The 461,373-nt window shown below is 70.7% G+C and carries 419 protein-coding genes, 6 tRNA genes and 2 riboswitches (1 of these 427 running past the window's edge); of the genes, 201 read left to right on the forward strand and 224 right to left on the reverse strand.

Annotated elements, in window-relative coordinates; translation table 11 throughout:
- Together LL946_RS16115 and LL946_RS16120 are read left to right on the forward strand one after the other, a co-directional pair.
- Positions 1–19, forward strand: the 3' end of a protein-coding gene (locus LL946_RS16115) for a hypothetical protein (protein ID WP_404382423.1). The gene continues 359 nt to the left of window position 1, outside the view; the window shows 19 of its 378 coding nt (coding positions 360–378); its start codon lies beyond the left edge, outside the window; the stop codon is at positions 17–19.
- Positions 20–213: 194 nt separating this feature from the next.
- Positions 214–1,239 carry a UDP-glucuronic acid decarboxylase family protein gene (locus LL946_RS16120; protein WP_404382425.1) on the forward strand — a complete coding sequence of 342 codons (1,026 nt, stop codon included), beginning with the start codon at positions 214–216 and terminating at the stop codon, positions 1,237–1,239.
- Here LL946_RS16120 and LL946_RS16125 read toward each other — a convergent pair.
- Both LL946_RS16125 and LL946_RS16130 read right to left on the reverse strand, forming a co-directional pair.
- Positions 1,185–1,955: a class I SAM-dependent methyltransferase gene (locus LL946_RS16125; protein ID WP_404382427.1), complete on the reverse strand. Its 771-nt coding sequence runs from the start codon at positions 1,953–1,955 to the stop codon at positions 1,185–1,187. The two genes, LL946_RS16120 and LL946_RS16125, sit on opposite strands and share 55 nt — an antisense overlap.
- 28 nt (positions 1,956–1,983) lie before the next feature.
- Positions 1,984–3,258, reverse strand: a complete 1,275-nt coding sequence (locus LL946_RS16130) for a lipopolysaccharide biosynthesis protein (RefSeq protein WP_404382429.1) — start codon at positions 3,256–3,258, stop codon at positions 1,984–1,986.
- Positions 3,259–3,378: 120 nt separating this feature from the next.
- On the opposite strand from LL946_RS16130, the gene LL946_RS16135 reads away from it, so the two are divergent.
- The 6 genes from LL946_RS16135 to LL946_RS16160 are packed head-to-tail and all read left to right on the forward strand — an operon-like array spanning position 3,379 to position 12,199.
- Entirely contained in the window at positions 3,379–4,224 is an 846-nt protein-coding gene (locus LL946_RS16135; protein WP_404382431.1) for a class I SAM-dependent methyltransferase, read from the forward strand.
- 38 nt (positions 4,225–4,262) lie between these two features.
- Complete coding sequence (locus LL946_RS16140) at positions 4,263–8,345, forward strand: alpha-(1->3)-arabinofuranosyltransferase family protein (RefSeq protein ID WP_404382433.1); 4,083 nt, start codon at positions 4,263–4,265, stop codon at positions 8,343–8,345.
- On the forward strand, positions 8,342–9,505 hold the full coding sequence (locus LL946_RS16145) for a glycosyltransferase family 4 protein (protein WP_404382435.1): 1,164 nt from the start codon (positions 8,342–8,344) through the stop codon (positions 9,503–9,505). Before LL946_RS16140 ends, LL946_RS16145 begins: the two co-directional genes overlap by 4 nt.
- Positions 9,502–10,317, forward strand: a complete 816-nt coding sequence (locus LL946_RS16150) for a glycosyltransferase family 2 protein (protein WP_404382437.1) — start codon at positions 9,502–9,504, stop codon at positions 10,315–10,317. Before LL946_RS16145 ends, LL946_RS16150 begins: the two co-directional genes overlap by 4 nt.
- Positions 10,314–12,056, forward strand: coding sequence for a hypothetical protein (locus tag LL946_RS16155; protein WP_404382439.1), 1,743 nt, complete (start codon positions 10,314–10,316; stop codon positions 12,054–12,056). Before LL946_RS16150 ends, LL946_RS16155 begins: the two co-directional genes overlap by 4 nt.
- On the forward strand, positions 12,053–12,199 hold the full coding sequence (locus tag LL946_RS16160; protein ID WP_404382441.1) for a DUF2613 family protein: 147 nt from the start codon (positions 12,053–12,055) through the stop codon (positions 12,197–12,199). Before LL946_RS16155 ends, LL946_RS16160 begins: the two co-directional genes overlap by 4 nt.
- Positions 12,200–12,295: 96 nt before the next feature.
- Here LL946_RS16160 and LL946_RS16165 read toward each other — a convergent pair whose 3' ends face one another.
- Positions 12,296–13,399 (reverse strand): glycosyltransferase family 4 protein, encoded by a 1,104-nt coding sequence (locus tag LL946_RS16165; protein WP_404382443.1) that lies wholly within the window; start codon positions 13,397–13,399, stop codon positions 12,296–12,298.
- A 150-nt stretch (positions 13,400–13,549) separates the two neighbouring features.
- On the opposite strand from LL946_RS16165, the gene LL946_RS16170 reads away from it, so the two are divergent.
- Positions 13,550–14,215, forward strand: coding sequence for a class I SAM-dependent methyltransferase (locus LL946_RS16170; protein WP_404382445.1), 666 nt, complete (start codon positions 13,550–13,552; stop codon positions 14,213–14,215).
- The gene (locus tag LL946_RS16175; RefSeq protein ID WP_404382447.1) at positions 14,212–18,201 is read left to right on the forward strand and encodes an alpha-(1->3)-arabinofuranosyltransferase family protein; all 3,990 of its coding nucleotides are present in this window, start codon (positions 14,212–14,214) and stop codon (positions 18,199–18,201) included. Before LL946_RS16170 ends, LL946_RS16175 begins: the two co-directional genes overlap by 4 nt.
- Here the strand turns inward: LL946_RS16175 and LL946_RS16180 are convergent.
- Positions 18,106–19,293, reverse strand: coding sequence for an acyltransferase family protein (locus LL946_RS16180; protein ID WP_404382449.1), 1,188 nt, complete (start codon positions 19,291–19,293; stop codon positions 18,106–18,108). The two genes, LL946_RS16175 and LL946_RS16180, sit on opposite strands and share 96 nt — an antisense overlap.
- Positions 19,294–19,397: 104 nt before the next feature.
- Between LL946_RS16180 and LL946_RS16185 the strand changes: the two genes are divergently transcribed.
- Positions 19,398–20,405 (forward strand): DUF3068 domain-containing protein, encoded by a 1,008-nt coding sequence (locus LL946_RS16185; protein ID WP_404382451.1) that lies wholly within the window; start codon positions 19,398–19,400, stop codon positions 20,403–20,405.
- 66 nt (positions 20,406–20,471) lie between these two features.
- On the opposite strand, the gene LL946_RS16190 is transcribed toward LL946_RS16185, so the two are convergent.
- On the reverse strand, positions 20,472–21,284 hold the full coding sequence (locus tag LL946_RS16190) for a class I SAM-dependent methyltransferase (protein WP_404382453.1): 813 nt from the start codon (positions 21,282–21,284) through the stop codon (positions 20,472–20,474).
- Positions 21,285–21,432: 148 nt separating this feature from the next.
- Between LL946_RS16190 and rpsA the strand changes: the two genes are divergently transcribed.
- The 5 genes from rpsA to coaE all read left to right on the forward strand — a co-directional run bounded on the left by rpsA (position 21,433) and on the right by coaE (position 27,102).
- A complete protein-coding gene (gene rpsA / locus LL946_RS16195) occupies positions 21,433–22,941 on the forward strand; it encodes a 30S ribosomal protein S1 (RefSeq protein WP_404382455.1) in 1,509 nt (502 codons plus the stop codon).
- A gap of 113 nt (positions 22,942–23,054) precedes the next feature.
- Positions 23,055–23,516: a PPOX class F420-dependent oxidoreductase gene (locus LL946_RS16200; RefSeq protein ID WP_404382457.1), complete on the forward strand. Its 462-nt coding sequence runs from the start codon at positions 23,055–23,057 to the stop codon at positions 23,514–23,516.
- Positions 23,517–23,646: 130 nt separating this feature from the next.
- Positions 23,647–24,099 carry a hypothetical protein gene (locus LL946_RS16205; protein WP_404382459.1) on the forward strand — a complete coding sequence of 151 codons (453 nt, stop codon included), beginning with the start codon at positions 23,647–23,649 and terminating at the stop codon, positions 24,097–24,099.
- Positions 24,096–25,898, forward strand: a complete 1,803-nt coding sequence (locus tag LL946_RS16210; RefSeq protein WP_404382461.1) for a DUF5671 domain-containing protein — start codon at positions 24,096–24,098, stop codon at positions 25,896–25,898. The genes LL946_RS16205 and LL946_RS16210 overlap by 4 nt, the downstream gene beginning before the upstream one ends.
- Positions 25,899–25,917: 19 nt before the next feature.
- Positions 25,918–27,102 carry a dephospho-CoA kinase gene (gene coaE, locus LL946_RS16215; RefSeq protein ID WP_404382463.1) on the forward strand — a complete coding sequence of 395 codons (1,185 nt, stop codon included), beginning with the start codon at positions 25,918–25,920 and terminating at the stop codon, positions 27,100–27,102.
- On the opposite strand, the gene LL946_RS16220 is transcribed toward coaE, so the two are convergent.
- The gene (locus LL946_RS16220; protein ID WP_404382465.1) at positions 27,087–28,133 is read right to left on the reverse strand and encodes a Gfo/Idh/MocA family protein; all 1,047 of its coding nucleotides are present in this window, start codon (positions 28,131–28,133) and stop codon (positions 27,087–27,089) included. The two genes, coaE and LL946_RS16220, sit on opposite strands and share 16 nt — an antisense overlap.
- A gap of 44 nt (positions 28,134–28,177) precedes the next feature.
- Here LL946_RS16220 and uvrB point away from each other — a divergent pair, with 44 nt between their 5' ends.
- Together uvrB and LL946_RS16230 are read left to right on the forward strand one after the other, a co-directional pair.
- Positions 28,178–30,292 carry an excinuclease ABC subunit UvrB gene (gene uvrB / locus LL946_RS16225; protein ID WP_404382467.1) on the forward strand — a complete coding sequence of 705 codons (2,115 nt, stop codon included), beginning with the start codon at positions 28,178–28,180 and terminating at the stop codon, positions 30,290–30,292.
- Between the two features lie 28 nt (positions 30,293–30,320).
- The gene (locus LL946_RS16230) at positions 30,321–30,677 is read left to right on the forward strand and encodes an MmcQ/YjbR family DNA-binding protein (protein WP_404382469.1); all 357 of its coding nucleotides are present in this window, start codon (positions 30,321–30,323) and stop codon (positions 30,675–30,677) included.
- Here the strand turns inward: LL946_RS16230 and LL946_RS16235 are convergent.
- Complete coding sequence (locus LL946_RS16235) at positions 30,641–31,468, reverse strand: alpha/beta hydrolase family protein (RefSeq protein WP_404382471.1); 828 nt, start codon at positions 31,466–31,468, stop codon at positions 30,641–30,643. The two genes, LL946_RS16230 and LL946_RS16235, sit on opposite strands and share 37 nt — an antisense overlap.
- Before the next feature lie 302 nt (positions 31,469–31,770).
- On the opposite strand from LL946_RS16235, the gene LL946_RS16240 reads away from it, so the two are divergent.
- Positions 31,771–32,754, forward strand: coding sequence for a TerC family protein (locus tag LL946_RS16240; protein WP_404382473.1), 984 nt, complete (start codon positions 31,771–31,773; stop codon positions 32,752–32,754).
- Positions 32,755–32,787: 33 nt separating this feature from the next.
- Here LL946_RS16240 and LL946_RS16245 read toward each other — a convergent pair whose 3' ends face one another.
- From LL946_RS16245 to LL946_RS16265, 5 genes are read right to left on the reverse strand one after another with little or no spacing between them, the layout of a single operon-like run.
- Complete coding sequence (locus tag LL946_RS16245; RefSeq protein ID WP_404382475.1) at positions 32,788–33,660, reverse strand: EamA family transporter; 873 nt, start codon at positions 33,658–33,660, stop codon at positions 32,788–32,790.
- A gap of 36 nt (positions 33,661–33,696) precedes the next feature.
- Complete coding sequence (locus tag LL946_RS16250; protein ID WP_404382477.1) at positions 33,697–34,056, reverse strand: HNH endonuclease; 360 nt, start codon at positions 34,054–34,056, stop codon at positions 33,697–33,699.
- A 21-nt stretch (positions 34,057–34,077) separates the two neighbouring features.
- Positions 34,078–34,743, reverse strand: coding sequence for an MBL fold metallo-hydrolase (locus LL946_RS16255; RefSeq protein ID WP_404382479.1), 666 nt, complete (start codon positions 34,741–34,743; stop codon positions 34,078–34,080).
- 2 nt (positions 34,744–34,745) lie between these two features.
- Positions 34,746–35,435: a maleylpyruvate isomerase family mycothiol-dependent enzyme gene (locus LL946_RS16260; protein WP_404382481.1), complete on the reverse strand. Its 690-nt coding sequence runs from the start codon at positions 35,433–35,435 to the stop codon at positions 34,746–34,748.
- A gap of 5 nt (positions 35,436–35,440) precedes the next feature.
- Positions 35,441–36,592: a hypothetical protein gene (locus tag LL946_RS16265; protein ID WP_404382483.1), complete on the reverse strand. Its 1,152-nt coding sequence runs from the start codon at positions 36,590–36,592 to the stop codon at positions 35,441–35,443.
- 73 nt (positions 36,593–36,665) lie between these two features.
- On the opposite strand from LL946_RS16265, the gene uvrA reads away from it, so the two are divergent.
- Positions 36,666–39,866 carry an excinuclease ABC subunit UvrA gene (gene uvrA, locus LL946_RS16270; RefSeq protein WP_404382485.1) on the forward strand — a complete coding sequence of 1,067 codons (3,201 nt, stop codon included), beginning with the start codon at positions 36,666–36,668 and terminating at the stop codon, positions 39,864–39,866.
- 146 nt (positions 39,867–40,012) lie between these two features.
- Here the strand turns inward: uvrA and LL946_RS16275 are convergent, their stop codons facing one another.
- From LL946_RS16275 to LL946_RS16295, 5 genes are all read right to left on the reverse strand, one after another.
- On the reverse strand, positions 40,013–40,726 hold the full coding sequence (locus tag LL946_RS16275; RefSeq protein WP_404382487.1) for an ABC transporter ATP-binding protein: 714 nt from the start codon (positions 40,724–40,726) through the stop codon (positions 40,013–40,015).
- On the reverse strand, positions 40,723–41,592 hold the full coding sequence (locus LL946_RS16280; protein ID WP_404382489.1) for an ABC transporter ATP-binding protein: 870 nt from the start codon (positions 41,590–41,592) through the stop codon (positions 40,723–40,725). Before LL946_RS16280 ends, LL946_RS16275 begins: the two co-directional genes overlap by 4 nt.
- Positions 41,589–43,367 (reverse strand): branched-chain amino acid ABC transporter permease, encoded by a 1,779-nt coding sequence (locus LL946_RS16285; protein ID WP_404382491.1) that lies wholly within the window; start codon positions 43,365–43,367, stop codon positions 41,589–41,591. The genes LL946_RS16280 and LL946_RS16285 overlap by 4 nt, the downstream gene beginning before the upstream one ends.
- Positions 43,364–44,287, reverse strand: a complete 924-nt coding sequence (locus LL946_RS16290) for a branched-chain amino acid ABC transporter permease (protein ID WP_404382493.1) — start codon at positions 44,285–44,287, stop codon at positions 43,364–43,366. Before LL946_RS16290 ends, LL946_RS16285 begins: the two co-directional genes overlap by 4 nt.
- A 110-nt stretch (positions 44,288–44,397) precedes the next feature.
- Positions 44,398–45,597 carry a branched-chain amino acid ABC transporter substrate-binding protein gene (locus LL946_RS16295; RefSeq protein WP_404382495.1) on the reverse strand — a complete coding sequence of 400 codons (1,200 nt, stop codon included), beginning with the start codon at positions 45,595–45,597 and terminating at the stop codon, positions 44,398–44,400.
- Positions 45,598–45,816: 219 nt separating this feature from the next.
- Here LL946_RS16295 and LL946_RS16300 point away from each other — a divergent pair, with 219 nt between their 5' ends.
- The 11 genes from LL946_RS16300 to LL946_RS16350 all read left to right on the forward strand — a co-directional run bounded on the left by LL946_RS16300 (position 45,817) and on the right by LL946_RS16350 (position 56,288).
- Positions 45,817–46,296: a Rieske (2Fe-2S) protein gene (locus LL946_RS16300; RefSeq protein ID WP_404382497.1), complete on the forward strand. Its 480-nt coding sequence runs from the start codon at positions 45,817–45,819 to the stop codon at positions 46,294–46,296.
- Positions 46,297–46,357: 61 nt separating this feature from the next.
- Positions 46,358–48,325, forward strand: a complete 1,968-nt coding sequence (uvrC, locus tag LL946_RS16305) for an excinuclease ABC subunit UvrC (RefSeq protein WP_404382499.1) — start codon at positions 46,358–46,360, stop codon at positions 48,323–48,325.
- Complete coding sequence (gene rapZ / locus LL946_RS16310) at positions 48,318–49,208, forward strand: RNase adapter RapZ (RefSeq protein WP_404382501.1); 891 nt, start codon at positions 48,318–48,320, stop codon at positions 49,206–49,208. Before uvrC ends, rapZ begins: the two co-directional genes overlap by 8 nt.
- A complete protein-coding gene (gene yvcK / locus LL946_RS16315) occupies positions 49,205–50,161 on the forward strand; it encodes a uridine diphosphate-N-acetylglucosamine-binding protein YvcK (RefSeq protein ID WP_404382503.1) in 957 nt (318 codons plus the stop codon). The genes rapZ and yvcK overlap by 4 nt, the downstream gene beginning before the upstream one ends.
- 20 nt (positions 50,162–50,181) lie before the next feature.
- Positions 50,182–51,162, forward strand: a complete 981-nt coding sequence (whiA, locus tag LL946_RS16320; protein WP_404382505.1) for a DNA-binding protein WhiA — start codon at positions 50,182–50,184, stop codon at positions 51,160–51,162.
- Positions 51,163–51,376: 214 nt separating this feature from the next.
- Positions 51,377–52,273 carry a DUF559 domain-containing protein gene (locus tag LL946_RS16325; RefSeq protein ID WP_404382507.1) on the forward strand — a complete coding sequence of 299 codons (897 nt, stop codon included), beginning with the start codon at positions 51,377–51,379 and terminating at the stop codon, positions 52,271–52,273.
- 250 nt (positions 52,274–52,523) lie between these two features.
- Positions 52,524–53,528, forward strand: a complete 1,005-nt coding sequence (gene gap / locus LL946_RS16330) for a type I glyceraldehyde-3-phosphate dehydrogenase (protein WP_404382509.1) — start codon at positions 52,524–52,526, stop codon at positions 53,526–53,528.
- Positions 53,529–53,541: 13 nt separating this feature from the next.
- Entirely contained in the window at positions 53,542–54,744 is a 1,203-nt protein-coding gene (locus LL946_RS16335; RefSeq protein WP_404382511.1) for a phosphoglycerate kinase, read from the forward strand.
- Between the two features lie 10 nt (positions 54,745–54,754).
- On the forward strand, positions 54,755–55,564 hold the full coding sequence (tpiA, locus tag LL946_RS16340; RefSeq protein ID WP_404382513.1) for a triose-phosphate isomerase: 810 nt from the start codon (positions 54,755–54,757) through the stop codon (positions 55,562–55,564).
- Between the two features lie 64 nt (positions 55,565–55,628).
- Positions 55,629–55,874: a preprotein translocase subunit SecG gene (gene secG, locus LL946_RS16345; RefSeq protein WP_404382515.1), complete on the forward strand. Its 246-nt coding sequence runs from the start codon at positions 55,629–55,631 to the stop codon at positions 55,872–55,874.
- Positions 55,875–55,934: 60 nt separating this feature from the next.
- The gene (locus tag LL946_RS16350) at positions 55,935–56,288 is read left to right on the forward strand and encodes an RNA polymerase-binding protein RbpA (protein ID WP_404382517.1); all 354 of its coding nucleotides are present in this window, start codon (positions 55,935–55,937) and stop codon (positions 56,286–56,288) included.
- 87 nt (positions 56,289–56,375) lie between these two features.
- Here LL946_RS16350 and pgl read toward each other — a convergent pair whose 3' ends face one another.
- Genes pgl through tkt form a run of 6 tightly spaced genes read right to left on the reverse strand, consistent with a single transcriptional unit; the run spans position 56,376 to position 64,974 of the window.
- Entirely contained in the window at positions 56,376–57,128 is a 753-nt protein-coding gene (pgl, locus tag LL946_RS16355) for a 6-phosphogluconolactonase (protein WP_404382519.1), read from the reverse strand.
- An 11-nt stretch (positions 57,129–57,139) separates the two neighbouring features.
- Entirely contained in the window at positions 57,140–58,285 is a 1,146-nt protein-coding gene (locus LL946_RS16360; protein ID WP_404382521.1) for a glucose-6-phosphate dehydrogenase assembly protein OpcA, read from the reverse strand.
- Positions 58,282–59,826, reverse strand: a complete 1,545-nt coding sequence (gene zwf, locus LL946_RS16365; RefSeq protein WP_404382523.1) for a glucose-6-phosphate dehydrogenase — start codon at positions 59,824–59,826, stop codon at positions 58,282–58,284. Before zwf ends, LL946_RS16360 begins: the two co-directional genes overlap by 4 nt.
- Positions 59,826–61,538 (reverse strand): glucose-6-phosphate isomerase, encoded by a 1,713-nt coding sequence (locus tag LL946_RS16370; protein WP_404382525.1) that lies wholly within the window; start codon positions 61,536–61,538, stop codon positions 59,826–59,828. The genes zwf and LL946_RS16370 overlap by 1 nt, the downstream gene beginning before the upstream one ends.
- Positions 61,535–62,659: a transaldolase gene (tal, locus tag LL946_RS16375; RefSeq protein WP_404382527.1), complete on the reverse strand. Its 1,125-nt coding sequence runs from the start codon at positions 62,657–62,659 to the stop codon at positions 61,535–61,537. Before tal ends, LL946_RS16370 begins: the two co-directional genes overlap by 4 nt.
- A 5-nt stretch (positions 62,660–62,664) precedes the next feature.
- Positions 62,665–64,974 carry a transketolase gene (gene tkt, locus LL946_RS16380; protein WP_404382529.1) on the reverse strand — a complete coding sequence of 770 codons (2,310 nt, stop codon included), beginning with the start codon at positions 64,972–64,974 and terminating at the stop codon, positions 62,665–62,667.
- Positions 64,975–65,134: 160 nt separating this feature from the next.
- On the opposite strand from tkt, the gene LL946_RS16385 reads away from it, so the two are divergent.
- Both LL946_RS16385 and LL946_RS16390 read left to right on the forward strand, forming a co-directional pair.
- On the forward strand, positions 65,135–66,079 hold the full coding sequence (locus LL946_RS16385) for a heme o synthase (protein WP_404382531.1): 945 nt from the start codon (positions 65,135–65,137) through the stop codon (positions 66,077–66,079).
- A gap of 150 nt (positions 66,080–66,229) precedes the next feature.
- The gene (locus LL946_RS16390) at positions 66,230–67,942 is read left to right on the forward strand and encodes an MFS transporter (protein ID WP_404382533.1); all 1,713 of its coding nucleotides are present in this window, start codon (positions 66,230–66,232) and stop codon (positions 67,940–67,942) included.
- A gap of 4 nt (positions 67,943–67,946) precedes the next feature.
- Here the strand turns inward: LL946_RS16390 and LL946_RS16395 are convergent, their stop codons facing one another.
- The 3 genes from LL946_RS16395 to LL946_RS16405 are packed head-to-tail and all read right to left on the reverse strand — an operon-like array spanning position 67,947 to position 70,801.
- Entirely contained in the window at positions 67,947–69,269 is a 1,323-nt protein-coding gene (locus LL946_RS16395) for an MFS transporter (RefSeq protein ID WP_404382535.1), read from the reverse strand.
- Positions 69,266–69,877 (reverse strand): ArsR/SmtB family transcription factor, encoded by a 612-nt coding sequence (locus tag LL946_RS16400; protein WP_404382537.1) that lies wholly within the window; start codon positions 69,875–69,877, stop codon positions 69,266–69,268. Before LL946_RS16400 ends, LL946_RS16395 begins: the two co-directional genes overlap by 4 nt.
- Before the next feature lie 36 nt (positions 69,878–69,913).
- A complete protein-coding gene (locus LL946_RS16405; protein ID WP_404382539.1) occupies positions 69,914–70,801 on the reverse strand; it encodes a heme A synthase in 888 nt (295 codons plus the stop codon).
- A gap of 307 nt (positions 70,802–71,108) precedes the next feature.
- Between LL946_RS16405 and LL946_RS16410 the strand changes: the two genes are divergently transcribed.
- Both LL946_RS16410 and LL946_RS16415 read left to right on the forward strand, forming a co-directional pair.
- Positions 71,109–73,178 (forward strand): M4 family metallopeptidase, encoded by a 2,070-nt coding sequence (locus LL946_RS16410; protein WP_404382541.1) that lies wholly within the window; start codon positions 71,109–71,111, stop codon positions 73,176–73,178.
- 67 nt (positions 73,179–73,245) lie between these two features.
- On the forward strand, positions 73,246–74,721 hold the full coding sequence (locus LL946_RS16415) for a M20/M25/M40 family metallo-hydrolase (RefSeq protein WP_404382543.1): 1,476 nt from the start codon (positions 73,246–73,248) through the stop codon (positions 74,719–74,721).
- A gap of 65 nt (positions 74,722–74,786) precedes the next feature.
- Here the strand turns inward: LL946_RS16415 and LL946_RS16420 are convergent, their stop codons facing one another.
- Both LL946_RS16420 and LL946_RS16425 read right to left on the reverse strand, forming a co-directional pair.
- The gene (locus LL946_RS16420) at positions 74,787–75,584 is read right to left on the reverse strand and encodes an ABC transporter permease (RefSeq protein ID WP_404382545.1); all 798 of its coding nucleotides are present in this window, start codon (positions 75,582–75,584) and stop codon (positions 74,787–74,789) included.
- The gene (locus LL946_RS16425; protein ID WP_404382547.1) at positions 75,581–76,294 is read right to left on the reverse strand and encodes an ABC transporter ATP-binding protein; all 714 of its coding nucleotides are present in this window, start codon (positions 76,292–76,294) and stop codon (positions 75,581–75,583) included. The genes LL946_RS16420 and LL946_RS16425 overlap by 4 nt, the downstream gene beginning before the upstream one ends.
- Positions 76,295–76,327: 33 nt before the next feature.
- On the opposite strand from LL946_RS16425, the gene LL946_RS16430 reads away from it, so the two are divergent.
- The 15 genes from LL946_RS16430 (at position 76,328) to LL946_RS16500 (ending at position 89,900) form a co-directional block, all read left to right on the forward strand.
- Entirely contained in the window at positions 76,328–77,005 is a 678-nt protein-coding gene (locus tag LL946_RS16430; RefSeq protein ID WP_404382549.1) for a phosphatidylserine decarboxylase, read from the forward strand.
- The gene (gene pssA, locus LL946_RS16435) at positions 77,002–77,901 is read left to right on the forward strand and encodes a CDP-diacylglycerol--serine O-phosphatidyltransferase (RefSeq protein ID WP_404382551.1); all 900 of its coding nucleotides are present in this window, start codon (positions 77,002–77,004) and stop codon (positions 77,899–77,901) included. Before LL946_RS16430 ends, pssA begins: the two co-directional genes overlap by 4 nt.
- A 99-nt stretch (positions 77,902–78,000) precedes the next feature.
- Positions 78,001–80,946, forward strand: a complete 2,946-nt coding sequence (locus tag LL946_RS16440; protein WP_404382553.1) for an AAA family ATPase — start codon at positions 78,001–78,003, stop codon at positions 80,944–80,946.
- A 116-nt stretch (positions 80,947–81,062) separates the two neighbouring features.
- Complete coding sequence (locus LL946_RS16445) at positions 81,063–81,302, forward strand: hypothetical protein (protein ID WP_404382555.1); 240 nt, start codon at positions 81,063–81,065, stop codon at positions 81,300–81,302.
- Positions 81,303–81,795: 493 nt separating this feature from the next.
- Positions 81,796–82,323 carry a hypothetical protein gene (locus tag LL946_RS16450; protein WP_404382557.1) on the forward strand — a complete coding sequence of 176 codons (528 nt, stop codon included), beginning with the start codon at positions 81,796–81,798 and terminating at the stop codon, positions 82,321–82,323.
- 92 nt (positions 82,324–82,415) lie between these two features.
- On the forward strand, positions 82,416–83,150 hold the full coding sequence (locus LL946_RS16455; protein WP_404382559.1) for a helix-turn-helix transcriptional regulator: 735 nt from the start codon (positions 82,416–82,418) through the stop codon (positions 83,148–83,150).
- On the forward strand, positions 83,147–84,565 hold the full coding sequence (gene sufB, locus LL946_RS16460) for a Fe-S cluster assembly protein SufB (RefSeq protein WP_404382561.1): 1,419 nt from the start codon (positions 83,147–83,149) through the stop codon (positions 84,563–84,565). Before LL946_RS16455 ends, sufB begins: the two co-directional genes overlap by 4 nt.
- Before the next feature lie 5 nt (positions 84,566–84,570).
- Positions 84,571–85,737, forward strand: a complete 1,167-nt coding sequence (gene sufD, locus LL946_RS16465) for a Fe-S cluster assembly protein SufD (protein WP_404386935.1) — start codon at positions 84,571–84,573, stop codon at positions 85,735–85,737.
- Positions 85,734–86,084 carry a non-heme iron oxygenase ferredoxin subunit gene (locus LL946_RS16470; RefSeq protein WP_404382563.1) on the forward strand — a complete coding sequence of 117 codons (351 nt, stop codon included), beginning with the start codon at positions 85,734–85,736 and terminating at the stop codon, positions 86,082–86,084. Before sufD ends, LL946_RS16470 begins: the two co-directional genes overlap by 4 nt.
- Positions 86,085–86,087: 3 nt before the next feature.
- A complete protein-coding gene (gene sufC, locus LL946_RS16475; protein WP_404382565.1) occupies positions 86,088–86,858 on the forward strand; it encodes a Fe-S cluster assembly ATPase SufC in 771 nt (256 codons plus the stop codon).
- Between the two features lie 14 nt (positions 86,859–86,872).
- Positions 86,873–88,159, forward strand: a complete 1,287-nt coding sequence (locus LL946_RS16480) for a cysteine desulfurase (protein WP_404382567.1) — start codon at positions 86,873–86,875, stop codon at positions 88,157–88,159.
- Positions 88,159–88,647: a Fe-S cluster assembly sulfur transfer protein SufU gene (sufU, locus tag LL946_RS16485; protein ID WP_404382569.1), complete on the forward strand. Its 489-nt coding sequence runs from the start codon at positions 88,159–88,161 to the stop codon at positions 88,645–88,647. The genes LL946_RS16480 and sufU overlap by 1 nt, the downstream gene beginning before the upstream one ends.
- A complete protein-coding gene (locus LL946_RS16490) occupies positions 88,644–88,970 on the forward strand; it encodes a metal-sulfur cluster assembly factor (RefSeq protein WP_147065607.1) in 327 nt (108 codons plus the stop codon). Before sufU ends, LL946_RS16490 begins: the two co-directional genes overlap by 4 nt.
- Positions 88,971–88,989: 19 nt before the next feature.
- Positions 88,990–89,514, forward strand: coding sequence for an acVLRF1 family peptidyl-tRNA hydrolase (locus LL946_RS16495; RefSeq protein WP_404382571.1), 525 nt, complete (start codon positions 88,990–88,992; stop codon positions 89,512–89,514).
- A 29-nt stretch (positions 89,515–89,543) separates the two neighbouring features.
- Positions 89,544–89,900: a hypothetical protein gene (locus LL946_RS16500; protein ID WP_404382573.1), complete on the forward strand. Its 357-nt coding sequence runs from the start codon at positions 89,544–89,546 to the stop codon at positions 89,898–89,900.
- 32 nt (positions 89,901–89,932) lie between these two features.
- Here the strand turns inward: LL946_RS16500 and LL946_RS16505 are convergent, their stop codons facing one another.
- Entirely contained in the window at positions 89,933–90,610 is a 678-nt protein-coding gene (locus LL946_RS16505) for a hypothetical protein (protein WP_404382575.1), read from the reverse strand.
- A gap of 145 nt (positions 90,611–90,755) precedes the next feature.
- Here LL946_RS16505 and LL946_RS16510 point away from each other — a divergent pair, with 145 nt between their 5' ends.
- The gene (locus LL946_RS16510; protein WP_404382577.1) at positions 90,756–91,916 is read left to right on the forward strand and encodes a sensor histidine kinase; all 1,161 of its coding nucleotides are present in this window, start codon (positions 90,756–90,758) and stop codon (positions 91,914–91,916) included.
- A 51-nt stretch (positions 91,917–91,967) separates the two neighbouring features.
- Positions 91,968–92,627, forward strand: a complete 660-nt coding sequence (locus tag LL946_RS16515; RefSeq protein ID WP_404382579.1) for a response regulator — start codon at positions 91,968–91,970, stop codon at positions 92,625–92,627.
- Positions 92,628–92,646: 19 nt separating this feature from the next.
- Here the strand turns inward: LL946_RS16515 and LL946_RS16520 are convergent, their stop codons facing one another.
- Positions 92,647–93,072 carry a cupin domain-containing protein gene (locus tag LL946_RS16520; protein ID WP_404382581.1) on the reverse strand — a complete coding sequence of 142 codons (426 nt, stop codon included), beginning with the start codon at positions 93,070–93,072 and terminating at the stop codon, positions 92,647–92,649.
- 4 nt (positions 93,073–93,076) lie between these two features.
- The gene (locus LL946_RS16525) at positions 93,077–93,982 is read right to left on the reverse strand and encodes a neutral zinc metallopeptidase (RefSeq protein ID WP_404382583.1); all 906 of its coding nucleotides are present in this window, start codon (positions 93,980–93,982) and stop codon (positions 93,077–93,079) included.
- A 121-nt stretch (positions 93,983–94,103) separates the two neighbouring features.
- On the opposite strand from LL946_RS16525, the gene LL946_RS16530 reads away from it, so the two are divergent.
- The gene (locus tag LL946_RS16530) at positions 94,104–95,702 is read left to right on the forward strand and encodes an ABC-F family ATP-binding cassette domain-containing protein (RefSeq protein ID WP_404382585.1); all 1,599 of its coding nucleotides are present in this window, start codon (positions 94,104–94,106) and stop codon (positions 95,700–95,702) included.
- A 113-nt stretch (positions 95,703–95,815) separates the two neighbouring features.
- Entirely contained in the window at positions 95,816–97,702 is a 1,887-nt protein-coding gene (locus tag LL946_RS16535) for an ABC transporter ATP-binding protein (RefSeq protein WP_404382587.1), read from the forward strand.
- Positions 97,703–98,129: 427 nt separating this feature from the next.
- Here the strand turns inward: LL946_RS16535 and LL946_RS16540 are convergent, their stop codons facing one another.
- The gene (locus LL946_RS16540) at positions 98,130–98,675 is read right to left on the reverse strand and encodes a hypothetical protein (RefSeq protein ID WP_404382589.1); all 546 of its coding nucleotides are present in this window, start codon (positions 98,673–98,675) and stop codon (positions 98,130–98,132) included.
- Between LL946_RS16540 and LL946_RS16545 the strand changes: the two genes are divergently transcribed.
- Together LL946_RS16545 and LL946_RS16550 are read left to right on the forward strand one after the other, a co-directional pair.
- A complete protein-coding gene (locus tag LL946_RS16545; RefSeq protein WP_404382591.1) occupies positions 98,668–98,841 on the forward strand; it encodes a hypothetical protein in 174 nt (57 codons plus the stop codon). The two genes, LL946_RS16540 and LL946_RS16545, sit on opposite strands and share 8 nt — an antisense overlap.
- Positions 98,841–99,578 (forward strand): class F sortase, encoded by a 738-nt coding sequence (locus LL946_RS16550; protein WP_404382593.1) that lies wholly within the window; start codon positions 98,841–98,843, stop codon positions 99,576–99,578. Before LL946_RS16545 ends, LL946_RS16550 begins: the two co-directional genes overlap by 1 nt.
- 26 nt (positions 99,579–99,604) lie before the next feature.
- Here the strand turns inward: LL946_RS16550 and LL946_RS16555 are convergent, their stop codons facing one another.
- Positions 99,605–100,390, reverse strand: a complete 786-nt coding sequence (locus tag LL946_RS16555) for an SURF1 family protein (RefSeq protein ID WP_404382595.1) — start codon at positions 100,388–100,390, stop codon at positions 99,605–99,607.
- A 32-nt stretch (positions 100,391–100,422) separates the two neighbouring features.
- Between LL946_RS16555 and moaA the strand changes: the two genes are divergently transcribed.
- Complete coding sequence (gene moaA, locus LL946_RS16560) at positions 100,423–101,433, forward strand: GTP 3',8-cyclase MoaA (protein ID WP_404382597.1); 1,011 nt, start codon at positions 100,423–100,425, stop codon at positions 101,431–101,433.
- A 14-nt stretch (positions 101,434–101,447) separates the two neighbouring features.
- Here moaA and LL946_RS16565 read toward each other — a convergent pair whose 3' ends face one another.
- The gene (locus tag LL946_RS16565; protein ID WP_404382599.1) at positions 101,448–101,648 is read right to left on the reverse strand and encodes a hypothetical protein; all 201 of its coding nucleotides are present in this window, start codon (positions 101,646–101,648) and stop codon (positions 101,448–101,450) included.
- The gene (locus LL946_RS16570; RefSeq protein ID WP_404382601.1) at positions 101,645–101,941 is read right to left on the reverse strand and encodes a DUF3099 domain-containing protein; all 297 of its coding nucleotides are present in this window, start codon (positions 101,939–101,941) and stop codon (positions 101,645–101,647) included. Before LL946_RS16570 ends, LL946_RS16565 begins: the two co-directional genes overlap by 4 nt.
- A gap of 109 nt (positions 101,942–102,050) precedes the next feature.
- Here LL946_RS16570 and fabG point away from each other — a divergent pair, with 109 nt between their 5' ends.
- Genes fabG through LL946_RS16585 form a run of 3 tightly spaced genes read left to right on the forward strand, consistent with a single transcriptional unit; the run spans position 102,051 to position 105,793 of the window.
- Positions 102,051–102,764 (forward strand): 3-oxoacyl-ACP reductase FabG, encoded by a 714-nt coding sequence (gene fabG, locus LL946_RS16575; protein ID WP_404382603.1) that lies wholly within the window; start codon positions 102,051–102,053, stop codon positions 102,762–102,764.
- A 38-nt stretch (positions 102,765–102,802) separates the two neighbouring features.
- Positions 102,803–103,561, forward strand: a complete 759-nt coding sequence (gene fabI / locus LL946_RS16580) for an enoyl-ACP reductase FabI (RefSeq protein WP_404382605.1) — start codon at positions 102,803–102,805, stop codon at positions 103,559–103,561.
- A gap of 27 nt (positions 103,562–103,588) precedes the next feature.
- Positions 103,589–105,793, forward strand: coding sequence for a tetratricopeptide repeat protein (locus tag LL946_RS16585; RefSeq protein ID WP_404382607.1), 2,205 nt, complete (start codon positions 103,589–103,591; stop codon positions 105,791–105,793).
- 36 nt (positions 105,794–105,829) lie between these two features.
- Here LL946_RS16585 and cphA read toward each other — a convergent pair whose 3' ends face one another.
- The 5 genes from cphA to glgC are packed head-to-tail and all read right to left on the reverse strand — an operon-like array spanning position 105,830 to position 112,955.
- Positions 105,830–108,724 (reverse strand): cyanophycin synthetase, encoded by a 2,895-nt coding sequence (gene cphA, locus LL946_RS16590; protein WP_404382609.1) that lies wholly within the window; start codon positions 108,722–108,724, stop codon positions 105,830–105,832.
- A gap of 37 nt (positions 108,725–108,761) precedes the next feature.
- A complete protein-coding gene (locus LL946_RS16595; protein ID WP_404382611.1) occupies positions 108,762–109,616 on the reverse strand; it encodes a cyanophycinase in 855 nt (284 codons plus the stop codon).
- A gap of 19 nt (positions 109,617–109,635) precedes the next feature.
- Positions 109,636–110,880, reverse strand: a complete 1,245-nt coding sequence (serB, locus tag LL946_RS16600) for a phosphoserine phosphatase SerB (RefSeq protein ID WP_404382613.1) — start codon at positions 110,878–110,880, stop codon at positions 109,636–109,638.
- A 9-nt stretch (positions 110,881–110,889) separates the two neighbouring features.
- Entirely contained in the window at positions 110,890–111,705 is an 816-nt protein-coding gene (locus LL946_RS16605) for an LLM class F420-dependent oxidoreductase (RefSeq protein ID WP_404382615.1), read from the reverse strand.
- A complete protein-coding gene (gene glgC / locus LL946_RS16610) occupies positions 111,702–112,955 on the reverse strand; it encodes a glucose-1-phosphate adenylyltransferase (RefSeq protein WP_404382617.1) in 1,254 nt (417 codons plus the stop codon). The genes LL946_RS16605 and glgC overlap by 4 nt, the downstream gene beginning before the upstream one ends.
- 77 nt (positions 112,956–113,032) lie before the next feature.
- Between glgC and glgA the strand changes: the two genes are divergently transcribed.
- Positions 113,033–114,223 (forward strand): glycogen synthase, encoded by a 1,191-nt coding sequence (gene glgA / locus LL946_RS16615; protein ID WP_404382619.1) that lies wholly within the window; start codon positions 113,033–113,035, stop codon positions 114,221–114,223.
- On the opposite strand, the gene LL946_RS16620 is transcribed toward glgA, so the two are convergent.
- The gene (locus LL946_RS16620; RefSeq protein ID WP_404382621.1) at positions 114,202–114,966 is read right to left on the reverse strand and encodes a hypothetical protein; all 765 of its coding nucleotides are present in this window, start codon (positions 114,964–114,966) and stop codon (positions 114,202–114,204) included. The genes glgA and LL946_RS16620 overlap by 22 nt on opposite strands.
- A gap of 42 nt (positions 114,967–115,008) precedes the next feature.
- Between LL946_RS16620 and LL946_RS16625 the strand changes: the two genes are divergently transcribed.
- The 6 genes from LL946_RS16625 (at position 115,009) to LL946_RS16650 (ending at position 119,806) form a co-directional block, all read left to right on the forward strand.
- On the forward strand, positions 115,009–115,791 hold the full coding sequence (locus tag LL946_RS16625) for an ABC transporter ATP-binding protein (RefSeq protein WP_404382623.1): 783 nt from the start codon (positions 115,009–115,011) through the stop codon (positions 115,789–115,791).
- A 73-nt stretch (positions 115,792–115,864) separates the two neighbouring features.
- The gene (locus LL946_RS16630; protein ID WP_404382625.1) at positions 115,865–116,317 is read left to right on the forward strand and encodes an NfeD family protein; all 453 of its coding nucleotides are present in this window, start codon (positions 115,865–115,867) and stop codon (positions 116,315–116,317) included.
- 15 nt (positions 116,318–116,332) lie between these two features.
- Positions 116,333–117,478, forward strand: coding sequence for an SPFH domain-containing protein (locus tag LL946_RS16635; RefSeq protein ID WP_404382627.1), 1,146 nt, complete (start codon positions 116,333–116,335; stop codon positions 117,476–117,478).
- Between the two features lies 1 nt (position 117,479).
- Positions 117,480–118,268, forward strand: coding sequence for a sulfite exporter TauE/SafE family protein (locus LL946_RS16640; RefSeq protein ID WP_404382629.1), 789 nt, complete (start codon positions 117,480–117,482; stop codon positions 118,266–118,268).
- A complete protein-coding gene (locus LL946_RS16645) occupies positions 118,265–118,987 on the forward strand; it encodes a TSUP family transporter (protein ID WP_404382631.1) in 723 nt (240 codons plus the stop codon). Before LL946_RS16640 ends, LL946_RS16645 begins: the two co-directional genes overlap by 4 nt.
- A 9-nt stretch (positions 118,988–118,996) precedes the next feature.
- On the forward strand, positions 118,997–119,806 hold the full coding sequence (locus tag LL946_RS16650) for a TrmH family RNA methyltransferase (protein ID WP_404382633.1): 810 nt from the start codon (positions 118,997–118,999) through the stop codon (positions 119,804–119,806).
- A gap of 300 nt (positions 119,807–120,106) precedes the next feature.
- On the opposite strand, the gene LL946_RS16655 is transcribed toward LL946_RS16650, so the two are convergent.
- The 7 genes from LL946_RS16655 to LL946_RS16685 form a co-directional block, all read right to left on the reverse strand.
- On the reverse strand, positions 120,107–121,516 hold the full coding sequence (locus tag LL946_RS16655; protein ID WP_404382635.1) for a glycosyltransferase: 1,410 nt from the start codon (positions 121,514–121,516) through the stop codon (positions 120,107–120,109).
- Positions 121,513–122,565, reverse strand: coding sequence for a HEAT repeat domain-containing protein (locus LL946_RS16660; RefSeq protein ID WP_404382637.1), 1,053 nt, complete (start codon positions 122,563–122,565; stop codon positions 121,513–121,515). Before LL946_RS16660 ends, LL946_RS16655 begins: the two co-directional genes overlap by 4 nt.
- A gap of 10 nt (positions 122,566–122,575) precedes the next feature.
- Positions 122,576–124,600 (reverse strand): response regulator, encoded by a 2,025-nt coding sequence (locus LL946_RS16665; RefSeq protein WP_404382639.1) that lies wholly within the window; start codon positions 124,598–124,600, stop codon positions 122,576–122,578.
- Positions 124,597–124,974, reverse strand: coding sequence for a response regulator (locus tag LL946_RS16670; RefSeq protein WP_404382641.1), 378 nt, complete (start codon positions 124,972–124,974; stop codon positions 124,597–124,599). The genes LL946_RS16665 and LL946_RS16670 overlap by 4 nt, the downstream gene beginning before the upstream one ends.
- Positions 124,971–128,036, reverse strand: coding sequence for a response regulator (locus tag LL946_RS16675; RefSeq protein ID WP_404382643.1), 3,066 nt, complete (start codon positions 128,034–128,036; stop codon positions 124,971–124,973). The genes LL946_RS16670 and LL946_RS16675 overlap by 4 nt, the downstream gene beginning before the upstream one ends.
- A gap of 369 nt (positions 128,037–128,405) precedes the next feature.
- The gene (locus LL946_RS16680; RefSeq protein WP_404382645.1) at positions 128,406–128,786 is read right to left on the reverse strand and encodes a DUF3037 domain-containing protein; all 381 of its coding nucleotides are present in this window, start codon (positions 128,784–128,786) and stop codon (positions 128,406–128,408) included.
- Positions 128,783–129,547 carry a HipA family kinase gene (locus LL946_RS16685; RefSeq protein WP_404382647.1) on the reverse strand — a complete coding sequence of 255 codons (765 nt, stop codon included), beginning with the start codon at positions 129,545–129,547 and terminating at the stop codon, positions 128,783–128,785. The genes LL946_RS16680 and LL946_RS16685 overlap by 4 nt, the downstream gene beginning before the upstream one ends.
- A gap of 56 nt (positions 129,548–129,603) precedes the next feature.
- Here LL946_RS16685 and LL946_RS16690 point away from each other — a divergent pair, with 56 nt between their 5' ends.
- Both LL946_RS16690 and LL946_RS16695 read left to right on the forward strand, forming a co-directional pair.
- A complete protein-coding gene (locus tag LL946_RS16690) occupies positions 129,604–131,121 on the forward strand; it encodes a serine/threonine-protein kinase (RefSeq protein WP_404382649.1) in 1,518 nt (505 codons plus the stop codon).
- A gap of 30 nt (positions 131,122–131,151) precedes the next feature.
- Positions 131,152–132,066 (forward strand): bile acid:sodium symporter family protein, encoded by a 915-nt coding sequence (locus LL946_RS16695; protein WP_404382651.1) that lies wholly within the window; start codon positions 131,152–131,154, stop codon positions 132,064–132,066.
- Here the strand turns inward: LL946_RS16695 and LL946_RS16700 are convergent.
- Entirely contained in the window at positions 132,019–132,831 is an 813-nt protein-coding gene (locus tag LL946_RS16700) for a lysyl oxidase family protein (RefSeq protein WP_404382653.1), read from the reverse strand. The genes LL946_RS16695 and LL946_RS16700 overlap by 48 nt on opposite strands.
- Positions 132,832–132,996: 165 nt before the next feature.
- Positions 132,997–133,081, reverse strand: a tRNA-Leu gene (locus LL946_RS16705).
- 103 nt (positions 133,082–133,184) lie between these two features.
- Between LL946_RS16705 and LL946_RS16710 the strand changes: the two genes are divergently transcribed.
- Positions 133,185–134,513, forward strand: a complete 1,329-nt coding sequence (locus LL946_RS16710) for a M20/M25/M40 family metallo-hydrolase (protein ID WP_404382655.1) — start codon at positions 133,185–133,187, stop codon at positions 134,511–134,513.
- A 30-nt stretch (positions 134,514–134,543) separates the two neighbouring features.
- On the opposite strand, the gene LL946_RS16715 is transcribed toward LL946_RS16710, so the two are convergent.
- Entirely contained in the window at positions 134,544–134,729 is a 186-nt protein-coding gene (locus tag LL946_RS16715) for a DUF5703 family protein (protein WP_147065665.1), read from the reverse strand.
- Between the two features lie 39 nt (positions 134,730–134,768).
- Between LL946_RS16715 and LL946_RS16720 the strand changes: the two genes are divergently transcribed.
- The 3 genes from LL946_RS16720 (at position 134,769) to LL946_RS16730 (ending at position 137,146) form a co-directional block, all read left to right on the forward strand.
- Complete coding sequence (locus LL946_RS16720) at positions 134,769–135,122, forward strand: hypothetical protein (RefSeq protein WP_404382657.1); 354 nt, start codon at positions 134,769–134,771, stop codon at positions 135,120–135,122.
- A 75-nt stretch (positions 135,123–135,197) separates the two neighbouring features.
- A complete protein-coding gene (locus LL946_RS16725) occupies positions 135,198–136,271 on the forward strand; it encodes an LLM class F420-dependent oxidoreductase (protein WP_404382659.1) in 1,074 nt (357 codons plus the stop codon).
- Positions 136,268–137,146 carry an undecaprenyl-diphosphate phosphatase gene (locus LL946_RS16730; RefSeq protein WP_404382661.1) on the forward strand — a complete coding sequence of 293 codons (879 nt, stop codon included), beginning with the start codon at positions 136,268–136,270 and terminating at the stop codon, positions 137,144–137,146. The genes LL946_RS16725 and LL946_RS16730 overlap by 4 nt, the downstream gene beginning before the upstream one ends.
- A 12-nt stretch (positions 137,147–137,158) precedes the next feature.
- On the opposite strand, the gene LL946_RS16735 is transcribed toward LL946_RS16730, so the two are convergent.
- Positions 137,159–138,142 carry a magnesium and cobalt transport protein CorA gene (locus tag LL946_RS16735; RefSeq protein WP_404382663.1) on the reverse strand — a complete coding sequence of 328 codons (984 nt, stop codon included), beginning with the start codon at positions 138,140–138,142 and terminating at the stop codon, positions 137,159–137,161.
- A gap of 29 nt (positions 138,143–138,171) precedes the next feature.
- On the opposite strand from LL946_RS16735, the gene LL946_RS16740 reads away from it, so the two are divergent.
- From LL946_RS16740 to mshC, 8 genes are read left to right on the forward strand one after another with little or no spacing between them, the layout of a single operon-like run.
- Positions 138,172–138,864 carry an MSMEG_4193 family putative phosphomutase gene (locus LL946_RS16740; RefSeq protein ID WP_404382665.1) on the forward strand — a complete coding sequence of 231 codons (693 nt, stop codon included), beginning with the start codon at positions 138,172–138,174 and terminating at the stop codon, positions 138,862–138,864.
- Between the two features lie 40 nt (positions 138,865–138,904).
- A complete protein-coding gene (locus LL946_RS16745) occupies positions 138,905–139,597 on the forward strand; it encodes an energy-coupling factor ABC transporter permease (protein WP_404382667.1) in 693 nt (230 codons plus the stop codon).
- Complete coding sequence (locus LL946_RS16750) at positions 139,594–139,923, forward strand: PDGLE domain-containing protein (protein WP_404382669.1); 330 nt, start codon at positions 139,594–139,596, stop codon at positions 139,921–139,923. The genes LL946_RS16745 and LL946_RS16750 overlap by 4 nt, the downstream gene beginning before the upstream one ends.
- Position 139,924: 1 nt before the next feature.
- Positions 139,925–140,686: a cobalt ECF transporter T component CbiQ gene (gene cbiQ / locus LL946_RS16755; protein ID WP_404382671.1), complete on the forward strand. Its 762-nt coding sequence runs from the start codon at positions 139,925–139,927 to the stop codon at positions 140,684–140,686.
- Positions 140,683–141,414, forward strand: coding sequence for an energy-coupling factor ABC transporter ATP-binding protein (locus tag LL946_RS16760; protein ID WP_404382673.1), 732 nt, complete (start codon positions 140,683–140,685; stop codon positions 141,412–141,414). The genes cbiQ and LL946_RS16760 overlap by 4 nt, the downstream gene beginning before the upstream one ends.
- A 9-nt stretch (positions 141,415–141,423) precedes the next feature.
- Positions 141,424–141,933: a DUF3090 domain-containing protein gene (locus tag LL946_RS16765; protein WP_404382675.1), complete on the forward strand. Its 510-nt coding sequence runs from the start codon at positions 141,424–141,426 to the stop codon at positions 141,931–141,933.
- A gap of 3 nt (positions 141,934–141,936) precedes the next feature.
- Complete coding sequence (locus LL946_RS16770; protein WP_404382677.1) at positions 141,937–142,728, forward strand: SCO1664 family protein; 792 nt, start codon at positions 141,937–141,939, stop codon at positions 142,726–142,728.
- A gap of 22 nt (positions 142,729–142,750) precedes the next feature.
- Entirely contained in the window at positions 142,751–143,995 is a 1,245-nt protein-coding gene (mshC, locus tag LL946_RS16775) for a cysteine--1-D-myo-inosityl 2-amino-2-deoxy-alpha-D-glucopyranoside ligase (protein ID WP_404382679.1), read from the forward strand.
- Positions 143,996–144,037: 42 nt separating this feature from the next.
- On the opposite strand, the gene LL946_RS16780 is transcribed toward mshC, so the two are convergent.
- Positions 144,038–144,883, reverse strand: a complete 846-nt coding sequence (locus LL946_RS16780; RefSeq protein WP_404382681.1) for a PAC2 family protein — start codon at positions 144,881–144,883, stop codon at positions 144,038–144,040.
- Between the two features lie 48 nt (positions 144,884–144,931).
- Here LL946_RS16780 and LL946_RS16785 point away from each other — a divergent pair, with 48 nt between their 5' ends.
- Positions 144,932–145,639 carry an HAD family hydrolase gene (locus LL946_RS16785; RefSeq protein ID WP_404382683.1) on the forward strand — a complete coding sequence of 236 codons (708 nt, stop codon included), beginning with the start codon at positions 144,932–144,934 and terminating at the stop codon, positions 145,637–145,639.
- Here LL946_RS16785 and LL946_RS16790 read toward each other — a convergent pair.
- Both LL946_RS16790 and LL946_RS16795 read right to left on the reverse strand, forming a co-directional pair.
- Positions 145,568–146,413: a RecB family exonuclease gene (locus tag LL946_RS16790; RefSeq protein ID WP_404382685.1), complete on the reverse strand. Its 846-nt coding sequence runs from the start codon at positions 146,411–146,413 to the stop codon at positions 145,568–145,570. The genes LL946_RS16785 and LL946_RS16790 overlap by 72 nt on opposite strands.
- Before the next feature lie 213 nt (positions 146,414–146,626).
- Positions 146,627–147,898 (reverse strand): MFS transporter, encoded by a 1,272-nt coding sequence (locus LL946_RS16795; protein WP_404382687.1) that lies wholly within the window; start codon positions 147,896–147,898, stop codon positions 146,627–146,629.
- Between the two features lie 140 nt (positions 147,899–148,038).
- Here LL946_RS16795 and LL946_RS16800 point away from each other — a divergent pair, with 140 nt between their 5' ends.
- Positions 148,039–148,548, forward strand: a complete 510-nt coding sequence (locus LL946_RS16800) for a MarR family winged helix-turn-helix transcriptional regulator (protein ID WP_404382689.1) — start codon at positions 148,039–148,041, stop codon at positions 148,546–148,548.
- A 36-nt stretch (positions 148,549–148,584) separates the two neighbouring features.
- Here LL946_RS16800 and metH read toward each other — a convergent pair whose 3' ends face one another.
- The gene (gene metH / locus LL946_RS16805) at positions 148,585–152,316 is read right to left on the reverse strand and encodes a methionine synthase (protein WP_404386937.1); all 3,732 of its coding nucleotides are present in this window, start codon (positions 152,314–152,316) and stop codon (positions 148,585–148,587) included.
- Positions 152,317–152,450: 134 nt separating this feature from the next.
- Here metH and LL946_RS16810 point away from each other — a divergent pair, with 134 nt between their 5' ends.
- Genes LL946_RS16810 through arc form a run of 3 tightly spaced genes read left to right on the forward strand, consistent with a single transcriptional unit; the run spans position 152,451 to position 156,271 of the window.
- The gene (locus tag LL946_RS16810) at positions 152,451–153,551 is read left to right on the forward strand and encodes a site-2 protease family protein (protein WP_404382691.1); all 1,101 of its coding nucleotides are present in this window, start codon (positions 152,451–152,453) and stop codon (positions 153,549–153,551) included.
- Between the two features lie 11 nt (positions 153,552–153,562).
- Positions 153,563–154,573, forward strand: coding sequence for a tRNA (adenine-N1)-methyltransferase (locus LL946_RS16815; protein WP_404382693.1), 1,011 nt, complete (start codon positions 153,563–153,565; stop codon positions 154,571–154,573).
- Positions 154,574–154,606: 33 nt separating this feature from the next.
- Complete coding sequence (gene arc / locus LL946_RS16820) at positions 154,607–156,271, forward strand: proteasome ATPase (RefSeq protein WP_404382695.1); 1,665 nt, start codon at positions 154,607–154,609, stop codon at positions 156,269–156,271.
- Positions 156,272–156,377: 106 nt separating this feature from the next.
- Here arc and LL946_RS16825 read toward each other — a convergent pair whose 3' ends face one another.
- From LL946_RS16825 to LL946_RS16840, 4 genes are all read right to left on the reverse strand, one after another.
- Positions 156,378–157,151, reverse strand: a complete 774-nt coding sequence (locus tag LL946_RS16825) for a hypothetical protein (protein WP_404382697.1) — start codon at positions 157,149–157,151, stop codon at positions 156,378–156,380.
- Positions 157,152–157,640: 489 nt separating this feature from the next.
- On the reverse strand, positions 157,641–158,000 hold the full coding sequence (locus tag LL946_RS16830) for a DUF3054 domain-containing protein (protein ID WP_404382699.1): 360 nt from the start codon (positions 157,998–158,000) through the stop codon (positions 157,641–157,643).
- Entirely contained in the window at positions 157,993–158,982 is a 990-nt protein-coding gene (locus LL946_RS16835; protein ID WP_404382701.1) for a ribose-phosphate diphosphokinase, read from the reverse strand. The genes LL946_RS16830 and LL946_RS16835 overlap by 8 nt, the downstream gene beginning before the upstream one ends.
- Before the next feature lie 21 nt (positions 158,983–159,003).
- Positions 159,004–159,972, reverse strand: a complete 969-nt coding sequence (locus LL946_RS16840; protein WP_404382703.1) for an alpha/beta hydrolase — start codon at positions 159,970–159,972, stop codon at positions 159,004–159,006.
- Positions 159,973–160,041: 69 nt separating this feature from the next.
- Here LL946_RS16840 and dop point away from each other — a divergent pair, with 69 nt between their 5' ends.
- The 4 genes from dop to prcA are packed head-to-tail and all read left to right on the forward strand — an operon-like array spanning position 160,042 to position 163,457.
- Complete coding sequence (gene dop / locus LL946_RS16845) at positions 160,042–161,568, forward strand: depupylase/deamidase Dop (RefSeq protein WP_404382705.1); 1,527 nt, start codon at positions 160,042–160,044, stop codon at positions 161,566–161,568.
- Positions 161,569–161,620: 52 nt separating this feature from the next.
- The gene (locus tag LL946_RS16850; RefSeq protein WP_404382707.1) at positions 161,621–161,812 is read left to right on the forward strand and encodes a ubiquitin-like protein Pup; all 192 of its coding nucleotides are present in this window, start codon (positions 161,621–161,623) and stop codon (positions 161,810–161,812) included.
- Entirely contained in the window at positions 161,809–162,651 is an 843-nt protein-coding gene (gene prcB, locus LL946_RS16855; RefSeq protein ID WP_404382709.1) for a proteasome subunit beta, read from the forward strand. Before LL946_RS16850 ends, prcB begins: the two co-directional genes overlap by 4 nt.
- Entirely contained in the window at positions 162,648–163,457 is an 810-nt protein-coding gene (gene prcA / locus LL946_RS16860; protein WP_404382711.1) for a proteasome subunit alpha, read from the forward strand. Before prcB ends, prcA begins: the two co-directional genes overlap by 4 nt.
- Before the next feature lie 94 nt (positions 163,458–163,551).
- On the opposite strand, the gene LL946_RS16865 is transcribed toward prcA, so the two are convergent.
- Together LL946_RS16865 and LL946_RS16870 are read right to left on the reverse strand one after the other, a co-directional pair.
- Positions 163,552–164,244 (reverse strand): dienelactone hydrolase family protein, encoded by a 693-nt coding sequence (locus tag LL946_RS16865; RefSeq protein ID WP_404382713.1) that lies wholly within the window; start codon positions 164,242–164,244, stop codon positions 163,552–163,554.
- Between the two features lie 92 nt (positions 164,245–164,336).
- Positions 164,337–164,972: a peroxiredoxin gene (locus LL946_RS16870; protein WP_404382715.1), complete on the reverse strand. Its 636-nt coding sequence runs from the start codon at positions 164,970–164,972 to the stop codon at positions 164,337–164,339.
- 147 nt (positions 164,973–165,119) lie between these two features.
- On the opposite strand from LL946_RS16870, the gene pafA reads away from it, so the two are divergent.
- Genes pafA through LL946_RS16885 form a run of 3 tightly spaced genes read left to right on the forward strand, consistent with a single transcriptional unit; the run spans position 165,120 to position 167,919 of the window.
- Positions 165,120–166,481 carry a Pup--protein ligase gene (pafA, locus tag LL946_RS16875; protein ID WP_404382717.1) on the forward strand — a complete coding sequence of 454 codons (1,362 nt, stop codon included), beginning with the start codon at positions 165,120–165,122 and terminating at the stop codon, positions 166,479–166,481.
- Between the two features lie 59 nt (positions 166,482–166,540).
- Positions 166,541–167,488, forward strand: a complete 948-nt coding sequence (locus tag LL946_RS16880; protein ID WP_404382719.1) for an FKBP-type peptidyl-prolyl cis-trans isomerase — start codon at positions 166,541–166,543, stop codon at positions 167,486–167,488.
- Positions 167,489–167,532: 44 nt separating this feature from the next.
- On the forward strand, positions 167,533–167,919 hold the full coding sequence (locus LL946_RS16885) for an FKBP-type peptidyl-prolyl cis-trans isomerase (RefSeq protein ID WP_404382721.1): 387 nt from the start codon (positions 167,533–167,535) through the stop codon (positions 167,917–167,919).
- Here LL946_RS16885 and LL946_RS16890 read toward each other — a convergent pair.
- Positions 167,906–169,009, reverse strand: a complete 1,104-nt coding sequence (locus LL946_RS16890; RefSeq protein WP_404382723.1) for a DUF3866 family protein — start codon at positions 169,007–169,009, stop codon at positions 167,906–167,908. The genes LL946_RS16885 and LL946_RS16890 overlap by 14 nt on opposite strands.
- 32 nt (positions 169,010–169,041) lie before the next feature.
- Here LL946_RS16890 and LL946_RS16895 point away from each other — a divergent pair, with 32 nt between their 5' ends.
- The 6 genes from LL946_RS16895 to LL946_RS16920 all read left to right on the forward strand — a co-directional run bounded on the left by LL946_RS16895 (position 169,042) and on the right by LL946_RS16920 (position 175,959).
- Positions 169,042–170,031 (forward strand): helix-turn-helix transcriptional regulator, encoded by a 990-nt coding sequence (locus tag LL946_RS16895; RefSeq protein ID WP_404382725.1) that lies wholly within the window; start codon positions 169,042–169,044, stop codon positions 170,029–170,031.
- The gene (locus LL946_RS16900; RefSeq protein WP_404382727.1) at positions 170,031–170,999 is read left to right on the forward strand and encodes a helix-turn-helix transcriptional regulator; all 969 of its coding nucleotides are present in this window, start codon (positions 170,031–170,033) and stop codon (positions 170,997–170,999) included. The genes LL946_RS16895 and LL946_RS16900 overlap by 1 nt, the downstream gene beginning before the upstream one ends.
- A 30-nt stretch (positions 171,000–171,029) precedes the next feature.
- Positions 171,030–171,332 (forward strand): Sec-independent protein translocase subunit TatA, encoded by a 303-nt coding sequence (tatA, locus tag LL946_RS16905; protein WP_404382729.1) that lies wholly within the window; start codon positions 171,030–171,032, stop codon positions 171,330–171,332.
- Between the two features lie 83 nt (positions 171,333–171,415).
- Entirely contained in the window at positions 171,416–172,189 is a 774-nt protein-coding gene (gene tatC / locus LL946_RS16910; RefSeq protein ID WP_404382731.1) for a twin-arginine translocase subunit TatC, read from the forward strand.
- Between the two features lie 8 nt (positions 172,190–172,197).
- On the forward strand, positions 172,198–173,082 hold the full coding sequence (locus LL946_RS16915; RefSeq protein WP_404386939.1) for a diacylglycerol/lipid kinase family protein: 885 nt from the start codon (positions 172,198–172,200) through the stop codon (positions 173,080–173,082).
- A 9-nt stretch (positions 173,083–173,091) separates the two neighbouring features.
- Positions 173,092–175,959: a DEAD/DEAH box helicase gene (locus LL946_RS16920; protein ID WP_404382733.1), complete on the forward strand. Its 2,868-nt coding sequence runs from the start codon at positions 173,092–173,094 to the stop codon at positions 175,957–175,959.
- Between the two features lie 13 nt (positions 175,960–175,972).
- Here LL946_RS16920 and LL946_RS16925 read toward each other — a convergent pair whose 3' ends face one another.
- Both LL946_RS16925 and LL946_RS16930 read right to left on the reverse strand, forming a co-directional pair.
- A complete protein-coding gene (locus tag LL946_RS16925; protein WP_404382735.1) occupies positions 175,973–176,965 on the reverse strand; it encodes a 5'-3' exonuclease H3TH domain-containing protein in 993 nt (330 codons plus the stop codon).
- Between the two features lie 41 nt (positions 176,966–177,006).
- A complete protein-coding gene (locus tag LL946_RS16930; RefSeq protein ID WP_404382737.1) occupies positions 177,007–177,372 on the reverse strand; it encodes a hypothetical protein in 366 nt (121 codons plus the stop codon).
- Positions 177,373–177,409: 37 nt separating this feature from the next.
- On the opposite strand from LL946_RS16930, the gene LL946_RS16935 reads away from it, so the two are divergent.
- Together LL946_RS16935 and LL946_RS16940 are read left to right on the forward strand one after the other, a co-directional pair.
- Entirely contained in the window at positions 177,410–177,832 is a 423-nt protein-coding gene (locus LL946_RS16935) for an Lrp/AsnC family transcriptional regulator (RefSeq protein ID WP_404382739.1), read from the forward strand.
- A gap of 65 nt (positions 177,833–177,897) precedes the next feature.
- Positions 177,898–178,317, forward strand: coding sequence for a hypothetical protein (locus tag LL946_RS16940; RefSeq protein WP_404382741.1), 420 nt, complete (start codon positions 177,898–177,900; stop codon positions 178,315–178,317).
- On the opposite strand, the gene map is transcribed toward LL946_RS16940, so the two are convergent.
- From map to LL946_RS16960, 4 genes are all read right to left on the reverse strand, one after another.
- On the reverse strand, positions 178,314–179,093 hold the full coding sequence (map, locus tag LL946_RS16945; RefSeq protein ID WP_404382743.1) for a type I methionyl aminopeptidase: 780 nt from the start codon (positions 179,091–179,093) through the stop codon (positions 178,314–178,316). The two genes, LL946_RS16940 and map, sit on opposite strands and share 4 nt — an antisense overlap.
- A 12-nt stretch (positions 179,094–179,105) precedes the next feature.
- Complete coding sequence (ybaK, locus tag LL946_RS16950; RefSeq protein WP_404382745.1) at positions 179,106–179,609, reverse strand: Cys-tRNA(Pro) deacylase; 504 nt, start codon at positions 179,607–179,609, stop codon at positions 179,106–179,108.
- A gap of 21 nt (positions 179,610–179,630) precedes the next feature.
- Positions 179,631–180,890: an MFS transporter gene (locus LL946_RS16955; protein ID WP_404382747.1), complete on the reverse strand. Its 1,260-nt coding sequence runs from the start codon at positions 180,888–180,890 to the stop codon at positions 179,631–179,633.
- 130 nt (positions 180,891–181,020) lie between these two features.
- Entirely contained in the window at positions 181,021–182,475 is a 1,455-nt protein-coding gene (locus LL946_RS16960) for a KamA family radical SAM protein (RefSeq protein ID WP_404382749.1), read from the reverse strand.
- Between the two features lie 86 nt (positions 182,476–182,561).
- On the opposite strand from LL946_RS16960, the gene LL946_RS16965 reads away from it, so the two are divergent.
- Genes LL946_RS16965 through LL946_RS16975 form a run of 3 tightly spaced genes read left to right on the forward strand, consistent with a single transcriptional unit; the run spans position 182,562 to position 186,939 of the window.
- A complete protein-coding gene (locus tag LL946_RS16965) occupies positions 182,562–183,659 on the forward strand; it encodes an L-erythro-3,5-diaminohexanoate dehydrogenase (RefSeq protein ID WP_404382751.1) in 1,098 nt (365 codons plus the stop codon).
- 17 nt (positions 183,660–183,676) lie between these two features.
- A complete protein-coding gene (gene pta / locus LL946_RS16970) occupies positions 183,677–185,734 on the forward strand; it encodes a phosphate acetyltransferase (RefSeq protein ID WP_404382753.1) in 2,058 nt (685 codons plus the stop codon).
- Positions 185,734–186,939 (forward strand): acetate/propionate family kinase, encoded by a 1,206-nt coding sequence (locus LL946_RS16975; protein WP_404382755.1) that lies wholly within the window; start codon positions 185,734–185,736, stop codon positions 186,937–186,939. Before pta ends, LL946_RS16975 begins: the two co-directional genes overlap by 1 nt.
- Here LL946_RS16975 and LL946_RS16980 read toward each other — a convergent pair.
- On the reverse strand, positions 186,924–187,706 hold the full coding sequence (locus LL946_RS16980; RefSeq protein WP_404382757.1) for a class I SAM-dependent DNA methyltransferase: 783 nt from the start codon (positions 187,704–187,706) through the stop codon (positions 186,924–186,926). The two genes, LL946_RS16975 and LL946_RS16980, sit on opposite strands and share 16 nt — an antisense overlap.
- A gap of 131 nt (positions 187,707–187,837) precedes the next feature.
- On the opposite strand from LL946_RS16980, the gene LL946_RS16985 reads away from it, so the two are divergent.
- The 6 genes from LL946_RS16985 to LL946_RS17010 are packed head-to-tail and all read left to right on the forward strand — an operon-like array spanning position 187,838 to position 193,498.
- The gene (locus LL946_RS16985; protein ID WP_404382759.1) at positions 187,838–189,427 is read left to right on the forward strand and encodes a lysine 5,6-aminomutase subunit alpha; all 1,590 of its coding nucleotides are present in this window, start codon (positions 187,838–187,840) and stop codon (positions 189,425–189,427) included.
- The gene (locus LL946_RS16990; RefSeq protein ID WP_404382761.1) at positions 189,424–190,221 is read left to right on the forward strand and encodes an OAM dimerization domain-containing protein; all 798 of its coding nucleotides are present in this window, start codon (positions 189,424–189,426) and stop codon (positions 190,219–190,221) included. Before LL946_RS16985 ends, LL946_RS16990 begins: the two co-directional genes overlap by 4 nt.
- Complete coding sequence (locus LL946_RS16995; RefSeq protein ID WP_404382763.1) at positions 190,218–190,613, forward strand: hotdog domain-containing protein; 396 nt, start codon at positions 190,218–190,220, stop codon at positions 190,611–190,613. Before LL946_RS16990 ends, LL946_RS16995 begins: the two co-directional genes overlap by 4 nt.
- 23 nt (positions 190,614–190,636) lie before the next feature.
- Positions 190,637–192,229: an apolipoprotein N-acyltransferase gene (gene lnt, locus LL946_RS17000; protein ID WP_404382765.1), complete on the forward strand. Its 1,593-nt coding sequence runs from the start codon at positions 190,637–190,639 to the stop codon at positions 192,227–192,229.
- Positions 192,222–192,995 carry a polyprenol monophosphomannose synthase gene (locus LL946_RS17005; RefSeq protein ID WP_404382767.1) on the forward strand — a complete coding sequence of 258 codons (774 nt, stop codon included), beginning with the start codon at positions 192,222–192,224 and terminating at the stop codon, positions 192,993–192,995. The genes lnt and LL946_RS17005 overlap by 8 nt, the downstream gene beginning before the upstream one ends.
- Positions 192,992–193,498 (forward strand): FxsA family protein, encoded by a 507-nt coding sequence (locus tag LL946_RS17010; RefSeq protein WP_404382769.1) that lies wholly within the window; start codon positions 192,992–192,994, stop codon positions 193,496–193,498. The genes LL946_RS17005 and LL946_RS17010 overlap by 4 nt, the downstream gene beginning before the upstream one ends.
- 121 nt (positions 193,499–193,619) lie before the next feature.
- Here LL946_RS17010 and LL946_RS17015 read toward each other — a convergent pair whose 3' ends face one another.
- The 4 genes from LL946_RS17015 to LL946_RS17030 form a co-directional block, all read right to left on the reverse strand.
- Positions 193,620–193,982 (reverse strand): RNA polymerase-binding protein RbpA, encoded by a 363-nt coding sequence (locus tag LL946_RS17015; RefSeq protein ID WP_404382771.1) that lies wholly within the window; start codon positions 193,980–193,982, stop codon positions 193,620–193,622.
- A 188-nt stretch (positions 193,983–194,170) separates the two neighbouring features.
- On the reverse strand, positions 194,171–195,556 hold the full coding sequence (locus LL946_RS17020) for an MFS transporter (protein WP_404382773.1): 1,386 nt from the start codon (positions 195,554–195,556) through the stop codon (positions 194,171–194,173).
- Positions 195,557–195,647: 91 nt separating this feature from the next.
- Positions 195,648–197,135: a D-alanyl-D-alanine carboxypeptidase family protein gene (locus LL946_RS17025; RefSeq protein WP_404382775.1), complete on the reverse strand. Its 1,488-nt coding sequence runs from the start codon at positions 197,133–197,135 to the stop codon at positions 195,648–195,650.
- A 99-nt stretch (positions 197,136–197,234) separates the two neighbouring features.
- Complete coding sequence (locus tag LL946_RS17030; RefSeq protein ID WP_404382777.1) at positions 197,235–197,978, reverse strand: SGNH/GDSL hydrolase family protein; 744 nt, start codon at positions 197,976–197,978, stop codon at positions 197,235–197,237.
- 163 nt (positions 197,979–198,141) lie between these two features.
- Here LL946_RS17030 and LL946_RS17035 point away from each other — a divergent pair, with 163 nt between their 5' ends.
- Together LL946_RS17035 and LL946_RS17040 are read left to right on the forward strand one after the other, a co-directional pair.
- Positions 198,142–201,420: a GH92 family glycosyl hydrolase gene (locus LL946_RS17035; protein WP_404382779.1), complete on the forward strand. Its 3,279-nt coding sequence runs from the start codon at positions 198,142–198,144 to the stop codon at positions 201,418–201,420.
- Between the two features lie 288 nt (positions 201,421–201,708).
- Positions 201,709–202,080 (forward strand): single-stranded DNA-binding protein, encoded by a 372-nt coding sequence (locus LL946_RS17040; protein ID WP_404382781.1) that lies wholly within the window; start codon positions 201,709–201,711, stop codon positions 202,078–202,080.
- Here LL946_RS17040 and LL946_RS17045 read toward each other — a convergent pair.
- Both LL946_RS17045 and LL946_RS17050 read right to left on the reverse strand, forming a co-directional pair.
- Positions 202,070–202,312 (reverse strand): DMT family transporter, encoded by a 243-nt coding sequence (locus LL946_RS17045; RefSeq protein WP_404382783.1) that lies wholly within the window; start codon positions 202,310–202,312, stop codon positions 202,070–202,072. The genes LL946_RS17040 and LL946_RS17045 overlap by 11 nt on opposite strands.
- Positions 202,313–202,325: 13 nt before the next feature.
- A riboswitch (guanidine-III (ykkC-III) riboswitch) is annotated at positions 202,326–202,392 on the reverse strand.
- Positions 202,393–202,452: 60 nt separating this feature from the next.
- Positions 202,453–202,899 carry a GNAT family N-acetyltransferase gene (locus LL946_RS17050; RefSeq protein ID WP_404382785.1) on the reverse strand — a complete coding sequence of 149 codons (447 nt, stop codon included), beginning with the start codon at positions 202,897–202,899 and terminating at the stop codon, positions 202,453–202,455.
- An 82-nt stretch (positions 202,900–202,981) separates the two neighbouring features.
- Between LL946_RS17050 and LL946_RS17055 the strand changes: the two genes are divergently transcribed.
- Complete coding sequence (locus LL946_RS17055) at positions 202,982–203,425, forward strand: helix-turn-helix transcriptional regulator (RefSeq protein ID WP_404382787.1); 444 nt, start codon at positions 202,982–202,984, stop codon at positions 203,423–203,425.
- Positions 203,426–203,435: 10 nt separating this feature from the next.
- Positions 203,436–203,843, forward strand: a complete 408-nt coding sequence (locus LL946_RS17060) for a VOC family protein (RefSeq protein ID WP_404382789.1) — start codon at positions 203,436–203,438, stop codon at positions 203,841–203,843.
- A gap of 70 nt (positions 203,844–203,913) precedes the next feature.
- On the opposite strand, the gene LL946_RS17065 is transcribed toward LL946_RS17060, so the two are convergent.
- Positions 203,914–204,651 carry a VOC family protein gene (locus tag LL946_RS17065; RefSeq protein ID WP_404382791.1) on the reverse strand — a complete coding sequence of 246 codons (738 nt, stop codon included), beginning with the start codon at positions 204,649–204,651 and terminating at the stop codon, positions 203,914–203,916.
- A gap of 105 nt (positions 204,652–204,756) precedes the next feature.
- Here LL946_RS17065 and LL946_RS17070 point away from each other — a divergent pair, with 105 nt between their 5' ends.
- Complete coding sequence (locus tag LL946_RS17070; protein ID WP_404382793.1) at positions 204,757–205,074, forward strand: putative immunity protein; 318 nt, start codon at positions 204,757–204,759, stop codon at positions 205,072–205,074.
- Positions 205,075–205,172: 98 nt separating this feature from the next.
- Here the strand turns inward: LL946_RS17070 and LL946_RS17075 are convergent, their stop codons facing one another.
- On the reverse strand, positions 205,173–205,904 hold the full coding sequence (locus tag LL946_RS17075; protein ID WP_404382795.1) for a VOC family protein: 732 nt from the start codon (positions 205,902–205,904) through the stop codon (positions 205,173–205,175).
- A gap of 48 nt (positions 205,905–205,952) precedes the next feature.
- On the opposite strand from LL946_RS17075, the gene LL946_RS17080 reads away from it, so the two are divergent.
- From LL946_RS17080 to LL946_RS17090, 3 genes are all read left to right on the forward strand, one after another.
- Positions 205,953–206,762: a DUF72 domain-containing protein gene (locus LL946_RS17080; protein ID WP_404382797.1), complete on the forward strand. Its 810-nt coding sequence runs from the start codon at positions 205,953–205,955 to the stop codon at positions 206,760–206,762.
- Positions 206,763–207,021: 259 nt separating this feature from the next.
- Positions 207,022–207,591 carry a GNAT family N-acetyltransferase gene (locus LL946_RS17085; protein WP_404382799.1) on the forward strand — a complete coding sequence of 190 codons (570 nt, stop codon included), beginning with the start codon at positions 207,022–207,024 and terminating at the stop codon, positions 207,589–207,591.
- A 3-nt stretch (positions 207,592–207,594) separates the two neighbouring features.
- Entirely contained in the window at positions 207,595–208,122 is a 528-nt protein-coding gene (locus LL946_RS17090; protein WP_404382801.1) for a nitroreductase family deazaflavin-dependent oxidoreductase, read from the forward strand.
- A gap of 28 nt (positions 208,123–208,150) precedes the next feature.
- On the opposite strand, the gene LL946_RS17095 is transcribed toward LL946_RS17090, so the two are convergent.
- Positions 208,151–208,447 (reverse strand): DUF1905 domain-containing protein, encoded by a 297-nt coding sequence (locus LL946_RS17095; RefSeq protein WP_404382803.1) that lies wholly within the window; start codon positions 208,445–208,447, stop codon positions 208,151–208,153.
- Positions 208,448–208,601: 154 nt separating this feature from the next.
- Here LL946_RS17095 and LL946_RS17100 point away from each other — a divergent pair, with 154 nt between their 5' ends.
- Positions 208,602–209,414, forward strand: coding sequence for a M57 family metalloprotease (locus tag LL946_RS17100; protein ID WP_404382805.1), 813 nt, complete (start codon positions 208,602–208,604; stop codon positions 209,412–209,414).
- Between the two features lie 83 nt (positions 209,415–209,497).
- Here LL946_RS17100 and LL946_RS17105 read toward each other — a convergent pair whose 3' ends face one another.
- From LL946_RS17105 to LL946_RS17120, 4 genes are read right to left on the reverse strand one after another with little or no spacing between them, the layout of a single operon-like run.
- Positions 209,498–210,319: a GNAT family N-acetyltransferase gene (locus LL946_RS17105; RefSeq protein WP_404382807.1), complete on the reverse strand. Its 822-nt coding sequence runs from the start codon at positions 210,317–210,319 to the stop codon at positions 209,498–209,500.
- On the reverse strand, positions 210,316–210,939 hold the full coding sequence (locus LL946_RS17110) for an L-threonylcarbamoyladenylate synthase (RefSeq protein ID WP_404382809.1): 624 nt from the start codon (positions 210,937–210,939) through the stop codon (positions 210,316–210,318). The genes LL946_RS17105 and LL946_RS17110 overlap by 4 nt, the downstream gene beginning before the upstream one ends.
- A gap of 3 nt (positions 210,940–210,942) precedes the next feature.
- Positions 210,943–211,407: an OsmC family protein gene (locus tag LL946_RS17115; protein ID WP_404382811.1), complete on the reverse strand. Its 465-nt coding sequence runs from the start codon at positions 211,405–211,407 to the stop codon at positions 210,943–210,945.
- Positions 211,404–211,949 carry a DUF1697 domain-containing protein gene (locus LL946_RS17120; RefSeq protein ID WP_404382813.1) on the reverse strand — a complete coding sequence of 182 codons (546 nt, stop codon included), beginning with the start codon at positions 211,947–211,949 and terminating at the stop codon, positions 211,404–211,406. Before LL946_RS17120 ends, LL946_RS17115 begins: the two co-directional genes overlap by 4 nt.
- 26 nt (positions 211,950–211,975) lie before the next feature.
- Between LL946_RS17120 and LL946_RS17125 the strand changes: the two genes are divergently transcribed.
- Complete coding sequence (locus tag LL946_RS17125; protein WP_404382815.1) at positions 211,976–212,581, forward strand: histidine phosphatase family protein; 606 nt, start codon at positions 211,976–211,978, stop codon at positions 212,579–212,581.
- Between the two features lie 24 nt (positions 212,582–212,605).
- Here LL946_RS17125 and LL946_RS17130 read toward each other — a convergent pair whose 3' ends face one another.
- Complete coding sequence (locus LL946_RS17130; RefSeq protein WP_404382816.1) at positions 212,606–214,087, reverse strand: glutamate-cysteine ligase family protein; 1,482 nt, start codon at positions 214,085–214,087, stop codon at positions 212,606–212,608.
- A gap of 141 nt (positions 214,088–214,228) precedes the next feature.
- On the opposite strand from LL946_RS17130, the gene LL946_RS17135 reads away from it, so the two are divergent.
- Together LL946_RS17135 and LL946_RS17140 are read left to right on the forward strand one after the other, a co-directional pair.
- Positions 214,229–215,407: an exonuclease SbcCD subunit D gene (locus LL946_RS17135; RefSeq protein WP_404382818.1), complete on the forward strand. Its 1,179-nt coding sequence runs from the start codon at positions 214,229–214,231 to the stop codon at positions 215,405–215,407.
- A complete protein-coding gene (locus LL946_RS17140) occupies positions 215,404–218,580 on the forward strand; it encodes an AAA family ATPase (RefSeq protein ID WP_404382820.1) in 3,177 nt (1,058 codons plus the stop codon). The genes LL946_RS17135 and LL946_RS17140 overlap by 4 nt, the downstream gene beginning before the upstream one ends.
- Positions 218,581–218,688: 108 nt before the next feature.
- Here LL946_RS17140 and gcvP read toward each other — a convergent pair whose 3' ends face one another.
- From gcvP to LL946_RS17190, 10 genes are all read right to left on the reverse strand, one after another.
- A complete protein-coding gene (gene gcvP / locus LL946_RS17145; RefSeq protein ID WP_404382822.1) occupies positions 218,689–221,577 on the reverse strand; it encodes an aminomethyl-transferring glycine dehydrogenase in 2,889 nt (962 codons plus the stop codon).
- Positions 221,578–221,651: 74 nt separating this feature from the next.
- Positions 221,652–221,748, reverse strand: a riboswitch (glycine riboswitch).
- Between the two features lie 71 nt (positions 221,749–221,819).
- On the reverse strand, positions 221,820–222,395 hold the full coding sequence (locus tag LL946_RS17150; protein WP_404382824.1) for a MerR family transcriptional regulator: 576 nt from the start codon (positions 222,393–222,395) through the stop codon (positions 221,820–221,822).
- A 147-nt stretch (positions 222,396–222,542) separates the two neighbouring features.
- Entirely contained in the window at positions 222,543–223,043 is a 501-nt protein-coding gene (locus tag LL946_RS17155) for a bifunctional nuclease family protein (RefSeq protein ID WP_404382826.1), read from the reverse strand.
- Positions 223,044–223,060: 17 nt separating this feature from the next.
- Positions 223,061–223,762, reverse strand: coding sequence for a MerR family transcriptional regulator (locus LL946_RS17160; protein ID WP_404382828.1), 702 nt, complete (start codon positions 223,760–223,762; stop codon positions 223,061–223,063).
- Positions 223,743–224,246, reverse strand: coding sequence for an FHA domain-containing protein (locus LL946_RS17165; protein ID WP_404382830.1), 504 nt, complete (start codon positions 224,244–224,246; stop codon positions 223,743–223,745). The genes LL946_RS17160 and LL946_RS17165 overlap by 20 nt, the downstream gene beginning before the upstream one ends.
- A gap of 96 nt (positions 224,247–224,342) precedes the next feature.
- Complete coding sequence (gene gcvH / locus LL946_RS17170) at positions 224,343–224,732, reverse strand: glycine cleavage system protein GcvH (RefSeq protein WP_404382832.1); 390 nt, start codon at positions 224,730–224,732, stop codon at positions 224,343–224,345.
- A 22-nt stretch (positions 224,733–224,754) separates the two neighbouring features.
- Complete coding sequence (locus LL946_RS17175) at positions 224,755–226,023, reverse strand: DUF881 domain-containing protein (RefSeq protein WP_404382834.1); 1,269 nt, start codon at positions 226,021–226,023, stop codon at positions 224,755–224,757.
- 10 nt (positions 226,024–226,033) lie between these two features.
- Positions 226,034–226,366, reverse strand: a complete 333-nt coding sequence (locus LL946_RS17180; RefSeq protein WP_404382836.1) for a small basic family protein — start codon at positions 226,364–226,366, stop codon at positions 226,034–226,036.
- The gene (locus tag LL946_RS17185) at positions 226,363–227,274 is read right to left on the reverse strand and encodes a DUF881 domain-containing protein (RefSeq protein WP_404382838.1); all 912 of its coding nucleotides are present in this window, start codon (positions 227,272–227,274) and stop codon (positions 226,363–226,365) included. The genes LL946_RS17180 and LL946_RS17185 overlap by 4 nt, the downstream gene beginning before the upstream one ends.
- Complete coding sequence (locus LL946_RS17190; RefSeq protein ID WP_404382840.1) at positions 227,271–227,873, reverse strand: CDP-alcohol phosphatidyltransferase family protein; 603 nt, start codon at positions 227,871–227,873, stop codon at positions 227,271–227,273. Before LL946_RS17190 ends, LL946_RS17185 begins: the two co-directional genes overlap by 4 nt.
- 36 nt (positions 227,874–227,909) lie before the next feature.
- Between LL946_RS17190 and LL946_RS17195 the strand changes: the two genes are divergently transcribed.
- From LL946_RS17195 to LL946_RS17205, 3 genes are all read left to right on the forward strand, one after another.
- Positions 227,910–229,073, forward strand: a complete 1,164-nt coding sequence (locus LL946_RS17195) for a MalY/PatB family protein (protein WP_404382842.1) — start codon at positions 227,910–227,912, stop codon at positions 229,071–229,073.
- The gene (locus tag LL946_RS17200) at positions 229,070–230,692 is read left to right on the forward strand and encodes a phospholipase D family protein (RefSeq protein ID WP_404382844.1); all 1,623 of its coding nucleotides are present in this window, start codon (positions 229,070–229,072) and stop codon (positions 230,690–230,692) included. Before LL946_RS17195 ends, LL946_RS17200 begins: the two co-directional genes overlap by 4 nt.
- A 91-nt stretch (positions 230,693–230,783) precedes the next feature.
- Positions 230,784–230,857, forward strand: a tRNA-Pro gene (locus tag LL946_RS17205).
- A 173-nt stretch (positions 230,858–231,030) separates the two neighbouring features.
- Here the strand turns inward: LL946_RS17205 and der are convergent.
- The 10 genes from der to ald form a co-directional block, all read right to left on the reverse strand.
- A complete protein-coding gene (gene der / locus LL946_RS17210) occupies positions 231,031–232,521 on the reverse strand; it encodes a ribosome biogenesis GTPase Der (protein ID WP_404382846.1) in 1,491 nt (496 codons plus the stop codon).
- Between the two features lie 76 nt (positions 232,522–232,597).
- Positions 232,598–233,287 carry a lysophospholipid acyltransferase family protein gene (locus LL946_RS17215; protein WP_404382848.1) on the reverse strand — a complete coding sequence of 230 codons (690 nt, stop codon included), beginning with the start codon at positions 233,285–233,287 and terminating at the stop codon, positions 232,598–232,600.
- Positions 233,288–233,357: 70 nt separating this feature from the next.
- Positions 233,358–234,065: a (d)CMP kinase gene (gene cmk, locus LL946_RS17220; RefSeq protein WP_404382850.1), complete on the reverse strand. Its 708-nt coding sequence runs from the start codon at positions 234,063–234,065 to the stop codon at positions 233,358–233,360.
- 57 nt (positions 234,066–234,122) lie between these two features.
- Entirely contained in the window at positions 234,123–235,217 is a 1,095-nt protein-coding gene (locus LL946_RS17225; protein WP_404382852.1) for a prephenate dehydrogenase, read from the reverse strand.
- Positions 235,214–236,137, reverse strand: coding sequence for a pseudouridine synthase (locus LL946_RS17230; RefSeq protein WP_404382854.1), 924 nt, complete (start codon positions 236,135–236,137; stop codon positions 235,214–235,216). The genes LL946_RS17225 and LL946_RS17230 overlap by 4 nt, the downstream gene beginning before the upstream one ends.
- Complete coding sequence (gene scpB / locus LL946_RS17235; RefSeq protein WP_404382856.1) at positions 236,134–236,790, reverse strand: SMC-Scp complex subunit ScpB; 657 nt, start codon at positions 236,788–236,790, stop codon at positions 236,134–236,136. The genes LL946_RS17230 and scpB overlap by 4 nt, the downstream gene beginning before the upstream one ends.
- The gene (locus LL946_RS17240; RefSeq protein ID WP_404382858.1) at positions 236,783–237,697 is read right to left on the reverse strand and encodes a segregation and condensation protein A; all 915 of its coding nucleotides are present in this window, start codon (positions 237,695–237,697) and stop codon (positions 236,783–236,785) included. Before LL946_RS17240 ends, scpB begins: the two co-directional genes overlap by 8 nt.
- A gap of 4 nt (positions 237,698–237,701) precedes the next feature.
- The gene (locus LL946_RS17245; RefSeq protein WP_404382860.1) at positions 237,702–238,634 is read right to left on the reverse strand and encodes a ParA family protein; all 933 of its coding nucleotides are present in this window, start codon (positions 238,632–238,634) and stop codon (positions 237,702–237,704) included.
- Positions 238,635–238,726: 92 nt separating this feature from the next.
- Entirely contained in the window at positions 238,727–239,677 is a 951-nt protein-coding gene (xerD, locus tag LL946_RS17250; RefSeq protein ID WP_404382862.1) for a site-specific tyrosine recombinase XerD, read from the reverse strand.
- A gap of 97 nt (positions 239,678–239,774) precedes the next feature.
- Positions 239,775–240,890 carry an alanine dehydrogenase gene (ald, locus tag LL946_RS17255; RefSeq protein ID WP_404382864.1) on the reverse strand — a complete coding sequence of 372 codons (1,116 nt, stop codon included), beginning with the start codon at positions 240,888–240,890 and terminating at the stop codon, positions 239,775–239,777.
- Between the two features lie 56 nt (positions 240,891–240,946).
- Between ald and LL946_RS17260 the strand changes: the two genes are divergently transcribed.
- Complete coding sequence (locus LL946_RS17260; RefSeq protein ID WP_404382866.1) at positions 240,947–241,558, forward strand: hypothetical protein; 612 nt, start codon at positions 240,947–240,949, stop codon at positions 241,556–241,558.
- On the opposite strand, the gene hisS is transcribed toward LL946_RS17260, so the two are convergent.
- Together hisS and LL946_RS17270 are read right to left on the reverse strand one after the other, a co-directional pair.
- Positions 241,521–242,882 carry a histidine--tRNA ligase gene (gene hisS / locus LL946_RS17265; RefSeq protein WP_404382868.1) on the reverse strand — a complete coding sequence of 454 codons (1,362 nt, stop codon included), beginning with the start codon at positions 242,880–242,882 and terminating at the stop codon, positions 241,521–241,523. The two genes, LL946_RS17260 and hisS, sit on opposite strands and share 38 nt — an antisense overlap.
- The gene (locus LL946_RS17270; protein ID WP_404382870.1) at positions 242,879–243,580 is read right to left on the reverse strand and encodes an MBL fold metallo-hydrolase; all 702 of its coding nucleotides are present in this window, start codon (positions 243,578–243,580) and stop codon (positions 242,879–242,881) included. Before LL946_RS17270 ends, hisS begins: the two co-directional genes overlap by 4 nt.
- A gap of 57 nt (positions 243,581–243,637) precedes the next feature.
- Here LL946_RS17270 and LL946_RS17275 point away from each other — a divergent pair, with 57 nt between their 5' ends.
- Together LL946_RS17275 and LL946_RS17280 are read left to right on the forward strand one after the other, a co-directional pair.
- Positions 243,638–244,426, forward strand: a complete 789-nt coding sequence (locus tag LL946_RS17275; RefSeq protein ID WP_404382872.1) for a peptidylprolyl isomerase — start codon at positions 243,638–243,640, stop codon at positions 244,424–244,426.
- 2 nt (positions 244,427–244,428) lie between these two features.
- On the forward strand, positions 244,429–246,375 hold the full coding sequence (locus LL946_RS17280) for a DUF349 domain-containing protein (protein ID WP_404382874.1): 1,947 nt from the start codon (positions 244,429–244,431) through the stop codon (positions 246,373–246,375).
- Positions 246,376–246,589: 214 nt separating this feature from the next.
- Here the strand turns inward: LL946_RS17280 and LL946_RS17285 are convergent, their stop codons facing one another.
- The 10 genes from LL946_RS17285 to pdxT all read right to left on the reverse strand — a co-directional run bounded on the left by LL946_RS17285 (position 246,590) and on the right by pdxT (position 257,047).
- Positions 246,590–248,884 (reverse strand): RelA/SpoT family protein, encoded by a 2,295-nt coding sequence (locus LL946_RS17285; RefSeq protein WP_404382876.1) that lies wholly within the window; start codon positions 248,882–248,884, stop codon positions 246,590–246,592.
- 9 nt (positions 248,885–248,893) lie between these two features.
- A complete protein-coding gene (locus tag LL946_RS17290) occupies positions 248,894–249,454 on the reverse strand; it encodes an adenine phosphoribosyltransferase (RefSeq protein ID WP_404382878.1) in 561 nt (186 codons plus the stop codon).
- 6 nt (positions 249,455–249,460) lie between these two features.
- Positions 249,461–250,657, reverse strand: coding sequence for a protein translocase subunit SecF (gene secF, locus LL946_RS17295; RefSeq protein ID WP_404382880.1), 1,197 nt, complete (start codon positions 250,655–250,657; stop codon positions 249,461–249,463).
- Positions 250,654–252,462 carry a protein translocase subunit SecD gene (secD, locus tag LL946_RS17300; RefSeq protein WP_404382882.1) on the reverse strand — a complete coding sequence of 603 codons (1,809 nt, stop codon included), beginning with the start codon at positions 252,460–252,462 and terminating at the stop codon, positions 250,654–250,656. The genes secF and secD overlap by 4 nt, the downstream gene beginning before the upstream one ends.
- A 1-nt stretch (position 252,463) precedes the next feature.
- Positions 252,464–252,793, reverse strand: coding sequence for a preprotein translocase subunit YajC (gene yajC, locus LL946_RS17305; protein ID WP_404382884.1), 330 nt, complete (start codon positions 252,791–252,793; stop codon positions 252,464–252,466).
- 337 nt (positions 252,794–253,130) lie between these two features.
- Positions 253,131–254,318: a Holliday junction branch migration DNA helicase RuvB gene (gene ruvB / locus LL946_RS17310; protein ID WP_404382886.1), complete on the reverse strand. Its 1,188-nt coding sequence runs from the start codon at positions 254,316–254,318 to the stop codon at positions 253,131–253,133.
- 11 nt (positions 254,319–254,329) lie between these two features.
- Complete coding sequence (gene ruvA / locus LL946_RS17315; protein WP_404382888.1) at positions 254,330–254,932, reverse strand: Holliday junction branch migration protein RuvA; 603 nt, start codon at positions 254,930–254,932, stop codon at positions 254,330–254,332.
- On the reverse strand, positions 254,929–255,441 hold the full coding sequence (ruvC, locus tag LL946_RS17320; RefSeq protein WP_404382890.1) for a crossover junction endodeoxyribonuclease RuvC: 513 nt from the start codon (positions 255,439–255,441) through the stop codon (positions 254,929–254,931). The genes ruvA and ruvC overlap by 4 nt, the downstream gene beginning before the upstream one ends.
- A gap of 85 nt (positions 255,442–255,526) precedes the next feature.
- Positions 255,527–256,297, reverse strand: coding sequence for a YebC/PmpR family DNA-binding transcriptional regulator (locus LL946_RS17325; protein WP_404382891.1), 771 nt, complete (start codon positions 256,295–256,297; stop codon positions 255,527–255,529).
- 147 nt (positions 256,298–256,444) lie between these two features.
- Complete coding sequence (gene pdxT, locus LL946_RS17330) at positions 256,445–257,047, reverse strand: pyridoxal 5'-phosphate synthase glutaminase subunit PdxT (protein ID WP_404382893.1); 603 nt, start codon at positions 257,045–257,047, stop codon at positions 256,445–256,447.
- A gap of 215 nt (positions 257,048–257,262) precedes the next feature.
- Here pdxT and LL946_RS17335 point away from each other — a divergent pair, with 215 nt between their 5' ends.
- Positions 257,263–257,826 (forward strand): GNAT family N-acetyltransferase, encoded by a 564-nt coding sequence (locus LL946_RS17335; protein ID WP_404382895.1) that lies wholly within the window; start codon positions 257,263–257,265, stop codon positions 257,824–257,826.
- On the opposite strand, the gene LL946_RS17340 is transcribed toward LL946_RS17335, so the two are convergent.
- Complete coding sequence (locus tag LL946_RS17340) at positions 257,805–258,860, reverse strand: class I SAM-dependent methyltransferase (protein WP_404382897.1); 1,056 nt, start codon at positions 258,858–258,860, stop codon at positions 257,805–257,807. The genes LL946_RS17335 and LL946_RS17340 overlap by 22 nt on opposite strands.
- 95 nt (positions 258,861–258,955) lie before the next feature.
- Entirely contained in the window at positions 258,956–260,626 is a 1,671-nt protein-coding gene (locus tag LL946_RS17345) for a LuxR C-terminal-related transcriptional regulator (RefSeq protein WP_404382899.1), read from the reverse strand.
- Between the two features lie 69 nt (positions 260,627–260,695).
- Between LL946_RS17345 and LL946_RS17350 the strand changes: the two genes are divergently transcribed.
- Positions 260,696–261,940 (forward strand): kynureninase, encoded by a 1,245-nt coding sequence (locus LL946_RS17350; protein WP_404382901.1) that lies wholly within the window; start codon positions 260,696–260,698, stop codon positions 261,938–261,940.
- Between the two features lie 64 nt (positions 261,941–262,004).
- Positions 262,005–262,826, forward strand: coding sequence for a formate dehydrogenase accessory sulfurtransferase FdhD (fdhD, locus tag LL946_RS17355; protein WP_404382903.1), 822 nt, complete (start codon positions 262,005–262,007; stop codon positions 262,824–262,826).
- Positions 262,827–262,994: 168 nt separating this feature from the next.
- Here the strand turns inward: fdhD and LL946_RS17360 are convergent, their stop codons facing one another.
- From LL946_RS17360 to thrS, 9 genes are read right to left on the reverse strand one after another with little or no spacing between them, the layout of a single operon-like run.
- Entirely contained in the window at positions 262,995–263,564 is a 570-nt protein-coding gene (locus LL946_RS17360) for a hypothetical protein (RefSeq protein WP_404382905.1), read from the reverse strand.
- 3 nt (positions 263,565–263,567) lie between these two features.
- Positions 263,568–264,500, reverse strand: a complete 933-nt coding sequence (pdxS, locus tag LL946_RS17365) for a pyridoxal 5'-phosphate synthase lyase subunit PdxS (RefSeq protein WP_404382907.1) — start codon at positions 264,498–264,500, stop codon at positions 263,568–263,570.
- A 21-nt stretch (positions 264,501–264,521) separates the two neighbouring features.
- Positions 264,522–265,115, reverse strand: a complete 594-nt coding sequence (locus LL946_RS17370; RefSeq protein ID WP_404382908.1) for a hypothetical protein — start codon at positions 265,113–265,115, stop codon at positions 264,522–264,524.
- Positions 265,115–266,305, reverse strand: coding sequence for a glycosyltransferase family 4 protein (locus LL946_RS17375; RefSeq protein WP_404382910.1), 1,191 nt, complete (start codon positions 266,303–266,305; stop codon positions 265,115–265,117). Before LL946_RS17375 ends, LL946_RS17370 begins: the two co-directional genes overlap by 1 nt.
- The gene (locus LL946_RS17380; protein ID WP_404382912.1) at positions 266,302–267,252 is read right to left on the reverse strand and encodes a phosphatidylinositol mannoside acyltransferase; all 951 of its coding nucleotides are present in this window, start codon (positions 267,250–267,252) and stop codon (positions 266,302–266,304) included. The genes LL946_RS17375 and LL946_RS17380 overlap by 4 nt, the downstream gene beginning before the upstream one ends.
- Positions 267,249–267,890, reverse strand: coding sequence for a phosphatidylinositol phosphate synthase (pgsA, locus tag LL946_RS17385; RefSeq protein ID WP_404382914.1), 642 nt, complete (start codon positions 267,888–267,890; stop codon positions 267,249–267,251). Before pgsA ends, LL946_RS17380 begins: the two co-directional genes overlap by 4 nt.
- A gap of 26 nt (positions 267,891–267,916) precedes the next feature.
- The gene (locus tag LL946_RS17390) at positions 267,917–268,483 is read right to left on the reverse strand and encodes an HIT family protein (RefSeq protein ID WP_404382916.1); all 567 of its coding nucleotides are present in this window, start codon (positions 268,481–268,483) and stop codon (positions 267,917–267,919) included.
- 9 nt (positions 268,484–268,492) lie between these two features.
- Positions 268,493–268,966: a GNAT family N-acetyltransferase gene (locus LL946_RS17395; RefSeq protein WP_404382918.1), complete on the reverse strand. Its 474-nt coding sequence runs from the start codon at positions 268,964–268,966 to the stop codon at positions 268,493–268,495.
- A gap of 18 nt (positions 268,967–268,984) precedes the next feature.
- The gene (thrS, locus tag LL946_RS17400) at positions 268,985–270,970 is read right to left on the reverse strand and encodes a threonine--tRNA ligase (RefSeq protein WP_404382920.1); all 1,986 of its coding nucleotides are present in this window, start codon (positions 270,968–270,970) and stop codon (positions 268,985–268,987) included.
- A 171-nt stretch (positions 270,971–271,141) separates the two neighbouring features.
- Here thrS and LL946_RS17405 point away from each other — a divergent pair, with 171 nt between their 5' ends.
- The 5 genes from LL946_RS17405 (at position 271,142) to LL946_RS17425 (ending at position 277,839) form a co-directional block, all read left to right on the forward strand.
- Entirely contained in the window at positions 271,142–271,471 is a 330-nt protein-coding gene (locus tag LL946_RS17405) for a putative quinol monooxygenase (protein WP_404382922.1), read from the forward strand.
- A gap of 91 nt (positions 271,472–271,562) precedes the next feature.
- Positions 271,563–274,058: a cation-translocating P-type ATPase gene (locus LL946_RS17410; protein ID WP_404382924.1), complete on the forward strand. Its 2,496-nt coding sequence runs from the start codon at positions 271,563–271,565 to the stop codon at positions 274,056–274,058.
- Positions 274,059–274,128: 70 nt separating this feature from the next.
- Positions 274,129–274,881, forward strand: a complete 753-nt coding sequence (locus tag LL946_RS17415; protein ID WP_404382926.1) for an N-acetyltransferase — start codon at positions 274,129–274,131, stop codon at positions 274,879–274,881.
- Positions 274,882–274,948: 67 nt separating this feature from the next.
- A complete protein-coding gene (locus LL946_RS17420) occupies positions 274,949–277,189 on the forward strand; it encodes a sensor histidine kinase (protein ID WP_404382928.1) in 2,241 nt (746 codons plus the stop codon).
- Positions 277,186–277,839 (forward strand): response regulator, encoded by a 654-nt coding sequence (locus LL946_RS17425; protein WP_404382930.1) that lies wholly within the window; start codon positions 277,186–277,188, stop codon positions 277,837–277,839. The genes LL946_RS17420 and LL946_RS17425 overlap by 4 nt, the downstream gene beginning before the upstream one ends.
- A 161-nt stretch (positions 277,840–278,000) precedes the next feature.
- Here LL946_RS17425 and LL946_RS17430 read toward each other — a convergent pair whose 3' ends face one another.
- From LL946_RS17430 to LL946_RS17440, 3 genes are read right to left on the reverse strand one after another with little or no spacing between them, the layout of a single operon-like run.
- Positions 278,001–278,756: an ABC transporter permease gene (locus LL946_RS17430; protein WP_404382932.1), complete on the reverse strand. Its 756-nt coding sequence runs from the start codon at positions 278,754–278,756 to the stop codon at positions 278,001–278,003.
- Positions 278,753–279,679, reverse strand: coding sequence for an ABC transporter ATP-binding protein (locus LL946_RS17435; protein ID WP_404382934.1), 927 nt, complete (start codon positions 279,677–279,679; stop codon positions 278,753–278,755). The genes LL946_RS17430 and LL946_RS17435 overlap by 4 nt, the downstream gene beginning before the upstream one ends.
- Positions 279,676–280,335 carry a hypothetical protein gene (locus LL946_RS17440; RefSeq protein ID WP_404382936.1) on the reverse strand — a complete coding sequence of 220 codons (660 nt, stop codon included), beginning with the start codon at positions 280,333–280,335 and terminating at the stop codon, positions 279,676–279,678. The genes LL946_RS17435 and LL946_RS17440 overlap by 4 nt, the downstream gene beginning before the upstream one ends.
- 265 nt (positions 280,336–280,600) lie before the next feature.
- Between LL946_RS17440 and LL946_RS17445 the strand changes: the two genes are divergently transcribed.
- From LL946_RS17445 to LL946_RS17455, 3 genes are read left to right on the forward strand one after another with little or no spacing between them, the layout of a single operon-like run.
- Entirely contained in the window at positions 280,601–281,086 is a 486-nt protein-coding gene (locus tag LL946_RS17445) for a hypothetical protein (RefSeq protein WP_404382938.1), read from the forward strand.
- A gap of 19 nt (positions 281,087–281,105) precedes the next feature.
- The gene (locus LL946_RS17450) at positions 281,106–282,662 is read left to right on the forward strand and encodes a multicopper oxidase family protein (RefSeq protein ID WP_404382940.1); all 1,557 of its coding nucleotides are present in this window, start codon (positions 281,106–281,108) and stop codon (positions 282,660–282,662) included.
- Positions 282,663–282,709: 47 nt separating this feature from the next.
- A complete protein-coding gene (locus LL946_RS17455) occupies positions 282,710–284,599 on the forward strand; it encodes a prolyl oligopeptidase family serine peptidase (RefSeq protein WP_404382942.1) in 1,890 nt (629 codons plus the stop codon).
- Positions 284,600–284,769: 170 nt separating this feature from the next.
- Here the strand turns inward: LL946_RS17455 and LL946_RS17460 are convergent, their stop codons facing one another.
- From LL946_RS17460 to LL946_RS17470, 3 genes are read right to left on the reverse strand one after another with little or no spacing between them, the layout of a single operon-like run.
- Positions 284,770–285,627 (reverse strand): MaoC/PaaZ C-terminal domain-containing protein, encoded by an 858-nt coding sequence (locus LL946_RS17460; protein WP_404382944.1) that lies wholly within the window; start codon positions 285,625–285,627, stop codon positions 284,770–284,772.
- The gene (locus LL946_RS17465; protein WP_404382946.1) at positions 285,627–286,964 is read right to left on the reverse strand and encodes a 3-oxoacyl-ACP reductase; all 1,338 of its coding nucleotides are present in this window, start codon (positions 286,962–286,964) and stop codon (positions 285,627–285,629) included. Before LL946_RS17465 ends, LL946_RS17460 begins: the two co-directional genes overlap by 1 nt.
- A 3-nt stretch (positions 286,965–286,967) precedes the next feature.
- Positions 286,968–288,257, reverse strand: coding sequence for an acetyl-CoA C-acetyltransferase (locus LL946_RS17470; RefSeq protein ID WP_404382948.1), 1,290 nt, complete (start codon positions 288,255–288,257; stop codon positions 286,968–286,970).
- A 111-nt stretch (positions 288,258–288,368) separates the two neighbouring features.
- On the opposite strand from LL946_RS17470, the gene LL946_RS17475 reads away from it, so the two are divergent.
- The 3 genes from LL946_RS17475 to LL946_RS17485 are packed head-to-tail and all read left to right on the forward strand — an operon-like array spanning position 288,369 to position 291,747.
- Positions 288,369–289,130, forward strand: a complete 762-nt coding sequence (locus LL946_RS17475; RefSeq protein WP_404382950.1) for a TetR family transcriptional regulator — start codon at positions 288,369–288,371, stop codon at positions 289,128–289,130.
- Positions 289,131–289,132: 2 nt separating this feature from the next.
- Complete coding sequence (locus LL946_RS17480) at positions 289,133–291,073, forward strand: acyl-CoA dehydrogenase (protein ID WP_404382952.1); 1,941 nt, start codon at positions 289,133–289,135, stop codon at positions 291,071–291,073.
- A 26-nt stretch (positions 291,074–291,099) separates the two neighbouring features.
- On the forward strand, positions 291,100–291,747 hold the full coding sequence (locus LL946_RS17485; RefSeq protein ID WP_404382954.1) for a class I SAM-dependent methyltransferase: 648 nt from the start codon (positions 291,100–291,102) through the stop codon (positions 291,745–291,747).
- Here LL946_RS17485 and LL946_RS17490 read toward each other — a convergent pair.
- The 4 genes from LL946_RS17490 to LL946_RS17505 form a co-directional block, all read right to left on the reverse strand.
- Complete coding sequence (locus LL946_RS17490; RefSeq protein ID WP_404382956.1) at positions 291,726–292,847, reverse strand: NAD(P)/FAD-dependent oxidoreductase; 1,122 nt, start codon at positions 292,845–292,847, stop codon at positions 291,726–291,728. The genes LL946_RS17485 and LL946_RS17490 overlap by 22 nt on opposite strands.
- A 55-nt stretch (positions 292,848–292,902) precedes the next feature.
- The gene (locus LL946_RS17495) at positions 292,903–294,186 is read right to left on the reverse strand and encodes a class I SAM-dependent methyltransferase (protein ID WP_404382958.1); all 1,284 of its coding nucleotides are present in this window, start codon (positions 294,184–294,186) and stop codon (positions 292,903–292,905) included.
- Positions 294,183–295,559, reverse strand: coding sequence for an FAD-binding oxidoreductase (locus LL946_RS17500; RefSeq protein WP_404382960.1), 1,377 nt, complete (start codon positions 295,557–295,559; stop codon positions 294,183–294,185). Before LL946_RS17500 ends, LL946_RS17495 begins: the two co-directional genes overlap by 4 nt.
- A gap of 155 nt (positions 295,560–295,714) precedes the next feature.
- Positions 295,715–295,972 (reverse strand): Ada metal-binding domain-containing protein, encoded by a 258-nt coding sequence (locus LL946_RS17505; protein WP_404382962.1) that lies wholly within the window; start codon positions 295,970–295,972, stop codon positions 295,715–295,717.
- A gap of 146 nt (positions 295,973–296,118) precedes the next feature.
- On the opposite strand from LL946_RS17505, the gene LL946_RS17510 reads away from it, so the two are divergent.
- Both LL946_RS17510 and LL946_RS17515 read left to right on the forward strand, forming a co-directional pair.
- The gene (locus tag LL946_RS17510) at positions 296,119–296,493 is read left to right on the forward strand and encodes a hypothetical protein (RefSeq protein ID WP_404382964.1); all 375 of its coding nucleotides are present in this window, start codon (positions 296,119–296,121) and stop codon (positions 296,491–296,493) included.
- Positions 296,459–298,234: a caspase domain-containing protein gene (locus LL946_RS17515; protein ID WP_404382966.1), complete on the forward strand. Its 1,776-nt coding sequence runs from the start codon at positions 296,459–296,461 to the stop codon at positions 298,232–298,234. The genes LL946_RS17510 and LL946_RS17515 overlap by 35 nt, the downstream gene beginning before the upstream one ends.
- Before the next feature lie 21 nt (positions 298,235–298,255).
- On the opposite strand, the gene LL946_RS17520 is transcribed toward LL946_RS17515, so the two are convergent.
- From LL946_RS17520 to LL946_RS17535, 4 genes are all read right to left on the reverse strand, one after another.
- A tRNA-Val gene (locus tag LL946_RS17520) sits at positions 298,256–298,329 on the reverse strand.
- A gap of 189 nt (positions 298,330–298,518) precedes the next feature.
- Complete coding sequence (locus tag LL946_RS17525) at positions 298,519–299,019, reverse strand: TIGR02611 family protein (protein ID WP_404382968.1); 501 nt, start codon at positions 299,017–299,019, stop codon at positions 298,519–298,521.
- On the reverse strand, positions 299,016–299,864 hold the full coding sequence (locus tag LL946_RS17530) for an aminotransferase class IV (protein ID WP_404382970.1): 849 nt from the start codon (positions 299,862–299,864) through the stop codon (positions 299,016–299,018). The genes LL946_RS17525 and LL946_RS17530 overlap by 4 nt, the downstream gene beginning before the upstream one ends.
- A 52-nt stretch (positions 299,865–299,916) precedes the next feature.
- On the reverse strand, positions 299,917–300,954 hold the full coding sequence (locus LL946_RS17535; RefSeq protein ID WP_404382972.1) for a chorismate-binding protein: 1,038 nt from the start codon (positions 300,952–300,954) through the stop codon (positions 299,917–299,919).
- Between the two features lie 44 nt (positions 300,955–300,998).
- Between LL946_RS17535 and LL946_RS17540 the strand changes: the two genes are divergently transcribed.
- Positions 300,999–302,033 (forward strand): fatty acid--CoA ligase family protein, encoded by a 1,035-nt coding sequence (locus tag LL946_RS17540; protein WP_404382974.1) that lies wholly within the window; start codon positions 300,999–301,001, stop codon positions 302,031–302,033.
- A complete protein-coding gene (locus tag LL946_RS17545) occupies positions 302,030–303,166 on the forward strand; it encodes a thiolase family protein (RefSeq protein WP_404382976.1) in 1,137 nt (378 codons plus the stop codon). The genes LL946_RS17540 and LL946_RS17545 overlap by 4 nt, the downstream gene beginning before the upstream one ends.
- Positions 303,167–303,173: 7 nt before the next feature.
- Here LL946_RS17545 and LL946_RS17550 read toward each other — a convergent pair whose 3' ends face one another.
- A complete protein-coding gene (locus tag LL946_RS17550; protein ID WP_404382978.1) occupies positions 303,174–303,281 on the reverse strand; it encodes a LuxR C-terminal-related transcriptional regulator in 108 nt (35 codons plus the stop codon).
- Between the two features lie 304 nt (positions 303,282–303,585).
- Here LL946_RS17550 and LL946_RS17555 point away from each other — a divergent pair, with 304 nt between their 5' ends.
- The 4 genes from LL946_RS17555 to LL946_RS17570 all read left to right on the forward strand — a co-directional run bounded on the left by LL946_RS17555 (position 303,586) and on the right by LL946_RS17570 (position 306,519).
- Complete coding sequence (locus LL946_RS17555) at positions 303,586–304,098, forward strand: DUF6328 family protein (protein ID WP_404382980.1); 513 nt, start codon at positions 303,586–303,588, stop codon at positions 304,096–304,098.
- Between the two features lie 66 nt (positions 304,099–304,164).
- Positions 304,165–304,614 (forward strand): pyridoxamine 5'-phosphate oxidase family protein, encoded by a 450-nt coding sequence (locus tag LL946_RS17560; RefSeq protein WP_404382982.1) that lies wholly within the window; start codon positions 304,165–304,167, stop codon positions 304,612–304,614.
- Complete coding sequence (locus LL946_RS17565) at positions 304,611–305,897, forward strand: acetyl-CoA hydrolase/transferase family protein (RefSeq protein WP_404382984.1); 1,287 nt, start codon at positions 304,611–304,613, stop codon at positions 305,895–305,897. The genes LL946_RS17560 and LL946_RS17565 overlap by 4 nt, the downstream gene beginning before the upstream one ends.
- 40 nt (positions 305,898–305,937) lie before the next feature.
- Complete coding sequence (locus LL946_RS17570; protein WP_404382986.1) at positions 305,938–306,519, forward strand: HPP family protein; 582 nt, start codon at positions 305,938–305,940, stop codon at positions 306,517–306,519.
- A gap of 141 nt (positions 306,520–306,660) precedes the next feature.
- On the opposite strand, the gene LL946_RS17575 is transcribed toward LL946_RS17570, so the two are convergent.
- From LL946_RS17575 to LL946_RS17595, 5 genes are all read right to left on the reverse strand, one after another.
- The gene (locus LL946_RS17575; RefSeq protein ID WP_404382988.1) at positions 306,661–307,089 is read right to left on the reverse strand and encodes a pyridoxamine 5'-phosphate oxidase family protein; all 429 of its coding nucleotides are present in this window, start codon (positions 307,087–307,089) and stop codon (positions 306,661–306,663) included.
- Positions 307,089–307,976 carry a universal stress protein gene (locus LL946_RS17580; protein WP_404382990.1) on the reverse strand — a complete coding sequence of 296 codons (888 nt, stop codon included), beginning with the start codon at positions 307,974–307,976 and terminating at the stop codon, positions 307,089–307,091. Before LL946_RS17580 ends, LL946_RS17575 begins: the two co-directional genes overlap by 1 nt.
- 130 nt (positions 307,977–308,106) lie before the next feature.
- On the reverse strand, positions 308,107–308,748 hold the full coding sequence (locus LL946_RS17585) for a response regulator (protein ID WP_404382992.1): 642 nt from the start codon (positions 308,746–308,748) through the stop codon (positions 308,107–308,109).
- A 65-nt stretch (positions 308,749–308,813) separates the two neighbouring features.
- Entirely contained in the window at positions 308,814–309,767 is a 954-nt protein-coding gene (locus tag LL946_RS17590) for a universal stress protein (RefSeq protein ID WP_404382994.1), read from the reverse strand.
- 40 nt (positions 309,768–309,807) lie between these two features.
- The gene (locus LL946_RS17595; RefSeq protein WP_404382996.1) at positions 309,808–311,583 is read right to left on the reverse strand and encodes a GAF domain-containing protein; all 1,776 of its coding nucleotides are present in this window, start codon (positions 311,581–311,583) and stop codon (positions 309,808–309,810) included.
- A gap of 204 nt (positions 311,584–311,787) precedes the next feature.
- Between LL946_RS17595 and LL946_RS17600 the strand changes: the two genes are divergently transcribed.
- Positions 311,788–312,828, forward strand: a complete 1,041-nt coding sequence (locus LL946_RS17600; RefSeq protein WP_404382998.1) for a zinc-dependent alcohol dehydrogenase family protein — start codon at positions 311,788–311,790, stop codon at positions 312,826–312,828.
- A gap of 46 nt (positions 312,829–312,874) precedes the next feature.
- Positions 312,875–313,852: a magnesium transporter gene (locus LL946_RS17605; RefSeq protein ID WP_404383000.1), complete on the forward strand. Its 978-nt coding sequence runs from the start codon at positions 312,875–312,877 to the stop codon at positions 313,850–313,852.
- Here LL946_RS17605 and LL946_RS17610 read toward each other — a convergent pair.
- The 3 genes from LL946_RS17610 to LL946_RS17620 are packed head-to-tail and all read right to left on the reverse strand — an operon-like array spanning position 313,845 to position 317,916.
- Complete coding sequence (locus LL946_RS17610) at positions 313,845–314,465, reverse strand: hypothetical protein (protein WP_404383002.1); 621 nt, start codon at positions 314,463–314,465, stop codon at positions 313,845–313,847. The genes LL946_RS17605 and LL946_RS17610 overlap by 8 nt on opposite strands.
- Positions 314,462–316,204 (reverse strand): SulP family inorganic anion transporter, encoded by a 1,743-nt coding sequence (locus LL946_RS17615; protein WP_404383004.1) that lies wholly within the window; start codon positions 316,202–316,204, stop codon positions 314,462–314,464. Before LL946_RS17615 ends, LL946_RS17610 begins: the two co-directional genes overlap by 4 nt.
- Positions 316,205–316,209: 5 nt before the next feature.
- Positions 316,210–317,916 carry a formate--tetrahydrofolate ligase gene (locus LL946_RS17620; RefSeq protein ID WP_404383006.1) on the reverse strand — a complete coding sequence of 569 codons (1,707 nt, stop codon included), beginning with the start codon at positions 317,914–317,916 and terminating at the stop codon, positions 316,210–316,212.
- A gap of 116 nt (positions 317,917–318,032) precedes the next feature.
- Between LL946_RS17620 and LL946_RS17625 the strand changes: the two genes are divergently transcribed.
- The 4 genes from LL946_RS17625 to LL946_RS17640 all read left to right on the forward strand — a co-directional run bounded on the left by LL946_RS17625 (position 318,033) and on the right by LL946_RS17640 (position 321,325).
- On the forward strand, positions 318,033–318,470 hold the full coding sequence (locus tag LL946_RS17625) for a hypothetical protein (protein ID WP_404383008.1): 438 nt from the start codon (positions 318,033–318,035) through the stop codon (positions 318,468–318,470).
- Positions 318,471–318,548: 78 nt separating this feature from the next.
- Positions 318,549–319,034, forward strand: coding sequence for a hypothetical protein (locus LL946_RS17630; protein ID WP_404383010.1), 486 nt, complete (start codon positions 318,549–318,551; stop codon positions 319,032–319,034).
- Positions 319,035–319,177: 143 nt separating this feature from the next.
- Positions 319,178–320,830 carry a M28 family metallopeptidase gene (locus LL946_RS17635; RefSeq protein ID WP_404383012.1) on the forward strand — a complete coding sequence of 551 codons (1,653 nt, stop codon included), beginning with the start codon at positions 319,178–319,180 and terminating at the stop codon, positions 320,828–320,830.
- Positions 320,831–321,034: 204 nt separating this feature from the next.
- The gene (locus tag LL946_RS17640) at positions 321,035–321,325 is read left to right on the forward strand and encodes a hypothetical protein (protein ID WP_404383014.1); all 291 of its coding nucleotides are present in this window, start codon (positions 321,035–321,037) and stop codon (positions 321,323–321,325) included.
- A gap of 25 nt (positions 321,326–321,350) precedes the next feature.
- Here LL946_RS17640 and LL946_RS17645 read toward each other — a convergent pair whose 3' ends face one another.
- From LL946_RS17645 to LL946_RS17700, 12 genes are all read right to left on the reverse strand, one after another.
- Positions 321,351–322,211, reverse strand: coding sequence for a fumarylacetoacetate hydrolase family protein (locus LL946_RS17645; RefSeq protein WP_404383016.1), 861 nt, complete (start codon positions 322,209–322,211; stop codon positions 321,351–321,353).
- A gap of 57 nt (positions 322,212–322,268) precedes the next feature.
- The gene (locus LL946_RS17650) at positions 322,269–322,943 is read right to left on the reverse strand and encodes an SDR family NAD(P)-dependent oxidoreductase (RefSeq protein WP_404383018.1); all 675 of its coding nucleotides are present in this window, start codon (positions 322,941–322,943) and stop codon (positions 322,269–322,271) included.
- On the reverse strand, positions 322,940–323,725 hold the full coding sequence (locus LL946_RS17655) for an SDR family NAD(P)-dependent oxidoreductase (protein ID WP_404383020.1): 786 nt from the start codon (positions 323,723–323,725) through the stop codon (positions 322,940–322,942). Before LL946_RS17655 ends, LL946_RS17650 begins: the two co-directional genes overlap by 4 nt.
- A gap of 7 nt (positions 323,726–323,732) precedes the next feature.
- Entirely contained in the window at positions 323,733–324,461 is a 729-nt protein-coding gene (locus LL946_RS17660; RefSeq protein ID WP_404383022.1) for a GntR family transcriptional regulator, read from the reverse strand.
- Positions 324,462–324,540: 79 nt separating this feature from the next.
- The gene (locus LL946_RS17665) at positions 324,541–325,461 is read right to left on the reverse strand and encodes a dihydrodipicolinate synthase family protein (protein ID WP_404383024.1); all 921 of its coding nucleotides are present in this window, start codon (positions 325,459–325,461) and stop codon (positions 324,541–324,543) included.
- Positions 325,452–326,201 carry a sulfite exporter TauE/SafE family protein gene (locus LL946_RS17670; protein ID WP_404383026.1) on the reverse strand — a complete coding sequence of 250 codons (750 nt, stop codon included), beginning with the start codon at positions 326,199–326,201 and terminating at the stop codon, positions 325,452–325,454. The genes LL946_RS17665 and LL946_RS17670 overlap by 10 nt, the downstream gene beginning before the upstream one ends.
- Positions 326,198–327,043 (reverse strand): carbohydrate ABC transporter permease, encoded by an 846-nt coding sequence (locus tag LL946_RS17675; RefSeq protein ID WP_404383028.1) that lies wholly within the window; start codon positions 327,041–327,043, stop codon positions 326,198–326,200. Before LL946_RS17675 ends, LL946_RS17670 begins: the two co-directional genes overlap by 4 nt.
- Positions 327,040–327,936, reverse strand: a complete 897-nt coding sequence (locus LL946_RS17680) for a carbohydrate ABC transporter permease (RefSeq protein WP_404383030.1) — start codon at positions 327,934–327,936, stop codon at positions 327,040–327,042. The genes LL946_RS17675 and LL946_RS17680 overlap by 4 nt, the downstream gene beginning before the upstream one ends.
- 77 nt (positions 327,937–328,013) lie before the next feature.
- Positions 328,014–329,369 carry an ABC transporter substrate-binding protein gene (locus tag LL946_RS17685; RefSeq protein ID WP_404383032.1) on the reverse strand — a complete coding sequence of 452 codons (1,356 nt, stop codon included), beginning with the start codon at positions 329,367–329,369 and terminating at the stop codon, positions 328,014–328,016.
- 67 nt (positions 329,370–329,436) lie between these two features.
- A complete protein-coding gene (locus LL946_RS17690) occupies positions 329,437–329,907 on the reverse strand; it encodes a nuclear transport factor 2 family protein (RefSeq protein WP_404383034.1) in 471 nt (156 codons plus the stop codon).
- A 7-nt stretch (positions 329,908–329,914) separates the two neighbouring features.
- Positions 329,915–330,781, reverse strand: coding sequence for an SMP-30/gluconolactonase/LRE family protein (locus LL946_RS17695; RefSeq protein ID WP_404383036.1), 867 nt, complete (start codon positions 330,779–330,781; stop codon positions 329,915–329,917).
- Complete coding sequence (locus LL946_RS17700) at positions 330,778–331,956, reverse strand: mandelate racemase/muconate lactonizing enzyme family protein (RefSeq protein WP_404383038.1); 1,179 nt, start codon at positions 331,954–331,956, stop codon at positions 330,778–330,780. Before LL946_RS17700 ends, LL946_RS17695 begins: the two co-directional genes overlap by 4 nt.
- 113 nt (positions 331,957–332,069) lie before the next feature.
- On the opposite strand from LL946_RS17700, the gene LL946_RS17705 reads away from it, so the two are divergent.
- Positions 332,070–334,163 carry a hypothetical protein gene (locus tag LL946_RS17705; protein ID WP_404383040.1) on the forward strand — a complete coding sequence of 698 codons (2,094 nt, stop codon included), beginning with the start codon at positions 332,070–332,072 and terminating at the stop codon, positions 334,161–334,163.
- Between the two features lie 5 nt (positions 334,164–334,168).
- On the opposite strand, the gene LL946_RS17710 is transcribed toward LL946_RS17705, so the two are convergent.
- Entirely contained in the window at positions 334,169–335,767 is a 1,599-nt protein-coding gene (locus LL946_RS17710) for an alkaline phosphatase D family protein (protein WP_404383042.1), read from the reverse strand.
- Between the two features lie 143 nt (positions 335,768–335,910).
- Here LL946_RS17710 and LL946_RS17715 point away from each other — a divergent pair, with 143 nt between their 5' ends.
- Genes LL946_RS17715 through LL946_RS17725 form a run of 3 tightly spaced genes read left to right on the forward strand, consistent with a single transcriptional unit; the run spans position 335,911 to position 338,052 of the window.
- Positions 335,911–337,176, forward strand: a complete 1,266-nt coding sequence (locus LL946_RS17715; RefSeq protein ID WP_404383044.1) for an NAD(P)/FAD-dependent oxidoreductase — start codon at positions 335,911–335,913, stop codon at positions 337,174–337,176.
- A gap of 5 nt (positions 337,177–337,181) precedes the next feature.
- Positions 337,182–337,496, forward strand: a complete 315-nt coding sequence (locus LL946_RS17720) for a TusE/DsrC/DsvC family sulfur relay protein (RefSeq protein ID WP_404383046.1) — start codon at positions 337,182–337,184, stop codon at positions 337,494–337,496.
- A 40-nt stretch (positions 337,497–337,536) separates the two neighbouring features.
- Positions 337,537–338,052 (forward strand): DsrE/DsrF/DrsH-like family protein, encoded by a 516-nt coding sequence (locus tag LL946_RS17725; protein ID WP_404383048.1) that lies wholly within the window; start codon positions 337,537–337,539, stop codon positions 338,050–338,052.
- Positions 338,053–338,103: 51 nt separating this feature from the next.
- Here LL946_RS17725 and ppk2 read toward each other — a convergent pair whose 3' ends face one another.
- The 7 genes from ppk2 to LL946_RS17760 form a co-directional block, all read right to left on the reverse strand.
- A complete protein-coding gene (gene ppk2, locus LL946_RS17730) occupies positions 338,104–338,916 on the reverse strand; it encodes a polyphosphate kinase 2 (RefSeq protein WP_404383050.1) in 813 nt (270 codons plus the stop codon).
- A 71-nt stretch (positions 338,917–338,987) separates the two neighbouring features.
- Entirely contained in the window at positions 338,988–339,449 is a 462-nt protein-coding gene (locus LL946_RS17735; protein ID WP_404383052.1) for an SRPBCC family protein, read from the reverse strand.
- A 21-nt stretch (positions 339,450–339,470) separates the two neighbouring features.
- The gene (locus tag LL946_RS17740; protein WP_404383054.1) at positions 339,471–339,782 is read right to left on the reverse strand and encodes a 2TM domain-containing protein; all 312 of its coding nucleotides are present in this window, start codon (positions 339,780–339,782) and stop codon (positions 339,471–339,473) included.
- Positions 339,783–339,917: 135 nt separating this feature from the next.
- A tRNA-Val gene (locus tag LL946_RS17745) sits at positions 339,918–339,992 on the reverse strand.
- A gap of 17 nt (positions 339,993–340,009) precedes the next feature.
- A tRNA-Cys gene (locus tag LL946_RS17750) sits at positions 340,010–340,080 on the reverse strand.
- Between the two features lie 23 nt (positions 340,081–340,103).
- Positions 340,104–340,176, reverse strand: a tRNA-Gly gene (locus tag LL946_RS17755).
- 80 nt (positions 340,177–340,256) lie between these two features.
- On the reverse strand, positions 340,257–341,387 hold the full coding sequence (locus tag LL946_RS17760) for a YihY/virulence factor BrkB family protein (protein WP_404383056.1): 1,131 nt from the start codon (positions 341,385–341,387) through the stop codon (positions 340,257–340,259).
- A 117-nt stretch (positions 341,388–341,504) separates the two neighbouring features.
- On the opposite strand from LL946_RS17760, the gene LL946_RS17765 reads away from it, so the two are divergent.
- A complete protein-coding gene (locus LL946_RS17765) occupies positions 341,505–343,148 on the forward strand; it encodes an acyl-CoA dehydrogenase family protein (RefSeq protein ID WP_404383058.1) in 1,644 nt (547 codons plus the stop codon).
- 13 nt (positions 343,149–343,161) lie between these two features.
- Here the strand turns inward: LL946_RS17765 and LL946_RS17770 are convergent, their stop codons facing one another.
- The gene (locus LL946_RS17770) at positions 343,162–344,061 is read right to left on the reverse strand and encodes a polyphosphate kinase 2 family protein (RefSeq protein ID WP_404383060.1); all 900 of its coding nucleotides are present in this window, start codon (positions 344,059–344,061) and stop codon (positions 343,162–343,164) included.
- 52 nt (positions 344,062–344,113) lie between these two features.
- On the opposite strand from LL946_RS17770, the gene LL946_RS17775 reads away from it, so the two are divergent.
- On the forward strand, positions 344,114–344,791 hold the full coding sequence (locus LL946_RS17775; protein ID WP_404383062.1) for a dihydrofolate reductase family protein: 678 nt from the start codon (positions 344,114–344,116) through the stop codon (positions 344,789–344,791).
- Positions 344,792–344,938: 147 nt separating this feature from the next.
- Here LL946_RS17775 and LL946_RS17780 read toward each other — a convergent pair whose 3' ends face one another.
- The 4 genes from LL946_RS17780 to LL946_RS17795 all read right to left on the reverse strand — a co-directional run bounded on the left by LL946_RS17780 (position 344,939) and on the right by LL946_RS17795 (position 350,871).
- Positions 344,939–345,934, reverse strand: coding sequence for an LLM class flavin-dependent oxidoreductase (locus tag LL946_RS17780; protein WP_404383064.1), 996 nt, complete (start codon positions 345,932–345,934; stop codon positions 344,939–344,941).
- Complete coding sequence (locus tag LL946_RS17785) at positions 345,931–347,349, reverse strand: dicarboxylate/amino acid:cation symporter (protein ID WP_404383066.1); 1,419 nt, start codon at positions 347,347–347,349, stop codon at positions 345,931–345,933. The genes LL946_RS17780 and LL946_RS17785 overlap by 4 nt, the downstream gene beginning before the upstream one ends.
- Positions 347,350–347,567: 218 nt before the next feature.
- Positions 347,568–348,737, reverse strand: coding sequence for an alpha/beta hydrolase family protein (locus LL946_RS17790; protein WP_404383068.1), 1,170 nt, complete (start codon positions 348,735–348,737; stop codon positions 347,568–347,570).
- Entirely contained in the window at positions 348,730–350,871 is a 2,142-nt protein-coding gene (locus LL946_RS17795; protein WP_404383070.1) for an ATP-dependent DNA ligase, read from the reverse strand. Before LL946_RS17795 ends, LL946_RS17790 begins: the two co-directional genes overlap by 8 nt.
- A 202-nt stretch (positions 350,872–351,073) precedes the next feature.
- Here LL946_RS17795 and LL946_RS17800 point away from each other — a divergent pair, with 202 nt between their 5' ends.
- Both LL946_RS17800 and msrB read left to right on the forward strand, forming a co-directional pair.
- Positions 351,074–353,479 (forward strand): ExeM/NucH family extracellular endonuclease, encoded by a 2,406-nt coding sequence (locus LL946_RS17800; RefSeq protein WP_404383072.1) that lies wholly within the window; start codon positions 351,074–351,076, stop codon positions 353,477–353,479.
- Between the two features lie 72 nt (positions 353,480–353,551).
- Positions 353,552–353,986 (forward strand): peptide-methionine (R)-S-oxide reductase MsrB, encoded by a 435-nt coding sequence (gene msrB, locus LL946_RS17805; RefSeq protein ID WP_404383074.1) that lies wholly within the window; start codon positions 353,552–353,554, stop codon positions 353,984–353,986.
- 99 nt (positions 353,987–354,085) lie between these two features.
- On the opposite strand, the gene LL946_RS17810 is transcribed toward msrB, so the two are convergent.
- The 3 genes from LL946_RS17810 to hemG form a co-directional block, all read right to left on the reverse strand.
- A complete protein-coding gene (locus LL946_RS17810) occupies positions 354,086–354,997 on the reverse strand; it encodes a type IV toxin-antitoxin system AbiEi family antitoxin domain-containing protein (RefSeq protein WP_404383076.1) in 912 nt (303 codons plus the stop codon).
- A gap of 210 nt (positions 354,998–355,207) precedes the next feature.
- The gene (gene hemQ / locus LL946_RS17815; RefSeq protein WP_404383078.1) at positions 355,208–355,936 is read right to left on the reverse strand and encodes a hydrogen peroxide-dependent heme synthase; all 729 of its coding nucleotides are present in this window, start codon (positions 355,934–355,936) and stop codon (positions 355,208–355,210) included.
- A 4-nt stretch (positions 355,937–355,940) separates the two neighbouring features.
- Entirely contained in the window at positions 355,941–357,368 is a 1,428-nt protein-coding gene (gene hemG, locus LL946_RS17820; RefSeq protein WP_404383080.1) for a protoporphyrinogen oxidase, read from the reverse strand.
- Between the two features lie 130 nt (positions 357,369–357,498).
- On the opposite strand from hemG, the gene LL946_RS17825 reads away from it, so the two are divergent.
- Entirely contained in the window at positions 357,499–358,467 is a 969-nt protein-coding gene (locus LL946_RS17825) for a DUF4349 domain-containing protein (RefSeq protein ID WP_404383082.1), read from the forward strand.
- On the opposite strand, the gene hemE is transcribed toward LL946_RS17825, so the two are convergent.
- Positions 358,456–359,484, reverse strand: a complete 1,029-nt coding sequence (gene hemE, locus LL946_RS17830; RefSeq protein ID WP_404383084.1) for a uroporphyrinogen decarboxylase — start codon at positions 359,482–359,484, stop codon at positions 358,456–358,458. The two genes, LL946_RS17825 and hemE, sit on opposite strands and share 12 nt — an antisense overlap.
- Before the next feature lie 58 nt (positions 359,485–359,542).
- Positions 359,543–360,376, reverse strand: a complete 834-nt coding sequence (locus LL946_RS17835) for a DMT family transporter (protein WP_404383086.1) — start codon at positions 360,374–360,376, stop codon at positions 359,543–359,545.
- Between the two features lie 70 nt (positions 360,377–360,446).
- Here LL946_RS17835 and LL946_RS17840 point away from each other — a divergent pair, with 70 nt between their 5' ends.
- The 6 genes from LL946_RS17840 to LL946_RS17865 all read left to right on the forward strand — a co-directional run bounded on the left by LL946_RS17840 (position 360,447) and on the right by LL946_RS17865 (position 368,755).
- Positions 360,447–361,031 carry a DUF3000 domain-containing protein gene (locus LL946_RS17840; protein WP_404383088.1) on the forward strand — a complete coding sequence of 195 codons (585 nt, stop codon included), beginning with the start codon at positions 360,447–360,449 and terminating at the stop codon, positions 361,029–361,031.
- Position 361,032: 1 nt separating this feature from the next.
- Positions 361,033–362,337, forward strand: a complete 1,305-nt coding sequence (locus tag LL946_RS17845; protein WP_404383090.1) for an HRDC domain-containing protein — start codon at positions 361,033–361,035, stop codon at positions 362,335–362,337.
- 234 nt (positions 362,338–362,571) lie between these two features.
- Positions 362,572–363,795, forward strand: coding sequence for a thiolase family protein (locus tag LL946_RS17850; RefSeq protein WP_404383092.1), 1,224 nt, complete (start codon positions 362,572–362,574; stop codon positions 363,793–363,795).
- Between the two features lies 1 nt (position 363,796).
- Positions 363,797–365,980 carry a 3-hydroxyacyl-CoA dehydrogenase NAD-binding domain-containing protein gene (locus LL946_RS17855; RefSeq protein ID WP_404383094.1) on the forward strand — a complete coding sequence of 728 codons (2,184 nt, stop codon included), beginning with the start codon at positions 363,797–363,799 and terminating at the stop codon, positions 365,978–365,980.
- A gap of 109 nt (positions 365,981–366,089) precedes the next feature.
- Entirely contained in the window at positions 366,090–367,625 is a 1,536-nt protein-coding gene (locus tag LL946_RS17860) for a helix-turn-helix domain-containing protein (protein ID WP_404383096.1), read from the forward strand.
- A 2-nt stretch (positions 367,626–367,627) separates the two neighbouring features.
- Positions 367,628–368,755, forward strand: coding sequence for a class I SAM-dependent methyltransferase (locus tag LL946_RS17865; protein ID WP_404383098.1), 1,128 nt, complete (start codon positions 367,628–367,630; stop codon positions 368,753–368,755).
- A 193-nt stretch (positions 368,756–368,948) separates the two neighbouring features.
- On the opposite strand, the gene LL946_RS17870 is transcribed toward LL946_RS17865, so the two are convergent.
- The 6 genes from LL946_RS17870 to LL946_RS17895 all read right to left on the reverse strand — a co-directional run bounded on the left by LL946_RS17870 (position 368,949) and on the right by LL946_RS17895 (position 374,489).
- On the reverse strand, positions 368,949–369,698 hold the full coding sequence (locus tag LL946_RS17870; protein WP_404383100.1) for a 3-hydroxybutyrate dehydrogenase: 750 nt from the start codon (positions 369,696–369,698) through the stop codon (positions 368,949–368,951).
- The gene (locus LL946_RS17875) at positions 369,691–370,725 is read right to left on the reverse strand and encodes a branched-chain amino acid ABC transporter permease (protein WP_404383102.1); all 1,035 of its coding nucleotides are present in this window, start codon (positions 370,723–370,725) and stop codon (positions 369,691–369,693) included. The genes LL946_RS17870 and LL946_RS17875 overlap by 8 nt, the downstream gene beginning before the upstream one ends.
- Entirely contained in the window at positions 370,722–371,591 is an 870-nt protein-coding gene (locus tag LL946_RS17880) for a branched-chain amino acid ABC transporter permease (protein ID WP_404383104.1), read from the reverse strand. The genes LL946_RS17875 and LL946_RS17880 overlap by 4 nt, the downstream gene beginning before the upstream one ends.
- Positions 371,592–371,635: 44 nt before the next feature.
- The gene (locus LL946_RS17885) at positions 371,636–372,886 is read right to left on the reverse strand and encodes an ABC transporter substrate-binding protein (RefSeq protein WP_404383106.1); all 1,251 of its coding nucleotides are present in this window, start codon (positions 372,884–372,886) and stop codon (positions 371,636–371,638) included.
- A 135-nt stretch (positions 372,887–373,021) separates the two neighbouring features.
- Positions 373,022–373,747: an ABC transporter ATP-binding protein gene (locus LL946_RS17890; RefSeq protein ID WP_404383108.1), complete on the reverse strand. Its 726-nt coding sequence runs from the start codon at positions 373,745–373,747 to the stop codon at positions 373,022–373,024.
- A complete protein-coding gene (locus tag LL946_RS17895) occupies positions 373,740–374,489 on the reverse strand; it encodes an ABC transporter ATP-binding protein (RefSeq protein WP_404386941.1) in 750 nt (249 codons plus the stop codon). Before LL946_RS17895 ends, LL946_RS17890 begins: the two co-directional genes overlap by 8 nt.
- 229 nt (positions 374,490–374,718) lie before the next feature.
- On the opposite strand from LL946_RS17895, the gene LL946_RS17900 reads away from it, so the two are divergent.
- The gene (locus LL946_RS17900; RefSeq protein ID WP_404383110.1) at positions 374,719–376,584 is read left to right on the forward strand and encodes a helix-turn-helix domain-containing protein; all 1,866 of its coding nucleotides are present in this window, start codon (positions 374,719–374,721) and stop codon (positions 376,582–376,584) included.
- A gap of 37 nt (positions 376,585–376,621) precedes the next feature.
- Positions 376,622–377,623: a hypothetical protein gene (locus LL946_RS17905; protein WP_404383112.1), complete on the forward strand. Its 1,002-nt coding sequence runs from the start codon at positions 376,622–376,624 to the stop codon at positions 377,621–377,623.
- Position 377,624: 1 nt separating this feature from the next.
- Here LL946_RS17905 and LL946_RS17910 read toward each other — a convergent pair whose 3' ends face one another.
- Positions 377,625–378,554, reverse strand: a complete 930-nt coding sequence (locus tag LL946_RS17910) for an alpha/beta fold hydrolase (protein WP_404383114.1) — start codon at positions 378,552–378,554, stop codon at positions 377,625–377,627.
- Between the two features lie 440 nt (positions 378,555–378,994).
- Here LL946_RS17910 and LL946_RS17915 point away from each other — a divergent pair, with 440 nt between their 5' ends.
- Positions 378,995–388,411: an RHS repeat-associated core domain-containing protein gene (locus tag LL946_RS17915; protein ID WP_404383116.1), complete on the forward strand. Its 9,417-nt coding sequence runs from the start codon at positions 378,995–378,997 to the stop codon at positions 388,409–388,411.
- Positions 388,412–388,481: 70 nt separating this feature from the next.
- Here LL946_RS17915 and LL946_RS17920 read toward each other — a convergent pair whose 3' ends face one another.
- The 3 genes from LL946_RS17920 to LL946_RS17930 all read right to left on the reverse strand — a co-directional run bounded on the left by LL946_RS17920 (position 388,482) and on the right by LL946_RS17930 (position 391,653).
- The gene (locus LL946_RS17920) at positions 388,482–389,120 is read right to left on the reverse strand and encodes a class I SAM-dependent methyltransferase (protein WP_404383118.1); all 639 of its coding nucleotides are present in this window, start codon (positions 389,118–389,120) and stop codon (positions 388,482–388,484) included.
- Positions 389,121–389,193: 73 nt separating this feature from the next.
- Positions 389,194–391,071, reverse strand: coding sequence for a 1-deoxy-D-xylulose-5-phosphate synthase (gene dxs, locus LL946_RS17925; RefSeq protein ID WP_404383120.1), 1,878 nt, complete (start codon positions 391,069–391,071; stop codon positions 389,194–389,196).
- A 150-nt stretch (positions 391,072–391,221) separates the two neighbouring features.
- Positions 391,222–391,653, reverse strand: a complete 432-nt coding sequence (locus LL946_RS17930; RefSeq protein WP_404383122.1) for a hypothetical protein — start codon at positions 391,651–391,653, stop codon at positions 391,222–391,224.
- A 127-nt stretch (positions 391,654–391,780) separates the two neighbouring features.
- Here LL946_RS17930 and LL946_RS17935 point away from each other — a divergent pair, with 127 nt between their 5' ends.
- The 9 genes from LL946_RS17935 to LL946_RS17975 all read left to right on the forward strand — a co-directional run bounded on the left by LL946_RS17935 (position 391,781) and on the right by LL946_RS17975 (position 402,161).
- Positions 391,781–393,484, forward strand: a complete 1,704-nt coding sequence (locus LL946_RS17935) for a nitrite/sulfite reductase (protein ID WP_404383124.1) — start codon at positions 391,781–391,783, stop codon at positions 393,482–393,484.
- Positions 393,481–394,197 carry a phosphoadenylyl-sulfate reductase gene (locus tag LL946_RS17940; protein ID WP_404383126.1) on the forward strand — a complete coding sequence of 239 codons (717 nt, stop codon included), beginning with the start codon at positions 393,481–393,483 and terminating at the stop codon, positions 394,195–394,197. Before LL946_RS17935 ends, LL946_RS17940 begins: the two co-directional genes overlap by 4 nt.
- The gene (gene cysD / locus LL946_RS17945; RefSeq protein WP_404383128.1) at positions 394,194–395,135 is read left to right on the forward strand and encodes a sulfate adenylyltransferase subunit CysD; all 942 of its coding nucleotides are present in this window, start codon (positions 394,194–394,196) and stop codon (positions 395,133–395,135) included. The genes LL946_RS17940 and cysD overlap by 4 nt, the downstream gene beginning before the upstream one ends.
- Before the next feature lie 74 nt (positions 395,136–395,209).
- Positions 395,210–396,526, forward strand: coding sequence for a sulfate adenylyltransferase subunit 1 (locus LL946_RS17950; RefSeq protein WP_404383130.1), 1,317 nt, complete (start codon positions 395,210–395,212; stop codon positions 396,524–396,526).
- Positions 396,514–397,728, forward strand: a complete 1,215-nt coding sequence (cobA, locus tag LL946_RS17955; RefSeq protein ID WP_404383132.1) for a uroporphyrinogen-III C-methyltransferase — start codon at positions 396,514–396,516, stop codon at positions 397,726–397,728. Before LL946_RS17950 ends, cobA begins: the two co-directional genes overlap by 13 nt.
- Before the next feature lie 87 nt (positions 397,729–397,815).
- Entirely contained in the window at positions 397,816–399,108 is a 1,293-nt protein-coding gene (locus LL946_RS17960; protein ID WP_404383134.1) for an ABC transporter substrate-binding protein, read from the forward strand.
- Complete coding sequence (locus LL946_RS17965; RefSeq protein ID WP_404383136.1) at positions 399,105–400,082, forward strand: carbohydrate ABC transporter permease; 978 nt, start codon at positions 399,105–399,107, stop codon at positions 400,080–400,082. The genes LL946_RS17960 and LL946_RS17965 overlap by 4 nt, the downstream gene beginning before the upstream one ends.
- Before the next feature lies 1 nt (position 400,083).
- Positions 400,084–400,917, forward strand: coding sequence for a carbohydrate ABC transporter permease (locus LL946_RS17970; RefSeq protein WP_404383138.1), 834 nt, complete (start codon positions 400,084–400,086; stop codon positions 400,915–400,917).
- 32 nt (positions 400,918–400,949) lie between these two features.
- A complete protein-coding gene (locus tag LL946_RS17975; protein ID WP_404383140.1) occupies positions 400,950–402,161 on the forward strand; it encodes an ABC transporter ATP-binding protein in 1,212 nt (403 codons plus the stop codon).
- A 45-nt stretch (positions 402,162–402,206) separates the two neighbouring features.
- Here the strand turns inward: LL946_RS17975 and LL946_RS17980 are convergent, their stop codons facing one another.
- From LL946_RS17980 to LL946_RS17990, 3 genes are read right to left on the reverse strand one after another with little or no spacing between them, the layout of a single operon-like run.
- Positions 402,207–403,055, reverse strand: coding sequence for a chromosome partitioning protein ParB (locus tag LL946_RS17980; protein WP_404383142.1), 849 nt, complete (start codon positions 403,053–403,055; stop codon positions 402,207–402,209).
- A 2-nt stretch (positions 403,056–403,057) separates the two neighbouring features.
- Positions 403,058–403,726 (reverse strand): metallophosphoesterase, encoded by a 669-nt coding sequence (locus LL946_RS17985; RefSeq protein ID WP_404383144.1) that lies wholly within the window; start codon positions 403,724–403,726, stop codon positions 403,058–403,060.
- A gap of 35 nt (positions 403,727–403,761) precedes the next feature.
- On the reverse strand, positions 403,762–405,822 hold the full coding sequence (locus LL946_RS17990) for a glycogen debranching N-terminal domain-containing protein (protein WP_404383146.1): 2,061 nt from the start codon (positions 405,820–405,822) through the stop codon (positions 403,762–403,764).
- A gap of 165 nt (positions 405,823–405,987) precedes the next feature.
- On the opposite strand from LL946_RS17990, the gene LL946_RS17995 reads away from it, so the two are divergent.
- From LL946_RS17995 to LL946_RS18010, 4 genes are all read left to right on the forward strand, one after another.
- The gene (locus LL946_RS17995) at positions 405,988–407,016 is read left to right on the forward strand and encodes a LacI family DNA-binding transcriptional regulator (RefSeq protein WP_404383148.1); all 1,029 of its coding nucleotides are present in this window, start codon (positions 405,988–405,990) and stop codon (positions 407,014–407,016) included.
- An 82-nt stretch (positions 407,017–407,098) separates the two neighbouring features.
- Positions 407,099–408,352 (forward strand): extracellular solute-binding protein, encoded by a 1,254-nt coding sequence (locus LL946_RS18000; RefSeq protein ID WP_404383150.1) that lies wholly within the window; start codon positions 407,099–407,101, stop codon positions 408,350–408,352.
- Between the two features lie 2 nt (positions 408,353–408,354).
- Entirely contained in the window at positions 408,355–409,482 is a 1,128-nt protein-coding gene (locus tag LL946_RS18005; protein WP_404383152.1) for a carbohydrate ABC transporter permease, read from the forward strand.
- 8 nt (positions 409,483–409,490) lie between these two features.
- Positions 409,491–410,333, forward strand: a complete 843-nt coding sequence (locus LL946_RS18010; protein ID WP_404383154.1) for a carbohydrate ABC transporter permease — start codon at positions 409,491–409,493, stop codon at positions 410,331–410,333.
- A 191-nt stretch (positions 410,334–410,524) separates the two neighbouring features.
- On the opposite strand, the gene LL946_RS18015 is transcribed toward LL946_RS18010, so the two are convergent.
- The 9 genes from LL946_RS18015 to LL946_RS18055 form a co-directional block, all read right to left on the reverse strand.
- Positions 410,525–411,835, reverse strand: a complete 1,311-nt coding sequence (locus tag LL946_RS18015; protein ID WP_404383156.1) for a chaplin family protein — start codon at positions 411,833–411,835, stop codon at positions 410,525–410,527.
- A gap of 84 nt (positions 411,836–411,919) precedes the next feature.
- Complete coding sequence (locus LL946_RS18020) at positions 411,920–412,855, reverse strand: hypothetical protein (protein WP_404383158.1); 936 nt, start codon at positions 412,853–412,855, stop codon at positions 411,920–411,922.
- A 199-nt stretch (positions 412,856–413,054) separates the two neighbouring features.
- On the reverse strand, positions 413,055–415,853 hold the full coding sequence (gene acnA, locus LL946_RS18025) for an aconitate hydratase AcnA (protein WP_404383160.1): 2,799 nt from the start codon (positions 415,851–415,853) through the stop codon (positions 413,055–413,057).
- Positions 415,854–416,037: 184 nt separating this feature from the next.
- Positions 416,038–416,967 (reverse strand): S1C family serine protease, encoded by a 930-nt coding sequence (locus tag LL946_RS18030; RefSeq protein ID WP_404383162.1) that lies wholly within the window; start codon positions 416,965–416,967, stop codon positions 416,038–416,040.
- 31 nt (positions 416,968–416,998) lie between these two features.
- Positions 416,999–417,946 carry a VWA domain-containing protein gene (locus tag LL946_RS18035; RefSeq protein ID WP_404383164.1) on the reverse strand — a complete coding sequence of 316 codons (948 nt, stop codon included), beginning with the start codon at positions 417,944–417,946 and terminating at the stop codon, positions 416,999–417,001.
- Entirely contained in the window at positions 417,946–418,893 is a 948-nt protein-coding gene (locus LL946_RS18040) for a DUF58 domain-containing protein (RefSeq protein WP_404383166.1), read from the reverse strand. The genes LL946_RS18035 and LL946_RS18040 overlap by 1 nt, the downstream gene beginning before the upstream one ends.
- Positions 418,886–419,920, reverse strand: a complete 1,035-nt coding sequence (locus tag LL946_RS18045; RefSeq protein ID WP_404383168.1) for an AAA family ATPase — start codon at positions 419,918–419,920, stop codon at positions 418,886–418,888. The genes LL946_RS18040 and LL946_RS18045 overlap by 8 nt, the downstream gene beginning before the upstream one ends.
- Before the next feature lie 135 nt (positions 419,921–420,055).
- Entirely contained in the window at positions 420,056–421,357 is a 1,302-nt protein-coding gene (locus tag LL946_RS18050) for a class I SAM-dependent RNA methyltransferase (protein WP_404383170.1), read from the reverse strand.
- On the reverse strand, positions 421,354–423,363 hold the full coding sequence (locus LL946_RS18055) for an APC family permease (RefSeq protein WP_404383172.1): 2,010 nt from the start codon (positions 423,361–423,363) through the stop codon (positions 421,354–421,356). The genes LL946_RS18050 and LL946_RS18055 overlap by 4 nt, the downstream gene beginning before the upstream one ends.
- Positions 423,364–423,427: 64 nt before the next feature.
- Here LL946_RS18055 and LL946_RS18060 point away from each other — a divergent pair, with 64 nt between their 5' ends.
- A complete protein-coding gene (locus LL946_RS18060; protein ID WP_404383174.1) occupies positions 423,428–424,090 on the forward strand; it encodes a potassium channel family protein in 663 nt (220 codons plus the stop codon).
- A 23-nt stretch (positions 424,091–424,113) separates the two neighbouring features.
- On the forward strand, positions 424,114–424,800 hold the full coding sequence (locus LL946_RS18065) for a potassium channel family protein (protein ID WP_404383176.1): 687 nt from the start codon (positions 424,114–424,116) through the stop codon (positions 424,798–424,800).
- A 50-nt stretch (positions 424,801–424,850) separates the two neighbouring features.
- Here LL946_RS18065 and LL946_RS18070 read toward each other — a convergent pair whose 3' ends face one another.
- From LL946_RS18070 to LL946_RS18100, 7 genes are all read right to left on the reverse strand, one after another.
- The gene (locus LL946_RS18070; RefSeq protein ID WP_404383178.1) at positions 424,851–425,561 is read right to left on the reverse strand and encodes a DUF3159 domain-containing protein; all 711 of its coding nucleotides are present in this window, start codon (positions 425,559–425,561) and stop codon (positions 424,851–424,853) included.
- On the reverse strand, positions 425,558–425,926 hold the full coding sequence (locus LL946_RS18075) for an OB-fold nucleic acid binding domain-containing protein (protein WP_404383180.1): 369 nt from the start codon (positions 425,924–425,926) through the stop codon (positions 425,558–425,560). The genes LL946_RS18070 and LL946_RS18075 overlap by 4 nt, the downstream gene beginning before the upstream one ends.
- On the reverse strand, positions 425,926–426,705 hold the full coding sequence (locus LL946_RS18080) for a DUF3710 domain-containing protein (protein WP_404383182.1): 780 nt from the start codon (positions 426,703–426,705) through the stop codon (positions 425,926–425,928). Before LL946_RS18080 ends, LL946_RS18075 begins: the two co-directional genes overlap by 1 nt.
- Positions 426,702–427,196, reverse strand: a complete 495-nt coding sequence (gene dut, locus LL946_RS18085) for a dUTP diphosphatase (RefSeq protein ID WP_404383184.1) — start codon at positions 427,194–427,196, stop codon at positions 426,702–426,704. Before dut ends, LL946_RS18080 begins: the two co-directional genes overlap by 4 nt.
- 53 nt (positions 427,197–427,249) lie before the next feature.
- Positions 427,250–427,549, reverse strand: a complete 300-nt coding sequence (locus LL946_RS18090; RefSeq protein ID WP_404383186.1) for a DUF4193 domain-containing protein — start codon at positions 427,547–427,549, stop codon at positions 427,250–427,252.
- Positions 427,550–427,705: 156 nt separating this feature from the next.
- A complete protein-coding gene (locus LL946_RS18095; RefSeq protein WP_404383188.1) occupies positions 427,706–428,554 on the reverse strand; it encodes an inositol monophosphatase family protein in 849 nt (282 codons plus the stop codon).
- A 1-nt stretch (position 428,555) separates the two neighbouring features.
- On the reverse strand, positions 428,556–429,674 hold the full coding sequence (locus LL946_RS18100; RefSeq protein ID WP_404383190.1) for a ferrochelatase: 1,119 nt from the start codon (positions 429,672–429,674) through the stop codon (positions 428,556–428,558).
- Positions 429,675–429,789: 115 nt separating this feature from the next.
- Between LL946_RS18100 and sepH the strand changes: the two genes are divergently transcribed.
- A complete protein-coding gene (gene sepH / locus LL946_RS18105) occupies positions 429,790–430,950 on the forward strand; it encodes a septation protein SepH (protein ID WP_404383192.1) in 1,161 nt (386 codons plus the stop codon).
- A 405-nt stretch (positions 430,951–431,355) separates the two neighbouring features.
- Here the strand turns inward: sepH and LL946_RS18110 are convergent, their stop codons facing one another.
- Genes LL946_RS18110 through LL946_RS18125 form a run of 4 tightly spaced genes read right to left on the reverse strand, consistent with a single transcriptional unit; the run spans position 431,356 to position 436,563 of the window.
- On the reverse strand, positions 431,356–432,033 hold the full coding sequence (locus tag LL946_RS18110; protein WP_404383194.1) for a thymidine kinase: 678 nt from the start codon (positions 432,031–432,033) through the stop codon (positions 431,356–431,358).
- 11 nt (positions 432,034–432,044) lie between these two features.
- Positions 432,045–433,241, reverse strand: a complete 1,197-nt coding sequence (locus LL946_RS18115; RefSeq protein ID WP_404383196.1) for an alkaline phosphatase family protein — start codon at positions 433,239–433,241, stop codon at positions 432,045–432,047.
- Complete coding sequence (locus tag LL946_RS18120; protein WP_404383198.1) at positions 433,238–433,861, reverse strand: DUF5998 family protein; 624 nt, start codon at positions 433,859–433,861, stop codon at positions 433,238–433,240. The genes LL946_RS18115 and LL946_RS18120 overlap by 4 nt, the downstream gene beginning before the upstream one ends.
- Positions 433,862–433,899: 38 nt before the next feature.
- Positions 433,900–436,563, reverse strand: coding sequence for a GNAT family N-acetyltransferase (locus LL946_RS18125; protein WP_404383200.1), 2,664 nt, complete (start codon positions 436,561–436,563; stop codon positions 433,900–433,902).
- A 31-nt stretch (positions 436,564–436,594) separates the two neighbouring features.
- On the opposite strand from LL946_RS18125, the gene LL946_RS18130 reads away from it, so the two are divergent.
- The 6 genes from LL946_RS18130 (at position 436,595) to LL946_RS18155 (ending at position 444,453) form a co-directional block, all read left to right on the forward strand.
- The gene (locus tag LL946_RS18130; RefSeq protein ID WP_404383202.1) at positions 436,595–437,236 is read left to right on the forward strand and encodes a nitroreductase family protein; all 642 of its coding nucleotides are present in this window, start codon (positions 436,595–436,597) and stop codon (positions 437,234–437,236) included.
- Positions 437,237–437,305: 69 nt separating this feature from the next.
- Positions 437,306–439,744 (forward strand): DNA topoisomerase (ATP-hydrolyzing) subunit A, encoded by a 2,439-nt coding sequence (locus tag LL946_RS18135; protein ID WP_404386943.1) that lies wholly within the window; start codon positions 437,306–437,308, stop codon positions 439,742–439,744.
- Positions 439,745–439,958: 214 nt separating this feature from the next.
- The gene (locus LL946_RS18140) at positions 439,959–441,335 is read left to right on the forward strand and encodes an ABC transporter substrate-binding protein (protein WP_404383204.1); all 1,377 of its coding nucleotides are present in this window, start codon (positions 439,959–439,961) and stop codon (positions 441,333–441,335) included.
- Positions 441,336–441,430: 95 nt separating this feature from the next.
- A complete protein-coding gene (locus tag LL946_RS18145) occupies positions 441,431–442,447 on the forward strand; it encodes a carbohydrate ABC transporter permease (protein ID WP_404383206.1) in 1,017 nt (338 codons plus the stop codon).
- A gap of 3 nt (positions 442,448–442,450) precedes the next feature.
- Positions 442,451–443,407 (forward strand): carbohydrate ABC transporter permease, encoded by a 957-nt coding sequence (locus tag LL946_RS18150; RefSeq protein ID WP_404383208.1) that lies wholly within the window; start codon positions 442,451–442,453, stop codon positions 443,405–443,407.
- A gap of 5 nt (positions 443,408–443,412) precedes the next feature.
- Positions 443,413–444,453: a LacI family DNA-binding transcriptional regulator gene (locus tag LL946_RS18155; protein WP_404383210.1), complete on the forward strand. Its 1,041-nt coding sequence runs from the start codon at positions 443,413–443,415 to the stop codon at positions 444,451–444,453.
- 93 nt (positions 444,454–444,546) lie between these two features.
- Here the strand turns inward: LL946_RS18155 and LL946_RS18160 are convergent, their stop codons facing one another.
- Both LL946_RS18160 and LL946_RS18165 read right to left on the reverse strand, forming a co-directional pair.
- Complete coding sequence (locus LL946_RS18160; protein ID WP_404383212.1) at positions 444,547–446,022, reverse strand: APC family permease; 1,476 nt, start codon at positions 446,020–446,022, stop codon at positions 444,547–444,549.
- 125 nt (positions 446,023–446,147) lie between these two features.
- Positions 446,148–448,295, reverse strand: a complete 2,148-nt coding sequence (locus LL946_RS18165) for a type IIA DNA topoisomerase subunit B (protein ID WP_404383214.1) — start codon at positions 448,293–448,295, stop codon at positions 446,148–446,150.
- Positions 448,296–448,573: 278 nt separating this feature from the next.
- Between LL946_RS18165 and LL946_RS18170 the strand changes: the two genes are divergently transcribed.
- Positions 448,574–448,792: a hypothetical protein gene (locus LL946_RS18170; protein WP_404383216.1), complete on the forward strand. Its 219-nt coding sequence runs from the start codon at positions 448,574–448,576 to the stop codon at positions 448,790–448,792.
- Between the two features lie 8 nt (positions 448,793–448,800).
- Complete coding sequence (locus LL946_RS18175) at positions 448,801–449,295, forward strand: DUF456 domain-containing protein (RefSeq protein ID WP_404383218.1); 495 nt, start codon at positions 448,801–448,803, stop codon at positions 449,293–449,295.
- 119 nt (positions 449,296–449,414) lie between these two features.
- On the opposite strand, the gene LL946_RS18180 is transcribed toward LL946_RS18175, so the two are convergent.
- From LL946_RS18180 to LL946_RS18190, 3 genes are all read right to left on the reverse strand, one after another.
- Positions 449,415–449,786 (reverse strand): DUF3040 domain-containing protein, encoded by a 372-nt coding sequence (locus LL946_RS18180; protein ID WP_404383220.1) that lies wholly within the window; start codon positions 449,784–449,786, stop codon positions 449,415–449,417.
- A gap of 139 nt (positions 449,787–449,925) precedes the next feature.
- Complete coding sequence (dinB, locus tag LL946_RS18185; RefSeq protein ID WP_404383222.1) at positions 449,926–451,179, reverse strand: DNA polymerase IV; 1,254 nt, start codon at positions 451,177–451,179, stop codon at positions 449,926–449,928.
- An 8-nt stretch (positions 451,180–451,187) separates the two neighbouring features.
- Positions 451,188–451,964 (reverse strand): class I SAM-dependent methyltransferase, encoded by a 777-nt coding sequence (locus LL946_RS18190; protein WP_404383224.1) that lies wholly within the window; start codon positions 451,962–451,964, stop codon positions 451,188–451,190.
- 222 nt (positions 451,965–452,186) lie between these two features.
- On the opposite strand from LL946_RS18190, the gene LL946_RS18195 reads away from it, so the two are divergent.
- A complete protein-coding gene (locus LL946_RS18195; protein ID WP_404383226.1) occupies positions 452,187–452,534 on the forward strand; it encodes a hypothetical protein in 348 nt (115 codons plus the stop codon).
- A 31-nt stretch (positions 452,535–452,565) separates the two neighbouring features.
- Here LL946_RS18195 and LL946_RS18200 read toward each other — a convergent pair whose 3' ends face one another.
- The 4 genes from LL946_RS18200 to LL946_RS18215 all read right to left on the reverse strand — a co-directional run bounded on the left by LL946_RS18200 (position 452,566) and on the right by LL946_RS18215 (position 457,768).
- The gene (locus tag LL946_RS18200; RefSeq protein WP_404383228.1) at positions 452,566–453,075 is read right to left on the reverse strand and encodes an iron chaperone; all 510 of its coding nucleotides are present in this window, start codon (positions 453,073–453,075) and stop codon (positions 452,566–452,568) included.
- Between the two features lie 64 nt (positions 453,076–453,139).
- Positions 453,140–456,940, reverse strand: a complete 3,801-nt coding sequence (locus tag LL946_RS18205) for a DNA polymerase III subunit alpha (RefSeq protein ID WP_404383230.1) — start codon at positions 456,938–456,940, stop codon at positions 453,140–453,142.
- Between the two features lie 103 nt (positions 456,941–457,043).
- Positions 457,044–457,445 (reverse strand): SAV_6107 family HEPN domain-containing protein, encoded by a 402-nt coding sequence (locus tag LL946_RS18210; protein WP_404383232.1) that lies wholly within the window; start codon positions 457,443–457,445, stop codon positions 457,044–457,046.
- A gap of 5 nt (positions 457,446–457,450) precedes the next feature.
- Positions 457,451–457,768 (reverse strand): DUF6504 family protein, encoded by a 318-nt coding sequence (locus tag LL946_RS18215; RefSeq protein ID WP_404383234.1) that lies wholly within the window; start codon positions 457,766–457,768, stop codon positions 457,451–457,453.
- Between the two features lie 122 nt (positions 457,769–457,890).
- Here LL946_RS18215 and LL946_RS18220 point away from each other — a divergent pair, with 122 nt between their 5' ends.
- Positions 457,891–458,412, forward strand: coding sequence for a YbaK/EbsC family protein (locus LL946_RS18220; RefSeq protein WP_404383236.1), 522 nt, complete (start codon positions 457,891–457,893; stop codon positions 458,410–458,412).
- 180 nt (positions 458,413–458,592) lie between these two features.
- Here the strand turns inward: LL946_RS18220 and metF are convergent, their stop codons facing one another.
- A complete protein-coding gene (metF, locus tag LL946_RS18225) occupies positions 458,593–459,480 on the reverse strand; it encodes a methylenetetrahydrofolate reductase [NAD(P)H] (protein WP_404383238.1) in 888 nt (295 codons plus the stop codon).
- A gap of 71 nt (positions 459,481–459,551) precedes the next feature.
- On the opposite strand from metF, the gene LL946_RS18230 reads away from it, so the two are divergent.
- On the forward strand, positions 459,552–460,637 hold the full coding sequence (locus LL946_RS18230; RefSeq protein ID WP_404383240.1) for a polyprenyl synthetase family protein: 1,086 nt from the start codon (positions 459,552–459,554) through the stop codon (positions 460,635–460,637).
- Positions 460,638–460,942: 305 nt separating this feature from the next.
- Here LL946_RS18230 and LL946_RS18235 read toward each other — a convergent pair whose 3' ends face one another.
- Positions 460,943–461,314: an Rv2175c family DNA-binding protein gene (locus LL946_RS18235; RefSeq protein WP_404383242.1), complete on the reverse strand. Its 372-nt coding sequence runs from the start codon at positions 461,312–461,314 to the stop codon at positions 460,943–460,945.
- Positions 461,315–461,373 lie beyond the last annotated feature (59 nt).

The raw sequence follows: 461,373 nt of genomic DNA on the forward strand, positions 1-461,373 counted from the left end.
CGACGACGACCGACGCTGAGTCGGTGTTGGGGGGCGCGGACCACCGAGCCCGCCAGGGCGGTGTGCGAAGCGGGATGGCACGTCCGAGAGAGGTCCAACCGGATGTCGATCGTCCGCGCGAGGGAGGGCCGGCGCCGCTCCGGATGGTGACCCGCGCCACCCGCGTCACAGAGGGAAGTTGGGGGAGTTCTCCAGCGTCTAGGGTTGGCGCCCATGGCTGACCAACACGAACTCCACCCCCTCGTCGAGGGACAGACCTCCGAGGAGGCCCGACCCCGGCGAGCCGTGGTCACCGGTGGGGCTGGCTTCCTCGGCTCCCACCTGTGCGAGCGCCTGCTCGACCTCGGACACGAGGTCGTGTGCGTCGACAACTTCGTGACCGGCAGCCCCGACAACATCGAGCACCTGCTCGGGCGTCCTGGCTTCACGGTGATGCGGGCCGACGTCAGCCACGGCGTCACCGTGCCGGGTCCGGTCGGCTACGTGCTGCACTTCGCATCGCCAGCCTCGCCCGTCGACTACCTCCGCCTGCCGATCGAGACCCTGTCGGTCGGCTCACGAGGCACCTTCCACGCGCTCGACCTCGCCGTGCACAAGGGAGCTCGCTTCCTGCTTGCCTCTACATCGGAGGTGTACGGCGACCCCAGCATCCACCCTCAGCCGGAGTCCTACTGGGGCAACGTCAACCCCGTCGGCCCGCGCGGGGTGTACGACGAGGCCAAGCGGTTCAGCGAGGCCCTCACCACGGCATACCGGAGCACGTATGGACTGGATGCGTCCATCGCCCGGATCTTCAACACTTACGGACCGCGCATGAGGCCCGACGACGGTCGCGCCATCCCCAACTTCATCGCGCAGGCCCTCTCCGGCGAGGACCTCACCGTGTTCGGTGACGGTCTCCAGACGCGCAGCATCTGCTTCGTCGACGACGAGGTCGCTGGTCTGACGGCGCTGCTGATGTCGCACCACCCCGGACCGATGAACATCGGCAACCCCGACGAGATCTCGATGCTGGACCTCGCTCGCAAGATCATCGAGCTCACCGGGAGTGACTCGAAGGTGGCGTTCGACCGCCTTCCCGTGGACGACCCGCGAGTGCGTCAGCCTGACGTGACCCTGGCGTCGAGGGAGCTCGGCTGGACCCCGCAGCACTCGATGACCGACGGCCTCCAGCGGACGATCGACTACTTCCGGTCGCTGCGGTCTTCGGGTCCGGGCTTGGTCACCACATACAGGTAGGAGATCCATGGGGGTCCGGCCATCGTGTCGTCGCGCACGGTGACGATGTCCCCGCCGGCAGCCGCGACTGCGGCCTCGACCTCGGTTCTGGACATGGCGTGGAACTCCATGACGGATCGGTAGCCGTAGCGGTGGCGTCGATAGATGTTCTGAACCGGGTTGGGCAGCCGTCGGACCCAGCCCGTGAGTGATCGGTCGGCGTGACTCGGCACGGTGAACACCGCGACGCCGTGGGGGCGGAGAACACGGACGAACTCCCGCAGGTAGGCGGACTTCAGCGCATTGTTCATGTGCTGCAGCACGACAATGCTCAGGACGAGATCAACCGAGTCGGAGTCGATCACCCCGAGATGGTCGGCGGAGTTGGTGACGAAGCTGGCCCGCTCCCGGTGAGGGTTGCGCTCGAGGTTCTCCCTGACCGCGAGAGCAGTCATTGACTCGGCGATGTCGAGACCCACCACCTTGGCGTAGGCCGACGACAGGGCCTGCGTGAGGCGACCCGCGCCGCTCCCGAAGTCCACGGCCACCTCTCTGCGTGCACCGACACCGAGCTCGTCGAGGAGGTCGAGGTACCTGCGGACCTCCTGGACTCCTGTGGCGAAGAAGTCGTCGCGCGTCCACCTGTTCCCGTGGCGCGTCGGGTCGGCGAGGATCGCCCACATGGGGTCGACGCGGCCGAGGTCGTCCCAGTTGCGCTGCAAGTGCGTCAGGTCCACCGAGGTCCCTTCCTTCGGCTCACGGGAGTCAGCTCGTGGGGACAATGGTCGTCGAGGTCCTCGGCTCGGCCGTCGGTGAGGCCCCACGAAAGGATATGAGCGACAGAACCGCGAGCAGCGCGAGAACGGTATTCGCGATGGTGATGATGGCAGAGATCGACGACGCGCCGGAGACGAACACGGCGCCGGCGACCAGGAGCGCACCGGCCCACGCCGCGAACGTCAGCTCATGGCGGCCTCGGGCCACGTCGACGTACGTCCCGAGCTGGACGAGCGCGATGAGCGCTCCCGCCAGAGCGAAGGCACCGACGTAGGGAGTCGAGCTCGCATAGGCCGGTCCCGCCAGCAGAGCGACCAGTTCGTCACGAAGGATGGAGGCCGTGGACACCGCGAGCACGCCCCCGGCTGCGACGGCGACCACGGAGAGTCGGATGGCGCGTCTGGCCCCGGACGACCCGGCAACACGAGGAAAGACCCACAGGCTGAGGAAGCTCGTGCCCCAGAAGGTCATGCGACCGAAGATCGTCAGGAAGGCGTACTGACCCGACGAGTTGTCCCCGAGGACGGCACGGGCCGCGAGGAGGTCAACGTTGAGGAGCACCATCAGGGCTGCCGCTCCCGCGGCGGCCCGCGAAAGGCCGACAACGAACCTGCGCGCGCCGGGGTGTGGCGCACGGTCATCCCAAGGCCCGCATCGCCGGACCGCCCACAACCCCAGCGCCATCGACGCGCCGGCGCTGACCACGGTCGCGCTCAGAGCGAACGTGATCCCGCCGTCGGCGAGCTGGGTCACCACAGCCGCCGCCAGACGCGTCACACCGATGGAGACGACGACCATGGCGAAGAGGTCGATCCGACGGTGGCCGAGAAGAAAGCCGGTCAGGGCGCCGGTGAGCGTCTGGGGGAACAGCAGGAGGGCCAAGAGGACTGCGTCCCAGATGCTGTGGAGGCGAAGGACGTGGTCGATGAGCGGTGCGAGCGCCAGACCGCAGACGAGGGACGCCACCGACACCGACAGCGCGGCTCGACCGACGAGCCACCGTGCACCCACTGCCTGGCCCGACGCGACCAGTCGCGCGACCTCGAGCTGGAGTGCGGTGGCGGGTACGGAGCCAATCACCGCGGCCCCGAGGAGAGCTCCCATGGCTCCGAATCCCTCGGGGCCGAGCGCCCGCGTGAGAATGAGGTTGAACCCGTAGCTGAGGATTCCCGACACCAGCGTCGCGGCGGCGAGGGGTACACCGGAGCGCAGGAAGCCCCCAGCGGAGCGGCCATTCCGCCCCGGGGCGAGGGGGGTTGGCATCTCGGTCCCCTTCGAGTCGGTGATGGACGGGCAATCATCTCAGGTAGGAAGCGCTCTTCCTACCACCGGGTAGGCTGCCCCCACACCCGACCGACCGGCACCGACAGTGGGAGAGAGTTCGTGGATCTGCACGCCTTCAGGAAGGCCCTCCCTGGTCGCTTCGGAGGGGACTTCTACAGCCTCGACCTCCCCGACGAGGCCTTCGAGAAGATCATCGCCGACGTCGACGGGATGTCCACGCCCCACTCACTCACCCTGCTCAACGAGGCCGTGAGGCATCTCGGCCCTGACGAGTACTACCTCGAGGTGGGGACCTACCGCGGCCGCTCCCTCCTTGGTGCGATGCTCGGTCACGATCACGACCGATTCGTCGCGGTCGAGAACTTCCGCGAGTTCGGGTTCGACCCCGAGCTCGCTCAGGCGACGGTCTTCGACACCCTCGAGAAGTGGGGCGTGCGCGACCGCGTCCGCTTTCTGCGAGGAGAGGCGTTCACCGTTCTCCCACGTGGCGTGACGCCCGGCCCGGTTGGGGTCTACTTCTACGACGGGGCCCACTCGCGACTGGCCCAGTACCTCGGTCTGGCGGTTGCCGAGCAGTGGCTCGCGGATGAGGCGTTGGTCATCGTGGACGACGCGACGTGGCCGCAGGTCGCCTCATCCACCCAGTCCTACATCGACGCGCACCCCGGTTACGAACTGCTCTATGACTTCCGTGCCGAACACGACTTCGACCCGCGGTGGTGCAACGGCGTCAAGGTCTACGCGTGGCGCCGACCGCAGAACTGGCGGCGACCGGACGGATTCGACGTGTCCTGGCGAAGGGTGGCCCACATCTACGGTCAGGAGCCCCTGATGAACCTCGCGTGGCGGACCCTGCCGAAGTTCCCCCGGATCTCGGCCGTTCTCAAGAGGGCCTACCTTCACGGTGGGACATCGGTTCCCGGAGGAAGGCTCGACGCGGAGTGACGCCACGGCCCTGGCTGCGCGGTCATGCCGTGGGAATCGTGGCCGCCGGCTTGGCGGGTCTGCTCGCAGTCGCCGTCGTCGCTCCGTCGTTCGGGACCCTGCTGCCTGACACCAAGCCGGAGATCTACCTCAATCCGGGCACCTCCTTCCGGGACTACGTCTGGCCGTGGCAGGACAACCCCGGCATGGGGATGCCCAGTTTCAACGTGGGACTCGCTCCGGTCTGCGCGCTCGTCTGGGGGCTCCAGCTCTTGGGTGCCGAGCCATGGCTCTCGGCGCGGCTCTTGCGCCTGCTCCTCCTGCTCGCCGCGGCTGCGGGCGCGGCCGCTCTCGTCCGGCGCCTGCCGGGTGTGCCGCACTGGCGGTGGACGCCGCTCGTGGCGGCCGCCCTCTTCGTCACGAACCCCTACACCATCACGGCCGGCGCGACGTTGCCCGTCCTTCTACCCTTGGCGACCCTGCCGTGGATGGCCCTCTTCCTGTGGCGGGCCATGGTCGAGCACCGTTCGAGGGGCTGGCTGGCCGCTTTCGGCCTCGCGTTCGCGGCTGGCAGTGGAATGAATGCCGGCGTCGTGCCGGTGTTCCAGCTCTTGGTGGTGCCGGCTGTCGTCGTGATGGCCAGGGCAGCAGGTCTGGTGACCTGGCGGCGGGTTGGCTCGACCGTGCTGTGGTGCGGGGCGTGGACGATTCTGCTGTCGCTCTACTGGTTGGTTCCCACGGCCGGCGCACTGGGCTCAGGCAGCACGGTGCTCGCATCGACGGAGACGCTCCAAGGCATCGCGGCCCCCAGCTCGCTGGCCGAAGGCATCCGAGGTCTGGGTCTCTGGCCGCTCTACGGCGGGGACGCCGCCGGGCCCTGGCAGCCGGGTTTCGCCGGTTACCTCACCAACGCGCTCGTGGTCGTGTGCTCCTTCATGGTGCCCGCGATGGCCCTCGCGGTCGGAACCAGGGCACCGCGAGCCCTGCGATTGGGAGCGCTGGTCATGATCGTCACCGCCGTGGTGGTCATGGCCAGCTCGTTCGACGCATCTGCGCCTTTGGGTCGTGCGTTGTCGTGGACCTTCGAGACCTTTCCGGCCACGGCCGCTTTCAGGACGACCAACAAGGTGGGTGCGTTGCTGCCGCTGGGCTTCGCGATCCTTGGCTCGAGTGGCCTTGCGGTGCTGTGGCCCTCACTCACGCGCCGCCCGCGACGCCGTGGCACCTCCGTGACGGTTGCCACGGCAGCGGTGTCCGCGGCTGCCGCGGTGGTCGTGGCGGCCTACCCCTTGGGCACCGGCGGCTTCTACATCGCTCGCTACGACGTACCCGCCTACTGGCGGGAAGCGTCTGCAGCGCTCGCGTCGGCACCCGCTGACCAGCGCATCTGGATGGTGCCGGGCGAGAAGCTCGCCAACTACCGCTGGGCCAGCGCGTCTCCGGACGATGTCGGTAGAGCGCTGATCAGGCCGCCGAGCGTCGTCCGTACGACGGTGCCGAACGGTTCGCCCGAGGCGGCCAACGTCCTCGCCGCCGCCGACGCGGCGCTTGCGGACCCGGACGTGGCCCCGGCGACCATCGCGACCTACGCCCGTCTCCTGGGCGCGGGTCGGGTCCTGGCCCGCCGCGACCTCACCCACGAGGAGTCAGGGGGCCTGACACCACAGCTGGTGGCAGACCGCCTCGGTGCGGCGCCCGGTATCCGGGCGGAGCGCGATTTCGGTCCCCCGACTGAGGTGGCGGCACCATCAATCGGTGATGGGAAGCCGCTGGCCCCCCTGGGGCTCTACTCCGTCGACCGCCCGGGGCAACTGCTCGGCACACGCTCCACGGTCGGTTCGATCCTGCTTGTCGGTGACGCATTCGCCGTGCCGGCTCTCGCCGGCGCCGGTCTCATGGACAACGAGCCGTTGATGACGTCGCTTCGCTCGCTGTCACCCTCCCGAGCAGCCGCGGCACTGCGCGAGGGCGCTCGAGTCGTGGTGACCGACACCAACCGGCGGTCGCCGAATGACACGCAACGCATCACGTCCCACGAGGGACCCCTGGTCGGTGCGGCCGACACGGTGTCGTCCACGCTGGCCGTCGGGCGTCCGGACCAGCAGACGACTCTCGTCGTCGAGGGAGGGTCGGCCACCGCCTTCGGGGCCGCCAAGACCGTCCCCTTTGCGCAGGCTTCACCCGAGAACGCCTTCGACGACAACGAGCACACCTCTTGGCAGTTCGGCGGTTTCGGCCAGTCGGATCTTCAGTCGCTGAAACGCACTTTCCCAAGCTCCGAGGTCCTGGACGAGGTGGTCCTGAGGACCATCGCCTTTGGTGCGCGGCGGATCACGGCACTGACTGTGCAGGCGGGCGACGTACGTCGTGACGCCGTGGTCGGTGCCGACGGGGTCGCCCGGGTCGAGCTGGGTGGCGCTCCAGCAACCTCGCTGACGGTCAGTGTCACAGCGGTGGCGGGGGAGGGTGCCTCGAGAGTGGGCATTGCGGAGGTCGACGGTGCCGGGCCGCCCCTGACGCGCGTCGCAGCGGTGCCCCCCGTCGTCCAGAACCTTCGGGAGTCACTTTCCGACGACGAGCGAGACCTTCTCGAGCGGGCGCCCGTGGACATCCTGCTGACGCGGGAGAACGGCTTCTCAGGACCGGCCGACGACGAGGAAGCGAGCCTCAACCGCGACTTCACGGTGCCTGGGGACCGGAACTACTTCGTCCAGGCCACCATCCAGCCCTCCCTCCAGGCAGACGACACGGACTTCGACGCGGTGGCGGGTTTCAGCGACGAGGTCACGGTCCGAGGCTCCAGCCGGGCCTTCGACCTGCCCACGTTGCGGGGGTCGCAAGCCTTGGACGGTCAGGACGACACGGCATGGGTGCCGGCTTCCCCGGAGGCGGGGCAGAGTCTGACCATCAGCACTGCGGAGGCGCAGACATTCGACACGCTCACTGTGCTCCAGCAGGCGCCCTCGGGCTCCGTGCTGGAGAACTGGGCCACCGCTGCAACCGTCCTCGTCGACGGACAGGAGGTCGGGCAGGGCCCTCTCCGTGCCGGCGAGTCGACCGTACGGTTTCCTGCCGCCGAAGGACGGGAGGTGCAGTTGCGGATCGACGCGGTTGCCCGGCCCAGCGGTGTGGTCCGGATCAGCGAGGTGGAGCTCGCAGGTCTGCAGATGGAGCGGGACACGGGAGAGGCCGCGGGTTGCGTCCCAGTACTCCTCGCCGATGGGTATCCCGTGCTGATGCGTCCGGAGTCACCGCTCGTCGATCTCAGCAGCACGACATGGACTCCTTGTCGTGGTGCGGGTCTGCCGCTGGCGGATGGCCCGCACCGCATCCGCGGCACGCCTGCGTGGTCGGTGGACCGACTTTCCTTGCGCGACGCCATCGGCGTCGCACAACGCGCCACTGCGGCCCCACCCGACTTGGGCGACGTGCGACTCACCCCCACGAGGTACACCGCCACGACAGGCGTGGGAGCCGGGCCGTACACCGTCGTGCTCGCCCAAGGGATGGCGCCTGGGTGGCGGGCCACTCTGGACGGCCGTCCCCTTCCTGCCCCGTCTGTGGTGGACGGCTTCGCGATGGGCTGGGTCGTCGACGACTCGTCGAGGCCACACTCGCTGGAGATCGTCTATGGCCCTCGATCGTGGGCTCTCGGGGCCCTCGCCATCTCGATCATCGCTGCCCTGCTCGCGGCCCTCGTGATCCTGCACGACCGGGCTGGCCGTCGGGCAACCGGCGAGTCCTTCTCGGTAGCAGTCGTGCCGCACGGCCGCCGTGACCACTTGGCTGGAGCGCGAGCCGGGTGGAGGGCGAGGGCACGGAGGCTCGACGCCGCTGCCCAGCTGTCCGTCGTCGTCCTGGGGGCAGCACTCGGAGGGTGGATCGGCCTTGCCCCGGCCTTGGTGGTCGTCTTCCTTGTGCGCCGGGGGGTCGGCCCTCGGTTCTTCGGCCTCGCAGCAGCCGGGCTGGTCGCGTCGGCGTCGGTCATGTGGCTGTCGGGCAACGCAGATCGGCTCGGGACAGTGTCGGCGGACCTCGTCGCCGAGCACGTCGCCCCGCACTACGTCGTCCTCGCGGCGCTCCTGTGCCTCGCGGCGTCCGTGGTCCTCCCCGAGCCGGGTACGCGCAGGGTCGAACAGTGAGCCACGCCAACGACGGGCCTCGGTGCGACACCGCCCCACGCACGATCCTCTGGGCGCGACTGCCGGACCAGCGGCCCAAGAGGGAGCTCTTCTGGTTGTCGCTCATGCCCAACACCGAGGTGACGGAGGTCGGGTCACCTCGTACCCACCCGCCCGAGAGTGGGATCGAGTGGATCGACCGTTCGTTCCGTCGCCCGGTCTCGCGCTTCGTCGAGGCCGGGGCGTTCGGCTGGCTGCGCGACCTGTCCTCCGTCGACCCGCGACCGTTCCAGTGGGTCGCGAGCCTGGAGCTGTGCGCTCTGGTCACGGGGCAGCTGTCCGCGTATGCCGCGCGCCACGGCATACGGCAGGTCGTGGTGACCTGGGAGAACATGTCGCACCAGCCGCTCTACCGCATCCCTCCGTACGCCCAGGCCACGCGGCGGGCCCTCGGGGCCGACCTCATGCTGTGCCCGATCGAGGCGGCCCGTGACCACCTGCTGGCTCTGGACTACCCGGCGGAGCGCATCCACGTCGTCGCCCCAGGAGTGGATCACCACCGACTCCGCCCTGCCGAGGAGCTCGGCGTGCACAAGGTCGGTGGGCAGATCGCGTTCGTCTCACCCGTGGCGGGCAACAAGGGGGTGGATCGCGTCCTCCAGGCGTTCGACCTCGTCCGGCGGAGCGAGCCGGAGGCGCGGCTCGTGGTCGCAGGGGCCGGACCTTTGGTGGGCTTGGTGCGCGAAGCGGAACAGCGGACGGGCGGAGCGGTGAGGTACCTCGGTACGCGAAGCCCCGCCGAGATCGCTGAGTTGCTCGCCACCTCGGACGTCTTCGTCACGGCCCCGCGCGCCACGTGGAAGTGGAACGAGCAGTTTGGACTCGCGTACCTCGAGGCGATGGCGGCCGGCATACCGATCGTCACGACGGCGTGCGGGACCAACCACGAGGCGGTACGGCCACCCAATCTTCGGGTTGAGGACACTCCGTCGGCCTTGGCCGAAGGTCTCCTTCACTTCCTCCGGGATGATGGGGCGCGAGCGGACGTGGGCGCCGCCAACCGCCGCACAGTCCTCGAGCGTCATGACATGACCACCCAGGCCGCCGCCATGGCGGCGGCCTTCGACGCGGTGGAGTCACTGCCGCTGCGAGCACGCAGACCAGGAGGAAGAGCGCGATGAGCACCAGCCCGCTCGTGTCGGTGATCGTGCCGACCAAGAACGTGGAGCGGACCGTGGAGAGCTGTCTGCGGTCGATCCGGACGCAGAGCCTGACCGACATCGAGCTGATCGTCGTGGACAACTTCAGCACCGACCACACGTTCGAGATCGCCTCCCGGTACGCGGACCTCGCCATCCAGGCGGGGCCGGAACGCAGCGCGCAGCGCAACCTCGCGGTCGAGCGGTCGAGCGGTCGCTACATCCTGTGGATCGACGCCGACATGGTCCTCACTCCACGGGTGGTGGAGGACGCGGTGTCGGCGGCAGAGCGGACGGGAAGCAGCGCCGTCTTCATCCCCGAGGTCACGGTCGGGGACGGCTTCCTCGCGGCCTGCCGCACCCTCGAACGCAGGTGTTACGTCGGCGAGGAGATGATCGAGGCGCCTCGCCTCATCAGGCGGGAGTTCTTCGAGGAGCAGGGCGGCTTCGTCCTGACCGTGGCGGGTCAGGAGGACGCGGACCTGCGGATGCGCCTCCTGCGAATCCAGGCGCCCATGACGCGCATCGATGCGCCGATCCTGCATGACGAGGGCCGGCTGACGGTCCGGGACGTCCTCAGGAAGCGGTACTACTACGGCCAGTCCCTGCCGGCCTACAACGACGCACAACCGGGAGCCATCGCCGCTCAGGGCCTTGCGACCGTCCGGGCCTACCTGCGCGGTGTCCCGGTCCTCGTCGGAGACCCCGTGCATGCCTTGGCGCTTGCCGGGCTCCGGCTCGCCGAGGGCGTGGCCTACGCCGCGGGAGCGGCCAAGGCCGTGCGCTCGAGGTGACCTCCCGGGAGGCGCTGCGCGGCCGTCTGCCGGGTGCCGTGGCGGCGCTCCAGGCGTTGCTGGTGCTCGGGCCCGCCCTGGGTCCGGGGGTGGTGCTCGCCTACGACATGCCGTGGTCTCCCGACCCCCGCTGGACGCCCTTCGTGCTGGGTCTGGACACGCCGGCGCCCCGAGCCGTGCCCAGTGATGCGCTCGCCGTGGCCGCCGGGTGGGTGGCGGGCGCGGGAATGGCTCAGGCAGCCATCCTCGGCTCGATCCTCGTGGCGCTCGGTTTGGGCTGCGTCGCCCTACTGGTCGAGCTCGCGCCGTCGACCGGACTTGCAGGCCGGCTCGCCTGTGTCGTGATGGCCGTCTGGAACCCCTATGTCTCCGAGCGACTCTTCGTCGGCCAGTGGGTCGTCCTGCTCGGTCTCGCCGTCCTGCCGTGGGCGCTGCGGTCCGCCGTGCGGGTGGTTCGCGGAACGGGAGGAGCGCGCTCCCTGCTCCTGGCGTGTGTCCTGGCGGGCATGGGCGGGGTGAACGCGGTCCTTGTCGTGGCGATCGGTGTGCTTCCCGTTCTTCTCCTCGCCAGTGTCCGGAAGGGTGAGTCCCGGTCCCGGGTCGCGCTCGCGGCCGTGATCGCCACGCTCGTCGGAATCTCAAGTGCCTGGGCGCTGCCGGGGCTCGCCTCGGACGTGAGCCCGGACCGTGTGGCCGTCGAGGCTTTCGCGGCGAGGTCGGACTCGGCGCTCGGTGTCATCGGCTCGGTCATCAGCGGCGGCGGGTTCTGGAACACCGCTTCCCATCCCGAGCCCCGGGCCCAGCCCATGGTTGCGCTGGCCGCCCTGCTCCTGGCCGTCGCCTCCGTGGGTGCCTTGGCACGCCACCTTCGGGCCTCCCGAGCCGTCGTGGTCCTCGTGCCGGCGGTCCTGGGACTGGTGGTCGTCCTGTGCAGTGCCGTCGACGCCACGCGGCCCGCCTGGGAGCAGCTGCTTGCCGTCCTCCCCGGGGGAGGTGCGTTCCGGGACAGCCACAAGCTCCTCGGCCCGTGGGTGGTCGCGGTCGCCGTCGGCTGCGGGCTGCTCGTCGCGCGATCGGCCCGGACGCTGCCGACCGCGCTGCGCACCCCTGCGGCGGTGTGTGTCGTCGGGGTCGTGGTGCTGCTGTCCCCGCAGCTCTTCTGGGGCCTCGGCGGCCGTCTCGATGCGGTCGAGGTTCCAGAGGGCTACCGGGCCGGTGCCCAGCGACTCTCCGACCTGCCCAAGGGCGAGGTCGGGTTGCTCCCGTGGAGCCAGTACCGCCGCTACTCCTGGAACGAGAGTCGCGTGTCCCTCACCTTGGGTCCTCGGATGTTCGACCAACGGGTCCTGTTCGACGACTCGCTGCCGTTGCGCGGGGTCGTCGTGGCGGGAGAACGGGACCATGCGAGGGAGGTGTCGGAGGCGATCGCCGAAGGGGGCGACCCCGTCACCGCCCTGCATGACGCCGGCGTGCGCTACATCGCGGCTGAGTTGGACACCGGTCTTCCCGTCGACACGAGAGCAGTCCGGGCGTCAGGGACGGTCGTGGTGGACGATCCGACCCTCCTGGTGGTGGACCTTGGCAGGGGACGTGGGGCTCCTGGGGAGAGCAGGGGAGCGGGGGTGGTGCTCCTTGGGTGGATGGTGACGACCATCACGGCACTGCTCGTCCTGGGGGTGGGTGTCGCGCGACGAAGTCGCCGGAGGTTACCCGCCGGTCTGTTACGATCACGCCCATGAATTCTGCTGTCGGAGCCATCGGCTCGATCATCGCCGGTGTGGTCCTCGCTCTCGTCGCCGTTGTCGGTGGAGTGTCCGCCATCAGCCCTTCTGCCAACCCGGCAAGCGCGAGTGAGCAGGTCGTCCTCTACGACGCACCCTGACCACCCCTTCGCGACGAACGAAGCCGGCACCCGATGGGTGCCGGCTTTCTCGTGCGCGATGAGACGGCGCCAAGCGTGGCGCGTGCCACGAGGAACTCAGTGGGCGACCGCGGCCGTCAGCACCTGCTCCCAGCGCTCCACCGACTCGTCCCAGTGAAACTGCGGCACCCACCGCGCCACCTCGTCGCTCAATCGTGAGCGCAGCGCTCCGTCGACCAGGAGGGTGCGTACTGCGGCGGTGAGTTCTTGGGTACCGTGCTCCACGAGAATCCCCGTCCGGTTGTGGACGATCGAGTCGTTCGGTCCACCGGCCTCGCGGAAGGCCACGGTGGGCGTCCCGTGGATCCCGGCCTCGACGACCACGAGCCCCCAGCCCTCCTTGAGGCTCGGCATGACGTGCACCCACGCCCCGGCAAGGAGGCGATGCTTCTCGGCCTCGGAGACGTGCCCGTGGAACGTGACGTGCTTCTCGATGCCGAGGAGCTGCACTCGCTCACGCAGGTGTGGCTCCCACCACCCCGATCCGACGACGTCCAGCGTGAGGTCGGGCATCTCGCCGACCAGGTTGGCCACCGCCTCGAGTGCGTACTCCACCCGCTTCTGAGGCACAAGCCGACCGAGGACGATCAGCGAGGGGTTCGCCGAGCGGGGTGTGTCATCGAGAGGGGTCGCGTCCGTGCCGTTGTGAATGATCACGATCCGTTCCCGGTCGATGCCCTGAGTGGTGAGCTCCCGACGGGTGGAGTCGCTCACTGCCACGTAGGTCGCGTTCCTGTAGATCTTCGGAGCGAGTCGGGACTCCACCCACCATCCGGCTCTGGCCGTCCTGGGACCGAAGGTGACCGGCCACTGTTCCTTGTGCACGTGGTGCACGAGGTTGACCACGGGGTAGCGGCTCACGAGGGGGGTGAGATACGGCATACCGTTCTGCACGTCGATGACCACGTCGGGGCGGTGCAGGCTCAGCACACTGCTGAGCAGGGCGCGTGGATAGATTCCGAAGCGTCCGCCCCGCCGCACGTAGTGGACTCCGTTCACCACCTCGTCGGGCAGTGCGCCGGGGTAGGCCGAGGTGCAGAACGTGATGCGGTGACCGCGTCGGGCCAACCCCTCGGCGACGGTCACGATGTACTTCTCGGCGCCTCCGGCCTCCGGGTGATGCATGTCGCGCCAGTTGAAGATCACCACTCGCAGCGGCATGGACATCCTCTTCGTCAGATCCACCCTGGGTGCGGAGGTGGGCGTTGCTCGGTCGTCGCGGCCCGCGACTAGCATTCAGGAATGCACCGCGCGCCGACCCGAAGATACCGGACAGTAGGGAGGTCGGCGTCACTGTTCCGCTCCTTCCTCGTGGAGCAGAGCGACCCGGACCGCTTCTACACCGACCTCGCGGACGACACGATCTCGCTGATCACGCGGCACGAGCCGCTCGAGGGCCGTGTCGTCCTCGACGTGGGTGCGGGTTCCACCTACTTCGGCCGCCGGTTCGTGACCGGAGGGGCGCGCTACGTCGCCGTGGACCTCGACATCGACGCCCTCGGCAGTGGCCCGTCCCGGGGTGCAGTCGTGGGGCGTGGTGAGCAGTTGCCGATCGCCGACGCCAGCGTCGACATCGTCATGGCCAACAACGTGATGGAGCACGTACCCCGTCCTGGCGTCGTCGGCGACGAGATGCTTCGTGTGGTGAGGCCGGGTGGGCTCGTCTTCATCTCGTACACGGCGTGGGCCTCACCCTGGGGCGGGCACGAGACCTCGCCCTGGCACTGGAGGGGCGGGCGATATGCCGCCCGGCGCTACGAGCAGGTGCACGGACACCCGCCCAAGAACCTCTACGGCGAGTCGATGTTCCCGACGACGGTGGCCGGGGGGCTGCGCTGGGCTCGGGCCCAGCAGGGTGCCTGGTTGGTCGAGGCGGCTCCCCGCTACCACCCGGACTGGGCGGACAGCGTGCTCCACGTCCCGGTCGTGCGAGAGGTGCTGTCCTGGAACCTCATGATGGTGCTTCGCCGAGCGTGAAGTCCCTCCGCCGGCTCGACGGCGTCGTCTGGGCCGGCCTCCTCGTCGTGTGGACCGTGGCCTGGTCCGTACCGCTCGGTCGCATCGCCGCCGACACCAAGTACGACCTCTACGTCGACCCCTGGGGCTTCCTGGGTCGTGCCCTGCATGCCTGGGACCCGCAGGTGACGTGGGGTGGCATCCAGAACCAGGCCTATGGCTACCTCTTCCCGATGGGGCCGTTCTTCGGCATCGGCTCTGAGCTGCTCCCGATGTGGGTGGTCCAGCGACTCTGGTGGATGACGCTCATGACCGCCGGCTTCGCCGCGATGCTCGGCCTGCTGAGTGCTCTCGGCATCGGGACCCGGCGGACCCGCGTGGTCGGCGCGCTCGCCTACGTGTTGGCTCCCCGCGTGGTGAGCACCATCGGCGTCGTCTCCTCCGAGGCACACCCCCAGCTGCTGGCGCCCGCCGTCCTCTGGCCCCTCGTCCTCGTCGAGAGCGGCCGGCTCGGTGCGCGTCGCGGCGCCGCCCTGAGCGGGGTGGCGATCCTGCTGTGCGGCGGGGTCAATGCGACCGCGACGGCCTTCGCCGTCCTGCCCGGGGCCCTCTGGCTGCTCACCCGCCGGAGGTGGTGGCGCAGTTCGGTCACGTGGTGGTGGGGGACGGCGGTCGTGGGCGGGACGGCGTGGTGGGTCGTCCCGCTCCTCGTCATGGGGCGGTACTCCCCACCGTTCTTGGACTGGATCGAGAACTCGAGCGCCGTGTCCGCCCAGGTCGGGGCACTCGACGTCCTGCGGGGCACGACCCACTGGCTCGGCCACGTCGCGACGCAGGCTGGCGCTTGGTGGCCGGCCGGACACCAGCTGGTGACCTCCCCGACCCTCACGCTCGTCACGACAGCAGTGATGTCGGCAGGCCTCGCCGGACTCGCCCTGCGCTCGATGCCTCACAGGTCCTTCGCTTTCGTCACCCTGCTGGTGGGGGTGCTCGCTGTCTCACTACCCCACGACGCGCCAGCCGGTTCACCCTTCGTCACGCAGGCCCAAGGTCTGCTGGACGGGCCGCTGGCCCCGCTGCGCAATGTTCACAAGGCCGACCTGCTCGTGCGTCTGCCTCTCGTGCTGGGGTTGGCGCATCTCTTGTGCCGGATCTCTGTGTGGCGGCCGGCGCGCGTGTGGGCGCGCCCCGCCGTCCTGGTCACGTCGGCGCTGCTCGTCGTGACCGCCGCTGCCCCCGCCTTCAGTGGCTCGATCGCGGCGCGCGGCGGTGTCGAGACCCTTCCGCGGCACTGGAAGGACCTCGGTGCCTGGCTCGACGCCGCCGGAGGTGGACGTGCACTCATCGTGCCGGCCGCGAACTTCGCCGAGTACACGTGGGGCCGACCTCTTGACGAACCACTGCGACCGCTGACCTCGGCGCCGTATGCCGTCCGCGACGGAGTGCCGCTCGCGCCGGCCGGCACCATCCGCCTGCTCGACGAGGTCGAACGGCGCCTCCAGACCGGTCGGGCTCTCGGCGGCGCGACGCAGGTGCTGCGTGACGCAGGGGTTCAGTACCTCGTGGTCCGCAACGACCTCAGTGTCGACGACAGCGGCCAGCCTCCGGTGGCTTTCGCGCGGTCGTCCGTCCAGCAGAGCCCGGACACCAGATTCGTCAAAGGCTTCGGTCCCTCCCAGCTCAACCTCGTCGGTGACCGGGTCTTCCCCGTCGAGGTCTACGAGCTCAAGGGGACGGTCGCGCCCGAGCTGGCGCTCTGGCCAACGGCAAGCCTCGTGGCCTCGACAGGAGCCTCGGAGGACCTGGTGCGCCTCGCGGACGCCGGGCTGAGGGGTCCCGTCGTGTTCGATGGAGACCGTTCGTCCGCGCTCACACCCACGCGCCACGTCGTCACCGACGGCTTCCGCGCCCGGACCCGTTGGTTCGGCGCGCCGCGCGGCCAGGACGTGTCCCCGACACTGACCGACGAGGACGTGAACGGCGCGCCCGACTACCTCCCGTGGCCGGAGCCCGGTCGACGCTCGGTCGTCTCGTACGAGGGGATCGCTGATGTCAGTGGCTCGACGTCGGTCGCCGACGACTTCGGCTTCGCCGGCCTTCAGCCGGCCCACCGCCCGTTCGCCGCCGTCGACGGCGATGACCGCACCGCATGGGTCACGTTGGGCGACTCCCGACCCCGCCTCACCGTTTCGCTGCCCGGATCGGTCGATGTGCGCGAGGTGTCGGTGCAGCCGTACGCCGACCGTGTGCGTTTCGGCGACGGTCTCGGTGTGGCGACCGACATCAGTGTGACCACCGATGGGGGCCGGGTTCGCGCAACACTCGCTCCGAGCGAGGCGACGAGGATTCGCCTCCCCGCAGGACCCACCACCACCATCGAGATCGAGATCGAGAGCACGACGCGCGGTGCCCCAGAGCGGACGGCGACCGGTCTCGCGGAGGTGCGCATCGCAGGCATCACGCCGGTTGAGGCACTCCGCACGGCCGCCACGGAGGGTCCGGCGACGACCGTCGTGCTGGGCGCCGGCCTCACCGGTAAGGACGGCTGCACCGCTCCGACGCGCGAGTCGGAAGCGGTCACGTGCTTCGCTGGCCAGCTGGTGGACCCCGAGTCGACGGGGGCCATGGTGCGCGATGTCTCCGGCGTGGCACCTGGCCTCGCCACCATCGGTGGGACCCTCGCGGTCAACCCTCTCCGACCTCCCGGCGAGCTGCTCGCCGTCCCCGGTGTCACGGTGTCCGCGAGCAGCCTGCGCAGTTACGCCCCGGCGTCGTTGCCGGCCGCAGTGGTCGACGGCGACCACAGGACGGCCTGGAGTCCGTCCGGGGACGACGAGTCGCCCTCGCTCACCGTCGAGCTCGACCGGCCGATCACCTTTTCTGGCATTCGGCTCCAGACGCGTCGGGAATGGGCCGAGAAGGAGTCGCCCGCGGTGGTGATCGACGTCGGCGGGACGGAGGTCACCCGACGCCTGCAGCCCGGAGGCGTGCTGTCCATCCCACCGACGACTGGTCGCACGTTGACCCTGACGTTCACCCACGTTCCGGGTCCGAGGAAGCCCGGTCTGGGTGCGCTCGAGCTCGAGGAGCTCGAGCCGCTCGGCCAAGCGTTTCCAGCGGCACCGGTCAGCATCGAAGCGCCTTGCGGCGAGGGCCCAGCCCTGAGCCTCGACGGCAGGACCGTCCCGACGTCCGCCAGCGCCCGCCGGGACGCCCTGCTCGGGCTGTCCGACATCACGTGGCGCGCCTGCGCGCCCGTCGATGTCAGCGCTCTTCCCACTCATCGATTCGTGCTCGAGCCGTGGGCGGACATGTCGCCTCGATCACTGGTCCTCACTCACAGCGACAGCGAGGCGGACGAGCGCTTGTCGGCGCCCGTCGACCTGCGTCGAGTCGGGCCCACCGAGATGCGGGGCCACCTCAGTGCTGACGTCGACGGCGTCCTGGTCATGGCCGAGAACGCCAATGCCGGGTGGCAGGCCACCCTCGCGGGCACTCGCCTGGTACCGCAGACGCTGGACGCACGTCGCCAGGGCTTCGTTCTGGCGGAGGGGACTGCGGGAGGAGAGCTCGTCATCCGCTTCGCCCCGGACCGGGCCTACCGCGCGGGCCTTCTGGCCGGAGCTCTTATGGCGCTGATCGTCATCCTCGTGGCCCTGCTGCCCGGCGGTGCGCCGACATCGCCGGCCGTCCGCCAGCCAAGGGTGGGTCGACCGGGCCTCGTGGCCGTCGTCGTCGTCGGTGCCGGGGTGCTCTTGGCGGGTCCGGTCGGGGGCGCGGTCGCTGCGGGGGCCGTCGCCCTGGTGCGGCGGTTCGCCGTCCCGAGCTGGGTATGGCCGGCCACGATCCTCGGGCTCGGGGTCGCCGCCGCCGGGGTACAGGTCGTGCTCGCGCCCGGCTCCCTCGGCTCCTCAGCGGTGGAGGGGAGTGTCCGAGTGCTCGTGCTCGCGGCGTTCGGCCTGGCGGCCGCGGCGTCGAGCCAGGTGGCGACCAGCCAGGCGCGATGACGGGACCTCCACCCACCGGTGCGTCGCGGCCGCCAGGCCCACGCTGATCGGGAGGCCGAGGGCCAGGAGGGGCAACAAGGCTCCGGTGAACTCCTCGACTCCGGACACGGCATACAGACCGATGAACACCGGCACGTGCCAGAGGAAGAGTCCGTAGCTGATGACGCCGAGATACCGCACGGTGGGATGGGACAGTGCCGCGCGGTAAGCGGACGGTCCGCCATGCGTCAGCGGGAGGAGGAGACCGAGCGCGACGATGCCGGACAGAGCGGTTCGCACGACCACGTCGGTCGCAGTTCCCGGCGAAAGGTCGAGTCCGCCTGCCACCGGCGTGGTGGCGAGGAGATATGCGCCCGCGGCCACGGCCAGACAGGCCGCCACGTCCCCACCCCAGCGGGACAGCGCCCGGCTCACACGGTGGGATGGTGCGAGGACGGTCTCCGCGCAGATCATGCCGAGGAGGAAGTGTGGCGCGCGCGAGTGCAGCCAGCGGTCATAGAAGATGTCCTCACCCACGACGGCATCGCCGCCGAACCCGGAGGTCGCCGTCAGCACGACCGCCAGAACGCACAGCACCACCAGGGGTGCCTGTGCAGACCTCCGTCTCAGCGGTCGGAGGCCGAGAACAATGGCGGGGAGCGTCACGTAGAAGGCGATCTCAGTGGCGATGCTCCACGACTGTCCGAAGGCTCCGATCCAGGCGTCGGGCCAGTAGATCTGCAGAGCTGCTGCGTGGATCACGACATCGCGCAGGGGTGGAGTCGCGCCCACGGTGATCGCAGCCAGCACCAGCCAGTAGGCAGGCAGCAGGCGCGCGGCTCTCCGCATGCCGTAACCGACCACGTCGAAGCGACCCTGGGCGTCGGCAGCGAGCAGTCCGCGGTGCAGCAGGAAGCCGGACAGCGCGAAGAAGATCGCCACGCCGAAGTCGCCTCGGGACCACAACCGTCCCATGAGTCCGCCCGTCGCCCCGAAGCCCGTGAGGAAGGCGGCGTGAGTGAGGACGACGAGGCCGGCGGCGAGGGCACGCAGGCCGTCAAGCGCGGGAATGACGGTCACCACCGGTTCCCGCTTCGCGTCGCTCGTCGCCATGGGGGAATCGTAGGGCGACCGACACCGTCACATATCCGCGGACGGACTTTTACCGGCTGGTAGGGTACGGCGACCGTCCCACTTGAGACAAAGGTGTCCCGCAGATGCGCAGAATCATCGGTCTGGTCCTGATGGGCCTTGCCGGCTTCCTCGTCATGACCGCGTTGTTGGCGTTGTTCTACGTCCCCGGCCAGGTGAAGAAGACACCGCTGGACACGGACACCAGCACTCGGCTCTCGGGTGAGGCGGCAGTGCTCCCCACCGGCGCCGGAGCACCCGTCAAGGCGCTCAGCCACACCGTCGCCGACGGCACCAAGTCCGACGGTGACGTCGTCGTGTTCGACACGTTCACGTGTCTCATCACCGACCCCAACGGCAACGCACCCGACTGCGTGGACGACAGCAACACAGGTGAGGGCACGCGGCTCGTCACGGCGTCGACCGACCGGTTCGCGACCGATCGCAAGACCGGCCTCCCCGTCAATGACGAGAAGTACATCGGCGACGCCAAGCCCCACGAGGGCCTGGTCAACAAGTTCCCGTTCGACGTCGAGAAGAAGACCTACCCCTTCTGGGACGGTCTGCTCGGTCGTGCCGTCGAGGCGACCTTCCAGGGCGAGGAGGAGGTCAACGGCTGGACGACGTACAAGTTCATGACCGAGGTGACCGACGAGCCCGCCGAGATCGCCAAGGGCATCCAGGGCACCTACTCGTCCACCAAGACGATGTACATCGACCCCCGCACCGGAGCGATCCAGAAGCAGACCGAGCAGCAGGTGCGCAAGACCGACAACGGCCAGACCGTTCTCGACCTCGACTTCGGCTTCACCGACGAGACCGTCGCGGCGAACATCAAGGACGCCAAGGACAACGACAGCCGGCTGGGTCTCGTCGACCGTCTCCCTCTCATCACCGGCCTGCTCGGCCTCCTCGCCGGCGCTGTTGGCTTCTTCCTCTGGAACGCGGCCCGTCGCGCCGACGGCGAGGGCGACCTCCGCTCCGGCCGCGACGACAACGGCGGCGACCCGGCATACGCCCAGGACAACTCGCTCGACGTCTTCGGTGACTCGGACTCCGAGGCCACGCGCAGTCGCGCAGACACGCGCCGCTGACCCGGCTCCACTCGAAGGGCCCCGCCGACCAACCGGTCGTGCGGGGCCTTCGGCTGTGGTCGAGTGTCAGCCGCCAGACGGGCGCCGGCAGACGAAGATCGCGGTCCCGGGGATGACGGCCCCGCGCGTGGGCGACCACCCACCCCACGTCTCGGTGTTGTCCTCCGGCCACTCGGGCTCCACGACGTCCTCGACGAGGAGCCCCGCCGCGACGATCTCGCGGATCCGGTCGCCCATCGTCCGATGGTGCTCGACGTACGTCGCCCGCCCCTCGCCGTCCGACTCGACGTAGGGCGTCCGGTCGAAGTAGCTCAGCCGCGCCGTGAGCCCCGCCTCCGACGGGTCGTCCGGGAAGGCCCACCGGATCGGGTGGGTCGTCGAGAAGACGAACCGGCCTCCGGGCCGGAGCACCCGGGCCACCTCGGTCATGACGGCTGCACTGTCCGCGACGAAGGGCACGACGCCGTATGCCGTGAAGACCGTGTCGAAGCTCGCGTCAGCGAACGGGAGCGCGAGCGCGTCGCACTGGAGCAGCGGGGGAGCGGTGCCGGTCCGACGGCTCACCTGCGCGCCGACCCGCAGCATCCCCATGGACAGGTCGGTCGCGACGACCGACGCCCCCACGTTCCGGGCGAGCCACCGGGCGCACTGGCCGGCGCCGGCACCGATCTCGAGCACCGTCTGGCCGGAGGCCGCCTGCAGCAGCCCGAGGCTCTCCTCGGTCCATCCCTCGGGTCCCCAGACGAACTCGTCGTCGCCGAGGAACGAGCCGTGCTCGGCGTAGTAGTCGGTGGCCTCGCCGTCCCACCACGCTCGGTTCGCGGCCTGGGTCTCGTCGGTCCCGGAGGTGCGCCGACCGGCCTCCTCGCTCACCGGCATACCCCGCTTTGACCGTGCGCGGACAGGGTCGGTAGTCTGGGCGAGCATTCGTCTGTGTTTCCGCATGCCCGAACGGGCTCACGGGGCCACGCCGAACACCCAGTTCCACACCATCTCATCCATCTGTCCACATCGGAGTTCCTACTACATGACTGCCAGCACGGTCGACAAGACCGCCCCTCAGATCGCCATCAACGACATCGGCTCTGAGGAAGACCTTCTCGCCGCCATCGACGCGACGATCAAGCACTTCAACGACGGAGACATCGTCGAAGGCCGCATCGTCAAGGTCGACCGCGATGAGGTTCTGCTCGACATCGGCTACAAGACCGAGGGCGTCATCCCCTCGCGCGAGCTCTCCATCAAGCACGACATCGACCCCAACGAGGTCGTCAAGGTCGGCGACGAGGTCGAAGCCCTCGTTCTCCAGAAGGAGGACAAGGAAGGCCGCCTCATCCTGTCCAAGAAGCGGGCTCAGTACGAGCGCGCCTGGGGCACCATCGAGAAGGTCAAGGAAGAGGACGGCGTCGTCACCGGCACCGTCATCGAGGTCGTCAAGGGTGGACTCATCCTCGACATCGGCCTGCGCGGCTTCCTCCCCGCCTCCCTCGTCGAGATGCGTCGTGTCCGCGACCTCCAGCCCTACGTGGGCAAGGAGATCGAGGCCAAGATCATCGAGCTCGACAAGAACCGCAACAACGTGGTCCTGTCGCGCCGTGCCTGGCTCGAGCAGACGCAGTCCGAGGTGCGCACGACGTTCCTCAAGGAGCTCCAGAAGGGCCAGGTCCGTTCGGGCGTCGTGTCCTCCATCGTCAACTTCGGTGCGTTCGTGGACCTCGGCGGCGTCGACGGTCTCGTCCACGTCTCGGAGCTGTCCTGGAAGCACATCGACCACCCGTCCGAGGTCGTCGAGGTCGGCGACGAGGTCACCGTCGAGGTGCTCGACGTCGACATGGACCGTGAGCGTGTCTCCCTGTCGCTGAAGGCGACGCAGGAGGACCCGTGGCAGCACTTCGCTCGCACGCACGCCATCGGCCAGGTCGTCCCCGGCAAGGTCACGAAGCTCGTCCCGTTCGGTGCGTTCGTGCGCGTCGAGGACGGCATCGAGGGCCTCGTCCACATCTCCGAGCTGGCCGAGCGCCACGTGGAGCTGCCGGAGCAGGTCGTCACCGTCGGCGCCGACATCTTCGTCAAGGTCATCGACATCGACCTCGAGCGTCGTCGCATCTCGCTCTCGCTCAAGCAGGCCAACGAGGACGGCGCGGGCCAGGTCGAGTTCGACCCGACCCTCTACGGCATGGCTGCCGAGTACGACGAGCAGGGCAACTACAAGTACCCCGAGGGCTTCGACTCCGAGACCAACGAGTGGCTCGAGGGCTACGAGAAGCAGCGTGAGACCTGGGAGAAGCAGTACGCCGAGGCCCACGCCCGCTGGGAGTCGCACCGCACGCAGGTCGAGGAGGCCGCCAAGGCCGACGCCGAGGCCGCAGCGGGTGGCGACACCGCCACGTCCTACAGCAGCGACTCCGCCTCCTCCGCGTCCGACTCGGACGACGAGGGCGCAGGCTCGCGTCCGGCCGCTCCGCCGGCCAACGAGGGCACCCTCGCCTCCGACGAGGCCCTCGCCGCGCTGCGCGAGAAGCTCACCGGCAACTGAGCCGAACGGCATACGCCGTATGCCGTGACGCAACGTCCGAAGGCCCGGTTCCCCTCCGTGGGAGCCGGGCCTTCGGCCTGTCCGGGACATGGCAGCCGTGCGACAGTGGGTCCATGGCACGAACCATCGCGACGAGCACCCAGGTCGACCTCGACGAGCTCCTCGACTTCGTCCGGCCACGCCACCACATGGTCGTCATGACGACCCGGCGTGACGGTCGCCCGCAGGCGTCACCCGTCACCGGCGGCCTGGACGAGCAGGGACGCATCGTCATCTCGACCTATCCCGAGCGCGCCAAGACGGCCAACGCCCGTCGCGAGCCCCGGGTCAGCGTCATGGTCCTCTCCGACGACTTCGGAGGCGCCTGGGTCCAGGTCGACGGCGACTGCGAGGTCATCGACATGCCGGAGGCCGCGGACGCCCTCGTCGACTACTACCGCTGCATCTCGGGGGAGCACCCCGACTGGGACGAGTACCGGCAGGCGATGCGGGAGCAGGACAAGTCGCTGCTTCGCATCACGCCGACGAGGTGGGGTCCGGTCGCCACGGGCGGGTTCCCGGCACGACTCGCCTAGGCCCTCGACGGCCCGCGGAGCGCTGCTGTGTCGGACGTGACACCCGGTATGCCGGACGTGACACCCGGTATGCCGGACGTGACACCCGGTATGCCGGACGTGGGACCACGGTGGCGAGCACACTGGGGGCATGGGCACCCGTGCCGCCAGAGGACTCGTCATCGCTGTCGCCGCGCTGCTCTTCCTCGCGGTCGGTGCCGGAGTCTTCGCCGCCCTGCGCCCGGGACCGCAGCCGAAGGCCGGGTCGCCGGAGGCGAGGGTGCGCGACTACGTCACCGCGCTCTACGAGTCCGACCCAGCCACGGCCGCCGCGCAGCTCGACCCGGACGGCCCGTGCGACGAGGCCGACCTACGAGACATCTTCCTCGACGGAGAGGCGCGCGTCGTGCTGCGCGAGAGCGCCACGGACGGTGACACCGCGCGGGTGCGGGTCGACCTCGTCCACGCCGGGGGCGGGCCGCTCGGCGGCGGGGAGAACCGGGAGCCGGCCACCTTCGACCTGCGTCGCGTCGGGGACCGGTGGGTCATCACCGGTGAACCGTGGCCGACCTTCGCGTGTGGGACGACCAAGGAGGACCGATGATCGTCGGCCTCGGGCTGCTGGTGGTCCTGGTCCTGACCGCCGTGGCGGTGGGGACCGCCCTCAGCCGCCGACGTCACCGAGACGCGGATGCGGGGGCGGGCGCGGGCGTGGGCGCTGGCGGCGAGGCCCAGGGGTCCGGGATTCGCCGGTTCTTCCAGTACCTCCTGCTGGCCGGACTTCTCTTCGCGTCGGCCTCGGGAGTCACCGGACTGCTCGGACGGCTCCTGGACCGCGACGACGTGCTCGTCGAGGACGAGGCCGCGCTCGCGCTGCAACTGACCTTCACCCTCATCGCACTGCCGTTGTGGGCGCTCCTGGCCCGGTGGACGTGGCGCCGCCTGCACACGGTCCCCGCCGAGACCCGCTCCGCGGGCTGGGCGGTCTACCTGACGGCGGTCGGCCTCGTCTCCCTTCTCGTCGCGATCACCGGATGGCACGAGGCGCTGGCGATCCTCGTCGTCCCCGGCCGGGACGGCCCGGGTTCCGCGTTCGCGCAGGCCCTCGTCTGGTCACTCGTCTGGGGGCTGCACCACTGGTGGGGTCCGCGGATCACACCGCGCGAGCACCTTCGGCCCCTGCACCTCGTCGGGTCGCTCATCGGCCTCGTCACAGCGGCAACGGGGCTGGTCCGGCTGGTCTCGTCCGCGCTGCGCATCGTGCTCGGCCTCGAGGGCGAGTCGATCGTGGACACGACGACACCACTCCTCCTCGACGGTGGCATCGTCTTCGCGGTCGGTGCTGCGGCGTGGGTGGCCTACTGGTGGCGACGCGCGGTGCGTGACGAGCGCGACACGCCCTGGTTGGCCCTGGTGCTCCTCGCGGGAGTGGGAGGCGGGCTCGTGGCGGCGATCGCCGCGGCGAGCCTGGCCGGCTACTCGGTGCTGGTGTGGCTTGTCGGTGACCCCAGGGCCACCGGCGCGACCGAGCACTTCGACACGCTCCCGGGGCAGGTCGCGACAGCGCTCGTGGGGATCGTCGTCTGGTGGTACCACCGTGCCCTGCTCGACGCGGAGAGCACTCCGGGACGGACCGAGGTGAGGCGGGTGTACGAGTACCTCCTCGCCGCCATCGGGCTGCTGGCGGCCGGGTCTGGCCTGGTCGTGCTCGTCGTCACGGTCGTCGAGGCGATCGCGGTCGCGGACGTCCTCGCGGGAGCGAGCGCCGTGAACACCCTGCTGGGCGCCCTCGTGCTGCTGGCCGTCGGGATGCCCCTGTGGTGGCGGCACTGGAGCCGGGCACAGCTGGCCCGTTCGGAGCAGGCCGCCGCCGAGGTGGTGTCACCGACCCGGCGCGCCTACCTGCTCCTGCTGTTCGGGGTGATGGGCCTGACCTCGGTCGTCACGGTGATGACCTTGGTCTATCTCGTGCTGCAGGACGCTCTGGCCTCGGGCGTCGACGTCGAGACGCTCCGCAGCGTCCGCTTCGCGCTGGGCATCCTCGTGACGACGTCGCTCCTCGCGGCGTACCACTGGACGATCTTCCGCACCGACCGGGACGACACCGAGGAGCTGGAGCGGGCGGGGGCGCTGCCGGCTCGCGCGGCGCGTGCGGTGGGCACCGTCCCACCGTCGACCGCTCGCCGGCGCCGCGTGCTGCTCGTGGGGGCCGCGGACGGCGCCGCCGCCGAGTTGCGGGGAGACGAGCTCGAGCTGGAGCTGGTCCGCCGCACGGACATCGACGTCCCTGGGGCGTCGGTGGGGGAGCTCCGCGAGGCACTGGCCACGTACCCCGACGGGGACCTGCTCCTGCTCGAGGAGCCCGACGGCCTCCGGGTCGTGCCCATCCAGCGGGAACGCTGACGACGGCTAGGTTGGGCTCATGCTGCGCGTGGGTCTCACCGGGGGAATCGGGTCGGGCAAGTCGACGGTGGGCCGCACGCTGGCCGACCTGGGTGCGGTCGTCGTGGACGCGGACGCCGTGGCCCGCGAGGTCGTCGAACCCGGTATGCCGGCCCTCTCGGCCATCCGGGAGCGGTTCGGCGAGGCGGTGCTCGGCAAGGACGGGGCGCTCGACCGACCCGCGTTGGGCAGGGTCGTCTTCACGGACCCGGGCGCCCTCGCCGACCTCGAGGCCATCACCCACCCCGCGATCTGGCGGCGTACCGCCGACCTCCTGGCGGAGGCGCCGGACGACGCGATCCTCGTGCACGACATGCCCCTGGTCGTGGAGAAGGACATGGGCGCCGACTACCACCTCGTCGTGGTCGTCGGCGCCGACGCCGACGAGCGGCGCGACCGCCTGGTCAGGGACCGCGGGATGGACGCGGAGGACGCTCAGGCCCGCATCGACGCGCAGGCCGACGACGAGGCCCGTCGAGCGGCCGCCGACATCTGGCTCGACAACAACGGGACGCCGGCCCAGCTCGACGTCGAGGTGCGACGGCTCTGGGCCGAGCGGCTCGAGCCGTTCAACGAGAACCTGCTGCACGGCATACGGGCTCGTCGTCCTGACGCCCTCACGCTGAGCGAGCCGGACGAGACGTGGCCGGTCCAGGCCGCGCGACTCGTCGCGCGGATCGAGCGGGTGCTGGGGGAGCGCGCCGTGACGGTGGAGCACATCGGGTCGACCTCAGTGCCGGGCCTGCCCGCGAAGGACGTCATCGACCTCCAGGTGGGCGTCGCCGCCCTCGCCGATGCCGACGGAGCGGGGTTCGTGGATGCGTTGGCGCGCAGCGGTTTTCCTCGCATCGACGGCGTGACCAGCGACAACTCCAAGGACGGCTCGGAATGGCCCAAGCGCCTCCACGGCAGCGCCGACCCCGGCCGGGTCGCGCACGTCCACGTGCGGGAGGTCGGCACCCCCGGGTACGCGTGGCCGCAGAAGTTCCGCGACTGGCTGCGTGCCGACGAGGCGGCCCGCGACGAGTACGCCTCGCTGAAGATGGACCTGCTCGCCCAGGGGCTGACGACCACCGGGTACGCCGAGGCCAAGGAGCCCTGGTTCGACTCGGTGCACGAGCGCGTCATGGCGCACTCGGCCAGCTCGGCTCACTCGCCGGGGTAGCGGAACCCCACCTGCGAGCGGACCTCGTCGAGGACCTCCATGATCCGCAGGGTCTCGGCAGCGGGCAGGAGCGGGCTCTCGGTGTGACCGGCGTCGACGAGGCGAGCCGCCTCGCAGGCCTCGAAGTGCAGGCCGTGCTCGCGGCGCTCGGGCTCCCACGAGACGTCGGTCTCGGCGTCACGGGAGACGAAGCGGACGCGTGAGGGGGCGTACCAGCGGTTGTTCGGGTCGTCCGGGTCGCCTAGTTCGAGCCGCCCGGCGGTGCCGTTGATGCTCGCCGTCGTGGGGGTGCGCGAGGTCATGGTGGCGTGCAGCAGCCCGCGGCCACCGGCGCGACCGGTCACGAGGATCGTCTCCTCGGCGTCGACCCCCTCGTCGGTGAGCCGGCCCGTCGCGGTGACGGTGTCGATGCCCCCGAGGGCGAACGACGCGAACGACGTCGGGTAGATGCCGAGGTCGAGCAGCGCCCCGCCCGCGAGGGCGGGGTCGGAGAGGCGCTGCGGGCCGTTGGGGTAGAGGGGCTGGCCGTGGTCGGCGAAGACGTTCTCGACCTCGCCGAGCAGCCCTTGCTCGAGGCACTGCCTGACGACGTCGACACCGGGGAGGAAGCGCGTCCACATCGCCTCCATCGCGAGCAGCCCCTTGGCCGAGGCGGTCTCGAGCACCTCGCGTGCCTCGGCGGCGTTGCGGGTGAAGGCCTTCTCGACGAGCACGGGCTTGCCGGCGCCGAGGGCGAGCAGGGCCTGCGCGTGGTGCTCGGAGTGCGGGGTGGCGACGTAGACGATGTCGACGTCCGGGTCGGCGACCAGCTCGTCGTAGGACCCGTATGCCGTCTGCGCACCGAAGTCGTCCGCGAACGCCCGCGCCCGCTCGGGGCTGCGTGAGGCGACCGCCTGGATCACCTGGCCGGTCTCGGCACGCACGGCAGTCGCCCACTCACGGGCGATGTAGCCGGGTCCGAGGATGCCCCAGCGCAGGGCGGGGGCCGAGCGCGGGTCGGGGGTGCGGGGTGCGGGGAGGGTCGTGGTCACCGGCCCATCCTCGCACTGTCGGTGCGACGGCATACCGTGGTCGTATGCGTCCCACCACCGACCTCAAGCGTACGGTCGCCCCGTTCAAGGTCGTCTCCGACTTCGAGCCCGCGGGCGACCAGCCGGCAGCGATCAAGGACCTGGCCGAGCGGATCAACGCCGGGCAGCAGAACGTGGTTCTCCTCGGCGCCACCGGCACGGGCAAGTCGGCCACCACGGCCTGGCTCGTCGAGCAGGTGCAGCGGCCCACCCTGGTCATGGCGCCCAACAAGACGCTGGCCGCGCAGCTCGCCAACGAGTTCCGCGAGCTGCTGCCCAACAACGCCGTCGAGTACTTCGTCAGCTACTACGACTACTTCCAGCCCGAGGCCTACGTCCCGCAGACCGACACCTACATCGAGAAGGACTCCTCGATCAACGACGAGGTCGAGCGGCTGCGGCACTCGGCGACCAACTCGCTGCTCACGCGGCGTGACGTCATCGTGGTCGCGTCGGTGTCGTGCATCTACGGCCTCGGCACGCCGCAGGAGTACGTCGACAAGATGGTCCAGCTGCGGGTCGGTGACGAGCTCGACCGCGACGACCTGCTGCGCCGGTTCGTCCAGATGCAGTACTCCCGCAACGACCTGGCGTTCACGCGCGGGACGTTCCGGGTCCGAGGCGACACGGTCGAGATCATTCCCCAGTACGAAGAGCTCGCGGTGCGCATCGAGTTCTTCGGCGACGAGATCGACAAGATCTACACGCTGCACCCGCTCACCGGCGAGATCGTGCGCGAGGAGACCGAGATGTACGTCTTCCCCGCCTCGCACTACGTCGCCGGGCCCGAGCGGATGGAGCGCGCGATCGCCGGCATCGAGCACGAGCTCGAGGAGCAGCTCAAGACGTTCGAGAGCCAGGGCAAGATGCTCGAGGCGCAGCGACTTCGGATGCGCACGACCTACGACATCGAGATGATGCGACAGGTCGGCTCGTGCTCGGGCATCGAGAACTACTCGATGCACCTGGACGGTCGCACCGCGGGGACCGCGCCCAACTGCCTCCTCGACTACTTCCCCGAGGACTTCCTCCTCGTCCTCGACGAGTCTCACGTGACGGTGCCGCAGATCGGTGCCATGTACGAGGGCGACGCCTCACGCAAGCGCACCCTCGTCGACCACGGCTTCCGGCTCCCGTCGGCGATGGACAACCGGCCGCTCAAGTGGGAGGAGTTCCTCGAGCGGATCGGCCAGACGGTCTACCTGTCGGCGACGCCCGGCAACTACGAGATCGCGCAGGCCGACGGCGTCGTCGAGCAGATCATCCGCCCGACCGGCCTCATCGACCCCGAGATCGTCCTCAAGCCGACCAAGGGCCAGATCGACGACCTGCTGCACGAGATCAACCTGCGGGCGGCCAAGGACGAGCGCGTGCTCGTCACGACCCTGACCAAGAAGATGGCCGAGGACCTCACCGACTACCTCCTCGACAAAGGGGTTCGGGTCCGCTACCTCCACTCCGACATCGACACCCTGCGCCGCGTGGAGCTCCTGCGCGAGCTGCGCATGGGCGAGTACGACGTGCTCGTCGGCATCAACCTGCTGCGCGAGGGCCTCGACCTGCCGGAGGTCTCCCTCGTCTCGATCCTCGACGCCGACAAGGAGGGCTTCCTCCGCTCGGCCCGCTCGCTCATCCAGACCATCGGCCGTGCCGCCCGCAACGTGTCCGGCCAGGTGCACATGTACGCCGACAAGATCACGCCGTCGATGGCCGAGGCCGTTGACGAGACCTCGCGCCGGCGCGAGAAGCAGATCGCCTACAACACCGAGCGCGGGCTCGACCCCCAGCCTTTGCGCAAGAAGATCGCCGACATCACCGACATGCTCGAGCGCGAGGACGCCGACACCGAGGCGCTGCTCGGGTCCGGTCGGTCGCGGTCCCGGGGCAAGTCCGACGGCGGACGTGGTGGTCGCGGGGCGCTGGCAGCGGACGCGGTCACGGTCGGTACCGACCGGCTGGCCAACATGGCGGCCGGCGACCTGGCGAACCTCATCCAGGAGCTCACGACGCAGATGCACCAGGCGGCGGCGGACCTCCACTTCGAGCTGGCCGCCCGCCTCCGTGACGAGCTGGGTGACCTCAAGAAGGAGCTGCGTCAGATGAGCGAGGCCACCAAGTGACACCCGAACGTAGGACGGTCTGCTGCGCATGACGCCGGAGGAGCTCTCCGACTACGCGCTGGCCAAGCCCGGAGCGTGGGCCGACCAGCCGTGGGAGGGCGACGACGTCGCGAAGGTCGGCGACAAGATCTTCGCGTTCCTCGGTGACGGGGGAGTGGGCGTCAAGCTCGGGACCCGTGCCGAGGCCGACGAGTGGATCGCCGAGTTCCCGCAGGACGCCTCGGTCATGGCCTACGTCGGCCGGCACGGCTGGAACTCCCTGGTGGTCGGTGGGGCGATCCCCGACGACGCCATCCGTGAGGCGGTCGACACCTCGTACGACCTCGTGGTCGCCAAGCTCCCGCGCAGTCAGCGCCCGGCCAGCTCGTCGAGCATCTCGAGCTGACGGGTCCACGCGGGCGATTCCGGGTCGATGACGACGAAGTGGTCGCCGTCGACGAGCTCCACCGCGGCGTCGGCGCCCCCTGACGTCGCTGCGGCGACGTAGTCGGTGGACTGGCTCGGCGGGACGATGTCGTCGGCGCGTCCGTGGACGCACCGCACCGGCACCTCGAGCGGCAGCTGCTGGCGCGGGTCGTAGGCCTCGTCCTCACCCGTCGCGGGGTGACCCAGGAGCGCCGCCACCGCGCCGGAGCCGAGGTCGTCGCGGTTCGCAGTTACGAGGTCGAGCACGCCGGCCTGGGACAGCGCCCCGGAGACGCGGACCGTCGCCGTGCGCCACGTGGCATACCGGTGCCGGCCGGCCGCCCACACCGCGAGGTGGCCACCGGCGGAGTGCCCGAGCGTGAGCACGGTCGAGGTGTCGACGTCGTCGAGGGCGCCGAGCCGCTCGATCGCCGCGTGCACGTCGTCGAACGTCGCCGGTGTGCCGCCACCGGCACCGACCCGGCGGTACTCGATGTTCCAGGCGGTCCAGCCCTGCTCGGCCAGGGAACGGGCCAGGGGTCGACCGAGCTCGAGGTCGTACTCCGCCTTCCAGAAGCCGCCGTGGATGACGACGACGACTCCCTTGCTCTCGCCGGACGGCCGGGTGAGCTCCGCGAACTGCGACGGGTCGTCGCCGTAGGGAATCCGCATCGGCTTGCTGCCTTCCGTCGATGGCTCCGGGCGCTGCTGCGCGCATGCCACCAGCGGCAGAGCGGCTGCGGCGAGCACGACCGACCGGCGGGTGGGCACGCTCGAAGCCTAGGTCGAGAGGAGACAACACGCCCGTCACGCGGCCCCGCACACGGCGTGTTCTCTCCTCTCGACCAGAGGACGGGCTTGGGCGGATTCCTGTCAAGCGCTCCGCGCATGCGAGAATTGCCCGAGCGGAGGGGAGTATCCCCAGCGCGGACTCCTCGTCATCACGGCTGCATGTCATGCCCGGGGATCCGGTCCAGCCCACGGGCGGGAGAGACCTCCGGGACACGTACCCGACCCTCGGAAGGTTCCGCACTTTGCACTCCCTCACCACGCTCTCTGCTGCGACAGAGTCGATGAACGTCGCCACCTGGCAGTGGCTCCTCACCATCGGCGTCGCCATCGCGGTGCTCACGTTCGACGTCATCATGATCGCGCGCAACCCGCACCGTCCGTCGACGAAGGAGCTCACGCTCACGCTGTCGTTCTACGTCGGTGCCGCAGTGCTGTTCGGCGTGTGGGTGTGGCTCAGCCACGGCAGCCAGCTCGCGGGCGAGTTCTACGCCGGATGGCTGACCGAGTACTCGCTGTCGGTCGACAACCTCTTCATCTTCCTGCTCATCATGGCGAAGTTCGCCGTGCCCGAGAAGTTCCAGCAGACCGCCCTCATGTGGGGCATCATCATCGCGATCGTGCTGCGCGGCATCTTCATCTGGCTCGGCGCCGCGGCGATCAACAACTTCTCGTGGGTCTTCTACCTCTTCGGCGCCTTCCTCATCTACACCGCGTTCAAGCTCGCCACCGAGGGTGAGAGCGACGACGAGGAGTACGAGGAGAACCGCTTCATGAAGTGGGTCGAGAAGACCCTGCCGTCGACCAAGGAGTGGAGCGGCAAGCTCCTCGTCAAGGAGAACGCCAAGCGCGTCGTCACGCCGCTGTTCATCGTCGTCCTCGCGCTCGGCACGACCGACCTGCTCTTCGCGCTCGACTCGATCCCGGCGATCTACGGCCTCACCAAGGAGCCCTACCTCGTCCTGACCGCGAACCTCTTCGCGCTCATGGGCCTGCGGCAGCTCTACTTCCTCCTCGGCGGCCTGCTCCAGAAGCTCGTCTACCTCAGCCTGGGCCTCTCGGTGCTGCTGGCCTTCATCGGCGTCAAGCTCATCCTGCACGCGCTGCACGAGAACGAGCTGCCGTTCCTCAACGGTGGCGAGCACTTCGACGTGCCGGAGATCCCGATCGCCGTGTCGCTCGGCGCCATCGTCGTCATCCTCGGCGTGACCACGGTCGCCAGCCTCTGGAAGTCCAAGCGCGACGCCAAGGCGGAGATCAACGCCTGAGCCGAGCTCACGGCATACGCCGCCCTGAAGCGTCTAGGACCCCGTCGACTCGGCGGGGTCCTTGCGCGCTCCGAGCCCGAGGACGATCGCCGAGGCGAGCACGACGAGCGCCATGCCGGCGAGCTGCCACCCGTGGAGCAGCTGCCCGAGGACGATGAGCCCGGCCAGGGCTGCGACGGCCGGCTCGAGGCTCAGCAGGATCCCGAACGCCTTGGCCGTCATGCGGCGCAACGCCACCAGCTCGAGCGAGTAGGGCAGGACGGACGACAGGACCGCGATGCCCAGGCCACGGGCGAGCACGGAGGCATCCCACTCGGGCACCGACGCGATCCCGAACGGGAGCGTCACGACGGTGGCGACGACCATCGCGAGGGCGAGCCCCTCGAGCTTGTCGAACTCGGCGCCGGTCCGCCCGCTGAAGATGATGTATGCCGCCCAGCAGGCTCCCGCAGTCGCCGCGAGTCCCAGCCCGGTCCAGTCGAGGTCGGCGAAGGGAATCGTCAGGGCCTCGGAGATGAGCAGGACGCCGGCCGCGGCGGCGAGGACGGCGGCGAGGTCGAGCAGGCGTCGCGAGAAGGCTGCGGCGAGCAGGAGCGGACCGAGGAACTCGATCGTCACGGCCACGCCGATGGGCAGGTGGGCGAGGGAGCCGTAGAACGTGAAGTTCATCAGCCCGAGCGCCAGCCCGAACCCGAGGACGGTCAGCCAGGCGCGCCGCGAGTGGCCGCGGACGCGGGGACGGGCGATCGCCACGAGGATGACGGTGGCGAAGAGCAGGCGCATGACGACGGACCCGCCGGCACCGATCTCCGGCACGAGAGTGGCCGCCAGGGCGCCACCGAACTGCACGGAGACGACCCCGGCGAGGACGAGCAGGGGAGCGGGGACCGAGCTGAGGCGTGACACCTCGTCAGGCTAGGACCGCGGGCACGACAACCGGTCTCACGCCACTCCGTGAGACGCGGCCGCGAGCAGGGCCCTGATCTCGACGTGACGCACGAGGAACGTGCGCTCGTCGTAGCGTTTGCGGCGCAGCCAGCCGGTGACCTCGTCGTTGCACTTGCTGGCGTTGCACGGGCCGCAGGCCGGAGCGATGTTGTCGAGTGTGTAGCGCCCGCCGCGCGACAGGGGCAGAACGCAGTCACGCTGCAGCGGGCGGTCGGTGGCTCCGCAGTACGCGCAGCCGCCCCAGGCAGCCTGCAACGCCGCCCACTGCTCGTCGCTGAGGTCGTGCTCGACCGCCTCCATCCGGCGCTTGCGCCGTCGTGCGGCCACGGCTCTCCGACTCCGCTTGACCGCCACGCTCGCAGCGTAGGCCGCCGGCTACCAGCCGCGTTCGCGCCACTCCGCGAGGTGCGGACGCTCCACGCCCAGCGTCGTGTCGCCGCCGTGGCCCGGGTAGACCCACGTGCCGTCGCCGTAGACGTCGAAGACCCGCGTCGTGACGTCCTCGATGAGGCTCTCGAAGCTCTGGCCCTCGTTCTTGGTGTTGCCCACCCCGCCCGGGAAGAGGGAGTCCCCGGTGAAGAGGTGGGTGGCGCCCTCGGGGTCGTCGTAGGCCAGGGCGACGGAGCCCGGCGTGTGGCCGCGCAGGTGCACGACGCCCAGCCGGACCTCGCCGACGGTGATCGTGTCCCCCTGCTGCAGGCGGACGTCGGGCCGCACCGGGAGCGCGTCCGCGTCGTCGGCGCCCGCGTAGGTGCGCGGGTGGAACGCGTCGACGAGGTCCCGCAGCGCCCGGACGTGGTCCCAGTGCTGGTGGGTCGTCACGAGGTGGTCGAGGCTGCCGCTGCCCTCGCGCACGAGCGCGCCGAGCCGTGACGGGTCACCGGCCGCGTCGACGAGCAGTTGCTCGCCGGTCGCGCGGCAGGTCAGCAGGTAGGCGTTGTTCGACATCTCGGAGACGGCCACCTTGCGGATGACGAGGTGCGCGAGCTCCCGGGTCTGCGTGGGCCCACCGGGGGAGACGTCGCCGTCGTATGCCGTCATGGTCACAGTCCCGGCGTGAGGTCGGGGAGGGTCTCGGCTCGGACCCCGCTGGGGTCCTGGCGGGCGAGCCAGCGGAGGATTCCGGCACGCGACCCGGTGACGGGCGCCTCCTGGTTGCCGTCGCCGAGGGTCCAGACGTCACCCTCGTCGCTGCGCAGCGTGAGCGACGGGGCGCCGTCGACACCCTGCTGGCGCTTGAGCTCGTTCTCGATGAAGAGCACCTGCAGGTCTCCCTCGAGGTCGTCGAAGCCGAAGTCGAGGTCGAGGTCGACGTGGTGGTAGACGACCTCGCGCAGGCGCATGAACGGGAGCATTCCTCCCTTGAACGTCGGGCCGCCGGGCGTCCGCTCGAGCACGACGTCGCGGTGATCGGCGGTGAGCCGGCGGAGGTCGCTGGCCAGCGGCACAGCCGTGTGCTCGACGTCGCTGACGACCACGTCGGACGCGCGTCCGACGCCGTCGTCGATGTCGGAGTCGCGCCGCTCGGGGGAGGCGTACATCGTCTCGCCCGTCCCGTCCACGGCAGCCCCGACGAGGCGGCAGAGCGCCTCCGCGTTGCGGGCGAGGTGGTTGAGCACGTGGTCGCGGCTCCAGCCCTCGCACAGGCTGGGCGCGGACAGGTCGTCGCAGGCGCGGGCGTCCGAGACGAGCCGGGCGGTGTGCTCGTCGATGGCGGCGAGGAGGTCGGTCACGTCCGTCAGGCTACGCGTGACCGCCACAACGTGGTGGAACCCCGGGCGTCCGTCGTGACGACCCAGAGCTCTCCGCCATGGGCCACGACCCACGTGGGCGCCCCCTGCGGTCCGGGTGCCGTGGTCCACGACGTGCCCGAGAGCCTCAGGACGGCCGATCCGGAGCCGTCCGGAGCGACGACGACATCGTCGTCCCCGACCGTGACGGGGGAGGGGATGGTGGCGTTCTCCGGGAGTTCGAGAGCCGGTATGCCGGCCAGCTGGCTCTGGCTGTCCGGCCGCACCTCCCAGACGGAGAGGTGGCCGTCCGTCACCCCGGCGAGCACGCACCGGTCCCCGTCGCACCGGGCGCCGTCGACCTCCGAGGTGCCGGTGTCGCCCATCCGGGGCAGGTCGACCCTCGTCCACGGGCCGTCCGGACCGTCCGAGGTCCATGCCGCCGGCATGACCTCGACGGAGCCCGGCTCGAGGTGCGTCACCGAACCGACGAGGAGGAGTCCGTCACCTCGGGAGGTGACGGTCCGGGCGTCGACGAGCTCGCGCGGGGTGCTCCCCAGCGGCGTGCCCGTGGACGGCACCCGGGACCAGCGGTCGCCCTTGCGGGTCCACGTCGCGATGTCCATGCCGGTCTGCTCGCTCTGCCAGGCCCCGAGCACGACAGGTGCGCCACCGGCATACGCGATTCCGGCGAGGTCACCGGCGCCGTAGCTGCCGAAGACGCCGAACGGCTGCTCCTGCTCGGCCACTCCGGAGGCGTCCCCTGACCATGTCGACCACCGGTAGTTGCCGTGCGCCCCGCCCCGTGCGCCGGCGACGGCGTCGATCCGGTCGCCGTGCATCGCGACCTGGAACCAGCGGGCCTCGAACGCGTAGGGCGACGCCGGTGTGAGGGGCACCTCGCGCAGCGACTGCGCGTCAGGGCCGACGAGGAGGCGGGGTCGGGGTCGGCTCGGGCCGATGGCGCCCACGACCACCGAGCCCTCGGAGGTCGCCAGAGTGACGGGCGCGAGGCCCTCCGGCAGGTCGACGCGGGCCCAGTCCAGGCTCGCGGTCGCAGGAGTCGGCGTGCGGGACGTGGCATCGGAGCCGGCGGTACACCCGGCGGTGAGCACGGTGGCTCCCACCACGACCCCGACGAGCACCGCGCGCACGCTCACACCCGTCACTCTAGTTCGCACCTCCGGGCCGCATCCCGGCACGGAATGGGGGCTGTCGGTGGGGACACCTAGCATGGTGGGCGTGACTTCTGCCGCGACCACTTCGCCTTCCCGCCGCTCCGGGAGCGCCACCCACGACCACCTCGTCGTGCGTGGCGCGCGTGAGCACAACCTCAAGGACGTCTCCGTCGAGCTGCCCCGGGACTCGCTCGTCGTCTTCACCGGGCTGTCGGGCTCGGGCAAGTCGTCGCTGGCGTTCGACACGATCTTCGCCGAGGGCCAGCGCCGCTACGTCGAGTCACTGTCCGCCTACGCCCGCCAGTTCCTCGGGCAGATGGACAAGCCCGACGTCGACTTCATCGAGGGCCTGTCCCCGGCGGTCTCGATCGACCAGAAGTCGACCAACCGCAACCCGCGCTCGACCGTCGGCACGATCACCGAGGTCTACGACTACCTCCGTCTCCTCTTCGCCCGGGCCGGTCGCCCGCACTGCCCGACGTGTGGCGAGCCGATCACCCGGCAGAGCCCCCAGCAGATCGTCGACCGGCTCCTCGAGCTGCCCGAGCGGACCCGCTTCCAGGTCCTCGCGCCGGTCGTCCGGGCGCGCAAGGGCGAGTACGTCGACCTGTTCGCCGAGCTCCAGTCCAAGGGCTTCGCGCGTGCCCGGGTCGACGGTGAGGTCGTCTCGCTGACCGAGCCGCCCAAGCTCGAGAAGCAGATCAAGCACAGCATCGACGTCGTCGTCGACCGCCTCGTCGCCAAGGGCGGTGACGCCTCCTCCAAGCGGCGGCTCACCGACTCCGTCGAGACGGCTCTCGGCCTCGCTGGGGGTGTCGTCGTCATCGAGTTCGTCGACATCACCACCGACGACGACCCGAGCGGACTGCCGCGCGAGCGGCGCTTCTCCGAGCGGATGGCCTGCCCCAACGACCACCCGCTCACGATGGACGAGGTCGAGCCGCGCTCGTTCTCGTTCAACTCACCGTTCGGCGCCTGCCCGGTCTGCACCGGCATCGGCACCGAGCTCGAGGTCGACGCCGACCTCATCGTGCCCAACGACGAGCTCAGCCTGGCCGAGGGCGCCATCGCGCCGTGGGCGTCGGGCAGCGGCGCCTCCGAGTACTTCCAGCGGGTGCTCGGGGCCTTGGCCACGGAGCTCAAGTTCAGTGTCGACGTGCCGTGGCGGGCGCTGCCCGAGCGTGCCCGCGAGGCACTGCTCAACGGTCGCAACCACAAGGTCCACGTCAAGTACCGCAACCGCTTCGGCCGCGAGCGGTCCTACACCACCGGCTTCGAGGGCGCCGTCCCGTTCGTCAAGCGCCGCCACGCCGAGACCGACTCCGAGTGGAGCCGGGAGCGCTACGAGGGCTACATGCGCGAGGTGCCGTGCCCGTCCTGCCAGGGCAGCCGGCTCAAGCCCGAGTCGCTGGCGGTCCTCATCGGCGGTCGCAGCATCGCCGACGTCTGCGCGCTGCCGATCTCGGACTCGGCGTCGTTCCTCGAGCAGGTCGACTTCACGACCCGCGAGCGGCAGATCGCCGAGCGGGTCATCAAGGAGATCAACGCCCGGCTCGGCTTCCTCCTCGACGTGGGCCTCGACTACCTCAGCCTTGACCGTCCGGCCGGGACCCTCTCCGGCGGTGAGGCCCAGCGGATCCGGCTCGCCACCCAGATCGGGTCCGGCCTCGTCGGCGTCCTCTACGTCCTCGACGAGCCGAGCATCGGCCTGCACCAGCGTGACAACCACCGGCTCATCGAGACCCTGACCCGCCTGCGCGACCTCGGCAACACCCTCATCGTCGTCGAGCACGACGAGGACACCATCGCGACCGCCGACTGGGTCGTCGACATCGGCCCGGGTGCCGGTGAGCACGGCGGCGAGGTCGTCCACAGCGGCACGGTCGCCGACCTGCTGACCCACGAGACCTCGCTCACGGGCAAGTACCTCTCGGGCCGCGAGGAGATCCCGCTTCCCGCGCTCCGGCGTCCCCAGGACCCGGACCGTGAGGTCACCGTCGTCGGGGCCCGTGAGCACAACCTGCACGACGTCAGCGCGAGCTTCCCGCTCGGCAACCTCGTGGCCGTCACCGGTGTCTCCGGCTCGGGCAAGTCGACGCTCGTCAACGACATCCTCTACAACGTCCTCGCCAACAAGCTCAACGGTGCCCGCCACGTGCCCGGTCGGCACCGCACGGTGACCGGGCTCGAGCACCTCGACAAGGTCGTGCACGTCGACCAGAGCCCCATCGGGCGCACCCCGCGCTCCAACCCGGCCACCTACACCGGTGTCTTCGACGCGATCCGCAAGCTCTTCGCGACGACCACCGAGGCCAAGATCCGCGGCTACCAGCCGGGCCGGTTCTCGTTCAACGTCAAGGGCGGCCGCTGCGACGCGTGCTCCGGTGACGGCACCATCAAGATCGAGATGAACTTCCTGCCCGACGTCTACGTCCCGTGCGAGGTCTGCCACGGCGCCCGCTACAACCGCGAGACGCTCGAGGTGCACTTCAAGGGCAAGACGATCGCCGACGTGCTCGACATGCCCATCGAGGAGGCGGCTGACTTCTTCGGTGCCGTGCCGGCCATCGCCCGGCACATGACGACGCTCAACGAGGTCGGTCTCGGCTACGTCCGGCTCGGCCAGCCCGCGCCGACGCTCTCCGGTGGTGAGGCGCAGCGCGTCAAGCTCGCGTCCGAGCTGCAGAAGCGCTCGACCGGCCGCACCATCTACGTCCTCGACGAGCCGACCACCGGTCTGCACTTCGAGGACATCCGCAAGCTCCTGGGCGTGCTCCAGGGATTGGTCGACAAGGGCAACACCGTGCTCGTCATCGAGCACAACCTCGACGTCATCAAGAGCGCCGACTACATCGTCGACCTCGGACCCGAGGGTGGCAACAAGGGAGGCACCGTCGTCGCGACCGGCACCCCCGAGGAGGTGGCCCAGAACCCCGACAGTCACACCGGGCGCTTCCTCGCGCCGGTCCTCGCCAAGACGAGCCGCACGACGACCCGCCCCACCGCCGCGGCGAAGGTGACGGCGACGGCGACGCAGCCTGCGAGCAAGAAGGCAGCCGCAGGGAAGCAGCCTGCGACGAAGAAGGCGTCGGCCCGCAAGGCCGCGGTGCCGGCTGCCCAGAAGTCCGGCGCGAAGAAGTCCACGACCTCGGCAGCCACCACGTCCACGGCCGCGAAGAAGACCGCTGCAGCGCGGACCGCGACGAGGGCGACCGCGACGGCGAGCACGAAGCGGACGCCGCGCAAGAGTGCCTAGGTGTCGGACGGCATACGCCCGCCGTCCGACACCACGAAGGCCCCGCACCGAAACCGGTGCGGGGCCTTCGTGGTGTCCGGGCCTGGACCCGGCCTAGGCCCACGCCGAACGTGGGACCCGCGCCCACGCAGAACGTGGGACCCGGCCTAGTCCTCGCCGAGGTAGGCCTTGCGGACCTCGTCACTCTCGAGGAGCTCGGCACCGGTGCCCGAGAGGACGATCTTGCCGACCTCGAGGACGTAGCCCTTGCTCGCGCGCTTGAGCGCCGCCTGTGCGTTCTGCTCGACGAGCAGGATCGTCGTGCCCTGCTCCTGGAGCGTGGTCACGGTCGACATGACGGTCTTCATCATGAGCGGTGACAGGCCCATCGACGGCTCGTCGAGCATGAGCAGCTTGGGGCGGCTCATCATCGCGCGGCCCATGGCGAGCATCTGCTGCTCACCACCGGAGAAGGTGCCGGCCGCCTGGGCGCGGCGCTCACCCAGGATGGGGAACAGGTCGTATGCCGCCTGCAGGTCCTTCCTGATGCCACCGTCGCGCCGGGCAAAAGCCCCGAGCAGGAGGTTCTGCTCCACCGAGAGCCGCGGGAAGATCCGCCGTCCCTCGGGGGAGTGGGCGAGGCCGAGGCTCACGATGTCGTGGGCCGCGGTCTCGTCGATGCGCTTGCCCTGGAAGCGGATCGACCCGCTCGCAGGACGCAGCAGACCGGAGATCGTCCGCAGGGTCGTCGTCTTGCCGGCTCCGTTGGTGCCGATGAGGCTGACGACCTGCCCCTCGTCGACGGTGAAGCTGATGCCCTTGACGGCCTTGATCTTGCCGTAGGCGACGACGAGGTCCTTGACCTCGAGCATGGGGCTCACTGCTGCTCCTCCTTGGTCGGGTCGACCGGGGACCCGGCTGCGACCTCGTCGTCGTCCTCGTCCTCGCCGCTGCCGATGTAGGCCTCGATGACCCGAGGGTCGGACTGGACCTCACCCGGCGTGCCCTCGACGAGGACCTCGCCGCGCACGAGGCAGAGGACGCGGTCACACAGGTTGAAGATGAACCGCATGTCGTGCTCGATGACGACGACCGCCAGCCCGCTGTCGCGGATCCGGAAGATGAGGTCGCTGGCCTGCTTCGTCTCCTGCGGGTTCATGCCGGCCGTGGGCTCGTCGAGCAGGACGAGCTTGGGATCGGTGGCCAGGGCCCGCGCGATCTCGAGCCGGCGCTGGTCGCCGTAGGGCATGTTGCGGGCGAGGTTCTCGGAGGAGTTCCCGAGACCGACGAACTCGAGGAGCTCCTGGGCTCGCGCCCGGGTGGCCTCCTCCTCGCGCCGGAACTTCGGGCCGCGCACGATCGAGGTGAGCGCCATGGAGCTCGTCCGGCAGTAGCGGCCGACCATGACGTTCTCGAGGGCCGTCATGTTGGCGAAGAGCCGGATGTTCTGGAACGTCCGGGCCATGCCGGCCATGACGACCGCCCTCGGCTTCGGGGGGATGACCTCACCGAGCAGCCGGACCTCGCCCTCGGTGGGCTTGTAGAGCCCGGTGAGGCAGTTGAAGAACGTCGTCTTGCCGGCACCGTTGGGTCCGATGAGACCGACGATCTCGCCCGGGTGGACGGTCATGTCGACGTCCTTGACCGCGGTGAGTCCGCCGAAGCGCATGGTCACGCCACGGGCCTCGAGGATGGGCGCTGCGGACGCGTCGGCAGCGCTGACGGGAGTGGTGTCCGTGACGGTCATGCCTTGGCCTCCGCTTCCTCGAGGTGGACTTCTTCGATGCGCTGGGCGAGCTCTTCGTCGTCCTCGTGGAACTCGAGCTTGCGGCGCTGGCTCGCGACCAGGCCCTCGGGACGGAACCGCATCATGAGGACGAGGACCAGACCGAAGATGAGCAGCCGGTAGTCGGCGACGAACCGCAGCTTCTCGGGGAGGAGCTTGAGGATCGTGGCGCCGACGAGCACACCCGCGACCGTGCCCATGCCGCCGAGGACGACGGCGGCGAGCAGGAACGCGGACTCGAGGAAGATGTACTGGTCGGGCGTGACGGACACGTCGTGGTGGGCCTTGACGGTTCCGGCCATGCCGGCCAGGAAGGCACCTCCGGCGAACGCGAACAGCTTGAGGCCGAAGACGTTGACGCCCATGGCCTCGGCTGCCTTTTCGTCCTCGCGGATCGCGACCCAGCCACGTCCGATGCGGCTGTTGTTGAGCCGTGTGAAGACGAGGATGATGATCGCCGCGATGACGAGCAGCAGGAAGTAGTAGTTCGCGAACCGGCCGAGCGTGATCCCGAGGACGTCGTGCGGCTGCCCGAAGTCGAACGAGCCGAACTGCAGGTCGGGGATGGCCGGGATGCCGTTGGGGCCGTTGGTGAGGACCGGGCCGTTGTTGCCGTCCAGGTTGCCCATCGTCAGTCGGAAGATCTCACCGAACGCGAGTGTGACGATGGCGAGGTAGTCGCCGGACACTCTCAGTGTCGGTGAACCGATGATGAGGCCGAGGATCGCCGAGAAGCACGCCCCGAGGAGCACGACGATGAGGAACGGCGGCTTCCAGTCGATGGTGGCGAACGCCGAGGCCGACAGGACGGCACCGACGTAGGCACCGGCGCCGAGGAAGGCGATGTAGCCGAGGTCGAGCAGTCCGGCGAGGCCGACGACGATGTTGAGGCCGAGGGCCGTCGCCGCGAAGATCAGGACCTGCGTCGCGATCGACATGTTCTCGTCCGAGCCACCCTGGGTGAACGGGAAGAGGAACGCCACGGCGAACGCGCCGAGCATGAGCACCTGGCGGTTCTTCTGGGCGATGAGCCCGATCCAGGTGAAGACGCCCGACTTCGACAGCGCCCATGCCATAGCGGCGACGAAGAGGAGGAAGAGCACGAAGCTCGCTCCGTCACCCACGCCGAGGGCGTAGGCCGCACCGAAGAGCACCAGGGCCATGAGGCCGACGATCGTGAGGATCTCCAGCCAGGACGAGGTCTTGGCGAAGAGCGGGTCCTTGGTCTGCCGCGACACGAGCATGAGGCCCGACGCCGCGAGCAGCAGGGCTCCCAGGAGGGACACCCAGCCACCGGGGTTGACGTTGATGAGCCCGCCCGACTGGTAGGCGATGACGCCGATCGCGCCCACCATGTAGCCGACAGCGCCGAGGCCGAGCCCGAGGACCGCAGCCGCCGAGTCGAGCCAGGCACCGAGTCCGGCCAGCGGGCCTCGGTGGGCGAGGAGGAACACCAGGGCCGCGAGTCCGAGCACGATCATGCAGATCTGCACGCCGCCGGGCCAGAAGTCGACCGACAGGTCGCCGAGCACGTCGTCGGTGTAGCTCCAGGACAGGAACGTGCCGGCGATGAGGACGAGGGCGCCCGCGAGGCCGAGCGGCCAGGCGACGGCGTTGCCGCGGCCGGGGACGCGCTCCAGCCAGGAGACCTTGACGAGCTCGTCGTCGTGGTCGGAGTGCGCCGGGGCCACGGAGGACGCGGGAGTGGGCGGGTTCGAGGGGGTCGAGGTGCTCATGCGCGGTCCACCACCCGGGCGCCGAGCAGGCCCTGTGGCCTGAAGACGAGCACGAGAATGAGGAGCACGAACGCCCACACGTCCTTCCATGCGGATCCACCGAACTGGCCGGGGATGAACTGGGTCGCCATCGACTCGGCGATGCCGAGGACGAGTCCGCCGACGATCGCCCCCTGGATGTTGCCGATGCCTCCGAGGACCGCAGCCGTGAAGGCCTTGAGGCCGGCGAGGAAGCCCATCCGGAAGTCGATGTTGGAGTTGAGCAGGCCCTGCGCGACTCCGCCGACGGCCGCGAGGGCCGCACCGAGTGCGAAGGCGATGACGATGATCCGGTTGACGTTGATGCCCATCAGCTGGGCCGTGTCCGGGTCCTGCGAGACGGCCTGCATGCCCTGGCCGAGGCGGGTCCGGTTGACGAAGAACCAGAGGAGCCCGGCGGACAGGAGGAGCGCGCCGACGGTGAACACCGCGGCGCGCTGGATGTTGAGGCCGGCGACGGCGATGCCGGGACCGGTGACGACATCGATCTCGGGGAAGGTGAGCTTGCTCTTGGCGCCGGGGTAGAACAGTCGGACGGCCTCCTGGAGGAAGACCGAGATGCCGATGGCGGTGATGAGCGGGGCGAGGCGCGGTGCGCCACGCAGGGGCCGGTAGGCGATCCGCTCCATGACCACGGCCGTGAGCACGGACACGAGCACGGCGCCGAGCACCATGATCGGGAGCACCCACAGTCCGGTCTGGCCCTTGAAGAGCACGGTCCACGTGGCCAGGGCGCCGAACGCCCCGATCATGAAGACCTCGCCGTGGGCGAAGTTGATCAGCTGCACGATGCCGTACACGACGGTGTAGCCGACGGCGATCAGGGCGTACAGCGACCCGAGGGTCAAGCCGTTCACAATTTGTTGAAGGAACTCGGTCATCGTGGACCCGTCACCTCTCCTGGGTTTGAGGGGGCTCGCACATTCAAGCAGGGGCGGACACCCGTCCGCCCCTGCTCGAATGAACTACGTCAGCGTGTCGGTTGGAACCGTCAGCTCACGTTCTCGGACTTGACGCTGACGAACTTGCCGCCCTCGACCTTGTAGCCCGTGATGACCTTGACGAGGGTGTCACCGAACTCGTCGAACGACACCTTGCCGGTGACGCCGTCGAAGGAGACCTTGCCCACCGCGTCGACCGTGGCCTGACGGGCGCTCTTGACGTCCGAGGCGTCCTTCAGCGAGGTCTTGAGGGCCTCGATGATGGCGTTCGCGGCGTCGTAGGAGTAGCCACCGTAGGCCGCTGCCGGCTCGGCGTACTTCGCGGCCTCGTAGTCGGCGAGGAACTTCTTGCCGGCGTCGCTGTTCTCGGTCGGCTCACCGACGGAGGTGGCGAGGTCGCTGTTGGAGGTGGAACCCGCGAGCTCGATGTACTTCGGGTCGAAGATGCCGTCGCCACCCATGAGCGGGACGTTGAGGCCACCGGCCTTCATCTGCTTGGACAGCGGACCGGCCTGCGGGTACTCACCGCCGTAGTAGACGGCGCCGGGCTTGGACGGGGCGACCTTGGAGACGACCGGGGCGTAGTTGGACTCGTCCGGGTTGATGGTCTCCGCGGCGACGACCGTGCCACCCGCCGCCTTGTAGGCCTCGGTGAAGTACTTCACGAGGCCCTGGCCGTAGGTCTTCTTGTCGTGGATCGTCGCGACCGTCTTGATGCCCTGGTCGATGAGGAACTTGGCCGCGAAGCCGCCCTGCGCGATGTCCGTGGTGCAGGTGCGGAAGAACGTCTTGTAGGGACGCGAGTTGCCGTCGGCGCCGCGGGTCAGGGCGGGGCCGGTGTTGGCCGGCGAGATCTGCGTGATGTTGGCAGCGGCGAAGACCGGCTGGGTCTGCTGGCTGACGCTGGAGTTGAGGTTGCCGACGACACCGATGACGTCGTCGTCCGACGCGAGCTTGGTTGCGCCGTTCTTGCCGACGTCGGCCTTGCCCTCGTCGTCCACGGCCTCGACCTCGAGGGTCCAGCCGGGGATGGCCTTGGCGTCGTTGGCCTGCTTGACGGCCAGCTCGACGGAGTGCTGGATGCCCTTGCCGAGTGCCGACAGGTCTCCGGAGAGGGGCGCGATGACGCCGATCTTGGCGACCTTGGCGCTGCCGCCGGTGTCGCCGCCGGTGTCGCTGCTGTCGTCACCGCGGGTGCCACACCCGGCGAGAGCGAGTGAAGCCACCAGCATCGAAGCGCCGACGGTCATGACGGAACGCTGAGCCACGTTTCCTCCTGAAATTCTTCTCCCGCGGCAATGTGCCGAGGAGCTCGCGACGGGTGTGCGAGCACCCGAACAATAGCCACGCGGTCGCCGAATTCCGCCGGACTTCGTCGATATTGTGCCGAGTCGTTACCAAGCCAAAAAGCACAGATTCTTCTGCGATCCTCACAGCCGAACAACAGAATCCGTCGGCATACTGGCGCGATGGAGACCACTCGTGAAGTCCGGGACAGCGCACCTCTCTCCACCACGTCCGGCTGCTGCGGTCGTCGCGAGGCCATGCGGGCCGCCGGAGTCGTCGCCGTCGCCGGCGTGGCCCTGACCGCCTGTGGCGCCGACGCCGAGCAGGCCGTGAACGACGCGGTCGACGACGCCGCCTCGAGCGCGGCCAGCGCCGCCAAGGACCTCGCCAAGAAGGCGGACATCCCCGTGGGCGGCGGCAAGGTGTTCGACTCGGCCAAGGTCGTCGTCACCCAGCCGACGCAGGGGGACTACAAGGCGTTCTCCGCGGTCTGCACCCACCAGGGCTGCACGGTGTCCGGAGTCGACGGTGGCACGATCAACTGCGCCTGCCACGGCAGCAAGTTCGACATCGCCACCGGCGAGGTCAAGGCCGGGCCCGCCACCAAGGCGCTGCCCGAGAAGACCGTGACCGTGGGATCCGATGGCATCAGCGTCACCTAGCGAGACGGCATACGGCCGTATGCCGTTCGGCCGCGTCGGTGCCGCGTCCTAGGGTTGACGTGTGGCACACCCCTCGACCTACCGTCCCCGGCCGGGGGAGATCCCGACCGACCCGGGGGTCTACCGGTTCCGGGACAAGGACGGCCGGGTCATCTACGTCGGCAAGGCGAAGTCGCTGCGGTCCCGACTGTCCTCCTACTTCCAGGACATCGGCCAGCTCCACCCGCGCACGGCGTCGATGGTGCTCGCCGGTGCGAGCGTGGAGTGGACGGTCGTGTCGACCGAGGTCGAGGCCCTCCAGCTCGAGTACTCCTGGATCAAGGAGTTCGACCCGCGGTTCAACGTCAAGTACCGCGACGACAAGTCCTATCCCTACCTCGCGGTGACGTTGGGGGAGGAGTTCCCCCGCGCACAGGTCCTTCGCGGCGCGAAGCGCAAGGGCACGCGCTACTTCGGTCCCTACGCCCACGCGTGGGCGATCCGCGAGACCCTCGACCAGGCCCTGCGCGTCTTCCCGATGCGGACGTGCTCGGCCGGCGTGTTCAAGCGGGCCAGCCAGGTCGGACGTCCCTGCCTGCTCGGCTACATCGACAAGTGCTCGGCCCCGTGTGTGGGGCGGGTCGACGCCGACCACCACCGGCAGATCGCCGAGGACTTCTGCGACTTCATGGCGGGGGAGAGCACGAAGTTCGTCAAGCGGCTCGAGCGTCAGATGACGGCTGCCTCCGACGAGCTCGAGTTCGAGCAGGCCGCACGGCTGCGCGACGACATCGGAGCCCTCCAGCGCGTCCTCGAGAAGTCCGCGGTCGTCTTTGGTGACGGGACCGACGCCGACGTCTTCGCGCTCGCCGACGACGAGCTCGAGGTCGCCGTCCAGGTCTTCCACGTGCGCGGCGGCCGCATCCGGGGTCAACGGGGTTGGGTCGCCGAGAAGGAGTTCGAGACCGTCCCCGAGGTCGTCGGCCACCTCCTGCAGCAGCTCTACGGCGGCGAGGAGGGCGAGTCGGTGCCACGCGAGGTGCTCGTGCCGGTGCTGCCCGACGACGACGCGACCCTCGGGCAGTGGCTGTCCGGTCTGCGGGGGAGCCGGGTCGACCTGCGCGTCCCGCAGCGGGGCGACAAGCGCACCCTCATGGAGACGGTCGAGCGCAACGCGACGCAGAGCCTGGCCCGGCACAAGGTGGCCCGTGCCGGCGACCTCACCGCGCGCTCCCAGGCGCTCCAGCAGCTCCAGGAGCTGCTCGAGCTCGACGAGTCACCGCTGCGCATCGAGTGCTTCGACATCAGCCACGTGCAGGGCACCCAGGTCGTCGGGTCGATGGTCGTCTTCGAGGACGGGTTGCCCCGCAAGGCCGAGTACCGCCGGTTCATCGTGCGCGGACAGCAGGATGACGACGGCGCCCCGGCCACCGTCGACGACACCGCAGCCATGCACGAGGTCCTCACTCGCCGGTTCCGCCGCTACCTCAAGGACCGCGACGAGCCCCAGGGCCGCGACGAGGAGACTGGCCGTCCGACCCGGTTCGCCTATCCGCCGCAGCTCGTCGTCGTCGACGGCGGGTTGCCCCAGGTCAACGCGGCAGCCCGGGCGATCGAGGACCTGGGCATCGTCGACGTCGCCGTCGTCGGTCTCGCCAAGCGGCTCGAGGAGGTGTGGGTGCCGGGGCAGGACTTCCCGGTCGTGCTGCCGCGCACCAGCGAGGGCCTCTACCTGCTCCAGCGTCTGCGCGACGAGGCCCACCGCTTCGCGATCACGTTCCACCGCCAGCGACGCAGCAAGGCGATGACGAACTCCGCGCTGGACGGCATACCGGGTCTGGGTGACGTCAAGCGCAAGGCGCTGCTGCGCCAGTTCGGCTCGGTGAAGCGGATCCGCGCCGCATCCGCCGAGGAGCTCGTCGAGGTGCCCGGCATCGGGCGCGCACTGGCGGACGTCATCCAACGCGAGTTGACTGGTGAGCCAGCAGAGCCCACCGTCAACCTCACCACCGGCGAGATCGTCGACGAGCACAGGGAGAGCAATGACTGAGGACGCCGCGCAGGCAGCCGGTGCCGACTTCGTCATCGTCACGGGGATGAGCGGAGCCGGCCGGTCGACGACGGCCAACGTCATGGAGGACCAGGGCTGGTACGTCGTCGACAACCTGCCGCCGCAGCTCCTCGTCTCGATGGCCGAGCTCGGCAACCGGACGCGCGAGTCCGGGCACGAGATCAAGGTCGCCGCGGTCGTCGACGTGCGCAGCAAGCAGTTCTTCATCGAGTTCGACACCGCCGTCCAGCAGCTGCGCGACATGGGCTGGACGCCGCAGCTCGTCTTCCTCGACGCGACCGACGAGGCCCTCGTCCGCCGCTTCGAGTCGGTGCGTCGCCCGCACCCGCTCCAGGGCGACGGCCGCCTGCTCGACGGGATCCAGAACGAGCGCGAGGTGCTGCGCGACCTCCGCTCGCGCGCCCAGATCGTCATCGACACCTCCGGGCTCAACGTCCACCAGCTCGCGCGCAAGGTCGCCCCGCTCTTCGGGCAGCGTCGCGGCCCGGCGCTGAGGCTCGCCCTGCTCTCGTTCGGGTTCAAGTACGGCGTGCCCCTCGACGCCGACTTCGTCTTCGACATGCGCTTCCTGCCCAACCCCTTCTGGGTCCCCGAGCTGCGTCCCCTCGACGGCCGCGACCCCGAGGTCTCGAACCACGTCCTGGGCCAGGACGGCGCCGACGAGTTCCTCGAGCGGGTCGTCGCGCTCATGGAGCCGGTCACGCGCGGCTACCTCACGGAAGGGCGTCGCTACGTCACGCTCGCCATCGGCTGCACGGGCGGCAAGCACCGCTCGGTCGCCATGGCCGAGGCGCTCGCCGAGCGCCTGCGCTCCGGGCAGATCGAGACCTTCCTCGTCCACCGAGACCTGGGGCGCGAGTGAGCGGGCCCGTCGTCGCGGCCCTGGGAGGCGGACACGGGCTCGCCGCATCGCTGGCCGCACTGCGCTTCGTCACGGACGAGATCACGGCGATCGTCACCGTGGCCGACAACGGCGGGTCGTCGGGGCGGCTGCGCGGCGAGTTCGGTGTGCTGCCACCCGGTGACCTGAGGATGGCGCTCTCGGCGCTCTGCGAGGAGACCGAGTGGGGGCACACGTGGCGCGACGTGCTCCAGCACCGCTTCGAGGGCACCGGCCCTCTGGGTGGGCACGCGCTCGGCAACCTGCTCATCGTCGCCCTGTGGGAGCTGCACGACGACCCGGTCGCCGGGCTCGAGCTCGTGGGCCGCCTCCTCAACGCCCGCGGTCGCGTGCTCCCCATGGCCGCGGTGCCGCTCGACATCGAGGCGGACGTGCTCGGGGCCCGCGCCGACGCCCCCCACGAGGTGACAGTGGTCCGGGGTCAGTCCCAGCTCGCCAAGACGCGGGGACAGGTGCAGGAGGTGCGCCTCCTGCCGGCGGACCCGCCGGCCTACCCGGAGTCCGTCGCGGCGATCCGGTCGGCCGACTGGGTCGTGCTCGGTCCGGGGTCGTGGTTCACGTCGGTGATGCCCCACCTGCTCGTCCCGGACCTCGCCGAGGCGCTCGCCGTGACCCGGGCCAGGCGCCTGCTCGTCCTCAACCTCGAGATGGTGACGACCGAGACCGCGGGCTACAGCGCAATCCACCACCTCGAGTCGTTCGCGGCCTATGCACCCGGCATCCGGCTCGACGCCGTCCTCGCCGACCCGTCGGTCGTCGACGATGAATCCGCTCTGGCGCAGGCGTGTCGCGCAGTGGGCGCCGAGCTGCACGTGCACCGCGTGGGCATGTCGACGTCGCCGACGCAGCACGATCGCCTGCGCCTCGCGGCGGCACTGCAGGACGTCCTCGGGTCAGGAAGCCGACCCGCGTGACGCGTGGCAGGATGAACGCCATGGCTATGACGGCGAAGGTGAAGGACGAGCTCAGCCGCCACGAAGTGACCAAGCCCTGCTGCCGCAAGGCGGAAGTTGCCGCCACGCTGAGGTTCGCCGGCGGCCTGCACATCATCGGGGGACGGATCGTCGTCGAGGCGGAGCTGGACACTGCCAATGCTGCCCGCCGGCTGCGTCGGGAGATCCACGAGCTCTACGGCCAGACCCCCGAGGTGCTCGTCCTCGCGGCCGGAGGCCTGCGCAAGGGCAGCCGCTACGTCGTGCGCGTCGTCCAGGACGGCGAGGCGCTGGCGAGGCAGACGGGGCTCATCGACGGTCGAGGGCGACCCGTCCGCGGGCTGCCCCCCAAGGTCGTCTCGGGGTCCGTGTGCGATGCCGAAGCCGCGTGGCGCGGTGCCTTCCTCGCTCACGGCTCGCTCACCGAGCCGGGCCGCTCGTCCGCGCTCGAGCTCACCTGCCCGGGTCCTGAGGCAGCCCTCGCCCTCGTCGGCGCCGCCCGTCGGCTGGGCATCCAGGCCAAGGCCCGGGAGGTCCGTGGCATCGACCGGGTCGTCATCCGCGACGGTGACGCCATCGGCGCGATGCTGACCCGCCTCGGCGCCCACGACGCCGTCATGGCCTGGGAGGAGCGCCGGATGCGGCGCGAGGTCCGGGCCACGGCCAACCGGCTCGCCAACTTCGACGACGCCAACCTCCGCCGCTCGGCCCGCGCCGCGGTCGCTGCCGGCTCCCGGGTCGGTCGCGCCCTCGAGATCCTCGGCGACGACATCCCCGACCACCTGCGCGAGGCCGGTCAGCTCCGGCTCCAGCACAAGCAGGCCTCGCTCGAGGAGCTCGGCCAGCTGGCCCAGCCGGCGATGACCAAGGACGCCGTGGCAGGGCGCATCCGGCGGCTGCTCGCCATGGCGGACAAGCGTGCCGAGGACCTGGGCGTCCCGGGCACCGACGCGAACCTCACGCCGGACATGCTCGACAGCTGAGCCCCCCGGCGCCGTCCGTCCTCGGGTCGACCGCCCGTTTATCGGGTCACCCGATACAGAGGCGCTCGACCCGAGTTGCCAACGAGGGTGCAGCGGGACGAAGTCGGGTCGAGTGAGGGGGCCGGTTGTCCACAGCGATCATCTGTCAGGTCGCTCGTCCACAGCTGCTGACGGGCCTCTGGCGGTGTCCTTCCGTGGTCCGCACCGTGGTCCCATGACCACTCTGATCCCCGTGGGGCGAACCCCGTTCGCGTTGTTCACGACGGCTGAGGCTGCCGCTCTTGCACTCGACCGGAAGGCGCTCGCACGCCTGCGTGGAAGGCGAGTCATCGAGTCCGTGTGCCGCGGTGTGTATGCCGTGGGAGTCACGGAGCTCTCGTCCGAGCAGCGTCATCGACGGCTGATCCATGCCGGGCTGCTGCTCTACCCCGATGCCGTGGTGAGCCATGCCTCCGCCCTGTCGTTGCAGGACGTGCCCATCTGGCCGAACCTGCCCGCCCGGGTCGATCTGACGCGGCCCATCGGTCACGAGATCCTCACTCAGGCCTTTCGGATGCGCCCCGCGTATGGAGAGGTGGTGCGGGTCGGTGGGCTCCCCGCCCGGGACGTCGCCAGCAGCCTCCTGCGCTTCACCATCGACGCCGGCCCCACCGCGGGAACCCTCGCATGTGACAACGCGCTGAACCGCGGTCTGGTCGACCGGGCGCAGCTCGAGGCGGCCTTCGCGGCGGTCGTGGGAACGCCTGGGAGTGCACGGTGCCGCACCATGCTCGTCCTCACAGACCCACGTCGGGAGTCCGTGGGGGAGTCGAGGCTGGGCATCCTGGCGATCGCGGCCGGCATACGACTCGTTCCGCAGGTGACCATCGTCGACGAGGACGGAGAGTTCGTGGCGCGGGTGGACTTCCTCGTCGAGGGGACCAAGGTGGTGGTCGAGTTCGACGGCAAGATCAAGTACACCGAAGGTGGCCCGGACGCCCTCTTCGCCGAGAAGCGGCGGGAGGACCGCCTGCGTCGGCTCGGCTACACCGTGATCAGGGTGACCTGGTCCGACCTGCAGAACCCGGCACGCCTCGTGGCGCTGCTGCGTGGAGCCATCAGCGCCGCCTGACCGTCGTGTGCGACCGGGTCGGACCGTGACGTGAGGTCGACCCGACTTTGTCCCCCTGCACCCGACGTGGCAGCTCGGGTCGAGGGGACCTTGATCGGGTGGCCCGAGAATGCGGCGAGTGCGTAGGCGGTTACTCGCCCGTAGTTCGGACCACCGGCCGGGACGGGAACTGGGCGGCACTAGGGTTGCTGACGTAACCGGTGGCGTGGCTGGTCCACGCGCCTCCTCCTCCTCGGAAGGCAGACCGCTCGTGACTGTCCGCGTTGGCATCAATGGCTTTGGCCGCATTGGCCGCAACTTCTACCGCGCCGTGATCGCGTCCGGCGCCGACATCGAGATCGTCGCCGTCAACGACCTCACCGACAACGCCACGCTGGCGCACCTGCTCAAGTACGACTCGATCCTCGGTCGCTTCGACGGAGACGTCACCTCGACCGACACCGACATCACCGCCGGCGACAAGACGTTCAAGGTCTTCGCGGAGCGCGACCCCGCCAACCTCAAGTGGGGCGAGCTCGGGGCCGACGTCGTCATCGAGTCGACCGGATTCTTCACCGACGCCACCCAGGCCAAGGTCCACGTCGACAACGGCGCCAAGAAGGTCATCATCTCGGCGCCCGCCAAGAACGAGGACGTCACCATCGTCATGGGCGTCAACGACGGTGCCTACGACGCCGACAAGCACACCATCATCTCCAACGCCTCGTGCACGACGAACTGCCTGGCGCCGATGGCCAAGGTCCTCAACGACGAGTTCGGCATCGTCAAGGGCCTCATGACGACGATCCACGCCTACACCGGTGACCAGAACCTCCACGACGGGCCGCACAAGGACCTGCGTCGTGCCCGCGCCGCCGCGCTCAACATCGTCCCGACGACGACCGGCGCCGCCAAGGCCGTCGCCCTCGTCCTGCCCGAGCTTAAGGGCAAGCTCGACGGCTACGCCCTGCGCGTCCCCACCCCCACCGGCTCCGCCACCGACCTCACCTTCGAGGCCGGCCGCGACACCACCGTCGAGGAGGTCAACGCCGCGGTCAAGGCCGCTGCCGAGGGCCCCCTCAAGGGCATCCTCGTCTACACCGAGGACGCGATCGTCTCCAAGGACATCGAGACCGACCCGGCCTCCTGCATCTTCGACGCCGGCCTCACCAAGGTCATCGGCAACCAGGTCAAGGTCGTCGGCTGGTACGACAACGAGTGGGGCTACTCCAACCGCCTCGCCGACCTCGTCACCCTCGTCGGCTCCTCGCTCTGACCGGGACGACGACATGAAGTCGATCGCCGACCTGGACGACCTGCAGGGCAAGCGCGTCCTCGTCCGGTCCGACCTCAACGTGCCGCTCGAGGGCAGCACGATCACCGATGACGGGCGCATCCGTGCCTCCGTCCCGACGATCAAGGCCCTCTCCGAGGGGGGCGCACGCGTCATCGTGTGCGCCCACCTCGGGCGGCCAAAGGGTTCCCCGGAGGACAAGTACTCGCTGGCCCCCGTCGCCACCCGTCTCGGTGAGCTGCTCGGCCGCGACGTGACCTTCGCGACCGACACCGTCGGCGAGAGTGCGCAGGCAGCCGTCGAGTCGGCTGCCGACGGCGATGTCGTGCTCCTCGAGAACCTCCGCTTCAACCCGGGTGAGACGGCGAAGTCCGCCGACGAGCGAGCCGAGTTCGCGGGCAGCCTCGCTGGCCTCGCGGACGTCTTCGTCTCGGACGGCTTCGGCGTCGTGCACCGCGAGCAGGCTTCGGTCTTCGACGTCGCGCGGCTGCTCCCGTCCGCCGTCGGCGGTCTCGTCGAGACCGAGGTCGGCGTCCTGCGTCGCCTCACGACCGACCCCGAACGCCCGTATGCCGTGGTGCTGGGTGGCGCCAAGGTGTCCGACAAGCTCGCGGTCATCGACAACCTCATCCAGACCGCGGACCGCCTCCTCATCGGTGGCGGCATGGTCTTCACCTTCCTCAAGGCCCAGGGCCACGAGGTCGGCAAGAGCCTCCTCGAGTCCGACCAGGTCGACACCGTCAAGGGCTACCTCGAGCAGGCGCAGGAGCGCGGCGTCGAGATCGTGCTGCCCGTCGACGTCGTCGCTGCCACCGAGTTCTCGGCGGACGCGGACCACGAGGTCGTCGGCATCGACGCGATCCCGTCCGACCGGATGGGCCTCGACATCGGCCCGGAGTCGTCGGCACTGTTCGCCGAGAAGCTCGCGGACTGCCGCACCGTCTTCTGGAACGGCCCCATGGGTGCATTCGAGATGGCGCCCTATGCGGCGGGCACCGCGGCGATCGCCAAGGCCCTCGTCGACATCACCGCCGACGGTGCTCTCACCGTCGTCGGCGGCGGCGACTCGGCCGCGGCCGTGCGCCAGCTCGGGTTCACCGACGACCAGTTCGGCCACATCTCCACCGGCGGGGGTGCCAGCCTCGAGTACCTCGAGGGCAAGGACCTCCCCGGCCTCACCGTCCTCGACGAAAGCTGAGCTCGCCACCATGGCCAAGGCCACCACGGTCCAGCGCGTCCCGCTCATGGCGGGCAACTGGAAGATGAACCTCGACCACCTGCAGGCCACGCACCTCGTCCAGAAGCTCGACTGGACGCTGCGTGACGCCAAGCACGACCACGGCGGGGTCGAGGTCGCGGTGCTGCCACCGTTCACCGACCTGCGCAGTGTGCAGACCCTCGTCGACGGTGACCGGCTCGCCATCCGGTATGGCGGGCAGGACCTCTCCCAGCACGCGAGCGGTGCCTACACCGGTGAGATCAGCGGCGCCTTCCTCGCCAAGCTCGGCTGCACCTACGTCGTCGTCGGCCACAGCGAGCGCCGCGAGTACCACGCCGAGACCGACGAGGTCGTGCGCGCCAAGGTCGCCGCGGCATACGAGCACGGCCTGACACCGATCTTCTGCGTCGGTGAGGGGCTCGAGATCCGGCAGGCCGGCACCCACGTCGAGCACGTCCTCGCCCAGGTTCGGGCCGGCCTCGAGGGGCTGCCCGCCGACAAGGCCGCGAGCGTCGTCATCGCCTACGAGCCCGTCTGGGCCATCGGCACCGGCGAGGTCGCGACGCCCGAGGACGCCGGGGAGGTGTGCGGTGCCATCCGCACGGCCCTGGCCGAGCTCTACTCCGGCGACCTCGCCGACCGGGTCCGCATCCTCTACGGCGGTTCGGTGAAGTCCGGCAACGTCGCCGCGATCATGTCGCAGGAGGACGTCGACGGCGCCCTCGTCGGCGGCGCGTCGATCGACCCGGCCGAGTTCGCCGCGATCTGCCGCTTCCGCGACCACCACAAGACGAGCTGACGATCGCAGGTATCCTGTAGCGGCGCCCCACCGGGCGACGTTCTCGAACTACCGAAGGAGCACCGTGGACGCGGTACGCATCGGACTCCAGGTCCTCCTGGTCCTGGGTGGGCTCTTCCTCACCCTTCTCATCCTGCTGCACAAGGGCAAGGGTGGTGGCCTCTCGGACATGTTCGGTGGCGGTATGTCGACCTCTCTCGGCGGGTCCTCGGTGGCCGAGCGCAACCTGGACCGCATCACGATCGCCATCGCGGTCGTCTGGTTCACCTGCGTCGTGGCCCTGGGCGTGCTAGACCGCTTCGCCTCCTGACCTGGCTGACCTGACCTGACCTGACCCTGCTCGGTTCGACCTGAAAGAAGGCTGATGTCGATGGCTGGTGGTGGCAACGCGATCCGGGGCAGCCGGGTGGGAGCCGGGCCGATGGGTGAGGCGGAGCGTGGCGAGGCCGCGCCCCGCGTGCACGTGTCGTTCTGGTGCTCCAACGGCCACGAGACGCGGCCGAGCTTCGCCCAGGACGCGGACCTCGAGATCCCGGAGACGTGGGACTGCCCGCGCTGCGGGTTCCCCGCGGGTCAGGACAAGGACAACCCCCCGGCGCCGAGCAAGGTCGAGCCCTACAAGACGCACCTCGCCTACGTCAAGGAGCGGCGGTCCGACAAGGACGGCGAAGCCATCCTCGACGAGGCACTGGGCACGCTCCGTGGTCGCGGACTCATCCAGTAGTCCTCTGCGGGCTGATGCCCGCCGCGGCGTGAGCCGATCATGACGACAGCCCCGGCACCATGCCGGGGCTGTCGTCGTGCGGTCGGTTCAGAGCTGCTGGGCCGCGTCGGCGTCGAGGAGCCAGAGGGTGCGCTCCTCGCCCCGCACCTGGGCCGCCGAACTGCGCTCCGGCGGTGCGCCGGAGACCCCGGCGGCCACAGCCTCGGCCTTGTCCGCACCCGCGACGACGAACCACACCTCGCGCGAGCGGCGCAGCGCCTCGAAGGTCAGGCTCACGCGGTCCGGCGGCGGCTTGGGGGAGTCGTGCACCGCGATGGCGATGGCGTCGGTCGTCTGCTGCGCCGGGTGCCCCGGGAAGAGCGAGGCCACGTGCCCGTCGGGGCCCACCCCGAGGATCATGACGTCGAAGGCCCCGGCGCCGCTGGCCCTCATGCTCTCTCCGTATGCCGTCGCGCTCGCCTCGGCGCTCTCCGACGCGTCAGGTCCCGGGACCCGGTGCACCTTGGCGGGATCGAGGGGGAGCGAGGCGAGCCCGGCTGCGTCGTTCTGGACGTCGTTGCGGTCCTCGTCCCCGGCGGGGAGGTAGCGCTCGTCACCCCACCAGAGCTCGACCTGCGACCAGTCGACGGACGCGCGGGCGGGGGACGCGGCCACGGACGCCCAGATGTCGGAGCCGAGCGACCCGCCGGTGAGCGAGAGGTGTGCGACACCGCGGCTCGCCTGGGCGTCGAGGATGGCGGTGACCAGCCGAGCAGCGATGGCGTCGGCCAGCGCCTGCTTACCGGGATGGACGACCACCTCGGCGTCGCCGACGGGTGCGGTGTGGTGTGACGTGCTCACGGTTCCTCCGGTCACTTCTTGGCCGCTCGCTTGGTGCGGACCTTCTCGAGCTTCGTGGCCGCTGCCTGCTGCACCTGTGCCGGGTCGTCGCTCTTGTCGGGCATCGGCGCCGCCTCGACCATCGCTGAGCTGGCGCCGGCCGACGACTCGCGCTTGATGCGCTCGGCGTCCTCGCGGGCCTCGGCGACCGACGGGGTGATGCCCATCCGCTGCGACTCGGTCGAGGTGCGACGCGAGTGGCTCACACCGTCGAGCCCGTCGCGCAGGGCGTCGGCGTAGGGCTCGTCCGGGTCGAGACGGCGCAGCTCGTCGGCGAGGCACTCGGCGTCGCTGCGCGGCGGGAGGGCGATGGTGCGCTCCGGCGTCCCGGGCTGGGACAACGTCGCCGAGGTGCCGTTCGGCGGACGGACTAGGTCGAGGGGGCCGCTGGCCCGGTCGAGCCGGACGCTGATGATCCCGCTGCCCACGCGTGACGGCACGAGGGTGACGGGGCAGCGCAGGCGCTTGGCCAGCCACCCGGCGAGCAGCTCGGCCGAGGGTGAGTCCGACCCACCGGTGACGGTGACCGAGGTGACCGGCTCGAACGGTGCCTGGTCCAGCGCGGCGGTGAGCAGGGCTCGCCACAGCGTGATCCGCGACCACGACAGGTCGGTGTCGCCGGGCGCGTACGACCGTGCGAGCCGCCCGAGGACGGACTTCGGCGTGCCCTTGGCCCGGGACACGTCGGTGACGCGTCGCTGTGCCATGGCGCCGATCGGGTCGGCGGCCGGGTCCTTGGGCGGGTCGGTGGGCCACCACGCCACGATCGGGGCGTCGGCCAGCAGGAGCGGTGTGACCACGGCGCGGCCGTGGGCGGCCAACGGGCCGAAGAGGCGCAGGACGACGACCTCGCTGGCACCGGCATCACCGCCGATACGGATCTGCGCGTCGAGCCGGGCCGCGCCACGACGGTTGGCCGTGACGACGACGATGATCCGGCAGGGGTGCTGCCGGCTCGCGTCGTTGGCGGTCTCGATGGCCGCGTCGGCCTCGCTCTCGTGGACGGCGACCACGAGGGTGAGCACCCGGGTCAGCGCCATCGAGCCGGTGTCGGAGCGCAGCCGGACGAGCTTCTTGGAGATGTCGACGGTCGTGGTGCTGGGCAGGTCGACGATCACGGGAGCCTCCATTCGCGGCCGTCACGGCGCATGAGGTCGTCGGCGCTCTCCGGCCCCCACGTGCCCGAGACGTACTGGTCGATGTGGCTGTTGTGCTTGGACCAGAACTCCTCGATCGGGTCGAGGATCTGCCAGGAGAGCTCGACCTCCTCGTGCCGCGGGAAGAGCGGCGGTTCGCCGAGGAGGACGTCGAGGATGAGCCGCTCGTAGGCCTCAGGTGAGCTCTCGGTGAAGGCGCGGCCGTAGCCGAAGTCCATCGTCACGTCACGCACCTCCATCTGCGCCCCGGGGACCTTGGCGCCGAAGCGCATGGTCACCCCCTCGTCGGGCTGGACCCGGATGACGACGGCGTTCTGACCGAGCTCCTCGGTCGCGGTGTCCGCGAAGGGGAGGTGGGGCGCCTTCTTGAAGACGACCGCGATCTCGGTGACGCGCTTGCCGAGCCGCTTGCCGGTCCGCAGGTAGAAGGGAACCCCCGCCCAACGGCGGGTGTCGACCTCGAGCTTGACCGCGGCATACGTCTCGGTGGACGAGCGCGCGCGGACGCCCTCCTCCTCGAGGTAGCCGCCGACCTCCTCGCCGCCCTGCCAGCCGCGGGCGTACTGCCCCCGGGCCGTGCCCTTGGCGAGGTCCTTGGGCAGCCGGACTGCCGAGAGGACCTTCTCCTTCTCGCTGCGCAGGTGTTCGGCGTCGAACGACACCGGCTCCTCCATGGCCGTGAGGGCGAGCAGCTGGAGCAGGTGGTTCTGGATGACGTCACGGGCGGCGCCGATGCCGTCGTAGTAGCCCGCCCGACCGCCGATGCCGATGTCCTCGGCCATGGTGATCTGGACGTGGTCGACGTAGTGGCTGTTCCAGACCGGCTCGAACATCTGGTTGGCGAAGCGCAGGGCCAGGAGGTTCTGGACGGTCTCCTTGCCGAGGTAGTGGTCGATCCGGAAGACCGAGTCCGGGGGGAAGACGTCGGCGACGATCTCGTTGAGCTCGCGCGCGCTCCTGAGGTCGTGACCGAAGGGCTTCTCGATGACGACGCGCCGCCAGGACTCGGCGTCGGGTGTCGACAGCCCCGAGCGCTTGAGCTGCTCGCAGACGGTCGCGAAGAACGACGGCGGGATGGACAGGTAGAAGGCGTGGTTGCCTCCGGTGCCGCGCTGCTCGTCGAGGTCCTTGACGGTCTCGGTGAGCAGGTCGAAGGCCGCGGGGTCGTCGAATGTCCCGGGGACGAAGCGGATGCCCTCGCTGAGCGAGCGCCAGACGTCCTCACGAAACGGCGTGCGAGAGCGCTCCTTGACCGACTCGTAGACGATCTTGCCGAAGTCCTGGTCGGCCCAGTCGCGGCGCGCGAACCCGATGAGCGAGAAGCCCGGCGGGAGCAGGCCGCGGTTGGCCAGGTCGTAGATCGCCGGCATGAGCTTCTTGCGGGCGAGGTCCCCGGTGACGCCGAAGAGGACGAGACTGCAGGGGCCCGCGATGCGGGGGAGCCGTTTGTCGCGCGGGTCGCGCAGGGGGTTGTGTGTCGCGGTCACACGCGCCGGGCTCATCAGTCTCCTGAGGTCGAGAGGGCGGACCGCACCTGGCTCAGCCCGCGGTGGTGGCTGGTGAGGTGCAGGCGCAGGACGGGGCGGTCGTGCTCGGCGAGGACCTGGGCATCGCCCCCGGCCTGTGCCGCGATGAACTCGCCGAAGGTGAAGTCGCGGCCGGGAACCGCGAGGTCCTCCTCGGGCTCGGCGGTGACCTGGATGAAGACCCCGTTGGCGGGGCCGCCCTTGTGGTACTGACCTGTCGAGTGCAGGAAGCGGGGACCCCACCCGAACGTCACGGGACGGCCGGTGTGGTCGAACAGGGTTCGGGCCACCTGCTCGAGGTCGGCGTCCTCCTCGCGGTCGAGGTAGACCATCACGGCGACGTAGCCGCTCGAGTCGTCGAGCTGGTCGAGCAGTGCGGTCACGGCTGCGGGCAAGGAGCTCGCGTCGCCGAGCCAGTCGCCGCCCAGCGCCCGAACCTCGACGGAGCCGTCGACGAACGCGGGCTCCTCGGCGGTCGTGCCTGCCTGCTCGAGGAGACCTCGCGCGGCCTTCTTGGCGCTCTCGACGTCGGGCTGGTCGAACGGGTTGATCCCGAGCAGTCGGCCGGCGACCGCGGTCGCGACCTCCCAGAGGAGCAGCTGGGCGCCGAGCGTCCCCGAGACGGTGATGAGCGAGCCACTGTCGCCGAGGTTGGCCTCGGGAACCTCGTCGGCCGGTCCGGGCTGCTCGGCCGCGATCGAGTCGGGGTGGCGCGGCGGCGCGTCCGCGAGGACCTCGACGGGGTCGTCGTCGTCGGCGGACGCGACGAGGCGCACGACGTTGGCGTCGGCGTAGGTGTGGTCGGGGGCGTCGCCGTCGGCGACCACCGGGAGGATGCCGGTGCCGTCCTTGCCGGTGGACTCGGCGATGAGCTGCTCGGCCCACGCCCCGAAGCCGACGTTCTCGGTGCCGGCGTCGACGAGGACGAGCTTGTCGCGCAGCGGCTTCGTGCCACCCATGGCAGCACCGAGGCGCAGGGCCGGGTTGCCCTCGTCGTCAGCGGCGAGCAGGTCGGCGACCGCCTCGGCGTCGTCGAGCAGTGCGCCGACGTCCGCACCGGCGAGCCCGGACGGGACGAGGCCGAACGCCGTGAGCGCGGAGTAGCGGCCACCGACGTCGGGGTCGGCGTTGATGACGCGGTAGCCGGCCGTGCGTGCCTCGCCGTCGAGCGGGCTGCCCGGGTCGGTGACGATGACGATCCGGCGGGTCGGGTCGATCCCGGCCTCGGCGAACGCCGCCTCGAAGGCCCGTCGCTGCGAGTCCGTCTCGACCGTCGACCCCGACTTCGAGGAGACGACGACAGCGGTCCGGTCGAGGTGGGTCGTCACGGCACGCCGGACGACGTCGGGAGCCGACGAGTCGAGGACGACGATGTCGACCCCGGCCGTGGCGCAGATGACCTCGGGAGCCAGCGACGAGCCGCCCATCCCGCAGAGCACGATGCGGGACACGCCGTCCTCACGCAGCTCCTCGCGCAGCGCCGAGATCTCGCCGAGCAACGGACGTGACGACCGGGCCAGGCCCACCCACGACAGCCGCTTGCCGGCTTCCTCCTCGGCGCCCTTGCCCCAGAGGGTGGCGTCCCGGGCGAACAGTCGGCTGGCCACCTGGTCCTCCACGAGGGTGGGGACGTGGGCCGAGATGGCGTCGGCGGCGGCACCGCGTGCGGTGACCTCGAGGCTGCTCATCGAGCGACCTTGTCGAGCTCGGCCTGCACTCCGGCGAGCAGCTCCTCCCACGACTTCTCGAACTTGTCGACGCCCTCCTTCTCGAGCTGGGCGGTGACGTCGGAGTAGGAGATGCCGAGACGCTCGAGGGCGTCCAGGACCTCGGCCGACTCCTCGTAGGTGCCCTCGATGGTGTTGCCGGTGATCTCGCCGTGGTCCTTGACCGCGTCGAGGGTCTTCTCGGGCATGGTGTTGACCGTGCCCGGGGCGACGAGCTCGGTGACGTACATGGTGTCCGGGTATGCCGGGTCCTTGACGCCCGTGGAGGCCCACAGGGGGCGCTGCGGCTCGGCGCCGTCCGCCTCGAGGCTCTTCCAGCGCGGCGTCGAGAACACCTCCTCGAAGGCCTGGTAGGCGAGGCGGGCGTTGGCGATCGCCGCCTTGCCCTTGAGACCCTTGGCGGCCTCGGCGTGCTGGCCCTCGATGGCGTCGAGCCGCTTGTCGACCTCGGAGTCGACGCGCGAGACGAAGAACGAGGCGACCGACTCGAGCGTGCTGAGGTCCTTGCCCGCCTCTCGTGCCTGCTCGAGGCCGGTGAGGAAGGCGTTCATCACCGCGCGGTAGCGGTCGAGGCTGAAGATCAGCGTGACGTTGACCGAGATGCCCTCGGCGATGACCCGGGTGATCGCGGGGAGGCCCTCGACGGTCGCCGGGATCTTGACGAGCAGGTTGGGGCGGTCGACGAGCGCCGACAGCTCCTTGGCCTGTGCCACGGTCCTGTCGGTCTCGTGGGCGAGCCGGGGGTCGACCTCGATGGAGACACGCCCGTCGAGCCCGTCGGTGGCCTCGAAGACCGGGAGCAGGACGTCGCAGGCGTCGCGGACGTCCTGCGTCGTCATCGCCGTGACCGCCTCGTCGAGGGTCTTGTTGTCGGTGGCGAGCTCGGCGACCTGCTCGCTGTAGCTCTCGCCGTCGGAGAGGGCGACCTGGAAGATCGACGGGTTGGTCGTGACGCCGACGACGCCCTTGGTGTCGATGACCTCCTGGAGGTTGCCCGAGGTGAGCCGCTCCCGGCTGAGGTCGTCGAGCCAGATGGAGACGCCGTTGTCGGCGAGGGCCTTGAGTGCGGTGCTGTCGGTCATGGGACTCACTTCCCAGCCTTGGCCGCGCTCTTGCGGGCAGGCTTCTTCGTGGTGGGCACGTCGGTTCCGGTGTCCTTGCGGAGGCGGGGCGCGGTCTCCACGGCACCGGCCACGCCGGCACCGGCCTTCGCCGCCTTGATGGACTCCTTGGCTGCCTTGACGACGGCGTCGGGCGTGAAGCCGAACTCGGTGAAGAGCGTCTTGGCGTCGGCCGAGGCTCCGAAGTGCTCGATGCTGATCGAGCGACCGGCGTCCCCGACGATCTCGCGCCACCCCTGGGCCACGCCGGCCTCGACGCTCACGCGAGCGCGCACGGCCGGTGGCAGGACCTTGTCGCGGTAGCTCTTGCTCTGCTCGTCGAACCACTCGCGGCACGGCATGGAGACGACGCGCGTGCGGACCCCGGACTTCTCCAGCGCGAGACGGGCGTCGAGGGCGACGGAGACCTCGGAGCCGGTGGCCACGAGGATGACCTCGGGGGACTGCTTGCCGTCGTCGCCGCCGTCGACGAGGACGTAGCCGCCCTTGGCGACGTTGCTCGCCTTGGCGTGCGTCGAGCGGTCGATCGTCGGGAGCGCCTGGCGGCTGAGCGCGAGGGCGGCCGGACGGGCGTTGCGCAGGACCGCGCCCCAGGCCGCGGACGTCTCGTTGGCGTCCGCGGGCCTGACGACGTCGAGGCCGGGCATGGCCCGGAGGGCGGCGAGGTGCTCGATCGGCTGGTGGGTCGGACCGTCCTCGCCGAGGCCGATGGAGTCGTGCGTCCACACGAAGGTCACCGGGAGCTGCTGGATGGCGGCGAGCCGCACGGCCGGCCGCATGTAGTCGGAGAAGACGAGGAAGGTGCCGCCGTAGGGGCGAGTCAGACCCTCGAGCGCGATGCCGTTGAGGATCATCCCCATGCCGTTCTCGCGGATGCCGAAGTGGAGCGTGCGGCCGTAGGGGCCGCCCTTCCACTCGGCCGTCTGCTTCGACTTCGGCACGAAGGACGGCTCTCCGGCCATGGTGGTGTTGTTGGACTCGGCGAGGTCGGCAGAGCCACCCCAGAGCTCGGGCATGACCGGTGCGAGCGCTGCGAGCACCTTGCCGGAGGCGGCGCGCGAGGCGATGCCCTTGTCGTCGGCGGGGAAGGTCGGCAGCGCTGCGTCGAGACCCTCGGGGAGCTCACCGGCGACGAGGCGGTCGAGGAGCGCGGCGGCGTCCTTGTTCGAGCGTCGCCAGGCCGCGTAGCTCGTGTTCCAGTCCTTGTGCGCGGCCTTGCCCCGGGCCTTGACCTTGCGGGCGTGGGCCAGGACGTCCTTGTCGACCTCGAAGGTCTTCTTGGGGTCGAACCCGAGGATCTCCTTGAGGGCAGCGATCTCCTCGTCGCCGAGGGCGGACCCGTGGGACTTGCCGGTGCCCTTCTTGGTCGGGGCCGGCCAGGCGATGACGGTGTGCAGCCGGATCAGGGTCGGCTTGGCCGACTTCCTGCTGCCGTTGAGGGCCGTGAGCAGGGCGTCGACGTCCTCGACGTAGTCGGCCGAGCCGGCCGGGTCGTTGCTCTGGCGCCAGTCGATGTCGACGACGTTCCAGCCGTAGGACTCGTAGCGCTTGGCGACGTCCTCCGAGAACGAGATGTCGGTGTCGTCCTCGATCGAGATCTGGTTGGCGTCGTAGAGGACGGTGAGGTTGCCGAGCTCCTGGTGGCCCGCGAGCGAGCTGGCCTCCGAGGCCACGCCCTCCATGAGGTCGCCGTCCGAGGCGATGACCCAGACGTGGTGGTCGAACGGGCTCTGGCCGGCCTTGGCGTCGGGGTCGAGCAGACCGCGCTGACGGCGCTGGGCCATCGCCATGCCCACGGCGGAGGCAAGGCCCGAGCCGAGCGGGCCGGTGGTGATCTCGACGCCGGGGGTGTGGTGGACCTCGGGGTGGCCGGGGGTGAGCGAGCCCCAGGTGCGCAGCGCCTTGAGGTCCTTGAGCTCCAGGCCGTAGCCCGACAGGTAGAGCTGGATGTACTGGGTGAGGCTGGAGTGCCCGCACGAGAGGACGAAGCGGTCACGCCCGAGCCAGGTCGGGTCGGAGGGGTCGTGCGTCATGACGTTCTGGAAGAGCAGGTATGCCGCGGGCGCCAGGCTCATGGCCGTGCCGGGGTGTCCGTTGCCGACCTTCTGCACCGCGTCGGCCGCCAGGACGCGGATGGTGTCCACCGCACGGACGTCGAGGTCGTTCCACTTCGCCTTGCGTGCTGTCGGGCGGGCGATCTCGCTCGAGCGCTGGGCCTTGGCGGTGGTGGTACGGCGGGCGCGTGACCCGCCTGCCTTCGTCGTGGTGGTGGTCACGTGAAGCCTCTCTGACGTCGCGGCAATGTGATGCAGGTCAAACGGTCGAAACCCACCCTAGACCGGACCTCAGCGCCATGGACGACCGTGTCTCGCTGCATGGGTGGCCACGGTTAGACTCGGTCCGACCGACCGCTCCAGTGCACCCCCGAAGGACGCCGTGGCCACCCCCCCGATCACCACCGCCTCGTCGGCTCGACCGACGACGGGCTGGAAACGGTCGGTCGGCAACTACGTGGCCCTCACCAAGCCGCGCATCATCGAGCTGCTGCTCGTGACAACGGTTCCGGTGATGTTCCTGGCCGAGCGCGGTGTCCCTGACCTGTGGCTCGTCGTGGCCACGCTGGTCGGTGGCACGCTGAGTGCCGGCGCGGCCAACACCTTCAACTGCGTCTACGACCGCGACATCGACGCGCTCATGGATCGCACGCGCAACCGGCCCATGGTGACCGGTGAGGTGACGCCGAGGGCGGGCGTCGTCTTCGGACTGGCGCTCACGGTGATCTCGACCGCCTGGTTCGTCGTCCTCGTCAACCTCGCGTCGGCGCTGCTGTCGCTCGCCGCCATCGTCCTCTACGCCGTCCTCTACACGATGGTCCTCAAGCGACGCACCTCCCAGAACATCGTGTGGGGTGGGGTCGCCGGCTGCATGCCGACCCTCATCGGGTGGTCCGCGGTGACCGGGAGCGTCGGGTGGCCCGCCGTCATCCTCTTCCTCGTCATCTTCTTCTGGACCCCGCCGCACTACTGGCCGCTGTCGATGGCGTTCAAGGACGACTACGCCAACGCCCACGTCCCCATGCTCCCGGTCGAGCGCGGAGCCGTCGCCGTCGCCCGCCAGATCGTTGCCTACAGCTGGGTCATGGTCGCGGTGTCGCTGGCCCTGGTGCCGGTGGCCGACATGGGCTGGATCTACCTCGTGGCGGCCGTGGCCAGTGGCGTCGTCTTCATCGGTGAAGCACACCGTCTCCTGCGCCTGGCCAAGGAGGGAGCGGCGACCAAGGTGCTCAAGCCGATGCGGCTGTTCCACTTCTCGATCACCTACGTCACGCTCCTCTTCCTCGCGGTCGCGGTCGACCCGCTGCTCCACCTCGCCATCGGCTGAACCGGCGGCGCACTCCCTGAGCGGCGAGGTCGGGGTCCCACGAGTTTCGCGAACCCGCCCATGGTTCGGCCGCGCGTCTGGTTGGCTGGGAGCCGAGCTCGCTGGGGCTCACTCACACCTCGAGGAGGTGGGTGTTGAGAGCACGTCGCGATGTCTGAGGTCGGAGAGGCGCTCCCCGAACGCCAGGACGACGCTTCCACCGGCGTGGCCGGCACCCTGCGCGAGACACGTGAGTCGCTGCGGGCAGTGTTCCGCAACCCGAACCTGCGCCGTGTCCAGCTCGCCTTCGCCGGGTCCGCGATCGGTGACTGGGCCTATGGCACCGCCGTCGCCGTGTGGGCCTACGACATCGGTGGGGCGCAGGCGGTCGGGGTCTGGATGGGGGTCCGGTTCGCCCTGATCGCCCTGTGCGCACCGTTCAGCTCGGCGCTGGTCGACCGGATGCCACTCAAGCGGGTCATGATCCTCTCCGACCTCGCCCGCGTCCTCCTCGTGACCGCCGGAGCCGTGTGCCTCTTCCTCGACGCACCCCCGTGGACGATCTACGTCCTGGCGACCCTCCCGGGCCTGTTCGCGACGCCGTTCATGGTCGCGCAGCGCTCGATGCTGCCGGTGTTGGCCGAGCGCCCGGAGGAGCTCACGGCGGCGAACGGCACGGCGAGCACCATCGAGTCGCTGGCGTTCTTCGTCGGACCGGCCCTCGGTGGCCTGCTCATCGGCATCAGCTCGGTGCCGGTGGTCTTCGTGCTCAATGCCGCCACCTTCCTCTGGTCGCTGAGCCTGGTCCTCGGACTGCGCGTCCCTCCGCGGGCAGCCCGGGAACGGCGGTCGGGGGCGTCGACCGAGGAGGCCGAGGCCGCACCCGGTTTCCTGGCCGAGTCGATGGAGGGTTTCCGGGCCATCGGTCGGGACAGGGGACTCGTGCTCGTCACGGTGGCGGCCAGCCTCCAGACGATCGTCGCCGGCGCCTCGGCGGTCTTCATGGTCGTCATGGCGGCGGAGGTCCTCGGGACCGGCCCGGAAGGGCTGGGCTACCTCCAGTCCGTGTTCGGGGTCGGATCGGTGCTCGGTGGGTTCGTCGCGATCGCGCGGTCTTCGAGGGGGCGGCTGGCAGGGGACCTCACCGCCGGAGTCCTCCTCTGGTCGCTGCCCCTGATCCTCGTCACGGCCATGGTCTCGCCCTGGGCCTGCTTCGCCGCCGTCCTCCTGCTGGGTCTGGGGAACCCCCTCGTGGACGTCAACCTCGACACGGTGATCCAGCGGGTGACGCCCGAGGCCGTCCTCGGCCGGGTGTTCGGTGCGCTGGAGACCTGCTTCATCTCGACGATGGCGATCGGTGCCGTCGTCATGCCGTTCCTCATCGAGTGGCTCGGGCTGCGGTGGTCCCTGCTCGTCATCGCGCTGCCCGTGGGGCTGGTCTCCGTGCTCGGCCTCGGCGAGATGCGGCGTCTCGACGACAGGCTCCGCGAGCCCGCCGACCTCCCGCTCCTCAGGTCCGTCGACATCTTCTCGCCGCTGTCGCCGGCAGTCCTCGACGGGCTGGCCCGTGGCCTCACCCACGTCTCCGTCCTCGCGGGCGAGGTCGTGCTCAGTGAGGGGGCGGAGTCCGACGGTTTCTACATCGTCGAGAGCGGACAGGTCGAGGTCACCCAGGGGGAGCGCGTCCTGCGCCGCGAGGGGCCGGGCGACTACTTCGGTGAGATCGGCCTGCTGCGCGACGTCCCGCGGACCGCGACGATCACCGCGGTGGAGGACACCGTGCTGCTGCGCATGGCACGCGAGGACTTCCTCGACGCGGTGACGGCTCAGGGGGATGCCCGCCAGGTGGCGGAATGGACCGTCGTCAGGCGGCTCGCGACCTGAGGGTTCACCGGGACACGCGGGGCACCTGCCTCGGTCGGGCCGCCGCTCCCGGTGCGACCACCGTGGCGGAGGTCAACCCCTCCGACGGCGTGCTCGGAAGGTCCCGGCCGCTGCGGAAGGGGCCGATGAAGACCGCCATGGAGCAGGCCGCGTGGAGCCCGGCCATGAGCAGGATCGTCTCGCGGACCCCGAGCCACGTGCCGAGCACGCCCGCAGCGAGTCCGGCGAGCGGCATCGTCCCGAAGTTGAGGACGGCCGAGGTCGCGGTGGTGCGCCCGAGCAGCTCGGTCGGGACGTAGCGCATGGTGAAGGACCGGCGGACGACGTTGGCGCCGACGACTCCCATTCCCACGAGGACCGACCCCACGCCGATGAGCGCGGCGCCCGGGCCCGCCCACGCCAGGCCGACGAGCAAGGCCGGCGGCCCGCCGAGCACCTGCAGCCACCGCAGCGCGCCCGCGCCACCCAGCCAGGTGGTGGTCCTGGTCGCCACCGTCGCGCCGAGCAGGCCGCCCGCGGCGCCGACGGCCATGACGAGCCCCACCGAGCCCGGTGCCAGTCCCAGGTCGCTGACCATGAACAGGACGAGCAGGGCGCTGTAGCCGGTGAGCGCGAAGTTGCTCACCCCACCCGTGATCGCGAAGTAGCGGAGGAAGGGGTCGCGCGCGACGATCGCCACGCCCTCGCGGACCAGCGTGGTCATCGGGCGCCGGGGCGGCTGCTCCGACGCGGGCGCGAGCTCCTCCGGCCGCATGCGGGCCAGGGCCAGGAACGACGCGAGGTAGCCCACGACGTCGACCACCACGGCATACGCAGCCGAGAAGACCTGCACGAGAAGGCCACCCACACCGGGTCCGCCGATCTGCATCGCGGACTCCGTGCCGAAGAGGCGTGCGTTGGCGCGCTCGAGGTCGTCGCTCGAGACCACCCGGGGGAGGAACGCCGTGTATGCCGTGCGGAAGAAGACCGTGGAGCAGCCGACTCCCAGTGCGGTGACGACGAGGTGGGGGAGGGTGAGGACGTCGGCGGCCCAGGCGACCGGCACTGACAGGACCGCTGCCGCCGCGGTGAGGTCGGCCGCCATCATGACCCGCCGGGGGTCGGAGCGGTCCACCCAGGCGCCGGCGAACAGGCCGAGGACGAGCCACGGCAGCCAGATCGCGCCGGCGAGCAGTCCCATCCAGAACGGCCCGGCGCCGAACTCGGTGACGGCGATGAGCGGGAAGATCACCGTCGTCGTCATCGACCCGAGGACGCTGATGCCTTCGCCGGCCCAGAGCAGGCGGAAGTTGCGGTTGGCCCCGAGCGGGGGAGGGAGTTCGCTCACGGCTGGGCCGGGAAGCCGCGGGAGAAGACGAAGACGGACTCGCGCTCCTCGCCGTCGTCGGGGACCTCGCGCCGGCTCCATCGGACGAGCACCTCGACGATCTCCACCGCCATCTCGCGCATCTCGTCGGGCGTGAGCCGCATCCAGTTCTGGGTGGCGAAGGCCGCGTCGTCCCACTCGGGGACCGTTGCGGCGTTGGCGTTCCACTCCTGGACCCGCTCGAACTGGCGCTGCAGGGCCAGGGCCTCCGCGGCGTAGGCGGCCGTCACGGCGGCGGTGTCCGACGCGAAGTCGCCGCGGGACCAGCGGGTGCCGGGGTCGACGAGGCGCCACCACCTCTCGCGGCGGTCCTTGGCGAGCTCGGGGGCCTCCTCGACGAGGCCGGCCTCGCTGAGCACTTTGAGGTGGTGGCTGGCCGAGCCGACCGCCTGACCGGTCCGGGCGGCGAGGCCGCTGGCCGTCGAAGGGCCGTCAACCTTGAGGGCGTCCATCATGCGGGAGCGGAACGGGTTCGCCATCGCCGAGAGGGCCTTGGCGTCGGTGATCGTGCGGACGCCGTCGGGTGGCATGGGGCCGGAAGGGGCCGGGGGTCGTTCGTCGCGGGTCATGTCGGAAACGATAAACCCACAAGAACTGTTGTGCAACTAGTCTTGTGCAATCTCCCGAAGCGACAGCACGCCGTGGGTGAGGGCCACGACGAGGGCCGCGGCGCCGAACATGTGGGTCAGGACCAGGACTTCGGGCAGGTCCGTGAGGTACTGGACGTAGCCCACCGCACCCTGGGCGAGGGTGACGAGCAGCACCGCCCGCCAGGCCCGGCCGGCGGAGGCGGGAGCCGACGAGAGCCGGGACGCGAGCCAGACCGCGACCACGAGCCCCACGAAGAGCATCACCGAGTCGGCGTGCAGCCACGAGATGGTGCGCGGGTCGAAGCCGAACCGCGCGGGAGCGTCGGCGTCGCCGGAGTGCGGACCCGAACCGGTGACGACGGTGCCGAGCGTGAGGACGACGGCGGCCACGGCGCAGGTGAGCCACGCGACCCGGCGCACGAGCTCCGGGACGACGGGGCGTGCCGTGCCGTCGTGCTCGTCCCGTGCGAACCAGAGGTATGCCGCGGCGGCCACGAGCCCCGCCGACACGAGGAAGTGCGCGGCGACGGTGACCGGGTGCAGGTCGGTGAGGACGGTGACCCCACCGAGCGCCGCCTGGAACGCGACACCGACGAGGACGGTCACGGCGGCGATCTTGAGTCGGCGGACCGGTGTCCACCGCCACACCGCCCAGACCGCGAGCACGGCGACGATCGCGAGGACCCCGGTCAGCGTGCGGTTGCCGAACTCGATGACCTTGTGGAACCCCTCTGCCTGCTCCCGCACCGGGACGTAGGAGCCGGGCACGCATTCGGGCCATGTGGGACAGCCCAGCCCGCTGCCGGTGAGGCGGACGAGGCCGCCGGTGAGGATGATCCCCACCTGGGCCACGAGGTTGGCCAGGAGGATCTGGCGACGGATCCGCGGAATGGGCTCACTCACCCCCGCAGGGTATGGGAACGTGACCCCGGCCCCCGCGCCGGGCGTGCCCTCCGGGGTGCGCCGCACGACGTGGACCCGGGCCACTTGACCGATTCTTGACCGTGACTTGACCCGGGGTGTGCCGCGCCCTGACAAGGTCCGGGTTTGGCAAAGGATTGGTCAGATTCGTTGACGCACACCGGCGTCCGCCGGTTGGGTCGGATCGCGCCGAAGCCCGTGGCACACCAACGGCCGCACCGGAGGGGGACGACGCTTTCATCTGTGGCAGCACGTCACCCTGTGCTGCCCGATCGAGAAGAGGCACGACGTGATTCGACGTTCCACCGGAGCCATGGCGGTCACCGCCGCACTGGCCCTTCCCCTCGCGCTGCCCGTGGCCGGCGCCCTCGGCCTCGGGGCCGGCCCGAGCCCGACCCCCACCGCCAAGGTCGACGCCCAGCGCGACCACGCTGCTCTCGGCCTGTCGAAGGACGAGAAGCTCGTCGTGCGCTCCGTGGTCACGGACCCGGACGGCACCCAGCACGTCCGCTACGAGCGCACCTTCAAGGGGCTGCGGGTCATCGGCGGTGACCTCGTCGTGCAGAACTCGGCTCGTGGGTCCAAGGAGGACGTGCACTTCAACGCGTCCGGGCGGGCAGCCGTCGCATCGACGACGCCGAGGAAGAGTGACTCCGAGGCTCGTGGCGTGGCCGCCAGAAAGGCGGGGGAATCGTCAGTGGTCAAGGACAGCGAGCTCGTCGTGTGGGCCGGTGGTGACTCGCCGCGTCTCGCCTGGGAGGTCGTCACCGAGGGCGTCAAGCCCGACCAGACACCGACGCGGCTGCACACCCTCGTCGACGCCGACACCGGTGCCATCGTCCACAGCTGGGACGACATCAAGGTGGGCACCGGCAACTCGCAGTACTCCGGCCAGGTGACCCTCAACTCGACCCAGTCGGGCAGCTCGTGGCTCCTGCGGGACTCGGTGGGCAACTACACGACCGACCTCAACGGCGCCACGTCCGGGACCGGCACGCAGTTCACCGACGCCGACAACATCTGGGGCAACGGCTCGACGACCTCGCGCCAGACGGCGGGCGTCGACGCCCAGTACGGCGCCGAGAAGACCTACGCCTACTACAACTCGGTCCTCGGCCGCGCCGGCATCTGGAACAACGGGACCGGTGCGCGCAGCCGCGTGCACTACGGCAACGCCTACGTCAACGCCTTCTGGGACGGCACCCAGATGACCTACGGCGACGGCTCGGGCAACACCCGGCCGCTCACGTCGATCGACGTCGCCGCCCATGAGATGAGCCACGGTGTCACCGAGAACACCGCCAACCTCAACTACAGCGGCGATGCAGGCGGGCTCAACGAGGCCACGTCCGACATCTTCGGCGCGGCAGTCGAGTTCTACGCCAGCAACGCCACCGACGTCGGCGACTACCTCATCGGCGAGAAGATCAACATCAACGGCAACGGCACGCCGCTGCGCTACATGGACAAGCCGAGCAAGGACGGCTCGAGCCCGGACTGCTGGTCGACCAACACCAAGAACCTCGACCCGCACTACTCCTCGGGCGCGCTCAACCACTGGTTCTACATGGCCTCGGAGGGCTCGGGCGCCAAGACCATCAACGGCGTGAGCTACAACAGCTCGACCTGTGGCGGGGCCCCGGCCGTGACCGGCGCCGGCCGCTCCAACATCGAGAAGGTCTGGTACCGCACCCTCTCGACCAAGCTCACCTCCGGCAGCACGTATGCCGCGGCCCGCAACGGCGCCACCGCCTCGGCGAAGGAGCTCTACGGAGCCTCGAGCCAGACCTGTGCCTCGGTGCAGGCTGCGTTCAACGCCATCTCGGTCCCGGCCGGCACGGAGTCGTGCGGCACCTCGTCACCGACGCCGACCCCCACCCCGACGTCCACCACGCCCCCGTCGGGCAACCTGCTCGCCAACCCGGGCTTCGAGTCCGGGGCCGTGAGCTGGACCGGCACCGCCGGCCCGATCACCAACAGCACCGGGCGCCCGGCCCGGACCGGCTCGTGGAAGCTCTGGCTCGGCGGCAACGGCGCGACCTCGACCGAGACGATCACCCAGAGCGTGGCCATCCCGTCGACCGTCACCAGCGCGACGCTGTCGTTCTGGCTGCGCACCGACACCGCCGAGAGCGGGAGCACGGCCTACGACACGATGCGCGTCCAGGTCGTCGACGGTGCCACCACCTCGACGCTGGCGACGTACTCCAACGTCGGGACCAACGCGACCTACACGCAGAAGTCGTTCAACGTCACGGCATACAAGGGCAGGACGATCAGCGTGAAGTTCCTCATGAACGAGGACTCCTCGCTGCAGACGTCCTTCGTCGTCGACGACACGGCACTCGCCACCAGCTGACGGCAGTCGTGGGCCGGCGTCCTCAGGGGCGCCGGCCCACAACGCTGTCCCCACCAAAGGACACCTGATGGCGATCTCCACCCGCAGTACCGCACCCTTGGCCGTCCTGGCCCTGTGCCTCGCCGGCACCACGTCGGCCGCGGCCACGTCCGCACCCGCCCCCGCGAGCGTCACCGCGAGCGTCACCGCGAGCGTCACCGCGACGGCAGCCGTGGCCGCGAGCCCGGACATCTCGGTCACCAACACCCAGGCCCACCTCACGCAGCTCCAGTCCATCGCCACCGCGAACGGCGGCAACCGGGGGACCGGTCGGCCCGGCTACGCGGCGTCGATCAGCTACGTCAAGGGCAAGCTCGACGCCGCCGGCTGGACCACGACCGTCCAGAGCTTCTCGACGTCGTCGGGCACCTCGTCGAACCTCGTCGCCGAGTGGCCCGCCGGAGACGCCTCCAAGGTGGTCATGCTCGGTGGTCACCTCGACAGCGTCGCGAACGGGGCGGGCATCAACGACAACGGCTCCGGGAGCGCGGGGGTCCTCGAGGCTGCCCTCGCGTATGCCGCGAGCGGCCAGAGCGCGAAGAACCGTGTGCGCGTGGCGTTCTGGGGTGCCGAGGAGCTCGGCCTGCTCGGCTCCAAGCACTACGTGAACAGCCTGTCGACGGCCGAGAAGGACCGGATCAAGGTCTACCTGAACTTCGACATGATCGGATCGCCGAACCCGGGGTACTTCGTCTACAACGACAACCCGGCCGGCAACACCGCGCGCGACGAGCTGACGAGCTGGTACACGTCCAAGGGCATCCCGTGGGAGTACATCGACGTGCAGGGTCGCAGCGACCACGCCGCCTTCCGCTCCTACGGCATCTCGACCGCGGGCATCTTCAGCGGTGCCGAGACGCTCAAGTCCTCGAGCCAGGCACAGAAGTGGGGCGGGACCGCGGGCCGCGCGTTCGACCCGTGCTACCACTCGTCGTGCGACACGACGTCGAACATCAACGTCACCGCCCTCGACCGCGGTGTCGACGTCATCGGTCACATGCTCTGGCTGTATGCCGCGAAGGACTACGGCACGACGCCGCAGCCGGGTGCCAACCTGCTCCAGAACCCCGGCTTCGAGTCCGGGGCCGTGAGCTGGGCGGGAACCTCCGGTCCGATCACGAACAGCACCGGGCGCCCGGCGCGCACCGGCACGTGGAAGGCGTGGTTGGGCGGCAACGGCAGCACGTCGACCGAGACGATCCAGCAACAGGTGTCGGTCCCGGCCACGACGACGAGTGCCACGCTGTCGCTCTGGCTGCGCACCGACACCGCCGAGAGCGGCAGCACGGCCTACGACACGATGCGGGTGCAGGTCGTCGACGGGGCCAGCACCTCGACCCTGGCGACGTACTCCAACGTGGGTGCGAATGCGACCTGGACGCAGAAGTCCTTCAACGTCACGGCATACAAGGGCAGGACGATCAGCGTGAAGCTCCTCATGAACGAGGACTCCTCGCTGCAGACGTCCTTCGTCGTCGACGACACCTCACTCGCCACGAGCTGAGGCCACCGAACGGCGATGGGCCGGCACACCTCCGGGTGCCGGCCCATCGTCCTGCCCGGAGTCGCTCAGTCGGACCAGCGGAACCAGCGCGCGGTGGCTGCGCCTGCGGCCCCGGCCCAAGCGAGGAGGACGAGCCACTGGGTCAGTGGCCACCCACCCGAGACCAGCGAGAGCCTGAGCCCGTCACCGAGCGCACCGGAGGGCAGCAGCCGGGCGAGCGTGGCGAGTCCTTCTGGCAGGCGGTCCGTCGGCAACAGCACGCCCAAGCCGAGGAGCAGGACCCACGCGAGGTTCGCGAGCGCGAGCACGCCCTCGGCGCGGACCGTGCCAGCCAGCAGGAGGGCGAGCGCGAGGAAGGCGGCAGCGCCGAGCGCGACCGTCACGAGTGCGGGCAGGAGGCCCGCGACGTCGGGCCGCCAGCCGAGGACCGCGGCGATCCCCCCGAGGACGACGAGCTGGAGGGCGACCACGAGGGCGACTCCGCCCAGCTTGCCGGCGAGCAGGCCCTCTCGTCCGAGAGGGGTCGCGCCGAGGAAGCGCAGGACCCCGTGGCGCCGGTCGAACCCGGTCGCGATCGCCTGGCCCGTGAAGGCCGTCGAGACGACGGCCAGGGCGAGGACGCCCGCCGTGGCGACATCGACCCGTCGGCCGGGGCCGAGGTCGGGAACGTCCGTCAGCGCCAGCGCGAGCAGCGCCAGCGTCGGGAGGACGAGGGCGACGAGCAGCTGCTCGCCGTGGCGCAGGATCGTGGCCGTCTCGAAACGCGCCTGGGCCAGCCACCGCATCACGGCGGGGGCGGGGGCTGCGGACCTGCTCGGTCCTGGTGCGCCCGGCGGCGCGGAGGGCGCGTCGTGCGGTGTCACCGGCGGCCCTCGGCGGTGAGGGCGAAGTAGCGCTCCTCGAGCGGACGCCCGTCGCGGACCTCGTCGAGCGAGCCCTCGGCGACGACCCGCCCACGGCTCATGATGACGACGTGGTCGGCGATGCGCTCGGCCTCCTCGAACGAGTGGGTCGTCACGACGACCGCGGCGCCGTGGGCGGTCTCACGCACGAGGTCCCAGACCTCGAGTCGGGCGTGCGGGTCCAGTCCGGCCGTCGGTTCGTCGAGGAAGGCCACCTCTGGACGTCCGACGAGGGCAGCGGCGAGGGCGACCCGCTGGCGCTCACCACCGGAGAGCCTGCGGATCGAGCGGCTCCGGACGCGGGTGAGGTCGAGACGGTCCACGAGGGAGCCGACGTCGGTGGGGGAGGCGTGCAGGCGGGCGACGTGGTGCAGGAGGCGCTCGGCCGTGGTCGTCACGGGCAGCCCGCCGTCCTGGAGCATCACGCCCACGCGGGCCCGGTGCTCGGCACTGGCCCGCCAGGGGTCCGTCCCGAGCACGCGTGCCGTCCCGGCGCTCGGTCGCTGGAGGCCCTCGAGGCACTCCATCGTCGTCGTCTTGCCGGCGCCGTTCGGCCCGAGCACCGCGGTCACGGCCCCGGAGCGCGCGCTCCACGTGGCGTCGTCGACGGCGCGCACCGCGCCGATGTCGCGGCGCAGACCGACGACCTCGACTGCAGACACGGCGGACATCCTAGGCTGGGGCTCACCAACCCAAGGAGTCCCATGGTCACCATCGACCGCGAGGCCGCACCGGCCACCGCCGTCGCCGCCGTCCCAGCCCTCGTCGCCGCCCTCGCCGGGCGTCGCGGGACGGCCCTCGCCCTCGCTGCCGTCCCGGCTGCGGTCGCGCTCTTCTTCCGCGATCCCGACCGCACGCCGGATCGCCGGGCCGCGGGCGCTCCGGTGGACGTCGACACGGTGCTCTCCCCGGCCGACGGCAAGGTCATGTATGCCGGCCCCGGCCAGGACGGAGTCGCTCCCGAGGGCGACTGGCTCCAGGTGAGCATCTTCCTGTCCGCGTTCGACGTGCACATCAACCGCGCTCCCTACGGCGGCCGGCTGCGCGAGGTGACCTACCGACCCGGGAAGTGGCTCGCGGCATACAGCCACGAGAGTGCTCACCTCAACGAGCGCACCGACCTCGTCGTGGACCGCGAGGTCGACGGCGTCACGCGCACGGTGCACTTCCGCCAGATCGTCGGGCTCATGGCCCGGCGCGTCGTCACCCGGGTCGCCGTCGGCGACGAGATCGAGACCGGGCAGCGGATCGGGCTCATGAAGTTCGGCTCGCGGATGGACGTCTTCGTCCCGACCGACGCACGTCTGCTCGTGGAGGCCGGAGCCCGTGTCGTCGCCGGCGAGACGGTCATCGCTCGATGGCCGAGGGGCTCGCGCGCGTGAGCGACGACGACTCCGGGCGCAAGCGGCGCTTCGACCGCTGGCGACTCGTCTCACCCACGGGCGCCGAGGTCGTCTCGCTGCGCCAGCTGAGCAAGCGAGACCGGCTCAGGGTCACCGCGCCGACGATCTTCACGATCGTCAACATGATGAGCGGCCTGTCCTCGGTCCTGCTGGCGTTCCGGGGCGAGTTCACGTTGGCCGCCATCCTCATCGCGGTCTCGATCATCATGGACATCGCCGACGGCGGGGTCGCGCGCCTCGTCGGGGCGACGTCGCCCTTCGGCCTGCAGATGGACTCGCTCGCCGACCTCATCGCGTTCGGCTTCGCACCGGCCGTGCTGGTCCACACGTGGGCGCTGCCGGACTACCCGATCCTGTCGTGGCTGGCCGCCTTCTTCTGGCTGGGCTGCGCCGCGTTCCGCCTCGCGCGCTTCAACGTCACGGTCGACCCGACTGCCGACAAGCGCTACTTCGTCGGTCTGCCCAGCCCGGCTGCCGCATCCGTCGTCATGGCGACGATCTTCGCGCTCAACCAGCCGAAGGCGGGAGGCTACGACACCTCGCTCATCGTCCCGGTCCTCGTCAGCGTCGTGCCGGCCGTGCTCATGGTCACCTCGATCCGGTTCCGGTCGTTCCGCAACATCCTGGCGCCGAGCACCCGGGGCGCTTGGGTTGTCACCAGCCTCGTCGCCCTCGCGACCGTCGTCGGGCTCGTCCTCGACCCGGGGCTCACCGGGCTCGTCATCGCCTACGGCTACATCCTCCAGGCGCCTCTGGGCGTGCTCACCGCCCCGGTGCGCGAGCGACTGTTCGGCACCGACGCCGTGGCGCCCCGCCGGCACCGGATGCCGTCGGTGTTCCTGCCGGACGCCGACGCCGAGGAGGAGAACGCCTGACAGCTGCTCTCGGCCGGACCCGCGACCGGCCTCTGGGGCGGCACGGCAGATGTCCTCGAGTCCGGACGGTGCCACCCTCTCGAGGAGCAGAATCGAGGCGTGGACGTTCAGCCCACCCTGGTCGGGCGAGCGCACGAGCGAGAGATCCTGCGTTCCGCCGTGAGGGACGCTGCGTCCGGCTCCCCGGTCCTCGTGCTGGTTCACGGGGAGGCAGGCATCGGGAAGACCTCCCTCGTGCGGGAGGCAGCCGAGCGGGTCCGGGCGGACGGGTACCACGTTCTCATCGGACAGTGCCTTCGATTCGGCGCGAACGTCACGAGCTACCTCCCGTTCACCCAGGCACTGGGTCAGTGGCTGAGGACCGGTGGGGGTGACGCCTGGGAGGGCTGGGTCGGTCACGGAGGCATTGAGGCGCTGGTGCCCTCGCTCGCGTCCCTGCACGCCCGACCCTCGGACGGTCTCGCCCTGGTCGAGATCGCCACGGTGCTGGAGCGGCTCCAGCAGGAGCGGCCGACCGTCGTGGTCCTGGACGACCTGCAGCGGGCCGACCCGAGCTCCCTCGACGTCCTCACCTACCTCGTCGCGGGATTCACCCAGGGGCAGCGCCTCGCCGTGCTGGCCACCTACCGGGACACCGACCTGGGTGAGGGCCACCGCCTGCACGGCTGGCTCGCCGATGCCGACCGGATGCCCGCAGTGGCGCACCTGCGGCTGGACCGGATGGACCTCTGGGGCATCGAGGAGCTGGTCAGGGCACGGGGCCAGATGGCACCCCTGGCAGGCGTCGCCGAGTCGGTCCACCGGCGCTCGGGCGGCAACCCCTACCTGGCGGACCTCCTGCTGCAGGACTCCTCGACGTCGATACCGAGGTCCGGTGGATCCCACCTCGTCGAAGCCCTGCTGGCGTCCTGGCACCGCCTGTCTCCCGCTGGCCGTCGAGTGACGCAGGTCCTGGCCCTCGCCGGGTCGCCGGTGGCTCCGCCGGTCCTGCGCGAGCTGGGTGCGCGCTTCGACCTCGAACCAGAGCAGACGGTATCGGCGGTGCGTGAGGCCTCGGCCGAGGGCATCACGGTGCGCACCGAGACGGGGTCGATCTGGTTCCGGCACCCTCTTCTCGCCGAGACGATCGCGTCCACCATGGACACCTGGGAGTCCGCGCCCGTCCACGCGCACATCGCGGCAGCATGGGAATCGGCCGAGGCGGTGGACAGCCGCGACCGTGCCAATGCGCTGGCTCTCCACCATGTCGCAGCAGGGGACGCGAAGGCTGGGCTCCACTGGTCGCTCCGAGCCGCGGACGAGGCGGAGTCGGTGGGCAGCTGGCAGGAGGTGGCCAGTCACCTGTCCACGGCGGTCTCCCTGCTTTCGCAGGTACCCGCGGAAGCGGCCTCCGACGAGGACCGCCTCCGGCTGCTGGGCCGTGCCGCCCGCGCGTGCGAGTTCGCAGGCGACGACCGCGGTGCGGTTGCGCATCACGAGGAGGCACTGTCGCGCGTGGACCGCGGCACGGACCCTCTGACTGCATCGCGCCTGCTGCTCGAGCTGCACATCCTGCGGGACATCGCCGGCTACGGGGCCACGCACCTGTCGACGGCCGAGCCACGTGAGGTGCTCCAGCTGACGGCACAGCACACCACGGCGCCGGAGCGTGCCCTGGCCTACGCCCAGCTCGCCTTCGCCGAGGTCTTCAACGGCCTCCCTGAGGCGCCGCGCCACGCGGACACCGCCGTGGCCCTGGCAGAGGCGTCGCGCGACCACCGGGCACGGGTGTGGGCTCTCGGTGCCCGGGGACAGACCCGGTGGGGGTCCGATGAAGGAGTCGTGGACTCGGAGCGGGCGCTGGGCCTGGCCATCGAAGGGGGAGACCCGCAGCTCATCTGCCGGTCGACCATCTTCCTCAGCAACAGCTACCAGTCCGTGGGGCGCGACGCGGATGCCGCGTCGGCCACGGAACGCTCCTACCGGCTCCTCGTCGACGCACGCCAGTTCGACTTCGCGGCCTCGGTGGGTGCCAATGCGGCTTGGTGGTACTTCGCCCTGGGCAGGTGGGTCGAGGCGAGGACGCTGGTTCGTGAGCTGCTGACGATCGCACGGGGTGACAACAACGCAGGAGCGTCTCGGTGCGTCGCCGCACTGTTGGCCGCCTACGAGGGTGAGGCAGATGCGGCGGCGCTGCACCTGCTGCGTGCGCACGAGCTGCTCCCGACCGCCGCTCCGGTCGGCGACACCGTCGCGGCGACCGACGTCCTTGTCGCGATCGCCACGGGCCGCCCGCTGGAAGCCCTCCAGGTCGTCGAAGGGTGCATGCACGACGCAGTGACCATCGACATACTCGCGGCAGACGAGTTCCTCGAGCTCGCCTCCCGGGCCGCCGTCGGCGCCACGGGGATCGGCGCCAGGACAGCTGCCACGGGGGACGACGCGCTCGAGGCGTACCTGCGCATCGAGGCGGCCAGGGGCGCCGAGCCCACGCCCTTTAGACCAGCCGATCCCCGAGACCTCGTCCACCCCGCCCTCGGTGCGCTCCATGTCGCCCAGCGTGCCGAGCTGCTCGGCAGCCCCGAGGACCTCGCGACCCTGTGGGAACGTGCGTGCGTCGCGACCGAGAGGGCGGACATGCGCTTCGACCATGCCCGGTCCCTCTACAGCCTCGCCCGGCACCTCCTGACCCATCAGCGGGACAAGTCCAGGGCGGCGAGCGCGCTGGCGCAGGCGCGCGACATCGCCGAAGCGCTCGGCGCCGTACCCCTCGCACGCGACATCGATGACCTCGCCCTGCAGACGCACACGAACGTCCCCGCCCCCAGGGACCGGGTGGCGTTCGGTTCGGAGCCTGGCACGGTTCCGGCGAGCCCGCCCCTCACCCCGCGCGAAAGGGAGGTGCTCGACGGGTTGCTGTCCGGTGACACCTACGCACAGATCGCCGCGCGGCTGTTCATCAGCGACAAGACGGTGAGCACCCACGTCTCGAACCTCCTGCGCAAGACCGGCGCATCCAGCCGTATCGAGCTCGCGGAACTGGCCCGCCGAGCTGCCGAGGCCTGAACTCAGGGGTGCGGGGCCGTGATCTCAGGAGCCTCTCCCGATGTGACTGAGGAACTGGTGGCGGGAGCGTGAAGGGGTCAGCGCACCTCCCCTCTCGCACCTCTCAAGGACATCTCATGAACCAGCACACCCGCCGGGCTCCCCGCATCGCCGCAGCCCTGTGCGCCACGTCGTTCCTGCTCGCCGTCGGCGCCACCTCCGCCTCGGCCCGCCCGGACCCGGGGCAGCGCCACGGCGTCAGCGTCGAGGCCTCCACCCCCCGCTGCACCCTGCACCGGGTCGTGACCCAGTACGCCCGGTGCGACGACCTCACCGGCAACGGGGTCTCGGCGCCCTCCTGGGTGCCCGAGTCCTGACCGGCCGCAGTCGACGTTCGCGACCGGCGTCCGTCCGGGCTCGGCGGTGACACCGACACGGACCGACAGCAGGCCCCTGCTGTCCTGGACCCGGCGCCGACCCTCCGCCCTGTCCGACACCACGGTGGAACCACCTCGTGCCACAACAGGGCGGAGGTTCCCGCATCGCCCCACGGCACCCACCCCCGAGACCAAGGAGACCTCCATGTCCAGAACACCACGACCGGAGACGCAGGTCCCGGCACCACGGCCCCCATCCAGGACGACGCGGCGTAGGCGGCGCGGCCTGTCAGCGTCGGTGGGCCTCGTCGCCACGGCGCTGTTCGCGTCCGGCTGCTCCGGACCGACCCCGACCTCGACGGCCGCGACCGCCACGTCGACGGCCACCACTCCGGCGCCTCCCGGGTCGGCGTCACGGTCTCCGGCAGACCGGACGCACTGGGAACCGATCCGTCGTGACAGCACCGGGCTCCTCACCCCCGGTCGTCTGGGCATGACCGCCAACGGACGTCCCGGCACACCGTGGGCCGTCATCGACGTACCCGAGAGGTTCAGCTCCATCGACGGCTGGGTGATCTTCGACGAGGACCCCCGGGGCGGGGGAGGGGTCGGCTACTGGACGATCTCCGAGGTCGTGCCGGACCCGTGCGGCGACTCGTCCCCCGTCGCGGTCGGTCGGCGCGTCGAGGACGTCGTGGCCGGCCTGCGCCGCCAGCAACGCACCCGGACCCCCGAACCCGTTCCGGTCGAGGTCGACGGCTACCGGGGCCTCTCGCTCGAGCTGCGCGTCCCGGAGGGCGTCGACTTCACGACCTGCCGCGACTACAACCTCTGGGAGAGCGACCCCGGCGGCGCCCGCCACATGAGCGCTCCCGGGGAGTTCGACCGGCTCTGGGTCCTCGACGTCGAGGACAAGGTCGTCGTCCTCACCGTCACGGCGAACACCGGCGTCCCCGAGGCTGCGCTCCAGCGGCTCACGGCCATGGTCGAGTCAGCGGAGTTCGTGCCGCGCGATGCCTGAGGGCGGTGACCGGCGCCGGGTCGGGTGCGTCTCGTGGCGGTAAGGCTCACCTTCGTTTCCCTTGCTCGCGTCAATTACGTAACATTGGCGTTGTGAATATCCCGGCCAGCACCGCGGTGCCGCAGGTTCTCGAGTCGCGCACGCGCGACCGGGTCCTGCAGGCCATCAGCGAGCGTGGCCCGGTCACCGCCACCGCGCTGGCCGAGGAGCTCGCTCTCACGGTCCCGGCGGTGCGTCGTCACCTCGACAACCTCGCCGACGCCCAGCTCATCGAGGAGCGGGAGGCCAGCTCCACCGGCCGCGGCCGCGGGCGTCCCGCCCGTGCCTACGTCCTGAGCGAGGGCGGCCACCTGGCGCTCGAGTCCGACTACGACCACCTCGCGACCGAGGCCCTGCGCTTCCTCTCCGCCGAGGCCGGCGACGAGGCGGTCCGCCGCTTCGCCGAGTCCCGGGTCGGCGCGCTCGAGAAGCGGTATGCCGTGGAGCTCGCCGCCGCCGGGACCGACACCGCAGCGCGGGTCCAGGCCCTCGTCGCCGCACTGACGCGCGACGGCTTCGCCGCCTCCGCCCGTCCGGTCGGTGACCCCAAGGGCACCGCCGCCGGCGTCACGACCGGGCTGTCCGGCATACAGCTCTGTCAGGGCCATTGCCCGGTCCAGCACGCCGCTCGGGAATTTCCCCAGTTCTGTGACGCTGAAACCGACGCGTTCTCGCGCCTGCTCGGCGTCCACGTCCAACGTCTCGCAACTCTCGCGCACGGAGATCACGTGTGCACGACGTTCGTCCCCACCAAGTCTGAGCCTTCAACAGAAAGGTCTTCGCGATGAGCACCATCGAGGAGCTGAACCCGGGTCTCAAGGACCTGGGCCGCTACGACTTCGGATGGGCGGACAGCGACGCTGCTGGCACCAACGCCCGCCGCGGACTCAACGACGAGGTCGTCCTGGACATCTCGCGGCGCAAGAGCGAGCCGCAGTGGATGGAGGACCTGCGCCTGAAGTCGCTGCGCCTCTTCGGCAAGAAGCCCATGCCGACGTGGGGGAGCGACCTCACCGGCATCGACTTCCAGAACATCAAGTACTTCGTGAAGTCCACCGAGAAGCAGGCGACCTCCTGGGAGGACCTGCCCGAGGACATCAAGAACACCTACGACCGGCTCGGCATCCCCGAGGCCGAGAAGCAGCGTCTCGTCGCCGGTGTCGCCGCGCAGTACGAGTCGGAGGTCGTCTACCACCAGATCCGTGAGGACCTGGAGGAGAAGGGCGTCATCTTCGTCGACACCGACACGGGCCTGCGCGAGCACGAGGACCTCTTCCGCGAGTACTTCTGCTCGGTGATCCCCGCCGGTGACAACAAGTTCGCCGCGCTCAACACGGCGGTCTGGTCGGGTGGCTCGTTCATCTACGTCCCGCCGGGCGTCCACGTCGACATCCCGCTCCAGGCCTACTTCCGGATCAACACCGAGAACATGGGCCAGTTCGAGCGGACGCTGATCATCGCCGACGAGGGCTCCTACGTGCACTACGTCGAGGGCTGCACCGCGCCGATCTACCAGTCGGACTCGCTGCACTCGGCCGTCGTCGAGATCATCGTCAAGAAGAACGCCCGCGTGCGCTACACGACGATCCAGAACTGGTCCAACAACGTCTACAACCTCGTCACCAAGCGCGCGACCTGCGCCGAGGGCGCGACGATGGAGTGGATCGACGGCAACATCGGCTCCAAGGTGACGATGAAGTACCCCGCCGTCTTCCTCATGGGCGAACACGCCCGTGGCGAGACGCTGTCCGTCGCCTTCGCCGGTGAGGGCCAGCACCAGGACGCCGGCTCCAAGATGGTCCACGCGGCGCCCAACACCTCCTCGACGATCGTGTCGAAGTCGGTGGCGCGTGGCGGTGGCCGCACGTCCTACCGCGGTCTCGTGCAGATCATGGAGGGGGCGCACGGCTCGAAGTCGAGCGTCGTCTGCGACGCCCTGCTCGTCGACACGATCAGCCGCTCCGACACCTACCCCTACGTCGACATCCGCGAGGACGACGTGACGATGGGCCACGAGGCCACGGTCTCCAAGGTGTCCGAGGACCAGATGTTCTACCTCATGTCCCGAGGCATGTCCGAGACCGAGGCGATGGCGATGATCGTGCGCGGCTTCGTCGAGCCGATCGCCAAGGAGCTCCCGATGGAGTACGCCCTCGAGCTCAACCGCCTCATCGAGCTTCAGATGGAAGGAGCAGTGGGTTGAGCCTGCTGGCCAGCAAGCCCCAGACCACCGAGCAGCCCGGTCACACCGACTCCGTCGCGGCGTTCGTCCCCGACCAGTCGCGCGCCGAGCGGACCACCTCGTATGCCGTGTCGGACTTCCCGGTCCCGTCCGGCCGCGAGGAGGAGTGGCGGTTCACCCCCGTCGACCGTCTCCAGGCGCTCTTCGCCGAGACGGCCGGCAGCGCCCTGCGCCGCGAGCAGTCGCTGCCCGAGGGCGTGACGCTCTCCAGCCTCTCCAGGGAGGAGTGGCAGGGCAGCGGGGCACCCAAGCCCGCTGACCGCGCCGCCGTGGTCGCCGTCGACCAGGCTGAGTCGGTCACCGTCCTCGACGTGCCGGCCGAGGCCGAGCTCAGCGAGCCGGTCCGCCTCGTCCTCACCGGCGAGGGCACGCTCGCGCACGGCCACACGCTCGTGCGGGTCGGCAACTTCGCCAAGGCGACCATCGTGCTGCGCCACGAGGGCGACGCCCAGTACTCCGAGCTGCTGTCTGTCGTCGTCGGTGACGGCGCCGACGTCACCGTGGTCACGATCCAGGAGTGGGCCGACACCGCCCTCCACCTGGGCCAGCACGACGTCGTCGTCGGCCGTGACGCCAAGGTCCGCCACATCGCCGTGACCCTCGGTGGCGGCATCGTGCGGCTCAACACCAACGCCTCGTATGCCGGTCCCGGCGGTTCGTTCGAGGCGCTCGGTGTCTACTTCGCCGACGCGGGCCAGCACCAGGAGCACCGCCTCTTCGTCGACCACGAGGCGCCGCACTGCCGCTCCAACGTCGAGTACAAGGGCGCCCTCCAGGGGGACTCCGCCCACACGGTCTGGGTCGGCGACGTCCTCATCCGGGCCGCGGCCGAGGGCACCGACACCTACGAGCTCAACCGCAACCTCATCCTCACCGACGGCGCGCGCGCCGACTCGGTGCCCAACCTCGAGATCGAGACCGGCGAGATCGCCGGTGCGGGGCACGCCTCGGCCACCGGCCGGTTCGACGACCAGCAGCTCTTCTACCTGCAGGCGCGTGGCATCGACGAGGACACGGCCCGTCGCCTGGTCGTGCGCGGTTTCTTCGCCTCGATCGTCGGCCGGATCGGCGTCCCCGAGGTCGAGGAGCACCTCATGGCGGCGATCGACCGCGAGCTGGAGGGCACCGCGTGAGCGAGACGACCCAGTCGCAGAGCACCGATGCCTTCGTGAGGGTGTGCTCGCTCGACGAGCTGCCCACCGTGGGTGTGGCCGCAGCCGACATCTCCGGTCGCATCGTCGCGATCGTCCGCACCGCCGAGGGTGAGGTCCACGCCGTCGACGACACGTGCAGCCACGCCAACGTCTCGCTGTCCGAGGGCGAGCTCGACGGCTGCACCCTCGAGTGCTGGCTGCACGGCTCACGCTTCGACATCCGCACGGGCGACCCGTCCGGTCCCCCCGCCACGGCGCCCATCGCCGTCCACACCGTCAAGATCGAGGGTGACGACGTCTACGTCGCCCTGAACCAGGAGAACTGACTCATGAGCACGCTGGACATCAAGGACCTCCACGTCACCGTCGAGACCGAGCAGGGCACCAAGGAGATTCTCCGCGGCGTCACGCTCACCATCAACTCCGGTGAGACGCACGCGATCATGGGCCCCAACGGCTCGGGCAAGTCCACCCTCGCCTACTCGATCGCCGGGCACCCCAAGTACACGATCACGAGCGGCACCGTCACCCTCGACGGCGAGGACGTCCTCGCGATGAGCGTCGACGAGCGGGCTCGCGCCGGCCTCTTCCTCGCCATGCAGTACCCCGTCGAGGTCCCCGGCGTCACGGTGAGCAACTTCCTGCGCACCGCCAAGACCGCCATCGACGGCGAGGCCCCCAAGCTCCGCACGTGGGTCAAGGACCTCAAGCAGTCGATGGCCGACCTCAAGATGGACCCCGCCGTCTCCGAGCGCGGTGTCAACGAGGGCTTCTCCGGTGGCGAGAAGAAGCGTCACGAGATCCTCCAGATGGAGCTGCTCAGGCCCAAGATCGCCATCCTCGACGAGACCGACTCCGGGCTCGATGTCGACGCGCTGCGCATCGTCTCCGAGGGCGTCAACCGCGCCAAGGAGTCCACCGGGTCCGGCGTCCTCCTCATCACGCACTACACGCGGATCCTGCGCTACATCAAGCCTGACTTCGTCCACGTCTTCGTCGACGGCCGGATCGCCGAGGAGGGTGGTCCCGAGCTGGCCGACCGCCTCGAGGCCGAGGGCTACGACCGCTTCCAGGTCCCCTCGACTCCTGCCAACGCCTGACCGGGACCGCTGACATGACTGCGACGCCGTTCACCACCGAGGAGGTCGCCCGCATCCGGGCCGACTTCCCGATCCTCGCGCGCACCGTGCGCGAGGGTGCGCCGCTCGTCTACCTCGACTCCGGCGCGACCTCGCACAAGCCGGTGCAGGTCCTCGACGCCGAGCGTGACTTCTACGAGCGCCTCAACTCCGCGCCGCACCGCGGGGCCCACGCCCTCTCGGAAGAGGCGACGGGGGCATACGAGGGCGCGCGTGAGCGCATCGCCGGGTTCATCGGCGCGCAGGCCCAGGACGTCGTCTTCACCAAGAACGCGACGGAGGCACTCAATCTCGCGGCCTACGCCTTCTCGAACAGCCCGCACCCCGGCATCCCGGGAAGCGAGCGGTTCGCGCTCGGCGAGGGCGACGAGGTCCTCGTCACCGAGATGGAGCACCACGCCAACCTCGTGCCGTGGCAGGAGCTGTGCCGCCGGACCGGTGCCACGCTGCGCTGGATCCCCGTCACCGACGGCGGCCGGCTGGACCTGACCGACCTCGACGAGCTGCTCACCGAGCGGACCAAGGTCGTCGCCTTCGTCCACGCGTCCAACGTGCTCGGCACCCTCAACCCGGTCGAGCCCATCGTCGCGCGCGCCCGTGAGGTCGGCGCACTCGTCGTGCTCGATGCCTGCCAGTCCGTGCCGCACCTGCGTGTCGACGTCGAGGAGCTGGGCGTCGACCTGCTCGCCTTCTCGGGCCACAAGATGTTCGGGCCGAGCGGCATCGGCGTCCTCTGGGGCCGCCGCGAGCTGCTCGAGGCGATGCCTCCCTTCCTCACGGGCGGCTCGATGATCGAGACCGTCCGGATGGAGGGCAGCACCTACGCGCCCCCGCCGCAGCGCTTCGAGGCGGGCGTCCCCATGACCGCGCAGGCGATCGGCCTCGCCGCTGCCGTGGACTACATCGAGGACCTCGGCATCGAGCGCATCCATGCCCACGAGCTGGCGCTCACCGAGCGCCTCCTCGCCGGCCTCGCACAGCGCCCGTGGGTCACGGTCGTCGGTCCGACCGACCTCGAGTCCCGCGGCGGCACCGTGGCCTTCGTCGTCGACGGTGTCCACGCCCACGACGTCGGCCAGGTGCTCGACGGCTCCGGTGTGGCTGTCCGCGTCGGCCACCACTGCGCGTGGCCGCTGCACCGCCGCTTCAAGGTGGCGGCGACGACGCGAGCCAGCTTCGCGGCCTACAACACGGTCGACGAGGTCGACGCGCTGCTCACGGCGCTCGACACCGTCCCGCAGATCTTCGGAGTGGCCAGCTGATGGACCTTTACCAGGAGCTCATCCTCGAGCACTCGAAGCACCCGCAGCACTCCGGTCTGCGCGAGCCCTTCGAGGCCGAGGTGCACCACGTCAACCCCACCTGTGGCGACGAGGTCACCCTGCGGGTCCACGTGGAGGACACCTCCGACGGACCGGTCGTGCGCGACGTGTCCTACGACGCGCTCGGCTGCTCGATCAGCATGGCGTCGACGTCGATCCTCGCCGAGGAGACGATCGGCCGCCCCCTCGCCGAGGCGTTGACGACGCACGAGGCCATGAAGGCCATGCTCACCTCCAAGGGTGAGGACCCCGGCGACGAGGAGGTCATCGGCGACGGTGTCGCCCTCAGTGGTGTCGCCAAGTACCCCGCACGCGTCAAGTGCGCCCTCCTCGGATGGATGGCGTTCACCGATGCGTTGCACCAGAGTGGTCGCGAGATCACGACGCAGCAGACAGTGCAGAACCTGCCCGAGGAAGGAACGTCATGAGCGAGACCACCGCACAGGCCAATGTGGCCGATGTCGAGGAGGCCATGCGCGACGTCGTGGACCCCGAGCTCGGGATCAACGTCGTCGACCTCGGCCTCGTCTACGGCATCACCGTCGATGGCCAGAACCACGCCGTCATCGACATGACCCTGACGTCGGCGGCCTGCCCGCTCACCGACGTCATCGAGGACCAGACGCAGCAGTCGCTCGAGGGCCTCGTGTCGTCCTACCGCGTCAACTGGGTCTGGATGCCGCCGTGGGGCCCGGACAAGATCACCGACGACGGCCGCGAGCAGCTGCGCGCCCTCGGCTTCAACATCTGACCGCACCTCCCACCCCAGCGTGAGCCGCGTCGTCGAAGTCGCCCCCGAGCGCTATACCGCTTGGCGCGAGCGCTTCGACGCCGCCAATCCCGACGGCCCCCAGCGGGTCGTCGGGATCTCGCGTCTCGAGGACCGTCACCTCGCCGTCGTGCTCATCCGACGCGGTGGGTATGCCGTCGCGCACGTCGACGGGTCCGCTCTCGTCACGCACAAGGTGGGCACGCGGCACGTCCAGTCGCGCACGGCCGCCGGCGGGTGGTCGCAGCAGCGCTTCGCCCGGCGCCGGGGCAACCAGGCAGACGAGCTGGTCCGAGCGGTCGTCGAGCACTTCCTTCGGGTCGTGCCGGACGGCATACCGACCGCCTTGGTCGTCGGTGGGGACAAGACCCTGGTGAGGGAGGTCCTCGACGACCCGCGCCTGGCCCGGCTGCGCGAGCTGCCGCGCCGCGAGTTCCACGACATCGGTGACCCACGCCGGGCCGTCCTCGACGAGGTCGTGCGCCGCGCCCGCGCCGTCGAGGTACGCATCGACGACGGACCCTGAGGGCGACGCGGTCGGGACATGATGGGGGCATGGCCTCCTACACGGTGAACCGCAGGGCGGTGCGTCACTGCCGCGACCTCATCGCGGCCGGCAAGGTCGTGCTCGACAGCGACTGGGGTCAGATCCAGCCGGACGCCGACACCCAGAACGCCTTCCTCGAGGAGCACGACTGGCCCGACTACGCCGCGTGGCATCTCGGCCTCACCGAGGGCGCCAACGACGAGACCAAGGCGCGGCACGCGTTCGTCTTCGGTGACTTCGACAGGGTGCACCGCAGCGCGCTCATCGCCTGCGTCTACCGCGCCTCGGAGTGGCGGCACAAGAAGGTCGAGCTCGCGGCACACCGCCTCCTCCAGGAGTTCGACAAGAAGCACCCCGGCGACTGACGACTCCGGTCGCGGCCCGCACCTGGATCCGGTCAGCCCACCTGCTCGACGTGTGGCGAGCGGACGTCCTCGTCGTCGGCGTGCCGGGCACCCCTGCCTCCGACGACCGGCACGAGTGCCACCAGGGCGAGGCCGATGATGAGGTTGGAGAGATACACCGCCGAGTCGGAGAGGTTCGAGCCGACGAACTCCACGACCAGGAACGCCCAGATGGCAGGGCCGACCCACACCGGCCCGGTGCGGGTGCGGAAGAGCCCGATGCCGAGCAGCAGGAACCCCACGACCGTGCCGATCAGCCCAACCGCGGCGAAGGCCATCAGCGGTGAGCTCTCGAGGTCGTCCAGCAGGGCGACGTAGGTCTCGCGGGCGTCGGTGTCGCGCGCCATGACCAGCTGCATCGCGCTCAGGCCGCCGAAGACGCTGTGCCCGAAGCAGCCGAGCACTCCCGACGCGGTGCCCCACGCGGAGAGGCGTGGGGCCGTGGGCACGAGCAGCAGGCCGATGGCCAGGAAGACCACGAGCATCGGCAGCTGGGCCACGAGGAAGGTGACCGCGGACAGCGCGGCGCCGTCGGAGGCCACGGCGGTGAGCCGGTCGGCAGAGCCGTCACCGAAGTCGGGCTGGGTCAGCGTGGAGACGAGGACGAGCACGGGGGCGGCGACGAGGGACACCTGGGCGGCGAGCCGCCGGGCCGGGGTGACGGGAAGCATCGGATTCTCCTCTGGACTGGCGCCGGACGGTCCGGCCTCCCCAGCACAGCGGACCGCCACAGGCTCGCGCATCCGCCGCGGGTCGGGACCGGTGTCAACTTTCGATGACTGCACGCACCCCTTCACTCGGCCCTAACCTGCTGTCGTGCAGCCGTCCCCGCTCCGCAACCAGCTGCTCGGCCGACCGACCCGGCTCGAGCTGCTCCTCGCAGGGTTGTGCGCTGCCGGGGGCACGGCCGAGGTGCTCGTGCCACTGGCCTCACGGGAGGGACGTGGCAACGAACCGCTGGCCGTGGCGGTGATCTGGATCGTCGCCGTTAGCCTGCTCTGGAGCCGCCGCGCCCCGATGGTGTCGGTGCTGGCGCTCCCGATGGCGTGGGCGCCGCTCGCCGCGTCCTCGGGGACCTTCGTGCTGTTCTATGGCCAGATGGTGCCGCTGCAGGTGGCGACCTTCATGGTGGCGAGGTTCGGGCGGGGCCGGGAGCCGTGGGTGGGGGCCGCCGTCGTCGCGACCTGCCTCCTGGCCATCGACCTCTTCGTGCCGCCGCTCCAGCAGGCGAGTGAGATCGTCTTCCACTGGGTCGTCACCACGCTCGTCTGGGGCGCCGGCATGGGCCTGCGGTCAGCGACGGCCCGGGCCCGGGCCTCGACGCAGCGCGCCGTCGCGGCAGAGGTGGGAGCCGCCGAGCGGGCGATGCTCGCGGTCGTCGAGGAACGCACCCGGATCGCTCGTGAGCTGCACGACATCGTGGGACATTCCGTGAGCTCGATGATCGTCCAGGCCGGAGCGGCAGAGCAGGCCGTGGACGACCCGGCGTTCGTTCAGCAAGCCCTGGCCAACGTCCGTCGGACCGGCAACGAGGCACTCGACGAGATGCGCCGCCTCGTCGCGATGCTGCGCACCGACGACGACGCCCCGCTGGCGCCGCAGCCCGGGCTCGACGCGTTGCCGGCTCTCGTGGAGGCGACGGGAGGCGCCGACGTCCGGCTGCGCGTCGAGGGCGAGCCGCGGGAGCTGCCGAGCGGGCTCGACCTCGCGGTGTACCGGATCGTCCAGGAGGCGCTGACCAACGTGCGCCGCCACTCCGGGGCCACGGGATGCGTTGTCACTCTCGGGTACCGTCCCGACGCCGTCGAGGTCAGCGTCGTGGACGACGGTCATGGGGGAGAGGTCCCCACCGACGGTCCGGGGCACGGCCTCGTGGGGATGCGGGAGCGCGCGGTCCTGTACGGCGGCCAGCTCGTGGCGGGTCCGGAACCCGGCGGTGGTTTCGCCGTCCGAGCCGTCCTGCCGGTGTCGTCGTGAGCGGTCGCCGGGAGGGTGTCGCCGTGAGGCTGTCGCCGTGAGGCTGTCGCCATGACGGTTCGGGTGCTCGTCGTGGACGACCAGGAGCTCGTGCGCGCGGGCTTCCGGATGATCCTCGAGCGAGGTGGCCACGTCGTCGTCGGCGAGGCCTGCGACGGCGTGGAGGCCGTCGCCTTCGCCGCAGAGGTCGAGCCGGACGTGGTGCTCATGGACGTCCGGATGCCCCGGATGGACGGCATCGAGGCGACTCGTCGCATCGTGGCGTCAGGATCGACGGCAAGGGTGGTCGCCCTGACCACGTTCGACGTCGACGAGTACGTCTACGAGGCGGTGCGGGCCGGCGCCAGCGGCTTCCTGCTCAAGGACATCTCACCGACGGACCTCGTCCACGCGGTCTCCGCCGTGGCACGCGGCGACGCACTGCTCGCCCCGGCGCTCACCAAGCGGCTGCTCGAACGGTTCGTGACGATGCCGTTGCCCGGAGCGCACGGCGACGCGCTAGCGGTGCTGACGGAGCGCGAGCGCGAGGTGCTCCGGCTCCTCGCCGGTGGGAGGTCCAACGCCGAGGTCGCGTCGTCGCTGTTCCTCAGCGAGGCGACGGTGAAGACCTACGTGTCCCACATGCTCACCAAGCTCGGGGTCCGCGACCGGGTTCAGCTCACGGTGCTGGCCTACGAGACCGGCCTGGTCGCCCCGGGCAACCGCACCTGAACGCATCGCGGGCGCAAGGTCAGCGGCGTGGGGTGCCGAGCCTCAGCTCGTCGCGGAAGCGCACAAGCACCGACGCCTTGGCGAGGGGGCCCGGGTCGCCGGCCATGAAGCGGAACATCTCCTCGGTGCGCTGCGCGGGGGTGATGAGCCAGGTGGCGCGACACGTGCCGGGTCCGGCGTTCCACATGCAGTGGGCTGTGCGCGGTGGGATGTCGAGCACGTCTCCACCGCGCAGGACCCGCTCGTCGCCGGCGAGGACGACGGTGAGCTCGCCCTCGAGCACCTCGAAGTGCTCGTGCTGACGCGGGTGCCAGTGCGTGGGCGGCGGTGTGCCGGGCTGCCACTCGCACTCGAGCTCGAGGACCTCCGGGGTCGACGACCTCACGGTGAGCGTCTGGCGCGGACCCAGCCGGATGGTCCCCGGCCGGCCCTCCGCTCCGCTCATGGCGTCAGCTGACCCGGTCGACGTTGAAGGTGTTGCACTGGTTGAGGTCACCCTTGCTGTAGCCCTGAAGGAACCAGCGCTGGCGGGCCTCGGCGCTGCCGTGGGTCCACGACTCGGGGTTGACCTGTCCCTGGGTCTTCTCCTGGATGCGGTCGTCGCCGACGGCGGAGGCTGCGGACAGTGCGCTCTTGATGTCGGCGTCGGTGAGCTCCTTGAGGAAGGGCTTGCCGTCGGGGCCGTTGGTGCTCGAGGCGTGCTTGGCCCAGACCCCGGCGAGGCAGTCGGCCATGAGCTCGATCCGCACCGCGCCGCTGTTGGGTCCCTGCGCGTCCTGCTGGGCCCGACCGAGCAGGCCGAGCTGGTCCTGGAGGGCGTGGCCGTACTCGTGGGCCACGACGTACTCCTGGGCGAGCGCACCGCCGTCGGCGCCGAACTGCTGCTCGAGGATCGCGAAGAAGTCGGCGTCGATGTAGACCTTCTGGTCGAGCGGGCAGTAGAACGGACCGACCTGGTTGCTCGCGGTGCCGCACTGCGACTGCGTGGAGCCCTGGTAGAGAACGGTCTTGGTGGGCTGCCACTGCTTCTGGTAGCGGGGGAGCTCGGCGGTCCAGAAGGCCTGGACCGAGTTGACCGTGCCGATGACCCTGCACTCGACGTCGGCGTTGGCGTCGGCGCCGGTCTTGCACCGCTCGAAGGCCTCGCCGCTGGTGGACGTGCCGTCGACCTGCTGGTCACTCGAGCCGCCACCGCCGGTGGGCAGGTCGGAGGGGTTGATGCCGAAGATCAGGGCGATGATGAGCATGATGATGCCGCCGATGCCGCCTCCGACGACCGCACCACCGGGGGCGCCGCCACCGCCTCCGGACTCCACCTGCGAGGTGTCCAGACCGACGTCGTCGTTGAAGCTCATGCAAGGCCTCCCAGCTGTGGCGTTTCCGTGCGGAGCACGGCGCAACCTAGACTAAACGGCGAAGGGCCCGCGGTGCGTGAGCGGTGCGTCCTCATCCACCACCACCCGACGAAGGACTTCTGTGCTCACTGCTGCCGCGATCGAGCTGCGAGCCGGCTCCCGGCTCCTCGTCGACGGAGCAAGCTTCCGCGTCGCCGGGGGCGACCGCATCGGTCTCGTGGGGCGCAACGGCGCCGGCAAGACGACGCTGACCAAGGTGCTCGCGGGGGTCGGACAGCCGGCCGCCGGGACCGTGCAGAGCACCGGCGAGGTCGGCTACCTGCCCCAGGACCCCCGCACCGGCGACCTCCACGTCACCGGTCGCGACCGGATCCTGTCCGCGCGCGGGCTCGACCGGATCGTGCGCGAGCTCCGCGCGGCGGAGGCCGCGATGGGCGAGGAGACGGGGGAGAAGCTCGAGCGCGCCATGCGCCGCTACGCGCGCCTCGACGCCGAGTTCCAGGCTGCTGGTGGGTATGCCGCGGAGTCCGAGGCCGCGTCCATCGCCTCTGCGCTCTCGCTCGAGGAGCGTCATCTGGACCAGACCCTGGCGACCCTGTCGGGTGGCCAGCGCCGGCGCATCGAGCTGTCGCGGATCCTCTTCTCCGGCGCCGAGACCCTGCTCCTCGATGAGCCGACCAACCACCTCGACGCCGACTCGATCGTCTGGCTGCGCGAGCACCTCAAGAACTACCGGGGCGGGCTCATCGTCATCTCGCACGACGTCGAGCTCCTCGACGCGGTGGTCAACAAGGTCTTCCACCTCGACGCCAACCGGGCCGAGCTCGACATCTACAACCTCGGCTGGAAGGCCTACCTTCAGCAGCGCGAGACCGACGAGCGTCGGCGCAAGCGCGAGCGGATGAACGCCGAGAAGAAGGCCTCGGTGCTCATGGCGCAGGCCGACAAGATGCGCGCCAAGGCGACCAAGACCGTCGCCGCCCAGAACATGGCGCGGCGCGCCGAGCGGCTGCTCTCCGGCCTCGAGACCGAGCGCGCGCACGACCGCGTCGCCAAGCTCCGGTTCCCGGACCCGTCGCCGTGCGGGCGGACGCCCTTGCGGGCGACCGGCCTCTCGCGGTCCTACGGCTCGCTCGAGATCTTCACCGACGTCGACCTCGCCATCGACCGCGGCTCCCGAGTCGTGGTGCTCGGCCTCAACGGTGCGGGCAAGACCACCCTGCTCCGGATGCTCGCCGGCGTCGATGCCCCGGACACGGGCCAGGTCGAGCCGGGTCACGGCGTCAAGATCGGCTACTACGCGCAGGAGCACGAGAACCTCGACGTCGACCGGACCGTCCTCGACAACATGAAGTCCGCGGCCCCCGACCTCGGCGAGACCGACGTCCGCAAGGTCCTCGGTTCGTTCCTCTTCAGCGGTGACGACGTCGACAAGCCCGCCGGCGTGCTGTCCGGCGGGGAGAAGACCCGGCTGTCGCTCGCGCTGCTCGTCGTGTCGTCGGCCAACGTCCTGCTCCTCGACGAGCCCACGAACAACCTCGACCCGGCTTCGCGCGCGGAGATCCTCGGTGCGCTCAAGACCTACAAGGGTGCCGTCGTCCTCGTGACGCACGACGAGGGTGCCGTGGACGCGCTCGAGCCCGAGCGGATCCTGCTGCTTCCCGACGGTGTCGAGGACCTCTGGGGCCCGGACTACAAGGACCTTGTCACCCTCGCCTGAGATGGTGGACGGGTGGCGGTGGAATCGACCGCACCCCGCAGCGGTTGACCTCACGTGCACTTGAGGATCGAGGATCGACGAATGGCGACGACGAACACCGTGGTGGCAGCGCCATGAGCATGGCCGGCTGGCAGGCCATCCACAGCCTGAGCAAGGACTCGAGCGTGCGCTCGAAGGAGCTGGCCCCCGGGACGACGCGGCGGGTGCTCTCCTACGCGCGCCCCTACCGGCGCATCATCGTCTTCTTCCTCACCCTCGTCGTCGTCGACGCGGCGCTCATCGTGGCGACCCCGTTCCTGCTCAAGAGCCTCATCGACGACGGGATCTACCCCAAGGACTCCGGGGTCGTGATCAGGCTGTCCGTCCTCGTGGCGGCCATCGCGCTCGTGAGCGCCGTCGTCACCCTGTTCTCCCGCTGGCTCTCGTCCCGAATCGGCGAGGGACTCATCGTCGACCTGCGCACGCAGGTCTTCGCCCACGTCATGCGCCAGCCGATCGCGTTCTTCACCCGGGCGCAGACCGGTGCGCTGGTGTCCCGGCTCAACAACGACGTCATCGGCGCCCAGCAGGCCTTCACGTCGGTCCTCTCCAGCGTCGTGAGCAACGCCGTCTCGCTGGCGCTGATCATCGGCGGCATGCTCTACCTCTCCTGGCAGCTCACCCTGGCCTCGCTCCTCCTCGTTCCGATGTTCCTCATCCCGGCGCGGGCGATGGGTGGCCGTCTCGCCTCGCTCGCCCACCAGCAGATGAGCCTCAACGCCGACCTCGGCACGCGCATGACCGAGCGCTTCAACGTCGCCGGCGCCCTCCTCGTCAAGATCTACGGAGACCCGCGGGTCGAGGACCGCGAGTACTCCGAGCGCGCCGAGAAGGTCCGCGACATCGGGGTGCGGATCGCCGTCAATCGGTCCGTCTTCTTCGTGGGCCTCACCCTCGTCGCCGCCCTCGCGACCGCGCTCGTCTACGGCGTCGGCGGCGTGATGGCCGTGGACGGCGGGCTCACCGTCGGCACCCTGCTCGCCCTGACCGCCCTGCTCGCCCGCCTCTACGGCCCGCTGACGACCATGTCGAACGCGCGTGTCGACGTCATGACGGCCCTGGTGTCGTTCGAGCGGGTCTTCGAGATCCTCGACCTCAAGCCCCTCGTGGCCGAGGCACCGGACGCCGTCGCGGTGCCGGACGGCCCGGTGCGCGTCGACCTCGACCACGTCGGCTTCTCCTACCCGGCGGCCGACGACGTTTCGCTCAGCTCGCTGGAGTCGACCGCCACGGGTGACCGGTCCGCGGGTGACATCGTGCTCGACGACATCGACGTCACCATCGAGCCCGGACAGCTCGTCGCGCTCGTCGGGCCCAGTGGCGCCGGCAAGTCCACGCTCACCTCCCTCGTCGCGCGCCTCTACGACCCCACCAGCGGGGCGGTCCGCTTCAACGGCGCCGACCTGCGCACCGTCAGCCTGTCGTCCTTGCGCGACACCGTGAGCGTCGTGACCCAGGAGGCGCACCTCTTCCACGACACGATCCGGGCGAACCTCCTGTATGCCGCACCGTCGGCCACCGATGCCCAGATCGAGTCTGCGCTGCGCGCGGCCCGTATCTGGGACCTCGTCGACCGCTTGCCATCCGGTCTCGACACCGTCGTGGGGGACCGCGGGCACCGGCTCAGCGGCGGGGAGAAGCAGCGCATCGCGATCGCCCGTCTCCTCCTCAAGGGACCGCGTCTCGTCGTCCTCGACGAGGCCACCGCCCACCTCGACAGCGAGAGCGAGGTCGCCGTGCAGCGCGCGCTCGACGCCGCGCTCGACGGGCGGACGGCGCTCGTCATCGCGCACCGGCTCTCCACGGTTCGAGGCGCGGACCTCATCCTCGTGCTCGATCGCGGCCGGATCGTCGAGCGAGGCACGCACGCCGAGTTGCTTGCCGCCTGCGGCCTCTACGCCGACCTCTACACGACCCAGTTCGCGGACGCTCCCGCCGTCACACCGGTACCCGGCGCCTAGTCACTTCGGGCCGGGTGGCTGACACCCGTGAGTGCGATGACTAGTCCCTTCGAGGCAACCCTCGGGAATTTCCGACGCGGTTACCGGCCAGTCATGAACATGGTCACGGGCAGCGCGCCGAGCGCGCCCGACGGACCAACGGGAGGGCACAGTTCATGCCGCACGAATCTGTTCGACGAGTCACCAACGCGGCCTTCGGCCTCGCTCTGGTCGGAGGCGTCGGCGTGGTGGTCGCCGTGGCCAACACCGCACAGGCCGACTCGAACAGGAACATCACGATCTGCCATGCGACGGGTGTCGAGGGCAAGTGGAACGTCATCACTGTTGATGCCGCCTCGATCGTGAGCGACAGCGGCCAGGGCCAGGCGGGTCGCAACGTCATCCCGCCGTTCGTCTACACCGTGCAGAGCTCCGGGACAGAGCTGAGCTACCCGGGCCTCAACTGGCACGACAACTGGACGACCGACGGCCAGGGTGTTGCCCTCCAGGTCGTGACCGCCGCCGACTGTCTCGGTCCGGATGCGTCCCTTCCGAACCCCTCGGTCACGCCGACGGTGACGTCAACGCCGTCGGTGACGCCGGTCGAGACCTCGACTCCGACACCTTCCGTGACGGAGACGCCTGCGCCCTCCGTGACGGAGACGCCGACCACCACCTCCACGCCGACGTCGTCGGTGACGCCGACGATGACGCCCACGTCTTCTGCGACGGTCATGCCGGCCGAGACGCCGACGCCGTCGGTGACGCCCACGCCCTCTGCGACGGTCGCGCCGGCCGAGACGCCGACGCCCTCGGTCACGTCCACGCCGTCGGTGACGCCGACCGAGACCTCGACTCCGACACCTTCCGTGACGGTGACGCCCGCGCCGTCAGTCACGGTGACACCGGCCACCACCTCCACGCCGACGCCGTCGTCCGTGACGCCGACGGTGACGGCCACGCCGGCGGAGTCGGCGACGCCGACCGTGACCACGCAGGAACGCGTGGCGCAGCCCGCGATCACGGGTCCCGTGGTCGAGACCGACCTCGTCGCGGCAGCCGGGCCCCGGGTGGGCCTCGTGGGCGGAGGTGCTCTCCTCGTCCTCGTGGGCGCGGGTGCGACCCTGTTCGGCTCTCGCCGCCGGGCCAGCCACTCCTGATGCCTCGCCGCTCCCTCATCGCCGGGGGCGGCGTGGTGGCGGGCACCGGTTCACTGCTCCTCGCCCTGGGTCTTGGCCTGGGGGGAGGAACGGTGCAGGGCGCCGTCGCAGCCCCGACCCCGATGTCCGTCGGGGCGGATGGGTCGTGGGCCGACGGTCCGGGGGTGCCGCGGGCGTGGCGTGCGCCCCTGGTTGCCGGCGAGCCGGCGAGGACTCCGTCGGCGAGCGGTTCCGTGGGCCAGCGCGAACCGGCGCCACGGCCGTCGGACCACGCTTCCTCTACACCTCGGGTCGGCTCGGGGGTCAACCTCTCCGTGACCACCATCGGCCTCGACGTCCCGGTCCAGCCGGGTGGAGTGAGCTCGTCCGGCAGGGTCGTCCCGCCGGCGGGACGGGCGATGTGGGTGCGCGGTCACGGACGGGTCGCCCCCGGTGACATGGGGACGGCCGTCGTGGCGGGGCACGTCGCCTCGCTCGGGGACGACGACGTGTTCGCCGACCTGTCCTCGATCCGCGTCGGGCACACGGTGGTCATCACGTCCGGCTCGGTGTCGCGCAGCTACGTGGTGAAGCGGGCGTCAGTCGTGACGAAGTCTGCCCTCACCCGGGACGCCGACGTCTGGGGCCCGAACGACGTGGGGCGGCGGGTCGTCCTCATCACGTGTGACGACGACCTCGGCTTCCGAAGCGACGGACACCGCGTCGCGAACTTCGTCGTGGTCGCCGACGCCACCTGAGCGGCGCTCAACCCGCCAGGGTGAGGTCAGTAGTCCTCCTCGTCCCAGATCCGGACCTTCTTGGGCTTCTGGGGGCGGTCCAGGTCCTCTTCACGCAGCTCGCGCCGGATGCCGAGCCAGATGAGGAGCAGCCCGACCGGCATCGACAGCCACCACTGGAACGCATAGGCCTGATGCGGGCCCAGGCTCCGGTCGGGATCCTCCAGCCGGTCGGGGCGGGCGGGCGTGGTCCCGCCGGCCGTCCGCTCGGCGTCGAGCACGACATAGCCGTCGAGCACGTCGCGGTCCCAGGCCTGCTCCACGTCGGGAAGGCTGATGCTCGCCACCTGACCCTGCGGCAGGGACTTGTCCTGCGTGGTCTCCAGTGGGCGGACCCAGCCCACGATGGTGACCTCACCCTCGGGGGGCGCAGCGACGTCCGGCGTGACGGCGGCGCCCCGGTCCGAGTTGGCCACCCAGCCACGGTCGACGACCACGGTCCGGCCGTCGGTGAGCTCGAGCGGTGCGAGCACCTCGTAGCCGAAGACGCTGTTGTTCGGACGGTTGCGCACGAGCAGCTGCGCGCCGGCATACCGGCCTGTCGCGCTCACCCTGGTCCAGTCGTCGGCCGCCCGGTCGACGGGGCGCTCGGTCAGCACCTGCGTGACGGGCACGGGCTCCGCGCGGTAGTGGGCATCGAGGAGCGCGTTGCGATCGACCTTGAACTCGTGTCGGCCGTACTGCCAGTGGCCGAGCTGGTAGGCGAGCACGGCATAGAGGACGGCGAGGGCGAGAGCACCCAGCCAGCGCGGGGTGAGCAGTCGCCGAAACACGCGCGTCACGCTACCCGGCTTACGCTGGGGCCATGTCCGCCGCCCTGTCCACAGCCCGCCTCGCCGACCGACACGGTCGCGTCGCGCGCGACCTGCGGGTGTCGGTGACCGATCGATGCAACCTGCGGTGCCGCTACTGCATGCCTGCGGAAGGTCTGCCCTGGCTCGCGAAGCCCGAGATGCTCACCGACGACGAGCTCGTCCGCCTCGTGGGGATCTTCGTCACGCTGGGCGTGCAGCAGGTGAGGCTCACCGGTGGTGAGCCCCTGCTGCGCCGGTCGCTTCCCGACCTCGTCGCCCGGATCGCGGGGCTGGAGCCTCGACCTCGGATCGCCATGACCACCAACGGCATCGGTCTCGACCGGCTCGCGGGACCGCTGGCCGAGGCAGGGCTTGACCGGGTCAACGTCAGCCTCGACACCGTCGACCCGGTGGAGTTCGCCGACCTCACCCGACGTGACCGCCTCCACGACGTGGAGGCCGGCCTCGCCGCGGCTCGGGCCGTCGGGCTCACACCCGTCAAGGTCAACGCCGTCGCCATGCGGGGGATCAACGACCACTCGGTCGCCGATCTGCTGGCGTGGTGCCTGGAGCGGGGCTACGAGCTCCGGTTCATCGAGCAGATGCCGCTCGACGCCCAGCACGGCTGGGACGCCTCGAGCATGGTGTCGGCCGACGAGCTCCGCGAGCGGCTGTCCGAGCGTTTCACGATCACGCCTCTGCCGGCCGCCGACCGGGGGAGCGCTCCGGCCGAGCGGTTCCTCGTGGACGGCGGGCCGGCGACCGTCGGCATCATCGCCAGCGTCACGGCACCGTTCTGCGGGGCGTGCGACCGCACCCGCCTCACCGCCGACGGCCAGGTCCGCAACTGCCTGTTCTCGCAGCGCGAGACCGACCTGCGCGGGCCGATGCGAGACGGGGCGAGCGACGACGAGCTTGCCGACCTCATCACGGGGGAGATGTGGCGCAAGGCCCGGGGCCACGGGATCGGCAGCGAGGACTTCGTCCAGCCCCTGCGGCCGATGAGCGCGATCGGCGGCTGACCTGCCGCTGGGCGTCAGCCCGCGCCGTCGGGGATCTCGGCGACGGGCACCGTCTCGCGCAGGAAGCCGCGCAGCGACAGGAAGTCGCCCAGGCTCACGCGGTGCTCGTCGCACGCCAGCCAGACCTTGAGCCGCTCGGGGGTGTGCAGCTTCGGGTTGTTCCAGAGCAGGGCCCAGACAGCCTCCTGCCGACAGGCCTTGGCGCTGCAGTTCACGAGTCGAGCTGGCGCTGGTGCGGGTCGCGGGGCGCCCCCGGTGCGAGCCGTCCGGCAGCACGCGGCGAGCGGGCGTTGGCGAAGACGACCGCGATGTAGGGAAGGACGACGGCGAGGGCCACACAGGTCCAGCGGACCCAGCCCGAGGTGAGGAAGGCCAGCACGAAGCAGGCCGTGCGGATGCCCATGGTGACGAGGTAGTGCTTCATCCGCGCGTTGAGGTCGTCGGCGGCCTTGCGCGGGGCGGTCGTCACCGACTGGACCGTGTGGTCGTCTCGGCGGGCGGTGCTCACCTGATCACTGTACGTCCGCTTCCTGAGGGTTCGGTGCGACCCGGTGCCGGGCCGGGCACGGTCGCGGCGATGCATGCTACCGATGGGTAGTCCACTAGCGTCGTGCGCCATGAGCAGCGCACGCAACGTCCTCATCACCGGGGGCAACCGAGGCATCGGCCTGGCCATCGCGCAGGCGTTCGCCGAAGCCGGTGACACCGTCGTCGTGACGAGCCGCAACGGCCAGGCGCCCGAGGGTCTGACAGCCGTGACGTGCGACGTGACCGACACGGCCTCTGTCGACGCCGCGTTCACCGCGGCCGAGGAGATCTTCGGCGGCCCGGTGCAGGTCCTCGTGGCGAACGCGGGCATCACCAAGGACGGCCTCCTCATGCGGATGAGCGACGAGGACTTCGACGCCGTCATCGACACCAACCTCGCCGGCACGTTCCGGTGCGTGCGCCGCGCGAGCACCGGGATGATCAAGTCCCGCGGGGGCCGGATCATCCTCATCTCCAGCGTCGTCGGCCTCTACGGCGGTCCGGGACAGGCCAACTACGCAGCGAGCAAAGCCGCGCTGGTGGGGCTGGCCCGCTCGGTCACGCGTGAACTCGGTGGCCGCGGGATCACGGCCAACGTCGTCGCCCCCGGCTTCATCGAGACCGACATGACCGCAGCCCTCCCCGAAGAGACCCAGAAGTCCTACAAGGCCGGCATACCGGCAGGCCGCTTCGCGCAGGCACGCGAGGTCGCCGCGGTCGTCCGGTTCCTCGCGTCCGAGGACGCGGCCTACGTCAGCGGAGCCGTCATCCCCGTCGACGGCGGCCTCGGCATGGGCCACTGACCTTCCGTCCACCCACCTCACCCAGGAGAACCACACCGATGCTGCTCGAGGGCAAGAAGCTGCTCATCACCGGAGTCCTCATGGACTCCTCGATCGCCTTCCACGTCGCCAAGCTGGCGCAGGAGCAGGGCGCCGAGGTCGTCCTCACGTCCTTCGGCAGGACGATGAAGATCACTTCGACGATCGCCAAGCGACTGCCCACGACCCCGCCGGTCGTCGAGCTCGACGTCACCGACACCGAGCACCTCGACACCCTCGCCACCCGCCTCGGCGAGCACGTCGACCACCTCGACGGCGTCCTGCACTCGATCGGCTTCGCGCCCCAGGGTGCGTTCAACTTCCTCGAGGGCACGTTCGAGGACGTCTCGACCGCCATGCACGCGTCGGCCTACTCGCTCAAGTCCCTCGCGGTCGCGGCGCTGCCCCTGATGTCGCCGGGCTCTGCGGTGGTCGGGCTGACCTTCGACGCCAAGTTCGCCTGGCCGGTCTACGACTGGATGGGTGTCGCCAAGGCCGCCTTCGAGTCGACCAACCGCTACCTCGCGCGCGACCTGGGTCCCAAGGGAGTGCGCTGCAACCTCGTCGCAGCCGGGCCGATCCGCACGACGGCCGCCAAGTCGATCCCCGGGTTCCAGACCTTCGAGGACTCGTGGGACGAGAGGGCGCCTCTCGGGTGGGACGTCAACGATGCCGTGCCCGCCGCGAAGGCCTGCGCCGCGCTGCTGTCGGACTGGTTCCCCGCGACGACGGGCGAGATCGTCCACGTCGACGGTGGCGTCCACGCGATGGGCATCTGACCCGCACTCGACAACTAGGCTCGCTGGGTGACCAGCGATCTCCAGACCGTCCCTGCCGTGACCGCCACCGAGGTGAGGGTCCTCGAGGGCCCCAACCTCTACTTCCCGAAGCCGGCCGTCAAGGTCACCCTGGACCTCACGGCATACCTCGAGGCCGACACGGACACCGTGCGCCGGGTGGCCCGGACAGCAGGACTGGGCACGAGCCAGGTGGGGGACCCGCACACCGAGCAGCGTCAGCGGGTCATCGCGCGCCTGGCCGAACGCGCGGTGCGGCAGGTCTCGCGGGCTTCGGGCACGAGCCGGCTCGGCGTCCGGTCGCGCCCCGGCAACGACCTCGCGTTCGTCGTCGTGTCGTTCGTCTGGCGCAGGCGCGGGTCGGCCCAGGCGCTGGGTGAGTCGGTCGCGCCCGTGCTCGAGGCGTGGCTGCGCGACGGCGACGTCGTCGAGGCGCAGGCCCACACCGTCCGTGAAGCACCCGCAGGGGCGCCACCGCGCATCGTCACGCCGAGGATTCCCGTCGCCTCGGTGACGGGCACCAACGGCAAGACGTCGACGACGCGGCTGCTCGCCCACATCGCGATGACCGCCGGCAAGCACACCGCCTGGAGCTCGACCGACGGTGTCGTCGACCACGGCGAGATGATCGAGCCGGGGGACTTCTCCGGGCCCGCGGGTGCCCGTGGCGTCCTCGGTGCCCCGGGTGTGGAGATCGGGATCCTCGAGACCGCGCGCGGCGGCATGCTGCTCAAGGGGCTCGGTGTCTCGCACAACGACGTCTCGGTCGTCACCAACGTGTCGGCGGACCATCTCGGCCTCCAGGGTGTCGACACCGTGGACCAGCTGGCCGAGGTCAAGGCGATCATCACGCGGGCCACTCGGCCCGAGGGGTGGACCGTGCTGAACGGCGACGACCCACGCGTCTGGGCCATGCGCACCGGGTCGCCCGCGAAGCCGTGGGTGTTCACACTCGACCCGAACTCACCGGCCATCCGTGAGGCGCTGGGGGCAGGCGGACGGGCGATCACCGTTCTCGACGACCGGGTCACGGTCCTCACCGACTCCGGGGTGCCCGACCGGCTCGTCTCGATCGTCGACGTACCGATGACGATCAGCGGCCTCTCGCGGCACAACGTGGCCAACGTCCTCGCGGCCGCGGCGGCGGCACTGGGTCTGGGCATCGACCGGTCGGCGGTGGTCGAAGGACTGCGCACGTTCCGCCCGGACGCCGCCCTCAACCCCGGGCGCATGAACATCTACACCGCTCCGGCCGGGCTCGGGGGACACTGCACGGTCGTCGTGGACCTGGCGCACAACGAGGCCGGCCTCGAGGCGCTCATGGACGTGTCCGACGGCCTCGTCGAGCCAGGCTCGCGGATCCACCTCGGTCTGGGCGCCGCGGGGGACCGCACCGACGAGATCCTCGAGAACCTGGGTGAGATCGCCGGTCACCGCGCCGACCACGTCGTTGCGGCGCACAAGGCGCACTACCTTCGGGGCCGCACCATGGAGGAGCTCGAGGCGCACCTGCGCACGGGCCTCCAGCGGACGGGCGTGGCGGACATCGCCTCGTTTCCCACCGAGCTGTCCGGTCTCCAGGCCCTCGTCGAGGCGGCGCACGACGGCGACGTCGTGGCCATCATGTGCCACGCCGAGCGCGAGGCCATCTACGACTGGCTCGACGAGGTCGGTGCCGTCGCCGACGACGCGCCGGACATCCGCCGCAAGGTCATCGCGGCCAGGGGTGAGCACGAGGCCGAGGAAGCCATCGCCGCGCTGTGGGAGGACGACGACGCCGAGCGCCGGATCGAGACCGCGGGGTCGCTGCACGCGGCCTATCCGGAGGACGCACGGATCACGTACGAGTACGGCGGCACCTTCGACTCGGCGGGGCACGAGCAGCGCGCGATCGAGCTCTACCGGAGTGCGCTCGAGGGCGGGCTCCGTGAGCCGTACCGGCACCGGGCCGTCATCCAGCTCGCGTCGTCGCTGCGCAACGTCGGCGAGCACGACGAGGCCGTGCGGCTCCTCGACGACCTCGCGGCCGAGCGGCCGGAGTCGGTGGGGATCGCCGGGTTCCGGGCCCTGGCCCTGCACTCGGCGGGCCGCCCGGCCGAGGCCCTGGGCAGCCTGCTGGCTGTCGTCGCACACGCCAGCACCGACGAGGACGTGCTGCGCTACCGCCGCTCGCTCACGGCATACGCGAACGAGCTGGACCACGACGCGAGCTGAGCCGCCGCCCGGATGATCCCGGGCGGCGACCCGGGCTCACTTCGAGGGGGTTGTGCCTGCAGGCTGGGGCTCGGACTCGAGCTCGCCGAGGTCGTGGTCGGCCAGGTCCTGGTCGGTGGCCTCCACTCCGCTGACCTGCGCCTCCGCCGAGAGCGTGCTCGGGTCGAGGTCGGGGTCGGCGAGCGAGTCCGCGGTGTGGGTGCCGGGCTGCGCCTGCTGGGTCATCGTCTCGAGCTCGTTCATGACGACACCGTGCTGGTCGACGCACACGACGACGATGTCGCCCGGGTTCGCGCGGGCCATGACGTGGCGCACGGCCGAGAGCTCGTCGGTGACGATCTCGACCTGGCGGCAGCGGGCACCCTCGGACATGGCCTTCTTGGCACCATCGGCAACGAGGGCCGCCGTCTCGCCGCGGGAGCGCCCGCGCAGGCCGACGTCCTCGCGAACGACGAGGACGTCGAAGTGCTGGGCAGCCAGTGCGCCAAGCTCGCGCATGTCCTCGTCCCGGCGGTCGCCGGCGGTCGCGATGACGCCGAGGCGCGAGATCTTGCCGAGGTCAGTCGAGCCGGCCTTGGCGTCGGCGTAGCGCTCGACGAACTCGCCGAGGACCTTCATGCCGGGGGCGTTGTGGCAGTAGTCGACGATGACGTCGACGTTGTTGACGTTGATCTGGTTCATGCGGCCGGGGGAGAGGTAGTAGCTCGTCGAGAAGGTCCGCAGGCCCTGCCGGATCTCGTGCAGGCCGGTGCCCACGGCGAAGGCCGCGCCGGCAGCCGCCATGGCGTTGGCGACGTTGAACATCGCGGTGCCGCCGAACGTCGAGGGCAGCAGGTGGGTCCAGGCGAGCTGCATGGCCCGGCGCCCGTGGCGGATGACGATCATGTCGCCCTTGTCGGACGGCTCGAGCACGACCGCCCGGCCGCCGCGGCGGCAGTGGTCGTCGACGAAGTCGCGCACCGGCGTCCCGGGGGCGGACGTCGTGAACCACACGATCGACCCGGAGCAGCGCCGACGCATCTTGCGCACGAGCTTGTCGTCGGCGTTGAGGACCGCGAAGCCGTTGCGCGGCACTGCCTCGACGATGACGGCCTTGACGTCGGCGAGCTGCTCGACGGTGTCGATGCCGCGCAGGCCGAGGTGGTCGGGGGCGACGTTGGTGACGACCGCGACGTCGTTGCGGTCGTAGCCCAGGCCCTCGCGCAGGATGCCACCGCGCGCGACCTCCATGACGGCAAAGTCGACGCGCGGGTTCTGCAGGACCATTCGTGCCGACTTGGGACCTGAGGCATCGGCCTTGAAGACGAGCCGCTCGTCGACGACGATGCCGTCGGTCGAGGTCATGCCGACCTTGCGCCCCACGCCCTTCATGATGTGGGCGATCATCCGCGAGGTCGTCGTCTTGCCGTTGGTTCCGGTGACGGCCACGATCGGCACGCGCGACGCCGCGCCGGGCGGGAAGAGCAGGTCGACGACCGGCTTGGCGATGAACTGCGGCTCACCGATCGTCGGGTGGGTGTGCATGCGGAAACCGGGGGCGGCGTTGACCTCGCAGATCGCGCCACCGGTCTCGCGCACGGGTGAGGCGATGTCGGGGCAGATGAAGTCGATGCCCGCGACGTCGAGGCCGACCATCCGAGCCGCCTCCTCGGCGATCTCGACGTTGTCGGGGTGGGCGTCGAACGTGCGGTCGACCGAGATGCCGCCGGTGGACATGTTGCCCGTGAGGGCGAGCTTGACCATCGTGCCCTGGGGCGGCACGGCGTCCATCTCGAAGCCCTGGTCCTGAACGAGCGCCTCGGCGGCCCGGTCGACCTTGATCCGGGTGAGGACCTTCTCGTGGCCGACTCCACGGCGGGGGTCGGCATTGGTGATGTCGACGAGCTCGCTCACGGTGTGCTCGCCGTCGCCGACGACGTGCGCCGGAACCCGCTCGGCGATCGCCTGCATCCGCCCGCCCACGATGAGGCAGCGGTAGTCCTTGCCGGTCACGAAGGACTCGACGATGACGTGGCCGCGACGGGACTGCTCGCGGGCGACGGCGAAGGCCTCGCGCACCTCGTCGTCGCTCTGGAGGTTGAGGCAGACTCCGCGGCCGTGGTTGCCGTCGAGGGGCTTGACCACCACCGGGAAGCCGATCTTGCGGGCGGCGGCGACGGCGTCCTCGGGACCGCGCACGGTCTCCTGCTTGGGCACGGGCAGGCCGGCAGAGCCGAGAAGCTTGGTCGTCAGGTCCTTGTCGGAGGCGATGTCGACGGCCAGGGCGCCCGTCTTGGACGTCATCGTGGCCCGGATGCGCTGCGCGTGGACGCCCTGTCCGAGCTGGACGAGGCTGGCGCTGTTGAGTCGGATGTAGGGGATGTCGCGGCTGACCGCCTCCTCGAGGATCGCGGCGGTGGAGGGCCCGAAGGCGGTCCGCTCGGCTCGCTTGAGGAAGGTCTCGAGGGCCTCGTCGAAGTCGAAGCCCTCCTCGGCCCGGACGAGGTGGTTGACGAGACGCACGGCCAGGGTGCCGGCAGCGAGACCGACCCCCTCGTCGGAGTAGCCGTAGATGACGTTGTAGCGGCCGATCTGTCCCTTGACCTGGCGGGTCTTGCCCCGGCGTTGGTCGTGGCCGGCCTCCTGCTGGAGCTGGAGGGCCACGTGCTCGGCGACGTGGCCGAGCCAGGTCCCCTCGCGCAGCCGCTCGACGAAGCCGCCCTTGACCCCACGCGAGCAGGTGTGGTTCTCGATCCCGGGGAGGAGCTCCACGAGCTGGTCGGTGAACCCCTCGAGCAGGTCCGTGGGGTACTGCTCGAGGATGCCGAGGTCCACGACGAGGTGGATGGCCGGGTCGTAGGACCAGACGTTGCCACCGCGGTAGACGCGGGACTCGACGATCTTGAGCTCGGGCACGGCCGGGCCGGTGGGGGTCGGGCGGTCCTCGGTCATCGGACTCCTCGGGTGTGGTGGTGGTCCTTGCAGAAGGTCAGTGGGTGGAGGTGGCCAGGCTGACGTCGACGTCGGGGTGCTGCTCGACGAACTCGACGAGCGTGGCCGACACCAGGTCGAACGTGGCCCCCGCCGGAAGGGTGTGGATGACGGCTCCCGAGACCAGGAGCGGTGCGCCGCGGCGGGCATCGGGCGCATCCGTGGTCACGTCTCGGCAGTCGATGACGGTGACGCCGCCACGACCGTGCACGGTGAACGCGGTGCCTGCGACCTCGATGGCGGTGTCCTCGTCGATGCCGATCCCGAGCAGGCTCGGGGAGGATGCGACGACGGACATGAGGCGACCGTAGCGCGAGCGCTGGGCGAAGTGCTGGTCGACGATGACCCCCTTGAGCAGCCCGAGACCGGCGCTGATCTGGCTCGCCCGCTGCACCGGGGTGATGCCCTCGTCACCCATCGAGATCATGAACTCGCTCATGATCGACGCGCCCGCCGACGTGCCGGCGACGACGGTGCCGCGGGCGTGGGCCCGGTGCAGTGCGTCGCCGAGCGGTGTGCCCGGGAAGAACTGGGAGAGGCGGAGCTGGGACCCGCCGCTCATGAAGACTCCGGTGGCCTCGTCGACGAGGGCGACCGCCGCCGGGTCGTGGGCGTCACGGCGGGACTGCGGGTTGACGACCTCGACGGACTCGACGCCGAAGCGCGTGAAGACCTCGGTGTAGGACGCGACGACCTCGTCCTGGAAGGACGACGCCGTGGGGATGACCACCAGGCGGGCCTTGCGGCCGCCGCTGATCCGGACGAACCTGCGGAGCAGTGCGGCGCGACCGACACGGTCCTCGGCGCCCCCGATGATCAACAGCGTCGGCGTCGTGGAGGGGTAGCGCGGCATTGGGACAGCCTACGAGGTGTCAGGCGTGCGGGATGCCAGGCGCGGGCGTCGGGGTGCCGTCGGCATCGTCAGCCTCCTCGATCTCCTCGCGCGTGATGCCGAGCAGGTGCAGCACGGCGTCGAGGTAGGGCACGTTGACCGCGGTGTCGGCTTGCTCCCGCACGACCGGCTTGGCGTTGAACGCGATCCCCAGCCCGGCCGTCCCGAGCATGTCGAGGTCGTTGGCCCCGTCGCCGATGGCCACCGTGCGGGCGAGCGGGAGGCCTGCGGCCTGCGCGAACTCACGCAGTGCGCTCGCCTTGCCCTGGCGGTCCACGACGTCGCCGAGCACGCGCCCGGTGAGGCGACCGTCGACGATCTCGAGGCGGTTGGCGCGGGCGTGGTCGATGTCCAGCTCGTCCGCGATCGGCTGCACGATCTCGATGAAGCCACCCGAGACGAGGGCCACGGTGAAGCCGAGCCGCTTGAGCGTGCGGACGAGCGTGCGGGCACCCGGGGTCAGCCGGACGGCGTCACGGACCTCGTCGAGCACGGAGGCGTCGAGGCCCGCCAGGGTCGCCACCCGGGCGTGCAGGCTCTCGGCGAAGTCGAGCTCACCGGCCATGGCTCGCTCGGTCACGGCTGCGACCTCGCTCTCGCGGCCGGCGTGGCGGGCCAGCAGCTCGATGACCTCGTCCTGGATGAGGGTCGAGTCGACGTCCATGACGACGAGCCGGCGTCCCCGTCGGGCCAGCCCGGCCGGCGACACCGCGATGTCGACCCGCTCCTGGGCCGCGACGAGCGACAGCTCGCGCCGCAGGGAGGGCAGGTCCGCGCCGCTGACGTCGAGCTCGAGGGTCGTCACCGGGTAGCGGGAGAGCCGGCGGATGCGGTCGATGTTGGCCCCGTGCTGCGCGACGGAGCGAGACACTGCCGCGACCGCAGCCGCACCCAGCGGGGCGCCGAGGACGACCACCACCGCGCGCCCGGTCGGCCGAGGGCGGTTGTCGCCGCGACCCTCGACGAGGTTGACCGCGAGACCGAGCCGGTCGCCGACCTGACGCACGACGGCCTCGAGCGCCTCGCTCGGGCCGGTGGGGCGCAGGAGCGCGGCCAGGGTCAGCTGCCCGCGCACGACGACCTGCTCGAGGTCGAGGACGACGGCACCGGTCGGTGCGACGGCGTCGAACAGCGCACTCGTCACACCCGGCCGGTCGTCGCCCGTGAGGGTCGCGAGCAGGTTGGGGGACTCGTCGGCGTTCGGCGGCAGTGGCTCCGTGGTCACGAGGACAGGCTAGGAGTTGACCGCGTCCCGCCACGAGAGCAGGTCACGGACCGGACCGAGGTCGGCATAGGGGCCGCTGAGGCCGAGGGTGAACAGCCGGGTGCCCACGGCATACAGGGCGTCGGCGTTCGAGGCGTAGTCCGGGACGTCCTCCGGAAAGCGACCCGGTCGCAGGCTCACGCCCGCGGAGCGTTCGATCGTCGCCGGGTCGCGTCCGACCTTGGCGCACCACTCGTCGAGGACGGCGTGCTTGTGCGCGATCGTCTCGGGGCCCCCGAAGCCGTGCCAGATGTCGGCCTGCTCGGCGACGATGCGCAGGGTCTTGCGCTCACCACCTCCGCCGACGAGCACCGGGATCGACCGGGTGGGGGCGGGGTTGAGCCGGCTCCAACGCTCCTTGATCCGGGGCAGGTCGCGGTCGAGGGCGTCGAGGCGGGTACCCGCCCGGCCGAACTCGTAGCCGTACTCGTCGTAGTCGCGCTCGAACCAGCCCGACCCGATGCCCAGGATGAGACGCCCCTCGCCGCCGCGGGCCGAGATGTGGTCGACGGTCCGCGCCATGTCCGCGAGCAGGTGGGGGTTGCGGTAGGAGTTGCACGTGACCAGCGCGCCGATCTCGACGCGCTCGGTGGCCTCGGCCCACGCGGCGAGCATCGTCCAGCACTCGAAGTGCGCCCCGTCGCGATCCCCGTTGAGCGGGAAGAAGTGGTCCCAGTTGAAGAGCACGTCCACTCCCAGCTCCTCTAGCCGGGCGCACGTGCGCCGGATGTCGTCGTATGCCGCGTGCTGCGGCTGGAGCTGTACGCCGACGCGCGCTCCGGTCACGGCTCGATGACCGTGCCCTTGCCGACCACGGTGATGCCGGACTCGGTGACGGTGAAGCCGCGGGCGCGGTCCTGCTCGGCGTCGAACCCGATCGAGGTGTTCTCGGGCAGGTGCACGTTCTTGTCGATGATCGCGCGGCGGACCCGGCAGTTGCGCCCGATGTCGACCCCGTCGAGGATCACCGAGTCGTCGATCTCGGTGTAGCTGTGGACGTTGACGTCGGGGGAGATGACCGAGGCGTTGACGCGGGCGCCACTGATGATGACTCCGGGCGAGACCATCGAGTTGAGCGCCTCGCCGAACCGGCCGGACGCCCCGTGGATGAACTTCGCCGGCGGGTAGGGCCCATAGCTCGTGAAGAGCGGCCAGTCGTAGTTGTAGAGGCTGAAGACCGGGTGGATCGAGATGAGGTCCATGTGGGCGTCGAAGTACGAGTCGATGGTGCCGACGTCGCGCCAGTAGCCCTGGTCGCGCTCGGTGCCGCCGGGGATGACGTTCTTCTTGAAGTCGTAGGTGTAGGCCGCGTCCTCCTTGACGAGGGCCGGCACGATGTCGCCACCCATGTCGTGCGTGCTGTCCGGGTCCTCGGAGTCACGAGTCACCGCGTCCTGCAGGACGTCGGCGTCGAAGACGTAGTTGCCCATGGACGCAAGGATCTCGTCGGGGGAGTCGGGCAGGCCGTCGGGGTCGGTCGGCTTCTCGCGGAACGCCTTGATGCGCGTGTGGTCGTCGGCCTGGACCTCGATGACGCCGAACTGGTCGGCCATCGCGATCGGCTGGCGGATGGCGGCCACGGTCACTCCCGCGCCGGACTCCACGTGCTGGTCCACCATCTGCGAGAAGTCCATGCGGTAGACGTGGTCGGCGCCGACGACGACGACGATGTCGGGGCGCTCGTCGGTGATCGTGTTGAGGCTCTGGAAGATCGCGTCGGCGCTGCCCTGGTACCAGGACTTGTCGATGCGCTGCTGGGCCGGGATCGGGGCCACGTAGTTGCCGAGCATCGTCGACATCCGCCACGTCTTGGTCACGTGGCGGTCGAGGCTGTGCGACTTGTACTGGGTCAGCACGACGATCTTGAGGTAGCCGGAGTTGACGACGTTGCTCAGCGCGAAGTCGATCAGCCGGTAGATGCCGCCGAACGGCACTGCGGGCTTGGCCCGGTCGGCGGTGAGGGGCATGAGTCGCTTGCCCTCTCCACCTGCGAGAACGATGACGAGCACCTTGGGTCCACCGCTGCGGTAAGCCATGACGCCAACCTAGTGGAACGGACGCCGGGATGTGATTGGCATCTCACCCCGACCTCGAACGGCGCTAGGGTCGACCCGTGCGCGTCGACATCCTCAGCAAGGAGTACCCACCCACCATCTACGGCGGGGCGGGGGTGCATGTCGCCGAGCTCACGCGGGCCCTGCGTGAGCGTGGTGACATCGACGTCCGGGTCCGGGCGTTCGGGCCTCCACGGGACGAGGAGGGCACGACCGGCTACCCCGACCTCGAGGCGCTCTCCGGCGCGAACGCCGCCCTCGTGACCATGGGCGTGGACCTCGCCATCGCTGCCGACTGCGGTGGCACGGACCTCGTCCACTCGCACACCTGGTACGCCAACTTCGCCGGCCACACGGCGTCGCTGCTCGAGGGCGTCCCGCACGTCGTGAGTGCCCACAGCCTCGAGCCCATGCGCCCGTGGAAGGCCGAACAGCTCGGCGGCGGCTACCGGCTGTCCTCGTGGATCGAGCGGACGGCATACGAGGGGGCTGCCGCGGTCATCGCCGTGAGCGACGGGATGCGCAAGGACGTCCTTCGCAGCTACCCGAGCATCGACCCCGCCAAGGTCAAGGTCGTCCACAACGGCATCGACAGCGAGCTCTGGCAGCGGGCCGAGGACCATGACACCGTGCGTCGGCACGGCGTGGACCCGGACCGGCCGAGCGTCATCTTCGTCGGTCGGATCACCCGGCAGAAGGGCCTGCCCTATCTCCTTCGCGCGGCCGCCGAGCTGCCGCCGGAGGTGCAGCTCGTCCTGCTCGCCGGCGCCCCGGACACGCCCGAGATCAAGGCCGAGGTGGAGGAGCTCATCGCCACGCTCCGCGAGACCCGCGACGGTGTCGTGTGGGTGCCCGAGATGCTGCCGCGTGCCGAGGTCATCGCGATGCTCTCTGCCGCAACGGTGTTCGTGTGTCCCTCGGTCTACGAGCCGCTCGGCATCGTCAACCTCGAGGCGATGGCGTGCGACCTGCCCGTCGTGGCCACCGCGACCGGAGGCATCCCCGAGGTCGTCGTCGACGGCGAGACCGGATGGCTCGTCCCGATCGAGCAGGTCCAGGACGGGTCCGGCACGCCCGTCGACCCCGACCGCTTCGTGGCCGACCTCGCGGGCGCCCTCAACGACGCGGTGTCCGACCCCGACCGCGCCGCACGCTTCGGTCAGGCGGGGCGCCGCCGGGCCGTGGAGTCGTTCTCCTGGGCCCGGATCGGCGACGAGACCCTCACGGTCTACCGCGACGTCCTCGGGTGAGCCACCGCCGTGACCCCGGCGTTCGCCGCGTCCGCGAGTGCGCGCTCGGCCACGCGCCGGAGGTCACGAAGCAGCGCGAGCCGCCGCTGCTGGGTCCAGCCGTCCGGGCCGTCCTGGGGTCCGTCGATCCCGGCGGCGGCTGCGTTGCCGATCGTCGCAGCGAACGTGAGCGCCCGCAGCACCTGGCCAGGTAGCTCGTCCGGCAGGGCCCACTGCCCGGTCCGCGGCACGGCCTCGCGTGCACCCGCGGCGTCGAACGGCTGACCGCCCAGCGCGTCGAGCTGTTCGGTCACCTCGAGCACCTTCGCGGTGAGCAGGCGGGTCGTCTCGCGGGGGTCGAGCGCCTCGACCCGGTGCGTGGGCACCGGCTCGCAGTCGTATGCCGTCCAGTCCAGTCGCGTGCCCGCGTCGGCACCCGTCGCGCCGGGTGCGCCGAAGGTGGACCAGGAGGGGACGAGCAGGGCACCGAGCCCGGGTGCGACGAGGCACTCCTCGGCCTCGACCGCCGCGTCGAGCGCGTCCGCGCCACAGCGGGGCAGGCTCGTGGGGTCGCCGCTGGACGGGAGCGCCACGAGGACGGTGCGCTCACCGAGGTCGTGCCAGAGCTCGAGACCCCGGATGCCGGAGCCGACCGCGTCGACATCGGGGAGGGCTGACTCGACGGCCGCCTCGAGGCTTTCCTGGTGGTGCCAGGCGGAGGTGACCCACAGGGCGATCCGGACGGAGGCGGGCAGCTCGGGCATGCCGTCATCGTAGGCAGCGCCGGTTCAACTAGGGTGCCCGTCATGAGCGATGTGCTGGCGCTGGCGGGGGTGGGGGTCGTCCGCGGGGACACGACACTCCTCGACGACGTCGACTGGGAGGTCGAGGAGGGACAGCGCTGGGTGGTGCTCGGCCCCAACGGCGCCGGCAAGACCACGCTGCTCCAGCTCGCGTCAGGTCGGATGCACCCGACGCGGGGCGTCGTGGGGATCCTCGGTGAGGTCCTCGGCGCCGTCGACGTCTTCGAGCTGCGTCCCCGCATCGGACTGGCGTCGTCCTCCCTCGCCGAGCGGATCCCCGGTGGCGAGCGCGTGGGAGACGTCGTCGTGACCGCCTCCTACGGCGTCGTTGGCCGCTGGCGCGAGAGCTACGACTCCCTCGACCACGCGCGAGCCGCCGAGCTCCTGGTGGCGCTCGGTGCCGACCACCTGGTCGACCGCACCTTCGGGACGCTGTCCGAGGGGGAGCGCAAGCGCGTCCAGATCGCCCGCGCGCTCATGACCGACCCCGAGCTCATGCTCCTCGACGAGCCGGCCGCCGGCCTCGACCTCGGCGGGCGCGAGGACCTCGTCGCCCGGCTGGGCGAGATCGCCGGTGACGTCATGGCCCCGGCCCTCGTCCTCGTGACCCACCACGTCGAGGAGATCCCGCCCAACTTCACCGACGTCCTGCTGCTGCGCGAGGGCAAGGTTGTGGCGCAGGGCCCGATCGAGATCACGCTGACCGCCGAGAACCTCAGTGCGACGTTCGGGGTGCCGCTCCAGCTCGAGCAGCGCGGTTCGCGATTCACCGCATGGTCCGCCTGACGGGCCCGCACACTGGTCTGACAAGGTTGGGCCGACACACCGTCATGGGCGACGGGGACGGAAGGGGAGCGTCATGGAGTGGTTGACCGACAACCCGTGGGTCGCGTGGGTGGGCGTGGCACTGATCCTCGCCGCCATCGAGGCTGCGACGGTCGACTTCGTCTTCGTCATGTTCGCCGGGGGTGCGCTCGCCGGTGCCCTCGCCGCGGCCCTCGGTGGCAACATCGCCGTCCAGGTGATCGTCGCGATCCTCGTCGCCGGGCTGCTGCTCTTCGTCGTGCGCCCGATCGTCAAGCGCAAGTTCATGGACGGTGAGCACGACCACCACATCGGGGCGTCCAGCCTCGTGGGGCGCGAGGCGCGCGTGCTCCAGACCGTCACCGACACCGACGGGCGGATCAAGCTCGCGGGGGAGACGTGGTCCGCCCGCGTTGCGGAGGGCGCCGAGCCCCTGCGTCCCGGTGACGACGTCCGAGTCATCGCCATCCACGGTGCGACGGCCATCGTCGCCGCCGACCGTCACTGACCTCAGGGAGTTCTCGTGATCGAGCTCGTCATCCTCGGACTGCTGCTGCTCTTCGCAGTCATCGTCCTCATGCGCACGGTGCGGATCGTGCCCCAGCAGACCGCACTGATCATCGAGCGGCTCGGTCGCTACCACAGCACCCTCGAGGGCGGCATCCACTTCCTCGTGCCGTTCGTCGACAAGGTGCGGGCCAACATCGACCTGCGGGAGCAGGTCGTCTCGTTCCCGCCGCAGCCGGTGATCACGAGCGACAACCTCGTCGTCAACATCGACACCGTCATCTACTACTCGGTCATCGACGCGAAGTCGGCGGTCTACGAGATCGCCAACTTCATCCAGGGCATCGAGCAGCTCACCGTCACCACCCTCCGCAACGTCATCGGCTCGCTCGACCTCGAGCAGACCCTGACCAGCCGCGACCAGATCAACGCCCAGCTGCGCGGCGTGCTCGATGAGGCGACCGGCAAGTGGGGGATCCGCGTCAACCGCGTCGAGCTCAAGGCCATCGACCCGCCCATGTCCATCCAGGAGTCGATGGAGAAGCAGATGAAGGCCGAGCGCGAGCGCCGCGCCATCATCCTCACGGCCGAGGGCGCGAAGCAGTCCAGCATCCTCACCGCCGAGGGCGAGAAGCAGAGCCAGATCCTGCGGGCCGAGGGCTCGGCCCAGGCACGTGTCCTCGAGGCCCAGGGCCAGGCCCGCGCGATCCAGCAGGTCTTCGACGCGATCCACCGCGGCAAGCCGACCCAGAAGCTCCTCGCCTACCAGTACCTCCAGGTGCTCCCGCAGATCGCCCGGGGCGACTCCAACAAGATGTGGATCATCCCGAGCGAGCTCACCGACGCCCTCAAGGGCATCGGTGGCGCCCTGGGACGCGGCGAGGGCGGTGGCGGCTTCGACGACGGCGACGAGGAGTGGCAGCCGGCCGAGGAGCTCACGACGCCCTTCGACGACACGGTTCTGGCCGACCCGGCCCAGGCACTCGCCGAGGCCCGAGGACAGGCCGGTGACGCCTCCCGCGAGGCCGCCGACCACGCGACGCCCCCGGCCCGGCAGCAGCCGCCACTGACGCCTCCGGCCGATGCGGTCCCGCCGCGGATGCCGCCGGCGGACCCGCCGACCGACCTTCCGACGGACCCGGCCCCTCCGCGCGAGAGCTGAGGTGGGCCTCGCCGAGGCCGCGCTCATCCTCGTCGCCGGCGTCATCGCCGGCACGATCAACACGGTCGTCGGGTCGGGCACCCTCGTAACCTTCCCGACGCTGCTGTTCTTCGGCTTCGCGCCGGTGACGGCCAACGTCTCCAACACCGTCGGCCTCATCGCCGGTGGGCTCACGGGTTCGTGGGGCTACCGGCACGAGCTCGGCGGGATGCGGACGACCCTCCTGCGGTGGGCGCCGATGTCGCTGCTGGGCGGGGTCGCCGGCGCCCTGCTCCTGCTCGTGCTCGACCCAGCTGCCTTCAAGGCGATCGTTCCCGTGCTCATCGGGCTGGGGGTCCTGCTGGTCGCCTTCGGGCCCCGCATCACCGCATGGAGCACCGCACGTCGCGGTGACGCCGAGCTGGCCCCGCTGGGCGAGCACTCCCGCCGGCGGGCGGTGCTGCTCGCCTTCTCCGTCTTCGCCACGGCCATCTACGGCGGCTACTTCGGTGCCGCCCAAGGCGTCATCCTCATGGGCCTGCTCACGACGCTCACCAGTGAGCCGCTCCAAGCCCTCAACGGCGTGAAGAACGTCCTGTCCACGATCGTCAACGCCGTGGCAGCCCTGACCTTCATCGTCGTCGCGCCCGACCAGGTCGACTGGAGGGTCGCGGGACTCATCGCCGCAGGCTCCCTCGTCGGTGGTGTCCTGGGGTCGCGGGTGGGGCGACGGCTGCCACCGAACGCGCTCCGCGCCGTCATCATCGTCATCGGTGTCGTCGCCATCGTCCGAATCCTCTGGACCTCGTGACCGCATGGTCGGTGGTGCTCGGCCTCGGCGTCGCCCTCTTCGTCGGAGCCCTCGTCCAGTCCACGATCGGCTTCGGGATGGCGGTGGTCGCGGTGCCGTTCGTCGTCGTGGCCGCCCCGGAGCTCATGCCGGGCTCTGTCCTCGTGACGAGCTTTGCCCTGCCGGTGGTCCAGCTCGCCCTCGCCCCGCTCGACATCGCCTGGCGTGAGCTGGGGTGGGCGCTGCTGGCCCGGCTGGCCCTGACCCCACTGGGTGTCGTGGCGGTGGCGATGCTGTCGACCCGGGTCATCTCGGTGGCCGTGGCCGTCCTCATCCTCGTCACCGTGGCGACCTCGCTGACGACCATCGAGGTCAGGATGAGCTCGCGCAACGCCGCCGCCGCCGGTGCTGTCGCCGGGGTGTCCGGAACCGCCACGAGCATCGGAGGCCCCTTCTTGGCCCTCGTCCTCCAGCACGAACGTCCGGACCGGGTCCGCTCCACGCTGGCCGCGTTCTTCCTGCTCGGGGCGGTCATGGCGATCGGGTCGCTGTCGCTCGCCGGTGAGTTCACCCGGGCACAGCTCTGGGCCGGCCTGGTCTGGCTACCGTTCATGGCTGCCGGCTACGCGGTGGCGGCGCCCCTGCGGCGCCATGTCGCCCGCGACGTCCTGCGACGCGGCGTGCTCGCCTTCTGCGTGCTCGCGGGCGTCAGCCTCATCGTGCGCGCCCTCGTCTTCTAACCTCTCAGGGTGCCGACCCGGATCACCGACCCCCACGACCCTCGAGTCCACGACTACGTCGGCCTCACCGACGTCGCCCTTCGACGCCGCACCGAGCCCGAGCGGGGGCTCTACATCGCCGAGTCGGAGAAGGTGATCCGGCGAGCCCTCGCGGCAGGCCATCGGCCCCGGTCCTTCCTCATGGCCGAGCGCTGGCTCACCGACCTCGGTGACCTCGTCGCGGAGGTGGAGCGAGACGGCATACCCGTCTTCGTCGCTGACCACGCGGTCATCGAGGGCTTCACCGGGTTCCACCTGCACCGCGGCGCCCTCGCCTCGATGCAGCGGCCCGAGCTGCGGTCGGTCGAGGACGTCGTGGCCGACGCGCGCCGGGTGCTCGTCATCGAGGACGTCGTCGACCACACCAATGTCGGCGCCGTGTTCCGCAGTGCGGCGGCGCTGGGCATGGACGCCGTTCTCGTGACACCGAGGTGTGCGGACCCGCTCTACCGCCGCGCGATCCGGGTGTCGATGGGCACGGTGTTCCAGGTGCCCTGGACGCGCATCGACCCCTGGCCCGGCGGGATGGACACGCTGCGGCACAGCGGCTTCACCGTCGCGGCACTCGCCCTCTCCGACGACGCCGTCGGTCTCGACGAGCTCGCCGCCGACCCACCGGAGAGGCTCGCGCTGGTCCTCGGCACCGAGGGCGACGGGCTGGGCCGACGCACGGTCGAGGGTGCGGACGTCGTCGTCACGATCCCCATGGCCGGGGGAGTGGACTCGCTCAACGTCGCCGCCGCCGGCGCCGTCGCCGCCTGGGCCCTACGCGTCCACTGACGATCCCGACCCTCTGGTTGCGCAGGGACTCGCGGTCCGGGGCCCGGTACCGGGACGCGAAGGTCGCATGACGGCGAACGTCCGGTCGGCGTCCTGGGGTCAGAGACCGTGAGCTCGAGAGCTCCACCCGGTGGCCGCGCCTACGTTGGATGCACCTGCTCGCTCAGATCCGTCGTGCGCCCCTGTGCTGGACCCCCCTCGACATCGCGGCGACCATCTGGAACGTGGGCAGCCGTCACCTGCGGACTCAGGAAGTCTGTGTGGCTTGCGCGATGCTGCCCGCGCGACCCGGGCGCTGGTTCACTCCGGGTCTGTGCGGAACCCGGAGCGCGGCATCGTGCCCCACTCGGTGCGGCGACGCAGGTACTTCACGATCCCCGTGATCCGCCAGTAGACCGTCAGCTGCCGGTAGCCGAAGGTTTCGACGACCGCAAAAGCCGTCAGCCGCACGACATCGCCGAGCGGGATGAGCTCCTTGGCGGTGATCATGTGCAGGGCGATGGCCCACAGGCTGAGCAGGAGCCCCCAGAGATAGCACGCGAGGAACAGCAGGACCGCCAAGGGCACGTTGACGGAGCCCGTGACGAGAGACAGGGCGAGCGCGAGGAGTCCAAGGCCCTCGATGACCGGTCCCAGCAGCTCGACAACGACAAAGTAGGGATAGACGAGAAGGCCCAAGGCGCCGGCTCGCGGGTTGCCGATCGCACTGCGGTGGCGCCAGAGCACATCGGCGAGGCCGCGCTGCCACCGATCACGCTGTCGACCCAGGGTCACCAGACTCTCCGGCACCTCCGTCCATGCGATGGGATCTGGCACGAACGTGACCCGAGCTTGACCGGTGCGGGTCGTGCCTCCGCCGCGGCGGAGTCGCGCGACCAGCTCCATGTCCTCGCCGACGGTGTCGCGCAGGTAGCCACCGGCGTGGACCACGGCGTCTCGGCGGAACATCCCGAAGGCTCCTGAGATGATCAGGTTGCCACCCAGCCGGTTCCATCCCAGCCGTCCGAACAGGAAAGCACGCAGGTACTCCACGGCTTGGATCCCAGCCAGCACCTGTCTCGGCACCCGGGGAGTCACCACCCGTCCGGCGCTGACGGTGGAGCCGTTGACCACCCGGATCGTCGCGCCGACCGCCACCACGTCATCCCGGCGAAGGAAGGGCTGCACGATGCGCAGGAACGCCTCGGGGTCGATCAGCGTGTCTGCGTCTATGGCACAGACCAGCTCGCCCGTCGCGCAGTTCAAGGCGGCGTTGAGGCTGTCAGCCTTGCCGCCGTTGTGCTTGTCGACCACGGTCAGCCCGGGGTGGTCGCGGGAGCGGTACAGGCCCCGCAGTGGCTCGCTGGGGACCAACTGGCGGACGACTGGGTGGATCGCCACGAGATCGTACTGTCGGCGCAGGACGTCGAGAGTGTCATCGGTGCTGCCGTCGTTGACGAGCACGATCTCGAGATTGGGGTAGCTCAGGGTCAGCAGCGCCCGGACGCTCTCGCCAACCGTGCTCGCCTCGTTGTAGGCGGGGGCCAGGATGGTCACACGGGGTGTGGCGGCCGAGCCGAGCAGCCAGGTGTCGTCCTCACCCCACGTGCGCCGGCGGTGTGACCGCAGCTCCACCACCGCGCTGCCGAGCAGGAGGCTCTGGAAACCGTTGCTCAGCACGAAGTAGCCCAGCACCGCCCAGGCCACGATCTCGAGAATGGTGTCGATCATCGCGTCCACATCGCTGCACCGGTCTCCGGAAGCTCAAGGACCTGGCGGGCCATGTCTGCGGCGATGGCATCGTCGTTGCGCGACGCCCGGCGCAGGTAGAGACGACCGCGAGGACCAAAGGATCGCAGTGCCAGTGCGGCAGCACGTCGGACGTCGAACGCAGGGTCGTTCAGCGCGCGAACCAGGGCTGGGGCGGACTCCAGGTGACGGACCAGGGCGAGCCCCGAGACGGCCGCTTCCCGTACCTCCGGGTCCGGGTCGGTCAGCAGGTCGCGTAGGACGTCGACCGCCCGTCTGTCGCCAGTGGCCGCCACCAGCCTCGCAGCTCGGCTGCGCACCAGCGCGTCGTCGTCCCTGCACAGATGCCGACCGACGTCGAACAACGCCGGCGAAGCGACGGCGCGGGCAATCTCCAGCGCGGTCCCGGCACGAACGCCGGTGGCGGTCGCGAGATACGCCACGAGCGGTCCAGTCGCCAAGTACCCCACCCGAGTCAAGGCGTCCTTGGCGGCGAAGCGGCAGTCGGGCGCCGGGTCGTCGAGCATGCCGACCAAGCGATCCACGACGCTCGGGTCCGCATGGGCGGCCGCGCACCGTGCGGCGACGGCGCGCACCTCCGCTCGAGGGTCGTCGAGCAGCCGCAGGATGGTGGCACGGTCCGCGTCCAGTCGCAGCAGGGCGCGAGCACCGCGCAGCCGTCGAGGCCAACGACGGCTCCGTGACCAGCGCTCGGCCCGGGCCGTGACGCCGGCAGCGCGCGCGATCGCGGCGACCCTCACAGCCGTCGGACCCCGAACCTGGTCGCTCACCCGGGCGATCGCGGAGAGCTGGAGTCGGCGAGGTGTTCGCATGAGAAGTCGTACACACTGCCCCTGGTCGAACGTCCCTTGCTCGGTCGCGGCGATGGCGTCGACCAGACGGCCCACATGACGCGCCGCGTCGAGACGTCGGGCCGACACCAGGCACGACCCGGCGACCAGGGCCATGACAGTGCCCAGTCCGACCACCGCCTCGAGGATGACGACCAGCCGCAGCGCTTCCAGGCCCATCACCGCGAGCTCACCCGGCCAGGGCGCGGCGCAGCCGCTGCATGAGTACAGGCACGCTGAACGGCTTCGCCACATGGTCCACGGCGCCGTTGCCCAGGGCCGCGAGCGTCTCTGTCTCACCGGAGCGTGCGGTCAACATGATGACCTTGGAGCGGTCCAAGATCCCAGCCCGCCCCAGTTGCGGCAGCAGGTCGAGGCCGCTGAGCCCGGGGAGGTCGACGTCCAGCACGATCACCCGTCCGTGCACGCGCGAGGGCCCGGTCAGTCGACGCAGCGCGACTCGGCCATCGCTGATCGCAAGGCTGCGATAGCCGTGCGTCTCGAGGGCATGGCTGAGCAGGGCCACCATCGCGGGGTCGTCCTCGACCACGATGACGTCGTAGACCCCGTCGTCACCTGCGCGAACGCCGTGCGGGACAACGCGGTCACCGCCACCGGCCTTCGCCCGCACCAGAGCCTCGTCGGCATGGCGATAGACCGTGCGCAGGTCGGCTGCATTTTCCCCGTCGAACTGCGCCACCCCTGCGCTGAAGGTCAGTCGGAGGGGCGGTCCGACATCGACCGGGAACCGCTGGCTCCGGAACGACTCCAGGGCCGTGGCGATCCGAGCGACCGCGTCCTCGCGGCCCATGCCGTACATCGCCAGAGCGAACTCCTCGCCTCCCCATCTCGCGACGGCATCCTCCGCGCGAAAGAGCCCGGTGAGTATGCCGGCCAGGCGGGCGAGCACTCGGTCGCCAGTGACATGGCCGTGCGCGTCGTTGACGCGTTTGAACCGGTCAAGGTCGAGGATCGCAAAGGACAGTGGCTCGTCGAACCGCTTCGACATGGCTCGCAGCCGGTCGACTTCCGTCTCGAACTTGCGTCGGTTCGCCAAGCCGGTGAGCGGGTCACTCTCCGCCATCTGCCGATAGAGCCTGACCCGCTCGAGCCGGTTGCTGACGCGGCTGGTCAGTTCAGGCCCCACCACGGGCTTCATGACGTAGTCGTCGGCACCGGCCTCGAAGACCGCCCGCACGGTCTCCCGATCCGTGGAGGCGGTCAGGACGAGCACAGGCAGCGCTTGCCAGCGCGGGTCGGCGCGCAGCAGTCGACAGAGCTCCAGGCCGCCGATTCCGGGCATGTCGAGGTCCAACAGCAACAAGTCGGGTGGCGTCTCGACCAGCGCCTCCCAGAAGCGGTTGGGGTCCGAGAGCGTACGAAGCTGCAGCGACCGGTCTCGAAAGAGCCCCGCAAGGGCCGCGAGCAGCGCGGGATCGTCGTCCACTGCCAGCAGCGTCGCCCGGGTCTCGTGGTGGCGGTCGCCGGTCGCGGCCACTGCCTCGACCATGCGGTCAGCCGACAACGTCCTCGACAGAAAGGCGACCGCACCGGCACGGGCCGCTTCGACCCGATCGAGCGATTGCCGGCCGTCGGCGATGACCAGGACCCGCACCGCGGACGTGTGCGCGTTCAGCTCGCGCATCAGCGTGAGCTCCTCGGAGCCGTGCCCCGACATGTCGAGGAGGACGGCATGGGGTCTCCCGTCGTCGAGAACCCGGCGGGCCGCTGCGACGTCCTTGACCCCACGGCAGGGGATACCCCTCGCGCTCGCCGCCGAGCAGAGGTTGGTGCGCAGGAGAGGATCGGCACTCACCACCAGCAGCCGCAACCCGTCCACGTCCTCCGGGGGCTGGCCCGGCGTGAACGGCGCCTCAAGCTCGGCCCGCAGAACCTCGGTGAGGGCTGCCGCCCGCTCACCGAATCGGGTGGCGGTTGCGGAGTCCGCGGGCGGCACCGCGAACATCGACTCCAGCTCGCGCGCCAGCTCGGACGCGCGGTGGAAGCCGAAAGTGCCCGAGGAGCCGGTCAGCTTGTGCGCGGCCCGGGTCGCCGCGAGCCGGCTCTCCTCGTCCAACCGACCCTCCAATGCTGCAGCGACGGCGTCCTCGATCTCGTCAACGGCGGAGAGGACGGTCGCCTGCACCTGCTGCCAGATTCCCGCCAGCGACAGCAGACCGGGTGCAACCTCAGGGGGCGGCGCGGCGTCTGTCACGGCACGCCACCGAGCATGCTGGTGATCTGGGCGGGGAGCAGGGCCGGGTCGAACGGCTTGGGGAGCACGCCGGCCACGGGCAGTCCCTTCCACGGCGGCTCGTCGCTGGTGGGCAGGGTGGCCGTGAGCAGGACGACCGGAATGCCGCGGGTGCGGGCGTTGCACTGCAGGCGGGTCAAGGTCGCCGGGCCGTCCATGCCGGGCATCATCACGTCGAGAAGGATGACCTCCGGCTGCTCCGTCTCGGCCATGACCATCCCCTCGGGCCCGCTGGCGGCTGTGCTGACCTCCCAGCCGGCCCTCTCCAGGCAGGCCTGGGCGACCAGCCGGATGCTGAAGTCGTCGTCGATGAGCAGGACGCGGCGCGGGGTCACGGGACAGACCGCCCGGCGAGCACGCGACCGATCGCGTCCGCTGCCAACCTGACTTCGTCCTCGAGCCGGGCGAGCGCGGCAGTCAGGTCTGCCGCGGGGGTGTCCCCGGGAACGACCTGCTCGAGCGCGCTGCAGGCCAGCGCGACACGGTCGGCTCCGAGGTTGCCCGCCCCTCCCCGGAGTCTGTGTGCGAGTTCACCCATGGATGTCGTGTCGTCCTGTCTCAGGGCAGCACGCATCCCCTGCAGCAGTCCCGGGACGTCGTCCAGGAACGCCTCGCTCGCGGCCGGGAAGACTCCCCACCCGTCATCGGGACCGAGCGCACGAAGAACCGCGACCCTGCTGGACTGAAGAACAGCGCTGTCGACCGGATGCTCGTCCACGACCTGACGGTCGGCGAGAGCACCGCGCGTCCAGTGCGCCAGCACCCGGCCGAGCGCCTCCGGATCGACGGGCTTCGGCACGAAGTCGTCCATGCCGACCTGCATGCAGCGGGCCCTCTCGTCCTTGAGGACACCCGCAGTCATGGCGATGACCGGTGTGCGAGCACCGCCGCGCTCGCGCTCGCGCAGGGCGACCGTGGCCGCGTACCCGTCCAGGACCGGCATGTGGCAATCCATGAGGACGGCATCGAACGGTTCGGCAGCGAGCGCGCGAAGAGCCTGCTCGCCGTCGTTCACCATCACCGAGTCGTACCCGAGCCGGGTCAGCAACCCCTCCGCCACGATGCGGTTGATCTCGTGGTCCTCGGCCACCAGGATCCGGCCTCGGCGCCCGCCGTTCGTGCCCTTCGTGCCCGGGGATGCCGCGCGTACGGTGGGGGCGGGGGTGGAGGTGTCCGGGAGAGCGAGCCGCATCAGTGCGGCGAAGAGCTCGGAGGCGCGGACGGGCTTCGTGAGGTGGGCGTCGAGCAGCGGAGCAGTCGTCGTGTCGAGGAGGAGACCGACCGAGCTCAGCATGACCTTCAGGGTTCCTGCCAGCGTGGGGTCCGCGGCGATCTGGCGGGCAAGGCCCAGGCCATCGACGTCCGGCATCCGCATGTCGAGCAACACCGCCCAGTAGGGGTCGTCCTCGGCAGCAGCCTCGCGCATCATCTGCAGCGCCGCCGCGGCGGTCGCCGCCACATCCGCTCGCAGCCCCCAACCGGCCACCTGCGCCGAGACGACGAGCCGGTTGGTCTGGTTGTCGTCGACGACGAGGACCCGGCGGCCGCTCAGCGCCCCCGGGTGGGGCTGCGGCTCGGCCTGACCGCCGGCCGGCGCCGACAGCGGAACGGTGAACCAGAAGGTGCTTCCGGCCCCCACCTCGCTGACCAGACCGAAGTCCCCACCCATCAGTTCGACCAGACGCTTCGAGATGGCCAACCCCAGTCCGGTGCCGCCGAACCGACGGGTCGTGGAGGCATCTGCCTGCGAGAACGGCTGGAAGAGGCGCGCTTGGTCCTCGGTAGAGATGCCGATGCCGGTGTCCTGGACCTCGAACCGCAGGAGCGTGGACAGAGGGTCAGGGGACGGAACGGCGAAAGCCGTGATCACCACTTGGCCATCGTGGGTGAACTTCAACGCGTTGCCGGCGAGGTTCAGCAGTGCCTGCCGGATCCGGCGCGGATCACCGTGCAGCGGAGTCGGGATGCCCGGCTCGGCGAAGGCGATCAGCTCGATGTCCTTTCCGGCAGCGGCCACGGCCAACAGCGAGCCAACCTCCTCCACCAACATCGCAGGGTCGAAGTCCATGACCTCGAGCTCCGCCTTGTCGGCGTCGAGCTTGGAGAAGTCCAAGATGTCGTCGATGATCGCGAGCAGCGCCTCACCTGCCCCTCGGATTCCACTGGTGTAGAGCCGCTGGTCCTCGTCCAGCTCGGTGTGGAGGAGGAGGTCGGTGAGCCCGATCACCCCGTTCATCGGGGTCCGGATCTCGTGGCTCATCGTCGCGAGGAAGTCGCCCTTGGCGTTCGTCGCCGCCACGGCCTCGGCGCGCGAGGCCTCAACTTCCCGTGTGCGCGCCGTAACCCGGTCCTCCAGCCCTACGGTCAGTGCCACCTTCTCCACGGCGACGGCCACCTGCTGCACCAGAAAGACAGCCAGGACCGCGGCTCCGAGCCCAGCGAGGAACGCGTCATCGGACGACTGGGCGAGTCCCATGGCGAGGGCGATCGCGAAGGGCAGGTAGGGCAACAGCTCCTGAAGCACACTGAAATGGGCTCCGCTCGATTCGTCGAGAGCCGGCTGATCCGAGTGTGCGGCCACCGCCACCAGCGCCATGCCGATCATCCATCCCGTCGCCAACCAGGTACCCGTGAGAGCGGTCTCTCCATGGGCGAGCATGCTGACGTAGGCGGTGTCCGTGAGGGCAAGGGCCAGGAGACCCAGGCCGAGAACGACCCAGGTGCCCCGGGCCCGGTTCCCGACTCTCAGCCCCAGCACCAGAACCAACGAGGCCAGCACGAGATCGATGGCCGGGTAGCTGATCGAGACCACGCTTCCGAGATCGGTGCTGGTGACGTCGATGAGGTCTCCGAGGACCACGGCCCAGCTGACGAGAAGGACGCTGAGCGCGATGAGCAGGGCATCCAGAACCAGCCTCAGACGCGCGCCCTGACGCTGCTGGCCGCGCGGCAGGAGGAGGAGACCGACGGCCGCTGGTACGACATAGCTGAGGAAGAACAGGTCGGCCCAGGATGGGAACGGGTACACGTGGCTTCGGGTGATGCCGAAAGCCGTGTACATCGCTTGGCCGATGGCCCAGAGCCCCGTCGAGACCGCGAAGGCGGTCCAGGCGCGCGCCGCCGGACCGCCTCGCCGCGCGGCGAGCACGCAGGAGGCACAGGCCGTCACCACGGCGACGAGAATGCCCAGGTTCCCGACCGACTGGGCCAGCCCTGAACGGGGGTCCACCAAGGTGACCACCAGGACGAGCGCCACGCCGGCGGCGAGCGCCGTCACCAGGGTGGTCGGCCGAGCGGTGTGCAACCGTCTCGTCATCTGGTCACTCCGATGGGTCGTGGGGCGCCATGATAAGCACAGCTTCGGACGAGAAGTCCGTGGCTCGCCGAGCACCTTCACCTCTGGCGCAACCGCGTGAACCAGGCCCGCCTGCCTCGTCCTGCAGGGGCTCCTCCGGTCGTCGGTCACCCGTTGCCCTGTTTGTGGCAGCCGGCTGCACCGGATCCTGTGGGAATGCTGCCCGGTGTCGCCAGGACGCCGCCCAGGCCATGGTCCTGCCGACCGGGATCAGTCCGCCTCCTGCGGGGGAGGATCCGCGCAGGGGTTACCGCCTCGCTGGTGGCCGGCTTGGAACGGGACGACGCATGCAGGTGGGCAGAAAGTCCCTCTCACCTGCGACCCTTGGCCACGCCTTGATGCAGAAGGGAGCCATCTGCGGGCGTGGTCAGAGAGAGGGCGATCCGCAGGCAGCCGCCATCCTCTGCTGGGTCAGCGGACGAAGTGGTCGAGGAGAGTCTGGAGCTCGGCCCCCGGGTCCTGCGCCGCACCGCCGTGGACGCCGGACGGCTGGATCACCGTGCTGCGGGGCGCGCTGAGCCAGCCGAAGCGCTTGCCCGGGGTCGACAGGCTCGGTCGGCCGCCACCACCGGTTCCGGCGCAGACGTCGTCGACGACCGCGAGCGAGGCGAGCACGGCCTCGACGTCGACGTCCGGCGCGAACGCGCGCAGCCGGTCCTCGTCGACGTGGCAGGCGGCCCGGAGGAACCCGGCCGACTGCGAGTACAGGACCACGCCGACGTTGAGGCACTCGCCACGGTCGACTCGGGGCACGCACCGGAGGATGACGTACTGGTAGGGGTGGGCGCTCATGCCGCCGCCTCCCACCAGGCGCCGGCATTCTCGAGCCGCCGGGTCAGGTGCTCGACATAGGCCGCGCGCACCGCAGCGGTGTCCTCGAGGCCGGGCGCCGGCTCGAGCCACTCGTCGGGCACGAGGTCGACCACATGGGTGAGGACGTCCTGGGTCAGCACCGCCGAGGCCCGGGCGTGCGCGGCGGCGAGGTCGCCGACGACGTCCCCGAGGACGTGGTCGGAGGTGTCGAACGGTTGGGCCGCGAAGCGCGCGGCGTCAGCGCCGCGGCTGGGCCACGAGTGGTGGAACCAGATCGCCGCGCCATGGTCGATGACCCACACCTGCCGGTGCCAGACGAGGAGGTTGGGGTTGGACCACGTGCGGTCGACGTTGGCGGTGAAGGCGTCGAGCCAGACGATGTCCGCTGCCTCGTCGGGCGTCGGTGGTCGCGACCCGTCGTAGCCGAACGACCCGGGGAGGAAGTCGACCGCGAGGTTGTTGCCGGGACTGGCGTTGAGCAGGTCCTGGACCTCCTCGTCGGCCTCGTAGCGCGCGATGGCGACCGGCATGTCGATGATGGCCATGACGGGGACCCGGATCCCGAGACGACGCGCGAGCTCGCCGACGATGACCTCGGCCACGAGCACCTTGAGGCCCTGACCGGCACCGCGGAACTTCACGACGTAGGTGCCGTCGTCAGAACCCTCGACGATGCCGGGGAGGGACCCGCCCTCGCGAAGCGGGGTGACGAACCGCGTGGCGGTGATGTGGGGCAGCACGCTCACAGGCTACGGGAGGGACTAGGGTCGAGGAGCGCCCATACGCGAGGAGAAGGATGACCCAGACGCAAGGGCGGCTGCTCGGCGGCCGCTATCGACTCGGTGCCCCGCTGGGGCGAGGCGGCATGGCAGTCGTGTGGCGGGCGCAGGACGAGATGCTCGGTCGCGAGGTGGCCGTCAAGACGCTCGACCTGACCGGCCCGGACAGCGACAACGCGGGGGAGAGGTTCCGCCGCGAGGCGCGGGCGACCGCCGCCCTCAACCATCCTCACATCGTCACCGTCTTCGACACGGGCGTCGAGGACCACACGGCCTACCTCGTCATGGAGCTCCTCCCGGGACCGACGCTGGCCGAGCAGGTCCGCGACTCCGGACCACTGCCGGTCGAGGAGGTGCGGATCATCGGCGACGAGGTCGCCAGCGCCCTCCAGGCCGCGCATGACGCGGGCATCGTGCACCGCGACATCAAGCCCGGCAACATCGCCTACTCCTCCGACGGCACGGCCAAGGTCCTCGACTTCGGCATCACCCAGCTCGTCGACGAGGCCCTCGGGCAGGGCCACCAGCTGACGATGACCGACACGATCGTCGGCACGGCCGAGTACCTCGCGCCCGAGCAGGCCACGGGTCAGCGGGTGGACGCCCGAGCAGACCTCTATGCCCTCGGGTGCGTCCTCACGACCCTGCTCACCGGCACGCCGCCGTTCTCGGCGACGACCCCGGTCGCCATCCTCATGAAGCACGCCCACGACGTGCCGCCGGACGTGCGCGACCTGCGCCCGGACACGCCTGCCGACCTCGCTGCCCTGGTCGCCGCGCTGCTTGCCAAGGACCCGGCCCACCGCCCTCAGTCCGGGCGTGAGGTGGCCGAGCTGCTGCGGTCGCACCGCGCGCCGGCCCTGACGGAGGTCCTCCCGGCCGCTCCCGCCGCGGTGGCGCCGACGACGGTCGTCCCGAGCCCCGCGCCGCCCCCGGAGCGCTGGAGCGAGCCGGCATACGAGCCGGCATACCGGACCGAACGCGAGCCGGAGGAGCGTGGTTCCCGCGCCTGGATCTGGCTCCTCCTGCTCGCCGCAGCCATCGCGGCCGCGGGTATCTGGTTTGCGCTCCAGGGGAACGACGACCCGGGAGCCACCACAACGACTCCCACCCCGACGCCGTCGGTCTCCCAGTCGTCCGAGGCCCCGTCCGAGACGCCCACCCCCACGACGGAGACCCCGAACCCGACGGTCACCGTGACGACGACGCCCACTCAGTCGGCGACACCCTCGGCGCCCGCCGACACCGGCAAGGCGGTGACCGACGCGGCCTCGGCCTTCGGGTCCAGCCTGCGCGATGTGCGCCAGTCCAGGGACATCGACGCTGACGTGGCGTCCACGATCGAGGACAAGCTGCGCGACATCGACAAGGCGGTCCGCGACGAGGACGGCGACAAGGTGAGGTCGCTCGTCGGCGACATCGAGGGCGAGCTGAGCCAGGCGGCCGAGCAGGGCGAGCTGACCCAGCCCGGAGCGGCCGCGCTGGCTGAGCCGTTGGCCACACTCCGTGAGGCTGCCGAGGCGTACCAGCCCTGAGCCGGGCGTCCGGGCGGTACCGTCCGGCCCATGGATTCCGCGCTTCTCACGATCGGGCTGCCGATCCCGCTGGCCGTCATCATGTTCGGCCTCGGCCTCTCCCTCACGCCCGCCGACTTCCGCCGGGTGCGGCAGAACCCCCGGGCCGTGACGACGGCCCTCGTGTGCCAGCTGCTCGTCCTCCCCGTCATCGCCTTCGGGCTCGTCGAGCTGTTCGGGCTCTCCCCGCTGCTCGCCGTGGGCTTCATGATCCTCGCCGCGTCGCCGGGCGGCACGACGGCCAACCTCTACAGCCACCTCTTCCGCGGCGACGTCGCGCTCAACATCACCCTCACCGCGATCAACTCGCTCATCGCCGTGATCTCGCTGCCGCTCGTGACGAACTGGGCGATCGGTCACTTCGTCGACGAGGGCGAGAGCATCGGGCTCCAGCTCGACAAGCTGCTCCAGATCTTCGCGATCGTGCTCATCCCGGTCGTCATCGGCATGTTCGTCCGTCGACGCTCCCCGGAGTTCGCCGACCGCATGGACCGGCCGGTGCGCACCGCGTCGGCGATCATGCTCGTCCTCGTCGTCCTCGCGGCCATGTGGACCGAGCGCGAGAACATCTCGGACTACCTCGCCGAGGTGGGTCTCATCGCGGCGATCTTCTGCATCCTGTCCCTGTCGATCGGGTATGCCGTCCCGCGTCGCCTCGGTCTGTCCGAGGACCAGGCCGTGGCCAGCGGGTTCGAGATCGGCATCCACAACAGCACCCTCGCCATCGCCATGGCGATCACCGTGCTGGGCAATGCGCAGATGTCGATCCCGGCAGCGGTCTACGGCGTCCTCATGTTCCCCATCGCCGCCGTGTTCGGGATGATCGTGCGCAACCGCAAGGTCCTCAGCGGGAGCAGCTCAGGGGTTGCCGCCGAAGCCGCAGATCACCGCGGGGATGCACGGTGAGTGGTCGAGCACCGTGACCTCGGGATTGGCGCCCTTGCGGGAGAGCTGGAAGCGCACCCACGTGAAGTTGTTGAGCTCGTCGCTCTCGCGCCAGTGGTTGTCGGGGTCGGCCAGGTGGGTGAGGTAGTAGGTCCCAGCGGCCAGGCCGGTGATGTCGAGCTCCTGGAGCGGCGTGGACTGGTGATAGCTGTCGGCCCAGCCGGCGGCCAGTCCCTGGAGGTCGCCGTTGCACTCGAAGTAGGTGCGCGGCTGGGCCTTCTTGAGCGAGCCGGTGGCGCCGGTGAACTCGACGTCGACGAAGCAGAACGTGATCTTCTCCCCGTCGACGAGGTCCGGACCCGTGAGCGTGGACCGGACGGCGAACTCGGCCACCGCCGACTGGTGCCAGTGGTTGTGCTCCGGGTGGAAGACCGCCGCCCCCGCCGGCTGCGTCTCCACGATGGTGCCCGAGGCGTCGAGGAGCTCCTGGGTGGCGACGGTGCACTGCTCGTAGTGCGTCCCGTCGATGTCGCAGGGCTCGACCTGGTCGCCGCCGCGGACCTGGAGGTTGCCCTCCCCGACGTTGATGTGCACCGTCGTGAAGCGCAGCCACTCGCCCTGCTGGGTGTTCTGGACCTGAAGGTGCGAGGGCACCTCCTCGATGACGTCGGGAAGGACGGGTGGACCGGATGGGGCCGGGCTGCCGGCGGCGGGCACGGCCAGCGCCCCCACGAGGGCGATCGCGGCGGCGGCGACGGCGACGGCGGCGAAACGGGATCGGCTCATGTCCACTCCTCGCGGGCAGCACCGCGGCGGGCGCCGACTCGGATCGGATGCTTCCCGAGCGCCCTGGATGGGTCAATGACCCGAACGAGTCACGAGTCCCGCTCCCGATGGCGCACACGAGAAACGCCCCGAGCTCCTGACCTGCAGGAACTCGGGGCGTATCGGTGTCCGAGGGGGGACTTGAACCCCCACCCTCTATACGAGGACTAGCACCTCAAGCTAGCGCGTCTGCCATTTCCGCCACCCGGACGAGGTGTCTGCAAGCCCCGTGGGGCGGTGCCTGCAACGAGCGGGAACTTTACACGGCATACCGGCTCAAGGAGAAATCGGCCCCGCGGCCTACTCTGAGGAGCATGACGCAGACCACGAGCAGCCGCCCCGAGGACGAGGTCGTCGACATCTGCCGCGACCTCATCCGGATCGACACGTCGAACTACGGCGACGGGTCGGGGCCGGGGGAGCGGGCCGCTGCGGACCACGTCGACCACCTGCTGCGCGAGGTCGGGCTCGAGCCCGAGATCGTCGAGTCATTGCCCGGCCGCGCGTCGGTCGTCGTCCGGATCCCCGGGGCCGACCGCGACCGCGGGGCGCTCTGCATCCACGGCCACCTCGACGTCGTCCCGGCCAACGCCGACGACTGGGAGGTCGACCCGTTCGGGGCCGTCGAGAAGGACGGCTGTATCTGGGGTCGTGGAGCGGTGGACATGAAGGACATGGACGCGATGATCCTGGCCTGCGTCCGGCACATCGCGCGCGAGGGCATCGTCCCGCCCCGTGACCTCGTCATCGCCTTCTTCGCCGACGAGGAGGCGGGCGGGGTCCACGGTTCGCACCACCTCGTCGAGCACCGCCCCGACCTCTTCGAGGGCGTCACCGAGGCGATCAGCGAGGTGGGTGGCTTCAGCGTCACCGTGCCGACGGTCGAGGGCGGCGAGAAGCGCACCTACCTCCTCCAGACCGCGGAGAAGGGCATCGCCTGGATCCGGCTCACCGCCACCGGCAGGGCCGGTCACGGCTCGGTGCCCAACGACGAGAACCCGATCGCCCGGCTCGCCGAGGCGATCAGCCGTCTCGCCGCCCACAAGTGGCCGCGTGAGTTCATCCCGTCGGTCCGGACCCTCCTGGACCGGCTGAGCGAGATCACGGGCGTGGCCTACTCGGACGAGGACCTCGACGAGCTGCTCGACCACCTGGGCGGTGCCCAGGGGTTCGTCCGGGGCACGCTGCAGGACACGAGCAACGTGACGATGCTCGACGCCGGCTACAAGCACAACGTCATCCCGCAGCAGGCCCACGCCAACGTGGACTGCCGCTTCCTCCCCGGGCACGAGGAGGACCTCATGCGGACCATCGAGGAGCTCGTGGGGGAGCACGTGCAGGTGCAGGTGCTGCACCGCGACATCGCCCTCGACGCCCCGTTCGAGGGTGAGCTCGTCGAGGCCATGGTGGCGGCCCTGCGTGCCGAGGACCCGGACGCCGAGGTCCTGCCGTACTGCCTGTCCGGCGGCACCGACAACAAGGCGCTGTCGCTGCTGGGGATCACGGGCTACGGGTTCGCGCCGCTGCGGCTGCCCGCGGACCTCGACTTCGCGCCGATGTTCCACGGCATCAACGAGCGGGTCCCGACCGAGTCGCTCCGCTTCGGCGCGCGGGTCCTGCAGCGGCTCATCGAGACCTGCTGAGCCCCGGCCCCGCGACTCGGCTCGGTCGCCTCAGGAGGCTCGCGGCACGCGGATGATCTTGCGCCGCAACCAGGTTCGCGTGACGCCGCCGATGTAGATCCGGGTGCGGTGGAGCTCCCAGTGGCCGTACTCGGCCTGCTCGGTCAGGGCGCGGCGGATGTCTCCGCGTCGCGTGTCGCGACCAAAGACGAGGACCCGATACTCGTACTCGACCATCGACACATTGTGGGGCACGAGTCCGCTACCGTTCAGGACATGAGCGCCGACCCGCGTGCCGCCCTGTCCTCCCTCGTCTCCGCCTTCGAACGTCACCTGGAGGCCTGCTCCGGGCGTCGCGGTGAGGACGACCCGACGGTGGCCGCGGCCTACGACGACCTGCTCGACGCCTTCGAGACCTACGACAACGCGCTCTACGAGGCCTTCGGCGAGATGACGCCGCTCGACGTCTACACCGGTGACGACGCCGACGAGGGTGACGACGACGAGGACGACGAGGACCAGGACCTCGACGAGGACGACGACGATGACGACGGCGTCTACGCCGGTCTCGACGACGAGGAGTTCGACGACGAGTCGGACGACGGCGACGAGGACGACCGCACCACCTGAGACTGGCGCGTCCTCGCACTCCCCCGCGCCCACCTCGGGACGTCGCACGGGTGGTCCACCACTACGGTTGGGCCCATGCGACTCGCGGTGAACCTCGGCTACATGGGCCTGTCCTCCAGCGAGGACATGCTCGCCCTTGCCGCCGAGGCCGACCGGCTCGGCTACGACTCCGCGTGGGTCGCCGAGGCCTACGGCAGCGACGCGGTGACGTTCCTGTCCTGGATCGGCGCCCGCACCGAGCGGATCGGGCTCGGGTCGGCCGTCATGCAGATCCCTGCTCGGACGCCTGCGATGACGGCGATGACCGCGGCGACCCTCGACCACCTGTCCGGCGGCCGCTTCCGCCTCGGGTTGGGCGTCTCCGGTCCGCAGGTGAGCGAGGGCTGGCACGGCGTCCGGTTCACCAAGCCCCTCGGCCGCACGCGCGAGTACGTCGAGATCGTCCGCCGCGCGCTGGCGCGCGAGCGCGTGGAGTATGCCGGCGAGCACTTCACGCTGCCGCTGCCGGACGGGCCGGGCAAGGCCCTCAAGCTGACCATCCGGCCGACCCAGCAGCACCTGCCGATCTACCTCGCCGCGGTCGGGCCCAGGAACCTCGAGCTCACCGGCGAGATCGCCGACGGCTGGCTCGCGATCTTCTTCTCGCCCGAGCACTCGGGCGACATCCTCGAGTCGATCGCCACGGGGCGACGAGCGGCAGGCCGGGGGAGCGAGGACGACCCGATGGACGGTTTCGACATCGTCCCGACGGTGCCGGTCGTCGTCACCGACGACGTGGAGGCGGGAGCCCAGGCGGTCGCCGCCTACTCCGCCCTCTACATCGGGGGCATGGGCTCGCGCGAGAAGAACTTCTACAACCAGCTCGCCTGCCGCATGGGCTTCGAGGACGAGGCTGCCCGGGTCCAGGAGCTCTTCCTCGCGGGCCAGCACCGCGACGCGGCCGCGGCCGTGCCCTTCGAGTTCATCGACGCGACCTCCCTCATCGGGCCACCGGAGCGGATCCGTGAGCGGGTCGGCAGGTATGCCGATGCGGGGGTCACCACCTTGGGCGTGTCACCCTTTGCGCTGACCGTCGAGGAACGCCTCGACACCCTGCGCATCATGTCCGAGATCGTCCCGTCCCCAGCCGAGGAAGTCCCCGCACCGTGATCGTTGCCGACCCCGCCGTCGAGCTCAGCTACTTCCAGTCCGTCGTCCTCGGCATCGTCGAAGGCCTCACCGAGTACCTCCCGGTCTCGTCGACCGGCCACCTCACGATCGCCGAGAAGCTCCTCGGCATGCCGGTGGACGCACCGGCCGTGACGGCATACACCGCCTTGATCCAGATCGGTGCGATCCTCGCGACTTTCACCTACTTCGGCAAGAAGATCCTCCGCCTCTTCCTCGCCTGGGTCGCGGGCCTGCGCAGCGCGCAGGCGCGCCAGGAGCACGACTACCAGCTCGCGTGGGCGGTCATCGTCGGATCGCTCCCCGTGGTCGTCGTCGCGCTGCTCCTCAAGGACCTCATCTCCGGTCCGCTGCGCAGCCTCTGGGTCGTCGCAGGGGCGCTCATCCTGTGGAGCGCCGTGATGTGGATCGCCGAGCGCCGCCACGACGTCCTCGAGAAGTCGGGCGTGCAGCGGGGCGAGGACGCCCTGACGATCAAGGACGGCCTCGTCATCGGTCTGGTCCAGTGCTTCTCGCTCGTCCCCGGCGTCTCGCGCTCAGGAGCCACGATCTCGGCGGGTCTCATGCGAGGCATCGACCGCGTCACCTCGACCGAGCTGTCGTTCTTCCTCGCGATCCCCGCGCTGACCGGCGCCGGGATCTACGAGACGCTCGACAACGTCGAGGCGCTCAAGGCCCTCGGTGTGGGACCGATCATCACCGGCATGGTCGTCGCCTTCGTCGTCGCCTACGCCTCGATCGCCTGGCTGCTGAGGTTCGTCCAGAGCAACTCGCTCATCTCGTTCATCGCCTACCGCGTGGTCCTCGGCGCGGTCATGTTCCTCGCGCTGGGAGCGGGCTGGCTCAGCGCGACCTGAGCCGCGTCACGGCTAGAGCCACTTGACCCGCTTGAAGGTCACGAAGAGCCCCGTGCACGCCGAGGCCATGACCGCGAGGACGAGGAAGTAGCCGTAGTGCCAGCGCAGCTCGGGCATGAAGTCGAAGTTCATCCCGTAGACGCCGGCGATCATCGTCGGCACGGCGGCAATGGCGACCCACGCCGAGATCTTGCGCATGTCGGCGTTCTGCTGCACCGAGATCTTGGCGAGGTTGGCGCTGAGGACGTCGCTGAGCAGCCGGTCGTAGGACTCGACCCGGTCGGCCACGAAGTGGAGGTGGTCGTCGATGTCGCGGAAGAGCAGCCGGAGCTCGTCGTGCGGCAGGGGTGAGCGCGGGCTCGTGTGCAGCATGCGCAGCGGCGAGATGAGGGGCGTGATCGCCCGCCGGAACTCCAGGATCTCGCGCTTGAGGCGATAGATCGAGTCAGAGGACACCAAGCCCTCCGAGAAGACCGCCTCCTCGATCTCGTCGATGTCGCGGGCGAGCTCGACGTCGATCTCGCGGTACTGGTCGACGACCCGGTCCATGATCGCGTGCAGCGCCGCCATCGGCCCGAGCCTCAGTTTGGCGGGGTCCTCCTCGAGGCCCTTGCGCACCCCGGAGAGGGGGCTCAGCTCACCCCGGCGGATGGTGAGGACGAAGTGCTCGCCCACGTGCACCATGAGCTCGCCGGTCTCGACGTCCGAGGTCTCCTCGATGTAGCTCAGGGTCTTGAGGACGACGAAGACGTCGTGGCCGTAGAGCTCGATCTTGGCGCGTTGGCGACCCATGACGGCGTCCTCGAGGGCCAGCCGGTGCAGGCCGAGCCCGAGCTCCTCGTTGACGTGCTCGAGCTCCCCCATCGAGGGGTCCTTGAGGCCGATCCAGATGAAGTCGGTGGCCGATCCCGTCTCCCGGATGGCGTCGAGCTCGTCGCTGAGGTCTCCGCAGGAATCCCGGCTGCCGTCACGGTAGAGGGCCTTGTCGATGATCACCCGCGTCATTGTTGCCTACAGTGGGCGCCGTGGCTCTGCTCCTGCTCGTGCGACACGGGCACTCGACCGCCAACGCCGACGCCGTCCTCGCGGGATGGAGTGAGGGCGTCGGTCTCACGGACCGCGGACGCGGTGACGTGGAGCGCCTCGCCGGGCGCCTTGCCGACGTGGACGTGGCTCGCCTGGTCACGAGCCCGCTGCAGCGCTGTCGCGAGACCGCCGAGCTCCTGCTCCCGGGTGCGACCGCAGAGGTCGTGGACGACCTGGGCGAGTGCCACTACGGAGCGTGGACGGGCCGTCCCATCGCGGAGCTGGTCAAGGAGTCTCTCTGGCGCACGGTCCAGGACGACCCGGCGTCGGCCCGGTTCCCCGCGAGCGACCGGTACGCCGCGGAGTCACTCTCCGAGATGGCGGAGCGGACCGTGGCCGCCATCCGCCGGATCGACGAGGAGGTCACCGCCGAGCGTGGGCCCGACGCCCTGTGGGTGGCGGTGAGCCACGGTGACCCCATCAGGGCGGTCCTGGCCGACGCGATCGGGGCGGGCCTCGGCGGGCTCCAGCGGGTCCACGTCGACCCGGCGTCGGTGTCGGTGATCCGGCGCACGGGGGAGCGCGCGATGGTGCTGGCCACGAACTCGACCGGTGGCGCGATCGGTCCGGGGCTGACCCGCCCGTCGACCGTCCCGAAGGGCGACGCCGTCGTCGGGGGCGGCACGGGCTAGAGTTCTTGTTGCAAAGACTTGGCAACAAGGAAGGCTCGACATGCACGTCCCGGACGGGTTCCTCGACGCCCCCACATCCCTCGCCACGGCGGCCGTGGCGGCCGGCGGCGTCGCGCTGGCCCTCGCCCGGGCGCGGCGTGAGCTCGACGACCGGACCGCGCCGTTGGCCGGACTCGTCGCCGTCTTCGTCTTCGCCGCCCAGATGCTCAACTTCCCGGTCGGTGCCGGGACGTCCGGACACCTCCTCGGAGGAGCCCTGGCGGCGGTCCTCGTGGGCCCGTGGACGGCGACCCTGTGCCTCACCGTCGTCCTCGCGGTCCAGTCACTGCTGTTCGCCGACGGCGGCATCACCGCGCTCGGCACCAACATCGTGCTCATGGGGCTCGTCGGGGTCTGGACCGGCTGGCTGGTCTTCGTGGGGCTGCGACGGCTCGCGCGCTCGTCCGGCGTCGCGATCGTCCCGGCCCTCGCGGGCGTGGCCGCGGTCCTGTCCGTCCCGGCCGCCGCGCTGACCTTCACCGGCCTGTATGCCGTGGGCGGCCACGCGCCGATCCCTCTTGGTGATCTCGTCGTCGCCATGCTCGGGTGGCACACCCTCATCGGTCTCGGCGAGGGCATCATCACCTTCCTCGCGGTCGGCAGCATCATCGCCACCCGCCCGGACCTCGTGCACGGCGCACGGGGACTGCGGGCTGATCGCGAGCTCGAGATCCGGTCAGGAGCCCACGCATGAGCAGCGCTCCCCGCCGTCGTGTCTCCACGGTCCGTCTCGTCGTCGCCGGCCTGGCGGTCTGCGCGATCCTCGCGGGTGTGGTCTCGGCGTGGGCGTCGGGACACCCCGACGGCCTCGAGCACGTCGCCGAGAGCCTGGGCTTCATCGACACTGCCGGTGAGCACCGCAGCGCCGGTTCGCCGTTCGCCGACTACGGCACGGCCGGCGTCGACGACGCCCGCCTGTCGGGAGGCCTCGCCGGTCTCGTGGGGGTCGTCGTCGTGGCCGTCGTGGCGTTCGGGCTCATGCACCTGCTGCGCCGCCGCGGCACGGGCGACGACGACTGACGTGGGTGCGGGACACGGCTCGCACCTGCACGTCGAGGGCGACTCACCGGTGCACCGGCTTCCGGCGCACGTCAAGCTCGTCGGGCTCGTCGCCTTCGTCCTGCTCGTCGTGGCCCTTCCGCGTGGTGCCCACGGCCCTCGCGTCCTCACGCTCCTCGTGGCCGTCGGAGTCGTCCTCGCCACGCGGGTCCCGTGGCAACACGTCGCCAGTCGCCTCGTCGTCGAGACGCCCTTCGTCGTCTTCGCGCTCGTGCTGCCGTTCGTCGCGACCGGGCCACAGCGCCGGCTCGGTCCCGTGACGGTGTCGCGGGACGGGCTCGACGCCGGGCTCGCCCTCCTCGTCACGGCGACGACGAGCGTCCTCATGGCGATCGCGTTCGCGACGACGACGTCGAGCCGCGACCTCGTCCGGGCGCTGCAGCACCTGCGCGTGCCGGACCGGCTCGTGCAGATCCTCTCGTTCATGGTCCGATACCTCGGTGTCGTCGGATCGCAGGCCCAGCGCATGAAGGTCGCACGGGACTCCCGCGCGTTCCGTCCCCGCTCGCTCGGGTCGTGGCCCGTCATCGCCTCCAGCGCCGGGGCACTGTTCATCCGCAGCTACGAACGTGGGGAGCGCGTCCACCTGGCGATGCTGTCGCGCGGGTACACCGGGCAGCTGCCCGTCACCGACCCCCTGCGCGCGACGCCGCGCGAGTGGGTGCGTGGTCTCCTGCCGGCAGCGCTCGCCGTGGTCGCGCTCGTCGTGGGGTATGCCGCATGAGCACCCCCGTCCTCGACGTCCGTGGTCTCGCCTTCGCCTACCCGGACGGGCACCAGGCGCTCTTCGGCGTGGACCTCCACGTCCATCGGGGGGAGCGGGTAGCCCTGCTCGGGCCGAACGGTGCCGGCAAGACGACGCTGGTGCTCCACCTCAACGGGATCCTCGAGGCCGGTGCAGGGAGTGTCACCATCTCGGGGATGCCGGTGACGCGGGCCAACCACCTCGAGATCCGTCGACGGGTCGGCATCGTCTTCCAGGACCCCGACGACCAGCTCTTCATGCCGACGGTGCGCGACGACGTCGCCTTCGGACCCGCGAACCTCGGCCTGCGCGGCGACGAGCTCGACGCCCGGGTGCAGAGGGCGCTCACGGCCGTGGGCATGGAGGAGCTGGCCGACCGCCCGCCGCACCACCTGTCCTTCGGCCAGCGGCGCCGGGTCGCGATCGCCACGGTGCTGGCCATGGAGCCCGAGATCCTCGTCCTCGACGAGCCCTCCTCGAACCTCGACCCCGCCTCCCGACGCGAGCTGGGCGAGCTCGTGGACTCGCTCGACGTGACCGTCCTCATGGTCACCCACGACCTGCCCTTCGCGCTCCAGCTCTGCGAGCGCTCGGTCGTGCTCTCCGAGGGCGTCGTGGCCGCGGACGGGCCGACCCGTGCCCTCCTCGGCGACGAGGTGCTGCTGCGCACGCACCGCCTCGAGCTGCCCTGGGGCTTCTCGGGTTAGTCTGCGCGCATGGCGATCAGTGACTTCGACCCGCCAGAGCGATTTGTCGCCGGCACCGTCGGTCCACCCGGCAGCCGCACCTTCTTCCTGCAGGCCCGCGGTAGTGGCCGACTCGTGTCCGTCTCGATCGAGAAGGTCCAGGTGGGCATCCTCGCCGACCGGATCGTTGACCTGCTCGACTCGGTCGGGGGACCCGAGGGCTCCGACGCCGTCGCCGAGCACCACCCCGACACCGAGGCCCTCGAGGCGCCGATCGAGGACGAGTTCCGGGTCGACACGGTGAGCCTGGCCTGGGACGAGGGCCGGTCGGCCGTGGTCATCGAGTGCCACGACAGCGACCCCGAGCAGGTGCCGCCGGCCGACACGGTGCGCGTCGTCCTCGACGCGACCAGCGCGCGTGCCTTCGCCCGCCGGTGCCAGGCCCTCGTGGCTGCGGGCCGTCCACCGTGCCCCTTCTGCGGTCAGCCGCTCGACGCCGAGGGGCACATCTGCCCACGGTCCAACGGCTACAAGCGCTAGCACGTGGGCACCGACGTCGAGCAGCTGCTCGCCGCGGGGGAGGTCGAGCTCCTCGGGCGGATCCTCGGCTCGTCCAACGGTGCCGTCCTCGTCCGGGTCAGCCTCGACGGCGAGTCGCGCCTGGCGATCCACAAGCCGGTGGCGCTCGAAAGGCCCCTCTGGGACTACCCGGACGGCACGCTCGCGGGACGGGAGCGGGCGGCATACGTCGTCAGCGAGGCGGGCGGGTTCGGCATCGTTCCGCACACCGTGCTGCACGAAGGGCCCTGGGGAGTGGCAGCGACCCAGGAGTGGGTGGGCCAGCCCGAGACCACTCCGGACCTCGTGGTCGACGTCGTCCCCCCGGACTCCGTCCCCGCCGGGTGGCGCGAGGTCCTGCGCGGGGAGACGCCCGACGGCGAGGAGGTCGTCGTGGCCCACGCCGACGAGCCCGACCTCCGCACCACGGCCGTCTTCGACGCGCTCATCAACAACTCCGACCGGAAGGGCGGACACCTGCTGCTGGTGGCCGGAAGCCTGTGGGGCGTCGACCACGGCGTGAGTCTCGGCGTCGAGCCGAAGCTGCGCACCGTGCTCTGGGGGTGGGCCGGCGAGCCGATCGCCCGGACCGACCTCGCCCGGGTGGAGCGGGTCCGAGCCGGCCTCGAGACGGGCGACCTCGGTGACCGGTTGGGCGAGCTCCTCACGACCCTTGAGGTCGAGGCGCTGCGCCGGCGCGCCGAGCGGCTGCTCTCCTCTGGGACCCACCCGCTGCCGACCCCGGGGTGGCCGGCCATCCCGTGGCCGGCGATGTGAGACGCCGCCGTAGGCTTCCTCCGTGATCTCGTGGCCCACCCCCTTCCTGCCCGCCATCCCCGGACACGGAGACGTGCTCCGGCTGCACGACACGAGCTCGGGGGAGCTGCGTGAGGTCGCACCGGGTCCGGTCGCCCGGCTCTACGTCTGTGGCATCACGCCCTACGACGCCACCCACCTCGGCCACGCCGCGACCTATGTCGCCTTCGACCTCGTCGGTCGCGTGCTCCGCGACAACGGGCACGAGGTCCACTACACCCAGAACGTCACCGACGTCGACGACCCGCTGCTCGAGCGGGCCGCGCGCGACGGCATCGACTGGCGCGACCTCGCGGTGGCGGAGGCAGACCTCTACCGGGAGGACATGACCGCACTCCAGGTCATCCCGCCCCGGGACTACGTCGGCGTCGTCGAGGCCATGCCGACGATCGCGGCCCTCGTGCGGCGCACGGTCGAGAGCGGGGCGGCATACGAGCTCCAGGCGGAGGATGCCGCAGGACCGGACCTCTACGTCGACCTGAGCCACGTCGAGGACTTCGGCGCGGTTTCGGGCTGGAGCCGGGGCCAGATGCTCGCGGTCTTCGCCGAGCGCGGGGGCGACCCCGACCGCCCCGGCAAGCGCGACCCCCTCGACCCGCTGCTCTGGCGCGCCGAGCGCGAGGGCGAGCCGGCGTGGGAGTTCGAGGGCCTGCCCAAGGGTCGTCCCGGCTGGCACGTCGAGTGCACCGCGATCGCGCTGGACCGGCTCGGCGTCCCGATGGACGTCAACGGAGGTGGCTCGGACCTGATCTTCCCGCACCACGAGATGACCGTCGCCCAGGCCAGCGCCATCGGGATCCACGACTACGCCGCGGTGCACTCGCACGCCGGGATGGTTGGCCTCGGCGGCCACAAGATGAGCAAGTCCCTCGGCAACCTCGTGCTCGTCTCCCGGCTGCGGGAGGACGGCGTGGACCCGATGGCCATCCGCCTCGTCCTGCTCGGGCAGCACTACCGCACGGACTGGGACTACACCCCGCAGCTGCTCACGGCGGCCGAGGCGCGGCTGGCTCACTGGCGCGAGGCGCTCTCGGTCAACGCCGCTCCCTCGTCCGACGACACGGTGGCGGCCATCCGAGCGGCGCTCGCGAATGACCTCGACGCCCCGGCCGCTCTCGCTGCCGTCGACGCCTGGGCTGAGCGCACGTTGACGGACGGTGGCGACGAGCCGTCCGCGCCGGGCGTGCTCGCTCGGGCGCTCGACGCGCTCCTCGGCGTCCGCGTGTGACCGGCTGCGGCCCCTCGCATCGTCCGTGACGCGCCAGCCGCCTCAGTCCTCGGTGCCGCGCTTGCGCAGGTAGCGCTCGAACTCCTTGGCGATGGCGTCGCCGCTGGCCTCGGGGAGCTCGGCGGTGTCCTGGGCGTCCTCGAGGGACTCGACGTACTCGGCGACCTCGGAGTCCTCGGAGGCGAGGGCATCGAGGCCGTTCTCCCAGGCGCGGGCGTCCTCGTCGAGCGCGCCGTGGTCGATGGGCCCGTCGAGGAGGTCCTCGAGGCAGGTGAGGATCGCCCGCGTCGCCTTCGGTGACGGCGTGTGGTGCGCGTAGTGCGGCACGGCGGCCCAGACCGAGATCGAGCTGACCCCGACCTGGACTGCGGCGTCGGCGAGCACGCCGACGATGCCGGTCGGACCCTCGTAGGTGCTGGCCTCGATGTCGTGGCGGTGGCGGGTGTCCTCGTTGTCGGAGGTCGCGGTGACCTGGATGGGCCGAGTGTGGGCGACGTCGGCGAGGAGTGCCCCCAGCGTGATCACCGTGGTCACGTCGGCTGCCTGGGCGAGCTCCATGAGCTCGATCGCGAAGGCCCGCCACCGGAACGACGGCTCGACGCCCTGGATGAGCACGACGTCGCGCCCGATGGGGGTGTTGGTCGCCACGAGGATGCGCGTGGTGCGCCAGCTGATCCGGCGACGGCCGCCCTCCGACACGACCCGGGGCCGGTTGACCTGGAAGTCGTAGTAGTCCTCGGGGTCGAGTGCGGCGACCGGCTCCGCACCCCAGACCTCGGCCAGGTGCTCGATGACGCCGGTCGCGGCCTCGCCCGCGTCGTTCCACCCCTCGAAGGCCGCGATCATCACGGCGTTCTCCAGCTCCGGCAGGTCTTCGAGCTCGATCAACACGTCCTCCTCGTAGGTACGTCTCCACCCTATTCGTAGACTTCGCCCATGACGTTGCCTGCGGCGGTTCTCTGGGACATGGACGGGACTCTCGTCGACACCGAGCCCTACTGGATCGCCGCCGAGCACGCCATCGTCGAGGAGCACGGCGGGGTCTGGTCGGACGAGTTCGCCCACCAGCTCGTCGGCAACGACCTCATGGTCAGCGCCCAGTTCATCCGGGACAACTCGCCGATCACGTGGGAGCCGGAGCGGATCATCGAGGAGCTCCTCGTGCGGGTCACGGCCCAGGTGCGCGAGCACGTGCCGTGGCGGCCCGGCGCGCGGGAGCTGCTGGCTGCCCTGATCGAGGCCGGGGTCCCCAACGCGCTCGTGACGATGTCGTGGCGTTCGCTCGCCAGTGCGGTCGTCGAGGCGTTGCCGGACGACACCTTCGCGGTCGTCGTCACCGGTGACGAGGTCGAGCACGGCAAGCCACATCCCGAGCCCTACCACGCGGCCGCGCGGCTCCTCGGGGTCGAGGCACGCGACTGCATCGCCATCGAGGACTCGCCGACGGGCGTGCGCTCGGCCGTGGCGGCCGGTGTGCCCACCATCGCGGTGCCCCACGTGGTGCCCGTGCCGCTGACCCGCGGCGCAGTCCAGCTCCCGAGCCTGCGTGGACTCTCGCCGGAGGACCTCGTGTCAGTCGTCGCCGACGAGCGCCTCGCCCGTGACGCGCGGATCGAGGACGAGACGCCCCGCGTCGGCGGGTAGCGGCGGGGGAGTGCCGCCCCACTCGGGGCAGAGCTCCTTGAAGTCGCACCAGTCGCACAGCCGTGACGTGCGCGGCCGCCAGTCGCCGGTCTCACTGGCCCGCACGATCGCCTGCCACACGGCCTTGACGTTGCGCTCGAGCCCGAGCAGGTCGTGCTCGTCGGGCTCGTAGCGCACGATCTCGCCGTTGCCGAGGTAGACGAGCTGGAGCTGCCGGGGAATCTCGCCACGCTGGCGCCACAGGACGAGCGCGTAGAACTTCATCTGGAACAGCGCCTTGCCCTCGAACGCCTCGCGCGGCGACTTGCCGGTCTTGTAGTCGACGACGCGCATGGCGCCGTCGGGCGCGATGTCGAGCCGGTCGACGTAGCCGCGCAGGGTCAGCCCGTCGACCTCGGTCTCGACGTAGAGCTCTCGCTCGGCGGGCTCGAGCCACTGGGGGTTCTCGAGGGTGAACCAGCGCTCGACGAGGGCACCGGCAGCGGCGAACCAGCCGTCCTCGGTGAGGCTCTCGTCGTCCTCGATCATCGTGGCCAGCTCGGGCCGCTCCTCGACGAGGCTCGCCCAGCGCGGCTCGAGCAGGGCCAGGGCCGCCTCGGGGGTGCGCTCTGCGGCGGGGAGCTCGAAGAGGTGCTCGAGCACCTCGTGGACGAGGGTCCCGCGCGCGGCCGCCGGCGACGGCGGACCGTCGAGCTTGTCGATCGTCCGGAACCGGAACAGCAACGGGCACTGCTTGAAGTCCGCTGCGCGGCTCGGGGACAGTGCGGGGACCATGGACGACACCGTATGCCGTCCCACCGACACGTCCGCGCACCTCGCCGCGCGCCCACCCTCCTGCCGGCTTGCGTCCAGCAGGATGCCGGCCTGGCCCCCAGAGTGGCGGACGCAGGCGTGGCTGAGCGGGCGGCATACGGCTTGCGTCCGGCAGGATGCCGGCCTGGCCCCCAGAGTTGCGGACGCAAGCAGGAGGTCGGCCGTTCCGACGGGTCAGGCGACGAGGACGGCCTCGTCCGCCGTGGCCCGCGCAGCAGGAGCCGCCTGCGCGGCAGCGGAGCGCATCGCCCCGCGAAGGCGCCACGCGGCATACACGGCAAGGACGCTAATCGCGAGGTGCAGCCCGAGGAAGCCGTTCGCGAACCCGGCACCGAGCAGCGCGCCGGCGACGAGGGGGCCGAGCGCCGAGAAGGTCGTCTGGAGGGCACCGAAGATCCCCAGGGTCTGGCCCACCATGCCGCGCGGCGCCAGGGAGGCGGTCAGCGGGTTGAGGACCGGGCTGTACATCGTCTCGCCGACGGCGAAGATCCCGAAGGTCGTGACGAACATCGCCGACGCCACGCCGGGGGCGAACTGGGCCGACGAGAGCACGACCCACGAGAGGACCCAGATCGCGCCGACGGCCATGAGCAGGGTGGGCGCGCTGCGGTGGGCGGTGAGGCGGACGACGATGACCTGGAGGGCGACGATGACGATGGCGTTGACCGCCGCTGCCGTGCCGATGGCAGCGGTGTCGATGTCGAGCACGGTGAGGCCGTAGGCCGGGAGCCCGGACTCGAACTGGGCGTAGAAGCCGAGCGCGAGGGTCACGGTGACCACTGCGGTCCAGCGCAGGGCCGGGCTGGCGAAGATCAGCCGGAGCGACTCGCGCGGGCTCGCCGGCACGGACACGTCGGTGACGATGTCGCTGCCGGGGTGGACGCCCGCACCGCGACCGGCGAGGCCGATGACGAGGGACGAGATCGCGAAGCCCGCTGCGGCGGTGACGAACCCGACGTCGAGGCCCTGCACATCCCGCAGGTCGACGAGGTGCCCGGCGATGTAGGCGCCGGCCGCCATGCCCAGGGCCTCACCGGTGAACTTGTAGGCGAAGATCCGGCGACGGTCGGCGTTGGCGACCCACCGCAGCACGAGGACCTGCTTGGCGGGCACCGCCGCGGTGAGACCGAGGCCGAAGACGAACATCCCGGCGAGGAAGGCCGCGGGGGAGTCGGCGAACACCAGCGCACCGACGCCGAGTGCGCCGATGAGCTGGGACAGGACGGCGACGAGCACCGGGTCGAAACGGTCGCTCAGCCGACCCGCCACGGGAGCCGCCACGAGCGCACCGACCGAGAACAGCGACGACGCAGCAGCGGCGGCGAGGGCTCCCCAGCCCCTGGTGTCCGCGGCATACGCGTACTGGAAGGGCAGCACGGCACCCCATCCGAGCATGCCGATGGACGAGGCGAGGACAAGCAGCTTGGCGCGCACGACGAGGAGCACCTTTCCGGTGTGATGGCGGGGAAGGACCCCGAACCGCACCGGACCGGGACCCACATGTCGGCTTCGATGCCGAAGAGTTCGAACCCGAACGTTCGATATCGAAAGGTTAGCATTCGAACAACACATGCGAGAATCGGGGTATGCCCCGACGCCAGAGGTCCGCAGCGCAGCAGCACCGTGACGCCGTCGCGGCCTATGTCGCGGCCGGTGGCGAGGAGTCGGTGCAGCGGGTCATCACGGCGCTCTACGGCGTGACCAAGAAGCTCGACCAGTGGTACGCGCGCCAGCTCGCCGACCTCGACCTCACCCAGGGGGAGTGGGCCGTCGTCGCCTCGCTCGCCAAGGCGGGCGAGGCCTGCCAGACCCCGAGCCAGCTCGCCGAGCTCACGAGTGTCGCCCCGTCCTCGATGACACACCGGCTCGACAAGATGGTCCAGCGAGGCCTGGTCGAGCGCCGGCCCGACGCCGACAACCGCACGCGCACCCTCGTCTCGCTGACGCAGGACGGCTGGGAGCTGTTCACCCAGTCCATCCGTGAGTCCGACGTCGTCGAGAGCGACGTGCTCCGCGGGCTCGACGCGGACGAGCGCGGTGAGCTGGCCCGCCTCCTCGAGGAGGTCATCGCCGAGCTCGACGACGTCGACGCCTGAGCCGGCTCAGCCCTGTCGCGACGTCGCCGAGCGACGTCAGTCCTCCGGCTGGTAGCCCAGGTTCGGCGCGAGCCAGCGCTCGGCCTCGGCGAGTGACCAGCCCTTGCGCGCGGCGTAGTCCTCGACCTGGTCGCGCCCGAGCCGGCCGACGACGAAGTACTGACTCTGCGGGTGCGAGAAGTACCAGCCGCTGACGGCGGCGCCGGGGAGCATCGCCATCGACTCGGTGAGCTCCATCCCGGCCCGCTCGCGTGCACCGAGGAGCGAGAAGATCGTCTCCTTCTCGGTGTGGTCCGGGCAGGCGGGGTAGCCGGGCGCGGGTCGGATGCCGTCGTACTTCTCGGCGATGAGGTCCTCGTTGCTCAGGTGCTCGGCACCGGCGTGACCCCACAGCTCGCGCCGCACGCGCTCGTGCATCCGTTCGGCGAACGCCTCGGCGAGCCTGTCGGCCAGCGCCTCGACCATGATCGCGCTGTAGTCGTCGAGCTCCTCCTTGAAGGCCATGATCCGGTCGTGGGCCCCGAGGCCGGTGGTGACCGCGAAGGCGCCGACGTGGTCGCGGATGCCCGTCTCCTTGGGCGCGACGAAGTCGGAGAGGCACCGGTTGGGCACGCCCTCACGGTGCTGCCCCTGCTGCCGGAGCCCACGGATCGTCGTGAGGACCGTCTCGCGCGACTCCTCGGCGTAGACCTCGATGTCGTCGCCGACGGAGTTGGCCGGGAACAGCCCGACGACGCCGTTGGCGGTGAGCCACTTCTCCTCGATGATCCGGTCGAGCATCTCGTTGGCGTCGTCGTGGAGCCGGCGCGCGGTCTCACCGGTCGCGGGGTTCGAGAGGATGTCGGGGTAGCGCCCCTTCATCTCCCAGGCCTGGAAGAACGGCGTCCAGTCGATGTAGCGGCGGAGCTCGTGGATCGAGTAGTCGGAGAACGCCCGGGTGAACTGGGCCGCCGCTCGGTGCCAGTGGGAGTCGGTGCGCCCCGACCACACGTCCTTGCTCTGCTGGGCGAGCAGGTGTGGACGGAACGGCCGGTATGCCGTCCAGTCGACCGGGGTGCGTGCCTCGCGGGCCGCGTCGAGCGGGACGAGCGGGCGCTCGCTCCCCTTGGCGGCGTGGCGGGCCCGCATCGAGTCGTAGTCGGCCGTGATCCCTGCGAGGAAGGTGTCGCGCTGGGTGTCGGACAGCAGCTGGCTGGCCACCGGCACCGAGCGGGAGGCGTCCTTGACCCAGACCACCGGCCCGCTGTACTGGCCGTCGACCTTGACCGCGGTGTGGGCCCGTGACGTCGTCGCGCCGCCGATGAGCAGCGGGATGGTGAAGCCCTGTCGCTCCATCTCGCTCGCGACCCGGACCATCTCGTCGAGCGAGGGGGTGATGAGCCCGGAGAGCCCGATGATGTCGGCGCCCTTCTCCCTGGCCGTGTCGAGGATCTTCTGCGTGGGCACCATGACGCCGAGGTCGATGACGTCGTAGTTGTTGCACTGGAGCACGACCCCGACGATGTTCTTGCCGATGTCGTGGACGTCGCCCTTGACCGTCGCCATGACGATGAGGCCCTTGCTGTTCTGGGTGGTGACCCCTGACCGCACCTTCTCGGCTTCGATGTAGGGGATGAGGTGGGCGACTGCCTTCTTCATGACGCGCGCCGACTTCACGACCTGCGGGAGGAACATCTTGCCCGCCCCGAAGAGGTCGCCGACGACGTTCATCCCGTCCATGAGCGGGCCCTCGATGACCTCGATCGGCTTGCCACCTGCCTCGTCGATCTCCTGTCGCAGCTCTTCGGTGTCATCGACGACGAAGTCGTCGATGCCCTTGACGAGCGAGTGGGTGATCCGGTCGCGCACGGGCAGCCCCCGCCACTCGGACTGGGTCACCTCGGGCGCCGCCTCGCCGGTGTTGTTGAACCTGTCGGCGATCTCGAGGAGGCGCTCGGTGGAGTCGGCACGCCGGTTGAGCACGACGTCCTCGATCCGCTCGCGCAGCTCGGGGTCGAGGTCGTCGAGGACGACGAGCGCACCGGCGTTGACGATGCCCATGTCCATCCCGGCCCGGATCGCGTGGAAGAGGAAGACGGCGTGGATCGCCTCACGCACGGGGTTGTTGCCGCGGAAGGAGAAGGACACGTTGGAGACGCCACCCGAGACGAGCGCGCCGGGCAGGTTCTCCTTGATCCAGCGCGTCGCCTCGATGAAGTCGGTGCCGTATGCCGCGTGCTCCTCGATGCCCGTGGCGACGGCGAAGATGTTGGGGTCGAAGATGATGTCGTGCGGGTCCATCCCGACCTCCTGCGTGAGCAGGTCGTAGGCCCGCTGGCAGATCTCCTTGCGACGTTCGAGCGAGTCGGCCTGGCCCTCCTCGTCGAAGGCCATGACGACGACAGCGGCGCCGTACTTGCGACAGAGGCGCGCCTGCTCGAGGAAGGGCTCGACGCCCTCCTTCATCGAGATCGAGTTGACGATCGCCTTGCCCTGGGAGCACTTGAGCCCGGTCTCGATGACCTCCCACTTGCTCGAGTCGATCATGAGCGGGACCCGGCAGATGTCGGGTTCGCTGGCGACGAGCTTGACGAAGCGGTCCATCGCCGCGACGCCGTCGATCATCCCCTCGTCCATGTTGATGTCGATGACCTGCGCGCCGGCCTCCACCTGCTGACGGGCGACGGAGAGCGCGGTGGGGTAGTCCTCCTCCTTGATGAGGCGACGGAATCGCGCGGACCCCGTGATGTTGGTGCGCTCGCCGACGTTGACGAACAGCGAGTCCTCGTCGACGGTGAGCGGCTCCAGGCCGCTGAGGCGCAGGGCGCCCGGCACCTCTGGACGCACGCGGGGGGTGCCCTTCGCCGCCACCTCGGCGATGGCCCCGATGTGCTCGGGCGTCGTCCCGCAGCAGCCGCCGAGGATGTTGACCAGCCCGCTCGACGCGAACTCGCCGACGACCGACGCCATCTGGTCCGGCGTCTCGTCGTACTCACCGAAGGCGTTCGGCAGCCCCGCGTTGGGGTAGGCCGACACGAAGCAGTCGGCGATCCGCGACAGCTCGGCGATGTAGGGGCGTAGCTCGTCGGCTCCCAGCGCACAGTTGAGACCGACGACGAGCGGGCGGGCGTGCCGCACCGAGTTCCAGAAGGCCTCGGTCACCTGGCCCGACAGGGTGCGACCCGAGGCGTCGGTGATCGTCCCGGAGACGATGACCGGCCAGCGCCGGCCGAGCTCCTCGAAGAGGGTCTCGAGCGCGAAGATCGCCGCCTTGGCGTTGAGCGTGTCGAAGATCGTCTCGACGATGAGGGCGTCCGCACCACCGTCGACGAGGCCACGGGCCTGCTCCGAGTAGGCCTCGACGAGCTCGTCGAACGAGATGTTGCGGGCGCCGGGGTCGTTGACGTCGGGGGAGATCGACGCCGTCCGGGTCGTGGGTCCGAGCGCGCCCATGACCCAGCGGGGCCGGCCCGTCGCCTCGGCCACGGCGTCGCAGGCGCTCCGGGCCAGGCGCGCGGCCTCGAGGTTGATCTCGTACGCGAGGTCGGCCATGTCGTAGTCGGCCAGCGAGATCCGCTGCGCGTTGAACGTGTTGGTCTCGACGAGGTCCGCGCCGGCCTCGAGGTAGGCCCGGTGGATGTTCTCGATGATCCCCGGGTTGGTCAGGCTGAGCAGGTCGTTGTTGCCGCGCAGGTCGCTCGGCCAGTCGGCGAAGCGCTCGCCCCGGTAGTCCTCCTCGGAGAGCCCTTCCCGCTGTATCATCGTGCCCATCGCGCCATCGAGGACCATGACGCGCTCGGACAGCGCGGCCGTGAGGTCGGCCGTCGCGTCGGGGCGGTGGTCGATCACGGTGTCGGACGGGGTCGTCGCGGTGGAGGTGCTCACCCGGTCGAGTATGCCGCCGCCCTTGTAGGGTCGCGCCCATGGCCGCACCCAGTGAGACGCATTCCTCCGGTCTCGTCATCGCCCGGGTGCGTGGGATCCCCGTCCAGATCGGTCCCAGCTGGCTCCTCCTGGCCGCCTTCATCACCTTCATCGTGGGGTCGGGCGCTCCCGAGCTCGGCGCACTCGCCTACGTCGTCGGTGTCGCGTATGCCGTCTCACTCCTGGTCTCCGTGCTCGTCCACGAGGGCGCCCACGCGGCGACCGCCCAGGCCGTCGGACTCCCAGTCCACCGGGTGGTGGCGGACCTCTGGGGTGGGCACACGGCATACGACCCTCGTCTGTCGACCCCGGGAAAGGCCGCGCTCATCGCGGTCGTCGGACCGGTCGCCAACCTGGTGCTCGGGGCGCTCGCCTGGGTGGCGTCGTTGGCCGTCACCGCGGAGGTCCCCGGTCGCGTGCTCTACGGAGTCGCGTTCGTCAACGTCCTCCTCGCCGTGTTCAACCTTCTCCCGGGACTGCCGCTCGACGGCGGTCAGCTCGTCGACGCCCTCGTCTGGCGGCTCACCGGCCGGCGTGAGGCGGGTCTCATCGCCGCGGGCTGGACCGGCCGGATCGTCACGGTCGGCGTGATCGTCTGGTTCGTCGTGCTGCCCCTGCTGTCGGGGGACCAGCCGTCGCTCACGTCCGTGGTGTGGATGGGCCTCATCGCGGTCTTCATGTGGCAGGGCGCTACGGCCGCGATCCGGACGGGGCAGGCGCGGCAGATGCTCGCGCGCGGCTCCGTCGCGCAGGTCGTCCAGCCGGTGCCCGTCCTGCGACCGCACGAGGTCCTCGAGGCGGCAGCGGCGACGGCCGGCTACGCCGTGGTCCTCGACGGCTCCGGTCGGCCCCATGCGCTCGTCCTGCCCGAGGACGCGGCGAGTGTGCCCCGCGAGCGCTGGGCGAGCACACCGGTCTCGGCCCTCGCGCGGGTGCAGCCCGACCGCTGGGTCGCCGAGACGCGACGCGAGGACGACCTCACCGCCGTCGTCACCGCCATCCAGGAGACGCAGAGCCCGGTGGTCGTCGCCGTCGAGGACGGGCGGGTGCTCGGGCTGGTCACCGTCGAGGCGGTCAACCGGGCCATCGGCGGCAACTAGACTCCCCGCTCATGAGTGCGACCGGTGCCGACCTTCGACGTGGACCCTTTGCCGAAGGTGAGCGGGTGCAGCTCACGGACTCCAAGGGCCGGCTCCACACGATCACCCTGGCGCCCGGCAAGCAGTTCCACACGCACCGCGGCTACCTCCAGCACGACGACCTCATCGGCGCCCCCGACGGCTCGACCGTGACCAACACCGCCGGGTTCGAGTACCTCGCGCTGCGGCCGCTGCTCTCCGACTACGTCATGTCGATGCCGCGCGGCGCCGCCGTCGTCTACCCCAAGGACGCCGGGCAGATCGTCACGATGGCCGACATCTTCCCGGGTGCGGTCGTCGTCGAGGCCGGTGTCGGCTCCGGCGCCCTGTCGATGTCGTTGCTGCGCGCGGTCGGCGAGACGGGCCGCCTGCACTCCTTCGAGCGACGCGAGGACTTCGCCGACATCGCGATGGCCAACGCCCGCGCCTACTTCGGCACCGACCACCCGGCCTGGACGGTCACCGTGGGCGACCTCGTCGAGGCGCTGCCTCAGCACGTCGAGCCGGGCACGGTCGACCGGGTCGTCCTCGACATGCTGGCGCCGTGGGACTGCCTCGAGGTCGTCGGCCAGGCGCTCGCCCCCGGCGGTGTGCTCATCTGCTACGTCGCCACGGCCACCCAGCTCTCCAAGGTCGCCGAGGCCATGCGTGACGCGGGGGAGTGGACCGAGCCGTCTGCGTGGGAGTCGCTCGTGCGCGGCTGGCACCTCGAGGGCCTCGCCGTCCGCCCCCAGCACCGGATGCACGGTCACACCGGCTTCCTCATCACCACGCGCCGCCTCGCCCCCGGCGTGACGCCGCCGCTGCGCAAACGCCGCCCCGGCAAGGGCTACGAGGGCGCCGACGGTGATACGGATGCGGACGGGGCGACGGCCGAGGCGCTGCCCGGCGCCACCGCCGAGGAGTGGACGCCGGAGGCCATCGGCGAACGTGTCCCGTCCGACAAGCGAGTCAGGAAGGTCAGGCGCAGCGTCACGGGTTAGCGTGGAGGTGCACGCCACGCCGAGGAGGCCACGATGACCGAGTTCACCCCTCCGTCCGACCGCGATGCCACGCGTCGCCTCGAGGGCCAGGTCGCCGACCTGCGCTCCCAGGTCAACACCGTCTCGGCGCAGAACGAGCGCCTCGTCCGCACCCTGCGTGACGCGCGCGAGCAGATCATCACCCTCAAGTCCGAGGTCGACCGGTTGGGCCAGCCGCCCTCCGGCTACGGCATCGTCCTCGAGACCTTCGACGACAAGACCGTCGACGTGCTCACCGGTGGACGCAAGATGCACGTCGCGGTGAGCCCCACCATCGAGCCCGGCGAGATCGAGGTCGGCCGCGAGGTCATGCTCAACGAGGCCATGAACGTCGTCGCCGTCCACGGCTACGAGCGGGCCGGCGAGATCGTCCTCCTCAAGGAGATCCTCGACGACGACCGTGTCCTGGTGCTCTCTCGCGCGGACGAGGAGCGGGTCTGCCGGGTGGCGGCATCGCTGGCCGACAAGAAGCTGCGCGTCGGTGACGCCCTGCTCCTCGAGCCCCGCAGCGCGTTCGTCTACGAGCAGATCCCCAGGGCCGAGGTCGCCGACCTCGTCCTCGAGGAGGTGCCCGACATCGCCTACGACGACATCGGCGGCCTCGGCAGCCAGATCGAGCTCATCCGCGACGCCGTCGAGCTGCCCTACCTCCACCCCGACCTCTTCACCGAGCACCACCTCAAGGCGCCCAAGGGCGTCCTGCTCTACGGCCCTCCCGGCTGTGGCAAGACGATGATCGCCAAAGCGGTCGCAGCCTCGCTGTCGCGCAAGATCGCCGAGAAGGAGGGGCGTGAGCCGGGCGCGAGCTACTTCCTCAACATCAAGGGCCCCGAGCTGCTCAACAAGTACGTCGGCGAGACCGAGCGGCACATCCGCGTGATCTTCCAGCGCGCTCGCGAGAAGTCCTCCGAGGGCTTCCCCGTGGTCGTCTTCTTCGACGAGATGGACAGCCTCTTCCGGACCCGCGGCTCGGGCGTCTCCAGCGACGTCGAGACGACGATCGTGCCGCAGCTCCTCAGCGAGATCGACGGCGTCGAGGGCCTCGAGAACGTCATCGTCATCGGCGCCAGCAACCGCGAGGACATGATCGACCCCGCCATCCTGCGCCCGGGCCGCCTCGACGTGAAGATCAAGATCGAGCGCCCCGACGCCCAGAGCGCCACCGAGATCTTCAGCAAGTACCTCACCGCCGACCTTCCGCTCCACGCCGACGACCTGGCCGAGAACGGCGGCTCCCCGGAGGCGACCGTCGACGCCATGACCGAGGCCGTGGTCACCCGGATGTACGCCGAGGACGACGAGAACGAGTTCCTCGAGGTGACCTACGCCGGTGGCGACAAGGAGGTCCTCTACTTCAAGGACTTCAACAGCGGCGCGATGATCCAGAACATCGTCGACCGTGCCAAGAAGATGGCCATCAAGGACTTCCTCACCACCGGTCAGCGCGGCCTGCGGGTCGACCACCTCCTCCAGAGCGTCGTCGACGAGTTCAAGGAGAACGAGGACCTGCCCAACACGACCAACCCGGACGACTGGGCGAGGATCTCGGGCAAGAAGGGTGAGCGGATCGTCTACATCCGCACGCTCATCAAGACCAAGGAAGGCAACGAGCCCGGCCGGTCCATCTCGACCATCGCCAACACCGGCCAGTACCTCTGACCCCACCCCCCACTGATTGCCCGTTCGGCCGTTGCGATCCGCCCCACTGATTGCCCGTTCGGCCGTTGGGGTCCACACCCATCGGGCACTCAAGGGAGGAGCGTGGTCACCAGACCTTGCGCTCGAACTCCTTTGTGAGCCGGCGCCGCCACGCGAGCAGCTGCATCTCCACGAGGCAGTCGGTCAAGGGGTGGTTGCAGCAGGAACACCTGAAGACTGCCGTGACCCGACGGTTCTGAGCACCAGCTGCCTGACTCTGGAACCGCGAGTGGATGACAGATCCGTCGATGGCGTCCCGAGGGCTCCAGCGGACGAACCTCAGCCCCAGGTCTTCCATCGCCGTCTGGCGCACCCGCTCTCGGCCGAGCGCCTGGACCACGGAGGCTTCGCCCGCTTCGCCCAAGAGGTATTTGGCGATGCCGTCGGCCTCACCGACGATTCCGAGGTCGGGCCAAAGGGCGTCGGGGCGGCCGACGAACTCCCCGTCGGGGGTGTAGACGTTGACCTGGGGTGTGCCTGTGGGAATGCCCCAGTCAGCCATCGCCCACGCGGACGCCGACTCGAGCCAGTTCTCCCGCCGGCCGTCGACGAGCAGCAGAACGTCGTTCGACGCCGCGACGTGAGGCCAACGTCGCTGGTGCCGCCGCATGTCGAACAGCGCGTCGAGGCTGGTGAGGCCGCCCCTCACAGCTCCGTCCGCGATGGCGAGGGCATCCCGTGCATGCACCTCTCGGCAGCAGTCGAGCACGACACGCGGCACGATCAACCCCGGGATCCCGTGGCGGATCACCACGTGTTCTGGTGGTGTCTCCCCGCGATGGAACCGGCACCAGCTCACCCGTCTGCTGGTCCGCACGTCGTGCAACACGGTCATCGACACGTGTTTCGGGGGATGCGAGGGACGTGGAAGGCCGAGGAGCACGGCCTGACTCGTGTGGCTGACGACGGCATCCGGGACGATTCGGACCGCAGCGTCAATCAGAAGCCGGTGACGCGACCAGGGTGAGGCGGCCTCCCACGGCTCGCGGACGGCATACAGACCTCGCGCTGGCGACACGAGGACTCCCGCGCTCAACGCGTACTTGACTCGAGTCCGCGGTATGCCGGTCGCGCCGGACTCGCTCGGGGCGAAAGGTTGCGGCAGCGCCCGAAATGCCTGCACGGATGTTTCATCCATGGCCGGGACGTTGCAGGGTGGCGCAGCGCCGCGGAAGGGCCAATCGGCCGGCCTGTGGACAGCGGTCACGCGTGGAGCGCCCCTGTGGACGCCTGCCGAACGGGCAATCAGTCGGACGAGTGACCGGCCGAACGGGCAATCAGTCGCGCGCCGGGGCGCTGGAACTGGCAATCAGTTGGGGGACGCGGGGTGCTAGGAGACCCAGCGAGCGGCGAGGCGCCAGCTGATCATGGTCACCGTCAGGAAGAGCGTGACGACGACGACGAACGACGGCGCGGTGCCCGCTGTGGCGAGGCGGCGCAGGAGCATGCCGACGACGACCGTCGACACGACGACGACGGCGCCGAACTGCCAGGTGCGGGGTGGGGCCTCGAGGGTGAGCGAGGCGAGGAGCCAGCCGCCGGCCGTCCCGCAGAGGAAGGGTGCCGCCGTCTCGAGGACACCGGCGACAGTGATGCCGTGGGCGTGCGAGCGGCGGCCGACGAGGGCGAAGACGAGGACGGCGAGGAGGTCGAGGGCGGGCGCGAGCAGACGTCCCACGCGGTCAGCCACCGACCTTGTCGAAGAGGGAGCCCTGGGGCGGGGCGTGCATCGGGTCGACCCCGTCGAAGAGGATGCTCACCGACTCGCCGCCGTGGATCCGGGTGATCGCTTCGGCGAACAGCCCTGAGACGGTGCGTACCTGGAGCTCGGGCCAGCCCGACGGGGCGGGCACGGTGTCGGTGGTGACGACCTGGCTCACCATGGGGTGGCGGCGCAGCCTCTCGACGGCGCGGCCCGCGAAGAGGCCGTGGGTGCAGGCGACGGCGGCCTCGGTCACGCCGAAGTCCGCGAGCCGGTCGAGGAGCTCGATGATCGAGCCACCGGTCGCGATCTCGTCGTCGAGGACGATGGCGCGCTTGCCGCGCACGTCGCCGACGATCGAGTCGATGACGACCTTGTCGTCGCTCTCACGCTTCTTGCTGCCGGCGGCCACGGGCAGGCCGAGCAGCCGCGAGAACTGGGTGGCCTCCTTGGCGTTGCCGAGGTCGGGGGAGACGACGACGGAGTTGGTGAGGTCCGTCCCGCGGAAGTGGTCGGCGAGGACGCCGAGCGCGGTGAGGTGGTCGACGGGGACCGAGAAGAAGCCGTGGACCTGCGGTGCGTGGAGGTTCATCGTCAGCACCCGGTGGGCGCCGGCCGTCGAGATGAGGTCGGCGACGAGCCGGCCGCCGAGGGAGATGCGCGAGGCGTCCTTCTTGTCCGAGCGGGCGTAGGCGAAGTGCGGGATGACGGCGGTGATCTGGGCCGCCGAGGCGCCGCGAGCGGCGTCGATCATGAGGAGGAGCTCCATGAGGTGCTCCTGCGTGGGCGGGACGAGCGGCTGGACGATGTAGACGTCGCGCTGGCGGCAGTTCGCGAGGAGCTGCGCCTGCAGGCAGTCGTTGCTGAAACGCTTGATCTCGCTGCGGGAGAGCGGGACTCCGAGCTGGTCGCAGATCTGGGCCGCCAGGGCCGGGTGGGCACTGCCGGAGAAGACGACGATCTCTCGCATGGTCCGACCCTAGGCCAGAGGTCAGGTCAGGTGACGCCGCAGTTCACTGACGAGCTCCCACCGGTGCTGCGAACCGGCGGCAGACGCCCCGGGGAAGCTCGCGAAGCCGTGCGGGACCCGCAGGTAGTTGGTGAGGCGGACGTCCACGCCCGCCTCGCGCAGCGCGACGGCATACCGGCTCCCGTCGTCCCGGATCGGGTCGAGGTCCGCGGTCTGGATGAGCGCGGGTGGGAGGCCCTCGAGGTCCCCGAACAGGGGTGAGAGGAGCGGGTTCTCCCAGTCCTCCTCAGGGCTGTAGTGGTCGCGGAAGGCGAGGAGCGAGTCCCGGGTGAGGATCGGGGCGTTGGGGTGCTCGTCGATGGACGGCGACGCCATCGTGAGGTCGGTGGCCGGGTAGAGCAGCGCCTGGTGGCGGATCCAGTCCGAGCCGCTCGCACCCACCACTTGGGCGACGACGGCGGCGAGGTTGCCCCCCGCGGAGTCGCCGGCGACCGCCATCCGGTGCGCGTCCGCACGCAGCACGTCGGACTGGGCCGCGATCCACGTCGTGGCATCCACGGCATCGAGGGCCGCGGTCGGCCCCGCGTGCTCGGGCGCGAGCCGGTAGTCCACGCTCACGACGACGGCACCCACCTGGGCCGCGAGGTAGGTGCACATCGGGTCGTAGTTGACGACGTTGCCGAGGACCCAGCCGCCGCCGTGGAACCACACGATCACCGGCACGTCGTCCTGCGCGTCCCGGATGGCGCGCGGGCGGTAGATCCGCAGCGGGATCTCGTAGCCGTCGCGCGCCGGCGCCGTCCCGAACGTGATCCCCACGGCGGGATCGGCGACACCGGTGACCCACGAGTGCGGCGGAGCCGTGCGGTGGGTCTGGGCGCGTGCCTCGTGCCGCTGCTGCTCGTCCATCCGCTCGACCGGCACCCTCATCCGGTCGATCACGGCCACGGTGGCCGTCGTGAGTGGGGACATCCCGCGGTACGAGCGCATGCCGGGAGTATGCCGTGGACATGGTTGGCTAGCACCCATGGCCAGCATCGGTGTCGCAGTGGGGGTGTCATGACGGTCCGCCGGGTCATGGGCATCGAGACCGAGTACGGCATCTCGGTTCCGGGGGCCCCGGGTGCGAACCCGATGGTGCTCTCCGGTGACGTCGTGACGACGTATGCCGCGAGCCGGGGCATCCGTCCCGCGCAGGCTTCCTGGGACTACGCGGACGAGGCGCCGCTGCGCGACGCCCGGGGCTTCGACATGGGGCGCGGGACCGCCCACCCCAGCCAGCTCACCGACGTCGAGGACCCGACGATGGCCAACGTCGTCCTCACCAACGGGGCGCGCCTCTACGTCGACCACGCCCACCCCGAGTACTCCTCGCCCGAGGTGACCAACCCGCGGGACGCCGTCGTCTGGGACAAGGCCGGCGAGCTCGTCATGCGCGAGGCTGTGCACCGGCTCGCGACCGTGCCGCCCGGGGTCAACCTCTACAAGAACAACACCGACGGCAAGGGCGCCTCCTACGGCACCCACGAGAACTACCTCATGTCGCGCCGAACGCCGTTCTCGCGGATCATCTCCCAGCTCACGCCGTTCTTCGTCGTGCGGCAGGTCATGAGCGGTTCGGGACGAGTCGGCATCGGGGTGGACTCGCGCACCCCCGGCTACCAGGTGGCGCAGCGCAGCGACTTCTTCGAGACCGAGGTCGGGCTCGAGACGACGCTCAAGCGACCGATCATCAACACCCGCGACGAGCCGCATGCCGTGGCCGACCTCTACCGGCGCCTCCACGTCATCCTCGGAGACGCCAACCACTGCGACGTCGCCAACCTGCTCAAGATGGGCTCGACCTCGCTCGTCCTGGCGATGATCGAGGACGACGCCTTCACGACCGACCTCTCCGTGGCCTCACCGGTGCGCACCCTCCATGCGGTCAGCCACGACCCGAGCCTCCAGTCGACGATCGAGCTCGTCGACGGCCGCTCGATCCGGCCGGTCGAGCTGCTCCGGACCTTCCACGAGCTCGCCGCCGGCTACGTCGAGGCGAAGTGGGGGAGTGACGTCGACGCCGAGACGACCGAGGTCCTGCACTGGTGGGACCGCGTCCTCACGGCACTCGAGGGCGACCCGATGGACGCCCGTCGCTGGGTCGACTGGGTGGCCAAGCTCTCGGTGCTCGAGGGCTACCGGGAGCGTGACTCCCTCGGCTGGGGCGACCCGCGGCTGCGGGCCGTCGACATCCAGTGGTCCGACGTGCGGGCCGACCGCGGCCTGGCCCACCGGCTCGCCGCGACCGGCCGGGTCGAGGTGCTCGTCGGTGAGGACGAGGCGGCCCTCGCCATGGACGCGGCACCCGAGGACACCCGGGCGTGGTTCCGGGGCGCGTGCCTGCGCAAGTTCCCCGAGTCGGTGGTCGCCGCGTCGTGGGACTCGGTCGTCGTCGAGGTCCCGGGGGAGAGGACCCTGCAGAGGATCCCGATCCTCGAGCCCCTGCGAGGAACCAAGGCAGCGGTCGGCGACCTCGTCGACGGTGCGGCCGACATCCGCTCACTTCTCGAGTCCCTCGCCGTCGTCGACGGACCGGCGGACTAGGCTCGCACCACCAGGCACCCCCCGGGTGCGGCGGCGACACGAGGAGGACCCGATGGCCGGTCAGGAACAGATCAAGCCCGGGCGACGCGACGACGGTCCGGACGACGCCCCCGAGCCCGCCGCAGCACCCGCGGCGCAGGTCTCCGACACCGACATCGACGACATCCTCGACGAGATCGACGGCGTCCTCGAGACCAATGCCGAGGAGTTCGTGCGCGGGTTCGTCCAGAAGGGCGGCCAGTGACCCCGGCACCCGACGGCGGCGGTCTCCCCGCGGCATACCTGCGCACCGGCTCCTCGTCGTTCACGGACTTCGTCGCCGAGCACGAGCCGAGCCTCATCCCCTCGCGTCGGGGCCTGCCCCCGGGCGCCACGATCGACGCACCACACGGCACGACGATCGTCACCCTGACCTTCGACGGCGGGGTGCTCATGGCGGGTGACCGCCGCGCGACGATGGGCAACATCATCGCCAACCGCGACATGGAGAAGGTCTTCGCGACCGACGAGTTCTCGGTGGTCGGCATCGCCGGCACGGCGGGGCTCGCAATCGAGCTCGTGCGGCTGTTCCAGGTCGAGCTCGAGCACTACGAGAAGATCGAGGGCACGCTCATGTCCCTCGAGGGCAAGGCCAACCGCCTCGCCTCGATGATCCGCGGCAACCTCGGCATGGCGATGCAGGGCCTGAGCGTCGTGCCGGTGTTCGCCGGCTTCGACCACCACGAGGGCCTGGGCCGGATCTTCTCCTACGACGTCACCGGCGGCTGCTACGAGGAGCACGACCACCACAGTGTCGGCTCCGGCTCACTCTTCGCGCGCGGCGCGATGAAGAAGCTCTACCGCCCCGGCATGACCCCCGACGAGGCGGTGCGGGTCGCCGTCGAGGCGCTCTGGGACGCCGCTGACGACGACTCGGCGACCGGTGGCCCGGACGTCGGCCGCCGGATCTGGCCCACCGTCGCCCTCGTCACCACCGAGGGAGCGCGGTTCCTCGCCGACGACGACGTCGCCCCCGTGGTCGACGCGATCATCGCCCACCGACAGGGCAACGCCGGCGGACGCCGGGACGGGAGCGCCTCATGACCGCCGGTATGCCGTTCTACGTCTCGCCCGAGCAGCTCATGAAGGACCGGGCCGACTTCGCCCGCAAGGGCATCGCCCGGGGCCGGTCGGTCGTCGTCCTCGGCTACGACCACGGCATCGCCTTCGTGGCCGAGAACCAGTCGCGCAGCCTGCACAAGATCGGCGAGATCTACGACCGGATCGCGTTCGCGGCCGTCGGCAAGTACAACGAGTTCGAGAACCTCCGCGTGGCCGGTGTCCGCTACGCCGACCTGCGCGGCTACTCCTACGACCGCAGCGACGTCACCGCTCGTGGTCTGGCCAACGCCTACGCCCAGACGCTCGGGACGGTCTTCACGCAGGAGTCCAAGCCCTACGAGGTCGAGATCGTCGTCGCCGAGGTGGGGCGGGACGCCGAGAGCGACCAGATCTACCGGCTCACCTACGACGGCTCGGTGGCCGACGAGCGGGGGCTCGTCGCGATGGGTGGTGCCTCCGACCAGATGGAGGAGCGGCTCACCGAGCAGTGGCAACCGGGCCTCACCCTCGCCGAGGCGCTCCGGCTCGCCGTCGCGGGCCTCGCCCACGACCCCGCGGGTGGTCCGGACCGCGAGATCGGGGCCGACCAGCTCGAGGTCGCTGTCCTCGACCGCACGCGGTCACGGCGCACCTTCAGGCGGATCAACGGCGACCTGCTCGGCCAGCTGCTCGCTGACGACGACCCGACCGACGACGTGCCCCCGGTCGACCACGACACACCACGGCAGGCGGCCAGCAACCCCCAGACCCAGCGCCACGGCGACGGGCCGACGCCCGACTCCGACTGACAGCTGGACTGATTGCCCGCAGCGGCGCCTTACGCGTTCGCGTCGTCACTGCTGGGACCCGCCGCTGCGGGCGATCAGTCGGAGGGTGGGGACGTCAGCCCTCGACGGGCAGGTGGTCGGCCAGCCAGAGGGTCGTGGCCTGCCATGCCGCTGCCGACGCCTCGGAGTGGTGGAACATCGGCGCCGGGTTGTCGAACGCGTGGTCTGCGCCCGGGTGGACCAGGACGGTCACGTCCTCGTGGTCCTGGGTGACGGCCCGCTCGATCTCGCGCACGGTGTCGAGCGGGAGGTAGGTGTCGCTGTCGCCGAAGTGGTGCAGGCTCGGCGCCGTCACCTCGGAGGCGAGCCCGAGCAGGTTGGGCAGCGCCGAGCCGTAGTAGCTCACCAGGGCATCCGGCTTCGGGTCCGCGACCGCGGCGACGTTGAAGGCCAGGCCGCCCCCGAAGCAGAAGCCGAGCACGCCCACCCCGCCGACGACGGCAGGGTGCTCCCGCAGCGCGGCCACGGCGTCGACGCCGTCCGCGACGGCCTGCTGCCAGTCGACCTTCTCGAGGAGTGCCATCGCACGCGGCAGCCCCGCGCCGCCCTCCTCGACCACGGGGTCGCCGAGGCGGCCGTAGACGTGGGGGACGAGCACGACGTAGCCGAGGTCGGCGAGGTCCTGCGCACGCGAGCGGACGTAGGCGGTGACCCCGAAGATCTCCTGGAACAGCACGAGTCCCGGGCCGGTGCCGGACGGGGGGAGGAGCAGGTCAGCGGGAACCTCGAGGGCGATGTCGTCGGCCATGCGGACATCTTGCTCGACTTATTGCCCGTTCGCGCGCGTCCCAGCGCCGGCACGACGGGCTGAGACGCGCGAACGGGCAATAAGTCGAGGGGTCAGGCGACGGGAGCTGCGGCGTAACGGAGGTAGGGCTTGACCTCCTCGACGTCCTCGAACCGCTCGCGGGCGTCGTCGGTGGAGACGGTCGGGGCGACGATGACGCGCTCGCCGGGCTTCCAGTCGGCCGGGGTGGAGAACGGACCCGAGTCGTTGACCTGGAGGGCGTCGAGGGCGCGCAGCACCTCGTCGAAGTTGCGGCCGGCGCTCTTGGGGTAGGTGAGCGTGAGGCGGACCTTGCCCTTGGGGTCGATGAGGAAGACCGACCGAACGCTCGAGGTGTCGCCCTCGCCCGGGTGGATCATGTCGTAGAGCTCGGCGACCCTGCGGTCCTTGTCGGCGACGATCGGGTAGGTCACGGCCGAGCCGCCGACCTCCTCGATGTCCTTCTTCCAGGCCTGGTGGTCATCGATCGCGTCCACGGAGACGGCGAGCACCTTGGCGTTGCGGTCGGCCCACTCGTCCTTGAGGGCGGCGACGCGCCCGAGCTCGGTCGTGCACACCGGCGTGAAGTCGGCGGGGTGGCTGAAGAGGACGGCCCAGCCGTCGCCCTTCCAGTCGTGGAAGCTGATCTCACCCTCGGTGGTCTCAGCGGTGAAGTCGGGGGCGTTGTCGCCGAGACGCAGCGTGGCCATCGGGGAGTCCTCTCATCGGTAACACAACGTTGTCGAATCTCAAACATGCCGTTAAGTGCCGCATGCTGGTACCGCTGTACCGGATGCTGGACTCGCCCTGGGTCAGAGCGCCCCTCGCAGCCGGGTGGGCGAGACTAGGGTGGCGCCATGGAGCGACGGATCTTCGGGATCGAGAACGAGTACGGCATCACCGCCTCGTCCGAGGGCCAGCGCACGCTCACGCCCGACGAGGTGGCCCGCTACCTCTTCCGCAAGGTCGTCGCCTGGGGCCGTTCGAGCAACGTCTTCCTCGCCAACGGCTCGCGTCTCTACCTCGACGTCGGCAGCCACCCCGAGTACGCCACCGCCGAGTGCGACTCGCTCCGCCAGCTCGTCGCCCACGACCGCGCGGGGGAGCGTGTCGTCGAGGGCCTCGTGGCCGATGCCCAGGCGCGGCTGCGCGAGGACGGCGTCAACGGCGAGATCTACGTCTTCAAGAACAACACCGACTCCGCCGGCAACTCCTACGGCTGCCACGAGAACTACCTCGTCGGCCGCAGCGGCGACTTCCAGGTCTTCTCGGACACACTGCTGCCGTTCCTCATCAGCCGCCAGATCACCTGCGGCGCAGGCAAGCTCGTGCGCACCTCCAAAGGCGTGGAGTATGCCGTGAGCCAGCGCGCGGACCACATCTGGGAGGGCGTTTCGTCGGCGACGACCCGCAGCCGGCCGATCATCAACACCCGCGACGAGCCGCACGCCGACGCCGAGCAGTACCGCCGGCTCCACGTCATCGTCGGCGACTCGAACATGAGCGAGACGACGACGATGCTCAAGGTCGGCTCCTGTGACCTCGTGCTGCGGATGATCGAGGACGGCGTCGTCATGCGCGACCTCACCCTCGAGAACCCGATCCGCGCCATCCGCGAGATCAGCCACGACATGACGGGTCGCCGCCTCGTCCGGCTCGCCAACGGCCGCGAGCTGAGCGCCCTCGACCTCCAGCGCGAGTACCTCACCGCCGCATCGGCCTACGTCGACCGCGAGGGTGCGCGCGACCCCGACCACAAGACGGTCCTCGACCTGTGGGAGCGGACCCTCGACGCCGTCGAGACGGGCAACCACTCGCTCGTCGACACCGAGATCGACTGGATCATCAAGCACAAGCTGCTCGACGACTACGCGACGAGGCACGGGCTCGACCTCGACCACCCCCGGCTGGCGCAGATCGACCTCGCCTACCACGACATCACGCGGCGACGCGGCCTGTTCTACCTCCTCCAGGCACGGGGCCGCGCGGCGCGGGCGGTGACCGACCCCGAGATCTTCGAGGCCAAGGTGCGTCCGCCGCAGACGACCCGGGCCAAGCTGCGGGGCGACTTCATCCGTGCCGCCCAGGAGCACCGACGCGACTTCACCGTCGACTGGGTGCACCTCAAGCTCAACGACCAGGCCCAGCGCACCGTGCTGTGCAAGGACCCGTTCCGCAACGAGGACCCCCGGGTGGAGCGGCTCATCTCAGGGATGTGACAGGTCCTGTGGTTATGGTGGGGGCCAACCCACCCCCGCTCGATCTGAGGTCAACAGCTGTGTCCCGCGCCCGTTTCGCCCCCCTTGTCGCTGCCCTGACCGTCGGCGCCGTCGCCCTCGTCGGCTGCGGCGAGTCCTCCGGCTCCGGCGGCTCCAAGGCCGACACCGGTCCCCTGTCCCAGGTCAAGGTCGACGGCACCGACCCGGCCAAGGAGCCGACGGTGACGATCGCGCCCAAGCCGCTCAAGCTGACCGGTGAGACCAAGCGGGTCATCACCGAGGGTGAGGGCACCGCCGCCGGCAAGACCGACATGATCTCGGTCAAGGCCCAGATCATCAACGGCACCGATGGCAAGGTCGTCACGAGCACGTGGAAGGAGGGGCAGACCCTCGGCATCGACCTGACCGACAAGCAGATGCTGCCGCTCTTCACCTCGCAGCTGCCCGGCTCCAAGCCCGGTGCGCGCGTGCTCATCGGTGCACCGACCTCGTCGGTCTACGGTCCCCAGGGCAACACCAACCTCGGTCTCAAGGCCGAGGACCCGATCCTCTTCGTGGTCGACGTCGTCGACGTCGTCGCCCCGCTCAAGCAGGCCGAGGGCGCAGCCGTCGCACCCAAGGCGGGCCTGCCCACCGTGACGATGAACCCGGGCAAGGCCGCGACGATCACCATGCCGAAGACGACGGCGCCCACCGCGCTCGTCACCCAGCCCCTCGTCACCGGCACGGGCGACAAGGTCGCCAAGGGACAGACGATCAAGGTCGCCTACACCGGTGCCCTCTGGCGCAACGGCCAGGTCTTCGACTCCAATGCCGAGGGCTACCCGACGGCCATCGGCGTCGGGGCGGTCGTGCCCGGCTGGGACAAGGCCATCGTCGGCCAGCCCGTCGGCAGCCGCCTCCTGCTCGTCGTTCCGCCCGCGGACGGCTACGGCGCCCAGGGCCAGGGCGACATCAAGGGCACCGACACCATGGTGTTCGTCGTCGACATCCTCGGCGCCGTCTGACCCCCCGAACAGCCGACCACCTCCTCCCGAAAGGACCCACCCCCATGGCATTCGACCCCGCAACCCCGCGCCCCGAGATCGACTTCCCGGGCGACGCGGCCCCCACCGAGCTCGTCGTCGAGGACCTCACCGTCGGTGACGGAGCCGAGGCCACCGTCGGCGCGACGATCGACGCGCACTACGTCGGTGTCGCCCACTCGACCGGCGAGGAGTTCGACGCCTCCTGGAACCGCGGTGCGCCGCTCACCTTCCAGGTCGGCGTCGGCCAGGTCATCCGCGGCTGGGACGAGGGCATCGTCGGCATGCGCGAGGGTGGCCGCCGCCGCCTGCTCATCCCGCCGGCCTACGGCTACGGCGACCGCGGCGCGGGCAACGTCATCAAGCCCGGCGAGAGCCTGATCTTCGTCGTGGACCTCGTCAGCGTTCGCTGACCCTCCGCGCGGCGCAGACACCGGCGACCGCGCTGACGACGAACCCGGCGAGGTCCTCCTCGAGCCCGCGCCCCATCGTCGACAGCCTCACCGGGCTCTGACGCAGCGCCTCCAGCACCCCTTCCGTGCCGATCTCGACGACGTCGAGGTCGGCACGGCTGGTTGCGGCGAGCTTCGCCGCCTGGCTGCGCACGAGGGCCGCGAGCTCTCCGCCACCCGCAGGCACCGGGACGATTGCGGGGGAGAGCAGGGCCTTCCCGTATGCCGTGGTGCTGTGGTGCGAGATCCCGCGGTGCCGCTGCCTGGGGTCGGCTCCCGAGACGCGCAGCGCCGCGATGCTCGTGCCGCCGAGGACGTGCGTGGCGTGCAGGGCCTCGCAGGCAGCGACCCCGGAGAAGCCCCACGGGGTGCCGGTGCCGACGTTGCCCGGGCCCTGGACGACGACGGTGACGTCGGCGCCGACGACGTGGCGCGCGGCGAGCAGGCCGCTGTGCAGCGAGACCGCCTCGTGGTCCCCACCGAAGGCCTGCCCCACGGTGATCGTGGCGGCGACCCAGCCGGCGTCCTTGAGCCCGGCGACGGAACGGGAGAACGCCAGGGGCAGCGCCCCGCCGTCGGTCATGACGTAGGCGACCCGCGCCTCCGGACGGGCGAGGCGCACGCCGGCGATGACCGCGGGCAGCGCCGAGTGCAGGTCCGCCACGACGACCGGCATCCCCTCGAGGGTCTCGGCGTCGCGGAGCACGTGGTGGTGCGGGCTGTCCTGCTCGTCGACGGCGAGGAACATCTGCTGCTGCGGCGTGTAGCGCGCCTTGACGATGTGACCCGGTGCGTCCGGCGTGTCGGCCGGGAGGCGGTCGGGCACCGCGACGATGAACGCCAGGCCACCAGTGCCCAAACCCTTGAGCAGCGCGGAGGCGTTGAGGACCACCCGGTCGCCCGGCTCGGGTCGACCCACCATGGCCGTGTAGGCCAGTCCCCGCACCTCGGAACCGGTGTCCTCAGCGGGAGTCAGCCGGACGGCATACTCCACCGCACCCGGCCACTCACGGATCGTCTCGACGACTACGCCCTCGCGCCACTGCATCACGGGAGGCAGGCTATCGACTACCGTCGGGCCTCATGAGTGCAGCGACGGGGCCGGCCGCCAAGACAGAGCGGCTGCTCAACCTCGTCCTCGTGCTCCTCTACACGCGCCGACCGCTGGCCAAGGCCCAGATCCGCGCCCTCGTGCCGCAGTACGGCGAGACCGCCTCGACCGAGGCCTTCGACCGGATGTTCGAGCGCGACAAGGACGAGCTCCGGGCCCTCGGCGTCCCGCTCGTCACCGAGGAGATCGACGTCCTGCACGAGGACGAGCCCGGCTACCGGATCCACCAGCGCGACTACGCGCTCCCCGACATCGAGTTCGAGCCCGACGAGCTCGCCGTGCTCGGCCTCGCGAGCCGCAGCTGGGCCCACGCCTCCATGGCCGGTCCGGCGGCCCAGGCCCTGCGCAAGCTGCGCGCCTCGGGCGTGGAGCGCGACGACGCGGCCCTCATCGGGATCGAGCCGCGGCTGCGGACGACCGAGCCGGCCTTCGAGGCGGTCAAGGACGCCGTGCTGAGCCGGACCCCGATCACCTTCGGCTACCGCCGGCCGGAGCGGGCCGAGGCACAGGTGCGCACCGTCCAGCCGTGGTCGCTCGTGCAGTGGCACGGCCGCTGGTACCTCGCGGGCCACGACCTCGACCGTGACGACACCCGGGTGTTCCGGCTCTCGCGCGTCGACGGCTCGGTGCGCACGGCGGGTCGGCCCGGCTCCTTCGAGGTCCCCGCTGACTTCGAGGCGAGGGTGCTCGTCGAGCGGTCCGCGCCCCGGGGTGAGACGCGGCAGGCGCGCCTGCTCGTGCGCCCCGGCTCGGCCCACAGCCTGCGCAGGCGCGCGCTGGGGGCCACCGGGACCGATGGTGGGTGGACCGAGGTCACCCTCGACTTCCACGACGTCGACGGCTTCGCCGCCGAGGTCGCCGGTCACGGCGACGACGTGCAGGTGCTCGAGCCGGCCGAGCTCGTCGAGCGGGTGCAGAGCCAGCTGCGGGCCGTGCTCGCCGTCCACGAGGCAGGTGCCTGATGGCGACCGAGACCGCGACGACCCGCCTGACCCGGCTGCTCACGATGGTGCCGTGGCTCGTCAACCGTCAGGGGATCGAGCTCGAGGAGGCGGCACGCGGGCTCGGCGTGAGTGTCGAGCAGCTCGAGTCCGACCTCAACCTGCTCTTCCTCTGCGGCTACGGCCAGATGCCGGACGAGCTCATCGAGGCGGACTGGGAGGAGGGTCGGGTCTTCGTCGGCAACGCCGACACGATCTCGCGCCCGTTGCGCCTCGGCGTGGACGAGGCCGTGACCCTCATCGTCGGCCTGCGCACCCTGCTCGACGTCCCCGGCCTCACCGAACGTGATGCGATCGAGCGGGCCCTGGCCAAGCTCGAGGCCGCGGCGGGCACCGCCGCCGAGCCGGCCGCCCGCGTGTCGGTCGACCTCGACGACGCGGTCGACCCCGGGGTCCTGGCCCGCGCCCGCGAGGGCGTCGAGCGGCGCCGGCGCCTGCACCTCACCTACCACGTGCCCGGTCGCGACGAGTCGACCGAGCGCGACGTCGACCCGATGCGGGTCATCGCGGCCGAGGGGCACTGGTACCTCGAGGGTTGGTGCCACCGCGCCGTGGGCGTGCGGATGTTCCGGCTGGACCGGGTCGAGGCGCTCACCGTCCTCGACGAGGACGGCACGCCGCCCGAGGGAGTGGCGCCGCGCGAGCTCGGCGAGAGCATCTTCAGCGGCACCGACGCCGACCTCGTCGTCACGCTGAGGCTGCTGCCCGGCGCCCTGTGGGTGAGCGACTACTACCCCGTGGAGTCGGCGATAGACGGGGACGACGGGACCCGCACCATCACGCTGCGCACCGCTGACACCGCCTGGCTCGAACGCCTCGTCCTGAGGATGGGTGGACACGTCCTCGTCGTCTCACCCGACGACCTCAGGGAACGCGTCGCCGCCCGCGCCCAGGCAGCCCTGGCTCCACAGACCCACGACGTAGACTGAACACCGACCCTCACCGGAAGAAGGCAACTCATGTTTGGTGGCCGACTCGGCGCCCCCGAGATCATCATCATCGCGGTCCTCCTGATCGTCATCTTCGGCTGGAAGCGGCTGCCCGACGCAGCGCGCAGCCTCGGCCGGTCGGCGCGCGTCTTCAAGTCCGAGGTCGACGAGATGAAGAACGACGGCAAGGACAAGAAGTCCTCCGAAACCGTCACCGGCGAGACCGTCCGCCGTGAGGCCGACGTCGACGCGACCCGCGGTACCTCGCCCATCGAGGAGAACGCCCCCCGGACCGACAACCAGTCGGGTCCGACCTCCGGCACCTCCGTCTGAGCCGCGCCCGCTCCATGGCCCGAGTTGCGAGACCCGGTCGGGCTCGCCTGCCCCGCAGGCGAGCGCGCGACCCCGAGGGCAGGATGTCGCTCGGCGACCACCTGCGTGAGTTCCGGCGTCGGCTGTTCATCGCCGCCGCGGCGCTCATCGCGTGCACGGTCGTCGGCTGGTACCTCTTCGACACGATCTACCTGCACCTCACGGCACCCATCGCCACCATCGCCGAGCAGCGGGGCGAGGGCTCGCTCATCGACCTCAACTACGCCGGCCTGACCGCGGCGTTCTCGCAGCGCCTCAGCCTGTCGATCTGGGCGGGCACGATCATGTCGGCGCCGATGTGGCTGTGGCAGGCCTGGGCGTTCGTCGTCCCGGGCCTGACCAAGAAGGAGAAGCGGCTCTCCCGGCTGTTCATCGCGGCCATCGTCCCGCTCTTCCTCGGCGGGTGCTGGTTCGGCTACACGACCCTTCCCAAGGCCGTGGAGATCCTGCTCGGGTTCACCCCGGAGGGCGCGGCCAACCTCCCCGAGGCGGCGCTGTACTTCTCCTTCGTCACCCGGTTCATCCTCGTCTTCGGGATCGCCTTCCTCTTCCCCGTCGTCCTGGTTGCGCTCAACGTGGCCGGGGTCCTGCCGGCCCACGTCATGCTCAAGGGCTGGCGACCGGCCATCGTCCTCATCGTGCTGTTCTCGGCCGTCGCCACCCCGACGCCGGACCCCTTCACGATGCTCCTGCTCGCGGCGCCCCTCGTGGTGCTCTACTTCGCGGCCTACGGGGTCGCACGCCTCATCGACCGGCGCCGGGCCAAGGACCGCCCCGACTGGCTCGAGACCTCTGACGACGAGGCGTCGGCGCTGTGAGCGACCCGATGCGCGTCGGCCTCGTCATCAACCCCACGGCCGGCAAGAACACCGGTGCCCGCATCGGCCGTGAGGCCGCCTCGCTGCTGGCCGCCGCGGGCCACTCCGTCGTCGACCTCTCGGCGATGGACGGCCCCCACGCCCTCGAGCGGGGTCGGGCCGCCATCCGCGACAAGGACATCGACGTGGTCGTCGTCGCCGGCGGTGACGGGATGGTCCACCTCGGCGTCAACCTCGTCGCCGGGACCGACGTGCCGCTCGGCATCATCGCCGCCGGCACCGGCAACGACAACGCCCGCGAACTCGGGCTGCCGGTGCGGGACGCCGCCAAGGCCGTCGAGCGGATCACCCGCGGCGCCACCAGGCGCATCGACGCCGTGCGCCTCGTCACGGCCCGTGGCGAGCAGCGGTGGTTCGTCGGCGTCCTCGCTGCCGGGTTCGACGCCGTCGTCAACGAGCGTGCCAACGGCTGGCGCTGGCCCAAGGGGCAGATGCGCTACAACCTCGCCATCGCCCGCGAGCTCGGCGTGTTCCGGCCCATTCCCTACGTCATCGAGCTCGACGGCACCCGGCACGAGACCAAGGCGATGCTCGTCGCGGTCGCCAACGGGCCGGCATACGGGGGAGGGATGAGGGTCGTGCCGAGTGCCGAGTACGACGACGGGATGCTCGACGTGCTCATCCTCCACGAGGTCTCGATCCCGACACTCCTGCGCGTCTTCCCCAAGGTCTTCAAGGGCGCGCACGTCGACCACCCGGCCGTCGAGATCCTCCGGGGCCGACGGGTTCGTCTCGAGGCCAGGGGCATCGTGTCGTACGCCGACGGGGAGCGGTTCGAGGCTCTCCCGATCGACTGCGAGGTCGTCCCGGGTGCGGTGACGGTCCTGACGTAGCCTGACCGCATGAGCACCACGGGTCCCCATCTGGCCAGGTTCATGGACTCGCTGGGGTTCGAGCTCGACGAGTTCCAGGTGCGGGGCTGCCAGGCCGTCGAGGCCGGTCAGGGTGTCCTCGTCGCCGCGCCCACCGGCGCGGGCAAGACGATCGTCGGCGAGTTCGCGGTCCACCTCGCGCTGGCCACGGGTCGCAAGGCCTTCTACACGACGCCGATCAAGGCGCTCTCGAACCAGAAGTACCACGACCTCGTCGCCGTCCACGGCGTCGACAAGGTCGGCCTCCTCACCGGGGATGCGTCCGTCAACGGCGAGGCTCCCGTCGTCGTCATGACGACCGAGGTGCTCCGCAACATGGTGTATGCCGGGAGCAGCACCCTCCGTGGCCTGGGCTTCGTCGTCATGGACGAGGTCCACTACCTCGCCGACCGCTTCCGCGGCGCCGTCTGGGAGGAGGTCATCATCCACCTGCCCGAGTCGGTGCAGGTGGTCTCGCTGTCGGCGACGGTGAGCAACGCCGAGGAGTTCGGTGACTGGCTCGCCGAGGTGCGCGGCAACCACGCCGTCGTCGTGTCCGAGCACCGGCCCGTCCCGCTGTGGCAGCACATGCTCGTCGGCAGCTCGATGTTCGACCTCTTCGTCGACGAGACCGCCGAGCCGCGCGAGGACGGGTCGACCCCGCGCGTCAACCCCGAGCTCCTGCAGGCGATCCGGGGCGCCGACCAACGCCGCAGCGACGACGGCTGGGTGCGGGGGAGCACCAGGGACCGTGGACGGGGCCGGGAGCTGGGACGCGACGTCATGCGTGACAGCAGTCGTGACCGTGGCCGCGGGCCGGGTCGCGGTCCGGGGCGCGGCAACCACGCCACCCAGGGCCAGCGCGGAGCACACTCCGGCTCAGGGGGCCGCGAGGATCGCGGCTTCGTCCGTGGCGGTCGGCCCGGCGGGGGCGCGACCCGGGCAGAGGTCATCGCCCAGCTCGACCGCGACGGACTGCTGCCGGCGATCACCTTCATCTTCAGCCGGATGGGCTGCGAGGCCGCGGTGGGGCAGCTCCTCTCCGCCGACACCCGGCTCATCCCACCGCGCGAGGGGGAGCGGATCCGGCGCCACGTCGAGGAGCGCGTCGGCTCGCTCGCCGACGAGGACCTCGGGATCCTGGGCTACTTCGACTTCGTCGAAGGCCTGTCACGCGGCTTCGCGTGCCACCACGCCGGCATGCTGCCGCTCTTCCGCGAGATCGTCGAGGAGCTCTTCACCGTCGGGCGGATCCGGGCGGTGTTCGCCACCGAGACCCTCGCGCTCGGCATCAACATGCCGGCTCGCACCGTCGTCCTCGAGAAGCTCGTGAAGTTCAACGGCGAGGCCCACGTCGACGTCACGCCGGCGGAGTACACCCAGCTCACCGGGCGTGCCGGCCGCCGTGGCATCGACGTCGAGGGCCACGCCGTCGTCCAGTGGAGCCGCGGCCTCGACCCGCTCGCCGTGGGCGGGCTCGCCTCGACCCGGACCTACCCGCTGCGGTCGAGCTTCCGGCCGACCTACAACATGGCGGTCAACCTCGTCGCGCAGGTCGGCCGCGAGGTGGCCCGCGAGATCCTCGAGACGTCGTTCGCGCAGTTCCAGGCTGACCGCGCCGTCGTCGGGCTGGCGACCAAGGTGCGTCGCAACGAGGAGGCTCTCGACGGCTACGCCGAGTCCATGCACTGCCACCTCGGTGACTTCCGTGAGTACGCCGCACTGCGCCGGGCCATCGCCGACGGCGAGAAGGACGGCGCGAAGAAGCGGTCCGCCAGCCGCCGGGCCGAGGCCGCGATCAGCCTCGAGAACCTCAAGGTCGGTGACGTCGTCAAGGTGCCCGCCGGCCGTCGCTCCGGCTGGGCCGTCGTCGTCCAGTCGGCCCGCACCGGCAAGGGTGCGCCGAGTGGTCCGGGAGTGGTGACCGAGGACCGGCAGTTCCGCCGGCTCACCCTCACCGACGTCCCGGTGCCCGTCGAGGCCGCCACCCGCATCACCGTGCCCAAGCACTTCAACCCCAAGTCTCCCAAGTCGCGTCGCGACCTCGCCACGACGATGCGCATCGCGGTGCCGCACGACCCGCCGCCCCCGTCGGCCAAGGAGGCCGGGCGCGAGGCGGCGGAGGAGAACGACCGGATCGCCCACCTGCGCCAGGAGCTCAAGGCCCACCCCTGCCACCAGTGTCCCGAGCGCGAGGACCACGCCCGCTGGGCCGAGCGCTGGCACCGCCTCAAGCGCGAGACCTCCGGCCTCCAGCGCAAGGTCGAGGGTCGCACCAACAGCGTGGCACGCACGTTCGACCGGATCTGTGTCGTGCTGCGCCAGCTCGGCTACCTCGACGACGACAACGCCGTGACCGAGCGCGGCGAGAGGCTCCGTCGCCTCTACACCGAGCGAGACCTGCTCGCCGCCGAGTGCCTGCGACGCGACGTCTGGAAGCGGCTCGACGCTCCTGGCCTCGCCGCCTGCGTCTCGACACTCGTGCACGAGCCCCGTCACGACCAGGCCGACCCGTCGCCGCGCATGCCGGGCGACGAGGTCGCCACGGCGGTCACCGAGATGCAGCGCCTCTGGAGCGAGCTCGACGACCTCGAGGCCGAGCACGGGCTCGAGACGACCGAGGCACCCGACGGCGGCATGGCCTGGATGGTGCACCGCTGGGCCAGCGGTGAGCGCCTCGACGCCGTCCTGCGCGGTCAGGAGATGGCGGCCGGCGACTTCGTGCGGCGCTGCAAGCAGATCGTCGACCTGCTCGGCCAGATCGCCGACGCCGCTCCCGACACCGAGCTGCGCCGGACCGCACGCAAGGCCGTGGACGGCGTCCTGCGGGGAGTCGTGGCGGCCGACCGCCTCGACTGAGAGGCGCTGTGGCTCAGGGGATCTGTAGAGCGGCGAGGACCCGGTTGATCGGGTTCGTGATGCCGAAGGTCGACGCGAGCTCGCTGAGGAGCCGGGTGTCGGCCACCGATGTGGGCAGCGCGGCGTCCACGTCGGCGACCGGGGCGTCCCGCGCCACGCGCACCACCTTCGGTGCGACGTCGAGGTATGCCGTGGCCGCCTCGAGGTTGGCCCGGCGGGCTCCCTTGATGGCCGGGTCCCCGTCGTCCACCGCCCTGCGCAGCCCGTCGAGGTCCCCGTATGCCGCGATGAGCTGGGCCGCGGTCTTGTCGCCGATGCCCTTGACGCCGGGAAGACCGTCGCTCGTGTCGCCGCGCAGGATCGACATGTCCGCGTACGCGTCACCGGACGGCACGGCATACCGCTCCTGCAGGTAGGTCTGGGTGCCGAGGTCCGGCTCGCGCACACCTCCCTTGCCGGTGTAGAGCACGCGCACCGAGTTCGCGTCGTCGATGAGCTGGAGCAGATCGCGGTCGCCGGTGACGACGTCGATGGCCATCGTGCCGCGGTGCCGCTCGACCAGGGTCCCGATGACGTCGTCGGCCTCGAACCCGTCCGCGCCGAGGCGGGGGATGCCGAAGGCCGCGAGGGCATCGGCGATGAGCGGAACCTGGGGCGCGAGGTCGTCGGGGACCTCCTCGGCGGCGGTGTCGTCCGAGGCGGGGTGGGCCTGGTCCGGAGCATCGCCCGCCGCGGGCGCGGGAGCGGCACCCGCAGCGTCGGCGACGCGGTGGGCCTTGTAGCTCGGGATGAGGTCGACGCGGAACTGCGGGCGCCAATCGTTGTCCCAGCAGGCGACGAGGTGAGTCGGCTGGTGCGCCGTGACGAGCGTGGCGATCATGTCGAGGAAACCGCGCAGGGCGTTGGTCGGGTGCTCGTCCGGTGACGTCCGCTGGTCGGGGACACCGTAGAAGGCGCGGAAGTAGAGCGAGGCGGAGTCGAGGAGCAGCAGCCGGCCGGTCGTCATGGCGGCAGCCTAGTTGGGGCCTCGGCGCATCGGGCGAGGGCTCAGAACGCGCCGGCGATGGTCCCGGCCAGCCACAGGCACGCGGCCGCGAGGAGGAGGGCACCCACGACCACGTCCCACACCGTCCGGGACGACCCGCGGTTGATCCTCACGAGTCGCACCACCAGCGTGACGACGAGGACGAGCACGCTGAGCGGAGCCAGGCCGATGAGGCCGACGAACGCGGCGAGGTCCCGCGGTGTCAACGTGCAGCCGAAGCCGAGCCCTTCGCACTGGCCGCCGGGGTTCCGGTCGGGCGAGAGGACGAACCAGAGCGCCCAGGTTGCCCACAGCAGTGCGAGGCCGACGAGGACGACGGGCGAGACGAGGGAGCCCCGGGGAGCACGCGGTCCGGATGCCGTGTTCATGACGAGCATCGTGCCCTGTGTGACTAGGGTTGGCGACGTGGAGGACCTGGACCGCAAGATCGTCGAGCAGCTCTCGACCGACGGCCGCATGAGCTACACCGACCTCGGCCGGGCGCTGGGCATGTCGACGTCGGCGGTGCACCAGCGGGTGCGGCGGCTCGAGAAGCGCGGGGTCATCAAGGGCTACACCGCACGCGTCGACCACGCAGCCATCGGTGTGGCCATGACCGCCTTCATCTCGATCACGCCGCTCGACCCGGCCGCGCCCGACGACATCCCGGACCACCTGCGTGACATCCCGGCCGTCGAGGAGTGCCACTCGGTGGCCGGCGACATGAACTACGTCCTCAAGGTCCGGGTGGCCACGCCGCTCGAGCTCGAGGAGCTGCTGGCCACCATCCGTGCCAAGGCCAACGTCTCGACGAAGACGACGGTCGTGCTCTCCACGCCCTGGGAGTAGTCGCTCTCCGCGAGGCTGTGGAAAAGCTCGCGGTCCGCGCCGCAGATTTCGGCACCATCGGCGGCATGACCTTCGAGAACCTGCCCCCGAACTTCCGCGACCTTGCCCTCGACGACCCGGTGCTCCGCGCCGACGCCGTCGACCTCTTCGTCTCCCACGCCGACCGCGAGTCCGGCTGTCTCGCACTGGTGCTCCTCGACGAGGACCACCGGGTGCAGACGCCGGTCGTCATCGGCGACATGGGGTCGCCGACCCCCGACCAGATGTCGCTCGTCGTCGACAGGGTCCTGCACGAGCTCCGTCCTCCAGCCGTCGTCCTCGCTGTCGGTCGCCCCGGCTCGCCACTGTTCACCGACGAGGACCGGGCCTGCCACCAGGTCCTCACCGACGGGTGCCGGCAGCTCGGGATCGACCTGCTCGCGACCTACGTCGTGTCGGGCAGCGCGGTCCGCGAGCTGCCCGACCACCTGCGCCAGGCGTCCTAGCGGGCGCCGCCGGGCAGGGTGAGGATCTCCGCGCCGTCCTCGGTGATGGCGATCGTGTGCTCGGTGTGGGCAGTCAGGCATCCGGTGGCGCTGCGAAGCGTCCACCCGTCGGCGTCGGTGACGAGCTCGTCGGTGTCGGCCATGACCCACGGCTCGAGAGCGAGGAGCAGACCCGGGCGGAGCGTGAAGCCGCGGCCCGGCCTGCCGGTGTTGGAGACGTGGGGATCCTGGTGCATCGTCGACCCGATGCCGTGCCCGCCGAACTGCGTGTTGACCGGGTAGCCGGCACCGGCGAGCACGGAGCCGATCGCGTGCGACAGGTCGCCGATCCGCGCACCCGGGCCGGCGGCGGCGATGCCGGCCTCGAGGGCCCGCTCGGTCGCCTCGATGAGGGCCCGTCCCACGGGCTGGCCCGAGCTCCCGACGACGAAGGTGATCGCGGCGTCCGCCGCGACCCCCGACTTGAGGACGGCGAGGTCAAGGGTGAGCACGTCGCCGTCGGCAAGCGTGTAGTCGTGCGGCAGGCCGTGGAGGACGGCGTCGTTGACCGAGGTGCAGATGTGGTGGCCGAACGGGCCACGCCCGAACGAGGGCTCGTAGTCGACGTAGCAGGACTCCGCGCCGGCCCCGGCGATCATCGCCTTGGTCCACGCGTCGATCTCGAGCAGGTTGGTCCCCGGCACGCTACGAGCCCTGACGGTCTGGAGGATCTCACCGACCAGCGCGCCGGTGACCCGGCCACGCGCGACCTCGGTGGGGCTGAGGATCTCGATCATGGGGCGACCCTCTCACGGGTCCTGACGGGCGATCGGCGCCAGGGTGGCGTGGGTGACCCGGACGAGGTCGGCGGGGGTGAGCTCGAGGTCGAGCCCGCGGCGACCTCCGGAGACGAGCACGCGCTCGTGCGCGGTGGCCGACTCGTCGACGACCGTGCGCAACGGACGCTTCTGACCGATGGGGGAGATCCCGCCCACGACGTAGCCCGAGCTGCGCTCCGCGGCGGCCGGGTCGGCCATCCCCACCCGCTTCACCCCGAGGGCCGAGGCGATCGCCTTGAGGTCGAGCGTCCCGTCGACGGGCACGACGCCGACGGCCAGGCCTTCGCCGGTGTCGACGAGCAGGGTCTTGAACACTCGAGACGGCTCGACACCGAGCGCCTGCGCGGCCTCGAGGCCGAACGACTCGGCCGCGGGGTCGTGCTCGTAGGCGCGGACGGCATACGAGATCTTCGCCCGCGTCAGCGCGGCGGTCGCCGGAGTGCCCACCGAACCACCGCGGTCCTTGCGTCCCATGACGGGAGGGTATGCCGTCCGCTACTCGCGCGTGGCGAAGGTGCGCATCAACGCGGCGGCGCCCGAGAGCACGACGACGACGAGTCCGTAGATCGTCGCGGTCGTCTCCAGCCCGAGCTCGGGAGTGGCGAACCCGGCGGCGACGGCGGGCAGGCCGAACGCGAGGTAGCTGACGACGAACACGCTCGAGAAGAGCTCACCGCGCTGGTCCGGGCCGACGGTCGGCGTGATCGACCGCATGATCCCGAGGAACGAGGTCCCGAAGCCCGAGCCGGCAACCACGGCAGCGAGCAGGAAGCCGACGAGCGACTCCGCGTGGAGGGCGACCAACGTCAGGGCGGTCCCGAGGGCGAGCATCGTCGTGCCGTAGATCGTGACCTGTCGAGGGGTGCGGTTGCGCCACAGGTAGCAGCTGAGGGAGCCCACGCCGGTGAGCACGGCGACGACCGAGCCCTGCGCGAGGTGCGAGCGGCCGCCGAGGAGCTGCCCGACGATCGGCGCGCCGAGCGAGAGGTAGAGGCCACCGGTGGCCCACCCGGCGAAGAGCGCCGGTGCGCTCCGCCGGAAGGCAGGACGCGCGGCCGACGGGATGCCCACCCGGGGTCGCAGCGAGCGGGCCCAGCCCTCGTGGCGCGGTGAGGTCTCGGGCAGCGCGAGCGAGCCGAGCGCCATGACGACGTAGGTCGCCGTGAGCGTGGCGAACACGAGGGTCAGGGCACCGCCGGGGCTGGCATCGAGGACAGCGCCGGCGACCAGGGCTCCGGCGGCGAGCCCGAACAGGGGAGTCACGCTGTTGAGGGTCGCGGCCAGTCCGGGGCGCGAGGCGGGCTCGAGATCGGTGAGGGCTGCGGTCATGGTCGACAGGAGGAGGCCTCCGGCGACACCCTGCACGGCGCGGGAGACGAGGAGGGTCGCGACGCTGTCGGCGTGCCAGAAGCCGACCATGCTGGCGGCGAGGACGGCGAAGCCCACCGCCAGGACGGGCCGGCGGCCGATGTGGTCCGAGAGGGATCCGGTGACGAGCAGGGTTGCGAGCAGGGCCAGCGCGTAGACGCCGAAGATCGTCGTCATCATGCCGGCGGAGAAGCCGATCTCGCGCTGGAGCACCGGGTAGAACGGGGACGGCGCGCTCGCGCCGACCATCATGGCGATCACCGACGCGAGGGCCAGGACGAACCCGGGGCCTCGACCCAGCCGTCGCCGCTCGGCCTCGCCGCGGCGGGCGGGCACCTGTTCGTCACGGTGACCAGCGCTGGTTCGGATGCTGCTGGTCGTGCTCATGGAGGGCCTCTCGGACGAAACAACGGTACGAGAGGAGTCGAACGGCGGCCGCGGCCCGCGCATTCCCCGGAACGCCCGACGGGCCTGACCCTCAGGGAGAGGTTCAGGCCCGTCGGGTGGGTCCTACATATCAGTCGAGGTCGCGCGCCGAGGCGTCGCGGCTGGCACCGGCACCGGCGAGGGCAGCGGCGTGCACCTCGTCGACGTCGGTGTTGGACCGCCACCAGTCCTGACCGGCCTCGGGCAGCGTGTAGATCGGGTCGTAGTAGACGTACTCGCGCGACAGTGCGGCAGCGTCCTCGCCCTCGATCGAGGTGCGGTAGTTCTTGCGCCAGAACGACATGCCCTTGTCTCGGTCGTAGCTGTCGACCTGGTGCACCCAGCGCTTGCCGACGAACGGCACGTCGCAGACGATGCGCGGGGTCGCGAAGCCGGGGAGGTAGCCCATGATCGAGTGCTGGAGGTGCTGGGCCTCGTGCAGGGCGAGCCGCCAGTGCTCCGAGAACGGGATCATGTCGCACATGTAGAAGTAGTACGGCGTGATCATCGCCTCGTCCTGGAGGGCGAAGCAGAGGTCGAGCAGGTCCTCGCTCGTGTCGTTGACGCCGCGCATGAGGACGCCCTGGTTGCGGACGTCGCGCACGCCCGCCTCGAGCATCGCCTTGGCCGCGTCGGCGACGAGCGGCGTCACCGACTGCGCGTGGTTGACGTGGGTGTGGATCGCCAGCGAGACGCCGCGCGAACGGGCCAGCGCCGAGACGCGCGCGACGCCCTCGACGACGTCGTCCTGGAGCCAGTGCTGGGGAAGCCCCATAAGCGCCTTGGTCGCGAGGCGGATGTCGCGGATGTTGTCGATCCGCAGCAGCTTGTCGAGGAAGCCCTCGAGGTTCTTCCACGGCATGTTGGCGACGTCGCCGCCGGAGACCACGACGTCACGCACCTGTGGGGTCCGCTGCAGGTAGTCGAGCATCGCGGCGTGCCGGTCGACCGGCTTGCCGGCGAGCTTGAGCTTGACGATCTGTGCCGTGGAGTTGCCGACGAGGTCCATGCGCGTGCAGTGGCCGCAGTACTGCGGGCACGTCGGCAGCATCTCGGCGAGCACCTTGGTGGGGTAGCGGTGGGTGAGTCCCTCGACCGCCCACATGTCGTGCTCGTGGAGGCTGTCGCGGGCGGCGAAGGGGTGCGAGGCCCAGTCGGTGCGTCGGTCGCTGAAGACCGGGAGCATGTAGCGGCGCACCGGGTCGGCGAGGAACGCCTCGGTGAACGCGGCGCCGGCGGCCGGCATCGACCTGTCGGTCCAGCTCATCTCGCTGACCATGGTGTTGAGCATCTGTGGCGGGACGAGCATCGACATCGTCGCGCGCTCGGCCTGGTCGCGCTCGAGGTCGGCGTAGAAGGCGTCAGTGAGCAGGTCGCCCATGAGGTCGCGCAGCTGCGTGACGTTCTTGACGCAGTGGGCGCGCTGCCACTGCGCGCTGGCCCAGTCAGCCCCGGTGACGTCGCGCCACCCCGGGAAGCGGGTCCAGTCGGGCTCGACGAGCTCCTTGCGCCGGTAGACGTAGGGCTGCTCGATGTTCGTCGTCATGCATGCGAGGATACGGACAGAACACCCGTCCGTCACATCCATACCGCAATATTTGTTGCCGCGTGTCGCCAGACAGGAGAACTTGCGTGTCCGCCTCGCCCTCGTCACCCACCGGGACGTCCTCGCCGCTGGGGGTCCACCGGGTCCTCGAACCGGCGGGGGAGTACCTTCCCCAGGCCGCCCGGGTCCTCGACGCCCGCCCCGAGCTGTGGGACGACGAGGTGCGGATCGACGTCGAGACGCTCAACCTCGACGCCGCCTCCTTCCGGCAGCTGCACGACAAGCACGGCGGAGACGGCTCCGCCATCCGGGCCGAGGTGCTCGACATCGTGCGCACCCGGGGCAAGATGCAGAACCCCGTCACCGGCAGTGGCGGCATGCTCATCGGCACGGTGGCGGAGGTCGGTCCGCAGTCACCCCTCGGGCTGGCTCCCGGCGACCGGGTCGCCACCCTCGTCTCGCTGTCCCTCACCCCGCTGGCGATCACCGACGGCCTCGAGCGCTGGGACGGGCTGGGGGAGCGGGTGCCGGCCGCGGGCCACGCGATCCTCTTCGGACGCTCGATCGCCGCGAGGCTCCCCGAGGACCTCGCACCCGAGCTCGCCCTCATGGTCATGGACGTCTGCGGCGCACCAGCCCTCGTGGCCCGGACCGTCGAGGCGTATGCCGGCCGGCCGCCTTCCGACACCGCCGCGCGGTCCGGGGACGGCCCGTCCGTCGTCGTGCTCGGGGGAGCGGGCAAGTCCGGCTCCCTCTCTTTGGCAGCCGCAGCCCACGCGGGTGCGACCCGCCGGGTGGCCGTCGTGCGCGACGCCACCGAGGCCGCGCTGCTCGAAGGCACGGGGCTGGCCACGCACGTCGTCGTCGCCGACGCCCGCAGCCCGCTGGGCCTCAGTGAGGCCTTGTCCAGCGCCGGTGGCCCGGCCGACCTCACCGTCGTCTGCGTCGACGTCACCGGCTGCGAGCAGCCGGCCATCCTCGCGACGGCCGACGGCGGCACGGTGATCTTCTTCTCGATGGCGACGAACTTCGCAGCCGCTGCCCTGGGTGCCGAGGGCCTGGCCGCCGACGTCACGATGCTCGTCGGCAACGGCTACGTCCCGGGCCACGCGGCCTACGCGCTCGACCTGCTGCGCGGCAACGCCGCGGTGCGAACCCTGTTCGAAGGTCGCATCGAGGACTAGCAGGGTAGTTTCGCGGTGTGGTGACGAGCATCTACATCGCGGGGACCGAAGCCCAGTCCGGCAAGTCGGCCGTCGCCGTCGGGCTGCTCGACCAGCTGGGCCGGCGAGCCGGTCGGGTGGGGGTCTTCCGGCCGATCGTTCGCGCGGGCGGACCCGACGAGCTCGTGCAGACCCTGCTCTCGCGGCTGCCCGGCACGCTCACGGTGGATCAGGCCTGCGGCGTGACCTACGACGAGCTCCACGCCTCGCCCGAGAGGGCCATGGGGCTCATCGTCGACCGCTTCCACGAGGTGGCGCGCGAGCACGACGTCGTCCTCGTCGTCGGCTCGGACTTCACCGACGTCGCCGCGCCCACCGAGTTCTCGGTCAACGCCGCCGTCGCCGCCAACCTCGGCTCCCGCCTCCTGCTCGTCGTGCCGGCGCGCGGCCACGACCCCGTCGAGGTGGCCACCACCGCCGAGATGGCCGTCGCGGCGGCCAGGGGCGTCCACGCCCACGTGACCGGCATCGTGGCCAACCAGGTCGCGCCCGACCTGCTCGACGCGACCCGCGCCGCCGTCGCCGACCGCCTCGCCGTCCCGGTCCAGGTCCTGCCGGAGACGCCGCTGCTGCGGGCCCCGACCGTGGCCGACCTCATGGACGCGTGTGCGGGGCGCCTCGTGCACGGCGACCCGGCGTTCCTCGACCGCGAGTGCATGGGTCTCGTCGTCGCGGCCATGACGATGCCGCACGTGCTCGACCGCCTGATCGAGGGTGGCGTGGTCATCGTGCCCGGCGACCGTGAGGACGTCGTCATCGGCGTCCTTCTCGCGCACCGCTCCAAGACCTTCCCCACGCTGTCGGGCATCGTCCTCAACGGCGGCTTTCCCCTGCCGCCGCAGGTGGAGCGGCTCATCGTGGGCCTCGACGTCGCGCTGCCGGTCATCTCCACCGACGGGGGCACGATGACGACCGCCACCAAGCTGGGCGCCGCTCGGGGGCGGCTCACACCGGACTCGGCTCGCAAGCTCGCCGCAGCCGTGGCCATGGTCGAGCGCGGGCTCGACGCCGAGGCGGTCCTCGGACCGGTGGCGACGGCGGGGAGCGGCGTCGTCACGCCGCTGATGTTCGAGCACCGGCTCGTGGACGCCGCGAAGGACGCCGACTCGCACATCGTCCTTCCCGAGGGAGCCGAGGACCGGATCCTGCTCGCCGCGGACACCGTCCTCGCCCGGGGCATCGCCCGGCTGACGCTCCTCGGCGACCCGGAGACCATCCGCGCCCATGCCTCACGGCTGGGAGTGGACGTGTCCGCGGCCGAGCTCATCGACCCGGCCACCAGCGCGCTGCGCGAGCGGTTCGCGGCGAGCTACGCCGCGCTCCGTGCGCACAAGGGCGTGACCCTGGACCAGGCCCGTGACCGGGTGGTCGACCCGTCCTACTTCGGGACGATGATGGTCCACGAAGGGCTGGCCGACGGGATGGTCTCGGGCTGCATCACGACCACCGCGCACACGATCCGCCCCGCGCTCGAGATCGTGCGAACCGCACCCGACGTGTCCGTGGTGTCGAGCGTCTTCCTCATGTGCCTCGCCGACCGGGTCCTGGTCTACGGCGACTGCGCCGTCAACCCCGACCCGACCGCCGAGCAGCTCGCCGACATCGCGGTCTCCTCGGCGCGCACGGCCCAGCGCTTCGGCATCGAGCCCCGGGTGGCGATGCTGTCGTACTCGACGGGGGAGTCCGGCACGGGTGCCGACGTCGACAAGGTCCGGGCGGCGACCGCGCTCGTCCACGAGCGGGCCCCGGACCTGCTCGTCGAGGGCCCGATCCAGTACGACGCCGCCGTCGACCCCCGGGTCGCCGCGACCAAGCTCAAGGACAGCCCGGTGGCGGGCCGCGCAACGGTGCTCGTCTTCCCGGACCTCAACACCGGCAACAACACCTACAAGGCGGTCCAGCGCAGCGCGTCCGCCGTGGCGATCGGCCCGGTCCTCCAGGGCCTCAACCGCCCGGTCAACGACCTCTCGCGCGGGGCGCTCGTGCGCGACATCGTCAACACCGTCGCGATCACCGCCATCCAGGCCGGCGCCTGATGACGACCGCGCGCCCCGTCCTCGTTGTCAACGCGGGATCCTCCTCGCTCAAGTACCAGGTGCTCGACGCCGCGTCCGGCGAGACGGAAGCGTCGGGCATCGTCGACCGGATCGGCGGTGCCGGACACCTCAAGCACACCACCGGGGGCACCACCCACCAGCAGGACGTCTCGTGCGCCGACCACGCCGAGGCGCTCGAGGCCGCCCGGTCGGCCCTGCGCGAGCACGGCCCCGACCTCGGCGGGATCGACCTGTTCGCCATCGGCCACCGCGTCGTCCACGGTGGGCCGAGGTTCACCGAGCCCGTCCTCGTCGACGACGACGTCGTGGCCGCGATCGAGGAGCTCGTCCCGCTCGCCCCGCTGCACAACCCGGCGAACCTCGAGGGCATCCGCAGCGCGCGGTCGTCCTTCCCGGACGTGCCCCAGGTGGCCGTCTTCGACACCGCCTTCCACCAGACCCTGCCAGCCGCCGCGCACACGTATGCCGTCCCGGCCGCGTGGCGCGACGAGCACCGCGTGCGCCGCTACGGCTTCCACGGGACGTCGCACCGCCATGTCTCCCGGCGCACGGCAGAGCTCCTCGGGCGCGACCCGAACGAGTGCAATGTCATCGTCCTGCACCTCGGCAACGGCGCCAGCGCGTGCGCCGTCCTCGGCGGTCAGAGCGTCGACACCTCGATGGGTCTCTCGCCGCTCGAAGGGCTCGTCATGGGCACCCGCTCGGGCGACGTCGACCCCGCCCTCGGCGCCTACCTGGAGCGGGTCGCGGGACTGGACCCGACGGCATACGACACGGCCCTCAACAAGGAGAGCGGGCTCAAGGGGCTGGCGGGAGCCTCGGACATGCGTGAGGTCGAGGCACGACGCGAGGCCGGTGACGCCGACGCGGCGCTCGCGGTCGACGTCATGGTCCACCGCCTCCGCAAGTACGTCGGTGGGTATGCCGTGACGCTCGGGCGCGTCGACGCCATCGCCTTCACAGGCGGGATCGGCGAGAAGAGCCCTCTCGTCCGCGGGCTCGTCCTCGACGGGCTCGGCATCCTGGGCGTCGAGCTCGACCGTCGCGCCAACGAGGAGGGCGAGCCCGAGCGGGCCGTCACGACGGCGTCGAGCCGGATCCCGGCCTGGGTCGTGCCCACCAACGAGGAGCTCGAGATCGCGCGGGCGTGCCTCGCCGTCCTCGAGGGTCAGCGGAGCCGGTAGACCGACACGTGTGAGCGTGACTCGGACGTGAAGGCCGCGTCGCTCCAGTCCGCATGCCGCGACTCGAGGGCGAAGCCGGCCAGCTGTCCCATGAGATCGAGCTCGGACGGCCAGATGTAGCGATGGGGTGTGAAGCCGATGCGGGCCGACCTGCGGTCGGGCCCGGTGGCGCCCGGGTCGAACCTCACGTGGTGGGACATGAGTCGCTGGCTCGCGGTGTCGATCGCGTCCAGACCGAGGTAGCCGTCCTCCACCGAGAAGACCTGCGCCGGCGCCGAGGGCGAGACCGACCGCAGGTCCGGCACCCAGAGCTCGATGACGAAGCGCCCGCCCGGCGACAGGTGGGCCGCCGCGTTGCGGAAGCAGGCGACCTGCGCCTCCTGGGTGAGGAGGTTCGCGATCGTGTTGAAGACGAGGTAGACGAGGGAGAACTCGCCGTCGACCCTCGTGGTGACCATGTCCCCGTGGTCGGCGGTGACGGCCTCTGCCCCCTCGGTTCGGGCGAGCTGGGAGAGCATCGGCCGGCTCAGCTCGATCCCGGCCACCGGGACCCCGCGACGTGCCAGCGGGATCGCGACCCGACCCGTGCCGACGGCGAGCTCGAGGGCGCGGCCACCGCCCGCCAACCCCGCGAGACGGTCGAGGGTCGGCCCCAGGACCTCCTCGGACCACATGCCCTCGCCGGGGCTGTCGTACGAGGCGGCGGCCTGCTCGTCCCAGAGCTCGTCCTGGCTGAGGTGGTCCAGGCGCGTGAGGTCGAGAGTCATGACGTGAGCATGTCCACCCGCGGGGGTCGCCGGCAACCGACTTCTGACCGGCGTGGAGTCTGTTGTGACGATCTTGCGGCGCGGCGCGGGGGTGGCCGCAAGATCGGCGGTGAGGTTGGTAACCTGCCGTCGTGTCTTCACGTCCCCGCCCCCTTCTCGAGCTCGACCGGGCCGATGTCCGCCGCGCCCGCTCGCTCGCGCGCTCCGTCGGCAGGCCGGTCGTCAGGATCGCCGGCCGGCACACCACCGTGTCGGTCGAGCGCGCGACCCTGCGCCTGGCGGGACTGGCCGGCGCGGACCACGAGCGGGTCCCGTGGGTCAACCACCTCGTCGACGCCGTCCGCGAAGGAGCCGGCCTCGAGCACGGTGTGACCCTGCCGGTCTGGGACGCGCTGCGTCGCGGCGTCGCACCCGACCTCCTCACCCTCGCGCAGATGGCGAGCAGCCGGTCGGTCGACTTCCGGGTCCCCGAGGGCAAGGACGCCACCGCGGCAGCCAAGCAGTCCCGCACGGCGGTGGCACACGGCATACGCACGATCGACCGGCAGCGAGCTGCGCGCGAGCGGCTCGTCAAGCGCCATGGCGACCCCGAGCAGCGGCCCTGGATCTACCTCATCGTCGCCACCGGCGACATCCACGAGGACATCCCGCAGGCCCAGGAGGCGGCCCGCGAGGGCGCCGACGTCATCGCGGTCATCCGATCCACGGGGCAGAGCCTGCTCGACTACGTCCCCGAGGGTGCGACCCGCGAGGGGTATGCCGGCACCTACGCGACCCAGGAGAACTTCCGGCTCATGCGGGCCGCGCTCGACGAGACGAGCAAGGAGGTCGGCCGCTACATCCGGCTGACCAACTACGCCAGCGGCCTGTGCATGCCCGAGATCGCGACCCTGGCCGGGCTCGAGCGGCTCGACATGATGCTCAACGACTCGATGTACGGCATCCTCTTCCGCGACATCAACCCGATCCGCACGTTCGTCGACCAGCGGTTCAGCCGCCAGATCCACGCCCGCGCCGGCATCATCATCAACACCGGCGAGGACAACTACCTCACGACGAGCGACGCCGTCGAGGCCGCGCACACGGTCACGGTGAGCCAGCTGCTCAACGAGTACTTCGCGAAGGAGGCGGGGCTCGAGGACTGGCAGCTCGGGCTCGGCCACGCCTTCGAGATCAACCCCGACCTGCGCGACAGCTTCCGAATGGAGCTCGCGCACGCGCTGCTGGCCCGCACGCTCTTCCCGGACGCGCCGCTCAAGTGGATGCCGCCGACGAAGCACATGACCGGGGACGTGTTCCGGGGCAACCTGCTCGACGGGTTCTTCAACCTCGCCGGCGCCCTCACCGGCCAGGGCATCCTGCTCGTCGGGATGATGACCGAGGCCGTCGTCACCCCGTGGATCTCGGACCGCGACATCGCGCTCCAGAACGTCCGCTACGTCCTCAACGCCGCCGGCGGGCTCACCGAGGACTTCCAGCCGCCGCGCGACGGCTTCATCCAGACCCGGGCCAGGCAGGTGCTGGGCGAGGCCATCGACCTGCTCCAGCAGATCTCCGACGAGCCCGGCAAGGCACCGCTCCTCGAGGCCATCGCCGACGGCACCTTCGGCGAGATGAAGCGACCCGCGACGGCCGGCAAGGGCCTCGACGGCGTCGTCGAGCGGGCCGACGGCTACGACAACCCCGCGATCACCCTCCTCGAGAGTGGAGCAACACGATGAGCAGCTCGCACGGCGAGGCCGAGGTCGCCGAGATGCCCTCGGTCGTCCGCCCCTACGGCGACCAGACCGGCGACGGGATGGTGCAGGTGTCGTTCACGCTGCCGATGCCCAACAGCAAGCGAGCCGAGGGCGCGGCCCTCCAGCTCGCCGGCAGGATGGGCATCGAGCCGGCGATCGTCGTCCACCACAAGGCGATCGGCGACGGCTTCACCTTCTTCGTCGTCTACGGCTCGGTCAAGCACCTCGTCGAGCCGGGCCTCGTCGAGGTGGTCGAGCGCGAGTTCCCGCTGCTCTCCGGCAAGGAGATCAACACCGCGATCAAGCGACAGCTGCACCGCAAGCTCGTGGTCGTCGGCGCGTGCATCGGCACCGACGCGCACACCGTCGGCATCGACGCCATCCTCAACATCAAGGGCTTCGCCGGCGAGAAGGGCCTCGAGTACCACCGCGAGATCAAGGTCGTGAACCTCGGCGCGCAGGTGCTCATCCCCGACCTCGTCGAGCGGGCACGAGCCGAGAGGGCCGACGCCGTCCTCGTCAGCCAGGTCGTCACCCAGCGCGACGCGCACATCCACAACACCACCGCGATGTCCGCGGCGTTCCGTGAGGCGTTCCCGGCGGGCAAGGTGCCGCTGCTCGTCGTCGGCGGGCCACGCTTCGAGGAGGGGTCGGCCGGCGCCCTCGGCGTCGACCGGATCTTCGGCCGAGGCACGACCCCCGGTGAGGTCGCGAGCTACCTCGTGCACGCCCTCGTGCCCCAGGGCACCGCCGCCACGCACAGCAAGGGAGCATGAGCACCATGACCGCAACCGTGGGCCAGCGGGTCACCCACCGCCGCTACGTCCCCTACAGCCACGCCCACTACGCCGGCAACCTCGTCGACGGCGCCTACTCGCTGGCTGCCTTCGGTGACGTCGCGACCGAGATGTGCATCCTCACCGACGGCGACGAGGGTCTCTTCGCCTCCTACAGCGACGTCCAGTTCCTGGCGCCGGTGCGCGCCGGCGACTGCATCGAGATCGAGGCGACCCTCGTCCGGGTCGGGACGCGCAGCCGCGAGCTGGAGTTCGCCGTGCGCGTCGTCGCCCGGGGCAACCCGGAGCGCGGCGAGTCCGCCGCCGACGTCCTCGACCCGCCGGTCGTCGCCACGACGGCCCGCGGAGTCGTGGTGGTGCCACCGCGCTGAGGTCGGTGACCTACGGTGGCTCCGTGCCGCCGCGAATCCCGTATGCCGTCAGCGTCCTCGGTGCGCTCGTCGCCGGCGTGCTGCTCTGGCTGGCCTTCCCCACCCACAACCTGTGGTGGCTCGCCCCGGTCGCCGTCGGGCTGCTCGGGGGAGTGACGATCGACGTCGGCGGGCGGCGCGGCTTCCTGCTCGGGCTGGTCGCAGGATGGGCCTTCTTCGTGCCCGTCCTGTCGTGGTCCGGCGTCTATGTCGGCAAGGTCCCGTGGTTCGCGCTTGCCACCCTCGAGGCGCTCTACCTCGCCCTCATGTGTGCCGTCGTGGGCTTCGTCGGGCGTCGCCTGCGTCCCCGCTGGGGCGACTCCGTGTATGCCGTCATCCCCTTGGCGTGGGTCGCCCAGGAGCTCGCGCGCGGCACGACGCCATTCGGTGGCTTCCCGTGGGCTCGGTTGGCGTTCAGCCAGGCCGACAGCCCCCTGGCCAACGTGGCGCAGATGTTCGGCGCGCCCGGTGTCACCTTCGCCGTTGCCATCGTGGGGACACAGATGCTCATGGCGCTCGACATCGTCCGGCGCCACAGACTTCAAGCGCTCGCCATCGCCGCCACCACGATCGTCTGGGTGGCCTTCGCAGGGCTGCTGGACCCTCCCGTCGACGGACGACGCGTCACCGTCGCCATGGTGCAGGGCAACGTGCCGCGACCTGGCCTCGACTTCAACGCCGAGCGCCGCGCGGTCCTCGACAACCACGTGCGCGGCACCGAGCTCGTCGCCGAGAAGGTGAAGGGTGAGCTGGGGGAGCGGATCCTGGAGCCACTGAGCCTCGTCGTCTGGCCCGAGAACTCCTCCGACATCGACCCGATCCGCAACCCCGACGCGGCCGCCCAGGTGCAGCGCGCGCTGTCGGCGGTCGGTGTGCCGGTCATCGTGGGCGCCGTCCTCCAGGAGCCGCAGCCCGATGTCTCCAACGTCTCGCTGCTCTACCGGCCCGGGGGAGCGGAGCCCGAGCGCTACGTCAAGAACCACCCGGTGCCCTTCGCCGAGTACATCCCCTACCGCTCGTTCTTCCGCAACTTCAGCGACAAGGTCGACCTCGTCACCAAGGACTTCGCCAAGGGGACCGAGCTCGGTGCCTTCCGGGTCGACGCCCCGTCGGGCGCCTACTGGGCACTGCCCACGATCTGCTTCGAGGTGGCCTACGACGGCCTCATGCGCGACTCGGTCACCCAGCCCGGCAAGGACGCCGGCCTCATCCTCGTCCAGACCAACAACGCGACGTTCGGCTACACCGCAGAGTCCGAGCAGCAGTTCGCCATCTCACGGATCCGGGCCATCGAGCACGGGCGCTCGGTCGCCCACGTGTCGACCGTCGGCGTCTCGGGGTTCATCGCTCCCGACGGCACCGTGACCGGCAAGACCGGACTGTTCACCGCCGAGCAGCGGATCGGCTCCGTGGCGATCCGCACCGACCGGACGCTCGCCGACCGGCTCGGGCCGTGGCCCGAGTGGCTCGCCCTCGGCGCACTGCTCGGAGTCGTCCTCGTCGCAGCGGGGCGAGGCCGAGGCGTTAGGGTCGAGCGACCCGATCCGGAGCAAACCACGAAGGACCACGTTGACTGAGCGTCCCATCCTCGACCGCGTCGTCGTGCTCATCCCCACCTACAACGAGCGCGAGAACCTCCCGACCATCGTCGGTCGAGTGCGCCGTGCGGTCCCTGAGGTCGACATCTGCGTCCTCGACGACAACTCTCCCGACGGGACCGGCGAGGTCGCCGACGAGCTCGCCGCAGCGGACGACCAGGTCCACGTCCTGCACCGGGCCGGCAAGGAGGGCCTGGGCGCGGCCTACCTCCACGGGTTCGCGTGGGCGCTCGAGCAGGGCTACGACGCGGTCGTCGAGATGGACGCCGACGGGTCCCACCGCCCCGAGGACCTCCGTCGGCTCCTCGATGCCGCCCGCGACGCAGACCTCGTCATCGGCTCCCGATGGGTCCCCGGCGGCAAGGTCGTCAACTGGCCGACCCACCGCAAGGTGCTCAGCGTGGGCGGCAACATCTACACCCGCGTCCTCCTCGGCATGGACGTCAACGACGCCACGGCCGGCTACCGCGTCTACCGCGCCGAGGCGCTGCGCCGGCTCGACCTCGCGAGCGTGGAGTCGGCGGGCTACTGCTTCCAGGTCGACCTCACCCGCCGGGCCGTCCTCGCCGGTCTCGACGTGGTCGAGGTGCCGATCACGTTCGTCGAGCGCGAGATCGGCGACTCCAAGATGGACCAGAGCATCGTCCGGGAGTCCCTCGGACGGATCACGGTCTGGGGCGTGCAGCGCCGCAGCGAGCAGCTGAGGGAACGGCTCGCGGCGCGCACGCGTTGGCACAGGTTGTGAACCACCCGATCGGCTCCACCCCCTACGCGCGCCGACAGCGTCGACCGCGCTGGCTCACGTTCGTGCTCGTCGGTCTCGTCCTCGTACCGGTCATCGAGATCGCCGTCCTCGTCGCCGTCGGCAGGCTCATCGGCATCGGCTGGACGCTTCTGGCCCTCATCGCGCTCACGGTCCTCGGGACCTGGCTGATGCGCCGCGAGGGGTCCCGTGCCTGGAAGGCGCTGCGCGAGGCGTCCCACACGGGGCGCATGCCGAGCCGCGAGATCGCCGACGGGGCGCTCGTGCTCATCGGCGGGTTCTTCCTGCTCCTGCCCGGCTTCGTGAGTGACGTCATCGGGCTCTTCTTCGTCCTGCCGTTCACCCGGGTCTTCGCTCGCCGGCTGCTCGAGGCCTTCGTCGCGAGCCGCGTGCTCGTGGCCATGCCGTTCACCGGTGGCGGACCTCGCTCACCCGGGGCCCAGGGCACGATCCGCGGCGAGGTCGTCGACGAGACCCCCGACTGACTGCCCGAAGGCGAGGGCACTGCCTCGACGTGGGGCAGTCAGCTGGGTGGGCCCGGACGCACGTATGCCGTGTGCCCGAGGTGGGCACACGGCATACGGCGTCTGTGGGGGGACGACCCCGTCAGGCGGACTTCTTCTTGCCCGGCTTCTCGCCGCGCGAGGCGCGCAGGAGGGTGAGGCGCTCCTCGAGGAGCTCCTCGAGCTCGGGGATGGAGCGACGCTCGAGCAGCATGTCCCAGTGGGTGCGGACGTGCTTGACGGGCTTGGCCTCGGGCTCGGGGCCACCGCCCTGGAGCTTGGCCTCCTCGCCGCAGCGGCACTCCCACACGGAGGGGATCTCCGCCTCGATCGAGAACGGAAGCTCGATGCGGTGACCCTGCGGGCACAGGTAGGTCGTGATCTGCCGCTCGCTCGGGACGACGTTCGCGTCCGTCTCCATGCTGAGGGCGCCGAGTCGGCTGCCGCGCAGGCTGCGTTCTGCCATGGGGTTACTCCCAACGAATTCGTGGATCCCGGCGGATGGGTGCGATGCGCCGGGTGTCACAGGGTGAAACGGATGAGGAACACGTGTTGTTCCGAGAGCAGCGATGATGTCGCTGCCGCCTGGCAGGGCCCGTTTCCCCCGTGTGAATGCACACGCCCACTAAGGCGTGACAGAACAGTCTAGCGGATTCAGAGGACTGCTGGCACCTCGTTGCCCGCCTCGCGGATCCCACGAGCCATGTCGACCTTGGCGAGCAGCGCGCCGCCGAGCACGAAGAACACGATGAGAGCGAGGATCGCCGGCCGGTAGGAGTCAGTGACCTGGTGCACGACGCCGAAGATCACGGCGCCGAACCAGCTCGTGCCGCGCTCGAGCGCCTGGTAGAGGCTGAAGAACTCGGCCTCTCGGTCGCGGGGGACGAGCTGGGAGTACATCGAGCGGCTGAGCGCTTGCGTGCCGCCCAGGACCAGACCGATGCCCACGCCCAGTGCGAAGAGGGCGGCCAGGGCCTTCTCGGGGACGAAGAACGCCGCCACGATGACGAGGACCCACATGGCGATGCCACCGAGGACGGTGCGCCAGGCCCCCACGCGACGGGCGACCTGACCGAAGATCAGCGCGCCGCCGAAGGCCACGAACTGGACCATGAGGAAGAGCGTGAGCATGGTCGTCTCCGAGAAGCCGAGCTCGGCCGTGCCGTAGAGGCTCGACTGGCCGATGACCGTCTGGATGCCGTCGTTGAAGAACATGTAGGCGACGAGGAAGAGCAGGGTCTGCCGCAGCCCCAGGAGGTGCCGGAACGTGTCGGACAGCTGGCGGAACGTGCCACCGATGACGCCCGCCTTCGCGGCGACGACGGGCCGCTCGACCCCACGCATCTGCCACATCCCGAGGACAGGGATGAGCGTGAACAGGCCCCACCAGAGGCCGGCCATGAGCATGCTGATCCGCACCGTCTGGCCGGTGCCGCCGAACGTGTCCTCGTTGCTGAGCATGAGGAAGTTGACGGCGAGCAGGAGGCCGCCGCCGAGGTAGCCCAACGCCCAGCCCCGCGAGGACACCTTGTCGCGGTCGTCGGGGTGGGCGATGCGCACGAGGATCGCGTCGTACACGACGAGCGAGGCACCCAGCGCGATGCTGGCCACCATGAGCAGGGCGACGCCGAGCTGCCAGTTGCTGCCCTTGACGAAGAACATCGACGACGCCGCGACGGCACCGATGCCGGCGAAGAGCGCCATGAGCCGGGCCGGGCGCTTGGTGCGGTCGGCGATGGCGCCCACGAAGATGAGCATCAGCGCCCCGACGAAGGTCGAGAGGCCGACCGTGTAGGGGTGCAGCGACCCCGGGTCGATGGGCAGACCGAGGACGTTGAGGTCCGTCGTGCAGTCGGCTCCGTCCGCCAGGCCGGGACACGCGGCCTCGGTCGCGATCGAGGTGAGGTAGGGGCCGAACAACACGGTCGCCGTCGTCGTCACGAAGGCCGAGTTGGCCCAGTCGTACCAGTACCACGGTCGCTGGTAGCGCGCCGTTTCGGCGTACTCGTCGATGGCGGGAGGGGCTGACTGCGTCGTCATGTGCCGAACTGTGGCACACGGTGCGGGCTGCTGGGGCGAGTACGTCTACTCAGCACCCGCGAGTCGCGCACTCAGCCCGACGGCAGGGCAGTCAGCCCGCGAACTCCCAGTGCCACGGCTCAGGAGTCGCCCCGCCGGGACCGGCCCAGCTCGGGTGGAACCAGCCGTAGAGGGGGGCGTTCTGCTTCATCCAGAGGTGCGCGGGGGAGCCGAAGTTGTTGATGCCGCCGCACAGGTCAAGCGCCATGCCGAGCCCATGACGGCTGGTCCCCGGACGGGCGGCGAAGCGGCCGCGCTTGGCCTTGGTGACGTACTGCTGGCTGAGCGAGCGGTAGGAGTCCGTGACGCAGATCGGGCTGCCGGTCTGACGCGCGTAGGCCTGGGTCATGGCGTTGAACGCGGCGGCTGCCCGGGGCGAGAGCATCTCGCCGGGCGCCTGCCAGAGCGGGCAGAGGGCGCTGGTCGGGTAGAGGCCGTTCGGGTAGTTCGTCGATGCCGTGCTGCACGGCCTGCCCACACCGGCGGTGGTGATCGCCGAACCGAGGACGCCCACGAGCTTGGCGTAGGCCGCCTTGGCCTCCGGCGTCTGGATGCCGGCGAGGTATGCCGCGATGGGACCGGCCTTGGCCACGTCGGCCGTGTGGGACTTGCGCAGGGCCGCCAGCTTGGCGTTCTGCGTCCTGACCAGGCCGTCGAGCTGGGCCTTCTCGCGCACGATCGTCGCCGCGGCGTCGGTCGCGGCCTTGAGGGCGTCGGCGCGGACATCGGTGAGGTGGTGCTGGCGGGCGGTCAGGGTGCGAACCTCGTCGACTGCGCGGACGCGCTGGTCGGTGAGGTAGGACAGGTCACCCATCGGGTCACCGACCTCGGCCTCCTCGGTGCGCATCGCGTCGAGCATGGCGAGCAGCTCGCCGTTGGTCCCACCCTCGGCGTAGGCCTGGAAGGCCCACTCGCGCACGATCGCCCGGGCCCGCTCGAGCCGTGCCTCCAGAACCCCGAGCTCGACCTTCGCCTGCGCAGCGGACGCGGTGGCTGCGGCCTCGGTGGTGCGTGCCTCGGTGAGCGACTCGAGGAGGGCGTTGGACTGCGTCGACAGGACGCGCAGCTCCTTGAGCGCCAGCGAGAGGCCCGTGTTGGAGGCGGTGATCTGACCCCAGATCTGCTCGGCGGCGGCGACCTGGTTCGCGAGCTCGGTGGTGCTCAGCGTGACGTCAGGGTCGAAGGAGCGCGGCCCGTCGTCGGGGTCACCGGGCCTCGGCGGCTGCCACGGGAGTCGCGGTGTCGGGGTAGGGGAGGACGTCGGCGTCGGTGTGGACGTCGTGGGTGCGGGAGTGGGGCCCGGTGGCGGCGGTGTTGTCGTCGTCGGGGACGGCGGCGGAGGCGTCGGCGTGGGCTCAGGGGTGGGCGTGGGCTCCGGCGGCGTCGGCGTCGGCTCCGGGGTGGGGGTCGGTTCCGCGGTCGTGGCGGACGCGTCGGGGGCCGGAGTCGGCTCGGCTGCCGCGACTCCCATGCCCAGCGCAACGGCGGCCGCTGCGGCGGCCACACCTGTCGCGACTCGCGACAGTCCGTTGCGTTGCATCGTGGATCACTTCCCGGGGACGCTGCGTGCGACCCCTGCGCTGACCGGGTCCTGACCCGGCGGTCGTGGAGACCAGCCTAGAGGAGGCCCCGAGGGCTGTCAGCCGTTCGGGGTGGACGCGAGCGCCTCCGTGACCGCCTTGGCGAGCGCCGCGTGCCCGGCATCGTTGGGGTTCGTGCCGCTCGCGACCATGAGGTCGGGCTGGCCCACGAGCGGCTGTCCGGTGTCGAGGTAGGTCACCCCGGTGGCCTTCGCCGCGTCGGCCACGACCGTCGTGAGGTCGTCCAGGCTGTCGGGCTGCTCGCGCAGGTCCCACCACGGGTTGACGACGTAGATCTTTGCCTCCGGCAGCGCCTTGCGCAGACCGGTGAGCGTGGCCGAGACCGCCGAGGCGACCGCCTCGGCATCGAGCCCGGTGTCGTTGCCGCCGCCCGTGACGACCACCGCCGAGGGGGCTGCTGCCGCGGCCGCACGCACGGAGTCCTTGAAGTTGGGGCAGGCGGCGTCGCCGCAGGAGCCCTCGGGACCGATGCGCAGGTAGCCCGTACGGGCGTGGCCGAGGTTGACCTCCTTGAGCCCGAGCTCACCGGCGACGATCGCGGTCCAGCGCTTGCGCGGCGTCGTCGCACTCCTGCCCTCGGCGACGGAGTCACCGAGGAAGACGACCGGCCCGCTCGCAGCCGTGGGAGTGGGCGAGGGGGAGGCGGTCCGGGACGACGTCGGCGTGGCCGCGACGTCGGAGGACGCCGGCACGGTTCCTCGGCTGCGCAGGGAGAAGCCGACGAGCACGAGAGTCAGGACGAGGAGACCGGCCAGGGCGCCGTTCTGCAGGCGGTCGTTCATGCCCGCAGTGTTCCACGCGGCATCGCGGGGATCCCGTCTGCCGCGTCTTGTCCGGTGGGTCGTCCTCATCGGACAAGCCGCGGTCGTCCGGTTGCCCGGGCCCACGGGGACGGAGAGGGTGAGGGCAGCTCGTGGATCACCGTCGTCCCACTAGGAGCACCACATGTCTCGCCGCCTCCCCAGACCGATCTCCCTCCTCGCCGTCGCCGTAGCGCTCGGCCTCACGACCCCCGCCGTCGCTGCTGGGCCGCTACCGGCCGCAGGAGCCGCGACCTCGCTGACGTCAGAGGTGAACCCGTTCGTCGGGACCCAGGACAACGGCAACACGTTCCCCGGGGCCAGCGCCCCGTTCGGCATGGTGCAGGTCAGCCCCGACACCGGCGGAGAGGGTGGCTACGACTACTCGCAGTCGTTCATCCACGGCTTCAGCCAGACGCACCTGTCCGGCGTCGGGTGCCCGGTCGTCGGTGAGCTCCCCGTCATGCCGACGACGGGAGCGGTCACGTCGACGGACCACACGGCATACCGGAGCGGTTTCTCGCACGACGACGAGGAGGCGACACCGGGCTACTACCGGGTGGGGCTCACGAAGTACGACATCGACGCGGAGCTCACGGCGACCGACCGCACGGGGTGGCAGCGCTACACCTTCCCGGCGGGGCAGCAGGCCAACGTCCTGTTCAACACCGCGAAGGCCAACAGCACCGTCTTCGACTCCGAGATCCACGTCGTGGGCGACCGGACGATCGAGGGCCGGATCCACAACGGGAACTTCTGTGCAGGCAAGGACGAGCACACGATCTATTTCTCGGCGGAGTTCGACGCACCGTTCGAGTCGTTCGGGACCTGGACCGGGTCGACCAGGACGCCCGGATCCCGTGACGCCTCGACCACCCGTGGTGGCAACGGTGCCTGGGTGACGTTCCCGGCGGGGACGACGAGCAGCGTCCTCAAGGTGGGCGTGAGCTACACCGGCGTGGCGGGTGCCCGGGCCAACCTCGAGGCCGAGACCGCGGACTCGTTCGACTTCGACGCGACCCGCGCGGCGCTGACCCAGCGCTGGGAGGGCGAGCTCGGCAAGGCCCGCATCACCGGCGGGACCGAGGCCCGGCGGACGGCGTACTACACGGCGCTGTACCACGCGCTGCTCCACCCGAACCTCGCCGAGGACGCCGACGGGAAGTACTTCGGCTGGGACGGCAAGGTGCACACCTCGGACGGCTGGACCGCACGGCAGAACTTCTCGCTGTGGGACACCTACCGTCCGCAGAACCAGCTTCTCGAGATCCTCGCGCCCGACGTGGCCCGCGACTCCTACCTGTCCATCCTCGCGATCGGTCGCGAGGGCGGCTGGCTGCCGAGGTGGGCGCTGGCCAACAGCGAGACCAACATCATGACCGGTGACCCCGTGACGCCGTTCCTCGTCGAGGGCTGGTCGAAGGGCTTCCTCGCCGGCCACGAGGCCGAGGCCTATGCGCTGCTGCGCCAGAACGCCACCGAGCGCCCGCCGGTCGACAGCCAGTACAACGGGCGCAGCGGGCAGCACTACTACGAGCGGCTCGGCTACATCCCGTTCGGCCTCGAGCTGGGCACGGACTGCGTCCACCACGGCGGCGACAACGACTGCGTGCACCCCGCCTCGGCGACCCTGGAGTACGCCGTCGCCGACGCCTCGTTGGCGATCATGGCCAAGGGCCTGGGCAAGAGCGCGGACGCGGCGATGTTCGACGAGCGAGGTCGCAGCTACCGCAACCTCTACGACACCGAGACCGGCACCTTCCGGCCGCGCCTCGAGGACGGCACCTGGCTCGACCCGTACGAGCCGGTCGCGGCGTCGAGGGCCTTCCACGAGGGTGGCGCCTACCAGTACCAGTGGCTCGTCCCGCAGGACCCGGCCGACCTGGTGGAGCTCATGGGTGGCAGGCCGGCCGCGGCCGAGCGGCTCGACGCCTTCTTCGCCTACGACAAGCTGCTCACCGATCCCGAGGGCACGGTGCGCACCGACTGGATCGAGGCGACCTACGCCTACTACAGCAAGCCGACCTACAACCCGAACAACGAGCCCGACCTGCTCGCGCCCTACATGTACGCCTGGGTCCGCGAGCCGGCCAAGACCGCGACGGTGGCGCGGGCGGCATACACGCTGTTCAACCCCGGGCCCGACGGGATGACCGGCAATGACGACCTCGGCACGATGTCGGCCTGGTACGTCATGTCGTCGTGGGGGCTGCACCCGCCGATGAGCGGCGCGAACTACTTCGTCGTGTCGAGCCCGCAGTTCGAGCGGACCGACATCACCGTCGGCCGGCCGGAGACGGGTTCGGCTCGCCAGGGCGGGACCCTGACGATCACCGCTCCCGGTGTCTCGGACGACAAGCGGTACGTCCAGTCGCTCGAGGTCAACGGCTCCCGTTCGACGAAGAGCTGGGTCAGCTGGGATGCGCTGCGTTCCGGTCGCTCGCTCGAGCACGTCGTCGGCACGGCGCCGAGCTCCTGGGGCACGCTGCCGTCCGACGTCCCGCCGTCGGTGTCGACGGCCAAGGGCTCGTCGACGGTCTCGCTGAGCATGTCGGTCAAGCCGAACCCGCTCGTCCTCGCGACCGGCGCCACGAGCGGCACGTTCGTCGTGGACCTCGTCGGTCAGGCGCAGAAGAGCCTGCCGGTTCGGGTCTCGGTGGCGACGCCGGGGGGCTGGACGGCCAGCCCGTCCGCGACGGACGTCGTGCTCAAGAGCAACGGGGTTCCGGCGTCGAAGTCCGTCCCGGTGACCCTCACGGTGCCGGAGGGCGCGTCCGGTGCTCACGAGGTCGTCGTGACCGTGTCGGCACCCGGCGTGCCGGACGTCGAGCGCACGCTCCCGGTGCGCTTCCAGGTGCCGCTCACCTGCGCCGCCGGGGCGGCTCCGTGTGCCGTCGACCTCGCGGGTGAGCGCAACCACGACGGGACCGCCACGGTGTCGGCGTCGACGGAGGGCAACTTCGACGGGGGCGGCTGGAGCTACGACGCCGCGCTGCTCCCGGCCGCCGGGTCGTGGGAGCACCAGGGCATCCCGTATGCCGTCCCGTCCCCTTCGGGAACGGCCGCCAACTTCGTGGAGGCGCGAGGGCAGACGCTGCTGGTGCCGACCGGAGCGCGGTCGAACCTGCGGGTCATCGGCGCCTCCCACGGCGGCGACGTGACGACGGCGCTGCGGGTGACCTACACCGACGGCTCGGTGGCGGACCTGCCGTTCGCCCTCACCGACTGGGCCGCCGGGTCAGGTCGCAACGGCAACACCGTCGCGATCGCGATGGGCCACCGGATCCGTGCCGGCCAGGGCGTCGACGGTCCGCCCGTCCAGCTCTTCGCCGCGTCGGGGGCGACCGACGGCTCGAAGCAGCTCCGGTCCATCACCCTGCCGGCGGACCCGCGGTTCGAGGTCTACGCGCTGACCCTGCAGTGAGCTGACCCGCCCCGTGCCCGCCGCCCTGTCCACAGGGCGGCGGGCATCGGCATGTCGTCCACAGGGACCACACCTCGGGCTGGTGACGGGTCGCCGCGGGCCTGCACCCTGCTTGACGACAGTGATGTGGACGCGGACGGCGAGGAGTGGGGCATGGCGACACGGGCACGAACGACGGTGGCCGCAGAGGCGGGGTCGGGGGCGGAGACGCCGTCCGGCGCCCGGAAGGCGGGCCCACGGGCGAAGACGGCACCGCCGGCGAAGACAGCGGTGCCAGGGAAGACAGCGGTGCCAGGGAAGACAGCGGCGGCGGCGCGCACGAAGGCAGGGGCGCCACCCACGGTGGGCGAGGACGCGGTGAACGTCGTCGAGCTCGCCGGGCGGGTGAGCGGGGAGCCGGAGGCCCGGGTGCTGCCGAGCGGCGACGACCTCGTCACGCTGCGCCTCGTCGTCGCCCGGCCAGGAGGAGGTCCGGTCGACACGATCGACCTGGCCTGCTGGTCGAGGTCCGCCCGCCGGTCCGCGAGTCGGGTGAGCGACGGCGACCACGTGCACGTCACCGGCGCGCTGCGACGCCGCTTCTTCCGGACGCCGGGCGGGGCCGCGAGCCGCTACGAGGTTGAGGTGACCACCCTGTCCCGTCGGCGGGTCAGTGGGTGAGCTTGAGGCCCACCACACCGGCGGTGCCGACGGCCCCGATGCCGACCCAGACGGCATACGCCGTCCCGATCGGCAGGTCACGCATCGCGTGGGCGAGGCCGCCCATGCTCAGGACGAGCGCAACACCGAAGACGGCGGTCGGTGCCGGTCTGGTGAAGCCCTCCGAGCGGCCGAGGGCGGTGGCCCACACGGCTTCGAGGACACCGGAGACGACAAGGACGATCCACGACATGACGAGCCACTCCTGCGGGCCGTCTTGTCGCGTTGCCGGGTACGGCACCCCTCGTCCGGGAGCCCGGATCCAGGCTCTGCCGCGAGCGTCTCACATGGGGGAGTGGGCGGCAAACCCGCTTCCGAGAGGGGCGTGGGGAGTCACAGCTCCTTCTCGTAGTAGATCGCGAGCGGGCCCTCGCCACGGCCCTCGTGGCAGTCGAAGCCGAACGACTCGTAGAGGTGCCGCGCCGCCTCGTCGTCCTCGGACGTGTTGAGGTCGACGTACGTGGCCCCACGAGCCCGGCAGTGGTGGAGGACGTCGGTGAGGAAGGCGCGACCGAGCCCCTTGTTCCGCTGGGCCGGGGCGACGTAGAGCTCGGCGATGTAGGCCTCGGTCTCGTCCGCCCAGGTCGCCACACGGAACCGGACGATGGCCAGGCCAACGGCGGGCTCGCCCGCGAGCAGCACGCTCGTGTCGCCACCGGCCACGAGGCGTGAGAGGTGCTCGGTCATCCACGCGACGTCGGGGACGGGGTCGTCGTACTCACGCTGGAAGTCCGCGTAAAGCGCTGCCGCACACTGAAACTCGTCTCGAGTGTGAACCACGCTGCCGGTCTCCACCCTTCGAGGTTATCGCCGAGTCGGTCCTCTCTGGGTGCAGACGCCGCAGACGGTGCAAGATCGTCGTGTGAGCGACCACTCGGTGTCCGCGGACCGGCTGCGCGACCTCGCGCTGCTGCGGCGGGTGCGCGACCGCATGGACCGCGAGTTCGACCAGCCACTCAACGTGGAGGCCTTGGCGCGGGACGTGCACATGTCCTCCGGGCACCTGAGCCGGTCGTTCAGGGCGGCCTACGGCGAGTCGCCCTACAGCTACCTCATGACCCGGCGGATCGAACGCGCGATGGCGCTCCTGCGTCGGGGCGACCTCAACGTCACCGAGGTCTGCTTCACGGTGGGCTTCTCGTCGCTCGGCACGTTCAGCACTCGGTTCACCGAGCTCGTGGGCATGTCTCCGAGCGTGTATCGCCAGCGGGCCGAGCAGTCCGAGGGCGAGCTGCCGTCGTGCGTCACCAAGGCCGTCAGCAGACCGGTCAGGAATCGAGAAGCGCCGCCCCTGCCGCCGAACTAGCGTCTGCGGCATGGACATCAGCATTCACCACACCTTCCTCCCGCACACCGACCCCGAAGCCTCCCTCGCGTTCTACCGAGACACGCTCGGCTTCGAGGTCCTTGCCGACGTGGGCGAGGGCACGATGCGCTGGATCACCATCGCGCCTGCGGGCAGCAGGACGCCCTCGATCGTGCTCAACCCACCGGCAGCCGACCCGGGCATCACCGAGGACGAGCGCAACACCATCGCCGAGATGATGGCCAAGGGCACGTTCGCCACGATCGTGCTCTCGACGCCCGACCTCGAGGCAACGTTCGAGACGGTGCAGGCGAGCGGGGCCGAGGTGACGCAGGAGCCCACGGACCAGCCGTGGGGCGTGCGTGACTGTGCCTTCCGCGACCCCGCCGGCAACCACGTGAGGATCAACCAGGCGTGAGGGCCAGACGGGTGCCGTGAGCACGACGGGTCGCTGGTGGGCCGGCGGCAGTGACGTCGGGGGAGTGGTCCTAGCTGGTGACGAGGTGGAACTCGTTGCCGTCAGGGTCGGTCAGGACCATCGTGCTGTCCGTCGGTCGACTGGTGGTCGGCGTGGAGGCATCGGTCCCGACCGTGGCGCCGAGGGCCGCCAGCCGGTCCAGCTCGACCTGCGGGTCCGTGTCAGCGTCGAGGGCGATCTCGAGGTGCAGCCGGTCGCGGCCGAGGCGCGGCATGAGTGGAGGCCCGCTCCACGTGATCTTCGAACCTCCGTGCGGCGACTGGATGGCCGTCTCCTCGTCCTGGTCCCAGACCAGGTGCCAGCCCAGCACCTGGCTCCAGAAGTAGCCGAGGGACTGCGACCCGTCGCAGTTGATGCCGCCGATGGCCCCGGTGCCGGCCAGGAAGGTGTTCCCGGGCTCGATGACACAGAGCTCGTTGCCCTCGGGGTCGGCGAGCACCACGTGCCCGTCCTCGTCGGTCTGGCCGATGTCGATGTGCTGTCCGCCGAGCGCGAGGGCCCGCACGATCGTCGCCGTCATCGCCGGCTCGGACTCGCTCGTCACGTCGAAGTGGATGCGGTTCTGGCCGAGCTTGGGGGTGTCGGCTGCTCGGAAGCTCAGGCGGTAGTCGTTGCCGTCCCGGGGGAGCACCACCATTTCGGACACCTGTTCGACCAGCTCCCAGTCCAGGACCTCGGCCCAGAAGCGGCCGACGTGAGCGGGGTCGTGAGCCTCGATGCTGATGCCGTGGAACCGTGACGTCGCCATCCGGCCACCGTAGGGACGCCGGTCCAGCACCTGCAACGCGATTTGCCGCGCGGCGGGCTGCGACCGCACGTCTAGGGTGCGACGCATGGACCAGTGCGAGCGGCCATGATCCTGCCCGAGGTGCGCGACCCACGGTTCTTGACCACCCGCCGCGGTGGCACCGTGAGCGACGCCGACCACCGGCTGCTCGCGCTTTGGGTCGCGGGTCAGGCCGCCTGCGTCGCACACGTCGCAGCGCACGAGCTCGGCGCCGCGGCATACGCCATCAAGGCGGTGCGTGAGACGGCTCCGGACCACGCCGGGACGGAACTCGGTCGACGCGAACGCGACTGGCAGCGCCAGCAGCTGCCGTCAGCCATCCGTGAGCTCGTGTTGGACGACCAGAGGTTGCGCAACGACAACTGCTGGTCCGTCTTCACGTGATCAGGAGGGGCTCCTTCCAGCGTCACGCATAACGCCGATAATCAACATTATGTCAAGTAGATGATGGCGCAGGGGCTCCGGCCCCGCTCCCCGCAGGGTCAGTCCACCGCCGTTGCCGACGTGTTGACGGCAGAGATGTCGACGCAGACCACCCCGGTGTTGCCGTCCGCGTCGGCGAGCACGGTCAGTCCCGGGGCGTTGCTGTCGGCGACGACCTGTCCACCCGCGGCGACCGCATCGGCGACCCGCTGCTCGGCCACCTCGGGCGCGACGTAGACCTCGACGTGGAAGCGCTGACGCGAGGCCCCGTCCTCGTCGGCGGCCTCGAGGTCTCCGAACCACAGGTTGGGCACCCTTCCCGTGGCGTCCCGGATCTCGTCGCCGGGAGTCCCCCGGCCCTGGGCCTCGGCGCTCCCTGTCAACAGGGCCGCCCACATCGGGGCGATGGTCGCGGACTGCGCCGTGTCGAGGCCCAGCTCGATGACGCTGACCGAGGCCGGGTCGGCGTCGAGCGCGTGCTCGGCGGCGATCTCGGTGATCCGCCGTGCGAGGTCGACGTCCTGCTGGGTGACCCACTCGACGACGTACTCGGTGCCATCGTCGTCGCGGTAGATCGCGTCGTCGCTGCTCAGCTTGAGGTCGACGTGCCCGCTGGCCATCGACACGCCCGGGTGGTGCCCGAGAGCGTCGCCCGCCTCGCCCACCGCGACGACGAAGCGTGCGCCGGCGGCGAAGTCGTCGACCAGGTAGCGCGCGTGCAGTCCCTGGGCCAGCTTGCGCCAGTCGGTCAGGTTGGCCTCGGCGATCTGGTCACCCTTGAGCATGTCCATGAACGGGCACGCTAGCCCTCCTCCCCCATGACTAGGGTCGACAGCGTGATGCGTATCGGCGTTTCCGGCTGGCGGTATGCCGGGTGGCGCGGAGACTTCTACCCGAAGGGCCTGCGCCAGAAGGACGAGCTCGCGCACGTGGCTCACCGGATGACCAGCATCGAGATCAACGGATCCTTCTACTCGTTGCAGCGCCCGTCGTCCTACCGACGGTGGCGCGAGTCGGTCCCCGACGATTTCGTCTTCGCCGTCAAGGGCAGCAGGTTCGTGACCCACATGAAGGCGCTGCGTGACGTGGAGACACCGCTGGCGAACTTCTTCGCCTCCGGCCCCCTCGCCCTTGGGCCCGCCCTCGGCCCGATGCTCTGGCAGCTGCCCGAACGCCTCGAGTTCGACGAGGCCTTGGTGGGGTCGTTCCTGTCACTCCTCCCCCGGACCATGCCCGCGGCTGCCGAGCTCGCCGAGCGGCACGACGACCGCGTGCCCGACGACCGGGCCTGGACGACGGCCGAGATCCGGTCTCCCCTGCGCCATGCCGTCGAGCCCCGGCATCCATCCTGGGACTCGGACCGGACTCGGGACCTCCTGCGAGAGCATGGAGTCGCCCTCGTCCATGCCGACACAGCCGGGCGCTGGCCGACCATGGGAGATGGCACCGCGGACTTCCACTACGTGCGCCTCCACGGCGAGGAACGTCTCTACGCCGGTGGCTACAGTGACTCGACACTCGACAGGTGGGCCGAGCGACTCACCTCGTGGGAAGCGGCCGGACAGGACTCCTACCTGTACTTCGACAACGACATCGACGGGCGGGCGCCGTGGGATGCCGAGCGACTCATCGAGCGGGTGGGCACCTGAGACCTGGCGTCGCGGAGCCTGCGCTCGCCGTGCCACTGGAGCGTCTCGGGCAGGATGACGTTGATCGCCAGCGCGCTGACGTCGACGTCGACGTCGCTGCCGTCGGTGTCGGCCCCGGTCACGGAATCGGACACGGTGCGCCCTCACAACAGGGGCGGATGTAGCCGCACCCGTCGCACCGCTCGTGCGAGGTCTCCCAGCGCATGAGCCGTCCGCAGTTGGGGCACGGTTCGGTCAGATCGGCCATATCGTCAAGCGTATGGGCTTCAGCGTCGTCCCTCTGGGATCCGACACGTGGGACGGCTTCGCCGACCTCGTCGACCGCAACAACGGCATCTTCGGTGGCTGCTGGTGCATCAGCTTCCACCTCGACCGCGGTGAGCGCGCCTTCGACCACCGCGAGGCCAAGCACGAGCACGTGCTCACCGACCGGGCCCACGCCGCCCTCGTCGTGGACGACGACGGCGCCGTCCAGGGCTGGGCCCAGTTCGGCGACGTCGACGAGGTGCCGGGGATCAAGCACCGTCTCGCCTACGAGCAGGCCCCTCCCCCGGCGCCGGACTGGCGGATCACGTGCGTCTTCGTGGACAGGCGACACCGGGGACAGGGCGTCGCTCGCCAGGCGGTCGAGGGGGCGATCGACCTCATCGAGCGGGCCGGCGGCGGTCTCGTCGAGGCCATCCCGGAGGCGACCGCGGGCCGTGAGGCGCCGGGCCGGTTCCTCTTCAGCGCCACCGCCGAGCTCTTCGACGACCTCGGCTTCGAGCGGGTGCGGCAGGTCGGCAAGCATGCCTGGATCGTCAGCCGTCACCTCGACGCGAGGGCGTGACGGATGGGACTGGCGCAGGACCTCGACTACCGCCACCGCGCGGCGAACCCCGTCCAGAACGCCGTGCGGTGGGCCGCCGGGACACGCGCCGGAGCGTGGGCGTCCTCCCACGTCCTTCGACACTTCGACAGCTCGGTGGGCCGACTCACACGCGGCCGTCACACCGCCGCGAGCCTCGTCACGGGAATCGCCGTCCTCAGCCTCACCACCACGGGCCGCCGGTCCAGAGAGCGACGCAACAGCCACCTCATCGCCACTCCCCTGCGCGGCGACCTCGCGCTCCTCGGCACGAACTTCGGACAGACCTCCACGCCGGCCTGGGCGCTGAACCTCGAGAGCGACCCCCGGTGCTCGGTGACCTACCGAGGGCGCACCCTGCACGCCATGGCTCGGGCCGCGACCCCGGAGGAGGTCGAGGAGGTCTTCACCCGCGCGAGCTCGTTCTACGCCGGCTACCGGCACTACCGCTCACGCATCGGTGACCGTCGTCAGGTCCGGGTGTTCCTGCTGTGCCCCCGAGTTCACCCTTGACGCGAAAGCGACTGCGGCACAGCGCTTCTCACAAGGACAGCTCGATGTGCATCTCCATCGACACGACGTCGCCGAGCTCGATCTCCTCGGCCCGACGCACCCGGTCCTTGAGCGGAACGACGTAGCCACCGTCCTTGGGCCACAGCGACGTGGTCCACGTCGTGGCACCGATCCGCAGGGTCACCGGGACCATCCCCCACCCGTAGCTCACCACGTCGGCCGCGTCGCGCACGTCGTCGCACAGCTCCTCCGGCACCGAGACGAAGTGGTAGGGCGCGGGGCCGCGCCACTCCCAGACCTCCCCCGCGAACTCCCACGTGCTCATGCGCACCAACCTAGGCGGCAAGGGCGCAGGTCACGGCGAACTCTTGACCCGGCATACCAACTCTTGACCGTCGGCCTACCCGATGCTGACGTGCAGGTTCATACGTTGGCGACCGGTCGCAACCCGCGACCATCCCCTGCCACAGGAGCTCCACATGACGACGACCAGTCGCACTCTCGCCGTGCTCGCAGCGACCGCCCTCACCGGCGGCGCCATCTTCACGGGGCAGGCCAACGCCGCCGAGGGCGAGACCCCCACCTACGGTGAGTTCAAGGCGTCCACCTTCCAGGACCTCGACCGCAAGTTCATCGTCAACGGCGACGAGCCCGTCGCCAACGACGGTGCGCTGCGCCAGTTCTACGACGCCCTCGTCGCACCGCAGGAGACCCAGGAGGACGGCCTCATCGTCAACACCGTCAACGGTGCCGACGACAAGTGGTCAGCGACCCAGGCCCTCAACCTCACCTACTGCGTGAGCACGAGGTTCGGCACCGACTACAGCCGCGTCGTCTCCGCGATGACCGCCGGCGTCGGTCAGTGGGAGGCCGCGACGAGCAAGGTGAACTTCACCCACGTCACCGCGCAGGACGGCAGCTGCACCACGCGCAACGGCTCGGTGCTCTTCTCGGTCGAGCCGACGAAGACGACGCAGTACATCGCTCGCGCGTTCTTCCCGAGCACGCCCAAGTCGGGCCGCAACGTCCTCGTCAACGCCAAGTCGCTCTACAGCAGCGGCTCATGGACGCCCTCGAACATCATGGCGCACGAGCTGGGCCACTCCCTCGGCTTCCGCCACGAGCACACCCGTCCCGAGGCGGGCACCTGCTTCGAGGACAACAACTGGCGTCCGCTGACGCCGTACGACCGCGCGTCGATCATGCACTACCCCCAGTGCAACGGCTCGTCCTCAGACCTCAGCATGACCGAGACCGACCGTCAGGGAGTCCGGGCGCTCTACGGCAGCTGAGAACCTGCTCGATTCCTCCCGAGCAGGACGACGTCACCCCCACCGGCATCCAGGGGCTTCAGCGCCGGTGGGGGTGACGTTGGTCAGCGGGCGAGCTCGAGCAGGTGGGCGCGCTCGCGGCCGATGGGCACGAACCCCTCACGCAGCAGCAGTGGCAGGGACCCGATCCGCCGTGCCTTGGTGATCGCGGTGTGGCAGTGGGCTGTCGCGGCGAGGTCGAGACGGGCGGCGAGCATCGCGGCATACACACCTCGACGTCTCGCGTGGGGCAGGACAGCGGCTCCCACGAGCGGTGCGACCTGCCACTCGAAGCCGACGCTCGCGCGACCGACCGGCTCTCCGTCGACCCAGCCCACCACCCACGCGCTGCGCGCCTGGTCGAGGTCGTCCAGCACCTCGGCGAGGTAGGCCTGAGGATCGGCCGGGACGGGGTTGCCGAACACCTCGGCACCGATCCCGATGACGGCGTCGATCCCCTGCTGGTCCTGCACGAGCGTGACCCGGACACCGGGTGCGATCGGTGGCAGCGACCCGTCGACGGCACGGGCGACGCACACCTGGTCCTCGACCGTCGTCGCGCCGGCCTCCAGCACGAGGTCCTCGAGGCCCGCGGGCGTCGAGTCGTCGCGGAACCACCACTCCGCGCTGCGTGCCCCACGGTCGAGCAGGTATGCCGTGAGGTCGGCGAACACGTCGGCGGGGTCGCGCTCGGCATGGGTCCAGTGCACGACGAACGGCCGGTCGGGTTGGTCCGGGTAGTGGCTGACCAGCGCCTCGTCGTGCTCCAGCGTGACGTAACCGCGGCTGGGGACGACGCCGTGTCGCGTCATCGCGCGCAGGACGAGCTCCGGGAACTCCGCGAACGGCTGCTCCTCGGGGTGCTGCCGGGCCGCCGGCGAGGTCACGCCTCGAAGCGGCTCGGGTCGCCGGCGCCGAGACGCAGGACCTCCGGCACCTCGCCGGAGAGGTCCACCACCGTCGTGGGCTCATTGCCGCACTCCCCCGAGTCGAGGACGATGTCGACGACGTGGTCGAGCTCCTCCTTGACCTGCCAGCCGTCGGTCATCGGCTCGGTCTCGCCGGGCAGGATGAGCGTCGACGTGAGCATGGGCTCCCCGAGCTCGGCGAGGAGGGCACGCACGACCGGGTGCTCGGGGATCCGCACCCCGACCGTCCGCTTCTTGGGGTGCAGCAGCTTGCGCGGTACCTCCCCCGTCGCCGGAAGGATGAACGTGTAGGGCCCCGGAGTGGAGGCCTTGACCGCGCGGAAGACCGAGTTGTCGACGTGCACGAAGTGCCCGAGCTGGGCGAAGTCGGCGCACACGAGGGTGTAGTGGTGCTTGTCGTCGAGCTTGCGGATGTCGCGGATGCGGTCCTTGGCGGCCTGGTTGCCGAGCGCTGCGCCGAGCGCGTAGCCCGAGTCGGTCGGGTAGGCGATGAGCCCGCCGTCCCTGAGCGTGGCCACGGTCTGCGCGATGGAGCGGGGCTGCGGGTCGACCGGGTGGACGTCGAGGTAGCGGGCCACGGCTCAGTCCTCGCGCATCGTCACGGGAGTGCCGAGCTGGACCGCTCGCGAGACCGTGCACAGGCGGTCGTGCGACTGCGCGATCGCCCGCGGGAGCATCTCGCGCGCCTTGTCGCCCTCTGGTCCCTCGGGGAAGCGCACCCGGAACGTCACCTCGAGGTCCTGCATGTGGTTGCCCTTGACCGGGTCCTTGGCCTTGACACCGGCGCCGGTGGCGGTGAACTCGGTCGGCTCGGCCCGCTTGCTCGTGATGAAGTCGACGTCGACGGCGCTGCAGCCGGCGATGGCGGTGAGCAGCAGCTCGACCGGCGTGAAGTCGTCGGTCTCACCCGAACCGATGTGGATCGTGCCGCCACGCACGTTGGTGACGTCGAACTCGCCGCGCGACGTGCGTGTCATGGTGATCGAACGGTGCCCCGTGCCCGTGCCCCCGGTCTCGGGCTGGGCGGCCTGCTGCGCGTCGGTCATGTGGTGCTCCACTTCTCATCGATGGCGCGCACGACCTTGAGGTCGCGCGCCGTGAGGGGCGTCCCGGCAAGCCGCTCGAGCTTGGCCCCGGCCAGCTTCGCGGTGTGGAACTGGCTGTCGATCTCGAGGAGGATGTCGCGCCCCACGACGCGTGAACGTTCCGGCGTGTCCTCGTATGCCGTGAGCGCCGCCTTCGCGTCCGCGCCGAGGTCTCCCTTGGCGAAGGCGACATAGCGTCGTCCGCCCTCACCGACGAGGGGTGGCGTCGCCTCGACCTCCTTGACCAAGGCGGCCAGCTCGGCCGGTGAGCGCACGATCGTCGGGACCTCGAAGTCGCACCAGTCCCCCAGCAGCCCCTCGATCGCCGCCTCGACCTTGGCCTGCGAGCGCATCGTGGAGGTGAGGGCGATGTTGCCCGTCTGGATGTGGGTCTGGACGTCGGCGAAGCCGGAAGCGGTGAGCCGTTCGCGGAGCTCGGCCATCGGCACCTTGTGGTGCGGGCCGAGGTTGATGGCCCGCAGGAAGGCGAGGTGGCGCGGCATACCGGGATCCTGCCAGAGTGACGACCATGACTGGCGCACCCGCTGTCCCCGACGGACGCATCGTCCTCGTCCGGCACGGCAAGACCGAGTGGAGCGAGTCGGGCCAGCACACCGGCACGACCGACATCCCGCTGACCGAGCAGGGCGAGGCCGACGCCGCCACGCTCGCGCAACGCCTCTCCGGCTACGACGTGGGACTCGTCCTGTCGTCCCCGATGCAGCGCGCCAGGCGCACTGCCGAGATCGCGGGCTACACCGCGGAGGTCGACGACGACCTCGTCGAGTGGGACTACGGCGCCTACGAGGGGCGCACGACCAAGGAGATCCGCGAGGAGCTCGGCTACCACTGGGCGGCCTTCGAGCACGGCGTCGTGGCGGGCGCCACGCCCGGCGAGACCGTCGAGGAGGTCGCGGCCCGGGCCTCGCGCGTGCTGCTCAGGGCGGCACCGACGCTCGCCACACGTGACGTGCTGCTCTTCGGGCACGGGCACGCCCTGCGGGTCCTCGCCGCCGTCTTCCTGCGCGAGCAGCCGCGCTTCGCCGCCAAGCTCCTGCTGGACGCCGGCTCGGTGAGCGTGCTCGAGTACGAGCGCGAGCAGCCGGCGATCAAGCTCTGGAACAGCCTGGGCTGAGGCGCGTCCCGTCCGGGGTGAGGCTCAGGGCAGGGACCAGGTGTGCACCGGCTCGTTGGTGCTCATGTGCTCGGTGTAGAGCTCGAGCATCTGGTGCAGCGCCTTGCGCCGGTCGCTGCCCCGCTCCTCGAAGCGGCGCACCGCGTCGGTCTGCCAGGTCGCACCGTTGACACCCGCCTGGGCGCGAGCCTCGATGATCCCGAGGAAGCGGTCACGCACCGCCTGGGAGACGCCCCACTCCTCGAGACCCTCGTGGGCCAGCGGCAGGAGGTGGCGCAGGACGAGCTCGTCGGCGCCGACCTCGCCGTAGCCCGGCCAGTACAGCCGCGACTCGATCCCGTCACGTGCGCCCCGGTGGAAGTTCTCCTCGCAGGCGGCGAAGCTCATCTTCGTCCACACCGGACGCTCGGTGGACGCCAGCTTGCGCACCGCGCCGTAGTAGAACGCGGCGTTGGCCAGGGTGTCGGCGATCGTCGGACCCGCCGGGAGGACGCGGTTCTCGACACGCAGGTGCGGGCGGCCCTTGACGATGTCGTAGATGGGGCGGTTCCACCGGTAGACGGTGCCGTTGTGCAGTCTCAGCTCGGCCAGCTCGGGCGCCTCGCCGGCCTCGAGCCGGGCCATCGGGTCCTCGTCGGTGGTCTCGGCCAGCAGGGCCGGGAAGTAGCGCGAGTTCTCCTCGAAGAGGTCGAAGATGCTCGTGATCCACCGCTCGCCGAAGAAGACGCGAGGGCGGACGCCCTGGTTCTTGAGCTCGATCGGGCGGGTGTCCGTCGCCTGCTTGAACAGCTCGATGCGAGTCTCGGCGTGGAGCCGCTGCCCGAAGAAGAAGGGTGAGTTCGCGGCGAGGGCGACCTGCACGGGTGCGAGGGCCTGGGCGGCGTTCCAGTGGTCGGCGAAGTCCGCCGGTGTCACCTGGAGGTGGAGCTGGACGCTCGTACATGCCGACTCGGGTGCGATCGAGTTGCAGTAGGTCGCGACCCGCTCGCCGTGCGGACCGTGGATGTCGAGGTAGATGTCCTCGCCACGCGCCACGAAGATCGAGTCGTTGAGGGCGGTGTAGCGGTTGTTGTCGCTGATCCAGTCGCCCTCGTAGTGCTCGGGCATGATCGTCGGGAGGATGCCGATCGAGACGAGGCGCGAGCCGACGTCGCGCGCCTTGGCGTCGGCCGCGTTGAGCGAGGTGCGCAGGTCCTCCTCGAGCTCGAGCGCGGAGTCACCGGGCAGCGGCCGGGGAGGGACGTTGAGCTCGATGTTGTAGCGCGCCAGCTCGGTCTGGTAGCCCGGGTCGGCGATCGCCCGGAGCACCTCGGCGTTGGCGAAGTGCGGCTCGTAGTCGCCGTTGACGAGGTTGAGCTCGATCTCGAGGCCGGTCATCGGTCGCTCGAACTCGAACAGGTCCTGGGTCAGCATCCGCTCGAAGACGTCGAGGTTCTGCCGCACCTTCTCGCGGTACCTCTGTCGTTCTTCGCGCGTGTAGCTCTGCGCGCTGACCTCAGCACCCACACCGATCACCTCACTGTTGGCTGCACCCGCCGGCCGGAAGGCCAACTCAATCACCATCCGAGCACGTCACGCGAGGTGAACGTGGACGAATCCGCGTTTCGGTCACGGCACCTGTCGGTGGACCCACCTAGCCTCGGTGACGTGCGCATGATCCACACCTCCGACTGGCACCTGGGGCGGGCGTTCCACCAGGTGGGACTGCACGACGCCCAGTCGGCCTACCTCGACCACCTGGTCGAGGTCGTGCGCGCCGAGACCGTCGACGCCGTGCTCGTCGCCGGCGACGTCTACGACCGCGCCCTGCCGGCGCCCGACACGGTCGCACTGCTCTCGGACGCCGTCGAGCGGATCATCGACGCCGGAGCTGTCGTGGTGCTGTCCAGCGGCAACCACGACTCGGCGATCCGCCTCGGCTTCGCCTCGCGCCTCCTCGAGCGATCCGGTCTGCACATCCGCACGAGCCTCGACGACATCGGCCGACCCGTCGTCGTCAAGGGTGTGGCGATCCATCCCCTCCCCTACCTCGAGCCCTCCCTCACAGCCGGTCCCCTCGGGGCCGCTGAGCGCACCCACGCCGGAGTCCTCCGGGCGGCGATGACGCGGGTGCGGGCTTCGCTGGCAGGCGGCGACCACGACCACTCGGTCGTCATGGCGCACGCGTTCGTCACCGGCGGAGCCACCAGCGACTCCGAGCGCGACATCTCCGTCGGTGGCGTCGCCGCCGTCCCGCCCGAGGTCTTCGACGGCGTCGACTACGCCGCGCTCGGTCACCTCCACGGCCGCCAGGAGGTCGCCGACGGCGTGCGCTACTCGGGCTCCCCAGTGGCCATGTCCTTCAGCGAGGCCGGGCACACCAAGGGGTCGTGGCTCGTCGACCTGTCCGCGCACCGCACGGAGGTCGAGTTCGTCGGGGCTCCGGTCAAGCGGCCGTTGGCCCTGCTTTCCGGCACTCTCGAGGAGCTGCTCTCGGACCGCCGTCACGACGCCGCCGAGACCGCGTGGTGCCAGGTGACGCTCACCGACCCGGTGCGGCCCCTCGGCGCCATGGAACGGCTGCGTGCCCGCTTCCCCCACACCCTCGACCTCCGCTTCGCCCCGACCGGCGCCGTCACGACGATGAGCGCGTATGCCGCCTCCCTCACCGAGCGCTCCGACCTCGCCGTGTGCTGCGACTTCCTCGCGCACGTCAGGGGCGGGCACGGTGCCGACGACGAGGAGCGGGGGCTGCTCGAGGAGGCCGTCGAGGGCGCGCGCCTGCACCGGTCCGCCGCCGACGGCGAGACGGGGTCGACCGCGACCCGTCGGTCGGGGGCGGCATGAGGATCCACCGGCTGCGGGCCACGGCGTTCGGCCCGTTCCCCGACGAGGTCACCGTCGACTTCGACGCCCTCACCGCCTCCGGTCTCTTCCTCATCCACGGCCCCACGGGCGCAGGCAAGACGAGCCTGCTCGACGCGATCTGCTTCGCGCTGTTCGCCGACGTTCCGGGGCTGCGAGACCGCCGCGGCGTGGTGAGCGACCACGCCGCCCCGACGGCGACTCCCTCGGTCGAGCTCGAGTTCACGTGCGGCACCCGGCGCTTCACCCTCTACCGCTCCCCTGCCCACACCCGTCCCAAGAAGCGCGGCACCGGCACGATCGAGAGCCCGGCGACCGTGGCATTGTCCGAGCACGACGGCACCGGTTGGAGGGTCGTCTCCACCCGCAACGACGAGGCCGCCGAGGTCATCCACGACGTCCTCGGCATGGGCAAGGAGCAGTTCGCCAAGGTGGCGATGCTGCCCCAGGGTGAGTTCGCGGCCTTCCTCACCGCCAAGGACGACGAGCGGCGCGCCCTCCTCGAGAAGCTCTTCGACATCTCGCGGTTCGCCGACGTCGAGGAGTGGCTCGCAGCACAGCGTCGCGAGAGCGAGGCTACGGTCACGGCCCTGCGCTCCGGGATCGACACCGACCTGGCCCGGCTCGGAGACGTCGTGGCGGCGGTGGGCGCACGCGAGGACGCCGACGCGGGTGCCACCGAGCACGCCCACGGTGCCCTGGCGGTCTCGCCGGACTCTCCCGAGGCCATCCGAGCCCGTCTCGACGCCCTCGGCGCCGAGCTCGACGAGCAGCTCTCCGAGGCGATGGTCGCCCTCGACGTGGCCGCCGGAGCAGAGGCCGTGGCGTCCACCGAGGCCGAACAGGCCCGGTCGACCATCGTCCTGCGGTCCCGAGCCGCCTCGGCCCGGTCGGCGATCGCAGCACTCGACGCCGAAGCGGACGAGCTCGTGACCGTGCGCCAGACCCACGAGGCAGCGCGGCGGGCCGCGGGGGTGCGCGGTCACCTCGACGCGGTCCTGCGCGCCGGCGCGGAGGCCGACCATCAGGACGCCTCCGTCGCGGCGGCCCGCGCACGCGTCGTCGCGCGAGTGCCCGACGCCGGTGACCCGGCCGACCTCGTCGCGACGCTGCGGGTCCACGACGACACGGTGCGTGAGCTGGTGAGGCTCGAGGCCCAGTCGGCCGCACGAGCGGATCGTGTCCGGGCGCAGCGGCGCGCCGTCGATCGAGCTGCCGCGGTTCTGGAGACGGCTGACGCGGACCGTGCAGCCGCCGAGACCAAGGTGGCCGATGCCGAGGCCGTGCTGGCCGATGCCCTCGAGGCCGTGGCGGCGCTCGACGGCGTCACGGCGGCGGCCGAGGCCTCCCGAGCCCGCCTTCGACTGGCGCAGCGGGCGGTGCGCGACGAGGCCACGGTCGAGGCGCTCGTCGACGCCGCGGCCTCGGCACGCAGCGCCGCCCAGGACGCCCGTGACCGGGAGCAGGACCTCGTCGCACGCCGGTTGGGGCAGATGGCTGCCGAGCTGGCTGAGGGGCTCGTCGACGGCGAGTCCTGTCCGGTCTGTGGATCGCACGAGCACCCCGTCCCGGCATCCGCCGCCGACCGGGTCACCCCTGACGAGCTCCAGCAGGCCCGCGACCGGCATGCCGTGCTCGTGCGAGAGCACCAGGACGCCGAGTCCGCTGCCGCCAGTGCCAAGGCGCTGCTGGCGGATGCCCTGGGCACCCTGGAGGTGGGTTCCGTGCGCGAGATCGACCTCCCCGCCGAGACCGCGGCTGCCACGGAGGCCGGTGCACGACACGAGGCCGTGCGCCGCCGGGCCCTGGGTCGCGGCGCCCACGAGCAGGAGGTGGCGAGCCTGCGCAGCGAGGTCGCCCGGATCGATGCGGCCGTGGCCACGTCGCGTCGCGACCTCGCACAGGCGACAGCCCTGGCGGAGCGGGAGCTCGAGGCCGAGGGCACCGATGCCGTTGCGACTCACGAGCTCGAGGCTGCCCACGCGACGTGCCCGTGCCGACAGACGGACGGCGCCCCGTCGACGTCCCGCAGCACGTCCGCCAGCGCAGCCGCCGCGTCGCCACCCGTCGCCGACAGCGCAACCACCCGGTCCGGACACGATGCACCCACTGCAGCCCCGACCCCGACGGCTGTCGCCGTCGCCCACGCCCACGCACGCCTGCTCACCGAGGCCGCGGCGTGGCTCGAGGCCCGGGAGCGACACGACACCGCACGCGCTCGCCTCGAGGAGGCCAGCGCGGCTGCCACCGAGGCCGCCACCGACGCCGGGTTCGACTCCCTGGAGTCGGCGACGCGGGCGTTGGTTCCCACTGCGGCGCTCGAGCGGCTCGGAGACCGACTGCGCGACCACGACCGGGCACTCGCCGCAGCACAGGCGGTGCTCGACGACGAGGCCGTCCGCGCTGCGGAGTCCGCCGCAGAGCCCGACCTCGACGCTCTCACCGCAGCGGCGCAGCAGGCGAGGACCACCTTGCTCGAGGCGCAGTCCGCCCAGACCCGCGTCACGACGGCCGTGAGGGCGTTCTCGGCGGTGCGGGCCAGCCTGGTGGCCGGACTCGACGCGGCGGGGCCCGTCCTCGAGCGCCACCACCGCGTCAAGGACCTCGCCGACACCTTCGCTGGTGGCGGCGTCAACAACACGCTCCGGATGCGCCTCAGCTCCTACGTCCTGGCCGCGCGCCTCGACAAGGTCGCCCAGCTCGCCAACGAGCGGCTGCGCGTCATGGGCGACGGTCGCTACCGCCTCGAGCACTCCGACCGGCTGGCCGCCCGCGGCGCTCGCAGCGGGCTCGGCCTGCGCGTCCTCGACCAGTGGACCGGCGTGACCCGCGAGACCTCCACCCTCTCGGGCGGTGAGGCGTTCATGGCCTCGCTCGCCCTGGCGCTGGGGCTCGCCGACGCGGTGCGCGAGGAGTCCGGCGGGTTCGACCTCGGCACCCTCTTCGTCGACGAGGGCTTCGGCACCCTCGACGACGAGAGCCTCGAGCAGGTCATCACGGTGCTGGACTCGTTGCGAGAGGGTGGCCGGGCCGTGGGGGTCGTCTCGCACGTCGGCGAGCTGCGCAGCCGGATCACCAGCCAGCTCGCCGTGCGCAAGACCGCGAGCGGCAGCACCGTCGCCGTCTCCGCCCCCGGTAGCGAGAGCGCCGCATGACGAGCGTTGCGCCACAAGGGACCTGACCTTCGCCGCTGTGAACCGGTCGCGCCGCGCGACCCCAGCAGGGTCACGCGGCGCGAGCGGACGGCATACGGGCGGGGTCGTTCAGTCCTCGAACGCCTCCGGCGGCGGGCACGAACAGACGAGGTGGCGGTCGCCGTAGGCGCCGTCGATGCGGCGCACCGGGGGCCAGTACTTCGCGAGCGGGTCGACACCCTTGGGGAAGGCCGCCTCCTCACGGGAGTAGTCGACGTCCCACTCCCCCGCCAGCGAGAGGGCGGTGTGCGGGGCGCCCCGCAGGACGCTCGTCTCGGCGTTGCCCGCCGCCCCCACGGCGTCGATCTCGGCCCGGATCGCGACCATCGCGTCGCAGAAGCGGTCGAGCTCGAACTTGTCCTCGCTCTCGGTCGGCTCCACCATGAGCGTGCCCGCGACCGGGAACGACATCGTCGGGGCGTGGAAGCCGTAGTCGATGAGGCGCTTGGCGATGTCGTCCACGCTCACGCCGGTCGCCTTGGTCAGCGGACGGACGTCGAGGATGCACTCGTGCGCGACGAGCCCGTCCTCGCCTGAGTAGAGCACCGGGTACGAGTCGCGCAGCCGGGCGGCGACGTAGTTGGCGTTGAGGACGGCCACCTCGGTCGCACGGCGCAGACCCTGGGCTCCCATGAGGCGCACGTAGGCCCATGAGATGGGAAGGATCCCTGCTGACCCGTAGGGCGCCGCCGACACGGGACCGACGCCGGTCTCGGGACCGGCCTCGGGGTCGAGCGGGTGGTTCGGCAGGAACGGTGCGAGGTGCTCGCGGCAGGCCACCGGACCGACGCCCGGGCCACCACCGCCGTGCGGGATGCAGAACGTCTTGTGCAGGTTGAGGTGTGAGACGTCGGCACCGAACCGGCCGGGCTGGGCCAGCCCGACGAGGGCGTTGAGGTTGGCACCGTCGACGTAGACCTGGCCTCCGGCGTCGTGCACCATCGCGCAGAGGTCGGTGATCGTGTCCTCGAAGACGCCATGGGTCGACGGGTAGGTCACCATGATCGCGGCGAGCTGGTCGCGGTGCGCCTCGACCTTGGCCTTGAGGTCGTCCATGTCGACGTTGCCGGTGATGACGTCGGTCTTGACGACGACGACCTTCATGCCCGCCATCACCGCACTCGCGGCGTTGGTGCCGTGGGCACTGGCCGGGATGAGGCAGATGTTGCGCTCGGAGTCACCACGGGAGCGGTGGTAGGCGGCGATCGCGAGCAGGCCGGCGAACTCGCCCTGCGAGCCGGCGTTCGGCTGCAGCGACACGGCGTCGTAGCCGGTGATGTCGCAGAGCCACCCCTCGAGCTGGCTGACGAGGGTACGGATGCCCTCGGTCTGGTCGAGCGGGGCGAACGGGTGGAGGTTGGCGAACTCCGGCCACGTGATGGCCAGCATCTCTGTCGTCGCGTTGAGCTTCATCGTGCAGGAGCCGAGCGGGATCATGCCCCGGTCCAGCGCGAAGTCGCTGTCGGCGAGGCGGCGCAGGTAGCGCAGCATCGAGGTCTCGCTGTGGTGGCTCGAGAACACCGGGTGCGTGAGGTAGTCCGAGGTCCGGTCGAGCGACTCGCCCCAGCCGGGCTCAGCGATCTCGACGCGAGCGGGCGCCTCGACGCCGAACGCCCGGCACACGGAAGCGACGTCGGTGAGGTCGGTGGTCTCGTCGACGGAGACGATGACGGTGTCTTCGTCGTGCCGCCAGAGGTTCGTCCCCTCGGCCAGGGCCGCGGCGACGAGCTCGTCGGCACGTCCCGGGACCCGTAGGGAAAGGGTGTCGAACCTGGCCCCCTCGGCCACCTCCACACCGCCGTCCGACAGAGCGGTGGCCAGCGCCTCGGCGTGCGCGTGGATGCGCAGCGCGATGGCCCGCAGGCCGCGCGGGCCGTGGTAGACGGCATACATGCTTGCCATGACCGCGAGCAGCACCTGAGCCGTGCAGATGTTGGACGTCGCCTTCTCGCGACGGATGTGCTGCTCACGGGTCTGGAGCGCGAGCCGGTAGGCCGGCGCGCCCGTGACGTCGACGGAGACACCGACGAGGCGACCGGGCAGCGTGCGCTCGAGCCCCGAGCGCACCGACATGTAGCCGGCGTGGGGCCCGCCGAAGCCCATCGGGACGCCGAAGCGCTGCGTCGTCCCCACGGCGATGTCGGCGCCCCACTCCCCCGGCGACGTGGCGAGCGTGAGGGCCATGAGGTCGGCCGCCGCCGTGACGAGCGCACCGGACTCGTGGGCTGCGGCGGCGAGGGCGCGGTGGTCGCGCAGGCGACCGTGCAGGTCGGGGTACTGGACGAGCAGGCCGAAGACCGCGCGACCTCCCGTGACCTCGCTCAGCCCGTCGGTCGTCGTGACCTCGGAGAGGTCCGCCACGACGATCTCGATGCCCAGCGGCAGGGCCCGGGTCCGCATGACCGCCAGGGTCTGCGGGAAGACGGCCTCGTCGACGAGCAGCACGGCGTCCGCGGGTGCCTTGCTCGAGCGGCGCATCAACGTCATCGCCTCCGCGGCCGCCGTCGACTCGTCGAGCAGCGAGGCTCCGGAGGTGGTGAGGCCGGTGAGGTCGCTGACGACCGTCTGGAAGTTGAGGAGGGCCTCGAGCCGTCCCTGGGAGATCTCCGGCTGGTACGGCGTGTATGCCGTGTACCAGGCCGGGTTCTCGAGGACGTTGCGCTGGATGACCGGCGGGACGACCGTGCCGTAGTAGCCCAGGCCGATCATCGACGTCAGGACCGTGTTGCGTGCCGCGAGGCCCCGCAGCTCCTTGATGACGGCGGCCTCGGAGTCGGCGGGCACGATGTCCATGGCGCCGGTCGCACGGATCGCGTCGGGAACGGCCGTCGAGGTCAGGTCGTCGAGGCTCGAGCGTCCGATCGCGGCGAGCATCTGCGCCACGGCCTCGTCGTCGGGCCCGATGTGGCGCCCGGCGAAGGCGGGCAGGTCGGTCTGGCTGAGGGTGGTGTCGGTCATGAGGTGAGGCTCCTGGCGCACTGGACGGGCACGGGCCTCCCCATCTGTCACGGGGTGAGCCGTTTCAGAGGTGCCTGATCCGTGCGGTCCTTTGCGCCTGAGAGGTTCCGGGGAGTTTGCCCCTTCGGCGCCCCGACCCCACGGGGCCGAGGACTCTCCCGCACGGTGTTTGCGGCTCGCTCAGGGTAACAAAACGGTGCGCGCCCTGGAGGGCGCGCACCGCGTGTCGGTCAGGGCCCGGCTCAGGCCAGGCGTGCTGCGCGACGGGCGCTGAGCTCGTCGTCCGGGTGAGCGGCAGGGACCTCGTCGCTGGGGCGCTCGCCCGGGAGGTGGGAGAGGTCGCCCTCGACCTCGCGCCAGACCTTGCCGACGGCGATCCCGAAGACGCCCTGACCGCCCTGGAGCAGGTCGATGACCTCCTCGTTGGACGTGCACTCGTAGACCGAGGCGCCGTCGCTCATGAGGGTGATCTGGGCGAGGTCGTCGACCCCGCGGTCGCGCAGCACCTGGACGGCGCCGCGGATCTGCTGGAGCGAGACGCCGGTGTCGAGGAGCCGCTTGACGATCTTGAGCGCGAGGATGTCGCGGAAGCCGTAGAGACGCTGCGAACCCGAACCGGCCGCTCCCCGCACGGACGGCTCGACGAGCGAGGTCCGGGCCCAGTAGTCGAGCTGGCGGTAGGTGATGCCGGCGGCCTTGCACGCCGTGGGGCCGCGGTAGCCCAGCTCCTCGTCGAGCTCGGGCAGGTCGTCGGTGAACAGCAGGCCCTGTGCCGCGATCGGCACGTGACCCTTGGGGTTCTCTTCGATGGCGTTCACGCCAGCCTCCTGCTGCTCCACGAATGCGCTGTAACTACATGGTCGTCGTTCTCTTGAGCGCGACGCTAAGGGGCGCGGAACCTCAGGTCAACTACCACTCGACCCTAACCTCACGCGTGTCGTGAGTAACATCCGTAACACTCACCCTCAACTGGAGGGTTGGTCTCCGGTGTCGAAGTCGTCCGCGGACACGTGGTCGAGGAACTCCTTGAACTTCTCGACCTCGTCGTCCTCCTGCTCCCCCGCCATCGCCACGCCGGCCTCGTCGAGGAGCTCCTCGGACGTCACGATCTCGACGCCGGCGCGCAGCGCGAGGGCGATCGCGTCAGACGAGCGGGAGTCGATGCTCTGGCCGCCCCCGCTGGCTCCCCCGTCGATCTCGAGGACCGCGTGGAAGACACCCTCCTCGAGGGAGGTGATCCGGACCCGGTCGATCGTGTGCCCCAGGTCGGTGAGGACGTTCTTGAGCAGGTCGTGGGTCAGCGGCCTCGGCGGGACCACGCCCTGCTGGGCGTAGGCGATCGCCGCGGCCTCGGCGGCGCCGACCCAGATGGGCAGGTAGCGGCTGCCGTCGCGCTCACGCAGGAGGACGATGGGCTGGTTCGTCGGCATCTCGACACGGACCCCGAGAACGTCCAGTGGCTTCACGCTCCCACCGTACGTCGTCAGGGTCGGGCCAGACCACCCTTGACCAGCGCGGCGTGCAGCTGGAGGCACAGACGCGCCACATGGGCCTGGTCGGCGGCCCGTCCACCCGCGCGGCGTGTGCTCATCGCCTGCTCAACCAGCCCGACCTCGCGGTCGGCGGCGGTGCGGAAGGGCCGCAGGTGGCGCGCCTCGATCCCGTATGCCGCGAGACCGGCCGCCGCGTGCGTCGCCTGGAGGTCCGTGGCCGAGAAGTGCCCCTCGGAGTCGGGACGCAGGACGCCAAAGCCCTCGAGGGAGGTGATGACCTCCGGGTCGAGACCGGTCGCGCTGGCGAGCTCGGCGCGGGTGAGCCGGACGGTCGGCGGGGCCTTGAGGAGGTCCGCCTCGTCGGGCACGTCGGGGTCGGGCACGGGCTCGGGGGGCCGAGGCCGAGCATCGCTGTCGAGCACCGGTTCCAGGCCCCGGTCGAGCGCGTCGAGCGACTCGCGGATGACCTTGAGCGGCCAGAACCGGTCGCGCTGGGCGCGCAGGACGTAGCGGAGGCGCTCGACGTCGCTCACGGCATACGTGCGGTAGCCGGCGGGCGTCCGCGCAGGCTCGACGAGACCCTCGGTCTCGAGGAAGCGGATCTTGGAGATGCTGATCTCGGGGAACTCCTCGCGCAGGGCGTCGAGGACCTTCCCGATGGTCAGCGGCCGGTCAGGCCTGCTTGGCGGCATAGAAGACCAGGCGGTACTTGCCGATCTGCACCTCGTCGCCGGTCTGAAGTGTCGACTCGTCGATCCGCTCGCGGTTGACGTAGGTCCCGTTGAGCGACCCGACGTCCCTGACGACGAACCGCCCCTCGGCCCGCTCGAACGTCGCATGCTGCCTCGAGACAGTGACGTCGTCGAGGAAGATGTCGCTCTCGGGGTGGCGCCCCGACGTGACGACGTCGTCGTCGAGCAGGAACCGCGCGCCGGTGTTGGGGCCGCGAAGGACGACGAGCAGCGCCGTGCCGGGACGTAGCGCCTCGACGGTGGCCTGGTCGGCACGGGTGAGGACGTGCTCGCTCTCGTGGACGATGTCGGACTGCTCGAGCCCCTCGACCGCCCTGAAGCGCATCGTCGTCGACGACTCCGGCTCACGCGCAGGGGTCGACTCTCCGGGGTGCGGGGTCGGCTCCGACGCGCGATCAGGCGTGTCGCGACTCTGGTCACTCATCTGTGCGGCTCCTCGTCTGGGCTCGTCTCTTGGAGCACTCACCCTAGATGACCACTCGAGGGATGACTAGACATATGCCCGTGCCGGGGCTGGGAATCAGCTGAGCTGTTGCTGGTACGCCTCGACGTCGAGAAGGCCGTCGAGGGCGGCCGAGTCGCTCGGCCGCATCTCGTACATCCAGCCCTCGCCGTAGGGGTCGGAGTTCACGAGCTCCGGTGAGGCGTCGAGAGCATCGTTGATCGCCGTGACCTCACCTGCGATCGGGGCGTAGAGGTCGCTCACGGACTTGGTCGACTCGACCTCGCCGCAGGCGTCACCCACGGCCACGGTGTCGCCGACCCCGGGGAGGCTGACGTAGACGACGTCGCCGAGCGCGTCCTGCGCGAAGGAGGTGATCCCGATCCGGACGGTGTCACCCTCGGCGGCACGGACCCACTCGTGCTCGGCCGTGTAGCGCAGGTCGCTGGGGTACTCGAGGTCGCTCATCAGTGGGCTCCTTCTGGTCCGGTCAGGACGTGGTGGGACTGGGAATGGGTCGAGCGTACTGAGGCTCGGAAACGCTCTGCAACGCGGACACGGTGACCTCGTCCTTGGTCTCGACACCAGCCTCTCCGCCGACGCTACGAACGGTGTTGGTCACGCCGCCGGGGATCTCCATCGCCGAAGCCAGCGTCGACCCGTCGCCGATCGCCGTGATGACGTAGGGAGCGGACACGGCCTTGCCCGAGATCGAGATGCCGCCCTCGCTGTCGGTGAAGAAGGAGTTGGCCACGATGCGCACATCGTTGATCTCGACCGCCTCGGCGCCGGCGTCGCGCAGCTCCTGGAGGGTGTCGAGCAGCATCGGCGCCGTCACACCGAACTCGGGGTCGCGGATGGTGAGCACGATGCCGGGGCCACGCGCGGCGGCCGTCCCGGTGAGGATGGCGAGCGAGTCCAGGCGCTGCTGGGCGGCTCGGCGCGACTCGGTGAGGCTCGTCGTGTCGCTCTGCAGCCGGTCCCGCGAGAAGCGCAAGGTCTGGATCTCCTCAGCCAGCCGGTTGCCGTCCTGGTCGACGGTGTCGAGGATGCGGATGAGCTCGTCCTCGCGCAGGTCCTCGAGTCCCTCGATCGAGGTCTGGCGCACCTGCGCGGCGATGGCGAAGCCGAGTCCGAGAGCGAGGAGCGTGGCGAGGACGTTGGCCTTGGTCGGTCGCGGGCTGGCCGCCCGACCGAGTCGGCGCCACGCGCGCTGCGACGTCGCCGCAGGGCCCGGGGTGGCGGGCTGGGGCTCGGTGTCGTCGTTCGTGCCGCGAGCGGCCTCGGGCGCCCCTTCGGTGGCGACGGCGTGCCGGGTTGGTTCCCGGGCGGGCTCGGGTTCGGGCTCGACGACCTCACGCTCGGGTTCGGGCTCGACGACCTCACGCTCGGGTTCGGGCTCGACGACCTCACGCTCGGGTTCGGGCTCGACGACCTCACGCTCGGGTTCGGGCTCGACGACCTCGGGCTCCTGCTCCACGGGGTCCGGCACGGCGAGCTCACGGTCGGCATCGGACTGGAGCTCGTGGTCGTGCTCGACGACCTCATGCTCGTCATCGGTCTCGACCTCGACGACCTCCGCCTCGACCTCGGTCTCGACCTCGGTCTCGACGTCGGACTCGACCTCGGGCTCCGCGGACTCGGACGCCTCTGGGGTCTCCGCCTCCTGGCGGTCGACGGGAGGTGTCGCGACCCTGCTGGGCCGGACGGGGCCGGCGGCGCGGCGGGCCGCCCGGTTCTTCTTCTTCTTCGCACTCATCGCTGGCGGCTCACGCGTTGAAGAGGTGACGACGAATCGAGGCGACGTTCGAGAAGATCCGGACCCCGAGGACGACGACGACGCCAGTGGAGAGCTGGCTGCCCACGCCGAGCTGGTCACCGAGGAAGACGATGAACGCGGCGACGACGACGTTGGACAGGAACGAGATCACGAAGACCTTGTCGTTGAAGATCCCGTCGAGGACCGCCCGGACCGCTCCGAACACGGCGTCGAGCGCCGCGATGACGGCGATCGGGAGGTAGGGCTGGAGCCACAACGGCACCTCGGGCTGGAGCAGCACGCCCACGGCGATGCCGAGGACGAGACCCAGTGCGGGGATCACGAGCTTTCTCCTTCGGGTGAGGGCGTGGCTTCGCCGCCGAGCCTATCCGCGGGCGTGGCGGCCCTGGTCCCCAGCGTCGCGGACGCCGGAACCGTGACCTCCTTGCGCACCACGGTGCTCACGCGGATGCCGAACGAGCTCTTGAGGGTCGACAGGTACGTGCCGCCGTTGCCGTCGGCGAAGGTCGCCGGCATGCGGCCGGGGTCCCCGATCGCGGTGATGACGTAGGGCCGTTTGAGTGGGCGGTAGTCGACGAGGATCGCCTCGCCGGCGAAGCGGATCGCCGCGGTCGTCGTCAGCCGCTGCCCGTTGACCGAGACCGCCTCGGCCCCGGCCTCCCACAGGCTGTTGGTGACGATCTGCAGGTCGCGGGCGATGACCTTGCCGTCGGTCGGCCCGCTCTCACCGCGCGGGTCCGCGTTGGACCCCTCGTCCCCGTTGGTGGGGGCGTCGTCGACCGTGACGACGAAGCCGGGACCACGCACGGGAACGGCCCCGGCGACGAGGGAGAGCCGTTCGACGTCCTGCGCGAGCTCCTCGCTGACGTTGCGCAGCGTCTCGGCGTCGAGTGCGGCGATCTCGGATCGCAGCGCGCCCGCCTCGGCGGCCTGGGCGTCGACCGCCTCCTGCTGCCTCTCGATGCGCTCGATGAGACTGGTCTTGGTCCGCTGCTTGGTGGTGTCGCTGCCCCGGAGCTGCATCGCCGCGATGCCCACGAGCACGCCGATGACCACGGTGAAGACGATGAGTGTCGTGGAGCGCAGACTCGTGGCGGGTGGGAGTCCGGCCTTGTCACGCCGCTCGGCGGCGGCGGCGTAGCCGGGGTCGAGCGGGCGCTCGAGCATCGAGGTGATGAGCGTCATCGACGCGTCCGGGCGACGCGCCGGGCCCGGCGACCTGGTGCTCACGGCTCGGCCCGGTCCGCGATGAGACGGCGCAGCTGCACGGCATACAGGATTCCGGCGACCCAGTAGAGGACGGTGCCCCACCAGGCGAAGCCCCAGCCGACCGGACGCATGAAGGTCGCGAGCGCGCCGTCACCGTCGGCCATGAGGAGGGCAGGGAAGGCGTAGAGGAGGTTGAAGGTCGCCGCCTTGCCGATGAAGTGCACGGGCAGGCCCGTCCAGCCGTGTCGCTTCGCGATGAGGACGACGACGCCCATGAACGCCTCGCGGGCGAAGAGCACCGCGACCAGCCACCACGGGATGATGTCGCGCCAGGCGAGGCCGAGCAGCGTCGTGACGATGTAGAGGCGGTCCGCGATGGGGTCGAGGAGCTGGCCCACGCGCGAGACGAGGCCGTAGTGACGCGCGATCTTGCCGTCGAGGTAGTCGGTGATCCCCGAGGCCATGAGGATGACGAGGGCGATCGCGTCGTGCTTCGTCGCGATCGCCCAGATGAACGCCGGCACGCCGAGCAGCCGCAGTGCGGAGAGGGCGTTGGGCAGCGTGAGGACGCGGTCGACCGGGGCGCTGTCGGTCCCCCGCACGCTCTCACCGGCAGTCATGCCCTCAGCCTATGTGCTCGTGTCTAAAGTCAGGTCATGAGTTCCACTCTCCTGACGGGCGACGCGGCCACCTGGCGACACCGGCGCACGGGCGTCAAGTGGGGGCTGTACGCCGCCGACGTCCTGCCGCTCTGGGTCGCCGAGATGGACGCCGAGCCCTGCGAGCCGGTCGTCGACGCGGTCACCGCCGCGATGAGGCGTGGCGACACCGGCTACCCGCTCGGCGACGAGTTCGTCGAGGCCGGAGCGGCGTATGCCGCGGACACGTGGTCGTGGACCATCGACCGGCACCGCTCCTCCCCCGTGGCCGACGTCATGATCGGCCTGAGCGAGCTCGTGCGGCTCGTGACCGACCCCGGCGGTCCGGTGGTCGTGTCGTCGCCGGTCTACAACGCGTTCTTCGACTTCGTCGACATGACCGGCCGCCGCGTCCTCGACGCGCCCCTCACACCCGCCGGCCGGCTCGACGCCGAGGTCCTGGACCGGGCGTTCGGCGAGGCACGTGCGGGAGGTGGGCGCGGGTCCCATGCTCTGCATGGGCCGGCATACCTGCTGTGCAACCCGCAGAATCCGACCGGCACGGTGCACACGCGCGAGGAGCTCGAGTCGCTCGCGGCCCTGGCGGCGCGTCACGACGTCACCGTCATCGCCGACGAGATCCACGCGCCGATCGTCCACGACGGCACCTTCACGCCGTACCTCACCGTCGAGGGCGGCGAGCGCGGGGTGAGCCTGCTGTCCGCGTCGAAGGCATGGAACCTCGCCGGCCTCAAGGCCGCCCTCGTCGTCAGGGGTGCGGAGTCGCCCGCGGGCGCGCGGCTGCACGAGGTGCACACGCACGGAGCGAGCCACGTCGGCCAGATTGCAGCGATCGCCGCATGGACCCGCGGGCGCGACTGGCTCGCAGGCGTGACCGCGGAGATCGATGCGAACCGGAACCTGCTCGCTCGCCTTCTCTCGCAGCACCTTCCGTCCATCGGGTATGCCGTCCCGGCTGCGACCTATCTGGCCTGGCTGGACTGCCGGGCACTCGGGCTCGGCGACGACCCCGCGGCGGTGTTCCGGGAGCGAGGGCAGGTGGCCTTCTCGCCGGGGCCGTCGTTCGGGGAGTCGGGGCGCGGGTTCGTGCGGGTCAACCTCGCCACCTCGCCCGCCATCATCACCGAGGCCGTGGACCGCATGGCAGGAGCAGTCGCATGAGCAACGCACCCGCACACGACGTCACCCGATGGCTGCTCACCGCGAGTGAGCGGGACAACCCGGACACCCGTATCGACGACGCACACCCCGGCGAGCAGGCCTGGTCCACCGGCAACCTCGTCCGGCCGCTCGTGGACGGCGCCTCGTACTTCGCGGAGCTCCACGAGGTGCTCGAGGCCACGACCGAGGGTGACCTCATCATGTTCGCCGGTTGGCGGATCGACGGCGACCAGCAGCTCACCGACGCCCCCTCGAGCCGCCTGCTCGCCGTCCTCGACCGCGCCGAGAACCGCAACGTCCACGTCCGGGTCCTCGTGTGGCGTTCGCACACCGAGCAGATCGACTTCTCCGCCGAGAAGAACCGTGAGGTCGCCGAGGAGCTGGCCGACGACGACGACGAGCACGCCGAGGTGCTGCTCGACATGCGCGTCCGGCGCGGCGGCTCGCACCACCAGAAGTTCGTCGTCGTGCGGCACCAGGACGATCCCTCCCGCGACATCGCGTTCGTCGGGGGCATCGACGTCGCCCACTCGCGCCGGGACACCTCGGACCACCACGGCGACCCGCAGCAGCAGGCGCTCGCCGACGAGTACGGGCCCAGCCCCGGCTGGCACGACGTGCACTGCGCCATCACCGGTCCCGCCGTCGCCGACGTCGAGACGGTGTTCCGTGAGCGGTGGGAGGACCCGGACCCGTTGACCCCGGCCTGGCACTCGCGCCTGCGCGACCGGCTGAGCCGGGTCAAGGACGAGCCCACGCCGCTGCCGCCGGTGCAGCCTCGACCCGAGCCGGTCGACGGCGGCACGCACGTCGTCCAGGTGCTGCGCACCTATCCGCACCGCCACCTGCGACGTGCCTATCCCTTCGCCCCACGGGGGGAGCGCTCGATCGCCCGAGCCCACCTCAAGGCCATCTCCCAGGCGCGCCACCTCATCTACCTCGAGGAGCAGTACCTCTGGTCGTCCACGGTGACCCTCGCGCTCGCCGAGGCGCTGCGGTCCAACCCGGAGCTGCATCTCATCACCGTGCTCCCCCACCGACCGGACCTCAGCGGGATGGCCGAGCTGCTCCAGCTCGAGGGCCGCTTCGAGGCGATCGCCCAGCTCGAGGAGGCGGCACCGGACCGCTTCGCGGCATACGGGATCGAGAACCACGCCGGCTGGCCGGTCTACGTGCACGCCAAGGTCGTCGTCATCGACGACTGGTACGCGACGATCGGTTCGGACAACATCAACCGGCGCTCCTGGAGCCACGACTCCGAGCTGGCGGCCCTCGTCGTCGACGAGTCCGGGACCGACCACTCCCCCTTCGCCCGGTCCCTGCGACTGCGCCTCGCCGCCGAGCACCTCGACCGTCCCCTGTCCGGGCCGGAGCACGACGCGGCGATGGACGACTGCGTCCCGGCCCCCGGCATGTTCGCCGCCTATGCCGCCGCGGGGGCCGAGCTGCAGGCATGGCGCGACGGGGGCATGGTCGGGCGACGTCCGGCCGGCCGCCTGCGGCCGGTCACCGAACCCGACATCGGTCGCTGGCCACGGCGGGTGCTCGAGGTACCGCAACGCCTGTTCGGCGACCCCGACGGACGACCCTTCTCACTCCGCCGGCGGCACGACTACTGACTTCGGCGCCCACGCGCGGAACCGATTCGGTCCGGGCGAGAGGCATGGGATATGGTTTCGTTCGCTCGCGCGGCAACGCGGGAGCGAGCCACGGGCTGTGGCGCAGCTTGGTAGCGCACTTGACTGGGGGTCAAGGGGTCGCAGGTTCAAATCCTGTCAGCCCGACGCAGTGAGGGCGGCTCTCCGACACCAGTCGGAGAGCCGCCCTCATGCGTGGTCCGCCATGGTCCGCCATGGTCCGCCATGGTTCTCCTCGCCGTCCACGACCCGCGAGCCCTCGTCACGGCATACGGGAATCCCCCGCGAGCCTTCGGCGCGGGGGATTCCGGGTTGGTGCATCAGCGGCGGGAGCGCTTCTCTCGCACCCGGACCGAGACCTCGATGGGCGTGCCCTCGAAGCCGAACTCCTCGCGCAGACGTCGCTCGACGAACCGGCGGTAGCCGGCCTCGATGAAACCGGACGCGAAGAGGACGAACCGCGGCGGGCGCGTCGAGGCCTGGGTGGCGAAGAGGATGCGCGGCTGCTTGCCACCGCGGACGGGGTGGGGGTGCCCGGCGACGACCTCGCCGAGGAAGGCGTTGAGGCGACCGGTGGGGATGCGGGTGTCCCACGACTCGAGAGCCGTCTCGAGGGCGGGCACGAGCCGGTCCATGTGGCGACCGGTGGAGGCCGAGACGTTGACCCGGGGCGCCCACGGGATCTGGACGAGCTCGCGCTCGATCTCACGCTCGAGGAAGTGGCGGCGCTCCTCGTCGGTGAGGTCCCACTTGTTGTAGGCGATGACGAGGGAGCGGCCCGAGTCGACGACCTGCTGGACGACGCGGATGTCCTGCTCGGTGATCTGGGTCGACGCGTCGATGAGGACGACGGCGACCTCCGCCTTCTCGAGGGCGGTCTGGGTGCGCAGGGAGGCGTAGAAGTCGGCGCCGCGCGTCTGGTGGACCCGGCGCCGGATACCGGCGGTGTCGACGAAGCGCCACGTCTTGCCGCCGAGCTCGATGAACTCGTCGACCGGGTCGCGGGTCGTGCCCGCCACGTCGTCGACGACGACGCGGTCGGACTTGGCCAGCTTGTTGAGCATCGAGGACTTGCCCACGTTGGGACGGCCGAGGAGCGCCACCCGGCGGGGCCCGCCGCGCTGGTAGGCGCCCACGGCCGACTTCTCGGGCAGGACGTCGAGGATGGCGTCGAGGACGTCACCGCTCCCGCGGCCGTGCAGGGCGGACACGGGCCAGGGCTGGCCGAGCCCGAGGTTCCACAGGGCGGCCGCGTCGGCCTCGGTGCGCTGGTCGTCGACCTTGTTCGCGACGAGGATGACGGGCTTGCCGGACTTGCGCAGGAGCTTGACGACGGCTGCGTCGTCGTCGGTGGCGCCGACGACGGCGTCCACGACGAAGAGCACGGCGTCGGCGAGCTCGACCGCGATCTCGGCCTGCTCGGCGACCCGCAGGTGGATGCCCTTGGCGTCGATGGCCCAGCCCCCGGTGTCGACGAGCGTGAAGCGGGTCCCGGTCCACTCGGCGTCGTAGGCGACGCGGTCACGTGTCACACCCGGCACGTCCTCGACGACCGCCTCGCGGCGGCCGATGATCCGGTTGACCAGCGTGGACTTGCCGACGTTGGGACGGCCGACGACGGCGACCACCGGGACGGCACCCTCGAACTCGTCGTCGTCGACCGCGCCGTCGGCGCGGTCGACGAGGGCGAGGTCCTCGTCGTCCAGCTCGAAGTCGTCCAGGCCAACACGCAGGGCATGCGTGACGGACTCGTCCAGTGACCCGTCGTCGGTCACGGTCTCGTCGGTCTCGGGGGTGTTCATGTCAACCATTCTCCCCCAGATCGCGCGGTGCTCGGTCCCACGCCGGTCCCACGGCGGTCGCACGCCGGGCCTGCGGCGGTCCCGGTCAGTCCCAGAGGTCGGGCGGGACGTCCGTCGGCAGTGCGATGTCGTGCCGTTCGCTGGCCGACCGCACGTGCTGGGCCAGGGAGGTCCGGATCTGCTCCGCCGCCCGCTCCACCCGGACCCGACCCGGTATGCCGTCCTGTGAGCTGACCGAGACTGGCTCCCCGAAGTCGACAACGAGCCGGCTGCGCAGCCGGGGCCAGGACGAGGCCAGGTCCCCGGTGGCGCGGGTGCCGAGGCAGGCGACGGGCACCACCGGCGCGTGCCCCTGGAGTGCCAGCCAGGCAACCCCCTTCTCCGCCTTCTCCAGGTCTCCGCGTCCCCGACCACCCTCCGGGAAGATGCCGACCGCTCCCGCACGCTCGAGCACCCCGAGCGCGCAGGTGAGGGCGGAGCGAGCACCCCTGCCCTGCTCGAGCGGGATCTGGCCGCTGAGGTGCAGCAGCGGTCCGACCCCGAGGTCGAAGGTGGAGGCGAGGACGAGGAAGTGCGCCGGCCGCGGCGACAGCCCGAACACGACGGCGCCGTCGAGGTAGCCGGTGTGGTTGGCCGCGAGGATCACCGGGCCACGGGTCGGGACGTTCTCCGCGCCGTGAGCGCGGGCGGCATACAGGGAACGGACGAGACCGGCCCCGACGAGGCGACCGAGCGTCGCCTTCCACGGAGCCGGGCCGAGGTTCTCGTGCGTCACGGGCGGTGACGATAGTGCACGTGTGCGGCACCGATGCCGCAGTCGGCGCACCGGATGCGGGCCGGCGACGTCAGCCCTGGGCGTGCCCCACGAGCGAGGCGACGACGGCGAGGACCGCCTCCACGCTCTCGTCGAAGTCGAGGTCGGACGTGTCGACGGTGACGACGCCGTCCGCAGCGACGGTGAACTGCGAGACGGCGGAGTCGTCGCGGTCCCGGCGCAGGACCTGGTCGCGCGTCGCGGCGATGGCGTCCTCGTCGGCGGTCCCGTGCACCTCGGCCGAGCGTCGACGCAGTCGGGCCTCCTCACTGGCGGTGAGCAGCAGGCGGACCGGCGCGTCGGGCGCCACGACCGTCGTGATGTCGCGTCCCTCGGCCACGACACCACCGGTCGCCTCCGCGATGGCGGCCATGCGGTCGCGCTGAGCCTGCTGGAGGATCGGGCGGACACCGATGTTGGTGGCGACCTTGGAGACCTCGGAGCTGATCGCCGTCGTGCGGATCTCGGCCGTGACATCGGTGCCGCCCACGAGGACGCGCTGGTCCTCGGGGTCGGTCGACAGCTCGAGCGGCAGGGACTCCGCAGCGACCACGACGGCCGCGTCGTCGGACAGGTCGATCCCTTGGTCGAGGCACCACCACGTGAGCGCGCGGTACATCGCACCGGTGTCGAGGTAGCCCACCCCGAGCCGGGCCGCCACTGCCTTGGAGACGCTCGACTTGCCCGAGCCGGAGGGCCCGTCGATGGCGATGGTCAGGGGTGCCGGGTCGCTCGTCATGGCGGTCAGCCTAGGTGGTGGCGGAGGCCGTGCGGTCACCCGCGCGTCGCAGTCGGCTCAGCCGTGCAGCCGCCAGCCGCGGGCCTCGAGCCCTTCGGCGAGCGAGGCCGCCGACCCCGGCACGACGTCGATCTCGGCGAGCCCGAAGGCCTGCCCGAGCCCGTGGTCGAGGTGGAACTCCTCGATGTTGGTGCCGATCGCCCCGACGTCGGCGAAGAGGCGTCCCAGCTGGCCCGGCTCGTCCGGGATGAGGACACGGACGGTCGTGTATGCCGTGGGCGCCGCGCCGTGCTTGCCCGGGATCCGCGCGTGGCCGGCGTTGCCCGCGGCGATGGCCCGGGCCAGGGTGCCACGGGCACCGGGAGCGTCGTCGTCGCTGCCGAGCGCGTCGAGGGCGGCGATGACCCCGTCGAGGTCGGAGGCCAGCGCGGTGAGGACGTCGCGCACGGCGTGCGCATTGCCCGAGAGGATCTGGGTCCACAGGTGCGGGTCGCTGGCGGCGATGCGCGTGACGTCACGCAGGCCCTGGCCGGCGAGGGCGACCGACGAGTCGGCGAGGTGCTCCAGCCGGGCGGCGACGAGGCTCGCGACGAGCTGCGGCACGTGGGAGACCGAGGCCACCGCGGCGTCGTGCTCTGCGGGGTCCAGCGTGACCACCGCGGCTCCCACGCTCGCGGCCACCGACCGGACGAGGTCGGCGGCAGCCGCTGTCGTCTCGGCGGTGGGTGTGAGGACCCAGGCCCGGCCGTGGAAGAGGTCGTGGCGGCCGGAGACCGCCCCGTTGCGCTCTCGCCCGGCCATCGGGTGCGACCCGCAGTAGCGCGAGAGGTCGGCTCCCCGCTCACGCAGCGCGCCGAGCACCGCCACCTTGACCGAGGCGACGTCGGTGACGACGGCGTCCGGCCAGCGTTCCAGGGCCGACGCCACGCAGGCCGCCGTCACGTCGGGTGGCGTGGCGACGACCACGAGGTCAGGGCTGACGTCGACCGAGGTCTCCCCCGCGCCGAGGTCGCGTGCCAGGGCCGCGTTGGTGCTCGAGAGGTCCTCGAGGGTCACCGTGCCACCGGAGCGCGTCAGGGCCAGGCCGAGGCTCGTCCCGATGAGGCCGGTGCCGACGATGTGGACCCGAGCGGCGCCCGCCGCCTCGGTCACATCCCCGCCGCGGAGTAGAGCTCGCCGACCTCACCCTTGGTGAGCCGCCGGAACTTGCCGGGCTTGGTGTCGCCGAGGCGGATCGGACCGACCTGGGTCCGCACGAGTGAGAGGACGGGGTGACCGGCCTCGGCCAGCATCCGGCGCACGATGTGCTTGCGACCCTCGTGGAGGATGACCTCGACGATGGCCTTGCCCGGCTGGCTGTCGACGACGCGGAACGAGTCGACCTGCACAGGACCGTCGTCGAGCTCGATGCCCTCGCGCAGGCGCTTGCCGAGATCGCGCGGGACCGGCCCGCGGATCTGCGCGAGGTAGGTCTTGAGGACGCCGTACTTGGGGTGCTGGAGCCGGTGCGCGAGGTCGCCGTCGTTGGTGAGCAGCAGCAGGCCCTCGGTGTCGGCGTCGAGACGGCCGACGTGGAAGAGCCGCTCCTTGCGGTCACCGAAGTAGTCGCCGATGTCGATCCGGCCGAGCTCGTCGTTCATCGACGTGACGACGTTGAGCGGCTTGTTGAAGGCGAGGTAGACGCGCGACTCGTCGAGGGTGACGCGCACGCCGTCGACGTGCACCACCTGGTCGGCGTTGATCCGGACCCCGAGCTCGGTCACGACCTGCCCGTCGACCTCCACCCGCCCATCGGTGATGAGCTGCTCGCACACCCGGCGCGACCCCACGCCTGCCGAGGCGAGGAGCTTCTGGAGGCGTATGCCGTCCGGGTCGTGCACGTCGACCGGCTTGGCCTTGGGCCGGTTGGGCAGCGCCGTCGGCTGGCTCTTCTTGGTCGTCCCGACGCCACGGGGGCGACCGGCACCACCGCCAGTGCCAGCGGGGCCACGCCCGCCCGGCGCCGGGCGGCCACGCCCACCACCGGAGGACTTCTTCGCGGGTCCGCCGCGTCGGCTCGGCGGCGGGGTCATGACCGGCCGCTCTCTGCGATCTCGTCGAGCACGTCGACCTCCGGAAGGTAGGGAGCAAGGGCTGGCAGGTCGTCGAGGGACTGCAGGCCCAGTCGCTCGAGGAAGTAGGACGTGGTCCCGTAGAGGTTGGCGGTCGACTCCTCGTCGGAGCCGACCTCCTCGATGAGCCCACGGTTGAGCAGGGTGCGGATGACGCCGTCGACGTTGACACCGCGGACGGCCGCGACGCGCGAACGGGACACCGGCTGGCGGTAGGCGATGACGGCGAGCGTCTCGAGCGAGGCCTGGGTGAGCTTGGCCTGCTGGCCGTCGAGGAGGAACTTGCTCACGACGGGCGCGTAGTCGGCACGGCTGTAGACCCGCCACCCGCCACCGACCTGGCGGAGGGTGAAGCCCCGCTGCTGCGCGGCATACCCCTCCTCCAGCTCTGCGAGCGCGGTCTCGACGTCAGGGACGGGGACCTCGAGCGCCGAGGCGAGGGCGAGCTCGGTCACGGGCTCGTCGACGACCATGAGGACCGCCTCGATGGCGCTGCGCAGTCCGCCCGGGAAGTCGCCGACGTCGAAGGCGAGCTGGTCCTGGGGCACGTCCTCGAGGACGCCCTCCTCGAGGACGTCCTCCGGCGGCGCGTCGGTCACGTGGGTCTCACTCATGGTCAGCCTCTCGCTGATCGGTGTGGGGTGGCTCGGCGTCCGCCGGGCCACCCTCGGCAGGCCGTGCGTCCGAGTCGGGCTCGTCGTCGAACTCGTCGTCGACCTCGATGTCGCCCTCCATCGAACCCGTCCAGCGCACGGTGAGCTCTCCGAGCGCCTCGGCCTGCTCGAACGTGATCGCGGACTCGCGGAAGAGCTCGAGCAGAGCGAGGAAGCGCGCGACGATGACGAGGGTGTTGTCGGCGTCGCGCACGAGCGACCGGAACGACGACACGCCGTCGCGCCGCAGCCGCTCACCGATGATCGTCGCCTGCTCACGCACGCTGACCGCAGGGGCGTGGAGGTGCGCCAGACCGACGGTGTCGGCGACCTTGGGCGTCAGGGCGCCGGCGGCGATCATCGCGAGCTGCTCGGGCGTGATCGTCATGATGAGCTCGGGGAGCAGCTTGGCGAACTGCGGCTCGAGCCCGGCCTGGCGCGCCGTCATCCGCGACGCCGTCGACATCCGCTCGTCGAAGGTGCGGGCGATGTCCTTGAACGCGCGGTACTGGAGCAGGCGCGCGAAGAGCAGGTCCCGGGCCTCGATGAGCGCGAGGTCCTCCTCGTCCTCCGGCCCGACCTGGGGCAGCAGCCGGGCCGCCTTGATGTCGAGCAGGGTCGCGGCGACGAGCACGAACTCCGAGGCCTGCGACAGGTCCCACACGTCACCACCCTTGGCCTGCTCGGCCTTGATGTGCGAGATGAATTCGTCGGTGACCTTGGCCAGGGCGATCTCGGTGATGTCGAGCTTGTGCTTGGAGATGAGACCGAGGAGGAGGTCGAACGGACCCGAGAAGACGTCGAGGTGGACCTCGAAGGCCGTTGTCGCTGCCCGTCGGGTGATGACTCCGCCGGGGGCCTCGGTCATGGTGTCAGGCTGCTCCGCCACGGGCGATGAGCTCCCTTGCGAGCTGGCGGTAGGCGCCGGCTCCCTTGTGGGTGGAGTCGTAGGTGGTGATCGGCTCGGCCGCGAGGGACGCGTCCGGGAACTTCACCGTGCGGCTGATGACCGTGTGGAAGACGCGGTCGCCGAAGTGCTCGACGACGCTCGCCACGACCTCCTTGGAGTGCAGGGTGCGGCTGTCGTACATCGTCGCGAGGATGCCGTCGACCTCGAGGCGCGGGTTGAGCCGATCGGTGATCTTCTCGATCGTCTCGACGAGCAGGGCCACGCCACGCATGGCGAAGAACTCGCACTCGAGCGGGATGAGCACGCCGTGGGCCGCCGTGAGCGCGTTGACCGTGAGCAGGCCGAGCGAGGGCTGGCAGTCGATGAGGATGACGTCGTAGTCGTCGAGCACCGGCCGCAGGACCCGCGCGAGGATCTGCTCCCGGGCGACCTCGCCGACGAGCTGGACCTCTGCGGCGGACAGGTCGATGTTGGCCGGGACGACGTCGAGGCCCTCGACCTTGGTCTGCTGGATGACGTCGCGCACGTCGTGACCGCGCTCGGTGAGCAGGTTGTAGACGGTGACGTCGAGCTCGTGGGCGGGGATGCCGAGACCCACGGAGAGGGCGCCCTGCGGGTCGAAGTCGACCAGCAGGACGCGCCGGCCGTACTCGGCCAGCGCGGCACCCAGGTTGATGGTCGTCGTCGTCTTGCCGACGCCGCCCTTCTGGTTGCACATGGCGATGACCCGGGCGGGGCCGTGGCTCGCGAGGGGCGCAGGATCCGGGAAGGTCGGCAGTGGACGACCCGTGGGGCCCACCTGGCCGGCGGCCGCGAGCTCCGTGCCCGGGAGGTGCCCGTTGCGGCTGGCGGGGGTGGTCTGAGGGTCGACCTGGGTCTCGAGGGACTCATCCATTGAGTTCACCACGGCGTCGATGTCTGACGAATCCATCTCTCTCCCGAACTGGCGTGCGCGCGGTCAGCATCCCGCTGATCGCCACGACACTATCAGCGGGCACGCGGGTGGCTCTGCGCATAGACCTCACGCAGCTGTTGCACGGTGACGAGCGTGTAGACCTGCGTCGTCGTCACCGAGGCATGCCCGAGCAGCTCCTGCACGACGCGGACGTCGGCACCCCCCTCGAGGAGGTGGGTCGCGAAGGAGTGGCGCAGGGTGTGCGGCGAGAGGTGGCCGGACAGTTGGGCCCGGTCGGCGGCGGCGCGCAGGATCGACCACGCGCTCTGGCGCGAGAGCCGGGAACCGCGCTGGTTGAGAAAGATCGCGGGTGTGCCCTTGCCCTTGGTCGCGAACGTGCCCCTCCCTCGGACGAGGTATGCCGTGAGCGCCTCCCTCGCGTAGGTCCCGAGCGGCACGAGGCGCTGCTTGCCACCCTTGCCCTCGAGCCGGACCACTCCGGCCTCCACGTCGACGTCGTCGATGTCGAGCCCGACGGCCTCGGAGATGCGCGCGCCCGTGCCGTAGAGGACCTCGAGCAGCGCCCTGTCCCGCAGCGACGCCGGCGTGTCGCCGACCGCCGCGGCGTCGAGGAGCCGCTCGACCTCGCTGACGCTGATGGCCTTGGGCAGCCGTGACGGGGGTGGTGGCGGGCTCACCGCGGCGGCAGGGTCGGCCTCGAGCTCGCCCTCGAGCGCGAGGAACCGGTGCAGCCCGCGGACGGCCACGAGCGTGCGCGCCGCGGAGTTCGCCGCCAGCGGCGGGTGCTCGTCGTCGCCCTCGCGCAGCCGCGCGAGGAACTCGCTCACGTGGCGCTCGCCCACCTTCGCGGGGTCGTCGACCCCGATCGAGGCGAGGTATGCCGTCCACCGCCGAAGGTCTCGCCGGTAGGCCTTGAGCGTGTTGGCCGACACCCCTCGCTCGACGTCGAGGTGGGTCAGCCACGAGCGCACGGCACGCTCGACCCGGCTGGCCCTCCTTGCGTCCGCCGCGTCGGTGGTCATGTCGTCACCCCGGCGGACGCAGCACAGGCGCCCACGCTTGTGTCCGCCGACGTGGGAGTCATGGCGGCATTGTGGCGGACGCTTCCAGGGGTCCGCGTCAGGCGAGCACCTCGGCCAGGTCGCGGTGCCCGAGCCCGTGCGCCTCGGCGACCGGGGCGCAGACGACGTCACCGGCGTGGGTGTTGATACCGAGCGCGAGGCCCGGGTCGCGGCGCGAGGCATCGAGCCATCCCTCGTCGGCGAGGCGGACGGCATACGGGAGGGTGGCGTTGGTCAGGGCCCACGTCGAGGTGTTGGGCACGGCACCGGGCATGTTGGCCACGCAGTAGAAGACCGAGTTGTGGACCTCGTAGGTCGGGTGGGCGTGCGTCGTCGCGTGGGTGTCCTCGAAGCAGCCGCCCTGGTCGACGGCGATGTCGACGAGGACTGAACCGGGCTTCATCTGCGACACCAGCTCGTTGGACACGAGCTTGGGTGCCTTCGCGCCGGGCACCAGCACGGCTCCGATGACCATGTCGGCCTCCATGACCTGCTGGCGGATGGCCAACGTCGAGGAGGCGAGCCCGTGGACCCGGTTGTTGTAGCGCCAGAAGCTCATCCGCAGCTTGTCGAGGTCGGTGTCGAGGAGCGTGACGTCGGCGCCCATGCCGAGCGCGATGTTCGCGGCGTTCTGGCCCGAGACACCGGCGCCGATGATGACGACCTTGGCGTTGGCGACGCCGCCGACACCACCCATGAGCACGCCGCGGCCACCTTGGGGCTTCATGAGCGAGTAGGCCCCGACCTGGGGAGCGAGGCAGCCCGCGACCTCGGACATCGGGTAGAGCAGGGGCAGCCCACCCGAGGGCAGCTGCACGGTCTCGTAGGCGATCGAGGTCGTCCGCTTGGCGACGAGCTCCTGGGTCAGGGGCTGGTCGGCGGCGAGGTGGAGGTAGGTGAAGAGGGTGAGGTCCTCGCGCAGGCGGTGGTACTCCTCGGCGACCGGCTCCTTGACCTTCATGACCATCTCGGCCTCGCCCCAGACGTCATCGGCGTCGTCGATGATGCGGGCACCCTGCGAGACGAACTCCTCGTCGGTGATCGACGACCCGAGACCGGCCCCCTTCTGGATGAGGACCTCGTGGCCATGACCCACGAGCTCGTGCACGCCGACCGGCGTGATGCCGACCCGGAACTCGTTGTTCTTGACTTCGCTGGGGATGCCGATGCGCACCGATGACTCCTTCGTCGTGGTCGCGGTCGATGTGCCGCGGTGCGAGTCTAGGACCCGTGAAGCTCTATGCAGACCTGCCCGGTCGTCGCCTCGTCCAGATCCTCGCCGACGTCGGCCTGCTCGCCTGGGTGGCGCTCTGGGCCTGGGTGGGGCGCCGCGTCCACGAGGTGACCATGGCGCTCGCCGAACCGGGTCGACAGCTGCAGGGCGCGGGCGCCGGCTTCCGCGACACGCTCAACGCCGCCGGTGACGGTGTCGACGACCTGCCGATCCTCGACGACCGGGTCGCGAGCCCGTTCCGATCCGCGGCCGGCGCCGGCACGGACATCGAGTCCGCAGGCACGAACCTCGTGAGCGCGGTCGAGAAGTTCGCCCTGCTCCTGGGGTGGACGACGGCGCTGGTCCCGATCCTCATCGTCGGCATCTGGTGGGCGTTCGCCCGCGGCCGCTTCGTCCGCCGGGCGTCGGCGGCGCAGCGCTTCATCGACGCCGACGACGACCTCGACCTCTTCGCGCTGCGCGCCATGGCCAACCAGCCCATGGCCACGCTCGCCAAGGTCTCGTCGGACCCCAGCGGCGCCTGGCGACGCGGCGACCGCGAGACGATCCGCGCGCTGGCGATGCTCGAGCTCAGGGACTCGGGTCTGCGGCCACCACGGACGGCCTGAGGTCCTCCGGCAGCGGCTGCCAGGACTGCGGGTCCGCGTCGACCTGCTCCCCCGACCTGATGTCCTTGACCTGGTGCGCCACGTCGCCACCACCCGGGAACCAGACGAACGGGATGCCACGCCGGTCCGCGTAGCGGATCTGCTTGCCGAACTTCGCAGCGCTGGGTGCGACCTCGCACGGGATCCCCCGGGAGCGCAGGGCCCTTGCGACCGCGGTGGAGTCGGTCCGGGAGTCCTCCTCGACGACGGCGACGAGCACCGCGGCCGGGGTCGCGCGGGACGCCGTGACCAAGCCCTTGCCGAGCAGCAGCCCGAGCAGCCGTGACACGCCGATCGAGATGCCGACGCCCGGGTAGGTGGTCTTCCCGTCGCTGGCGAGCGCGTCGTACCGGCCGCCCGAGCAGAAGGAACCCCAAGACTCGTAGCCCTCGAGCTGGGTCTCGTAGACGGTGCCGGTGTAGTAGTCGAGGCCACGGGCGATCTTGAGGTCCGCGACCATCGCGCCGGGCGCGTTCTCGAGCCCGCTCGTGATGACCGCGGCGAGCGCGTCGAGTCCCTCGTCGAGCACGGGGTGCTCGACCCCCAGGGCGCGCACGCGGTCGATGAACGAGAGGTCCTCGCTGCGGATCCCCGCCAGGGCGAGGCACTGGTCGGCCTGCTCGACCGTGCGGCCGGCCTCGACGAGCAGGGTCCTGACCTTGTCGGGGCCGATCTTGTCGAGCTTGTCGACGATGCGCAGGGTGTCCTGGATCTGCGTGGGGTGCTCGACGCCGATCCCGATGCCTCGGTAGAAACCCTCCGGAATCTTGCGGTTGTTGACCTGGATGGTCATGCGTCCGATCGGCAGCTTCGAGAACACCTCGGCGATGACGAGGGGCATCTCGGCCTCGAAGTGCGGGCTGAGCTCGCCCACGTCGACGACGTCGATGTCGGCCTGGGTGAACTCGCGGTAGCGGCCCTCCTGAGGTCGCTCCCCACGCCACACCTTCTGGACCTGGTAGCGGCGGTAGGGGAACGGGAGCTTGCCGGCGTTCTCGAGGACGAAGCGCGCGAACGGCACGGTGAGGTCGAAGTGCAGGCCGAGGGCCACGTCGCGCGAGGGGTTCTCGACGCTCTCCTCGGCGAGGCGCGTGACGCCGTAGATCTCCTTGTCGGCGTCGCCGCCCTTGCCGAGCAGCCGCTCCACCGGTTCGACGGCCCGGGTCTCGAGCGAGGTGAACCCGTGCAGCTCGAAGGTCTCGCGGATGACGTCGAGGAAGTGCTGCTCGACGATGCGCTCGGCCGGGAGGTACTCGGGGAAGCCGCTCAGCTTGGTGACCTTCACGCGTTCAATCCTTGCAGGTAGGGGTTGGTGCTGCGTTCGCGCCGCATGGTCGTCGCCGGGCCGTGACCGGGCAGGACCAGCGTGGAGTCGGCCAGCGGCAGGACGACGTCGCGCAGCGAACGCTGCATGGCCGAGCCGTCGCCCCCGGGCAGGTCCGTGCGTCCGATGGACCCGGCGAAAAGGACGTCGCCGGAGATCATCGTGCGGTCGAGCTCTTCGGGCGCGCGCACGCCGGCGGGGAGGCGCTCGAAACCGAACATCGCCGAGCCCTCGGTGTGGCCAGGCGCGTGCAGCACCTCGAGGTCGAGACCGGCGAGCGTCAGCGCCTGCCTGTCGGTCACCTCGACGACGTTCGTGGGCTCGCTCCAGGTCGCCTTCGAGCCGAACTGCTGCTGCAGCATGCCGACGATCCCGGGGCTCGCCGACCCGAGCGGGTCGGCCAGCCGGTAGCGGTCGTCCGAGTGGATGTATGCCGCCGTGTCGCCTCCACAGACGGGCGTCACGGAGTAGACGTGGTCGAGGTGGCCGTGGGTCAGGAGGACGGCGGTCGGCTTGAGCCGGTGCTGCGTGAGGACCTCTCTCAGGGTCTCCTCGATGCCGATGCCCGGGTCGACGACGACGCACTCCTCCCCCTCGGCGGTCGCGAGGACGTAGCAGTTGGTCCCGAAGGCCGCGGCGGGGAAGGCGATGGTCAACACACCGGAGAACCCTAGTCGGGTGCGCAGACGGCATACGTCCTCCCTAGACTGCGCCGGGTGACGAAGAAGCAGGAACATGACCGGGCTCGACGCCGGTGGGAGAAGCAGCAGGCGACCCTCGCGGCGCGGGCCGAGAAGCAGGCCCGCACGAGGCGCATCGCCGCGATCGTCGCGACGGTTGCCGTGGTGGCCGCGCTCGTCGGTGGCCTCGCGGTCATGCTCAGGCCCGAGGAGCCGGCGAAGCCTCAGCAGACCGCTGCCGGGTGCGAGCAGCCACCCCAGCCGCTCGGGACCGCGGCCTCCCTCGAGCTGCCCGACAAGGCCACGGCCAAGGGTGTGACGTGGACGGCCACCCTCACGACGAACTGCGGTGACATCGTCCTCGACCTCGACGGCGCCAAGGCGCCGCAGGCGGTCGCCTCCTTCATTCAGCTGGCGCGGGCCGACTACTGGCTCAACTCCCCCTGTCAGCGGCTCGGCGTCGGCGACGGCTTCAAGCTGCTCCAGTGCGGTGACCCCACGGGCACCGGGCAGGGCAACCCCGGCTACGGCTTCGGCGTCGAGAACGCCCCGAAGGACGGGAAGTACCCACGCGGGACCGTGGCCATGGCTCGCACGCAGGACCCGGTCAAGGGCAACGGCGGCCAGTTCTTCCTCGTCAACGGTGAGACGAGCCTGCCGGACGCGAATGGATACACGATCTTCGGCACGATCACCAAGGGGTTGGATATCGTCGACAAGGTCGCCGCCGCGGGAGTTCAGCCGGGCGGCGAGTCGGAGACCATCGGTGCCCCCGTGGCACCCATCAGCATCCTTCGGGTTGCGGTGACTGAGAAGAAGGCATAGCCGTGAGCGACGAGACGACGAGCAAGATCCCCGCGGACGAAACCGTGGAGGAGCCGGCCCAGGCGTCGGACGCCGTGGCTGAACCGGACACCGAGGTGGAGGCGACGCAGGAGCCGACGACCGCACCGCAGCCCTCCCCCGAGCCAGAGGCCACGGCTGAGGCGCCCGAGGAGTCGACACCGGCCACCGACACGCCCGAGTCGACGCTGGCCACCGACACCGCCGAACCGACGACTGACGCCCCGGTTGCCGAGGTTGCCCCGGTCACGGCCGAGCAGGCGCCCACCGTCGAAGGGTCCGCTGGGACACCCGAGACCGAGGCCGTCGAGACGGCTACCGCCGATGGTTCCGCAGATGCACCCGATCCCGCAGCCGTCGAGACGGCGGTTGAGGCGTCTGCGGTCGAGGAGTCTGCGGCCGAGCAGACAGGGACAGCCGACGAGCCCGCGGCGAGCGACGAGCCCGCAGTCGGTGAGTCGCCTGTCGCAGACGAGCCGGCCCCCACCCAGCAGTCTGCTCCGCCCGCCGTGGATCCCGAGCCCGCCACGTCGCTCCCCACGCCCGCCACCCCGGCGCCCGCGCCCACGAGCTTCGGGCCCACCGCGCCCAAGCCGGCGGTGCCCTCTCCGGCAGCGCTGGCGTCCCGGATGGCTGCGCGACCGGCCCCGCCGGTGTCGCCGGTCGTCCACGAGCACTCCGACTCCGCGCGCTTCGGCCGGGTCGACGACGAGGGCCACGTCTTCGTCACCGTCGGCGACGAGGAGCGTGAGGTCGGGTCATACCCCGGCGCGACGCCCGAGGAGGCACTCCAGTACTTCGCGCGCAAGTACGACGAGATCGCCGCCTCGGCCGAGCTGCTCGAGCAGCGCCTCGCCAACCCGGACGTCTCGGCCAAGGAGATCGGCGACGGCCTCACCACCCTCAAGGACCACATCGCCGAGGCCCACGTCGTCGGCGACCTCGCGGCCCTCGACGCGCGGGTCGCCGCCATCGAGACCGCCCTCGTCACCAAGCGCGAGACCGAGCAGGCCGCACGGGCGGAGGCCCGCGCCGCAGCCGCCGCCGAACGTGAGGCCCTCGTCGCCGAGGCCGAGGCCATCTCCGGCCAGGACCCCGAGCAGACGCAGTGGAAGCAGAGCGGGGAGCGCATGCGCGCCCTGCTCGACCAGTGGAAGCAGCACCAGCGCAGCGGCGCCAAGCTCGACAAGCCCACCGAGAACGCGCTGTGGCAGCGCTTCAGCCACGCCCGCAACCACTTCGACAAGGGCCGGCGCAGCTACTTCGCCCAGCTCGACTCCTCCCGCGCCGAGGCGCGCAGCAACAAGGAGTCGCTCGTGAAGGAGGCCGAGGCCCTCGCCACGAGCAAGGACTGGGGCCCGACGGCTCGCGCGTTCAAGAACCTCATGGACCAGTGGCGTCAGGCCGGCCGCGCGTCCCGCTCCGAGGACGACGCCCTGTGGGAGCGCTTCAAGACCGCCCAGGACGCGTTCTTCAACGCCAAGGACGAGGTCTCGGCCGCCGAGGAGGAGGAGTTCCGCGCCAACCTCGCGGTCAAGGAGGAGCTGCTCAAGGAGGCCGAGCAGATCCTGCCGGTCACCGACCTCGAGCAGGCCAAGGCCCAGCTGCGCGTCATCCAGGACAAGTGGGACGCAGCGGGCAAGGTCCCCCGGGCCGACATCGACCGCACCGAGAAGGCCATCCGCCGGATCGAGACGACCGTGCGGGAGCAGGAGGACAAGAAGTGGAAGTCCTCCAACCCCGAGGTCGCCGCCCGGGCCAACTCCCTCGTCACCCAGCTCCGCTCCTCGATCGAGTCGATCGAAGCAGACCTGGCCAAGGCCACCGCCGCCGGCAACGACCGCAAGGTCAAGGACCTCACCGCCAAGCTCGAGTCCCAGCAGGCCTGGCTCAGTCAGGCCGAGGCCGCCAACGACGAGTTCGGCGCCTGACCCCAGCCCCGACCAGAGAACGGCCTGCCCAGCTCCCAGAGCGGGCAGGCCGTTGTCGTACGCACGAGCTGCGCACGGGAGCCTGAGGGAGCGTGTTCGCCGCTGGCTGGGTCTGGCGGGAGCGTGGAGCGCGCTCAGCGCGCGGAGCGCGGATGGGACTGCGGCGAACGCGGTCCCTCAGGTGACCTCCGAGGGGACTGAGCGGTGACCGTGGTCAGGTCTGCGTGATGCGGTAGGCGTCGAAGACGCCTCCGACGTTCCGCACCGCCTTGATGACGTGGTCGAGGTGGCTGGGGTCGCCCATCTCGAAGGTGAACTTCAACCCGGCCACGCGGTCACGGGAGGTGTGCACCGAGGCACTGAGGATGTTGACCCCGCTCTCGGACAGCACCCGCGTGACGTCGGACAGCAGCGCGGAGCGGTCGAGGGCCTCGACCTGCAGTTGCACGAGGAAGACGCTGTTGGCCGTCGGCGCCCACTCGACCTCGATGATCTTGTCGTCCTGGCGCAGCAGCTCGGTGGCGTTGGTGCAGTCACGGCGGTGGACCGAGACTCCCATGCCTCGGGTCACGAACCCGAGGATGTCGTCGCCCGGGACGGGGGTGCAGCAGCGGGCGAGCTTGACCCACACGTCGGACATGCCCTTGACCACGACACCGGGGTCACCGGCGCGCCGGCGCCGGTTGGAGATGGCGCGGGGCATCGTGACCTCGGCGAGGTCGTCGCTCGACTCCTCGCCACCCTGCGCGGCGACGAGCCGGGCCACGACGTGCTGGGCGCTGACGTGCCCCTCGCCGATCGCGGCATACAGGCCGTCGATCCCGCTCAGCCGCAGCTCCTCGGCGACGCCGGTGAGCGACTCGACCGACGACAGGCGCGCGAGCGGCAGGCTGCGCTTGCGCATCGCCTTGACGAGCGCGTCCTTGCCCTGGTCGATCATCTCCTCGCGACGCTCGCGGGTGAACCAGTGGCGGATCTTGTTGCGGGCCCGCGCCGACTTCACGAAGGTCAGCCAGTCGCGCGAGGGTCCGGCGCCATCGGCCTTCGAGGTGAGCACGTCCACCGTGTCGCCGTTGTCGAGGCGGGACTCCAGCGGCACGAGGCGACCGTTGACCTTGGCACCGATGGTGCGGTGACCGACCTCGGTGTGCACGGCATACGCGAAGTCGACGGGGGTCGACCCCGCGGGGAGACCCACGAGCTGCCCCTTGGGGGTGAAGACGTAGACCTCGCTGGCGTTGATCTCGAAGCGCAGCGACTCGAGGAACTCGCCCGGGTCGGCGGTCTCCTTCTGCCAGTCGAGGAGCTGGCGCAGCCACGCCATGTCGTTGGCGCCGGTGTGGCTCGTCGACGGGGAGTCGGTGCCGGCCGGGCTCTTCTCCTTGTACTTCCAGTGGGCCGCGACGCCGTACTCGGCCCGCCGGTGCATCGTGTGGGTCCGGATCTGGATCTCGACCGGCTTGCCCTCGGGGCCGATGACCGTCGTGTGCAGCGACTGGTACATGTTGAACTTCGGCGTCGCGATGTAGTCCTTGAAGCGTCCCGGCACCGGCGTCCAGCGGGCGTGCATCGCGCCGAGCGCGGCGTAGCAGTCGCGCACCGTGTCGACGAGGACGCGGACCGCGACGAGGTCGTAGATCTGCTCGAAGTCGCGACCGCCGACGATCATCTTCTGGTAGACGGAGTAGTAGTGCTTCGGGCGGCCGGTCACGGTCGCCTTGAGCCGGGCGGCGCGCAGGTCGGACTCGACGCTCTCGCGGACGGTCGCGAGGTACTCCTCACGAGCGGGGGCGCGCTCCGCGACGAGCCGGACGATCTCGTCGTAGACCTTGGGGTAGAGCGTCTGGAACGACAGGTCCTCGAGCTCCCACTTGATCGTGTTCATGCCCAGCCGGTGAGCCAGCGGGGCGTAGATCTCGAGGGTCTCGCGGGCCTTGCGCTGCGCGGACTCCTTGGACACGTAGCGCCACGTACGGGCGTTGTGCAGCCGGTCGGCGAGCTTGATGACGAGGACGCGGATGTCGCGCGCCATGGCGACGACCATCTTGCGCACGGTCTCGGACTGCGCCGCCTGGCCGTAGGTGACCTTGTCGAGCTTGGTCACGCCGTCGACGAGCATGGCGATCTCGGCGCCGAAGTCCTTCTCGAGTTGGTCCAGGCCGTAGTCGGTGTCCTCGACGGTGTCGTGCAGCAGTGCCGCCGCGAGCGTCGGCGGCGTCATGCCGAGCTCGGCGAGGATCGTCGTCACCGCGAGGGGGTGGGTGATGTAGGCGTCGCCGCTCTTGCGCATCTGGCCCTCGTGGGCGCGCTCGGCGACCTCGTAGGCGCGCTCGATGACCGAGACGTCCGCCTTGGGGTGCGTCAGCCGGACGGTGTTGAGCAGCGGCTCGAGGACCGGGTGGGCCGAGGGCCGGGCCGAACCGAACCGGGCGAGGCGGGCACGCGCGCGGGCGCGGTTGGAGCCTGCGGCCCCACTGCGCACCGGGATCGGCGTGGTCTCCTCTGCCATGAACGGAGTCTAGGCGTCCCCCGCGCCACCCACGACATGCAGGGAGTGGACCGACCGCTCCCCCATCGCCTCACGGCCACCGAGGAAGGCCAGCTCCACGACCGTGGCGAGGCCGACGACGTCGGCACCGCAGTCACTGAGCAGGTCCCAGGCGGCGATGGCGGTCCCGCCGGTGGCGAGGACGTCGTCGACGAGGAGCACGCGCTGGCCGGACGAGACCGCGTCGGCGTGGACCTCGATCGTGGCCGTGCCGTACTCGAGGTCGTAGGTCCGCTGGACCGTCTCGCCGGGCAGCTTGCCCACCTTGCGCACCGGCACGAAGCCGACCCCGAGCTCGTGGGCCAGCGCGGCGCCGATGATGAACCCACGCGCCTCGACGCCCGCCACCGCGTCGATCCGGTCTCCCGATCCCGTATGCCGTGCCGCCAGGGCCCGGACCACGTCACCGAAAGCGTCGGCGTCACCGAGCAAGGGGGTGATGTCCTTGAAGACGACTCCCCGCTTGGGGAAGTCCGCGACGTCGCGCAGCAGGCTCTCGACGAGGTCGCTGGTCCCGCTCGCGTCGGTCATCGTGGGCTACTTGCGGCGCGACTTCGGGGCGCGCCTGGGCTGGTTGCGGGGGCCTGCTTGGGCGTACTTGTGGACCTGTCGGCCGGTGATGGTCGCCGACTCCTCGTCGCTCGCCATCGGCGCACCCGACTCGACGACCGCCCCGTCCGGGGTGTCGTGGCTCTCGACGGCCGGTCGCGAGGCGGATGCACCAGAGGGAGCAGCCACAGCGAGCTCCTTGGCGCGCTTGGCCTCGGAACGGGCTGCGCGCTTGTCGAGCTCGACGACCGGCGCGTCCTTCTTGCGCAGGCTCACGAGCAGCGGCGTCGCGAGGAAGATCGAGGAGTAGGCGCCGACGAGGATGCCGATGAAGAGGACGAGCGCCAGGTCGAGCAGCGTGCCGGGGCCCAGGAAGAGCGCGCCGACGACCAGCACCGAGAAGATCGGGAGGATGCCGATGGCGGTGGTGTTGATCGACCGCACGAGCGTCTGGTTGACGGCGAGGTTGGCCGCCTTGGCGAACGTCATCCGTCCGTTGGCGAAGGACTCGTTGACGTTCTCACGCACCTTGTCGAAGACGACGACGGTGTCGTAGATCGAGTACCCCAGGACGGTGAGGAAGCCGATCATCGTCGCCGGCGACACCTCGAACTTGCTGAACGAGTAGATGCCGACCGTGATGACGAGGTCGTGAACGAGCGCGATGAGAGCGGCCGCGGCCATCTTCCAGTTGCGGAAGTAGATCGCGAGGACCGCGGCGACGAGCACCAGGAAGATCACGAGGGCGCGCAGCGCCTGCTTGGTGACCGAGTCACCCCACGAGGGGCCGATGAAGGTGGCGCTCACCTGCTCCTCGGAGACCGAGAAGGTCTCGGCGAGCTCGGTGCGCACGTCGGCGCTCTCGGCGTCGTCGAGCCGCTCGGTCTGGACGCGGACGGTCCCGGTGCCGAGCTTGGAGACACGCACGCCCTGGGAGTCGTCGGCGGCGCCGAGCGCCTCACGTGCCCTGGACTCGTAGTCGTCCGGCACGGACGAGCCCGTGACCCGGAACTCCGAGCCACCACTGAACTCGAGGCCGAGGTTGAGCTTGTTGATGCCCAGACCCGCGGTCGCGATGGCCATGAGGACCAGCGACACGATGTAGAACGTCCGCCGCTTGGGGACGACGGGGATGGACCGCTTGCCGGTGTAGAGGTCGTTGCCGAGGTCGGAGAACTTGGTCATGACCGGCTCCCTTCGTGGGCCGCGACACGGGGCGGGGTCGTGAACCGGCCACGGCCGGCATACGAGGTCTTCTTCACGGCACCGAGCTTGTCCGGGTCGAGGCCCGACATCGGGTGCCCACCGCGGAAGAACTTCCGGCGCGCGAGCAGCGTGACGAGCGGGTGCGTGAAGAGGAAGACGATGAGCAGGTCGAGCAGGGTCGTCAGGCCGAGGGTGAACGCGAAGCCGCGCACGCTCGAGCTCGCCAGGACGTAGAGGACGATCGCCGCGAGGAAGTTGACGCCGTCGGCGATGAGGATCGTGCGCTTGGCACGGGCCCAGCCGGTGGCGACGGCGCTCTCGAGCGAGCGACCCTCGCGCAGCTCGTCACGGATGCGTTCGAAGTAGACGATGAACGAGTCCGCGGTGAAGCCGATGGCGACGATGAGGCCGGTGACGCCGGCCATGTCGAGGCGGTAGTTGTGCGACCAGCCGAGGATCGTGATCGCCAGGTAGGTGAGGAGACCGGCCGCGACGATCGAGGCGATGGTGACGAAGCCGAGTACGCGGTACTGGAACAGCGAGTAGACCGTCACGAGCAGCAGGCCGATGATGCCGGCCCAGAGGCCGTAGCGGAGCTGCTCGCTGCCCAGCGTCGGGCTGATCTGCTCACGGGTCTGGAGGTCGAACGAGATCGGCAGTGCGCCGAACTTGAGCTGCTGGGCGAGGTCGCGCGCCTCGGTGATGCCGAAGCCACCGGTGATGCTCGCCTTGCCGTTGGGGATCGCCTCGTTGAAGCTCGGCGCGACGATGACGCGCGAGTCGAGGGTCGCGGCCAGCTGGTTCTGTGGCTGCTGGAGCGGGACCATCTTGCGCGAGATGTCGGCGTACTGCTCGGCGCCCTCGCCGTTGAGGCTGAGCTGGATCTCGACGACGCTCGTCTGCTGGCCGCTGGGGCCGACCTGGTAGCCCGCGGCCGCGTCGGAGATCTTGTCGCCGGACACGACGACCGGGCCGAGGATGTACTTGGCGGCGCCGTCGGCGTCACACGTCACGAGCGGCTTGGTGTCGTCGTCGACGAGCTCGTCGAGCGCGCCGTCCTTGGAGCAGTCGAGCGCGGTGAAGTCCGCGGTGAGCTCGGGGGTGATCTGCTCGAGGCTGAGCGGGTCGGTGGCCGTGCCACCGGACGCGCTGGCGCTCGGGCTGGGGCTCGGGCTCGGCGAAGCGGGAGCGCTCGCGGAGGGGGACGCCGACGGCGAGGGGCTGGCCTCGGTCGTGAAGGCACCGGGGACGGCGGAGTTGTTGGTGGCCGACGGCGCGGGGCTCGCGACGGGGGCGCTCACCGACGGGGACGGGATCGGTGCGGCGGAGCCGCTCGGGCTCGGGCTGGCCGAGCCGCTCGGGGAAGCCGAGGGAGCCGGCTGCGGCGAGCCTGCGGCGATGGCGAGCACCGGGCGGAACTGGAGCTGCGAGGAGCGACGGATCGCGTCCTCGGTGCGCTTGTCGGGCGTGCCCGGCATGCTCACGACGATGTTGCGGCCACCCTGCGTGGTGACCTCGGCGCCGGCGACGCCACCGGCGTCGACGCGCTGGACGATGATGTCGCGGGCCTGGGTGATCTGCTCCGGCGAGACCTGCCGGCCGCCGGTGACGCGCGGCTCGAGGATGATCTGCGTCCCGCCCTCGAGGTCGAGGCCGAGCTTGGGCGCGTAGCTGCCGTTGCTGAACTGGTTGGCTCCGAAGAGCAGGCCCATGAGGGCGATGGCCAGCACGGCCATGCCGGCGAGGGCACGGCGCGCGAAGGTCGCGTGGCTCATCTGCGCCATGTCAGTCGACCTCGGGCGTGGCGTCGGGCTGGCGCGGGGTCTCGGGGGCCTCAACCGTGCGCTCGGCGCCGGGCTGCGTCATGCCGATCGCGCGGCGGTCGACCTGCACCTGGACCCCGGGCGCGATCTCGAGCGTCGCGACGGCGTCGTCGAGCGTGATGATCGTGCCGTAGAGGCCCGAGGTCATGACGATCGCGTCACCCACGGCGAGGGACGACTGGAACGCCTGCACCTCACGTCCACGCTTGCGCTGGGTGAACATGAGGAACGCCAGCAGCAACAGGGGCAGGGCGAGCACGAGCAGGTTGCCGAGGCCGGCACCGGAATCCATGGAGAGTCCTTCGAGTGTGGTGTGCGCACCCGCGTGGTGCCGGGCGCGTCAGCGGCCCGGTCGACGCCGGGCCGTCGAGCCAGCATAGGTGACGTGGTCACTCTCGCCAACGCGCCACACCCGCTCCCGGTGCCCGCCCGGGACCCCGCGCCGCACACCCACCCCCGCTGGGACGTGCCTGTGCGCCGCACCATGACGCAAAGACACCCCTCTTTGCTGCGCGATCGCGACGCATCGGCCCGTTGCGTCACGATTTGGGAGCAAATGGGGGTGCCTTTGCGTCCTGAGGTGGAGCAAAGACACGTCTCGGGCGAGGGGTCAGGGGCCGAGGACCTGCTCAGGTTCCGAGGCGGCCCGGGCCGTCGGTGAGGGGCAGGACGTCCCGCGTGGGGGCGTCCCGCGGTGGCGTGAGGCCGAGGTGTGACCACGCCCGGGGGGACGCGGCCCGGCCGCGCGGGGTGCGCACCATGAAGCCCTCGCGCACGAGGTAGGGCTCGGCGACGGTCTCGACGGTGTCGGACTCCTCGCCGACGGCGATGGCCAGGGTCGACAGACCCACGGGTCCACCACCGAAACGACGGCACAACGCCTCGAGGACGGCGCGGTCGAGCCGGTCGAGACCGGCGTCGTCGACGTCGAAGAGGCGCAGCGCCTCGTGGGCCGCATGGAGGTCGACGTGGCCGCTGCCGTGCACCTGCGCCCAGTCGCGCACCCGGCGCAGCAGCCGGTTGGCGATGCGGGGCGTGCCTCGCGACCGGCCGGCGATCTCACTGATGCCCGACTCGTCCGCGTCGACGGCGAGCAGGCCGGCCGATCGGTGCAGGATCGTCGTGAGGTCGCTCGCCTCGTAGTAGTCGAGGTGCCCGGTGAAGCCGAACCGGTCGCGCAGCGGGGCCGGCAGCAGCCCGGAGCGAGTGGTCGCACCGACGACGGTGAACGGCGGGAGCTCGAGCGGGATGGCCGTCGCACCCGGCCCCTTGCCGACGATGACGTCGACCCGGAAGTCCTCCATGGCGAGGTAGAGCATCTCCTCGGCCGACCGGGACATGCGGTGGATCTCGTCAAGGAAGAGCACCTCGCCCTCGTCGAGCGAGGAAAGCACCGCCGCGAGGTCCCCGGCGTGCTGGATCGCCGGGCCGGACGTGATCCGGATCGGGCGCTCGAGCTCGGCCGCGACGATGAGCGCCAGCGTCGTCTTGCCGAGCCCGGGAGGACCCGACAGGAGGATGTGGTCGGGGACGGTCCCCCGGCGCCGAGCGGCCTCGAGGACGAGCGACAGCTGGTCGCGCACGCGGGTCTGACCCGGGAACTCGGACAGGCGCTTGGGTCGCAGCGCGGCCTCGACGACCCGCTCGTCGTCACTGTCGGCGCCCGCGTCGACGATCCGCGCCGTCGCGTCGAGCGACCCGTCGTCGGCGCGCCCGCCAGCCCACTCGCCAGCGGGCTCGTCGGCTTCGACGATGTCGGACCGGAAGCCCCTGACGGTGCCTCCCAGGTCGTCCTCGCTGGTCGAGGTGGGCCTCATCGACGGCGAGGTCATCGGCCGAGCTCCCGCAGCGCCATCCGCAGCAGCGCCGCCACCGAGGCATCCGGGTCGGCGGCAGACGACACCGTCGACACCGCGTCCGTGGCCTGCTTGGCCGACCAGCCGAGGCCGACGAGGGCCTCGGCCACCTGGTCGCGCCGGGCGTCACCGAGCGGCGCGGCAGCCGCGGTGGACCCGCCGACGGGAGAGGACGGCATACCGACCTTGTCCTTGAGCTCGAGGACGAGACGCTCCGCGCTCTTCTTGCCCACGCCGGGGATCTTGGTCAGCGTCGCGAGGTCGCCGGCGCGCAGCGCGGCGCTCACCTCGTCGGGGGTCAGCACCGAGAGCATGGCCAGCGCGAGACGCGGCCCGACGCCGGAGACGGTCTGCACCGTCTCGAACATGTCGCGCTCCCCCGGCGACCCGAAACCGAAGAGCGTGAGCGAGTCCTCGCGCACGACGAGTGTCGTCGAGACGGTGACCTCCTGGCCCGTGCGGACGTCGGCGGCCGTACGTGGCGTCGTGTGGACGAGCATCCCGACTCCCCCGACCTCGACGACGATCCGGTCGAGGCCGACGTGGCTGACCCGGCCCGAGAGCGAGGCGATCACCGCGCACCAGCCTTGGCGAGGGCCTCGAGCCGGGCCGTGGCCGCACCCCGCCAGAGGTGGCAGATCGCCAGCGCGAGGGCGTCGGCGGCGTCGGCGGGCTTCGGCGGCGCGGAGAGCTTGAGGATGCGGGTCACCATCGTCGTGACCTGGGCCTTGTCGGCGCGGCCGGAGCCGGTCACCGACGCCTTGACCTCGGTCGGGGTGTGGAAGACGACGGGGATGTCGCGCTTGCCCGCGGTGAGCAGGGCGATGGCGGTGGCGTGGGCGGTGTTCATGACCTGGGTGACGTTGGTGTCGGCGAAGACCCGCTCGACGGCCACGACGTCGGGCTCGAAGCGGTCGAGCCACCCGTCGAGCTCGCGCTCGAGGAACATGAGGCGCTGTGACGGTGCGGCGTCCGAGGGTGTGCGCACGACGCCGACCGCGACCATCGTGGCCCGACCCGCGCGACCGTCGACGACGCCGAGCCCGCACCGGGTGAGGCCGGGATCCATGCCGAGAACGCGCACGCGCGCCGCCTTCCAAGAGAACCGAACAGGTGTTCGGTGCCACGCTACACAGCGTGGTGGAGGGCGGCGCGCAGCAACACGCAGGTCACTCGTCGTCGTTGAGCTCCGCCAGCACGTCGTCCGGGATGTCGCCGTTGGCGAAGACGTCTTGGACGTCGTCGGAGTCCTCGAGGGCCTCGATGACGCGGATCATCTTCTTGGCGCCCTCGAGGTCCAGCGGCACCTGGAGGTTGGGCACCCAAGAGGCCTCGGCCGAGTCGTAGTCGATGCCGGCGTCCTGGATCGCCTTGCGGACGGAGACGAAGTCGGTCGCCTCGGAGATGATCTCGAAGGACTCGCCGAGGTCGTTGACCTCGTCGGCGCCGGCCTCGAGTACGACCTCGAGGATGCTGTCCTCGGTCAGCTCGGTCTCGCCCTGCTCCTTCGGAACGACGACGACGCCCTTGCGGTCGAAGACGTAGGCCACCGAGCCGGGGTCGCCGAGCTGGCCACCGTTGCGGGTCAGGGCTGTGCGGACCTCGGCCGCCGCTCGGTTGCGGTTGTCGGTGAGGCACTCGATGAGGACGGCAACACCACCGGGCGCGTAGCCCTCGTAGGTGATGGTCTCCCAGTCCGCGCCGCCCGCCGTCGCACCGGAGCCGCGCTTCACCGCGTTGTCGATGTTGTTGTTGGGGACCGAGCTCTTCTTGGCCTTCTGGATGGCGTCGTAGAGCGTCGGGTTGCCCGTGACGTCACCGCCGCCGGTGCGCGCCGCGACCTCGATGTTCTTGATCAGCTTGGCGAAGAGCTTGCCGCGCTTGGCGTCGATGGCGGCCTTCTTGTGCTTCGTGGTCGCCCATTTGGAGTGGCCGGACAAGGTGTCTCCTCGTGCTGTGAACGTGCAGGACTCGGCGTCGATCCTATGTCGTATGCCGTTGCGCTCCGTTTGCGGTCTGCGGCGGCGTGACGTCCGCCAGGACGACGCCCTGGCCCCCAGACCTGCGGACGCAAGCCCGACAGGGGGTCAGGCGCGGCGCACGACGTCCGTGAAGAAGTCGTGGACACGGTGGTCACCGGTGACCTCCGGGTGGAAGCTCGTGGCGAGGAGGTTGCCCTGGCGCACGGCGACGGCGTGGTCCGCTCCCCCGACGTGGACGCTGGCGAGGACCTGGACGCCCGCGCCCAGCTCCTCGACCCACGGAGCCCGGATGAAGACGGCTCGCACCGGCTCCGGGCCGAGCTCGCGGATGCGCAGGTCCTCCTCGAACGAGTCGACCTGGCGGCCGAAAGCGTTGCGACGCACGGTGATGTCGAGCCCGCCGAGGGTCTGCTGGTCGCGGTGCCCGTCGAGGATGCGGTCGGCAAGCATGATCATCCCGGCGCAGGACCCGTAGGCGGGCAGTCCCGCGCGGAGCCGCTCGACCAGCGGGTCGCGCAGCTCGAAGATCCGGACGAGCTTGTCCATCGTCGTGGACTCGCCACCGGGGATGACGAGGCCGTCGATCGAGGCGATCTCGCTCGGGCGCCGGACGGTGACCGCCCGGGCACCGGCCGACTCCAGCGCGCGCAGGTGCTCGCGCACGTCGCCCTGGACGGCGAGGACTCCGATGGTGGGGTGGGCGTTCACGCCCGGAATCGTACGGGCCCGAACTGGGCGGGCCCATGCCACGTCGGCGTGGCGCCTCGGATGGCTCCGGGTGGCCGCCTCCGGGTGGCCGCCTCCGGGTGGCCGCCTCCGGGTGGGCGCCTCCGTGTGGCCGCCTCCGGGTGGGCGCCTCCGTGTGGCCGCCTCGGGGTGGCCGCCTCCGGGTCGTCGGCGCGCGGCCGACCTAGAGTGCTGGCGTGACCGTGACGATCCGCGACCGCTCGGCCGACGACCTGCCCGCGCTCGTCGCCTTGCTGGGTGCGCAACAGGCGGCGACGTCGTACCCGCAGCGGTGGCCGCTGCCGTTCCCACCCGAGGAGTTCGTCGTGCGTCCGGGCGAGCTCGCGGCGTGGGTGGCGCTCGACGGCGACGAGGTCGTGGGCCACGTGTCCGTGACGGCATTGACTGACGGCCGGATGGCCGCCGACTGGGTCGAGGCGACCGGCCTGCCGTCCGAGGGCCTGGCGGAGGTGTCGGTGCTCTTCGTCGCCGCCGACCGCCACGGCTCCGGCCTCGGCGGGCTGCTCCTCGACACGGCCCTGGCCGAGATCGCCCGGCGCGGCCTGACGCCGATGCTCGACGTCGTCGGTGAGGACACCAGCGCCGGGCAGTTCTACCGACGGCGCGGATGGCGCACCGTCGGCCGGGCCCGGCCGGCGTGGCTGCCCGCCCACCGGCCGGACCTGGCCTTCATGCTCCTCGACGACGCACCCGCGCTCCGGTCAGGGCCGCAGGGCAGTCACGACCGAGCGACGAAGTAGGCGTTGAACGGGTCGGCCTCGATGTCGTGCCTGACGACCTCTGAGAAGCCCGCCTCCCGCAGCATCTGCTCGGCGAGCTCGACACCCCACGCCGTCCCGAGCCCGTCGCCGCCCTGGCCGAGCGACACCGACATGCAGTGCACGAGCGAGATGCCGTAGAGGAAGCTCGCCCAGGGCAGGTCGACGTTGCGCTCGAGCCGGCTCGACGCGTTGATGTCGACCATGAGGAACGTCCCTCCCGGCCGCAGCGCGCGGTGGATGTTCGCCAGCACCGTCGCGGGGTGGGCCTGGTCGTGGATCGCGTCGAAGGCGGTGACGAGGTCGTAGGACCCGGCATCGACGTCGCGGGCGATGTCGCACTCCACGAACACGGCGTTGGGCAGTCCCCACTCCTGCGCCTCCGCCCGCGCCGCGGCGATGGCCTCGGCACTGAAGTCGTAGCCGCAGAACCTGCTCCGGGGGAACTCCCGCGCCATGAGGTTGATGGCGTGGCCCGCGCCGCAGCCGACGTCGGCGACGTCGATCCCGGACTCGAGCCGCTCGACGAGGCCGGTGAGGGGGACGATCGTGTCGACGAGCGACCCGTCGTTGACGGCCCGGGAGTCCTCGGCCTGGATCTCCACGAACCTCGGGTAGTCCTCGTAGCCGAGGCCTCCGCCGGTGCGGAAGCGCTCCACCACGAGCGGGAGCACCTGGCCCATGAGCCCGATGTAGCGCAGCGTGCGGGCGAAGTTGTCGGCGCTCGGCCCGGTGAGGAAGGGAGCGTGCTCCTCGCAGAGCGCGTACTCCCCCGTCTCGGCGTCGAAGTCGACGAGTCCGGCGGTGACGACCCCGCCGAGCCACTCCCGCACGTAGCGCTCGTCGAGCCCTGCGGCGTCGGCGATCTGCTGGCTGCTCGCCGGCGGGAGGGTGGCCAGCGCCTCGAACAGTCCGGTGTCGTGACCGATGCCCGCGAGGACGGCGATCGCGCCGTCGTTGAGGACCTGCACGAGGCGCTCGACGACTGCCGGCGCCTGCTGCTCGATGGTGGTCATGGTGCTGCTCCTTGGTGTCGGACGGGCCTCGTTGCCCGTGCCGACGACGCTAGGAACGCACCCCGGTGCCCCGCATCGGCCGAACCGTGCACTTCTCAGCCGCGTCCCTGGGGCAAACCCTGTATGCCGTGCTCGTGGGCCCACGCGGCAGCGGCCGTCCGTGACCCGACGTCCAGCTTGGCGAAGATGTTGGCGAGGTGGCGCCCGACCGTCTTCTCGCTGATGACGAGCCGCTGCGCCACCTCCCGGTTGCCGGCACCCCCGGCGACGAGAGCGAGCACCTCCGCCTCGCGACCGGTCAGCCCACCGGGACGCTCCGACACGGTCAGACGGGCGACGTCCGGGGCGGCGCCCAGCTCCCGGTAGATCATCAGCGCCGTCGCCGCATCCGCGTCGGCCGCCCGGTCCTTCCCCATCCCCCGCCGCGCCGTCGAGAGGTGGTCATGGGCTCGCGCCACGGCATACCGAAGTCGTTGGCTCCGGTAGTCGCGCAGAGCGGACTCGAGGGCGACCTCGGCGTCCTCGAACTCGTCCCGGGAGAGGGCGAGCAGCCCCTCGGCGTGCCTGGCCCAGGCCCGCAGTCCGGCCGTGTCGTAGATCTTGGCGGTCGAGGCGAGCTCGGCCGCAGCACTCTCCGCGAGGTCGACGTCGCCGCAGGCGAGACCGACCTCGACCGACGGCAGCAGCAGGCGCGCGCGCTCCAGCGGGCCCACCCCGTCCGCGGCAGCGCGCAGCGCCGTGGCCGCCTCCCCGGACCGGCCGGCGGCGTGGGCGAGGAGCGCCTCCCCGGGCTGGGGGTCGATGCCGAGCTCGCGGGCGCGACGGTAGGCATGCGCTGCGTCGGCCCAGCGACCACGGCACCGGAGTACGTCGCCGAGCTCCTGGAAGCCGGCTCCGGCCAGCCACCCGTGGGACCCGACGAGGGCCCTGCTGGGCCCCTCCATCTCGGCCAGGACCTCGTCCCAGCCCCCCTCGGCACCGACGAGCTCGAGCTGGTGCACGCGCGTGACGGTGGCATACATGAAGGTCCGTGACAGCGGCAGCGCCCAGCGCTCGAGCGCATCGGTCCACGACCGCATCCGGGCCCAGTCGCCGAGCTGGTGGGTCACGTGGATCACCGTGCAGTGGATGTCCCCTGCCCACCGCGGCGGGACGCCGCCCGTGATCACCTCGAGCATCGCCTCGTCCAGGGCCTGGAAGCCCTCGGCCGTCCGCCCCTCACGCACGTGGGCGAAGGCCTCGAGCACCCGGGCGAAGCAGCGCAACGCCGAGTCGTCATGCGTCCGGCCGAGGGCCTCGAGCCGCGCGGCGGCCTGCTGGGCCGCCGCCGGGTCGCCGTGGACGTCGAGCTCGTAGGTCGCGTCGACATAGGTGAGGTAGCCGTGCGTGACCGACTCGGGCAGCCCCTCGAGGAGGCGTCGCGCACGGCCCAGCCACGCCGTCCCGATGACGACGTCGCCCCGGGTCACCCACTGCAGCCCGAGATCGAGCGCCTGGCGCGCCGCCTCGTCGAGCTGCTGGTCCGCCTCGAGCCGTCGGTACACCTCCTCGTCGAGGGCCATCGACGTGGCGCTGTCCCCGAGCCACCACGCGTCCTCCGCCAGATGCCGCAGCTCGTCGAGGGGTAGGTTCGCGGTCCCCTCCCGCGCGGACGACCGGGCCGCGTCCAGCCGCTCGACCAGCGTCGCCGAGTCGCCCGCATCCACGTTCACGTTCACGTTCACGGGCAGGACGGTGACGTCGTCGGGGTGGAGGGCCTCGGTCACGGGTACCTCCGATGGAGTCGCACACTCCAGCCTACGACCAGGATGGGCGGTGGTGACATGCTTCCGGACATGAGCAGCGACGCCCACGACACCCTGGCCGAGCGGGCCGGGACCCTCGACGCCCAGCATGCGGCGACCGACCGCCGCGACGCCTTCGTCATCCCCGAGGGCGTGATCTACCTGGACGGGAACTCGCTCGGCGCCCTGTCCGTCGCGGCCCGCGAGGCCACTGCCGACGCCGTGTCGCGGCAGTGGGGCGAGCAGCTCATCCGAGCGTGGAACGAGTCGGCCTGGTGGACGGCTCCCGAACGCGTGGGCGACCGCGTCGGTGAGCTCGTCGGTGCGCCGGCCGGGTCCGTCGTCGTCGGCGACTCGACGACGGTCAGCCTCTACAAGGCGGTGCACGCGGCCGCACGATTGCGGCCCGGCCGCCCTGTCGTCCTCACCGACCCGGACTCCTTCCCCACAGACGTCCACGTCACCCGAGGGGTGTGCGACCAGCTCGGGCTCACGCTCGAGCTCGTCTCCCCCGCAGACGCCATCGCTCGGCTCGAGGGGTCGGACGACGTCGCGCTCGCGTCCTACTCGCAGGTCGACTACCGCACCGGAGAGCTGTGGGACCTCGCCGCGATCACCGACGCCGCGCACGGCGCCGGGGCCCTCGCGTGCTGGGACCTCTGCCACTCGGCCGGTGTCGTCGACGTGGGGCTGGCCGCCGGGCGGGCCGACTTCGCCGTGGGCTGCGGCTACAAGTACCTCAGCGGTGGCCCCGGCGCCCCCGCGTTCATCTACGTCGCACCGGAGCACCTCGACGCGTTCACCAACCCGATCCTCGGGTGGAACGGGCATGCGACTCCCTTCGCCATGTCGCCCGAGCACGTCCCGGCAGACGGCATCACCCGGGCCCGTGTGGGGACTCCCCCGGTGCTCGGGATCGCCGCGCTGGAAGGTGCGCTCACGGCATACGACGGGTTGGAGATCACCGACGTGAGGCGACGTTCGCTCTCGCTCACCGGGTTCTTCGTCGAGTGCCTCGACGGCCTCGGCATCGACCTGCCGGTCCTCACGCCGCGGACCGAGGCGCGTGGCTCACAGGTCAGCCTCCGTCACCCCCAGGCGTATGCCGTGGTGCAGGCTCTCATCGCACGCGGGGTCATCGGGGACTTCCGCGAGCCGGACATCGTGCGCCTCGGCTTCGCTCCCCTCTACCTGTCGCACGAGGACGTCCTCGCCGCTGCGGTCCACCTGCGTGAGGTGCTCGACGGGCACGAGTTCGAGCGTGCCGAGTTCGCCTCGCGCGCAGCCGTGACCTGACGGGGGAGAATGGACCCATGGGACGCAGAGCAGCGGTGGACGGTCTCCGGCTGGAGGCCCGCTGATGGGCCGGGTCACCTCACGTCACAAGGTTGTCCGCATCGACCTCGACGGTGAGACCACCCGCTCGATCGACACGGTCGCCGGCGAGGAACCACTCGAGGTCCGGGTCAACGGCACGACGTTCACGGTGACGATGCGCACGCCGGGCCACGACATCGACCTCGCCCACGGGCTGCTCCGGGCCGAAGGCGTCATCGCGCGTCGCGAGGACGTCGTGACCGCGCGGTTCTGCTCCGACCTCGACACCCTCAACGTTCTCAACCTCGAGGTGCCGGGCCGTTCGGACGAGCTCGCCGTGACCTCGACCCGCAACCTCGCCTCGCTCGGAGGGTGCGGGCTGTGCGGCACCACCGCGGTCGACGCGGTCGACGCCGTCATGAGCCGGCCCCCACCCGAGGTCGTGTGGGAGGCGGATGTCGTCGCCGACGCGCTCGAGGAGCTGCGCTCACGCCAGACGGTGTTCGACAAGACCGGCGGCGCCCACGGAGCCGGCCTGGCTCCCGCGCCCGGTGGCGTCGGGGCGGCTCGGCTGCTCGCCATCGTCCGCGAGGACATCGGCCGCCACAACGCCGTCGACAAGGTGCTCGGCGCCGCGTTGGTGACGGGCGTGGCGACCGAGGGTGGGCTGCTCGTGGTGTCGAGCCGGGCGAGCTTCGAGATCGTGCAGAAGGCGGCCGTCTCGGGCATCGCGGTGCTGGCGTGCGTGTCGGCTCCGTCGTCCCTGGCGATCGAGGCGGCCGACCGCCTCGGAGTCACCCTCGTCGCGTTCGCCCGCGACCGCCGGATGAGCGTCTACACGCACCCCCACCGCATCCCCCACTGAGCGCCACCCCTGGCCGCCACAATCGACCAATTGGTCGATTGTTGTCGCAGTCCGTGACCAGATGGGCGCACTTCGTGACCAATTGGTCGATTGTTGTCGCAGTCCGTGACCAGATGGGCGCACTTCGTGACCAATTGGTCGATTGTTGTCGGAGGCGTGCCGGGTTCGTCAGTCCTGCTGGACCCGTGCGCCGGACTGGTGAAGCAGCCAGAGGAACTCGTCGGCGTGGCGCCTCTGACCGCGGTTCTTGAGGTCGTAGCCCACGACGACGGGGATCTGCTCGTGGCTCACGGTGATGCTGAGCCGCCCCGTCTCCTCGGAGTCGATCCAGACCTCGGCCTGGGACAGCACGCTGTACTTGCCGGCGCGCAGGTGCGTCGTGGGCACGATCCACGTCGGCGTCGGGACGCCGGCGAGGTGGAAGCCGAGCCAGCCGTTCTCGAGGTGGATCACGCCGCTGTGGCCGTGGAGCTCGCGGTAGCCGTGCTCGGTCACCCGAGCGTTCCACCGGCCCACCGGAACCGGTGGAGGGCGGACTGGGTCGTAGCCCGCGGCCAGGGCTGCCGGCACCGTCGACGCCGGCACCCTGAGCCGCCTCGTGCCGAACCACAGGGCGAGGACCCCGAGGCCGAGGAGCACGGGAAGCAGGCTCGAGAAGAGCCCCTGCAGCTCTCTGACCCAGTCGAGCACGTCGGGGAGCAGCGGACCGTCAGTGCCGGCCGCTGCCCCCGTCGTCACGGCCTACCAGCCGCGCTCGGCCAGGCGGTGGGGCTCGGGGATCTCATCGACGTTGATGCCGACCATCGCCTCGCCGAGCCCGCGTGACACCTTGGCGATGACGTCGGGGTCGTCGTGGAACGTCGTCGCCTTGACGATCGCCTCGGCGCGCTGCGCCGGGTTGCCGGACTTGAAGATGCCCGAGCCCACGAAGACGCCCTCGGCGCCGAGCTGCATCATCATCGCGGCGTCGGCCGGGGTCGCGATGCCGCCGGCGGTGAAGAGGACCACGGGGAGCTTGCCTGCCTGGGCGACCTCCTTGACGAGGTCGAACGGGGCCTGCATCTCCTTGGCGGCGACGTAGAGCTCGTCCGCGGGGAGGCCGCGCAGGCGGAGGATCTCGGCGCGGATCTTGCGCATGTGGGTCGTGGCGTTGGAGACGTCGCCGGTGCCGGCCTCACCCTTGGAGCGGATCATCGCCGCACCCTCGGTGATGCGGCGCAGTGCCTCGCCCAGGTTGGTCGCGCCACAGACGAAGGGGACGGTGAAGTTCCACTTGTCGATGTGGTTGGCGTAGTCGGCCGGGGTGAGGACCTCGGACTCGTCGATGTAGTCGACGCCGAGTGACTGGAGGACCTGGGCCTCGACGAAGTGGCCGATGCGGGCCTTAGCCATGACCGGGATCGAGACGGCCTCGATGATGCTGTCGATCATGTCGGGGTCGGACATGCGGGACACGCCACCCTGCGCACGGATGTCGGCCGGGACGCGCTCGAGTGCCATGACGGCGACGGCGCCGGCGTCCTCGGCGATCTTGGCCTGCTCGGCATTGACGACGTCCATGATGACGCCGCCCTTGAGCATCTCGGCCATGCCGCGCTTCACCCGGGTCGTGCCCGTGTGGGACTCCGTGGAGGCTGCGGCTGTGTTGGTCTGGACGGCGCTGGACTCACTCATGCGCGCAAGTGTAGGGCTGGCTCAGTCGACCACTGCAGGGGGAAGGTCGTCGTCGAAGTCGACGGCCTGGGGCAGGGCAGCGTGACCTGCGAGGCGGAACGCGCGCACGACCTTCTTGGACCGGACCCGGCGCGCCTCACGGACCGCGTCGTTGTGGAAGCGCCGGGCCAGCTGCACGCGCAGTGCGGTGGACTCGACGCGTGAGAGCGCGAGGGCGCCGGGGCTGTCGACGTCGCGGCGCAGGTCCTCGACGGTGTCGGCCACGAGGGCCGCCCGCAGCGTCTCGGTGAGGTTGGTCTCGGTGTCCTCGCGCCCGGCGAAGGTCTGCCCGTCGAGCGGGTCGTGGCTCAGGGGGTGGTGCGTGTGCCGTTCCAAGGCCTCGCTGGCTGCGTCGGCGAGGAGCAGCGAGGTGGCCGGGTCGACCGCCCCGCTCGTGGCGAGCTCGAGCGTCGCCTCGGCGCGACGGACGAGCTGCGCGTCGAGCGCGGACACGGCACCCTCGACCTTGGCGTGGAGCCGGTCGAGGCGGGAGGCGGAGTACGAGAGGTACCAGGCCGCCGCCAGCAGCACGAGGGCCACGATCGTCGCGACCTGGAGGACGTCGATGTTGCTCATCACCCTTCACCTCTCGTCGGCCAGCGCAGGCGGCCCAGGAGCCCGCCTCGCAGGATGGGCTCGACCGGCGAGTGGTCGGCGCCCTCGATGACCGTCTCGTAGACGGCCATGACCCGCTGGGCGACGACGTTCCAGTCGAACGAGCGTGCCCGCCGCAGCCCGAGGTCGCGCAGTCGGTGCCGCTCGTCGGGGTCCCCGACGAGCTCGATGACGGCGTCGGCCAGCGCGTGGCTGTCGCCCACGGGGAAGGTCCGGCCGGCCGGCCCGTCGCCGAGCACGGCGACGAACGCCTCGAGGTCGCTCGCGAGCACCGGGGCGCCGGCGGCCATGGCCTCGACGAGCACGATGCCGAAGCTCTCACCGCCCGTGTGCGGCGCGACGTAGAGGTCGGCCGAGCGCAGGAGTGCGACCTTGTCGTCCTCCGAGACGGCCCCGAGGAACTCGGTCGCGGAGCGCGCCCGCGGGTCGAGCCCCGACGAGATCTCCTCGACCTCACCGGGTCCGGCGACGACCAGTCGGGCGCCGGGCAGGGTGTCGAGGATGCGTGGCATCGCGGCGACGATGACGTCGAGCCCCTTGCGCGGCTCGTCGATCCGTCCGAGGAAGGCCAAGGTGGGACGCTCCGACGTGCCCGACCACTGGGTCGTCGCGCCGTCCGGCGTGAACCGGCTCGTGTCGACGCCGTTGGGGATGATGTAGGCGTCACCACCGAGGTGTCGCCGCACGGTCTGTCGCGCCTCCTCGGAGACCGCGATCCGGGCGCGGATCTTCTCGGTCGAGGTCCGCAGCAGCGGGTTGGCCGCGTGCATGGCCCGGGAGCGCAGGTTGGCGGTGTGGAACGTCGCGACGACCGGCTCGGACGAGGCCCAGAGCGCCATGAGCGATGCGCTCGGCGTGATCGGCTCGTGCAGGTGCAGAACGTCGAAGTCGCCGTCCTCCAGCCACCGGCTCACCCTCGACGAGGTGACCGGGCCGAAAGTCAGGCGTGCGACGGATCCGTTGTAGCGCACCGGGACCGCGCGTCCGCACGACGTGACGTATGCCGGGAGGCTGGCTTCCGGGTCGTCGACCGGTGCGAGCACGCGGACGTCGTGCCCCTGCGCCAGGAAGAACTCGGCGAGGTCGCGGACGTGGAACTGCACTCCCCCGGGCACGTCGAAGGCGTAGGGACAGACCAGGCCGATCCTCACGTGACACCTGCCCGAGCGAGCCGGTCGAGGTCGAGGTCCTTGGTGAAGACGGGCTGCAGCATGTGCCAGTCGGCCGTGTGGGTGCGCACGGTTTCACCGAGCACGTCCGCACAGGACTGGGTCATGGCCGAGACCTTCTGGCGCGTCGTGCCGGAGCCGGGCACCTCGACGGCTTCGTGGAAGGTGATGACGATGCCCCAGCCCGCGTCGCGTCGCTCGTGCCGGATCGACACGGGGTGCAGCGGGCGCCTCCCGGCGAGGGCGAGTGCCGCGGGACCTGCGGCCATGCGCGCCGGCTCGCCACAGAAGTCGACCTCGACCCCGTCGCGGGAGAGGTCGCGGTCGGCCAGGAGCGGGATGAGCCCGACACCCTTGGCGGCCTCACGCAGGAGCGGGAAGGGCGGTGGGCCGCCCGTGAGCGGGTGGATGGTCATGCCGAGGCCGGTGCGGAAGGCGAGGAACTCCCCGAAGACCTCCTCGGGCTCGAGCCGCTCCGCCACGGTGGTCACGGGTCCGAGGTGGACCGCGCCCCAGGCGCCGGCGAGGTCCCAGTTGCCGAGGTGGCCGAGGAAGCAGACGACCGAACCGCCGGCCCCGAGCACCTCACGAATCGCGCCGTCGCCCTCGACCCGCACGCGCGCGGCGAGCTCGTCGGGCGTGAGAACCGGCAGCCGGAACGCCTCGCAGTAGTAGCGCATGTAGGCCCGCATGCCCTCGCGCACCAGCGCGTCGAGCGCGGTGTCGTCGAGCTCTGGGCGCACCGTCGCGTAGTTGGCGCGCATCCGCGCTCCGCCGCCGCGGGCGACGGTGAGGTCCGCGATCCGGTCGAAGAGCGCGTAGGCCGAGCGCTCCGGCATACGACGGATGAGGGACCAGCCGACCCGGAAGCCGGCCACGGTCACGGTGTCGGCGGCTCGCGAGAGCACGGTTCCGGGGAAGCGGCTCACGCGACGTCGAGGGCCTGTCGGCGGACCTCGAGCATCCGCTGGACGACGGTCACGAAGCTCGCCAGGGCGAGGAGTCCGAGGACGACGGTGAGGAACACTTCGGGCACGAACCAGCCGACGAAGCCGGTCGTCACCAGCACGGCGACGAGGCGCTCGGCGCGCTCGGCGATGCCGACGTTGGCCGTCATGCCCAGGCCCTCGGCACGAGCCTTGGCGTAGGAGACCACCATGCCGAGGATGAGGCAGGCCAGGGCGAGGGCCGCCATGACCCCCGGCGGCACCTGGAGAGCGCTGTCGGGGCGCAGGTGCTGCCCACCGGCGTAGAAGAGGACGAGCCCGCCGAACACCGAGGCGTCGGCCACCCGGTCGAGGGTCGAGTCGAGGTAGGCACCCCACGTGCTCGACCGGCCCGAGCGGCGAGCCATGATGCCGTCGACCGTGTCGGAGAAGACGAACGCCGTGATGACGAGCGTCCCGATGAGGAACTCGCCCCTCGGGTAGAAGACGAGCGCACCGAGGCTGACCCCGAGGGTGCCCACGATCGTCACGACGTCGGGGCTCACCCCGAGCCTGAGCAGGAGCGAGGCGAGCGGGGTGAAGAGCTTGGTGAAGAAGGGGCGCGCGTACTTGTTGAGCATGGTGGCGTCAGCCTAGTGGGCGCCGCTCACTCCCCCGGCCAGGCTGCGGCAAGTCGGGCGCGCGCGTCCTCGAGCAGGACGGGGAGCGCCTTGGTCTGGCCCACGACCGGCAGGAAGTTCATGTCGCCGCCCCACCGCGGGACGATGTGCTGGTGCAGGTGGGCGGCGACACCGGCCCCGGCCACCGCTCCCTGGTTCATGCCGATGTTGAAGCCCTGCGGGCCCGACGACTCCTGCAGGCCCCGGATCGCAGCCTTCGTGAGCGCGGTGAACTCCGCCGTCTCCTCGTCGGTGAGGTCGATGTAGAGGGACACGTGCCGGTAGGGGCAGACGAGGACGTGGCCGGGGTTGTAGGGGAAGAGGTTCATGACGACGTAGCAGTGCTCGCCGCGGTGGACGATGAGGCCGTCCTCGTCGTCGCGGTCGGGAGCCGTGCAGAAGGGGCACCCGTCGCCGGCCTCCTGGGAGGGCCGTTCCCCCGTGACGTAGGCGAGGCGGTGAGGCGTCCAGAGCCGGTCGAACCCGTCGGGGACCCCCACGAGCTCGTGCTCGGCCTCGGTCGGGATGTCGCCACCGGGCCGCTGATCCGTCATGGACCGATCCTAGACAGACGGGGTCGGGCGCCACTCCATGAGCGCGGCGGCCGGGGCCGCGAAGCCGGCCCGGGCGTAGAGGGAGCGGGCCTCGGGCGCGGCCTCGAGCTGCACGCGGGAGACGTCGTGGGTCCTGCACCACTCCTGCAGCTCTCCGAGCAGCCGGGTACCGAGACCCGCCCCACGGGAGTCGGCGGTCACGAACACCAGGGAGACGTGGAGCCACCGCGAGACCCGGCGTCGCGAGCTGGGGAGCTGGGTGACGACCGAGGCGGTGAGCACGCCGACCGGGCGACCGTCCTGCTCCTCGGCGAGGAAGGTCACCCGGTCGCGGTCGGCGAGCCAGGCGTCGGCGAAGGTGTCGAGGAAGCCCGGCTCGATGCTCGCCCCGCACTCTCGGTCGTCCTGCAGCGTCAGCGCCGCGACGGCGAAGGCGTCACGTGGCTCGGCGAGGCGGATGCGCACAGGAGCGGTGGGAGTCATGGCGCAGCCGCGGCCGGCTCAGACCTGGGCGCGGGACTCGACCGCGGCGAGCACCTCGGCGATCGCGTCCTGCACCGGCACGCCGTTCTTCTGCGAGCCGTCGCGGTAGCGGAACGAGACCGCGCCCGCGGCCCGGTCCTCCTCGCCGGCGATGAGGATGAACGGCACCTTGGACTTGCTCGCGTTGCGGATCTTCTTGGGGAACCGGTCGTCGCTCTCGTCGAGCTCGATCCGGATGCCCTTGGCCTTCATCTGAGACAGGACGTCCCAGAGGTAGTCGTTGTACTCGTCGGCGACGGGCACCCCGAGGACCTGGACGGGGCTGAGCCACACCGGGAACGCGCCCGCGTAGTGCTCGACGAGGACGCCGATGAACCGCTCGATCGACCCGAACTTGGCCGAGTGGATCATCACCGGCTGCTGGCGTGAGCCGTCGGAGGCCTGGTACTCGAGGCCGAACCGCTCGGGCTGGTTGAAGTCGTACTGGATCGTCGACATCTGCCAGGTGCGGCCGATCGCGTCACGGGCCTGGACCGAGATCTTGGGCCCGTAGAAGGCGGCACCTCCCGGGTCGGGCACGAGGTCGACGCCGTACTTGCCGGCGGTCTCCTCGAGGACCTTGGTGGCGGTCTCCCACTGCTCGGCCGAGCCGATGAACTTGTCGGCCTTGTCGCCCTCCTCGTCGCGGGTGGAGAGCTCGAAGTAGTAGTCGTCGAGGCCGAAGTCCTTGAGCAGCCCGGTGACGAAGTCGAGGAGGTGCTCGACCTCCGCGGGTGCCTGCTCGGGCGTGACGTAGGAGTGCGAGTCGTCCTGGGTCATGGCCCGCACCCGGGTGAGGCCGTGGACCACGCCGGACTTCTCGTAGCGGTAGACCGAGCCGAACTCGAAGAACCGCAGCGGCAGCTCACGGTAGGAGCGACCGCGCGACCGGAAGATGAGGTTGTGCATCGGGCAGTTCATCGCCTTGAGGCGGTACTCGGCGTGCTCGAGCTCCATCGGCGGGAACATCGTGTCGGCGTAGTAGGGCAGGTGACCCGAGGTGTGGAACAGCCCCTCCTTGCTGATGTGCGGGGTGCCGACGTAGTCGAAGCCCTCCTCGATGTGGCGACGGCGGACGTAGTCCTCCATCTCCCGCTTGATGACCCCACCCTTGGGGTGGAAGACGGCCATGCCGGAGCCGATCTCGTCCGGGAAGGAGTAGAGGTCGAGCTCGGCGCCGAGCTTGCGGTGGTCGCGCTTCTCGGCCTCGGCGAGACGGTCGAGGTAGGCCTTGAGGTCGTCCTTGGTCGGCCACGCGGTGCCGTAGATGCGCTGCAGCTGGGGGTTCTTCTCGGAGCCGCGCCAGTAGGCGGCGGCGCTGCGCATGACCTTGAAGGCGTTGCCGAGCACCTTGGTCGTGGGCACGTGCGGGCCCCGGCAGAGGTCGCCCCACGCGCGGGTGCCGTCGCGGCGGACGTTGTCGTAGATCGTGAGCTGGGCCCCACCCACCTCGACGTCGGCTCCTTCGGCCTTGTCGCCGGCCGCTCCGCCCTTGAGACCGATGAGCTCGCACTTGTAGGGCTCGTTCTCAAGTTCGACGAGCGCGTCGTCGTCGCTGATCTCGCGCCGCACGAAGGTCTGGCCTTCGTTGACGATCTTCTGCATGACCTTCTCGAGCGCCTTGAGGTCGTCCGGGGTGAACGGCTCGGCGACGTCGAAGTCGTAGTAGAAGCCGTCGCGCACGGGCGGTCCGATGCCGAGCCTGGCGTCCGGGTGCACCTGCTGCACGGCCTGGGCGAGCACGTGGGCGGCGCTGTGCCGCAGCACATCCAGCCCGTCCTGCTCCTGTGCGGTGACCGGCTCGACCTGGTCGCCGTCGGCGAGGACGTGGGCGAGGTCGCGCAGCTCGCCGCCCACCCGGGCCACCAGAACGTCACGCTGGCCCTCGAAGAGGTCACCCGCCGTCGTCCCCGGGTCCACCGATCGCTCGTCTCCGGCGACGTGGACGCTGATCTGGGCTGACACAGGCTTCTCCTGGGGTGACAACTGCGGAAGGTATGCCGTGTTCGGACGTCCCGGCACGGCATACCGATGCTATCCGCCGCAAAACCACGGGCGCGACGCAGTTCCCGGGGGCGTCGGTAGGGTCGGGCGCATTCGCCAGGCGCTGGAACGCACCCACCAAGGAGCCCTCCCTTGATCTTCATCACCGCCCGCTTCCTCGTCCGCCCCGAGGACGCCGACCGCTGGCCGGAGATCTCGCGCGCCTTCACCGAGGCCACGCGCGCCGAGCCGGGCTGCCTCTGGTTCGACTGGTCGCGCAGCCTCGAGGACCCGCACGAGTACGTCCTCGTCGAGGCGTTCCGCGACGACGAGGCGGGCGCCGCCCACGTCGGCTCCGACCACTTCAGGGCCGCGCAGCAAGACCTGCCACCGCACCTCGCCGAGACGCCGCGGATCGTCAACGCCAGCGTCCCGGGCACCGAGTGGTCCGCGCTGGGCGAGATGGCCGTCGACCGCTCCTGACGTCTGGTCGCGGAGGGCGGGACCTTCGGCACTCGCGGGGACCTGCAGCACGACCTTGACTGAACTCCTCACCACCCGAGGGAGGGATGTCGTGCCCGTCGACATCGTGCCTGCAGGTCTGACGTCGCGGGAGGCGGAGCGGCTCCTCGCGGAGATCGGGCCCAACCGGGCTCCTGAACCCCGACGGCGTGGAGTGCTCGCGCGCGCCGTGGAACAGCTTCGGGATCCGATGATTCTGCTGCTCCTCGCCGCATCCGCCGTGACCACGGCGCTGCGTGACTGGCCGGACACCACCATCATCCTGGCTGTCGTCGTCTTCAACACCACGGTGGGCGTCGTCCAGCAGTTCCGCGCCGAACGTGCGATGGACGAGATCCGCAAGCTGGTCGCCGCCACGGCGCGCGTTCGACGCGACGGCTGCACCGTGGAGCTGCCCACGGACCAGCTCGTCCCCGGTGACGTGGTGGAGCTGCTCGCAGGCGACATCGTCCCGGCCGACGCCGTGGTCGTCGGCGGCCGGGGGCTCGAGCTGGACGAGGCCCCGGTGACCGGGGAGTCGCTTCCCGTGCCACACGACGCCGGGGAGGAGGTGATCGGGGGTACCCGGGTCACCCGAGGGAGCGCCACCGCGCTGGTCACCCGCACCGGGGCCGCCAGCGGCATCGGCCAGATCGCGGCGCTCATCGCCGCCACGGGGAACCGGCCCACACCGCTCCAACGGCGACTCGCCGCCCTGAGCCGCGCACTGGTCGCGCTGGTCCTCGTCCTGACCGTCCTGGTGGTCGGTATCGGGCTGGTTCAGGGCCGGCCGTGGACCGAGATGCTCGTGGTCGGCCTCAGCCTCGCTGTCGCCGCCGTACCGGAGTCGCTGCCCGCCGTCGTCACTGTCGGCCTGGCGCTGGGCGCCCACCGGATGGCACGGCGCAACGCCGTCGTGCGCACCCTGTCGGCGGTGGAGACGCTGGGATCGGTGACCGTGGTGGCGACGGACAAGACCGGCACCATCACCGAGGGTCGGATGCTGGCGCAGGTCGTATGGGTCGACGGGGAGCGCCTCGCGGTCACCGGGGAGGGTTACGACCCCGAGGGCGCCATCGCGGCATCGGACCGTGGACCCCGTGAGACGCACGTGGAGCTGCACCGCCTCCTGCGGGACGTGGTGCTCTGCAACGACGCCGAGCTGCGTCACGACGAGGGCGCCTGGACCGTGATCGGGGATCCTCTCGAGGGAGCCCTGCTGGCTCTCGCCGCGAAGTCGGGCCCACGCCCGGAGGCCTGGCGCTCGGCCTGGAGACGGACGGCCGAGAGCCCCTTCGACCACCACGTACGCACGATGACGACGACGCACCGTGACGCACACGGGCACCAGCTCGAGGTGCTCAAGGGAGCGCCGGAGGCCGTGCTGGGGCAGCTCGAGCTGGTGCCCGCCACTGCGGTCGTCACCCGGGTCGCCGCGGAGCTGGCGGCCTCGGGGCTGCGGGTCCTCGCCGTCGCCGATCGGACGGACGGGGAGGAGTGGGCCCTGGCCGGGCTCGTGGGGATCGGCGACCCTCCGCGCACGACCGCTGCGGAGGTCGTGCGTGGGCTGCGGCAGGCCGGCATCCGGGTGGTGCTCGTGACCGGGGACCACGCCGGGACCGCGCACGCCATCGCCTCACGCGTCGGTATCGCCGACCCGCACGTGCTCCCCGTGGACGGGGTCACGCCAGACACGCTCACCGCTGACCGCTGTCGCGACCTCACCGTGGTCGCCCGTGTGAAGCCGGACCAGAAGGTCGACGTCGTCGAGGCCCTCCAGAGTCGGGGTGAGGTCGTGGCGATGCTCGGTGACGGGGTCAACGATGCTCCGGCTCTGCGACGCGCGGACATCGGGGTGGCAGCCGGGCGAAGTGGCACGGAGGTGGCCAAGGAGTCGGCCGACCTGGTCCTCACCGATGACGATCTCGCGTCGGTGACCGCCGCCGTCGAGGAAGGGCGTCGTATCTACGCGAACATCCAGTCGTTCCTCACCTTCGCCGTCTCGGGTGGTCTGGCGGAGGTGGGCGTCATGCTGGGCGGCTTCACCATCGGGCTGACCCTCCCGCTCCTGCCCGCGCAGATCCTGTGGATCAACCTCTTCACCCACGGGTTCGTCGGCGTGGCCTTCGGATCCGAGCCCCTCCGTCCCGACGAGATGTCGAAGCCGCCGAGGGCGCCGGACGAACCGATCTTCCCGCGCGCTGCGGTGGCGCGGCTCGTCGCGGTCACCCTGTCACTCACCGTGATGGCGCTGCTCGTCGGTGGCTTCGTCAGCGGCGACGAGCACCAGCGCCGAACCGCGGTGTTCCTCGCGCTCGGCGCCGGTCAGCTGGGGATAGCCCTGGCGCTGCGGGCGCGTCGAGGACAGGGTGGCGGCAGGCGTGCGCGGGCCCTGGACCTCGCGGTACTGGCAGCCACCGTCCTCCTCGTCGCCGGTCTGTATGCCGCCCCCTTCCAAGCGCTGCTCGGCACCACGTCCCTCGCGTGGGACGTGGTGGTGAAGATCCTCGCGGTGGCCGCCGTGCCCGGGCTGGCGCTTCATGCCTGGCGGCGGATGCGGAGCCGGTGAGCGCGGCACGCCCGGCCGCGAAGCGAAAAACGGAGGCGTGACGCAGCACCGGTGTGCGACCGTCACTGGCATGGACCTCGTCATCGCCAGCCTCGCCGAGCGCCCGGACCTGGCGCCCCTGCTCCGGGAGTTCGAGGACCCGTGGCCGGAGTTCATGAAGTGGGACCCGGTGAGCGACCAGTACTACTCGCGCGCGTCCACGACCTTCGCCGCGTGGACCCTCGTCGCCTGGGACGCGGCCGAGCCGGGCCGCCTCGTCGCGAAGTCGCACTCCATCCCCTTCGCGATGGGTGAGGAGATCGGGCGCACCGAGCTGCCGGACGACGGGTGGGACGGCGTCATCACGTGGGCCTGGTACGACGAGGTCGCCGGCCGCGCCGCCACTCACGTGTCCGCGCTGGAGGTCGCCATCCGCGCGGACCTCCAGGGCACCGGGCTCGCCTCGGTCATGCTCGAGGCCAAGCGGCAGAACGCCGCTCGCCACGGGTTCCATGACCTCGTCGCCCCGGTGCGGCCCAGCCGCAAGCACCTCGTGCCCCGGCTCCCGATGAAGGACTACGTCTCACGGCAGCGGGAGGACGGGCTGCCCGAGGACCCGTGGCTGCGTCTCCACGTCCGCGTCGGCGGTGAGGTCGTCAAGGTCTGCCCCCGAGCCATGACGATCTCGGGGACGCTCGCGGAGTGGCGTCAGTGGACAGGGCTGCCGTTCGACACGAGCGGCGACGTCGAGGTGCCGTTCGCGCTCAACCCGGTGCACGTGAGCGTCGAGCACGACCACGCCGTCTACGTCGAGCCGGGGGTCTGGGTCCACCACCGGATCTGACGGCTCGGCACCCACGACGTGCTCCGGTCGGCTGACACCGCCACGAGCGGCGAGGATCATTCCGGACATGGCACCTGGCGACGTACGCGCGTTCCCCCTGCACGTCGTGGCCATCGTCGTCCTCGTCCTGGGCTGCGTGTTCGCCGTCTGGCGCCTGGCGTACCCCACCGAATGTGCCTGGGTCGCACCCTCGTCCTCGGCCTGGACCGCCGCCGGTGTCCGACCGGACGTCCCCCGTGACTGCCAGCTCACCCCCGGACAGATCGTCACCGGGGCCAGCGTCCGGGCCGATTCGGTGACCCTCACCGTCGAGGACGGCTCCCGGGTCACGCTCCCCCGGAACGCACCCGGAACCGTGGTGGCACAGCGGATCGGCCGGTCCGCGTCGTCCTTCGCCTTCGTCGTCGCGCTCTTCGCCCTCGCCGTGCACTCCGTCCGCCGCCGTCCTCGGGCGACCGCACCTGCCGCCTTGGCCGTCTTCGCCGGCGGCCTGCTCGGCAGCACCCTCGCGACGATGACGGGACTTCCTGTGTCGGCGGCATTCGGCGGCGCGGCCCGGTGGCTGTGGTTCGCCAACGTCCAGGCCGCGTTCCTGCTGTGCTGGGGAGGTCTCATCGCGGCACTGCTGCACTTCCCGACGCCGCCGCCGACGCCGACGCCGGTGAAGGTGGGGGCGACGCTGTCGCTCACGCGGCTGACGTGGCTCGCGCTGCTCGGCCCCACGGCCCTGTGGCTGGTCGCGATTCTCGCGGCGGCCCTTCGCGGCCCGAGCTTCACCGGCTGGGTCCGCACCTCGGTCGTCGTCCAGTCGTCACTCACCGTCCTCGTCATCCTCGCGGCCCTGACCATGCTCGGCATGAAGGTCCGCAGGGCCCTGAGGTCCGATCCTGCGGATGTGGCCCGGCAGCAGGTGCTCTGGGTGGCCGGATCCGCCGTCGTCTCGGCGAGCCTCACCCTGGGCATCTGGATGGTGCCCGAGCTCCTCACCGGCGAGCCGCTGCTGCCGAACGACCTCATCGGCGCCCCGGGTCTCGTCAGCGTCGCCGGGCTGACCGTGACGATGCTCCGCTACCGGCTCTTCGACCTCGACGTCGTCCTGACCCGGACGATCGTCTACTCACTCCTCCTCCTCACGGCCGTCGCCACCTATCTCCTGGTCACAGCGGCGCTCGCGGCGGCCTTCGGCGCCGTGGCAGACGGGCCGATCGCGGTCGTCGGAGCCGTGGTGGTGGCCCTTGGCACCAACCCCCTCCGGGTCCGCCTCGCACGCCTCGTGAACCGCACCTTCTACGGCGACCGACACGAGCCCTACGTCGCCCTGAGCCGCATCGCCGAGCAGGTTGCGGACCGGAACCGGTCCCTGACGTCGCTGGCCGAGGACATCCGTCGCTCCCTGCGGGTTCCCTACCTCGAGATCGCTCCCGAGGGTGGCTCGCCCGTCGGCTCGGGGAACCCGGAGTCACGGGCCAACGGCGTCGTCGACCTCCCGACCGCCTGGTCCGGCGACGTCGTGGGCCGCGTCGTCCTGGCTCGTCGCGGCCGGGACGAGCGGTTCTCCCGCACCGAGCACCGCCTCCTCGACGACATCGCGCGCGAGCTCGGCAGCCGACTGCGCGCCGACCGGATGGCGCTCGAGCTCCAGAGGTCGCGCGAGCGCATCGTGACCGCGCGCGAGGAGGAGCGACGGGCCCTGCGGCGGACACTGCACGACGACATCGGCCCGACCATGGCCGCGATGGCCCTCAAGGCCGAGACCGCTCGTCGGGCGTTGGCCGACCCGACGACGACGAACGACACCCGGGGCCTCCTCGGCGACATCGCCCGGACCGCGGCCCGGTCGGCCGAGTCGTTGCGCTCCCTCGCCTACGACCTGCGGCCGCCAGCGCTCGACGAGCTCGGCCTCGTCGAGGCGGTCCGGCTCATCGCTGACTCGGCGCCCGGACCGCTGGTCGACGTGGTCGTCGACGGACTCGACGACCCCGCACAGGCGCCCCTGGGAGCGGCCACCGAGGCGGCGGCATACAGGATCGTCCGGAGCGCGATCGACAACGCGACGCGGCACGCCGAGGCGACGACGTGCAGGGTGCGGCTGGCGCGCGAGGCGGACCGTCTCGTCGTGGTCGTCGAGGATGACGGAGTGGGTATGCCGTCCGCCCACCGTCGTGGGGTCGGACTGACCTCGATGGCCGAACGGGCCGCGGAGCTCGGGGGCACGTGCACGATCGGCACGCGACCGCAGGGTGGGACTGTCGTGCGCGCCGAGCTCCCGACCACCGCGCCGTCCGCCCCGACGGCGTCACGCCCATGACGTCGCAACCGGGTGCCGCCACCACCGTCGTCCTCGTGGATGACCACCCGCTCTACCGGGAGGGTCTCGCCGGGCTGCTCGGGACGACACCCGACGTCACTGTCGTGGGCCAGGGCGGGACCGGGCGTGAGGCCGTGGACCTCGTGGAGCTGCTCTCCCCGGACGTCGTCGTCCTCGACCTCACGATGCCCGACCTCGACGGCGTCGGGGCCTGCCGGGAGATCATCGCGGCCGCACCGGGGACGGCGGTCCTCATGCTCACGATGTACGACGACGACGACCTCGTCTTCCGAGCCATGCAGGCCGGCGCACGCGGCTACCTCGTCAAGACCGCCGAACCGGCGTCGGTCATCACCGCGATCCGCACGGTCGCCGAGGGAGGGGCGGTCCTCTCCCCCGCCCTGGCGACCCGGCTGGCCTCGTGGTTCGCCACCCTCCAGCGCGAGCACGGGCCCCTGGCCCACCTCACCGCCCGGGAACGGGACGTCCTGCGCCTCATGGTGCAGGGCCGGGACAACGCCGCCATCGCGGCGTTCCTGGGGGTGAGCCCCAAGACGGTCCGGAACGTCGTGTCCTCGATCTTTGCGAAGCTGAGGGTCGCGGACCGATCGGCCGCCGTCGCGAAGGCGCGCGAGGCCGGCCTCACCTGAGGCCCGGAGTCTCGTCGAACACGGAGCTGCAAGCGTTCGGTGCCTCAGTCGGTCAGCGCCCGAGGTGGCTGACCAGCAGGGCGAACCAGACCGCTGCGCAGGGCTGCCTCGGAGACGTGCCCGGGAGGAAGGCCGGCAGGGGTGCTGCCGGCGCCCTACGGTCACAGAACGTCCCTCCGTGGCGTGACGCGCAGCGCGAGGAGGACGAACGAGGCCGTGTAGCCGAGCAGGACGAGCCCGCCCATGGCGACCGACAGCAACTGGACGCCGTACGACGCACTCAGCTCCATCAGCGAACTGGCGGCGGCAAAGGGCAGCCAGCGTCCCGCCTCCGGGAGAATCTCGATGAACATCTGCTCGACGACGGTCATCCAGATCACCACCCCGACGATCGCCGCGATCTGGTTGGGGACGAGCGCCCCGATGGCGACGCCAATGACGCCGTACACCGCCATGACCACGAACCCGCCCGCGACGGTCTGCCAGAACTGAGCGGCGAAGGTGACGTTGCCGTCCTGCGAGCGGATCAGGGTGATGGTGAGCGTCAGGGTCACGGCGAGCGTCACTGTGGTGATGACGACGCTGGCGAGCGCCAACGACAGCCCCTTCGCGACGAGGACTCGCGTGCGGCGCGGCTCGCCCAGATACGTGGAGGTGATCGTGCCGTAGCGGAACTCCTGGGTGAAGGCGAGCACGCCGAGCAGCGACATCAACACCAACGGTGCGCCGAAGCCGGTCCCCACGACGATGGCCAGAAGGTCGGGGTCGTCGAGGGAGAGCGATGCGTTCTCGTCGATGACTCCGGGCACACTCGTTGCGACGGTGAGCACCGCGAGAAGCAGCGTCGCGAGCGCCAACAGCGCCGTCGCTCGCGTGCTGCGCAGCTTGAGCAGCTCTGCGGCCAGCAGGGTCCTCATGAGAGCACCCCCTCGGCCGACAGCGGACGTTCCATTGGGGAGTGGGGATCCCGGGTGAGTCGGAAGAAGGCCTTCTCGAGGTCCGCCGTCCCTTCCAGGCCGTGCAGGACGATCCGGTGCAGTGCCGCGAGCTCCCCGACCTGCTCGGGTGTCGCGTCCACGGCGAGGTGACCGTCAGTACGGTGGTGCGTGTGGCCGGCCGCGTCGAGGGCGTGGGCGAGCCGGTCCGGGTCCGGCGTCCGCACCCACGAGCCGACGCCGGCCTCGGCCCGGAGCGCGGCAAGGCTGGAGGACCTGAGCAAGCGCCCGCCAGCCATGACGAGCACGTGGTCGGCGATCAGCTCCACCTCGGTCAGGGCATGGCTGGAAAGCAGAACCGTGCGCCCCTCGTCCGCGAGCCTGCGGAGGTAGCCACGCAGCCACCGGACGCCCGGCGGGTCGAGGCCGTTCGTCGGCTCGTCGAGGACGAGCACCTTCGGGTCGCCGAGCATGGCGGCGGCGATCCCCAGCCGTTGGCGCATCCCCAGGGAGAAGCTGCCGACGCGGCGACCGCCGTCAGCCGAGAGTCCGCACTCGGCCAGGACTCGCTCGGGCGCCTCGCGGGGCAGCCTGGATGCGACTGTCAGGATGCGCAGGTGGTCGAACGCCGTACGCCCTGGGTGGTAGCCCGAGGCCTCGAGGACCGCACCGACCTGGCGGATGGGGTCCGGCAGCTCGTCGTACCGCCTGCCTGCGAACGTCGCGGTCCCCTTGTCCGGCTCCACGAGTCCCAGCAGCATCCTCAGCGTGGTGCTCTTCCCGGCCCCGTTTGGTCCGAGCAGAGCAGTCACCTCGCCCGGCCGTGCCGCGGCACTGACCTCGTCGACGGCCGACACGTCCCCGAAGGACTTGGAGAGGCCGTGGAACTCGACGACGGCGGTCACGGCCGGCCTCCAGCGATGGACGGCTCAGGGGGCAGGGCACGTCCGATCCGGAGCGGGACCGCACACCCCACCATGAGGATCGCGAGGAAGGTCCAGTAGTGGAGCGCGACCCACAGCCCCCTGGCGCCGGTGAGGCCGAGGGCCTCACCTCCGACGTCAGTCGCGGTCAGTGACCAGATGGGAATCACCGACAGCGCGACCAGACCGCAGACGACTCGGGCCCAGCCCCGGCGGCCCGCGAGGGCGTAGCCACCGACAATGCCGATGGCCGGGACGGCGAGCGTTCCGCCGCCCATACCGCCCTGAAGCGTGGCACCGGTCCTCACGAGGTCAGTGAGGGGGCTCACGGCGAAGACGAAGGGTGAGAGGACCAACCATCGCCCGCGCGAGTTCAACGACGTGTGGCGGAGATGACCGGCCCAACCCAACAGCAACCCCGTGACCAGACCTGGCACGAGGATGAACACGAAGGTGCCGGTCCACGTGACGTTCGACGGTTCGGTCGTGACCTGAGCCATGAACCCGCGGAGGCCGCAGGCCCAAGCCAGCCCGCACAGTCCGCCGAGGGCGACCGAGCCGACGGCATTCACGCCGACTCGGGCTCGGGCATCCCCGTCTGGTGCGCTGGTGGGGCGAGCCGAGGTGATGAGTTCCATGCCGTGATGGTTCGCTCGGGCCGTCCCGGTCCGCATGGGCTGCGTCCCGGTTCGGCCCGGGAGAAATCACACCGGAGAGTCACCAGGGTGAGCCACGGCATACCCGTATGGCACCCACCACCACTGGTCGCGCGGACTGGAAGTTCCCGGGTGGAGCCGGGACCGCGCCCATGACGGCCGGGACGCCGTGCCCGCACTGTGTCCCCAGTCGGTCCACGTCCGGACGTGAGTGTGCCGGACCCGACAACAGTTACGGAGGCGCGACATGCGCAAGGCATACAACGTCCTCGGGTGGGTCATCGCAGGGTTCGTCATGCTGCAGGCCGCGTTGATCGCCTGGGGCGTGGGCGGCGAGAACCGGTTCATCGAGAACGGCGGGGTCATGGACAAGGCCCTCGCCGAAGCAGCAGAGGGCGGGGGCGAGCCACCATTCCCCGAGGCGATCGCCTTCGAGATCCACTCCCTCAACGGGATTCTGATGCCGGTAGTGGCACTCATCCTCGTCGGGATCTCGTTCGGCGCCAAGCTGCCCAAAGCCCGGCGCAACGCCGGAATCCTCTTCGGGCTCATCTTCGTCCAGCACGGGCTCGGGATGGCCATCGTCGACAGCCCGCTGTTCGGGTTGGCGCACGGACTCAATGCCCTGTTGGTGTTCATGGCGGCCCTGATGGTCGCGCGGCACAAGCCCGCCTCCGGTGTCGGCGGGAACGACGAAGCCGCTGACGTGGAACTGACCTCGGCCGGTCTTTGACATGGGCGAGGACGTGGCGGTGACACGGCCCCTGGCCCGGTTCCTGAGGTGGGGTGCCCTGGGCCTCGCCGGAGTGCTGGTGCTCGTCGTCACCGCCGCGTGGTTCTCCAGCCGACTGCCCGATCGCTACAACGTCATGTCGATGGGCACGATGGACCCCGGGATGCCGGCGGGCAGTCCTGCGGACGGCCACCAGGGGCAGGCCGGACCCGAGGAACATTCGGGTCACGGGTCGGTGGGGGCCCTTGCGCCTGACGCCGGACGCGGGCAGGCGCCGGACAGGTCCGTCAGCTCGCTCGTGACCGACCCGTCCCGCCGGGCGGACGTCGTCGTCGACCTCGTGGCCACCCAGGGCAGGGTGCGTCTGCCGGACGGCAGGGAGGTCGAGGGTTTCGCGCTCAACGGCCGGACGCCGGGTCCCACCATCACTGCCGTCGAGGGGCAGCTGGTCGAGGTCCGGGTCCGCAACGACAACGTCGCCGAGGGCATGACGCTGCACTGGCACGGCGTGGACGTGCCGAACGCCGAGGACGGCGTCGCCGGTGTCACCCAGGACGCGATCGCACCCGGCGGGCGGCACGTCTACCGGTTCATCGCACAGGCAGGGACCTACTGGTACCACTCGCACCAGGTCTCCGACCCCCAGGTCCGCGGCGGGCTCCTCGGCGCACTCGTCGTCGCCCCGAGTTCCGACACCTCGCGGGCGGTCGTGCCCGGGTCCACGGTCGACGTCATCGCCCTCTCCCACACCTATGGCGGCAAGCGAACGCTCAACGGGCGCGCGGGAGAGTCCAGGGCCGGAGCCCCACCGGGGGCCGCGGCGCGCCTGCGAGTCATCAACACCGACCCCGGTCCCATCCCGGTCTGGGTGACCGGCACGGCATACAGGGTTGTCGCCGTCGACGGACGGGACGTGCACGAGCCGACGACCGTCACCAACCGGTCGGTCTCCGTCACGGCCGGTGGGCGCGCCGATCTCGAGGTCACGGTGCCACCGGTGGGGGCGGTGCGGCTGCAGGTCGCCGGCGCCTCAATCGTGGTCGGCGACGGGTCGGCTCCTCCTCCGGCCAGCGCGCCGCGGGAGGAGGTGGACCTGTTGTCCTACGGGACCCCGACCCCGCTCGAGTTCGACGCCGGCAAGCCGACGCGGACCTTCGAGTACGTCATCGCCCGGCGACTCGGCTTCCTCGACGGCCGGCCCGGGATGTGGTGGACCATCAACGGCGGCATGTATCCGGACGTTCCGATGTTCATGGTGGCCGAGGCTGACGTCGTCCGGGTGCGGATCGTCAACGGGTCGGGCGAGGTCCACCCGATGCACCTGCATGGACATCACGCCGTCGTGCTGTCCCGCAACGGAACTCGCGCGTCGGGCAGCCCGTGGTGGTTCGACTCACTCAACGTGGAGGCTGGTGAGACCTACGAGGTCGCCTTCGTCGCCGACAACCCGGGCATCTGGATGGACCACTGCCACAACCTCGGACACGCCCGGGAGGGACTCGTGGCCCACCTCGCCTACGTCGGGGTGACGTCGCCGTTCGTCATCGGCGGGGACGCGCGCAACACCCCAGAATGAGGGCCAACCCCGCCGTGCTCCCATCGTGCGGCGACTACCGTGGCGACATGCCTGCGCTTCCCTTCGGGTCCTGGCCCTCTCCCTTCTCCCCCAGCGCCCTCACCGCTTCCACCCGCTCGCTGGACGAGGTCCGGGTCGACGGCGCCGATACCTATTGGCTGGAGTCGCGACCGTGGGAGGGCGGACGGGTCGTCCTCGTCCGGCATGTCGGCTCCACCGACGAGGTCGAGGACGTGGTCGGCGGGGAGGTCAACGTCCGTTCCCGGGTCCACGAGTACGGCGGCGGTGCGTATGCCGTCCGGTCCGGAACCGTCGTCGTCACGACGATGCCGGACCTGCGGGTCCACGTCGTCGGGGCCGACGGGGCGCTGACCGCGATCACCCCGGAGGGCGGCTTCCGCTACGGAGGGCTCGTCCTGGGCGACGGCTGCGTGCTCGTGGTCCGTGAGGACCACTCCGGTGACGGCGAGCCGGTCAACACGCTCGTGCGGCTCGAGCTCGACGGCGACAACGCCGACGGCGGGCGTGTGCTGTGGCAGGGGTCGGACTTCGTGTCGCGCCCAGCCGTCTCCGCCGATGGCACCCGGGTCGCCGTCGTCACCTGGGAGCACCCCAACATGCCGTGGGACACGACCACCCTGCGCGTCGCGTCGACCGACGGGTCGGGCCCGCTGGACTGGACCGTGGTCGCCGGGGACGAGAACGTGTCGGTGGGACAGCCGCAGTTCGACGCCGAGGGCGCTCTGTGGTTCGTCTCGGACGAGTCCGGGTGGTGGAACCTCAAGCGGCACACCGGCGCTGGCGTCGAGTCGGTGCACACCGCCGAGGTCGACCACATGACGCCGCAGTGGGTGCTCGGCCTGAGCGACTTCGCGTTCCTCACCGACGGGCGCGTCCTGGTGCACTGGTGGACGGACGGCGTGGGACGCCTCGGGGTGCTCGACCCGGTCACCGGCGAGGTGGCTCCTGTCGGGGCGGACGGTGTCGAGTTCGGCCAGCTCCAGGCCGCCGGCGACGAGATCGCCTTCACCGTCGGCACCCTCTCCGACCTGCCCGCGGTCGTCCGCGGCACCGTCGGTGGTCCGTTCACGACCGTCCGCCGCAGCCGCGACGAGGGTCTCGAGCCGGCATACGCGAGCACGGCGCAGCCGTGGACCTGGACCAACAGTGGCGGTGACGAGGTCCACGGTCTCTTCCTCGAGCCGACGCACCCGGACGCCACGGGAGCCGACGGCGAGCTCCCACCGCTCCTCGTGTTCGTGCACGGCGGCCCGACGGCGGCGACCGGGGCAGGGCTCCAGCTCTCCCGGGCGTTCTGGACGACGCGCGGGTTCGCGGTGCTCGACGTCAACTACTCGGGCAGCACGGGCTACGGGCGGGCCTACCGTGAGCGGCTGCTCGGGCAGTGGGGTGTCGTCGACATCGACGACGTCGTCACCGGTGCCCGTTCGCTGGCGGACGCCGGGCGGGTCGACGGCGCACGTCTCGCGATCCGTGGCGGCAGCGCAGGGGGCTACACCGTCCTCCGGACGCTGACGACGAGCGACGTCTTCGCCGCGGGGACGAGCTACTTCGGCGTGGCCGACCTCGAGGCGCTGGCCACGGACACCCACAAGTTCGAGTCGCGCTACCTCGACCGGCTCGTCGGCCCCTACCCGGAGGCCAAGGACGTCTATGTCGAGCGCTCGCCCGTCCACCACGCCGACCAGGTGCAGGGAACCGTGCTGCTGCTCCAGGGTGGGATCGACGAGGTCGTCCCACCCGCCCAGGCCGAGGCCATGGCCTGGGGGATGCGCGCCGCTGGCCAGGAGGTCGAGCTCGTCATCTACCCGGACGAGGGCCACGGCTTCCGGGCCGCGTCGGCGATCGAGGACTCACTGAGGCGCGAGCTCTCCTTCTACGGGCGGGTCTTCGGCTTCACCCCATCCCCCGACTGAGCGCTGACCTCTTGCGGATAGGGGACGGCTCTGGCGCCTCGAGCGGGCGCTCTGCGTCCCCTATCCGCAAGAGTCGGGAAGGGTGGAGGGCAGCCCGACAACAATCGACCAATTGGTCACATCTGGCGCGAGCCATTCGTGACCAATTGGTCGATTGTTGTCAGCGGGGGTCAGGCCTTCGTCTCGAGGGTGAGGACGAGGTGCTCGGTCTCGGGCTTGCGCGTGGCCCGGAGCCCTGCGACAACGGGCGTGCCACTCCGGTCGACGACGAAGTCGACCTTGCCCGGCAGCAGCACCGGCTTCTTGAACCACACGTGGGACGTGCTCGGCCCATTGACGGACCGGCCGAGGGCGGCGAGCACCCGGGCGGAGGTCCACATGCCGTGGGCGATGGCCTTGGGGAAGCCCATCGCCTTCGCCGTGAGCGCGTGCAGGTGGATGGGGTTGACGTCACCCGAGACCGCGGCGTACTGGCGGCCGAGGTCGCCGGGCAGCGACCACTGGGCCGCGGCGACTCCCGTGGGGATGGCCGGCGACACGGCGCCACGCTCGGCGTCCGGGTGGCCCTTGCCACGGGCGAGGTAGGTCGAGCGACCGCTCCACACCGACTCGCCGTCGACGCTGACTTCGGTGACGAGGTCGACCTGGCGACCCTTGGGGTGGTCACGCAGATTCTCGGCGTGGACGGCGACGTCGAGCACGTCCTCGGCGGTGAGTGCCCGGTGCACCGTGATCGCGTTCTCGACGTGGACCAGCCCGACGAGCGGCAGCGGGAACGCCTTGCGGGCCATGAGCTCGGCCTGCAGCGGGAAGCCGAGGATGTGCGGGTACGTGTGCGGCAGCACGTCGTCCACACCGAAGCCGCACAGCCGCTGGTAGTCCATGAGGTGCTGGCGGTCGACGGTGTGACCGGTGAGGACGAGCTCGCTGCCCGGCAGCGTGGAGCCCGACTTCTTGCCGGCCAGCGCCGCGCGGACGAAGACCTTGGCAAGCGAGGGTGCGGAGTCGAACGTCTCCTGCCGGGTCATCAGGCCCCCAGGAGCATCTGGCCGCAGACGCGGACGGTGTTGCCGGTGACGGCACGGTTGGCATCCCATGCGAAGTAGCCGATGGTCTCGGCCACATCCACGGGCAGGCCGCCCTGCGACAGCGAGTTCGTGAGGCGACCCACCTCGCGGGTGGCGAGCGGCACCCTGGCCGTCATCTCCGTCTCGATGAAGCCGGGAGCCACCGCGTTGACGGTGATGCCCTTGTCGACGATCGCCTTGTCGGCCGCGAGCGACTGGGTCATCCCGATGACGCCGGCCTTGGAGGCGGCGTAGTTGGTCTGGCCACGGTTGCCCGCCACACCGGAGGTCGAGGACACGTTGACGATGTGCCCGCCCTCGTTCATCGCGGGGACGAGCGCCTCGTTCATGCGCAGGATCGACAGGAGGTTGACCTGGAGGACCGAGTCCCACCGGTCGGCATCCATGTTGGCGAGCAGCTTGTCGCGGGTGATGCCGGCGTTGTGGACGACGATGTCGAAACCACCGTGGCGCGCCCGGGCGTGCTCGACGATCTTGGCCCCGGCGTCCTCCGCGGTGACGTCGAGCTGGAGTGCCGTGCCACCGACACGGTTGGCGACCTCGGCGAGCGGACCACCCGCGGCCGGCACGTCCACCGCGATGATCGTCGCGCCGTCGCGAGCCAAGGTGTCGGCGATGGCGGCACCGATGCCGCGCGCGGCGCCGGTCACGACCGCGACCTTGCCGGCCAGCGGCTGGTCCCAGTCGGCCGGAGCCACGAGCTCGCCGACCGGTGCACCCACGTGGAAGACCTGCCCGGAGACGTAGGCCGAACGGCCCGACAGCAGGAACCGCACGGTCGCGTCGACACCCGCGTCGGCGTCCTCGGCAACGAGGACAGTGTTGGCCGTTCCGCCACCACGCATCTCCTTGCCGATCGAGCGGACTATGCCCTCGACGGCCCGACGCGCAGCAGCCTGGGCGACCGAGGTCGCGGACTCCGGCGGGCGACCGACGACGACGACGCGACCGGCGGGTGCGAGCGTCCTCAGCGCCGGGCCGACGACCCCGCGCAGGGTCTCCAGGTCGGCCGGGGTCTCGATGGCGGTGAGGTCGAGCACGACCCCGGCGACCGACGTCGACGGCTGCGAGGCGACCGTGACTCCGGCGTCGGCGAGGAGGTGGCGGACCCGCTCTGCCACCGGCGCTTCCCCGTGGCCCGCCACGAGCACCTCACCCGGGACGAGCGAGGCGCCGAGCTTGTGGCGACGCAGGCGCGACGGCCGCGGGAGGCCGAGCGTCGTGGCCAGCTGCTTGCCGAGACCGCCGCTGACGAACTGTCCGTAGTTGAACGCCATGGATCAGGCTCCTTCGAGGATCGCGACGACGCCCTGGCCACCGGCGGCGCAGATCGAGATCAGGCCACGGCTGCCCGGGCCCTTCTCGTGCAGCATCTTGGCGAGGGAGGCGACGATGCGGCCTCCGGTGGCCGCGAACGGGTGGCCGGCGGCGAGCGAGCTGCCGTTGACGTTGAGCTTGGACCGGTCGATCGAGCCGAAAGGCTTCTCGAGGCCGAGGCGCTCGGTGCAGAACTCCTCGTCCTCCCAGGCCTTGAGCGTCGAGAGCACCGTGGACGCGAACGCCTCGTGGATCTCGTAGTAGTCGAAGTCCTGGAGCGAAAGGCCCTGACGCGCGAGGAGGCGCGGCACGGCATACGCGGGAGCCATGAGGAGGCCCTCGTCGCCGTGGACGTAGTCGACCGCCGCGACCTCGCCGTCGACGAGCCACGCCTGCACCGGGAGGTTGTGCTCGGCGGCCCACTCCTCGCTGCCGAGGAGGACGGCGGAGGCGCCGTCGGTGAGCGGCGTCGAGTTGCCGGCCGTCATCGTCGCGCCCTCGCCCTTGCCGAAGACCGGCTTGAGCTTGGCGAGCTTCTCGACGGTGGAGTCGGCACGCAGGTTCTGGTCCTTGGCGAGCCCGAGGTAGGACGTCATGAGGTCGTCGAAGAAGCCGCGCTCGTAGGCCGCGGCGAGGTTCTGGTGGCTCAGCGCCGCCAGCTCGTCCTGGGCCTCACGGGTGATGCCCCACTTCTTGGCCGTGATGGCCATGTGCTCGCCCATGGACAGGCCGGTGCGCGGCTCGGTGTTGGCCGGGGTCTCGATGCCGAGGTCCGTCGGACGGATCCGCAGCGCGCTCCTGGCCATGTCGACCGTCGTCTTGGAGCGGTTGATCCGCAGCAGCTTGCGGCGCAGCTTCTCGGTCACCATGATCGGCGCGTCCGAGGCGGTGTCGACGCCACCGGCGATGCCGGACTCGATCTGGCCGAGCTTGATCTTGTTGGAGACGAGGAGCGCGTTCTCGAGGCCGGTGCCGCACGCCTGCTGGACGTCGTATGCCGTGGTCTGCGGTGCGAGGCTCGACCCGAGGACCGCTTCGCGCGTCATGTTGAAGTCGCGGGAGTGCTTGATGACCGCACCACCGACGACCTCTCCGAGCCGCTCGCCGCCGAGGCCGTAGCGGGCGACGAGGCCCTCGAGGGCGGCCGTGAACATGTCCTGGTTCGACGCGTTCGCATAGGGCCCGAACTGCCGGGCGAAGGGGATGCGGTTGCCGCCGAGGATCGCGGCGCGGCGGGGACTGGCTGATGTCACCGGGGACTCCTGAGGTCTGTCGGGGGGCGGACGAAGTGGCCACGTGGGACGCGACACATATCCGGTACTGACGGTAGCAGGTACCTCCTTTCACCTGCTACGGTCCGATCTGTGAGCAGCACCACGGACCCCTTGCCCGGCTCCGACACCACCGGCGACGTCGACGGCACCGACGCCGCCGAGGTCGTCGACGGCCGGAGCAGCCGCTGGGACCGTCACCGCGCACAGCGGCGTCAGGAGCTCGTCGAGGCGACGCTGCGCGCGATCCGCGCCAAGGGGGCCGGAGTCGGGATGGACGACATCGCGAGCAACGCCGGCACGTCCAAGACGGTGTTCTACCGGCACTTCACCGACCGGGCCGGGCTCTACTCGGCCGTCGCGGAGCGGGTCAACCGGATCATCCTTCGCGACATCACTCGGGCGGTCGGCGACCTCAGCGCGTTCACCGGCCGCGTCTCGCAGCGCTCGGCCGAGCCGCGCGCCCTGCTCGGTGCCGCCGTCGACGCCTATCTGTCGCTCGTCGAGAACGACCCCGAGGTCTACCGCTTCATCGTGGCCGCTCCCCTCGTCCCGCCGTCGGAGCGCACCGAGACCATCGACCTCGCCTCGACGGTGAGCCGGGCCATGGGGGTTCAGATCGGATCGCTCATCGCGGCCGCCCTCGCCGGAGCCGGCCGAGGCACCGAACCCGCAGCGACGTGGGGCCATGCCGTCGTCGGCATGGTCCGCGCCGCGGGCGACGAGTGGCTGCGCTCCGGTGCGGCTGCATCAGGAACCTCGCGTGAGACGCTCAACGAGCACCTCACCGAGCTCATCTGGGGCGGTCTCTCATCGGCCTGGCCGGTCGAGGGCGCCCCCTCGGACAAGGAGTGACCGTGGACGACCTCGCCCCCGAGCGGGCTCGGATCCTCGACGGACGGTGGGGGGAGGTGCGCCGTCGGCTGCGCGAGCACGAGGACGCCTCGCGCTTCGCTCCCCCGAACGGTGAGCTCTCGACCGAGGAGTACCGCAGCCACACGACCCGCCAGCTGCTCGCCCTCACCGGCGAGGACTTCGCGTCCGCCGGGCTCGCCAAGGGCATGGGTGGCAGCGGGGACTTCGGCGCCTCGGTCACGGCCTTCGAGATGCTCGGCCACGGCGACCTCTCGCTCCTCGTCAAGGCCGGCGTCCAGTTCGGGCTCTTCGGTGGAGCGCTCGCCAACCTGGGCACCCAGCGGCACCACACGGCATACGTGCCGGGGATGCTCGACGGCACGCTCCTGGGCTGCTTCGCGATGACCGAGACGGGCCACGGCTCCAACGTGCAGCACCTCGAGACGACGGCGACCCATGACCCGACCACCGACGAGCTCGTCGTGCACTCCCCCACGTCCGGCGCGCAGAAGAACTACATCGGCAACGCCGCACGCGATGGCAGGATGGCCGCCGTCTTCGCCCAGCTCGTCACGGCCGACGGCGAGTCGCACGGCGTGCACTGCGTGCTCGTCCCCATCCGCGACACGAGCGGGCGGCCCATGCCCGGCGTGACGATCGGCGACTGCGGCGCCAAGGGTGGCCTCCCGGGTGTCGACAACGGCACGCTGGAGTTCGACTCGGTCCGCGTCCCCCGGTGGAACCTGCTCAACCGCTACGGCGACATCACTGCCGACGGCACCTACGCCTCGCCCATCGACAACACCTCCCGCCGCTTCTTCACGATGCTCGGCACGCTCGTCCGGGGTCGTGTGTCCGTCGCCGGTGGAGCGGGTGCGGCGACCAGGTCTGCCCTCACCCTCGCGACCCGCTACGCCCTGCACCGGCGGCAGTTCGCTGCGCCCGGAGGCGACGAGGAGCTCACCCTCATGAGCTACCGCGCGCACCAGCGCAAGCTCCTGCCGGCGATCGCCCGCAGCTATGCGCTCATGCTCGCCCAGAACGACCTCGTGGCGATGATGCACGAGGTGGCCGGCCACGAGGGCAGCGCCCCGGAGGAGAGCCAGCGCGAGCTGGAGGCGCGCGCCGCAGGCATCAAGGCGGCAGCCACGCGGCACGCCACCGACGCCATCCAGATGTGTCGAGAAGCCTGTGGCGGGGCGGGCTACATGGCCGACAACCGCCTCACCGCCCTCAAGGCTGACACCGACGTCTTCACCACGTTCGAGGGCGACAACACCGTCCTGCTCCAGCTCGTCGCCAAGGGGCTGCTCACCGAGTTCCAGGAGACGTTCGAGGACAACTCGCCGCTGGCGATGATCGCGTTCGCGTCGCGCTTCACGGCGTCGTCGATCCTCGAGAAGACGCCCGCCGCCGGTCTCATCTCCAAGCTCATGTCGCGGGCGCCGAGCAGCGACGAGGACGGCGCCGAGCGCCACCGCGGCCGGCAGGTCGCCCTGTTCGTCGACCGGGAGAAGCACCTGCTCGAGGGCGTGGCCCTGCGCCTGTCCAAGGCCGCGAAGGCCGAGCCGGCCGACGCCTTCCGCATCTTCAACAATGCCCAGGACCACCTCATTGCGGCGGCCGAGGCGCACATCGACCGGGTCCTGCTCGAGGCGCTGTGCGCCGCCGTCGAGGAGTGCGAGGAGGGGCCTGCCAAGGAGCTGCTCGACGACGTCACCGACCTCTTCGCGCTGTCCACGATCGAGAGCCACCGAGGCTGGTACCTCGAGCACGGCCGTCTCACCCCCGTGCACTCCAAGGCGGTCATCCACGACGTCGGTGTCCTCTGCAAGGACCTCGCCCCGCACGCGCGCACCCTCGTCGACGCCTTCGCGATCCCCGACGCGTGGCTCGGTGCGCCGGGGTTGCTCGAGCCGCTGGCGACCGGGCGGGACGCGTGAGCCACACGCCGCGAGACGTGGGAGACGTGCCGCCCAGCCGGTGGGCACTCGCCGGAGAGGGCACCCACCACTACGGACCTCGCTTCGCCGAGCTCGTGGCCGGTGGCAAGGACGTCGACGGCGAGGCCCGGCTCGCCGATGCCGTTGCCCCTCGGGGTGGCCGCATCCTCGACGCCGGGGCCGGCATGGGACGGGTGACGGCGGCACTGCGTCGGCGCGGCCACGAGGTCACCGGTATCGAGCCGGACCGCAGGCTCGTGAGTCAGGCCGAGCAGACCTATCCCGGCATCGACCTGCTCCCCCTCGACATCCTCGAGACCACGCCGGAGGCGCTGGCGGCACACGGGCGAGCCACGGCATACGACCTCGTCGTCGCGGTCGGCAACGTCTTCATCCTGCTGGCCGAGGACACCGAGCGTCGCGCCCTAGGGATGCTTCGCGACCTGCTCGCTCCCGGCGGTCGGATGCTCATCGGCTTCCACCTCACCGCCGGTCCGGCCGGCAGCCGGACCTATCCGCCCGAGGAGTTCCGTCGCGACGTCGCCGCCGCGGGGCTCGAGGTGGACCTGCACGCCGGCAGCTACGAGCTCCATCCGGCGAACGCGGAGTATGCCGTGTGGCTGCTCAGCGCCGCCGGCTCACCCGCCGTGGATCACTCGGAGGGCGGTGCCTGACCGACACTGGCGCGCATCTCGTCGGACGCGTCCCAGTCGTTGGCCTGCATGGCCGCGACCACCGTGTCGTCCCGGACCCACCACGCCCGGAAGGCTCCGGTGAAGTCGCCGCGGGTGACGACGCGGTCGTAGCCGTCGGGGCCGACGTGGCCCCAGTACTCCATGCCCAGGTCGTACTGGTCGGTGAAGAAGTAGGGCACCCGGTCATAGGGCTCGGCGGCGCCGATGATCGTCGCTGCCGCAGCCTTCCCCTGACCGATGGCGTTGTCCCAGTGCTCGACCCGCACCCGGCGCCCGAGGACAGGGTGCTGCTCGCTGGCGATGTCACCGATCGCGAGCACGTGGTCGTCGGACGTGCGCAGGAGCTCGTCGACGAGGACGCCGTCGTCCACCTCGAGGCCCGCGGCCTCGGCCAGGACCGTTCGGGGGGCGGCACCGATGCCCACGACGACGAGGTCGGCCTCGGCGAGGTCGTCGGCCGTGACCGCGGAGCCGAGGCGGAGGTCGACACCGTGCGACCGGTGGAGGTCGGCGAAGTGCTGGGCGACCTCGGGCCCGAGGACGGCGAGAAGTGGCAGGTCGGCGGTCTCGTGGACGGTGACCTCGGCTCCGGCGGCGCGGGCCGCAGCGGCGACCTCGAGGCCGATCCAGCCGGCGCCGACGATGGCGACCCTGTTCCCGGCGCGCAGGGCGTTCTTGAGCGCGAGCGAGTCCTCGACCGTTCGGAGGTAGTGCACCGGGGTAGGGGCGTCGTCGGCCATCCTGAGGTGGCGGGGCTCGGACCCCGTGGCCAGCACGAGCCAGTCGTAGGCCTGCTCGCCCGCGCTCGTGACGACGCGACGGGCGGCGAGGTCGATCGACTGGACCTCGACTCCGGGTCGGATGTCCACGTCGTGCTCGCGCCACCACGCATCGTCGTGGACGTAGGCGGAGTCGACCTCCTTGTCGCCGAGCAGGACGGCCTTGCTCAGCGGCGGGCGCTCGTAGGGCAGGTGCTCCTCGACGCCGAACACGACGACCTCGCCGTCGTAGCCGCGCTCGCGCAGCGCTTCGGCCGCGGACGCACCGGCCAGACCGGCACCGACGATGACGACGGTCATGACTTCCACCCGTTCAGTTCCATGCGTCGAGACGCTACCTGCCGCTGCACCCTCCTCACGGGGTCCACCACGGGCGCAGCGGCACGTGGGGCGAGCGTGACTCGGCGAGGCGGGTGGCGAGGACCTGGTGCAGCTGGACATGGTTGCGCTCGAACCCGCGTCGGCAGCCGGCGAGGTAGAGGCCCCAGACCTTGGCGGTGCCCTCGCCGACCTCGTCGACGCACTCGCTCCAGTGCTCGACGAGGTTCTCGCTCCAGGCGGCCAGGGTCAGGGCGTAGTGCTCGCGGAGGTTCTCCTCGTGCAACACCTCGAAACCGGTGTCCTGCATGGCGGTGATGATCCGACCCGATCCCGTGAGCTCGCCGTCGGGGAAGATGTAGCGGTCGATGAACGCGCCGGTGTTCTTCGGACGGTTGTCGGGCCTCGTGATGCAGTGGTTGAGCACCAGCCCGCCCTCCCTGACGTGGGCGAGCATCCACCGGAAGTACGCCGGGTAGTTGCGCACGCCGATGTGCTCCGTGATCCCGATCGACGAGATGGCGTCGAAGCCGGTCTCGATGACGTCGCGGTAGTCCGAGTGGCGTACCGAGGCGAGCTCACCGAGACCCTCGCGCTCGATCGCCTCCTGCGCCCAGGTGGCCTGCTCCTGCGACAGGGTGACGCCGAGGGCGTGCACCCCGCGACGGGCGGCGTATCGGACCATGCCTCCCCAGCCGCACCCGACGTCGAGCAGCCGGTCCCCCTCCGTGAGCCCGAGCTTCTCGAAGACGAGGCGGTACTTGTTGTCCTGGGCGACGTCGAGGTCGCTCGCGCGGTCGGGGTAGACGGCGCAGGTGTAGGTCATCGTCGGCCCGAGCACGTGTTCGTAGAACCGGTTCGAGACGTCGTAGTGGTGGCTGATCGCCTCGCGGTCACGGGTGAACGAGTGCCGCAGACCCTCGGTGACCCGGCGCCACCTCGGCAGGGCCTCCTGCGGCGGTGGGGGCGGCGGGGTGAGTCCGCGTCGTCCGAGGACCCGGGCGAGGTCCAGCACGACGCGCGGGTCCGGGCGCCGGAAGTGCAGCCGCTCGAGGTCGACGATCGCGTCGTAGGGGTTGCCGGGGTGCACGCCCTCGACGACGAGGTCACCCGTCGTGTAGGCGCGCGCCATGCCGAGGTCGCCCGGCGCCGTCGCGAGGTAGGAGACGGCGCGGTGGTTGGCGATGTGGAGACTTCTCGGTGCACTGTCAGGACCGAGCTTGGAGCCGTCGTATGCCGTGATCCGCACCGGCAGGGGTCCCACCACGACCTCGTCGACGAGGTCGGCGATCGTCCGGATCTCGCGCGTCGTGCTGCTCATGCGTGTCGCACCGCCTTGTCGTAGAGGTGGGGAAAGCGTCCGTGAGGGTCATGGGTCGCCTTGAGGACGGCATACGCGTCGCCGCCGTAGAGCGCGTCGAAGTCCTCACGGGAGTAGAAGGACTCCGAGTAGAGAGACTTGTGGCCGTCGAGCTCGCCGACGCGACGCTCGATGGCGCGGTTGGCCGCACCCGGTTCGCCGCCCGGGACACTCGACCAGAAGCCGACGTTGACGTAGGTGGTGCCGGGCTCGAGCGGGTAGAGGTCCCACGTGCGCTCGCCGCGAAGACGCAACGGGCACAACCAGATCGGCTCGATGGGCACGCTGTCGAGGAACCAGTGCAGGAACTCGGCGGTGTGCTCGAGAGGCACCTCGACGTCCTGGACGACTCGCTCGCGTGGAGGGTTCCCCTTGCGTGCCTCGAGCCGGTCCGAGACGTGCAGTCGCTGGTCGAGGGCGACGAGCTTCCAGTAGGCGCTGGATCTGCGCCATCGCCTCGGCCAGAGTCGCCGCAGGCGCGGGTTCTGGGCCCCGAACGCGCGTGAGCACCAGAACCAGTCGGTGTCCCAGCGCCAGAGGTAGTCGTGGGTCGTGAGCAGGTCACGCCTGGGCTCGAGGTCGTCGTGCTGGATGGAGCGGTAGAAGATCTGCTGGCCGGTGTAGTCGCTCGTCCGCCCGCCCTCGTCGGTGTGGCGCGCCACGGTGAGGTAGGCCTCGTCACGCGAGAAGACGACACCGTCGACGAAGTCCACCGGCTCGCCGTCGTGCTCTCGGGTCGACACGACCTCGCCGATCGCCGCGCAGAGGGCCTCGAGGTCGTGGAACCTGATGTGGCGCAGCGCGACGTGCCGCAGGACCGGCTCGAGCTCGATGACCAGTCGGGTCGCGTAGCCGAGTGAACCGTAGGAGTTGGGGAAGCCACGGAAGAGGTCGGCGTGCTCGTTGTCAGGTGTGGCGGTGACGATCTCCCCGGCGCCGGTGAGGATGTCCATCTCGAGGACGGACTCGTGCGGGAGTCCGTTGCGGAACGACGACGACTCGATGCCGAGACCGGTGACGGCCCCGCCGAGGGTGATCGTGCGCAGCTGGGGCACGACGAGCGGCATGAGACCGCGCGGGAGCGTGGCGGCGACGAGGTCCTCGTAGGTGCACATGCCGTCGACGACGGCGGTCCGGGTGCCCGCATCGACGACGCGGACACCGGTGAGACCGGACGTGTCGAGACCCGGTGAGCTGGACCGGGTGCGCTCACGGAAGAGGTTGGAGGTCCGCTTGGCGAGGCGGACCCGCTGGGTCGCGGGGATGGCCGCGAAGCTGTCGAGCAACCGCTGCTCCCCGGCGGTGAGCGCGGGGGTGGGGAGGGTGCGCTCCATGCTCATCACGGTACGCCCGAGACGAGACGAGCACACTGCCAAATCGCCCGAGGCGGCGACAGGGTCCGGCGTCGGGCGATGACTGTCCACAAACTGCTCACCACGGGACAGACGAAAGGCTGGTGCACGTGGCAGGAGCCCGCGCCCCTCGTGGGTCACGGCGACGTCGCTCGCCACTCCCGGTACTGCAGCGGCAGGCAGTGCGCGCAGGGGCGGTAGCCGGCTGCGCGGGCGGCATCCTCATCGGCGAAGAACACACGGTGAGCCACGTACGCGCCCCGGTCGATCCAGCGCAGGGCGGTGGGGCAGTCGAGACGGCCGAAGACCTTGGTCCGCCGATGTCCACCCAGCGTTCCGGGTGTCGGTGACGGGTACGTGGCGCCGTCCGGGCCGGTCAGGGTGTACGTGCTCACGACCTGGAGTCTTCCACCGGACCCTGCTCGTGCAGCCCAGCGCAGTCAGGGGCTGGCGCTCCGGACCGGACAGTCGTATACAAGCAGTAGGCCTCGAGTGCAGCCGAGACAACGGTCTGCAGCGAGTGGGCGACGGGAGTCTCACGATGGCGGGAATCGAAGTGGTCGTCCACGTTCCTCAGGAGAGCGGCGAGGATCTCGACGAGCTCCTCGACGTCACGGGATGGCTCCGAGACGAGTTCCTCGCCCTGGACGTGCAGGACGTCCGTCCGGTCCAGGCCACCACCGCGCCCGACGGGGCCAAGGGCGTCGGGGCCATCGCCGGCTGGCTCGCCGTGCAGCTCGCGTCCGTGGAGGGCGTGCGCGCTGTCATCGAGCTGGCACGGGGCTGGGCCGGCCAGCGGCGCCGTGAGGTCGAGATCACCATCGGTGGCGACACTCTCAAGCTGTCGGGAGCATCGGCGGGCGAGCAGGAGAGGATCATCGATGCCTGGATCGCCCGACACGCGCCCGGCTCCTGAGCTCCCGCGCGAACGCCGACTCGCCCTCGTCATCGCGACCGAGGCCTACGAGGACACGTCGCTTCGCCGTCTCCGGTCCCCCGGCCGCGACGCAGACGACCTGCGCAGCGTGCTTGCCGACCCGGACATCGGTGGATTCACGGTCACATCGGTGAAGGACGGCACCGCCCATGCGGTTCGAGTCGCCGTCGGCGACTTCCTCGCCGACCGGTCCCCCGACGACCTCGTGCTGGTCTACCTGTCGTGCCACGGCCTGGTCGACCTGCGGCGGCGGCTCTACTTCGCTGCTCGCGACACGACCAAGGGCCGCCTCGCGGCCACCGGAGTGGAGGCTCAGTGGCTCCTCGCGCAGCTCGAGGACTGCCGGGCCAGACGTCAGGTCCTCATCCTCGACTGCTGCTTCAGCGGCGCGTTCGCCACGAGCGCCAAGGGCGATGACGACCTCGGCATCGGAGAGCACTTCCTCGGGCAGGGACGGGGCCGCGTCGTGCTCACCGCGTCCCGGGGCACCGAGTACTCCTTCGAGGGCGAGCCGGTCGAGGGTCAGGCGGTCCCGGGGTCGGTGTTCACGCATGCCCTGGTGGACGGCCTCCGCTCGGGAACGGCGGACCTCGATCGCGACGGCTACGTCTCCGTCGACGACGCCTACGGCTACACCTTCGACCAGGTGCAGGCGTCCGACGCCAAGCAGACTCCACAGCGCTGGCTCTACGGCGCCGAGGGCGCGATCCTTCTCGCTCGCAGCCCGGCCGGGGTGACGATCACGCCGGCGGAGGTTCCCGACGGCATCGCCTCGGTCCTCAACAGCTCCTACCCCCAGGTGCGGATCGGCGGGGTGGACGCCCTCGCACCATGGCTGGACGACGACGACCCGGCGCGCGTGCTGGCCGCAGAGCAGACTCTCACCCAGGTGGCCGAGCACGACCGGCCCGAGGTCGCGGCCCGGGCCCGTGAGCACCTCTCCGCGCACGGCGTCGGAGAGGGTGACGGGGACAGGGCACCTTCCGGGCATCACTCGTCTGGGCCTCGCTCTTCTGGTCCGACGTCGCGCGACGAAGCCCGCGCGCGGACACTTGGGCTGTCCTCCCCGTTCCCGGCACGGGGGTCACCGCGCCCGTGGCACACCTCCCCCCTCGCCCGATACGGCGCTGCCGGTGTCGTGGTCGTCGTGGGGATCAGCACCGCTGCGGTCCTCTGGAACAAGCAGTCAGCGGACCGGAACGGTGGCACTTCGTCCACGGGCACGACGTCGGGGACTCACACCTCCGAGGGTCCGTGGCGGTTCGAGATCCACGACCAGATCTCGGACAACGACCTCGGGTGCCGCGTCACCCTCAAGCAGGGCGGCAACGATGTCAAGGTCATCCGTGACGCCCTCTATGGCGTGCACAGCTACCAGATCCCCCAGACCGGAACGTTCCAGTGGACCGTCAGCGACCCGGCCTGCCGCGTGGTCCGCCGAGCAGGCCCGGGCAGCGCCGAGCTGCCGGTGTCCTTCGCTGCCTACCGCGGTGACACCGATGCCTTCCGCGCCACCGGCCGGTTTACGGTCGAGGTGCAGGACTGGCAGGGAGGAGAGCAGTGCCTGCTCCAGCTGAGGGACCCCAATGACACGAATGCGGCCAGCGCTCTCGACATCCAGACGGTAACGAAGGAGCAGCCGAGCGTGGTGCTCGACGCGGGTGGGCGCGACACCGTCTACCTGGCGGATCTGCCCTGCGGAGTCCGCATCAGCAACTAAGGGCAGCCGAGCTGGCGAGGGTGGACGTGAAGGGACTCGAACCCCTGACCTCTCGCGTGTGAAGCGAGCGCTCTAACCAGCTGAGCTACACGTCCGGCGCCCAGTGGTGCACGGGCTGGACGAGGATACCCGTCGCCTCTCCCGCTGGCGAAATCGGGTGGGCTGCCCCGTCACGAGGACACCATGACGCGGAAACCGAAGAGGTGCCCGGATATATCCGGGACGATCAACGGTTTCCGCGTCATCACCGTGCCACTGGACGGAGCGGCGGCGGGCGCTCGACCTCAGACGCGGGCGGTGGTCCGCATCCAGCTCTCGAGGCCGTCGGGGAAGAAGCCCGGGATGCCGGAGAAGTGGAACGTCAGCCACAGGATGGTGGCGACGAACGCGATGCCGACGACACCGACGAGGGCCTTGACGACCGGGTTCTGGCGCTTGACCCACTGTTCCCAGGCCCGCACGTTGCGCTTGACGAACTCGAGGATGCGCTGGGCCCGCTCGAACTCGGTCGCCCAGATGGCCAGCCCACCGATGACGATGAGCCACCCCGGCCCGGGGAACGGGATGAGCAGCAGCCCGACGACCACGACCACCAGCCCGAGGACGAACACCCCGATCCGATAGATCCGGGCGCTCTTCGGGCTCGCGCGCAGGCGCTGGCGCCAGGCCCAGTCGTCGTCGCGACCCGCAGCCGGTCCGACAGACGACTCACGAGCAGGATCGACGCCGTCGCCGGCCGCACTGCTGCCGCGCGCCGACGAGTCACGCAGGGGTGAGTCGCTCACGGGTCCATCCCGAGGTCGGCCTCGGCGGTCCGCCAGACCTCGACGAGGCGGGCGGTGACCGGACCGGGCGCGTCGAGCTGCCGGTCGTCGACGAGGTGGACTCCCTGGACGTCACGCGAGGAGTTCGTGATGATCACCTCGTCGGCACTCTGCAGGACGTCGAACGGCAGGGTCTCCTCGACGACCTCGATCCCGGCGTCGCGGGCCCACTCGATGGCGAGCTCGCGGGTGATGCCGGCAAGGCAGCCGCTGTCCAGCGGCGGGGTGCGCAGGACCCCGTCCGTGACCACGAAGACGTTGGACGCGGTCCCCTCGCACAGCTCGCCGCGGGTGTTGGCGAGCAGCGCCTCCTCGGCCCCGCGGGAGCGTGCGTGCGTCACCGCGATGACGTTCTCGGCGTAGGACGTCGTCTTGAGGCCGACGGTGGCGCCGCGCTCGTTGCGCACCCACGGCACCGTGACCACGGCTGCGGACGGCGCGTGGGTGACGGACGGCGTCGCGGCGATGATGATCGTGGCCGGCGAGTCGTGCCGGTCCGAGCCGAGCGGGCCGGCACCGCCGGTGACGGTGATCCGTACGCGGCCGAAGGTGATGGGGTCGCCCGAGGCCAGCACTTCCTTGACGCCGTCCCGAACCCGCGCGTCGTCGACCGGCGGCAGCCCGAGCCCGGCCAGCGTGCGCCCGAGACGGCGGAGGTGTCGCGTCATCGCGAACGCCTCGCCGTCGACCACCTTGCACGTCTCGAAGGCCCCGTCCCCGACCGTCACCCCGTGGTCGAGCGCCCGCACGGACGGCACGTCCGCAGCCACGACCTGACCGTCGACCCACACCCTGATCTCACTCATGGCACGAGCATCGCAGATGGGTCCGGCGACTCCCATGAGGACATCCCCGGAGTCAACCCCGAGCCGACGGACGCACCTGCCCGCGAGCCAGCGCCATGAGCCGCTTGGCCTTGAGCTCGGTCTCCACGAGCTCACCGTGGGCGTCCGAGCCCCACGTGATCCCGGCACCCGTCCCGAAGCGCAGGACCCGTGCCGGGCCGTCGCGGTCCACCCAGAACGTCCGGATGCCGACGGAGAGGAGCGCCTCGTCGCGGTCCGCATCGATCCAGCCGATCGCCCCGCAGTAGGGGCCACGCGGCACCGGCTCGAGTTCCGCGATCGCCTGGAGCGCGGTGTGCTTGGGCGTCCCCGACACCGAGCCGGGAGGGAACGACGCGTCGAGCAGCTCGCGCCACGTCGCCCGGTCACGCAGCGTCCCGGTGACGTCCGAGACGAGGTGGACCAGCCCCGGGTGCTGCTCGACGCGGCACAGGGCGTCGACGCGGACGGTGCCGGGACGGCATACGTGCTGGAGGTCGTTGCGGACGAGGTCGACGATCATGACGTTCTCGGCGTAGTCCTTGGGAAGCATCTGCTCGACCGTGGGCGCGGTGCCCTTGATCGGGCTCGACGTCACGGTCCGACCACGTCGCACGAGGTAGGCCTCCGGCGACGCGCACGCGATCTCGAGGCATGCCTCGGGGATGTCGAGCGTCGCGGCAAAGGGAGCCGGGTTGCCCTGTGCGAGAACGTTGCCCAGCTGCTGAACGCTCACCTCGGGCTCGATGGGACAGCTGAGGACACGGCAGAGGTTGACCTGGTAGACGGTGCCGCGCGCGATCCGCTCGCGGATCTCCTCGACCCCCTCGACGTATGCCGTGTCGTCCAGGCTCGCGCTCCACTCCCCCGTGACCCCGGTCCAGTCCACGACGGAGGTGGCCGACGCGCGACGGGACACGGACGGCATACGGACGGCCGTGAGGTCACCCTCGAAGGTGATGACGACGGCCCAGAAGCCTGATGTCACGTCGTCGATGTCGTGGGTGACGGCATGGATGCCGCTCGCCTCGATGATGCCCCCGTCCAGGGAGCTGAACCTCGCCCACGCCACGGCGTCGATCGTAGGGGGTGGCACGAGTGTGAGACCGTGGCGCCGTGCGTGAGAGTGCGGCCCGGGCGGCCCTGCGGGCGATGGGCGTGCTGCGAGAGCGCGACGGTCGCTCCTGGCTCGAGCTCACGACCTCCGGGACGAGCGCGGCACCCCGGACCGTCGTGCGGTCGTTGGCGTCGTGGGAGGACAGCTTCGAGCACGTCAGCCGCCTCACGGGGATCACCGGCGAGGACCGCGTGCTCGTACCGGCGCCGCCGAGCGGGTCGATGTTCGCGTTCGCCCACGCGCACGCGGCTCACGCCGGCGCGGACGTCGTCGCGCTCGATCGCTGGAGCGTGGCCGAGGCGGCTCGCGCCCTCGCGACGTGCACCGCCGCTCACCTCTCCCCACAGATGCTGTCCTCACTGCTGGAGCGGGACATCGGGTCGCTGCGGACCGTGGTGTGCGCCGGTGCCGTGCTCCCGGAGCCCGTTCGCCGCCGCGCCGACGAGGCCGGCCTGCAGGTCGTCGACTACTACGGCGCGGCCGAGCTGAGTTTCGTCTCGATGCGCGTCGGGCCGCGGCTCAAGGCCTTCCCCGAGGTCGAGGTCGACCTGCGCGACGGTGTCGTGTGGGCCCGCAGCCCGTGGCTGGCCGAGGGCTACGCAGCCGGGCAGGCGGGTCCAATGCTCCGGGATGCGGACGGCTTCGCCACCGTGGGCGACCGCGGCCGGTGGGACGCAGCCCGGGGACTCGTCGTCGAGGGCCGTGGCGACGACGCGGTGACGACGGGCGGGGTGACCGTGCTGAGCGCCGACGTCGAGGCCGCCGTGCTCTCGCTCCCGAACGTCAGTGCGGTTGCCGTCGTCGGCCTGCCCCACCCGGACCTCGGCGAGGTCGTCGAGGTCGTCGTCACGGGGTCGGGCGAGCTCGACCTGGCGGCGCTGCGGGCCCGCGCGGGTGGCTTGGTCGACCGCGCCCACCTGCCCCGCCGGTGGCACCAGTGGGACGACCTGCCCCTCACTGCCGCCGGGAAGGTCGACCGCGTCGCGGTGCGCTCCCGGCTCCTCGCCATGTCTCGCTCGCGGGAGCGATCGTGAAGGAGATTACCCCGGTCATCGTCGCCGCCCGACGGACCCCCATCGGGACCGCCGGGCTGGCTCTGCGGAACGTCGACACGACCGGGCTGGCCGCTCCCGTCCTGAGCGCGCTGCGCGCCGAGCTGGACCTCGAATCCCCCGACCACGTGATCCTGGGCAACTGCATGGGAGCCGGTGGCAACGTCGCCCGGGTGAGCACGCTGGCTGCGGGGTTCGGCGTCTCCGTGCCCGCGCTCACCCTCGACCTCCAGTGCGGGAGCGGTCTGGCGGCCATCACGACCGCGGCGGCGTTCGTACGGTCAGGGTCCTCCGAGGTCGTCCTGGCCGGCGGCGTCGAGAGCGCGAGCACCGCGCCCTGGCGGATGTGGCCGCCCGCCAACGGCCGTGAGCCCCAGCGCTACTCACGCGCACCCTTCGCGCCCGCGGACATCGGCGACCCCGAGATGGGAGCGGCCGCGGACGGGGTCGCGCGGCGTTGGGGCATCTCGCGCGAGAGACAGGACGCGTATGCCGTCCGCTCCCACACACGTGCGGCTGCCGCTCGCGCGGCCGGCCGTTTCGACGAGGAGCTCGTGCCGCTCCCCCAGCTCGACAGGGACGAGCGGGTGCGGGACCACCTGCGGCAGTCGACCCTGGCCCGGCTCCCCTCGGCCTTCACCACAGACGGCACCGTCACCGCCGGCAACGCCTGCGGCATCAACGACGGCGCGGCCGCGGTCGCGGTGGTGAGCGAGGCGCGGAGGCGGGCGGACGGCATACCCGGTCTGGCCTGTCTCGACTGGGAGACCGCGGGGGTCGACCCCAACCTGCCGGGCGTCGGACCGGTCCCTGCCATCCGAGAGCTCTTGCGACGCAACGACATCACCCTCGCCGACGTCGGCGTCATCGAGGTCAACGAGGCGTTCGCCGCGCAGGTGCTCGCGTGCTGCGACGAGCTCGGCCTCCACGAGGAGCGGATCTGCGTCGAGGGTGGTGCCCTCGCCCTCGGCCACCCGTGGGGCGCCTCCGGTGCCGTCCTCGCGGTGCGGCTCTACAGCCAGATGGTCCGGCAGGACGGACCCGAGCTCGGGCTCGCCGCCATCGCGGTCGGCGGCGGGCAGGGCGTCGCGATTCTCGTCCAGCGCATCGGCTGACCTCCACTCAGTCCTGGCGGCGCGCCGGTCCACCGCGGAAGCGGACCACCGCCTGCGTGCGGTTCGCCACGTGGAGCTTCGTGAGGATCGCGCTGACGTGGTTGCGCACCGTCACCGGAGAGATGACGAGCTGCCGGGCAGACGACCGACCTCGTCCCCGCCGACCTCAACGTCGCCCTGCCGCTCATCGTCACGAGCGCCACCTACATCGCCGGAGGCCCGGTCAACCGCGCGAAGGACCGGCCGGTGCCTGCCGATGTCGACGAGACGCTCGCCTGGGTCGCCACCGACGACCACGTCGTGCCCGAGCGGGAGCGCTCCGTCGTCTGAGAGGGTCGGCGCCCGCGCCGCACACGGGGGCCCGAGGATCCGGGTCCGGCGTGCACCTGCGCCGGACCCGGACTGGGTACGGTCTGCCCATGGATCAGGAGACCGACGGCAACCCCCGCGACGAGACCGCCACCGAGCGCTTCGACCGCAACTGGGACGAGCTGCTGCAAGAGCTGCGCGTCACCCAGACCGGCGTCCAGATCCTCGCGGGCTTCCTGCTCACCATCCCCTTCCAGCAGCGCTTCGGTGACCTCACGGACGTGCAGCGCACGGCATACCTCGTCGCCCTGACCACCTCGGTCGTCGCCACGACCCTCCTCGTGGCGCCCGTGAGCGCCCACCGCCTGCTCTTCCGGAGGCGCGCCAAGCGCGAGCTCGTCCGCTTCGCCGACGCCGCGGCGCGGGCCGGCCTGGTCGCACTGGCGGCCAGCATCGTCGCAGCCGCCTTCCTCATCTTCGACGTCGTCGTGGGGCGGGGAGCCGCGCTGCTCGGAGCCGTCGTCGCGCTCCTGCTCTTCGTCGTCAACTGGCTCGTGCTGCCGCTGGTCGTCCGCAGCCGGCTCGACGAACCGGACCGCACCCCGACCGAGGACCGCGATTGAGGAGCGGCCGTCGCGCCGGGACCTTGTGCCCTGTGACCGGGCTCGACGGGTCACCACCATGAGCACATGGACACGCACGGATTCGAGGAGAGGGCCGCGAGCAGCGGAGGGACGCGCTCGCTGAGCACCGCCGAGTCGTGGGACCTCCTGCGACAGGCCGTCGTCGGACGCCTCGCGGTGATCCACGACGGGGCGCCCGACATCTTCCCGGTGAACTACACGGTCGACCACGGCACGATCGTGCTGCGCACGGCCGGCGGCACGAAGTACGAGGCGGCACGCAACCAGTCCGTGGCCTTCGAGGTCGACGGCTACGACCTCGAGGTGGCCGAAGCCTGGAGCGTCGTGGCGCGGGGCCGGGCCGTCGAGGTCCGCGACGTCGACGATCTCATCGCGGTGATGGGCCTCCCCCTCATGCCCTGGGCCGAGGGGTCGAAGCCGCACTTCATGCGTCTCGAGCCCGAGACCGTGACCGGCCGCCGCATCCAGGTGTCCGGCGGGGTGCGGCGCCCGTGATCGCCTCCACCACCACGGCCCTCGCCGCGGCACTGCGACGAGCGAGCTGGCGCCTCGACCGGCCCCTACGCGTCGTGGTCGGCGGCAACGCCTCCGTGCCGTGGACCCTCCTGCACGTTCTCGAGGAGTCCGTGGACGAGTTCGAGCTGTTCATGCTCAACGCGCCGCACGGCATACCGTCTCGCGCCGGAATCACCTACGTCACCCCGTTCGTGGGGCCCGGGATGCGCGGTGCACCCGACCTCTCCTACCTCCCCGCCCGGCTCTCACACGTGCCCACGCTCTTCCGCTGGCGGTTCGTGCCGGACGTCGTCCTCGTGACCGTGTCGCCCCCGCGCGGGAACGGCGCGGTCTCCCTGGGTGCCGAGGTCAACATCCTCCCGGCTGCCATCGACGTATGCCGTGCCACCGGCGGTCTCGTCGTGGCCGAGTCCCGCCCCGACGTGCCGTTCACGTTCGGTGACTCCGAGACCCACCTCACCGGGCTCGACGTCGTCGTCGCCGTCGCCGCCCCGGCGCCCACGTCCCACGCTCCGCACCCGACGACGGCGGACGTGCAGCGCATCGGTGCGAACGTCGCGTCGCGGGTCTCCGGCGGGGCGACGCTGCAGCTCGGGATCGGCATGATCCCCGACGCGGTCGTCCCGCGGCTCACCCACCACCACGGCCTCGGCATCTGGAGCGAGATGGTGTCCGACGGTGTCCTCGACCTCGACGACGCCGGCGCCCTCGACCCCCAGCGAGAGGTCGTCGCCTCGTTCGCCGCCGGCAGCCCACGGCTCATGGGCTGGCTGCACGAGAACCCACGCGTGCGGATGCTGCGGACCGAGACGGTCAACGACCCGGGACGGATCGCGGCCAACCCGGCCATGACGAGCATCAACACCGCCCTGTCCGTCGACCTGTTCGACCAGGCCAACGCCAGCCACATCGGCTCCCGGCTCCACTCCGGCTTCGGCGGCCAGTGCGACTTCGTCGTCGGCTCGATGGACTCCGTCGGAGGACAGTCCCTCATGGCCCTGCGGTCGTGGCACCCACGCGCCGGGGTGTCCTCGATCGTGGGGCTCCTCGAGGGACCCGTGACCTCGTTCCAGCACACCGCCGTCGTCACCGAGCAGGGCATCGCCGAGATCAGCGGCTGGGACGCCCAGGCCCAGGCGCAGCACCTCATCGACGACGCCGCACACCCGTCGGTGCGCGACGAGCTCTGGGAGGAGGCCGAGGGACTCGGCCTCGCCGGGGCGCCCCGGACTGTGCCCAAAGCCTTGTCCCGACACGCCTGAGACAGCAGGCTGGGCACACCGACACGGAAGGAACCCCGCGATGCTCGTCTCCGAGGTCATGACCTCCCCCGCGCTCTCCCTGCCCCTCGGCGCCACCCTCGACGACGTCGTCGAGCTGCTCGGTGGGTCCCGGATCAGCGCCGTGCCCGTGGTCGACGACGCCGGTCGCTGCGTCGGCATCGTCTCGGAGGCCGACGTGCTGCGTGAGCCGCTGCCTCGCGACCCGCGAGCACACCTCCGGGCCTCGGCCGCCGTCCCGGGAGCGTCACGCACTCTGGAGCAGATCATGACGCCGGACCCGACCTGTGTCGCGTCCACCGAGGACTGTGCCGAGGTCGCGGCCCAGTTCGCCGCGTCCGGCTTCAAGAGCCTCCCCGTCGTCGACGAAGGACAGCTCGTCGGCATGGTGAGCCGCAGCGACATCCTGCGTGCGATGTCGGTGTCGAACTCCGCGCTCGCCGACGCCGTCAACAGGGCCTTCACGTCGGCCGGGCTGCCGGCGCGAGGTTTCCTCGTCCAGGCCGGGCACGTCTCCGTCACGCCCACCGACGACGGGCTCGACGACGCGGTCGTGGCGGTCATCTCGACCGTCCCCGGTGTCCGGAGCGTGCGGGTGGGCTGAGGTCCGCCGCACCACCGGAGGGTCGCCCCAGGCTCCGGGGGCGGCGATTCCCCGGCCGGTCGCACGAAGCCCTCCGGTTCGCCGGAGGGCTTCGAGGTGTGACCGTGTCGGGCGGGCCCGATCCGGGTGGGGCGGGGCTCCTCAGACGGGCTCGAGCTCGCGGCCCGTGATCGAGTCGGGGCGGATCCGGACCCACACCGACATCGACGGGTCGCCGATGGTCCACGGCATGGGGTCCCTGCTCTCCACGTCGGCCACGACCTCGTCGTCATCGAGGATGGCGGCGACACCTGCCACCGTCACGCTCCAGCCGGACCTCGTCGAGATGTCGAAGTCGTCCACCTCGTAGCTCATCGGGTCGTGGTCGGCTGCGGCTTCGATCTTGCTGCTGCCGCTGGTGCGGAAGCAGATGTCGGTCCCGTGCATGACGTGGTGCACCGGCAGGACGACGACCTCGCCGCCCTGGACGAACGCCACCCGGCCGATGGGCGCACTGCCGAGCCGCTCGAGGCACTCGTCGGTGGTCATGACCCGGAGGCCGCTGTGGTCGGTGGCTGCATCGAGGTTCATCACGACTCCGACCTCTCGGCGTGCACGACGGCGAGCGGGCACGGACGGTCACGGTGGAGCAGGCCCTGGCTGACCGACCCGAGGAGGAGGCCGACGAAGCCTCCGTGCCCGCGACTGCCGACGACGATCATCTGGGCGTTGTCGGCCTTCTCGAGGACGGACTCGACCGGCAGGTTCCGCCGCAGGACCTTGCGGACCTCGAGCTCGGGGAACTTGGCCACCCAGGGTGCGAGGGCGTCGTCGAGGACCTTCTGCTCGTGGCTCTCGAGCTCGACGATGTGCTCGGCGCTCAGCCAGGCCGTGTCGAAGGTGTCCGGCACGTCCAGCGTCCACGAGTGCACCGCCACCACGGGTGCGGCCACCGATGCGGCGCGCTCGAAGGCGAACGCGAGGGCCGGCTCGTTGGCCGCAGAACCGTCGACGGCGACGACGACCGGTGCGTCCGCGCCCGAGGGAGCCTGCCTGTCGGCCACGACCACGGGGCACGAGGCGTGGGCGACCACCTGCGCGGAGGTCGAGCCCTCCACGAGCTCACCGAGCTTGGAGTGGTGACGACGTCCGACGACCACCAGCTCGGCGTCGTCGGACTCGGTGACGAGAACCGCCGCCGGCGTGCCGACGATCGACTCGGTGGTCACCTCGCAGCGTGGTGACAGCGATGCCACGTGCTCCTTCGCCCGCGCGACCAGCTGCTGGTCCAGGTCCTCCGGCCAGGGAACGGCAGGACCGAAGCCCGGGGAGGTGGACCACAGCATCCCGCGAGCCACGACCACCTTGAGCGGGCGGTCGAGGCGGTCAGCCTCGCGGACGGCCCACTCGAGTGCCAGCTCGCCGGCCGGGGAGTCGTCGTAGCCGACGACGACGGGACGGGGGGTCTGGGTGCTCATGGTTCCTCCTGCGCTGGATGACGGTTTCTCCGCTCCCAGCGTGTCCAACCACGGCACCGCGCCACAGGGCCCTTGGTCCCGACTGCGGATCCGCGGCCGCGGGCGCGCAGCGGGGCCCGCACGGGCAGACTCAGCGACCGTCCGGCGCCGAACCGTGCTTCGTCACGTAGATCGCGGCCTGGGTCCGGCGCTCCATGCCCATCTTGGCGAGGACGGAGGTGACGTAGTTCTTCACGGTCTTCTCGGCGAGCGACATCGTCTCGCCGATCTGCCGGTTGGTCAGCCCCTCGGCGATGTGCTGGAGGATCCGCCGCTCCTGGGGCGACAGCTCGGCGAGCCGTGGGTCCTCGACGTCGTGCCCCCACTGCTTGCGCAGGCGCGAGACCACGGCCTCGTCGAGGAGCGACTCCCCCGCGGCGACCCGGCGGATCGAGTCCACGAGCTGGGTCCCCCGGATGTCCTTGAGGAGGTAGCCCGCGGCGCCGGCCATGACCGCGGCCCGCAGGGCCTGGTCGTCGTCGAACGACGTGAGCACCAGCCCGGCCACCGTGGGATCCACCGACCTGACGTCGCGGCACACGTCGATGCCCGACCCGTCGGGGAGCCGGGCGTCCAGCACCATGACGTTGGGCCGCAGGGCGGGGATGCGACGAGTGGCCTCGGCCGCGCTGGCCGACTCACCCACGACGTCGAGGTCGTCCTCGACCTCGAGCAGCTCGCGCAGCCCTCGACGGACCACCTCGTGGTCGTCCAGCAGATAGACACGGATCATCGGGCGGCCTCCTCATCGGTTGCCGCCATCGTAGGCGGCGGCCGCCGTCGGAGCCCGTTGCTTCGTCAGAGCCTGCCGCTGCGCACGACCGCGACCGGCAGGTCGGCCTGTCGGAGCACGCCGCGGGTCACCGAACCGAGGGCGAGGCCGGCGAAGCCGCCGCCTCCTCGGGCGCCGACGACGAGGAGGCCGGCGTCGCGCGCCTCGTCGAGCAGGACCTCGTGGAGGGCGCCCCGTGGGGTGCGGGTCGTGGTGTGCAGCTCGGGGTGGCTCTGGCGCACGATGTCGGCGGCGGCCGCGACGCTCGACTGCGCACGCGCGGACTCCTCGGCGGCGCGGTCGACGCCCGGCGTGGGCCCTCCCCAGAGCTCTGCGAGCCAGGGCTCGACCTCTCGCCCGGACCAGGCGGAGACGATGACGAGCCCGACCCGGGCCGACGCTGCGGCGTTCGCGGCGAAGGCCAGTGCGCGCAGTGACGGTTGTGACGTGTCCACCCCGACGACCACGGGGCGACCCTCGCCCAGCCCGAATCGACGCTCCCCCTGCACGACGACGACGGGACAGCGCGCGTGGGCGCTCAGCGCGAAGGACACCGAGCCCACGCTCGCGTCCGGGTTGTCGGCTCGCGTCCGTCGACCGACGACCACGAGGTCCGCGCTGTCCGAGAGCGCGACGAGCTCGGCGGAGGGGTGTCCGACGGCGCCGACGCTGCGGACCTCGACGTCGTCGTGCTGGCGACGCACGAGGTCGGCACCGCGAGCGGCCACCCGTCCGACGGCCTGCCGCACTGTGGCGATATCGGGACCCGGTCCCGACGGCGGGCCGGCGGGCAGGACGGGGTCCACCGCGCTGGCCACCAGGAGGCGGGAACCCTGTCGGCCCGCCCAGGCCGCTGCCCATTCCAGGGCCGCCGCGGCCTCGCGCGTGCCGTCATAGCCGACGACCACCGTCTCGGCGGGGGCGCCGGTGCGCAGCTCGTCCTGTCTGGTGACACCTGGGTCGGGGAGGAGTTCAGGCATGGCACGACTCTCTGCTGCCGCCACCACTGACAACAGGGAACTAGGTCCCGGTGCGGTCCGGGGACGGGTCAAGGGGCACCCGCCACTCGACCCTGGTCCCGGACGGCGAGCCCGGTCCCACGCGGAAGGTGCCACCGCGGCCCTCCGCCCGGCGGGCGAGGTTGCCCAGGCCGGAACGAGTGACGCCCTCGGGGATCCCGCGGCCGTCGTCGGCCACGACGACGCTCACGTCGTCGGCGACCTCGACCGTGACGCTCACCGACGACGCGGAGGCGTGCCGGGCGACGTTGCTCAGGGCTTCGCGAACGACGGAGAGCAGCTCGGCGGAGATGGTTTCGGGCACGTCGGCCAACGGTCCGGAGAGGCGCAGCTCCGGCGAGAATCCGAGGCTGACGGCAGCGTCACCGCACAGGGTTGCGATCTCCGCGCTCAGGGGTCGCCCGCCGGGCACGCGGTGCAGGGCGAAGATCGTGTGCCGGATGTCGGTGATGGCCGCATCGAGCTCGTCGACGGCTCGCTCGAGCTTGGCCCGGACTTCCGGAGCGCTCACGGGCGCGGCGGACTGCAGCGACATACCGGTGGCGAAGAGGCGTTGGATGACGTTGTCGTGCATGTCGCGGGCGATCCGGTCACGGTCCTCGAGCAGCTCTGACCGCGCCCGGTCGGTCCGGGCACTGGCAGCACCGAGGGACACCGCCAGCCCACGGCCGAGGAGCTCCAGGTGGGGCAGGAGGTCGGTGTGCTCGTCCAGCCCCCAGTCCACGACGAGAACCCCCATCGGGCTCTCCCCCAACGCGATCGGCACCGTCGCGCGCATCCCCTGCGGTGCCCTCACCTCGAGGTGCGCCGGCTCGAGCATGGCGGCCAGCATCCTGGGGTCGCGCACGACCTCCCCGGGCGCCGCCCACTCCTGCGACAACAGCGACGGATCCGACGGACCGGGCGAGGCGGCCGCTCCCCGCGCGTCGGTGGCGCCGTCGGCGCCCGAGCCCGCGTCCGACGAGACGGCCGCCACCACCAGGTCGGACCCGTGGCGCAGCGCGACCGCGCAGCCGTCGGCCTTCGCCAACCCGCCCACGCGCCCGACGACGTCCTCGAGTACCTGCTCCTGGGGCGTTCCGCCGAGGAGCGCCTGCGTCGCGTCGGCGAGCACCTCGCTCCACTGCTGCTGCGTGCGAGCGCGCTCGTAGAGCCGGGCGTTCTCGATCGCCACGCCGGCCGCGGCGGCCAGGGCGGTGAGGATCGCCTCGTCCTCCTCGCTGAACGCCGGAGCCGACCGCTTGTCCGTGAGGTAGAGGTTGCCGAAGATCTGGTCACGGATGCGCACGGGAGCCCCGAGGAAGCTCGTCATCGGCGGGTGGTTCGGCGGGAACCCGTAGGAGTCCGGGTGCCGCCCGATGTTGCTCACCCGCTGCGGGTGCGGGCTGACGATGATCATGCCGAGCAGCCCGTGCCCGCGCGGCAGCGGACCGATCGCGGCGCGCTGCTCCTCGGTCACCCCGTGCGTGACGAACTCGACGAGCTCCTCACCACTGGGCCCCAGGACACCGAGGGCGCCGTAGGTCGCGTCGACGAGGTCGCACGCGGCGACGACGATCCGGTGCAGCACCTCGGCGAGCTCGAGGTCGGAGCTCACCGCCAACACGGCGTCGAGCAGTGAGCCGAGGCGCTCCTGCGAGAGCCTGGCACTGGCCGCCCGTGCCCTGAGCTCCTCGACGAGGTCGTCCAGCTCGAGCGACGAGAGCGGCCATCGCTGACCACCATCGGGTGCGTTGCCGCCCCCCTGGCCCCCGGTGGGCGACGCGTTTCCAGTCACCGAACGATCGTATGGGGTCACGGTCTGCTGCCGTCGGTGATCCGACTCCACCACGCCGTATGCCGTCCGCCCCGGTCCGCGTGCCTCGCGCCGCCCGGGTGGGAGTCGGCCCGAGCCGCGGGACCTCCGGCCCTGTCGGGTCGTGACCGATCGGCGTGGACTGACCGTGTGCGGCAGATTGCCGCCGGCGGAAGGAGCTCGATCATGAAGGCACTCGTCTACCACGGCCCGGGACAGAAGGCGTGGGAGGAGGTTCCGGAGCCGACGATCCTGCATGACACGGATGCCGTCGTCCGGGTCGACGCCGTGACGATCTGTGGCACCGACCTGCACATCCTCAAGGGTGACGTCCCCGCCGTCACGGACGGCCGAACGCTCGGCCACGAGGCCGTGGGCACCGTCATCGAGGTCGGCACGAGCGTGCGCAACGTCAAGCCCGGCGACCGGGTCCTCGTCTCGTGCATCACCTCCTGCGGCTCCTGCCGCTTCTGCCGTGAAGCCCGCTACGGCCAGTGTCTCGGCGGTGGAGGCTGGATCCTCGGCCACCTCATCGACGGCACGCAGGCCGAGTTCGTCCGCGTCCCCTTCGCCGACACCTCGACCTTCGCGATCCCGGAGGGCGTGAGCGACGAGGAGGTACTCATGCTGGCCGACATCGGTCCGACCGGCTACGAGGTCGGCGTCCTCAACGGCCGCGTCGCCCCCGGCGACACCGTGGTCGTCGTCGGCGCCGGTCCCATCGGGCTCTCCGTGATCATGGGCGCCAAGCTCTTCAGCCCGGCGCGGGTCGTCGCGGTGGACCTCGCCGACTCCCGGCTCGAGGCGGCCAAGCAGTTCGGCGCCGACGTGGTCATCAACCCGTCCCGCGAGGACGCGGTCGAGATCGTGAAGTCGCTGACCGGAGGCCTGGGAGCCGATGTCGCCGTCGAGGCTGTCGGAGTCCCCGAGTCGTTCGAGCAGTGCACCGCCCTGGTGCGGCCCGGTGGCACGGTCGCCAACGCAGGCGTGCACGGCGGCCCCGCAGTCCTCCACCTCGAGGACCTGTGGATCAAGGACGTCACGATCACCACCGGCCTCGTCGACACGTACTCGACGCCGACGCTGCTCAAGCTCGTCGCCAGCCACCAGATCGACCTGGCCCGGTTCGTCACGCACCGCTTCGCCATGGACGACTTCATGGAGGCCTACGACGTGTTCTCCGCCGCGGCGGACACCAACGCGCTCAAGGTCGTGCTCACGCGATGACGAGCGCCCCGTCACCGGGGCGATGACCGCAGGCCGGAGGGACGCCATGGCACGCAAGCACGCAGTGGGCTCATCACCCCGGGCCGCCCTCCGGCACGCGACCCTCGCGGTACCGCGCACCACACCGGGCGAGCAGGTCGACGACCTGCTCGCCCGCTTGCGTGGTGACCCGGTGGCCGCTGCCGAGTGCGTGGCGGTGTTCGAGGGCGAACGGCTCGTGGGTGTCGCCCGCATGGGTGCCCTGGTCGCAGCCGAGCCGGGCTCGCACGTCGTCGACGTCATGGACGCGAACCCACCGAGGGTTTCGCCCTCGACCGACCGGGAGCCGGCCGCGTGGCGAGCGGTGGAGGCGGGCTGGTCCACGGTCGCCGTGGTCGATGACGCCGGGCGCTTCCAGGGCCTCATCCCCTCCGAGACCCTGCTGGCCCTCGTCCACTCCGAGCACGACGAGGACCTGGCCCGGCTCGGTGGCTTCGGCGGTTCGGCAGCGGCTGCGCGCTCGACCAGCGTCGAGCCGGTGACGAGGCGTCTGCGCCACCGTCTGCCCTGGCTGGTCGTCGGCCTGGTGGGAGCGCTGCTCGCCGCTGGGGTCGTCAGCGGCTACGAGGAGACGCTGCGCGCGCACGTGCTCGTCGCCTCCTTCCTCCCCGGCGTCGTCTACCTCGCCGACGCGGTGGGGACCCAGACCGAGGCCCTCGTGATCCGCGGACTGTCCCTGGGCGTCGGGATCCGCCAGGTCGTCCGACGCGAGTCGATCACCGGTGCACTGCTCGGCTGCCTGCTGGGCGCCACCGCACTGGTGCTCGTCGGCACCCTGTGGCATGACGCGGAAGTCGCCTTGGCCGTGGCGCTCGCCATCCTCGCCGCGTCGCTCGTCGCCACCCTCGTGGCGATGGCGCTTCCCTGGCTGTTCCACCGGCTCGGGACCGACCCCGCCTTCGGCTCGGGACCCCTGGCCACCGTGATCCAGGACATCATCACCGTGGCGGTCTACTTCCAGCTCGCCACGTGGATCGTCACGTGAGGGCCGTCCTGCGTCGCCGCAGCATCCGCTGCAGGGCGGACCCCGTGACGAGGGCGACCGTGGTCGCCATCGCGACAGCGGCGACCAGGCCCACCTCGACCGCCGTCACGACGCCCTGCCCCTCGTGCCAGAGCGGTGTGGCGATGAGCATGAAGACCGCGAGTCCGGCGAGCCACGCGACCGCGGTCATCCCGATCCACCACCACGCCCGAGCGACGTGACGGCGTAGCTCGAGCCACTGCGCGGTGCCGATGGAGGCGAGCAGCACGGTACCGACGAGCACCACCACGAGGATGGCCGCGGCGAGTGGCCCCTCCTGCAACCGGGGCGCGGCGGCCACCGACACCATGACGACGAGGTAGGCCAGGGAAGCGGCCAGCGAGGTGAGGAGCGCGAAGCGCCTCGTGTCGAGCGCGGGCAGCTCCGGAGACAGGGCATGAGCCTGAGCGGCGCCGAGGACGAGCCCCTCGACCGCCCCCGCGACCACGAGGGCAGGGATGGACACCCACGCCGACGAGGCCGCCGTGACGACGCCGGCGACCGCGGGTGCGACGAAGCCCGCAACCTCACCGGTCACCGTCCAGGCGACCCACCGGCGCAGCAGGCGGCTCACCCGCGCTCCTCCTGCGAATCGGCCGGCTCCTCCGGCGCGGCCCCGTCCTGCGTCGCCTCCGCCTCCGACTCGGCTGCCGCATCGGACGCGGCCGCCCACGCGGCATACCCCTGCACCGCGAAGGGCAGGGTCATGAAGATGCGCTCCTCCCCCACGCGGTCGACGAAGCCGCTGCGCCGCAGGTCGTCGCGCAGCTCCTGCTTCACCCGGCTGAGCGCCAGGACGACGTCCCGTCGCTCGACCTCACGACGGAGGCTCTCGAGCGTGTCCGACGCCGTGACGTCGACCGTGACGTTGGCCTCCATGTTGAGCAGCAGCCAGCGCGTGGGCGTCGGGGCGTCGTCCACGGCCGCCAGCGCCCTGGTGATGAAGTCGTGCGCGTTGGCGAAGAACAGGGGTGAGTCGTAGCGGTAGACGACCAGACCCGGCACCGCCCGAGCCGACGGGTAGTCGTCGACGTCGTGCATGCCCGCCACCCCCGGCACGTAGCCGAGGATGCCGTCGTGCGGTCGGGTCACGCGGTGGAGCAGGTCGAGCAGGGACAGCACGATGGCCACGAGGACTCCGGGCAGGATCCCCACGACGAGCACGGATGCCGTGGTCCCTAGCGCGAGCAGACCCTCCGTCCGCCGGAAGGCGAAGATCCGACGGAACTCGGGGAGGTCGACGAGGCGGAGCGCGGCATACACGACGAGGGCGCCGAGGGCGGCCGTCGGGAACCTCGCGAGCACGGGGTTGGCCACGACCACAGCGAGGACGACCGCGACGAGCGCGGCGAGCGAGCTCCGCTGGCTCCGCCCACCACTCGCGGCGACGATCGCGGTGCGGCTGCCGCTGCTGCTCACCGGGAAGCCCTGTGCCGCACCCGCTGCGAGGTTGGCCGCACCGAGGGCGAGCAGCTCCTGCTTGGCGTCGAGCCCTGAGCCGTGCCGCGGCTCGAAGGCCCGGGCGGTGAGGATGTTGTCGGTGTAGGCCACCACGGCGATCCCCAGAGCTGCAGGCAACAGGGCACGCAGGTCGACGAGGCTGAGGTCGGGGAGCCGGAGCGAGGGCAGGTCGCGCGGGATCTCTCCGACGAGGGCGACACCGCGATCCTCCAGGTCGAGCAGGGCAACGGCTCCGGCGGACCCGAGGACGCCGAGGAGCGGCGCGGGGACGACCGGCAGGAAGCGGGTGACGGCGAGGAGGAAGGCGAGCACCGCGACGGCAACCCAGAGCGTGGGCGTGTGGACGTCGTCGAGGTTCCCGGCGACCGACCGCACCTGGGCCAATGTGCTGTCGCCGGTGACCTCGACGCCCGTCACCTTGCCGAGCTGGCTCACGACCATGAGGGTGGCGACCCCCGCCATGTAGCCGACGAGCACCGGCCTCGAGAGCAGCTCGGCGAGGAAGCCGAGGCGCAGCACCCAGGCCAGCAGGCAGAAGCCGCCGACGAGACCCGCGAGACCGGCGGCGAGCGCGGCATACCGAGCCGTGTCCCCGCCCGCCAGGGCGCCGAGGGCGACGGCCGTCATGAGCGCCGTCGTCGACTCCGGACCGACCGACAGCAGTCGCGAGGAGCCCAGGACGGCATAGGCGAGGATCGCGGCGCAGGCGGCCCACAGGCCCACGACGGCAGGCAGCCCGGCGACACCGGCATACGCCATGACCTGGGGAATCAGGTATGCCGCGACCGTGACTCCCGCGACGACGTCACCTCGCAGCCACGACCGGTCGTCGGCCCCCGAGGTCGAAGCCACGGCGGTCAGAACAGCCCGACGACGTTGCCGTCGGGGTCGAGGTCGATGGAGGCCGCCGCCGGGTGCTTGGGCAGCCCGGGCATGGTGCGCATCTCACCGCTGACCGCGTAGACGTAGCCGGCCCCCGCGGCGACCCGCACCTCACGCACCGGCAACCGCCACCCTCGAGGGTCTCCGCGCAGCGTCGGGTCCGACGAGATCGACAGGTGCGTCTTGGCGATGACCACGGGGAACTCGCCGTAGCCCAGCACCTCGAACCGAGCGAGGTCCTTGGCGGCGACGTCAGAGAAGTCGACACCGTCGGCCCCGTAGACCTTGGTGGCGACGGCCTCGATCTTGTCGCGCAGGGGTGCGTCGAGCTCGTACGTGTGACGCAGCTCGTGCGGGTCCTCACAGGCCTGCGCGACGACGGTGGCGAGGTCCGTCGCGCCCTTGCCCCCGTCGAGCACGTGAGTGGAGACCGCGACCCGTGCCCCGAGCTGCCGGGCCACCTCCTCGATGACCGCGAGCTCCGACTCGTGGTCGGTCGGGAAGGCGTTGACGGCGACGACGGGAGGGATACCGAACGACCTGACGATCTCGATGTGCCGACGCAGGTTCGCGGCACCGGCCCGGACCGCGTCGGGGTCCTCGAGGAGCATCTCCGGTGGCAGAGGACGTCCGGCCACCACCTTGAACTGCCCGGAGTGGGCCTTGAGCGAGCGCACGGTGGCGACGAGGACAGCGGCGTCAGGCGCCAGGCCCGCGACCCGGCACTTGAGGTTGAAGAACCGTTCGGCTCCCATGTCCGAGCCGAAGCCGGCCTCGGTGAGGAGGTAGTCGCCGGTGTGGATGCCGATCCGGTCGGCGATGACGGAGGAGTTGCCGGTCGCGATGTTGCCGAACGGTCCGGTGTGCACGAGGACGGGCGTGTTCTCCGTGGTCTGGAGCAGGTTGGGCATGAGGGCGTCCTTGAGGATGACCGCCATGGCCCCTGCCGCGTGCAGGTCCTCGGCGGTCACCGGTCGCCCGGCCGTCGTGAACCCGACGACGATCCTGCCCAGCCGGGCGCGCAGGTCGGCCAGCGACGACGCGAGCGCGAGCACGACCATGACCTCGCTCGCCGCCGTGATGTCGAAGCCGGACTGCCTCGGCACACCGTCGATGCGGGCACCCAGTCCCTCGACGATGCCGCGCAGCGCCCGGTCGTTGACGTCGAGGACTCGGCGCCACGAGATGTTGCGCGGGTCGATGTCGAGCTCGTTGCCGTGGTGCAGGTGGTTGTCGAGCATCGCCGAGAGCAGGTTGTGCGCGGCGGTGACGGCGTGGAAGTCGCCGGTGAGGTGCAGGTTCAGCGTCTCCATGGGGAGCACCTGGCTGAACCCGGCGCCGGCCGCGCCGCCCTTGATCCCGAACGTGGGTCCCATCGACGGCTGGCGCAGCGCCAGTGTCGCCCGGTGGCCGAGCTGCGCCAGACCCTGGGCGAGGCCGACCGCGGTGGTCGTCTTGCCCTCACCCAGGGGTGTCGGGGTGATGGCGGTGATGACGACGTAGCGGGCCCGAGGCCGGTCGGCGAGGTCCTGCTCGGCCCCCAGGTGGATCTTGGCGACGTGGCGTCCGTACGGCTCCAGCCGGTCCAGCGGTATTCCGGCGGCCTCGGCCACGGCTTCGATCGGCTCGAGGTGGGCGGCCCGGGCGATGGCCAGGTCTGAGGGAGGAGCGACGGTGGTCATGGCACCACGGTCCTCCTGAGTGGCCGCCACGTCACGGGACAAAGGGCCCCCATCCCGCTTGGCGCCCGGGACGTAGGACTCTGTGGCGGTCTCCGGCAGCGATGCACGCTGGACCCATGGGAACGCTCGCCCGACCTCCGCAGACTCGAGCACCAGTCCGCCGCGCGGACGAGCACGTCGGCTCCTGGCGCAGGCGCGTGCTCTCGGGACTGCTGCTCGCCACGGGCTCCACCGCGCTGGTGTGTGGCGGGGTCATGGCCCTCGACCCCGACGGCACTCCCCTTGGCCTGACGGCGGAGTTCCTGCAGGGCAGCCCCTTCGACGACTGGTGGCTCCCGGGCCTGGCTCTGGGCGGGTTCGTCGGGGTCGGCCACCTGGTGGCAGGCACCTCGGTGCTGCAGCGCCGGCGGCACAGCCGAGAGCTGTCCCTGCTCGCGGGAGCGGGACTCGTCGCGTTCGAGGCGGTCGAGTGGGCGTGGATGGGTTTCCACCCCCTCCAGCCGGTCTTCATGGTCGTCGGTGCCACGGTGGTCGGCTTGGCCGCCCGGCGCTGAACCGCAGTCGGTCAGGGGCCTGCTCGAGTTCCGCGGAAGCGTCTCCCGCCGCGCGGTCACGGGTCTAGCCTCTTCGGTATGTGGCCCCGTCGGCGCCCGCACGACGAGCCGGTCAGCGAGGAGGAGTCACCCGCTGCCCGCCGGTACCGCTACCTGCTGCGAACCGCCCCCATCGAGCCGCTCAAGGACGTCCACCGGTCCGGGTTGGCCACGCTCGCGGCCGAGGACCGCCAGGCCGTCCTCACCACCATTCAGAGCGAGCTCATGTCCGGCGCCCGGCTCACCCCCGAGCACGTCGACGAGGTCTCCCGCCTCACCGTCATGGGCGAACGCAGACGGGCCGGAGCGGTGATCAGCCACCTGCCCGCCGACGTCCTCCAACACCTCGCGCTCGCGGTGGGCGACGCGGGCGCGCGAGCAGGTCTGCTCGAGGGCTACGACGACTGGGACGGCAACGATCCGCCTCCGCCCACCGACGAGGACTCCGACTACCGGTCGGGCTTCGACACCGTGCGGCACTACGACATCGTCCAGGGACGTGCCGAAGGCGGATTCAGCATCTGACGGCGGGCGCATTCGGGACCCCGTCCCCACCCCCGTGGTCCGGACGTGCCCCCCGACGGGCTATGGCAGGGCGACCCACCCTGTCCTAGCGTGAGGCGGATCACAGCCGGCACCCGGCTGCCCACACAACGGAGTGGATGATCATGACCGAACCTCATCGAGCGCGGACCCGCACCCTGCGGCTCACGGCCGTCGCCGCCGTGGCCGCCCTTGCGGGAGCGTTGTCGCCACACGCCGCGACCGCGGCCCCATCGCCGTCACCGTCGTGCGTCGACCGCAGCAACAACACCTATCAGAAGCTCCTCGAGTGCGTGACCGTCGAGGGCGTGCGCGCCCACCAGGCCGAGCTGCAGAAGATCGCCGACAACAGCGACGACCCCGTCTACCCGGGCACCCGTGCGGCGGGAACCGTCGGTTACGACCAGAGCGTCGACTACGTCGCCGGTCTGCTGCGCGATGCCGGCTACCAGGTCACGCTCGACCCGGTCGACGTCACCTTCAACTTCCCGGCCGTCCTGCGCCAGCTCACACCGGCGCCGGAGGCCGCGTACGAGACCGGCGTCTTCACCGGCAGCGGCTCGGGGACCGTCGATGGTCAGGTCATTCCGGTCGACGTGAACCTCAACCAGCCGGGGCCCTCGACCAGTGGCTGCGAGGCAGCCGACTTCGCCGGCATCGACTGGAGCGGGGACATGGACATCGCCCTGATCCAGCGAGGGACGTGCTTCTTCGGCACCAAGGCGTACTTCGCCGGCCTGGCCGGTGCCGAGGCCGTCATCATCATGAACCAGGGCAACACCCCCGACCGCTCGGGCCTCATCGTCGCTGACGCCACCAGCCTCGACGACCCCAACAACCCCGGCACCGCGCTCCCCGACCCGATCACCCACGACATCCCCGTCGTGGGGGCGAGCTTCGCGGACGGTGTGTTGCTGGCGCGACCGGGCTCCACGGCATACGTGCAGGTCCTCCCGGCCGAGACACGCAACGACTACAACGTGATCGCCGAGCTGCCGGGCAAGAACACCGACAACGTGGTCATGGCCGGCGCCCACCTCGACAGCGTCATCGAAGGCCCCGGGATCAACGACAACGGCTCCGGCTCCGCTGCCCTCCTCGAGACTGCGCTGATGATGGCGAACCTCAATCCCGAGAACACGATCAGGTTCGCCTGGTGGGCCGCCGAGGAGCAGGGCCTCGTCGGGTCGGCCGACTACGTCAACGGGCTGTCCGCGGCGGAGCGTGACCGCATCGCGCTCTACATGAACTACGACATGGTGGGCTCGCCCAACTACATCTTCATGGTCTACGACGCCGACGAGTCGACGTTCGAGGCTCCCGTCCCGGTCCCGGCCGGATCCGCGGCGATCGAGGACGTCTACGAGTCGTACTACACCAAGGTCGGTGAGCCGTACGAGGACACGGAGTTCTCGGGCCGCAGCGACTACGAGGCGTTCATCCTCGCCGGGATCCCGTCCAGCGGGCTCTTCACCGGCGCCGAAGGCCTCAAGTCCCCCGAGCAGGAGGCGATCTGGGGCGGCACGGCCGGCGAGGCGTACGACCCGTGCTACCACGAGGCGTGTGACACGTTCGAGAACAACAACATGCACGCACTCGAAGTCAACAGCGACCTCATCGCCTTCGCGATGCTCACCTTCGCGTACTCGACGGAGACCGTGAACGGCGTGCCGGGCAAGAAGGTCCCCGGTCCGGCGTTCACCCTCCCGGCTCCGGCCGGCCCCGAGGGCACCTTCGCCGACGAGATCGGAGGCCTGGCCCACCAGCACGCCGGGTGAGCAACCCCGGCCACCACGACGGAGGCCCCCGACGCGACCCCCTCGCGGCGGGGGCCTCCCTCCTCGTCGGCTGCAGGTCGCGCCGCAGCCCTCGCACGGCGTCCCGACAACGGGGACCTTCGCCTCTCCCCGCCGTGGTGCCCCTCGGGTGCACTGGCATCGGAGGTGGATGCAATGAGACCGAGACGACGTCCCATCCGGACGGTGGCCCTCGCGGTGGGGGTGCTGCTGGTCCTCGGCGCCTGCGCGGCCACGGGCAACGAGAGCGCCGGGACCGCGTCCGGCCAACCGGGCTTCTGGCTCGGCCTGTGGCACGGGGCGATCAGCCCGATCACGTTCCTCGTGTCGCTGTTCCGTGACGACGTGGGGATCTACGAGGTGGCCAACTCCGGAGGCTGGTACGACTTCGGCTTCATGTTCGGCGTCTCGATCGCGTTCGGGTCCTCGGCTCGCGCGGGATCCGGGTCGGCCAGGCGCCGCGGCCGCTCCCGCTGATCACGACGAGGTGGCGGCGCGCCCCTCACGGGTGGGCGCGCACGACTTGTCTCTGGGAGCCCAGGCCGTCGATCCCGAGCTCCATGACGTCCCCCGGCGCCAGGAACACCTGGGGATCGAACCCCATCCCTACTCCCGGCGGTGTCCCGGTGTTGATGAGGTCCCCAGGCTCGAGCACGAAGAACTGCGACAGGTAGTGGACGATCGTCAGCGGGTCGAAGACCATGGTGGCCGTCGACCCCCTCTGTCGCCGGGTTCCGTTGACGTCGAGCCACATCCCCAGGTCGTTCACGTCCGGGATCTCGTCAGGCGTCACCAGCCACGGGCCGGTGGGGTTGAACGTCGCGGCCGACTTCCCCTTGGACCACTGCCCGCCGCGCTCCAGCTGGAAGGCCCGCTCGCTCACGTCGTTGGACACGCAGTACCCCGCGATGATCTCCGAAGCGGCCTCGGGGCTGTCGAGGTAGCTGGCGCGCCGGCCGATGACGACGGCGAGTTCGACCTCCCAGTCGGTCTTGCGTGAGCCTCGTGGGATGAGGACGTCGTCGTGCGGTCCGACCATCGTGTTCGGCGACTTCGTGAAGACGATCGGCTCGTCCGGAACGGCTTGGCCGGTCTCGGCCGCGTGGTCACGGTAGTTGAGACCAATGCAGAGAATCTGATGAGGACGTGCGACGGGCGCTCCTACGCGGATCCCGTCGAGCTCGTGCACCTCTCCCGACGCGACTCGGCCCTCGACCACCCCCCGGACCCGGTCGAACCCGCCGTTGCCGAAGAAGTCGGCGTCAAAATCGCGGACGACGTCCGAGAGATCGACGTATGCCGTCTCGCCAACGAGCACTGCCGGGCGCTCCCCGCCCTGTGGTCCGATACGAAGAAGTCGCACTGTCTCTCGTCCTCCTGGGATGTGTGGCGGGTCCTGGGTCTACGTGGCCGGTCGGCCTCAGTACGTCGCGCGGCCGCCGCTGATGTCATAGACGGCTCCGGTGGAGAAGCTGCACTCGTCGGAGGCGAGCCATGACACGAGAGCCGCGAGTTCCTCGGGACGCCCGAGCCGCTTCATGGGGATCAACGACGTCAGCCGTTCCAGGACCTCGGGGGCCGTGGCGGCGTTCATCGGGGTCTCGAAGACGGCAGGGGCGACGGCATTGACGATGACGCCGGTCTCGGCCAGCTCCTTTCCGAGTGACTTGGTCATCGCGATGACGGCCGCCTTGGACGCCGAGTAGGCGCTGAGGTTGGGGTTGCCGTCCTTGCCTGCCATCGAGGACATGTTGACGACGCGGCCCCAGCCCCGCTCCGCCATGCCCGGCACGAAGGCGCGGCACATGGTGAAGACCCCGTCGACGTTGACCTCGAACGTGCGTCGCCACTCGCTCGACGCAACCTCCCACAAGGGGACGTTGGGACCCACCACACCAGCGCTGTTGACGAGGACGTTCACCTCCCCGACCTCCCGGGCCATCCGAGCGACGGACACCTCGTCCGAGACGTCCACCACGCGGTCGGCTCCCGCGACCAGATCGACCCGGACAACCTCCAGCCCGTCACGCTCGAGGCGCTCGGCGCACGCCGCGCCAAGCCCACTCATCCCGCCGGTGACGACAGCTCGTCTCATGACACCCCTTCTGTCGGACGCCCTGCGTCGCGGGCGGGTCGTGAGCCGTTCACGGGTTCCAGGAGGGCACGCAGGTCCGGTCTCAGCCAAGCACCGGACTGGGCGGCGGAGAGACCGCCGTCGACAGTGACGACCGTCCCGGTGACGAAGGACGCGTCGGGCGAGGCCAGGAAGTCGACCACCGCCGCGACCTCGTCCGGTGAACCGGTGCGTCGAAGGGCGTAGCCGTCCGTAGCGCGTTCCAGCTGCTCACCACCGATGAGGCCGGGAGCCACGGCATTGGCGCGGATGCCGCGAGAACCGTTCTCGAGGGCCAGAACTCGCACGAGGGACTCAAGTCCACCTTTTGCCGCGACGTAGCCGGCCACTCCCGGTGACACGTGGCTGGCCATGACGGAGGAGACCGCCACGATGGCTCCCCCCGAAGCCATGTGCGGCAACGAAGCACGAGCGCTGAAGAAGGCGCTGTCGAGCGTCGCGCCCATAGCCGTGCGCCACATGTCGTCGGTCTGGTCCTCGATGCGGGCTCGCGGGTTGAGCGCTGCGGCGAGGACCAGCACGTCGATGCGCCCGTCGAAGCGGTGGGCGATCTCGGCGAACACCGAGTCCACCTCGCCCGGGACCGCACAGTCGGCGACAAGATGGACGCAGAGCTCGTCGGAGGGGGTCAGACTGACGCCGATGACGTCATCTCCCCGGGCCTGAAGCCTGGCCACGACGGCCAGCCCGATGGCCGAGGACGACCCGACCACCACGGCCCTGCGGCTGAACGCGTTGCTCACCTGCACATCACCGGTCCAGCGACAGGCGGTAGCTCACCCTGGCCGCCGCGAAGTGGAGGTACTCGAAGAGCACCGGCGCCCGGTCGGGCCGGATGCACGACGTCCGCTCCATGAGGAGGACCGGGTCGCCAGGCGCGATCTGGAGATGATCCGCCACGCGCTCGTCGGCCACCGTGGCCCGGACGACGTAGTCGGCACCGGCCAGTGCCACGCCGTACTTCTCCTCGAGGATGCTGTAGAAGGGCTCGTCGCGCAGGTTCTCGCGCGCGACGCGCTGGCCCAGGTCGGCGACGAAGTAGCTGTCGTCGAAGCTGAGCGGGGTCTCGTTCGCCAATCGGACCCGTTCGATGTGGACGACCGATTCCCCCGGTTCGCACCGCAGGGCATCTGCGGCCCGCTCCGGCGCCGGCACGGTCTCGATGAGTTCAACGCTCGCGCTCGCGTGGAGGCCCAGAGCTTCCATGTCCTCGACGAACCCGGTCAGCCGGTCGAGACGCGGCTCCACCTGCGGCTGAGCGACGAAGCTTCCCCGCCCGGGCTGTCGCACGATAAGGCCCTGGGTCTCCAGGTCACGCAGTGCACGCCGCACTGTCGTACGACTCACCCCGAAACGCTCCATGAGCTGGGGTTCCGTCGGCACTTGGTCACCGGGCCGGAAGCGACCCTCCCGGATGCTCTGGTGCAGCTCGGCACGCACCACTGCGTGCATGGGGCGCTCACCCTGCCGTGCGTTCATGTCGTCTCCTGCATGTTCCGGCCCGGTGCCGGGCGCCCACGCTACCGTCGGCACCTGCCCCACCTTTCCGGCTTCGGGCTCACAGGCCTGCTCGCGCCATCATGCGGTCGAGATCCTCGAGGTCGACCTTGTCCAGGGCTGGGCTGGCGATCCGCACCGTCGGGTGTGAGATGACGCCTCGCCGGCAGAGGACCTCCTTGTGGAAGGCCACGTTGTAGAGGACCTCACGGGTGAAGAGCGAGCCCATGACGTCGATCGCCTCCTGAGCAGCGTCGGCGCCCTCCGCCACGTAGGCCGCATAGGCCGCGACCACCCGGTCGACGAACGCCGGGGAGGGCATGGTCCCCACAGCGCCGCGCTCGAGCTCGTTGACCAGATAGACGCCGCCGACCCCACCGAAGACGCCGTCGATGCGGTCGCCGAGGGCCTCGATGACGCGCGACATGCCCTGGGTGGGTGGGTTGCTCTCCTCCTTGACGTAGCGCACCCCGGGCACGGCCGCGACGACATCCGCGAGAGCGGCTGCGCCGAGCGGGAACCCGACGCGAGCGTTCTGCATGATCACGGGCACCCCGACCGCGGCGACCCGGGCGGTGTGCTCGCGCACGAAGTCGGCCGAGGGTCCGAAGAAGTGCTGCACGTACGGAACCATGGTCATCACGGCCGCGACGTCGAGTGCTGCGGCGTGCTCGGCGAACATCACGGCACTGGCCGTGCTGGCGCCGGTGACGCCGACCGCGACGGGCACACGGTGGTCCACCGCTTCGCAGACGGTCTCCACCGCCTGCATGCGTTCGGCGTCCGTGAGTGTGTAGAACTCGCTGACGACCCCGGGGTACACGATCCCGTGCGCGCCGTGGCCGAGGGAGAACTCCACCTGGGAGCGGAGGCCGTCGAGGTCGAGGGACCCGTCGCCCCCGAAGGTCGTCACCGGGATGGGCAGCACCCCCCGCAGCCTCGTGTTGGTCGTGTCGTCCTCGGTTGCGTGTGTCATACCCATGAGCCGTTCTCCATCCATGTGATCACTGATCGTGCCAACGTCAACAGCCCCATGAACCCAAGTGCCACGAGCGTCAGCCGGTCGATCGTCGCGTGCTGGCGGGTGGCCCACCAGCGGCCCACCACCGTGCCCGCGACGGCGCCCGCCGCGAGCTTGGCCACGGGTTGGAGGTCCTGGAGCGACACCGCCCCGCGCAGCGTCAGCAGGCCCAGTCCGAGGACGCTGATCGCCCCGACGTAGGCCGCCATCGTCGCCGCCTGCTCCCGGGGGGAGACCCTCCGCCCGTGGACGTACATCGCCACGGCCGGACCACTCAGACCGGTGCTGGTGGCCAGGATTCCGCCCAGCACCCCGCTCGGTGCCACCCACCGGCGCCTGATAGCCAGCGTGCGTGACCCTTTGAGCCCGTACACGGCATACCCGACGAGCACGATGCCGGTGAGACCGGTGACCCACAGCGGGTCGAAGTACTCGAAGAGCACGATTCCGACGGGGAGCCCGAGGACCGAGAAGCCGGTGAGGGTCGCGACCGTGCGCAGGCGGATGCGGCCGCGCAAGCCCGGTGAGAGGAGGAGTACCGCACTGGTCACCGGCACGAGGCCGAGAGCGATGACAACGACCTCGTGGGGCGTGAAGAGGAGGAGCAGCAGGGGGACCGACAGGACGCTGAAGCCGAAGCCGGTGAGCCCGGTGAGGATGCCGGCGAGGAAGACGATCACCACCGGTAGCACCCAGCTCATTTGTCAGACCCGGCCATGAAGCCCGAGAGGAAGTAGCGGACCCCGGAGATGTAGAGAACGAACATCGGCAGGGCGGCGATGGTCAGGCCCGCCATGATCGCGGGGATGTTGCTGCTGAACTCCCCCTGGAACAGGGTGAGCCCGGTCATGAGGGTTCGCATCTCGTTGCGCTGCAGGAAGATGATCGCGATGAGCAGCTCGTTCCAGACCCACAGCGTGTTGACGATCGCGAGGGTGATCACCCCGGGCCTGGAGAGCGGTAGCGCGATCTTCCGGAAGATCGTGAGGTGGCTCGCGCCGTCGAGCTGGGCGGCCTCGAAAAGCGACACCGGGAGGCGCCGGAAGAAGCCGGTGAGGAAGTACGTCGTGTACGGGATCATCAGCCCGACGTAGGCGATCACCGCGCCCGGCAGGGTGTTGATGAGCTTGGTCTCCACCATGACGCGAAAGAGTGGGATGGCGATCGTCACGGCGGGGGCTCCGAGCATCGCCACGAACGCGATGAACGCGAGGTGCCGCCCCGCGAAGTCCATGCAGGCCAAGGCGTACGCCGCGAGCGAGGAGATGGCGATGCCGACCGTCACCGAGACGACCGTGAGGACGAAGCTGTTGCGGATCCACGTGAGGAACATCGGGTTCCCGAGGATCTGCTCGTAGTTGAGCAGGGTCGGCGACAGGGGCGGGGTGAGCTGGCTCTGCGCGTACTGGACCTCGGTCTTGAAGGAGGTCGAGATCATGAAGTAGAGAGGGACGAGGGCCGAGAGCGTGACGAGGAGAACGGCTCCGTGCTTGGTGACGGCGCCGAGCAGGTCGCGCCGGTCATGACCGATGCTGACACTCACAGCGTCCCCCTTCGGTGGAGCCAGGTGAGGAAGACGACCATGAAGGCGAGGATCGCCGCGAGCATGAGTGTCGACAGCGCCGCGGCGTTCCCGAAGTCGCCGTAGATGAAGGCCCGGCTGTAGATGTAGTACTCCATGACGTAGGTGCTCGTACCAGGACCGCCCTTGGTCAGGACGAAGACGTAGTTGAAGACCCAGTTGAAGAGCGCGACGACGATGATCCCCGTGTAGAACGCGATCATGGTCGCCATCTGCGGCACGGTCACGTGCCGGAGGCGTTGGAGCCAGTTCGCCCCGTCCACCCTGGCCGCGTCGTAGAGGTCCACCGGCAGCTGGGTCATGCGGGCGAGGAAGAGGATCACCCCGAACGCGAGCTCTCGCCACTGGACCACACCGGCGAGTGACCACACCGCCGTCTTCGGGTCCCCGAGCCAGTTCTGGGCCAGTCCGCCCAGACCCACCGCCTCGAGCATGCTGTTGACCAGCCCGTACCGCTGAAGGATCTGGCCGAAGACCATCGCGGCCACCACCACCGGCACGACGTAGGGCATGAAGATGATCGCCCGGTAGATCCGCCACCCTCGGATCTGGTCGTGCAGGACCTGCGCGATGAGGAGGGAGGTCACCACGAGGAAGGGCAGCACGACGAAGAGCTTGAGGTTGTTGATGACGGCAGCGTGGAAGATCGAGTCGTTGAACAGCGCCCGGTAGTTCGCGAGGCCGGCGAACTCCTCGGTGAAGGGGTCCTGGAAGCTCGTCCACACGACCGAGCCGATCGGGTAGAAGAACACGAAGGCCATGAACAAGGCGGCCGGCAGCATGAAGAGCAGCGCCGGCCCGGCATCACGCTGTCGGGTCCTGCGGGACGGTTCGGAGCGGGGGGCGGTTCGCACGGTGAGGTCCCCTCGTGTGGTCGGGTCGTCCTGCCCCCCGAGCCGTTCACCGGCCGGGGCGGGGACTGTGGTGCGGCTCAGCTTCCCGACCAGTCGCGGAAGTTCTTGAGCTCGTTGGCCGACGAGCTCCGCCACGAGCCGAGACGCTTCTCGACGTCGGCGGCAGCCTTCTTGGGGTCCGCCCCGGAGAAGACGGACTGCACTGCCAGGAAGCTGTTCTCGCGGTCCATCTTCGACGGCCAGAAGTTCTGGTAGCCGATCGTGGACTGGTTGCTCTGCAGCTCCCACAGCTTCTTGTCCTGCTCCGAGTTCATCTGCGAGCTGTCGAACCGGTCGTCGGCCGGGAAGAAGCCGGTGGCCTTGTACATGCCGGTCAGCGACTCCGGACGGTGGAGGAAGGCAAGGAACTTGGCGGCGAGCTCCTTCTGCTCGGAGAAGCTCGTGATGAAGAGCGGGTGCGAGTTGAAGTGGACCCGTCCGGCCAGCGAACCGCTTCCCCGCTTCGGCGGCGCCATGACACCGAGATCGTCGCCGAGGGCGGCGTGGAACTTGGTCAGGCTGCTCGTGATGGCGAAGGCGCACTTGCCGGCGAGGAACATGTTCATCGCGTCGGCGTACTCCAGCGACGTGACGTCGGGGTTGAAGACCTTGGCGTCGATCATCTCCTTGACCCAGATGAGCCACTCCGAGAACTTGGGGTCGGTGTACTTCTCCTCGCCCATGACGACGGGCAGGATCTCCCTGGCGTCGTTCATGTTCTGGGTGTTGAACATGCCGGAGAAGTTGCCGATGCCGGTGAGGTTCTTGACGCCGTAGCCCCACGGCGTGACGCCGATCTTGCGCAGCGCCTGGGCGGCCACGATCATCTCGTCCATCGTGGCTGGCGGCTTCTCGGGGTCGAGTCCGGCCTTCTTGAACAGCGCTTTGTTGTACATCAGCGGGATCGGCGCGTTGTACCAAGGCAGCGCCCACGTCTTGTCCTTGAACTTGTAGATGTCCAGTGCTGCCGGAGGCAGGACGTGCTTGAGCTCCTCGGGGTCGATCGCCCCGTCGAGCGGGGCGAGGCACTTCTCCCAGACGAACTGCATCGTGTATGGGCCCGAGTACTGATGCTGGAGGTCGGGGCCGGACTTCGACTGGCACGCGGTGCGGAAGTTGCTCGCAAGCTGCTCCGACGGCTGGGTCGTCGACTCGACCGACGTGTTCTTGTTCGCCGCCGCGAACTCCTTGATCACGCCGTTCATCCACGCGGTCATCTGGTCGGCGGACTCCACGGACGGGTTCCACCAGAACTTCAACTGCTTGGCACCCCCCGCGGAAGCCTCGCCGCCGTCGTTGGCGCACGAGGCGAGCAGCGTCGGGGAGGCGATGAAGGCACCGGCGAGGCCGGCACCCTTGAAGAACGTTCTGCGGTCGAGTGCGGGGTCAGTCATGGTGGGGCCTCTCGCTCAGCGTCGTTGCTGGAAACGTTGGAACGTTATATCGTTTGTGAACCCGCTGTCAACGACCCGCAGAGGGTCTGTTCCAGCCGGGGTCGTCAGGGTCCTCGAAGAGGACGTGCTGCGTCCTGGACGCGATGAGCCACGCCCCAGCCACCACCGAGTACTCGTCCTCGTAGGCCGCGACCACCGCAGGGAGCGAGCTTCGCGCCGGACCCGACGACCCCGCCTCGCGCCAGCGCCGGTGCAGGGACAGGTAGACCCAGCCGCGTGCCGCGTGCCGATCGAGGACCTCCACGTCGATTGTCGAGCACAGGTGCGCCGTCCTGAGGTCGTGCAGCGCCTCGCGCTCGGCGAAGGTCGTCGCGATCTCGGAGCGCCCTGTGAGGACGCGCCCGGGCAGCGAGAACACCCCGTCCTCGGTGAACAGATCCGCCAGTCGCGAGGCCTGGCCGAAGTCTGCGAAACGGCAGTAGCGGTGGGTGAGCCGTGCGCATTCACGTTCGGCCACCAGGCGTTCGAGGTCGTCCACGGGACCCTCAGCGGCCTTCGGGGAGTGTGGCCCAGTAGAGGCGGCCCTCGGCGTCGGGTGTGAGCCGGCGCTTCGGCGTCTGGTCCGCCCGCGCCGTGGTCAGCACCAGTCGTGGAAGCCCACCCACGTCGACGAGGGCCAAAGCCGACGGCTGGGCAACAGGCGTGCGCAGCACCTGTTGCAGCACCCCCTTGGTCGAGTAGCGATGGACCTCACCCGCACCCCAGACGGCGACCCACAGGTCACCCTCCGGGCCGAGGACGATGCCGTCGAACACGCCGGGGCCCGTGTGGCTGACCACGACCGCGCTCTCTCCTCCCCCGTCGAGGGCGTGGCGTGAGATCGTCCCGCGGCCGGTGTCGACGGCATACAAAGTCTGCTCGTCCGCAGCGACGGCGAGGCCGTTGGCCGCGATGTAGCCGTCAGCCAGGACTGTCGTGCGTCCGCTGCCCAGTTCCACCGACACGAGCCCCCCTCGTGCGGAGACCCGGTCCTCGGTCAAGAGCCCGACGACGAGACGGCCACCGGGCGCTGCGATCATGTCGTTCGTCCGCACCTCCGGGAAGTCCGGAGACACGGGGACGGCCGGTCCCAGGCCGCCGTCCGCATCGAGCACCCGGATGGCGCCGTCCACGGCGATGGCCCAGCCGTCCCGGTCGGGCAGCGGCTCCGCGGCCGTGGGCATCCGCCCCACCCGGTGACGCGTGGCCGCGCCCCAACCGTCGTGATGCCACGTCGACCAGCTCACCGTTCCTGACAGGATGTCGACCCACGAGAGCCGGCGGCGGCGGGGGTCCCACCGCGGCCCTTCGGCCAGGACGTGGTCTCCGAACGGCAGCTCGGCCCAGTCCGGACGCGACACCTCCACCGTCACAGGCCGAGCTCCACGCGGGACGTCGACATCCGCTCGACACGCTCGGTGTCCACGTCGATCCCCAGGCCCGGTCCGGTGGGCACGTGGGCGACACCGTCGGCCACCGTGAGTGGCTGGTCCACCAGCGGGTTGAAGGTCTCGAGCATGACCGGCTGGAACTCCTGCACCGCGAAGTTGGGCAGGGCTGCGGCGACCTGCCACGAGGCGGCCATGCCGACGACCGTCACCACGCCCGTGTGCAGGGCCACGGGGATGTGGTGGGCCGCGGCCAAGGTCGCGATGGCGACGGTCTCACCGACACCGTTGCGCATGAGGTCGGGCTGCGCGATGTCCATGGCGCGCCCGGTCAACCACGGGAGGAACTGGTGCCGCGTCCGCAACGGCTCACCGACCGCGACCGGGATGTCGAGGACCGAGGTGAGGACGCGGTGACCCTCGACGTCCTCGGGAGCGATCGGGGACTCGAAGAAGGCCACTCCGGCTCGTTCGAGCACCCGACCCAGGGAGCGCGCCTGCGGGAGGGAGTAGCCCCACATCCCGTCCACGGCCAAGAAGGCGTCGTCCCCCATGGCCTCGCGCAGACCCACGACCTCCGCCCCGTCGGCCCTCGCGTCGAACCCCATGCACGGCTTGACGCCGAACCCTCGGGCCGCCCAGTCCGCCGCCTCAGCCCGTCGCCCGTCCGGAGACTTCTCACGCAGCCCGGTGACATAGACCGGCAGCGTGTCACGCAGCCGCCCACCAAGGAGCTCGGCCACCGACAGTCCGCACGCCTGCCCGCGCACGTCCCAGAGGGCCGTGTCGATCGCGGCGATGGCGTCCTGCTGGAAGCCGCCGATCTGGCCCCGGACCCGGAGTGTCTCGTACATGTCGAGGTACCGAGCGGTGGTGGCACACGGGTCCAAGCCGAGCACGGTCGGCCCGAGGACCTTCTCGACGGCGGTGAGCACCACCTCGGGGCCGATCGGCGCCTGCGCCTCGCCCCATCCGACGAGCCCCTCGTCGGTTTCCACGCGGACCAGTGCCGCCTCGGACCGGTCCGAGTACAGCTGGCGATGCGGGGCGAACCGGCGGTAGTCGGTTCCCGGAAGCTGCTCCCCCGGTCGCACCGCGCCGGACATGGCGTAGGCAGTCCGGGACTTGACGGCATACGCGCTGACCTTGGTGATCCTCATCGAGTGGTGACCTCCTCGTTGGGTGTGGGGCATGATGCGACCGTCAGAACATAACGTTATAACCTTTCACCCGCCAGCCCCTGGCATGACCCTGCGACGATGAGGAGTGCACCGTGTCCGACGGTCCCGTGGAATGGCTCGACATCCGTGGAGGCCGCATCGGCGTCCACCCGGGGACGGGGGCGCTGGTCAGCGCGCGGCTCGGTGAGGACGGACGTCAGCTCGTCGAGCGCCCCTCGGGGGCGGGTCTGCTCAGGGTGGCCCTGCCCGTGGAGGGTTACGGGTCGCACTACCTCGAGGCCGGAGTCCACGGCGCCCCCCGGGTGGAACGCCTGCCTGACGGCCTTCGCCTCGTCCACACCGAGCTGTCCTCGGAGCACGTGACGGCTGCCGTGCGTGTCGAGATCGAGCTCCGATCTGCCGACGAGGGACTCGTGGTGAGGGCCCGGGTCCACAATGGGAGCGACCTCCCGATACCGCAGGTGGCCTTCCCGCAGCTCCTCGGCCTGGGAGCGGTGCCGGGCAGCGACGACGCCCGCGTGGGTCTGCGTGCGAGCGCTGCCGGGCACCCCCCGCGCATCTCCCTCACCGGGTCCGACGAGACCCGGCTGCGGCTGAGCCGGGGCACGGTGTGGCCGTTGCGCCAGCTCTCGATGCGGCCCGACGACGCGTCCTTCCTCGAGACCCCCCTGCAGCGCTACTTCGGCTACGGCGCCTTCGAGTTCTCGATGAAGTGGTTCGACTACGGCGACTCCCGGGGCGGGCTCACGATGTACTCGCGAGACCCCCGGTATGCCGCCCAAGGCCTTCTCGTCGAGCGCCCTGACCGTACGCGTGACGAGGTGGACCTGCGCTGGCTGCACTTCCCGACGATCGGTCCGGGCGAGTCGTGGGAGAGCGGGGACTTCGTTCTGCTCCTGCACCAGGGCGACTGGTATGCCGGAGCCCGCGCCTTCCAGGAGTTCGCGGCGCAGGCCTACCCCTACAACGCGCCGCAGCACATCCGTGAGGCGCTGGGCATCCGGACGGTGTGGCCGGCCATCCGGCACGCGCCACCGAACTTCACGATCGACGTGCTGCCCGAGTACGCCGAGGAGGTGGCCGACGTGGAGCTCGGCCTCGCCGAGCTCTGTGTGTGGCACTGGTGGGAGAAGAACGGACTGCCGGTCATCCTCAACCCCCGTCTGGGCACCGAGGACGACCTGCGCGCGGCGCTGGCGCGCTGCACGGAGCTCGGCGTCCCGGTCTCGATGTTCGTCAGCCACCATCTCCTCCGCGACACCGACGAGACTCCGGACGAGTGGCGGCACCTCAACGCGGCCGGGCAACCGGTGCAGGACGACTGGACCTACGGCCGCGACTTCCTCCCCAGGTTCCACATCCCCTTCATGGGGACCCACGCCATGATGCGAGGTTCCCTGCTCTCCCCCGGTCTGCGGGAGGCGATCCTCGCCGAGCACGAGCGCATCCTCGACCTCGGGGCCACGTCCACCTGCTGGGACCAGTTCTGGTCGTGGTTCGAGCCGAGCTACAACCCGAGCGCCGATGGCGCCCCGGACGAGGAGGGCGACCGCCTCCTCGACGTCGGTCGTGCCATCCACGACCTCGTCCGGAGCAGGAACCCGCGAGGCACCTTCTCCGGCGAGATGATGACCGAGCAGAAGGTGCCGATGCTCGACTACACGTGGGAGTGGCGCAACAGCGCCGACCTCGACGAGGACGCACCCTTCCGCTACGTCTTCCCGCAGGTGCGTCTCAACGCCAACGTCAACGAGCACCCGCGGGGCGCCCTGCTGGCCTTCGCCGACGGGGGGCTCATCAACGTCATGCCCGGACAGATGAACAGCTACCGGCTCGCCGACTGCCCCGACCTGGATCGCACCCTGCGTCAGCTGTCCGCCCTGCGGCGGCGCTTCCTCGGCTACTTCTGCGAGGGCCAGTACCGCCACGTCGAGGGCCTCACGGCCGTCGGCTGCCATGCCCGGGCGTACTCGTGGGGTGAGCGCGTGCTCGTGGTCGTGCTGAACGCCACGGACGACGCGGTGGAGGCGAGCATGGCCGTCGACCCCCGCGTCTGGGGAGGCAGGCCCGTGACCGGTTCGCCCACGGTCGTGGACCTCGACGGTGCGACGCGAGAGGGCTGGAACGACGGGAGGTTCTCCGGAGTCGTCGAACCCGACGGCCTGCGCCTCCTCGAGTTCGTCTAGCCCTCTCAGGACACCTGTATGCCGGGCGCTCCCGGGAGCGTGACCAGCGTCTGGCTGGTCCGCGCCGTGTACGTCGGGGTGCTGATCCGGTCAATGGCGCGGACCTCGGTCACCCACTTCTCGTGGCTGATGCGGCAGCGCAGGTAGCCGCGCCAGAGGTCGGCGCTGACGAGGTGCGGATTGGCGCGCTTGCGCAGCTCGAGCCCCGCGTCGGTCTGGCCGCCGTCGCGGCCGCTGGAGACCGACGACCCGGCGAACTCCACGCCGACCGGCCGCGAGGCGGGATCGTCGAAATCGGCCAGCACGTTGAGGTGGTAGTTCCGGTGGATGTCACCGGTGAGGACGACGAAGCCGTCGACGTCCTTGTCGATGACGGTGTCGATGACCCGTTGCTGTGCGGCCTGGTAGGCGTCCCACTGCCCGGTCGAGAAACGCTCGCCCTCCGTCTCGTCGCTGTCGAGGCGGCTGAACAGCACCGTGTTGGCGAGGGCGTCCCACGTCGTGCCGCCGGAGCCGAGCCCGTCGAGGAGCCAGGCTTCCTGCTCGACGCCGAGCATCTGGCGGGCGGGGTCCCGACGCTCGGAGATGTCGCCGATCGCACCACCGGGGAACTGGGTGGTGCGGAACTGCCGGGTGTCGAGGACGTGGAAGCGCACGAGGTCGCCGTAGGTGAGGCGCCGGTGCATGACCGCGCGATGGCCACGCGGTGCCTGGGGAGGACGCAACGGCATGTGCTCCCAGAACGCGCGGTAGCCGTTGGCGCGCAGCTGGAACAGTGCGGGATCCATCGCGTCGTAGTCGTTGACGACCTCGTGGTCGTCCCACGTGACCATCCACGGTGAGACGCGGTGTGCCTCCTGGAGGTCGGGGTCGGTCTTGTAGAGGCCGTACTGCTGCCTGAAACGGTCCAGCGTGTCCGTCTGGCGGGCATAGTCCTCGGGGAGCACCGGTGTCTGCGGCGCTCGAACGGAGGTCGAGTCGATCGGGTACTCGTAGATGTAGTCACCCGCGAAGTAGACGAGGTCGGCCGGCTCGGAGGCGGCGTCCTTCCAGACGTGGTACCACCCGGCGCCCCACGACTGGCACGACGCCACCACGAGGTTGAGCGAGTCCAGTCGCGAACCCGGCGCCGGTGCGGTCTTCGTGCGGCCCACCACACTCAGGTACTTCCCGCTCCGGAACTGGTACCAGTATTCGCGGTTCGGCTCCAGACCCCGGACGTCGACGTGCACGCTGTGGGCGTGCTCGGGATGGGCCAGTGCCGTCCCACGACGAACCACCCGCGCCATCTGCGGGTCCTCCGCCACGACCCACTGCACCGGATGGGCGATCGGCCGAAGCCCGCCATCGACCTCGTACGGACTCGGCGCGAGGCGCGTCCAGATGACCACTGCGTCCGGCAGCGGGTCACCCGAGGCGATACCGAGGGTGAAGGGATCCTCGGGACCGCTCACTCCCCTCGCCACGGTCGCGTGGGCCCGGTCCGGATGGGCCGCGTCGAACGCCGCCACCACCGCCAGCCCTGCGGACCCGACGAGGAACCCGCGGCGGCGGATCTCGTGTGCGAGGACTGCTGACGACTCCGCTTCCCACCTGTCACTCATGCGTTCGATCGTAGGAATGTTGTGACGATCTCGCCATCGCTGCGCCGTGAACGCGTCGTGAACGGTAGGGACCAAGAGCCCTGTCCGGGCCCGTCCCCTGCTCCTAGCGTCGGCAGTGCAGGCGAACAAGGAGGAGCACCCACATGAGACGTCTACTGGTCCTCGGAGCAGGCACGGCCGGCACGATGATCGTCAACAAGCTGAGACGGCGACTCCCGCCCACGGAGTGGGAGATCACCGTCGTCGACCGTGACGACGAGCACCGCTACCAACCCGGCTACCTCTTCCTCCCCTTCGGGACCTACTCCCAGGAGCAGGTCGTGCGGAAGCGTCACGCGTTCATCCCCGACGGCGTCGAGCTCGTCCTCGGCGAGGTCGAGCGGGTGGCCGCTGACGACAACACCGTGCACCTCGAGGACGGGCGGACCCTGTCGTACGACTACCTCGTCATCGCCACCGGGACGACGCCACGGCCCGACCAGACGCCCGGGATGCTCGGCGAGCAGTGGCGCCGGAGCGTGTTCGACTTCTACACCTTCGAAGGAGCGCGTGCACTGGGCGACGCCCTACCGGCGTTCGACCACGGGCGCCTCGTCGTCCACATCACCGAGATGCCGATCAAGTGCCCCGTCGCTCCCCTCGAGTTCGTCTTCCTCGCGGACTCCTGGCTGAGGAAGCGCGGCGTTCGCGACCGCGTCGAGCTCGTCTACGTCACCCCGCTGTCGGAGGCGTTCACCCAACCGATCGCGGCCCAGCACCTCGGCGCCATGCTCGAGGAACGCAAGATCCTCCTCGAGCCCGACTTCATGATCGAGCGCGTCGACAACGACCGGAAGTCGATCGTCTCCTACGACGAGCGTGAGATCCCGTTCGACCTGCTCGTGACGATCCCGCTCAACATGGGCGCGGACTTCGTCCAGCGGTCGGGGTTGGGCGACGAGCTCAACTACGTCCCGGTGGACAAGGGCACCCTCCAGTCCACCGCGCACGACAACGTGTTCGCCCTCGGAGACGCCTCGAACATCCCCGCATCCAAGGCCGGCTCCGTCGCGCACTTCTCCGTCGAGGTCTTCGTCGACAACTTCCTCGAGCTCATCGAGGGCAAGCCGATGACGGGGGCGTTCGACGGCCACGCCAACTGCTTCGTCGAGTCCGGCGACGGCAAGGGCCTGCTCATCGACTTCAACTACGACACCCAGCCCCTGACCGGTCGCTACCCACTGCCGGTGGTCGGCCCCCTGGGTCTGCTCAAGGAGACCCGCGCCAACCACCTCGGCAAGCTCGCCTTCCGCTGGGTCTACTGGAACGTCCTGCTCCCCGGACGGCCGCTCCCCCTTCCCGCCCTCATGTCCATGGCCGGCAAGGTCGCACCGGCCGACACCCCACCCAAAACAGCAGCCAAGGAGTGAGCACGATGCCCGTCACCACGATCGACAACCGCCCGGTGCACGTCAACGAGGAAGGCTTCCTCACCGAGCCCGCGGAGTGGGACGAGTCCCTGGGCAAGGCCCTGGCTACCCAGATCGGGCTCGAGCTCGGCGACGAGCACTGGAAGGCGATCCGCTTCCTGCGCGACGACTACGCGACCCACGGCGAGACCCCGACCCTGCGACGCGTCACGGTGGCGGGCGGCATACCCATCAAGGACCTGTTCCGGCTCTTTCCCCAGAAGCCCGCCAAGAAGATGGCCTACGTCGCCGGTCTCCCGAAGCCGCACGGCTGCGTCTGAGCGCGGTCCCCACACCACCCACCCGAAAGGCAGCCTCGCCATGACCACCACCGACACGGCACCAGCCATCGTCCCGACCTTCGACAGCCCGGCGAGCGAGGGCCGCAAGCTGGCCATCATCTGCTCCAAGGGGAGCCTCGACATGGCCTACCCCGGCCTGATCCTCGCCAACGCGGCGCTGGGCGAAGGCGTGGAGACGCACATGTTCTTCACGTTCTGGGGCTTCGACATGATCAACAAGAAGACGATGGCCGACCTCAAGTTCACCCCGCTCGGCAACACGGCGACCCACATGCCCCAGGGCCTCGGTGGGATCCCCGGAATCACGCACATGGCCACGTCCAAGCTCAAGAAGTCGATCGCCGACCTCGACGTCCCGGAGGTGCCCGAGTTCCTCGAGCAGATCGTCGCCTCGGGTGGCCACCTGTGGGCCTGCCGGATGTCGGCGGACATGAACCACCTCAGCGAGGAGGACCTCTACGACGAGGTCGAGGGCATCATCAGCGCCAGCGACTTCATCGAGAAGACCGAAGGGGCGCAGCTGCTCTTCATCTGAGCGGCCGCCGGACCGGGGAGGCCGCAACGTGGCAGCCGGCCCGGACACCCCTCAGCCCAGGGTGGCGCTGTGGTCCGGCACGTACGTCGTGTGCTCGCGCGGCGGGCGCTCGTAGCCCCGCGGCTCGGGGCGCTCCGGCAGCGACAGGGTCGGCAGCGGCACCTCGACGTAGGGGATCGTCGACAGCAGGTGCGCCATCATGTTGAGGCGCGCCCGCTTCTTGGAGTCGGACTCGACGACGAACCAGGGCGCCTCGGGGATGTCGGTGTGGACCATCATCTCGTCCTTGGAGCGCGAGTAGTCCTCCCAGCGGGTGATCGACTCGAGGTCCATCGGCGACAGCTTCCACTGCCGCATCGGGTCGTCGAGCCGCGACCTGAACCTGCGCTGCTGCTCGGCGTCGCTCACCGAGAACCAGTACTTGCGCAGGATGATGCCGTCCTCGACGAGCAGCCGCTCGAAGATCGGGCACTGGTGCAGGAACCGTCGGTACTCGTTCGGGGTGCAGAAGCCCATGACGCGCTCCACCCCGGCGCGGTTGTACCAGGAGCGGTCGAACAGCGCGATCTCGCCGGCCGCGGGCAGGTGCTCGACGTAGCGCTGGAAGTACCACTGGGTCTGCTCGCGCTCGGTGGGCTTCGGGAGGGCCACGATGCGGGTGTTGCGGGGACTGAGGTACTCGGCGATCCGCTGGATCGTCCCGCCCTTGCCGGCTGCGTCACGACCCTCGAAGACCACGACGACGCGCTGCTTCTCGGCCTTGACCCACTCCTGCAGCGTCACCAGCTCCGCCTGGAGGCGGAACAGCTCGGCCTCGTAGACGCCCTTCCTCAGGGGCCCGTCGGGTCCCGCGGCCTTTCCCATGACCCGATCGTAGGCGCGCGACGAGGTCGTCGTCGGGGCTCGCCAAACCCGGCCCCAGAGACCCGGTGGGCTCAGGCGGTGACGAGCTCCTCGATCCGGGCGAGGGTGCGCTCCATGTTGCGCTTGGTCTGCCCGGCCATGCCGCGGACCGCCTGTCGCCCGGGCCACGCCTCGGTGCTGATGTCCCAGGTCTCACGGACGAGGGTGCCGCCCTCGACGGGCTCGAGCTCGTAGCGCCAGGTGCGGCCGGTGAAGAGCAGCGTCAGCGGGAACGGAGCCAGTGTGCGCCACGCGATCCGCTCGTTCTCGACGAGCTCGACGACCTCGTTGCGGGTCGAGTACTTCGCGCCGAGCTTCATGTCCATGCCGAAGGAGTCGCCGAGCCGGAGCCGACGACCACCCGAGCGGGCCCGCTGCACCGTCCCGGACCCGTCGATGTCGAGGTGGCGCGCAGGGTCCACGAGGAGGTCGAAGATCTGGTCGGCCGACGCGGGCACGACGCGTTCGACGCTCACTCGGTCACGGTTGGTCATGTGGCACAGGGTACGTGTGGCTCAGGTCGTGCGCGCACGGCGGCGCAGCCGCTCCATCTCCGCCTCGACCTGCGCCTCTCCCGGCTCGGGCCACAGGACGTCCCAGGCGTGGAAGATCACACCGATCCCCCAGCCGAACAGGGGGAACACCGGCCAGAAGAACCCGGCGCCGGTGAGGTACCAGACGGCCACGAGCAGCAGGTTCACCGTGACGTAGGCGATGACGTGCGCCATGAGCCCGCGTTTGTCGTTGAGCCGCTTGACGGCTCGTGCGCGCAGCTCCTCGTCCCTCGTCCCACCCACAGCGGTCAGCTCCGGTCCCGGGTCCGACATGGTGACCATCTCCTCTCACCACCAGCGTCCGTCGTGCCGGTGCCGCGCGGAGGGGCCTTTGGTCCCCTCCACCACTCGACCCTGGGAGACGACGAAGGCCCCGGTCCGCAGTGCGGTCCGGGGCCTTCGTCGTGCTGGTGGGCGATACTGGGTTTGAACCAGTGACCTCTTCCGTGTCAGGGAAGCGCGCTACCACTGCGCCAATCGCCCGTGAGGGGTACAACTCGAGGTGGAGACGGGATTTGAACCCGTGTAAACGGCTTTGCAGGCCGCTGCCTCGCCTCTCGGCCACTCCACCATTGAGGGGTGGCTAACCCTCCGAGCGGATGACCGGGTTCGAACCGGCGACCTCAACCTTGGCAAGGTTGCGCTCTACCAACTGAGCTACATCCGCACTTCGCCCCACTTGGTTTCCCTTGTGGCGTGCGGAGAGACATTAACTGATCCGGAGCGTGAACTCCAAACCCGCCTGTTTCAGCGTCCGGAACCGACCCGGATCCGGGGGATGACGAGGGTCTCGTCGTCGTTGATGGGCGTCAGAGGCCGTCGTGCTGCCTGCCGTATGCCGTCGAGGTCCAGGTCGTCGTCGACGTCCCCGTCGCCGGGCTCGTCGCCCTCATCCGCTCCCCTGTCGTCGCGGCCGGAGGTGTCGGCCGCACCTGCGGAGGCCGTCCGCTGGGGCCGTAGCCAGCCCACGAAGCGCTGCCGCAGCCCACGCTGCTCCGCCGACGGCCAGAGGTTGCGGATGGCGGCGTTGAGGGCGGCACCGATGAGCACCGCGATGGCGAGCATGTAAAGCCAGATGAGCAGCACGATCGGTGCGCTGAGCGGTCCGTAGATCGACGTGCCACCGAGGGAGGCGGCGATCGAGCCACGCACCGCGAACGACGCGACGACCCAGATGAGGAGCGTGAGGACCGCGCCCGGCACGTCGTGGGTCCACGGGCTCCGGACGGGCGTGGACACGTGGTAGAGGCTCGTGAACGCGGCGATGACGAGCAGTGACACCACCGGCCAGTAGAGGTAGGTGAGGACGTCCAGGCGCTCGGGCAGGAACTGTCCGAGCAGCGTCGGGCCGATGAGGACCAGCGGGATGGTGACGATGCCGACGACGAGCGCGACGACGTAGAGCGAGAAGCTGAGCACGCGGGTCGGCACGATCCCGCGCACGCCGGACTGGCCGTACATGATCGAGACGGTGTCGACGAGAACGTTGAGGGCCCGCGACCCCGACCACAGCGAGAGCACGAAACCGACCGAGATGAGGTCGAAGCGACCGGACGTGAAGACGTCGTCCACGGTCGGTGCCAGGGTCGAGTCGATGACGTCGTCGGTGAGGAAGCGGCCGGCATACTCCGTGATCGACTGGCGCACGGTCTCGACGGTGCCCTCACCCAGCCACCGCCCGACGTAGCCGACCCCACCGAAGAGCCCCAGCACCAGTGGGGGCAGCGAGAGCAGCGCGAAGAAGCCGGCCTCCGAGGCCAGCCCGGTGACCCGGTAGCGCAGGCACACACGGATCGTCTCGACCGTGAGCCGCGCCAAGGCCTCGAGGGCAGGGAACCGCGCCAGCCAGCGCCGGAGGCGTCGCTTCGCGTCGGTCACGGCGTTCACGCTAGCCGCCCCACCTGCGAGGACGAGTCCGTGACACGGCGGCGCGGCGGACACGAGCGGGTCACATCTGGACCGTGCCCTCGCGACCACGGACTAACCTTCGGCCCTGTGCAGACCCACGATGTCGTGAACCAGGTGCCGGACTTCTCCGGGCACAACCTCTTCGCCACCGACGCCGTCGCCGTCGAGGCGATGCAGCGGTGGGGCCGCCGCGAGGACGTCGCAGCCCTGAGCAGCCTCGGTGAGCTGGCCGGGAGCGCGACGACGCAGGGATGGGCCGACGACGCGCACCGCGACACCCCTCGCCTACGGACCCACGACCGCACCGGGCAGCGCGTCGACGAGGTCGACTACACCCGCAGCTACCACGACCTCATGCGCGTCGCCGTCGGTCACGGGCTCACCGCCGAGGCGTGGACCCGCCCTCGGGACAGCGGCGCCCACCTGCGGCGGGCCGCCGGCTTCGTCACGTGGTCACGGGCCGAGGCAGGTCACCTCTGCCCCATCTCGATGACGTATGCCGCCGCGCCGGCCCTGCGCTCGACTCCTGCTCTCACGGACCGCTGGGTCCCCCTGCTCGCCTCCCGCGAGTACGACCCGGTGCCGAGACCACGGCGGGAACGCGGGTCGGCCATCGCCGGGATGGGCATGACGGAGAAGCAGGGCGGCTCCGACGTCCGCGCCAACGCGACACGGGCCGAGGCGACGCCGGGCGGCCCGATCGAGGGCGGTGAGACCTACCGTCTCACCGGTCACAAGTGGTTCTTCTCCGCGCCGATGAGCGACGTGTTCCTCGTCCTCGCGACGACCGAGGCCGGGGTCACCTGCTTCCTCGTGCCGCGCGTCCTGGACGACGGCACCCGCAACGCGTTGCGGCTCCAGCGCCTCAAGGACAAGTTGGGCAACCGCTCGAACGCGTCCTCCGAGGTCGAGTTCGAGCAGGCGTGGGCGGTGCGCGTCGGTGAGGACGGTCGAGGCATCCGCACCATCATCGAGATGGTGTCGTCCACACGGCTCGACTGCATCCTCGGCTCCTCGGCGACGATGCGCGAGTCGGTGACGCGTGCGCTGCACCATGCCCGTCACCGCTCGGCCTTCGGCGCCCACCTCGTCGAGCAGCCCCTCATGCGCAACGTGCTGGCCGACCTCGCCCTCGAGGTCGAGGCCGCCGAGCTGCTCGGCCTGCGGATGGCCCACGCCGTCGACGCCGGGGAGTCCGAGCTCGCGCGACTCGGTGTCGCGCTCGGCAAGTTCTGGGTCTGCAAGCGCACCCCGCCGCTCGTGGCCGAGGCCCTCGAGTGCCTCGGTGGCGCCGGCTACGTGGAGGAGAACGGCCTCGCCCGCCTCTACCGCGAGGCGCCGCTCAACTCGATCTGGGAGGGCTCGGGCAACGTCGGCGCGCTCGACGTCCTGCGCGCCCTGACGCGGGAGCCGGCGACCGTGGCCGCGCTCGACAAGGAGCTGTCCGCAGCCCGCGGCCACGACCGACGGCTCGACCGCGCCATCGACGCCGTCCCCGAGCTCGTCGCGACTGCCGCCACCGAGCGAGGGCCGTGGCAGGCGCGACGCATCGTCGAGCACCTCGCAGTGACGCTCCAGGCGGCACTCCTCGCCCAGCACTCCCCTGCCGCGGTCTCCGAGGCGTTCGTCGCCGGACGGCTCGACGGGGAAGGCCACGGGTCGACCTTCGGCTCCCTCGACGACGTGGGGCCTGCCGAGGTCACCGCGATCCTCGACCGCACCTGGTCGTGACGCTTGCGACGGCTCAGGGCATGAGCGCGAGGCGCTTCTTCTCGGCCTCGACGTCGAAGTCGGCCCGCGGCCACTGCGGGTCGAGCGCCTCGAGGTGCTCGAGCACGAGGTGGGTGACCGCCAGGCGGGCGTACCACTTGCGGTCGGCGGGGACGACGAACCACGGCGCCACCTCGGTCGAGCACTTCTCGACGGCGTCCTGGTACGCCAGCTGGTAGTCGGCCCAGTGCGACCGCTCGTCGAGGTCGCCGGGGTTGTACTTCCAGTGCTTGTCGGGACGCTCCAGCCGCTCGGCCAGGCGAGCCTTCTGCTCGCCGCTGGAGATGTGGAGCATGACCTTGATGACCGTCGTGCCCGACGCGACGACCGTGGCCTCGAAGTCGTTGATCTGCGCGTAGCGCCGCGACCACTGGCTGCGCGGCACGAGGTCGTGGACCCGCACGATGAGGACATCCTCGTAGTGCGAGCGGTCGAAGACGCCGATGTCACCGGGGCTCGGGAGGGCGTTGCGGATCCGCCAGAGGAACGGGTGCTTCTTCTCCTCGTCGCTCGGGGCCTTGAACGACGTGATCTCGACGCCCTGCGGGTCGAAGGACCCGACGACGTGACGCATGATCCCGCCCTTGCCGGAGGTGTCCATGCCCTGGATGATCAGCAGCACCGAGCGGGTGCCCCCGCCCCGAGACTCCGCGTAGAGCCGCTCCTGGAGCTCGGCGAGCCGCTCCCCCATACCCGCCTGGGTCGCCTCGCCGGCGGCCTTGTCACCGTCGAACCCGGGGGTCGACCGTGGGTCGAGCGACGCGAGGTCGAAGCCCTCTCCGGCGCGCAGCGCCGCCGTGAAGGCCGCCGTGCTCGCGTCCGACGCGCCGATATCCTGGCCGACCGACTCCTTCGTGGTGCTCTTCTTCGCCATCCCGGCATCCTGTCAGCCGCCGGGCATCCCGTGGGGTGACAGACTCGGCGTCGTGCGCCTGCTCCTCGACTCGAGATCACCCTCCGCGTCCGGCACGGTCGGCGACGACGACCTCGCCCGGCTCTACGCCTGGCCCGAGGGAGGCGGCGTGCGCGCGAACTTCGTCAGCACCCTCGATGGCTCGGCCGTCGGCGGTGACGGCCGCAGCGGGTCCATCAACACCGAGGCCGACGGTCGCGTCTTCCACCTGCAGCGCGAGCTCGCCGACTGCGTGCTCGTCGGCGCCGGCACGGCTCGCGCCGAGGGCTACCGGCGTGGGAGCACTCCCCTGTTCGTCGTCAGCGGCCGCGGCCACCTGCCCGAGTCTCTCGCCACCGGCGAGGGCGACGTCGTCCTCGTCACGTGCGCCGCCTCCGGTCGCGAGCCGGCCGACGACGTCTGGGTCGAGGGCGACACCGAGGTCGACCTGCGTTCCGTCGTGGCCCGCCTCCACGACGCCGGTATGCCGTGCGTCCTCGCCGAGGGCGGGCCGAGCCTCTTCCACGACCTGCTCGACGCCGGTCTCGTCGCCGAGCTGGCCCTCACCATGGCCCCACGACTCGTCGGCGGGGACGGCACCCGCGTCGTCGCAGGCAGCCCGCTCGACGGCCGCTCGGGGTTCGATACCGAGGTCGTCCACCTCCTCGAGGAGGACGGCTCCCTCCTCACCCTCTGGCGCCTGACGAGCTGACGAGCTCACGAGGCCGACGAGCTGACAGGCCGACGTTCACCTCCGACAACTTTCGACCAATAGGTCACGCAACTTTCGACCATGAGGTCACGAAGTGACGGGTGCGGCGCCCGTCACTTCGTGACCTCTTGGTCGAAAAGTGACGGGTCAGGGAGAAGCGAGGAGCTCCAGGGCCCTGAGCCGGTTGTCGAGGCCGGGGGCGGCGTTGGTCACCATGAGCTCGTCGGCGCGCGCGTGCTCGGCGAAGCGCACGAGGTAGTCGCGCACGGACTCGAGATCCCCCACCGCCGAGTACGTCATCATGTGCCGGGCCTGGGCCGCCACGGGTGAGTCCATGAGGGCGTCGACGGCAGCGTCGTCGAGCCGGCCGGCATACGCCGGGACGCGGGAGGCGAGCGACCGGACACGCGAGCGGAGGACGGAGGCGGCCAGCGCCTCGGCGTGGTCCTGCTCGTCGGCGACGACGACGTTGAGGGCCGCGATGACGTGCGGCTCGGCGAGCTGCTCGGACGGCTGGAACTCACGCCGGTAGACCTCCACCGCCTGCTGCAGGGCGTCGGGCGCGAAGTGGCTGGCGAAGGCATAGGGCAGCCCGAACCGAGCGGCGAGCTGGGCGCCGAAGAGCGAGCTGCCGAGGATGTAGAGCGGCACCCTGGTCCCCCGGCCGGGTATCGCGTTGATCGTCGGCACGAGGCTCTCGTCGGAGAGGTAGCCCCGGAGCTCGAGCACGTCGTCCGGGAATCGGTCCGAGGCGCGCGGGTCGGCCCGCAGCGCCCGCATCGTCACCTGGTCGGTGCCGGGTGCACGCCCGAGCCCGAGGTCGATCCTCCCCGGGTGCAGCTCGGCGAGCGTGCCGAACTGCTCGGCGATGACGAGGGGTGAGTGGTTGGGCAGCATGACCCCGCCCGAACCGACGCGGATGCGCTCGGTCCGGGCAGCGACGTGGGCGAGCAGGACCGCGGTCGCTGCGGACGCGATCGAGGGCATGTTGTGGTGCTCTGCGAACCACAACCGCTCGAACGCGCCGAGCTCGTCGGCCTTCTGCGCGAGCACTACGCTGGTCTCGAGGGCCTCACCGACGGGCTGGTCGCGGCCCACCGTGGCGAGGTCGAGCAGCGAGAGCCGCGGTCCTGCTGCGCTCATGCCGAGACCGCCACGCGGGTGTCCTCGTGGGCCGGGGCCAACGGCGTGGCCTCGTCCTCGTCCAGCTCGAGCCGGGCGTCGGCTCCCCGGAAGGTGTTGGAGTCGTAGACGTCCTGGTCGAGGAGGCCGTTGCGCTTGGCGACGATCGCCGGGACGAGCGCCTGCCCGGCCACGTTGGTCGCGGTGCGGATCATGTCGATGATCGGGTCGATCGCGAGGAGCAGCCCGACTCCCTCCAGCGGCAGCCCGAGGGTCGACAGCGTGAGGGTGAGCATGACGACGGCACCGGTGAGGCCCGCGGTGGCCGCCGACCCGACGATCGAGACGAAGGCGATGAGCAGGTAGTCAGTCACGCCGAGGTCGACACCGAACAGCTGCGCCACGGTGATCGCGGCGAGTGCCGGGTAGATCGCCGCGCAGCCGTCCATCTTGGTCGTCGCACCGATGGGCACGGCGAACGAGGCGTAGTCACGCGAGACGCCCAGGTTGTGGGTCACGACGCGCTGGGTCAACGGCAGGGTGCCGATCGAGCTGCGCGAGACGAACGCGAACTGGATGGCGGGCCAGGCGCCGGCGAAGAACTTCACCGGGCTGAGGCCGTTGGCGCGGGCCACGACCGGGTAGATGACGAGCAGCACGATGGCGCAGCCGATGTAGACGTCGGCGGTGAAGATCGCGAGCGGCCCGAGCAGGTCCCAGCCGTAGTTGGCCACGGCCGAGCCGATGAGCGCGGCGGTGCCGACCGGCGACAGCTTGATGACCCACCACACGAGCTTGCTGAAGATCTCGAGCGCGCTGCGGGTGAGGTCGACGAACGGTTCGGCCTTCGCGCCCACGGCGAGGGCGGCTGCGCCGATGGCGATGCCGAGGATGACGAGCTGGAGGATGTTGAACGACGGGCTGGAGCTCAGCGACCCGCCGTCCTCGGCGGAGGTCGACACCTCGAGCCCGAGGAAGTTGCTCGGCACGATCGAGGTGAGGAAGTCGAGCCAGCTGCCGGTGCTGCTGGGTGCCTCGCAGGCCGCGGTGTCGAGCGTGGCGTTGGCGCCGGGGTTGGTCACGAGGCCGACCGTGATGCCGACGACGACCGACGCGGCCGCGGTGACGGCGAACCAGACGAGGGTCTCGCCCGCCAGCCGGGCGGCGTTCGTCACCTGACGGAGGTTGGCGATCGAGACGATGATCGCGGTGAGCACGAGCGGGACGACGATGACCTTGAGCAGCTGGACGAAGATCCCGCCTACGGTCTTGAGCGTCTCGGCAAGCCAGGCCTGGTCGAGCTGGCGCGCGAGGAAGCCGAGGACGACGCCGGCGGCGAGTCCGATGAAGACCTGCGCCCAGAAGGGCAGGCGGGGACGGCGGTCGCGCCCGGAGGCGGACGCGGGCACGACGGGGTCAGGGGTGGTGCTGGACATGAGGAGGCTCCTGAAGAAGGGGACGTGGGGGTCGGAGGCGGTCAGCGGCGACAGCGGTCGCTGGCGTCGAGCCTCAGGTCCACGTGCAGACGCCGCCACAGGGCAGGAGTCATCGTCAGGGTGCACACAGGTTCGGCAACCGGGTCGGTGGCGCCGCTATTCCCCGTAACCCGCGTTTTCGCGAGCCGGCCAGTGCGGGCGAGGCCGGCCCGGCACGCTCAGTCTCGGACGAAGCCGGCGACGACGCGCTCCCAGCGCTCGGGGTCGGTGTTCCACTCCTTGCAGTGCCGCGCCACCTGCCACTCCTCGAACGTCACGAGGTCTGGACGGTGCTGCGCCAGCGACCGGGACGGCCCGACCGGCACGAACTCGTCGTCCGCCGAGTGGATGAGCAGGATCGGGTGGCGCAGCTCGCCAGCGCGTCCCACCCAGTCGGTCTGAGCGACGTCCACCGACTCGTGCACGCCGACGAACCGCTTGCCCCAGCCCCGCCCCATCATCGAGCGGGAGAGGCTCCCCACCCCCTTGGGCAGCCGGTTGAGTCGGGCGTGGTGGTCGAGCACGTCGCCCCAGTCGATGACGGGCCCGTCGAGCACGACCCGGGACACCACGTCGGCCATGGGCGAGCGGTCGAGGAACTGCAGTACGATCGCTCCTCCCATGGACCACCCGACGAGGAGGACCTCCTCGGCACCGGACCGGACGGCATACTCGACCGCCGCCTCGAGGTCTCGCCACTCGGAGAGGCCGAGGTTGTAGCGGCCGTCGGGACCGGCGGGGACGTCCTCGTCGTTGCGGTAGGTCGGCACGAGCGAGGTCCACCCGGCCGCGTGCAGGGCAGGCAGGGCACGCAGGGTCTCCTGGCGCTGGGCCCCGCGACCGTGGACGAGGACCGCCCAGCGCGAGCCGCGCCCCGCCTCAGCGGGCACGACCCAGGCGGGCATGGGTCCCAGCTCACCGACGAAGTGGACCGCCTCCGTCGGCAGGCCGAGGGCCTGGTCCGGGGTGCCGACGTAGTAGTAGCCGTCGAAGCGAGCACCTCCCGGCGCCAGCTCGCCGTGGTCGACGCCGAGCACCTCTCGCTCGACCGTGTCGGCAGCGAGGTCGGTCGAGGTGAGGTCGCCGATCCGGACGTGCCCCTGCCCGCCGTCGAGCCAGAGCCCGTAGCGACCCGGCACCACCGTCTCGGCCGTGGCCGACAGGAGCACGCGGTTGCCCCGGACCTCGAGGATCTCGGTGTCGTCGGGACGTTGCCTCTCGGGGGTGAGGACCTTGCGGGCGAAGTATGCCGCGGCCGCAAGCGAGCCCGCCGCGCTCGCGAGCGTCGTGGTCGCCCCCACGGCCGCGGCCGCGACGGCTGCGCGACGCAGGCCGCGCGCGTCAGCCATCGAGCACGTCGGCGAGGTCGTAGGACACGGGCTCCTCGAGCTGGGAGTAGGTGCAGGACTCCGGGTCGCGGTCCTCGCGCCACCGGACGAACTGCGCGGTGTGGCGGAAGCGGACGCCCTCCATGTGGTCGTAGCGCACCTCGACCACCCGCTCGGGGCGCAACGGCGTGAACGAGAGGTCCTTGCCCGCGGCCCACCGGGAGCCGGCGGCGTTCTGCGGGGTGCGGTTGCCCTCCTCCTGCTTGGCCCACGCCCAGGGGTGGTCGTCGAAGTCGGTGACCAGCGGCTGGAGCTCCTCGAAGAGCTCCTTGCGCCGGGCCATCGGGAAGGCGCCGATGACTCCGACGCTGGCGAGGGTGCCCTCGTCGTCGTAGAGGCCGAGGAGCAGCGAGCCGATGAGGTCGTCGCCACTCTTGTGCGTGCGGTAGCCGGCGACGACGCAGTCGGCGGTGCGCTCGTGCTTGAACTTGTGCATCGTGCGCTTGTCGGGCTCGTAGGTCCCGTCGAGGGGCTTGACCATGACGCCGTCGAGCCCGGCCCCCTCGAACTGCTCGAACCACTGCCTCGCCTCGGCCGGGTCGCGGGTCGCCCGGGTGAGGTGGATCGGGGCCTTGACCGACGCGAAGGCCTTCTCGAGCTCTGCCCGCCGCACCTCGAACGGCTCGCCCATGAGGTCGCGCTCCCCCAGGGCCAGCAGGTCGAACGCGACGAAGCTCGCCGGCGTCTCGGCCGCGAGCCTCTTGACCCGGCTCGCCGCGGGGTGGATGCGCTGCTGCAGCAGGTCGAAGTCGAGCCGGTCCTCGCCCGGCCTCACGAGGATGATCTCGCCGTCGACGACGCACCTGTCCGGGAAGTTGTCGAGCACGGCCTCGACGACGTCCGGGAAGTAGCGGGTCATGGGCTTCTCGTTGCGGCTGCCGATCTCGACCTGGTCGCCGGAGCGGTAGATGATCGACCGGAAGCCGTCCCACTTGGGCTCGTAGCTGACCTCGCCCTCGACGAGCCTCTTGGAGGGCTTGGCGAGCATCGGCGGGATCGGCGGCACCACCGGCATGCCCCACTGCTCGCGCAGCTCCGCGTCGCGCTCGGCCTTGGGCCGCATGTAGTCCTCGTCGGCGCGGTCGGCGCGTCGCTTGCTCGGCTGCACGCGCGGCGGCTCACCCGGCATCTTGGGGTAGTCCGGGGGGAAGTTCAGCTCTCCCAGACCTCGCTCCACGTCGGCGTCCCAAAGGGCGAGCGCGGGTGCGATGTCGCCCATGCTCTCGCCCATGTCCGCCCAGACGTCACCGCGGTCGGCGACGATCTCGGGCACCGTGAGCACCGTGAAGTCGGCGGGCGTGACGGTCGCGAGCTCCTCCCACGACACCGGCATCGACACGGGAGCGCCGGGCAGGGGCCTGGGGCTGTAGGCCGAGGCGATGGTCCGGTCACGGCAGGCCTGGTTGAAGTCGACGAAGACTGAGCTGCCGCGCTCCTCCTTCCACCAGGACGTCGTGACGAGGTCGGGCAGACGCCGCTCGAGCTCACGAGCGATGCCGATGACGCCGTGGCGAACGTCGAGGAACTCGTGGGTCGGCCTGATCCGTGCGAAGACGTGGACCCCACGGTTGCCGGACGTCTTGGCCCAGCCGGTGAGCCCGAGCTCGGTGAGCACCTCGCGCAGCGCGAGCGCCGCCTCGACCGCGTCGGTGAAGGTGCGGCCGGGCTGGGGGTCGAGGTCGATGCGGAGCTCGTCCGGGTTGTCGTTGTCGGCCGTGCGCACCGGCCACGGGTGGAAGGTGATGGTGTTCATCTGGATCGCCCACACCGCGGCCGCCACCTCGTCGACGACGAGCTGCGCGTGCCGCCTCCCGGACGGGTAGCGGCACGACACCGTGCGGATCCAGTCGGGCATGCCCTTGGGCGGGTTCTTCTGGTAGAACTCCTCGCCGTCGATCCCCTCCGGGAACCGTTGCAGGGTCACGGGGCGGTCCCCGATCGCGCGGACCAGCGGGTCCCCCACCGAGACCATGTATGCCGCGAGGTCGCCCTTGGTGATCCCCTCACCGGGCCACATGAGCCGGTCCGGGCTGGAGAGCCGGACCTCACGCGCCCCGTCCGGTCCGTCGATCTCCATCGTCGTCGCACCCGTCATGGCCACACCCTAGTGAGGCGCCACGACACCGGAGCCGAATGCGCGAACGGGCGACCTCACCAGCGCAAACGCCTCGCCCGGCACTGGCCGCACGGAGCGACGCGAGAAGTTTGCCGAATGCTTACCCAGGACTACAGACAAAAGTGTGCGAACGGCATACGGTCTGGGAGTTCACTCCCTGCAGACCCTTGAAGGACTCCCTATGTCCGCATTCTCCCGCCGAACGTGCGCCGCCGCCGCCGCACCGCTCGTCGCCCTCCCGCTCATCGGGGCCACCGCCCTGTTCGCGGCCGCGCCCGCCAACGCCGTCTCCACCACCGTCGTCATCTCTGAGGTCTACGGAGGCGGTGGCAACGCCGGCGCGCAGTTCCAGAACGACTTCATCGAGCTCGGCAACCGCTCGTCGGCCTCGGTCAGCCTCACCGGCTGGAAGGTCGAGTACTTCTCCGCCTCGGGCGGCAGCGGAGGCGCGACGTCGCTCTCCGGCAGCCTCGGCCCCGGCAAGACCTTCCTCATCAAGCAGGGGGCCGGCGCAGGCAACGGTGCGGTCCTGCCCGAGCCCGACGCCAGCGGCTCCCTCAACATGAGCGCGACCAACGGACGCGTGGACCTGTTCGACGCCTCCGGTGCCCTCGTGGACCGCATCGGCTTCGGCACGGCCAACCTCTTCGAGGGCACGGCGACCCGTGCGCTCTCGAACTCGACCGCGGCGGCCCGCAACGCCAGCTTCGTCGACTCCGACAACAACGCGGCCGACTTCACCATCGGCGCCCCGACGCCCACCGCCTCGGGTGGCGGCGGGACCGACCCGGACCCGACGCCCACGAAGGCGACGATCGCCGAGATCCAGGGCACCGGCCCGGCCTCCCCGATGCAGGGCAGCCAGGTCACCACGCAGGGTGTCGTCACCGCGGTCTACCCGACCGGCGGGTTCAACGGCTTCTACCTCCAGACCCCGGGCACGGGTGGCGCGACCGACGCCACCCCCGGCGCGTCCGACGGCATCTTCGTCTTCGGCACCACCGCCGTCGAGGTGGGTCAGTGCTACGACGTCGCCGCGACCGTCGTGGAGTTCAGCACCCTCACCGAGCTGACCAAGGCTGCCGTGGCCCCGGCCACCGACTGCGCCCCAGTCACGCCCACCGCACTGTCCACCCTGCCGGTCACCAATGCCGACAAGGAGCAGTACGAGGGCATGCTCGTGCAGCCCCAGGGCACCTACACGATCACGAACAACTACGGCCTGAACCAGTACGGCCAGGTCGGGCTCGCCGTCGGTGACCAGCCGCTCTACACGGCGACCGACGTCGTCCTCCCGGGTGTCGCCGCGACGGCATACGAGGCCGAGAACAAGAAGAAGTACATCACCCTCGACGACGGCTCGAGCTGGGACTACATCCGCAACGAGACCGCGCAGGACTCGCCGCTGCCCTACCTGTCACAGGCCGAGCCGATGCGCACCGGGTCGCAGGTGAGCTTCGCCAAGCCGGTCATCCTCGACTACCGGTTCCAGTGGAACTACCAGCCCACCAGCCAGATCGTCGGCGCGACCGACGCCGATGACCCGGTGAGCACCGAGAACGACCGCGAGTCCACCGCGCCCGTCGTCGGTGGCAACCTCAAGCTCGCCACGTTCAACGTCCTCAACTACTTCCCCGACCTGGGCGCGACCGAGGACACCTACAAGAACTGCCCGTACTACGCCGACCGCGACGGCACCCCGGTGACGACGAACTTCTGCGAGGTCCGCGGCGCGTGGACCCCGGAGGCGTTCAAGGACCAGGAGTCCAAGATCGTCACGGCCATCAAGGGCCTCGGTGCCGACGTGATCTCCCTCGAGGAGATTGAGAACAGCTCGGCGATCAGCTACCTCCCGGGCCAGCCGCGGGACAAGGCGCTCGCCACTCTCGTCACGGCGCTCAACGCCGACGGCGGCACGTGGGCCCACGTCGCGTCGCCGACCGTGACGCCGACCAACGAGGACGTCATCCGCACGGCCTTCATCTACCGCACTGACCGGGTCATGCCGCTCGAGGCGTCGCAGATCCTGCTCGACGGGGCGTTCGCCAACGCGCGCTACCCGCTGGCCCAGAAGTTCAAGGCCCTCAACGCCGGCAGCCCGTTCGTCGTCATCGCCAACCACTTCAAGTCCAAGGGCTCCGGCTTCGACGACGGCACGGGTCAGGGCAACTCCAACCCCTCGCGCGTCGCTCAGGCCAAGGCGCTGACCACGTGGGCGAACACGCAGTTCGTCGACGAGGCGATCTTCCTCGTGGGTGACTTCAACGCCTACTCCAAGGAGGACCCGGTGCGCGAGATCGAGGCGGCCGGCTACACCAACCTGGCGAAGCAGTTCGACGACGGCTCGGCGAGCTACCAGTTCGACGGGCGCCTCGGCTCCCTCGACCACGGTTTCGCCAACGCCAAGGCCCTCAAGATGGTCACCGGCGCCGGCGTCTGGGACATCAACGGGGACGAGTCGGTCGCGATGCAGTACTCGCGTCGCAACTACAACGTGACGGACTTCTTCACCGCGACGCCGTTCTCGTCGTCCGACCACGACCCGCTGCTCATCGGCCTGTCGGTCGAGGGCCGCGGACCGCGCTGACCATCCGGCTGAGCACCTGAGCCGACGAGGCCCCCGGGAACGTTCCCGGGGGCCTCGTGGTTGGCTCATGACATGGAGTCCTCGAACCGCACGTATGCCGTCACCAAGTCCGACCAAGAGTGGCGCGCCGAGCTCAGCCCGGAGGAGTACGCCGTGCTGCGCCAGGCCGGCACCGAACGCCCCTACACGGGCGAGTACACCGACGCCAAGACCGAGGGTGTCTACTCGTGCCGCGCCTGCGGCGCCGAGCTCTTCACCTCGGAGACCAAGTTCGACAGCCACTGCGGCTGGCCGTCCTTCTACTCACCGCTCGCCGGCGACTCGGTCGAGTTCCTCGAGGACGCCTCGCTGCCGGGCCGTCCGCGAACCGAGGTCCGCTGCGCCAGCTGTGGCAGCCACCTCGGGCACGTCTTCGAGGGCGAGGGCTACGACACCCCGACCGACCAGCGGTTCTGCATGAACAGCATCGCCCTCACCCTCCGCCCGGCCGACGGCGCCGACGCCTGACCTCCCGCGGACCGTTTCCCGCCGTCCCCGTTAAACGGTTCCGGAGCAAGAGAACAGTTCTCTTGCTCCGGAACCGTTTCCCTTGCTGAAGTCGTGGCGTCAGGCGCTCTCAGTGAGCATCGCCCGGTGGACCTTCGCGGACGGCTTGCCTGGTGTCTCGAGGTCGAACCAGGTGACCCGCACGAAGATCCAGCCCTCGGCCCGCATGTCGTCCTCACGCCGCTTCTCTGCCCAGAGCACCTGAGGGTCCCCGTCGGCGTACTTGATCTTGCCGTCCACCTCGACCAGCACGTTGGTCCCCTTGACACGGAAGTCGGCCCGTCCGATGACCGTTCCGTCACCTCGGCGGACCACGAACTGCGACTCGACCTGTATGCCGTGTGAGCTGAACTCGACGCGGGCTCGGCTCTCTGCCACCGACTCGGCCATAGGGTCCACGTGGGTGATCATCGCTCGGGGTCGATGCGAACGGGACCACGTCGCGACGGCGTCCACCGCGGCCTCGAGCTCGGCCTTCGAGACCAGTCCTCTGTGGAGCGCGGCGTCAGCGGAGACGACACCCTGGACGATCCCGTGGTCCATGCACAGCTGCACCAGAGCCTCGGCCAGCGGGACGCTCCGCCCCCACGGACCCTCGACCGTCGTACTCCGTAGCGGTCGCACGCGATACGGCTTAGCCCCCGCCTGACGCTCGATCGGTCGAAGGAGGTCCGGGCGGTCGAGCCTGCATCCCCAGACCGGGAGACCATGCGCCAGCACCGCGGTCACGCCGGTGAGCGTGGCATCGGGATAGAGCAACCGGGCCCCGGCCGCCAGATGGTGCTGCCACGCAACCGAGCCGGTGTCGACGAGGGCCGTCACGGCATACAGGCCACGGGCGGGATGGAGGACCCCACCCGACCGGACCGCCTCACGCAGGCCCTTCCGCCCGATGCCCAGGAGCTCTGCCTGCCGGGTCGTGAACATGCCCGCCTGTGCGCCGGCGATCCTGCAGATGTCGTCGAGGTTCATCTCGGCACCCTCTGCTGCCGAACGCATCTGTCGGAAGAGCTCGACCTGCATCCTGTGCACAGCCGGCGTGCAGAAACCCACCTGTGGACAACGCACGATCCGGAAGCGCCCGGATCACCCGAACAAGACATCCGCGCCCCGGGCAAGGGAACTGTTCCCCTGCCCGGGAACCGTTTTCCGGGGACGGCGGGAAACGGGAGGCGGGTGGGGTCAGCGCTGGCGGGCGATGAGGTCGGCGACCTCGACGCGCGGCCCCGTGAAGAACGGGACCTCCTCGCGCACGTGCATCCGTGCCCGCGACGCCCGGAGCTCGCGCATGAGGTCGATGATGCGGTGCAGCTCGTCGGCCTCGAACGCGAGGATCCACTCGTAGTCGCCCAGGGCGAAGGACGCGATCGTGTTGGCCCGCACGTCCGGGTAGTCGCGCGCCATCTGCCCGTGCTCGCGCAGCAGGTCGCGGCGCTCGGCGTCCTCGAGGAGGTACCACTCGTAGGAGCGCACGAACGGGTACACGCACACGTACTCGCGCGGCTCCTCCCCCGCGAGGAACGCCGGCACGTGGCTCTTGTTGAACTCCGCCGGCCGGTGCAGGGCGGCGTTGGACCACACCGACGACAGGTGCGCACCGAACGCCGTCCGCAGCAGCCGGTGGTAGGCGTCCTGGAGGTCCTCGATGCGCTCGGCGTGCCACCACACCATGAGGTCGGCGTCGCCGCGCAGCCCGGCCACGTCGTAGAACCCGCGCACGACGACGTCACGGGACTCGAGCTCGGCCACGAGCTCCTCGACCTCGGCCACCATCGCGGCCCGGTCCTCGTCGCCCAGCGGTTCGGTGACCTCGAAGACCGACCACATCGTGTAGCGGATCGTCTCGTTGATCTCGCGCATCCGCGCGGGACTGGGCTTGCTGGGGGCGGGACGACCGGTGGGGGTGCTCATGCCGTCATTCTCCCGCCCGCCCCGCGAGGCCATCGAGGTGGGTGGTCGTCGCGTCCGCGGCCAGCCGTGCCGACGCGATGACCGCGGGGATGCCCACCCCGTCGTAGGCTGCGCCCGCCACCGCGAGCCCCGGCACCCGGGCGACCGCGGCGCGCACCCGAGCCACGCGGTCCACGTGCCCCACGGTGTACTGCGGCAGGCCGCCACCCCACCGCTGGACGTGGCTGTCGACGACCGTGAGCGGCGCCGCACCCACCGCCTCGGCGATCTCGCGAGCGGCGAGGTCCACCAGGTCGGCGTCCTCCCGCTGGAGCGTCGCAGTCTCGCCGGCCCGGCCGACCGACGCACGCACGTATGCCGTGCCCTCAGCCTCCGCTGCCAGCCACCCCCACTTGGCCGAGCTGAACGTCGACGCCTTGATGCCCCGGCCGTCGATCGGCGGGACGAGGAAGCCCGAGCCCGCCCAGGAGGCGACCTGCGCCGCCGGGACGGCGAGGGTGATGACGGCGACCGAGGCCATCTCGACCTCGCCGAGGGCGGACGCGGCGTCGGGGGCGTGCGGCGCGAGGAGGCGAGCGGCCGCAGGCGGCGGCACCGCCACGACCACGGCGTCGGCGTGTACCCTCCTCGGCTCGGTCGTCGGGCCCGTGACCACCGACCAGCCCTCGGCGGTGCGCTCGACCGCGCGGGCGATGACACCGGACTCGATGACTCCCCCGCGGCGCTCGAGATCGGCGGCAAGCAGCTCCGGGAACCTGCCGACCCCACCGGTCAGTCCGACGAACGGCGGCCGAGCACCACCGGCCTGCGCGTCGACCGGCGGCTCCGCGAGCAGCGACCCGCCCGCCTGTGCCGTCGCCCAGATCGACGGCATCGTCGCGCGCAGCGACAGCGACCGGGCCCGGCCGGCATACACGCCGCCGAGGAGAGGCTCGACCAAGCGGTCGACGACCGCGTCACCCAGCCGAGCACCCACGTAGTCGGCGACCGAGACGTCGCTGCCCACCTCGGGCGCGGGCGACTCGTCCCGCATCCGGGCGGCCTCCTCGTCGGTGAGCAGTCCGGTGACGTCCGAGCTGGCGAACGGCACACCGATCCGGGTGCGCGGCAGCGGATGCAGGCCACCTCGGGACCACACGCGGGCCGACGTCGTGTCAGGGGTGACGACCTCCGACGGGTCCGCGAGCTCACCGAGGAGGTCGACCGCCTCCGGGCGCAGGGCGAGCATCGCCTCGGCCCCGACGTCGACGAGGTGGCCGCCGATCGACTCGCGGCGCAGCTTGCCACCGACCCGGTCGGAGGCGTCCAGGACGACGACCCTCGTGGCCGGGCGACTCACGAGCAGGTCCCGGGCCACCGTGAGGCCGGCGACCCCGCCCCCGATGACGACGACAGTGCGTTCCGGGCGGTCGGCGGTGCTCTCGACGGTCACCTCGCCACTCTCTCACCGGCCGTCATCACATCGTGACCCGGATGAGCGGAACCGGAGACCGCACGGGAGGAGTCTCACCTTCGACAGGCACCACGCAGTGCCGGGGCAGCCCGGAGAAACGGAGAGCACCATGAGCACCCACGGTCTTCGCACCCGGCGCCTTCGGGGTCGCCGCATCGCCACCTCCGTCCTCGCCGGGCTCCTCGCCGTCGGTGCTCTCGCGGCGTGCAGCGGCAGCGCGGACGACGCGTCCACCGGCATGAGCGGCGGCACCACCTCGCAGGACTCGGCCGCTGAGCCGGGCGCCGACCCCGCAGCCCCCGCAGCCCCCGACCGTGCCGTCGGTGCGGTCTCCCCGGAGTCGGCACGGGCCAGCGTCGGGCAGAAGCTCGTCCGCCGCGCCCACCTCCAGCTCAAGGTCGACTCGATGGTCGTGGCGGCGTCGCGGATCCGGTCGATCGCGGCCCAGCAGAGCGGTGTCGTGATCACCGAGGAGCTCTACTCGGGCGAGCAGCAGGACACCTCGGGTGCGATCACGATCAGCGTCCCCGCGAACCAGGTCGACGCGACGATCGCCCTCATCGAGAAGGTCGGCGACGTCCAGTTCCGCAACAGCTCGAGCGAGGACGTCACCGGGACCTACGTCGACACCGAGGCCCGCGTGAAGTCGATGACCGCCAGCGTCGCCCGGATCCGCGACCTGCTCTCCCGCGCCTCGACCGTCAACGACCTCGTCGCCCTCGAGAACGAGCTGTCCCAGCGTCAGGCCGAGCTCGACGCGCTCACCGCCCAGCTGGCCAGCCTCAAGGACTCGGTGGCGATGTCCCCGATCTCGATCACGCTGTCGACCGACGACTACGAGCCGGTCGCGGCCGGTGGCTTCATGTCGGGCCTGAAGTCCGGCTGGAAGGCCTTCGCCGCCTCGGTGGCCGTCCTGACCACCGTGGTCGGCGCCGTGCTCCCCTTCGCCGTGGCGTTCGGCCTCGTCCTCGCACCGCTCTTCTGGTGGCTGCGTCGGCACCGGGCCGGCGCGGCCCTGGTCACCCCGGTGGCGCCGGCCGGTCCTGCTGGTCCCGCACCTCCCGCGTCAGCGCGCTGAGTGCTCGTGCACGACCTCGACGATCCTCGTGAGGACGTCGGGGTCGGCGTGCGGCGGGACGCCGTGACCGAGGTTGAAGATGTGGCCCGGGGCCTTCCGGCCCTCGTCGACGATCGCGCGGACGCGGGCCTCGAGCACCTCCCACGGGGCACCGAGGAGAGCCGGGTCGAGGTTGCCCTGGACGGCATACGAGTCGCCGAGGCGGGCGACCGCGTCGGTGAGGGACACGCGGTAGTCCACGCCCACGACGTCGGCACCGGCCGCACCCATGAGGTCGAGCAGCTCGCCGGTCCCCACCCCGAAGTGGATCCGCGGCACGCCGAGGTCGGCCACCGCGGCGAGCGCCGTGGTCGAGTGCCTCTGCACGTATGCCGTGTAGTCGGCTCGCGGGAGCGCGCCCACCCACGAGTCGAAGAGCTGGATGGCGCTGGCCCCGGCCTCGACCTGGACCCGCAGGAACGCACCGGAGATCTGGGCGAGGCGCTCGCACAGGTCGTTCCAGAGCTGCGGGTCGCCGTGCATGAGCGCCTTGGTCTGCTCGTGCGTCTTGGACGGGCCGCCCTCGACGAGGTAGGAGGCCAGGGTGAACGGCGCGCCGGCGAAGCCGATGAGCGGCGTCGAGCCGAGCTCGGCGATGAGGCGTTGGACCGACTCGGTGATGTCCGGGATCGCGTCGGCCGTGAGGTCGGGGAGACGGTCGAGGTCCGCGCGCGTTCGGAACGGCGCGGGGACGACCGGACCCGTGCCGGGGACGATGTCGAGGTCGACCCCGACGGCGGCGAGCGGGACGACGATGTCGCTGAAGAAGATGGCGGCGTCGACCTTGTGGCGCCGCACCGGCTGGAGGGTGATCTCGGTGACGAGGTCCGGGGTGCGGCAGGCCTCGAGCATGGCCGTGCCCTCGCGCAGCTCGCGGTACTCGGGCAGCGAGCGCCCGGCCTGGCGCATGAACCACACAGGGGTGTGCGGGACCGGTCGGCGGGTGGCTGCGAGGACGAGCGGGCTGTCGGAGATCACCGCGGAATCCTCTCATCCGGGCGTGAGGCGCCCGTCAGCGACGACGCCCGGTGGGATCTCAGACGGAGATGACTGCCGCGCCCGCGAGCGCGCAGAGCACGCCGACCTGCTGGATCGGGCGCAGCCGCTCCCCCAGCACGAGGCGGGCGAGCAGGATCGTCGCGACCGGGTAGAGCGACCCGAGCACCGACGCGATGCTCACCTGTCCGCGTGAGGACGCCGTCGCGAAGAGCGCGTTCGCGAGCAGGTCGGCAAAGCCGATGAGCGCGAGCTGCGGGAGGTCTCGACGAGCGGTGCCTCCCACCGACCGCAGGGACAGCGCCACGACGACGAACAGCGTCACCGACGTGGCGCGCATGCCCCACAGCGCCATGAGCAGCGAGTCCCGCGCCGCCCGGTCCAGCGCGAACAGCGCGGTCCCGAAGCACACCGCCGCCATCCCGGCGAGGAGCACCGGGCGGGGCGACACCGCCCCGGACAGCTCGGGTCCCGAGGCCAGGACGATCCCCACGACGGCGACGAGGATGCCGACCCACACCCAAGGGCTCGGCGCCTCGCCGGAGGCAACACCGAGCGCGACCGGCACGACGACGCCCATCGACGCGACGGGTGCGACGACGCCCATGGTCCCCGAGGCGAGTGCCGTGTAGAACGCCACGAGCCCACTCGCGCCTGCCACCCCGGCGAGCATCGCCCAACCGACCCACGGACCCCACTGCGGCGGATGACCCGTGGCGAGGCGGACGAGCACGATGACGGTGAGCAGGACGAAGGCCAGCCCCTGGGTCACGCCGACGACGGCGATGGCCGGCAGCCGCTTGGCGACGAGTCCGCCGAAGAAGTCCGAGGTGCCCCACACCGCGGAGGACGCGAGAGCGAGGAGGGAGAGCACGGACGCAGCCTAGGCCCCGTCACGGCGTGGCCTTCCCCACGAACCCGGCTACCCGGCATACGCTCATCGGGTGGCAACACGCTCCCTTCCCGGCCGCGAGTCCCCGGAGTTCACGGCGGCACTCGAGGCCCTGCGGCACGTCCGGCTGCGTCCCGAGGTCCGCATCACCGAGGTGCCCGCTCCCCAGCGCATCGCTCCGTATGCCGTCGCCCTCACCGCCGACGTCCTCGGCTCAGCCGGCGACGACGAGGAGCTGGCGTCCGGTCGGTTCGTGCTCCTGCACGACCCGTCGGCGCCCGAGCCGTGGGGTGGCGAGTGGCGCGCCGTGACGTTCGCCCGCGCCGAGCTCGAGCCGGAGCTCGCCGCCGACCCGCTGCTCGGCGAGGTGGGCTGGACCTGGCTCGTCGACGCCCTGGCCGGTCGTGGTGTCACGGCGACGGCCGAGGCCGGCACGGTGACCCGCGTGGTGAGCCAGAGCTTCGCCGGGCTGGCTGACCGCCCGGCGAGCGTCGAGATGGAGGTCCGCGCCTCGTGGACCCCGATCGGCCCCGACGCCGGCACCCACCTGCTCGCCTGGTCCGACCTCCTCTGCACCATCGCGGGCCTTCCCCCGCTGCCCGAGGGTGTCGTGGCCCTGCCGGGGCCCCGACGCTGAGATGAGCGCCGACATTCCCACGGCAGGCCCGTCCGCCGATCTCCAGTCCGAGCCCGAGTCCGAGGCCGAGGCCCAGACCGACGTCGACCAGCCGTCCGACGTCGTCCAGGGCCCGCCGCCCATCCCGCTCGACGAGCCGTCCGAGGGGGTGCCCCACGTCGTCGAGACAGAGCGCGGGCTGACCGAGGCCGCGGCTGCCATCGCCGCCGGTGAGGGCCCGGTCGCAGTCGACGCCGAGCGCGCCTCGGGCTACCGCTACGGCCAGCGCGCCTACCTCGTGCAGGTCCGCCGCGAGGGCTCGGGCACCTGGCTCATCGACCCCATGGGCTGCCCCGACCTCAGCCCGCTCGACGAGGCCATCGGGCGCGCGGAGTGGATCCTGCACGCCGCCACCCAGGACCTCGCCTGCCTCGCCGAGGTCGGGCTGCGTCCCCGTCAGCTCTTCGACACCGAGCTCGCCGCCCGGCTCCTCGGTCTGCCCCGCGTCGGGCTGGCCGCGGTGGTCGAGCACTACCTCGGGCTCGCGCTCGCCAAGGAGCACTCGGCGGTCGACTGGTCGACCCGCCCGCTGCCCGAGCCCTGGCTGCGCTACGCCGCGCTCGACGTCGAGGTGCTCACCGAGCTGCGCAACCTCATGGGCGTCGACCTCGCCCGCCAGGAGAAGTCGGAGTGGGCCCGCCAGGAGTTCGAGGCGCTGCTGTCGTGGGAGCCGGCCGAGAAGGTCGACCCGTGGCGTCGCACGAGCGGCATGAACACCATCCGCAGCCGCCGCGGCATCGCCGTCGTGCGTGAGCTCTGGTTCGCCCGCGACGACATCGCCCGGGAGCGCGACACCTCCCCCGGCCGGATCCTGCCCGACGCCGGCCTGGTCTCGATCGCCACTGCGGCCCCGACCTCGACGTCCGACCTGCCCAGCGGTCACCGAGCCATCGCCCGCTACGGACGGCAGTGGGTCGCCGCGGTCAAGCGCGCCAACGCCATCGACGAGGCCGACCTCCCGCAGCGCACCCTGCGCTCGGACGGCCCGCCGCCCGCCCGGTCGTGGGCCGACAAGGACCCCGTCGCCGCCGCCCGGCTCGCGGACACGCGCAACGAGCTCATGGCCTTCTCCGGGCAGCGCGAGATCCCGGTCGAGAACGTCTGCTCGCCCGACCCGCTCCGTCGGGTGGTGTGGCGACCGCCGGCGACGCGCGACACCGACGGCTTCGCCGAGGCGCTGCGGGAGCTGGGCGTCCGGCAGTGGCAGGCCGACATCGTCGCGCCCATGCTCGCCCGGGCCTTCGAGGCCCACCCCGACCCCGCCTGACCCCCCGCCTGACGCGGGGCCTGACGCGGGACCGTTTCCCGCCGTCCCCGGAAAACGGTGCCGGAGCAATGGAACAGTTCCCTTGCTTCGGGACCGTTTCCCGCCGTCCCCGGAAAACGGTCCCCCCAACCCGGCGGGTGACGGCTCTCACGCCGGGACGGCATACGTCGCTAAGCGATCGCTTAGTAGCCTGAGCGGAGCATCACCGACATCTCCGACCAGAGAGGCTCCCCCGTGCCCCGCACCCTGAGTGAGGTCGTCTTCGTCGACGGCGTGCGCACCCCGTTCGGCAAGGCCGGCGAGAAGGGCATGTATGCCCAGACCCGCGCCGACGACCTCGTCATCCGCTGCATCCGCGAGCTGCTCAAGCGCAACCCCCAGCTCCCCAAGGACCGCGTCGAGGAGGTCGCCATCGCCGCGACCACCCAGACCGGCGACCAGGGCCTGACCCTCGGCCGCCTCGCCGCGCTGCTGTCCGGCCTGCCCAACACCACCCCGGGCTACTCCGTGGACCGCATGTGCGCCGGCGCGATGACCGCGGTGACCAACGTCGCGAGCTCGATCGGCTTCGGCGCCTACGACATCGCCATCGCCGGCGGCGTCGAGCACATGGGCCGCCACCCCATGGGTGAGGGCATCGACCCCAACCCGCGCCTGCTGGCCGAGAAGCTGGTCGACCAGTCCGCCCTCTCGATGGGCAACACGGCTGAGAACCTCCACGACCGCTTCCCGCAGCTCACGAAGGAGCGCTCGGACGCGTATGCCGTGGGGAGCCAGACCAAGCTCGCCCAGGCCTATGAGGCCGGCAAGATCCAGCCGGACCTCGTCCCGATGGCGACCCGCCACTCCGAGCGCGGCGCCGGCCTCGCCACCCAGGACGAGCCGCCCCGCCCCGGCACGACGCTCGAGGAGCTCGCCGGCCTCCGGACGCCGTTCCGGCCGCACGGTGCCGTGACCGCCGGCAACGCCGCGGGCCTCAACGACGGCGCGACCGCCTGCATCCTCGCCTCGGAGACCGCCGCCGGGGAGCTGGGTCTCCCGGTGAAGATGCGCCTGGTGTCGTTCGCCTTCGTCGGTGTCGAGCCCGAGGTCATGGGCATCGGTCCGGTCCCCGCGACCGAGAAGGCCCTGGCCAAGGCCGGCCTCACCATTGAGGACATCGGCCTCTTCGAGCTCAACGAGGCGTTCGCCGTCCAGGTGCTCGCCTTCCTCGACCACTTCGGCATCGCCGACGACGACCCGCGCGTCAACGAGTACGGCGGCGCCATCGCCACCGGCCACCCGCTCGCGTCCTCGGGCGTGCGCCTCATGACCCAGCTCGCGCGCCAGTTCGAGGAGCACCCGGAGGTCCGCTACGGCCTCACCGCCATGTGCATCGGCATCGGCATGGGTGGAGCCGTCATCTGGGAGAACCCGCACCACGCCGACTACGGCCGCGACAACGGAGAGGTGGCCTGATATGACCGACACCGCCACGACCACCGAGGCAACCTCCGCGGGCACCGCTGCCCCCGCGGCCCCCGCCACCCCAGCCACCCCCGCCGAGAAGGCGCCCCGCGGCGAGGTCGTCACCCGCGCCCTCGTGCAGGACGTCGCCCTCGCCGGCGACGCGGGCACGCTGGCCCTCATCACGCTCGACAACGGCTTCGACCACACGAAGCCCAACACCTTCGGCCCCGAGGGCATCGCCGGGCTGCAGGCCGCTGTCGGCTCCCTGCGCCAGCGTGCAGAAGCGGGCGAGATCCAGGCCGTCGGCATCACCGGCAAGCCGTTCATCTTCGCCGTCGGCGCCGACCTCTCCGGCGTCCCCACGGTGAGCAGTCGCGAGCAGGCCCTCGAGATCGCCCGAGCCGGGCACGCGGCCTTCGCGGCGATCATGGACCTGCCCGTCCCCACGTTCGCGTTCGTCAACGGCGCGGCCATGGGTGGCGGCGTCGAGGTCGCACTCGCTTGCGACTACCGCACGATCAGCGCCGGCGTGACCGCCATCGCCCTGCCCGAGACCTTCCTCGGGCTCGTGCCCGGCTGGGGTGGCTGCTACCTGCTCCCGAACCTCGTCGGCCCGGCGAACGCGCTCAAGGTCATCATCGAGAACCCGATGAACACCAACCGGATGCTCTCCGGACCGGCCGCCGCCAAGCTCGGCCTGGGTGACGTCCTCCTCGAGCCCGCAGACTTCCTCGAGGAGTCGATCGCGTGGGCTGGCAAGGTCGTCAGCGGGCAGGTCACTGTCGAGCGCCCCGACGTCTCGCGCGACGAGGCCGAGTGGGCGGCTGCGGTCAAGGCCGCCAAGGGCCTCGTGCTCGCCAAGACCGCTGGTCGCTCCCCCGGCCCGCTGCGCGCCCTCGCCCTCGTCGAGGCCGCCCGGACGGCGACCCGCGACGAGGCCTTCGCCGCGGAGGATGAAGCCCTGGCCGACCTGCTCATGTCCGACGAGCTCCGCGCCGGTCTGTACTCGTTCGACCTCGTGCAGAAGCGCGCCAAGCGCCCCGCCGGCGCACCCGACAAGGCGCTGGCCCGCAAGGTCACCAAGGTCGGCGTCGTCGGCGCCGGCCTCATGGCCAGCCAGCTCGCCCTGCTCTTCGCCCGCAACCTCAAGGTGCCGGTCGTCATGACCGACCTCGACGAGGAGCGGGTCGCCAAGGGCGTGGCCTGGGTCCACGGCGAGATCGCGAAGTCGCTCGAGGCCGGCAAGATCGGCCGCGACCGCGCCAACCACCTCACCGGGCTCGTCACCGGCTCGACGTCCAAGGACGGGTTCGCCGACGCCGACCTCGTCATCGAGGCGGTCTTCGAGGAGATGTCGGTCAAGAAGCAGGTGTGGGCCGAGGTGGAGGCCGTCGTCTCGCCCGAGTGCGTCCTCGCCTCCAACACGAGCTCGCTGTCGATCACCGAGATGGCCGCGGACCTCCAGCACCCGGAGCGGGTCGTGGGGCTGCACTTCTTCAACCCGGTCGCCGTCATGCCGCTGCTCGAGATCATCCCCGGCGAGCAAACCGACGACGCCGCGCTCGCCACCGCGTTTGCCACCGGCAAGGGCCTCAAGAAGACGACGATCCTCGTCAAGGACTCGGCGTCGTTCATCGTCAACCGCCTGCTGGGCCGCTTCATGGGCGAGTTCAGCCGGATCGTCGACGAGGGCACGCCCGTCCCCGTCGCCGAGAAGGCCGTGGCCGGCCTCGCGCCGATGCCGCCGTTCGTCCTGCTCGGGCTCGTCGGCCCCGCGATCGCGCTGCACAACAGCGAGACGCTCCACCGGGCGTTCGGTGACCGGTTCCACGTCTCGCCCAACCTCAGGAAGATCGTCGAGCTGGGCAAGCCCGGCTACTACCAGCTCGTGGACGGCCGCCCGGTCGTCGACCCGGAGGTCGAGGCGGCCCACATCGCCCCGGAGAACCCGGTCCAGCTCGATGCCGCCCAGGTCCGCGAGCGGGTGCTGTCCGTGCTCGCCGAGGAGGTCGGGCTCATGCTCCGGGAGGGCGTGGCCCAGGCACCGATGGACATCGACCTGGCTCTCATCACCGGGGCCGGCTTCCAGTTCTGGAACGGCGGGCTCACCCCGCTCCTCGACCGCGAGGGCATCTCCGAGAAGATGCTCGGTCAGCGCCTCCTGCCGCCCGGCGTGGCGAGCGTCCCGGCCTGATCCGCGCCCGGTGGGCGGACGGCATACCTGATCTGCAGGTATGCCGTCCGCCCACCTTGGCCACGCGCTCAGGCTTGCGTTATCTCATATCTGACATACGCTGGAACGCATGACTGAGTCCAGCTACCTCACTCGAATCGGGACCCTCATCAGGGACGCCCGGCGCCACCAGGGCCTGACCCAGCACGAGCTCGCCGACAAGCTCGGCACGAGCCAGAGCGCTGTCGCCCGCATCGAACAGGGACGCCAGAACCTCAGCCTCGAGATGCTCGCCCGCGTCGGCGAGACCCTCGGCAGCGAGTTCGTCTCCCTCGGCCACAGCGGCCCCCAGCACCTGCGGATCGTCGGCGGCGCCAAGCTGTCCGGCTCCATCCCCGTCAAGACGAGCAAGAACGCCGCCGTCGGCCTGCTCTGCGCCGCCCTGCTCAACAAGGGCCGCACGACCCTGCGCAACCTCGCCCGCATCGAGGAGGTCAACCGGATCATCGAGGTCCTCACCTCGATGGGCGTCAAGGTGCGCTGGCTCGAGGGCACGAGCGACCTCGAGATCATCCCCCCGGCGACGCTCGACCTCGCCTCCATCGACATCGCCGCCGCTCGCCGCACGCGCACCGTGATCATGTTCCTCGGCCCGCTGCTCCACCAGTTCGACACGTTCTCGCTGCCCTACGCCGGTGGTTGCGACCTCGGCACCCGCACGGTCGAGCCGCACCTCACCGCGCTGCACTCGTTCGGGCTCGACGTCACGGCCACGCACGGCTTCTACGAGGCCAAGGTCGACCGGACCACCCGCCCGGAGAAGGCCATCGTCCTCACCGAGCGTGGGGACACCGTCACCGAGAACGCGCTCTTCGCCGCGGCCCTCAACCCGGGCACGACCGTGATCCGCAACGCGTCGTCGAACTACATGGTCCAGGACGTCTGCTTCTTCCTCCAGAAGCTCGGCGTCGACATCCAGGGCGTCGGCACGACGACCCTCACCGTCACGGGTGTCGAGTCGATCGACATGGACGTCGACTACTCCCCCAGCGAGGACCCGATCGAGGCGATGAGCCTCATCGCCGCCGCCGTGGTCACCGAGTCCTCGATCACCATCGAGCGCGCCCCGATCGAGTTCCTCGAGATCGAGCTCGCGACCCTCGAGGGCATGGGCCTGCAGTACGAGATGTCGGACGAGTACCTCGCCAAGAACGGCCACACCCGCCTGGCCGACATCACGATCCTGCCCAGCAAGCTCACGGCCCCGATCGACAAGATCGCGCCGATGCCGTTCCCCGGCCTCAACATCGACAACCTGCCGTTCTTCGCGCTCATCGCGGCCTGCGCCGAGGGCACGACGATGATCCACGACTGGGTCTACGAGAACCGCGCGATCTACCTCACCGAGCTCACCAAGGTCGGTGCCCAGGTCCAGCTGCTCGACCCCCACCGCGTCATGATCACCGGCCGCACCGCCAAGTGGCGTCCCGCCGAGGTCATGTGCCCCCCGGCGCTGCGTCCCGGCGTCGTCGTGCTGCTCGCGATGCTCGCCGCCAACGGCACCTCGGTGCTGCGCAACGTCTACGTCATCAACCGGGGCTACGAGGACCTCGCCGAGCGCCTCAATGCCCTCGGCGCGACCATCGAGATCTTCCGCGACATCTGATCTTGACGACCGACTGGGACGATCTGCGCCGCTGGCCCGACGTCGAGGCCGCGAACCTCCAGGCGTGGGACGCCACCGACCGGCTCCTCCTCGACGAGGCCGGGTCACTGCCCACAGGCCCCGACGACGTCGTCGTCATCGGCGACCGGCACGGTGCCTTGACCCTGGGGGCACTGGCGTCCGGTGCGTCCCGTGTGCGGGTGCACCAGGACGGCGTCCTCGGTGAACGCGCGCTCGTGGCGAACGCCGAGCGTCGTGGTCTCGGCCGCGACGGAGACCGTATGCCGTTCAGGCACCACCCCCTCGACGCCTCCCTCGTCGAGGGGGCGCGAGTCGTCCTGCTCCAGCTCCCGCGGTCGCTGGACGAGCTCGACGAGGTCGCCCAGCTCGTCGCCGCCCACGCGCACCCAGAGGTCCGGCTCATCGCGGGCGGTCGGGTCAAGCACATGTCGCGGACGATGAACGACGTTCTCGCACAGTCGTTCCACGAGGTTCACGCCAGTCTCGCGCGGCAGAAGTCACGCGTCCTGCACGCCTCGGGTCCACGTCCGAACGTCACCCTCTCGTGGCCGCAGTCGCAGCGCCACGACGACCTCGGCCTCACGGTCGTCGCCCACGGCGGCGTGTTCGCCGGCAACGGGATCGACATCGGGACCCGGCTGCTCCTCGACCACATCCCGTCGATGCGTGCTGCCGAGCGCGCCGTCGACCTGGCCTGTGGCAGCGGTGTGGTGGCCGCCGCACTCGCCCTGGCTCGACCGGACCTCGCGGTCCTCGCCACGGACCAGTCGGCCGCCGCGGTCGCGTCGACCCGGGCAACGGCCGCTGCCAACGGCGTCGGCGACCGCGTCGAGGTCGTCCGCGCCGACGGCCTCGAGACGGTCGAGACCGGGTCAGCGCAGCTCGTCGTCCTCAACCCGCCGTTCCACGTCGGCGCCGCCGTCCACACCGGCCTGGCCGAGCGCCTCTTCGACGACGCCGCCCGCGCCCTCGAGCCGGGCGGCGAGCTCTGGTGCGTCTGGAACACCGCCCTGAACTACAGGCCGTACCTCGACAAGGTCATCGGCTCGACCAAGCAGGTCCAGCGCACGACCAAGTTCACCCTGACCTCCTCCCGCCGCCGCGCCTGAGCGACGACCGAGGCGACCGGCGGAGGAGCCTGCATGTGTCTGTTCGCCGCTGGCTGGGTCTGGCGGGAGCGCGGAGTGCGCGCAGCGCGCGACGTGCGGATGGGACTGCGGCGAACAGATACGTGCGGGCGACGATGTGCGGCGAATCGACGCGTGCCGGCTCGTGCGCGAGTGCTCGGCCACCGCGGCTCGCTCAGTGCGCGGTCCAACCACCGTCCATGGTGAACGAGCTGCCCGAGATCGAGTCCGACGACGGACCGCAGAGGAACGCCACGAGGTCCGCCACCTCGGCGGGCTCGATGAGTCGCTTGACGGCGACCGGTGTGAGCATGACCTCCGCGAGAACCTCGGACTCGGGTATGCCGTGCGTCTGCGCCTGTGCGCTGATCTGCTTCTCGACCAGTGGGGTGCGGACGTAGGCCGGGTTGACGCAGTTGCTCGTGACGCCCTTGTCGCCCGCTTCCAGGGCGACGACCTTGCTCAGGCCCTCGAGGCCGTGCTTGGCCGAGACGTAGGCGGACTTGAACGGGCTCGCGCGCAGGCCGTGCACGGACGAGATGTTGACCACTCGACCCCAGCCCGCGGCATACATGTGGGGAAGGCACGCGCGCACGAGCCGGAACGGCGAGAGCAGCATGATCCGGTGGATCCGCTCGAACTCCTCGACGGGGAACTCGTGCACCGGTGCGACGTGCTGGATGCCGGCGTTGTTGACGAGGACGTCGACGTCGCTCGGGAGCCCGCGGTGGGCGTCGAGGTCGGAGAGGTCGACGACCCAGGGAGTGACGAGGTCGCCGCCGACGCGCGCGACGAGCTTGTCGAGCGCGTCACCGTCGATGTCGACGGCGTGGACCCTGGCGCCGGAGGCGGCGATCCGCTCGACGACGGCGGCGCCGATCCCGCTGCCGGCCCCGGTGACGAGGGCGCTCCGGCCGTCAAGCATCGCGGCGCCCGGCCCTGGGCCCACCGCGGGTGCGGACGCGGGCGACGAGGTCGGCCACCGTGCCCCAGATGCCCTTGCGGAAGAGCAGGACGATGAGCACGAAGATCGTGCCGGTGATGATGCCGATGCCGTTGAACCCCGACGACGCGAGCTGGTCCTCGAGGAGGACGACGACCGCGGCGCCGAGCGGGCCACCCCACAGGGTGCCGATGCCGCCGAGGACGGTGATGAGCACGACCTTGCCGGAGGTGGTCCAGACGAGCTCCTGCAGCGAGGCGAACCCGTGGCTCACCGAGAAGACGCCGCCAGCCAGTCCGGCGATCCCTGCGGAGATGACGAACACCATGATCTTGTAGCGCTCGACGTCGTAGCCCAGGGCCCGGGCGCGGGCGGGGTTGTCACGGATCGCGAGCAGCACCCGACCGAACGGCGAGGACACCGTGCGCCAGGCCGCGAAGGCACCGAGCAGGATGAGCGGCAGTGCGGCGTAGTAGAAGTAGAACGGGTCGGTCTCGACCAGCTCGACCCCGAAGAACGCCTTGGGGATGCCCTGGAGCCCGTTCTCACCGCCGGTGAGGTCGCGCGCCTGGTTGGCGATGAAGTAGATCATCTGGGCGAAAGCCAGTGTCACCATCGCGAAGTAGATGCCGGTCCGGCGCACCGCGAGGTAGCCCGTCGGCACGGCGAGCAGCATCGCGACGAGCGCGCCACCGAGGACGGCCACCGGGAACGGCAGGCCGCTGCGGATCGCGATGAGACCGGTGACGTAGGCCGACGTGCCCCAGAAGGCAGCGTGACCGAAGCTGAGCAGCCCGGTGAAGCCGAGCAGCAGGTCGATCGAGATGGCGAACAGGCCCCACGCGAGGATGTCCATCGCCACGGGCGGGTAGATGTACCAGGGCAGTGCGAGCACGACGAGCAGGGCCAGGAGGAGCAGCCCCGCGCGCAGGAACGGGTTGATCTTGCGGTCCGGCGCGGACGACGCCGCCGTCTCGACGCGCGTGGTCTCGGTCAGCTGGGCGCTCATGAGGCCTCCTCGCGGCCGAAGAGTCCCGCCGGGCGGACGAGGACGACCGCTGCCATGAGGACGAAGATGAGGACCTGCGCGTAGGACGGTGCGTAGGCCTGGCCGTACGCCTCGACGAGCCCGACGAGGAACCCGGCGACGACTGCGCCGAGGATCGAGCCGAGCCCGCCGATGACGACGACGGCGAACAGGATGATGATGAAGTTGCTGCCCATGTCGGCGGTGATGGCGCGGAACGGAGCCGCGAGGACTCCCGCCACACCCGCGAGGGCGATGCCGAAGCCGAACACCGGCGTGACCCAGCGCCCCACGTTGATGCCGAGGGCACGGGTGCGCTCGGCGTTCTCGGTGGCGGCGCGCACGATCATGCCGATGCGCGTCTTCGTGAGCAGCATCCACACGGCGAGGCAGAGCACCACCGAGAAGAACGCCGCGAACAGCTGGTAGCTCGACAGGCTCAACCCGCCCACCGTCACCCGCCCCTCGAGTCCGGCCGGGAGCTGGTACGGCAACCCGGAGACGCCGTAGCGGCGCTTGACCAGGTCGACGATGAGCACCGTGAGACCGAACGTGAGGAGGAAGTTGTAGAGCGGGTCGAGCCCGAGGAGCCACCGGACGAGCAGCCTCTCGACGAGGATCCCGAAGAGGAACAGCAGGATCGGCACGATGACGAGCGCACCCCAGAACGGCACGTCGAGCACGTCGAGGAGCACGGCCGAACCGACGGCGCCGAGCATGTACATGGCGCCGTGGCTGAAGTTGACCACCCCCATGACGCCGAAGATGACGGCCAGCCCCAGGGCGGCGAGGGCGTAGAACCCGCCCGTCGCCAGACCCTGCAGCGTGTACTGGATGAATGCGCTCATCGCCTACCTCTGATGACCTCTGAGAATCGTGTGGAGTGGGTTCGTCACATCGAGCAGCCGGACTCGGCGACCGGCTTGAAGGCCTCAGCAGCAGGGATGGTGGCGACGATCTTCTCGTAGTCCCACTCCTCCTTGACCTCGGACTCCGGCTTGACCTCGGCGAGGTAGGCGTCGTGGATGACGCGGTGGTCCTCGGCGCGGACCTCACCGTTGCGCAGGAAGAAGTCGTTGATCTTCTTGCCCTCGAGCTTGGCCACGACGTCGTCACCGGTGTCGGAGCCGGCCTCCTGGACGGCCTCGAGGTAGTTGTAGGCCGCGGAGTAGTTCGCGGCGTGCGCGAACGACGGGCGGGTCTTCGTCTTGGCCTGGAACTTGTCGGCCCAGTCGCGGTTCTGCTTGTCGAAGTTCCAGTACCAGGCCTCGGTGAAGGTCACGCCCTTGAACTGCTCGGCGCCGAGGCTGTGGATGTCGGTGATGAACATCAGGCCCACGGCGAGCTTGATCTGGTCGGAGATGCCGGCCTGGTTGTACTGCTTGACGAAGTTGATGAGGTCACCACCGGCGTGCATGGTGCCGATGACGTTGGGGTTGTCGGCAGCGGCCTTGGTGATGTACGTCGCGAAGTTGTCGTTCGGGAACGGCGTCGGGACCTTCTGCCCGATGGACCCACCGGCGCCCGTGATCTGACCCTCGAACGACTTCGTCATGTCCTGGCCGAAGGCGTAGTCGGGGTAGACGACGTTCCACTTCTTGCCGCCGTCCTTGGTGAGCGTGCCACCCGTGCCCTTGGCGAGCATGTACGTGTCGTAGGCCCAGTGGAAGGTGTACTTGTTGCACTGCGCGCCGGTGAGGGCGGTCGTGCCGGCACCGATGTTGATGTAGACCTTCTTCTTCGTCTTCGCCTGCGTGGCAACGGCCAGGGCCGCCGACGAGGTCGGGACGTCGAGGATGATGTCGGCCTTCTGGCGGTCGTACAGCTCCTGCGCCTTGGTGTTGGCGATGTCGGGCTTGTTCTGGTGGTCGGCGGTGACGACCTCGATGTTCTTGCTCACGGCGTCGTCGCCGTGCTTGGCCTTCCAGTCCTCGACGGCCATCTTGACGGCCTCGACGGAGTTGGGGCCCGAGAGGTCCTTGTAGACGCCGGACTGGTCGTTGAGGACGGCGAGGACGATCTTGTCGTCGCTGATCTTGCCGCTCGCCGTGGACGGACCGCCGCCGGCGCTGCCGCAGGCGGTGAGCAGGAGACCTGAGCCGGCCACCATGGCCGCGAGGGTGGTCATTCTGGTGTTTCGCATGTTCCCCTCCTGGGGTGTTGTATGCCGTGCCCGGCGGTCTGATGGTGGTGCGGTTGTCGTGTGGTCCCGTGCGTTGCGGGTGCAGTGCAGGGAGGCAGCGCGTGCTGCGCGGTGGCGCCGGTCGGGGCGCCTCGGCTACATGCCGAGGTGCTGGAGCAGCTCCTTGGTGCGGAGGCGGAACTCCTCGTTGGGGAGGCTCTCGACGATCTCCCCCTGGGCGAGCAGGTTGTGGCGGTCGGCCACGGTGCCTGCGAAGCTGACGTTCTGCTCGACGAGCAGGACCGCGACGCCCTGGCTCTTGATGTCGCGGATGATGTCGCCGATCTTGTTGACGATGACGGGGGCGAGGCCCTCGCTCGGCTCGTCGAGCAGCAGCAGTCGTGAGCCCGCGCGCAACGGCCGGGCCATCGCGAGCATCTGCTGCTCTCCACCGGAGAGCTTGGTCCCCGGGAAGTCACGGCGTTCGCGCAGCACCGGGAACTGGTCGTAGATCCGGTCCAGGCTCCACGCCGCGGTCTTGTCGACCACCGGCGGCAGGCTGAGGTTCTCGGCGACGGTGAGGGTCGCGTAGATGCCGCGGTCGTCCGGCACCCACCCGAGCCCGGCCCGGGCGCGCTTGTCGGCCGACTTGCCGTCGACCGATACGCCGTCGAACGTCACGGAGCCTCGCACGGACTTGTGCAGGCCCATGATCGAGCGCAGGAGCGTCGTCTTGCCGGCGCCGTTGCGCCCGACGAGGGTGACGACCTCGCCCGGGGAGACGTCGAGCGAGACGTCGCGCAGCGCCTGCGCCTCGCCGTGGAACGCGGAGAGGTTCTCGACCTTGAGCAGCGGGGTGGTCGTGGTCGCGTGCTCAGCCATGGTCGCCTCCTGCGTCGCCGAGGTATGCCGTGATGACACGTTCGTCGTTCCTCACGTCGTCGTAGGTCCCCTGCGCGAGCACCTCGCCGGACTGGAGCACGGTCACCTCGTCGGCGAGCGACCCCACGACGTGCATGTTGTGGTCGACGAAGACGACGGTGCGGCCCTCCGACGCCTTCTTGACCAAGGCGATCGTGCGGTCGACGTCCTCCATGCCCATGCCGGCCGTCGGCTCGTCCAGCAGCAGCAGGGCGGGGTCGTTGGCCAGGGCGAGCGAGATCTCGAGGGCGCGTTTCTGCCCGTAGGCGAGCGAGCCGGCGTGGACGCCACTTCGGTCGGCGAGGCCGACCTCGTCGAGGAGCTCCATGCCGCGCGCCTTGAAGCGATTGAGCTGCTTGCGGGAGGACCAGAAGCGGTAGCCGAGGCCGGTCGGTGAGGCCAGTGCCAGCTCGAGGTGCTCGAGCAGCGTCATCTGCTCGAAGAGGCTCGTGATCTGGAAGGACCTGGCGACGCCCAAGTGCGCGATCTGCTCGGGCTGCTTGCCGGCGATGTCCTGTCCGCGCAGCAGGATCTGCCCGGAGGTCGGCGAGAGGAAGCCGGTGAGCAGGTTGAACAGGGTGGTCTTGCCGGCACCGTTGGGCCCGACCAGGGCGTGGATCGTGCCCTCGGCGACGTCGAGGTCGACGGAGTTCACGGCGGTGAAGCCGCGGAAGTCCTTGGTCAGTGCGACCGTCTTGAGCATGGTCGTCCCGGACGAGGTCGCGGACGTCGCCGTCGTGGACGGGGACGTCGATGCGCTTGGACTCACCAGCACCTCCTTGTGCTCCGCGCAGCAGGGGTTCTGCAGGCGGTGAGGCATCACCCTAGGGGGGACACTCGTCGGCCCTCATGGTGTCCCCCACCACTGTCTGGTCAACCTCATGGCGCGACGACCCATGCGTGCTGGGTCACGGGCACCTAGGATCGGCGACATGCACGACGACGTGGATGCAGGGACGCGCCTGCTCGAGCTCCTGGCCTCAGGGGCCTCGGCCGCCGACCTCGCGGCCCTCGACGTCGACCCGCACGCGCGCGACCTCGCCCTGCGCATCGCCGGGGCCTTCGACGTCCAGCGTCGCCGCGAGCAGCAGCTCGCCGCCCTCGTCGACACGGCCGGCGAGCTGGCCTCGATGAGCGACCCGTCGGTCGTCCTCGACGCGATCGTCCGCCGGGCCCGGGCGCTCATGGGCACGGACGTCGCCTACCTCACGCTCTACGATCCCGAGAACGAGGACACCTACATGCGGGCGACCGCAGGGTCGGTGTCGGCGCAGTTCCAAGTCGTCCGCCTTGACTTCGGCGCCGGGCTCGGTGGCCTCGTGGCGCAGTCGCGCAAGCCCTACTGGACCGCGGACTACTTCGACGACGCCCGGTTCAAGCACACCAGGGCCATCGACGGTGCCGTCGGTGACGAGGGGCTCGTCGCCATCTGTGGCACCCCGCTCATCGTCAAGGACGAGTTCGTCGGAGTGCTCTTCGCGTCCAACCGCACCCCGCGACCCTTCACGCACGACGAGGTGGCCCTGCTCGGCTCGCTCGCCGCGCTCGCCGCCGTGACGATCGTGCAGGTGCGGGCCGTCGAGGAGTCATCGCGCACGCTCGCCGCGCTCTCCGAGGCCACCGAGAGCGTGGGCCGGTATGCCGCCGGCATCGAGCGAGCTGCGGCGGCTCACGACCGCTTCGCGGAGATCGTCCTCGAGGGTGGTGGGGTCGACGATCTCACCGAGTCCCTGACCCAGCTGCTCGGTGGGTGGGCCCTGCTCCTCGACGACGACGGCGTGCCCCGCAGCGTCGCCGGCTGGACGCCGCCCACCGGGGACGCCCTGCACACGCTCGCCACCGACGTCGTGGAGCGTGCCGACGGGGTCCGTCTGTCCAGGCTCGACGGTGACGTCTGGGCCATCGGGATCACGGCGACCGGCGAGCCGATCGGCTACCTCGTCATCGGAGACGTGTCGACCATGGACGACTCGGACGAGCGCACGGTCGAGCGCGCGGCCGTCGTCACGGCGCTGGTCCTTCTCGGTGAACGCAACCGCGCGGAGGCCCGTCAGCAGCAGCGCACCGACCTCGTCGCGGCGCTCGTGAGCGGCCACGGTGACGTCGGCGTCCTCGTCCCGGCCGCTCGCTCGGTCGGTCTCAACCTCCGCGAGCCGACCTGCCTCCTCGCCGTCAGACGCGACGACGGCGGCTCCGCGCGTTCGCTGGTCCTCGCGGTCAACGCCACACTCGGCGGTCAGTCCCTCGTCGGCGAGGTCGACGGCCACGTCGTCACCCTGGTGCCGGGTGTCGAACCCGGTTCTCTCGCAGCGGACCTGGCCACCCGGCTGTCCCGCAGCCACTCGGTCACCGTCGGCGCGGCTGGGCCGGTGGACGAGTCCAGCGGCGCGCTGCTCCCGGACCTCTGCGCCGCCCACACCGAGGCGGTCCGGACGGCCGAGGCGCTCGTCGCGCTCGGCCGCCGCGGCGACGGCGCGTCCGCGGCAGAGCTGGGCTTCGCGGGACTCATCGTGGGCACGCGGCCGGAGGTCACGGCATACGTCGACTCGGTCCTCGGCTCGCTCGTCGAGTACGACGACGCGAGGGGCACCGACCTCGTGGGGACGCTCGAGGCCTACTTCCTCGCCGGGTCGAGCCCGCGGCACGCCGCCACGAGCCTGCACGTCCACACCAACACCGTCGCCCAACGCCTCGAGCGGATCACCCGCCTCGTGGGAGACGGGTGGCAGTCACCGGAGCGGGCGCTGGAGCTCCAGCTCGCCCTCCGGCTGCGGCACCTCGTCGCCAGCGCCCACTGACGCGCCGCGGCCGCTGGTCACCTGCGAGGCTGTGCGCGTGCTCACCCCCAACGACGTCGCCAAGTGCGAGCAGTGGTTCGACGACCACGGACTGCCCTACTTCGTCCATGCCGGGAGCGCGTCGATCCGCCGCGCCTTCGCCGCGAGGGTGGTGGTCCTCTGGATCGGCATCGCCCTGGCCGTAGGTCTGGCAGCGGGCGCCCTGGCCAGGGCGGCGGACGTCTCTTGGCCGAACTCCCTGTCGCTCGCCGTGGTCGTCGGTGTCGCCGTCGTGGTGCTCCGCGGCGCCCGGGTGCTGCGTGTCCCGCTCATCGCGCGGTGGGCGCTCTCGCATGCCTGGGACGCCCGCTCACTTCTCGTACCCCTCGCGACCCGGGCGCTGCCGTTCCTCCTGCTGTTCATCACCTTCCTCTTCATCAACACCGAGGTGTGGCAGGTCGCCTCGTCGCTCAGCCGGCGGCTTCTCTGGTCGAGCGTTGCCGTGTTCGTGGTGCTGGCCGTGGCCTTCCTGGCGCCGTCGTTCGAGAAGGAGATCAGCCGCCTCGGCGACGAGGTCGAGGGGGATCGCCTGGTGTCCTCCTGCGCCGGGACCCCGGTGGCGTCCGCGGCGCGCGAGATCCTCGACGAGCCCCATCTGGCCCGAGAGGTCGCCGGCATCCGGCTGCGCGGGCTCGAGCGCAACAACCTGCTGCTCATGCTCTTCATCACCCAGGCCATCCAGGTGGTCGGTCTGGCGCTCGTCGTCTTCACGTTCTTCGTGGTGTTCGGGTCGATCGCGATCCGCCCGGAGGTCATCGAGTCGTGGGTGGGGCACCCCCCGACGTACGAGACCGGCGGCCTGCACCTCGTGAGCAACGAGCTGTTCTCGGTCGCCGTGTTCCTGTCGGCGTTCGCCGGGCTGTACTTCACCGTGCAGGCCGTCATCGACCAGAACTATCGGCGTGAGTTCTTCTCGCGGATCGAGGACGACCTCCAGCGCGCCATCGGCGTCCGGAAGGTCTACGTGGCCCTGCGAGCCCACTTGCGCGACCGGCCCTGACTCAGGTGTCTGCCGCCAGCTGACGGTCGACCGCGTCCGCGAGGCGGGCGATGGCCGATGCCTCGAGGATGATCGAGTAGTGGTTCGAGCCCGGGACGGCCGTGCTGCGCAGCGCCGCGGGCAGGCCCAGAGCGCGCAGACGGGCCTCGTCGTAGAGGCTCTGCGGCTCGTCCATGAGGCCCCGCTCCGCCCAGAGGAGCTCGGTGTCGACCCCCGCCTCGACCGCACGCCGGGTGGCCGAGAGGGTGTCGGGGTCCGCGAGGACGTCGCGTCCGTCGGCGCGCACCGCGTCGAGGACGCAGCTCGACCTCCAGCCGCCGGGTCCCTCGACGAGGTCGTGGTCCAGGTAGCGGCGCAGCCACAGTCCTTCGGGGCCCGCCAGCAGCGGGCCGACCGCGGGGTGGCGCCGCCAGAAGCCGAGGTGGTCGTGCGGTGAGTCGAACTCCATGGACAGGCGCGTCATCGCGGGCCCGATGACCGCCGCGAGCGCCTTGTCGACGTCGCGGTCGGAGGGCACCGGGAAGCCGAGTCCCCCGTCGACGAGGACGAGCCCGCGGTAGCGGTCGGGGTCCTTCGCGGCGGCGGAGGCGGCAACGAACGCGCCCATCGAGTGCCCGACGAGGACCGGGTGCCCGCCGAAGGCCGAGGCGATGGCCAGCGTGTCTGCGGCATGGACCGCGATGCCCCACGGGCCGGGGACGTTGCGGCTCGCCGCTCTCCCCCGCAGGTCCGGCGCGACCACGCGGATGCCACCGACGCCGTGTCGCCGGACGAGCTCGTCGGCGAGAGCCTGCCAGGCGAGGCCGTTGGCCGTGATCCCGTGGAGCGCGAGGACGACGGGCACGTCGGCGCGCGCTGCGCCCGGGGTGAGGTCGTGCACCGCCAGGGTGCCCGTGTCCACCTCCACGGTGAAGGCCGGGTCGACTCTCACGGACGCACCTCACCTCCGGGCCGCTGGGTGCCGCCCCCGGCGAGCACCGTATGCCGCCCGCTCATCTCTGCGCATGGGTTCCGGACCCACTTCCAGTCGCGTCCTGTGTGCCGGCGACGGAAGCACCAACTCGCGTCCCACGAGCCGGCACGGGCCGGGCCCTGGCGCACCAGAGCGTGCGATACCGAGATTCGACGATTCTCGGGACGCGGTGAGTGTCCGGCGCTAGCGTGACTTCCCGTACCGCTGTGCCACAGGTACCGCCGTACCGCCGAACGCCGCAAGGCCGACGTCTGATGCCCTGCACATGGGCCGCCACTCGCCGACCCACTCGCGCCGCATCGTGGGCGCACGTCCGCCATGGCCCTCCGTGCCGTGTGCGTCCCGGGCCCTCCACCGTCGGCCCGGGTGTGTGTGGGAGCGCAGAGGGAGCCCTGAACATGGCCAGTCGTCGTGTGCCGTCGTCCGACCCCGACCACCAGGCGAAGGGGATTCGCCGGTCCCGACGACCGCAAAGGCGTCGGACTGCGTTCGCGGTCGTGCTGGCCGCGCTGCTCGCGACCACCACGGCACTGCCCCTGGCCACTGCAGCTGGCCCCGGGGGCGGCCAGTTCGAGGCGACCCTGCCGGGCATCGCGCCCACGACGCCCCAGGAGATCGGTGAGGGCACGACGACGGACCTGCTCTACGCCGACGTCACCGAGGGCCTTGCCATGATGAACCCGCCGGAGGCGAACCCGAGCGGCACCGCGGAGCTGGAGTACCCGCTCCACATCCCGAAGGGACGCGGCTTCAGCCCCGAAGTGACTCTGGGCTACTCGTCCGAGGGTGGGTCGACGTGGGCCGGGCTCGGCTGGGACGTCGGCGCCCCCGAGGTCGCCGTCGACACCTCGTTCGGCACCCCCCGCTTCTGCGACGGATCCGCAAAGAGTCCCGCCTGTGGGAACGTCGAGAGCGAGTCGTACACCCTCGACGGCGACCCGCTCGTACCGAACGCGGTCAGGGCCGTCCTCGAGCCGCGCGTCGCCGACCGTCAGGACTTCACCCGCAAGGTCGAGACCAGCTTCGAGCAGGTCATCCGCCACGGCGACAAGCCGTCGAACTACTGGTGGGAGGTCCGCGACAAGCAGGGCAACATCCGCTACTACGGCGGGACGCCCGACAGCGGTGGTCCCCTCGGCGAGGCCGGGACCCTGGTCGGCATCGACGACCGCACCCGTGACGCCAAGGGCATCCTCACCGACGCGGCCGGCAACGGCGTGCGGTGGTTCCTCACCGCGAAGCGCGACATCGGCGTCAACATGCACCGCTACGTCTACGACACGGTCGAGTACAAGCGCGACACCACGGCCGCAACGGGTTGGGCGCCGCTCGCCGCGGGCGTGAGCTGCCCCGCGGGACAGGTCTGCCCGAAGCACGTCTACCTCAGCAAGATCCTGTACACCGCGGCGAACACGGTCAGCGGCGAGCCCGAGGACCCGGCGTACGAGATCCGTTTCGTCCGCTCGCCCGGCACGCGGACCGATGCCGTCCTGGACGGACGTGGAGGTGTGCTCGACCTCGACCAGGACCTCCTCGACCACGTCGACGTCGTCGACCGGGCGAGCAACAAGGTCGTCACGCGCTACCTGCTCGGCTACGACGCAGACCCGCACTTCGGCAAGAACCGGCTCCGGTCGGTCAGCCAGATCGGCTGCAACGGACTGGCGGCCTGCCCGGCGAACGGACTCAAGCACACCTTCAGCTACTTCGACGACATCGCCGCCGCCGGAAGCGGATTCGACACAGCAGCGACCTGGGAGACCGGGACCAACCCGAGCCCGGCCGGTGGCACCGCCGGCTACATCACCGAGAAGCTCAGTGGTCTGGGTGCTTCCGTGACGAACGCCGGCGACGGACGCATCTACGTCGGCTTCAACCCCGCCAGCCCGTCGAAGACGGGTTCGGTCGGTGGCTCGTTCGCGATGAACGGCGCCACCAACGAGTCCGTCATCGAGTTCATGGACCTCAACGGCGACTCCCTGCCCGACAAGGTCTATCGCAACGGCGTCAGCTTCACCGGCGGCAACGGTGCCATCAAGTACCAGCTCAACACGAGCACGCCGTCCGACGTCGGCACCGCGAACCTGACCTTCGGCGCGACCCACACCCTGGGCGGGTTCTCCGAGATGCCGGTCCAGCGCTCGATCGGCGTCCAGGGTGGCATCGAGGCCTACTTCGGCGTCTACGGCGTCTTCAACGTGGGCGGCCAGTGGAGCTGGGTCGACAGCTACTTCACCGACGCCAACGGCGACGGTCTGCCCGACCTCGTGCGCGGCACCGAGGTGCTCTTCAACCACCTCGTGTGCGCCCCCGGAGCGACGGGAGTCGAGGCCTGCCAACCGACGTTCAGCTCATCCGACGCGCTCACCCGCGTCCCGCTCTCGCCCCAGTCCGTGCCGGTGAGCGACCCCGACTTCGAAGCGATGGTCGACCGCCTGCGCGATGCCGTTCCGCCCATCGACACCGTGCGGCGCTGGACCGCCCCGTTCAGCGGCACCGTCACCATCGATGCGCAAGCGGTCCTGGGTGCCACAGGCGATGCAGCCGGAGGCTCGGTGCGGGTCGCGATCCAGAAGGGCGCCGCCGAGCTCGATGACTCCCTGCTCTCGTCGGGCACACCGTCCTGGGCTCCGGCCACGCGGACCGAGACCGTGACGAAGGGCGAGGCGATCTACTTCCGTGCGGGCTCGCGCCCCAAGGGCAACGGCGACACCGTGACGTGGGAGGCCACGATCGCGTATGCCGGTGGGTCTGCTCCCGATGCCAACGGCCTCAACCAGCGGGCGTACTCCCTCGACGACGACTTCACCCTGGCTGGTCGCCCCGGCCTCCTCACGTCGATCGGTGAGGGCGGGACGATGCACTACAGCGTCGAGATCGACAAGACCGCCGCGACCACCGACGACCTGCGACCCTCGGTGGTCCGCCGCGCCGGCGCCAACGGCGTCCAGTCGAATGCAGCCATCACCGTCACACCGACGACGCCGACCGGCACCATCGACACGCCACGCGTCAAGACCATCACTCAGACCGGCGGTCAGTGGTGCGTCGAGGACGAGAGCACCGACTTCGGCTGCTTCTCCTCCGAGGATCTGGCCAAGGCCCGGGTCGCCACGATCGGTGAGGACGAGGTCGGACGCTTCCGCATCACGGCGGACCCGACCTTCGCTGGGCCGGTCGTCGACTCGAACGGCGTCCCGACCGCGTTTGACTCGGTGCGCGCCGGCATCGCGGTCGACAGCCCGATCGACGTCACGACGATCCGGTTCGTCACGACGGCAACCCTCTGCACCCTCACCAGCGGCGCCTGTGACACGACCAAGGCGATCTACACCCCACACCCTGACATCGACATCTACCCCCAGAACACCCTCGGCTCCCCCGCCTCGGCCTGGGACTCGAACCAGGGTCGCACCGTCACCCCGAAGGTCACGGGCACCCGGGACGGGGACAACCCCGGCGGTGTCGCCGTCGTCACCGCGAAGACGTCGAGTGGGCTCGTCTACAAGAGTTCGTTCACGGTTCCGAGCGGTGCAGGCTCGATCGACGCCTCTCTCCCGGAGCTCACGCTCGTCAACGGCACGGACTACTGGTTCGACGTCACGATGCGTGATGCCGGTCTGTCTGCTCACGTCAGCGGGCTCGACCTCACGATGACGTGGACCGAGGCCTCCGTGGCCAAGTCCGAGGACGTCCCCCAGACGGTCAACTGGGCCGGTCCCCAGGGCTACTTCCCCATCGCCCACCGCGGCTGGGCTGCGGCCGGCTACACCTCGACGGGGACCCGCGCCACGAGCGCGATCGCCGAGGGTGACTTCGACACGACCGCGGGAGGCGACCCCTACGACGACAAGGCAGCGGCCTGTCAGGACCTCTTCGGCGGCGCCTGCCCGACCGACACGTCGGTCAACAACGAGGGCTTCGGCGACTACGACCCGGGTTCGGGCGGTCCTCCCGAGTTCGACGTGGACAAGGCCACGGAGAGCGTCCCGAACGCATTCGCGTACCGGCCCGTCGTCGAACCCTCGACCCTCGCCATGACGTGGGAGGGTCCGAAGGCGGAGATCTTCGCCGGCGAGGACGGCAGGACCGGTTCGGCTCGCTTCGGCGAGGACCTGCCCATCTCGACCCCAGGGACCCCCGGCACGACCCGGGCACCCAACCTCCTCGGAGAGACCGGCCCGATCTTCATGCTCATGGCCGGCATCGGCCCGCTGGGGGGCAGCTTTGCCGCCGGGTGGAGCCGCAGCCTCGTCGACTACATGGACATGAACGGTGACGGCTATCCCGACACCGTCCGTCCCGACTCGATCACCTACACGAACCCGCGCGGCACGCAGGAGTGCGGCCCGGCCTCGGCCCGCGTCTCCTGCAGCGGCGGCGGTGTCTCGGTCGTGGACTCGGCCACGACCCTCGCGGTCTCCGGCGGCTTCGGAGGCGCCCCGATCGGCATCTCCGGCAACAGCAAGGGCACCACGAACTCGACCAAGGGTGGCTCGGCCACCAAGGGCGGCAGTGCCTCCGAGACGTCGTACGGTGCCAACATCGGTGGCTCCATCGGCGGCGGCGCGAGCTTCACGAACCCCACGTCGCAGAACGAGCACCAGGACGACGACGCGCTGACCCAGGTCCCGCGCGACGAGACCATCCCGGTCCAGGAGACCATCGCCGACATCAACGGCGACGGGCTGCCCGACCGGATCACCGTGGACGACGACGAGATCCGGGTCCGCCTCAACCTCGGCCACTCGTTCACGCCGCAGTTCAGGTGGACCGTCAGCTCCTTCAGCTCGACGAACTCCTACAGCGGCTCCATCGGCGCCAGCCTCGGCTTCAACGTCGACAACGGCGGCTTTGCCGGCGGCATCGCGAAGAACTCCAACGTCGACCTGCCCAACGTGTCGTGGGAGGACGTCAACGGTGACGGACTGCTCGACGCGCTCTACAGCAAGGACGGCAACGTCAAGGTCGCCTTCAGCAACGGCACCGGCCTCACCGACCAGGCGCCCTACGGCACCCATCAGAACTCGGCGTTCAAGATCCTCGGGATCTTCGACCTCGAGGGCAAGCCGCAGATCCGCCAGGACAGCTCGGAGAGCCTCGGTGGAGGCGCCGACGTCACGATCGGTATCCCCCTCTGCCTCGTCGCCTGCTACCTCATCCTCAACCCGGGCGGGCACTACGAGAACAGCATGACCTCGTCCGACGTGGACCTCACGGACGTCAACGGTGACGGCTACGCGGACAGCGTGTCGCGGGTCAAGGACTCGAGCCAGATCAAGGTGGCCCTCAACACCCAGGGCCGCACCAACCTGCTCAAGTCCGTGACCACGCCTCTCGGCGGAACCGTGGCGCTCGACTACCACCGAGACGGCAACACGACGTCGCACCCGGACAGCCAGTGGCTGCTCGATGACGTCACCGTCGACTCGACCCGCGGCGCCGACGGCATCGCCCAGCGGCACAGCACGATCGCGTACGGCGACACCGCTCAGGACTTCATCCAGCGGACCGACCTGGGCTACGACAAGGTCACCGTGACGGAGAGCTACACGAAGTACGACCACAGCGCGAACGTCAACTCCCCCGCAACCTCGACCAAGCTGCACTCGATCGTTCACGAGTACCGCAACGACTCGGTCTTCGAGTCGGGGCTCGAGTTCCAGACCACCGTCTACGACGGAACCGAGGCCGCCGGCACCATCGCGCAGCGCACCCGGACGACGTGGGCGCTCATGGACCTCGACAAGAACGCCGCGAGTGGTGGCGGCTACGGGCCGCTCGACCTCGGTGGACTCACCGTCGACCAGCGTCTCGCGCTGCGGGCCACGCCCCAGGTCTCGAAGGTGGAACAGGACTGGTACACGGGCGGAACCCTGCGCCAGACGACCGTCATGTCCTACGCCTACGACCGGCTGGGCAACCCGACGACGATTCTCGACTCCGGCCTGCCCGGGACGACGACCGACGACGCGACCGCCACCATCGAGTACGGCAACTGCGAGACGAGCACCAGCGACGACATGAACGACTTCTTCGGCTGCGGTGCGACCGTCAAGGAGACCCCGACGAACGTGTCGCCGTACTGGTCGGCCACGAACTGCCAGACCTGGGACAGCCAGCCCGTCGGCGTGAGCGTCAGGGCCCCCGACGGAACGGTCCTGCGCTCGCGCGCCGGCCACACCGCCTACTGCGACAACAACTCGGTGACGGTGCAGCGCGAGCTTCTCGCCCCTGCCACCGGCGGTTCGCCGGCGCAGTACGCCGAGACCCGCCTGCTCTATGACCAGTGGGGCAGCTACAACCGGATCGTCATGCCGCCCGATGCGGACGGAAACAGGTATGCCGTGCGGTACGTCTATGACGACGCGAACCATGCCAACGTCTCCACCGTCACCGACTACGAGCTCCAGGGCTCGGGTGACCCCGAGGGAACCTCCCCGACCGACACGACCCGGATCTTCATGGAGGAGGACGTCGACCCGACCGGCAACGCCGTCGGACTCACGTCGACGGCGGCCTTCGACGCACCGACCGGGCGCGTCAAGACCCGCACCGACGCCAACGGCAACGTCGTCACCCACTCCTACGACGCCTACAGCCGGGTGAAGACGATCACCTCGGCCGACGGCGGTGTCGCGACCTTCGCGTACCACCCCGACGATCCGAACTACCCGTACGCGACCGTCACCCACACCGACGAGTTCAACACGGGCACGACGATCGACACGGCGACCTACGCCGATGGCTCCGGGCGGGTCACCGGACGCAAGCGCGACGCGCTCGTCCACGACCCCGCGAGCGGCGTCACCGGTCCCGGCTTCGCCGCGGAGGGTGGCTCCGACGTCGACGGCCTCGGCCGCACCGTCCACCAGTGGAAGCCGTTCCTCCAGACCGGCGCCACACTCGCGGCCTACACCGTGGACACGTCGAACCCCGGTTATGACAAGGCGACGATCACCACGTTCGACGCCCTCGACCGGGTCATCATGGAACGGCTCTCGAACGGCGCGACGACGCGAACGGCATACGCCCACGAAGTCCTGGGCACCACCGGAACCGTCGCCACGGTCGATACGACCGACCCACAGGGGCGGCACACGAAGTCGTGGGTCGACGCGCATGACAACGTTCTGAAGAGTGAGGACAAGACGGTCGCAGGCGTGGCGCTCTCCACGACCTACGTCTACGACCGTCTGGGACAGCTGCTCAGTGTGCAGTCACCGGGCAACCTCGCGACGACGCACGTCTACGACCTGCTCGGCCGCAGGACGTCGACGACAACGCCGGACGGCGGACTCGTGAACTGGAACTACGACCTGGCCGGCAACAAGACCGGGGAACAGAGTCCGGTTCTGCGCGAGGAGGGCAACGTCCGCACCGTGTTCGGCTTCGACTTCGGTCTGCTGACGTCGATCACCTATCCCGACGAGGCCCCGGTGAAGCTGGAGTACGGCGGCTACCTCGGTCATCCCACCACCGGCAACGCCGCCGGACGGATGGTCCACGTCGAGGACAAGGCACGCACCCAGAGCTTCGAGTACGACGTCAACGGACGCCTGTCCAAGGACGTCACGACGATGACTGGACCGCACCCCAACACCGGCCCGTTCACGACGACGTACGACAACGACTGGCTGGGCCGGCTCGCGAGCGTCTCCCTCCCCGAGGGTGAGGTGGTCCGCAACGACTACGAATCCGGTGGGCGGCTGACTCAGGTCACCGGCACGCGGGACTGCAGCGAGCTCGGCTCACTCACCAACGCGGTCGACGCCACGACGACTCTCATCACCGTGACCGAGTTCCCGCACGCCGACCCTGCATCGAGCTGGGCACCCACGCTGCCGTTCACCATCACCCTCGACAAGGAGCAGTTGCGCGTCACTGCCCGCACCCCCGGGACGGTCGCCGGAACGTTCGACTACACCGTCGAACGGGGCATCAACGGCACGATCCTGCTGCCGACCGCCGTGGCCCACGGGCCGGGGACACAGGTGAAGGCAGACGTTGCCGTGCCATGCCTCTACGACTACCTCGGCCAGCAGCGCTACGACGTGTATGGCCAGGTGTCGCAACGCAAGACCGGTGACGGGGTGGTCGAGACGACCTACCGCGACGAGGACACACGACGGCTGGACCGACGTCAGGCCCTCTCCCCGGACGGGTCGCGTGAGCTGATGGACCTCCGATACACGTACGACCTGGTCGGCAACGTGAAGTCGGCGCAGAACCACCTGCCCGACGATGTGTCATCGCTCTTCGGTGGCCCGACCATGCAGACCTACAACTACGACAACCGCTACCGACTGACGTCGGCCAACGGATCGTGGACCTACGCACCCAAGACGACGCGCAAGTACGCGTGGTCGGCGACGCTCGACGACACGACGAGCAAGGTGACCCGGATGACCCAGCGCGACTGGACGTTCGACACCGCTTGCACGACCAGGTGCAAGGAGGTCACCCAGGTCGCGACGACGTTCGACAAGACCGCCTACACGTACGACCCGGCCAAGCCCAACCAGGCGACGCGGATCTACGACTCGATCTCGAGGAAGGCGGACCTATTCGAATACGACTCCGACGGCGAGCAGACCAAGGTCACCAACCCGGACACCATCCGCGACATCACGTGGGACTGGGCCGGCAAGATGATCGAGATCGTCGACCACAACGCCAAGGGCACTGGCCGCAAGCAGACCGACTACGTCTACGACTGGGCCGGACAGCTGGCGACCGAGATCAAGGAGCAGGGTGTCACCTACTACGTCAACCCGTGGGTGACCGTCCGCAACGGCACGATGTCCACGAACATCTGGGCCGGCAACGACCGTCTCGCCGTGAAGATGGGTGGTGACAGCGTCTACGAGCCGAACGTCTACTACCCCCGCAAGGACCTCCAGGGCAGCTCGAACATCGTCACCAACCGCGAGGGCAAGGTGTTCCAGCACCAGGAGTACTTCCCGACCGGGCAGGTGTGGATCAAGGAGGACAGCACGATCTTCCGGACGCCGTGGCAGTTCGCCGGTGGCTACACCGATGAGGACCACGGGCTCGTGAACCTCGGGGACCGTTGGTACTCGCCGACCCAGGCGCGCTTCCTCACGGTCGACCCCATCCTCACGGATGATCCGCTCGCGCTCGTCGAGAACCCGGCCCTGACCACGTCCTACACGTACGCGCAGTCGAACCCGATGAGCTACGTGGACACCAACGGACGCCTGGGCAAACCGGCCAACCTCGACGCGGTCGACGTGCTCAGGACGATCCAGTCGCTCAAGCCCGATGGTGACCCGATCACCGCGGACCAGTCGACCAAGCTGTTGAGCTTCTTCGCCGACAACGCCGACAACGTGCGTGGCCGTCAGGCGCTGGGCTGGTTGAAGAACTACAACACCTACCAGCACCGACAGGCCAAGCTCTTCAACCGTCTCGACTCCAGGCCCGTGCTCGAGTTCGAGATCGAGGACGGCAAGCTCAAGCAGGTCAAGCTCGGCTTCGGCGTCGGCAAGCGGCTCAAGCTCATGGAGGACAAGGGTGCTGGAGCAACCCCGCAGGCGAGCAAGACCGTCGTGCAGGACCAGAAGAGCTCAGGCGGCTCCGGCGGGACGGGCGGAGGTGGTGGGAGTGGCGGCGATGCCAACGGCGTCGGCGGCACGGGCAAGGCGACGTCCCCCACGAGCACCGGTCCGGTCTCCGCGGGCGGCAGCTCGGACGCCGGTTCGGCCAGTCCCACCGGTGGCGCGGGCACGGGTACCGCGGTCACCCAGAAGTCCTCGCCGGCGGCCGTGCAGACCCAGAGCACGGAAGGCTGACGCACGCCGCACCCTCTCCCGGCCCCGACCCCCGGGGCCGGGCGAGAGTGCCGGGTAGCGGCCTCCAGCCTCACACTGCCGTGTCGTCCTGTCTGTGCCCGCCGAGTCGGTACCACTGTGGGCCCGTCCGGTTCATGGGCCACCCGAGCCCTTGCGTCGTCGCGGGATCGGCGGACAGCAGCTCCCAGCCCCGGAACGCGCTCTCGACCTCACCCTGGGACACCCCTTCAACCAGAGACCGCATCCACGTGCGCCCGAAGGCAAGCAGCAGCAGTGTGGCTCCGGGGTTCGCCAGGGCCAAGACGCCTCGGGCGTACGCGTCCCGCTGCCGCGAGCTGAGGCCTTGGAAGCAGCCGACATCGAGGAAGAGGTCGAACGTGCCGAGGCCGGTCGCAGGAAGGTCGGTCACGTCGCCCACGACGTACGTCGCACCCTCCGCGCCTGTGCGCCGGGCGGCGTCGATCGCCGCCGGGACGTTGTCGATGCCCACGGCCTTCCAGCCTCGTCCCGCCAGCAGGGCGGTGTACTTGCCGCGACCACAGCCGAGATCCAGGGCCCGGCCCAGTGGGCGGGAGCGTTCGCTCTCCTCGCGTTCGAGCAGGGAGGCGATCCCGTCCGCGGCCGTCGTCGCGTAGCGCTCCCACGGCGCGATGCCCAGCCGATACATGCGGGCGTACTTCGACATGTCCATCTCCCTGCTCCCAGCCATGACAGAGACACATGGTGGCCCCGTAGGCGTCAACCAGTGCGCGTCTCCATCATGAACGGCGAAGCGGTGGCGGTCAGCGCAGGGAGTCGAGCAGCTTCGCCGCGATGGCTTCCGGCGTGAGACCGACGCGGTCGAGCACCTGGCCCCGGGAACCGTGGTCGAGGAACTCGCGCGGCAGGCCGAAGAGGTCGACTGGCACGTCGGAACCGCTGTCGCGCAACGCCTGCACGACGTGCGACCCGACTCCCCCGGACACCGAGTTGTCCTCGACGACGGCGACCCGGCCGGCGTCGCCGGCGTCGCCGGCGAGGTCGCCCAGGACCGGGTTGACCGGCAGGGCCCACACGGGGTCGACGACGCGCACGCGAAGGCCCTCGGCGGCGAGCTTGTCGGCGACAGTGAGCGCCGTGGCTGCCATCGACCCGACACCGACGAGCAGCAGGTCCACGGCATCGGCGTCCGGCTCGGCGAGCACGTCGACCCCGGACACCGAACGCACGGCCGAGATCGCGTCGCCGGCCGAGCCCTTGGGGAACCGGATGACCGAGGGTGCGTCGGAGATGTCGACGGCTGCCCGGAGCGCCAAGGGAATCTGCTGGCCGTCACGCGGCGCGGCGAGGTGCAGCCCGGGCACGACGCCGACGATCGACATGTCCCACATGCCGTGGTGCGAGGCGCCGTCCGGCCCGGTGACACCCGAGCGGTCGAGCACGAACGTCACGCCGGCCCTGTGCAGCGCACAGTCCATGAGCAGCTGGTCGAAGGCCCGGTTGAGGAAGGTCGCATAGATCGCCACGACAGGGTGGAGGCCGGCATACGCGAGTCCGGCAGCCATCGTCGTGGCGTGCTGCTCGGCGATGCCGACGTCGAAGGTGCGCTGGGGGAACCGCTTCGCAAAAGCGTCGAGCCCCACCGGGATCATCATCGCGGCGGTGATGGCGACGATGTCCTCGCGCTCCTCGCCGAGCTCGACGAGGGCGTCACTGAACTCGTCGGTCCAGCTCCGGCCCGAGATCTCCAGCGGCAGGCCGGTCTCGGGGTTGATGACGCCGACGGCGTGGAACTGGTCGCTCTCGTCGTTGACGGCCGGGTCGTAGCCCTTGCCCTTCTGGGTGATGACGTGCACGAGCACCGGCCCCCCGTAGGCGCGCGCCCGACGGAGTGCCTGCTCCAGCGCCGCCTCGTCGTGGCCGTCGACCGGGCCGATGTACTTGAGGCCGAGGTCCTCGAAGAGGCCCTGCGGCGCGACGATGTCCTTGATGCCCTTCTTGACGCCGTGGAGCGTCTCGTACATCGCTCCGCCCACGACGGGCGTGCGGTGCAACGTGGACTTGCCCCAGTCGAGGAAGCGCTCGTAGCCGCGGGTGGTGCGCAGCGTCGCGAGGTGGTCGGCGAGGCCGCCGCGGGTCGGGGCGTAGGAGCGCTCGTTGTCGTTGACGACGACGACGAGCGGGAGGTCGCGCTCGGCGGCGATGTTGTTGATGGCCTCCCAGGCCATGCCGCCGGTGAGCGCGCCGTCGCCGATGACGGCGACGGTGTGCCGGTCGCGCTCGCCCGACACGACCCGGCCGGCCGCGATGCCGTGGGCCCACGACAGCGAGCTCGACGCGTGAGAGCTCTCGACGACGTCGTGCTCGGACTCGGCGCGGCTCGGGTACCCGGACAGCCCACCCTGCTTGCGCAGGCCGGAGAAGTCGTGGCGTCCGGTGAGGAGCTTGTGGACGTAGGACTGGTGGCCGGTGTCGAAGACGACCGCGTCACGGGGGCTGTCGAACACCCGGTGGATGGCGATCGTCAGCTCGACCACCCCGAGGTTGGGCCCGAGGTGCCCCCCGGTGCGGGAGACCTCGTCGACGAGGAAGGTCCGGATCTCCTGCGCCAGGGTCGCCAGCTCGGGTCGGGTCAGGGCCTTGAGGTCGTCAGGTCCCTGGATGCGCTCCAACACGCTCACGCGCTCTCCCTCTCGGTGCCGATGTCCATCCGCAAGAGTCTAGGTGCTGCCGCACAGGCCGCCGCTCCCCCAGGGCCCCCGGTGGCGACCCTCACACGAAACGTTCACGGGCCCCACACCTCTCCCCGCCGCGGGGGCAGGATCTTCGCGTCAGAGCCGCGGCACGAAGGCGTGCCCCTGCATCGCCTCGAGAAGCAGCCCCGCGGCCCGTCGCGCCGCCAGGAGGCGGGCCCCCTCGGCCTCGAGCGCTGCCAGCGACGCCGCGATCCCCTCGGGCTCGACGTGTTCGGCGAGGTCGACCCGAAGTCCCCGGTATGCCGTCCGCATCGCTCCCAGCTGCGCGTCGAGGTGGTGCGTGGTCACCCACGCGAGGGCGATCGGGTGCCGGCGCCACACGGCATACATGCGGTAGTCCGAAGGGCACTGGTCGAGGAGCCAGCCGACGGCGGGCACCTGCCAGCCGGGCGCCCCCGGCGGCGGGACACGATCCGGCCAGCCGGGCGGGCCCGGTCGACTGGAGCCGCCCGGCGACCCGGGGCTGGCAGCACGGCGCAGAGGAGGTGGCGCCGAAGGATCGAACATGTGTTCGATGATATCCCCCTCCAGGGCGTCTCAGGGCGGGCCACATCGTGGACCGCCCTCGGTCCATGCCATAACTGACTCTTATGCTTCCCCTAAGCAATGCCACCCATTGAGGATCGAGGACCCCATGACGAGCGTCGCCTCCGGCAGCCGCGCGCTGCGGCCACCGCGCACCGGGCGCTCCCACGGCCAGTGGGCCGTCGACGGCCGCGAGCCGCTCAACCCCAACGAGGCGTTCAAGGCGCAGGACAACGGCCTCAACGTCCGTGAGCGGATCGAGACGACCTACGCCCGCGATGGCTTCGACTCCATCCCCGGCGAGGACCTGCACGGCCGCTTCCGCTGGTGGGGCCTCTACACCCAGCGCAAGCCGGGCATCGACGGTGGGCGCACGGCCCAGCTCGAGCCGCACGAGCTCGAGGACAAGTACTTCATGCTCCGGGTCCGCACCGACGGCCAGGTCCTCTCCCCCACCCAGCTGCGGGTCCTCGGTGGGATCTCGACCGACTTCGGCCGCGAGAGTGCCGACATCAGTGACCGCCAGAACATCCAGTACCACTGGATCGCCATCGAGGACGTCCCCGAGATCTGGCGCCGGCTCGAGGCCGTCGGGCTCCAGACCACCGAAGCGTGCGGTGACACGCCCCGCGCGTTCCTCGGGAGCCCGGTCGCCGGGATCGCCGCCGACGAGATCATCGACCCGACCGCCGTCATCCGCGACATCACCTCGCGCTGGCTCGGCGACCCGGAGCTGTCGAACCTGCCCCGCAAGTTCAAGACCGCGATCACCGGGCACCCGAGCCTCGACGTCGTCCACGAGATCAACGACATCTCCCTCGTCGGGGTCGTCCACCCCGAGCTCGGCCCGGGCTTCGACCTCTGGGTCGGCGGTGGGCTCTCGACCGCACCACGGCTCGCCGAGCGGGTCGGCGTCTTCGTCTCCGAGGCGGACGCCCCCGACGTGTGGCACGGCGTCATCTCGATCTTCCGCGACTACGGCTACCGCCGCATGCGCACCAAGGCGCGACTCAAGTTCCTGCTCGCCGAGTGGGGGCCCGCGAAGTTCCGCGAGGTCCTCGAGACCGAGTACCTCGGACGCCCCCTGCCCGACGGCCCGGCACCGGCTCCCGCCAAGGGTCCCGGCGACCACGTCGGCGTCCACGCGCAGAAGGACGGTCGCTTCTACGTCGGGGCTGCGCCGGTCGTCGGCCGGGTCAGCGGCACCATCCTCACCCGCCTGGGCGACCTCGTCGAGCAGGTCGGCGGCGACGGGGTGCGGCTCACCGCACACCAGAAGCTCGTCGTCCTCGGCGTCCCGGAGGAGGGAGTCGAGACCCTCGTGACAGGCCTCGAGGAGCTCGGCCTCACGGCGACGCCCAGCCCCTTCCGCCGGACCACGATGGCCTGCACCGGGATCGAGTACTGCAAGCTCGCCATCGTCGACACCAAGGACACCGCGACGGCTGTCATCGCCGAGCTCGAGCAGCGTCTCGCCGGGATCGAGCTCGACACCCCGATCTCGTTGCACGTCAACGGGTGCCCGAACTCCTGCGCCCGGATCCAGACCGCCGACATCGGTCTCAAGGGGCTCATCACGACCAACGACGCCGGCGACAACGTCCCGGGCTTCCAGGTGCACCTCGGCGGCGGGCTCGCCTCGCCCGAGCGCGACGAAGCCGGGCTCGGCCGCACCGTGCGCGGTCTCAAGATCCAGGCCACCGACCTGTCCGACTACGTCGAGCGCCTCGTCCGCCGCTTCGTGGAGCAGCGCGTCGAGGGCGAGTCGTTCGCCACCTGGGCCCACCGGGCCGACGAGGAGGAGCTGGTATGAGCACCCTGACCCGTCACGGGACGAAGCGCAGCGAGGAGGAGCTCCGGGCGCTGGCGGTGGAGGGGGCCGCGCTCGACGACACCGATGCCGTGGCCGTCGCCCGATGGGCCGCCGAGACGTTCCCGGGGACGCTCGCGGTGGCCTGCAGCATGGCCGAAGGCGTTCTCCCACACCTCATCTCGCAGCACGCCCCCGGAGTCGACGTCCTGTTCCTCGAGACCGGCTACCACTTCAGCGACACCCTCGGGACCCGCGCCCGGGTCGCCGACGAGCTCGACGTCACCGTCGTCGACGTCCTGCCCGAGCTCACCGTCGCCGAGCAGGACGCGAAGTTCGGCCCGCGCCTGCACGACCGCGACCCCGCCCTCTGCTGCGCCATGCGCAAGATGGAGCCGCTGGCCCGCACCCTCGCCGGCTACGAGGCCTGGGTGACCGGAGTCCGACGTGACGAGGCGCCCACCCGGACCGAGACCCCCCTCGTCACCTTCGACGAGAAGCACGGCCTCGTGAAGGTCAACCCCCTCGTCACCTGGTCGCTCGACGACGTCACCGACTACGCCATCGACCACGGCGTGCCGGTCAACCTCCTTCTCTCGGACGGCTACCCGTCGATCGGGTGCGAGCCGTGCACCCGGGCGGTCGCCCCCGGCGAGGACCCCCGGTCCGGCCGCTGGGCCGGGCTCTCCAAGACCGAATGCGGGATCCACACATGAGCGCCGCCACCGCGGAACGACCGGTCTCGCCCACGAGCCGGTCCCACGTCCTCAGCCAGCTCGACGCCCTCGAGGCCGAGGCGATCCTCATCATCCGTGAGGTCGTCGGCGAGCTCGAGCGTCCGGCGCTGCTCTTCAGCGGCGGCAAGGACTCCGTCGTCATGCTCCACCTCGCGGCCAAGGCGTTCTGGCCGGCACCGATCCCCTTCCCGGTGCTCCACGTCGACACGGGGCACAACTTCCCCGAGGTGCTCGCCTACCGTGACGAGACCGTCGAGCGCCTCGGGTTGCGGCTCGAGGTCGCCAAGGTGCAGGACTACATCGACGACGGCCGGCTGCGCGAACGTGCCGACGGCCTGCGCAACGCCCTCCAGACCCAGCCCCTCCTCGACGCCATCAACGAGCACCGGTTCGACGGCGTCTTCGGCGGCGGGCGCCGTGACGAGGAGAAGGCCCGTGCCAAGGAGCGCATCGTCTCGCTCCGAGACGAGTTCGGGCAGTGGGACCCGAAGAACCAGCGTCCCGAGCTGTGGAACCTCTACAACCCCCGGCACCGGCCCGGCGAGCACGTCCGTGCGTTCCCCATCAGCAACTGGACCGAGGTCGACGTGTGGAGCTACATCGAGCGTGAGGACATCCCCCTGGCGCCGCTCTACTACGCCCACGAGCGCGAGGTCTTCCAGCGTGACGGCATGTGGCTCGCGGTCGGTCCGTGCAGCCAGCCGCGCGACGACGAGCCCGTCGAGACGCGCCTCGTCCGCTACCGCACCGTCGGCGACATGTCCTGCACGGGAGCCGTCGAGTCCCCGGCTCGGACCAACGCCGAGATCGTCGTCGAGGTGGCCGCCTCCACCCTGACCGAGCGCGGCGCCACTCGCGCCGACGACCGCATCTCGGAGGCCGCCATGGAGGACCGCAAGAAGGAGGGGTATTTCTGAAATCCCCACGAAGTTCTCCGCTCGTCCCTCGCTCCGATACTTCGCGGGGGCCCCAAGACCAAGGACACCCTGAGATGAGCACGCTCCTTCGCCTCGCCACGGCCGGCTCGGTCGACGACGGCAAGTCCACCCTCGTCGGACGGCTGCTCCACGACACCAAGTCCGTCCTGTCGGACCAACTCGCGGCCGTCGAGCGCGTCTCGCGCGACCGCGGGCTCACCGCCGCCGACCTCGCCCTCCTCACCGACGGCCTGCGCGCCGAGCGCGAGCAGGGCATCACCATCGACGTCGCCTACCGCTACTTCGCCACGGCGAAGCGGTCCTTCGTCCTCGCCGACTGCCCCGGCCACGTCCAGTACACCCGCAACACCGTCACCGGCAGCTCCACCGCCGACGTCGTCGTCCTCCTCGTCGACGCCCGCAAGGGCGTCCTCGAGCAGACACGCCGCCACCTCGCCGTCACCGCGCTGCTCCGCGTGCCGCACGTCGTCGTCGCCGTCAACAAGATCGACCTCGTCGACTTCTCCCAGGAGGTGTTCGACCGGGTCAACTCCGAGGTTCAGGCCGTCGCCCGCGAGCTCGGCGTCGAGGACGCGACCGCGATCCCGGTGAGCGCCCTCGACGGCGACAACATCGCCGAACGCTCGGCGCGAACCCCTTGGTATGCCGGCCCGAGCCTCCTCGAGCTCCTCGAGGCGCTGCCGCCGGCCGACGACCCCGTGCACGAGCCCTTCCGCCTGCCGGTCCAGCTCGTCATCCGCCCGCAGGGGGCGGCGCGCGACGAAGCCCACCGCGACTACCGGGGGTATGCCGGGCAGGTCGCCTCGGGTGTCGTGCGGGTGGGCGACGAGGTCGTCGCACTGCCGTCCGGGCAGCGCACGACGGTGACCGGGATCGACCTCGCCGAGCGCTCGCTGGACGAGGCCTTCGCCCCCCAGTCGGTCACGCTTCGCCTCGCGGACGAGCTCGACATCTCCCGTGGTGACGTCCTCGCCTCGGCGGCCGACGCGCCCGAGCCGACGCAGGACATCGCCGCCGTGGTCTGCTGGCTGGGAGACGCCCCGCTGCGCCCCGGGCAGCGGCTCCTGCTCAAGCACGGCTCCCGCACGGTGCAGACCGCGGTGCGCTCGCTGGACGGTGCGCTGGACCTCGACGACCTGCATGCCGTGCCGTCGGAAGCGCTGGCGCTCAACGACATCGGTCTCGTGAAACTCCGTCTGGCCAGTCCCGTCCCCGTCGAGAACTACTCGACGTCGCGTCGGGCCGGCTCCTTCCTCCTCATCGATGCGCACGACGGCCGCACGGTCGCTGCAGGCATGGTCGGCGCGACCCTGCCGACCGCGGCCGAGGCGCCGACCCGACCGGAGGGTGACGAGGAATGGGACATCTGAAACCGGCCCTGCCGGTCGCTCTCGACCTCACCGGTCGTCTCGTCGCCGTCTTCGGTGGCGGACCGGTGACGGGTCGACGCCTGCGCACGTTCCTGGCCGAGGGTGCCGTCGTGCGGCTCGTCTCGCCATGGGCCTGCGAGGAGGTCCAGGACCTCCTCGCCGAGCACCCCGACCGCGCGTCGTGGCTCCAGCGCGACTACGCCGGAGCTGCCGACCTCGACGGGGCGTGGCTCGTGCACACCGCCACGGGCGACGCGGACGTGGATGCACGCATCCGCTCCGACTCCGACGAACGCCGGCTGTGGTGCGTCGACGAGACGGACGCCCTTGCGTCGCGTGCCAGCGTGCTCACCAGCACCCGGGTCGAGACCCCCGACGGCACCCTCACGGTCGCGGTCCACGCCGACGGTGATGCGCGGCTCGCCGCCACGGTGCGTGACGGGATCGACCTCGCCCTGCGCTCCGGTGACCTCGACCTGCGCCGACACCGGCCCCGCGAGACCGGGTGGGTGGCCCTCGTGGGCGGCGGCCCCGGGGCCGACGGGCTCCTCACCACTCGAGGGCACGAGCTCCTGGCCTCGGCGGACGTCGTCGTCATCGACCGGCTCGCACCCCGAGGCGTCGTCTCTCGCCTCCCCGCGTCGGTGCGGGTCATCGACGTCGGCAAGACCCCAGGCCACCACCCCGTCCCCCAGGACAGGATCAACGAGATCCTCGTCGAGGAGGCCGAGCGCGGCCACGGTGTCGTCCGCCTCAAGGGCGGCGACCCCTACGTCCTCGGACGCGGTGGTGAGGAGCGCCTCGCGTGCGAGGCACACGGCATACCCGTCGAGGTCGTCCCGGGTGTGACGAGCGCGGTCGCCGTCCCGGCGGCAGCGGGCATCCCCCTGACCCACCGCGGCATCGCCAAGGCGTTCACCGTCGTGTCCGGCCACGAGCAGATCCCGACCCTCCCGCCCGGAACCGACCACACCCTCGTGCTGCTCATGGGCGTCTCCACGCTGCGTGACACGACGAGGATCCTCATCGACAACGGTCGCCCCGGCAGCTGCCCCGTGGCGATCATCGAGCGGGGGTTCCTCCCCGACCAGCGGGTCACGCTCGGGACCCTCGCCGACATCGCCGACACGGCCCTCTTCCGGCGGGTCCAGTCGCCCGCCGTCGTCGTCGTCGGTGACGTCGTCGACCTCGCCCACAGCTGAAAGCGCTGGAGAGCCAGCGGTTGCACTAACCTCGCAGAAGGTCTTGAGTGAGACCCAGATCACAGTGCCGTGGTCAGAGGAGGACAGATGTCCAGACGTCAGCAGTCCCCACCGAGCCGCTTCCGACGTGGCCGACGGCTCGCCTCCAGCGTGGGGGTCCTGACCCTCACCGCCGGCCTCACCGCCGCCTGTTCCAGCGGCCCGGAGGGCACGGTCGTCAACCTCTACGGGGGTGCGTCCGCGTCGAAGTTCGACGAGCTCATCGATGCCTGCAACAAGGAGGCGGCGGGCAAGTACACCATCGTCGGCAACCTCCTCCCCAGCGACGCCGACGGTCAGCGCGAGCAGTTCGTCCGGCGCCTCGCGGCCAAGGACGACGGGCTCGACCTGCTGGGGATGGACGTCACGTGGACCGCCGAGTTCGCCGAGGCGGGCTGGATCCGAGAGCTCACCGGGGAGAAGAAGGACGCCGCCATCGATGGTGTGCTGCAGCCACCCGTCGACACGGCGACGTGGAAGGACAAGCTCTACGCGATCCCGCGCACGACCAACGTCCAGATCCTCTGGTACCGCAAGAGCCTCGTGCCCGAGCCCCCGGAGACCTGGGACCAGCTCATCGAGCAGTCGCAGGCTCTCAAGGACTCCGGCAAGCCGTTCCAGATCGGGTTCACGGCGGCTCAGTACGAGGGCTACGTCGTCAACGTCAACAACGTGCTCAACGCCTACGGCGGCACGTTCGTCAACGAGGACAGCACCGAGGTCACCCTCGACGACAAGGCGGTGCAGGGGCTGACGCTCCTCAAGAAACTGGCCACGTCCGGGCTGGTCAGTGGTTCGCTCTCGAACGCGCAGGAGCCGGAGGTCTTCGCCGACCTGCAGGCCGGCCGGTCGGCCTTCTCCCTCAACTGGCCCTACGTCCTGTCCGCGATGCGGGAAGCCAATCCTGAGGTGGCGGCCGACCTCGGTTACACGACCTTCCCCACCGTCGAGGCGGGCGAGCCGCCCAAGGTGACCCTCGGTGGCATGAACTACGCCATCAGCAGCTACACCAAGCACCCCGAGCAGACCTACGAGGCGGCCATGTGCCTCCGCAATGAAGAGCACCAGGTCAAGGCCGCGATCGACGCCGGTGACGCCCCCGTCCTCGAGAGCATCTACACGAGCAACGCCGAGTTCCGCAAGCAGTACCCCATGGGCGACGTCATGCTCGAGGAGCTCAAGAACGCGGTCCCCCGACCCCGGACCCCGGTCTACCAGAACATCTCGACGCTGGTCTCGACCAACCTCTCTCCCCCGAGTTCGATCGACCCGGAGTCGTCCACGTCCGAACTGCGTGACCTCATCGCGCAGACCCTCGAAGGGAAGGGGATTCTGCCGTGAGCACCAACGCTGCCGAAGCCGCGGGTTCCGAGGTCATCGACGAGGCCACGGAGCCTCGCGGCAACGGCCCCGACGAGGGCACCGAGATCGCCAAGAAGCGGTTCAGCGAGGGCAAGCGTGCCGAGCGCAACCTCGGCCTCAAGCTCGTCGCACCCGCGGTGGTCATCATGCTCGCCGTGACGGCATACCCGATCTTCTACGCGCTGTGGCTGTCCCTGAACCGCGCCGATCTGCGCACCCCCGATGCCAACGAGTTCGTCGGCCTCGAGAACTACGTCACCGTCCTGTCCAGCTCGATCTGGTGGCAGGCGTTCGGGATCACGATGTTCATCACCGTCGTGAGCGCCTTCTTCGAGCTCATCTTCGGAATGCTGCTCGCGATCGTCATGCACCGCACCATCGTCGGCCGTGGCCTCGTGCGCACCTCGGCGCTCGTGCCCTACGCGATCGTCACCGTCGTGGCGGCCTTCTCGTGGCGCTTCGCCTGGACCCAGGACCTCGGTTGGCTGGCCGGCGACAACGCCCCACTCACGGGCAAGTGGTCCTCGATCGCGATCATCATCCTCGCCGAGGTGTGGAAGACCGTGCCGTTCATGGCACTGCTCCTCATGGCAGGACTGGCGCTCGTGCCCGAGGACCTGCACAAGGCGGCGGCGATGGACGGCGGCTCGGCGTGGCAGCGGTTCTGGGCGATCACGGTGCCGCTCATCAAGCCGTCGATCCTCGTGGCCCTGCTCTTCCGGACGTTGGACGCCTTCAGAGTCTTCGACAACATCTTCGTGCTCACCGGAGGTGCGAACGAGACCGCGTCGGTGTCCATGGTGGGCTACAACAACCTCATCAGGGGTCTCAACCTCGGCATCGGGTCGACCATGGCGGTGCTGATCTTCCTCTCGATCGCCATCATCGCGTTCATCTTCATCAAGGTCTTCGGGGCCGCCGCCCCGGGGTCCGACGACGGCGGGAGGCGCTGACATGCAGCAGGAGACGACGAAGCAGAAGCTCACCTGGTCGATGGTCAACATCCTCGTGCTCGTCTACGCGTTCGTGCCCGTCATCTGGATCATCTCGCTCTCGCTCAAGGACTCCGCGACCCTCAACGACGGGAAGTTCCTCCCCGTCTCACCGTCGTGGGCGAGCTACCAGCAGATCTTCGACAACCCGGACTTCACGCGGGCGCTCATCAACTCGATCGGCATCTGCCTCATCGCGACCTTCGTGGCGATCATCTTCGGCACGATGGCGGCCTACGCGATCGCCCGGCTGGACTTCCCCGGCAAGAGGACGATCGTCGCGCTGTCGCTGCTCATCGCGATGTTCCCGCAGATCGCCCTGGTCACCCCGCTCTTCAAGATCGAGACCGCCCTGGGACTCTTCGACACCTGGCTCGGCCTGATCATCCCCTACATCACCTTCGCCCTTCCGCTGGCGATCTACACCCTGTCGGCGTTCTTCCGGGAGATCCCGTGGGAGCTCGAGAAGGCCGCCAAGATGGACGGGGCCACGCCCTACCAGGCCTTCCGTCAGGTCATCACGCCACTGGCGATGCCAGGGGTCTTCACGACGGCCATCCTCGTCTTCATCAGCTGCTGGAACGACTTCCTCTTCGCGATCTCTCTCACGTCGACATCGAACTCACGCACCGTCCCCGCCGCCATGGCGTACTTCACGGGCGCGACGACCTTCGAGAAGCCCACCGGGCCGATCGCGGCCGCGGCCGTCATCATCACCATCCCCATCGTCATCTTCGTGCTGCTCTTCCAGCGACGGATCGTGGCCGGACTGACGTCCGGTGCCGTCAAGGGCTGAGCAGGAACCCGTCAGGACACCAAGGAGCAGTCATGGCAGAGATCGTTCTCGACAACGTCGTCAAGCGCTATCCGGACGGCGCGCTCGCCGTCGACAACTTCAACCTCGAGATCGCCGACGGCGAGTTCATCATCCTCGTGGGGCCGTCGGGGTGCGGGAAGTCGACGACCCTCAACATGGTCGCCGGCCTCGAGGACATCACCCAGGGGCGTCTCCTCATCGACGGCGACGTCGTCAACGACAAGGCGCCCAAGGACCGTGACATCGCCATGGTGTTCCAGTCCTACGCCCTCTACCCCCACATGACCGTCGGCGAGAACATGGGCTTCCCGCTCAAGCTCGCCGGGGTCGACAAGGCGACGATCGCCAAGAAGGTCGGCGAGGCCGCCGAGATGCTCGAGCTCAACCAGCACCTCGACCGCCGCCCGGCCAACCTCTCGGGTGGCCAGCGGCAGCGGGTCGCGATGGGACGCGCGATCGTGCGCTCCCCCAAGGCCTTCCTCATGGACGAGCCGCTGTCCAACCTCGACGCCAAGCTGCGCGTCCAGATGCGCACCCAGGTCTCCCGGATCCAGAAGAGCCTCGGGACGACGACGATCTACGTCACGCACGACCAGACCGAGGCCATGACGCTCGGCGACAGGGTGGTCGTCATGCGCGGTGGTGTCGTGCAGCAGGTCGGCTCGCCGACCGAGCTCTACGAGCACCCCACCAACCTGTTCGTGGCCGGCTTCATCGGCAGCCCGTCGATGAACTTCCTCCCGGGCACGCTGGAGGGCGGCGGCAAGGTCGTCACCACGCTCGGCGAGTCCACGCTCCCGGACGAGCTGCGGCAGGCCCTCGAGAGCGCCAACGGCTCCAAGGACGTCATCGTGGGCATCCGGCCCGAGCATTTCGAGGACGCCCGGCTCGTTCCCGAGGCCAAGGGTGGCGCCCGCTTCACCGTCCCGATCGACATCGTCGAGGCGATGGGGTCCGACATCTATGCCTACTTCACCGTCCGCGGTGAGGGTGCGCACTCCGCCGACCTCGACGACCTCGCGGCCGACGCGGGCAACGACATGCACGGCGAGGGCACGTCGATCACCGCTCGGCTCGACCCGGCCGCGCGCACGGCCCAAGGGCAGGACGCCGAGCTCTGGTACGACACGTCCCAGCTGCAGATCTTCGACGGCAAGAGCGGCGAGAACCTGCTCAAGGGCGTCGAGCGCACCAAGACGGGGTCGGAGAGCAGCCAGGCCTGACCGAGCGGTTCGGGGTGGGCGCAGGGCCGCTGACGGCGGCGGCGCTCACCCCTTCTGCTTGCCCTTGGCCCGGGCGATCTCCTCGAAGACCTCCTCGGACCAGATGTGCTCGCCGAACAGCTGGTAGCGGGTTCCGGCCAGTCGCACGTAGGCGTCGCCCTCGGCCTCGCCCTCCTCGACGAACCCGCCTTCGCGGGCGAGCTCCATGACCATGGAGAACTCCTCGGCGTACCACCGGGCCGCCGCGTGGGCAGCGGTGAGCAGCACGCCTTCACGGAACATGAGACGGGCCGCCCAGGCCTCGACCATCTCGGCGAGCAGCGGGTAGCCGGCCGGGTCGTTGCACGAGACCTCCTTCCGCGCCAGCCGGTCCAGGGGGACCCGCTCGAGGAAGATCCGGCGCATCGCCTTGCGGCGCAGGTCACCGCGATGCCGTATGCCGTCCGGGCTGAGCGTCGTGCGGATCCGCGTCACGTCCGCCTCGATGAGGCTGTCGCCCAGGGCACGCACCACGGACACCCTGTGGTGCCCGTCGCGGACGAAGTACATGTCGCCGACCTGGTAGACGTCGATCGGCGGGATGGGCTGACCACGACGCACGGCCTCGGCCAGCCGTTCCCACCGGGCCCGGTTGCGACCCGACGTCGGGCGGAAGCTCGGGTCGAACTCGCGGACCTTGTCGACCGACCCGACGATGTGGTCGACCGGGATGCTCTGCACCCCCAGGGACTGCTCACCGCGGTTGCCGACGGCCTTGAGGACCTCGTCGAGGGCGAGCACCCGGTCCTCGTCGCCGCGCACCTTGCGGGCCAGACCGGACATCCGCTGCTGCCGCCGCACCTTGAGGAAGTCCGCCTCGGCGTCGGCGCGGGGGAAGCCGGTGTCGGACACCATGATCAGTGCGCCAGCTCGATGTCGAAGACCCGAACCGGGACGACGTTGCGGATGGTCGTGTCGCCGACCCGACGGTCGGGGCGTGGCTGCCCGTGCGGGTGGATGTGGCCGTGGAGCAGCCACGTCGGCCGCAGCCGGTCGAGCAGGCCGTGGAGGGCCGCGATCCCGACGTGGGGACCGTCGTCCTCGTCGCCGAGCCCCAGGGGCGGCGCGTGGGTGAGGAGGATGTCGACCCCCGCCGAGCCCTGCGAGGAGCGCCACGGCCGGTGGGCCCGCCACGACAGCCGGCGAGCACGGAGGTGGTACTCGCGCTGCGAGTACATGTTGGGTCCGGGGCGGTAGCGCACGCAGCCGCCGAGTCCCGCTATCCGCAGGCCGGCGACCTCGACCACGCGGCCATCGACGTTGACCGCACCGACGGGACGCGGTGTGGGACAGGGCATCCCGGCGTCGAGGTGAAGCCCGGCGCGCGACACCTTGGTGCTCGCGACCTGCGGGTCGTGGTTGCCGGGGACGAAGACGACAGGAACGTCGACGGCCGAGGCAACCGCCTCGATGTAGTCCCAAGGGAGGTCCCCCGCACAGACGACGAGGTCGGGTCGGATGCGGGTGAGCCGCTCCCCCACGAGGGAGTCGTCCACCTCGTCAGCGATGGCGAGGACCCGCACCATCGCCCCAGTATGCCGCTCCGGCTGGGCGGCGTCACTCAGCCGACGACGACCTCGAGACCCGGAGCCTGCACGTCCACGACCTCACCGTCCGCGTTCACCGACAGCGACACCTCGACGTCGCCGACCCTGAGCCCGCGCACCGTCATCGCGCCGAACGGAGCAGGGCTGATCGGGGAGACGGTCAGGATCCGGTTGGGCGCGTCGGCACCGAGTCCTAGTACCGCCTCGACGAGGGCACCGGAGGAGGCAGCGGCCCACGCCTGCGGTCGGCACGACGCCGGGTAGGGCTTGGGTCGTCCCATGAGGAGCTCCCCGCCGAACAGCTCGGGCCACCGGTTGCCGGTCCACGAGCCCACCTCGACCAGTGCCGAGAGGACCCGGGCGGCCTCGTCGGTGAAGCCCTCCCGGGCCAGGCCCAGTGCGGCGATCGCGTTGTCGTGCGTCCACACCGAGCCCGTGTGATAGCCGAGCGGGTTGTATGCCGGGTTGTCCCGTGACAGCGTGCGCACACCTGCCGCGCCGAGCATGTCGGGAGCCGTCAGCGTGTATGCCGTGCGCCGCGCCTCGGCTGCGCTGAGCACGCCCGTCCCGAGGACGTGACCCATGTTGCTGCCGACCCCGTCGACGGGCAGGCCGTCGCCACCGATCGCCATGGCCAGGTGGCGGACCGACGGGGAGTCGACCCAGAACCGGTCGCGCACGGTCTCGGCCATCCGGTCGGCCCACGAGCGCCACTCGTCGCCCGACTCGCCCAGGACCGACTCGAGCAGGTGCGCCGCTCCCCGAGCCGCTGCCACGGCATACGCCTGCGTCTCGACCAAGGCGATCGGAGCGTCGGCGATCGTGCCATCGCTGCGGCGCATCGAGTCCCCGGAGTCCTTCCACCCCTGGTTCGCCAGGCCCGATCCGCTCGCGTCGACGTAGCGCAGCAGCCCGTCGCCGCGCTCCGCCTCGCTGCGCATCCACGACAGGGCGGCACGCAGGTTCGGCTCGAGCTCGCGGACGACCCGCTCGTCCAGGCCCCAGCGCCACGCGTCGTGGAGCAACCGGACCCAGAGCGGGGTGGCGTCGACCGAGCCGTAGTAGACCGGAGGCAGGGTCATCCCCGTCACGGGGTCGACATAGGTGCTGCGGCGTACCTCGTGCAGGATCTTGCCCGGCCCGGACGCGGTGATGCCGTCGGACGTCGTCCCCTGGCGCCGGGCGAGCGCGCGCAACGTCCCGCGGGCGAGGTCGGTGCCGAACGGGAGCATGAAGCGGGCGGCCCACAGCGAGTCGCGACCGAAGAGCGTGAGGTACCAAGGCGTCCCGGCCGCCGCGAAGACGTCCTCGGAGGAGTCGGGGTCGGTCAGCAGGAGCCCGCGCAGGTCGGCGAGCGACTGGGCCACGAGCCGACTCGGTCGAGGGTCCTCGCACTCGACTGCGACGCCGTCCCAGTTGATCGCGTCCCAGCCGGCGTCGGTCGCGAAGACCGGATGTCCGCTCCGCCTGCTCGTCACGCTCGTCCGGAGGGTCTCCGTGCCGCCGGGGGCGACCGTGGTGGACCAGACCCACGTCGAGCCGCCGGTGCTGTCGCCGCCGTCGCTCCCACCGGCGGCCCCGCCGTCGGCCGTGAACGTCGTGGTGTGCCGCTCGTCCTCCCATGTCACGGACTGCGCCGTGGCCACGGCATCGAGGACCTCACCCGAGGCGCCTCCCTTGACGGTGGCCACGTCGGCACCGTCACCGCCGAGCCGGATCGCGACGCGCACCACGACGGGTTCGGCCGCGTGCGAGGCGAGCGTGAGGCTCTCGTGCATCCCCTGCTCGACCAGCGTCCGCTCACGGACGAGCTCGACCGTCGGGTCCGCTCCGGCGTCGCCGAGCGAGCGCAGGAGCGTCGAGACCGTCGTCGCCGGTCCGGAGCTCGCCGCTGCGAGCCACGCGGGCCGGTCCCCCTCGACCGTGACGTCCCACACCGAGAGGACGCGTCGGTCGTCGACGAACAGACCCGTCCCCGGTGAGCCGAGGTCGCCGTGCCGGTCCGACACGCTGGTGACGTTCCCCCGCACCGCGATCTCGAACTCGTGGAGCCACGGCTGCACGTAGCGCGTCATCCCCGTCCCCCATCCTCGGCGCCGCGGCGGACGCCCTCGATCACTTGACAGCCAAACGTGGTCCGGGTCACAGTAGGAACTATAGTGATTTGAAGGTTCAAATTCGACCGCCTCGGCGTGGGAACCGACAGTCGCACCGCTTCTTCACCGTCGAGGAGGTCTGCCATGGCGACACCGTCGTCCGCCCGAGCCCGTGCGACCGTCAACGACGTCGCGCTCGCCGCGGGCGTGTCGCGACAGACCGTCTCGAACGCCCTGATGCACCCCGAGCGAGTCCGCCCCGAGACCCTGCAGCGCGTCCGCGCACAGATCGAGCGGCTGGGCTACTCCCCCTCAACGGCCGCCAGCTCGCTGCGACAGCAACGAGCCGGTGCGGTGGGCATGGAGCTCACCGGCCAGGGCGCTGAATCCCTGAGCGACGCCCTGGCGCCCTTCCTTGTCTCACTGACGATCTGCGCCCCGAGCCACGAGTGCCACATCGTGACGTTCGGGTCCGACCGCGGCGGCCCGACGCTCGAGCAGTACCGCGAGATGTGGCGCGGCCGGCTCGTCGACGCCTTCGTCATCATGGACACCCACCACGGCGATCCACGCCCGGCGTGGCTGTCCGAGAACGAGATCCCGTTCGCGTCCTTCGGCCGGGTCTGGGACGACCCCTCGTTCACCGCGTGGGCCGACGTGGACGGTCGCGAAGGGACCGACGCGGCGGTGGAGCACCTCGTCTCGCGCGGCTACGGGCCCATCGGCTATCTCGGGTGGCCCTCGGGGTCCCTCGTGGGTGACGAGCGCCATCAGGGATGGGTCGACGCCACGTCGCGCCACGAGCGCGCAGACGCCACCCTCCAGGCCACGACCGAGCAGCGCCTCCCCGAGGCCATCGTCGCGGCCGGGCCTCTCGTCGAGCGGGTGGGTCGCGGTGGCGCGATCGTCTGCGCGTCCGACCTGCTCGCCCTGGCGGTGCACGAGGTCCTCCTCTCCCGTGGGCTGACCCCGGGCCGTGACGTGGGAATCGTCGGCTTCGACGGCTCCCAGTCCGCGCTCGCCCACGGCCTCACCAGCGTCGCGCAGCCCTACCGCGCCATCGCCGACGACCTGCTGACGCAGGTCCACGACCAGCTCACCACCGGGCGCCGCCACCTCGCCGGTTCGATGCTCTCCCCCACCCTCGTCCCCCGCTCCAGCTCGCAACCCTGACGCACCACCGAAACACCCCCGTCCCTGCCAACCCCGCACGACCGATTCAGCACCGTCCCTGCCACTCACCCCAGGAGAAGTCATGCACACCCCCAACGTCCGCCGCTCCCGCGCCGCCATCGTCTGCGCCGCAGGCGTCGTCCTCTCGCTCGCCGCGTGCGGCGGTGGAGGCTTCGAGGAGGAGTCCTCGGCCCCGCAGCAGTCGACCGGACCGTCCAAGCTCCAGATCCTCATCGGCACCTCCGGCGACGCCGAGACCGCCGCGGTCAAGGCCGCTGCGGACGCCTGGTCCAAGAAGACCGGCAACACCGCCGAGGTCGTGGTCGCCTCCGACCTCAACCAGCAGCTGGGTCAGGGCTTCGCCGGTGGCACGCCGCCGGACATCTTCTACGCCGACGCCGCCCGGATCGGCGACTTCGCCAAGGCCGGCAACCTCCTGGCCTACGGCGACCAGGTCGAGGACGCCGGCTTCCTCGACAGCCTCGTCCAGACCTACACCTACGACGACAAGCTCCAGTGCGCCCCCAAGGACTTCTCGACGCTGGCACTCATCATCAACACCGACCTGTGGACCAAGGCCGGCCTCACCGACGCCGACATCCCCAAGGACTGGGCCGGGCTCGAGGCCGCGGCCACCAAGCTCACCAACGGCAAGGTCACCGGCCTCGTGGTCAGCGGCGAGTGGGCCCGCCTCGGTGCCTTCATGAAGCAGGCGGGTGGCTGGGTCGTCAACGAGGACGGCACCAAGGTCACGGCGGACTCCGCCGAGAACGTCGCCGGACTGGCCCAGGCCCAGAAGATGCTCAAGGCCGGGACGATGAAGTACGCCAAGGAGGTCGACTCCGGCTGGGGTGGCGAGGCGCTCGGCAAGGGCGTCGCCGGGATGACCATCGAGGGCAACTGGATCCGCGGCGCCCTCACCAAGGACTTCCCTAACATCAAGGCCAAGGTCGTCGAGCTGCCGGAGGGACCGGGCGGCAAGGGCACGCTCCTCTTCAGCAACTGCTGGGGCATCGCCGCCAAGTCGAAGTCGCAGGCCGCTGCGGTCGACCTCGTCAAGTCGCTGACCAGCACGGAGCAGCAGATGACGTTCGCCAAGGCCTTCGGCGTCATGCCGTCGACCCAGGACGGCAGCAAGCAGTACGCCCAGGAGTTCCCGGACGACGCAGCCTTCGCAGCCGGTGGTGAGTACGGTCAGGGACCCGTCAATGCGCCCGGCTTCGACCCGGTCATGGCCGCGTTCAACACCGACCTCGAGCAGCTGAGGACGAAGGACCCCAAGGCGATCCTCGAGTCGCTCCAGAAGAACGGCGACGCCGCCCTCGGCGGGAAGTGACCATGACGAGTGATGTCCCCTCCCGTCGCCGCCGGAGGTCCTCCGGCGGCGACGGGCCCCGCAAGGGTGACGGCACGGCGGGCTGGCTCTTCACCGCCCCCATGCTCCTGATCCTCGGTGTGTTCCTGTTCATCCCGGTTCTCATGGCCTTCTACGTGAGCCTGACCAGCTGGAACGGCAACGGGTCGCCCTTCACGGGCGGGAAGAACGCGGCTTTCGTCGGAGTCGACAACTACACCTCGTTGTTCGCCGAGGACGGCCTGCGGCGACAGAACTTCATGCAAAGCATTGGCAACAACTTCTGGTTCGTGTTCTTCGTCGTACCGCTCCAGACCGCTCTGTCGTTCTTCCTCGCCGTGATCGTCAACAACAAGTTCCTCAAGGGCAAGGGGTTCTTCCGGACCGCGTTCTACTTCCCGTCGGTGACGAGCTCGATCGCGATTGCGGTCGTCTTCATCTTCCTGTTCGCCAACTCGGGAGCGGTGAACGCGGTGCTCAGCAAGCTGGGCGTCGACGGCCCCGCCTGGTTCAGCGACGCCCGCGGCCTGTTCCACATCGTCGCCAGTGTCTTCGGTATGGACGAGGCACCCGGGTTCGCCCAGTCAGAGGCCTTCGGACGGAGTATCTGGGACTGGTTCTCCGGCCCGTCGGTCGCCATGTGCGTCGTCATCATCCTCGTCGTCTGGACCACCACCGGCACCTTCATGCTGATGTTCCTCGCGGCCCTGCAGGACGTCCCGGTCGAGGTCGACGAGGCCGCCATGCTGGACGGCACCACGGGTTGGCAGAAGATGCGACACGTCACCGTGCCGATGCTCAAGCCGGCCTTCTTCCTGGTGACGACCCTCGGCCTCATCGGTACGTGGCAGGTGTTCGACCAGATCTACGTCATGGGCAAGGGCGCTCCCGCGAACACGACCTTGACGCCGGCCTTCCTGTCCTACAAGCAGTCCTTCACCAGTCTCGACTACGGGACGGGCGCGGCGATCTCGTTCGTCGTGTTCGCTCTCATCGTCGCGCTCACCTCGGCCCAGCGGTGGCTCCTGCGCGACCGCGACGTGACACCCCGGCGCAAGGCGCGCGCAGCGAGCATCGCCGCCTCCAACACCCAGACCGGAGCGAGGAAATGACCCACCGCATGCCCACGTGGAAGCTGCTGGTCTTCTACGCCCTGCTCGTCCTGTTCGCGGTCGTCTTCATCTATCCCTTCTTCATCCAGATCGCGACCTCCTTCAAGTCCAACCCCGCGGCCACGCAAGACCCCCTCAGCCTGATCCCCAACCCTCTCGACCTGGATGCGTGGAAGCGGATCTTCGGACTCGAGGGTGGCGCGGCGGTTCCCATTCCCACCTGGACCAAGAACTCCTTCCTCGTGGCCACCATCGTCACCGCCCTGCGGGTCTTCCTCGACAGCCTCGCCGGGTACGCGTTGTCGCGGCTGAAGTTCCGCGGCCGTGGCTTCATGTTCGCGACGGTTCTCGCCGTGATGAGTGTCCCCGGGGTGGCGCTGCTCATCCCGAAGTTCCTCATCGTCAACTATCTGGGCATCTACGACACCTACACGGCGATGATCCTCCCCCTCATCGTCGATGCCGCTGGCGTCTTCATCATGAAGCAGTTCTTCGACTCGATCCCCGTCTCCATCGAAGAGGCCGCCCGAATCGACGGTGCCGGCGTCTTCCGGACCTTCTGGTCGGTGGTGCTCCCCATGGCGAAGCCTGCGCTCATCACGCTGACGATCCTGTCGTTCCAAGGTTCCTGGAACGAGTTCGCGCACTTCCTCGTCGTCACGCAGGACGTCGAGAAGCGCACCCTCGTCACCGGGCTCGCGAGCTTGGCCAGTGGGGAGCTCAGCGCGGGCACGCAGTACCCGCTCAAGCTCGGTGCGGCCCTGCTCACGACCATCCCGGTCGCGATCCTGTTCTTCCTCTTCCAGCGCCACTTCACCTCGGGCGCCAACGAGGGCGGCGTCAAGGGCTGAGTCGCTGTCGATCCGGAACCAGAAGCGACGTATGCCGGTGTGTCACGTCCGCGTGGCGCACCGGTGTCGTCGTCTCCTGACCGCGTCGGTGCGCGCCGGCACAACCGCAGGGCCGAGCCGGGGTCGGTGTGGCGGTGCCACCGACCCCGGCTGAGCCAGCCCTGGCTGGCCCTATGTGCGGCTGCCCCAGGTCAGGCCACCACGACCCTGCGACGACCGGCTGCCGTGAGGAAGAGGCCACCCAGCAGAAGGAAGGCTGCCGCACCGAGGAGACCGGACACGTCGGTGCCGGTCTGGGCGAGGTTGCCCACATTCCCGGACACCACGCCGGTGATCGAGGCCCGCGTGACACCTGCACCCCGGCTGGGTGCCGAGGCCGCGTCGTCACGACCGTCGGTCGGGTCAGTCGGGGTGGTCGGGTCCGTCGGAGTGGACGGTTCCGTCGGAGTGGACGGTTCCGTCGGAGTGGACGGAGCCACCGGTCCGCTCGGGGTCGTGGTGGACCCCTCGGTCGTGGAGTCTCCGATGACAGTCACGGCGTTCCCGCCCGCGGTCACCGGAACCGACACCGGTGCGGTGACCTGGTTGCCACCAGCAGCCGAGTCCTCACCCGAGGTCGACCCCGAAGCAGCAGCGCCACCATCCGAGCCGGAACTCGAAGCAGCACCCTCGGTGCTCGAGTCACCCAGCACCGACACGGCGTTCCCGCCCGCGGTCACCGGAGCGCCCACAGGAGCCACCACCTGGTTGCCACCAGCAGCCGAGTCCTCACCAGAGGTCGACCCCGAAGCAGCAGCGCCACCATCCGAGCCGGAGCTCGAAGCAGCACCCTCGGTGCTCGAGTCACCCACCACCGACACGGCGTTCCCGCCCGCGGTCACCGGAACCGACACCGGAGCGGTGACCTGGTTCCCACCAGCAGCCGAGTCCTCACCAGAGGTCGACCCCCAAGCAGCAGCGCCACCATCCGAGCCGGAGCTCGAAGCAGCACCCTCGGTGCTCGTGTCACCCACCACCGACACGGCGTTCCCGCCCGCGGTCACCGGAGCGGTGACCTGGTTCCCACCAGCGGTCGAGTCCTCACCCGAGGTCGACGTGTCACCACTGCTCGAGTCGGAGCCTGCGCTCGTCGTGGAGTCCCTGCTGTTGGAGTCACCCACCACCGAGACCGAGTTCCCACTCACAGTCACCGGCACCGATACCGGAGTGCTGGCCTGGTTGCCACCAGCAGCCGAGTCCTCACCCGAGGTCGACGCGTCACCACTGCCAGAGCCAGAGTCAGAGCCAGAGCTCGTCGTGGAGTCCTCGCTGCTGGAGTCACCCACCACCGAGACCGAGTTCCCATTGACAATCACCGGCTGGGCGACCGGAGCCACCACTTGGTTGCCACCGAGGAGGCTCTCCGATCCGTTCGTGTCATCTGCGTGTGCCTGGGCGGAGAGGATGATCCCTCCGCCGACCACGAGGGCGATGCGCAGCCCTCGTTTCATTGATGCGTGCATGGTCGTTCCCTTCACGATTGATGCGTGGACGCCCGCGGTTGCGGGCACTGCTCTGGCGGCGCCTCACGGGGCGCCGGAGCGGCATCAATCAGGCCGAGAACCAGGGTTGAGCGCGGGACCACGGCTCAGGGTGAACAGGCGCGATGGCGCTGCAGCAGAACGGGTCTGGGGCAGCGCAAGGTCATGCGGAGTCGTCGCGAGCTCGCTGCCGCCCGACGCCGAGGACCCGGCAGACGGCACGCCTCCCGTGACACCCGAGAGACCCGACGGCGACCACGGCGTGGGCGAAGCAGGTCCTCCGCTCGCCGACTGTGTCGAGGGCTGGCGGACGACGTCGGCGGCCGTCGCCGCGGTGACGGCACGGCGGTCGTAGCCCGCAGGATCGTCGGCAAGGTCAGCGCCCGGCGCCGTGGCCGTGGCAGTCGGCCCTTGACCCGCAGCAGACACCGCACGGCTCACACCTGGTGCCGCAGCAGCGTCGCCGGGGACATGGGTCTGGGTCGCAGGGGGTGTCGTTGCCGGTTCGAGCACGTCGACGACCGCGTCGACGACGTCGGACGGCTTGGTGACCGGAGGAGCCTCGACCGTGTCCATGACCGGGGCGACCACAGCAACGACCGGGTCGATCACGGTCTCAGACGCCGGCGCGACCTCTTTCACGGTGACAACGCCGCCAGAAGCGCTGTGCGACAGGGCTTTCGTCGTCGGCGACACGATGGCCTCGGACGTCGCGTCCACTCTCTCGACGGGCTTCTCAGCCACGGTCGAGGCCGCGTCGACGGACGTGGCGACGACCTCGTCGACGGTGCCCACCGGGGCAGCGGCCGTCGTCGAGCGGACCAGCTCCGTCGTGGTTTCGGTGACGTCGGCGACCTGTGGAACCGACTCGGCGACGACGCCGAGGAGGCCCTTGTCGTCGGCCCGCGCGGAGGTCCAGGACGCGAGAACGAAGGCGAACGCGACGAAGGCGGCGGACAGCAGAAGCCGGCCGAGGCTCACGCGACGGGACCACGATTCCACTGTCATCACCCCCCACAGGTACTAGTCCGAAATGGCCTGTTCCCCACTTCATCGCAGGTCAGGGGCTATTCACAACCCCCCGGACGGGTGGTTTCTACCCGTGGGTCACTTCCGCCCACGCGGGGGTCCGACAACGCGAGACGCCGGTATGCCGTGAGCTCACGGCATACCGGCGTCGTCGTCTCCCGACGGGTCGGGCCTACTTCACGAGCGACCGCAGGACGTACTGGAGGATGCCGCCGTTGCGGTAGTAGTCGGCCTCGCCGGGGGTGTCGATGCGCAGGACCGCGTCGAAGCTCACGTCCTCGCCACCCTCCTTGGTCGCGACGACCTTGACCGTCTTCGGCGTGCGGCCCTCGTTGAGCTCGGTGACGCCGGTGACCGAGAACGTCTCGGTCCCGTCGAGCCCGAGGGACTCGGCGTTCTGGCCCTCCGGGAACTGGAGCGGGAGGACGCCCATGCCGATGAGGTTGGAGCGATGGATGCGCTCGTAACTCTCGGTGATGACCGCCCGCACCCCGAGGAGCGCGGTGCCCTTGGCCGCCCAGTCACGCGAGCTGCCCGAGCCGTACTCCTTGCCGGCCAGGATGACGAGCGGGGTGCCCGCCGCCTGGTAGTTCGCCGACGCGTCGAAGATCGTGCTCTGCTCGCCACCCTTGGTGAAGTCGCGGGTGAAGCCACCCTCGACCCCGTCGAGCAGGAGGTTCTTGAGCCGGATGTTGGCGAACGTGCCGCGGATCATGATCTCGTGGTTGCCGCGACGCGACCCGTAGGAGTTGAAGTCCTTGCGCTCGACGCCGTGGTCCGCGAGGTACCTGCCCGCAGGGCTGTCGGTCTTGATCGCACCAGCAGGGCTGATGTGGTCGGTCGTGACCGAGTCGCCGAGCTTGGCGAGGACGCGCGCACCCTCGATGTCGGTGACCGGCGTCGTCTCCATCTGCATGCCGTCGAAGTACGGGGGCTTGCGGACGTACGTCGAGTCGGCGTCCCAGTCGAAGGTGTTGCCCTCCGGCGTGGGCAGGCTCTGCCAGCGCTCGTCACCGGCGAAGACGTCGGCGTAGTCGTCGGTGAACAGCTTCTGGCTGATCGCACCGGCGATGGTGGCCTCGACGTCGTTCGGGCTCGGCCAGATGTCCTTGAGGAAGACGTCGTTGCCGTCGGTGTCCGTACCGAGCGCGTCGGTCTCGAAGTCGAAGTCCATCGTCCCGGCGAGGGCGTAGGCGATGACGAGCGGCGGCGACGCGAGGTAGTTCATCTTGACGTCGGGGTTGATGCGGCCCTCGAAGTTGCGGTTGCCGGACAGGACCGACACGACCGCGAGGTCGTTGTCGTTCACGGCCTTGCTGACCTCGTCGATGATCGGGCCCGAGTTGCCGATGCACGTCGTGCAGCCGTAGCCGACGAGGTGGAAGCCGAGCTTCTCGAGGTAGGGCCACATGCCGGCCTTCTCGTAGTAGCCCGTGACGACCTTGGAGCCCGGCGCCATCGAGGTCTTGACCCACGGCGCGACGGTGAGGCCTTTCTCGACGGCGTTCTTGGCGAGCATCGCGGCCGCCATCATGACCGACGGGTTGGACGTGTTGGTGCACGACGTGATCGAGGCGATGGCGACGATGCCGTGGTCGACCTCGGTGGCCTGGCCGTTGATCGTGATCGCGACCTTCTTGCTCGGGCGGTCGGCGCCGGAGCCCGAGTCGGCCGGCTTGGAGCCGCCGTTCTGGCCCTCGGGGGAACCCTGGGGGGTCGGGTCGCTCGCGGGGAACGAGCTGGCCGTGCCGTCGTCACCCTCCTCGTGGGAGACGTAGGTCGGGAGCACCTTGCGGAAGGACTCCTTGGCGTCCGTGAGCGCGATGCGGTCCTGCGGGCGCTTGGGGCCGGCGATCGAGGGGACGACCGTGGAGAGGTCGAGCTCGAGGCGCTCGGAGTAGCGGGACTCGGGCTGGTCGGGCCCGGCGTGCAGCCACAGGCCCTGCTCCTTCGCGTAGGCCTCGACGAGGGCAACCGACTCCTCGGAACGGCCGGTGAGGCGGAGGTACTCGAGGGTCACGTCGTCGATCGGGAAGATCGCGCACGTCGAGCCGAACTCCGGGCTCATGTTGCCGATCGTGGCGCGGTTGGCCAGCGGCACGGCACCGACGCCCTCGCCGTAGAACTCGACGAACTTGCCGACGACGCCGTGCTTGCGCAGCATCTCGGTGATCGTGAGGACGACGTCGGTCGCGGTTGCGCCCTGCGGGACGGAGCCGGAGAGCTTGAAGCCGACGACACGCGGGATGAGCATCGACACGGGCTGGCCAAGCATGGCCGCCTCGGCCTCGATGCCGCCGACGCCCCAGCCGAGGACGCCGAGGCCGTTGACCATCGTCGTGTGGCTGTCGGTGCCGACGCAGGTGTCGGGGTAGGCGACCGTCGCGCCGTCGACCTCACGGGTCATGACGGTGCGCGCGAGGTGCTCGATGTTGACCTGGTGGACGATGCCGGTGCCCGGCGGGACGACCTTGAAGTCGTCGAACGCGGTCTGGCCCCAGCGCAGGAACTTGTAGCGCTCGTTGTTGCGCTGGTACTCGATCTCGACGTTGCGCTCGAAGGCGTCCGAGCGGCCGAAGACGTCGATGATCACCGAGTGGTCGATGACGAGCTCGGCGGGAGCCAGCGGGTTGATCTTCTCCGGGTTGCCGCCGAGGTCGGCCACGGCCTCACGCATCGTGGCGAGGTCGACGACGCAGGGGACGCCGGTGAAGTCCTGCATGATCACGCGCGCCGGCGTGAACTGGATCTCGGTGTCGGGCTGGGCGTTCTCGTCCCATCCACCGAGCGCGCGGATGTGGTCGGCCGTGATGTTGGCGCCGTCCTCGGTGCGCAGCAGGTTCTCGAGGAGAACCTTGAGGCTGTAGGGAAGCGTCTCGCTCCCCTCGACCGCCGAGAGGCGGTAGATCTCGTAGGCCTTGTCGCCCACCTGGAGTTCGCCGTGTGCCTTGAAGCTGTCAGTGCTCGTCACGAGCCTGCTCCTTCCGCGCGTCATCGCGTGTGTTCGGTCCACCAAATTATCTTGACGTCAAGATACTAGTGGAGGGGCGCTGCTGTCCACCTTCCCACGCCGCCTCTCCTCGTGGGCAGAGAGATCGGACCGGTCCCGAGGCGGGCGAGCGTTCGCGTGCAGCACGACGCCGTATGCCGTCCGCTCACCCGTCGATGATGTCCTCGGCGACGTCGACGGCGCGGTCGATCGGCACGGCGAACCCGATGCCGATGGACCCGGACGCTCGGCCGCTGAGCGTGGCGATCGCGGTGTTCACGCCGACGACCTGGCCGTCGAGGTTGACGAGCGGGCCACCGGAGTTGCCCGGGTTGATCGAGGCGTCGGTCTGGATGACGCTCTGGCTCGCTCCCCCGCCCAGTCGCGCACTGCGCTCGACGGCACTGACGATGCCCGCCGTCACGGTTCCGTCGAGGCCGAGTGGCGACCCGACGGCGATGACCGGTTGGCCGATCCGCAGGGCCGATGACCGACCGATGCGGGCCGGCTCGAGCGCCTCGGGATCCGCGCGGAGGACGGCGATATCGTCGGCCTCGCTGCTCCCCACCACGGTGGCGTTGACGACCCGGCCGCTCGCGAGCTGGAGCGAGACCGAGAAGGCACCCTCGACGACGTGGTGGTTCGTCATGACGTGGCCGCGGTCGTCGAGCACGAACCCGGACCCCGTCGACTGTCCGGCCCGCACCTGCACGACGCTCGGCAGGATCGCCTGCGCCGCCCCCTCCTCGGTGCCCGTGGCCGCGGCAGGCACTCGGCCCGAGGGCGGCTCGACGGCGATGCTCGACCCGGACGAGGGGTCGGCGTCCGGGCCGAGCACGACGGCGACTCCGGCCCCCGCGAGACCCCCTGACAGGGCTGAGGCCAGGAGGAGCGCAGGGAGCCGGCTGCGACGCCGCTCCCGGCCGGCGGGCACAGGGGATCCGGCCGGGTCGATGGGATGCACAGGCGAGGACGGCGCGGGCAGGTTGGCTCTCAGGAAGTCGGGGCCGGCAGGTTCGCCGAGTCCGCGCCAGCGGCCTCCCTGCACCTCGAAGCCATGGTCCTCGGGTGGGCGCGGGATCGATGGATGCGTCATGGCAGCCACCGCCTCTCTGTGGTTCGGAGCGTCACGGGAGCCTCGCGAACCAGCGCAGCGACATCGCTCCGGCCCCCAGGGCCAGGAGGAACCCTGCGGCCGCGAGGTAGGGCGTGATCTCGCGTGGCTCGGTGCGCCACCCGATGGAGGAGCCGATGTCCTCGTAGACCTCGGCGAGCTCGTCGCCGCTCTCCGCGGTGTAGGCCTGACCACCCGTGCCGTCCGCGAGCGCGGCGAGGGCCTCGACGTCCACGGGGACCGGGACCAGTCGGCCCTCGATCTCGACGGTGCCCTCCTGGGTGCCGTAGGCGATGGTCGACACGGGCACGGCCGCCTCGGTGGCGGCGATCGCCGCCTCGTCGGGGCTGCGCCCGGTGGTGTTCGTCCCGTCGGACAGCAGGACGATGCGAGCGGGGACGTCGAGGTTCTCGTCGCCCTCGGCCATGGACGCCACCTGGTCGAGCGAGGTGATGACCGCCTCGCCGATGGCGGTGCTGTTGGCCATGGCCAGCCCTTCCAGCGCGCCCGCGACCGCCTCGTGGTCGGTGGACGGCGTCGCGAGCACCGAGGTCGACCCGGAGAACGTCACGAGCCCGACGTTGAAGGTGTCGGGGAGGTTCTCGATGAACGCGGCCGCGGCCTGCTTGGCGGCCTCCATCCGGTTCGGCTCGACGTCGGTCGCCTGCATCGAGCGCGACACGTCGATGGCGACGATGACCGTGGCCCGCTCGTGCGGGACCCTCAGCTCCACGACCGGACGCGCAGCCGCGAAGGCCATCGCCGCCATGGCCAGGAGGAAGGCCGCGGCCGGTGCGTGCCGTCGCCAGCCGGGCTGCTCCGGCGCAACCTTGTCGAGGAGGGGCAGGGAGGCGAAGCGGACGGCATACCGGCGTCTGCGCCGCTGCATCACGACATAGGTGACGACGAGCGCGACGAGCGGCAGGAGCAGGAGGAGCCACAGGGGCGCGAGGAGCTCCATCAGCGAACCCTTCGGTCGAGCCGGCGCGTGCGGCGCCGGGACAGGATGTAGCGGGCCAGGTCACGGACCCAGTCGGAGTCGGTGCGGACGACGACGTGCCCGGCCCCGGCGGCGCGGACCGCCTCGGCGACCGCGGCACGGTGTCGCGCGGCCAGCTCCGCGTAGCGCGCCCGGACGGTCGGGCTCGTGTGGACCTCGCGGGAGCGCCCGGTCTCCGGATCGCGCAGCACGACGAGCCCGAGGTCCGGGAGCTCGAGCTCACGGGGGTCGAGCACCTCGACGACGATGACGTCGTGCCGGGCGCAGAGCCGGCGCAGGGCCTGCTCCCACCCGAACGGTCGCTCCGCGACACCGTCGGGTTCGACGAAGTCGCTGACGACCACCCGCAGGCCCGGGCGCCGGTGTCGTCGCTCGAGTGCGGTGATCGCCTCTCCGAGCGTCGTCGTGTCGGTCCGGCGGTCGGCACGCGGCGCACCGGTGACCGAGCGCAGGGTCCGGCGGGCACTGACCCGGCCCGGCAGCGGTGCGTCCCACTCGAGTCCCGTCGGGGTCAGGTGGGCCACTCCGACGCGGTTCCCGGGCCCGTCGGTGAGCAGCCCGACCGATCCGGCGACCCAGCCCGCGACGTCGCGCTTCTCGCTCCTCGCCGTGCCGAAGTCCATGCTCGGTGTCTCGTCGACGAGCACCCACGTGTCGAGCTCGTGCTCGGCGAGGGGCCGCCACACATGGGGCTCGCCGGTGCGCGCGGTGACGTTCCAGTCCATCCGGCGCACGTCGTCCTCGCCGGCGCGGTAGCGGACGACCTCCTCGGGCTCCGAGCCGGACCCGAGCCGCGTGCCGGCCCGGTCGCCCTGGAGCAGCCCGTTGAGCCGGCGCCGGACGACAAGGTCGAGGGCCTTGAACGCGCGGTCGCCCGCCCTGCCCAGGTCCCTCGTGGGGTCAGGCATGACCGGTCGCACCCACCGAGGCGTCGTGCTGGCCGGGTGCGACCTCGGGCATCCGCACGGCGCCGAGCACCTCACCGACGATCGCGCGGGGGGCGACCCCGTCGGCCACGGCCTCGAACGACAGCACGACCCGGTGCGACAGGACGTCCGGAGCGATGTCCGCGATGTCCCCGGGCAGGACGTAGTCGCGGCCACGCAACAGGGCCAGGGCGCGACCGGCGGCGACGAGGCCGAGGGTGGCCCGGGGGCTGACGCCGAAGTCGATGATGCCGTCGAGGTGGCCGAGTCCGAAGCGGTGCGGCTCACGCGTCGCGATGACGAGCGCCACGGCGTACTGCGCCACCGCGTGGTGGACGAAGACCCGGTCGGCTGCACGCTGGAGCTCCTCGACCTCGTCGAGCTCGAGGGTGAGGTGGGCCCTCGGCGGGTTGACGCTCATGCGCTGCAGGATCGTCAGCTCCTCGACGTCGCTCGGGTAGCCCACGTCGATCTTGAGCAGGAAGCGGTCCCGCTGTGCCTCGGGGAGCTGGTAGACCCCCTCCGACTCGATCGGGTTCTGGGTCGCGAGGACGAGGAAGGGCGCGGGGAGCTCGAAGGTGCGCCCGCCGATCGTCACCTGCCGCTCGGCCATCGCCTCGAGCAGCGCCGACTGCACCTTCGCCGGGGCGCGGTTGATCTCGTCGGCGAGCACGAGGTTGGCGAAGATCGGTCCGAGCTCCGTGTCGAACGCGTCGCTCGACGGGCGCCAGACCCTCGTGCCGACGATGTCGCCGGGCATGAGGTCGGGCGTGAACTGGAGCCGCTTGAACGTCCCGCCGATCGCCTCGGCGAGGGTCCGGACCGCGAGGGTCTTCGCCACGCCGGGCACACCCTCGAGGAGGACGTGCCCGCGGGCGAGCAGGCCGACGAGCATGCGCTCGACCATGCGGTCCTGGCCGACGACGACCTTCTTCACCTCGAAGAGGGTGCGCTCGAGCGCGGGACCTGCGGCAAGCGGGCGAATCGCGCGGTCGTCGTGGTTCGTCATGGTTCGCTCCTGAGATCGCGGGTGCCCTCGCCCTCCGGGGCGGACCCACGGCAGTGGCGGGCTGGCACCACACCATCAAGGGTGTGCGATAACCGGCCGTGCGAACAGGGGAATTGGCTGAGAGAACGGTGGGTATCAGCCAGCGCGCCCGAAGATGGCGACGCACTCGACGTGGTGGGTCATCGGGAACGCGTCGAACGCCCGCAGCGACGTCAGCGCGTAGCCGCGCTCCTGCAGGTATGCCGTGTCCCGCCCGAGCGCTGCGGGATCGCAGGCGACATAGGCCACCGCGCGGGGGCCGAGCGCCACGACGGCACCGACCACGGCCTTGCCCGCACCGGTGCGCGGCGGGTCGAGGACGACGACGTCGGCGGTGGGCGGCAGCTGGCTGTGCGGCCGTCGAGAGCCTGTGCGGCGACGGCCCTTGCGTGCCCCGGCGACCCGGCCGGTCGACTCCACCCCGAACACGTGGTCGACCCGCCCCTGGACGTAGTGCACCCACGGCGTGCGCTCGACGTTGAGGCGGGCCTGGGCGACGGCGGTCGGGTCCGACTCCACGGCGATGACCTGGCCCGACGGTCCCACGGCCTCGGCGAGCGCGGAGGCGAACACGCCCACGCCCGCATAGAGGTCGAGGCAGCGCTCGCCCTCCTGCGGGTCGAGGCCGTCGACGACCGCGTCGACGAAGGTCGCTGCGGCTCCGGGGTGGACCTGCCAGAAGCCGCGGGAGCTCACGTCGAACGTCCGCGAGAGGCGCTGCGCCGCAACCGTTTCGGTGACCACCGGGGCCTCGTCCTCGTCGGACGGGACCCGGACGACCGCAGCCGCTCCGTCCGCCGGCGCCACGACGTCCACGGCCTTCTCCCCGAGCCAGTGGCCCTGCAGGACGCCGGTGCCCACGACGCGCTCGTCGGCGATGAGGCAGTCGTCGATGGCGATGATGTCGTGGCTGCGATGCCGCCTCATGCCGGCGCGACCGGACGCGTCCACGGCGAACTCGGTCCGGGTGCGCCAGCGCAGGCCGTCCGTGTCGCCCGGCACCGGTTCGACGACGACGTCCCACTCGACCCTGGCCAGCCGGCGGAGCTGCTCCTCGACCACCGAGGCCTTGAGGCGCCGCTGTTCCGCGAGCGACACGTGCTGGAAGTCGCAGCCGCCGCAGAGGCCGGGGCCGGCATACGGGCAGGGAGGTGCGACTCGCTCGGGCGAGGCCTCGAGGACCGAGACGGCGTCGCCGCGCAGGAAGCGGTCCCCGGGACCACCCTCGGTGATCCGGGCGCGCACCCGCTCACCCGGCAGGGCGTGCCGGACGAAGAGCACCCTGCCCTCGTGGCGCGCGACGACGAAGCCGCCGTGCGCGATCGGGCCCGCGTCGACGTCGACCTCGTCACCGACCGTGAGCTCGTCGGCGACCACGGGCTCCGGGGAGTCGCTCATCCCTCGCCGCGCCGCACGTCGCCGACGACGGGACCGTCCAGCCTCTCCTCCATGCCGGCGGAGGAGGCGAGCTGCCACGGCACGCTCGACACCATGACGCCGGGAGTGAAGAGGAGTCGGCCCTTGAGCCGCAGGGCGCTCTGGTTGTGCAGCGCCTGCTCCCACCAGTGACCGAGGACGTACTCGGGGATGTAGACGACGACGATGTCGCGCGGGTTGCCCGAGCGCAGGGACTTGACGTAGTCCACGACGGGCCGCGTGACCTCGCGGTAAGGGCTGTCGAGCGCCTTGAGCGGGAGTGGGAGCTGCCGTCGGTCCCACTCGGCCTGGAGCACCTTGGTCTCCTCCGGGTCGACGTCGACGGTCAGTGCCTCGAGGACCGAGGGCCGGGTGGCGCGGGCGTAGGCGAGGGCCCGCATCGTCGGCTTGTGGATCTTGGACACGAGCACGATGGCGTGCACCCGCGACGGCAGCATCTGCTGGGTGGTGTCGGACTCGTCGACCCGCAGCTCGTCGCGCACGCGGTCGTAGTGGCGCTTGACGCGCATCATGAGGAGGTACAGGACGGCCATGGCCGCGATGGCGTAGCCGGCGCCGTGGAGGAACTTCGTCGCGAGGACGACGAGGAGCACCACCCCCGACATTGCGGCGCCGACCGCGTTGATGATGCGGCTGCGCTGCATGCGTGCACGGGCACGGGGATCGCGCTCGACCGCGAGGTGGCGGTTCCAGTGGCGGATCATGCCCGTCTGGCTCAGCGTGAACGAGACGAAGACACCGACGATGTAGAGCTGGATGAGCTTGGTGACCTGAGCGTCGTAGAGCGCGATGAGGCCGGCAGCGGCGGCGGCGAGGATGAGGATCCCGTTGGAGAACGCGAGCCGGTCGCCACGGGTGTGCAGCTGGCGCGGGAGGAAGCCGTCACGGGCGAGGATGGACCCGAGGACGGGGAAGCCGTTGAAGGCGGTGTTGGCGGCCAGGAAGAGGATGAGGCCGGTGACGATCGACACGAGCACGACTCCGGGGTGGAAGCCGTCGAACACCGCCTTGGCGACCTGGCCCATCACGGTGTCCTGGACGTAGCCCTCCCCCACCGGCACGCCGTCCTGGAGGAGCTGGGTCTCGGGGTCCTCGGCGATCTTGACGTCGGTCCACCGGGCCAGCGCGACCATGGAGGCGAGCATCGTGATCGCGAGTCCGCCCATGAGCAGGAGGGTCGTCGCGGCGTTGCGGCTCTTGGGCTTCTGGAAGGCGGGGACCCCGTTGGAGATCGCCTCGACGCCGGTGAGCGCGGCACAGCCGGACGAGAACGCCCGCAGCAGGAGGAACGCCATCGCCGCCGTCCCCAGCGCACCCATCCCGGGCTCGGGAGCCAGCTCGTATGCCGCACTCTCGGCCTTGGGAAGCGTGCCGGCCGCCTGGCGGAAGAAGCCCACGAGGGCCATGCCGATCACGGTGGCCATGAAGAGGTAGGTCGGGACGGCGAACGCCTTGCCGGACTCCCGCACACCACGAAGATTCATGGCCGTGAGCAGGACGACGAGCGTCACGGCGGCAGCGACCTCGTGACCGCGCAGGAAGGTGAACGCCGACGCGGCGTTCTGGACACCGGCCGAGACCGACACCGCGACGGTGAGGACGTAGTCGACGAGCAGGGCGCTCCCGACGGTCAGTCCCGCCTTGGCGCCGAGGTTGACGCTGGCGACCTCGTAGTCGCCACCACCCGATGGGTAGGCGTGGACGTTCTGCCGGTAGCTCATGACGACCACCGCCATGACGAGGACGACGGCGAGCGCGATCTGCCACGAGTGGGTCGCAGCGAGGGCCCCGCCGGCCAGCCCGAGCGTCAGCAGGATCTCGTCCGGCGCATAGGCCACGGACGAGAGCGCGTCGCTGGCGAAGACGGGGAGGGCGAGGCGTTTGGGGAGGAGGGTCTCACCCAGTCGGTCCGAGCGCATGGCCCGGCCGAGGATGACGCGTTTGACCACGCGGCCAGAGGAACTCACGCCGCCACTCTATGCACCAGCGCGCCCCGTCGCGGTCCCGGTGGGCCGGTGTAGCGTCGGATCCGTGCACTTCGTGATCATGGGCTGCGGCCGCGTCGGTGCCTCACTGGCCAGAGCCCTCGAGAGGGCCGGTCACGAGGTCGCCATCATCGACCAGGACGAGTTGGCCTTCCGCCGGCTCGGAACCTCCTTCGAGGGGCGCCGCGTCGTCGGCGTCGGCTTCGACCGCGACACCCTGCGCGAGGCCGGCATCGCCGACGCCTACGCCTTCGCGGCCGTCTCCAGCGGCGACAACTCCAACATCCTCGCGGCTCGCGTCGCGCGCGAGAAGTTCGGCGTCGAGAACGTCGTCGCCCGCATCTACGACCCCGGTCGCGCCGAGATCTACCAGCGCCTCGGCATCCCCACGGTGGCGACCGTGAAGTGGACCAGCGACCAGGTCCTGCGCCGGCTCCTGCCCCAGGGCCACGTCCCGGAGTACACCGACCCGAGCGGTCGCGTCGTCATCGCCGAGATGCCGGTCAGCGCCGCGTGGGTGGGTCGCCGGATCTCCCAGCTCGAGCACGAGGTGGGCGGACGGGTCGCCTACGTCAGCCGGCTCGGCGAGGGCATGATCCCATTGGCCGACACGGTCTACCAGGACGGCGACCTCGTCCACTTCTCGCTCGACCGCGACCGCCTCGCCGAGGCCGAGCGCATCCTCGACGCCGCTCCCCCGGCGCACTGACCTCACGACTCAAGGACAAGCACATGCGCGTCGTCATCGCCGGGGCCGGGAGCGTGGGCCGCTCCATCGCCCGCGAGCTCATCCGCAACGGCCACCAGCTCCTCCTCATCGACCGCGAGGCCGACGGTGAGCGGGTCGCCAAGGTCCCGGACGCCGCGTGGCTCCAGGCCGACGCCTGTGAGCTCTCGGCGCTCAACGAGGCCGGTGTGGCCGACTGCGACGTCGTCGTTGCCGCCACGGGCGACGACAAGGCCAACCTCGTCGTCTCGCTGCTCGCCAAGACCGAGTTCGGTGTGCCCCGCACGGTCGCCCGCGTCAACAACCCCAAGAACGAGTGGATGTTCGACGAGGCCTGGGGCGTCGACGTGGCCGTGTCGACCCCGCGTCTCATGACGGCCCTCGTCGAGGAGGCCGTCTCGGTCGGCGACCTCGTGCGGATCTTCGAGTTCCAGCAGGGTCACGCCGCCATGGTCGAGATGACCCTTCCCGCCGGGAGCCCGTATGCCGGCACGCGGGTCGGTGACATCGCCTTCCCGCCCGACACGGTCCTCACCGGCATCATCCGCGGCGGGCACCCGATCGCGCCGAGCCGCGACGACGCGCTCGAGCCCCTGGACGAGCTGCTCTTCATCACGACCACGGAGGGCGAGTCCGACCTCGAGTCGATGCTCAGCCCCGGGACGCGCCAGAAGCGCGAGATCGACGACTGACCCCACCGCTCACCGGCGCTCCGCCGATGGACCTGCCTGCGACGCGGTGGTCAGTCCTGCTCGGAGGAACGCACCGTCTCGGGCTCGGGCTCCTGAGGAGTCGACCCTCGCACGAGCAGCCAGCCCATGACGGCCACGCCGCCGATCCACAACGGCCAGCCGAGGACGATCTTGGCGACGCCGAGCGCCTCGACCTGGGCCACGAGGTAGAGCGGGACCTGGATCGAGAGGCGCACGGCATACAGGGCGACGAGGACCCACGAGAGGCGCGAGCAGACCCGGACCATCCCGGCGTCGCGACGCCAGCCGAACGGGTCCTCCGCGGCCCGCGGGTCACCGGCCCCGACGAGGAAGCCGACGACCGGCCACCGCACGAGGATCGAGATGAGCGTGCCGACGAGGTAGCCGCCGGAGAGCAGCATCCCCGGCAGGAAGGCGTCCTCGGCCCGGCCGCTGCGCATGGCGAAGAAGGCCGCCAGCGCGGTCGCGAAGACGGCGCCGAGCACGTGTTGGAGGCTCGAGCGCTGGACGAGGCGGGCGACGGCGAGCACGACGGCCACACCGACGGCGCACCACACGGCCAGCCGCAGGTCCTGTCGCCAGCTCCACACACCGATGAAGGCCACCGTTGGGAGCGCGGTCTCGATCGAGCCACGCCAGCCGCCCAGGGCACTCGAGAGGCGGTGCCGGATGAGCTCCTCGACGGTCTCGGCGCTCGCGCGCTCGGTCGGCGCCACCTCGGGGGTCACGTCGCGGCTCACTTGGTCGGGACGATCTGGTAGGTCGGGTTGAAGATGGTCGGCTGACCCTTGACCTTGGCGATCCGGCCCTCGGCCGTGAGGAAGACGCCGGGGTCGATGCCGGCGATCCGGCGACGGCCCACCCAGACGAGGTTGACCGACCGCTCACCGTCGAACAGCTCGGCGACGAGGACCGGCACGCTCTGCTTGGGCGGGATCGTGATGCAGCGGATGCAGCCGGCGACCGTGGCCGGTCGCCTCTCGACGAGCTCACCGGCGCAGGCCACGGCGGCACCGGGGTCGGCGAGCGTGCGCTCGCGGATCTCGGCCGCCTCGAGCTGCGACTCGGTCCGCGTGAGGTCGCGGATGCGCTCCTTGAGGCCCATCACCTCACCTCGGTGATCTCGGGTCCGCGTTCGAAGGGGTTGAGGTCGTCGGTCGACGTCGGCCCGGCCTGCTCCTCACCGGGGACGTCGGGCATGGGTGCGGCCTCTTCCTGCGGAAGCCGCAGCGGGAGGAGCTCGCGCGGCGCCATCGGGTCGCTGCCGCGGACCACGACGGTCTCGCGGAACACGTCGAGCAGCGGCGCCGCGGCGTCGTCGTCGATCGCACCGCGGCCGGAGATGACACCGCGAAGGAACCAGCGGGGTCCGTCGACACCGAGGAAGCGAGCCGGCGCGAACACCGTGCGGCCGTCAGGGCCCGCACTGGGCATCCGGGTGCGCAGCTCGGTGCCGAGCGGTCCGTCGTCGAGGTCGGCCGTGCCGCCCTGGGTCTCGATGGCCGTGGCGATCTCGGAGCGGATGTCGGCCCAGACACCGCCGGAGCGGGGCGCCGCGAACGCCTGCATCTGCAGGGCGGACTCGCCGATGACGGCCGTGGCGGCGACGACGTGCTGCTGCTCCTGGTCGATCTCGAGGCGCAGCTCCATGCCCTCGGAGCCGCGGATGCGCAGGGCCCCGAGGTCGAGCCGGCCGTCGTCGTCCGCGACCTCGGTCGCGTCGAAGGGGCCGGTGCTGCGGTCGACGGGCGCGTCCGAGGTCACCTCGGCCGCGTCGCCGTCGGTGGCGGCGTCCTCGGTGGCGTCGGCGGTCGCGAGATCGGTCTCGGTCCCGGCGTCGGCTGCGGTCTCCGCATCGGCCTTGCGCCGGCGAAAGATGCTCACTGCGTGGTCACTTCCTCAAAGGTCTGTGGGGGTGTCGTGCCGAATCCCCCTGTGGATCCGTGTCCAGTGTCCCCCCGGACGCTGCCCGGGAGCGAGTCGGCCTCGGAGAACTCGGCGTGGACGTACTCCTGGACGACGAGCTGGGCGATGCGGTCGCCCACCTCGACGGTGAAGGGCTCGCGCGGGTCGAGGTTGACGAGGTTGACGAGGATCTCGCCGCGGTAGCCCGAGTCGATGGTGCCCGGGGCGTTGACCACGGTGATCCCGTGCCGGGCGGCGAGCCCGGACCGCGGGTGGACCAAGCCGACCGTCCCGGGCGGGAGTGCGACGGCGAGCCCGGTCCGGACCAGGGTCCGCTCGCCGGGGGCGAGCGTCGTCGACTCCACGGCGGTGAGGTCGGCGCCCGCGTCACCCTCGGACGCGTATGCCGGGACACGGGCTTCCGGGGACAGCCGCCGGAAGGCGACCCGAACGCGAGAAGGGCCAGTCACGAGGACTGACCCTATCTCGCCGCGCGGTTCTGGCGAACCGCCGTCGGCACCGCTCAGGCGGCGCACTCGCTGCAGATCATCTGACCGTTCTTCTCGGACGCCAGCTGGCTGCGGTGGTGCACGAGGAAGCACCGCGAGCACGTGAACTCGTCGGCCTGGCGCGGGATGACCCGCACCGACATCTCCTCACCCGACAGGTCGGCCCCGGGGAGCTCGAACCCCTCGGCCTGCTCGGTCTCGTCGACGTCGACGCTCGAGGATCGCTTGTCGTTCCGACGAGTCTTGAGCTCCTCGATGGAGTCCTCGGACATCTCGTCGTCGGTCTTGCGTGGCGCGTCGTAGTCAGTCGCCATTGCGCTCCCTTCCAAAAGTCCTTGGTCAGTTCCGGAGGCAGTTCCGGGACACTGACGGCCCTGCTTCGCCCAGTCAACGCATGGACTGTCGATTTTGTGCCCGTGCGAGCGGCGATTGTGCACCATCGGCGCGATCGGCGCCACAGCGGCCCGAGACTAGTCGCCCAAGTGCCTGCGGGTACCCGCTTCGACGAGATTGGCGAAGGCCTCGGTGAGCCCCGGCGCACAGGCCCAGGTGAGGGCGTCGCCCGGACCGTCGAACCCGCCGACGGCAGCACCGGCCTCCACGGCGACGATCCACCCCGCCGCGAGGTCCCAGGGGTTGAGGCCGGTCTCGTAGTAGGCGTCCACACGGCCGGCGGCCACGGAGCAGAGATCGAGGGCGGCACTCCCGGCGCGCCGGATGTCACGGATCTGCGGGAGGAGCTCGAGGACGAGGCGACCCTGACGCTCACGGCGCTCCGCGGCATACCCGAATCCCGTGGCGACGAGTGCCTGCGGGAGCGAGTCGCACGCCGTCGGGACCAACGGGGTCTGGGTCTCCCCCACCACGAGCTGCGCGCCGGCACCGGCCCGCGCGCGGAAGAGCTCGTCGGTGACCGGGTTGTAGACCGCCCCGGCGAAGGGCCGCCAGGCCCCGGGCACGGTCGGGTCGCCGACCACGGCCGCGACGGAGACGGCATACGCGGGGATCCCGTAGAGGTAGTTGACGGTCCCGTCGATGGGGTCGATCACCCACGTGATGCCCGACGTGCCGGTGGCGCCCCCGTCCTCCTCGCCCAACACGGCGTCGTCCGGGCGCGCCTCGCGCAGGCGGGCCAGGAGATGGTCCTGGGACGCCTGGTCCATCGCGGTGACGACGTCGGTCGCGGTCGACTTCGTGGAGGCCACCTCGACGGCGTCGGGACGCTCGTCGACGACGAGACGACCGGCCGAGCGGGCCACGTCGGCCGCGAGGGCCTCGAGCGCCGCGGCGAGGGTGTCGTCGGGCAGCGCGGGCTCCATGTCAGTCCCTGCCGCAGAGTGCGGGCCTGGCAGCGCGCAGGTTGGGGCAACAGCCGCTGGCGCAGATGGACGGCCTCAGGTCGCCTGCGTCCGCTTGGGCGGGCACGACGAGCTCGTCACGGGCCTCTGCAGCCCGCTCGTGGAGGAGGTCGACGAGCGCCTCGACGAAGAGGGGGTGTGTGCCGGCCGTGGGGACGCGGGCGAAGTTGACCCCGACGCGCTCGGCCGTCTCGCGGGCCTCGCGGTCGAGATCGTTGACGACCTCCATGTGGTCCGAGACGAAGCCGATCGGGGCGAGCACGACGGTCTGCACACCCTCTCCGGCAAGCTCCTCGATCCGGTCGTTGACGTCGGGTTCGAGCCAGGGCGTGCGCGGGCTGCCGGAGCGTGAGCAGAAGACGAGCTCGTGCTCGAGGGTGACTCCGGTGCGCTCGGCCAGCCCCTGGGCGACGAGGTGGCCGGTGCGCAGGTGCTGCTCGACGTAGAGGTTGCCGTCACCGTCCCCCGGACCGGACGTGTCGTCCATCGCGTTGGGGACGGAGTGCGTGACGAAGAGCAGTCGCGTCGTCGCGGGATCGAGGTCGGGGATCGCCTGGACCGTCTCGACGAGGTGCTCGGTGTTGACGGCGACGAACCCCGGGTGGAGGGCGTAGGGACGGATCTTGTCGATGACGAGGTCGGCCGCGGCCACGCCCAGCTCCTCGCTGGCGGCGGCGACGTCCTCGCGGTACTGGCGGCAGCCGGAGTACGACGAGTAGGCCGACGTCACGACGACGCAGAGGCGGAGCAGGCCCTCGGCGCGTGCCGCACGCAGGGTGTCGGCGACGAAGGGCTCGCTGTTGCGGTTGCCCCACAGGACCGGCACACCCGAGCCGCGGGCCACGATCTCGGCCTCCAGCGCGGCGAGCAGGGCGCGGTTCTGGTCGTTGATCGGGCTGCCACCGCCGAAGTGGTGGTAGTGCGAGGCGACCTCCTGGAGCCGCTCCTCCGGGATGTCGCGACCGGCGGTCACCCGCCTCAGGAAGGGCATGACCTCGTCGGGCGCCTCCGGGCCGCCGAAGGAGAGCAGCAGGACTGCGTCGTAGGGGGCGAGGGCGTCGTCGTCGGACGGGATCGGCATACCCACAACCTAACGAGCCACGGAACCGTCATCACGACCGGCGTGGGCTGCTTTGTGACTCGCGCTCGAAGTGGCACAGTCGAGGGTGACCTGACCACGGCCCGGGAGATCACTGATGAAGGACCTTCGTCTCATCGGCGTCCACGAGGACGGCGAGCACGTCCTCCTCTCCGACGTCGAGGGCCAGCGCTACAAGGCGCCCCTTGACGAGGCCATGCGCGCCGCGGCCCGCCGCGACCGCCCCCGCCTCGGTCAGCTGCAGATCGAGATCGACGGCGGCCTGCGTCCGCGCGACGTCCAGTCCCTCATCCGCTCCGGGATGTCGACCGAGGACGTCGCCGACCGGGCCGGGTGGACGATCGAGAAGGTGCGGCGGTTCGAGGGACCCGTTCTGGCCGAGCGCGAGTACATCGCGAACCAGGCCCGGGCCTGCGTCATCGGGACGATGAAGGTGACCTCGGGTCCGAGCGCCGGGTCGCTCACCGAGCAGACGCTCGGCTCCCGGGCCGACGAGCGCTTCAAGGAGCGTGGGGTCCCGGGCGAGCACGTCCAGTGGGACTCCGCCCGACTCGACGACGGTCGCTGGACGGTCACCGCGACGTTCCCCGCCGGTGGCCGTGAGCGCTCGGGCGCCTGGACCTTCGACCCGCGACTGCGGTCGCTGCTCGCCACCAACGACGAGGCCCGCTGGCTCAGCGAGGAGTCCCGCGGCGACTCCGCGATCCCCACCCCGCACGTCGCGACGACGGCCAACCCGTCGAGCGCGGTCTTCGACGTCGAGGCCGAGGGTGGCGTCGAGGAGCCGGCTCCTGCGCGCCGCTCGTCCTCGCGCGAGCCGATCGACCTCATGGCGGCGATGCGCGAGCAGTCCCACCGCTCACGCCGTGGTCGTGGCCGCGGCCGCCCCGCCCCCACCCACACCCCCGGCGACGACGCGCCCCGCGACGACGCCCTGCCGCTGGAGGAGCTCGCCCTCGACCCGGCCGACGCGTCGGAGCCCCCGGCCTCTCGCGGTGAGCATCCGGTGGCGGCCCATCTCGACGAGCGTGCCGACGAGGCGTCCGACGACCGCGACGACGACGCCGAGGCCGTCATCCACGATGACGTCGAGCCCACCCCGGGCATCACGACCGCCGGGGCCAAGTCACCGGCAGCCAAGCGCGAGCCCGACGTGCCCGCGGCGCGCAAGGGCTCCGGGCGCAAGTCCGGTCGCAAGAGCGTCCCCAGCTGGGACGACATCATGTTCGGCGGCGGACGCGGCGGCAGCAGCGCCTGAGGGAAGCCCCCCTGCCGCACCTGCCGAGCGCACCTCACCTCGACCTCGGGTTTCGCACACGACCCGCCCGTATGCCGTCCCCCCGCCTGGAGCGAGCACGTCCTGGTTTCGCCGCCTTCGCACCGGGCCGCCGTATGCCGTCCGCTCACGTAGAGCGAGCAGGTCTTGGTTCTCCACCTTCGCACCGGCCCGCACGTATGCCGTCCGCCCACGGGAGCGAGCAGGTCCTGGTTCGCCGCTGGCTGGGCCTGGCGGGAGCGCGGAGGGCGCCCAGCGCCCGCAGCGCGGATGGGACTGCGGCGAACCAGGACCTGAGCGCGACCCGGATCTCAGCGCGACCCGAACCTCAGCGCGACCCGGAACTGAGCGCGACCATGAACGACGCGGCCTCTGGACGGTGAAGAGTCACCCGCGCGGAGGCACCGCGCACACGTCGAGGTCGAACGGCAGGACGTCCGGGGTCGCGGAGGCGAGCCGGGCGGCGTGGCTGTTCATCCGCCGCATGTAGTGCCGCCGGCAGAGCACCTCGTACTCGACGAGGGTGTCGCTCGCGGACGCCGTGTCGCCGACGACGACCTGCTCGCCCTCGACGACCATGACCCCGTCGATGATGCGCGCGTTGTGCGTCGCTCGTGCCCCGCACCAGCACAGTGCGGCGACCTGGAGCACCTGCACGCGGTCGGCGAGCTCGAACAGCCTCTTCGACCCCGGGAAGAGCTCGGTGCGGAAGTCCGCAGTGATGCCGAAGCAGTTGACGTCGATGCCGAGCTCGTCGACGATCCGCGCGAGCTGCTCGATCTGGGCCGCGGTGTAGAACTGCGCCTCGTCACAGATGACGTAGTCCGCCCGCTGGCCGTGGGTGAGGTGCTCGACGACCACGTCCCAGAAGTCCAGGTCGTCGCCCACCTCGTGGGCGTGCGTCGACAGGCCGAGACGCGAGGAGAGCACCGAGTCACCCATGCGGTCGAGCTTGGTGAAGATGAGCCCGACCCGGGCCCGCGCCCTCTGGTTGTGGTCCATCTGGAGGGCAAGGGTCGACTTGCCGCAGTCCATCGTCCCGGAGAAGAACACGAGCTCAGCCACGAGGCGACACCCTATGACGACCGCGCCGCGACGTGGAACATCGGCACGGGGACCTCGTCGTCCGTGAGCGACCCGTGCAGCCCGATGAGAGCCAGCAGCTCCGGACGGTGGTGCCGCGAGTCGACGACCGCGTGGGCCTCACGCATCGCGACGACGACGTCACCGATGCGGGCCAGGTGCTCATCGTGAACTGCACCGAAGAGCCCTTCCGCGACGGCCTCCTCGCGGGAGAGCACCCACGCGAACCCGCCCACCCGTGCTCGCCACGTCGTGAGGACGTCGTCGACGGCGCCGGGCTCGCAGTAGAGCTGAGGAGCCCGTGGCTCACCCCCGGAGTGCCGCACACCGGCTGCGAGCTCGGCGTCGTGGGCGAGGTCGATGCGGTTGGCCATCGGCACGTCGACCATGCCGTGGTCGGCCGTGATGGTGAGCGAGCAGTCCGCGGGCAGGCCGTCGGCGAGCCGGGCGAGTGCCCGGTCGATCGTCTCGAGCTCGTCACCCCACTGCCAGGACTCGCACCCGTGGACGTGGCCGACCTTGTCGAGCTCGCCCCAGTAGAGGTAGGTGAGCGTCCGCTGGCGCGAGCGCGCGTGCGTGAGCGTGGCGTCGACCCGGGCGTCGAGCGACTGGGCGGACACGAACCGCCCTCCCCTCAGCGCGGCTCGGGTGAGACCGGACCCGTCGAAGAACCCGGGCCCGACCCGGGCGACGTCGACACCGGCGGCGGCGGCCTTCTCGAACCACGTCGCGCGCGGCTGCCACCGCTCGGGCACCGGGCCGTCCTCCCAGGAGAGCTCGTTGAGCAGCCGGTCCTCGCCCGGGACGAGCACCTCGAAGCCGACGAGCCCGTGCGAGCCCGGTGCCAGCCCCGTCCCGAACGACCCCATCGACACCGGGGTCGTCGAGGGGAAGCCCGACGCGATGCGCCGGCCCTGCCCGAAGTGCGAGCGCAGCCACGGGGCGTGGCCGCCGCGGCGGCGCAGCAGGTCGTAGCCGAGGCCGTCGACGAGGACGACCACCGCGCTGCGCGCCGCAGGCAGAACCCAACGAGCGACGTCCTCCGAGGACTCCCCCGGGACCCTGACGCCGAGCGCCGAGACGACGGACGGCAACACGTCACCGAGACCGCCCTCGCCGTAGGCCGGGGCCGGTGCCAGCGCGGGAGCCTCCGCGCCCGCCGGACGGGACCCCGGCACGCCGGGCGTCACTCGCCGAGCGACGCCGAGAGGGCGTGCGCGAACGCGATGGCCTGCCGCAGTGCCTGGTCACCGTCGGCGGTGGCCGAGACGCGCAGGGCGATGTCGTCGCTCGAGATGGTGCCGTCGTAGCCGTGGTCGGCGTCGCAACCCGGCTCACCGCACGTGGCCGGGAGCAGGTCGACGCGGCTCACGGCCCCCCAGCCGAGGGTCAGGGTCAGTTCTCGGCCCAGCGAGCCGGGCACGTAGTTCTGGGGGTCGGCGACGACGTGCGTGAGCATGACGCCGCGGACGGCGGACAACGGGATGCTCTCGGTCGTCGCGGTCGCGACCTCTCCCTCAGCGGCACCCGCAGGCGCGTCGGCGCCGCCCGAGGCCTCGTCGGCGTGGTCGTCGGCGTGGGCGATGACGAGGCGCGAACCGGTGAGGACGAGGACCGTGACGTGGCGCCGGATGACATCGCGGTCGAACGTGGTCTCGAGGTGCACGAGGTGGGAGCGCACGTCCTCGCCGGCCAGGGCCGCCGAGACGACGTCGACGACGAGCGCGGGGTAGTAGCCGGCCCGCTCGATGGCATCGGTGAGGTCCACCGGCAGAGTCGGGACGTCGAACGAGCGCTTCATGTCGCCCATTCTGCCGCACGCCGGGCAACCGGCCTCCCGCGATCGGCTCAGGTGAGCGAGCGCCGCCCCGGGTCCGCCCGGCGCGCGACGGGCGCGACGGTGAGCTCGGCACCCAGCACCTGCACGCCGCCGGGGTGGGCGTTGACCGGATTGAGCCGGAGCGAGACGACCTCGGGCATGTCGTCGCTGATCACCGACACGCGGGCGATGAGGTCGGCGAGGGCCGCGCGGTGCACCGGCGTCGAGCCGCGGTGGCCGTGCAGAACTGGCGCGGCCTTGACCGACGAGATGAGCTCCGACACGGCGACGTCGGTGAGCGGCGGGATGCGGTGGGCGATGTCGTCGAGCAGCTCGGTGGGCAGGCCGGAGACACCGAAGCTGACGACCGGGCCGAAGAGCGCGTCCTCGTCGGCGGTGACGACGCAGGCGACACCCGGGGTTGCCATCCGCTGGACCTCGAGCTGCCCGGCGGCCAGCGGTGACAGGCGCTCGTGCAGCGACGCCCACGCCTCACGCACGGCGTGCTCGTTCCCGAGGTCGACGCGCACCCCGGTCACACCGCCCTGGTGCCGGAGCATCGGTGCGGTCGACTTCACGACCACGGGGTAGCCGATCTCGTCCGCTGCCGCGACCGCCTCGTCGACCGTGGCCACCCGGCGGGACGGCCACACCTCGATCCCGTAGGCCGCGAGCAGGGCCGCGGTCTCGTCCGGGTCCAGGCGGCGCCCCTCGGGGCTGACCGACAGGACCGTCTGGACGACGTCCTCGGCGACGCGACGGTTGATGCCCGCCGGCGCCACCGGGAGCCCGTGGTCCTTGTTGCGCCACTCGGCGTACTTGGTCGCCTTGGCGAGGGCGTAGGCCGCGTCCTCGGGCATCGCGTAGATCGGGATGGCCTGACCGGTGCCACCCTCGTCCATCGAGGTCGACGAGTCGACGCCGCGCATGCCCAGGAAGGTGGCCACGCAGGTCTTCTCGGACACGCGAGCGGCCATCCGGACGGCCTCGGTGACGTCCTCGTCGTGGGCCACGATCGGCGGGATGAAGCAGGTGAGCACCGCGTCGACGTCCGGGTCGTCGAACGCGAGCGCCAGGGCGTCGCGGAACTGCTCCGCCGTCGCCTCGGAGGGCAGGTTGACGGGGCCGTGGGTGACGGTGAGGCCTCGCCCGGCGACGGCGCCCGCCGACAGCGCGCCGAGTGCTGCCGAGTTGCCGACGATGGCCACCCGCCGTCCCGACGGCAGCGGCTGGTGCACGAGCAGCTGGGCGACGTCGAACATCTGGTGCACGTTGGACACGCGGATCGTCCCGGCCTGGCGCAGCATCGCCGAGAAGACCGCGGGTCGCACCTTGGTCGAGCGGACGCGGTGCCCGGGCGGCACGCCGTAGGACGAGACACCGGACTGGACGACGATGACCGGCTTGATGATGCCGAGGTTGCGGGCGATCCGCGAGAACTTGCGCGGGTTGCCCATCGACTCGAGGTAGAGGCCGACGGCGTGGGTCTCGTCGTCGTCGATCCAGTACTGCATGAGGTCGTTGCCGGACACGTCGACGCGGTTGCCGGCCGATGCGAAGACCGAGATCCCGAGGTTGCGGCGGGCCGCCGACGCCAGCACCGCGATCCCGAGCGCGCCGGACTGCGCGAAGAGGCCGAGGTGCCCGTGCGGGGGCATCGTCGGCGACAGCGACGCGTTGAGCGAGTAGTCCTTGTCGGTGTTGATGAGCCCGAACGAGTTGGGTCCGACGATGCGCATGCCCGATCCGCGCACCCGGCGCACGAGCTCGGCCTGCAGCTCGTCTCCCTCTCCCCCGCCCTCACCGAAGCCGGCGCTGACGACGAGCAGCGACCCGACCCCCGCGGCTGCGCAGTCGTCGACGACCCTGAGGACCTTCTCCGCGGGGACCGCGACGACCGCGAGGTCCACCGGTCCCGGCACGTCGCCGATCGTGTCGTATGCCGTCCGTCCCAGGATCGCCTTCGCCTTGCGGTTGACGGGGTGGACCTCGCCCGTGAAACCCGCGTCGAGAAGGTTCTTGAGGAAGTGGTGTCCCATCGACTTCTCCGAGCGCCCGGCCCCGATGACGGCCACCACCTTGGGCCGCAGGATCCGGCTCACGCTGATCGCCTCGGCGCGGTGCTCGCGCGACATCGCCACGGCCTTGGAGCGGTCGGTCGGCTCGATGTCGAAGTGGAGGGCGACCACGCCGTCCTCGACCTTGCGGGTGACCTCGTAGCCGGCCTCCGAGAAGACCGTGAGCATCTTGCGGTTCTGCGGCAGCACCTCGGCGGTGAAGCGGGTGATCCCGAACTCCTGCGCGATGGCGGCGAGGTGCTCGAGCAGGACCGAGCCCACGCCCCGCCCCTGGTAGTGGTCGCTGACGTTGAACGCGACCTCGGCCGAGCCGGGCTCGATCCGGTCGTAGCGGCCGATGCCGATGATGTCCTCGCGCAGGGTGAGGACGAGGGCGACCCGGTCCTCGTAGTCGACGTGCGTGAACCGGTGGACGTCCTTGTCGGACAGCCGCTTGAGGGGTGCGAAGAACCGGAGGTAGATCGACTCCTCCGACTGGCGCGAGTGGAACTCGTGGATCGCGGCCTCGTCCGTGGGCCGGATCGGCCTGAGGTGGGCGACGCTGCCGTCGCGCAGCACGACGTCGGCCTCCCACTGGACCGGGTAGCCCGGCGGGAGCTCGACGTCCTGGGTCATGCCGCAATCGTGTCACGAGACCATGTGAGGCATGGATCTCATCGACGCGGTGTCGCGACGCCGGATGGTGCGACGTTTCGACCCCCAGCGAGGTGTGTCGCTCGAGACGGTCACGAGTCTCGTCCGGCTCGCCCAGAAGGCGCCGAGCGCCGGGCACACCCAGGGGTGGGACGTCCTCGCGCTCGTCGAGCAGGCTGACCGGGACCGCTTCTGGGAGGTGAGCCGCGAGGAAACCGCGACGGACCCCGATCGGCTCTCTCCATGGCTGCGCGGCGTCTCCGCAGCGCCGGTCCTGCTGCTCATGCTCGCCGACCCCACGGCATACCTCGACCGCTATGCCGAGCCGGACAAGGGCTGGACGGACCGCTCACCGGACCGCTGGCCCATCCCGTACTGGGACACCGACACCGCGATGGCCGCGATGCTCGTGCTCCTCGGGGCCGTGGACGCGGGGCTCGGGGCGCTCTTCTTCGGCGTCTCGGGGCCACGGCACGACGCGGTCAAGGCGGCGTATGCCGTGCCTCGCGACCGCCGCATCGTCGGCGTCGTCGCGCTGGGTCACGAGGCCGAGCGGGTGCGCAGCCCGTCGCTGGACCGCGGCCGACGACCGCTGCGTGACGTGCTGCACCTCGGACGGTTCGGCGCGTCGGGGACGGGGCCGTCGGAGCCGTGAGTGAAGATGGAGCGATCGCTCGCGGCCCCCTCGCGAGGCACCGACGTCACTGAGGACCAGCACCGCCCCATGGCCAAGCGCACCAACCCCCTGCCCGAGGACATCGCCGAGCACATCGTCGACATCGATGTCGGCCTCGAGATGCAGAACGCGTTCCTCGAGTACTCCGTGTCGGTCATCCACTCTCGGGCGCTCCCCGACGTCCGTGACGGGCTCAAGCCGGTCCAGCGCCGGATCCTCTACTCGATGAGCGAGATGGGCCTGCGCCCCGACCGCGGACACGTGAAGTCCTCGCGCGTCGTCGGCGACGTCATGGGCAAGTACCACCCGCACGGTGACACCGCCATCTACGACGCCCTCGTGCGCATGGCGCAGCCGTTCACGATGAGGCTCCCCCTCGTCGACGGCCACGGCAACTTCGGCTCGCTCGACGACGGACCGGCGGCCTCGCGCTACACCGAGGCCCGGCTCGCGCCGGCGGCCCTGACCATGACGGCGAGCCTCGACGAGGACACGGTCGACTTCGTCCCCAACTACGACGACCAGCTGCTCCAGCCCGGCGTGCTGCCCGCTGCGTACCCCAACCTGCTCGTCAACGGCGTGAGCGGCATCGCGGTCGGCTTCGCCACCAACATGCCCCCGCACAACCTCGTCGAGGTCGTCGGCGCCGCCCGCCACCTCATCGCGCACCCCGACTGCAGCCTCGACGACCTCATGAAGTTCGTCCCCGGACCCGACCTGCCCCTGGGCGGCCGGATCGTGGGGCTCGACGGCATCCGCGACGCCTACCTCACCGGCAAGGGCTCCTTCCGGACGCGTGCGACTGCCCGTATCGAGAAGATCACGCCGCGCAGGTCCGGCATCGTCGTCACCGAGCTCCCCTACCTCGTCGGCCCCGAGAAGGTCATCGAGCGGATGAAGACCCTCGTCCAGGGCAAGAAGCTCCAGGGCATCAGCGACGTCAAGGACCTCACCGACCGCAAGCACGGGCTCCGGCTCGTCATCGAGGTCAAGAACGGCTTCAACCCCGAGGCGGTCCTCGAGCAGCTCTACAAGCTCACGCCGATGGAGGACTCCTTCGGCATCAACAGCGTGGCGCTCGTCGACGGCCAGCCGCAGACGCTCGGGCTCAAGGACCTGCTGCGGCACTACGTCGAGTTCCGCATCGACGTCGTCCGGCGGCGCACGGCCCACCGCCTGCGCAAGGCCCAGGACCAGCTGCACCTCGTCGAGGGCCTCCTCATCGCGATCCTCGACATCGACGAGGTCATCCAGCTCATCCGCGGCAGCGAGGACACGGCGACCGCCCGGGCCCGGCTCATGGACGTCTTCGACCTCAGCGAGACGCAGGCCAACCACATCCTCGACCTCCAGCTGCGCCGGCTGACGAAGTTCTCGCGGCTCGAGCTCGAGCAGCGCCGTGACGAGCTCCAGAAGCAGATCGAGGAGCTCGAGGCGATCCTCGGCGACGAGAAGCTCCTGCACCGCACCGTGTCGAGCGAGCTCGCCGAGGTCGCGAAGAAGCACGGCACCCCACGGCGCACGGTCCTGCTCGAGTCGGCCGGCAACCCGGTGAGCACCGCGACCCCGCTCGAGGTGAGCGACGACCCGTGCCACGTGCTGCTGTCCACGACCGGCCTGCTCGCCCGCACCTCCAACGCCGAACCCATCCCGGCCGAGGGGCCGCGCGCCAAGCACGACGCGGTCGTCGCCGCCGTGACCACCACCGCCCGTGGTGAGGTCGGGCTGGTGACGAGCCGCGGCAGGATGATCCGGATCAGCGCCCTCGAGCTGCCGACCCTGCCGCCTCTCGGAGGCGCGCCGTCGCTGTCCGGGGGCGCGCCGCTGGCCGCCTACGTCGACCTGCCGCGCGGCGAGGAGCCGGTGACGATCGTCTCGCTCGACCCCGACGGCCCCGGGCTCGCCCTCGGCACGGCCCAGGGCGTCGTCAAGCGGGTCACCCCCGACCAGCCCAAGACCCACGACTGGGAGGTCATCTCGCTCCGGGACGGCGACAGCGTCGTCGGTGCGGGGCAGGTCGTCAGCGGCGACGAGGACCTCGTGTTCGTCACCTCCGACGCCCAGCTGCTCCGCTTCACGGCCAGCGCGGTCCGTCCCCAGGGCCGCACCGCCGGCGGCATGGCGGGCATCCGCCTCACCCCCCGGCAGCAGGTCGCCTTCTTCGGCGTCGTGGACCCCGGTCGCGAGGCGGTCGTCGTCACCGCCTCCGGGTCGGCCGACGCCCTGCCGGGTACACAGCCGGGCGCGATCAAGGTGACGCCCTACGCCGAGTACCCCGCCAAGGGCCGCGGCACCGGTGGCGTCCGGGCTCACCGCTTCCTCAAGGGCGAGGACACCCTCGTGCTCGCCTGGGTCGGTGCCACACCGGCACGGGCGAGCGGCGCCGGTGGCGTCGCGGTCGAGCTCCCCGAGGCCGTCGGCAGACGCGACGACTCCGGCATCCAGGGCAGCTCGGTGATCACCGGGATCGGCGCCCCTCCGGCGTGAGGTGAGCGCGGGTCCCACGCTCTGCGTGGGCCGGCATACGCGCGTATGCCGTTGGCCCCGCGTCACTTTCGCGTTACGTGATCGTGACCGGACAATCTCGGAGAAATGCAGACGGCGCGATGTAACCGCTTTTACACTGCGAGACGGATCACCCTCAGCGTCGAGGTCCACCGAACGGCCACGGCGCGTCCCCTGCAACAGATGGAGGCGGGCAATGGCCCTCAAATCTCATCGCCGTTCAGCGAAGGTCTTCGCGACCCTCGCGGCGGTCTCTCTCGGACTGGCTGCGTGCGGCGGGTCCGACGACGGCGGCGACACCGACGCGGACGCCGCCTCGGACACCAAGATCGACTGCTCGGTGTACGAGAAGTTCGGCGACCTCAAGGGCAAGGAGGTGTCGGTCTACACGACGATCGTCGCCCCCGAGGACGGCCCGCACATCGCGTCCTACAAGCCGTTCGAGGAGTGCACCGGCGTCACGATCAAGTACGAAGGCTCCCGCGAGATGGAGGCCCAGATCTCCGTGCGCGTCAAGGGTGGCAACGCCCCCGACATCGCCTACCTCCCGCAGCCCGGTCTGCTCAAGACTCTCGTGGCGACCGGCAAGGTCATTCCCGCGCCGCCGGAGGCCGAGGCCAACGTCGACAAGAACATGCCCGACTGGAAGACCTACGGCACCGTCGACGGCAAGTTCTACGCCGCTCCCCTGGGTGCCAACGTCAAGTCCTATGTCTGGTACTCGCCGACCGCCTTCGAGGAGAAGGGCTACGAGGTCCCCAAGACGTGGGATGCCCTGCTCGCCCTCACCGAGAAGATCGCGAACGACGACCCTGACGCCAAGCCCTGGTGTGCAGGCATCGAGTCGGGCGACGCCACCGGCTGGCCGGCCACCGACTGGGTCGAGGACGTCATGCTCCGCACGGCGGGTCCGGAGGTCTACGACAAGTGGGTCGCCCACGAGATCCCGTTCAACGACCCCGCGGTCGCGACGGCCCTCGCCGAGGTCGGCAAGATCCTCAAGAACCCGAAGTACGTCAACGGGCAGCACGGTGACGTCAAGACGATCGCGTCGACGTCGTTCCAGGACGCGGGACTGCAGATCCTCGACAACGGCGGCTGCTACCTCCACCGCCAGGCCTCGTTCTACGCCGCGAACTTCCCCGAGGGCACCAACGTCGCCGAGGACGGCGACGTCTGGGCCTTCTACCTCCCGGCCAAGGACGAGTCCAGCAAGCCGGTGCTCGGCGCCGGTGAGGTGACTGCTGCCTTCCGCGACGCCCCCGAGGTCAAGGCGTTCCAGACCTACCTCGCCTCGACCGAGTGGGCGACGGAGCGGGCCAAGACCTGTGGCACCGGCGGCTGCCTCACGGCCAACATCAACGTCGACCCGGAGCTGCTCAAGAACCCGATCGACAACCTGTCCGCGAAGACCCTCACGGACAAGAGCGCGACCTTCCGGTTCGACGGCTCCGACCTCATGCCCGGCGCTGTCGGCTCGGGCACGTTCTGGAAGGGCATGACCAACTGGATCACCGGGCAGGACGACAAGGCGACTCTCGACTACATCGAGAACTCCTGGCCGAAGTCCTGACCTGATCGGCTGATCGGTCACACGCCGGGGTGGGGTGGGTTCCACCCCACCCCGGCTTCCTTCTTCCTGCACCCTCACCCCCCGGAGGTCGAGTCATGGTCGCGAGCCTGCTGAGCGCCGCGCCGTCCGCAATCCCCGAGCCGTTGCTGCGCGCCGAGAGCACCCTGGGCAAGTTCCTGCTCATGTTCTTCGCGATCGCGTTCTTCGCCGCCGTGTTCGGGCTCGTCCTGTTCCTCGCCTCGCTCTTCAAAGGCCGCAAGGGCGAGCGAGCACAGGGCGCGTTGTTCGCCGCCCCTGCCGTGCTGCTGCTCGCAGTCGGCCTCATGTACCCCGCGATCCTCACGATCATCCAGTCCGTGCGCGGGAAGTCCGGGGAGGGCAGCTTCTCGTTCGACAACTACTCGGCGATGTTCACCCAGCCCGAGCTGCTCATCGTCCTGCGCAACACGGCACTCTGGGTCATCCTCGTGCCGTTCCTCGCGTCCGCGATCGGCCTGCTGTACGCCATCCTCATCGACCGCGCCCGCGGTGAGGCCTTCGCCAAGGCGCTGATCTTCCTGCCGATGGCCATCTCGATGGTCGGCGCCGGCATCATCTGGAAGTTCGTCTACCAGTACAAGCCGACCGCGCGTCCGCAGATCGGCCTGCTCAACCAGATCCTCACGATGGTCGGCCTCGACAGTCGCCAGTTCCTCCTCGATGCGCCCGTCAACACCATCATGCTCATCATCGTCATGGTGTGGATCCAGGCCGGCTTCGCCATGACCATCCTCTCGGCAGCGATCAAGGCCATCCCGGACGACATCATCGAGGCCGCCCGACTGGACGGCGTGTATGGGTTCAAGATGTTCCGGCACATCACGCTGCCGAGCATCCGGGCCGCCCTCATCGTCGTCCTCACGACCATCGGCATCGGCACGCTCAAGGTCTTCGACATCGTCCGCACGATGACGGCCGGGCAGTTCGAGACCTCTGTGGTCGCCAACGAGTTCTACAACCAGAGCTTCCGCTACGACGCCCCCGGACTGGGTGCTGCGCTCGCGGTGCTGCTCTTCGTCCTCGTCATCCCGATCGTCGGCTACAACATCGTCCAGATGCGCAAGGAGGCCTGAGTCGTGAGCACCCTGCAACCGGCGGCCACGCCCGAGTCGGTCTCCCCCGACGAGGTCGTTGCCCCCGCCACGAAGGCCAAGAAGGCGAAGAAGTCCGCCAGCGGCGACGCCGCCAGCGCGCTCACCTCGCGCTGGGCCAGCCTCGTCGCCGTGGTCATCGCCGTCCTGTGGACGACGCCGACCCTCGGCCTGCTCGTCACCTCGTTCAGGACCCAGCGGGACATCAACCGCAACGGGTGGTGGAACGCGTTCGCCAACCCGGACGCCTTCACGCTCGAGAACTACCGTCAGGCCCTCGAGCCCGGCAGCTCGGCCAGCTTCACGCAGTACTTCATCAACACGATCGTCATCACGGTGCCGGCCGTCATGCTGCCGATCTTCCTGGCCTCGCTCGCCGCCTACGCGTTCGCGTGGATGCCGTTCCCGGGGCGCGACGCGCTCTTCGTGGCGGTCTTCGCCCTGCAGATCGTCCCGCTGCAGATCGCGCTCATCCCCCTGCTCGACATCTACACGAACAAGCTCGGGTTCGGCGCCTCCTACTGGAGCGTGTGGATATCGCACACGATCTTCGCCCTACCGCTGGCGACCTTCCTCATCCACAACTTCATGCGCGAGCTCCCGGGCGAGCTCATGGAGGCGGCTCGGGTCGACGGCGCGGGGCACGTGACGATCTTCTTCAAGATCCTCCTTCCCCTGCTCACCCCGGCGATCGCGGCGTTCGGCATCTTCCAGTTCCTCTGGGTCTGGAACGACCTGCTCGTCTCGTTGATCTTCCTCGGTGGCACGCCCGAGGTCGCCCCGATCACCGTCCGCGTCGCCGAGCTCGCCGGTACGCGTGGCAGTGCCTGGTACCTCCTGTCGGCAGGTGCGTTCATCTCGATGATCGTCCCCGTCGTGGTGTTCCTCGCGCTGCAGCGGTTCTTCGTCCGCGGCTTGCTCGCAGGTGGTCTGAAGGGCTGACAGACATGTCTGCTCCCGACCGCCGACGGCGGATGAGCACGATCACGGATGTCGCGCGGGAGGCTGGGGTCTCTGTGGCCACGGTCTCCCGCGCACTCCGGGGGCTCGACCGCGTGAGCCCGAGGACGCGCGAGCGGGTCTTCAAGGTCGCGACCGAGCTTGACTACGTCGCGAGCCCGACGGCCACGTCCCTCGCCTCCGGCCGCACGCAGGTCGTCGGTGTGGTCGCGCCCTTCCTCACCCGGTGGTTCTTCGCCACGGTCGTGAGCGCGATCGAGAAGACGCTGCGCCGGCACGGCCACCACGTCCTCCTGTTCGACCTCGAGGACGAGTCGTACGACCGGCGCCTGCCGCTCTCGCAGAACATGCTCTGGAAGCGGGTCGACGGCGTCATCACGCTCAACCTGCCGATGACCGACGAGGAGCTCGAGCTCGTCGACCGCCTCGGCCTCCCCCTGGTCGCGATCGGCACCCCCGTCGCCGACCGTCCCAACGTCCGGATCGACGACGCGCAGGCGATGCGGATCGCCACCGAGCACCTCGTCTCGCTCGGGCACGAGCGCATCGCCTACGTCGGCGCGGTCCCCTCGAACGTCGCCCACATCCAGACCCCGCAGGCGCGCCTCGACGCGTTCCGTGACGTCATGCGCAGCCACGGGCTGGCCGAGCACAAGCAGTGGATCCTCGGCTCGGACTGGAGCGCCGACAGCGCCGCGCACGACACCCGCACCCTCCTCGCCTCGCCGGACCGGCCGACCGCCGTCGCCGCTGCCTCGGACGAGATGGCGATCGGTGTCATGGCCGCCGCCCGCGCCCAGGGCCTGCGCATCCCCGAGGACCTCTCGGTCATCGGGATCGACGACCACGCGCTGAGCAACGTCCTCGGGCTCACCACGGTGCGACAGGACGTCGTCGCCCAGGGTCGTCAGGCCGCCGAGATCCTGCTCCGCGCCCTCGGGGTCGACACCCCCGGCGGGACGGCGACCGAGGTCGTCGTCCCCACCGAGCTCGTCGTCCGGCACAGCACCGCGCCGCCCACCCGCTGAGCGCGGCGGACGGCGCGAGGCGCTCGTGGACTGTCGGGTGTCGCTCGGCCGCGTCGCGCCCCGTGGGAGTGCCCGCGGCCTGCAGGGGCCCGATCAGCCGTGGTGCACGTGGTCCGGGTCGTCGATCTCCTCGGGGTCGCGCAGGTAGGTCTTCTTCGCGAAGAAGAACCGGTTGACGATCCAGGTGAGCGCCCACAGCACCACGCCGATGGCGAGGAGCCAGCCGGCGATCCGGTACTGGATCGTGTCTCGCCCGGTCCACGGTCCGACCATGAACGCACAGGCGAGCGCACCCAGGACTGGCAGCACGGTCGGGGCGACGAAGTGGGGCCGGTCGATCGGGTCCTTGCGGAGCACGAGCACACAGATGTTGACGATCGTGAACACCCCGAGGAGCAGCAGCGCCGTGGTGCCGCCCAGGGCGGCGATGATGTCCGAGTCCGAGCGGGTCGCCACGAAGTAGATCAGCCCGAAGGCAATGGCCGTGGTGAAGAGGATGGCAGCCCACGGGGTGCGACGGGAGGGGTGCACCTTGCCGAGGAACGGCGGCAGGACCTCCTGCTTGGCCATGCCGTAGAGCAGTCGGCTGGCCATGAGCATGTTGATGAGCGCCGAGTTCGCGACGGCGAACATGCCGATGAACGGGAAGAGCTTGTCGAACGGGAAGTTCGGTGCCCCGGTCGCGACCACTTGGGTGAGTGCGGACTCGTTGTCGGGATTGGCCAGCTCACCCACGGGCACCAGGGCGACCGCGGTGATCGACACCAGGACGTAGATGAGCCCGGTGATGCCCAGCCCGGTGAGCATCATTCGGGGGAAGTCGCGCACCGGGTCCTTGGTCTCCTCGGCCATGTTGACCGAGTCCTCGAAGCCGACCATCGCGAAGAAGGCCAGCGAGGTGGCCGCGGTGATCGCGAAGAACGTGCTCTTGTCGCTCGGGGAGTCGAAGACCACCGTCCGCGAGAAGTCCGCCTTGCCCTGGGTGACGGCATACAGGCCGATGAAGATGATGAGCAGCAGACCGGAGAGCTCCACCATCGTCAGGACGACGTTGGCCTTGACGCTCTCACCGACTCCGCGGAAGTTGATCGCCGCGACGAGGGCCATGAACCCGAGGGCAATGAGGAGCAGCGGGGCGTCGCCCGACACCCAGTCCGCACCGATCCCGTCCCGGAGGAAGCCGGCGAACGCGTTGGAGGCCGTCGACGCCGAGGTGATGCCCGAGCACATGACGGCGAAGGCGACCAGGAAGGTGACGAAGTGGATGCCGAACGCCTTGTGGGTGTAGAGCGCCGCACCCGCTGCCTGGGGGTACTTCGTCACGAGCTCGAGGTACGAGAAGGCCGTGATCGTCGCGATGACGAAGGCGACGAGGAAGGGTGCCCACGCGGCTCCGCCGACCTCGCCGGCGACCGTCCCCGTGAGGGCGTAGACCCCGGTGCCCAGGATGTCTCCGACGATGAAGAGCAGGAGGAGCTTGGCCCCCATGACGCGGTGCAGCTCGGGCTCTCGGTTGTGGGGTGCGTCGCTGACGCCCACGCCTCCCCGGTCGTCGGTGGTCCCACTCATGTGCACGCCTCCTGGTCCGGGCCTCGGTGTCCCGACGCCTATCGGCTTACTGTGTCCCACATCACGTCTTGGAGCAACGCGTACGCGCGGCGTGCCGTGAACTCACGTCCCCGACGTCCACACCGTCAGGCGTCGATCCGCTCGCGGTCCAGCTGGGCCGACCCGCGCACGATGAAGTCCCGGCGGGGAGCGACCTCGTTGCCCATGAGCAGCTCGAAGATCCGCTCGGCCTGCTCGGCGTCGGCCATTGTCACCTTGCGCAGGGTGCGGTGGTGCGGGTCCATCGTCGTCTCGGCGAGCTGGTCGGCGTCCATCTCACCCAGGCCCTTGTAGCGCTGCATGGGCTGCTTGATGGAGCGTCCGCGCTTGGTGAGCGAGGCGACCGTCTTGCGCATCTCACCCTCGGAGTAGGTGTAGATCAGCTCACCCTTGCGGGCACCGGCTCCGGAGACCTCGATGCGGTGCAGCGGAGGCACCGCGGCGTAGACCTTGCCGGCCTCCACGAGGGGTCGCATGTAGCGGAAGAACAGGGTGAGCAGCAGGGTGCGGATGTGGGCGCCGTCGACGTCGGCGTCGGTCATGATGATGACCTTGCCGTAGCGGGCCGCGTCGACGTCGAACGTGCGGCCGGACCCGGCGCCGATGACCTGGATGATCGCGGCGCACTCGGCGTTGCCGAGCATGTCGGTGAGCGAGGCCTTCTGGACGTTGAGGATCTTGCCGCGGATGGGCAGCAGGGCCTGCACGTCGGAGTCGCGGGCGAGCTTGGCGGTGCCCAGGGCGCTATCACCCTCGACGATGAACAGCTCGGTGCGCTCGATGTCGTTGCTGCGGCAGTCGGCGAGCTTGGCCGGGAGCGAGGAGGTCTCGAGCGCGTTCTTCTTTCGCTGGGTCTCCTTGTGCAGCCGCGCGCTGATCCGCGACTTCATCTCGGCGGTGACCTTCTCGAGGAGCATGGCGGCCTGCTGCTTCTCGCCCCGCTTGGTCGAGGTCAGGGTGCCCGTGAGCTCCTTCTCGACGACCTTGGCGACGATGGCACGCACGGCGTTGGTGCCGAGGACCTCCTTGGTCTGGCCCTCGAACTGCGGCTCGGCGAGGCGCACCGTGACGACGGCCGTCAGCCCGGCGAGGATGTCGTCCTTCTCGACCTTGTCGCTGCCCACCTTGAGGCGGCGCGAGTTGACCTCGAGCTGCTTGCGGAACACCTTGAGCAGGGCCTGCTCGAAGCCGGCGAGATGGGTACCGCCCTTGGGCGTGGCGATGATGTTGACGAAGGAGCTCACCTTGGCGTCGTAGCCGGTGCCCCACCGGACCGCGATGTCGACCTCGCACTCGCGCTCGACGTCCTGCGGGCTCATGTGGCCCTTGGAGTCGAGCACCGGGACGGTCTCGGTGAAGTGGCCGCTGCCCTGGAGGCGCCACACGTCGGTGACGGACGGGTCGGGTGCGAGGAACTCGGCGAACTCGCTGATGCCGCCGTCGTGGACGAACACCTCCTCGTGCGGGCCGTGCTCCCCCGCCGTGCCCGGCAGGCCGCGCTCGTCACGGATGACGAGGGTGAGCCCGGGGACGAGGAAGGAGGTCTGCCGGGCCCGGGCCACGAGGCCGTCGTAGTCGAACTCGGCGTCCTTGAGGAAGATCTGCGGGTCGGCCCAGTAGCGGATCCGCGTGCCCGTGACCCCCCGCTTGGCCTTGCCGATGACGGCGAGCTCGCTCGTGCGCTCGTAGGGCGTGAACTCGTGGTCGGGGCTCTTGTCGGCGCTCGCGACGTCGGGGAAGTAGCCGGGCTCGCCACGGCGGAAGCTCATGGCGTAGGTCTTGCCCCCGCGGTCGACCTCGACGTCGAGCCGGGCGGAGAGCGCGTTGACGACGGACGCGCCGACGCCGTGCAGACCACCGGAGGCGGTGTAGGAGCCGCCACCGAACTTGCCTCCGGCGTGCAGCTTGGTGAAGACCACCTCGACACCCGTGAGCCCGGTGCGCGGCTCGATGTCGACCGGGATGCCGCGAGCGGTGTCCCGGACCTCGACCGACCCGTCCTGGTGCAGGACGACGTCGATGCGGTCGCCGTGCCCACCGAGTGCCTCGTCGACCGCGTTGTCGATGATCTCCCAGAGGCAGTGCATGAGGCCGCGGCTGTCGGTGGACCCGATGTACATGCCGGGGCGCTTGCGGACCGCCTCGAGCCCCTCGAGGACCTGCAGGTGGTGCGCGCTGTAGTCGGACGTCGACTTGGTCGTCGCGGCCTTCTTGGCGGTGGAGGCGGGGCTCATGCGTTCCTATCGAGGTCGTGCCGTCGGTGCCGGGCAGGGAGCAGGGACCGTATGCCGGCCGCTCGCCTCGGGTGTCCGCCTCAGGCTAGCTCCGCCCTCCGACGACCCCGACGAGGCGCGCTGTCGGGGGCGTGGGGAATGATCACGATGTCGGCATCAGTACGGTCACATCACGGGCACGTCCCACTCGGGAAGAGTCCGGCGTGTTTGACTGTTGCAACGCTTGACGCCCACGCAACCGCGTGGGCCCACTGACGAGATCAGCCGAGGAGGCCGATGTGACGACCGCACTGGCACCCAACCTGACCGCCGCGGACCGCTGCGACCGCTGTGGTGCCCAGGCCTATGTTCGCGCCACGCTCCACGTCGGCGGTGAGCTGCTCTTCTGCGCCCACCACGGCCGCGAGCACCTCCCGAAGCTGCGTGACCACGCGGACATCGTGGACGAGAGCGACCGACTGACGGAGCCGCCCACCGCCGCGGACATCGACGTCTGACCTCGTTCGTGAACCTCCTGCCGGAGGGCACCGACGTCTGGGTGCCGGCGATCCTCATTCTCGTGGGGATCGCCGGCATCGTCGTTCCGGTCATCCCCGGCCTGCTCCTCGCCGTGCTCGGCGTGCTCCTCTGGGCCTACGAGACCGGCGGGTCCACGGCGTGGACCATCTTCTTCCTCTGCCTGGCCATCTACGTCGCTGGCGTCGCGATCCAGTTCCTCGTCCCCGGCCGGCGGCTGCGGCAGCAGGGGGTCAAGACCTCCACCCTGCTCCTCGCCGTGCTGCTCGGCATCGTCGGGATGTTCGTCATCCCGGTGGTCGGCTTCTTCGCCGGGTTCGTCCTCGGGATCTACCTCGTCGAGCACGGGCGCAGCCGCGACCGGGCCCAGGCGTGGACCCGCACCAAGCACGCACTCAAGGCGATCGCGATGAGCATGGGCATCGAGCTGTGCGCCGGCCTGCTCATCGCGACCACCTGGGTGATCGGCGTCGTCGCCACCTGACGAGCCCTCGCTCATCGAGCCCTGGTCGGGTCACCCGACCAAGAACTCACCCGGGTTCGCGGCGCCCACGCGCCGAGTGAGACTCGGTCACCCGCCCTGTGGAGGGCTGGCGGGGTGGGTCAGCTCCAGCCGTCTCGGCCGCGCCGGTCCCAGCGGTCGTCGAGCTTGTCCATGAAGCCGGAGCCGCTCTTCTGCTTGCGGCCCGAGCTCGCCGGGCCGGTCGTCCCGTCGCCCCGCACGACCGCGAGCTTGCCGCCCCGGCGTGGGGGCGTGAGGGCGAAGGCCGCTGCCGCCACCATCACCGCGAAGCCGGCCGCACCGACCCACATCGTGGTGTTGATCCCCACGAGGACCAGCCCGAGGCCGAGCAGCACACCGACGACACCGACGATCCACCTGAGACGCGTGGGACCACCCCGTCGCGATCCCTCCATGCTGGAGGCGAACTTGGGGTCCTCGGCAGCGAGGGCCTGCTCCAACTGCTCGAGCATCCTCTGCTCGTGCTCCGAAAGCGGCACGGCGTCCTCCAGGTGTGCGGCGCGTCTGTTGCGCCCTCATTGATGATCTTCCACCAACGACAACGCTTGGCGCTGCGGTTTCGTTGCTTCGCCAGCGTCTGTGCTGGTTCTCTCAGGATAGGTCGCGATCGTCCCGGGCGGTAGATCGGCCCCGGTCGATCAGGCTGGCGGGACGCACGGAGCCCGCTCCGAAGCGCGCACTGGCCCGATCGACGGCCCGATCGGCGTCGCGCCAGCCGTGGTCGGCCTCGCCGAGCATCCCCTGGATCGGGGCCGACTCGACCCCGACGAGCTTCTCGAGACGCACCCCCACGAGCCTGATGCGCGCCCGCTGCAGGCCGAGGGCGTCGAACAGCGAGGTCGCCGTCTCGTAGATCTCGCGGCTCGTGTCCGTCGGCTCTCGCAGGGTCCGGGCCCGGGTGATCGTCGTGAAGTCCGAGAACCGCACCTTGATCGACACGGTCCGCCCGGTCATCCTCGCCGCCCTGAGCCGCGCCGCCACGCGGTCGCTGAGCCGCAGCAGGTGGCGGTGGATCTCGCGCGGGTCGTCGATGTCGTACTCGAACGTCTCGTCGGCGCCGATGCTCTTCTCGCGGTGCTCACGCTGCACCGACCGCGGGTCGCGGCCCCACGCGAGCTGGTGGAGGTGGTTGCCGGTCGCCTCGCCCAGTCCACGCACCAGGGTCGGCAGCGGCGTGTGCGCGATGTCGGCGACCGTCCTCAGGCCGAGCCGCAGCAGCTGCTCCTCGGTCTTCTCCCCCACTCCCCACAGCGCGCCGACCGGGAGCTGCTGGACGAACGGGATCACCTCGTCTCGCGGGACGACGACCATCCCGTCGGGCTTGGCGAGCCCGGACGCGATCTTGGCGACGAACTTCGTCGATGCGACGCCGACCGAGCACGTGATCCCCTGCTCGTCGTGGACGGTGTCGCGGATCCGGGCGCCGATCGTGGCGGGTGAGCCGAGCCGGCGCAGGGCACCCGACACGTCGAGGAAGGCCTCGTCGAGCGACAGCGGCTCGATGTCGGGCGTCACCGCGCGGAAGGTCTCCATCACGGCTGCCGAGATCGCGGCATACAGGCGGTGGTCGGGGGCGAGGACCGTCGCCTGCGGGCAGAGCCGGCGCGCCCGGGTCATCGGCATCGCCGATGCGACCCCGAAGCGGCGGGCCTCGTAGGTCGCCGAGAGGACGACCCCGCGGTTCCCGCCGCCGATGATGACCGGCGTGCCGACGAGCTCGGGGTGCGAGAGCAGCGTGGCGGAGGCGTAGAACGCGTCCATGTCGACGTGCAGGATCGTGCACCCGGTGTCGTCGGGCGGCTGGCTCGACGAGCGCTCGGGGAGGCTGAACTGGCGACGGCTCACGGCCGCTCTCAGGTACGGGTGGCGATGACGTGCAGGGACGTGCCGAGGTCGGCGAGCACGGCGAACTCGGGGTGTGACACGACCGCGCGCTCGAGGTCGAGCAGGGCGGTGCGGTCGGCGTCGGAGTCGACGAGAGCGGACGGCACGAGGTCGCTGAAGATCCGTATGCCGTGTGCCTCGGTCGGCGTCAGGCCGGCGGCCTCGACGAGGGCGAGGACCGCCGAGCGGTCGAAGCGACGCGGCACCGGGTCGGCGTCGCCCCACCGGCCGTCGGGGCGGTCGAGCGCGGCTCGTGCCTGGGCGAACTGCCCGGCGAGGGCGCGGGCGATGACGGCCGCCGAGCGCTGGGGCACGACGAGACTGAGGATGCCGCCTGGGGCGAGGACGCCCGCGATGAGGCGCAGGGTCGCCTCCGGGTCGTCGACGTACTCGAGGGTGCCGTGGCACAGGACGAGGTCGGGCCGGTCGCGCCCGACGAGCGACGCGAGGGTCTCGGCATCGCCCTGCACCGCACTGACTCGCGAGGACGCCTGGGCCTCGGCGGCGCGACGGCGCAGGGACGCCAAGGCATCGGGGCTGGGGTCGACGACGGTGACGTCGTGCCCGGCGACGGCGAGGGGGACGGCGAGCCCACCGGTGCCACCCCCCAGGTCGATGACCCGGAGGGGACGGCCGAGCTCGGCACTGCGCTCGCGCACGACGCCGTCGACGGCCGCCCACATCGCGGCGGTCCGGGGCGCCGTCGAGACGCCGGTGCGGCGCACGGTCGTCGCGTCCTCGGTCACGGATCCACCTCTTCGTCGTCGTGGCCGCGAGGCGGCCGGGGCATCGCTCGGACCAGGTCCGACGCGTCCCGCCAGCCTAGTTGTCCGGCACGACAGGAGTCGGCAGCCCCGTGGTCCGTCACGTCGGTGTCCCTGTGTCCGGGCCCTGGGAGACTCCACTGCTCGAGGTCCGGTCACTCCCGTCGGGCAGACAAGGCCTTCCGATGCCGGAAGACTCGACGCATGTTCATCACACGACTCGAGACGGACGCGGCCGACGATGAGCTCCGCACCTGGTACGAGTCCCAGCAGGCCATGTGGGGCTTCCTGCCGGACTACGCAGGGGCCTTCTCCCACCGACCCGACGTCGCGCAGGCCTGGGGAGCCCTCAACCACACCATCCGCGGAGGGATGGACCGGCGCCGCTTCGAGATCGCGACGATCGCGGCGGCCAGGGCGCGGCGCTCGACGGTGTGCACCGTCGCACACTCGACGTTCCTCGGTGCTCAGGCCGACCCGGAGACGGCGGCGACGTTCCCGCCCGAGCAGCTCGAGTCCATGCTGGTCGGGCGGCCCGTCGCCACCCCTTGAGCTCGCGAGCGGGCGCGAGGGCGGGCGCGCGTCAGCCGACCGCCTTCTTGACGAGTGTCGCGATGTGCTTCTCGTCGGCGGACGTGAGCCGGGTGATCGCGTAGGCGGTCGGCCACATGCTGCCGTCGTCGAGGCGCGCCTCCTCGTTGAACCCGAGCTCGGCGTAGCGGGAGCCGAACTTCGAGGCCGCCTTGAAGAAGCAGACCGCCTTGCCGTTGGCGTCGGCGTAGGCCGGCATGCCGTACCAGGTCCTGGGCAAGAGCTCCGGCGCGTGCTTGGTGACGATGGCGTGGATCGTCTCGGCCAGCGCCCGGTCGGCGTCGGGCATCTCCTCGATCTTGGACAGGAGGTCGGCCTCACCCTTGGCGCGGTCCTTGGCACCCTTGGCCTCGGCGCGCAGCTCCTTGGCCCGCTCCTTCATCGCCGCCCGCTCGTCGGCACTGAACCCGTCGGTGGACACCTTCGTGGTGGCGGTCCTGGCGGCCGCCTTGGTGGTGGTCTTCTTCGCAGTGCTCTTCGTGGCTGTGGTCTTCGTGGTCATGACCTCACGGTAGGACGGTGGACCGAGGGGGTGCTTCTCGATTCCTGACCGACCCTGACGGGTGTCAGTGGCCGGAGCTGCCGGGGCTGGAGTGCCAGAGCTTGCGCGACGGCGTCCCGTGCTCCGGCACGACGATCGAGGCGACCCGGTGACCGTCGGTCGTCGGCGACCCCGCGGGCTTGATGTCGGCGTAGGGCGACTGCTTGAACCCGGACGCGTGGACGAGCACCCGCCTCCGACCCCGGGCGTCGGCCTCCCGCTCCCCCGCCTCCGCGCGAGCCACGGCCTCCGCGTCTGCGGCCTCGAGGGCACGCACGACCGCGGAGTGCCCGCCGTCGCGCCACGCGTCCCACAGACCGGCGAGCTCCCACGCCCCGGTCGCCCGCACCGAAATCCCGCGAGGGCCGGTGCGCCGGACCACCCCACGCACGAGGAGCAGCCAGGAGTGGAACACGGTCGCGGCATACGGGCCCTGGACGTCCTCGAAGAAGGTCGCGTCGACCGGACCGGTCGCGTCGTCGAGGGTGAGGAAGACGACGCGGCGACCAGAGCGGATCGGCGGGGTCTGCGTGGCTACCTTGACCCCTGCGATCCACACCTCGCTGCGGCTGCGGGCGGTGAGCAGATCCTTGCTGCGGACCACCCCGAGGGCGTCGAGCATCGGCCCGTAGAACTCGACGACGTGGGCCGAGGCGTCGAGGCCGAGGACGTCGAGCTCGGCCCGCACCCGCTCGGTTCCGGTCATCTCGGGCAGGCCGGTGCCCGGGGTGAGCTCGGGCCGGTCGCCGAGGTCGAGGGTGAGCTGGACCGACTGCTCGGCGGCAGCGACCACGGGGCGAGCCGCCTGCGACTGTGCCGCCGCACGTTCGCGCACCTGGTCACTCCCCAGGGACGGTGGCGGGACCCTCCGTCGCGACGACCGGCCGGTGCTCGCCCGCTCCCACCGGTCGAGCTCACCGACGTGGAGCAGCAGGTCGCGACGGGTGATGCGGCCACGACGGCCCAGCCCGGATCCCGTGGCACCGATGCCGTGCATGGCGTCGAACGCACCGGCGAGGACGAGCCGCTCGACGACCGGACGGCTCACGGTGGCCCGTGACCAGAAGTCGCCGAGATTCGAGAACGGCTGTGCCGCAACGATGCTCGCAACCTCGGCGTCGCTGATGCCCTTGACGTCGGTGAGGGAGAGGCGGATGCCGTAGTCGCTCGCGTCGGGCAGGTCGGGGTGCACGGGGGTGAAGCCGGAGCCGCCACCGCGTCCTGCATCGTCGAGCCGCTCGATCCGGTAGGTGTCGCCCGAGGCGTTGACGTCGAGACCGAGCACGGCGATCCCCAGCGAGCGGGCGTCGTCGAGGATGAGCCGCTTGGGATACATGCCCGGGTCGTGGGTGAGCACCCCGGCGAGGAACGCCGCGGGGTGGTGGGTCTTGAGCCAGGCCGAGTGGTAGGTCGGCAGGGCGAAGGCGGCCGCGTGCGCCTTGCAGAAGCCGAACGACGCGAACGACTTGAGGACCTCCCAGATGCGGTCGACGTCGTCGGGCGCGTAGCCACGTGCACGGGCTGCCGGGCGCCACCACGCCTCGATGTCGAGCTGGCCCTGGGGCGTGCCCATGGTGCGCCGCACCTCGTCGGCCTGGGCCAGGGTCACCCCGGTCGTCTCGGCGACGATTCGCAGCACCTGCTCGTGGAAGACGACGACACCCTCGGTCTCGGCGAGGGCCGGCTCGAGTGTCGGGTGCAGCAGCCGACGCTTGGACCAGCCGTGCCGGCTCTCGAGGAACGGCGTGATCATGTCGGACTTCACCGGCCCGGGGCGGAACAGCGAGATGTCGATGATGAGGTCGCCGAAGCGCTCGGGCCCGAACTTGCCGATGAGCTCGCGCTGGCCCGGGCTCTCGATCTGGAAGCACCCGAGGGTGTGCGAGGTGCGGATGAGCCGGAAGGTCGCCTCGTCGTCGAGCGGCACCTGTGCCTCGTCGTCGAGGTCGACGTCGACGCCGTCCACCCGACGCACCTCGGACACCGCGTGGGCCATCGCCGACTGCATCCGGATGCCGAGGACGTCGAGCTTGAGCAACCCGAGGGTCTCGACGTCGTCCTTGTCGAACTGGCTCATCGGGAAGCCCAGCCAGCTCGCCTCGACGGGCGTCCGGTCGAGCAGGCCGGTGTTGGACAGCACGACGCCGCACGGGTGCAGGGCGATGTGCCGGGGCAACCCGTCGAGCCGCTCGACGAGCTCGAAGAAGGTGTCGAGCCGTGGCGCGTCCAGCCCGCGGGAGCGCAGCTCGGGCAGGTCGGCGATGGCGCTGCGGGCGTCTCGCGCCCGGATGTGCGGGAACGCCTTGGCGATCTCGTCGATCTCGATGGGCGGCATGCCGAGCGCGGCCCCGACGTCGCGGATGGCGTGGCGCACCTTGTAGGTGTCCATCATCGACACGCACGTCACCCGGTCACCGCCGAAGCGGTCGAGGATCGCCTGGTAGATCTCGGTCCGGCGGGCCGACTCCACGTCGACGTCGATGTCGGGCAGCTCGGCCCGCAGAGGCGAGCAGAACCGCTCCATGAGCAGGTCGTGCCGGATCGGGTCCACACCGCTGATGCCGAGGAGGTAGTTGACGAGCGACCCGGCGCCCGAGCCCCTCGCCGCGACGCGCACCCCCCTCGCCTTGATGAGGTCGGTCACCTCGGCGACGGTGAGGAAGTAGGTCGGGTAGCCGAGGTCGGCGATGACGCGCAGCTCGTCGTCGAGCCGGGACAGGACCGTATGCCGTTGCGCGTCACCGATCGCGGGGTAGCGCCCACCGACGGCGGCGCGACACCGCTCGGTGAGCACCTGCTGGGGGTCCACCCCGGCATCGATACCGAGGATGCCCGGCTCGGGAAGGTGGACGGCGCCGATGCCGAGGTCGGCCCGGGCGTCCTGGACGCACTCGTCGGCCAGCGCGAGGGTCGCGCCGACGAGCTGGGCGGCGCGAGCGTTGTCGCCGGTGACCTCGAGGGCCCGGACCCACATCTCCTCGCTGCTCGCGAGGTGTCCGGCGTCGGTGACCCGGTCGAGGTGGCGGGAGTCGAGGACGACGAGCCGCCGGGCGGCGTCGAGGACGTCGACCGTGCGCACCCCGTCGCGGTCGGCGTGCCGGACCGCTGCGGTGAGGACCGCAGGGATTCGCGCCTCGTCGGCGAGGCCGAGCATCCGGCGGGCATGGACCCTCGACCCGGGAGTGCCCTCCGGCCCGCCGTTGCCGACGATCTCGAGCGCGAGCGCCTCGGGTGGCAGAAGCGCGCGCCAGGCCTCGAGCCGGGCCCGGGCCTCCGTGGGGCGACGGGCGAGGACGGCGCGACCCACGTCGGAGTCGGGGCCGAGGAGCACCCTCAGCCGGCTCGGCTCGGGGTCACGAGCGGGGCTGCGCTCTCCCCCACGGCACCACCGGGCGACGAGGTCCGGCAACGTCACCGGGGTGCCGCGCTCGCCGCGCAGGTGGGTGTCGGTCACGAGCCTGCACAGGGCAGCCCACCCGAGCCCCCGCTCGATGCCCGCGCCCCGGCCGCGGGCGAGGACCGTGACCCGCGGCAGGCGGAGGTCGACGACCGCCCCACCGCGCACCGGTGTGCGAACCCGGGCCGGGGCCCGCCCCGGCACCGGCGGCTCCCCGACGGCGAGGTCGACACCGAGGACCGGGTCGATGCCGGCCCGACCACAGGCCATCGCGAACCGCACCGCGCCGTAGAGGCCGTCGCGGTCGGTGAGGGCCAAGGCCGGCTGCCCGTGCTCCGCGGCGCGCTCGACGAGGTCCTCGGGGGTCGAGGCCCCGAAGCGCATCGAGAAGCCGGAGGCGACGTGGAGGTGGACGAAGTCGGTGTTCACGGGGGTTCCTTCTCTTCGCCTTCTTGCCCCTGCACCACCGGATCCGGCCCGCCCGAGGCGCCGTGCGGTGGTCCTGGGGCAAGAAGTCGGCGGTGGCCGAGGGTTAGGCGGTCTCGCGAGCGGCGGCGAGACGGTGCACGGCCGGCTGGCCGGACGGCATACCGAGGGCTGAGGTGACGACGCCGACGAAGGTCTCGGCGGCGCGAAGCAGGTCGTCGGCCTCACGCACCGAGACCCGCAACGAGCGCGACCCGACCTCGTGACGGCGCACGGCGGCGAGGGCGAAGAAGTCGGCCCACTCACCGAGCTCGGGGGCGTGGCGGGCCAGGAGCGGCCAGAGGTCCTGCGGGCCGGTCCGTCCCTGCTTGGCGACGAGGCTTGCCGCCGCCCGCATCGCGGCGTCCTGGGAGGCGACGAAGCGGGCGGCAGCCAGCTCCGCGGCATACGCCTCGGCGAGGCACTGGCGGGACTGCTCGAGGAGCGCGAGCGCGGGACCGGCACCCATGGCGGTCAGTCCTGGGCCCGGAGCAGGACCCACGGGTCGCTGCAGCCGTCGGCGGCGTCGGAGGCCAGGTCGTAGACCCCGGTGCCTGCGGCACTGCCGGCCTCGACCCGCCACACGTGCCGCTCGGGACGCTCGCCGAGGTCACCGAGGTCGCGCCACCAGGAGCGACGCTCGCTCCAGTCGTCGAGGACGTCACGGATGACGAGGATGCGGCCGCGCCAGACGAACGCGCGCGGTCGGGGACGGAGGGCGAGCACACCTTCGGCGCTGGGCATCGCCGCCTCGACGCGCACCTCGACGGGGTCTTCGTACCGGCGCACCACGACATGGCCTCCTCAGGACAGGATGGGGTGAGGGAGAGGGTCGAACATCGTTCGAACAAATGTTCGATCTCCACACTCTACAACCGCAGGACGCGGCGACGTCAACCCCCTACGCTGACGCCATGACCGAGCCCGGCGACACCGTGTCGGAGCATGACCTCAGCGCGCATCCCTCGGTGGCTGCCGTGCTGAGCACCCTTGCGGCACACCATGTCCGGCCCGTAGTGCGCTACCTCCCCGACGCCGTGCGCACGGCCCGGGCAGCCGCCGACGCCCTCGGTGTCACGCCCGCCGAGATCGCCAACTCGCTCGTCTTCGCCGGGCGCCGCCACGACGGCTCGACCGAGCCCCTGCTCGTTCTCGCCTCGGGCGGGCACCGCGTCGACCAGGACCGGATCGCCGGGCTGCTCGACCTCGCCTCCCTCGACAAGGCCACCCCCGAGGAGGTGCGCGAGTGGACCGGCTTCGCCATCGGCGGGGTGGCCCCCGTCGGGCACCCCACTCCCCTGCGCACGGTCGTCGACGTCACCCTGAGCAGCTTCGAGCACGTGTGGGCGGCGGCCGGGCACAGCCACTCGGTCTTCATGACGACCTACGACGAGCTGCTCCGCCTGACCAGCGGCAAGGCCATCGAGGTCGACTAGACGCGAGACGGCCGCGTCGCCGGGAAGACGAGCGCCCCTCCACACTCACCGTCCCGGCCACGCGGCCACAGGACCACTCTTTCGTCGAACGGATGGGCAGGGGATCAGTACGGATACTCAGATCGGCTCCCCCGAGGTACTCACCCGCCGACGACCTGCGTCAGCGAGCGCAGACCTGCCTCAGCGGGCGCCGGTGGACAGCCCGAGGTTCTCGTGGACCTCGAGCGTGGCCGTGGAGCGGTTCATCGTGATGAAGTGCAGGCCCGGTGCGCCCTCGGCGAGCATCCGCTGGGCCAGCTCGGTCGCGATCTGGACACCGACCGCGCGCACCGCGTCGGCGTCTGCGGCCACAGCCTCGAGCCGGTCCACCACCGCCCGCGGCAGGGGCGTCCCCATGAGCTGGGTCATGCGGGTGATCTGCTTGAGGTTGGTCACCGGCATGAGCCCGGGCGTGATCGGCAGGTCGCGGTGCTGGGCCACGCGGTCGCGCAGGCGGAGGTAGCTGTCGGCGTCGAACACCATCTGCGTCACGGCGAAGCTGGCGCCGGCGTCGGCCTTCTTGATCATCACCTCGACGTCGTGGTCGAGGTCCGGTGAGGCGGGGTGGACGTCGGGGAACGCCGCGACGCCGATGGTGAAGTCACCGAGCGTGCGGATGAGGGAGACGAGGTCGGTCGCGTGGTTGAGCCCTTCGGGGTGGGCGACCCACTCGCCACCGGGGTTGCCCGGCGGGTCGCCGCGCAGGGCAAGGATGTTGCGGACGCCGGCCGCGGCGTACTGGCCCACGACCCGGCGGATGTCCTCCACCGACGCCCCGACACAGGTGAGGTGGGCCAGCGGGGTGAGGGTGGTCTCGCGGGCGATGCGCTCGGTGACGCGGACGGTGCGGTCCTGGGTGGACCCCCCGGCACCGTAGGTCACCGACACGAAGTCGGGCCGCACCCGCTCGAGCCGGCGGATGGCGTCCCAGAGCGCCGCCTCGGACGCGTCGTCCTTGGGCGGGAAGAACTCGAAGCTCACCGAAGGTCGCGGACCGGCGAGGAGAGCTGGGATCGACCGGGCTGGCATAGGGGTGAGATTAGTCGAGCACGCAGGCCGTAGGCTCGTGCCTCACACACCGTGAGATGCGAGGAGCGTTCGTGACCAGCCCGTTGGACGAGATGGACCTGCGCGCCCGCGTGCAGACCTGCATCGACCAAGAGCTGCTCACCCAGGCGACCGTCCTCGACGAGCTGGGCCCGGACGTCACCGACCTCCTCGACCGCATCGGCTCGCTGCTCGCGGGTGGCAAGCGCCTGCGCGCCGCCTTCCTCTACTGGGGACACCGCGCAGCCGGCCGGCCGGACTCCGACGCCCTCGTGCGCCTCGCCACGGCGATGGAGTTCTTCCAGGCCGCGGCCCTCATCCACGACGACGTCATGGACGACTCGGACACCCGACGCGGTATGCCGGCCGCCCACCGCGCGCTCGCGGCCGTCCACACCGAGCGTGGCTGGGGCGGCGACGACGAGCGCTTCGGCGTCGCGGGTGCCATCCTCGCCGGCAATCTCTGCCTCACCTGGACCGACGAGCTCGTCGCGACGAGCGGCCTCCCGGCGGACGACCTCGCCCGCGGCCGGGGCGTCTTCGACCGGATGCGCACCCAGCTCATGGCGGGCCAGTTCCTCGACGTCGTCGACTCGGTGCGGCCGTGGGACGACCTCCCCTCGGCCGAACGGATCGAGCGCGCGCAGCGGGTCATCCGCTACAAGAGCGCCAAGTACACCGTCGAGCACCCCCTCCTCATCGGTGCGACCGCCGGCGGCCTGCCCGACTCCGACCTCGCCCGGCTCTCGTCCTACGGCCTCGACCTCGGCCACGCGTTCCAGCTGCGCGACGACCTCCTCGGCGTCTTCGGCGACCCGGAGTCCACCGGCAAGCCCGCGGGCGACGACCTGCGCGAGGGCAAGCGCACCGTGCTCATCGCCCACACACTGAGCGGAACCGACGACGCCGGGCGCGAGCTCCTCCGCACCCACCTCGGCACCCCGGACCTCGACCCCGCCACCGTCGACGCTCTCCGCACCGTCATCACCGACTCCGGCGCCGTCGACGCGGTCGAGCACGAGATCACCACCCTCGCCACCAGCGCCCGCACCTCCCTCGCAGCCGCCACCGGCGTCGCCCCCGACGCCAAGCAGGTCCTCGACGACCTCATCCACATCAGCACAGCCCGCACCGCCTGACCGGCCCGTCACCTCAAAGACAGCCGAGGACGCAGCAGCCCCTCCCCTGCCGCACCCACCTCACCGACGCCGTGCGTCCCACCCGTGTCATTGCGACTTCCGCGGCCAACCTGGCTCGCGAGCCGAAAGGTGAGGGAGCCGGGAAGGCGACCGGTCAACGGGAGCGCGGTTGTCCCGGTTCGCCGCAGGCTGGGCCTGGCGGGAGCCGGGAGCGCGCGCAGCGCGCGAGCGGCGGATGGGACAGCGGCGAACCGGGACAACCGCGCGACCCACAAACCAAGGCGAGCACACGGCATACGGAAGGGCTAGAAGGCGAGCTCCATGGCCCGCCGCCGCACCTCGGTCTTGAACCCGCCGCGCAGCGCGTCGATCGGCGCACCGTCCACCGGCAGGGTCGCGTCGGGGGTGAAGAGCCAACGCACGATCTCGTCGTCCTTCATGCCACCGTCGCCGAGCACGGTGAACGTGCCCTTGAGCGCGCTGAGCACGCCCTCGTCGTCGAAGAACTTCTCGGGGACGGCGACGACGTTGCGCTCGCCGACACGCGAGGCGAGCACCTCGCGGTCGTCGATGAGACGACGCACGTCCGAGAGCGAGATGCCGAGGCGCTCGGCGATGTCGGGCACGGTCAGCCACTGGCCGACGAGGGTCTCGAGCTGGGTCTCCTGGTCACTCACGGTGGCCAGCGTGCCACAGATCCCCCCACAGTCTAGTCACAGCCGCTACTCTGACAACG

This window comes from Knoellia locipacati, from assembly GCF_044791685.1.
GTDB lineage: Bacteria > Actinomycetota > Actinomycetes > Actinomycetales > Dermatophilaceae > Knoellia > Knoellia locipacati_A.

Bases quoted from the DNA above. Each gene is read 5' to 3' on its own strand.
- LL946_RS17025 (WP_404382775.1), bottom strand. From the start codon at position 197,135: ATGCAACGCAACGGACTGTCGCGAGTCGCGACAGGTGTGGCCGCCGCA.
- LL946_RS17115 (WP_404382811.1), bottom strand. From the start codon at position 211,407: ATGACCGACGCGCAGCAGGCCGCCCAGCCCGAGACCGGGGGCACGGGC.
- fdhD (WP_404382903.1), top strand. From the start codon at position 262,005: ATGGGCCGGGTCACCTCACGTCACAAGGTTGTCCGCATCGACCTCGAC.
- LL946_RS17140 (WP_404382820.1), top strand. From the start codon at position 215,404: ATGAGGATCCACCGGCTGCGGGCCACGGCGTTCGGCCCGTTCCCCGAC.
- LL946_RS17600 (WP_404382998.1), top strand. From the start codon at position 311,788: ATGAAGGCACTCGTCTACCACGGCCCGGGACAGAAGGCGTGGGAGGAG.
- cysD (WP_404383128.1), top strand. From the start codon at position 394,194: ATGAGCGCCGCCACCGCGGAACGACCGGTCTCGCCCACGAGCCGGTCC.
- cmk (WP_404382850.1), bottom strand. From the start codon at position 234,065: ATGACGAGCGACCCGGCACCCCTGACCATCGCCATCGACGGGCCCTCC.
- LL946_RS17430 (WP_404382932.1), bottom strand. From the start codon at position 278,756: ATGAGGACCCTGCTGGCCGCAGAGCTGCTCAAGCTGCGCAGCACGCGA.
- LL946_RS17290 (WP_404382878.1), bottom strand. From the start codon at position 249,454: ATGACCGACGCGAGCGGGACCAGCGACCTCGTCGAGAGCCTGCTGCGC.
- LL946_RS16680 (WP_404382645.1), bottom strand. From the start codon at position 128,786: ATGAGCGCCCACCCCTACCAGTACGTCATCCTCCGGTGCGTGCCCCGA.
- LL946_RS16185 (WP_404382451.1), top strand. From the start codon at position 19,398: ATGCGCAGAATCATCGGTCTGGTCCTGATGGGCCTTGCCGGCTTCCTC.
- LL946_RS17065 (WP_404382791.1), bottom strand. From the start codon at position 204,651: ATGGCGACGTCACGGTTCCACGGCATCAGCATCGAGGCTCACGACCCC.
- LL946_RS16120 (WP_404382425.1), top strand. From the start codon at position 214: ATGGCTGACCAACACGAACTCCACCCCCTCGTCGAGGGACAGACCTCC.
- LL946_RS16325 (WP_404382507.1), top strand. From the start codon at position 51,377: ATGACCACTCTGATCCCCGTGGGGCGAACCCCGTTCGCGTTGTTCACG.
- LL946_RS17770 (WP_404383060.1), bottom strand. From the start codon at position 344,061: ATGGCGAAGAAGAGCACCACGAAGGAGTCGGTCGGCCAGGATATCGGC.
- LL946_RS17460 (WP_404382944.1), bottom strand. From the start codon at position 285,627: ATGACCCGGCAGGAGACGTTCGACTCCGCACCCTCGCTTGCCAAGGTC.
- tatC (WP_404382731.1), top strand. From the start codon at position 171,416: ATGTCGCTCGGCGACCACCTGCGTGAGTTCCGGCGTCGGCTGTTCATC.
- uvrA (WP_404382485.1), top strand. From the start codon at position 36,666: ATGGTGGGCGTGACTTCTGCCGCGACCACTTCGCCTTCCCGCCGCTCC.
- LL946_RS17950 (WP_404383130.1), top strand. From the start codon at position 395,210: ATGAGCACGCTCCTTCGCCTCGCCACGGCCGGCTCGGTCGACGACGGC.
- LL946_RS16840 (WP_404382703.1), bottom strand. From the start codon at position 159,972: ATGCGCTCGTACCGCGGGATGTCCCCACTCACGACGGCCACCGTGGCC.
- LL946_RS18065 (WP_404383176.1), top strand. From the start codon at position 424,114: ATGCGCGTCGTCATCGCCGGGGCCGGGAGCGTGGGCCGCTCCATCGCC.
- LL946_RS17445 (WP_404382938.1), top strand. From the start codon at position 280,601: ATGCGCAAGGCATACAACGTCCTCGGGTGGGTCATCGCAGGGTTCGTC.
- LL946_RS17190 (WP_404382840.1), bottom strand. From the start codon at position 227,873: ATGACTGCCGGTGAGAGCGTGCGGGGGACCGACAGCGCCCCGGTCGAC.
- LL946_RS16350 (WP_404382517.1), top strand. From the start codon at position 55,935: ATGGCTGGTGGTGGCAACGCGATCCGGGGCAGCCGGGTGGGAGCCGGG.
- LL946_RS17285 (WP_404382876.1), bottom strand. From the start codon at position 248,884: ATGGCAGAGGAGACCACGCCGATCCCGGTGCGCAGTGGGGCCGCAGGC.
- LL946_RS17980 (WP_404383142.1), bottom strand. From the start codon at position 403,055: ATGGTGTCCGACACCGGCTTCCCCCGCGCCGACGCCGAGGCGGACTTC.
- LL946_RS16915 (WP_404386939.1), top strand. From the start codon at position 172,198: ATGCGCGTCGGCCTCGTCATCAACCCCACGGCCGGCAAGAACACCGGT.
- cphA (WP_404382609.1), bottom strand. From the start codon at position 108,724: ATGACCGAGGACCGCCCGACCCCCACCGGCCCGGCCGTGCCCGAGCTC.
- LL946_RS16720 (WP_404382657.1), top strand. From the start codon at position 134,769: ATGAGCGCCGACCCGCGTGCCGCCCTGTCCTCCCTCGTCTCCGCCTTC.
- fabG (WP_404382603.1), top strand. From the start codon at position 102,051: ATGAGCAGCGCACGCAACGTCCTCATCACCGGGGGCAACCGAGGCATC.
- LL946_RS17340 (WP_404382897.1), bottom strand. From the start codon at position 258,860: ATGACCACCATCGAGCAGCAGGCGCCGGCAGTCGTCGAGCGCCTCGTG.
- LL946_RS16750 (WP_404382669.1), top strand. From the start codon at position 139,594: ATGAGCAGCGCTCCCCGCCGTCGTGTCTCCACGGTCCGTCTCGTCGTC.
- LL946_RS16415 (WP_404382543.1), top strand. From the start codon at position 73,246: ATGGCGATCTCCACCCGCAGTACCGCACCCTTGGCCGTCCTGGCCCTG.
- LL946_RS17570 (WP_404382986.1), top strand. From the start codon at position 305,938: ATGCTCGTCTCCGAGGTCATGACCTCCCCCGCGCTCTCCCTGCCCCTC.
- LL946_RS17920 (WP_404383118.1), bottom strand. From the start codon at position 389,120: ATGGCTGGGAGCAGGGAGATGGACATGTCGAAGTACGCCCGCATGTAT.
- LL946_RS17900 (WP_404383110.1), top strand. From the start codon at position 374,719: ATGCACGACGACGTGGATGCAGGGACGCGCCTGCTCGAGCTCCTGGCC.
- LL946_RS17585 (WP_404382992.1), bottom strand. From the start codon at position 308,748: ATGATCCGTGTCTATCTGCTGGACGACCACGAGGTGGTCCGTCGAGGG.
- LL946_RS17790 (WP_404383068.1), bottom strand. From the start codon at position 348,737: ATGGCTGACGCGCGCGGCCTGCGTCGCGCAGCCGTCGCGGCCGCGGCC.
- LL946_RS17465 (WP_404382946.1), bottom strand. From the start codon at position 286,964: ATGGCGTTCAACTACGGACAGTTCGTCAGCGGCGGTCTCGGCAAGCAG.
- LL946_RS16790 (WP_404382685.1), bottom strand. From the start codon at position 146,413: ATGGTCCCCGCACTGTCCCCGAGCCGCGCAGCGGACTTCAAGCAGTGC.
- LL946_RS16240 (WP_404382473.1), top strand. From the start codon at position 31,771: ATGAACGTCGCCACCTGGCAGTGGCTCCTCACCATCGGCGTCGCCATC.
- LL946_RS16990 (WP_404382761.1), top strand. From the start codon at position 189,424: ATGAGCAGCTCGCACGGCGAGGCCGAGGTCGCCGAGATGCCCTCGGTC.
- LL946_RS16180 (WP_404382449.1), bottom strand. From the start codon at position 19,293: ATGGCGACGAGCGACGCGAAGCGGGAACCGGTGGTGACCGTCATTCCC.
- LL946_RS17425 (WP_404382930.1), top strand. From the start codon at position 277,186: ATGACGTCGCAACCGGGTGCCGCCACCACCGTCGTCCTCGTGGATGAC.
- tpiA (WP_404382513.1), top strand. From the start codon at position 54,755: ATGGCCAAGGCCACCACGGTCCAGCGCGTCCCGCTCATGGCGGGCAAC.
- xerD (WP_404382862.1), bottom strand. From the start codon at position 239,677: ATGACCACCGACGCGGCGGACGCAAGGAGGGCCAGCCGGGTCGAGCGT.
- dop (WP_404382705.1), top strand. From the start codon at position 160,042: ATGACGGTCCGCCGGGTCATGGGCATCGAGACCGAGTACGGCATCTCG.
- LL946_RS18130 (WP_404383202.1), top strand. From the start codon at position 436,595: ATGGATCTCATCGACGCGGTGTCGCGACGCCGGATGGTGCGACGTTTC.
- LL946_RS16520 (WP_404382581.1), bottom strand. From the start codon at position 93,072: ATGAGCGGAGCGGAGGGCCGGCCGGGGACCATCCGGCTGGGTCCGCGC.
- LL946_RS16370 (WP_404382525.1), bottom strand. From the start codon at position 61,538: ATGAGCAGCCTCGAGGTCACCGCACGCGGTGCCGCCGCCGACGCCATC.
- LL946_RS16335 (WP_404382511.1), top strand. From the start codon at position 53,542: ATGAAGTCGATCGCCGACCTGGACGACCTGCAGGGCAAGCGCGTCCTC.
- uvrB (WP_404382467.1), top strand. From the start codon at position 28,178: ATGCGTCCCACCACCGACCTCAAGCGTACGGTCGCCCCGTTCAAGGTC.
- LL946_RS17510 (WP_404382964.1), top strand. From the start codon at position 296,119: ATGGCGGGAATCGAAGTGGTCGTCCACGTTCCTCAGGAGAGCGGCGAG.
- LL946_RS18015 (WP_404383156.1), bottom strand. From the start codon at position 411,835: ATGCACGCATCAATGAAACGAGGGCTGCGCATCGCCCTCGTGGTCGGC.
- LL946_RS16255 (WP_404382479.1), bottom strand. From the start codon at position 34,743: ATGACGGCATACGACGGCGACGTCTCCCCCGGTGGGCCCACGCAGACC.
- LL946_RS17855 (WP_404383094.1), top strand. From the start codon at position 363,797: ATGACCGACACCGCCACGACCACCGAGGCAACCTCCGCGGGCACCGCT.
- LL946_RS16515 (WP_404382579.1), top strand. From the start codon at position 91,968: ATGACGGTTCGGGTGCTCGTCGTGGACGACCAGGAGCTCGTGCGCGCG.
- LL946_RS17895 (WP_404386941.1), bottom strand. From the start codon at position 374,489: ATGCTCAAGACGGTCGCACTGACCAAGGACTTCCGCGGCTTCACCGCC.
- LL946_RS17810 (WP_404383076.1), bottom strand. From the start codon at position 354,997: ATGAACCTCGACGACATCTGCAGGATCGCCGGCGCACAGGCGGGCATG.
- LL946_RS17625 (WP_404383008.1), top strand. From the start codon at position 318,033: ATGGGAACGCTCGCCCGACCTCCGCAGACTCGAGCACCAGTCCGCCGC.
- LL946_RS18100 (WP_404383190.1), bottom strand. From the start codon at position 429,674: ATGCCGATCCCGTCCGACGACGACGCCCTCGCCCCCTACGACGCAGTC.
- LL946_RS17560 (WP_404382982.1), top strand. From the start codon at position 304,165: ATGGACACGCACGGATTCGAGGAGAGGGCCGCGAGCAGCGGAGGGACG.
- LL946_RS16165 (WP_404382443.1), bottom strand. From the start codon at position 13,399: ATGCCGCTGCGAGTGGTGATCTTCAACTGGCGCGACATGCATCACCCG.
- LL946_RS17530 (WP_404382970.1), bottom strand. From the start codon at position 299,864: ATGAGTGAGATCAGGGTGTGGGTCGACGGTCAGGTCGTGGCTGCGGAC.
- LL946_RS17800 (WP_404383072.1), top strand. From the start codon at position 351,074: ATGTCCGCATTCTCCCGCCGAACGTGCGCCGCCGCCGCCGCACCGCTC.
- LL946_RS17635 (WP_404383012.1), top strand. From the start codon at position 319,178: ATGACCGAACCTCATCGAGCGCGGACCCGCACCCTGCGGCTCACGGCC.
- LL946_RS16975 (WP_404382755.1), top strand. From the start codon at position 185,734: ATGACGACCGCGCGCCCCGTCCTCGTTGTCAACGCGGGATCCTCCTCG.
- LL946_RS17825 (WP_404383082.1), top strand. From the start codon at position 357,499: ATGAGCACCCACGGTCTTCGCACCCGGCGCCTTCGGGGTCGCCGCATC.
- LL946_RS16745 (WP_404382667.1), top strand. From the start codon at position 138,905: ATGCACGTCCCGGACGGGTTCCTCGACGCCCCCACATCCCTCGCCACG.
- LL946_RS17660 (WP_404383022.1), bottom strand. From the start codon at position 324,461: ATGAACGCACGGCAGGGTGAGCGCCCCATGCACGCAGTGGTGCGTGCC.
- LL946_RS17245 (WP_404382860.1), bottom strand. From the start codon at position 238,634: ATGGATGAGTCCCTCGAGACCCAGGTCGACCCTCAGACCACCCCCGCC.
- LL946_RS16815 (WP_404382693.1), top strand. From the start codon at position 153,563: ATGAGTGCGACCGGTGCCGACCTTCGACGTGGACCCTTTGCCGAAGGT.
- LL946_RS16865 (WP_404382713.1), bottom strand. From the start codon at position 164,244: ATGGCCGACGACATCGCCCTCGAGGTTCCCGCTGACCTGCTCCTCCCC.
- LL946_RS17970 (WP_404383138.1), top strand. From the start codon at position 400,084: ATGCAGCAGGAGACGACGAAGCAGAAGCTCACCTGGTCGATGGTCAAC.
- LL946_RS17890 (WP_404383108.1), bottom strand. From the start codon at position 373,747: ATGGCTGAGCACGCGACCACGACCACCCCGCTGCTCAAGGTCGAGAAC.
- LL946_RS17420 (WP_404382928.1), top strand. From the start codon at position 274,949: ATGGCACCTGGCGACGTACGCGCGTTCCCCCTGCACGTCGTGGCCATC.
- LL946_RS16130 (WP_404382429.1), bottom strand. From the start codon at position 3,258: ATGCCAACCCCCCTCGCCCCGGGGCGGAATGGCCGCTCCGCTGGGGGC.
- LL946_RS17440 (WP_404382936.1), bottom strand. From the start codon at position 280,335: ATGGAACTCATCACCTCGGCTCGCCCCACCAGCGCACCAGACGGGGAT.
- LL946_RS16500 (WP_404382573.1), top strand. From the start codon at position 89,544: ATGGCCTCCTACACGGTGAACCGCAGGGCGGTGCGTCACTGCCGCGAC.
- zwf (WP_404382523.1), bottom strand. From the start codon at position 59,826: ATGAGCCCGGCGCGTGTGACCGCGACACACAACCCCCTGCGCGACCCG.
- msrB (WP_404383074.1), top strand. From the start codon at position 353,552: ATGGAGTCCTCGAACCGCACGTATGCCGTCACCAAGTCCGACCAAGAG.
- LL946_RS18040 (WP_404383166.1), bottom strand. From the start codon at position 418,893: ATGCCTGACCCCACGAGGGACCTGGGCAGGGCGGGCGACCGCGCGTTC.
- LL946_RS17500 (WP_404382960.1), bottom strand. From the start codon at position 295,559: ATGGAGCGCACCCTCCCCACCCCCGCGCTCACCGCCGGGGAGCAGCGG.
- secD (WP_404382882.1), bottom strand. From the start codon at position 252,462: ATGGCGCAGATGAGCCACGCGACCTTCGCGCGCCGTGCCCTCGCCGGC.
- LL946_RS17240 (WP_404382858.1), bottom strand. From the start codon at position 237,697: ATGACCGAGGCCCCCGGCGGAGTCATCACCCGACGGGCAGCGACAACG.
- LL946_RS16710 (WP_404382655.1), top strand. From the start codon at position 133,185: ATGACGCAGACCACGAGCAGCCGCCCCGAGGACGAGGTCGTCGACATC.
- LL946_RS16900 (WP_404382727.1), top strand. From the start codon at position 170,031: ATGGCGACCGAGACCGCGACGACCCGCCTGACCCGGCTGCTCACGATG.
- LL946_RS16765 (WP_404382675.1), top strand. From the start codon at position 141,424: ATGGCGATCAGTGACTTCGACCCGCCAGAGCGATTTGTCGCCGGCACC.
- secF (WP_404382880.1), bottom strand. From the start codon at position 250,657: ATGACCAAGTTCTCCGACCTCGGCAACGACCTCTACACCGGCAAGCGG.
- tatA (WP_404382729.1), top strand. From the start codon at position 171,030: ATGTTTGGTGGCCGACTCGGCGCCCCCGAGATCATCATCATCGCGGTC.
- ybaK (WP_404382745.1), bottom strand. From the start codon at position 179,609: ATGGGACGCAAGGACCGCGGTGGTTCGGTGGGCACTCCGGCGACCGCC.
- LL946_RS16870 (WP_404382715.1), bottom strand. From the start codon at position 164,972: ATGGCCACGCTGCGTCTCGGCGACAACGCCCCCGACTTCACCGCTGAG.
- cobA (WP_404383132.1), top strand. From the start codon at position 396,514: ATGGGACATCTGAAACCGGCCCTGCCGGTCGCTCTCGACCTCACCGGT.
- LL946_RS16630 (WP_404382625.1), top strand. From the start codon at position 115,865: ATGGAGTGGTTGACCGACAACCCGTGGGTCGCGTGGGTGGGCGTGGCA.
- pdxS (WP_404382907.1), bottom strand. From the start codon at position 264,500: ATGAGTGAGTCCAGCGCCGTCCAGACCAACACAGCCGCAGCCTCCACG.
- LL946_RS17095 (WP_404382803.1), bottom strand. From the start codon at position 208,447: ATGAGCACGTGGGAGTTCGCGGGGGAGGTCTGGGAGTGGCGCGGCCCC.
- LL946_RS16995 (WP_404382763.1), top strand. From the start codon at position 190,218: ATGAGCACCATGACCGCAACCGTGGGCCAGCGGGTCACCCACCGCCGC.
- LL946_RS17885 (WP_404383106.1), bottom strand. From the start codon at position 372,886: ATGCGAAACACCAGAATGACCACCCTCGCGGCCATGGTGGCCGGCTCA.
- gcvH (WP_404382832.1), bottom strand. From the start codon at position 224,732: ATGAGCGACCTCGAGTACCCCAGCGACCTGCGCTACACGGCCGAGCAC.
- LL946_RS17125 (WP_404382815.1), top strand. From the start codon at position 211,976: ATGACTGGCGCACCCGCTGTCCCCGACGGACGCATCGTCCTCGTCCGG.
- rapZ (WP_404382501.1), top strand. From the start codon at position 48,318: ATGACTGAGGACGCCGCGCAGGCAGCCGGTGCCGACTTCGTCATCGTC.
- LL946_RS17670 (WP_404383026.1), bottom strand. From the start codon at position 326,201: ATGAGCTGGGTGCTACCGGTGGTGATCGTCTTCCTCGCCGGCATCCTC.
- LL946_RS16445 (WP_404382555.1), top strand. From the start codon at position 81,063: ATGAACCAGCACACCCGCCGGGCTCCCCGCATCGCCGCAGCCCTGTGC.
- LL946_RS16960 (WP_404382749.1), bottom strand. From the start codon at position 182,475: ATGACGACGAACATCGAGCAGCCCTACGTCTACCGGCGCAAGGAGCTC.
- LL946_RS17875 (WP_404383102.1), bottom strand. From the start codon at position 370,725: ATGAGCGCCCAGCTGACCGAGACCACGCGCGTCGAGACGGCGGCGTCG.
- LL946_RS18090 (WP_404383186.1), bottom strand. From the start codon at position 427,549: ATGGCGACTGACTACGACGCGCCACGCAAGACCGACGACGAGATGTCC.
- LL946_RS18005 (WP_404383152.1), top strand. From the start codon at position 408,355: ATGACGAGTGATGTCCCCTCCCGTCGCCGCCGGAGGTCCTCCGGCGGC.
- sufC (WP_404382565.1), top strand. From the start codon at position 86,088: ATGAGCACGCTGGACATCAAGGACCTCCACGTCACCGTCGAGACCGAG.
- LL946_RS17630 (WP_404383010.1), top strand. From the start codon at position 318,549: ATGTGGCCCCGTCGGCGCCCGCACGACGAGCCGGTCAGCGAGGAGGAG.
- LL946_RS16885 (WP_404382721.1), top strand. From the start codon at position 167,533: ATGGCATTCGACCCCGCAACCCCGCGCCCCGAGATCGACTTCCCGGGC.
- metH (WP_404386937.1), bottom strand. From the start codon at position 152,316: ATGGTCCTCGATGGCGCGATGGGCACGATGATACAGCGGGAAGGGCTC.
- sufU (WP_404382569.1), top strand. From the start codon at position 88,159: ATGGACCTTTACCAGGAGCTCATCCTCGAGCACTCGAAGCACCCGCAG.
- LL946_RS16700 (WP_404382653.1), bottom strand. From the start codon at position 132,831: ATGAGCCGATCCCGTTTCGCCGCCGTCGCCGTCGCCGCCGCCGCGATC.
- LL946_RS18010 (WP_404383154.1), top strand. From the start codon at position 409,491: ATGCCCACGTGGAAGCTGCTGGTCTTCTACGCCCTGCTCGTCCTGTTC.
- LL946_RS16150 (WP_404382437.1), top strand. From the start codon at position 9,502: ATGAGCACCAGCCCGCTCGTGTCGGTGATCGTGCCGACCAAGAACGTG.
- LL946_RS18075 (WP_404383180.1), bottom strand. From the start codon at position 425,926: ATGGGCCTCAAGGAGCGCATCCGCGACCTCACGCGGACCGAGTCGCAG.
- LL946_RS16810 (WP_404382691.1), top strand. From the start codon at position 152,451: ATGGCCGCACCCAGTGAGACGCATTCCTCCGGTCTCGTCATCGCCCGG.
- LL946_RS16290 (WP_404382493.1), bottom strand. From the start codon at position 44,287: ATGACCGAGTTCCTTCAACAAATTGTGAACGGCTTGACCCTCGGGTCG.
- LL946_RS16300 (WP_404382497.1), top strand. From the start codon at position 45,817: ATGGAGACCACTCGTGAAGTCCGGGACAGCGCACCTCTCTCCACCACG.
- LL946_RS17710 (WP_404383042.1), bottom strand. From the start codon at position 335,767: ATGAGTGACAGGTGGGAAGCGGAGTCGTCAGCAGTCCTCGCACACGAG.
- LL946_RS18000 (WP_404383150.1), top strand. From the start codon at position 407,099: ATGCACACCCCCAACGTCCGCCGCTCCCGCGCCGCCATCGTCTGCGCC.
- metF (WP_404383238.1), bottom strand. From the start codon at position 459,480: ATGCCAGCCCGGTCGATCCCAGCTCTCCTCGCCGGTCCGCGACCTTCG.
- yajC (WP_404382884.1), bottom strand. From the start codon at position 252,793: ATGGATTCCGGTGCCGGCCTCGGCAACCTGCTCGTGCTCGCCCTGCCC.
- pafA (WP_404382717.1), top strand. From the start codon at position 165,120: ATGGAGCGACGGATCTTCGGGATCGAGAACGAGTACGGCATCACCGCC.
- LL946_RS16625 (WP_404382623.1), top strand. From the start codon at position 115,009: ATGAGCGATGTGCTGGCGCTGGCGGGGGTGGGGGTCGTCCGCGGGGAC.
- sepH (WP_404383192.1), top strand. From the start codon at position 429,790: ATGAAGGACCTTCGTCTCATCGGCGTCCACGAGGACGGCGAGCACGTC.
- LL946_RS17930 (WP_404383122.1), bottom strand. From the start codon at position 391,653: ATGTTCGATCCTTCGGCGCCACCTCCTCTGCGCCGTGCTGCCAGCCCC.
- LL946_RS16695 (WP_404382651.1), top strand. From the start codon at position 131,152: ATGGATTCCGCGCTTCTCACGATCGGGCTGCCGATCCCGCTGGCCGTC.
- LL946_RS16450 (WP_404382557.1), top strand. From the start codon at position 81,796: ATGACCGCCAACGGACGTCCCGGCACACCGTGGGCCGTCATCGACGTA.
- LL946_RS16835 (WP_404382701.1), bottom strand. From the start codon at position 158,982: ATGCGAGAGATCGTCGTCTTCTCCGGCAGTGCCCACCCGGCCCTGGCG.
- LL946_RS17975 (WP_404383140.1), top strand. From the start codon at position 400,950: ATGGCAGAGATCGTTCTCGACAACGTCGTCAAGCGCTATCCGGACGGC.
- LL946_RS18220 (WP_404383236.1), top strand. From the start codon at position 457,891: ATGACCGAGCCCGGCGACACCGTGTCGGAGCATGACCTCAGCGCGCAT.
- tal (WP_404382527.1), bottom strand. From the start codon at position 62,659: ATGACCGACAGCACCGCACTCAAGGCCCTCGCCGACAACGGCGTCTCC.
- LL946_RS17735 (WP_404383052.1), bottom strand. From the start codon at position 339,449: ATGACCAACCGTGACCGAGTGAGCGTCGAACGCGTCGTGCCCGCGTCG.
- LL946_RS16525 (WP_404382583.1), bottom strand. From the start codon at position 93,982: ATGAGCTTCAACGACGACGTCGGTCTGGACACCTCGCAGGTGGAGTCC.
- LL946_RS18165 (WP_404383214.1), bottom strand. From the start codon at position 448,295: ATGAGCCCCGCCTCCACCGCCAAGAAGGCCGCGACGACCAAGTCGACG.
- LL946_RS17490 (WP_404382956.1), bottom strand. From the start codon at position 292,847: ATGACCGTCGTCATCGTCGGTGCCGGTCTGGCCGGTGCGTCCGCGGCC.
- prcA (WP_404382711.1), top strand. From the start codon at position 162,648: ATGACCGCCGGTATGCCGTTCTACGTCTCGCCCGAGCAGCTCATGAAG.
- LL946_RS17200 (WP_404382844.1), top strand. From the start codon at position 229,070: ATGAGCAACGCACCCGCACACGACGTCACCCGATGGCTGCTCACCGCG.
- LL946_RS16230 (WP_404382469.1), top strand. From the start codon at position 30,321: ATGACGCCGGAGGAGCTCTCCGACTACGCGCTGGCCAAGCCCGGAGCG.
- LL946_RS17725 (WP_404383048.1), top strand. From the start codon at position 337,537: ATGACCACCACCGACACGGCACCAGCCATCGTCCCGACCTTCGACAGC.
- LL946_RS16390 (WP_404382533.1), top strand. From the start codon at position 66,230: ATGTCTGAGGTCGGAGAGGCGCTCCCCGAACGCCAGGACGACGCTTCC.
- LL946_RS18160 (WP_404383212.1), bottom strand. From the start codon at position 446,022: ATGAGTGGGACCACCGACGACCGGGGAGGCGTGGGCGTCAGCGACGCA.
- LL946_RS17715 (WP_404383044.1), top strand. From the start codon at position 335,911: ATGAGACGTCTACTGGTCCTCGGAGCAGGCACGGCCGGCACGATGATC.
- LL946_RS16490 (WP_147065607.1), top strand. From the start codon at position 88,644: ATGAGCGAGACCACCGCACAGGCCAATGTGGCCGATGTCGAGGAGGCC.
- LL946_RS17455 (WP_404382942.1), top strand. From the start codon at position 282,710: ATGCCTGCGCTTCCCTTCGGGTCCTGGCCCTCTCCCTTCTCCCCCAGC.
- ruvB (WP_404382886.1), bottom strand. From the start codon at position 254,318: ATGAGGCCCACCTCGACCAGCGAGGACGACCTGGGAGGCACCGTCAGG.
- LL946_RS18210 (WP_404383232.1), bottom strand. From the start codon at position 457,445: ATGGGTGCCGGTCCCGCGCTCGCGCTCCTCGAGCAGTCCCGCCAGTGC.
- LL946_RS17030 (WP_404382777.1), bottom strand. From the start codon at position 197,978: ATGAACGACCGCCTGCAGAACGGCGCCCTGGCCGGTCTCCTCGTCCTG.
- LL946_RS17370 (WP_404382908.1), bottom strand. From the start codon at position 265,115: ATGAGCAACATCGACGTCCTCCAGGTCGCGACGATCGTGGCCCTCGTG.
- LL946_RS16785 (WP_404382683.1), top strand. From the start codon at position 144,932: ATGACGTTGCCTGCGGCGGTTCTCTGGGACATGGACGGGACTCTCGTC.
- LL946_RS17995 (WP_404383148.1), top strand. From the start codon at position 405,988: ATGGCGACACCGTCGTCCGCCCGAGCCCGTGCGACCGTCAACGACGTC.
- LL946_RS18140 (WP_404383204.1), top strand. From the start codon at position 439,959: ATGGCCCTCAAATCTCATCGCCGTTCAGCGAAGGTCTTCGCGACCCTC.
- LL946_RS17620 (WP_404383006.1), bottom strand. From the start codon at position 317,916: ATGACCACCGTCGCTCCTCCCTCAGACCTGGCCATCGCCCGGGCCGCC.
- LL946_RS18050 (WP_404383170.1), bottom strand. From the start codon at position 421,357: ATGAGCGACTCCCCGGAGCCCGTGGTCGCCGACGAGCTCACGGTCGGT.
- LL946_RS16480 (WP_404382567.1), top strand. From the start codon at position 86,873: ATGACTGCGACGCCGTTCACCACCGAGGAGGTCGCCCGCATCCGGGCC.
- LL946_RS18035 (WP_404383164.1), bottom strand. From the start codon at position 417,946: ATGGAGCTCCTCGCGCCCCTGTGGCTCCTCCTGCTCCTGCCGCTCGTC.
- LL946_RS17090 (WP_404382801.1), top strand. From the start codon at position 207,595: ATGGGACTGGCGCAGGACCTCGACTACCGCCACCGCGCGGCGAACCCC.
- LL946_RS18125 (WP_404383200.1), bottom strand. From the start codon at position 436,563: ATGACCCAGGACGTCGAGCTCCCGCCGGGCTACCCGGTCCAGTGGGAG.
- LL946_RS16620 (WP_404382621.1), bottom strand. From the start codon at position 114,966: ATGCCCGAGCTGCCCGCCTCCGTCCGGATCGCCCTGTGGGTCACCTCC.
- LL946_RS17165 (WP_404382830.1), bottom strand. From the start codon at position 224,246: ATGAGTGACCAGAGTCGCGACACGCCTGATCGCGCGTCGGAGCCGACC.
- LL946_RS16895 (WP_404382725.1), top strand. From the start codon at position 169,042: ATGAGTGCAGCGACGGGGCCGGCCGCCAAGACAGAGCGGCTGCTCAAC.
- LL946_RS17415 (WP_404382926.1), top strand. From the start codon at position 274,129: ATGGACCTCGTCATCGCCAGCCTCGCCGAGCGCCCGGACCTGGCGCCC.
- LL946_RS17780 (WP_404383064.1), bottom strand. From the start codon at position 345,934: ATGAGCGCAGCAGGACCGCGGCTCTCGCTGCTCGACCTCGCCACGGTG.
- LL946_RS17080 (WP_404382797.1), top strand. From the start codon at position 205,953: ATGCGTATCGGCGTTTCCGGCTGGCGGTATGCCGGGTGGCGCGGAGAC.
- LL946_RS16425 (WP_404382547.1), bottom strand. From the start codon at position 76,294: ATGTCCGCCGTGTCTGCAGTCGAGGTCGTCGGTCTGCGCCGCGACATC.
- LL946_RS16190 (WP_404382453.1), bottom strand. From the start codon at position 21,284: ATGCCGGTGAGCGAGGAGGCCGGTCGGCGCACCTCCGGGACCGACGAG.
- gcvP (WP_404382822.1), bottom strand. From the start codon at position 221,577: ATGACCGACACCACCCTCAGCCAGACCGACCTGCCCGCCTTCGCCGGG.
- LL946_RS16920 (WP_404382733.1), top strand. From the start codon at position 173,092: ATGAGCACCACGGGTCCCCATCTGGCCAGGTTCATGGACTCGCTGGGG.
- LL946_RS16940 (WP_404382741.1), top strand. From the start codon at position 177,898: ATGACCTTCGAGAACCTGCCCCCGAACTTCCGCGACCTTGCCCTCGAC.
- der (WP_404382846.1), bottom strand. From the start codon at position 232,521: ATGGTTGACATGAACACCCCCGAGACCGACGAGACCGTGACCGACGAC.
- LL946_RS17700 (WP_404383038.1), bottom strand. From the start codon at position 331,956: ATGAGGATCACCAAGGTCAGCGCGTATGCCGTCAAGTCCCGGACTGCC.
- LL946_RS18135 (WP_404386943.1), top strand. From the start codon at position 437,306: ATGGCCAAGCGCACCAACCCCCTGCCCGAGGACATCGCCGAGCACATC.
- LL946_RS17175 (WP_404382834.1), bottom strand. From the start codon at position 226,023: ATGAGTGCGAAGAAGAAGAAGAACCGGGCGGCCCGCCGCGCCGCCGGC.
- LL946_RS17035 (WP_404382779.1), top strand. From the start codon at position 198,142: ATGTCTCGCCGCCTCCCCAGACCGATCTCCCTCCTCGCCGTCGCCGTA.
- LL946_RS17120 (WP_404382813.1), bottom strand. From the start codon at position 211,949: ATGCCGCGCCACCTCGCCTTCCTGCGGGCCATCAACCTCGGCCCGCAC.
- LL946_RS17650 (WP_404383018.1), bottom strand. From the start codon at position 322,943: ATGAGACGAGCTGTCGTCACCGGCGGGATGAGTGGGCTTGGCGCGGCG.
- LL946_RS17100 (WP_404382805.1), top strand. From the start codon at position 208,602: ATGACGACGACCAGTCGCACTCTCGCCGTGCTCGCAGCGACCGCCCTC.
- LL946_RS17015 (WP_404382771.1), bottom strand. From the start codon at position 193,982: ATGGCAGAACGCAGCCTGCGCGGCAGCCGACTCGGCGCCCTCAGCATG.
- LL946_RS16505 (WP_404382575.1), bottom strand. From the start codon at position 90,610: ATGCTTCCCGTCACCCCGGCCCGGCGGCTCGCCGCCCAGGTGTCCCTC.
- glgC (WP_404382617.1), bottom strand. From the start codon at position 112,955: ATGGCTTACCGCAGCGGTGGACCCAAGGTGCTCGTCATCGTTCTCGCA.
- LL946_RS17665 (WP_404383024.1), bottom strand. From the start codon at position 325,461: ATGGGTATGACACACGCAACCGAGGACGACACGACCAACACGAGGCTG.
- LL946_RS17960 (WP_404383134.1), top strand. From the start codon at position 397,816: ATGTCCAGACGTCAGCAGTCCCCACCGAGCCGCTTCCGACGTGGCCGA.
- LL946_RS17085 (WP_404382799.1), top strand. From the start codon at position 207,022: ATGGGCTTCAGCGTCGTCCCTCTGGGATCCGACACGTGGGACGGCTTC.
- rpsA (WP_404382455.1), top strand. From the start codon at position 21,433: ATGACTGCCAGCACGGTCGACAAGACCGCCCCTCAGATCGCCATCAAC.
- LL946_RS16550 (WP_404382593.1), top strand. From the start codon at position 98,841: ATGCCTCGCCGCTCCCTCATCGCCGGGGGCGGCGTGGTGGCGGGCACC.
- LL946_RS16725 (WP_404382659.1), top strand. From the start codon at position 135,198: ATGCGACTCGCGGTGAACCTCGGCTACATGGGCCTGTCCTCCAGCGAG.
- LL946_RS17990 (WP_404383146.1), bottom strand. From the start codon at position 405,822: ATGACGCGCTACGTGCAGCCGTGGCTCCACGAGTTCGAGATCGCGGTG.
- LL946_RS17845 (WP_404383090.1), top strand. From the start codon at position 361,033: ATGAGCGCCGACATTCCCACGGCAGGCCCGTCCGCCGATCTCCAGTCC.
- LL946_RS18145 (WP_404383206.1), top strand. From the start codon at position 441,431: ATGGTCGCGAGCCTGCTGAGCGCCGCGCCGTCCGCAATCCCCGAGCCG.
- LL946_RS16595 (WP_404382611.1), bottom strand. From the start codon at position 109,616: ATGCCGCGCTACCCCTCCACGACGCCGACGCTGTTGATCATCGGGGGC.
- LL946_RS17985 (WP_404383144.1), bottom strand. From the start codon at position 403,726: ATGGTGCGGGTCCTCGCCATCGCTGACGAGGTGGACGACTCCCTCGTG.
- ppk2 (WP_404383050.1), bottom strand. From the start codon at position 338,916: ATGGGAAAGGCCGCGGGACCCGACGGGCCCCTGAGGAAGGGCGTCTAC.
- whiA (WP_404382505.1), top strand. From the start codon at position 50,182: ATGGCTATGACGGCGAAGGTGAAGGACGAGCTCAGCCGCCACGAAGTG.
- moaA (WP_404382597.1), top strand. From the start codon at position 100,423: ATGTCCGCCGCCCTGTCCACAGCCCGCCTCGCCGACCGACACGGTCGC.
- LL946_RS18195 (WP_404383226.1), top strand. From the start codon at position 452,187: ATGTTCATCACACGACTCGAGACGGACGCGGCCGACGATGAGCTCCGC.
- LL946_RS16690 (WP_404382649.1), top strand. From the start codon at position 129,604: ATGACCCAGACGCAAGGGCGGCTGCTCGGCGGCCGCTATCGACTCGGT.
- LL946_RS18030 (WP_404383162.1), bottom strand. From the start codon at position 416,967: ATGACGCATCCATCGATCCCGCGCCCACCCGAGGACCATGGCTTCGAG.
- LL946_RS16955 (WP_404382747.1), bottom strand. From the start codon at position 180,890: ATGAGCACGACCAGCAGCATCCGAACCAGCGCTGGTCACCGTGACGAA.
- LL946_RS17720 (WP_404383046.1), top strand. From the start codon at position 337,182: ATGCCCGTCACCACGATCGACAACCGCCCGGTGCACGTCAACGAGGAA.
- LL946_RS17495 (WP_404382958.1), bottom strand. From the start codon at position 294,186: ATGAGCAGCACGACGCGCGAGATCCGGACGATCGCCGACCTCGTCGAC.
- LL946_RS16660 (WP_404382637.1), bottom strand. From the start codon at position 122,565: ATGGGCCTGGAAGCGCTGCGGCTGGTCGTCATCCTCGAGGCGGTGGTC.
- LL946_RS16800 (WP_404382689.1), top strand. From the start codon at position 148,039: ATGCCCCGACGCCAGAGGTCCGCAGCGCAGCAGCACCGTGACGCCGTC.
- LL946_RS17060 (WP_404382789.1), top strand. From the start codon at position 203,436: ATGGACATCAGCATTCACCACACCTTCCTCCCGCACACCGACCCCGAA.
- LL946_RS16535 (WP_404382587.1), top strand. From the start codon at position 95,816: ATGAGCATGGCCGGCTGGCAGGCCATCCACAGCCTGAGCAAGGACTCG.
- LL946_RS16400 (WP_404382537.1), bottom strand. From the start codon at position 69,877: ATGACCCGCGACGAACGACCCCCGGCCCCTTCCGGCCCCATGCCACCC.
- LL946_RS16715 (WP_147065665.1), bottom strand. From the start codon at position 134,729: ATGGTCGAGTACGAGTATCGGGTCCTCGTCTTTGGTCGCGACACGCGA.
- sufB (WP_404382561.1), top strand. From the start codon at position 83,147: ATGAGCACCATCGAGGAGCTGAACCCGGGTCTCAAGGACCTGGGCCGC.
- LL946_RS17785 (WP_404383066.1), bottom strand. From the start codon at position 347,349: ATGTCCAGCACCACCCCTGACCCCGTCGTGCCCGCGTCCGCCTCCGGG.
- LL946_RS17350 (WP_404382901.1), top strand. From the start codon at position 260,696: ATGAGCAGCGACGCCCACGACACCCTGGCCGAGCGGGCCGGGACCCTC.
- LL946_RS17590 (WP_404382994.1), bottom strand. From the start codon at position 309,767: ATGCCTGAACTCCTCCCCGACCCAGGTGTCACCAGACAGGACGAGCTG.
- LL946_RS16200 (WP_404382457.1), top strand. From the start codon at position 23,055: ATGGCACGAACCATCGCGACGAGCACCCAGGTCGACCTCGACGAGCTC.
- LL946_RS17390 (WP_404382916.1), bottom strand. From the start codon at position 268,483: ATGACGGATCAGCGGCCCGGTGGCGACATCCCGACCGAGGCCGAGCAC.
- LL946_RS16760 (WP_404382673.1), top strand. From the start codon at position 140,683: ATGAGCACCCCCGTCCTCGACGTCCGTGGTCTCGCCTTCGCCTACCCG.
- LL946_RS17870 (WP_404383100.1), bottom strand. From the start codon at position 369,698: ATGCTTGACGGCCGGAGCGCCCTCGTCACCGGGGCCGGCAGCGGGATC.
- LL946_RS18120 (WP_404383198.1), bottom strand. From the start codon at position 433,861: ATGGGCGACATGAAGCGCTCGTTCGACGTCCCGACTCTGCCGGTGGAC.
- LL946_RS16930 (WP_404382737.1), bottom strand. From the start codon at position 177,372: ATGAACACGGCATCCGGACCGCGTGCTCCCCGGGGCTCCCTCGTCTCG.
- LL946_RS17940 (WP_404383126.1), top strand. From the start codon at position 393,481: ATGAGCACCCTGACCCGTCACGGGACGAAGCGCAGCGAGGAGGAGCTC.
- LL946_RS18095 (WP_404383188.1), bottom strand. From the start codon at position 428,554: ATGGAGCCCGCGCTGCCCGACGACACCCTCGCCGCGGCGCTCGAGGCC.
- LL946_RS18155 (WP_404383210.1), top strand. From the start codon at position 443,413: ATGTCTGCTCCCGACCGCCGACGGCGGATGAGCACGATCACGGATGTC.
- hemQ (WP_404383078.1), bottom strand. From the start codon at position 355,936: ATGAGCACCCCCACCGGTCGTCCCGCCCCCAGCAAGCCCAGTCCCGCG.
- coaE (WP_404382463.1), top strand. From the start codon at position 25,918: ATGCTGCGCGTGGGTCTCACCGGGGGAATCGGGTCGGGCAAGTCGACG.
- LL946_RS17070 (WP_404382793.1), top strand. From the start codon at position 204,757: ATGATCCTGCCCGAGGTGCGCGACCCACGGTTCTTGACCACCCGCCGC.
- pgsA (WP_404382914.1), bottom strand. From the start codon at position 267,890: ATGCTCAACAAGTACGCGCGCCCCTTCTTCACCAAGCTCTTCACCCCG.
- LL946_RS17795 (WP_404383070.1), bottom strand. From the start codon at position 350,871: ATGACGGGTGCGACGACGATGGAGATCGACGGACCGGACGGGGCGCGT.
- arc (WP_404382695.1), top strand. From the start codon at position 154,607: ATGACCGAGTTCACCCCTCCGTCCGACCGCGATGCCACGCGTCGCCTC.
- LL946_RS16205 (WP_404382459.1), top strand. From the start codon at position 23,647: ATGGGCACCCGTGCCGCCAGAGGACTCGTCATCGCTGTCGCCGCGCTG.
- LL946_RS17580 (WP_404382990.1), bottom strand. From the start codon at position 307,976: ATGAGCACCCAGACCCCCCGTCCCGTCGTCGTCGGCTACGACGACTCC.
- LL946_RS17195 (WP_404382842.1), top strand. From the start codon at position 227,910: ATGAGTTCCACTCTCCTGACGGGCGACGCGGCCACCTGGCGACACCGG.
- LL946_RS16285 (WP_404382491.1), bottom strand. From the start codon at position 43,367: ATGAGCACCTCGACCCCCTCGAACCCGCCCACTCCCGCGTCCTCCGTG.
- LL946_RS17575 (WP_404382988.1), bottom strand. From the start codon at position 307,089: ATGAACCTCGATGCAGCCACCGACCACAGCGGCCTCCGGGTCATGACC.
- LL946_RS16295 (WP_404382495.1), bottom strand. From the start codon at position 45,597: ATGACCGTCGGCGCTTCGATGCTGGTGGCTTCACTCGCTCTCGCCGGG.
- LL946_RS17685 (WP_404383032.1), bottom strand. From the start codon at position 329,369: ATGACTGACCCCGCACTCGACCGCAGAACGTTCTTCAAGGGTGCCGGC.
- LL946_RS17555 (WP_404382980.1), top strand. From the start codon at position 303,586: ATGGATCAGGAGACCGACGGCAACCCCCGCGACGAGACCGCCACCGAG.
- LL946_RS17605 (WP_404383000.1), top strand. From the start codon at position 312,875: ATGGCACGCAAGCACGCAGTGGGCTCATCACCCCGGGCCGCCCTCCGG.
- LL946_RS16980 (WP_404382757.1), bottom strand. From the start codon at position 187,706: ATGACTCTCGACCTCACGCGCCTGGACCACCTCAGCCAGGACGAGCTC.
- LL946_RS18200 (WP_404383228.1), bottom strand. From the start codon at position 453,075: ATGACCACGAAGACCACAGCCACGAAGAGCACTGCGAAGAAGACCACC.
- LL946_RS17880 (WP_404383104.1), bottom strand. From the start codon at position 371,591: ATGAGCGCATTCATCCAGTACACGCTGCAGGGTCTGGCGACGGGCGGG.
- LL946_RS16160 (WP_404382441.1), top strand. From the start codon at position 12,053: ATGAATTCTGCTGTCGGAGCCATCGGCTCGATCATCGCCGGTGTGGTC.
- LL946_RS18045 (WP_404383168.1), bottom strand. From the start codon at position 419,920: ATGACGAACCACGACGACCGCGCGATTCGCCCGCTTGCCGCAGGTCCC.
- LL946_RS17515 (WP_404382966.1), top strand. From the start codon at position 296,459: ATGCCTGGATCGCCCGACACGCGCCCGGCTCCTGAGCTCCCGCGCGAA.
- LL946_RS16280 (WP_404382489.1), bottom strand. From the start codon at position 41,592: ATGACCGTCACGGACACCACTCCCGTCAGCGCTGCCGACGCGTCCGCA.
- LL946_RS16210 (WP_404382461.1), top strand. From the start codon at position 24,096: ATGATCGTCGGCCTCGGGCTGCTGGTGGTCCTGGTCCTGACCGCCGTG.
- LL946_RS17915 (WP_404383116.1), top strand. From the start codon at position 378,995: ATGGCCAGTCGTCGTGTGCCGTCGTCCGACCCCGACCACCAGGCGAAG.
- LL946_RS17075 (WP_404382795.1), bottom strand. From the start codon at position 205,904: ATGGACATGCTCAAGGGTGACCAGATCGCCGAGGCCAACCTGACCGAC.
- LL946_RS17020 (WP_404382773.1), bottom strand. From the start codon at position 195,556: ATGACGACGCAGTCAGCCCCTCCCGCCATCGACGAGTACGCCGAAACG.
- LL946_RS17230 (WP_404382854.1), bottom strand. From the start codon at position 236,137: ATGACCCCGCCGCCGAGCCGACGCGGCGGACCCGCGAAGAAGTCCTCC.
- LL946_RS17860 (WP_404383096.1), top strand. From the start codon at position 366,090: ATGACTGAGTCCAGCTACCTCACTCGAATCGGGACCCTCATCAGGGAC.
- LL946_RS16850 (WP_404382707.1), top strand. From the start codon at position 161,621: ATGGCCGGTCAGGAACAGATCAAGCCCGGGCGACGCGACGACGGTCCG.
- LL946_RS16925 (WP_404382735.1), bottom strand. From the start codon at position 176,965: ATGACGACCGGCCGGCTGCTGCTCCTCGACTCCGCCTCGCTCTACTTC.
- LL946_RS17045 (WP_404382783.1), bottom strand. From the start codon at position 202,312: ATGTCGTGGATCGTCCTTGTCGTCTCCGGTGTCCTCGAAGCCGTGTGG.
- LL946_RS17935 (WP_404383124.1), top strand. From the start codon at position 391,781: ATGACGAGCGTCGCCTCCGGCAGCCGCGCGCTGCGGCCACCGCGCACC.
- map (WP_404382743.1), bottom strand. From the start codon at position 179,093: ATGATCGAGATCCTCAGCCCCACCGAGGTCGCGCGTGGCCGGGTCACC.
- fabI (WP_404382605.1), top strand. From the start codon at position 102,803: ATGCTGCTCGAGGGCAAGAAGCTGCTCATCACCGGAGTCCTCATGGAC.
- LL946_RS17160 (WP_404382828.1), bottom strand. From the start codon at position 223,762: ATGCCGCCAAGCAGGCCTGACCGGCCGCTGACCATCGGGAAGGTCCTC.
- LL946_RS17395 (WP_404382918.1), bottom strand. From the start codon at position 268,966: ATGACTCCCACCGCTCCTGTGCGCATCCGCCTCGCCGAGCCACGTGAC.
- LL946_RS16655 (WP_404382635.1), bottom strand. From the start codon at position 121,516: ATGATCGACACCATTCTCGAGATCGTGGCCTGGGCGGTGCTGGGCTAC.
- LL946_RS16430 (WP_404382549.1), top strand. From the start codon at position 76,328: ATGGTCACCATCGACCGCGAGGCCGCACCGGCCACCGCCGTCGCCGCC.
- LL946_RS18180 (WP_404383220.1), bottom strand. From the start codon at position 449,786: ATGCTCGAGCAGTTGGAGCAGGCCCTCGCTGCCGAGGACCCCAAGTTC.
- scpB (WP_404382856.1), bottom strand. From the start codon at position 236,790: ATGAGTGAGACCCACGTGACCGACGCGCCGCCGGAGGACGTCCTCGAG.
- LL946_RS17740 (WP_404383054.1), bottom strand. From the start codon at position 339,782: ATGTCGGACCCGGGACCGGAGCTGACCGCTGTGGGTGGGACGAGGGAC.